Annotated in this window: 454 protein-coding genes, 1 tRNA gene, 17 pseudogenes, 5 riboswitches and 2 other annotated features (2 of these 479 cut by a window edge); of the genes and pseudogenes, 377 read left to right on the plus strand and 95 right to left on the minus strand. The window is 48.2% G+C overall.

Annotated elements, in window-relative coordinates; genetic code table 11:
• Positions 1-186, minus strand: partial view of a hypothetical protein gene (locus tag D5E69_RS08150; protein ID WP_048004407.1) — the 5' portion only. It extends 3 nt beyond the left edge of the window; only the first 186 of its 189 coding nucleotides appear in the window; the start codon lies at positions 184-186; its stop codon lies beyond the left edge, outside the window.
• Between the two features lie 176 nt (positions 187-362).
• Positions 363-782 carry a DUF3267 domain-containing protein gene (locus tag D5E69_RS08155; protein ID WP_231578804.1) on the minus strand — a complete coding sequence of 140 codons (420 nt, stop codon included), beginning with the start codon at positions 780-782 and terminating at the stop codon, positions 363-365.
• Between the two features lie 302 nt (positions 783-1,084).
• Here D5E69_RS08155 and D5E69_RS08160 point away from each other — a divergent pair, with 302 nt between their 5' ends.
• A complete protein-coding gene (locus D5E69_RS08160) occupies positions 1,085-1,453 on the plus strand; it encodes a DUF1878 family protein (RefSeq protein ID WP_231888734.1) in 369 nt (122 codons plus the stop codon).
• Here D5E69_RS08160 and D5E69_RS08165 read toward each other — a convergent pair.
• Positions 1,437-2,030, minus strand: a complete 594-nt coding sequence (locus D5E69_RS08165; RefSeq protein ID WP_048004405.1) for an HTH-type transcriptional regulator Hpr — start codon at positions 2,028-2,030, stop codon at positions 1,437-1,439. The two genes, D5E69_RS08160 and D5E69_RS08165, sit on opposite strands and share 17 nt — an antisense overlap.
• Positions 2,031-2,258: 228 nt before the next feature.
• Complete coding sequence (locus D5E69_RS08170; RefSeq protein WP_048004404.1) at positions 2,259-2,633, minus strand: YtxH domain-containing protein; 375 nt, start codon at positions 2,631-2,633, stop codon at positions 2,259-2,261.
• Between the two features lie 141 nt (positions 2,634-2,774).
• Between D5E69_RS08170 and yhzF the strand changes: the two genes are divergently transcribed.
• On the plus strand, positions 2,775-2,969 hold the full coding sequence (yhzF, locus tag D5E69_RS08175) for a membrane protein YhzF (protein ID WP_048004403.1): 195 nt from the start codon (positions 2,775-2,777) through the stop codon (positions 2,967-2,969).
• Positions 2,970-2,996: 27 nt separating this feature from the next.
• Here the strand turns inward: yhzF and D5E69_RS08180 are convergent, their stop codons facing one another.
• Together D5E69_RS08180 and D5E69_RS08185 are read right to left on the minus strand one after the other, a co-directional pair.
• Positions 2,997-3,533, minus strand: coding sequence for a tryptophan transporter (locus D5E69_RS08180; RefSeq protein ID WP_048004402.1), 537 nt, complete (start codon positions 3,531-3,533; stop codon positions 2,997-2,999).
• Positions 3,534-3,655: 122 nt separating this feature from the next.
• Positions 3,656-4,075 (minus strand): HIT family protein, encoded by a 420-nt coding sequence (locus tag D5E69_RS08185; RefSeq protein WP_048004401.1) that lies wholly within the window; start codon positions 4,073-4,075, stop codon positions 3,656-3,658.
• A 40-nt stretch (positions 4,076-4,115) separates the two neighbouring features.
• Here D5E69_RS08185 and D5E69_RS08190 point away from each other — a divergent pair, with 40 nt between their 5' ends.
• The 6 genes from D5E69_RS08190 (at position 4,116) to D5E69_RS08215 (ending at position 8,401) form a co-directional block, all read left to right on the plus strand.
• Positions 4,116-4,268 carry a hypothetical protein gene (locus tag D5E69_RS08190; RefSeq protein ID WP_156183352.1) on the plus strand — a complete coding sequence of 51 codons (153 nt, stop codon included), beginning with the start codon at positions 4,116-4,118 and terminating at the stop codon, positions 4,266-4,268.
• A gap of 396 nt (positions 4,269-4,664) precedes the next feature.
• Complete coding sequence (locus D5E69_RS08195; protein WP_048004400.1) at positions 4,665-5,408, plus strand: ABC transporter ATP-binding protein; 744 nt, start codon at positions 4,665-4,667, stop codon at positions 5,406-5,408.
• Entirely contained in the window at positions 5,398-6,630 is a 1,233-nt protein-coding gene (locus D5E69_RS08200; RefSeq protein ID WP_249931581.1) for an ABC transporter permease, read from the plus strand. Before D5E69_RS08195 ends, D5E69_RS08200 begins: the two co-directional genes overlap by 11 nt.
• Before the next feature lie 46 nt (positions 6,631-6,676).
• Positions 6,677-7,393, plus strand: coding sequence for an EcsC family protein (locus tag D5E69_RS08205; RefSeq protein ID WP_159129532.1), 717 nt, complete (start codon positions 6,677-6,679; stop codon positions 7,391-7,393).
• 7 nt (positions 7,394-7,400) lie between these two features.
• Positions 7,401-7,916, plus strand: coding sequence for a GNAT family N-acetyltransferase (locus D5E69_RS08210; RefSeq protein ID WP_159129533.1), 516 nt, complete (start codon positions 7,401-7,403; stop codon positions 7,914-7,916).
• 74 nt (positions 7,917-7,990) lie between these two features.
• Positions 7,991-8,401: a DoxX family protein gene (locus D5E69_RS08215; RefSeq protein ID WP_222115050.1), complete on the plus strand. Its 411-nt coding sequence runs from the start codon at positions 7,991-7,993 to the stop codon at positions 8,399-8,401.
• Between the two features lie 57 nt (positions 8,402-8,458).
• On the opposite strand, the gene D5E69_RS08220 is transcribed toward D5E69_RS08215, so the two are convergent.
• Together D5E69_RS08220 and D5E69_RS08225 are read right to left on the minus strand one after the other, a co-directional pair.
• Complete coding sequence (locus D5E69_RS08220; protein ID WP_159129534.1) at positions 8,459-9,847, minus strand: hypothetical protein; 1,389 nt, start codon at positions 9,845-9,847, stop codon at positions 8,459-8,461.
• Between the two features lie 178 nt (positions 9,848-10,025).
• Complete coding sequence (locus D5E69_RS08225; RefSeq protein ID WP_048004396.1) at positions 10,026-10,529, minus strand: antibiotic biosynthesis monooxygenase family protein; 504 nt, start codon at positions 10,527-10,529, stop codon at positions 10,026-10,028.
• A 287-nt stretch (positions 10,530-10,816) separates the two neighbouring features.
• Here D5E69_RS08225 and hemE point away from each other — a divergent pair, with 287 nt between their 5' ends.
• The 6 genes and pseudogenes from hemE (at position 10,817) to D5E69_RS08255 (ending at position 18,432) form a co-directional block, all read left to right on the plus strand.
• Positions 10,817-11,848 carry a uroporphyrinogen decarboxylase gene (hemE, locus tag D5E69_RS08230; protein WP_159129535.1) on the plus strand — a complete coding sequence of 344 codons (1,032 nt, stop codon included), beginning with the start codon at positions 10,817-10,819 and terminating at the stop codon, positions 11,846-11,848.
• An 88-nt stretch (positions 11,849-11,936) separates the two neighbouring features.
• Positions 11,937-12,865 (plus strand): annotated as a pseudogene (hemH, locus tag D5E69_RS08235) (ferrochelatase).
• Positions 12,866-12,959: 94 nt separating this feature from the next.
• Positions 12,960-14,351 carry a protoporphyrinogen oxidase gene (hemY, locus tag D5E69_RS08240; protein ID WP_048004393.1) on the plus strand — a complete coding sequence of 464 codons (1,392 nt, stop codon included), beginning with the start codon at positions 12,960-12,962 and terminating at the stop codon, positions 14,349-14,351.
• A 132-nt stretch (positions 14,352-14,483) separates the two neighbouring features.
• Positions 14,484-15,065: a TetR/AcrR family transcriptional regulator gene (locus D5E69_RS08245; RefSeq protein ID WP_048004392.1), complete on the plus strand. Its 582-nt coding sequence runs from the start codon at positions 14,484-14,486 to the stop codon at positions 15,063-15,065.
• Between the two features lie 110 nt (positions 15,066-15,175).
• Positions 15,176-17,371, plus strand: coding sequence for a YhgE/Pip domain-containing protein (locus D5E69_RS08250; protein ID WP_159129536.1), 2,196 nt, complete (start codon positions 15,176-15,178; stop codon positions 17,369-17,371).
• Between the two features lie 344 nt (positions 17,372-17,715).
• A complete protein-coding gene (locus D5E69_RS08255; protein ID WP_159129537.1) occupies positions 17,716-18,432 on the plus strand; it encodes a FixH family protein in 717 nt (238 codons plus the stop codon).
• Positions 18,433-18,498: 66 nt separating this feature from the next.
• On the opposite strand, the gene yhfH is transcribed toward D5E69_RS08255, so the two are convergent.
• Positions 18,499-18,633, minus strand: coding sequence for a protein YhfH (gene yhfH, locus D5E69_RS08260; RefSeq protein WP_079515781.1), 135 nt, complete (start codon positions 18,631-18,633; stop codon positions 18,499-18,501).
• Positions 18,634-18,818: 185 nt separating this feature from the next.
• Here yhfH and D5E69_RS08265 point away from each other — a divergent pair, with 185 nt between their 5' ends.
• From D5E69_RS08265 to D5E69_RS08280, 4 genes are all read left to right on the plus strand, one after another.
• Positions 18,819-19,550: an MBL fold metallo-hydrolase gene (locus D5E69_RS08265; RefSeq protein WP_159129538.1), complete on the plus strand. Its 732-nt coding sequence runs from the start codon at positions 18,819-18,821 to the stop codon at positions 19,548-19,550.
• A gap of 16 nt (positions 19,551-19,566) precedes the next feature.
• Positions 19,567-20,553: a lipoate--protein ligase gene (gene lplA / locus D5E69_RS08270; protein ID WP_063191407.1), complete on the plus strand. Its 987-nt coding sequence runs from the start codon at positions 19,567-19,569 to the stop codon at positions 20,551-20,553.
• Between the two features lie 191 nt (positions 20,554-20,744).
• Positions 20,745-22,301 (plus strand): fatty acid--CoA ligase family protein, encoded by a 1,557-nt coding sequence (locus tag D5E69_RS08275; RefSeq protein WP_148794801.1) that lies wholly within the window; start codon positions 20,745-20,747, stop codon positions 22,299-22,301.
• Positions 22,302-22,365: 64 nt separating this feature from the next.
• Positions 22,366-23,142 (plus strand): enoyl-CoA hydratase-related protein, encoded by a 777-nt coding sequence (locus tag D5E69_RS08280; protein WP_159129539.1) that lies wholly within the window; start codon positions 22,366-22,368, stop codon positions 23,140-23,142.
• A 44-nt stretch (positions 23,143-23,186) separates the two neighbouring features.
• Here the strand turns inward: D5E69_RS08280 and D5E69_RS08285 are convergent, their stop codons facing one another.
• Complete coding sequence (locus D5E69_RS08285) at positions 23,187-23,375, minus strand: hypothetical protein (protein ID WP_159129540.1); 189 nt, start codon at positions 23,373-23,375, stop codon at positions 23,187-23,189.
• Between the two features lie 140 nt (positions 23,376-23,515).
• On the opposite strand from D5E69_RS08285, the gene D5E69_RS08290 reads away from it, so the two are divergent.
• Together D5E69_RS08290 and D5E69_RS08295 are read left to right on the plus strand one after the other, a co-directional pair.
• Positions 23,516-24,196: a serine/threonine protein kinase gene (locus D5E69_RS08290; RefSeq protein ID WP_159129541.1), complete on the plus strand. Its 681-nt coding sequence runs from the start codon at positions 23,516-23,518 to the stop codon at positions 24,194-24,196.
• A 179-nt stretch (positions 24,197-24,375) separates the two neighbouring features.
• Entirely contained in the window at positions 24,376-25,626 is a 1,251-nt protein-coding gene (locus tag D5E69_RS08295) for a YeeE/YedE family protein (RefSeq protein WP_159129542.1), read from the plus strand.
• A gap of 311 nt (positions 25,627-25,937) precedes the next feature.
• Here the strand turns inward: D5E69_RS08295 and D5E69_RS08300 are convergent, their stop codons facing one another.
• A complete protein-coding gene (locus D5E69_RS08300) occupies positions 25,938-26,498 on the minus strand; it encodes a helix-turn-helix domain-containing protein (RefSeq protein WP_159129543.1) in 561 nt (186 codons plus the stop codon).
• A gap of 102 nt (positions 26,499-26,600) precedes the next feature.
• Here D5E69_RS08300 and D5E69_RS08305 point away from each other — a divergent pair, with 102 nt between their 5' ends.
• The 3 genes from D5E69_RS08305 to D5E69_RS08315 all read left to right on the plus strand — a co-directional run bounded on the left by D5E69_RS08305 (position 26,601) and on the right by D5E69_RS08315 (position 29,096).
• A complete protein-coding gene (locus tag D5E69_RS08305) occupies positions 26,601-27,320 on the plus strand; it encodes an AzlC family ABC transporter permease (protein ID WP_159129544.1) in 720 nt (239 codons plus the stop codon).
• 1 nt (position 27,321) lies between these two features.
• Entirely contained in the window at positions 27,322-27,621 is a 300-nt protein-coding gene (locus tag D5E69_RS08310) for an AzlD domain-containing protein (RefSeq protein WP_048004550.1), read from the plus strand.
• 179 nt (positions 27,622-27,800) lie between these two features.
• A complete protein-coding gene (locus D5E69_RS08315; RefSeq protein ID WP_048004380.1) occupies positions 27,801-29,096 on the plus strand; it encodes a M48 family metallopeptidase in 1,296 nt (431 codons plus the stop codon).
• A 28-nt stretch (positions 29,097-29,124) separates the two neighbouring features.
• On the opposite strand, the gene D5E69_RS08320 is transcribed toward D5E69_RS08315, so the two are convergent.
• Positions 29,125-29,898 carry a DUF421 domain-containing protein gene (locus D5E69_RS08320; RefSeq protein WP_249931582.1) on the minus strand — a complete coding sequence of 258 codons (774 nt, stop codon included), beginning with the start codon at positions 29,896-29,898 and terminating at the stop codon, positions 29,125-29,127.
• The gene (locus D5E69_RS08325; protein ID WP_048004379.1) at positions 29,891-30,127 is read right to left on the minus strand and encodes an IDEAL domain-containing protein; all 237 of its coding nucleotides are present in this window, start codon (positions 30,125-30,127) and stop codon (positions 29,891-29,893) included. The genes D5E69_RS08320 and D5E69_RS08325 overlap by 8 nt, the downstream gene beginning before the upstream one ends.
• Before the next feature lie 198 nt (positions 30,128-30,325).
• Here D5E69_RS08325 and D5E69_RS08330 point away from each other — a divergent pair, with 198 nt between their 5' ends.
• Positions 30,326-30,892: a competence protein ComK gene (locus D5E69_RS08330; RefSeq protein WP_048004378.1), complete on the plus strand. Its 567-nt coding sequence runs from the start codon at positions 30,326-30,328 to the stop codon at positions 30,890-30,892.
• A gap of 3 nt (positions 30,893-30,895) precedes the next feature.
• On the opposite strand, the gene D5E69_RS08335 is transcribed toward D5E69_RS08330, so the two are convergent.
• Positions 30,896-31,285, minus strand: coding sequence for a YhjD family protein (locus D5E69_RS08335; RefSeq protein ID WP_048004377.1), 390 nt, complete (start codon positions 31,283-31,285; stop codon positions 30,896-30,898).
• Positions 31,286-31,541: 256 nt separating this feature from the next.
• On the opposite strand from D5E69_RS08335, the gene D5E69_RS08340 reads away from it, so the two are divergent.
• From D5E69_RS08340 to D5E69_RS23355, 7 genes and pseudogenes are all read left to right on the plus strand, one after another.
• Positions 31,542-33,512 (plus strand): S9 family peptidase, encoded by a 1,971-nt coding sequence (locus tag D5E69_RS08340; protein WP_159129545.1) that lies wholly within the window; start codon positions 31,542-31,544, stop codon positions 33,510-33,512.
• A 225-nt stretch (positions 33,513-33,737) separates the two neighbouring features.
• Entirely contained in the window at positions 33,738-34,379 is a 642-nt protein-coding gene (locus D5E69_RS08345) for a TVP38/TMEM64 family protein (protein WP_048004376.1), read from the plus strand.
• Entirely contained in the window at positions 34,376-34,936 is a 561-nt protein-coding gene (gene lepB, locus D5E69_RS08350) for a signal peptidase I (protein WP_048004375.1), read from the plus strand. The genes D5E69_RS08345 and lepB (D5E69_RS08350) overlap by 4 nt, the downstream gene beginning before the upstream one ends.
• Positions 34,937-35,153: 217 nt before the next feature.
• Entirely contained in the window at positions 35,154-36,323 is a 1,170-nt protein-coding gene (locus tag D5E69_RS08355) for an endonuclease (protein ID WP_430757495.1), read from the plus strand.
• 160 nt (positions 36,324-36,483) lie between these two features.
• Positions 36,484-39,960 (plus strand): helicase-exonuclease AddAB subunit AddB, encoded by a 3,477-nt coding sequence (gene addB / locus D5E69_RS08360; protein ID WP_159129546.1) that lies wholly within the window; start codon positions 36,484-36,486, stop codon positions 39,958-39,960.
• Positions 39,957-43,682 carry a helicase-exonuclease AddAB subunit AddA gene (addA, locus tag D5E69_RS08365; RefSeq protein WP_159129547.1) on the plus strand — a complete coding sequence of 1,242 codons (3,726 nt, stop codon included), beginning with the start codon at positions 39,957-39,959 and terminating at the stop codon, positions 43,680-43,682. Before addB ends, addA begins: the two co-directional genes overlap by 4 nt.
• Positions 43,683-43,715: 33 nt before the next feature.
• Positions 43,716-44,011: pseudogene (locus tag D5E69_RS23355) on the plus strand (HNH endonuclease).
• 40 nt (positions 44,012-44,051) lie between these two features.
• Here the strand turns inward: D5E69_RS23355 and D5E69_RS08370 are convergent.
• The 6 genes from D5E69_RS08370 to D5E69_RS08395 form a co-directional block, all read right to left on the minus strand.
• Complete coding sequence (locus D5E69_RS08370; RefSeq protein ID WP_048004371.1) at positions 44,052-44,270, minus strand: spore germination protein; 219 nt, start codon at positions 44,268-44,270, stop codon at positions 44,052-44,054.
• Between the two features lie 63 nt (positions 44,271-44,333).
• On the minus strand, positions 44,334-44,732 hold the full coding sequence (locus D5E69_RS08375; protein WP_048004370.1) for a spore germination protein GerPE: 399 nt from the start codon (positions 44,730-44,732) through the stop codon (positions 44,334-44,336).
• Positions 44,733-44,734: 2 nt separating this feature from the next.
• The gene (locus D5E69_RS08380) at positions 44,735-44,914 is read right to left on the minus strand and encodes a hypothetical protein (protein WP_048004369.1); all 180 of its coding nucleotides are present in this window, start codon (positions 44,912-44,914) and stop codon (positions 44,735-44,737) included.
• The gene (gene gerPC, locus D5E69_RS08385; protein WP_159129549.1) at positions 44,892-45,518 is read right to left on the minus strand and encodes a spore germination protein GerPC; all 627 of its coding nucleotides are present in this window, start codon (positions 45,516-45,518) and stop codon (positions 44,892-44,894) included. The genes D5E69_RS08380 and gerPC overlap by 23 nt, the downstream gene beginning before the upstream one ends.
• A gap of 32 nt (positions 45,519-45,550) precedes the next feature.
• A complete protein-coding gene (locus tag D5E69_RS08390; protein ID WP_048004367.1) occupies positions 45,551-45,784 on the minus strand; it encodes a spore germination protein GerPB in 234 nt (77 codons plus the stop codon).
• A 12-nt stretch (positions 45,785-45,796) separates the two neighbouring features.
• Positions 45,797-46,018 (minus strand): spore germination protein, encoded by a 222-nt coding sequence (locus D5E69_RS08395; RefSeq protein WP_048004366.1) that lies wholly within the window; start codon positions 46,016-46,018, stop codon positions 45,797-45,799.
• Positions 46,019-46,148: 130 nt separating this feature from the next.
• Here D5E69_RS08395 and D5E69_RS08400 point away from each other — a divergent pair, with 130 nt between their 5' ends.
• The 3 genes from D5E69_RS08400 to D5E69_RS08410 all read left to right on the plus strand — a co-directional run bounded on the left by D5E69_RS08400 (position 46,149) and on the right by D5E69_RS08410 (position 48,695).
• On the plus strand, positions 46,149-47,351 hold the full coding sequence (locus D5E69_RS08400; protein ID WP_048004365.1) for a DUF418 domain-containing protein: 1,203 nt from the start codon (positions 46,149-46,151) through the stop codon (positions 47,349-47,351).
• 3 nt (positions 47,352-47,354) lie between these two features.
• The gene (locus D5E69_RS08405; RefSeq protein WP_148794823.1) at positions 47,355-48,251 is read left to right on the plus strand and encodes a fumarylacetoacetate hydrolase family protein; all 897 of its coding nucleotides are present in this window, start codon (positions 47,355-47,357) and stop codon (positions 48,249-48,251) included.
• Positions 48,252-48,323: 72 nt separating this feature from the next.
• A complete protein-coding gene (locus tag D5E69_RS08410; RefSeq protein ID WP_063191401.1) occupies positions 48,324-48,695 on the plus strand; it encodes a YisL family protein in 372 nt (123 codons plus the stop codon).
• Between the two features lie 94 nt (positions 48,696-48,789).
• Here D5E69_RS08410 and D5E69_RS08415 read toward each other — a convergent pair whose 3' ends face one another.
• Positions 48,790-49,353, minus strand: a complete 564-nt coding sequence (locus tag D5E69_RS08415; protein WP_148794826.1) for a DUF2777 family protein — start codon at positions 49,351-49,353, stop codon at positions 48,790-48,792.
• A gap of 150 nt (positions 49,354-49,503) precedes the next feature.
• Here D5E69_RS08415 and asnB point away from each other — a divergent pair, with 150 nt between their 5' ends.
• The 4 genes from asnB to D5E69_RS08435 all read left to right on the plus strand — a co-directional run bounded on the left by asnB (position 49,504) and on the right by D5E69_RS08435 (position 55,473).
• Positions 49,504-51,351, plus strand: a complete 1,848-nt coding sequence (gene asnB, locus D5E69_RS08420; protein ID WP_148794829.1) for an asparagine synthase (glutamine-hydrolyzing) — start codon at positions 49,504-49,506, stop codon at positions 51,349-51,351.
• A gap of 306 nt (positions 51,352-51,657) precedes the next feature.
• Positions 51,658-53,178 carry a phytoene desaturase family protein gene (locus D5E69_RS08425; RefSeq protein ID WP_159129550.1) on the plus strand — a complete coding sequence of 507 codons (1,521 nt, stop codon included), beginning with the start codon at positions 51,658-51,660 and terminating at the stop codon, positions 53,176-53,178.
• Positions 53,175-54,677: a phytoene desaturase family protein gene (locus D5E69_RS08430; RefSeq protein WP_159129551.1), complete on the plus strand. Its 1,503-nt coding sequence runs from the start codon at positions 53,175-53,177 to the stop codon at positions 54,675-54,677. The genes D5E69_RS08425 and D5E69_RS08430 overlap by 4 nt, the downstream gene beginning before the upstream one ends.
• Positions 54,643-55,473 carry a phytoene/squalene synthase family protein gene (locus D5E69_RS08435; RefSeq protein ID WP_048004358.1) on the plus strand — a complete coding sequence of 277 codons (831 nt, stop codon included), beginning with the start codon at positions 54,643-54,645 and terminating at the stop codon, positions 55,471-55,473. Before D5E69_RS08430 ends, D5E69_RS08435 begins: the two co-directional genes overlap by 35 nt.
• 84 nt (positions 55,474-55,557) lie before the next feature.
• On the opposite strand, the gene D5E69_RS08440 is transcribed toward D5E69_RS08435, so the two are convergent.
• The 4 genes from D5E69_RS08440 to D5E69_RS08455 all read right to left on the minus strand — a co-directional run bounded on the left by D5E69_RS08440 (position 55,558) and on the right by D5E69_RS08455 (position 60,627).
• Complete coding sequence (locus tag D5E69_RS08440; protein ID WP_048012949.1) at positions 55,558-56,943, minus strand: ammonium transporter; 1,386 nt, start codon at positions 56,941-56,943, stop codon at positions 55,558-55,560.
• A 24-nt stretch (positions 56,944-56,967) separates the two neighbouring features.
• Entirely contained in the window at positions 56,968-57,309 is a 342-nt protein-coding gene (locus D5E69_RS08445) for a P-II family nitrogen regulator (RefSeq protein ID WP_048004356.1), read from the minus strand.
• Positions 57,310-57,492: 183 nt separating this feature from the next.
• Positions 57,493-58,842, minus strand: a complete 1,350-nt coding sequence (locus D5E69_RS08450) for an MATE family efflux transporter (protein WP_048004355.1) — start codon at positions 58,840-58,842, stop codon at positions 57,493-57,495.
• A gap of 24 nt (positions 58,843-58,866) precedes the next feature.
• Complete coding sequence (locus D5E69_RS08455; RefSeq protein ID WP_159129552.1) at positions 58,867-60,627, minus strand: alpha-glycosidase; 1,761 nt, start codon at positions 60,625-60,627, stop codon at positions 58,867-58,869.
• 316 nt (positions 60,628-60,943) lie between these two features.
• Here D5E69_RS08455 and D5E69_RS08460 point away from each other — a divergent pair, with 316 nt between their 5' ends.
• The 5 genes from D5E69_RS08460 to D5E69_RS08480 all read left to right on the plus strand — a co-directional run bounded on the left by D5E69_RS08460 (position 60,944) and on the right by D5E69_RS08480 (position 67,073).
• Complete coding sequence (locus D5E69_RS08460) at positions 60,944-62,218, plus strand: extracellular solute-binding protein (protein ID WP_048004353.1); 1,275 nt, start codon at positions 60,944-60,946, stop codon at positions 62,216-62,218.
• Between the two features lie 113 nt (positions 62,219-62,331).
• Complete coding sequence (locus D5E69_RS08465; protein ID WP_048004352.1) at positions 62,332-63,618, plus strand: carbohydrate ABC transporter permease; 1,287 nt, start codon at positions 62,332-62,334, stop codon at positions 63,616-63,618.
• Between the two features lies 1 nt (position 63,619).
• Entirely contained in the window at positions 63,620-64,456 is an 837-nt protein-coding gene (locus D5E69_RS08470) for a sugar ABC transporter permease (RefSeq protein WP_048004351.1), read from the plus strand.
• Between the two features lie 38 nt (positions 64,457-64,494).
• Entirely contained in the window at positions 64,495-66,039 is a 1,545-nt protein-coding gene (locus D5E69_RS08475; protein WP_048004350.1) for an alpha-amylase family glycosyl hydrolase, read from the plus strand.
• Positions 66,040-66,050: 11 nt separating this feature from the next.
• On the plus strand, positions 66,051-67,073 hold the full coding sequence (locus tag D5E69_RS08480) for a LacI family DNA-binding transcriptional regulator (RefSeq protein ID WP_048015466.1): 1,023 nt from the start codon (positions 66,051-66,053) through the stop codon (positions 67,071-67,073).
• Positions 67,074-67,127: 54 nt separating this feature from the next.
• On the opposite strand, the gene D5E69_RS08485 is transcribed toward D5E69_RS08480, so the two are convergent.
• The 6 genes from D5E69_RS08485 to D5E69_RS08510 all read right to left on the minus strand — a co-directional run bounded on the left by D5E69_RS08485 (position 67,128) and on the right by D5E69_RS08510 (position 71,183).
• Positions 67,128-67,991 (minus strand): SDR family oxidoreductase, encoded by an 864-nt coding sequence (locus tag D5E69_RS08485; RefSeq protein WP_048004348.1) that lies wholly within the window; start codon positions 67,989-67,991, stop codon positions 67,128-67,130.
• Positions 67,992-68,076: 85 nt separating this feature from the next.
• Positions 68,077-68,403: an oxidoreductase dimerization domain-containing protein gene (locus D5E69_RS08490; protein WP_249931584.1), complete on the minus strand. Its 327-nt coding sequence runs from the start codon at positions 68,401-68,403 to the stop codon at positions 68,077-68,079.
• Positions 68,404-68,414: 11 nt separating this feature from the next.
• Entirely contained in the window at positions 68,415-69,440 is a 1,026-nt protein-coding gene (locus tag D5E69_RS08495) for an NAD(P)/FAD-dependent oxidoreductase (RefSeq protein WP_159129554.1), read from the minus strand.
• Positions 69,441-69,510: 70 nt separating this feature from the next.
• Entirely contained in the window at positions 69,511-70,002 is a 492-nt protein-coding gene (locus D5E69_RS08500; RefSeq protein ID WP_048004346.1) for a YajQ family cyclic di-GMP-binding protein, read from the minus strand.
• A 148-nt stretch (positions 70,003-70,150) separates the two neighbouring features.
• On the minus strand, positions 70,151-70,282 hold the full coding sequence (locus D5E69_RS08505) for a DUF3941 domain-containing protein (protein WP_148794838.1): 132 nt from the start codon (positions 70,280-70,282) through the stop codon (positions 70,151-70,153).
• A 52-nt stretch (positions 70,283-70,334) separates the two neighbouring features.
• Positions 70,335-71,183 carry a DegV family protein gene (locus tag D5E69_RS08510; protein ID WP_048004345.1) on the minus strand — a complete coding sequence of 283 codons (849 nt, stop codon included), beginning with the start codon at positions 71,181-71,183 and terminating at the stop codon, positions 70,335-70,337.
• Positions 71,184-71,358: 175 nt separating this feature from the next.
• Between D5E69_RS08510 and D5E69_RS08515 the strand changes: the two genes are divergently transcribed.
• The gene (locus D5E69_RS08515) at positions 71,359-72,204 is read left to right on the plus strand and encodes a YitT family protein (protein ID WP_048004546.1); all 846 of its coding nucleotides are present in this window, start codon (positions 71,359-71,361) and stop codon (positions 72,202-72,204) included.
• 39 nt (positions 72,205-72,243) lie between these two features.
• Here D5E69_RS08515 and D5E69_RS08520 read toward each other — a convergent pair whose 3' ends face one another.
• The 3 genes from D5E69_RS08520 to D5E69_RS08525 all read right to left on the minus strand — a co-directional run bounded on the left by D5E69_RS08520 (position 72,244) and on the right by D5E69_RS08525 (position 73,483).
• Positions 72,244-72,423, minus strand: a complete 180-nt coding sequence (locus D5E69_RS08520) for a DUF3813 domain-containing protein (RefSeq protein ID WP_159129555.1) — start codon at positions 72,421-72,423, stop codon at positions 72,244-72,246.
• A gap of 1 nt (position 72,424) precedes the next feature.
• Positions 72,425-72,568 (minus strand): hypothetical protein, encoded by a 144-nt coding sequence (locus D5E69_RS23360; RefSeq protein ID WP_162838955.1) that lies wholly within the window; start codon positions 72,566-72,568, stop codon positions 72,425-72,427.
• Positions 72,569-72,673: 105 nt separating this feature from the next.
• Entirely contained in the window at positions 72,674-73,483 is an 810-nt protein-coding gene (locus D5E69_RS08525; protein WP_048012960.1) for a Cof-type HAD-IIB family hydrolase, read from the minus strand.
• A gap of 150 nt (positions 73,484-73,633) precedes the next feature.
• Here D5E69_RS08525 and D5E69_RS08530 point away from each other — a divergent pair, with 150 nt between their 5' ends.
• Both D5E69_RS08530 and D5E69_RS08535 read left to right on the plus strand, forming a co-directional pair.
• Positions 73,634-74,407, plus strand: a complete 774-nt coding sequence (locus D5E69_RS08530) for an alpha/beta fold hydrolase (protein WP_048012961.1) — start codon at positions 73,634-73,636, stop codon at positions 74,405-74,407.
• A gap of 66 nt (positions 74,408-74,473) precedes the next feature.
• Positions 74,474-74,782, plus strand: coding sequence for a metal-sulfur cluster assembly factor (locus D5E69_RS08535; protein ID WP_048004341.1), 309 nt, complete (start codon positions 74,474-74,476; stop codon positions 74,780-74,782).
• 41 nt (positions 74,783-74,823) lie between these two features.
• Here the strand turns inward: D5E69_RS08535 and D5E69_RS08540 are convergent, their stop codons facing one another.
• Together D5E69_RS08540 and D5E69_RS08545 are read right to left on the minus strand one after the other, a co-directional pair.
• Complete coding sequence (locus tag D5E69_RS08540) at positions 74,824-75,507, minus strand: Crp/Fnr family transcriptional regulator (RefSeq protein ID WP_159129556.1); 684 nt, start codon at positions 75,505-75,507, stop codon at positions 74,824-74,826.
• A gap of 50 nt (positions 75,508-75,557) precedes the next feature.
• A complete protein-coding gene (locus tag D5E69_RS08545) occupies positions 75,558-76,376 on the minus strand; it encodes an undecaprenyl-diphosphate phosphatase (RefSeq protein ID WP_048004340.1) in 819 nt (272 codons plus the stop codon).
• Positions 76,377-76,552: 176 nt separating this feature from the next.
• Between D5E69_RS08545 and D5E69_RS08550 the strand changes: the two genes are divergently transcribed.
• Positions 76,553-76,732 carry a YjzC family protein gene (locus D5E69_RS08550; RefSeq protein ID WP_048004339.1) on the plus strand — a complete coding sequence of 60 codons (180 nt, stop codon included), beginning with the start codon at positions 76,553-76,555 and terminating at the stop codon, positions 76,730-76,732.
• Between the two features lie 122 nt (positions 76,733-76,854).
• Positions 76,855-79,440: an ATP-dependent chaperone ClpB gene (clpB, locus tag D5E69_RS08555; RefSeq protein ID WP_159129557.1), complete on the plus strand. Its 2,586-nt coding sequence runs from the start codon at positions 76,855-76,857 to the stop codon at positions 79,438-79,440.
• A gap of 309 nt (positions 79,441-79,749) precedes the next feature.
• Here the strand turns inward: clpB and D5E69_RS08560 are convergent, their stop codons facing one another.
• On the minus strand, positions 79,750-80,298 hold the full coding sequence (locus tag D5E69_RS08560) for a winged helix-turn-helix domain-containing protein (RefSeq protein WP_148794842.1): 549 nt from the start codon (positions 80,296-80,298) through the stop codon (positions 79,750-79,752).
• A 170-nt stretch (positions 80,299-80,468) separates the two neighbouring features.
• Between D5E69_RS08560 and D5E69_RS08565 the strand changes: the two genes are divergently transcribed.
• The gene (locus D5E69_RS08565; protein ID WP_053072402.1) at positions 80,469-81,737 is read left to right on the plus strand and encodes an MFS transporter; all 1,269 of its coding nucleotides are present in this window, start codon (positions 80,469-80,471) and stop codon (positions 81,735-81,737) included.
• Between the two features lie 59 nt (positions 81,738-81,796).
• Here D5E69_RS08565 and D5E69_RS08570 read toward each other — a convergent pair whose 3' ends face one another.
• On the minus strand, positions 81,797-81,979 hold the full coding sequence (locus tag D5E69_RS08570) for a DUF2929 family protein (RefSeq protein WP_048004335.1): 183 nt from the start codon (positions 81,977-81,979) through the stop codon (positions 81,797-81,799).
• A gap of 225 nt (positions 81,980-82,204) precedes the next feature.
• Between D5E69_RS08570 and D5E69_RS08575 the strand changes: the two genes are divergently transcribed.
• The 8 genes from D5E69_RS08575 to D5E69_RS08610 all read left to right on the plus strand — a co-directional run bounded on the left by D5E69_RS08575 (position 82,205) and on the right by D5E69_RS08610 (position 89,225).
• Positions 82,205-82,945, plus strand: coding sequence for a hypothetical protein (locus D5E69_RS08575; protein WP_048004334.1), 741 nt, complete (start codon positions 82,205-82,207; stop codon positions 82,943-82,945).
• Between the two features lie 18 nt (positions 82,946-82,963).
• The gene (locus D5E69_RS08580) at positions 82,964-83,683 is read left to right on the plus strand and encodes a Rossmann-fold NAD(P)-binding domain-containing protein (protein ID WP_048004333.1); all 720 of its coding nucleotides are present in this window, start codon (positions 82,964-82,966) and stop codon (positions 83,681-83,683) included.
• 63 nt (positions 83,684-83,746) lie between these two features.
• On the plus strand, positions 83,747-84,712 hold the full coding sequence (locus tag D5E69_RS08585; protein ID WP_048004332.1) for a BMP family ABC transporter substrate-binding protein: 966 nt from the start codon (positions 83,747-83,749) through the stop codon (positions 84,710-84,712).
• Positions 84,709-84,891, plus strand: coding sequence for a ComZ family protein (locus tag D5E69_RS08590; RefSeq protein WP_048004331.1), 183 nt, complete (start codon positions 84,709-84,711; stop codon positions 84,889-84,891). Before D5E69_RS08585 ends, D5E69_RS08590 begins: the two co-directional genes overlap by 4 nt.
• A 397-nt stretch (positions 84,892-85,288) precedes the next feature.
• Entirely contained in the window at positions 85,289-86,221 is a 933-nt protein-coding gene (locus tag D5E69_RS08595; protein WP_048004330.1) for a beta-ketoacyl-ACP synthase III, read from the plus strand.
• 49 nt (positions 86,222-86,270) lie between these two features.
• A complete protein-coding gene (gene fabF / locus D5E69_RS08600; protein WP_048004329.1) occupies positions 86,271-87,515 on the plus strand; it encodes a beta-ketoacyl-ACP synthase II in 1,245 nt (414 codons plus the stop codon).
• A 279-nt stretch (positions 87,516-87,794) separates the two neighbouring features.
• Complete coding sequence (locus tag D5E69_RS08605) at positions 87,795-88,370, plus strand: DUF2268 domain-containing putative Zn-dependent protease (protein WP_159129558.1); 576 nt, start codon at positions 87,795-87,797, stop codon at positions 88,368-88,370.
• Between the two features lie 105 nt (positions 88,371-88,475).
• Positions 88,476-89,225, plus strand: a complete 750-nt coding sequence (locus D5E69_RS08610) for a YjbA family protein (RefSeq protein ID WP_048004327.1) — start codon at positions 88,476-88,478, stop codon at positions 89,223-89,225.
• A 39-nt stretch (positions 89,226-89,264) separates the two neighbouring features.
• On the opposite strand, the gene trpS is transcribed toward D5E69_RS08610, so the two are convergent.
• Both trpS and D5E69_RS08620 read right to left on the minus strand, forming a co-directional pair.
• Positions 89,265-90,263, minus strand: a complete 999-nt coding sequence (gene trpS / locus D5E69_RS08615) for a tryptophan--tRNA ligase (RefSeq protein WP_048004326.1) — start codon at positions 90,261-90,263, stop codon at positions 89,265-89,267.
• A gap of 76 nt (positions 90,264-90,339) precedes the next feature.
• Positions 90,340-90,572: a binding site (T-box leader), on the minus strand.
• Between the two features lie 41 nt (positions 90,573-90,613).
• Entirely contained in the window at positions 90,614-91,000 is a 387-nt protein-coding gene (locus D5E69_RS08620) for a DUF3899 domain-containing protein (protein ID WP_048004325.1), read from the minus strand.
• A 454-nt stretch (positions 91,001-91,454) separates the two neighbouring features.
• Here D5E69_RS08620 and D5E69_RS08625 point away from each other — a divergent pair, with 454 nt between their 5' ends.
• The 12 genes from D5E69_RS08625 (at position 91,455) to pepF (ending at position 106,020) form a co-directional block, all read left to right on the plus strand.
• Positions 91,455-93,119 (plus strand): peptide ABC transporter substrate-binding protein, encoded by a 1,665-nt coding sequence (locus D5E69_RS08625; protein ID WP_048004324.1) that lies wholly within the window; start codon positions 91,455-91,457, stop codon positions 93,117-93,119.
• 162 nt (positions 93,120-93,281) lie between these two features.
• Complete coding sequence (gene opp3b, locus D5E69_RS08630) at positions 93,282-94,211, plus strand: oligopeptide ABC transporter permease (protein WP_048004323.1); 930 nt, start codon at positions 93,282-93,284, stop codon at positions 94,209-94,211.
• Positions 94,211-95,236 (plus strand): oligopeptide ABC transporter permease, encoded by a 1,026-nt coding sequence (gene opp3C / locus D5E69_RS08635; RefSeq protein WP_048004322.1) that lies wholly within the window; start codon positions 94,211-94,213, stop codon positions 95,234-95,236. The genes opp3b and opp3C overlap by 1 nt, the downstream gene beginning before the upstream one ends.
• 20 nt (positions 95,237-95,256) lie before the next feature.
• Positions 95,257-96,327, plus strand: coding sequence for an ABC transporter ATP-binding protein (locus D5E69_RS08640; RefSeq protein ID WP_048012973.1), 1,071 nt, complete (start codon positions 95,257-95,259; stop codon positions 96,325-96,327).
• A complete protein-coding gene (locus tag D5E69_RS08645; protein WP_048004320.1) occupies positions 96,327-97,262 on the plus strand; it encodes an ABC transporter ATP-binding protein in 936 nt (311 codons plus the stop codon). The genes D5E69_RS08640 and D5E69_RS08645 overlap by 1 nt, the downstream gene beginning before the upstream one ends.
• A 295-nt stretch (positions 97,263-97,557) precedes the next feature.
• On the plus strand, positions 97,558-98,757 hold the full coding sequence (locus D5E69_RS08650; RefSeq protein ID WP_414811616.1) for a putative glycoside hydrolase: 1,200 nt from the start codon (positions 97,558-97,560) through the stop codon (positions 98,755-98,757).
• Between the two features lie 256 nt (positions 98,758-99,013).
• Positions 99,014-99,586, plus strand: coding sequence for a GNAT family N-acetyltransferase (locus tag D5E69_RS08655; protein ID WP_048004319.1), 573 nt, complete (start codon positions 99,014-99,016; stop codon positions 99,584-99,586).
• 291 nt (positions 99,587-99,877) lie between these two features.
• Positions 99,878-100,273 (plus strand): transcriptional regulator SpxA, encoded by a 396-nt coding sequence (spxA, locus tag D5E69_RS08660; RefSeq protein ID WP_048004318.1) that lies wholly within the window; start codon positions 99,878-99,880, stop codon positions 100,271-100,273.
• A 352-nt stretch (positions 100,274-100,625) separates the two neighbouring features.
• Entirely contained in the window at positions 100,626-101,297 is a 672-nt protein-coding gene (gene mecA / locus D5E69_RS08665) for an adaptor protein MecA (protein ID WP_048004317.1), read from the plus strand.
• Positions 101,298-101,370: 73 nt separating this feature from the next.
• Positions 101,371-102,861, plus strand: a complete 1,491-nt coding sequence (gene cls, locus D5E69_RS08670; RefSeq protein WP_048015482.1) for a cardiolipin synthase — start codon at positions 101,371-101,373, stop codon at positions 102,859-102,861.
• A gap of 87 nt (positions 102,862-102,948) precedes the next feature.
• Positions 102,949-104,103: a competence protein CoiA gene (locus D5E69_RS08675; RefSeq protein ID WP_159129559.1), complete on the plus strand. Its 1,155-nt coding sequence runs from the start codon at positions 102,949-102,951 to the stop codon at positions 104,101-104,103.
• A 93-nt stretch (positions 104,104-104,196) separates the two neighbouring features.
• Positions 104,197-106,020 (plus strand): oligoendopeptidase F, encoded by a 1,824-nt coding sequence (gene pepF, locus D5E69_RS08680; RefSeq protein ID WP_159129560.1) that lies wholly within the window; start codon positions 104,197-104,199, stop codon positions 106,018-106,020.
• Between the two features lie 54 nt (positions 106,021-106,074).
• On the opposite strand, the gene D5E69_RS23365 is transcribed toward pepF, so the two are convergent.
• The 5 genes from D5E69_RS23365 to D5E69_RS08700 form a co-directional block, all read right to left on the minus strand.
• On the minus strand, positions 106,075-106,248 hold the full coding sequence (locus D5E69_RS23365) for a hypothetical protein (protein ID WP_048004313.1): 174 nt from the start codon (positions 106,246-106,248) through the stop codon (positions 106,075-106,077).
• Between the two features lie 283 nt (positions 106,249-106,531).
• Positions 106,532-107,413: a ClpXP adapter SpxH family protein gene (locus D5E69_RS08685; RefSeq protein WP_048004312.1), complete on the minus strand. Its 882-nt coding sequence runs from the start codon at positions 107,411-107,413 to the stop codon at positions 106,532-106,534.
• The gene (locus D5E69_RS08690; RefSeq protein ID WP_048015485.1) at positions 107,385-107,786 is read right to left on the minus strand and encodes a globin domain-containing protein; all 402 of its coding nucleotides are present in this window, start codon (positions 107,784-107,786) and stop codon (positions 107,385-107,387) included. The genes D5E69_RS08685 and D5E69_RS08690 overlap by 29 nt, the downstream gene beginning before the upstream one ends.
• Positions 107,787-107,950: 164 nt before the next feature.
• Positions 107,951-108,565, minus strand: a complete 615-nt coding sequence (locus tag D5E69_RS23815; protein WP_048012978.1) for a lytic transglycosylase domain-containing protein — start codon at positions 108,563-108,565, stop codon at positions 107,951-107,953.
• A 59-nt stretch (positions 108,566-108,624) separates the two neighbouring features.
• Positions 108,625-109,224, minus strand: a complete 600-nt coding sequence (locus tag D5E69_RS08700; protein WP_159129561.1) for a CYTH domain-containing protein — start codon at positions 109,222-109,224, stop codon at positions 108,625-108,627.
• Between the two features lie 131 nt (positions 109,225-109,355).
• Here D5E69_RS08700 and D5E69_RS08705 point away from each other — a divergent pair, with 131 nt between their 5' ends.
• From D5E69_RS08705 to D5E69_RS08720, 4 genes are read left to right on the plus strand one after another with little or no spacing between them, the layout of a single operon-like run.
• On the plus strand, positions 109,356-109,727 hold the full coding sequence (locus D5E69_RS08705) for a UPF0738 family protein (RefSeq protein ID WP_048004308.1): 372 nt from the start codon (positions 109,356-109,358) through the stop codon (positions 109,725-109,727).
• A 57-nt stretch (positions 109,728-109,784) separates the two neighbouring features.
• Entirely contained in the window at positions 109,785-110,432 is a 648-nt protein-coding gene (gene yjbM / locus D5E69_RS08710; RefSeq protein ID WP_048004307.1) for a GTP diphosphokinase, read from the plus strand.
• A gap of 13 nt (positions 110,433-110,445) precedes the next feature.
• On the plus strand, positions 110,446-111,240 hold the full coding sequence (locus D5E69_RS08715; protein ID WP_048004306.1) for an NAD kinase: 795 nt from the start codon (positions 110,446-110,448) through the stop codon (positions 111,238-111,240).
• 12 nt (positions 111,241-111,252) lie between these two features.
• Positions 111,253-112,143, plus strand: coding sequence for an RluA family pseudouridine synthase (locus D5E69_RS08720; protein ID WP_159129562.1), 891 nt, complete (start codon positions 111,253-111,255; stop codon positions 112,141-112,143).
• A 33-nt stretch (positions 112,144-112,176) separates the two neighbouring features.
• On the opposite strand, the gene prpE is transcribed toward D5E69_RS08720, so the two are convergent.
• On the minus strand, positions 112,177-112,908 hold the full coding sequence (gene prpE / locus D5E69_RS08725) for a bis(5'-nucleosyl)-tetraphosphatase PrpE (protein WP_048015491.1): 732 nt from the start codon (positions 112,906-112,908) through the stop codon (positions 112,177-112,179).
• Positions 112,909-113,152: 244 nt separating this feature from the next.
• On the opposite strand from prpE, the gene mgtE reads away from it, so the two are divergent.
• The 5 genes from mgtE to D5E69_RS08750 all read left to right on the plus strand — a co-directional run bounded on the left by mgtE (position 113,153) and on the right by D5E69_RS08750 (position 118,504).
• Positions 113,153-114,496: a magnesium transporter gene (mgtE, locus tag D5E69_RS08730; protein WP_048013149.1), complete on the plus strand. Its 1,344-nt coding sequence runs from the start codon at positions 113,153-113,155 to the stop codon at positions 114,494-114,496.
• A 24-nt stretch (positions 114,497-114,520) separates the two neighbouring features.
• Positions 114,521-116,383: a monovalent cation:proton antiporter family protein gene (locus D5E69_RS08735; RefSeq protein WP_048004303.1), complete on the plus strand. Its 1,863-nt coding sequence runs from the start codon at positions 114,521-114,523 to the stop codon at positions 116,381-116,383.
• Between the two features lie 109 nt (positions 116,384-116,492).
• Positions 116,493-116,978: a DinB family protein gene (locus D5E69_RS08740; protein ID WP_063191141.1), complete on the plus strand. Its 486-nt coding sequence runs from the start codon at positions 116,493-116,495 to the stop codon at positions 116,976-116,978.
• 179 nt (positions 116,979-117,157) lie between these two features.
• Positions 117,158-117,934 carry an enoyl-ACP reductase FabI gene (fabI, locus tag D5E69_RS08745; RefSeq protein WP_048004301.1) on the plus strand — a complete coding sequence of 259 codons (777 nt, stop codon included), beginning with the start codon at positions 117,158-117,160 and terminating at the stop codon, positions 117,932-117,934.
• Positions 117,935-118,069: 135 nt separating this feature from the next.
• Positions 118,070-118,504: a CotO family spore coat protein gene (locus tag D5E69_RS08750; protein WP_063191142.1), complete on the plus strand. Its 435-nt coding sequence runs from the start codon at positions 118,070-118,072 to the stop codon at positions 118,502-118,504.
• A 41-nt stretch (positions 118,505-118,545) separates the two neighbouring features.
• On the opposite strand, the gene D5E69_RS08755 is transcribed toward D5E69_RS08750, so the two are convergent.
• Positions 118,546-119,025, minus strand: a complete 480-nt coding sequence (locus tag D5E69_RS08755; RefSeq protein WP_048004299.1) for a CotY/CotZ family spore coat protein — start codon at positions 119,023-119,025, stop codon at positions 118,546-118,548.
• Between the two features lie 126 nt (positions 119,026-119,151).
• Here D5E69_RS08755 and D5E69_RS08760 point away from each other — a divergent pair, with 126 nt between their 5' ends.
• The 9 genes from D5E69_RS08760 (at position 119,152) to D5E69_RS08800 (ending at position 124,108) form a co-directional block, all read left to right on the plus strand.
• Positions 119,152-119,508: a DUF1360 domain-containing protein gene (locus tag D5E69_RS08760; protein WP_048004298.1), complete on the plus strand. Its 357-nt coding sequence runs from the start codon at positions 119,152-119,154 to the stop codon at positions 119,506-119,508.
• A 267-nt stretch (positions 119,509-119,775) separates the two neighbouring features.
• Positions 119,776-120,240 (plus strand): sporulation protein, encoded by a 465-nt coding sequence (locus D5E69_RS08765; protein ID WP_048004297.1) that lies wholly within the window; start codon positions 119,776-119,778, stop codon positions 120,238-120,240.
• A gap of 12 nt (positions 120,241-120,252) precedes the next feature.
• Positions 120,253-120,723: a stage V sporulation protein AC gene (gene spoVAC, locus D5E69_RS08770; protein WP_048004296.1), complete on the plus strand. Its 471-nt coding sequence runs from the start codon at positions 120,253-120,255 to the stop codon at positions 120,721-120,723.
• Positions 120,723-121,739 carry a stage V sporulation protein AD gene (gene spoVAD, locus D5E69_RS08775; RefSeq protein ID WP_159129563.1) on the plus strand — a complete coding sequence of 339 codons (1,017 nt, stop codon included), beginning with the start codon at positions 120,723-120,725 and terminating at the stop codon, positions 121,737-121,739. Before spoVAC ends, spoVAD begins: the two co-directional genes overlap by 1 nt.
• Before the next feature lie 15 nt (positions 121,740-121,754).
• Positions 121,755-122,111, plus strand: a complete 357-nt coding sequence (gene spoVAE / locus D5E69_RS08780) for a stage V sporulation protein AE (protein ID WP_048012985.1) — start codon at positions 121,755-121,757, stop codon at positions 122,109-122,111.
• 139 nt (positions 122,112-122,250) lie between these two features.
• A complete protein-coding gene (locus tag D5E69_RS08785) occupies positions 122,251-122,379 on the plus strand; it encodes a YjcZ family sporulation protein (RefSeq protein ID WP_079515832.1) in 129 nt (42 codons plus the stop codon).
• 127 nt (positions 122,380-122,506) lie between these two features.
• Positions 122,507-122,770 carry a sporulation-specific transcription regulator SpoVIF gene (gene spoVIF, locus D5E69_RS08790; RefSeq protein WP_048004293.1) on the plus strand — a complete coding sequence of 88 codons (264 nt, stop codon included), beginning with the start codon at positions 122,507-122,509 and terminating at the stop codon, positions 122,768-122,770.
• A 136-nt stretch (positions 122,771-122,906) separates the two neighbouring features.
• Positions 122,907-123,149: a hypothetical protein gene (locus D5E69_RS08795; RefSeq protein ID WP_048004292.1), complete on the plus strand. Its 243-nt coding sequence runs from the start codon at positions 122,907-122,909 to the stop codon at positions 123,147-123,149.
• Between the two features lie 62 nt (positions 123,150-123,211).
• On the plus strand, positions 123,212-124,108 hold the full coding sequence (locus D5E69_RS08800) for an MBL fold metallo-hydrolase (protein ID WP_159129564.1): 897 nt from the start codon (positions 123,212-123,214) through the stop codon (positions 124,106-124,108).
• Here the strand turns inward: D5E69_RS08800 and D5E69_RS08805 are convergent.
• The 4 genes from D5E69_RS08805 to D5E69_RS08820 form a co-directional block, all read right to left on the minus strand.
• Positions 124,099-124,776, minus strand: a complete 678-nt coding sequence (locus tag D5E69_RS08805; RefSeq protein ID WP_231579048.1) for a DUF421 domain-containing protein — start codon at positions 124,774-124,776, stop codon at positions 124,099-124,101. The two genes, D5E69_RS08800 and D5E69_RS08805, sit on opposite strands and share 10 nt — an antisense overlap.
• A 126-nt stretch (positions 124,777-124,902) precedes the next feature.
• Positions 124,903-125,325 carry a GNAT family N-acetyltransferase gene (locus D5E69_RS08810; protein WP_156183357.1) on the minus strand — a complete coding sequence of 141 codons (423 nt, stop codon included), beginning with the start codon at positions 125,323-125,325 and terminating at the stop codon, positions 124,903-124,905.
• Between the two features lies 1 nt (position 125,326).
• Positions 125,327-125,848 carry a YjcG family protein gene (locus D5E69_RS08815; RefSeq protein WP_048004288.1) on the minus strand — a complete coding sequence of 174 codons (522 nt, stop codon included), beginning with the start codon at positions 125,846-125,848 and terminating at the stop codon, positions 125,327-125,329.
• A gap of 93 nt (positions 125,849-125,941) precedes the next feature.
• Complete coding sequence (locus D5E69_RS08820) at positions 125,942-126,670, minus strand: alpha/beta hydrolase (protein ID WP_159129565.1); 729 nt, start codon at positions 126,668-126,670, stop codon at positions 125,942-125,944.
• 140 nt (positions 126,671-126,810) lie between these two features.
• Between D5E69_RS08820 and D5E69_RS08825 the strand changes: the two genes are divergently transcribed.
• The 4 genes and pseudogenes from D5E69_RS08825 (at position 126,811) to D5E69_RS08840 (ending at position 131,218) form a co-directional block, all read left to right on the plus strand.
• Positions 126,811-127,368, plus strand: a complete 558-nt coding sequence (locus tag D5E69_RS08825) for a phosphatidylglycerophosphatase A family protein (protein WP_048004286.1) — start codon at positions 126,811-126,813, stop codon at positions 127,366-127,368.
• Positions 127,369-127,668: 300 nt separating this feature from the next.
• Positions 127,669-128,661, plus strand: coding sequence for a TAXI family TRAP transporter solute-binding subunit (locus D5E69_RS08830; protein ID WP_048004285.1), 993 nt, complete (start codon positions 127,669-127,671; stop codon positions 128,659-128,661).
• 79 nt (positions 128,662-128,740) lie between these two features.
• A complete protein-coding gene (locus tag D5E69_RS08835; protein ID WP_048004284.1) occupies positions 128,741-129,250 on the plus strand; it encodes a DUF1850 domain-containing protein in 510 nt (169 codons plus the stop codon).
• Positions 129,237-131,218: pseudogene (locus D5E69_RS08840) on the plus strand (TRAP transporter permease). The gene D5E69_RS08835 and the pseudogene D5E69_RS08840 overlap by 14 nt, the downstream one beginning before the upstream one ends.
• Positions 131,219-131,259: 41 nt before the next feature.
• Here the strand turns inward: D5E69_RS08840 and D5E69_RS08845 are convergent.
• Positions 131,260-131,478, minus strand: a complete 219-nt coding sequence (locus D5E69_RS08845) for a hypothetical protein (RefSeq protein WP_048004282.1) — start codon at positions 131,476-131,478, stop codon at positions 131,260-131,262.
• A 153-nt stretch (positions 131,479-131,631) separates the two neighbouring features.
• Here D5E69_RS08845 and D5E69_RS08850 point away from each other — a divergent pair.
• From D5E69_RS08850 to D5E69_RS08860, 3 genes are all read left to right on the plus strand, one after another.
• Positions 131,632-131,703 (plus strand) — tRNA-Val (locus D5E69_RS08850).
• Between the two features lie 227 nt (positions 131,704-131,930).
• Positions 131,931-132,131, plus strand: coding sequence for a cold-shock protein CspD (cspD, locus tag D5E69_RS08855; RefSeq protein WP_048004281.1), 201 nt, complete (start codon positions 131,931-131,933; stop codon positions 132,129-132,131).
• 166 nt (positions 132,132-132,297) lie between these two features.
• Complete coding sequence (locus tag D5E69_RS08860; RefSeq protein ID WP_048004542.1) at positions 132,298-133,431, plus strand: thiolase family protein; 1,134 nt, start codon at positions 132,298-132,300, stop codon at positions 133,429-133,431.
• A gap of 33 nt (positions 133,432-133,464) precedes the next feature.
• Here D5E69_RS08860 and D5E69_RS08865 read toward each other — a convergent pair whose 3' ends face one another.
• Together D5E69_RS08865 and D5E69_RS08870 are read right to left on the minus strand one after the other, a co-directional pair.
• Positions 133,465-134,400 carry a nucleoside hydrolase gene (locus D5E69_RS08865; protein ID WP_159129566.1) on the minus strand — a complete coding sequence of 312 codons (936 nt, stop codon included), beginning with the start codon at positions 134,398-134,400 and terminating at the stop codon, positions 133,465-133,467.
• A gap of 57 nt (positions 134,401-134,457) precedes the next feature.
• Positions 134,458-135,318 (minus strand): MurR/RpiR family transcriptional regulator, encoded by an 861-nt coding sequence (locus tag D5E69_RS08870; RefSeq protein WP_048004279.1) that lies wholly within the window; start codon positions 135,316-135,318, stop codon positions 134,458-134,460.
• Between the two features lie 157 nt (positions 135,319-135,475).
• Between D5E69_RS08870 and gndA the strand changes: the two genes are divergently transcribed.
• Entirely contained in the window at positions 135,476-136,888 is a 1,413-nt protein-coding gene (gndA, locus tag D5E69_RS08875; RefSeq protein ID WP_048004278.1) for an NADP-dependent phosphogluconate dehydrogenase, read from the plus strand.
• Between the two features lie 41 nt (positions 136,889-136,929).
• Here the strand turns inward: gndA and D5E69_RS23370 are convergent, their stop codons facing one another.
• Together D5E69_RS23370 and D5E69_RS08880 are read right to left on the minus strand one after the other, a co-directional pair.
• On the minus strand, positions 136,930-137,100 hold the full coding sequence (locus D5E69_RS23370; RefSeq protein ID WP_187427040.1) for a YczO family protein: 171 nt from the start codon (positions 137,098-137,100) through the stop codon (positions 136,930-136,932).
• A 91-nt stretch (positions 137,101-137,191) separates the two neighbouring features.
• Positions 137,192-137,962, minus strand: coding sequence for a SurA N-terminal domain-containing protein (locus D5E69_RS08880; protein ID WP_048004277.1), 771 nt, complete (start codon positions 137,960-137,962; stop codon positions 137,192-137,194).
• A 534-nt stretch (positions 137,963-138,496) separates the two neighbouring features.
• Positions 138,497-138,677, plus strand: a riboswitch (cobalamin riboswitch).
• Positions 138,678-138,822: 145 nt separating this feature from the next.
• On the opposite strand from D5E69_RS08880, the gene D5E69_RS08885 reads away from it, so the two are divergent.
• The 3 genes from D5E69_RS08885 (at position 138,823) to D5E69_RS08895 (ending at position 142,560) form a co-directional block, all read left to right on the plus strand.
• Positions 138,823-141,060 (plus strand): ribonucleoside-diphosphate reductase subunit alpha, encoded by a 2,238-nt coding sequence (locus D5E69_RS08885; protein ID WP_048004276.1) that lies wholly within the window; start codon positions 138,823-138,825, stop codon positions 141,058-141,060.
• A gap of 18 nt (positions 141,061-141,078) precedes the next feature.
• Positions 141,079-142,116 carry a ribonucleotide-diphosphate reductase subunit beta gene (locus D5E69_RS08890; protein WP_048004275.1) on the plus strand — a complete coding sequence of 346 codons (1,038 nt, stop codon included), beginning with the start codon at positions 141,079-141,081 and terminating at the stop codon, positions 142,114-142,116.
• A gap of 117 nt (positions 142,117-142,233) precedes the next feature.
• A complete protein-coding gene (locus D5E69_RS08895; protein WP_048004274.1) occupies positions 142,234-142,560 on the plus strand; it encodes a DUF3243 domain-containing protein in 327 nt (108 codons plus the stop codon).
• Between the two features lie 101 nt (positions 142,561-142,661).
• Here D5E69_RS08895 and D5E69_RS08900 read toward each other — a convergent pair whose 3' ends face one another.
• Entirely contained in the window at positions 142,662-143,105 is a 444-nt protein-coding gene (locus D5E69_RS08900; RefSeq protein ID WP_048004273.1) for an SACOL1771 family peroxiredoxin, read from the minus strand.
• A gap of 150 nt (positions 143,106-143,255) precedes the next feature.
• On the opposite strand from D5E69_RS08900, the gene D5E69_RS08905 reads away from it, so the two are divergent.
• The 3 genes from D5E69_RS08905 (at position 143,256) to D5E69_RS08915 (ending at position 146,802) form a co-directional block, all read left to right on the plus strand.
• Positions 143,256-144,071, plus strand: coding sequence for a YihY/virulence factor BrkB family protein (locus D5E69_RS08905; protein ID WP_048004272.1), 816 nt, complete (start codon positions 143,256-143,258; stop codon positions 144,069-144,071).
• A gap of 102 nt (positions 144,072-144,173) precedes the next feature.
• Positions 144,174-145,199 (plus strand): M42 family metallopeptidase, encoded by a 1,026-nt coding sequence (locus D5E69_RS08910; protein ID WP_048013151.1) that lies wholly within the window; start codon positions 144,174-144,176, stop codon positions 145,197-145,199.
• Between the two features lie 127 nt (positions 145,200-145,326).
• Positions 145,327-146,802: a UDP-N-acetylmuramoyl-L-alanyl-D-glutamate--2,6-diaminopimelate ligase gene (locus D5E69_RS08915; protein WP_048004271.1), complete on the plus strand. Its 1,476-nt coding sequence runs from the start codon at positions 145,327-145,329 to the stop codon at positions 146,800-146,802.
• 89 nt (positions 146,803-146,891) lie between these two features.
• Here the strand turns inward: D5E69_RS08915 and D5E69_RS08920 are convergent, their stop codons facing one another.
• On the minus strand, positions 146,892-148,109 hold the full coding sequence (locus tag D5E69_RS08920) for a NupC/NupG family nucleoside CNT transporter (protein WP_048004270.1): 1,218 nt from the start codon (positions 148,107-148,109) through the stop codon (positions 146,892-146,894).
• Between the two features lie 304 nt (positions 148,110-148,413).
• Between D5E69_RS08920 and D5E69_RS08925 the strand changes: the two genes are divergently transcribed.
• The 3 genes from D5E69_RS08925 (at position 148,414) to nhaC (ending at position 152,911) form a co-directional block, all read left to right on the plus strand.
• Positions 148,414-149,982: a peptide chain release factor 3 gene (locus D5E69_RS08925; RefSeq protein WP_048004269.1), complete on the plus strand. Its 1,569-nt coding sequence runs from the start codon at positions 148,414-148,416 to the stop codon at positions 149,980-149,982.
• Between the two features lie 227 nt (positions 149,983-150,209).
• Positions 150,210-151,157: an EAL domain-containing protein gene (locus D5E69_RS08930; protein ID WP_159129567.1), complete on the plus strand. Its 948-nt coding sequence runs from the start codon at positions 150,210-150,212 to the stop codon at positions 151,155-151,157.
• A 359-nt stretch (positions 151,158-151,516) separates the two neighbouring features.
• A complete protein-coding gene (nhaC, locus tag D5E69_RS08935) occupies positions 151,517-152,911 on the plus strand; it encodes a Na+/H+ antiporter NhaC (protein WP_048004267.1) in 1,395 nt (464 codons plus the stop codon).
• On the opposite strand, the gene D5E69_RS08940 is transcribed toward nhaC, so the two are convergent.
• Positions 152,908-153,768, minus strand: a complete 861-nt coding sequence (locus D5E69_RS08940; protein ID WP_213085584.1) for a hypothetical protein — start codon at positions 153,766-153,768, stop codon at positions 152,908-152,910. The two genes, nhaC and D5E69_RS08940, sit on opposite strands and share 4 nt — an antisense overlap.
• 168 nt (positions 153,769-153,936) lie before the next feature.
• On the opposite strand from D5E69_RS08940, the gene D5E69_RS08945 reads away from it, so the two are divergent.
• From D5E69_RS08945 to D5E69_RS08965, 5 genes are all read left to right on the plus strand, one after another.
• On the plus strand, positions 153,937-157,014 hold the full coding sequence (locus D5E69_RS08945) for an efflux RND transporter permease subunit (protein ID WP_063191150.1): 3,078 nt from the start codon (positions 153,937-153,939) through the stop codon (positions 157,012-157,014).
• A 213-nt stretch (positions 157,015-157,227) separates the two neighbouring features.
• Positions 157,228-157,692 carry a hypothetical protein gene (locus tag D5E69_RS08950; RefSeq protein ID WP_231578815.1) on the plus strand — a complete coding sequence of 155 codons (465 nt, stop codon included), beginning with the start codon at positions 157,228-157,230 and terminating at the stop codon, positions 157,690-157,692.
• A 61-nt stretch (positions 157,693-157,753) separates the two neighbouring features.
• A riboswitch (yybP-ykoY riboswitch) is annotated at positions 157,754-157,850 on the plus strand.
• A gap of 98 nt (positions 157,851-157,948) precedes the next feature.
• Complete coding sequence (locus D5E69_RS08955) at positions 157,949-158,713, plus strand: TerC family protein (RefSeq protein WP_048004265.1); 765 nt, start codon at positions 157,949-157,951, stop codon at positions 158,711-158,713.
• A gap of 475 nt (positions 158,714-159,188) precedes the next feature.
• The gene (gene sigI, locus D5E69_RS08960; protein WP_048004264.1) at positions 159,189-159,935 is read left to right on the plus strand and encodes an RNA polymerase sigma factor SigI; all 747 of its coding nucleotides are present in this window, start codon (positions 159,189-159,191) and stop codon (positions 159,933-159,935) included.
• The gene (locus D5E69_RS08965) at positions 159,932-161,107 is read left to right on the plus strand and encodes an anti-sigma-I factor RsgI family protein (RefSeq protein ID WP_159129569.1); all 1,176 of its coding nucleotides are present in this window, start codon (positions 159,932-159,934) and stop codon (positions 161,105-161,107) included. Before sigI ends, D5E69_RS08965 begins: the two co-directional genes overlap by 4 nt.
• Before the next feature lie 39 nt (positions 161,108-161,146).
• Here the strand turns inward: D5E69_RS08965 and D5E69_RS08970 are convergent, their stop codons facing one another.
• On the minus strand, positions 161,147-161,347 hold the full coding sequence (locus D5E69_RS08970) for an alpha/beta-type small acid-soluble spore protein (protein ID WP_048004262.1): 201 nt from the start codon (positions 161,345-161,347) through the stop codon (positions 161,147-161,149).
• Between the two features lie 229 nt (positions 161,348-161,576).
• Between D5E69_RS08970 and D5E69_RS08975 the strand changes: the two genes are divergently transcribed.
• The 3 genes from D5E69_RS08975 to D5E69_RS08980 all read left to right on the plus strand — a co-directional run bounded on the left by D5E69_RS08975 (position 161,577) and on the right by D5E69_RS08980 (position 163,307).
• Positions 161,577-162,929, plus strand: coding sequence for a TrkH family potassium uptake protein (locus D5E69_RS08975; protein WP_048012997.1), 1,353 nt, complete (start codon positions 161,577-161,579; stop codon positions 162,927-162,929).
• Between the two features lie 82 nt (positions 162,930-163,011).
• Positions 163,012-163,173: a protein YkzP gene (locus tag D5E69_RS23375; protein WP_187427041.1), complete on the plus strand. Its 162-nt coding sequence runs from the start codon at positions 163,012-163,014 to the stop codon at positions 163,171-163,173.
• Positions 163,170-163,307: a hypothetical protein gene (locus D5E69_RS08980; protein ID WP_156183359.1), complete on the plus strand. Its 138-nt coding sequence runs from the start codon at positions 163,170-163,172 to the stop codon at positions 163,305-163,307. Before D5E69_RS23375 ends, D5E69_RS08980 begins: the two co-directional genes overlap by 4 nt.
• 36 nt (positions 163,308-163,343) lie before the next feature.
• On the opposite strand, the gene D5E69_RS08985 is transcribed toward D5E69_RS08980, so the two are convergent.
• Positions 163,344-165,062 carry a B12-binding domain-containing radical SAM protein gene (locus tag D5E69_RS08985; protein ID WP_159129570.1) on the minus strand — a complete coding sequence of 573 codons (1,719 nt, stop codon included), beginning with the start codon at positions 165,060-165,062 and terminating at the stop codon, positions 163,344-163,346.
• Positions 165,063-165,329: 267 nt separating this feature from the next.
• The gene (locus tag D5E69_RS08990) at positions 165,330-166,355 is read right to left on the minus strand and encodes an acyltransferase family protein (RefSeq protein WP_048004259.1); all 1,026 of its coding nucleotides are present in this window, start codon (positions 166,353-166,355) and stop codon (positions 165,330-165,332) included.
• A gap of 107 nt (positions 166,356-166,462) precedes the next feature.
• Between D5E69_RS08990 and D5E69_RS08995 the strand changes: the two genes are divergently transcribed.
• The 3 genes from D5E69_RS08995 (at position 166,463) to D5E69_RS09005 (ending at position 169,968) form a co-directional block, all read left to right on the plus strand.
• Entirely contained in the window at positions 166,463-168,664 is a 2,202-nt protein-coding gene (locus D5E69_RS08995; RefSeq protein ID WP_082824317.1) for a PAS domain-containing sensor histidine kinase, read from the plus strand.
• Between the two features lie 15 nt (positions 168,665-168,679).
• Positions 168,680-169,147, plus strand: a complete 468-nt coding sequence (locus tag D5E69_RS09000) for a methylated-DNA--[protein]-cysteine S-methyltransferase (RefSeq protein WP_048004258.1) — start codon at positions 168,680-168,682, stop codon at positions 169,145-169,147.
• 233 nt (positions 169,148-169,380) lie between these two features.
• Positions 169,381-169,968 (plus strand): DUF2087 domain-containing protein, encoded by a 588-nt coding sequence (locus D5E69_RS09005; protein ID WP_048004257.1) that lies wholly within the window; start codon positions 169,381-169,383, stop codon positions 169,966-169,968.
• A gap of 53 nt (positions 169,969-170,021) precedes the next feature.
• Here D5E69_RS09005 and mtnA read toward each other — a convergent pair whose 3' ends face one another.
• The 3 genes and pseudogenes from mtnA to D5E69_RS09020 all read right to left on the minus strand — a co-directional run bounded on the left by mtnA (position 170,022) and on the right by D5E69_RS09020 (position 173,400).
• Entirely contained in the window at positions 170,022-171,065 is a 1,044-nt protein-coding gene (gene mtnA, locus D5E69_RS09010; protein ID WP_048004256.1) for an S-methyl-5-thioribose-1-phosphate isomerase, read from the minus strand.
• Between the two features lie 18 nt (positions 171,066-171,083).
• Positions 171,084-172,262, minus strand: a complete 1,179-nt coding sequence (gene mtnK / locus D5E69_RS09015) for an S-methyl-5-thioribose kinase (RefSeq protein ID WP_159129571.1) — start codon at positions 172,260-172,262, stop codon at positions 171,084-171,086.
• A 99-nt stretch (positions 172,263-172,361) separates the two neighbouring features.
• A riboswitch (SAM riboswitch) is annotated at positions 172,362-172,508 on the minus strand.
• Positions 172,509-172,618: 110 nt separating this feature from the next.
• Positions 172,619-173,400: pseudogene (locus D5E69_RS09020) on the minus strand (carbon-nitrogen family hydrolase).
• Between the two features lie 120 nt (positions 173,401-173,520).
• Here D5E69_RS09020 and D5E69_RS09025 point away from each other — a divergent pair.
• The 8 genes and pseudogenes from D5E69_RS09025 to D5E69_RS09060 all read left to right on the plus strand — a co-directional run bounded on the left by D5E69_RS09025 (position 173,521) and on the right by D5E69_RS09060 (position 180,805).
• Positions 173,521-174,704, plus strand: a pseudogene (locus tag D5E69_RS09025) (aminotransferase class I/II-fold pyridoxal phosphate-dependent enzyme).
• A gap of 49 nt (positions 174,705-174,753) precedes the next feature.
• A riboswitch (SAM riboswitch) is annotated at positions 174,754-174,855 on the plus strand.
• Between the two features lie 46 nt (positions 174,856-174,901).
• The gene (locus tag D5E69_RS09030; RefSeq protein WP_269430699.1) at positions 174,902-176,128 is read left to right on the plus strand and encodes a 2,3-diketo-5-methylthiopentyl-1-phosphate enolase; all 1,227 of its coding nucleotides are present in this window, start codon (positions 174,902-174,904) and stop codon (positions 176,126-176,128) included.
• Positions 176,128-176,790: a 2-hydroxy-3-keto-5-methylthiopentenyl-1-phosphate phosphatase gene (locus D5E69_RS09035; protein WP_048015503.1), complete on the plus strand. Its 663-nt coding sequence runs from the start codon at positions 176,128-176,130 to the stop codon at positions 176,788-176,790. The genes D5E69_RS09030 and D5E69_RS09035 overlap by 1 nt, the downstream gene beginning before the upstream one ends.
• Positions 176,787-177,416: a methylthioribulose 1-phosphate dehydratase gene (locus tag D5E69_RS09040; RefSeq protein WP_159129572.1), complete on the plus strand. Its 630-nt coding sequence runs from the start codon at positions 176,787-176,789 to the stop codon at positions 177,414-177,416. The genes D5E69_RS09035 and D5E69_RS09040 overlap by 4 nt, the downstream gene beginning before the upstream one ends.
• Positions 177,417-177,430: 14 nt before the next feature.
• A complete protein-coding gene (locus tag D5E69_RS09045; protein ID WP_048004249.1) occupies positions 177,431-177,943 on the plus strand; it encodes a 1,2-dihydroxy-3-keto-5-methylthiopentene dioxygenase in 513 nt (170 codons plus the stop codon).
• A gap of 179 nt (positions 177,944-178,122) precedes the next feature.
• Entirely contained in the window at positions 178,123-178,347 is a 225-nt protein-coding gene (locus tag D5E69_RS09050) for an aspartyl-phosphate phosphatase Spo0E family protein (RefSeq protein WP_048004248.1), read from the plus strand.
• A gap of 205 nt (positions 178,348-178,552) precedes the next feature.
• Positions 178,553-178,993 carry a MarR family winged helix-turn-helix transcriptional regulator gene (locus D5E69_RS09055; RefSeq protein ID WP_048004247.1) on the plus strand — a complete coding sequence of 147 codons (441 nt, stop codon included), beginning with the start codon at positions 178,553-178,555 and terminating at the stop codon, positions 178,991-178,993.
• A 116-nt stretch (positions 178,994-179,109) separates the two neighbouring features.
• Positions 179,110-180,805, plus strand: a pseudogene (locus D5E69_RS09060) (M3 family oligoendopeptidase).
• 45 nt (positions 180,806-180,850) lie between these two features.
• Here the strand turns inward: D5E69_RS09060 and D5E69_RS09065 are convergent.
• Positions 180,851-183,879 (minus strand): annotated as a pseudogene (locus tag D5E69_RS09065) (efflux RND transporter permease subunit).
• Positions 183,880-184,101: 222 nt separating this feature from the next.
• On the opposite strand from D5E69_RS09065, the gene D5E69_RS09070 reads away from it, so the two are divergent.
• On the plus strand, positions 184,102-185,145 hold the full coding sequence (locus D5E69_RS09070) for a YkvI family membrane protein (RefSeq protein WP_148794919.1): 1,044 nt from the start codon (positions 184,102-184,104) through the stop codon (positions 185,143-185,145).
• 52 nt (positions 185,146-185,197) lie between these two features.
• On the opposite strand, the gene D5E69_RS09075 is transcribed toward D5E69_RS09070, so the two are convergent.
• Positions 185,198-185,377: a YkvS family protein gene (locus D5E69_RS09075; RefSeq protein ID WP_048004243.1), complete on the minus strand. Its 180-nt coding sequence runs from the start codon at positions 185,375-185,377 to the stop codon at positions 185,198-185,200.
• Positions 185,378-185,541: 164 nt separating this feature from the next.
• Between D5E69_RS09075 and D5E69_RS09080 the strand changes: the two genes are divergently transcribed.
• The 8 genes from D5E69_RS09080 to ptsP all read left to right on the plus strand — a co-directional run bounded on the left by D5E69_RS09080 (position 185,542) and on the right by ptsP (position 192,632).
• Complete coding sequence (locus D5E69_RS09080) at positions 185,542-185,736, plus strand: protein YkzS (RefSeq protein ID WP_048004242.1); 195 nt, start codon at positions 185,542-185,544, stop codon at positions 185,734-185,736.
• An 86-nt stretch (positions 185,737-185,822) separates the two neighbouring features.
• Positions 185,823-186,554 (plus strand): SDR family NAD(P)-dependent oxidoreductase, encoded by a 732-nt coding sequence (locus D5E69_RS09085; protein ID WP_148794921.1) that lies wholly within the window; start codon positions 185,823-185,825, stop codon positions 186,552-186,554.
• A gap of 154 nt (positions 186,555-186,708) precedes the next feature.
• On the plus strand, positions 186,709-187,641 hold the full coding sequence (locus tag D5E69_RS09090) for an AAA family ATPase (RefSeq protein WP_159129573.1): 933 nt from the start codon (positions 186,709-186,711) through the stop codon (positions 187,639-187,641).
• Between the two features lie 5 nt (positions 187,642-187,646).
• The gene (locus tag D5E69_RS09095; RefSeq protein ID WP_063191162.1) at positions 187,647-188,861 is read left to right on the plus strand and encodes a DUF58 domain-containing protein; all 1,215 of its coding nucleotides are present in this window, start codon (positions 187,647-187,649) and stop codon (positions 188,859-188,861) included.
• The gene (locus tag D5E69_RS09100) at positions 188,813-190,072 is read left to right on the plus strand and encodes a hypothetical protein (RefSeq protein WP_159129574.1); all 1,260 of its coding nucleotides are present in this window, start codon (positions 188,813-188,815) and stop codon (positions 190,070-190,072) included. The genes D5E69_RS09095 and D5E69_RS09100 overlap by 49 nt, the downstream gene beginning before the upstream one ends.
• Before the next feature lie 80 nt (positions 190,073-190,152).
• On the plus strand, positions 190,153-190,413 hold the full coding sequence (locus D5E69_RS09105; RefSeq protein ID WP_063191164.1) for a hypothetical protein: 261 nt from the start codon (positions 190,153-190,155) through the stop codon (positions 190,411-190,413).
• 231 nt (positions 190,414-190,644) lie between these two features.
• Positions 190,645-190,911 (plus strand): phosphocarrier protein HPr, encoded by a 267-nt coding sequence (locus D5E69_RS09110; RefSeq protein WP_048004236.1) that lies wholly within the window; start codon positions 190,645-190,647, stop codon positions 190,909-190,911.
• On the plus strand, positions 190,911-192,632 hold the full coding sequence (ptsP, locus tag D5E69_RS09115) for a phosphoenolpyruvate--protein phosphotransferase (protein ID WP_159129575.1): 1,722 nt from the start codon (positions 190,911-190,913) through the stop codon (positions 192,630-192,632). Before D5E69_RS09110 ends, ptsP begins: the two co-directional genes overlap by 1 nt.
• 106 nt (positions 192,633-192,738) lie before the next feature.
• Here ptsP and D5E69_RS09120 read toward each other — a convergent pair whose 3' ends face one another.
• Positions 192,739-193,416, minus strand: a complete 678-nt coding sequence (locus D5E69_RS09120) for a GNAT family N-acetyltransferase (RefSeq protein WP_048004234.1) — start codon at positions 193,414-193,416, stop codon at positions 192,739-192,741.
• Positions 193,417-193,723: 307 nt separating this feature from the next.
• Positions 193,724-194,875, minus strand: a complete 1,152-nt coding sequence (locus D5E69_RS09125) for an aminotransferase A (protein ID WP_048004233.1) — start codon at positions 194,873-194,875, stop codon at positions 193,724-193,726.
• A 201-nt stretch (positions 194,876-195,076) separates the two neighbouring features.
• On the opposite strand from D5E69_RS09125, the gene corA reads away from it, so the two are divergent.
• From corA to queE, 4 genes are all read left to right on the plus strand, one after another.
• The gene (gene corA, locus D5E69_RS09130) at positions 195,077-196,072 is read left to right on the plus strand and encodes a magnesium/cobalt transporter CorA (RefSeq protein WP_048004232.1); all 996 of its coding nucleotides are present in this window, start codon (positions 195,077-195,079) and stop codon (positions 196,070-196,072) included.
• A gap of 77 nt (positions 196,073-196,149) precedes the next feature.
• Positions 196,150-196,194, plus strand: a riboswitch (PreQ1 riboswitch).
• 124 nt (positions 196,195-196,318) lie between these two features.
• A complete protein-coding gene (gene queC, locus D5E69_RS09135) occupies positions 196,319-197,017 on the plus strand; it encodes a 7-cyano-7-deazaguanine synthase QueC (protein ID WP_159129576.1) in 699 nt (232 codons plus the stop codon).
• The gene (queD, locus tag D5E69_RS09140) at positions 196,977-197,423 is read left to right on the plus strand and encodes a 6-carboxytetrahydropterin synthase QueD (RefSeq protein ID WP_159129577.1); all 447 of its coding nucleotides are present in this window, start codon (positions 196,977-196,979) and stop codon (positions 197,421-197,423) included. The genes queC and queD overlap by 41 nt, the downstream gene beginning before the upstream one ends.
• Entirely contained in the window at positions 197,401-198,123 is a 723-nt protein-coding gene (gene queE / locus D5E69_RS09145; RefSeq protein ID WP_048004229.1) for a 7-carboxy-7-deazaguanine synthase QueE, read from the plus strand. The genes queD and queE overlap by 23 nt, the downstream gene beginning before the upstream one ends.
• Before the next feature lie 37 nt (positions 198,124-198,160).
• Here queE and D5E69_RS09150 read toward each other — a convergent pair whose 3' ends face one another.
• Complete coding sequence (locus tag D5E69_RS09150) at positions 198,161-198,325, minus strand: hypothetical protein (protein WP_156183360.1); 165 nt, start codon at positions 198,323-198,325, stop codon at positions 198,161-198,163.
• Between the two features lie 139 nt (positions 198,326-198,464).
• On the opposite strand from D5E69_RS09150, the gene D5E69_RS09155 reads away from it, so the two are divergent.
• Positions 198,465-199,370 (plus strand): chemotaxis protein, encoded by a 906-nt coding sequence (locus tag D5E69_RS09155; RefSeq protein WP_048004537.1) that lies wholly within the window; start codon positions 198,465-198,467, stop codon positions 199,368-199,370.
• 78 nt (positions 199,371-199,448) lie between these two features.
• Here the strand turns inward: D5E69_RS09155 and D5E69_RS09160 are convergent, their stop codons facing one another.
• Positions 199,449-199,910, minus strand: coding sequence for a YkyB family protein (locus D5E69_RS09160; RefSeq protein ID WP_048004228.1), 462 nt, complete (start codon positions 199,908-199,910; stop codon positions 199,449-199,451).
• 131 nt (positions 199,911-200,041) lie between these two features.
• Complete coding sequence (locus tag D5E69_RS23380) at positions 200,042-200,341, minus strand: hypothetical protein (protein WP_231578816.1); 300 nt, start codon at positions 200,339-200,341, stop codon at positions 200,042-200,044.
• A 177-nt stretch (positions 200,342-200,518) separates the two neighbouring features.
• Here D5E69_RS23380 and D5E69_RS09165 point away from each other — a divergent pair, with 177 nt between their 5' ends.
• From D5E69_RS09165 to D5E69_RS09185, 5 genes are all read left to right on the plus strand, one after another.
• Positions 200,519-200,737, plus strand: coding sequence for a hypothetical protein (locus D5E69_RS09165; RefSeq protein WP_048004227.1), 219 nt, complete (start codon positions 200,519-200,521; stop codon positions 200,735-200,737).
• A 133-nt stretch (positions 200,738-200,870) separates the two neighbouring features.
• Positions 200,871-201,638: a 2,4-dienoyl-CoA reductase gene (fadH, locus tag D5E69_RS09170; RefSeq protein ID WP_159129578.1), complete on the plus strand. Its 768-nt coding sequence runs from the start codon at positions 200,871-200,873 to the stop codon at positions 201,636-201,638.
• Positions 201,639-201,844: 206 nt separating this feature from the next.
• On the plus strand, positions 201,845-203,068 hold the full coding sequence (locus D5E69_RS09175; protein ID WP_159129579.1) for an EAL domain-containing protein: 1,224 nt from the start codon (positions 201,845-201,847) through the stop codon (positions 203,066-203,068).
• A gap of 510 nt (positions 203,069-203,578) precedes the next feature.
• Positions 203,579-203,821 (plus strand): hypothetical protein, encoded by a 243-nt coding sequence (locus D5E69_RS09180; protein WP_053072400.1) that lies wholly within the window; start codon positions 203,579-203,581, stop codon positions 203,819-203,821.
• 333 nt (positions 203,822-204,154) lie between these two features.
• On the plus strand, positions 204,155-204,661 hold the full coding sequence (locus D5E69_RS09185) for a DUF3993 domain-containing protein (protein WP_063191168.1): 507 nt from the start codon (positions 204,155-204,157) through the stop codon (positions 204,659-204,661).
• A gap of 91 nt (positions 204,662-204,752) precedes the next feature.
• Here D5E69_RS09185 and D5E69_RS09190 read toward each other — a convergent pair whose 3' ends face one another.
• Positions 204,753-204,989 (minus strand): glutaredoxin domain-containing protein, encoded by a 237-nt coding sequence (locus tag D5E69_RS09190; protein ID WP_048004223.1) that lies wholly within the window; start codon positions 204,987-204,989, stop codon positions 204,753-204,755.
• A gap of 259 nt (positions 204,990-205,248) precedes the next feature.
• Here D5E69_RS09190 and D5E69_RS09195 point away from each other — a divergent pair, with 259 nt between their 5' ends.
• The 15 genes and pseudogenes from D5E69_RS09195 (at position 205,249) to D5E69_RS09265 (ending at position 221,753) form a co-directional block, all read left to right on the plus strand.
• Positions 205,249-205,494 carry a YkuJ family protein gene (locus D5E69_RS09195; RefSeq protein ID WP_048004222.1) on the plus strand — a complete coding sequence of 82 codons (246 nt, stop codon included), beginning with the start codon at positions 205,249-205,251 and terminating at the stop codon, positions 205,492-205,494.
• A gap of 234 nt (positions 205,495-205,728) precedes the next feature.
• Entirely contained in the window at positions 205,729-206,178 is a 450-nt protein-coding gene (gene cbpB / locus D5E69_RS09200; protein WP_048013018.1) for a cyclic-di-AMP-binding protein CbpB, read from the plus strand.
• 117 nt (positions 206,179-206,295) lie between these two features.
• The gene (gene ccpC / locus D5E69_RS09205; RefSeq protein ID WP_048004220.1) at positions 206,296-207,174 is read left to right on the plus strand and encodes a transcriptional regulator CcpC; all 879 of its coding nucleotides are present in this window, start codon (positions 206,296-206,298) and stop codon (positions 207,172-207,174) included.
• An 80-nt stretch (positions 207,175-207,254) separates the two neighbouring features.
• On the plus strand, positions 207,255-207,965 hold the full coding sequence (dapD, locus tag D5E69_RS09210) for a 2,3,4,5-tetrahydropyridine-2,6-dicarboxylate N-acetyltransferase (RefSeq protein WP_048004219.1): 711 nt from the start codon (positions 207,255-207,257) through the stop codon (positions 207,963-207,965).
• 52 nt (positions 207,966-208,017) lie between these two features.
• Complete coding sequence (locus D5E69_RS09215) at positions 208,018-209,136, plus strand: N-acetyldiaminopimelate deacetylase (RefSeq protein ID WP_159129580.1); 1,119 nt, start codon at positions 208,018-208,020, stop codon at positions 209,134-209,136.
• Between the two features lie 38 nt (positions 209,137-209,174).
• Positions 209,175-209,570: a bleomycin resistance protein gene (locus tag D5E69_RS09220; RefSeq protein ID WP_197082253.1), complete on the plus strand. Its 396-nt coding sequence runs from the start codon at positions 209,175-209,177 to the stop codon at positions 209,568-209,570.
• A 168-nt stretch (positions 209,571-209,738) separates the two neighbouring features.
• A complete protein-coding gene (locus D5E69_RS09225) occupies positions 209,739-212,123 on the plus strand; it encodes a DUF8725 domain-containing protein (protein WP_048004216.1) in 2,385 nt (794 codons plus the stop codon).
• On the plus strand, positions 212,120-213,055 hold the full coding sequence (locus D5E69_RS09230) for an ABC transporter ATP-binding protein (protein WP_159129582.1): 936 nt from the start codon (positions 212,120-212,122) through the stop codon (positions 213,053-213,055). The genes D5E69_RS09225 and D5E69_RS09230 overlap by 4 nt, the downstream gene beginning before the upstream one ends.
• Positions 213,052-213,903, plus strand: coding sequence for an ABC transporter permease (locus D5E69_RS09235; RefSeq protein WP_159129583.1), 852 nt, complete (start codon positions 213,052-213,054; stop codon positions 213,901-213,903). Before D5E69_RS09230 ends, D5E69_RS09235 begins: the two co-directional genes overlap by 4 nt.
• Before the next feature lie 4 nt (positions 213,904-213,907).
• A complete protein-coding gene (locus D5E69_RS09240) occupies positions 213,908-214,267 on the plus strand; it encodes a hypothetical protein (RefSeq protein ID WP_159129584.1) in 360 nt (119 codons plus the stop codon).
• Positions 214,264-215,418 carry a DUF8809 domain-containing protein gene (locus D5E69_RS09245; protein WP_159129585.1) on the plus strand — a complete coding sequence of 385 codons (1,155 nt, stop codon included), beginning with the start codon at positions 214,264-214,266 and terminating at the stop codon, positions 215,416-215,418. Before D5E69_RS09240 ends, D5E69_RS09245 begins: the two co-directional genes overlap by 4 nt.
• A gap of 26 nt (positions 215,419-215,444) precedes the next feature.
• Positions 215,445-216,409 (plus strand): annotated as a pseudogene (locus D5E69_RS09250) (AAA family ATPase).
• Positions 216,410-216,414: 5 nt separating this feature from the next.
• On the plus strand, positions 216,415-217,287 hold the full coding sequence (locus D5E69_RS09255; protein WP_048015608.1) for a DUF58 domain-containing protein: 873 nt from the start codon (positions 216,415-216,417) through the stop codon (positions 217,285-217,287).
• Positions 217,288-217,291: 4 nt separating this feature from the next.
• Positions 217,292-219,031, plus strand: coding sequence for a vWA domain-containing protein (locus tag D5E69_RS09260; protein ID WP_159129586.1), 1,740 nt, complete (start codon positions 217,292-217,294; stop codon positions 219,029-219,031).
• Positions 219,012-221,753: a VWA domain-containing protein gene (locus tag D5E69_RS09265; RefSeq protein WP_159129587.1), complete on the plus strand. Its 2,742-nt coding sequence runs from the start codon at positions 219,012-219,014 to the stop codon at positions 221,751-221,753. The genes D5E69_RS09260 and D5E69_RS09265 overlap by 20 nt, the downstream gene beginning before the upstream one ends.
• Before the next feature lie 40 nt (positions 221,754-221,793).
• Here the strand turns inward: D5E69_RS09265 and D5E69_RS09270 are convergent, their stop codons facing one another.
• A complete protein-coding gene (locus tag D5E69_RS09270) occupies positions 221,794-222,669 on the minus strand; it encodes a mechanosensitive ion channel family protein (protein WP_048013025.1) in 876 nt (291 codons plus the stop codon).
• A 348-nt stretch (positions 222,670-223,017) separates the two neighbouring features.
• Between D5E69_RS09270 and D5E69_RS09275 the strand changes: the two genes are divergently transcribed.
• From D5E69_RS09275 to D5E69_RS09295, 5 genes and pseudogenes are all read left to right on the plus strand, one after another.
• Complete coding sequence (locus D5E69_RS09275) at positions 223,018-224,772, plus strand: ABC transporter ATP-binding protein (RefSeq protein ID WP_048013026.1); 1,755 nt, start codon at positions 223,018-223,020, stop codon at positions 224,770-224,772.
• A gap of 16 nt (positions 224,773-224,788) precedes the next feature.
• The gene (locus tag D5E69_RS09280; protein ID WP_200843186.1) at positions 224,789-226,600 is read left to right on the plus strand and encodes an ABC transporter ATP-binding protein; all 1,812 of its coding nucleotides are present in this window, start codon (positions 224,789-224,791) and stop codon (positions 226,598-226,600) included.
• Positions 226,601-226,790: 190 nt separating this feature from the next.
• Positions 226,791-228,116: a cytochrome ubiquinol oxidase subunit I gene (locus tag D5E69_RS09285; protein WP_249931586.1), complete on the plus strand. Its 1,326-nt coding sequence runs from the start codon at positions 226,791-226,793 to the stop codon at positions 228,114-228,116.
• A 3-nt stretch (positions 228,117-228,119) separates the two neighbouring features.
• On the plus strand, positions 228,120-229,133 hold the full coding sequence (locus D5E69_RS09290) for a cytochrome d ubiquinol oxidase subunit II (RefSeq protein ID WP_048004207.1): 1,014 nt from the start codon (positions 228,120-228,122) through the stop codon (positions 229,131-229,133).
• A 76-nt stretch (positions 229,134-229,209) separates the two neighbouring features.
• Positions 229,210-229,871 (plus strand): annotated as a pseudogene (locus D5E69_RS09295) (potassium channel family protein).
• Between the two features lie 108 nt (positions 229,872-229,979).
• Here D5E69_RS09295 and rnjA read toward each other — a convergent pair.
• Positions 229,980-231,647: a ribonuclease J1 gene (gene rnjA / locus D5E69_RS09300; protein WP_048004205.1), complete on the minus strand. Its 1,668-nt coding sequence runs from the start codon at positions 231,645-231,647 to the stop codon at positions 229,980-229,982.
• A 4-nt stretch (positions 231,648-231,651) separates the two neighbouring features.
• Positions 231,652-231,858, minus strand: a complete 207-nt coding sequence (locus D5E69_RS09305) for a DNA-dependent RNA polymerase subunit epsilon (RefSeq protein ID WP_048004204.1) — start codon at positions 231,856-231,858, stop codon at positions 231,652-231,654.
• 610 nt (positions 231,859-232,468) lie between these two features.
• Here D5E69_RS09305 and D5E69_RS09310 point away from each other — a divergent pair.
• Positions 232,469-233,239 carry a Cof-type HAD-IIB family hydrolase gene (locus tag D5E69_RS09310; RefSeq protein WP_048004203.1) on the plus strand — a complete coding sequence of 257 codons (771 nt, stop codon included), beginning with the start codon at positions 232,469-232,471 and terminating at the stop codon, positions 233,237-233,239.
• A gap of 54 nt (positions 233,240-233,293) precedes the next feature.
• Here the strand turns inward: D5E69_RS09310 and def (D5E69_RS09315) are convergent, their stop codons facing one another.
• Positions 233,294-233,845: a peptide deformylase gene (gene def / locus D5E69_RS09315; protein ID WP_048004202.1), complete on the minus strand. Its 552-nt coding sequence runs from the start codon at positions 233,843-233,845 to the stop codon at positions 233,294-233,296.
• 286 nt (positions 233,846-234,131) lie between these two features.
• Here def (D5E69_RS09315) and D5E69_RS09320 point away from each other — a divergent pair, with 286 nt between their 5' ends.
• The 5 genes from D5E69_RS09320 (at position 234,132) to lpdA (ending at position 240,151) form a co-directional block, all read left to right on the plus strand.
• Positions 234,132-234,788 (plus strand): YkyA family protein, encoded by a 657-nt coding sequence (locus D5E69_RS09320; RefSeq protein WP_053072119.1) that lies wholly within the window; start codon positions 234,132-234,134, stop codon positions 234,786-234,788.
• A 430-nt stretch (positions 234,789-235,218) separates the two neighbouring features.
• On the plus strand, positions 235,219-236,334 hold the full coding sequence (gene pdhA / locus D5E69_RS09325; protein WP_048004200.1) for a pyruvate dehydrogenase (acetyl-transferring) E1 component subunit alpha: 1,116 nt from the start codon (positions 235,219-235,221) through the stop codon (positions 236,332-236,334).
• A 3-nt stretch (positions 236,335-236,337) separates the two neighbouring features.
• A complete protein-coding gene (locus tag D5E69_RS09330) occupies positions 236,338-237,315 on the plus strand; it encodes an alpha-ketoacid dehydrogenase subunit beta (protein WP_048004199.1) in 978 nt (325 codons plus the stop codon).
• A gap of 123 nt (positions 237,316-237,438) precedes the next feature.
• A complete protein-coding gene (locus tag D5E69_RS09335; RefSeq protein ID WP_048004198.1) occupies positions 237,439-238,740 on the plus strand; it encodes a dihydrolipoamide acetyltransferase family protein in 1,302 nt (433 codons plus the stop codon).
• A gap of 4 nt (positions 238,741-238,744) precedes the next feature.
• The gene (lpdA, locus tag D5E69_RS09340) at positions 238,745-240,151 is read left to right on the plus strand and encodes a dihydrolipoyl dehydrogenase (protein WP_048004197.1); all 1,407 of its coding nucleotides are present in this window, start codon (positions 238,745-238,747) and stop codon (positions 240,149-240,151) included.
• Positions 240,152-240,191: 40 nt separating this feature from the next.
• On the opposite strand, the gene D5E69_RS09345 is transcribed toward lpdA, so the two are convergent.
• Entirely contained in the window at positions 240,192-240,581 is a 390-nt protein-coding gene (locus tag D5E69_RS09345; protein ID WP_048004196.1) for a hypothetical protein, read from the minus strand.
• A 209-nt stretch (positions 240,582-240,790) separates the two neighbouring features.
• On the opposite strand from D5E69_RS09345, the gene D5E69_RS09350 reads away from it, so the two are divergent.
• The 3 genes from D5E69_RS09350 to D5E69_RS09360 all read left to right on the plus strand — a co-directional run bounded on the left by D5E69_RS09350 (position 240,791) and on the right by D5E69_RS09360 (position 242,447).
• On the plus strand, positions 240,791-241,039 hold the full coding sequence (locus D5E69_RS09350) for a hypothetical protein (protein WP_048004195.1): 249 nt from the start codon (positions 240,791-240,793) through the stop codon (positions 241,037-241,039).
• 91 nt (positions 241,040-241,130) lie between these two features.
• On the plus strand, positions 241,131-241,958 hold the full coding sequence (locus tag D5E69_RS09355) for a polysaccharide deacetylase family protein (RefSeq protein ID WP_048004194.1): 828 nt from the start codon (positions 241,131-241,133) through the stop codon (positions 241,956-241,958).
• A gap of 369 nt (positions 241,959-242,327) precedes the next feature.
• Positions 242,328-242,447 carry a GapA-binding peptide SR1P gene (locus tag D5E69_RS09360; RefSeq protein WP_082139217.1) on the plus strand — a complete coding sequence of 40 codons (120 nt, stop codon included), beginning with the start codon at positions 242,328-242,330 and terminating at the stop codon, positions 242,445-242,447.
• Between the two features lie 55 nt (positions 242,448-242,502).
• On the opposite strand, the gene D5E69_RS09365 is transcribed toward D5E69_RS09360, so the two are convergent.
• Positions 242,503-243,972, minus strand: coding sequence for an aminotransferase class I/II-fold pyridoxal phosphate-dependent enzyme (locus tag D5E69_RS09365; protein ID WP_159129590.1), 1,470 nt, complete (start codon positions 243,970-243,972; stop codon positions 242,503-242,505).
• Between the two features lie 200 nt (positions 243,973-244,172).
• Here D5E69_RS09365 and D5E69_RS09370 point away from each other — a divergent pair, with 200 nt between their 5' ends.
• Positions 244,173-245,129 (plus strand): NAD(P)H-dependent flavin oxidoreductase, encoded by a 957-nt coding sequence (locus tag D5E69_RS09370; RefSeq protein ID WP_048004192.1) that lies wholly within the window; start codon positions 244,173-244,175, stop codon positions 245,127-245,129.
• A 13-nt stretch (positions 245,130-245,142) separates the two neighbouring features.
• Positions 245,143-245,412 (plus strand): UPF0223 family protein, encoded by a 270-nt coding sequence (locus D5E69_RS09375; protein ID WP_159129591.1) that lies wholly within the window; start codon positions 245,143-245,145, stop codon positions 245,410-245,412.
• A gap of 66 nt (positions 245,413-245,478) precedes the next feature.
• Here D5E69_RS09375 and D5E69_RS09380 read toward each other — a convergent pair whose 3' ends face one another.
• On the minus strand, positions 245,479-246,099 hold the full coding sequence (locus D5E69_RS09380) for a YktB family protein (protein ID WP_148794952.1): 621 nt from the start codon (positions 246,097-246,099) through the stop codon (positions 245,479-245,481).
• Between the two features lie 173 nt (positions 246,100-246,272).
• Between D5E69_RS09380 and D5E69_RS09385 the strand changes: the two genes are divergently transcribed.
• Positions 246,273-246,467, plus strand: a complete 195-nt coding sequence (locus tag D5E69_RS09385) for a YkzI domain-containing protein (RefSeq protein ID WP_048004189.1) — start codon at positions 246,273-246,275, stop codon at positions 246,465-246,467.
• Positions 246,468-246,671: 204 nt separating this feature from the next.
• Positions 246,672-247,463: an inositol monophosphatase family protein gene (locus D5E69_RS09390; RefSeq protein ID WP_048004188.1), complete on the plus strand. Its 792-nt coding sequence runs from the start codon at positions 246,672-246,674 to the stop codon at positions 247,461-247,463.
• 57 nt (positions 247,464-247,520) lie between these two features.
• On the opposite strand, the gene D5E69_RS09395 is transcribed toward D5E69_RS09390, so the two are convergent.
• Positions 247,521-247,706, minus strand: a complete 186-nt coding sequence (locus D5E69_RS09395) for a YlaF family protein (RefSeq protein ID WP_048004187.1) — start codon at positions 247,704-247,706, stop codon at positions 247,521-247,523.
• Positions 247,707-247,909: 203 nt separating this feature from the next.
• Here D5E69_RS09395 and typA point away from each other — a divergent pair, with 203 nt between their 5' ends.
• Complete coding sequence (typA, locus tag D5E69_RS09400; RefSeq protein WP_048004186.1) at positions 247,910-249,754, plus strand: translational GTPase TypA; 1,845 nt, start codon at positions 247,910-247,912, stop codon at positions 249,752-249,754.
• A gap of 23 nt (positions 249,755-249,777) precedes the next feature.
• On the plus strand, positions 249,778-250,086 hold the full coding sequence (locus D5E69_RS09405) for a YlaH-like family protein (protein WP_048004185.1): 309 nt from the start codon (positions 249,778-249,780) through the stop codon (positions 250,084-250,086).
• A gap of 74 nt (positions 250,087-250,160) precedes the next feature.
• Here the strand turns inward: D5E69_RS09405 and D5E69_RS09410 are convergent, their stop codons facing one another.
• Both D5E69_RS09410 and D5E69_RS09415 read right to left on the minus strand, forming a co-directional pair.
• A complete protein-coding gene (locus D5E69_RS09410; RefSeq protein ID WP_159129592.1) occupies positions 250,161-250,604 on the minus strand; it encodes a hypothetical protein in 444 nt (147 codons plus the stop codon).
• Positions 250,604-250,804 carry a YlaI family protein gene (locus D5E69_RS09415; protein ID WP_053427418.1) on the minus strand — a complete coding sequence of 67 codons (201 nt, stop codon included), beginning with the start codon at positions 250,802-250,804 and terminating at the stop codon, positions 250,604-250,606. The genes D5E69_RS09410 and D5E69_RS09415 overlap by 1 nt, the downstream gene beginning before the upstream one ends.
• 172 nt (positions 250,805-250,976) lie before the next feature.
• On the opposite strand from D5E69_RS09415, the gene D5E69_RS09420 reads away from it, so the two are divergent.
• Positions 250,977-251,432: a pyridoxamine 5'-phosphate oxidase family protein gene (locus tag D5E69_RS09420; protein WP_048004183.1), complete on the plus strand. Its 456-nt coding sequence runs from the start codon at positions 250,977-250,979 to the stop codon at positions 251,430-251,432.
• Positions 251,433-251,456: 24 nt separating this feature from the next.
• On the opposite strand, the gene D5E69_RS09425 is transcribed toward D5E69_RS09420, so the two are convergent.
• Positions 251,457-252,053, minus strand: coding sequence for a YhcN/YlaJ family sporulation lipoprotein (locus D5E69_RS09425; RefSeq protein WP_048004182.1), 597 nt, complete (start codon positions 252,051-252,053; stop codon positions 251,457-251,459).
• 174 nt (positions 252,054-252,227) lie between these two features.
• Here D5E69_RS09425 and D5E69_RS09430 point away from each other — a divergent pair, with 174 nt between their 5' ends.
• On the plus strand, positions 252,228-253,556 hold the full coding sequence (locus D5E69_RS09430) for a PhoH family protein (protein WP_048004181.1): 1,329 nt from the start codon (positions 252,228-252,230) through the stop codon (positions 253,554-253,556).
• A 60-nt stretch (positions 253,557-253,616) separates the two neighbouring features.
• On the opposite strand, the gene D5E69_RS09435 is transcribed toward D5E69_RS09430, so the two are convergent.
• Positions 253,617-254,114 carry a hypothetical protein gene (locus D5E69_RS09435; protein ID WP_048004180.1) on the minus strand — a complete coding sequence of 166 codons (498 nt, stop codon included), beginning with the start codon at positions 254,112-254,114 and terminating at the stop codon, positions 253,617-253,619.
• 124 nt (positions 254,115-254,238) lie between these two features.
• Between D5E69_RS09435 and glsA the strand changes: the two genes are divergently transcribed.
• The 4 genes from glsA (at position 254,239) to pyc (ending at position 260,502) form a co-directional block, all read left to right on the plus strand.
• Positions 254,239-255,162 carry a glutaminase A gene (glsA, locus tag D5E69_RS09440; protein ID WP_159129593.1) on the plus strand — a complete coding sequence of 308 codons (924 nt, stop codon included), beginning with the start codon at positions 254,239-254,241 and terminating at the stop codon, positions 255,160-255,162.
• Between the two features lie 152 nt (positions 255,163-255,314).
• Positions 255,315-255,584: an Fpa/YlaN family protein gene (locus D5E69_RS09445; protein ID WP_285806125.1), complete on the plus strand. Its 270-nt coding sequence runs from the start codon at positions 255,315-255,317 to the stop codon at positions 255,582-255,584.
• A 97-nt stretch (positions 255,585-255,681) separates the two neighbouring features.
• Positions 255,682-256,893: a putative lipid II flippase FtsW gene (gene ftsW, locus D5E69_RS09450; RefSeq protein WP_048004177.1), complete on the plus strand. Its 1,212-nt coding sequence runs from the start codon at positions 255,682-255,684 to the stop codon at positions 256,891-256,893.
• 165 nt (positions 256,894-257,058) lie between these two features.
• Positions 257,059-260,502, plus strand: a complete 3,444-nt coding sequence (pyc, locus tag D5E69_RS09455; RefSeq protein ID WP_048004176.1) for a pyruvate carboxylase — start codon at positions 257,059-257,061, stop codon at positions 260,500-260,502.
• Positions 260,503-260,551: 49 nt separating this feature from the next.
• Here pyc and D5E69_RS09460 read toward each other — a convergent pair whose 3' ends face one another.
• Positions 260,552-261,457: a COX15/CtaA family protein gene (locus D5E69_RS09460; RefSeq protein ID WP_048004175.1), complete on the minus strand. Its 906-nt coding sequence runs from the start codon at positions 261,455-261,457 to the stop codon at positions 260,552-260,554.
• A gap of 480 nt (positions 261,458-261,937) precedes the next feature.
• On the opposite strand from D5E69_RS09460, the gene cyoE reads away from it, so the two are divergent.
• The 8 genes and pseudogenes from cyoE (at position 261,938) to D5E69_RS09500 (ending at position 269,732) form a co-directional block, all read left to right on the plus strand.
• Positions 261,938-262,846: a heme o synthase gene (gene cyoE / locus D5E69_RS09465; protein ID WP_048004174.1), complete on the plus strand. Its 909-nt coding sequence runs from the start codon at positions 261,938-261,940 to the stop codon at positions 262,844-262,846.
• Positions 262,847-262,944: 98 nt separating this feature from the next.
• Positions 262,945-264,021 (plus strand): cytochrome c oxidase subunit II, encoded by a 1,077-nt coding sequence (gene coxB / locus D5E69_RS09470; protein WP_048004173.1) that lies wholly within the window; start codon positions 262,945-262,947, stop codon positions 264,019-264,021.
• Positions 264,022-264,050: 29 nt separating this feature from the next.
• Positions 264,051-265,921: pseudogene (gene ctaD, locus D5E69_RS09475) on the plus strand (cytochrome c oxidase subunit I).
• The gene (locus tag D5E69_RS09480) at positions 265,921-266,550 is read left to right on the plus strand and encodes a cytochrome (ubi)quinol oxidase subunit III (RefSeq protein ID WP_048004171.1); all 630 of its coding nucleotides are present in this window, start codon (positions 265,921-265,923) and stop codon (positions 266,548-266,550) included. Before ctaD ends, D5E69_RS09480 begins: the two are co-directional and overlap by 1 nt.
• Positions 266,551-266,554: 4 nt before the next feature.
• Entirely contained in the window at positions 266,555-266,887 is a 333-nt protein-coding gene (ctaF, locus tag D5E69_RS09485; protein WP_048004170.1) for a cytochrome c oxidase subunit IVB, read from the plus strand.
• 162 nt (positions 266,888-267,049) lie between these two features.
• A complete protein-coding gene (gene ctaG / locus D5E69_RS09490; protein WP_048004169.1) occupies positions 267,050-267,958 on the plus strand; it encodes a cytochrome c oxidase assembly factor CtaG in 909 nt (302 codons plus the stop codon).
• A gap of 40 nt (positions 267,959-267,998) precedes the next feature.
• Positions 267,999-268,460 (plus strand): DUF420 domain-containing protein, encoded by a 462-nt coding sequence (locus D5E69_RS09495; protein WP_048004168.1) that lies wholly within the window; start codon positions 267,999-268,001, stop codon positions 268,458-268,460.
• Positions 268,461-268,610: 150 nt separating this feature from the next.
• Complete coding sequence (locus D5E69_RS09500) at positions 268,611-269,732, plus strand: GNAT family N-acetyltransferase (protein ID WP_159129594.1); 1,122 nt, start codon at positions 268,611-268,613, stop codon at positions 269,730-269,732.
• Positions 269,733-269,777: 45 nt separating this feature from the next.
• Here the strand turns inward: D5E69_RS09500 and ytvI are convergent, their stop codons facing one another.
• Together ytvI and D5E69_RS09510 are read right to left on the minus strand one after the other, a co-directional pair.
• Positions 269,778-270,836: a sporulation integral membrane protein YtvI gene (gene ytvI / locus D5E69_RS09505; RefSeq protein WP_048004166.1), complete on the minus strand. Its 1,059-nt coding sequence runs from the start codon at positions 270,834-270,836 to the stop codon at positions 269,778-269,780.
• Between the two features lie 140 nt (positions 270,837-270,976).
• Positions 270,977-271,336: a YugN family protein gene (locus tag D5E69_RS09510; protein ID WP_048004165.1), complete on the minus strand. Its 360-nt coding sequence runs from the start codon at positions 271,334-271,336 to the stop codon at positions 270,977-270,979.
• Between the two features lie 316 nt (positions 271,337-271,652).
• Here D5E69_RS09510 and D5E69_RS09515 point away from each other — a divergent pair, with 316 nt between their 5' ends.
• Complete coding sequence (locus tag D5E69_RS09515) at positions 271,653-272,705, plus strand: CAP domain-containing protein (protein WP_231578818.1); 1,053 nt, start codon at positions 271,653-271,655, stop codon at positions 272,703-272,705.
• A gap of 29 nt (positions 272,706-272,734) precedes the next feature.
• On the opposite strand, the gene D5E69_RS09520 is transcribed toward D5E69_RS09515, so the two are convergent.
• Positions 272,735-273,214, minus strand: coding sequence for a PaaI family thioesterase (locus D5E69_RS09520; RefSeq protein ID WP_048013039.1), 480 nt, complete (start codon positions 273,212-273,214; stop codon positions 272,735-272,737).
• Between the two features lie 135 nt (positions 273,215-273,349).
• On the opposite strand from D5E69_RS09520, the gene D5E69_RS09525 reads away from it, so the two are divergent.
• The 4 genes from D5E69_RS09525 (at position 273,350) to D5E69_RS09540 (ending at position 274,951) form a co-directional block, all read left to right on the plus strand.
• Positions 273,350-273,754, plus strand: a complete 405-nt coding sequence (locus D5E69_RS09525; RefSeq protein WP_231578820.1) for a YlbD family protein — start codon at positions 273,350-273,352, stop codon at positions 273,752-273,754.
• Positions 273,755-273,768: 14 nt separating this feature from the next.
• The gene (locus D5E69_RS09530; protein WP_048004162.1) at positions 273,769-274,005 is read left to right on the plus strand and encodes a YlbE-like family protein; all 237 of its coding nucleotides are present in this window, start codon (positions 273,769-273,771) and stop codon (positions 274,003-274,005) included.
• Positions 274,006-274,068: 63 nt separating this feature from the next.
• Positions 274,069-274,446, plus strand: a complete 378-nt coding sequence (locus tag D5E69_RS09535; protein WP_063191184.1) for a hypothetical protein — start codon at positions 274,069-274,071, stop codon at positions 274,444-274,446.
• A gap of 55 nt (positions 274,447-274,501) precedes the next feature.
• Positions 274,502-274,951: a YlbF/YmcA family competence regulator gene (locus D5E69_RS09540; protein WP_048004160.1), complete on the plus strand. Its 450-nt coding sequence runs from the start codon at positions 274,502-274,504 to the stop codon at positions 274,949-274,951.
• A gap of 38 nt (positions 274,952-274,989) precedes the next feature.
• Here the strand turns inward: D5E69_RS09540 and D5E69_RS09545 are convergent, their stop codons facing one another.
• Positions 274,990-275,340, minus strand: coding sequence for a hypothetical protein (locus D5E69_RS09545; RefSeq protein WP_053072120.1), 351 nt, complete (start codon positions 275,338-275,340; stop codon positions 274,990-274,992).
• 67 nt (positions 275,341-275,407) lie between these two features.
• Between D5E69_RS09545 and D5E69_RS09550 the strand changes: the two genes are divergently transcribed.
• Entirely contained in the window at positions 275,408-275,683 is a 276-nt protein-coding gene (locus D5E69_RS09550; RefSeq protein WP_048004159.1) for a YlbG family protein, read from the plus strand.
• Between the two features lie 27 nt (positions 275,684-275,710).
• Here the strand turns inward: D5E69_RS09550 and D5E69_RS09555 are convergent, their stop codons facing one another.
• On the minus strand, positions 275,711-276,100 hold the full coding sequence (locus tag D5E69_RS09555; protein ID WP_159129595.1) for a DUF7147 family protein: 390 nt from the start codon (positions 276,098-276,100) through the stop codon (positions 275,711-275,713).
• A gap of 339 nt (positions 276,101-276,439) precedes the next feature.
• Between D5E69_RS09555 and rsmD the strand changes: the two genes are divergently transcribed.
• Positions 276,440-276,994, plus strand: coding sequence for a 16S rRNA (guanine(966)-N(2))-methyltransferase RsmD (gene rsmD, locus D5E69_RS09560; RefSeq protein ID WP_048004157.1), 555 nt, complete (start codon positions 276,440-276,442; stop codon positions 276,992-276,994).
• 22 nt (positions 276,995-277,016) lie between these two features.
• A complete protein-coding gene (gene coaD, locus D5E69_RS09565; protein ID WP_048004156.1) occupies positions 277,017-277,505 on the plus strand; it encodes a pantetheine-phosphate adenylyltransferase in 489 nt (162 codons plus the stop codon).
• Between the two features lie 85 nt (positions 277,506-277,590).
• On the opposite strand, the gene ylbJ is transcribed toward coaD, so the two are convergent.
• On the minus strand, positions 277,591-278,799 hold the full coding sequence (gene ylbJ, locus D5E69_RS09570; protein ID WP_048013041.1) for a sporulation integral membrane protein YlbJ: 1,209 nt from the start codon (positions 278,797-278,799) through the stop codon (positions 277,591-277,593).
• 163 nt (positions 278,800-278,962) lie between these two features.
• On the opposite strand from ylbJ, the gene D5E69_RS09575 reads away from it, so the two are divergent.
• Together D5E69_RS09575 and D5E69_RS09580 are read left to right on the plus strand one after the other, a co-directional pair.
• A complete protein-coding gene (locus tag D5E69_RS09575) occupies positions 278,963-279,742 on the plus strand; it encodes a patatin-like phospholipase family protein (RefSeq protein WP_048004154.1) in 780 nt (259 codons plus the stop codon).
• Between the two features lie 5 nt (positions 279,743-279,747).
• Positions 279,748-280,800, plus strand: a complete 1,053-nt coding sequence (locus tag D5E69_RS09580) for a SepM family pheromone-processing serine protease (protein WP_048013042.1) — start codon at positions 279,748-279,750, stop codon at positions 280,798-280,800.
• Between the two features lie 11 nt (positions 280,801-280,811).
• Here D5E69_RS09580 and D5E69_RS09585 read toward each other — a convergent pair whose 3' ends face one another.
• On the minus strand, positions 280,812-282,032 hold the full coding sequence (locus D5E69_RS09585) for a nucleotidyltransferase (protein WP_048015527.1): 1,221 nt from the start codon (positions 282,030-282,032) through the stop codon (positions 280,812-280,814).
• Between the two features lie 240 nt (positions 282,033-282,272).
• Between D5E69_RS09585 and D5E69_RS09590 the strand changes: the two genes are divergently transcribed.
• The 4 genes from D5E69_RS09590 to D5E69_RS09605 all read left to right on the plus strand — a co-directional run bounded on the left by D5E69_RS09590 (position 282,273) and on the right by D5E69_RS09605 (position 284,559).
• Positions 282,273-282,815: a YceD family protein gene (locus D5E69_RS09590; RefSeq protein WP_048004151.1), complete on the plus strand. Its 543-nt coding sequence runs from the start codon at positions 282,273-282,275 to the stop codon at positions 282,813-282,815.
• A 60-nt stretch (positions 282,816-282,875) separates the two neighbouring features.
• On the plus strand, positions 282,876-283,049 hold the full coding sequence (gene rpmF / locus D5E69_RS09595) for a 50S ribosomal protein L32 (protein WP_034755898.1): 174 nt from the start codon (positions 282,876-282,878) through the stop codon (positions 283,047-283,049).
• Positions 283,050-283,133: 84 nt separating this feature from the next.
• Positions 283,134-283,892, plus strand: coding sequence for an enoyl-CoA hydratase/isomerase family protein (locus D5E69_RS09600; protein WP_249931587.1), 759 nt, complete (start codon positions 283,134-283,136; stop codon positions 283,890-283,892).
• A gap of 70 nt (positions 283,893-283,962) precedes the next feature.
• Positions 283,963-284,559, plus strand: coding sequence for an RsfA family transcriptional regulator (locus D5E69_RS09605; protein ID WP_048004150.1), 597 nt, complete (start codon positions 283,963-283,965; stop codon positions 284,557-284,559).
• A gap of 51 nt (positions 284,560-284,610) precedes the next feature.
• On the opposite strand, the gene D5E69_RS09610 is transcribed toward D5E69_RS09605, so the two are convergent.
• On the minus strand, positions 284,611-285,087 hold the full coding sequence (locus D5E69_RS09610) for an N-acetyltransferase (protein ID WP_048004149.1): 477 nt from the start codon (positions 285,085-285,087) through the stop codon (positions 284,611-284,613).
• A 195-nt stretch (positions 285,088-285,282) separates the two neighbouring features.
• Here D5E69_RS09610 and D5E69_RS09615 point away from each other — a divergent pair.
• The 46 genes and pseudogenes from D5E69_RS09615 to pyrE all read left to right on the plus strand — a co-directional run bounded on the left by D5E69_RS09615 (position 285,283) and on the right by pyrE (position 333,618).
• Positions 285,283-286,637, plus strand: a pseudogene (locus D5E69_RS09615) (acetyl-CoA carboxylase biotin carboxylase subunit).
• 15 nt (positions 286,638-286,652) lie between these two features.
• Positions 286,653-286,868, plus strand: a complete 216-nt coding sequence (locus D5E69_RS09620; protein ID WP_048004148.1) for a biotin/lipoyl-containing protein — start codon at positions 286,653-286,655, stop codon at positions 286,866-286,868.
• A gap of 22 nt (positions 286,869-286,890) precedes the next feature.
• Complete coding sequence (locus D5E69_RS09625; RefSeq protein ID WP_048004147.1) at positions 286,891-288,429, plus strand: acyl-CoA carboxylase subunit beta; 1,539 nt, start codon at positions 286,891-286,893, stop codon at positions 288,427-288,429.
• Positions 288,430-288,607: 178 nt separating this feature from the next.
• A complete protein-coding gene (locus D5E69_RS09630) occupies positions 288,608-289,492 on the plus strand; it encodes a ketopantoate reductase family protein (protein ID WP_213085585.1) in 885 nt (294 codons plus the stop codon).
• Position 289,493: 1 nt separating this feature from the next.
• On the plus strand, positions 289,494-289,880 hold the full coding sequence (locus D5E69_RS09635) for a DUF3397 domain-containing protein (protein ID WP_048004145.1): 387 nt from the start codon (positions 289,494-289,496) through the stop codon (positions 289,878-289,880).
• Between the two features lie 103 nt (positions 289,881-289,983).
• Positions 289,984-291,603, plus strand: coding sequence for a bacillithiol biosynthesis cysteine-adding enzyme BshC (gene bshC / locus D5E69_RS09640; RefSeq protein WP_159129597.1), 1,620 nt, complete (start codon positions 289,984-289,986; stop codon positions 291,601-291,603).
• A gap of 209 nt (positions 291,604-291,812) precedes the next feature.
• Complete coding sequence (mraZ, locus tag D5E69_RS09645; protein ID WP_048004143.1) at positions 291,813-292,244, plus strand: division/cell wall cluster transcriptional repressor MraZ; 432 nt, start codon at positions 291,813-291,815, stop codon at positions 292,242-292,244.
• Between the two features lie 40 nt (positions 292,245-292,284).
• A pseudogene (gene rsmH, locus D5E69_RS09650) lies at positions 292,285-293,219 on the plus strand (16S rRNA (cytosine(1402)-N(4))-methyltransferase RsmH).
• Positions 293,220-293,257: 38 nt separating this feature from the next.
• Positions 293,258-293,617, plus strand: coding sequence for a cell division protein FtsL (gene ftsL / locus D5E69_RS09655; RefSeq protein ID WP_048004141.1), 360 nt, complete (start codon positions 293,258-293,260; stop codon positions 293,615-293,617).
• On the plus strand, positions 293,614-295,797 hold the full coding sequence (locus D5E69_RS09660) for a penicillin-binding protein (RefSeq protein WP_048004140.1): 2,184 nt from the start codon (positions 293,614-293,616) through the stop codon (positions 295,795-295,797). The genes ftsL and D5E69_RS09660 overlap by 4 nt, the downstream gene beginning before the upstream one ends.
• Before the next feature lie 132 nt (positions 295,798-295,929).
• Positions 295,930-297,846 (plus strand): stage V sporulation protein D, encoded by a 1,917-nt coding sequence (locus D5E69_RS09665; protein ID WP_231578823.1) that lies wholly within the window; start codon positions 295,930-295,932, stop codon positions 297,844-297,846.
• Between the two features lie 192 nt (positions 297,847-298,038).
• Positions 298,039-299,499, plus strand: coding sequence for a UDP-N-acetylmuramoyl-L-alanyl-D-glutamate--2,6-diaminopimelate ligase (locus D5E69_RS09670; RefSeq protein WP_159129598.1), 1,461 nt, complete (start codon positions 298,039-298,041; stop codon positions 299,497-299,499).
• 2 nt (positions 299,500-299,501) lie between these two features.
• On the plus strand, positions 299,502-299,828 hold the full coding sequence (locus tag D5E69_RS09675; RefSeq protein ID WP_063191190.1) for a hypothetical protein: 327 nt from the start codon (positions 299,502-299,504) through the stop codon (positions 299,826-299,828).
• Between the two features lie 38 nt (positions 299,829-299,866).
• Positions 299,867-300,841, plus strand: coding sequence for a phospho-N-acetylmuramoyl-pentapeptide-transferase (mraY, locus tag D5E69_RS09680; RefSeq protein ID WP_048004137.1), 975 nt, complete (start codon positions 299,867-299,869; stop codon positions 300,839-300,841).
• Positions 300,842-302,191: a UDP-N-acetylmuramoyl-L-alanine--D-glutamate ligase gene (gene murD, locus D5E69_RS09685; protein ID WP_048004136.1), complete on the plus strand. Its 1,350-nt coding sequence runs from the start codon at positions 300,842-300,844 to the stop codon at positions 302,189-302,191.
• Between the two features lie 139 nt (positions 302,192-302,330).
• Positions 302,331-303,391: pseudogene (gene spoVE, locus D5E69_RS09690) on the plus strand (stage V sporulation protein E).
• Between the two features lie 1,009 nt (positions 303,392-304,400).
• Complete coding sequence (locus D5E69_RS09695; RefSeq protein ID WP_048004134.1) at positions 304,401-305,186, plus strand: cell division protein FtsQ/DivIB; 786 nt, start codon at positions 304,401-304,403, stop codon at positions 305,184-305,186.
• Positions 305,161-305,871 carry a DUF881 domain-containing protein gene (locus D5E69_RS09700; RefSeq protein WP_231578825.1) on the plus strand — a complete coding sequence of 237 codons (711 nt, stop codon included), beginning with the start codon at positions 305,161-305,163 and terminating at the stop codon, positions 305,869-305,871. Before D5E69_RS09695 ends, D5E69_RS09700 begins: the two co-directional genes overlap by 26 nt.
• A gap of 44 nt (positions 305,872-305,915) precedes the next feature.
• On the plus strand, positions 305,916-306,644 hold the full coding sequence (locus D5E69_RS09705) for a DUF881 domain-containing protein (protein ID WP_048004132.1): 729 nt from the start codon (positions 305,916-305,918) through the stop codon (positions 306,642-306,644).
• A 2-nt stretch (positions 306,645-306,646) separates the two neighbouring features.
• Complete coding sequence (locus D5E69_RS09710) at positions 306,647-307,009, plus strand: small basic family protein (protein WP_048004131.1); 363 nt, start codon at positions 306,647-306,649, stop codon at positions 307,007-307,009.
• 114 nt (positions 307,010-307,123) lie between these two features.
• The gene (gene ftsA / locus D5E69_RS09715) at positions 307,124-308,422 is read left to right on the plus strand and encodes a cell division protein FtsA (RefSeq protein WP_048004130.1); all 1,299 of its coding nucleotides are present in this window, start codon (positions 307,124-307,126) and stop codon (positions 308,420-308,422) included.
• A gap of 83 nt (positions 308,423-308,505) precedes the next feature.
• On the plus strand, positions 308,506-309,663 hold the full coding sequence (gene ftsZ, locus D5E69_RS09720) for a cell division protein FtsZ (protein ID WP_048004129.1): 1,158 nt from the start codon (positions 308,506-308,508) through the stop codon (positions 309,661-309,663).
• A gap of 210 nt (positions 309,664-309,873) precedes the next feature.
• Complete coding sequence (gene spoIIGA, locus D5E69_RS09725) at positions 309,874-310,797, plus strand: sigma-E processing peptidase SpoIIGA (RefSeq protein WP_063191191.1); 924 nt, start codon at positions 309,874-309,876, stop codon at positions 310,795-310,797.
• Positions 310,798-310,841: 44 nt separating this feature from the next.
• Positions 310,842-311,561, plus strand: a complete 720-nt coding sequence (sigE, locus tag D5E69_RS09730) for an RNA polymerase sporulation sigma factor SigE (RefSeq protein ID WP_048004127.1) — start codon at positions 310,842-310,844, stop codon at positions 311,559-311,561.
• A gap of 224 nt (positions 311,562-311,785) precedes the next feature.
• Complete coding sequence (sigG, locus tag D5E69_RS09735; protein WP_048004126.1) at positions 311,786-312,562, plus strand: RNA polymerase sporulation sigma factor SigG; 777 nt, start codon at positions 311,786-311,788, stop codon at positions 312,560-312,562.
• A gap of 183 nt (positions 312,563-312,745) precedes the next feature.
• A complete protein-coding gene (locus D5E69_RS09740) occupies positions 312,746-313,042 on the plus strand; it encodes a YlmC/YmxH family sporulation protein (RefSeq protein ID WP_048004526.1) in 297 nt (98 codons plus the stop codon).
• A gap of 53 nt (positions 313,043-313,095) precedes the next feature.
• Complete coding sequence (gene pgeF / locus D5E69_RS09745; RefSeq protein ID WP_063191192.1) at positions 313,096-313,911, plus strand: peptidoglycan editing factor PgeF; 816 nt, start codon at positions 313,096-313,098, stop codon at positions 313,909-313,911.
• On the plus strand, positions 313,901-314,575 hold the full coding sequence (locus D5E69_RS09750; RefSeq protein ID WP_063191193.1) for a YggS family pyridoxal phosphate-dependent enzyme: 675 nt from the start codon (positions 313,901-313,903) through the stop codon (positions 314,573-314,575). The genes pgeF and D5E69_RS09750 overlap by 11 nt, the downstream gene beginning before the upstream one ends.
• A 16-nt stretch (positions 314,576-314,591) precedes the next feature.
• The gene (locus D5E69_RS09755) at positions 314,592-315,038 is read left to right on the plus strand and encodes a cell division protein SepF (RefSeq protein WP_048004123.1); all 447 of its coding nucleotides are present in this window, start codon (positions 314,592-314,594) and stop codon (positions 315,036-315,038) included.
• Positions 315,039-315,046: 8 nt separating this feature from the next.
• The gene (locus D5E69_RS09760) at positions 315,047-315,310 is read left to right on the plus strand and encodes a YggT family protein (protein WP_159129599.1); all 264 of its coding nucleotides are present in this window, start codon (positions 315,047-315,049) and stop codon (positions 315,308-315,310) included.
• Positions 315,311-315,373: 63 nt separating this feature from the next.
• Positions 315,374-316,144, plus strand: a complete 771-nt coding sequence (locus tag D5E69_RS09765) for a YlmH family RNA-binding protein (RefSeq protein WP_048015533.1) — start codon at positions 315,374-315,376, stop codon at positions 316,142-316,144.
• Between the two features lie 87 nt (positions 316,145-316,231).
• Entirely contained in the window at positions 316,232-316,747 is a 516-nt protein-coding gene (locus D5E69_RS09770) for a DivIVA domain-containing protein (protein ID WP_048004120.1), read from the plus strand.
• A 52-nt stretch (positions 316,748-316,799) separates the two neighbouring features.
• Positions 316,800-317,020, plus strand: a binding site (T-box leader).
• Between the two features lie 68 nt (positions 317,021-317,088).
• On the plus strand, positions 317,089-319,860 hold the full coding sequence (gene ileS, locus D5E69_RS09775; RefSeq protein WP_159129600.1) for an isoleucine--tRNA ligase: 2,772 nt from the start codon (positions 317,089-317,091) through the stop codon (positions 319,858-319,860).
• Positions 319,861-320,066: 206 nt separating this feature from the next.
• Positions 320,067-320,348 carry a hypothetical protein gene (locus D5E69_RS09780; RefSeq protein ID WP_159129601.1) on the plus strand — a complete coding sequence of 94 codons (282 nt, stop codon included), beginning with the start codon at positions 320,067-320,069 and terminating at the stop codon, positions 320,346-320,348.
• 102 nt (positions 320,349-320,450) lie between these two features.
• Positions 320,451-320,942: a signal peptidase II gene (gene lspA / locus D5E69_RS09785; protein WP_048013160.1), complete on the plus strand. Its 492-nt coding sequence runs from the start codon at positions 320,451-320,453 to the stop codon at positions 320,940-320,942.
• Complete coding sequence (locus tag D5E69_RS09790; protein ID WP_159129602.1) at positions 320,917-321,828, plus strand: RluA family pseudouridine synthase; 912 nt, start codon at positions 320,917-320,919, stop codon at positions 321,826-321,828. The genes lspA and D5E69_RS09790 overlap by 26 nt, the downstream gene beginning before the upstream one ends.
• Before the next feature lie 178 nt (positions 321,829-322,006).
• Entirely contained in the window at positions 322,007-322,552 is a 546-nt protein-coding gene (gene pyrR, locus D5E69_RS09795; RefSeq protein WP_048004116.1) for a bifunctional pyr operon transcriptional regulator/uracil phosphoribosyltransferase PyrR, read from the plus strand.
• Positions 322,553-322,682: 130 nt separating this feature from the next.
• A complete protein-coding gene (locus tag D5E69_RS09800) occupies positions 322,683-324,008 on the plus strand; it encodes a solute carrier family 23 protein (RefSeq protein ID WP_048013052.1) in 1,326 nt (441 codons plus the stop codon).
• A 142-nt stretch (positions 324,009-324,150) separates the two neighbouring features.
• Positions 324,151-325,064 (plus strand): annotated as a pseudogene (locus D5E69_RS09805) (aspartate carbamoyltransferase catalytic subunit).
• Positions 325,039-326,319 carry a dihydroorotase gene (gene pyrC, locus D5E69_RS09810; protein ID WP_159129603.1) on the plus strand — a complete coding sequence of 427 codons (1,281 nt, stop codon included), beginning with the start codon at positions 325,039-325,041 and terminating at the stop codon, positions 326,317-326,319. The pseudogene D5E69_RS09805 and the gene pyrC overlap by 26 nt, the downstream one beginning before the upstream one ends.
• Positions 326,319-327,410, plus strand: a complete 1,092-nt coding sequence (locus tag D5E69_RS09815) for a carbamoyl phosphate synthase small subunit (RefSeq protein ID WP_048004112.1) — start codon at positions 326,319-326,321, stop codon at positions 327,408-327,410. Before pyrC ends, D5E69_RS09815 begins: the two co-directional genes overlap by 1 nt.
• Positions 327,403-330,612, plus strand: a complete 3,210-nt coding sequence (gene carB / locus D5E69_RS09820) for a carbamoyl-phosphate synthase large subunit (protein WP_159129604.1) — start codon at positions 327,403-327,405, stop codon at positions 330,610-330,612. Before D5E69_RS09815 ends, carB begins: the two co-directional genes overlap by 8 nt.
• Entirely contained in the window at positions 330,609-331,382 is a 774-nt protein-coding gene (locus D5E69_RS09825; protein WP_159129605.1) for a dihydroorotate dehydrogenase electron transfer subunit, read from the plus strand. Before carB ends, D5E69_RS09825 begins: the two co-directional genes overlap by 4 nt.
• Positions 331,379-332,317, plus strand: coding sequence for a dihydroorotate dehydrogenase (locus D5E69_RS09830; RefSeq protein ID WP_048004109.1), 939 nt, complete (start codon positions 331,379-331,381; stop codon positions 332,315-332,317). The genes D5E69_RS09825 and D5E69_RS09830 overlap by 4 nt, the downstream gene beginning before the upstream one ends.
• A complete protein-coding gene (gene pyrF, locus D5E69_RS09835) occupies positions 332,292-333,005 on the plus strand; it encodes an orotidine-5'-phosphate decarboxylase (protein WP_063191201.1) in 714 nt (237 codons plus the stop codon). Before D5E69_RS09830 ends, pyrF begins: the two co-directional genes overlap by 26 nt.
• A complete protein-coding gene (gene pyrE / locus D5E69_RS09840) occupies positions 332,986-333,618 on the plus strand; it encodes an orotate phosphoribosyltransferase (protein WP_048004107.1) in 633 nt (210 codons plus the stop codon). Before pyrF ends, pyrE begins: the two co-directional genes overlap by 20 nt.
• Before the next feature lie 60 nt (positions 333,619-333,678).
• Here pyrE and D5E69_RS09845 read toward each other — a convergent pair whose 3' ends face one another.
• Entirely contained in the window at positions 333,679-335,385 is a 1,707-nt protein-coding gene (locus D5E69_RS09845; RefSeq protein WP_159129606.1) for an Rqc2 family fibronectin-binding protein, read from the minus strand.
• 187 nt (positions 335,386-335,572) lie between these two features.
• Between D5E69_RS09845 and D5E69_RS09850 the strand changes: the two genes are divergently transcribed.
• The 126 genes and pseudogenes from D5E69_RS09850 to D5E69_RS10475 all read left to right on the plus strand — a co-directional run.
• Positions 335,573-338,254 (plus strand): cation-translocating P-type ATPase, encoded by a 2,682-nt coding sequence (locus D5E69_RS09850; protein ID WP_048013061.1) that lies wholly within the window; start codon positions 335,573-335,575, stop codon positions 338,252-338,254.
• Positions 338,255-338,384: 130 nt separating this feature from the next.
• Entirely contained in the window at positions 338,385-339,260 is an 876-nt protein-coding gene (locus D5E69_RS09855; RefSeq protein WP_048004104.1) for a YicC/YloC family endoribonuclease, read from the plus strand.
• Between the two features lie 56 nt (positions 339,261-339,316).
• Positions 339,317-339,589 (plus strand): extracellular matrix/biofilm regulator RemA, encoded by a 273-nt coding sequence (gene remA / locus D5E69_RS09860; protein WP_048004103.1) that lies wholly within the window; start codon positions 339,317-339,319, stop codon positions 339,587-339,589.
• Complete coding sequence (gene gmk / locus D5E69_RS09865) at positions 339,590-340,204, plus strand: guanylate kinase (RefSeq protein ID WP_048004102.1); 615 nt, start codon at positions 339,590-339,592, stop codon at positions 340,202-340,204.
• The gene (gene rpoZ / locus D5E69_RS09870; RefSeq protein WP_159129607.1) at positions 340,205-340,426 is read left to right on the plus strand and encodes a DNA-directed RNA polymerase subunit omega; all 222 of its coding nucleotides are present in this window, start codon (positions 340,205-340,207) and stop codon (positions 340,424-340,426) included.
• Between the two features lie 145 nt (positions 340,427-340,571).
• Entirely contained in the window at positions 340,572-341,768 is a 1,197-nt protein-coding gene (coaBC, locus tag D5E69_RS09875) for a bifunctional phosphopantothenoylcysteine decarboxylase/phosphopantothenate--cysteine ligase CoaBC (RefSeq protein ID WP_249931588.1), read from the plus strand.
• On the plus strand, positions 341,765-344,182 hold the full coding sequence (priA, locus tag D5E69_RS09880) for a primosomal protein N' (protein WP_159129609.1): 2,418 nt from the start codon (positions 341,765-341,767) through the stop codon (positions 344,180-344,182). The genes coaBC and priA overlap by 4 nt, the downstream gene beginning before the upstream one ends.
• Positions 344,183-344,220: 38 nt before the next feature.
• Complete coding sequence (gene def / locus D5E69_RS09885; RefSeq protein ID WP_048004098.1) at positions 344,221-344,706, plus strand: peptide deformylase; 486 nt, start codon at positions 344,221-344,223, stop codon at positions 344,704-344,706.
• Positions 344,703-345,656, plus strand: a complete 954-nt coding sequence (fmt, locus tag D5E69_RS09890) for a methionyl-tRNA formyltransferase (RefSeq protein WP_048004097.1) — start codon at positions 344,703-344,705, stop codon at positions 345,654-345,656. The genes def (D5E69_RS09885) and fmt overlap by 4 nt, the downstream gene beginning before the upstream one ends.
• The gene (gene rsmB, locus D5E69_RS09895; protein ID WP_148794994.1) at positions 345,649-346,983 is read left to right on the plus strand and encodes a 16S rRNA (cytosine(967)-C(5))-methyltransferase RsmB; all 1,335 of its coding nucleotides are present in this window, start codon (positions 345,649-345,651) and stop codon (positions 346,981-346,983) included. The genes fmt and rsmB overlap by 8 nt, the downstream gene beginning before the upstream one ends.
• 125 nt (positions 346,984-347,108) lie before the next feature.
• Positions 347,109-347,858, plus strand: coding sequence for a Stp1/IreP family PP2C-type Ser/Thr phosphatase (locus tag D5E69_RS09900; RefSeq protein ID WP_048004095.1), 750 nt, complete (start codon positions 347,109-347,111; stop codon positions 347,856-347,858).
• A gap of 4 nt (positions 347,859-347,862) precedes the next feature.
• The gene (gene pknB, locus D5E69_RS09905) at positions 347,863-349,902 is read left to right on the plus strand and encodes a Stk1 family PASTA domain-containing Ser/Thr kinase (RefSeq protein ID WP_048004094.1); all 2,040 of its coding nucleotides are present in this window, start codon (positions 347,863-347,865) and stop codon (positions 349,900-349,902) included.
• Positions 349,903-349,999: 97 nt separating this feature from the next.
• Entirely contained in the window at positions 350,000-350,881 is an 882-nt protein-coding gene (gene rsgA, locus D5E69_RS09910) for a ribosome small subunit-dependent GTPase A (RefSeq protein WP_048004093.1), read from the plus strand.
• The gene (rpe, locus tag D5E69_RS09915; protein WP_048004524.1) at positions 350,881-351,549 is read left to right on the plus strand and encodes a ribulose-phosphate 3-epimerase; all 669 of its coding nucleotides are present in this window, start codon (positions 350,881-350,883) and stop codon (positions 351,547-351,549) included. Before rsgA ends, rpe begins: the two co-directional genes overlap by 1 nt.
• Before the next feature lie 25 nt (positions 351,550-351,574).
• Positions 351,575-352,222, plus strand: coding sequence for a thiamine diphosphokinase (locus D5E69_RS09920; protein WP_048013064.1), 648 nt, complete (start codon positions 351,575-351,577; stop codon positions 352,220-352,222).
• A gap of 75 nt (positions 352,223-352,297) precedes the next feature.
• Positions 352,298-352,378 (plus strand): stage V sporulation protein SpoVM, encoded by an 81-nt coding sequence (spoVM, locus tag D5E69_RS09925; RefSeq protein WP_032088878.1) that lies wholly within the window; start codon positions 352,298-352,300, stop codon positions 352,376-352,378.
• Positions 352,379-352,917: 539 nt separating this feature from the next.
• On the plus strand, positions 352,918-353,106 hold the full coding sequence (gene rpmB, locus D5E69_RS09930) for a 50S ribosomal protein L28 (RefSeq protein WP_048004091.1): 189 nt from the start codon (positions 352,918-352,920) through the stop codon (positions 353,104-353,106).
• Between the two features lie 184 nt (positions 353,107-353,290).
• Positions 353,291-353,653 carry an Asp23/Gls24 family envelope stress response protein gene (locus tag D5E69_RS09935; RefSeq protein ID WP_048004090.1) on the plus strand — a complete coding sequence of 121 codons (363 nt, stop codon included), beginning with the start codon at positions 353,291-353,293 and terminating at the stop codon, positions 353,651-353,653.
• Between the two features lie 15 nt (positions 353,654-353,668).
• The gene (locus tag D5E69_RS09940) at positions 353,669-355,330 is read left to right on the plus strand and encodes a DAK2 domain-containing protein (protein ID WP_159129610.1); all 1,662 of its coding nucleotides are present in this window, start codon (positions 353,669-353,671) and stop codon (positions 355,328-355,330) included.
• Between the two features lie 71 nt (positions 355,331-355,401).
• A complete protein-coding gene (gene sdaAB / locus D5E69_RS09945; protein WP_048004088.1) occupies positions 355,402-356,064 on the plus strand; it encodes an L-serine ammonia-lyase, iron-sulfur-dependent subunit beta in 663 nt (220 codons plus the stop codon).
• Positions 356,065-356,106: 42 nt separating this feature from the next.
• Positions 356,107-357,002: pseudogene (sdaAA, locus tag D5E69_RS09950) on the plus strand (L-serine ammonia-lyase, iron-sulfur-dependent, subunit alpha).
• Positions 356,986-359,037: an ATP-dependent DNA helicase RecG gene (gene recG, locus D5E69_RS09955; RefSeq protein WP_148794996.1), complete on the plus strand. Its 2,052-nt coding sequence runs from the start codon at positions 356,986-356,988 to the stop codon at positions 359,035-359,037. Before sdaAA ends, recG begins: the two are co-directional and overlap by 17 nt.
• A 93-nt stretch (positions 359,038-359,130) precedes the next feature.
• A complete protein-coding gene (gene fapR, locus D5E69_RS09960; RefSeq protein WP_048004086.1) occupies positions 359,131-359,706 on the plus strand; it encodes a transcription factor FapR in 576 nt (191 codons plus the stop codon).
• Positions 359,707-359,714: 8 nt separating this feature from the next.
• Positions 359,715-360,713, plus strand: coding sequence for a phosphate acyltransferase PlsX (gene plsX, locus D5E69_RS09965; protein WP_048004085.1), 999 nt, complete (start codon positions 359,715-359,717; stop codon positions 360,711-360,713).
• On the plus strand, positions 360,706-361,653 hold the full coding sequence (gene fabD, locus D5E69_RS09970) for an ACP S-malonyltransferase (RefSeq protein WP_063191206.1): 948 nt from the start codon (positions 360,706-360,708) through the stop codon (positions 361,651-361,653). Before plsX ends, fabD begins: the two co-directional genes overlap by 8 nt.
• Positions 361,650-362,393 carry a 3-oxoacyl-[acyl-carrier-protein] reductase gene (gene fabG, locus D5E69_RS09975; RefSeq protein ID WP_048004083.1) on the plus strand — a complete coding sequence of 248 codons (744 nt, stop codon included), beginning with the start codon at positions 361,650-361,652 and terminating at the stop codon, positions 362,391-362,393. Before fabD ends, fabG begins: the two co-directional genes overlap by 4 nt.
• Positions 362,394-362,468: 75 nt before the next feature.
• A complete protein-coding gene (acpP, locus tag D5E69_RS09980; RefSeq protein WP_048004082.1) occupies positions 362,469-362,702 on the plus strand; it encodes an acyl carrier protein in 234 nt (77 codons plus the stop codon).
• A 203-nt stretch (positions 362,703-362,905) separates the two neighbouring features.
• Positions 362,906-363,649, plus strand: coding sequence for a ribonuclease III (gene rnc, locus D5E69_RS09985; protein WP_048004081.1), 744 nt, complete (start codon positions 362,906-362,908; stop codon positions 363,647-363,649).
• 11 nt (positions 363,650-363,660) lie between these two features.
• On the plus strand, positions 363,661-367,227 hold the full coding sequence (gene smc, locus D5E69_RS09990) for a chromosome segregation protein SMC (RefSeq protein ID WP_048004080.1): 3,567 nt from the start codon (positions 363,661-363,663) through the stop codon (positions 367,225-367,227).
• Positions 367,228-367,280: 53 nt separating this feature from the next.
• The gene (gene ftsY / locus D5E69_RS09995; protein WP_048004079.1) at positions 367,281-368,270 is read left to right on the plus strand and encodes a signal recognition particle-docking protein FtsY; all 990 of its coding nucleotides are present in this window, start codon (positions 367,281-367,283) and stop codon (positions 368,268-368,270) included.
• A gap of 139 nt (positions 368,271-368,409) precedes the next feature.
• The gene (locus D5E69_RS10000; protein ID WP_048004078.1) at positions 368,410-368,742 is read left to right on the plus strand and encodes a putative DNA-binding protein; all 333 of its coding nucleotides are present in this window, start codon (positions 368,410-368,412) and stop codon (positions 368,740-368,742) included.
• 12 nt (positions 368,743-368,754) lie between these two features.
• The gene (gene ffh, locus D5E69_RS10005) at positions 368,755-370,098 is read left to right on the plus strand and encodes a signal recognition particle protein (RefSeq protein WP_048004077.1); all 1,344 of its coding nucleotides are present in this window, start codon (positions 368,755-368,757) and stop codon (positions 370,096-370,098) included.
• Positions 370,099-370,216: 118 nt separating this feature from the next.
• The gene (gene rpsP, locus D5E69_RS10010) at positions 370,217-370,489 is read left to right on the plus strand and encodes a 30S ribosomal protein S16 (RefSeq protein ID WP_048004076.1); all 273 of its coding nucleotides are present in this window, start codon (positions 370,217-370,219) and stop codon (positions 370,487-370,489) included.
• Positions 370,490-370,501: 12 nt separating this feature from the next.
• Positions 370,502-370,735: a KH domain-containing protein gene (locus tag D5E69_RS10015; protein ID WP_048004522.1), complete on the plus strand. Its 234-nt coding sequence runs from the start codon at positions 370,502-370,504 to the stop codon at positions 370,733-370,735.
• A gap of 145 nt (positions 370,736-370,880) precedes the next feature.
• Entirely contained in the window at positions 370,881-371,264 is a 384-nt protein-coding gene (locus tag D5E69_RS10020; RefSeq protein ID WP_048004075.1) for a YlqD family protein, read from the plus strand.
• A 19-nt stretch (positions 371,265-371,283) separates the two neighbouring features.
• Positions 371,284-371,799: a ribosome maturation factor RimM gene (rimM, locus tag D5E69_RS10025; RefSeq protein WP_048004074.1), complete on the plus strand. Its 516-nt coding sequence runs from the start codon at positions 371,284-371,286 to the stop codon at positions 371,797-371,799.
• On the plus strand, positions 371,799-372,527 hold the full coding sequence (trmD, locus tag D5E69_RS10030) for a tRNA (guanosine(37)-N1)-methyltransferase TrmD (RefSeq protein ID WP_187427088.1): 729 nt from the start codon (positions 371,799-371,801) through the stop codon (positions 372,525-372,527). Before rimM ends, trmD begins: the two co-directional genes overlap by 1 nt.
• A 131-nt stretch (positions 372,528-372,658) precedes the next feature.
• Entirely contained in the window at positions 372,659-373,003 is a 345-nt protein-coding gene (gene rplS / locus D5E69_RS10035; protein WP_048004072.1) for a 50S ribosomal protein L19, read from the plus strand.
• A 203-nt stretch (positions 373,004-373,206) separates the two neighbouring features.
• Positions 373,207-373,746 carry a signal peptidase I gene (gene lepB, locus D5E69_RS10040; protein WP_048004071.1) on the plus strand — a complete coding sequence of 180 codons (540 nt, stop codon included), beginning with the start codon at positions 373,207-373,209 and terminating at the stop codon, positions 373,744-373,746.
• A 25-nt stretch (positions 373,747-373,771) separates the two neighbouring features.
• Positions 373,772-374,632, plus strand: coding sequence for a ribosome biogenesis GTPase YlqF (gene ylqF, locus D5E69_RS10045; RefSeq protein ID WP_048013069.1), 861 nt, complete (start codon positions 373,772-373,774; stop codon positions 374,630-374,632).
• Between the two features lie 85 nt (positions 374,633-374,717).
• Positions 374,718-375,491, plus strand: a complete 774-nt coding sequence (rnhB, locus tag D5E69_RS10050) for a ribonuclease HII (RefSeq protein ID WP_048004069.1) — start codon at positions 374,718-374,720, stop codon at positions 375,489-375,491.
• A 14-nt stretch (positions 375,492-375,505) separates the two neighbouring features.
• Positions 375,506-377,167: a TP0910 N-terminal domain-containing protein gene (locus D5E69_RS10055; RefSeq protein WP_159129611.1), complete on the plus strand. Its 1,662-nt coding sequence runs from the start codon at positions 375,506-375,508 to the stop codon at positions 377,165-377,167.
• On the plus strand, positions 377,164-377,445 hold the full coding sequence (locus tag D5E69_RS10060; protein WP_048004067.1) for an EscU/YscU/HrcU family type III secretion system export apparatus switch protein: 282 nt from the start codon (positions 377,164-377,166) through the stop codon (positions 377,443-377,445). The genes D5E69_RS10055 and D5E69_RS10060 overlap by 4 nt, the downstream gene beginning before the upstream one ends.
• Positions 377,446-377,628: 183 nt before the next feature.
• Entirely contained in the window at positions 377,629-378,789 is a 1,161-nt protein-coding gene (gene sucC, locus D5E69_RS10065; RefSeq protein ID WP_048004066.1) for an ADP-forming succinate--CoA ligase subunit beta, read from the plus strand.
• 16 nt (positions 378,790-378,805) lie between these two features.
• Positions 378,806-379,708 carry a succinate--CoA ligase subunit alpha gene (sucD, locus tag D5E69_RS10070; RefSeq protein ID WP_048004065.1) on the plus strand — a complete coding sequence of 301 codons (903 nt, stop codon included), beginning with the start codon at positions 378,806-378,808 and terminating at the stop codon, positions 379,706-379,708.
• Positions 379,709-379,996: 288 nt separating this feature from the next.
• Complete coding sequence (gene dprA / locus D5E69_RS10075; RefSeq protein ID WP_262370519.1) at positions 379,997-380,644, plus strand: DNA-processing protein DprA; 648 nt, start codon at positions 379,997-379,999, stop codon at positions 380,642-380,644.
• Between the two features lie 249 nt (positions 380,645-380,893).
• Positions 380,894-382,972 carry a type I DNA topoisomerase gene (gene topA, locus D5E69_RS10080; protein ID WP_048004063.1) on the plus strand — a complete coding sequence of 693 codons (2,079 nt, stop codon included), beginning with the start codon at positions 380,894-380,896 and terminating at the stop codon, positions 382,970-382,972.
• 336 nt (positions 382,973-383,308) lie between these two features.
• Positions 383,309-384,202 (plus strand): tyrosine recombinase XerC, encoded by an 894-nt coding sequence (gene xerC, locus D5E69_RS10085; RefSeq protein WP_048004062.1) that lies wholly within the window; start codon positions 383,309-383,311, stop codon positions 384,200-384,202.
• A 20-nt stretch (positions 384,203-384,222) separates the two neighbouring features.
• Entirely contained in the window at positions 384,223-384,765 is a 543-nt protein-coding gene (gene hslV, locus D5E69_RS10090; protein ID WP_048015611.1) for an ATP-dependent protease subunit HslV, read from the plus strand.
• Between the two features lie 37 nt (positions 384,766-384,802).
• Positions 384,803-386,212 carry an ATP-dependent protease ATPase subunit HslU gene (hslU, locus tag D5E69_RS10095; RefSeq protein WP_048015551.1) on the plus strand — a complete coding sequence of 470 codons (1,410 nt, stop codon included), beginning with the start codon at positions 384,803-384,805 and terminating at the stop codon, positions 386,210-386,212.
• Positions 386,213-386,305: 93 nt separating this feature from the next.
• Complete coding sequence (gene codY / locus D5E69_RS10100; protein WP_048004060.1) at positions 386,306-387,085, plus strand: GTP-sensing pleiotropic transcriptional regulator CodY; 780 nt, start codon at positions 386,306-386,308, stop codon at positions 387,083-387,085.
• Between the two features lie 581 nt (positions 387,086-387,666).
• Positions 387,667-388,056, plus strand: coding sequence for a flagellar basal body rod protein FlgB (gene flgB, locus D5E69_RS10105; protein ID WP_048013074.1), 390 nt, complete (start codon positions 387,667-387,669; stop codon positions 388,054-388,056).
• Between the two features lie 2 nt (positions 388,057-388,058).
• Positions 388,059-388,514 (plus strand): flagellar basal body rod protein FlgC, encoded by a 456-nt coding sequence (flgC, locus tag D5E69_RS10110; RefSeq protein WP_048004058.1) that lies wholly within the window; start codon positions 388,059-388,061, stop codon positions 388,512-388,514.
• 53 nt (positions 388,515-388,567) lie between these two features.
• Positions 388,568-388,828 carry a flagellar hook-basal body complex protein FliE gene (gene fliE / locus D5E69_RS10115; protein ID WP_048004520.1) on the plus strand — a complete coding sequence of 87 codons (261 nt, stop codon included), beginning with the start codon at positions 388,568-388,570 and terminating at the stop codon, positions 388,826-388,828.
• A 30-nt stretch (positions 388,829-388,858) separates the two neighbouring features.
• Positions 388,859-390,454 carry a flagellar basal-body MS-ring/collar protein FliF gene (gene fliF / locus D5E69_RS10120; protein WP_159129612.1) on the plus strand — a complete coding sequence of 532 codons (1,596 nt, stop codon included), beginning with the start codon at positions 388,859-388,861 and terminating at the stop codon, positions 390,452-390,454.
• A 10-nt stretch (positions 390,455-390,464) separates the two neighbouring features.
• Complete coding sequence (fliG, locus tag D5E69_RS10125) at positions 390,465-391,475, plus strand: flagellar motor switch protein FliG (protein ID WP_048004056.1); 1,011 nt, start codon at positions 390,465-390,467, stop codon at positions 391,473-391,475.
• Complete coding sequence (gene fliH, locus D5E69_RS10130) at positions 391,468-392,202, plus strand: flagellar assembly protein FliH (RefSeq protein WP_159129613.1); 735 nt, start codon at positions 391,468-391,470, stop codon at positions 392,200-392,202. The genes fliG and fliH overlap by 8 nt, the downstream gene beginning before the upstream one ends.
• The gene (gene fliI, locus D5E69_RS10135) at positions 392,199-393,518 is read left to right on the plus strand and encodes a flagellar protein export ATPase FliI (RefSeq protein WP_048004054.1); all 1,320 of its coding nucleotides are present in this window, start codon (positions 392,199-392,201) and stop codon (positions 393,516-393,518) included. Before fliH ends, fliI begins: the two co-directional genes overlap by 4 nt.
• 4 nt (positions 393,519-393,522) lie before the next feature.
• The gene (gene fliJ / locus D5E69_RS10140) at positions 393,523-393,969 is read left to right on the plus strand and encodes a flagellar export protein FliJ (RefSeq protein WP_048004053.1); all 447 of its coding nucleotides are present in this window, start codon (positions 393,523-393,525) and stop codon (positions 393,967-393,969) included.
• Positions 393,970-393,976: 7 nt separating this feature from the next.
• Positions 393,977-394,567, plus strand: a complete 591-nt coding sequence (locus tag D5E69_RS10145) for a MotE family protein (RefSeq protein WP_048004052.1) — start codon at positions 393,977-393,979, stop codon at positions 394,565-394,567.
• Positions 394,564-395,730 (plus strand): flagellar hook-length control protein FliK, encoded by a 1,167-nt coding sequence (locus D5E69_RS10150; protein ID WP_159129614.1) that lies wholly within the window; start codon positions 394,564-394,566, stop codon positions 395,728-395,730. The genes D5E69_RS10145 and D5E69_RS10150 overlap by 4 nt, the downstream gene beginning before the upstream one ends.
• Positions 395,727-396,362 (plus strand): flagellar hook assembly protein FlgD, encoded by a 636-nt coding sequence (flgD, locus tag D5E69_RS10155; protein WP_048004050.1) that lies wholly within the window; start codon positions 395,727-395,729, stop codon positions 396,360-396,362. The genes D5E69_RS10150 and flgD overlap by 4 nt, the downstream gene beginning before the upstream one ends.
• A 27-nt stretch (positions 396,363-396,389) precedes the next feature.
• Positions 396,390-397,616: a flagellar hook protein FlgE gene (locus D5E69_RS10160; protein WP_148795017.1), complete on the plus strand. Its 1,227-nt coding sequence runs from the start codon at positions 396,390-396,392 to the stop codon at positions 397,614-397,616.
• Between the two features lie 49 nt (positions 397,617-397,665).
• Positions 397,666-397,887, plus strand: a complete 222-nt coding sequence (locus D5E69_RS10165; RefSeq protein WP_048004048.1) for a flagellar FlbD family protein — start codon at positions 397,666-397,668, stop codon at positions 397,885-397,887.
• Positions 397,874-398,302: a flagellar basal body-associated protein FliL gene (gene fliL / locus D5E69_RS10170; protein ID WP_048004047.1), complete on the plus strand. Its 429-nt coding sequence runs from the start codon at positions 397,874-397,876 to the stop codon at positions 398,300-398,302. The genes D5E69_RS10165 and fliL overlap by 14 nt, the downstream gene beginning before the upstream one ends.
• Positions 398,303-398,338: 36 nt before the next feature.
• Positions 398,339-399,334, plus strand: a complete 996-nt coding sequence (fliM, locus tag D5E69_RS10175; protein ID WP_048004046.1) for a flagellar motor switch protein FliM — start codon at positions 398,339-398,341, stop codon at positions 399,332-399,334.
• A complete protein-coding gene (gene fliY / locus D5E69_RS10180; protein WP_159129615.1) occupies positions 399,327-400,436 on the plus strand; it encodes a flagellar motor switch phosphatase FliY in 1,110 nt (369 codons plus the stop codon). Before fliM ends, fliY begins: the two co-directional genes overlap by 8 nt.
• A 24-nt stretch (positions 400,437-400,460) precedes the next feature.
• Positions 400,461-400,823 carry a response regulator gene (locus D5E69_RS10185; protein ID WP_048004044.1) on the plus strand — a complete coding sequence of 121 codons (363 nt, stop codon included), beginning with the start codon at positions 400,461-400,463 and terminating at the stop codon, positions 400,821-400,823.
• A 24-nt stretch (positions 400,824-400,847) separates the two neighbouring features.
• Positions 400,848-401,447, plus strand: coding sequence for a flagellar biosynthetic protein FliO (locus D5E69_RS10190; protein WP_159129616.1), 600 nt, complete (start codon positions 400,848-400,850; stop codon positions 401,445-401,447).
• Positions 401,440-402,105, plus strand: coding sequence for a flagellar type III secretion system pore protein FliP (gene fliP, locus D5E69_RS10195; protein WP_048013079.1), 666 nt, complete (start codon positions 401,440-401,442; stop codon positions 402,103-402,105). The genes D5E69_RS10190 and fliP overlap by 8 nt, the downstream gene beginning before the upstream one ends.
• A gap of 13 nt (positions 402,106-402,118) precedes the next feature.
• A complete protein-coding gene (gene fliQ / locus D5E69_RS10200; protein WP_048004042.1) occupies positions 402,119-402,388 on the plus strand; it encodes a flagellar biosynthesis protein FliQ in 270 nt (89 codons plus the stop codon).
• A 4-nt stretch (positions 402,389-402,392) separates the two neighbouring features.
• Positions 402,393-403,169 (plus strand): flagellar biosynthetic protein FliR, encoded by a 777-nt coding sequence (gene fliR, locus D5E69_RS10205; RefSeq protein ID WP_048004041.1) that lies wholly within the window; start codon positions 402,393-402,395, stop codon positions 403,167-403,169.
• Between the two features lies 1 nt (position 403,170).
• Positions 403,171-404,268 (plus strand): flagellar biosynthesis protein FlhB, encoded by a 1,098-nt coding sequence (gene flhB, locus D5E69_RS10210; protein ID WP_048004040.1) that lies wholly within the window; start codon positions 403,171-403,173, stop codon positions 404,266-404,268.
• Positions 404,269-404,273: 5 nt separating this feature from the next.
• A complete protein-coding gene (flhA, locus tag D5E69_RS10215; protein WP_159129617.1) occupies positions 404,274-406,310 on the plus strand; it encodes a flagellar biosynthesis protein FlhA in 2,037 nt (678 codons plus the stop codon).
• Positions 406,307-407,377, plus strand: a complete 1,071-nt coding sequence (flhF, locus tag D5E69_RS10220; RefSeq protein ID WP_159129618.1) for a flagellar biosynthesis GTPase FlhF — start codon at positions 406,307-406,309, stop codon at positions 407,375-407,377. Before flhA ends, flhF begins: the two co-directional genes overlap by 4 nt.
• Positions 407,374-408,228, plus strand: coding sequence for a MinD/ParA family protein (locus D5E69_RS10225; RefSeq protein ID WP_048013082.1), 855 nt, complete (start codon positions 407,374-407,376; stop codon positions 408,226-408,228). The genes flhF and D5E69_RS10225 overlap by 4 nt, the downstream gene beginning before the upstream one ends.
• Positions 408,215-409,259 (plus strand): annotated as a pseudogene (locus tag D5E69_RS10230) (protein-glutamate methylesterase/protein-glutamine glutaminase). Before D5E69_RS10225 ends, D5E69_RS10230 begins: the two are co-directional and overlap by 14 nt.
• A gap of 15 nt (positions 409,260-409,274) precedes the next feature.
• Positions 409,275-411,305 carry a chemotaxis protein CheA gene (locus D5E69_RS10235; RefSeq protein WP_159129619.1) on the plus strand — a complete coding sequence of 677 codons (2,031 nt, stop codon included), beginning with the start codon at positions 409,275-409,277 and terminating at the stop codon, positions 411,303-411,305.
• 13 nt (positions 411,306-411,318) lie between these two features.
• The gene (locus D5E69_RS10240; RefSeq protein ID WP_048004034.1) at positions 411,319-411,759 is read left to right on the plus strand and encodes a chemotaxis protein CheW; all 441 of its coding nucleotides are present in this window, start codon (positions 411,319-411,321) and stop codon (positions 411,757-411,759) included.
• A 1-nt stretch (position 411,760) separates the two neighbouring features.
• Positions 411,761-412,384 carry a chemotaxis protein CheC gene (locus tag D5E69_RS10245; RefSeq protein ID WP_048004033.1) on the plus strand — a complete coding sequence of 208 codons (624 nt, stop codon included), beginning with the start codon at positions 411,761-411,763 and terminating at the stop codon, positions 412,382-412,384.
• Positions 412,384-412,878 (plus strand): chemotaxis protein CheD, encoded by a 495-nt coding sequence (locus tag D5E69_RS10250; protein ID WP_048004032.1) that lies wholly within the window; start codon positions 412,384-412,386, stop codon positions 412,876-412,878. The genes D5E69_RS10245 and D5E69_RS10250 overlap by 1 nt, the downstream gene beginning before the upstream one ends.
• A 34-nt stretch (positions 412,879-412,912) precedes the next feature.
• Complete coding sequence (locus D5E69_RS10255; RefSeq protein WP_048004031.1) at positions 412,913-413,683, plus strand: FliA/WhiG family RNA polymerase sigma factor; 771 nt, start codon at positions 412,913-412,915, stop codon at positions 413,681-413,683.
• 4 nt (positions 413,684-413,687) lie between these two features.
• A complete protein-coding gene (locus D5E69_RS10260) occupies positions 413,688-413,957 on the plus strand; it encodes a hypothetical protein (protein ID WP_048004030.1) in 270 nt (89 codons plus the stop codon).
• A gap of 94 nt (positions 413,958-414,051) precedes the next feature.
• Positions 414,052-414,489: a DUF6115 domain-containing protein gene (locus D5E69_RS10265; RefSeq protein ID WP_048013088.1), complete on the plus strand. Its 438-nt coding sequence runs from the start codon at positions 414,052-414,054 to the stop codon at positions 414,487-414,489.
• Between the two features lie 174 nt (positions 414,490-414,663).
• Complete coding sequence (gene rpsB / locus D5E69_RS10270) at positions 414,664-415,371, plus strand: 30S ribosomal protein S2 (RefSeq protein WP_048004028.1); 708 nt, start codon at positions 414,664-414,666, stop codon at positions 415,369-415,371.
• Positions 415,372-415,493: 122 nt separating this feature from the next.
• Positions 415,494-416,375, plus strand: a complete 882-nt coding sequence (gene tsf / locus D5E69_RS10275; RefSeq protein WP_048004027.1) for a translation elongation factor Ts — start codon at positions 415,494-415,496, stop codon at positions 416,373-416,375.
• A gap of 78 nt (positions 416,376-416,453) precedes the next feature.
• Entirely contained in the window at positions 416,454-417,179 is a 726-nt protein-coding gene (pyrH, locus tag D5E69_RS10280) for a UMP kinase (RefSeq protein WP_048004026.1), read from the plus strand.
• Entirely contained in the window at positions 417,179-417,736 is a 558-nt protein-coding gene (gene frr / locus D5E69_RS10285) for a ribosome recycling factor (protein ID WP_048004025.1), read from the plus strand. Before pyrH ends, frr begins: the two co-directional genes overlap by 1 nt.
• 223 nt (positions 417,737-417,959) lie before the next feature.
• Positions 417,960-418,751 (plus strand): undecaprenyl pyrophosphate synthase, encoded by a 792-nt coding sequence (uppS, locus tag D5E69_RS10290; RefSeq protein ID WP_048013089.1) that lies wholly within the window; start codon positions 417,960-417,962, stop codon positions 418,749-418,751.
• Positions 418,751-419,539: a phosphatidate cytidylyltransferase gene (locus D5E69_RS10295; RefSeq protein WP_048004023.1), complete on the plus strand. Its 789-nt coding sequence runs from the start codon at positions 418,751-418,753 to the stop codon at positions 419,537-419,539. Before uppS ends, D5E69_RS10295 begins: the two co-directional genes overlap by 1 nt.
• A 38-nt stretch (positions 419,540-419,577) precedes the next feature.
• Positions 419,578-420,719: pseudogene (dxr, locus tag D5E69_RS10300) on the plus strand (1-deoxy-D-xylulose-5-phosphate reductoisomerase).
• A gap of 101 nt (positions 420,720-420,820) precedes the next feature.
• Complete coding sequence (gene rseP / locus D5E69_RS10305; RefSeq protein WP_048004021.1) at positions 420,821-422,086, plus strand: RIP metalloprotease RseP; 1,266 nt, start codon at positions 420,821-420,823, stop codon at positions 422,084-422,086.
• A 111-nt stretch (positions 422,087-422,197) separates the two neighbouring features.
• On the plus strand, positions 422,198-423,904 hold the full coding sequence (locus tag D5E69_RS10310; protein ID WP_159130341.1) for a proline--tRNA ligase: 1,707 nt from the start codon (positions 422,198-422,200) through the stop codon (positions 423,902-423,904).
• A 93-nt stretch (positions 423,905-423,997) separates the two neighbouring features.
• The gene (locus D5E69_RS10315; protein WP_159129620.1) at positions 423,998-428,317 is read left to right on the plus strand and encodes a PolC-type DNA polymerase III; all 4,320 of its coding nucleotides are present in this window, start codon (positions 423,998-424,000) and stop codon (positions 428,315-428,317) included.
• 185 nt (positions 428,318-428,502) lie between these two features.
• Positions 428,503-428,973: a ribosome maturation factor RimP gene (gene rimP / locus D5E69_RS10320; RefSeq protein WP_048004018.1), complete on the plus strand. Its 471-nt coding sequence runs from the start codon at positions 428,503-428,505 to the stop codon at positions 428,971-428,973.
• Positions 428,974-429,009: 36 nt separating this feature from the next.
• Positions 429,010-430,140, plus strand: a complete 1,131-nt coding sequence (nusA, locus tag D5E69_RS10325) for a transcription termination factor NusA (protein ID WP_048004017.1) — start codon at positions 429,010-429,012, stop codon at positions 430,138-430,140.
• Between the two features lie 11 nt (positions 430,141-430,151).
• A complete protein-coding gene (gene rnpM, locus D5E69_RS10330) occupies positions 430,152-430,421 on the plus strand; it encodes an RNase P modulator RnpM (RefSeq protein ID WP_048004016.1) in 270 nt (89 codons plus the stop codon).
• Positions 430,422-430,431: 10 nt separating this feature from the next.
• Positions 430,432-430,749, plus strand: a complete 318-nt coding sequence (locus D5E69_RS10335; RefSeq protein ID WP_048004015.1) for a YlxQ family RNA-binding protein — start codon at positions 430,432-430,434, stop codon at positions 430,747-430,749.
• 4 nt (positions 430,750-430,753) lie between these two features.
• A complete protein-coding gene (gene infB, locus D5E69_RS10340) occupies positions 430,754-432,901 on the plus strand; it encodes a translation initiation factor IF-2 (RefSeq protein WP_048013093.1) in 2,148 nt (715 codons plus the stop codon).
• Positions 432,898-433,176 carry a DUF503 domain-containing protein gene (locus D5E69_RS10345; RefSeq protein ID WP_048004013.1) on the plus strand — a complete coding sequence of 93 codons (279 nt, stop codon included), beginning with the start codon at positions 432,898-432,900 and terminating at the stop codon, positions 433,174-433,176. Before infB ends, D5E69_RS10345 begins: the two co-directional genes overlap by 4 nt.
• Positions 433,177-433,216: 40 nt before the next feature.
• Entirely contained in the window at positions 433,217-433,585 is a 369-nt protein-coding gene (rbfA, locus tag D5E69_RS10350; protein WP_048004012.1) for a 30S ribosome-binding factor RbfA, read from the plus strand.
• Positions 433,586-433,648: 63 nt separating this feature from the next.
• The gene (gene truB, locus D5E69_RS10355) at positions 433,649-434,557 is read left to right on the plus strand and encodes a tRNA pseudouridine(55) synthase TruB (RefSeq protein WP_048004011.1); all 909 of its coding nucleotides are present in this window, start codon (positions 433,649-433,651) and stop codon (positions 434,555-434,557) included.
• Between the two features lie 18 nt (positions 434,558-434,575).
• The gene (gene ribF, locus D5E69_RS10360) at positions 434,576-435,520 is read left to right on the plus strand and encodes a bifunctional riboflavin kinase/FAD synthetase (protein WP_159129621.1); all 945 of its coding nucleotides are present in this window, start codon (positions 434,576-434,578) and stop codon (positions 435,518-435,520) included.
• A gap of 133 nt (positions 435,521-435,653) precedes the next feature.
• On the plus strand, positions 435,654-435,923 hold the full coding sequence (rpsO, locus tag D5E69_RS10365) for a 30S ribosomal protein S15 (protein ID WP_048004009.1): 270 nt from the start codon (positions 435,654-435,656) through the stop codon (positions 435,921-435,923).
• 242 nt (positions 435,924-436,165) lie between these two features.
• Positions 436,166-438,286, plus strand: a complete 2,121-nt coding sequence (pnp, locus tag D5E69_RS10370; RefSeq protein WP_048013096.1) for a polyribonucleotide nucleotidyltransferase — start codon at positions 436,166-436,168, stop codon at positions 438,284-438,286.
• 108 nt (positions 438,287-438,394) lie between these two features.
• Complete coding sequence (locus D5E69_RS10375; protein ID WP_159130342.1) at positions 438,395-439,363, plus strand: polysaccharide deacetylase family protein; 969 nt, start codon at positions 438,395-438,397, stop codon at positions 439,361-439,363.
• Between the two features lie 47 nt (positions 439,364-439,410).
• Positions 439,411-440,652, plus strand: coding sequence for a M16 family metallopeptidase (locus D5E69_RS10380; RefSeq protein ID WP_048004007.1), 1,242 nt, complete (start codon positions 439,411-439,413; stop codon positions 440,650-440,652).
• An 89-nt stretch (positions 440,653-440,741) separates the two neighbouring features.
• Complete coding sequence (locus D5E69_RS10385) at positions 440,742-440,975, plus strand: YlmC/YmxH family sporulation protein (protein WP_048004006.1); 234 nt, start codon at positions 440,742-440,744, stop codon at positions 440,973-440,975.
• 165 nt (positions 440,976-441,140) lie between these two features.
• The gene (gene dpaA, locus D5E69_RS10390; protein ID WP_048004005.1) at positions 441,141-442,040 is read left to right on the plus strand and encodes a dipicolinic acid synthetase subunit A; all 900 of its coding nucleotides are present in this window, start codon (positions 441,141-441,143) and stop codon (positions 442,038-442,040) included.
• Complete coding sequence (locus D5E69_RS10395) at positions 442,037-442,630, plus strand: dipicolinate synthase subunit B (RefSeq protein WP_048004004.1); 594 nt, start codon at positions 442,037-442,039, stop codon at positions 442,628-442,630. The genes dpaA and D5E69_RS10395 overlap by 4 nt, the downstream gene beginning before the upstream one ends.
• Positions 442,631-442,776: 146 nt before the next feature.
• A complete protein-coding gene (gene asd / locus D5E69_RS10400; RefSeq protein ID WP_370294520.1) occupies positions 442,777-443,823 on the plus strand; it encodes an aspartate-semialdehyde dehydrogenase in 1,047 nt (348 codons plus the stop codon).
• A gap of 86 nt (positions 443,824-443,909) precedes the next feature.
• Positions 443,910-445,166: an aspartate kinase gene (gene dapG / locus D5E69_RS10405; protein ID WP_048004002.1), complete on the plus strand. Its 1,257-nt coding sequence runs from the start codon at positions 443,910-443,912 to the stop codon at positions 445,164-445,166.
• On the plus strand, positions 445,163-446,032 hold the full coding sequence (gene dapA, locus D5E69_RS10410; RefSeq protein WP_262370521.1) for a 4-hydroxy-tetrahydrodipicolinate synthase: 870 nt from the start codon (positions 445,163-445,165) through the stop codon (positions 446,030-446,032). The genes dapG and dapA overlap by 4 nt, the downstream gene beginning before the upstream one ends.
• A gap of 249 nt (positions 446,033-446,281) precedes the next feature.
• Positions 446,282-447,958 carry a ribonuclease J gene (locus D5E69_RS10415; protein WP_048004001.1) on the plus strand — a complete coding sequence of 559 codons (1,677 nt, stop codon included), beginning with the start codon at positions 446,282-446,284 and terminating at the stop codon, positions 447,956-447,958.
• Positions 447,959-448,074: 116 nt separating this feature from the next.
• On the plus strand, positions 448,075-448,815 hold the full coding sequence (locus tag D5E69_RS10420) for a ClpP family protease (protein WP_048004000.1): 741 nt from the start codon (positions 448,075-448,077) through the stop codon (positions 448,813-448,815).
• Positions 448,812-449,018 carry a YlzJ-like family protein gene (locus D5E69_RS10425; RefSeq protein WP_048003999.1) on the plus strand — a complete coding sequence of 69 codons (207 nt, stop codon included), beginning with the start codon at positions 448,812-448,814 and terminating at the stop codon, positions 449,016-449,018. The genes D5E69_RS10420 and D5E69_RS10425 overlap by 4 nt, the downstream gene beginning before the upstream one ends.
• 178 nt (positions 449,019-449,196) lie before the next feature.
• A complete protein-coding gene (locus D5E69_RS10430) occupies positions 449,197-451,542 on the plus strand; it encodes a DNA translocase FtsK (RefSeq protein WP_048003998.1) in 2,346 nt (781 codons plus the stop codon).
• A gap of 394 nt (positions 451,543-451,936) precedes the next feature.
• Complete coding sequence (locus D5E69_RS10435) at positions 451,937-452,662, plus strand: GntR family transcriptional regulator (RefSeq protein WP_048003997.1); 726 nt, start codon at positions 451,937-451,939, stop codon at positions 452,660-452,662.
• Positions 452,663-452,705: 43 nt separating this feature from the next.
• The gene (locus tag D5E69_RS10440; protein ID WP_048003996.1) at positions 452,706-453,797 is read left to right on the plus strand and encodes a BMP family lipoprotein; all 1,092 of its coding nucleotides are present in this window, start codon (positions 452,706-452,708) and stop codon (positions 453,795-453,797) included.
• A 206-nt stretch (positions 453,798-454,003) separates the two neighbouring features.
• The gene (locus D5E69_RS10445) at positions 454,004-455,539 is read left to right on the plus strand and encodes an ABC transporter ATP-binding protein (protein WP_048003995.1); all 1,536 of its coding nucleotides are present in this window, start codon (positions 454,004-454,006) and stop codon (positions 455,537-455,539) included.
• Entirely contained in the window at positions 455,532-456,581 is a 1,050-nt protein-coding gene (locus D5E69_RS10450; RefSeq protein WP_048003994.1) for an ABC transporter permease, read from the plus strand. The genes D5E69_RS10445 and D5E69_RS10450 overlap by 8 nt, the downstream gene beginning before the upstream one ends.
• The gene (locus D5E69_RS10455; RefSeq protein ID WP_048003993.1) at positions 456,582-457,541 is read left to right on the plus strand and encodes an ABC transporter permease; all 960 of its coding nucleotides are present in this window, start codon (positions 456,582-456,584) and stop codon (positions 457,539-457,541) included. It abuts the gene before it with no gap.
• A 186-nt stretch (positions 457,542-457,727) separates the two neighbouring features.
• A complete protein-coding gene (gene yfmF, locus D5E69_RS10460; protein WP_048003992.1) occupies positions 457,728-458,999 on the plus strand; it encodes an EF-P 5-aminopentanol modification-associated protein YfmF in 1,272 nt (423 codons plus the stop codon).
• Positions 459,000-459,003: 4 nt separating this feature from the next.
• Positions 459,004-460,293, plus strand: coding sequence for an EF-P 5-aminopentanol modification-associated protein YfmH (yfmH, locus tag D5E69_RS10465; protein WP_159129622.1), 1,290 nt, complete (start codon positions 459,004-459,006; stop codon positions 460,291-460,293).
• 60 nt (positions 460,294-460,353) lie between these two features.
• Positions 460,354-461,064 carry an elongation factor P 5-aminopentanone reductase gene (gene ymfI / locus D5E69_RS10470; RefSeq protein ID WP_048013099.1) on the plus strand — a complete coding sequence of 237 codons (711 nt, stop codon included), beginning with the start codon at positions 460,354-460,356 and terminating at the stop codon, positions 461,062-461,064.
• A gap of 246 nt (positions 461,065-461,310) precedes the next feature.
• Positions 461,311-461,373, plus strand: partial view of a DUF3243 domain-containing protein gene (locus D5E69_RS10475; protein WP_048003989.1) — the 5' end (the start) only. 195 nt of this gene lie beyond the right edge of the window; only the first 63 of its 258 coding nucleotides appear in the window; it begins with the start codon at positions 461,311-461,313; the stop codon falls past the right edge of the window.

The raw sequence follows: 461,373 nt of genomic DNA on the forward strand, positions 1-461,373 counted from the left end.
TGTAAATAAAATTTCCACATAAGATGAAATCAGCAGTATGGTGATGAGGATGTTGATGGTTCTGTATACTTTCGGCTGACGTTCTTCGGGTATTTCCTTTTGTGCACAGAGTGCGAAGGTCATTCTGTTGATATTGAACAGAATGAACAGTGCGAATACGATAAACATGATAAATACGGTGATCATCCAGGTCCCTCCCCGTTCTCTCCTATATGCTATACAATACCAAATTAATGGGGTGATTGGTAGGGCGAGTATTGACGAAAGGTTGGAAACTAAGCTCTTTTCGTATTCGGGTCATCAAGAGCGATGTCTGGATGTAGAACAGGAATACGAAAACAGCCTAGTGAGGGGTGAGCCCCTCATTGTTCGATCAATATCTCGTACCCATCCTCATTCTCCTCGATCATCGCCTTTCTCGGAGAAAAGAGCAGTGCCCTCACGCAAAGAAAATCGATTAAGCAGATGCCAGTATGGAAGGCAGTCAGCATGATGAAGTAGTGGGAGTAATGAGGAAAGTGAAAACAACCGAACATCAGGCATGAATTGAGTACGAAGAATGGGGCGGTCAATGCCATCCCATATCTCCATTTGGCAATCGGCACATTCAATCTGAGGGTTACGGTCGGTAAGATCACCATCTGTCTTCTCAGTGTGCATGTCATATTCCGTGCATAGTGCAAGACCGGCAGTGCGTGGCAGATCTTATGCAGGGGGTAGATGCTTAGCAACCCTGCAAAAAAGAGCAGGAAATGATGATCATAAAATACACGATGGTTCATTACATTAATCGGCACGTATATAAATGAGAATACCATCATCATCACAATGGATGAAAGTAAAAAGACTCGATGATATCCAAAATGCTTTTCTTTATCAACAGATTTCCAGCAGTGCATAGCATGTATCCTCCAGCAGGCGTTCAATATGGTGAAAAGCGCCTTACATACTTTATTATGATTGGTGCTGAAAATCAATACTTTTTTACAGGAGGACCGGAGCTGTCGTTCCTGAAGATAAGATGGAGTTGTTCAGAAGGGAGTCTAAGGATTATTAAGAGACAGTGTGCGGAATGTTTTGTACAATGGAAAAGAGAAACTATGCATATGGATTGGTGATTGGAATGGATGATCTGTTAAGAAGAGTGGAGAAGCTGGAATACTATCAAAGGCTCATGTTGGAGCTTATGCCGGGGCATACGATTTTATTTTACCGGGAGGTCATGATGGCAGGCCTTGATGAAGGGGATGTGAAGGCATTCTTCCAGTTATGTGAGGGATTGAACAATAAATGTCAAAAACAAAAAGCGGAAGGGTTTGTTTATTTTACTCCGCTTTTTAAAGAATTTGAACGTCGGATCGATCACAGGCTTACGATCGAGAGGGTCATCGAGGGGTGCCTCAACCAAGGAATATATCCTTCACTCATGACCCAGCTCAGGAAATGTCTTTAGAACTTTCTAAGTCATCTTCTTCCTGAAAAAGTTCAGTCAGTTTTCCATTATCATCGGAGAAATCATTTTTGATGTTGTCGAATGACTTCTCGAAGATCTCCATGAAATCATTCCCGTAGATGTTACGCACCACACTCATCATTTCGATCATTTCCGGGAATTTTCCGTATAGCTCCCTCAGTGGGGATACCCCTTGGAAAATCGCGTGATGGTCCGGGTCGTAATTCTTCATGGAATCGAGGAGAATGCGTTCTCCCTTCTCAGTCAGCCGGATATACGTGTTCCGTTTATCGTTTTCCCTTTTTGAAAACTCCAGCAGTTCCCGCTCCTCTAATTTCTTGGAAAAATTAAATGCCGTGGATACATGCATGACACCGAATTTGGCTACATCTGATATGGAAGCACCTTTTAGATGGTAAGCGATCCAGAGAATATGGTGTTCATTGATGTTGAGATCATACGGCTTGATCCATTGCTGCCAGTCCTTTTCGATGGCTTTCCACAGCGCTTTACTGAGCTGTGCCATCCGCTGGCTGAAGAGCATTGCCTCTTTTAATGTGAATTCTCTTTCCTTCATCTCTTTCACCCACTTTACTAAAAAATCTTTTCCCCATTTCTTTATCCTTTGAAGCACCAGGATGTTAAAAAGAAAGCGCTTATATTTTATTATGCCAATAAAGTAATGAATAATAAAGTCTAAATTCACAAAATTTTTAGAAGTACATGCAGGAAATTGAAAAACCCGCATCTCAAACTCCTTCATGTTTTTGGAACATACAAGGTGGATACGGGCTTTCCCTATGGATTACTTCGGTTGGGAGGAACCTGGGAGATCGATGGATTTTTCGAGATCTTCAATCGTTTGCCTCACGGTTTCGATTTCTTTTTGCAGGCGCTCGTTATTTGGAGCGGTCGATATTTGCCACTCTTTAATCGAAGCCTGCAGATCTTTCGAAAGCTGAAGAACGGTTTCCTTGCTTTCCTGAGAAAGCGTTCCGATAGATTCCTTCAGTTCATTTGCGCGCTCTTTTAAGTCTTCCAGTGTCAGCTTCCATTCATTCTGCTTATCTTTCAGTTTCCCCCTCAATTCCTTCCCTGAAGAAGGGGCTGAAAGAAGGGAGCCGGCACCTGCGACGATGCCACCAACGATCAAACCGTACATCAATGATTTCACTTTCATGCTCTTCACCTCTGATTGCTTGGTAGTATTATTATTCTACAAAAGATGTAGATATCCTTTTCCCTATTGTAACAGTTTGAAACGGGATTGTTCATAAGTATTCGAATGGGCGCATACGAATAAGGGAGAGGAGGGGGAAGAATGGACGGGATCATTTTCGGTTTCTTTGCTCTCAGTGTGATTTTGGTGATCAGTATGGTGTACAATATTATGAGTTTTCAAAGACCGGGAATCTATCCCCCTAAGAGTATTTTGAAGAAGAGGGCGGGGATGATGGGAACGGCGGGAGCGGCTTCCTTAGTGATCGGAAGCATCCTTTGGTGGATTGCTTCATAAAAAAAAAGGCCCAAAGGGGGCCTTTTTTTATTGAAGCTGATCTGATGTGACCGCTTCGCTTATGGAAGAACGCTTTAAGATTCCGTTGATGATCGGGTATACGACGAACATTGCACCGGCATTGACGACGGTAGCAGGCAGTACGACTGCTGCGAACAGGGCGATGAATGCTCCAGGAAGTCCGACGATGACTGAAGCTGAACCAAGGAAGATGGCTCCGGAAACGAGTGTTCCGATGGCTGTCAGTACGATTGCTCCCAAAATGGATCGGGAGTACTTTCTTGTAAGCAAGAATAATCCGTAAAAAACAAAAGCAGTCACGGGCTTGTCGATCAGGTTCGGGAGGAATCCTCCAGGGAACTGGGTGGTTAATCCGGAAATGACACCGGTCAACAGTCCCACAAGCAGTACATTCTTCTTGGCAGGGAACAGCATGATCCCTAAAAACATCATCGTAAGCATCATGTCCGGCTTCATCCCGAGGAAGATCCCTGGGATTACGGCATGCAGTGCAGTTCCGATCCCGATCAATAGTGATAGGGATACCAGCGTTTTTGTATTCATTTTCATCTCTCCTCAACTCGTCTATGCTTTCTCTGCTCCTCCTGATGTGCACTATTGCCATCAGCGAAAAGTTAGGACTATTATAACACAACGGGCCCTTATGTCAACGGACCTGTTCCTTCTCAAATATGGCCAGAGATGGATGCGGCGATTTCCTTCAGGTCATGGGAGGTGTAGTCGTCTGTATGGGTCTTCCATACGGCGCCGAATCCGTCGCCTTCACCGTAGCGCGGGATGAGATGCAGGTGGAAATGAAACACGGATTGGCCTGCTGCTTCTCCTGTGTTGCTGAGGAGGTTCAGCCCGATGGGTTGGAACGCTTCCTTGATGGCAGACGCCACTTTCGGAGCCGCCTGGAACACGTGCCCGGCCGCTTCCGGGGAGAGCTCATAGACGTTTTCCATATGTTGCTTCGGGATGATCAGTGTGTGACCTTTCGTCACTTGACTGATATCAAGGAAGGCAAGCACGTTTTCATCTTCATATACTTTTGTGGATGGGATTTCCCCATCGATGATCTTGCAAAAAATACAATCGCTCATTGTATATCCACCCTTCAATATGTAGTAGTTGTATTTTATCATGGGTGCAGATATAAATGAAGAAGAGACGGGAACGAATGTCCCGCCTCTCCACGTAGGGGTTGTGCTTCCTGATGCTTTTCGTAAAGTCGGCGATTCCATTCAGCAGGTGAACGGAACGATCCTATCGCAATTGATTTTTATAAAATCTTGAGCGTCTTGGACAACCACCTCATTTGACGGTTTGCATACATACGAATGACTCGTGCAATGTGACCATCTCCATCTCCTTATATCACGTAAAGCGAATAAGTTTTTGGGTATACGTCAACTTGTTCTTTAACAAACACCTCATTTGTCTGAATGAATGGTGAATGAATGTCATTCACTAAAGAAGAGCATAAATGCTGCAACAATTAGTGAAATTCGGATCCTGGTCTTTAACAACCACCCCGTTTTTCTTATTGCCTTACCCCTACAACTATAGGATGACCCGTTTGAAGGTATTTATTTGTACTAGATAATGGAAAAGTTATTGATCAAACATGCCTTCATAACGGAATTTTGATAAAATGAAGCAAAGACTGTGAAGAGAAAGGACGTTTTAGCCTTGGCATTATTGGAAATCAACCATTTGATTGGTGGATATACACGTAAGCCTGTATTAAAAGATATTTCCTTCTCAATCGGATCCAATGAAATCGTAGGACTGATCGGATTGAACGGGGCAGGGAAAAGTACGACGATCAAGCATATCATCGGACTGATGGAAGCGAAGCAGGGAGAGGTGTCCATCAACGGGAAGACCCTGAAGAAAGATCCCGAGCTGTATCGTAAACAATTTTCCTACATTCCAGAGACACCGATCCTCTATGACGAGCTCACCCTTGAAGAGCATTTAAGGCTGACTGCCATGGCATACGGATTGACCGAAGAGGAGTATTCCGAGCGTCTACCCGGGTTGCTGAGAGCCTACAGGATGGAAAAGAAACTGAAGTGGTTCCCTGCCCATTTCTCCAAGGGGATGAAGCAAAAGGTGATGATCATGTGTGCGTTCCTGATCCAACCGAGTCTGTACATCATTGATGAGCCATTCGTAGGGCTGGACCCGCTCGGCATCCAGTCACTTCTCGATTCCATGGAGGAGATGAAAGCGACAGGAGCCGGCATCCTCATGTCCACTCACATCCTGGCGACGGCAGAACGATATTGTGATTCGTTCGTCATCCTGCACGAAGGGAAGATCCGTGCAAAAGGGACCCTTGAAGATTTACGAAGGGAATTCACGATGCCCGGAGCAACACTTGACGATATTTACATTCAACTGACAAAGGAAGAATCGGATGATGAATAATGTAAATGGGATTTGGAAGCAACGGGTTACGGAATATACCCTTGAGCTTCAAAAATATCTGAAGTACATGTTCAATGATCACCTTTTGTTTGTCTTGATCTTCGCATTCGGCGGTGGGGCCTATACATACAACCAATGGGTCAAGACATTGGATCCGTCATTCCCTGCCCCCATGATTATGGCTGTCTTGTTGGGACTGGTTCTGGCATGGAGCCCGGTATATACCTTCCTGCGCGAAGCAGATGCAGTGTTCCTTCTGCCCCTTGAAAAGAAATTGAAGGGCTACTTCACGAAAAGTCTCTGGGTCAGCTTTGGTTTCCAATCCTATATCCAGCTTCTCGTGCTCGCTGCCATGATGCCCATGTATGTGGCCGTGACGGGAAAGGGATTCGGCACCTTTTTCCCTCTGTTGATCATCGTCCTTGCTGTGAAATGGTGGAACCTCCTCATGAGGTGGCAGATTCTCCGCTTCCAAGAGAGGGGTGTCCATTTCACCGATTCGTTCTTCCGTTTTCTATTGAGTGGCACCATCATGTATCTCATCCTATCTGGGGCTCACCTGTGGGTCATTGCAACGATTGCCGTCATCCAGTTGCTGTATGTGGGGTATTTCATGCAGATTGCCAAAGGCAAAAACCTGAAATGGGATCTGCTGATCACCCTTGAGCAGCAGCGGATGCTTGTGTTCTACCGCATGGCGAATATGTTTACAGATGTCCCGAAATTAAAAGGAAAGGTCCATCGGAGGAAATGGCTCGATGGCCTATTGCCGGACACAATGGACCAGCGGAAGTCATACCGCTATCTGTATATCAGATCGTTGGTCAGGACAAGTGAATATTCTGGCCTTTATATCAGGTTGACCCTCATCGGCGCCATTCTGATCTATAGCAATCCGTCCTTGATCTTCGGACCAATTGCCGGCCTCCTTTTCATGTATTTGACCGGTTTCCAGCTCATCCCTCTGTTCAAGAGATTTGACTATAAGATATGGGTGCTTCTTTATCCGGTACCCCGGGAGCTGAAGGAGTCATCGTTTCAAACCGTCATCACACAGACGCTCTTCATCCAGGCGTTCATCTTCTCTATCCCATTATTGGCAAGGGGGGAATGGATGGGGGGAGTGATCCTGCTCGCTGCGGGATGTGTCTTTTCGCTTCTGTTCAGCCGTCACTATCTGGTGGGAAGGTTGAAAAAAATGCAGGATCCCCTTCACTCGTGAAACCATCTTCATGCCCCGACCGTATAGTTAACCATCATGAGGAGGGATGAACGTGGAAAAAGAACGGGAAGAGCTCGATATGTGGAAACGCCGATTCACCCGTAAATCATCCAGGTTCCAGAGAGTATCAAAGAAGGCTCAGACGAAAATGAATACGTGGATCCCAGAGAAGGCCCATAACCTGATAACCGAAAGCATCAGGCGCATGGTGGAAATCACGCTGAACAACGGAGGCTGGTTGCCGATGAATCCCGTGACTGAAAAAGGGAATCTTCAGGAAAGGGAAGAAAGCATGAAAGCGCGCCTTGAGTTTTACAGGAAGACGGCAACCGTTGAAGGTGCAGGTACCGGTGCAGGCGGGCTCTTCCTGGGCATGGCGGATTTCCCACTGTTACTATCAATAAAGATGAAGTTCCTTACAGAATGCTCCATCATTCATGGCTACGATGCAAAAGCCTATGAAGAGAGAATGTTCCTCCTGTATGTATTCCAACTGGCGTTTTCGAGTGACGAGCATAAGCGGGAGACCTTGAGCGTGATCGAAGGCTGGGATACTGAGAAGGAAAGGGTCAAAGACTTGGACTGGCGTACATTCCAGCAGGAATACAGGGACCACATCGATTTAATCAAAATGCTCCAGCTTGTACCCGGGATCGGTGCATTGGTCGGCGCTTACGCAAATTATCAGCTTCTCGATCAGCTTGGGGAGACGGCGAAATTTGCTTATCGGATCCGTTATTTCAGCGAGCTTGAAAAGGGGTGAGGAACAGATGACAGTCAGTTTGCGCCCTTTTCAGCCTGAAGATGTGTCAATCATCAAGAGACTTGCCGGAGATAAGGTGCTGGCAGATACAATCGGTTTGCCGCATCCATATGAACTATTTCATGCAAAGGAGTGGATCAGCACCCATCTATCCCTGATTGAAGCCGGTAAGGAGTATAACTTTGCAATCGTCTTTCAATCCGAGATCGTTGGTACGATTGTGATCAGACGGAATAATGAGCACAATGCAGGAGAATTGGGGTACTGGGTCGGCAGGGAATTCTGGGGACGGGGCCATGCCACTTCAGCGATGGAGACGATCCTGTCATTCGGTTTCCGTGACCTTGCCCTGAATCGTATGTGGGCGATGGTACGTGACTCCAATAAAGGTTCGAGGAATGTCCTGGAGAAAACGGGATTCGTGGAAGAGGCAAGGCTGCGCCAGGCACGCAGGCGTGGCTCCGATTTCGAAGACTGCCTGCTTTATGCAATCACCAGAAGGGATTACCATTCAATTGAATGAATGGTAATCCCTTCTTTTGTCTTTCGCTGAGCGAAATACATATAGTATGATGGAGGGGAAAGGTGGGGAAACGTGTGTCACGTCGAAAAAAAGTATTGAGATGGTTCGGTCTCGTTCTATTCTCTTTCTTCTTCATTGCAGCGGGAGTATTCCATTTCATAGAGGCCCAAGGCTTTGCGCGGATGATCCCTTCGTTCCTTCCTCTGAAGGAGGAGGCGGTCTACCTGACGGGGATACTCGAGTTCATACTCGCCATCCTCCTTCTCATTCCGAAGACGAGGAGAAAAACCGGTATCGTAACGGCCGTCTATTTGGTCTTGATCTTTCCTGCCAATATCTATGCTGCCGTCAAAGGCATTCCCGCCCCCGGATCGGAAGAAGCAAACGCTCCCCTGCTTTGGGTGAGGCTCCTCTTCCAGCCGCTCTTGATCTGGTGGGTTCTAGCTGTCAGCAAGGTGGAAAAGAATCGCAGCTTTTATTCATAAGAAGATATCAAAAATGCGCCCCGGGAGCACAATCTGCTTTCCGGGGCGCATTTCGTATTACATAAAGAACATGGCTGCAATCGTTGTTACGACTAACCCGATGGTGACCGGGAGAAGGTTGCGACGTGCGAGTTCGAAAGGGTCAACCCCGCAAATCGCCGCTGCAGGAATCAGAGCCCATGGAACAAGTGTCCCGCCACCGACCCAGATGGCTGCAATCTGTCCAAGGGCTGTGAGGGTCGCAATGCCAGATCCAATACTGTCGGCAAATAGGGAGGCAATGGACCCAACGAGGGAAATACCCGAAAACCCCGAACCATCAAGACCGGTTATGGCACCTACAGCTGTCAGTGTAACGGCACCTATTGCTTGAGAAATCGGTACGACAGCTGACAACGCAGCCCCCAAATCATTGACGATACCGTGTGAGGTTTGCGGCAGGTGATTACCGATGATGGCATTAAACCCTGAGTCACCGAGGTAAAAGAACGCTGCGATGGGAATGACGGGACCGAACACTTTGAAACCGAACTGGAATCCGTCAATGAGGAACCCGGTGGTTCTTGACAAACCTTCTCCTTTGAATGCTGCAAGGGAGATGATAAGAACGATGAACATGGCGGTACCGCCAATCAATGCAGTGGCATCTCCTCCTTGAAGATTGAAAACAGACATCGCCACCACATTCAGGATGAAAGCAGCGGGAATCAGGATGGCGATGATCCGTCTCAAGACGGGAGAGAGAGAGGATGACGTGTCCGTTTCGTTAAACAGCAACGGTGAAGTCTCAACCTTCAGTTTTCCCTGTTTCATATCCCTCTTCAGGAAAATGAAGGCCGTCACGGTCGTGACCCCCCCCATGATCATGACCAGAGGGATACTGGCAGAAATGACATCTCCGATGGGGATGCCTGCTGCATCCGAAGTGAGTTTCGGTGCGGCCTGTATGACAAAGTCCCCGGAAAGGGCAATCCCGTGTCCGAAAAGGTTCATGGCCATGGCAATTCCGAGAGCCGGAAGCCCCACCCTGAGGGCGACAGGAACAAGTACGGCTCCGAGTAGGGCGACAGCCGGAGATGGCCAAAAAAACCAGGATATGAACATCATGACGAGACCAATCGTCCAGTAGGCAAGGGTTGGGGTACGGATGAATGAAGCGAATGGTTTGATCATCACGTCATTGATGCCGGTTGAGGTCAAACTTCTGCTCATGGCGACAATGATGGAGATGACCAGTATGGTGGGAAGCAGTTCCGTGATCGCATAGATGAAGCTTGAGAAGATCGAACTGATCGACCCGGTCAATGAGCCGGTGGCGACTGCGGCAATGGTGAAGATCCCAAGGATGCAAATGATGGTTGTGTCCTTCCTGAACACCATGAAGGCAATGATCAATCCAATGAATGATAAATAGATCCAATGCAGGGAGGTCAAATCGATCCCCATTAGGAAAACCCCTTTCCATTCTTTCAGGGCAAAAGCCCTGATTTGTAGTAATAAGATATGAAAGGGTAAACCTGTTCGTGCCAGACGTGGTGTCATTTCCTGGGTAATAGGGAGGGATATCGTCCATGCCTGCGCAAATATAAGGAGCCGCCGAAAATCGGCGGCTCCACTTGCACCATCAGATGGTCGTCACATGATATTTTGTCACATAGGATGAACGCGGGAAGATATCTTTCTTATTGTCGATTCCGGATTCAGTGCCGCGTTTGGCATGAGCCTTTTTATACTGATTGGATTCCTGCCAACCAAGGAAGCTCTTTTCATCCTTCCACTGTGTCATGACCACATATGTATCAGAACTTTGGGGTCTCAACACCCTGATTGAGATAAATCCTTCCACTTCTTCCACAAGACCGGCACGATTGGTGAAGCGGTATTCGAATAGAGGGCGCCCTTCGTCCGTTACAGGTATATTGTTGCAAACCACAAAGCCTTCTTCCGTGAGTTCCCCGGATGAATCGAGGATGTCATAGGTGCGGGGGGAACTGAAGACGCTGTCCCCTTCGCTTTCGTGGATCAAAAGTCCATCTTCTCCCTGCATGAGGACCATCTTCTCCCCTGGATGATCGTCTTTGATCGTCTTAAGGAAATCGTGGGTCCCTGTCGTCATATAAATCTTCATGTCCATCACCTCTAGCGATATAGTTACCTTCTATTATACCCTTCCCTAAAACCGTTTGCATGTAACATGAAGAGGGAAATGTTTTATAAAACGATGGTGTAGGCGTGAAAATCGGCAATTTTATGACAGTTGGCACGTAAATCTATACTTTCAGACTGAAAACGTCTATAGTAGTGAGGTTGAGAACATCTGCACTTATGAAAACTCTTACATAATCGTTGGAATCAAACTTATTTAGGCTACACTATACATAATGGATGTACGAGGAAAGGTGGACGAACAAGGGTATGAAAGCAATGAATGATACGCTGCTGCGTGCAGCAAGGGGAGAAGAAACGGAGCATACTCCGGTATGGTTCATGAGACAGGCTGGACGTTCCCAGCCAGAATACAGGGCAATCAAAGAGAAATATTCTCTGTTTGAGATCACTCATCAGCCTGAACTCTGCGCATATGTGACGAGACTTCCGGTCGAGCAATATGATGTGGATGCGGCCATCCTTTACAAGGATATCATGTCACCACTGCCATCGATCGGGGTGGATGTAGAGATCAAGACGGGAATCGGTCCGGTCATCGACCAACAGATCCGCTCCATGTCGGATGTGGAGAAACTCGGTGAAATCCATCCGGAAGAGGACGTTCCGTACGTTCTTGATACGATCCGACTGCTGACAACCGAGCAGCTGTCGGTTCCCCTGATCGGATTTGCAGGGGCGCCGTTCACCATGGCAAGCTACATGATCGAGGGAGGGCCATCAAAGAATTATAATAAGACGAAGGCCTTCATGTATGAACAGCCTCAAAGCTGGTTCGCCCTCATGGACAAACTGTCTGACATGACGATCACGTATGGGAAATCACAGATCAAGGCAGGAGCATCGGCGTTCCAGATTTTTGATTCCTGGGTCGGTTCACTGAATGTACAGGATTACCGTTATTTCATAAAGCCTTATATGGAGCGCATCTTCAATGAATTGAAAGAATCCGGTGTTCCCCTAATCCTCTTCGGGGTGGGTGCGAGTCATCTGGCAAGGGAATGGCATGACCTGCCGGTGGACGTCGTCGGTCTGGACTGGAGACTATCCATCAAGGAAGCAAGGGGAATGGGGCTTACGAAGACCCTTATGGGTAATCTTGATCCTGCGATCCTCCTTGCACCATGGGAAGTCATCGAAGAGCGTACAAAAGCGATACTGGATCAAGGCATGGAACTGCCTGGCCATATCTTCAACCTGGGGCACGGAGTGTTCCCTCAGGTGAATCCGGACACATTGAAGAGGCTCGCTGCCTTTGTGCACGACTATAGTTCGAGATAACCGATCTGCCAAGCACTATTTTTGGTATTAATGATACAAACATGGCACAATATTCACAGATAAGTTATCAACTAAGAGGTGAAGAAGTATGTCAAAGAAAAAAATGGGTCTCCTCGTCATGGCCTACGGGACCCCATATAAAGAAGAAGATTTAGAACGGTATTACACGCATATCCGTCACGGAAGGACTCCATCAAGTGAACTTCTTGAAGACCTCCGCAGTCGATATGAAGCAATCGGGGAATCTCTCCTTTGGCGAAGATCACCCTGGATCAGGCCAAAAGCCTTGAAGAACATTTGAATGGTATTCAGGACGAGATCGAATTCAAGATGTATCTCGGCTTGAAGCATATCGAACCGTTCGTGGAAGATGCTGTCGAACAGATGCATCAAGATGGAATTGAAGAAGCGGTGTCCATCGTACTTGCCCCTCATTTCTCAACCTTCAGTGTGAAGTCCTATAACGGCCGGGCGAAAGAAGCTGCAGAGAAACTTGGAGGACCGGTCATCACTTCCGTTGAAAGCTGGTATGATGAACCGAAATTCATTCAGTACTGGGTGGACCGCGTGAAGGAGACCTATGCAGGCATGTCACCGGAGGAACGTGAATCGGCCGTGCTGATCGTCTCGGCACACAGCCTTCCCCAGCGCATCCTTCAATCAGGGGATCCGTATCCGCAGCAGCTTGAAGACACGGCACGTATGATTGCAGAAGGTGCCGGAGTGAAGGAGTATGCGGTCGGATGGCAGAGTGAAGGCAACACACCGGATCCTTGGATAGGCCCGGATGTACAGGATCTGACAAGGGATCTTCATAAAGAAAAAGGGTACAAAACCTTTGTCTACACTCCCGTCGGATTTGTGTCCGACCACTTGGAAGTACTATACGATAATGACTATGAATGTAAAGTGGTGACGGAAGAAATCGGTGCTGCTTACTATCGCCCGGAAATGCCGAATAGTAAGCCGGAATTCATCGACGCCCTTGCAGACGTTGTAATGAAGCACATTCAGTAGCTCAGGCAGTTGGACTGAGGCAGAAGGAAACCATTCCCGCAGCCCAGTCCTTCTCTGTGTTTTATGATCTTTGAATAAAAGAAGGCGATGAAGTATGGCAGACAGAACGAATAAGCGGGTCGTCGTGATCGGCGGGGGCATCACCGGATTGGCGGCAACCTTTTATCTTCAAAAAGAAGCACGCGAAAAGGGGCTTCCTTATGATGTAAAACTTGTGGAGTCGACGCACAGGGTCGGCGGCAAGGTGCAGACCGTCAAAAGGGATGGGTATGTGATTGAAAAAGGCCCTGATTCCGTTTTCACGACCAATGACTCGATCCTGAAGCTGGCCGGGGAACTGGGGATCAGCGATACATTAGTGACGAATGAGAAAGGGAAGTCCTTTGTGATTGCCGGGGGCGAATTATACCCGATCCCGGGAGGTTCGATCGTAGGGATCCCTACCCAGATCGCGCCTTTTGTAACCACCAATCTTTTCTCCCTCACCGGTAAGATGAGGGCAGCAGCAGATTTCCTCCTGCCACGGTCTCAAATGACAGAGGATCAATCACTCGGTACTTTTTTCAGGAGGAGAATGGGGGATGAAGTGGTGGATCATCTCATTGAACCCCTTCTGACGGGCATTTTTGCAGGGGATATTGATCAGATGAGCCTGATGTCAACCTTTCCCCAATTCTATGAACTAGAACAAAAACATCGCAGTTTGATAGCAGGAATCAAGAAGAACAGCCAGAAAGAGACGTCAGAAGGCGGATTTCTAACCTTTACCGGCGGACTGCAGTCCATGATCGACGCCCTGGAGGCGAAGATTGAACCTGGGACGGTGTACAAGAGCATGAAGGCGACCCATATCCGGAAAGAAGACAAAGGATATTCCGTCACCTTTGCCAATGGAAGCATCGAGTGCGATGCGATCATACTGGCTGCCCCTCACCATGTGGTCCAAAGACTTCTTCCCCAGGAAGAGTATCTGGAGTTTCTGAAAGAAATGCCTGCCACTTCTGTCGCCACCGTTGCCATGGGCTTCGACAATGATGCGATCAAGCAGAAAAGGGACGGCACTGAGTTCCTTGTGTCTAGAAACAGTGATTTTTCCCTCACGGCAGCCGCATGGACGCATCGAAAGTGGCCGCATACGGCACCGACGGGGAAAGCACTGATCAGGAGCTACTTAGGGAAACCAGGGGATGAAGCGATCGTGGACCTTTCAGATGATCAGATCGAGCAGATAGTCATCGAGGATCTGAACAAAATCGTGGAGTTGAAGGCGAAGCCGGAATTCACCATTGTGTCGAGATATAAACAATCCATGCCTCAATATACGGTCGGACACAGGGACCGCATCAGGGAAATGGCAAGAAAGGCGGAGGAATCCATTCCCGGTATCTTCATCACCGGAAGCTCCTTCGAGGGACTGAGCATACCTGACTGTGTTGTGCAGGGGGAAGCGGCAGTGGAAAAGACCCTGCAATTTCTTCAAGATTGATGCGTTAGCCCGAAAGGCCAAATCATGTCGATTTGGCCTTTTTTCTTTTCCTTCTTGCTAATGGTGGGCGTATATGGTAAGGTAATTAACGGCAAGAAATTGACCAAAAATCAAATTTAGTCATTCAGTCATATGGAGGTGAAAACCATCGACCGTAAAAAACAGATCGTGGATGCAGCTACTAAATCTTTTTCGCTATTCGGGTATAAGGCAACGACCATGGACCAGGTTGCAAAGCTTGCGAATGTAGGGAAAGGGACCATCTATACGTTTTTCAGCAACAAAGAAGAGCTGTTCGATGAAATAGCGTTTTCCCTAATGGATGAAATGAAAGGCAGAGCTGAGAAAGCCATCTCTCCTACCGTCACTTTTTCCGAGAATGTTCATAATGCCCTGTTCTCTATGCTGGAATATCGGAAAGAGCATAAGCTCACCATCAAACTTTATCAGGAAGCAAGGGAAATGGGCACGCCTGCTGTCTCCGATGCCCTGCAGAAGTTGGAACAGATGGTGGTGGAGTTCCTGAGTGAGCGGATATCAAGGGCCATCGAGTCAAAAGCGATCAAACCGTGCAACCCCGAGATGACGGCTTTCGTTATGCTGAAGCTTTATGTGGCTCTTATCTTCGATTGGGAGCGCGAACGGGGAGAACTCGATAAAGATGAAATCGCCAATCTTTTTAAGCTTTATTTGATTGAAGGGTTATCTATTTGATAGTCCCTTTCTTTTGGAGTGGAATGACCAAATGAATAATATGGTCATTTATTTTGCGGCCGATATGACCAAATGAATAAAATAGTCAATATGAATGAGAGGGAAGCTACATGTTTAAATCTGCGGGCTCAGAATTTAAAGCCATTTTCAAAAATAAAAAATTATTGATACCGATCATCGCGGTCCTCCTCATACCGGTCATGTACAGCGGTATGTTCCTATGGGCCTTCTGGGATCCATATGAACAGCTGAGCGATCTGCCGGTTGCCATCGTGAATAACGATGAAGGCGCCGACTTCGAGGGGCAGTCACTTGAAATCGGTTCTGAGCTGGTCAAGAAGCTGAAAGACAGTGATCAGTTCGACTTTCACTTTGTAAATGAGAAGGATGGATACAAAAATCTCGAGAAACAGAAATACTATATGCTGGTGGAGATTCCGAAGGACTTCTCAAAGAACGGGACGACATTGCTTGAGGAGCATCCCACAAAGCTTGCGTTGAAGTATGTACCGAATGAAAGCTTCAACTTTTTGTCCGCCCAGATCGGCGAGACTGCAATGAAAGAAATCAAAGCGAGTCTGTCCAAGTCTGTTTCTGAAACATATGCAGAAACGATGTTCGATAAAATCGGAGAGCTTGGAGACGGGTTCAAAACGGCGAGTGATTCCGCCTCTGACATTAATAAGGGGGCAGGAGATCTGGCAAAAGGGGCAGGAAGCCTCAAGGAAAACCTGACAACCCTTGCTGAAAAAAATGTGGAAATGAATAATGGTGTCGAGAAGACCCGCTCAGGTGCCAAGTCTCTGGCTGACGGTTCAAGCGAGCTGTTGGGAGGCATGGGGCAGCTTTCTGAAAACTACGGAAAACTATATAACGGATCCGAGGATATTCAGGCCGGAATCAACAGCCTGTCCTCCGGTTTGGTCCAGAGCAGTGAGGGATTGACCCAGGTGGACCAAGGCCTTCAATCCGCTATCGACAATACGGGAAAACTCCAAACGGGTGCCCAGGAACTAACAGGTAAAATCGGTGAACTGCAGGAAGGGGCGGGCAAGGTGAATACAGGTGCTGAGCAGGTTAACGCCGGTTCGAAGCAGCTGAAGGAACAGTTGACACCACTCCTTGCCACTCTCCCTGCTGAACAGAGAGCCGCTTTGGAAGGGGCATTGAACCAACTGACCGAGGGTACAGCATCCCTTCAACAAGGAACAGGTGCCCTCCAAGAAGGAGCAGGTGCCCTTAAGACGGGAGCGGGTACGCTTGCTTCAGGACTCGGTGCCTTGAATGAAGGACAAAATTCATTGCTTTCTGGGGTGAATCAGCTTGAAAGTGGATCGGCAGCCCTCCAAGAGGGAGCGGGCAAACTTCAGGCCGGCCAAGGCGAGATCATGAGCAATTTCGCGCTCCTCAACGGAAAGCTGAATGAAGCCAGAGACGGGACTCAGCGTCTTGCTGCAGGTGCCGGAGAGTTAAGTGCCGGTATGGATCAGCTGTATGATGGATCAAGCCAACTGACGGAAGGATCCAGACAGCTCGCAGATGGATCAGCTAAGCTGGCGGATGGATCGACTAAACTTTCTGAAGGAACCGGTGAGTACGATGAAAAACTGAAGGAAGCATCGGAAAAAGCCAACAGCGTCAAACCGAATGAAGAAACCGCCGACATGATGGCGGCTCCAGTCGATGTGAAAAATGAAAAGATCAATCATGTACCGAACTATGGTACAGGGTTTACACCTTATTTCCTTTCACTTGGACTATTCGTCGGTGCATTGCTGATCTCAATCGTCTACCCGTTAAGGGAACCTGCAGGCATTCCTTCCAATGGAGGAAGCTGGTTCTTCGGTAAACTCATGGTCCTTGCAACCGTAGGGATCATCCAATCGATTGTAGCAGTCGCCATTCTCCTTTGGGGACTCGGGCTTGAAGTGGAAAGTGTACCGCTGTTCCTTCTATTCTCAGTGGTGACAAGTTTCACATTCCTTGCTCTTATCCAGATGCTTGTGACGATCCTTGGAGACCCGGGACGCTTCGTTGCCATCGTGATCCTGATTCTTCAATTGACTACGAGTGCAGGAACATTCCCGCTGGAACTGATTCCTACCGCTCTTCAGCCGATCAGTGCACTATTGCCGATGACCTATTCGGTGGCAGGGTTCAAGGCGGTCATCTCAAGCGGGGATATGACGGTCATGTGGAATAATCTCGGCATCCTCTTTGGATATGCAGCAGTATTTGCGGTGATTACGTTGACATTCTTCATTGTGAAGTTCAAGAAACAGGCAGATCAACCCGCAGAAGCATAATAGATAAAGAGTAGGACACATGTGTTCCTGACAAAAAATATCCGGACAATCATTCGCCTTTCTATTGAAATCGAATGAGTTCGGATTTTTTTGTCAATATGTATATGTATCCGATTCAGACTGTTGAATGCCCAAGGCGAACAGAACGACTTTGTCAAACCTATAGGGGAGTATGAAAAATCTCAGATTTTCCTTGATTGAAGCAACAGGGTGCAGGTATGTGAAAGCCTCACTTTCTGACCTTCATAAAATGGACAAATACAGTCCTCCCACTCGGGTGTATACTAATGGAAGGATCGATTAATACTAGAATGGAAACTATGAAGTAAAGGAGCGGATCGACCATGAAAAAAGCATGGATGATTCTGATTGGTGCTGCCATTATGTTGGCCGCATGCGGTCAAGGAAATGACACGTCGTCGGACGGCGGAGAAATGCAAAAGCCGATCGATGCCCAAATCGATATTCCTAAAGAAGCAGATAAAGGGGAGAAGGTGACCCTAGCCGTTACGGTGACCCAAGATGATAAAGCGGTGGATGATGCAGGGGAACTTGAATTTGAAGTATGGCCGAAAGATAAAAAAGAAGATAGTGAAATGGTAGAAGCAAAACATGATAAAGAAGGACTCTATAAAGGGGAAACGACATTCGATCAGGATGGTACATATGTTGTGCAGGCTCATGTGACCGCCCGGGATATGCATACGATGCCAAAGGAAGAAATTACGATCGGCAATGGGGGAGATCATGAGCATCACCATGAAGGAAGCGACACCTCCATCCACTTCATGGCACCGGACGAACTGAAAGCCTCTCAAGATGAAGTCTTTACCGTTCATGTGGAAAATGACAAAAAACCATTGACCGGGGCGGAGGTAAGGCTTGAAATTTCCCAGGAAGGCGTCGAAAAACATGAATGGATCGACGGAACAGAAAAAGGGAATGGAGAATACGAAGTGAAACACACATTCCCTGAAGCGGGGGAATATATGGTGAAGGTCCATGTGACCAAAGGGGACGAGGTCCACGACCACATCATGGAAACCGTAAAAGTCGATTAAGCTATCGAATAGAACAGAAAACATTGAAAGTGGCGCCCATACAGGGACGCCACTTTTTTCTCTATATCAATACTCGTAGTCTGTCGTGCACTTCTCGCAGTATATGCCGTAGCATTCGTGCTGTTCTTCGATTTCATCCCCGCATTGGGCACAAGACTTTGGCGGCAGGTTCCTGAAAAACTCCATAATGTTTTTTACCATGTTCATCATCACCTTCCAGGTTAGTATCCATCCTTATTGTTATATAACTGACGGATCGATTTGTTTTATTGTATTATAACAGTATGAAAAGCGTCAACCATTTATTCAAAAATAGGCTGAAAAAATGAAAAACTAGGCACAATGAAGTATAGTATGAGTAGCGCACAACAGAATGGAGGTACACGATGAAACTTACTGTTATCGGGCATTGGGGAGGTTACCCGAAAGCCGGGGAGGCAAGCTCCGGATACATAGTGGAACATGACGGATTCCGATTACTGATCGACTGTGGCAGTGGGGTGCTCTCAAGGCTTCAGACCCATTTCCCTGTCAGTCAGCTTGATGCCGCCATCCTTTCACACTATCACCCCGATCATGTGGCGGATATCGGTGTTCTTCAGCATGCTCTCCTGATCCAGTCTTTTCTTGGAACGAAGAAAAAACTGCCGGTCTATGGACATCGCGAAGACGAGCAGGGATTCCGCTCGCTTGCATATCGGGATGTGATGGAGGGGATCGAATATAAAGGGGACTCAAGCGTTTCAGTCGGCCCCTTTACCATCACCTTCGTGAAGACGCGTCATCCTGCCCCGTGCTATGCCATGAGGATCGAGGCTGGAGGGAAGGTCCTGTATTATACGGGAGACACATCTTTTACTGAATCCCTTATCCCTCTTGCCCATCAGGCTGATCTACTGCTGTGTGAATGTAATTTCTATGGTGGGATGGATGGTTCGGGAGCCGGTCACATGACGAGCATCGATGCAGGACGACTCGCCCATCATGCCGGTGCTACACGACTTGTCCTGACTCACCTCCCGCATTTCGGAAATCTTCAGCAACTGGTGGATGAAGCAGGAACAGTCTTCAACGGGACCATCGAACTTGCCGCCATGAATAAAGAATGGATCATATAGAGGAGGAATCATCAACATGCAATTCATCGACAATAAAGGCATCACCGATCCGCGGATCAATCTGGCCATAGAGGAATACGCCCTTAAGAATCTTGATATCAATGAGAGCTATCTGTTGTTCTATATCAATGAGCCTTCCATCATCATCGGGAAAAACCAGAATACCATTGAAGAAATCAACACAGACTATGTGGAAAAGCAAGGTCTGCATGTTGTCCGTCGCCTCTCGGGCGGAGGGGCCGTCTATCATGATCTCGGCAATCTGAACTTCAGCTTCATCACAAAGGACGATGGTGACAGCTTCCACAACTTCAAGAAGTTCACCGAACCGGTGATCGAAGCATTGAATAAACTGGGCGTCAAAGCGGAGCTGAGTGGAAGGAATGATATCCTTGCAGAAGGAAGGAAGATTTCCGGAAATGCCCAGTTCTCTACGAGGGGCCGCATGTTCAGCCACGGTACACTGCTGTTCGATTCGGAAATGGAAAACGTTGTATCTGCCCTCCGGGTGAAAAAGGACAAGATAGAATCGAAAGGCATCAAATCAATCCGGAGCCGGGTAGCAAACATTTCCGAGTTCCTGGAAGAAAAAATGACGATCGAAGAATTCAGGTCCACCCTTCTCAAGTACATTTTCAATGACAGCGATGTAGAGGAGTATGTCTTGACCGATGAGGACTGGGATCGCATTCACGCCTTGTCCAAGGAACGCTATCAGAACTGGGATTGGAATTATGGGAAATCTCCTTCGTTCAATCTGCAGCACTCCCATCGCTTCCCTGTCGGTCAGATCGATGTGAGATTGGAAGTGAAGAAGGGCACCATTGAAAACTGCAAGATATACGGGGATTTCTTCGGAGTCGGCAATGTGGATGAAATTGAAGAAAAGCTCACCGGTATCCGCTATGAGCGCAACGAAATTGAACGGGTTCTAGAAGCTGTGGATATCCAGCATTACTTCGGAAAAGTGACGAAAGAGGAATTTATCGATTTAGTGTACTGAGTGTCGCGAGGCAGGCCATTATGGTCTGCCTTTTTCAATGTACATACGTGATGCGCAATGACAAAGGTAGCGGGGGATGGATCGTTTAAATCTTGCAATCTGACTTTTCTTTTAATAGAATATATTTTGAATACTTCAACTAGTTTTATGAATGACCATTCATTCATTTCGAGAAAAGGGGAGGGATAGGAATGAATATTGCTTCACGATTAAAGGAGGTTTCACAGGACAAAGGGGAGAAGATCGCGTATCATTTCCTGGATGCATCGGTCTCATATAGGGAGCTTGATGATTCGGTTTCCCGCTTTGCCGGGGGTCTAGAGAGTCTCGGTTTGGAGAAGGGGGATCACATTGCTCTTATACTGGGAAACTCGCCACATTTCGTCATTGGTCTATACGGCGCTCTTCGCTTAGGATTAAGGGTCATTCCGATCAATCCGATTTATACGCCTGATGAAATCGGGTACATATTGCGTAACGGGGATGTGAAGGCAGTCATCACATTGGATCTCATGGTCCCTCTTATGGGGAAACTCGAGTCACTCCTTCAGACTGTTGATCACGTCATCCTCTGTGAATCAGGGGACGAGAGGGCAAAAGGGGTGGACCTCGAACGGATCGGTTTGTTGAATCCAAAAATGAAATCGTTTACAAGTGTGATCTCCTTGGGAGGAACGAACTTTGAAGGGGTAGAGGCTGAAGAAGATGATACAGCCATCATTCTTTATACATCCGGAACAACGGGAAGGCCGAAAGGAGCCATGCTTACACATAAGAATGTGTATTCAAATGCATGGGATGTCGGAACGTACCTGCAGATGAGTGAAGAAGATCGTGTCATCACGGCCCTTCCCATGTTCCATGTGTTCTGTCTTACAGTGGCACTCAATGCCCCGCTTATGATGGGTGCGACCATCCTCATCGCCCCGAAGTTCAGCCCAAAGGGGATCTTCGGATTATCCAGGCTACATAAACCGACTGTTTTTGCCGGTGTACCGACCATGTATAATTTCCTCTACCAGTACCCTGATGGAGATCCCGATGATCTCAGTTCTCTCAGGCTCTGTATATCCGGGGGAGCTTCCATGCCTGTGGCCCTCTTGAAAAACTTCGAGCAGAAGTTCAACGTCATGATTTCAGAAGGATACGGTTTATCCGAGGCCTCACCGGTGACCTGTTTCAATCCACTTGATCGTCCAAGAAAGCCCGGTTCGATCGGAACATCAATCATGAGCATCAAGAATAAAGTCGTCAATGAACTCGGAGAAGAGGTCTCTCCGGGGCAAGTGGGGGAATTGATTGTAAACGGGCCGAACGTGATGAAGGGTTATTATAACATGGAGGAAGAAACCCAAGCAGCCATCAGGGACGGTTGGCTTTACACCGGTGACCTGGCCCGCATGGATGAAGAGGGGTATTTCTATATCGTGGATCGGAAAAAAGAGCTGATCATCGTCGGTGGATTCAATGTGTATCCAAGGGAAATAGAAGAAGTGCTGTATGATCACCCGGAAATCGTGGAAGCGGCCGTCATCGGGGTCCCGCATCCCGAGAAAGGGGAAGCCGTGAGCTGTTACGTCGTGAGGAAAAATGCGTCTCTGTCGGAAGAAGAGGTGATGGCGTATTGTCGTGAGCGATTGGCAAAATACAAACTGCCTTCCTCCATTGAATTCCTCGAGGAACTGCCAAAGAATACGACCGGCAAAATTCTGAGGAGGGCGTTGAAAGCACAGGTGCTGAATTCCTGATTTAGAGGTTTTTTTTGAAACATGTCGAATATACGTAGAGACATGTGGAAAGGGGGAGTGAAGGATGGAATACATTCTGTTGGAACAAAGGGATCACGTGGCGGTGGTGACGATCAACCGTCCGGATGCCATGAACGCCTTTCATTATGATTCCCTGCATGAATTGCAGCAAATCGTGGAATCTCTCAGGCTGAACCCTGATGTACGAGCGGTGATCTTCACTGGTAGCGGGGAGAAAGCATTCAGTGTAGGGGCCGACCTGAAAGAACGCAAGACCCTTACGGATCAGCAGGTCGTCCGGAACGTATACAAGATCGGAGAAGTATTCAATGAAGTGGCCATGCTGCCGCAGCCGACCATTGCAGCCATGAATGGATATGCATTCGGCGGGGGGATGGAACTTGCACTGGCATGTGATTTCCGCCTTGCGGTGGAGGGCACGTCCATGGGGCTGACCGAAACGAGTCTTGCCATCATACCGGGAGCGGGTGGCACCCAGCGTCTTCCAAGATTGATCGGGGAATCGAAAGCGCTGGAACTGATCCTTACTGCGAAGCGGCTGACTTCCGAGGAAGCGCTTGATGTGGGGTTGGTGAACCGTGTTATCGCTAAAGACCTCTTCATGGAAGAGGTATATGACTTTATTGACCCTATGCTGAATAATGGCCCTATCGCTGTGCAACAGGCAAAATATGCTGTGAAATCCGGTATGAACGTCGACCTTCAGACAGGGCTCCAGATTGAACGAAAGGCTTATGAACGACTGATCCCAACAGAAGATCGTGTGGAAGCACTGTTGGCCTTCAGCCAAAAACGCAAGGCGGAGTTCAAAGGGAAATAATGACGTTGCACATGGAAAAGGACTCGAGGGGACGAGTCCTTTTTTCATGAGGTGGTAAAGAGAGCGCGCAGCCCCTTATAAATAAGGAATAAAGAGGACAACAAGATGGTGATGATACCGATGATGTCTGTCACTGGTGAAATCCCTTCAAGGAACGTTCCGCTAAGCGGGAGCTTCAATAGCGCAAAACCGGCGAGGATGCTGGCGAGCATCAGTGGGATGAATCGATCCATAATAGTACCTCCTTTCGATGATAACACTATATGTAAGCGTTATTATTTTTGGCTGGGTGATAGTACCAGATGCAGATTTATATCAGTTTTCTGACAGTCGTGCTATAGTGTTTGGAACATATCCTGAAAGGGGAATCAGTATGTCTCATGAATGGAAAACGCTCATCGCTTCATTAGAACAGATTACCGTCACCTCGACGGATGACAATGAACCGGTGACCATCCGTGGTAACTATGAAGGGTTCACCTGCGTGGGAATCGGGACGGACGCTGCCGTATTCCGCTCCCCTGATGATCCGGAGGTTGCCTTCAAAGTGTATGCATCCACCAAAGCAGATAAAGCCGAGGCGGAAGCCCGGGTCTATGAAGCGCTTGGAGAGTCATCTTATTTTCCCCGCTGTTATGGGACCTATGGGAATATTCTCGTACTGAGTTTTGAATCGGGCATTACGCTATTCGATTGCGTCCTGCAGGGGATTCATATCCCGAAACATGTAGTCGACGAAGTAGAGGAGGCGAGGGAGTATGTAAGGAGCGTCGGTCTGAACCCGAGGGACATCCACTTGAAGAATATCCTGTTGCAAGACGGCAGGGCAAAGATCGTCGATGTTTCAGAGTACATCCTGGAGGGCAATGATTATCGATGGGAGCATCTTAAGAAGGGATACGACGAATTTTATTCGCTGATCGACGGGAGAGCAATCCCCTTCTGGGTCGTTGAAACGGTCCGCAAGTGGTACCATCAATGGGTGAACAGGCCATCTACCATAGAAGACTTCATGGCCATGCTGTCCAAGTTCATTCCCTTTAATAAGCAATAGTCGGATCTTTCCTTCTGGGAAGGTCTTTTTTTATTGTTTCTATCGCTTCCTTGGGACTCCGACCTGCTGCAGGGGGAATAGTTCGTCTGGAAATGGGTAAAAGGAGAAGGGCGGATTTTTGACAAGTCGCCCAGAATCGATTAAAATCCAACTATTACAATAAGAAAAGGAGGATTAAAATGACGAAAGTTGTTCAACCAGTATCAGAGCAGAAAGGTCCGGTCCAAGAAGGGAAAGAGTTGAATCCGCCTCAAATTCCATTGGTGGTCGCAGGCAGCATCGTATCTGCCATACTGGTCATCTATCTCGCTTTCACCCAAGATGTCAGCCAGGTCGTGCTTCTGATTCTCGGTCTCTTATTAGGATTCACCCTATTTCATGCACGCTTTGGCTTCACATCTGCGTTCCGTCGGGTGATGTCGGTGGGGAACGGTCAGGCACTCAGGGCCCACATGCTCATGCTTGCCATCGCGGTCACACTCTTCGCCCCGATCCTTGCTACCGGGTTCACATTTTTCGGCGGACAGGCGACCGGGTATGTCTCTCCTGTAGGAGTGAGTCTCCTCGTCGGTGCCTTCGTGTTCGGAATCGGGATGCAACTGGGGGGCGGATGTGCTTCCGGAACCCTATATGCCGTAGGGGGAGGCCGTTCCGTTATGTTCATCACGCTTCTATTCTTTATTGTCGGTTCGACCGTGGGGGCTTATCATCTTCCTTTCTGGACAGAAGAGATGCCTTCATTCAAGCCGTTCTCCTTGGCCACCTCTACGGGTCTTGGTTACACAGGTGCCTGGATTGTATCCCTCATCTTCTTTGCCCTGGTGGCATGGGTGACGCTGAGGGTCGAGAAGGTGAAGAATCCTCCCCGCATGGCAGCCTTGCCTACTGCAAAAGGATGGAAACGGGTTGTGCGCGGTTCTTGGCCGCTTATGGCTGCGGCTGTCGTCCTCGCTGTACTCAATGCGCTGACGCTCATGACGCGCGGAACCCCTTGGGGAATTACTTCTGCATTTGCCCTGTGGGGTTCAAAAGCGGCATCATCCATTGGGATCGATGTGGCAAGCTGGGGCTACTGGACGGGTGAGAATGCAAGCGCCCTTCAGGCTTCCATCTTCAGTGATTCCACCACCGTGTTGAACTTCGGTGTGATCCTTGGGGCATTCCTCGCCTCGGCTGCAGGTGGTCTTTTCCGTTTCAATAAGATTACGGGCGGGAACGCCATGGCCTCCGTCATCGGCGGGCTGATGATGGGCTATGGTGCCCGTCTTGCCTTTGGATGCAATATCGGTGCGTATTTCGGCGGGATCGCTTCATTCAGCCTTCACGGGTATGTATGGGGGATTGTAGCCCTTTCCGGAACATTCCTTGCCCTCTATCTGAGGCCGATATTCGGATTGTCCGTACCGAAGCCTAAAGATACCTTCTGCTAAACATGCTAAAAAGAGATTGTGACAAAAGTGTCTTAGTCATAGTAAAACCCGAATTCATCTTCTTAAGATGAATTCGGGTTTTTCATTTGATTCGTGACCATTACGATTTCATTGTTGCCCAGCGGTTGATTGGAGTGCAAGACGAAGACTCCTGGGGGAAGAGTAGCTGATGTGAGACGGCTTGCCGATGAGGCACACGGGCTACCCGCGGAAAGCGAAGTCTTGCACGGAAATCATGAGCGGTATAATGAGCCTACACTGATCGTGTTCGTCATGAAGTGGTACCTATTTGTTTTGTCCCAGTCTCTTTTTCATGAGAGTTCACCATAGTAGATGACCATATGACACTCGGCATCGTCTGAAGAGGGGTTGAGGTATTCATGTGCAACATCAGCTTCAAACCGGATCGATTCTCCTTCAGAGAGGGAGTAGGAGGCATCCCCGATCTTTAAGAAGAATGTACCTTTCAGTACGGTTAAATATTCTTCGACTCCCCGTGGGTGCCCGTCGTTACGGTAATCACAGCCGGGTTTCATCACAATGCGGTAGCTTTCCCATTTTTTAGTTGGATCGAATGGGAAGATCGGTATGACCACATACTTTCCCTCATCTTCGAGAACAGGCTCTACATCTTTGTAATCGATGATGGCAACATCGGTAGCAGGTGCTTCAAGGAGGGAAGAGAATGATACTTTCAGACCGTTCGCGATTTTCCAAAGGGTCGCAACTGTCGGATTGGAATCATCCCTCTCGATCTGACCGATCATGGCTTTGCTCACCCCTGTCCTTTCTGCAACCTGGTCAAGACTGAGTCCTCTTTCTTTTCTGATTTTCCTGATATTGTCTCCGATCTTCATCGGCATCTCATTCATCCACTACACCCCTTGTGCAATATAACGTCTATATGTATACTATAATGAATTATTAGAATATTTTCATTGTACGATAGTTTATATGATAAAGGAAGTGTATGTGTGGAAGCTACCTACTCTGTAAAAAAAACCTCTGATTTTCGTTTGGGACTGCAGGCGGGCTTAAGCATAGCAATCGGTTATATGCCCGTCGCCCTCACGTTCGGGCTCCTGGCAAGGACAACGGGCTTGACGTTTGCAGAGACGGTACTCATGAGCCTCTTTGTCTACGCGGGTGCTGCGCAGTATATTTCACTGAGTCTCATTGCTGTGGGGACCGGCGTCATGGAAATCGTCCTCACCACGCTGATCGTGAATATCCGCCATTTCCTCATGTCCGCTTCACTGACTGAGAGATTGGAAGAACATCAACTTTATAAAAAGCTGATGACGGCCTTCGGTGTGACAGATGAAACGTTTTCTGTCATCTCGACTCAGACAGGGAAGGTCCGGACCGCTTTTGCAGCCGGCGTGATGGTCATCTCGTATGGAAGCTGGGTGGTATTTTCCGGAGTCGGCCATCTCATGGGTGATATCATGCCCGGCTTCCTCCAAGTAAGCATGTCCATTGCCCTTTATGCCATGTTTGTTGGACTTCTCGTTCCATCCATGAAAAAGAGTGTGAAGGTCACGTATCTTGCAGCGGTTGCGGCAGCCGTGAACAGTCTGCTCATCTTTTACACCGATCTGTCTGGAGGCTGGTCCATCGTTGCTTCGACCCTGGTCTCATCCCTAATGGTTGAATGGGTTTGGCATATGAAGAGGAGGAATCCACGTGGATAAAATGATGCTCTTGATGATTGCAGGTATGGCCTTTGTTACCTACGTTCCGAGAATGCTTCCATTTGTGATGTTTTCCGGGAAGGAGCTGCACCCATTTGTGAAGGGGGTACTCAATAATGTTCCTTATGCCGTCTTAGGGGCCCTCATTTTCCCGAGTATCTTCCTGATCAAAGAAGGAGACGTGCTGTTCGGCGTCGTCGGAGCCGTAGCCGCCTTTGCCCTCGCGTTTTGCGGAGCCAATGTCATCATGGTCGTACTTGGTGCCATCGCGATTTTATCAGCCTATACCTTCTTGGTTTGATCATGGAATGGATAAAATGAAAGGAGTGGTTCATAATGAGTGATAGATGCTGCATGGACAGGAGGCAGATCCGGCAGCTTTTACTGGTTTGCGCTGCTCATTGCTCTGTACTTCCGGGTTCTAAATGAGTGGACAGGATATTACATATAGTAGTGAGGGTTGAGAAGGGAGGAAGTTGTTTGGCGAAGAAGTGGGCGTTTCGTGCGATACTTGCTTATGCGCTATTGGGCTTGATTTTATATGCTTATCTATTCTATATTGCCGGTTCTGGTGTACCTGAGAGCTTCAAGGGGAGCAGCGCCGATCCTTCAACGTTTATGAATGCCAAGGAGATTCTCCTCAGTGAGGATTTTTCCAAGATCAAGAATTTGCTTTTCTTTTTATCCACTCCGTATGAATGGCTCCTGTATTTTTTGATCATGATACTGGGCGTTTCCCGTACGTTTGAGAAGTGGGCAAAAGGAACGGTGAAGAATGGATTCCTGCAGACGGCCATTTATCTGTTTTGGTTGTCGATCACGACGTTCATCGCAATCTTTCCGTTCCAGTACATCTCCTATCAAGTATCCAAGGCATACAATATTTCCACTCAGACGTTTTCGATGTGGATGAAGGACGAGACCATCGACTTTTGGGTGAATTACCTGTTGATGCTCATCATCGTTTCGGTTCTTTATGGACTGATGAAAAGGTTCAAACAGCGGTGGTGGCTAGCTGCATGGGCGCTATCGGTTCCATTTACGATATTCATGATGTTCATCCAGCCGGTTCTCATCGATCCGCTTTATAACGAGTTTTACCCGTTAAAGAATAAGGAGCTTGAAGCGAAAATCCTTTCCCTGGCTGATCAGGCGGGGATTCCGGCCAATCACGTATTCGAGGTCGATATGTCAGAAAAGACGAATTCCCTCAATGCTTACGTGACCGGTGTGGGATCCAATTCCCGCATCGTGCTGTGGGATACGACGCTGGAGCAGCTGACCGATGACGAAATCCTATTCGTCATGGCCCATGAAATGGCCCACTATGTGGAGAAGCATATTTATATCGGGATCGGGATCTACCTGCTCTTGTCGTTCTTCGGTCTCTTCCTTGCATCGAAGCTCATGAGGGGGATCGTCGCCAACTACGGGGAGGAAATCAAGGTGGACCGTGTGGCAAGCCTGCGTTCCCTGCCTCTCTTCTTATTGATCACATCGGTGCTGCTGTTCGCCGTAAGCCCGTTCAGCAACTGGATATCCCGTTATCAGGAGACGAGAGCGGATCGATATGCCATTGAACTGACACAGGATAAAGAAGCGGCCATCACATCGTTCCAGAAGCTTTCCAAGGTCGGTTTATCTCAAGTGAATCCACCCCTTCTGGTCAAGATCTTCCGATATGGCCATCCTACCATGCTGGAGCGGCTGAACATGCTCGAGCAGTACAAAACGGATACAAAAGAAAAAGAAGATCCTGCGGAATCTTCTCCATGAGTCGTACAAATAGGACCCGGTGCGGGTCCTATTTGCGTTTATTGATCACCAGGTTTTTTGTCTTTTCCGTCACATAGGCAAATAATACATCTTTGTGATGGAGCTGTTCCCTCCGAAGGCGAGCATTGATCCATTCTGAATCCAACCCGAGGAGGCGGAGGTTATGGTGTTGCAGCCTTCCATCGACGATGACGGAGATGGGGAGGCCTTCGTCATCGATGCGGAGGTCCAGATGTTCAATCGTGACAGGCGTATTTTCCACCTTTGGTATGATGCTCACTTCGCCAATCGGCTCAAGTATGGCGTAATCGACGTCGGAAATCTTCGGGTATCCTTTAGCCCTCAGGATGGACGTAAGCTGGATGATCGAGATTTTCGACTTCTCCAGATTATCTTCGAGGATCGTGCCTTCTTTGATCAGCAGGGTGGGTTCCCCGAGGAAGAAGCGGTTCCCGAACTGACTCAATGTTAGGAACGAGAAAAGGATATGTAAGGAGACGAGGATGATCAGGGCCCAAAGCGTAGGGAAGAACGCTGTTGAAATCAACGGCTCTGAAGCAATGGTACCGACGATGATGATGGCCACCAGGTCATAGGGGGTCATTTGGACAATGGTGGACTTGCCCATGAGCCGCATGGCGGCGATGGTGATGAGATAAAGAATAAGCGTCTTGAAAAGGATGGTCATGGTATCACCCCGGGGCTCTTTTTCCTTAGGATGACCATTGGATGGAAGGAACATGCGGAACGGACATGAAAATGGCCGCCACCCGATGGGGAAGCGGCCAAGCCATTCATCCATAATGGCAGGATAGTGAAGTCAATTCATCCGTCAATTTCATAAAGAGGGTTTCATCTTTGCAATCCAGGGCGGCATCGATGGCTTCCAGTAAGTCGGCTTTTCTTGTCGTAAGGATGCTTTCGTGTATGACCATATCAATATAGATGTCTAAGACGCTCTTTTCAGCATGCTTTTTCCTGGTCATCGCGGAAGCCTTCATCATATCAGTATAGGATTTTTTGTTTTCCATATACGATCACCCCTGAATTCTTTTTCTTAGTATATGGGCAAAGGGGTGAAAATTCAACCTGAAAATTAAATATTCTGATAATATTTAACGCGGAAAACGGTCACTCTTTTCAAATGACTGAATTTTTTAAAAATATTTAGGACAACTTAGTAAAAATGTGATAGTATTATGGGGAAAAATGTAAAAGGAGGCGGAGGAATGAGCACAAAATCCCGAATCATAGAAGAATATGAGGTGAATCCTCATACCATGGTCCTGAAACCGATCGAGTATGGGGCCAAGACGTTCACACAGATCATCGAAGTGAATGATGTTCTGATTTCACCGTTCAAGCCGCTCGAAATTCTGAAGAAAAGCTGTGAGTATTTCGGCTCTTCATACGAAGGACTGAAAGAAGGAACCAAAACATTGACTGGAATCGTCTATAAAGCCCCGATCATTGTGAATCCCCAGATGTCCCTTTTCTTCTTCCCTACAACATCTCCCGCCAAGCATGAATGCACATGGATATCCCATGCCTTTGTAAAGGAGTACGAGCCGCTGGAAGATGGTTCCACGAATGTTTACCTGCAAAACCAGCAAACTTGCATCGTGCCGATTTCGTACAGCTCCTTCAAGAATCAGATGAGGAAGACAGCGGAACTGCGCATTGCCTACTCACAGAGGATTTCAGAGATGGAAACCCGTTATGGGCTCGGTGCACCCGATCCGTCCCAGGTGAAGATGTTCTTTCTGGATCGGGATATTCCGAAACAGGATGCGTGATATTCAAGCTTCCTTCGTCGAATCCTTTCCAGGACTGAGGAAGCGCTGGAATAAGTAGTGGCGCAGGAGTTCTTCCACCCTGTTCCTCAGCCTCGGGTTGAAGTAATTATGGTGTTCTTCATACCCCTTGTATAAAAACATGTACATGGTGAATGCATCATCCGTCTGGATTTTCTCCACCTTCATCTTGTTATTCCTCATATACCTCCTCACACGGGCAAGCTCTGCCTGTATCGTTTTCATCGTTTCCTCGATCAGTTCCAGGTAGGGACGTTTCAGTTTGAACGGGCTGGAGGTCACGACCTGCATATCACGATTCAGGATCGTCAGGACCATGGGCAGGTAAATCGCCAGTTCCAGAATGTTTCGATCGTCTTCAGGGATCCTTGTCATGAGTGATGACTCCTTTGATTCATGCTTTCCAACCGGGGATCCCCGGGGAAGGCATGAGTCTTTTTGATTGGAACGTGTGTTCGTATCTATTGTACGGTGTATGAAGATGCTTTTCAATACTAAGTTAATGTGTTTCTATTATGAAAGTTTTTGCAATGTTTTATCCATGGCCATGCTGGATGGTAGAATGATGAATATCCGTACCTTGGTGACAGGAGGGTACACACCATCACATCAAAGGAGTGATCATACGCTCATGGATCGACAAACCGTTTCCATCAATGATCTATACCATATCAAGGCCATTTCCTCCCCGCGGTTTTCCCCGGACGGAAAGGAGGCCGTTTTTCTTCAGACGGTGATGTGTGAAGAAAAGGATGCCTACTTCACCCGGCTTTTCCATTATGAAGGGGAGGGTGACCGGCTTCGGCAGTGGACGTTTCAGGAAGAAAGGATTTCATCCCCTGCATGGTCGCCGTGTGGCAGGTATATCGCCTTTCTGTCAGATCGCACAGGCGTCACGCAAATCTATAGGATGTCACGCAGCGGGGGAGAGCCTGAAAGGATGACGGATTGCTCGTCATCGGTCAAGCAGTTTCTTTGGTCTCCCTGCTCCACCAAAATCGTGTTCAGCATGAAGCTTGGGGCGGGGGCCGACCCGCAAGGAAAGATGGAAGAAGAGAAGCGTCTCCTGCCTTATGTCACCTCTACGATGAAATATAAAGGCGACGGGGAAGGGCTGCGGGATCACCGCCATTCTCAGCTTGTCATCATGGATCTGGTCACCGGGAAGGCTGAAAGAGTGAGTGATGATCATCATGATTATACTCTCCAGGACTGGTCCCCAGATGGCAAAGAACTTTTGGTGGCAGCCGACCTCAGTGATGATGCGGATTTTTCATTTCAGCATCATTTGTATACTTGGTCCATCGATACGGGCAGCAAGGAGAGGATTACCGGAGGGCGAGGACAGTACGGAGCCGCACGGTGGTCCCCCGATGGACGGCATATCGCATACATAGGGGATGAGAGGGAGTATGTCAACGCCACGCAGCCGAAACTGTGGATCCACAACGTGGAAGCCCGGAATGCATACTGCTTGAGCGAAGGACTCGATCTTCCCATCGGTGACTATATGAACAGTGATGCCGTCCAGGCGGTCCAGGCACCGGGGATCAAATGGTCTACAGATAATGAAAGTGTATATTTCTTGGCATCCGACTCGGGGAATACGGTTTTATACTATGGTCATATCGACGGCGCGATCTTCCCTGCCTATCTGGAAGCGGAACAGCATGTATATGATTTTGACTTCCATCCTCAAGGGCAGCGGATCATCATGGCGATGAGCACTCCTTCCAAACCGGGAGAGCTTTACCTGCTCCATGTTCCGACCGGGGCCATCAGGCAGCTGACTACAAGCAATGAAGAATGGATTGAAAGTCGGTCATTGGCCGAAACTGAATCCTTTTACTTTCAAGGGGCGAAGGGTGAGATGGTCCAAGGATGGCTAATGAAACCTGCAGACACAGGCGGTGAAAGGAAAATTCCCCTTGTGGTGGAAATCCACGGAGGTCCCCACACCATGTATGGGAATACATTCTTCCATGAGCTACAGGTGCTCGCCGGAGACTATGCGGTCTTGTTCATCAATCCAAGGGGGAGTCATGGCTATGGTCAGGCATTTGCCGATGATGTGCGCGGTGACTATGGCAACGGAGATTACGAAGACATCATGAAAGCCGTCGATCACGTGCTGGAACACTTCAGCTTCCTGGACGAGAACCGGTTGGGTGTGACCGGCGGGAGCTACGGTGGATTCATGACGAATTGGATCATCGGTCATACAGATCGTTTCAAAGCTGCCGTCACCCAAAGGTCCATCAGTAATTGGGTCAGCTTTTATGGAGTGAGCGATATCGGCTATTCCTTCACGGAGTGGCAGATCGGTTCAGGTCTGGAGGATATGGAGAAACTTTGGAGGCACTCGCCCCTTGCGTTTGTGAGAGAGATGGCTACCCCCCTTCTCATCATGCATAGTGAAGAAGACCTGAGATGCCCTATCGAACAGGCGGAACAACTGTACATCGCTTTGAAGCGCGAGAAGAAAGAAGCAAAGTTCGTCCGCTTCCCTCAATCAGATCATAACCTGTCCAGGAATGGTACGCCGTCACTCAGGGTTCACAGATTGAAAGAGATGACGCAGTGGTTCAAGGAACATCTGTAAGGGAAAGGACCGCGGAGGGAGAGTGTGATCCCGAAGCGGTTTTTTTCTGGGATCCTGCCCTTTCAGGGGGACGGATTGAAAAGGGGAGGTTTAAAGCGGCCCTTGCGAGGTTAAGGATGTATAATACAAACTGCGATATGGAAAATGAAACATGATATGATATGATGAAGAAAATATCACGAAATGAGTCTTTTTTTCATGGTCGTTTAAGGGGAAACATATACTATGGATATCCAAGCGTTCAAAGATTGGTTCACACTTGAAAACATTATGGACCTCATTCAGCAATACCGGTCATTCGGGCCCGTTCCGGGAATCCTTCTACCAATGCTTGAAGCCTTCCTTCCTTTTTTGCCGCTGTTTGTATTCGTCCTAGCGAATGCGAATGCGTTCGGTTTGTGGTTCGGATTCCTGTTTTCATGGATAGGGGCTTCTGCAGGGGCTTTGTTGGTCTTTATGCTGGTAAGAAGATACGGGGAAGCAAGGTTCTTCCGTTTCTTAAAGAAGAATAAACAGGCATCCCGTCTGACCCATTGGGTGGACAGGCACGGCTTCGGTCCTTTATTCATCCTGCTCTGCTTCCCGTTTACACCCTCGGCCCTCGTAAACGTCGTGGCCGGGCTCTCCCGTATCAGTATCGCTCAATATATGCTGGCCGTCATCACGGGAAAAATGGTGATGATTTTCACCATTAGCTTTATCGGTTATGATATTGTATCATTAGTGAAACAGCCGATCCGTACCGTCATCGTGGGAGCGATCATCTTCCTCCTTTGGTTTGTCGGCAAGCGCATAGAGGCTCATCTCAATAAAAAGCTTGAAATGGACCAGCGAAACGAACGCAAGAAGCAGGAGGAATCACATTGAAAGAACAGATAAAGAAAGAGGGCCTGGAATGGATCAAGGCACTTGCGATCGGATTGATCATCTTCATCGTCATCCGCACGTTCCTCTTTTCGAATTATGTAGTGGACGGCGAATCCATGATGCCCACCCTTCAAGACGGCAATAAGCTCGTCGTGAATAAAATCGGATATCAGATCGGGGATCTTCACCGCTTTGACGTACTCGTATTCCATGCCAATGAAAAAGAAGACTATGTAAAGCGCGTCATCGGGCTGCCGGGCGACACGGTCACCTATAAAAATGATAAACTTTATATAAACGGAAAATATTACGAAGAGCCATATCTGGATACGTATAAAGCAGAAAATTCTGGCGGGAAGCTTACTGGTGATTTCACCCTCGAAGAATTGACAGGGGATAAGAAAGTGCCAAAGGGTAAACTCTTCGTCCTTGGAGACAATCGCCGAGGCAGCGAGGACAGCCGATATTTCGGATTCATCGACCGAGAGCAGGTAGTGGGGAAAGTGAATCTCCGGTACTGGCCATTGAATGAGTGGGACGTCCAATTTAAAAACTGATCCTGAAGGAACTACCCGTACAAAACATTGAAGCACCGAGCAAGGCATCCCTGCCTTGCTTGGTGCTTTTTATCATGTCCCGGGTCGAGGGGCAACACCGGGATGAGCCGAATGGAGCATTTTCCTGGAAATGATCAAAAAATCGATCTCCACGGCCCCGTTATCCTGTACGCTAAAGGTAGACCATACCTGGGAGGGAAGAGTAGTGAAACAATACATGCGGATTACAGTGGTGCTGATCATGGCGGTCCTTTTGACGGCATGTGGGCAAGTGGCAGGCGATCAACCTGCAGGAAAGGAAGATGTTTCTCATCTTCAGATTGCAAAAAGAGACGCTTCCACACCGCTGACAGTAGAGGCTGCCCTTGAGCGCCAAGACGGTTCACTTGCTGAAGTAGCGGGATTTGTCACGGGTCAGCCTGTATCTGATTCGGAAGTGCTGACAGCCGGTTTCACGAATGACTATGCCCTTGCCCTCGCGGATGAACCGGGAGAAGCAGATCCGGAGAAGATGCTGTTTGTCCAGATCCCTTCTTCCAAAAGGCTTGAAGATGGCCTGAAGACGAATCCTGGCATAATCGGTAAGAAACGAGTGATCACCGGGAAACTGACCAGTTACTTCTCCCACCCTGGAATAAAGGGAGTCACCTCCATTTCACCGGGGGAGGAGGACGAGGGGAAAGAGGACGAGCCTTCGACAGATTCCGGAGGCTACTACTCAAGTGCTGAAGGGTTGAGCGGTGAAGCACTGAAATCGGCTCTTCACGACATCATCGATGATCACAGGGAGCTGTCTTATAGCGAGCTATGGGACGCGATGGCCAAAACGGATGAGGACCCCGATCATCCCGGTAATGTCATTCTGCTTTATACGGGGAGATCCCAGGCAAAGGAGTTGCACGGGGGAGATGTGGATGATTGGAACAGGGAGCATGTGTGGGCAAAGTCCCACGGGAATTTCGGAACGGCAAGAGGGCCGGGGACCGATCTACACCACCTGAGACCGGCCGATGTCACGGTCAATTCTTCCAGGGGGAATCTCGATTTCGATAACGGCGGTTCACCGCATGATGAAGCGGATGGGAATTTTTCCGATGAAGACTCATGGGAACCGCGGGACGAGGTGAAAGGCGACGTGGCACGGATGCTCTTCTATATGGCCGTCCGCTATGAAGGGGATGCCGGGGAATTGGATCTTGAACTGAATGACCGCGTGAATAATGGCAAGGCACCGAACCACGGGCGGCTGTCGGTCCTGCTGGACTGGCATGAATCGGATCCCGTCGATGACCGTGAAAGGCGGAGGAACGAAATCATCTATGAGGAGTATCAGGGTAATCGGAACCCCTTTATCGATCATCCAGAATGGGCAGATCAAATATGGTGAAAAGGACAGTCCGGGGCATCTTCCCGGACTGTTTTGCTTTCTGTTGGAAATCAGGCGGATTAGCATATTTTATAGACAATCTATATTATAATGAACCTATCCAAAAAAACATGTTACTTACCGGATAGACTAAGAGGATAACGGGAAAGGAGTGAGGGAGATGACGGTAAGATTCATTCTTGGACGCTCTGGAACAGGGAAGACGCATCGTATATTGCGAGAAATAAAAGAGGAACTGAGGGAACGTCCGCAAGGGACCCCGATCCTTTATATCGTACCCGACCAGATGTCCTTCATATCGGAATACGAGCTTGTGAACACACCGGGGCTGAACGGTATGATCCGTGCACAGGTATTCAGTTTTACGCGTCTTGCGTGGAAGATCCTCCAGGAGACGGGGGGCATGACCCGCTATCATTTATCGGACGTCGGCCTGAATATGATGATCAGGAAAATCATCGAAGAGAATAAAGGAGAATTGAGCATTTTCCGGAAGTCGTCTGAAAAACCCGGTTTCATCGGGCATGTGGAAACGATGCTCACAGAGTTCAAACGCTATTGCATCGAACCGGGCGACCTTGCCGCCTTCAAGGAAAACGGCATGGGGAAAAAGGTGCTCAGGGATAAACTTGCGGATCTTGAGCTGATTTATGAAGAATTTCAGTCTGCCCTGGCAGGGAAATACCTCGATTCGGAAGATTATTTTCAGTTGCTTTCCGATCAGATCCAGCATTCCGATCTCCTGCAGGATGCAGTCATCTACATAGATGGTTTCCATAGTTTCACCCCACAGGAATACAGGATCATCCAGCAGCTCATCCAGCGCACCCGCAAAGTGACCATCGCCCTGACGGCGGATGCCGGGGAAGTGAGACTCCCTGAGAACGAACTCAGCCTCTTCCGGATGACAAGTGAAACATATGGGATCATCCGGGAAGCCTGTATCGAGGCCGCTATACCGGTGGAAGAAGAAGTGATGGAGACGCCGATCCGCTATCAGAGCGGACCCCTCGCCCATCTGGAGCAGCACTATGAGACAAGGCCGGTCATCTCTTCCGAAGCAGAAGGCAATCGGATTGAATTTATGGAAGCATCGAATCGCCGGGCGGAGATAGAGGGGGTTGCACGGAAAATCCGGGAGCTTGCCCGTGGAAGGGATCACCGGTATAAGGATATCGCCGTCCTGGTCAGAAACGGGGCGGACTACAGGGATAAAATCGAAACGATCTTCCAAGACCATGATATCCCGTACTTCCTTGATCAAAAACGGACGATGCTCAATCATCCCCTGATTGAACTGATCCGCTCCACTCTTGAAATCATCTCTTCCAATTGGAGGTATGAACCCGTATTCCGGGCTGTGAAGACCGATTTACTATTCCCCCTTCACGAGGAACCGGGGGAGCTCAGGGAGAAAATGGATCGCCTGGAAAATTACGTCCTTGCCCATGGGGTGAAGGGAGACCGATGGGTGAAGAAGGACCGGTGGAAGTATCGTCGATTCAGGGGGCTTGAACACGTGGATTCTCCCCAGACCGACCAGGAAAAAGAAATTGAGCATGAAATCAACGAGCTTCGACTCTTTATCTCAGCACCAATCATCCGGTTGTCAAAACGGTTGAAAAAGCAGAAGACGGGGCAGGAATACTGCGAAACGCTCTTCGCCTATCTCGAGGAACTTGATATTCCTGCGAAGCTCGAGCGGAAGCGGGTGGAAGCGGAAGAGAACGGGGATCTGGTGGCTGCAAGGGAGCATGACCAGGCATGGGCCGCTGTCATGGACCTCCTCGATCAATACGTGGAGATCCTGGGTGGGGAAAAGACGAGCGTGAAGGCATTCGCCTCAATTCTCGATACGGGCATGGAAGCGATGAAGTTTTCCCTCGTACCGCCTGCCATCGATCAGGTCATCATTGCAGACCTTGAGAAATCAAGGCTCGCCCATATCAAAACTGCGTTCGTCATCGGTGTGAACGAAGGGGTACTCCCTGCCAAAGTGACCGAAGACGGTATCCTGTCGGATGAAGACAGGGAAACCCTGCAAATCGGAGGAGTGAAAGTTGGCCCAAGGAGCAGGACGAAGCTCCTGGATGAAGAGTTTGTAGCCTATAAAGCGTTCACGACACCGGGTGAACGATTGATCATTTCCTATCCGATAGCCGATGAGGAGGGGAAGGCTCTCCTGCCATCCCCCCTCATCAAGAGGCTCAAGGAACTGTTCCCGACAGCAGGACATTCCCTTGTCGTCAATGATCCAGCTGAGCTAGACGAACGTGGTCAGCTTGACTATGTCAGCCATCCCGGGGTTTCCATTGCCCATTTGACGACGCAGCTTCAGCAGAAGAAGCGGGGATACCCGGTCTTTGATTTTTGGTGGAATGTATACGACTACTACGTCACATCCGATCAATGGAAGTGGCATGCCGGCCATGTCCTCTCGAGCTTGTTCCATCGCAATGAATCAGCCGTCTTGACCGATGAGGCGAGCAAGGACCTGTACGGGGAACATATCCTGGCCAGCGTCTCAAGGATGGAAATGTTCCACGGCTGTCCATTCTCCCATTTTGCAAGTCACGGCTTGAAACTGAGGGAGCGGGAGTTATTCAGACTCGAAGCACCAGACATAGGGGAGATGTTCCACTCTGCCCTCAAATGGATTTCGGAAGAAGTGGAGCGTGCCGGCCTGAGCTGGGCATCCCTCTCCAGAAATCAGTGTTTAAGACTGGCCAAGGAGGCAGTGGCGATGCTTGCGCCGAAGCTGCAGCACCAGATTCTCCTCAGTTCCAACCGCTACCACTATATTGCACAGAAGCTTGAACAGATCATCGGGCGGGCGAATTTGATCCTCAGCGAACATGCGAAGGCCAGTGGTTTCGTACCCGTCGGCGTCGAACTTGGCTTTGGGCCGAAAGCGACGCTTCCCCCGTTCCAATTCAAACTGCGCAACGGTACGCAAATGGAGCTTCAGGGAAGGATCGACCGGGTGGACAAAGCAGAGGACCAGAATGGCGTATACCTCCGCATCGTCGATTACAAATCGAGCGCGAGGGACCTGGACATGACCGAGGTGTACTACGGGCTTGCCCTTCAGATGCTCACCTACCTGGATATCGTATTGAGCAATTCCAAGCAATTCGTAGGAAAAGAAGCGAAACCTGCGGGGGTCCTCTATTTCCACGTGCACAATCCCCTGATCAACAGCAAAAAGCTCCTTACCCTTGATCAAATTGAACAGGAGATTTTCAAAAGCTTCAAGATGAAAGGACTGGTGCTGGGGGACAGCGATGTGATCCGCCTGATGGACCAGACGTTGGATACCGGGAATTCAGACATCATTTCCGCGGGGATCAAAAAGGACGGCTCCCTGTCATCGAGATCGAAGGCGGCGTCGGGAGAAGACTTCCAGTACATGCGCCATCATGTAAGGAAAATGTATGAATCATCGGGAAATCGGATCGTCTCAGGTGAAACGGGCATCTCGCCATATAAACTGAAGGACCGGACACCATGTCAGTTCTGTTCCTACAAACCCGTCTGCCAGTTCGATCAGTCCCTTGAGGAAAATGAATACAGGGTACTGCCCGAGGCAAAGCCGGAAGACATCATGGCGAAGATAAGAGAGGAGGCTGATCAATGAGCAGTCATCATATACCTGTAAAACCAGACGAAGCAACGTGGACAGATGATCAGTGGAAGGCCATCTGGGCAAAAGGACAGGATGTCCTTGTGGCGGCCGCGGCCGGATCGGGAAAAACGGCGGTACTCGTGGAGCGTATCATTCAGCGTATCCTATCCGCACAAGACGGATTGGATGTGGATGAACTGCTGGTCGTCACCTTCACGAATGCTTCCGCGGCCGAGATGAGGCACAGGATCGGTCAGGCCCTTGAAAAAGCCATTGACTCTGATCCCCATTCCACCCATTTGAGGAAGCAACTGAGCTTATTGAACAAAGCATCGATTTCCACCCTCCACTCATTCTGCCTCGAAGTGATCCGCAAATATTATTATTTGATCGATATCGATCCCGGCTTCAGGATTGCCGATGCGACCGAGGGAGATCTTATGAGGGATGAAGTGGTGGAAGAGCTATTTGAAGAAGAGTACGGGAAGGAAGGGAATACCCCGTTCTATACACTGGTCGATACGTTTACGAGTGACCGGAGCGATAAAGCCCTGCAGGATATGATCCTCAAGCTTTATGATTTTTCACGTTCCCATCCCGCCCCGTCCCTGTGGCTGAACGGACTTGGTGAAATGTATGGCGTAGAAGGGGTCGGGAGTATCGATGAACTCCCGATTGCCGACCATCTCCACAGGGATATTTCCCTCCAGCTTGAAGGAGCAAAAGATTTATTTCTGCAGGCATTGAACATGAGCCGAATGCCTGGAGGTCCCGCCCCCCGGGCGGAAAATTTCCTCGACGACCTGGGTGTCGTCGAGATGCTTCAGCTCAAGCAGAAGGAGTCATGGGAGGCCCTTTACGACGGGATTCAATCCCTCCATTTCACAAAGCTGAAACCATGCCGGGGAGATGACTTCAATAAAGATCTCGTCGAGCAGGCAAAGGCCCTTCGCGATCAAGGAAAGAAAATGGTGGAAAAGATCCAGGAAGATTTCTTCTCCCGCCGGCCGGATTCGTTTTTGAGAGACATGGGCGAAATGCAGGCCGTCATCGTCACGTTGGCGGAACTCGTCTCTCAATTCGCAGTACGCTTCAAAGCGGCTAAAGAAGAAAAAGGCCTCGTTGATTTTGCCGATCTCGAACATTTCTGCCTTGATATCCTCAGGGAGCCCGGAAGTACGGAATTGATTCCTTCTGCGGCAGCGATGGAGTATAAGGAGAAGTTCAAAGAGGTGCTCATCGATGAGTATCAGGATACCAATATGGTACAGGAGTCCATTTTGAGGCTCATCACCGAAGAGGATGAAGGGAAGGGCAACCGGTTCATGGTAGGGGATGTGAAGCAGTCGATCTACCGTTTCCGTCTGGCTGAGCCGAACCTTTTCCTGGATAAATACAACCGGTTCGGCAGTGGCGGAACAGGCATGAAAATCGACCTTTCCAAAAACTTCAGGAGCCGAAAGGAAGTCCTGGACGGCACCAATTTCCTGTTCAAGCAGATCATGGGCATGAATATCGGGGAAATGGAGTATAACCGCGAAGCAGAACTGGTTCCGGGTGCACCTTATCCGGCGGATCGACCGTATCCCGTGGAGCTTGCACTCATACAACAGGAGGCGGGCGGCGGTGATGATCCCCTTGACGGGGAGGATATCGAAAAGTCCGTGCTGGAAGCGAGATTCATGGCGAAGAAAGTCAAAGAGCTCATCGAAGGCCGGGCGCTCATACATGATGCCAAGAGCGGTACGGATCGTCCGATTGAATACCGGGATATCGTCATTCTTCTCCGTTCGATGCCCTGGGCGCCGGAAATCATGGAAGAATTCAAGCGACACGGGATTCCAATTTACGCCAATCTGTCCACCGGGTATTTCGATGCCGTCGAAGTGGCCATCATGCTATCGCTTCTAAAAGTGATCGATAACCCATATCAGGACATCCCCCTGGCTTCCGTCCTCCGATCACCGGTGGTCGGTCTCGATGAAGAGGGCCTTGCGAGGATCCGGATCCATTCTAAAGCCGGTACGTACTATGAAGCATTGAAATCCTTTGCGAAAAAGAGGCCTCAGGGAGAACGGGATGAACAGGTGTATGAAAAAGTCCGCGTATTCTTGTATCATTTGGAACTATGGCGTACAAAAGCGAGACAGGGGTCAGTAACGGAACTGATCTGGCAGCTCTACAGGGATACGCGATTCTATGATTATGTAGGCGGGATGGCTGGCGGCAAACAGCGCCAGGCGAATCTGCGCGCTTTATATGACCGTGCAAGGCAGTACGAAGAAACATCGTTCCGGGGACTGTTCCGATTCCTTCGATTCATCGATCGCATGAGGGAGAGAGGGGATGATCTCGGGGTCGCCCGGGCATTGAGCGAGCAGGAAGACGTCGTCAGGTTGATGACGATCCATTCCAGTAAAGGCCTTGAATTCCCGGTTGTTTTCGTTGCAGGGACCACGAGGCAATTCAACCTTATGGACCTGAACGCTTCCTACCTCCTTGATAAGGATCTCGGGCTGGCGGTGAAATACACCGATCCGGTAAAGCGGATCAGCTACCCGTCCCTTCCACAGCTTGCCTTTAAACGAAAGAAGAAGCTCGAGGCGATTTCTGAAGAAATGAGGGTCCTGTATGTGGCCCTCACACGGGCAAAGGAGAAGCTGTATCTCGTCGGGACTGTCAAGAACATTGATAAAACCCTGGATAACTGGAAGCGCGGGGGCACGACGGAAGGGTGGCTGCTTTCCGACCATGAACGTTCAAAAGCCCTTTCGTATCTCGACTGGATCGGGCCTGCGGTGCTGCGCCACAGGGACGGAGATCCACTGAGGGAAGAAGTGCTTGCAGGGACGAATGAAATTGCCGATCATCCTTCCTCTTGGAAGATCAGCACATTCCAGGCAGCAGAGCTTATGGAAGAATCAAGTGATGATCAAGGGGAATCACAGGACTGGATGGACACTGTCAAGGCCTCTGAAGAGATGGGGATGGATTCACCTTTCAAAGAGGAAGTGCTCCACCGCCTTTCCTGGGCGTATCCTCATGAGAGGGCAACAAGCCTAAGGTCCAAGCAATCCGTTTCCGAACTTAAGCGGATGGTGGAAATCAAGGATGAAGCGGCAAGCAATGACATCCTGAGAAGACATCAGAAGCCGGTATATGAACGTCCGAAATTCATGCAGTCTAAGGACCTCTCCCCGGCAGAAAAAGGTACTGCCATGCATGCTGTCATGCAGCATCTTCCCCTTGGTGGAGCGGCACCCGGCGAAGCTGAAATACGCAGTCTGCTGGGAGACCTTCTCAAACGGGAGATCATGACGGAAGAACAGATTGCTTCCATCGACACCTCCCGCATCGAACAATTCTTCCACACTCCTGTCGGAAGCCGGTTATTGAAGGCAAATGAAATCCAACGGGAAATTCCGTTCAGCATGAGTGTCCCCCTGAGGGATATCGCCCTCGATGGGGAAGGCGCACCGGAAGAAACGGTCCTTGTACAGGGAGTGATCGACTGTGTGTTCCGGGATGAGGCAGGACTTATCCTTCTTGATTATAAGACGGATGGAATCCACGATCGATACGAGAATGGATTCGAGGAAGCAAGGCCGGTCCTGGAAGAGCGGTACAGGGTCCAAATCGAACTGTATACACGTGCCCTTGAATCCATCTGGAGGGAGCCTGTGAAACAGAAATTCCTCTACTTCTTCGATGGCGGGCATGTCCTCGAAATCTGACGGGCATCCTACGCGTAGGGAGGAGGGATAGCGATGGCCGAGGACCAAACATGCGAACTCTGCGGCAGGCCGGATGTGGAGACGACCACCCATCATCTTACGCCAAAAGAGGTGGGGGGACCTTTCTCCCGACGGCGGAACTTTGCATCCCCTGTCATAAACAAATCCATTCCCTCTATACGAATGAGGAGCTGGGTATCCGTCTGAATTCCATCGAAACCTTGCGACAGGACCCGAAGATATCGGCATTCATCAGATGGATCAGGAAGCAGCCATCTTCCAAACTCGTCAGAACGCGGAAAAGCAGGGAACGGCGGAAAAAAAGATGAACACAAAAAGCCAAAGGCCCGTGAAGGGGCTTTTGGCTTTTTAATTGTTGCCGGCAATGGGCTGGTCGACTACATTGCAGTCAAAAGTCGTTGTGGCACTGAATACATTGTAGGTGAGCTGGAACGGACCGGTATTGAATCCTCCGGAGCCACCATAGGTTTTAGAGGCGTTTTTGGGTGAAATGATCCCCGTGTCTCCGAATTGGACATTCCCCCCGCCGATATTCAGGATCGAGACGGGGCCGACTAATGCTGGCATATCTACCATCTCCTGTCGCTAGTAAGGCTATCATCATTAGCCTATGTGATTGTATGAAAATTGTTAATTGGGCCCTTCGATTTCTTCTGTCTGCCCCGATCCTCCTTGGGTATCTTCCAGCTGCCGAATGTGTTTTACCCTGGCATCCATGGATACAAGGGAAACATTCCCTACATGGACGATGGAGGAGAAAGCCGTTGCTTTTACAAATAAGCGGTTAACCTTGATGGGACACAGGCTCAGCCGTGAGACCTTTACTCTTGGATCAATGGGGGCTTTTTGAATGGGGGACTGGAACACCCGATAATCGTAGCTCCCTTCGCTGGACAGGAAGAATTCCTGCTCGCGCTGGACAGCGTATGCCCACGAGACGGAATCGATGTTCCGTGTATCCCCGAGTTGATAAAAAGAGCTGAATGCCAGGGTGATGCCTTCGAGTTGGTTCACGATGGAATAACGCATGGTTAACCTTTCGGGGTCAGCGGTACAAAAGGTCCGATGATCAGGGATTCGGCAGGAGTGTCAAAGGCTGAGGTGAGCTGGATGATATCAGCGTCGCCGATCAGCACGAGGGAAGAGCTGGCAACCCCTGCAATATCGATGTTTCCAACGGATAATTCCCTATTGATTACCTGGAGGTTCATGTTGATTCATCCCTTCCATATTGTTTGGCATTTGAGACATGAAGGTGTACAGTGCGGTCTGGATATCCTGTTTGATCCGGGATAGCACTTTGGCTTCCCATTCTTCTTTCGTATGGCGGCCCTCCATGTAGGGGATCGTTTCAAGATAGAACTCGATCCTTCCCGGCATTTGATTCAGGAGGTCCTGTTGGATCATCTCATGATACTGGGGGTCCAATGAACGTTGGAATTGCATTTCATTATCCTGTATCAAGACGGGAAGTTCTTCTTTTATATACCTTCCGACTGCTTCAGCAAGCCTTGACTTATAGGGCCCGAGATCCTGCATGGACTTGACGTTGACGTTTTGCTCCACCGCAAGATCCTCGATGGTTTCTTTCAGTGAGTTCGGGTTCAGCCCGATATTCAATGTGCCGTCAAGGGACTCCACCTTGAGCTGATCGAATTTATATTCAATCTTCTCCACGTTGATTGATGGAGAGTCCCTCATGTTCTGGAGTTCAGCGGAGAGATCATTCATCCTTTTTTCTAACGCGGCAATCTTTGAATGGAGATTTTCAATATATTGATAGAGTTGTTGTGGGGTCATATAGTAATTATTCATGGTACCACCTCTTTCAGTGCCGCGTGATTTCCTTACGATTCGCCTGGGGGTTGAAGAGGGACGAAGGGAGGAACGGATTGTGATTGTCCTCCCGTCCCCCCGTTCTTTTGTGCCTGTGGAGCAGGTTCAGTGAATCCGCCTGTATTATAAAGGTAATCGTTTGTGGCGATTTGTCCGCACGTCCCGATCTGAAGCACCGAGGAGTTTGACATTCCGCCGATTTTGATGAATTGGATTTGGATGGACTGCTGCACATAATAATTCATCTCGCCACTTCCTTATACGTTTAGGATAATCCCTTGATCCATCGTGTCGTCATCCACCGTGTACGTCAAGGAGCTTTCGTTATAGACGGATATTCCGCGTCCGGTGATGAAGGATCCAGCTCCTGCAAAGGTCTTGGCCGTTGAAATGGGGCTGATATTGAATACGTCACCTATATGGAAAACACCGCTCGAACCAATGCTGATCACTTGGGCGAAGCCTACGATCGCGGGCATAAAATACTCACACCTTTATTTATCAATAATTAGTACCAATGTATGTGAGAATTTTGCAAAAGTGACAATCGCCTAATCGGCCGTTTCGATGTACACTAGAGTAGAAGAGATTAAGAAAGGGGGACGATTCATGGCCGTATTATCGCCTGTGAGTCAATCGGAAAGAATAATCAGCCTTGATGTGATAAGAGGTTTTTCACTTCTCGGGATCTTGATCATCAACATGATTTCGTTTCATTCGCCATTTCTGTATATGGACCCGTATTCCTGGTGGAAAACGCCTGGTGATACAGCGTTGTATCCCTGGATCGATATCTTTGTCCAAGCCAGTTTTTATCCGCTGTTCGCCATGCTGTTCGGATACGGCCTGGGTATACAAAAGATCCGGGCCGATGTAAAAGGGACATCCTTTTATATGTTCGGGATCCGGAGGCTGTTGATTTTACTAATCATCGGCTGCCTGCACGCCTTTTTCATCTGGTCGGGTGACATCCTCATCAACTATGCGGTATTTGGGCTGATGCTCCTCTTGTTCATGAACTTGCCTGGAAAATGGCTCATGCTGTTGGGAGGCGCCATGCTGCTCCTGCCTCAGGTGTTTTTCAGCTCTTTGCTCGTATTGATGACATTCGTCGATCCTGAAGGCGTAAGCTTTTACTCGGATATTGCATCGCTTCAGAACTCGGTGGCTGCTTATGGAAACGGGTCATTCAGCGACATCATGAGTCAGCGTTTTTCTGACTGGTATGCTGTGAACGGTCCGGGGAATTTTATCTTCCTTGCCCTGTCGATCCTGCCCATGATGTTGCTCGGAGCAGGGGCGAGCAAACTGAGATTATTGGAGAAAGTCGCCATACATAAGAAAGCCTGGCTATGGATCGGGATCTCTACATTGGTGATCGGGACTGCCGTCAAATCACTGCCGTTTCTGATCGAGGCCAACACGGCCTATGGCTATATCCAGGATTTCCTGGGAGGTCCGTTCTTATCAGTATCTTATGCAATAATACTCTCATTATTATTGCAGAACCAAAAAATCTTGAAGTGGAGCAAGCCTATCGCTTCGATGGGGAAGATGTCGATGACCAACTACCTGCTTCAATCGATCATCGGAACCCTTATCTTCTATTCTTATGGACTCGGACTCTACGGGGAAGTCACGCTGACGACAGGGACTCTCCTCGCAATCGGGATCTATATCGTCCAGGTCATCTTCTCAGAGATCTGGCTCACGTATTTCAAGTACGGACCAGTAGAGAAAGTGTGGCGGTCACTGAGCTACGGGAAGCGGAATCTGTCTCCTGACAGGTACCACCAAACCAAGGGGGAGTAAACGATGAAATTAGTCAGTTTTGCGGAAAATGACCGCGTATCGTATGGGATCTGGACTGAAAACGGGGTAGTGGATGTATTCGCTGCCAGCACTGAGCTCGGAGAAGGACATGCGCTGCCGATGGATGTGAGGAGTGGAATCGTGGAAGGGGACGGGTTCCTGGAAAGGATTGAGGAAGCATGGGGTGCCATGGATGAGGAAGCCCGGGAAAGGCACACCTATGGTTCCGATGCCATCCGTCTTCTCCCGCCCCTCACATCACTCGGGAAAAATATCATGTGCGTCGGTAAAAACTACCGTGATCATGCGATCGAGATGGGGTCGGAGGATGCACCTGAAAACATCATGATCTTCACCAAAGCACCAACCACCCTGGCTGCTCCAGGGGAAGAGCTCCCTGTCCATGCTGAGCTTACGGAACAGCTTGATTATGAAGGAGAACTTGCCGTTGTCATCGGACAGGGCGGACGCGGCATTCCTGTGGAAAACGCCATGGACCATGTCTTTGGCTACACGATCCTCAATGACATCACGGCAAGGGACCTGCAGAAAAAGCACGGTCAATTTTTCCTTGGCAAAAGCCTCGATGCTACCTGTCCGATGGGCCCATATCTTGTGACGAAGAATGAAATCGATGACCCTCACGATCTGTCCATCACCACAAAGGTCAATGGGGAAGTCAGACAGTCCTCGAACACGAAGAACATGATGTTCAAGATCAGCGATATCATTTCGATCCTGTCAAAAGGGATGACCCTCGAGCCGGGTGATGTGATTGCGACGGGTACCCCGGCAGGAGTAGGGAAAGGCTTCAACCCTCCTAAATTCCTCAAGGGTGGCGATCTGGTTGAAATTGAAGTGGAATCAGTAGGAAAATTGACAAATCGGTTACAGTCCTAGATAAAATTTTGGAATGGTGGCGGACTATGGTAATATTATGAGCGTAAATATACTCTTTTTAGGAGGGTTCACATGTTTTATAGAACGGATGCTCATATTACTACGTGGGTAGTCGCCATTATCCTGTTCTTTGTCGCACTAGCGTTGCATCGAGCAGGTAATGCCAAAGCGATGAAGATTGTACATATGATCCTGCGATTATTCTACATCCTGATCATCGTGACAGGAGCATTATTATTCTGGAAGAACCAAGGATTCGATCCTGCACTTTATGGAGTTAAAGGGTTGGTCGGTATTTGGGTGATTGCCATGTTCGAAATCATCCTCGTGCGCTTGAATAAAGGGAAGAGTACGAAAGTGGCTGCAATCCTTCTTGTCATCTCTTTATTGGCCGTCCTTTATCTTGGATTCAAGTTGCCACTCGGAATTAACTTCCTGGCATAATACAAAAAAGCCGGTGCACTCGTTTGAGTGCACCGGCTTTTTTATGGTCTTGGATGTGCGATATTTGACGGTCAGAACAAGCCGCAGCCTATCGTTACTTCACAATATTCTCTATTACAATCCTTTTGCCGGTGCTGAGGGTGAATTCGAAGCGGTCGCGCTGCTTTTTGTAGTAAGTGAAGTGGTGTTGAACCGCGCAGATTTCATCCCCGTTGTCGAAGGTTATGAAGTTCACGCCCTGTTTGATTTTCTGGTTTCCGAGGAATACCAGATGGTTGTGACAAAAAATACAGTCATAAATGGAATAGTTCAGATTATTCAAAGTGGTGATGAACTGGTTGAATGCGTCATCGGTTATTTCCTCCATCAGGTTTTCGAGGGAGAATAAGATGCTTTTCTTAATCAAGATCCGGTCCCCGTTCTCGATTCTGATCTTCTCATATGGGGTTGCAAGGATGCCGTCCTCAAGCAGGACCCCCGTGATCCATTCATCATCCCTGTACAGTCTGAGTTCCTGGTGAAGATAAAAATCCAGTTCCGATTCCTCTTCGGCATCTATCTCAAAGAAATACCATATATCATCTTCTAAGAGCACGGTCCCTTCGGAATATGCCCGCTTTTGGGATTTTAAGATGTTTGATCGATAAATATTGCTCAAATGAATATCCCTCCTTAACTACATTACTTATCATTATTATCATATTTCATTCATATAAAATTGATTGAGTCAATTAACCATTTCCCTTTAGAAGCATAAGATAATCTACATGTCGAAGAGCTGTTTTCTACGAAAGTGAGGATGATGACCATGTGCGGGATCACAGGATGGGTACATTTCGAGCGAAATCTGACAGGTGAACGAGGGATTGTAAGGGAGATGGCGGAAACGTTATCAAAGAGAGGACCCGATGAGAATAATTTGTGGGGCGGTGAACATGTCCTGTTCGGTCATAAGAGGCTGATCGTGGTCGATCCGGAAGGCGGACGGCAGCCCATGTCCATCCAGCATGAAGGGAAATCCTATACAATTTGCTACAACGGTGAGCTATATAACACGGAAGATCTCAGGGATGTATTGAGGGGAAAGGGATATACTTTCCGGGGACATTCGGATACAGAAGTCCTCCTCACATCCTATATCGAATGGAAGGAAGAGTGCGTTGATCACTTGAACGGAATCTTTGCCTTTGCCGTCTGGGATGAACAGGAAGGGCGGGTTTTCCTTGCCCGTGACCGACTCGGCGTCAAACCCCTGTTTTATACCGAGAAAGACGGTGGTCTCTTATTTGCTTCGGAAATCAAAGCGTTGCTGGCCCACCCTGATATCGAACCTGAGATCGATCTTCAGGGGTTGAAGGAAGTGTTGGGACTCGGGCCATCGAGGACCCCGGGGCATGGGGTTTTCAGAGGGGTACAGGAACTGCGCCCGGCATTCGCCATGAGCTTCGGTCCTGAAGGTGTGAAGAAGTGGAGATACTGGAATGTGAAAAGTGAGAAGCACACAGATTCCTTCGAAGAGACTGTTGAAAAAGTGAGATTCCTCGTGATGGATGCGATCAAAAGGCAGCTTGTATCGGATGTGCCCCTGTGCACATTTTTATCAGGGGGTCTTGATTCCAGTGCCATCACGGCGGTGGCTGCCAATTGCTACAGGGATGAAGGGAAGGGGCAGCTCCATACGTATTCCATCGATTACGAAGGGAATGAGGAACACTTCAAGGCCAATGATTTCCAGCCCAATGCCGATGCGTACTGGATTGATCAAATGACCCAAGAATTCGGAACGGTTCATCACAGCTGCGTCATCGATCAGGAAAAGCTGAAGGACTATCTCACGCAGGCAGTCCTCGTGAGGGATCTGCCTGGCATGGCCGATGTCGATTCGTCCCTTTTATGGTTCTGTGAGGAAATCAAACAGGACTTCACGGTCGGTTTATCGGGAGAATGCGCGGATGAGATTTTCGGGGGGTACCCATGGTTCCATCGGAGTGATGATTTCAATCGCAGAGGATTCCCGTGGATGCGCTCAACAGAAGAAAGGCAGGGTTTGCTGAAAGAAGAATGGAGAAACAAGCTCAATCTTGAAGAATACGTCCTGGCCAGGTACGAGGATACGGTAGAAGAGACTCCTTTGCTTGAAGGGGAATCGGATGAAGAGGCGAAAAGGAGGCAGATGTTCTATCTGAATCAGCTATGGTTCATGACGACCCTCCTGGACCGGAAGGATCGCATGAGCATGGGGGCTAGCCTCGAGGTCAGGGTGCCTTTTGCCGATCACCGCCTTGTAGAGTATGCGTGGAATATCCCTTGGGAGATGAAACACCACGAAGGAAGGGAAAAAGGTCTTCTTAGAAAAGCACTTGAGGGCATCCTCCCTGATGAGGTACTTTACCGTAAAAAGAGCCCTTACCCGAAAACACATCATCCTAAGTATACAGAACTTGTACGTGAATGGCTCTCAGAGATCCTGGAAGATGAAACGAGTGTCCTTCATACCTTATTCGAAGAAGAAAAGCTGAAGGATATCGTCCAATCCGGCGGTGCTGCATTCCAGACTCCTTGGTACGGTCAGCTCATGACAGGGCCGCAGCTTCTTGCCCACCTGGCACAGATCCATGTCTGGTTCAAAACCTACAATATTAAAATCGTTTCCTGAACCTACCGCACCCCGGACAAATGCCCGGGGTGTTTTTTATGGAGAAACCCTGTTCCAGCAGGTGTGATGGCGCTCAACTGGAGGCTTCGTGATTAAAATGAACTTTTGCTCATACTAATCATTAAATAGCAAAAAAGAGGGTAAACTAAGAGGGATGCTTTATATGACTATTTTTACATATGGCAAAAAAGAAATTTGTTAGTAAAATAGAGTGTTAATCTTTGTGCCCATGAAAGAAGCATTGTATACTTAATTTATAATCAATGTTCAGGTATTGTATAAACTTTGTACAAGGAGGAAGAGAAGATGTCCAAAAATGTGATTGTCATCGGAGCGGGACCTGGAGGTTTGGCTTCTGCCATGCTTCTGGCCAGTAAAGGATATGAAGTCGATGTATACGAAAAGCACTCCTTTGTTGGCGGTCGTAACGGTGCCATCAAACAAGACGGATATACATTTGATATCGGGCCGACGTTCCTAGGCATGCCGGAGATTGCGGAGGAACTTTTTGAAGCGGCAGGGAAAAACCTTCATGATTATGTGGATCTGAAGGAGCTGCCCATGATGTACGAACTGAAATTCAAAGATAAAGATGTGAAAATGTACAGGGACCCAGAACAATTGAAAAAGGAAATCGAGCGACATTTTCCTGGGAACGGAAAAGGGTACGAGCGATTCATGAATGATACACGCAAGAAGATGGACCGCTTGAAACCCATCCTTCAGAGCCCGATGGACCAATACTATCAATATATCAGCTGGAAAGTCTTGCGGGCCCTGCCTCAGCTTTCCCTCGGTAAGTCACTCTACAGTGTGCTGAGTGATTACTTCACCGATCACGAACTGAGACTTTCATTTACCTTTCAGTCCAAATATTTGGGTATGTCACCTTGGGAATGTCCCGGGGCTTTCTCCATCCTTTCTTTCATGGAACACGAGTACGGTGTATTTCATCCCATCGGCGGGGTGAATCAACTTTCAGAAGCGATGGCGAAAGTCGTAAGAGAGAACGGAGGAAAGATCCATCTCTCGACGGGGATCAAAAAGCTTTGGCTTGACGGGAAAAACGTCAAGGGGGTCATCCTGGAAAATGGGGAGAGGGTATCAGCCGATGAAGTGGTCATTAACGGTGACTTCGCCCACGTGATGACGAATTTGGTGGATGACGGTGTGCTGAAGAAGTACAGCAAAGAAAAGCTTTCAAAGAAAAAATATTCCTGCTCCACCTTCATGATCTACCTAGGACTCGATAAAAAATATGACCTGCCTCATCATACGATCCTTTTCGCCGATGATTACAAAAAAAACGTAGAAGAGATCACGAAAACGATGGAGTTGTCAGAAGATCCCTCCATCTATGTTCAGAATGCGTCCGTGACGGATCCCACCCTCGCCCCGGAAGGCCACTCGACGCTTTATGTCCTGGCCCCGGTACCGAATAATATGAGTGAAATCGATTGGGCAGATAACCAGGAAGACTTCAAGGAGCTCGTGATTCGTTCTCTGGAGGAGAGAGCCGGCCTCGAGGATATCCGGAGTCATATCCGGTTCGAGAAGGTGCTGGATCCCCATCAATGGGAGATCGACTTTAACATCTACAAAGGAGCAACCTTCAATCTTGGTCATCAGCTTACCCAAATGATGGCCCTCAGACCTCATAATAAATTCGAGGAGCTTGATCACTGCTGGCTTGTCGGTGGGGGGACCCATCCGGGCAGCGGTCTGCCGACGATACTCGAATCGGCCCGGATCACCACGTCCATCATGATGAAGGAAGACGCATCCAGGACTTCGGCTGCTCACAGGGAAATGGAGGAAGCACTATGAAGGTCGCTGTAGCAGGCTCGGGAATCGGCGGGTTGATTACAGGATTGCTCCTTGCGAAGAATGGTCACACTGTGACGATCTTTGAAAAAGAAAAGGACATTGGAGGCAGACTTGCGTTTGTCACCAAGGGGGACTATAAGATCGATAAAGGCCCGACGATCGTACTGCTGCCCGACATGTTGATGTCCATTCTTGCCGATGCGGGTGTGAATACAGAAGAAATCGAGCTCATACGCTGCGATCCCCTCTATGGAATTCACTTCCCCGACGGGCAGACCTACAGGAAATTTGCGGATCTTGAAACGCAGATGGATGAAATACGTCGGGAGTTCCCCGGGGATGAGGAAGGTTTCAAGAGATTCATGGCTGATATGGATGAACGGTTTGCCATCGGGGAACCACAATTCCTCCAGTCCTCCTTCCTTGGTATAAAAGACTATATGAATCCAAAGACGATCGGCTCCCTCATAAAGCTCAAAGCCTACCGAACAGTCATGTCGAACCTGAGAACATACTTTTCCCATGAGCGGTTACAGATGTCATATGGATTGCAATCCCTCTATATTGGAGGGAACCCTTATTCCACTCCCGCCATCTACAGTCTTGTGTCCTTCAGTGAACATAAGCACGGAATCTACTATATTAAAGGCGGGTATGCGAGTATACTTGAACCGGTCAGAAAGGCATGCGAGAGACTCGGGGTGGAGATCAAAACCTCGTGTCCGGTCGAGAAAATCCTTGTAAAGGATGGCAAGGCGAAGGGGATCCGGTCAGATGAGGGAGACTTTCTGGCCGATGCTGTCGTAGTGAACGGTGATTTTCCCGGTACCCATTCCCTCATGGAACGTCCATCCGATAAAAAATATAAGCCTTCTTCCGGATGCGTCCTGTTTTATATGGGAGTCAAAGGTACCTACCCTGATAAAGATCTTCACCAGTTTTACCTCAATGAACATTTTTCGAAAAATATGAAGGAGATCTTCGAGAAAGGGAAAGTGCCCTCAGAACCCTCATTTTACGTCTTCAATCCATCCATCGTGGACGAATCCCTTGCACCCGAGGGGAACAGTGTCCTCTACGTTCTGGTCCCTGTTCCCGCATCTGAAAAGATTGATTGGGAGGACGCTTCTGGATATCTTTCGTCCTATATTTTAGATACAATGGAAGAGAGCGGATTCGACGATTTGAGGGGGCGGCTGAATTGGATGGAAACAAGGACGCCTGATCAGGCCAGGCAGGAAGGGCTGTATGCAGGAGGAAGTTTTGGCATAGCCCCTGCTCTTGGACAATCCGGTCCTTTCCGTCCACAGGTGCAGCCGTTTCCGGAGAAGAATGTGTTTGCTGTCGGAGCATCAACCCATCCCGGTGGGGGTGTGCCCATTGTCATGCAAGGGGCAAAACTGGTTGAACAGGCCGTACAGAGATATTTTGAAGAGGAATTAGAAAGGAAGGATGTGACCATGGATGAACAGGATTTCGGCAGCATACGATCACTGTGAATCGGTGATCAAACATCATTCAAAAACATTTTTCAGGGCATTTTCCCTCCTGCCGAAGAATCAGCGCAGAGCAGTGTGGGCGGTATACGCTTTTTGCCGTAAAGCGGACGATATCGTGGATGAGGGCAGTCCTCCTGAAGTATTGGATCGATTCGAGAGAGAATTTGAGTCCTTTCTTGAAGGGACTTTTGAAGAGCAACCGATTTGGATTGCCCTCGATGATGTCTTCAAGCGCTTCAATATGGACCGGGAAGCGTTCCGGGATATGATTAAAGGACAGCGCATGGACCTTGCCGGCAGGAGATATATGAAGATGGATGATGTGTTGGATTATTCCTACCATGTAGCGAGCACGGTCGGACTCATGCTCCTTCCGATCCTTGCGCCAGGCAAGGAAAGAGAACTGCGTGAAGACGGGATTTATCTAGGTTATGCCCTGCAACTGACGAATATCTTGAGGGATGTCGGTGAAGATCTGGACAGGGGCAGGCTCTATCTTCCTCAGGATCTGCTGGTAAAGCACGAGTGCTCGGTGGAAGATCTGCGTGAAGGGCGGACTACAGAAGCGTTCCGTCTCGTCTGGGAAGAAATGGCCGGTATGGCGGAACACTATTACAGTCTATCCATGAGGACGATCGGCCTTTATCCGATCTACTCCAGGGCTCCTGTAAAGGGCGCGGCCCTTCTGTATAAGGAAATCCTTAATGAAGTACGTAAGAATGGTTATGATGTCTTCTCAAAAAAGAACTTTGTATCTGGTGATGAAAAGGAAAAAATCATCTCGACGATATCATAAAAAGAGCTTCCTGTCGCATGCTTTCAGACAGGAAGCTCTCTTTTTGGGTTAAAAAAGAACTGCCCCGAAGGACAGTCCATTTCATTATACGCTGCTACGCTGCTTGAGGGAGTCTTCTGCCGATGGAGTGCCGATCGAATTCAACCGCTCGACAAGATCGCTGCCGAATGGGCTTGAAGCGATATCTGGCTCAAGAAATGTATCTTTCAATTCGTATGCGTTAGAACCGTGTTCTGCAAAATCCAAGCCTGAAAGCTCTTCTTCCTGAGACACGCGGATACTTGAAACTCTTGTCACGATAAACAGGAAACCGCCTACGGTGACAGCTGTCCAGGCGATGACGGCAAGTACGCCCAAGGATTGAACCCCTAGGAGGGAAGCGCCACCTCCGTAGAACAATCCGTTTTGAACATCGAATAATCCAACGGCGAGCGTACCCCAGATTCCGCAAATCCCATGGACCGCAATGGCACCGACCGGATCATCAATTTTGAGGAACGAATCCAACAGAGTGACACCTTCAACCAGGATCACTCCGGCAATCAGACCGATGATGATGGCGCCGGTCAGGGAGACATTTGCTGTACCTGCCGTAATGCCGACTAGACCACCGAGTGCACCATTGAGCGTCAGGGAAGGGTCGATCCGATTATAACGGAAAAGTGTGTACAAGGCTGAAGATATGATGGCAGCAGATGCTGAGAACAAGGTCGTGCCGATGACCATGGGTACAAGAGAAGGATCAGCAGCAAGGGTGCTGCCCCCGTTGAATCCGAACCACCCAAACCAAAGGATGAAGACTCCGAGTGCACCAATCGGGATGTTATGTCCTGGAATGACGTTGACCTTTCCGTTCTGATACTTGCCGGTCCTTGCGCCGAGGAATAGGACGGTAATCAGTGCCCCTATTGCTCCAGTCAAATGCACGACAGTGGAACCAGCGAAGTCAACGAATCCCAGTTCAGAAATCCAACCTCCACCCCATACCCAGTGCCCGACTACCGGATAAATCAGGGCGGTCATGGCAACGGTGAGGACCATATAGCTTTTGAGCTTCATGCGTTCTGCTACTGCACCTGAAATGATGGTGGCACAGGTCGCGGCGAAAACGGATTGGAAAACGAAGAATCCGATGTCTTCACGACCTGATAAAAGGAAACCATCACTTCCGAATAATCCACCGATATCTTTTCCGAACATGATCCCAAAGCCCACGAAGAAATAAATCAACGATCCTATGGCGACGGTCAAGACGTTTTTCATAAGAATGTTCAATGTGTTCTTTGCCCGTGTGAACCCGGACTCTACCATTGCGAATCCGGCATGCATGAAGAATACAAGAATCGTTGCGATCATGACCCAGGTTGAATCAAGTGAAGCCTGAACCGACTCGGCTGTAGGAGCTGCAGCGAATGCTTGACTCCCGATAAAGAAGGATAATAGAAGCAGAATAGATATTTTTTTAATCATTGTAACCCCTCCAATAATGTTTTTTTACAGAACAGCTTGCTTTCCTCTTTCTCCAGAGCGGATACGGATGACTTCTTCAACAGGATAAATGAAGATCTTTCCGTCTCCGACTGTGTTGGTGCTGCAGTATTCCACAATGAGATCGACAATATCTTCTACTTGTTCATCATCAACAACCATTTCAACTTTGATCCGGGGGACCAGCTTGATTTCGAATTTGTTGCCCCTGAATATCCCCTGTTTCCCTTTTTGCTTGCCGCAGCCGGCTGCTTCCGATACGGTCAATCCACTGAATCCCCTTGTGCTGAGTGCTTCACGTAAATTGATGAATGCCTCCGCTCGAATGATGGCTTCCACTTTTTTCATTTTTTCGCCTCCTGAGATTTGATGTTAGTTTTTATGACATGAATAAGTTATATGAACTATCATATTCAGAAAATATAAAAAGTTCAAGTGTTAATTTCGTATGTAAGCGGTTAAATGTAAAAAAACTTCACATAAATTTTTCGGCATCAAAAAACCTCCCCTTTTTAAAAGGGAGGTTTTGGGTTAAACGGCCTTTTCATTCCGTACAAATCCTTTGTGAATCCACGTTCTGGCACGCCATCGCCTCAGCATGAGGAGACCCCTGAGCCATTCGTCCGCAATGAAGGAGATCCAGACGCCGACGAGTCCGAGCTCTAATGTGATGCCGAGAACATAAGAGAGGGGTACTCCGACCCCCCACATTGAAGCGATGCCGAGATAGACAGGGTACTTAACATCACCTGCTGCCCTCAATGCATTGATGACCACGAGATTGAAGCTTCTCCCGGGTTCCAATAAGAGGGTGAGATAAATGAGAACTTTCGCCGATGAGATGATCTCCGGATTGGAAGTGAAGATTCCCAATAATGGTTCTGCTGCGATCGAGACAACTCCTGCCATACACAGTGATATGACAATGGCGATCTTGAGACTTTTTAGGCATCGTGCGTAGGCGTTCTCGTATTCCCTGGCACCAATCATATGGCCGATCATGATCTGTGTACCTTGACTGATGGCCACGCTGAAAAGAAAAATGAACATCATCAGGTTCTGTGCGTATACTTTGGTGGTCAATGCATAGGTTCCGATACTCACGATGAAGTAGGTGATCACCATCTGAGAGCCGTTGTATGACAGTTGTTCACCGGCTGATGGAATCCCGATCTTTAGCAGATTCTTCATATGACGGACAGGGATGTGCCCCAGCTTGTTCAACGGCAGGGCTGAAGGGATGCGCTTCTTGATGACAATGATGCTTACGACAAGGCCGATGAAGCGGGAGGCGATGGTGGAGATCGCCACGCCTTCCACTCCAAGGACCGGTAAGCCGAATGGGCCGAATATGAATAGATAATTTCCTGCTACATTCAGGATGTTCATGCCGATGGTGATGTACATAGCGTCTTTTGTATATCCGTAACTCCTTAGGATTGCCCCCGCCGTCATGATGAGGGCCTGGATGAAGATGAATCCTCCGACGATCCTGAGGTATCCGGATGCTTCTTCCATCAGTTCCCGGGGAAGCCCCATGATCTCCAGGATGCCTTTGCCGGTAAACAAAAGGATGGCACTCAAGAGCACTCCGAATGCAAGGTTCGTGACAAGGGAGACGAGGGCGACTTCACCGGATATGGCATGCTCTTTGGCTCCGAGGTGCTGGGCCACCAGGATCGCCGTGCCGGTTGCGATGAAACCGAACATCACGATGATGAGGGAGAGGATCTGATTCGATACCCCGACGGCTGCAACGGAACGATCTGAATATTGACTGAGCATGAGGGTATCGGCATTCCCCATGAGCATATGAAGAAGGATTTCAATGAAGATCGGCCACGTGAGGGCAAACAAGGTCATTCGTTTTTTTGTGTCCATACTGACTCCTTACATAGAGATACCTTAAAACTTGATGATGGCGAAACCGTATGCTTCAAGCGTTAATTCGATGCTTTCCGCTTCTGCGGTGAACTCTTCCCCGGTAAGTATGTTCATGAGGGGGACGCCTTTCAATTCGAATGGAATCGTGAATTCCAAGTCGGTGTCGGAACAATTCAATACCACGAGGATCGTCCTGTCACCGTCCGATTTCGTAAAGGCCACATGGCGGTCCTCTCCGGCAGCCGGAAGGAAGCTGAAAACCCCCTCATTCCTCAGGAGATCGTATTCCTGGCGGAGATAGGTGAGTTTTTGTACATGTCCATGAAGGTCGAGGTCTTGCTGTCCTTCGTCCCATGGGAAGCATTTGCGGCATCCCGGATCCTGTCCGCCCGTAAGTCCGATCTCATCCCCATAATAGATACATGGGGTTCCGGGGGAGGTGAGCATGAAGGTATACAGCAACTTCAGCTTCCTGACATCTTCCCCGCATTCTGTTAAGATCCGCGGGGTGTCATGGCTTCCCACGAGGTTGAAGTTGACCTCGGTCACAGTCTGAGGATACATATTCATGACGGTGGTCATGTTCTCAACGAAGGTTTCAGGAGAAATGGCTTCGTGGGCAAACAGCTTCAGAATGTTTGTGGTGAAGGGATAATTCATCACCGCGTCGAATTGATCGCCCCTCAGCCATGCCATGGAATCATGCCATATTTCTCCGAGGATATATAGGTCAGGCTTGATGGATTTCACGGCATGGCGGAAGTCTCTCCAGAACTGGTGGTCCACTTCGTTGGCAACATCCAGCCGCCAGCCGTCGATATCAAATTCCTCCACCCAGTGACGCCCGACGTTCAATAGATATTCCTTGACATCCGGGTGTTCCGTATTCAGCTTCGGCATCGATGCCTCAAAGGCGAAGGTATCATAATTGGGAGGGTTCGACTCGGGGTTCACCGGGAAATCGTGCAAATGGAACCAATCCTTATAAGGAGATTCTTCACCCTTTTCCAGTACATCTTGAAATGGACCGAAATGATAGCCGCTATGATTGAACACTGCATCGAGCATGACCTTGATACCACGCTTATGACAGGCATCTATGAGTTCCTTCAAGGTCTCTTCCGACCCGAAGTGGGGATCGATCTCCATATAATCGGTTGTATCATATTTGTGGTTAGAAGGCGCTTTGAAGATCGGGGTGAAATAGATGCCGTTGATCCCCAACTCCTTTAAATAGTCTATGTGGTCGATGACGCCCTGAAGGTCGCCTCCGAAAAAATGATCGGGGGCCGGTTCTTCTGCATTCCATTCCAACGTGCCGTCGGGATCGATGGAAGGATCCCCATTGGCGAAGCGCTCGGGGAAGATTTGATACCAAACTGTATCCTTCACCCATTCCGGTGCTCTGAACACATCAATGGCATTAAGGAAAGGGAAGCAGAAATAGTCGCCGATTTCAGAGGAGGGTCCATCGCTGAACCCTTTTTCTCCATAGAAAATGTTTTCCTCGCCGTCCGAAAGGAGAAAACCATATCGAAGCCGTTTGAAGGATGGGGTGACGGTGGCCAGCCAGTAATCAAAGAGTTGATCACTGCCGGCAAGAGTCATGTCACGGTCGGTATATTGCCATTCTCCATCGCTCCAATCGTAGGGGTCACCGTGCAAAAGACGGATGGAGTGGATGTCGCCCCGTTTCGTCCGGATACGGATGTGCAGGTCTGTTTCAGTGCAAGCGTATGCATATTGATCTCTTGGTTGGTGAAAAATGGCTTCAAGGAACATGGCTTTTCCTCCTTTTATGAATTCCACTAAAGAGTATTCCAATTATAGGAGGTTGTCAATTATGTAATGATATAGAAAAGTTTTTAATAAAAAGGTATTGTCAAATGGGCGTTACTTAGTATAATGAAAGTAGATTGTGCAATCGCTTTCACAATAAAAATGTAAACGTTATCTTATATCGGGTGATCGTAAATCATTTATGGAAATCCGATAGGGGAAGCCCGGGGACCATACATAGATTCCAGGGGAATATTCCTGTTTTTGTGCAAGCGGTTGTCCACATTCGGAAATTGACAAACCATTAGGAGGGGTCAGGGTGAAGAAAGTCGTTTCGTTATTCATGGTCTTGATGCTGGTAGCAGGGGTATTGGCTGCATGCGGTCCGAACAGAGAAGAAGGAGCATCCGGAGACGGAGGCAAGAAAGCGGAAGATAAGGATAAGCCTGAAAAACTGGTAATCTGGGAAGATGAGAAGAAATCCGGATGGCTGGATGAAGTTGGTAAGAAGTTCACGGAAGAAACAGGAATCGAGCTTGAGGTAAAGGAAGTCGAAATGGCTTCTAAAATGAAAGAGCAGCTGCGTCTCGATGGACCAGCAGGTACGGGTCCTGATGTCGTGACATTCCCACATGATCAAATCGGGGAACTTGCCCTTGCCGGCCATATTGCGCCACTTGAAGTGTCTGATGACGTCAAGAAGCGTTTCACAGAGTCTTCCATCCTTGCAGAAAGCTATGATGGTAAGCTTTATGGCCTGCCTAAATCGTCTGAAACACCAGTATTCATTTACAACAAAGAGTTGATGAAAGAAGCACCTGCATCAATGGATGATGTGTATTCGTTCGCAAAAGATTTCACGAAAGATGGCAACTATGGATTCCTTGCACTATGGGATAACTTCTACTTTGCCCACGCACCGATGGGTGGATACGGTGGCTATGTGTTCGCTGAAAATGACGGAGCCCTTGATCCGAAAGATCTTGGACTGAATAACGATGGAGCAGTAGAAGGAACGGAATATATTCAGAAATGGTACAAAGAAGGGTTATTCCCTAAAGGCATCATCGGTGAAAACGGTGGATCCGCCATGGACGGATTGTTCAACGAAGGAAAAGTGGCATCTGTCATGAACGGACCATGGTCCTTCCAGGGGTATAAGGATGCGGGGATCGATATCGGTGTAACAGCGATGCCGAAGCTTCCGAACGGTGAGCCGATGAAAACGTTCATGGGTGTTAAAGGATGGCATGTATCCGGCTATTCCAAGAACAAAGAATGGGCACAGAAATTCGTAGAGTTCATCACAGAAGATGAGAATGCAAAATATCGTTTTGAACAAACACAGGAAGTACCGACAAATGAAGGCTTGATCAATGATTCTGCGATTGCTGAAAATGAAGGCGCTAAAGCTGTTGCCGAGCAGTCCAAATACGCTGTACCGATGCCGAATATCCCTGAAATGGGTGAAGTCTGGGATCCGATGGCCAAATCACTGCAAACAGTCGTGACCGGCAAGCAGGAGCCTAAAGCGGCCATGGATGCTGCGGTCAAGCAAATCGAGGATAACATCAAAGCCAACCATTCTAATTAAAGAGAGTGGCGGCACCTGTCTGCAGGTGCCGCCATCCTTTTCAAGAGCTTTCTAAGCAAATAGCCGCCGGTTTAGAAAGCTCTTGAAGCATAAAGATAAAGGGGGAGTTCAGGATGGATCAATCCAATCCTACTACTAAACATAGAAAAACGGCACTGGCCCTATCTCTCATTCCCGGCCTTGGCCAGCTCTACCATCGTCAATTCCTGAAGGGGGTCTTCTTCCTCATCATGACCCTTTCCTTCATCCTGGTGTTCAAGGATCTCATATCCTTAGGGCTCTGGGGCATCACGACCCTGGGCACCGATGTTTCCTACGGAGACCATTCCATCTTCCTCATGGTATATGGCATTTTGGCCATCATCGTCATCTTATTCGGAATCGCATTCTATCTGTATAACCTGAGGGACGCTTATAAGAACGGAGTCAAAAGGGACAATGGAGAGAAGATCGCAACGATCCGCGAACAGTATCGGAACCTTGTGGATAATGGATTTCCGTACCTTATCATGTCACCGGGGTTCCTGCTTCTGATCTTCGTGGTCATTTTCCCGATCATCTTTGTCATCCTGCTGGCATTCACGAACTATGATCTTTATCACTCTCCGCCTGCAAAACTCGTAGATTGGGTGGGTATCCAGAACTTCGTCGATATCTTCAAGATCGATATCTGGCGTGAAACCTTTGTGACGGTCCTTGCGTGGACGCTGGTCTGGACCCTTGGCGCCACGACCCTGCAAGTGGCTCTTGGAATCTTCCTGGCCATCATCGTGAATCAAAAAGATCTGAAAGGGAAAGCCATCATCCGTACGGTTCTCATCCTGCCGTGGGCCATCCCGGCATTCGTCTCCATCCTCGTCTTCGCCGGGATGTTTAACGAATCATTCGGTGCCATCAACCGTGATATCCTCGGCTTCTTCGGGATTGAAGGACTCCCATGGATGACAGAGCCGCTATTCTCACGGATTGCCCTGATCATGATCCAGATGTGGCTTGGTTTCCCGTTCATCTTTGCCATGACGACGGGAGTACTCCAGTCGATCCCGGATGAATTGTATGAAGCTGCGACCGTGGACGGTGCTTCTGCCGTACAGAAGTTCAAGAATATCACACTGCCGCTTGTCCTGTTTGCAACGGCGCCGATCATCATCACGCAGTACACATTCAACTTCAACAATTTCAACGTCATTTATCTGTTCAACGGAGGCGGTCCGGCACTGACAGGGCAAAATGCCGGCGGTACCGACATCCTGATTTCATGGATCTATCGATTGACCATGACATCTGCGCAGTATTCGAAGGCAGCAGCCATCACGCTGCTCCTGTCCATCATCGTCATCACAGTGGCCATCTGGCAGTTCAAGAAGACGAAATCATTCCAGGAAGAGGATATGATGTAAAATGAAAAAACAAAAAATCATCCGGTTGACCCTATCGTACCTTGTCATTGGCATCATGTTCGCGGTGATTCTCTATCCTGTCGCATGGATCATCGGTTCCTCGTTCAATCCCGGGCAGAGCTTGTCCGGTTCGAGCATCATCCCTAAGAATGCGACCCTTGCCCATTATAAAGAGCTTTTCAATCTGGAAGAAAGCAACTATATGCTCTGGTATTGGAATTCCTTGAAGGTGAGTCTCTCGACCATGGCCCTGACCGTGTGCCTTGTGAGTTTGACGGCCTATGCCTTTTCCCGCTACCGCTTCGTCGGACGGAAAAATGGTCTGATGGCTTTCCTCGTCCTGCAGATGATTCCGAACTTTGCAGCCCTGATTGCCATTTTCGTCCTGGCGCTTTTGACAGGACTCCTTGACAGCCATCTCGGACTTATCCTCGTTTACGTTGGAGGACAGATCCCGATGAACACGTGGCTGATGAAAGGGTATCTCGATACCATCCCGAAGGAGCTCGACGAATCGGCAAAGATCGATGGAGCAGGACATCTCAGGATCTTCCTGCAGATCGTCATGCCCCTTGCAAAACCGATCATCGCCGTCGTGGCCCTGTTTTCGTTCATCTCTCCGTTCGCAGACTTTATCATCGCAAGCATCCTGCTTCGTTCAGAGAAGATGTATACGCTTCCTGTGGCACTATATGATATGGTCGCGAAGCAATTCGGGGCGGAATTCACGACCTTTGCAGCAGGCTCCGTACTGATTGCTGTTCCAATTGCCCTACTTTTCCTTTTCTTCCAGAAATACTTCGTTTCAGGATTGACGGCAGGGGGCACGAAAGGATAATCTTATAGGCGTTACTAACATTTGGAGGAGGAGCGGAGATGAAAAGAAGAGTGTTATCTCTCATTTTAGTCCCGTTTCTTCTTTTTTACGCCCATCCGGTAGGTGCAGCTGAAAAAGAAGAGCGAATGTGGCAGGATGAATCGATTTACTTTTTGATGGTGGACCGGTTCAACAATGGGGATTCAAGCAATGACAAAAATGTGGACGCCAATGACCCGCTGAGTTATCAAGGGGGAGATTTCCAGGGGATCATCGATCGCTTGGATTACATTCAGGAGATGGGCTTCACAGCCATCTGGCTCACCCCGATTTTTGAGAATCAGCCTGGGGGTTACCATGGATATTGGACCACCGACTATTATAAGACAGAAGAGCATTTCGGCTCGATCGAGACGTTTAAAAAGCTTGTGGAAGAAGCGCATAAACGCGATATGAAGATCATCCTCGATTTTGTCGTGAACCATGTCGGACCGGAGCATCCGTGGGTAACGGATCCTGCCAAAGCAGACTGGTTCCATGAAAAGCAGACGATGAATTTCGAAGATGAAGAAAGCGTTAAAAATGCATGGTTATATGACCTGCCCGATTTGAATACAGAGAATCAGGAAGTGAAGGAATACCTGATCGATGCCGCTAAATGGTGGATCAAGGAAACCGATATCGATGGGTATCGCCTCGATACCGTAAAGCACGTACCGAAGGATTTTTGGGAGGACTTCACGAAAGAAGTGAAGGCGGAGAAGGATGATTTTTACCTTTTAGGCGAAATTTTTGACACGGATCCTGAAAAGATAGCAGAGTACAATGGCGTGGGGATCGACGGATTCGTCAATGTACCGCAGGCGGAAGAAATGCGGCAGGTATTCAAGAAACCCGATACATCCATGGACCGCCTTTTCAATTTCTGGGGATACAATCAGACCTTTTATGAGAACCCTTACTTGATGGGTACCTTCATTGATAATCACGATATGAAACGGTTCACGCGATTGATGGTGGAAGAGAAGGAGTTCCCGGGGACGAGGTGGAAGCTCGCACTTACCTATATGTATACAACGCCTGGCATCCCGATCCTTTACTATGGTTCTGAAATTGCCGTCGATGGGGGAGAAGATCCTGATAACCGGAGGCTGATGAATTTCCGGGCCGATAAAGAACTCATCGATTACATCACCCGCCTTGGGGAGCTGCGGAAGACCGAACCCGCCCTCACAAGGGGAGAGATTGAAAACGTATACGAAAATGACGGTATGGGGATCTACAAGAGGACCTATAAAGATCAGACCCTGCTGATCGCGATCAATAATACGACGGAAACACAAACGATCGATCTGACGGAAGACCAGTTGGAAGCAGATCAAGAGCTGAAGAGTCTTCTTACAACGGATCTTGTCAGGAGCGATGGTGACGGAACCTATAAAATCGTCCTTGACCGTGAGGAATCGGAAATTTATGAGCTCAAGAGTAAATCCGGGCTCAATATCCCGTTCCTGGTCGCCCTTGGAATCGTTTACGTATTATTCATGGTATTCCTATATGTAGTGAAAAAACGGGGTAAAAAGATAAAGCATCAGAAAGAATAGAGGTGGAATACATGGCGATTACCATAAAGGATGTGGCAAGGCTTGCGGACGTCGCTCCTTCGACGGTTTCCCGCGTCATTGCCAATAATCCAAGAATCAGTGAGAAGACGAAGAAGAAGGTTAGGGAAGCCATGACCGAGCTCGGATATCACCCTAACTTCATCGCCAGAAGCCTCGCCAATCAATCGACACAGGTCCTGGGTCTGGTCATGCCCGGTTCCACGAGCACATTCTCACAAAATCCATTCTTCCCGACCGTATTGAGGGGACTCAGTGAAGGCGCACATAAGGAACAATACGCCCTGCAGATGTCCACGGGTCAGACAGAAGAGGAAATTTACGAAGGTATTGTACAGATGGTCCAGGGAGGAAGGGTGGACGGGATCGTCCTTCTATACTCCCGGGTGGAAGACCGGGTGATGAACTATCTGAGGGAAAGGGATTTTCCTTTTGTGATGATCGGGAAGCCTTACAAATATGCCGAAGAAATCACCCATGTGGACAATGACAATTTCCGGGCGACAAAAGAGGTGACCGAGTATCTGTTGAATCTCGGTCATACGTGCATTGGATTCATCGGTGGAGATCTGAATCTCGTAGTGACGGTCGAGCGTCTATTGGGCTATGAGAAAGCGCTGGGTGAGGTCGGGCTTGAGCTTCATGATGACTACATCATCCATGAGGAATTCCTTCTGGAAGGCGGCCGCGAAGCGATCAATGAGCTGATGCAGCTCGATGAACCACCTACGGCCCTGGTGGTGGCAGACGATCTGATGGCCCTAGGGGTACTCAATACCCTGGATGAGATGGGGATCTCGGTGCCGGATGATATCTCCATCGTCAGCTTCAACAACGTCTTGCTGGCGGAGATGTCCCGTCCACCCCTGACCTCGGTCGATATCAACATCTTCAAGCTTGGGAATGAGGCAGCGAAGAATTTGATTCAGAAGATCAAAGATCCCCTGGAGCCGGTGAAGCGGATCATCGTTCCTCATTGCATAGTCGAAAGGCAATCGTGCGCGCGTAAGAGATGAAGGCGGGCAAGCAAAAAGGCATTCCGATCGGAATGCCTTTTTGCTTTGGTTCTGTCATCCGTTCACGATCATGCCGCCATTGACATGAATCATTTGACCTGAAACGTAGGTGGAGTCAGAGCTGGCGAGGTATACGTAAGCCGGGGCAAGCTCGAATGGTTGTCCCGCTCTTCCCATCGGTGTATTGCCACCGAATTGTGAAACCTTTTCCGAGGTGAAGGTGGAGGGGATCAGCGGCGTCCAGATCGGCCCCGGAGCCACACCATTCACCCTGATACCTTTTGAAGCGATATTGTCGGCAAGGGAACGGGTGAAACTGACAATGGCCCCCTTGGTGGCCGAATAATCGATCAGATCCTTACTGCCTTTATACGCGGTGATGGATGCCGTATTGATGATGGAAGCCCCCTCTTTCAAGTGGGGAAGTGCAGCGCGGGTCACATAGAACATGGAGAAGATATTGGTCCTGAATGTGCGCTCCAGCTGTTCATCATCGATCTCTTCAAGCCCCGCTTGTGGATGCTGTTCAGCAGCATTGTTCACGAGAACGTCCAGTTTGCCGAAGCGGGAGATCGTCTTTTCCACAAGCTCTTTGCAGAAATGGGAATCCCCGATATCACCCGGGATGAGCTCACAGCTGACGCCTTCCGCTTCTACGAGCTCTTTCGTTTTTTGTGCGTCTTCATGTTCATCCAGATACGAAATGACCACATCGGCTCCTTCACGTGCGAAATACCACGCAACTGAACGTCCGATTCCACTGTCTCCTCCAGTGATAAGGGCTACTTCCCCTTCCAGTTTGCCACTGCCTTTGTAGTTTTGATCGGTATGGATCGGCTGTGGGTTCATTTCATCGATTGTACCGGGCTGGTGATCCTGATGCTGAGGGGGGAATTGCTGATTTTTTTGTTGGGACAATGAAAACACTCCTTCTTGATATTTAGTAACATGGAATAGTGTTTACCCAACCTTTGGAAATCATAACGTCTACTGTACAGATTTTTCACTTGCAAGATTCCGGTCGATCCATTTCAGCCTCAGCCTTATAGCCGACCATGTTCAACAGTCCTTTTGGTGAAGAAAATGGTGGGGCGTAGCACGTTTCGATTTCCTGAAGTCCTGTGATGGTGATGCCCCCGTATATGGCGGTAGCGAGGATGTCGATTTGTTTATCGGTTTTTTCTTCGCCGATGACGCTCCCACCGTAGATTTTACCGCTGCCGGGATCAAAGTGGACACGTATGTATAGATCCTTTGCTCCGGGGTAGTAGGCGGCATGGGATTTCCCTTTATGGACAATGGTCTTGAACCGGTAGCCCTTCTTTTTCAATTCCTTTTCCCCTAGACCTGTGGAAGCGACGTGGAGATCAAAAACTTTCGCGATGGCCGTTCCGAGCATCCCGTGGAATGGCACGGAATCCCCTGTGATATGTCTCGCGATGACATAAGCCTGACGATGGGCGGGCCATGCGAGGGGCACCTGCTTAGGGGCGTGATCGATGAAATCGATGGACTCGACGGCGTCCCCGACACAGTAGATGGAAGGGTCGTCGGTTTGCATGAATTCATTCGCCTTGACTCCCCCGATTCACCTAGAGATAGCCCGGCCTGTTCTGCGAGGGAGTTGTTCGGTTTGATCCCGACTGCAAGGAGCAGGCAATCTGCCTGGATGATCTTACCGCTATCGAGTTTAAGCTGATCAGGTCCCGCCACTTCTTGCAGCCCATCGTCAAGAAAAACATCGACTCTGTTTTCCTCGAGGTGCTTCTGGACGATTTCAGCCGCTTCAGGGTCAATGATATGGATGAGCTGGGGAGAGCGCTCCACCACTGCTACGTTCATGCCTAGTCCTGAAAGGTTTTCCGCCATCTCCACCCCGATGTAGCCTCCGCCGATGATGGCGCAGGAAGTCGGCTTTTCTGTGGTAAGGTATTGCTTCATCCGGTCCATGTCCGCTACCGTCCGCAGATGGAAGGCAGGGATCTGCTCTAGGCCCGGAATATCAGGGAGGATGGAGGAGGCACCGGTGGCAAGAACCAGTGCGTCATAGGTCTCTTTATAATCCTCATTGGTGGAATGATTGCGAATATGTAAGGTTTTATGGTCCCGGTCGATCTTCAATGCCTCATGCTTCATCCTGACATCCAGCCCTTTTTTGGTTTGAAGGGATTCAGGAGTGGCGGCGAACAGGCTTTCACGGTCCTTGATCACATCCCCGAGATAATAGGGCATCCCGCAGGCGCCGTAAGAGAGGTGGTCGGTTCTTTCAAGGACGATGATTTCCATTGTTTCATCCAGCTTCCTGAGCTGGGATGCCGTGGTGGCACCGCCTCCGACTGCACCGATGATGATCACTTTTTTCGTCATGTTCTACCTCCTAAAATAAAAAGTCCGATGGGTTTATGATACCCATCGGACAGAGAGAAGAAACGGGGGATCAGCGGAAGTTCACAAACTGGACGTCGATGGAGAGGTCGGCTCCCCTGACGGCTGCCATGATCTTCTGCAGATCATCCTTGCTTTTCCCCGTAACCCGGACCTGGTCATCCTGCACCTGGCTTTTGACCTTCACGCCGGATTGCTTGATCAGCAGATTGATTTTTTTTGCATTTTCCTTATCGATTCCCTGTACCAGCTTGGCACGCTGACGCACGGTACCACCGGAAGCACCTTCAAGCTTGCTGTAGTCGAGATTCTTGACAGGCACATTGCGCTTGATCAGCTTTCCAAGCAGGACATCTTTCAGTTGGTTCATCTTGAACTCATCATCCGAAATCAGGACGAGCTCCTCCCCGTCAAGTGTGATATCGCTTTTGCTCCCTTTGAAATCATAGCGTGTCTTGACTTCCTTCAGTGCAATTTGAATCGCATTGCTTACCTCAGACATATCAACCTGTGAAACGATATCAAATGAATTTTCTTTTGCCATATGTAAATCCCTCCGTATATGCATGATTCTTTTTCTCTTATTAAAATACCACCTGGGCCGGTATAAAGTACAGGATATTCCCCTTATGGGATGGATTTCTTGAATGATCGGCAACAAAAAAGCCGCCTTAGAATAAGGCGGCAGCTGATCAAAGATGATCGGTTTTTTTGGAAAATTGATGTTTACCTGCTTCTCTGTTCTTTTCTTTCAGCTTGTTCTTTTTTTGAAGCAGGGCGTTATTGTCCCTGGCTTTCTTCTCGTTATCTGATGTATGTGACATGATATACCCTCCTTTCCCTTAGTATGGGCAGGGTGGGGAGGAATATGTCTTATCAGTTCAAGAAATAGATGGCGAGGGTTCCGGTGCCTGTATGAGAACCCACGGCACATCCAATAATATTGATGGTAACGTCCTTAGGAGAGAAACGCTCTTCAATCATCGCTTTCATCTCTAGGGCAAGCTCTTCATCATCTCCATGTGAAATGCCGATTGTCTGTTGGGAAAGGTTGTTTCCGCGTTCTTCCATCAGATCGAGGATGCGCTTCAGGAGCTTCTTCTTCCCGCGATGTTTTTCAAGTGGCACGAGTTTACCATCTTCCACATGAAGAAGGGGCTTAATATTCAACAGCCCTCCAAGGAATGCAGAAGCTTTTGATACACGACCGCCCTTGGCGAGATATTCCAAGTCTTCGACGGTGAACAAATGCTCCATATGCTCCACATGGTAGCGTGCCGTTTCCAGGATTTCATCCTTGGTGCCGCCGGCATGGAGTACTTCAGCAGTCTTGATGACCGACAGTCCGTATCCAAGGGATGCGCTCTTGGAATCGATGATGGTCAAATCAAGATCAGGATACTCTTCCTTCACCTGATCCCTGATCATCACCGCTGTCTGATAGGTCCCTGACAGTTGGGAGGAGAAGGCGATGTAGACACCTGCATCGCCGGATTTGGCCAACTCTGTGAACGTCCTCAGGAACATATCGGGTGAAACCTGGGAGGTCTTCGGAACATGACCTTCGCGGATTTTATCAAATACTTCCTTGGGCTGGATCGTGACAAGGTCTTCATAATCATGTCCGTCAATATGTACCTGCAGTGGAAGCAGTTCTATGTTGGGTTGGTCGAAGAAAGTTACCGGCAGGTCGCTGGCACTATCAGCAAAAAGTTTTACGTTCATATCTATCACCTTTTTTCGTTATATAGGTTTAGTCTAGCTATTTTTCAGTAAAAGCACAATCCATAGTTATTCAAATTCCTGTACATAAGGATCATGTGCAAGGGGTTTAGCTATGATAAAGTGTGGAACATAAGGAACAATGACACTTGCCGAAGGAGTTCGATTCATGAAGAAAATGCACGTTACCCTGGAAGCGAAGAAGTTTTTTGTTGTATTGGTAGGGGCAGTCCTCGGGGCTGTCGCCATGAACTTCTTCCTGATTCCTGCTAATGTATATGCAAGTGGATTCACTGGTATGGCTCAATTATTATCCAGCCTCCTGAAGGAATTCACACCGTTTCACCTGTCTACAGGTATTTTATTATTCATACTGAACATACCCGTCACCATCTTGGGATGGATGAAGGTGGGTAGGTCCTTTACGATCTACAGCTTCGTCTCGGTTTTCCTCACTTCATTCTTCCTTGAAGTCATCCCTGTGGTGGAGCTTTCACCCGATATCCTTCTCAATGCCGTATTCGGAGGGGTCATTGCAGCAGTTGGGGTCGGTCTCACCCTGAAATACGGTGCTTCGACCGGAGGGATGGATATCATCGCCATGATCCTTTCCAGGTTGAAGGACAGACCGGTCGGAACCTATTTCTTCATTATGAATTCAATCATCATCGTTTCTGCGGGCTTTTTGTATGGATGGGAAAAATCTCTTTATACGCTGGTGACGCTTTATGTGACGACCAGGGTCATCGACGCCATCCATACGCGGCATGAAAAGCTTACCGCTATGATCATCACGAAAAGGACACAGGAACTGAAGGACGCCATCCATGCGAAGCTTGTGAGGGGGATTACGACGGTACCGGCCAAAGGGGCATTTTCCGGGGAAGATAAAGAAATGCTCATCATCGTCATTTCCAGATATGAGCTGTATGAACTGGAGCATACCATCAAGGAAGTCGATCCCCAGGCTTTTACGAATATCGTCCAGACGACGGGGGTATTCGGTTTTTTCAGGAAAGACTAAACAAAAGGGCAGCCGTTCAACGGCTGCCCTTTGCATTTCTTACGATAAGCGGTTCAACTCATCCTGCATGGAGTGAAGCTGCTTTTTCTCCTCGTTATTCGAGTTTGCAAATGCGGAGGAGAGGGCATTTTTCGCTTTCTGTATCGCCTGTGGATCCGTTTGAGAGCCACAGGCTTCCTCTACTGCGGTCCGGGCCTGTCGGAAAAGTGGATTTGCCATGTTACAGACCTCCGTCGTAAGGAGTATTGGAAAGCTTCCTTGCTTCTGCCTCGGCATAAGTCAAATGGTATGGAATGCGTTCATCATGTTTGGAGACCGCATTTTTTCCTTGCTGTACAAAACGCTTGGATTTGTTCCTTCCCATCCTAACCACCCCTTATCGAAGTTGGAGCACCCTTCGGATGCTCCTGATTAGTATGGCTGAAATCCGGCGAATTACGTGAGCAAGTATTACCCTCCATTGCCAGGATTACAATCCAAGATGCCTTTCGAGGAATCTTCCTATCCCATCGTCTTGATTACTTTCCGTGATATGATTGGCAAGGTCTTTAAGGGGATCAATGGCGTTCCCCATGGCCACACCCGTTCCTGCATATTGGATCATTTCAAGATCATTATCTTCGTCTCCGAAAGCGATGATGCGGTCTTGTGGAATCTGTAGGCTTGAGGCTACCTTTTCGATGCCGACTGCTTTATTCAGGCCGGTTTTGACGATTTCGATGATGTGCCAAGGGGCGGCCCAGCGGCGGTGATCGATCAGTTCCGCATGGACGTCATCAAGGTGGGATCGAATCTCGGGAACATCGTGTTCGTCAGCATGGATCAGCATGGAAGTGGGGTGGTCTTTCAATACCTGACGTATATCACCGGTAGAGATGGATGGATTCCCCATCATGAATACATCGATGATTTTTTCATCATGATAGTGAAGGTACACATCATCCTTCACTTCCGCGACGATATTCTGGAATTTGAAGCCATGACAGGCATCAATGATCTGCTTGGCTGTTTCAAGGTCCATCGGCTCATGATGGACCCCCCAGGAAGGGTCCTCCGGGTGATGGACGAATGCCCCGTTAAAGTTGACAATCGGAGTCGTGAGTCCCATCTGCTTATAGTAAAGCTCACTCGCGCGGAATGGCCTGCCTGTGGCGATCATCACCTCATGCCCATTTTTCCTGGCTTTATTGAGGGTCTCCAACGTGCGTACGGATATTTTCTTTTCATCGGTAAGCAAGGTTCCGTCCAGGTCAAGGACGATAAGATGTTTTTCTTTCATATTCACTAATCCCCCATCTATATGTTCTCTAGTTGTAGTGTACGCATAAGGCAGCATACTTGTCCACTGCACGGAAGGCCAAATAATATACATGCCCCTTCCACTAGGATATCATAGGAAGGAAGCCATACCCGGAAGGAGCGGACGATTGTGATCATCGTAGAGAATAATGCCATTGAAGAAATCCCTTTTCTTCATCTGGTCAAAGAAGAATACCGTAATGAAGCGTTGCCGACATGTTTTTTCGTACATGGATTCACCAGTGCGAAGGAGCATAATCTGCACTATGCATATTATTTAGCCGAGAAAGGGTTCAGAGTGATCCTGCCCGACTGTCTGGAGCACGGGGAGAGGGGGACCGGCAAGACGGAATATGAGCTGGGCAAAAGATTCTGGAACATCGTCATTCACACGATCAGGGAATTGAACACCCTCAAGGAGGCCTTTGCCCGGGATGGGCTCATTGATGGGGAGAGGATCGGTCTTGCCGGAACGAGCATGGGAGGAATCGTGACCCTGGGTGCCTTAACTCAATATGAATGGATCAACAGTGCCGTATCCCTCATGGGAAATCCCTCCTATGTGAAGCTTGCGCAGGCCCAGCTTGGCCAGCTCGAAAAAATGGGTTATGACAATCCTTTCACCGAAAAGCAGGTTGAAGAGATCCTTTCTGAGCTGGCTAGATTCGACCTCAGTCTGCAACCGGAAAAGCTGAACGGCCGTCCACTCATGTTCTGGCACGGGAAAAATGATAAAGTGGTACCGTTCCAACTTACATATGAAGCGTATACGGAACTCCTCCCTTTCTATGAAGGACGAGAGGATCGACTGGTCTTCCTTGAAGATCAGAAGGCCGATCACAAAGTCAGCCGCGACGGTGTCCTGAAGCTCGTGGACTGGTTTGAGGACCACCTGATGGCGTAAGCTTTTGTCATATGGGACAGAATTTGTTAAGATGAGTTAAGAATACGGACAGATAGGAGTGATTGTGTGGATCAAGATCTGAAAGACAATATGATGGGCGCCCTTGAACAAGTGGTGGACCCTGAACTTGGAATAGACATCGTCAATCTCGGATTGGTATATGACGTGGAGCTGGATGAAGAAGGAACGGCCACCGTTACGATGACTCTGACCTCCATGGGATGCCCCCTTGCAGGGACCATCGTGGATCAGGTTAAAACAGCACTGCGTGATATCCCGGAAGTAAAGGATACCGAAGTGAATATCGTATGGAACCCACCTTGGAGCAAAGACAATATGTCACGCTACGCCAAGATTGCATTGGGAATCCGTTAAACGTCCCATAAGAAAAGGGCCTGCACATAGCAGGCCCTTTTCTAGTTGATTTGACAAACGCATTGGGGGCATTGATCGCAATCAATCGTTTCTTTCAGTCGATCCAGTTTATGAATGGTGATGAAGCCTTTGTTCATGGTAATCACACCGTTATCCTTGAGGTCGTGCAGCATCCTGTTCACCACTTCTCTCGAGGCACCGCAGAAATCGGCGAGATCCTGATTGGTGAGGCTGATACCGATGAGGATACCGTCTTCCCGGCGATCTCCGTACGTATTGCTCAAACGGATCAAGGTGGAATAAAGGGCGCCTTTTTTTCCATGAAGAAGGAGATCACGGAATCTTGACTGGTCTTTCCGCTGCTGAAGCTGTGACCACATCATCCATTCCCGGTTCCTCACCCTATCGTCCAAAAGCGCTGCTTCGAAGTCGGTGATGGGGAGTGAGAGGAGGAAACAGCGATCCATCGCCCTGGCGCTGACCGAACAGGAAGAATCCCCGCAGAACAAATCAATTTCTCCTACAACATCCCCTGCTCCAACAATACGAAGGGCCAGTTCACGTCCGCCGGGTGTAGATCTCGTCACCTTGATATGTCCTTCCCTGATGAAGAACAAGTGGCCTGGGGCTTTTCCTTCAAGAAACAGGTAGCTTCCTTTGGATATTTCATATGGAAGGCCTTCCTGTATGAACATCGCTTTGATCGAATCAGGTATATGTTCCACATCCTCACACCATTCCGTTCAGATAGTTACAGGATATTCCTTTTTGTAAATTATAGAAGGGAAAAGAGTGTCACGCCGCCGCCTACAACGAAGCAGTAGATGGCGAACACTTTCAGGTTGCCTCTTGCCATGATGCCCATAAACCATCTTAATGCATAGTAGGAGGCAATGAGTGAGGCCAGGAATGCAACGATATACGGTACGGCCAGCTCCCCTAAGTTAGGGTCGTTGATCAGGTCTTTGATGCCGAGCAGCATGACACCGAACGATACAGGTATGTATAAAAGGAAGGAGAATCGCAGTGCTGTTTCGGGCTTCATGCCCCGTCCCATGGCAGCGACGATGGTGGCACCTGAACGACTGATACCCGGGATCAGTGCGACTGCCTGTGCAAGTCCGACGATGATGGCATCCTTCACATTAAGGTCCCCGTCATTTTTTCTTCCGCGCAGGTTACGGATAAGCCAAAGGGCGATACCCGTAATGATCAGGGTGATTCCCACTGTGATGATCCGATCAGAAACGAGTGCCTCAATATCATCACCGAACAGGACACCGATGACACCAGCAGGGATCGTCCCGACGATTAAATACAGGATGAATTTGAAGTCGCGGGTATTTTCAGGGGACTTCGTCTTGAAGTATCCGAGCCCGTTAGCAATCAGCCTGTAGATATCTTGGCGGTAAATGATGAGCACTGCCAGGAGCGAGGCTGTGTTGACGAGTATTTCAAACGTTAATGAAGTGGTCTTGATATTAAAGAAATGTTGAATAATTTGAAGATGTCCACTGGATGAGATCGGGATCGGTTCAGTCAGCCCTTGAATGAGCCCGAGTACCAGGTACTTCAGTATCAGAATAATATCCATTTACTTTCCTCCAAGCAAAAAAATTCACACTTATTCATTTAACACCATTGGGCAAAAGACTGTAAAGGGAATTTCCAGAATCGAAAAGAGATTGACATATTTCTGACAGGTATGAATGCCCCCTGTATGTTGAAAAATAGAAGCGAAGCACATGCTTCACAAAAGGAGGGGTCATTATGGGACAGCGCAGACACTTCAAAGGTGGAGAAAAAGCACCCAATAATGGGATATACATTGAGATCGGTGAAACCGGTAGTACCGTCAATCACCCGAAGCAGGCTAAACTGAAAGCCGGGGATCGTTTCCCTGAGACGACAAACGACGATCGCCACTGGACGTATGCCAGGAAGCCGTAATGATAGGGGATGGGGCATCTGCTCCATCCTTTTTTGTGCAATCACGGGCTTTTATTTTCCAATAGGGAAGGAACGAGCTATAATAAAGAAAAGGTCAAGAATGGTCAAGGAGGAGTGAGTATATGAATTTTGATCAATTCACCGTTGCGATCCAGGAAGGGCTCGTGGCGGCAGGAGAACTGGCAAAGGAAAAAAAGCATACAGACATCCTGGTGATTCATGTGTGGGATCGTCTGCTGGAAGGCCCGGACAGCTTTTTAGCCTCTCTCTATGCCAGGTTGGACCTCGACAGTTCCGGGCTGAAAGAGTTTATACAGTCCAGGATCGACCAGATCCCCGAAGTGCAGGGAGAGAATATTCCCTATGGACAATACTTTGCAGGTGATATTCGTCGTCTCCTTGATGATGCCAACCATCTAAAGGATAAATGGGGGGATGAATACATATCGACGGAACATCTTGCTGTCGGGATCTACCGACAGCAAGATCATCCCATTACGCGTTTTTTACTTTCAAAAGGAATCGATCAGCAATCGATCCAAGATCAAGTAGAATCAATCAGGGGAGGGGACAAGGTGAAAGATCAACATGCTGAGATGAAATACGAGGCCCTTAAGAAGTATGGCAGGGATCTTGTGGAAGAGGTGCGATCCGGAAAGCTCGATCCCGTTATCGGACGAGATGGTGAAATCCGTCATGTCATCCGGATCCTATCGCGGAAAACCAAGAATAATCCCGTTCTCATCGGGGAGCCCGGTGTCGGGAAGACAGCCATTGTAGAAGGACTTGCTCAGCGGATCGTCCGTAAAGACGTTCCGGAGGGATTGAAGGATAAGACCATCTTTGAACTGGACCTGAGCTCACTCGTAGCAGGGGCGAAGTTCAGGGGAGAATTCGAAGAGCGATTGAAGGCGGTACTGAAAGATGTGAAAAAAAGTGAGGGAAGGATCATCCTCTTCATCGATGAGCTGCATACGATTGTCGGTGCAGGCAAAACCGAAGGCGCAATGGATGCGGGAAATATCCTTAAGCCCATGCTTGCCAGGGGAGAACTTCACTGTATCGGCGCGACGACGCTCAATGAACATCGTACGTATATTGAAAAAGACCCTGCCCTTGAACGACGCTTTCAGCAAGTGCTTGTAGAAGAACCGACCGTGGAAGATACGATTTCGATCCTCCGTGGACTGAAGGATCGCTTTGAAATCCACCATGGTGTCAATATACATGACCGGGCCATCGTAGCGGCTTCGATGCTGTCTGACCGCTACATCACCGATCGTTTCCTTCCGGATAAGGCCATCGATCTTATTGATGAAGCCTGTGCCATGATCCGAACCGAGATCGATTCGATGCCTACAGAGCTCGATGAAGTCACCAGGAAGGTGATGCAACTTGAAATCGAAGAAGCGGCTCTGGTGAAAGAAAAGGATGCGGCTTCCCTGGGAAGGCTTGACTCGATCAGGGGGGACCTTGCCAGCCTGAAGGAAAAGCTGAACGGCATGAAGATGAAGTGGGAGCAGGAGAAAGCAAGTATCGCCATCGTCCAGGAAAAACGTGAGGAGCTTGAAAAACTGCGCCGGTCCCTAGAGGATGCGGAAAATCAATATGATTTGAACAAAGCAGCGGAGCTCAGGCATGGGAAGATCCCTGAAGTTGAAAAAGAGCTTGCCGGTCTCGAGGCAAAAGCGCTGAAGGAAGAAGAGGGACGTTTGCTGAGAGAAGAAGTCACGGAAGAAGAGATTGCAGGCATTGTGGCCAGGTGGACGGGAATCCCCGTAACGAAATTGGTGGAGGGTGAAAGGGAAAAGCTCCTGAAACTCGATAGCATCCTTCATGAGCGGGTCATCGGTCAGGATGAGGCAGTCGGTCTGGTGACAGATGCCGTTATCCGGGCAAGGGCAGGAATCAAGGATCCCAATCGTCCCATCGGATCATTCATCTTCCTCGGTCCTACAGGTGTAGGAAAGACCGAGCTTGCTAAAACCCTTGCCCAGACCCTGTTCGATAGTGAAGATCACATGATCCGCATTGATATGTCAGAGTACATGGAGAAGCACGCAGTCTCAAGGCTGGTCGGGGCTCCTCCCGGGTATGTAGGCTATGAAGAAGGAGGACAGCTAACAGAAGCCATCCGCCGGAAGCCATACTCGGTGGTCCTCCTCGACGAAATCGAAAAAGCGCATCCTGAAGTGTTCAATATCCTCCTTCAGATGCTCGATGATGGAAGGATCACCGATTCTGCCGGAAGAACCGTCGACTGCAAGAACACCGTGATCATCATGACCTCAAATATCGGCTCAACCCACCTGCTTGAACGCAATCACGGGGAAGAAGAGATCAGTGAAGATACGAAGGAGCTTGTCATGGGGCAGCTAAGGGCTTCATTCCGACCGGAATTTCTGAACAGGGTGGATGATATCATCTTATTCAAACCCCTAAGCATCAACAATGTGAAAGGCATCATCGATAAGCTCTTCAAGGAGCTGAAAGAGAGGGTAACAGAACAGGGGCTTTCATTGGAGATCACGGATGATGCCAAGTCCTTCATTGCCGAATCGGCCTATGATCCCGTGTACGGAGCACGCCCATTGAAACGCTTTTTGCAAAAAGAGATTGAAACAAAACTTGCCAGGGCCATCATTGCAGGCGAGGTCACAGGAGAAGTGATGGTTGAGAAAGGGGAGCAGGGTCTGACGATCACGTAAGGATGGTTGAAAAAAGTCCTATTTAATCATGACCAATATCAGTATAAGTTTTTAATACCGCTAATGATTTCCATGCAAGACTTCGCTTTCCGCGGGTAGCCCGTGAGCCTCCTCGGCATGCCTGCGGGGTCTCACATTAGCTACTCTCCCGCAGGAGTCTTCGTCTTGCATTCCAATCAACCGCTGGAAACAATGACATTTGATTTCGTAAAACAAATTAAAAACCCGAACTCCTTTGCCTAGTGGTATGCAAAGGAATTCGGGTTTTACTATGACTAAAACACTTATGTCCCAGCCTCTTTATATTATTCATTCTGAGCGAGCATCATCTTTGTACGTAAGGACAATGAATTTATAGTCCGAACTATTACTTTTGGGAACCTCTTTAGATGATCGTAGATTAATCGTTTTTAATATTTCTTCATTGATATGCTCCCACTCTTCCAAAGTGAGGTTCACGATTTGTTCACTATACTTAGCATTTGAATGGATTGGGGGAGGATCTGAAGATAAATCTTCCTTCAATAAATTGATTCCTTGATTCATATTGAATAATGCTTTTGTTAAAAGTTTTTCATGATATTCCATGGCCACTTCTCCTTCGAATGTCATGGATGCATCACGAAGGTGGCTTGATGTGTAGTACTTCTCAATGATATTACCGACAAGTTTTTCTTTTTCAATCGTCATTAACCCAAGGTTTACTAATTTTTGGATGTGGTAGTATAGCCTCGACTGCTTTTCATTTAATTCTTTGGCGATTTCTTTCACTGTTTTGCTTTTATGTTTGACTGTATCAATGATTGCCTCCAGTTTTGGATCAAACAATGCTTTGGCAACGTCAGGGTTCACCATCATACTTCACCTCCGTCTCATCATACCAAATAAACCGGGGCAGAGGAAAAGTTCCTGCAGTAACGCTAACAAAGACAGAAAAATAATAAGAATAAATGGAAAAAACTGAATTTCTTATTTACAAATATTTTTTATCGTTTAAAATTATTTTAACGAATAAAAAATATTAAAGGGTGATTCAGTTGATATCTTTGTTAAGGAATACGTCCTATCGTCGTTTATGGTTCTCTCAAGTGGTGTCTTTGCTTGGCGATGGGATTACCCGTTTATTGGTCTTGTATCTGGCATCAAAATTGACCTCAAATCCTATGATCTTCAGTTTTATCCTCATTGCCGGTTACTTACCGGGCATGTTGGGGGGAGCCTTCGTCGGTCCGATTGTGGATAGGTATGATAAAAGGATGATTATGGTCTGCTCTGATTTGTACAGACTGGTCATCGTGCTCCTGATGATTACGGCACAGACCTCTTTATCCTGGCTGGTGGTGCTGATTTTTTTGCAAGGGGTAGGGAACCTGTTTTTTGAACCAGCTAAAACGGCCCTTATCCCGAGCTTGATAAAAAAAGAGTCCATACCTGACGCGGTGGCATTTTCACAATCTACATTCATGGTGATGGCAATCATTGCACCTTCCATAGGGGGGATTCTGTTACTGAGCGAGGAATATTCCCTCATATTTCTACTGGATGCAGCTACATTTATGCTTTCGGGGCTCATCCTCTTATTCTTAAAGTCGAGAAGAGGAGAATCGGCAGAGGAAGAAATGGTGACCAAAGACACATACAGGGAGTCTCTGAAGCAAGGGGTAAACATCATCAGAAACAATCCGTTTTTAATCGGACTTCTCTTTTTGATCACCATTGGTATATTTGTAATGGGAGTGATTAATGCAAATATTTATGCCATTACACTAAACATATATAGGTTGAATGAAGTTCAATTCGGGACACTGGAATCACTCGAAGGGATCTTTGGGGTAGCAGGCTCACTTGCAGTCCCTTTCATAATGAAAAAGTGCAGGAACAATACGCTGCTTATGCTTACGTTTGGATTTTTGGGGATTATGGCGCTATTGACGATTCCTGTTTATGAGGCTCATAGGATCCTTCCATTCTTACCGCTGTATATCTGGATGTGTATGACATCATTTTGCAGTCCCTTTCTCAATGTCCCGCTCAATAGCATGCTCATGCAAAGAGTGCCTGATAAGGTATTGGGGAGGATATCAGGAATCATGGGCACAATGATAAATTTCAGTATACTATCCGGACTGCTACTAGGCGGGTGGGCGGCCGCTGCCATTGGTCCGATATGGACGGTTACATTGGCTGGATTCCTACTGCTCGTCATCAGTATTACTTTTCCATTCACGAAATTTTACGGCGAGTTGGTTGCACCGACCGCTCAAGTCGAAAGTACGGAGGGATCGCCAGCACTCTGAAAATAAAAAAAGCCTGTAGGCGGTCGTCTGAAATTCAGACCCGGTCTACAAGCTTTTTTTTAATGATCCTCAACAGGTTCGTTAGGAAGGATCAATGTTACGATATAAGCAAGGATCGTGACGGCGACGGATAAGATCAACCCTTGCATGAAATCGAATTTTCCGCCACTCATGTTTGCTACAACATAAGTCAGCATCTCGGTCAGTGCAAATGCCCAGAAGAACATCCAGAAAAATCTCACGGTTACACCCCGTTTCTATATGATTGGCTGAAGCAGCCTATGTAAACATTCATAATCTCCTCTATACTACCACAGCTTGGGCTTTTAATAAATGGCGAAAATGTGAAATGTAACCCCTGTCATTTTATGCTCTTCATCACGAATTCCCTTAATTATGGGCTAATCCCCTTTCCGATACAGGACCCCGGCATACACTATAGTACCTTGGAAAAAGGAGAATTTCAGATGTATCAACGATTGTTTCAAGTAGAGCAAGAGTGGTGCATGATTCATTATCCCGAACGACCGAACGGTTTTGCAGTGATGATCATTGGTGATTACGGTCAAGATGTAGATGAGAAAAGCAGTTTCTGGTCTCAGCATGAGTTCCGTAAGAAATGGGTCCGCGATATGACGGATAAAGGGTATATCGTTTTTTACAGCAATCTGTACGGAGCCAATTGGGGAAGCAAAAAGGCAGTCCGTCTTGCACATCGCCTCTATCAATATGTGAAAAGGACGGAAATCATCAACCCCCGTATCCATATCCTGATCGAAGGAATGGGCGGGCTAGTCCTGAAAAACCTTTATCCCCTGATGAAGGAGGATGTGAGGAGCATCGTGATGCTGTCGCCATGCATATCCCTGCTGAACCATCTTCAACAGGAGAAGGAGCAGAAGTTCTTCCACAAAAAGCTCATTCGGGAAATCAGACATGCTTTCAATATCACGGAAGATCAGTGGCCGTCATTCCTTGGAAGTTTAGCTGAAGCAGACGTGTTCCAGACAATCCCGATGCCGATCTACATTGTGCAACCTACCAGCCTGAATCGTTATAAAAATCAGGTCACACTCATACTAGATATATATAGGGACCGGTTGGAAAACGGTCTGATGGTCGATTTGTTTTATGTCCTTCCTGAGAAACGGATCTCCCTGGGAAGGAAATTCACATCTTATTTTGCGAAGCACGAAAGCGAACTTTAGCTGATGGGAGTGAAGAAAGTGAATCATGCATATGTGTATCCGGCCCAGGGATTTCTGGGCTTTGAATTATGTACGGCGCTGCTCGAGGAAGGGTGGGAAGTAACAGCACTTGATTCTGGCAGGGAGATGGGTGATCATTGGATGGAAATCGGCCGGAATGCCAATCTCCACTGGACGTCTTATGCTGAATGGGATCGAGTGGTTCCTTCCGGAAGTCATGTGTATCTGCCCTATTATGATCAGGAAGACCTTATAAAGGGAAAAGAAGGCGAGACCTTGATGGGAAAGGCAGCATACACCATCAGGGTTTTCAGCCATTTTCAAGATCCTCCCTCGCAAAATCCAGGCGGTGCCGATATATATATTCCCACCTTGATCGGTCCGCGGCAGCCCGAGTCGTATCTTTTTGCCAGACTACTAAAGGATGTTCATGAAGACGAACCGGTACAAGATGATCCGACCGGCGTGATCTACGTGAAGGATGCCGCCAGGAAGATCGTCTCACTCGCAGGGGGAAAGGGAAAGGCCGTTCTTCATTTGAAGGGGGAAGCGGGGTGGTCGGAGGCCAGGTCCCTCCTGACGGAAGCCGGAATTCCACAAATGGAAGCACCGAAGATCATCAGGGGCAAGGAAGTATCTGTCACGGCTTCTAAAAATCTTGAAGGCATCTTTGATGAGCAATTAAAGGAAGCCGGGATAAAAAAAGGAAAAAATAGCTTCCCTTATTCGGAGCGGTAAAGGTAAAATAAATCCGTTGCACTTATTTTTACGAGTTCCGAAGAATCAAAGGAGTTGCTGTACTTGATCATGAAATTTTTTCACTTGTCGATGATCCTGTTGCTCATCGGGGGCTGCTCTGCCGGTAACCGGTCAGGAGAGATGGATAATGCCGGTCTGCTTGTACCGGAAACGATTGATGACGGCGTTTGGGGAACCAAGGGCTATCAAGGTCTTTTAGGCATCCAGAAAGAGTTCGATGTGAAGGTTTATTATAAAGAAGGCATGAAGAACGATGCATCGGTCCGTCAAGCCATAGATGACTTTGAAAAGGAAGACGTCAATCTTGTTTTCGGACATGGGAGTGAGTATTCTTCCATATTCAATGAGGTGGCATCAGAGCATAAAGACATGCATCTGGTGAGCTTCAACGGGGACGCCACGCAGAAAAATACTACCAGCCTGACTTTCAAAGGCTACGCTATGGGCTTCTTTGGAGGGATGACGGCGGCTTCCCAGACCAAGACGGATCGACTCGGCATCATTGCCGCCTTTTCCTGGCAGCCGGAAGTACAGGGGTTCATTGATGGAGCCAGATACCAAAACAGTGAAGCAGAGGTTCTGGTCGATTATACAGGTCACTGGGATCATGCCGAGGTTGCCCTCGAAAGGCTCGACGGACTCCTCGACCAGGATGTGGACGTTGTATATCCTGCTGGGGACGGGTATAATGTGGCTGTAATTGAAAAGCTCAAGGAATCAGGCCGGTATGCGATCGGGTATGTGAGCGACCAATCAGACCTTGGGGAATCAACGGTGCTGACGAGTACGGTCCAGCATGCCGACAAATTGTATGAATTGATTGCCGGGAAATATACAGCCGGTGAGCTTGAGTCGGGTAATCTTGAATTCGACTTCCAGGACGGGGTCATCTCCATGGGAGAATTCAGCCCTGTAATCCCTGATGGATTCAAGAGCGAAATGAACCAGCATATCAAAGCATATGTCGATACCGGGAAACTACCGAACGGAAAGGAGCCGCCACTATGAACGAAGACAAAACGATGGAATTTTTGCAGATCGCGATGAAGTATCTTCCGGAAGCACAGGAACAGCTCGAAAAATCAGGAATCCAGCTCAGTCCGGATATGATTCAACCGTTCCTGTCCATGTTCACCAACGTCATGAACGAAGCGTATGAACTAGGGAAGCAGGACGCGTCGAAGTAATGTACATAGAACAGGAGGAATGATTCACCCCGCCTGATCAACAAGAAACCCAAGAGACGACATAAAGTCCCTCTTGGGTTTTTTCGGCGTGTGGAGAATGAGGTTCTCCCCGGTGAACCCCGCAAGCTTGATTCGAGGGTTGACGCTTTCTTTGAAGCTCTTCTACTTAGAAGGACCTTACCCATTTAAGTATTGGGTTACGATTCCCCCACTCCGAAGAGAAGGTACCGTGATTAGTAGTACCCGATCATTCATGCACGGTGAAAACCAAATGGAACCCCGGATGATAATCGAAAAGCAAGGCAAAAAGAATTGCAGAAAAGGGAAAAGTCCGTTAAAATTAGTACCAAGTCATAATAATTGATAATAAAGCAAAGATAAACAGGGGGATGCCGATATGAATACTGGAATCATTGGAATAGGGCGCTATCTGCCTGAGAAGATATTGACCAATGCCGATTTGGAAAAAATGGTGGATACATCGGACGAATGGATCCGCACACGAACAGGGATTGAAGAGCGACGTGTGGCAGGGGATGATATCGATACATCGGATATGGCCTATGAAGCTGCGAAAAAAGCCATCGGGGATGCAGGCATCTCACCTGAGGATATCGACCTGATCCTTGTGGCAACCGTCACGCCTGATCAGCCTTTCCCTTCCGTCGGATGCCTCCTCCAGGAGCGACTCGGCGCCAAGAAAGCAGCAGCGATGGATATCAGTGCTGCATGCGCAGGCTTCATGTATGGTATGATTACCGCAAAACAATTCATCGACAATGGAGCCTATAAGCACATCCTTGTTGTCGGCGTGGAGAAGCTGTCGAAAATTACAGATTGGGATGACCGCAATACTGCCGTCCTGTTCGGTGATGGGGCCGGTGCCGCTGTCATGGGTCCTGTACCTGATGGCAAAGGGATCCTCGCTTTCGAGCTGGGTTCTGATGGAACCGGGGCAAAGCACCTCTATCAGGATGAGCACATCATCATGAATGGTCGCGAAGTATTCAAGTTCGCTGTACGGCAGATGGGTGAATCCTCCATCAACGTCATTAATAAAGCCGGGCTTGATAAAGAGAACGTCGATTTCCTCATTCCTCATCAGGCGAATATCCGCATCATGGAAGCTGCAAGACAGCGTTTGGAGCTGCCTGTTGAGAAGATGTCCAAGACCGTGAATAAATATGGAAACACATCTGCCGCATCCATTCCGATTTCACTTATCGAGGATCTTGAAGCCGGAAGGGTGAAAGAAGATGACGTCGTCGTCATGGTGGGCTTCGGTGGGGGCTTGACCTGGGGTGCGATCGTCATGCGCTGGGGAAAATAATCGATAGAGAACTATCTTCTACTACTTATACGATAAAGGAGACCGAACAATGGATATGAAACGTGTTGTAGTAACAGGATTGGGTACCGTCAATCCGTTAGGAAATGATGTAGATACGACGTGGGCGAATGCCCTTGCAGGAAAATCAGGGATCGGACCACTGACAAGGCTGAATGCTGATGAGTATCCTGCCAAGGTGGCGGCCGAACTGAAAGATTTCAATATTGAAGACTTCGGGATCGAAAAGAAGGAAGCACGGAAGATGGACCGTTTCACTCACTACGCCATCGCTGCTTCCCTTATGGCTGTAAAAGACGCCAAACTTGAAATCACCGAGGAAAATGCCAATCGTGTCGGTACATGGATCGGTTCCGGAATCGGTGGGATGGAAACATTTGAAACCCAGTATGAAACCTTCCTGAAGCGCGGATACCGCAGGGTGAGCCCGTTCTTCGTTCCGATGATGATTCCGGATATGGCTGCCGGCCAGGTATCAATCCTCCTAGGAGCAAAAGGATTCAATTCCTGTACCGTAACGGCTTGTGCAACAGGTACAAATTCCATCGGAGATGCATTCAAGGTCATCCAGCGCGGTGACGCGGATGTCATGATCACGGGTGGAGCGGAAGCACCGATCACGAAAATGTCCGTAGCAGGCTTCTGCGCCAACACAGCCCTTTCGACCAATCCGGATCCGCAAACGGCTTCAAGACCATTCGATTCTGAACGTGATGGCTTCGTCATCGGAGAAGGAGCGGGGATCGTCATCCTTGAAGAACTCGAACACGCTTTGAAACGCGGAGCGACAATCTACGCTGAAATCGTCGGCTACGGTTGCACGGGCGATGCCCATCACATCACGGCGCCTGCACCAGGCGGTGAAGGTGGGGCGCGTGCCATGAAGATGGCGCTTGATGATGCCGGTGTGACGCCAGAGCAGATGGATTACATCAACGCCCACGGTACGAGTACCGCCTATAATGACAAGTATGAAACGATGGCCGTCAAGGAAGTATTCGGTGATCATGCCAATCGCCTGGCCATGAGCTCGACGAAATCCATGACCGGTCACCTTCTCGGTGCAGCGGGCGGAGTGGAAGCGATCTTCACGGTTCTAGCCATGAAGGATGGGAAGCTTCCACCGACGATCAATCTTCAAAATCCAGATCCTGACTGCGACCTGGACTATGTAGCCAATGAAGCACGTGAGCAGGAAGTCAATGTTGCCATGAGCAATTCACTGGGCTTCGGTGGTCATAATGCCACGCTCGTGTTCAAAAAATATGTGAAGTAACCAAGTGCCTGCCGATCTTTTCGGCGGGCTTTTTTTCTATCTTTCCTGAAAGTTGCATATATATGAACCAAATCAGCAGGAAAGAGTGATATGAATGTCCGTGGTTCCTACAGATGAATGGCTGCAGAAAAGCTTCGATGATCCTGTCGATATGCTTGGAAGGACGAAACGGGGCAAGGGGGAAGGTGAAGCCTTCTATGCTTATCTCAGGAAGCAAGGCATGTATCGGCCCACCCGGCAAATGAAAGAACGATTTAATGAACTGAAAGATGCGGGATTATGGGGAAGGTATCTTCTTTTGAGAAAAGATATAAAAGAAAGTGGAAGGGACCGGATGTGCCTATCTATCTATTCCCCATTGAGTCAAGGGCTGGACTTTTCAGGTCGTCGACAAAGAAATCCGGGGTATGTTTCCCTGATGAAATCTTTCTTTTCCTCCAAACGCTCGAAAACGAAAAAGAATACGAATCGCTATTTGTGCATGAGTACCATCATTGCACCAGGATGAAAAGGCTTGGTAAAAAAGAAGAAGAGTATACGCTCCTTGATTCCATCATATTTGAAGGCCTTGCAGAGAATGCCGTGAGAGAATATTGCGGCGTTGATTACGTGGCACCTTGGACAAGGAAATACAGTGAAGGGGATTTGTCCGGGTGGTACGCGGAGTGGATCAAACCGAGCTTGGATCTGACAAGGAAGGATGCTCTTCACGATGAACTTCTTCATGGGAAAGGGAAGTACCCTGATCTTCTTGGATATGCCGCAGGCTATCAGATCGTCCGGGCCTTTTTAGAGAAGAATGGGCTGAATAGCGTGAAAGCCATGGGACTCCCATCATCTGCATTCTTGAAGTAGACATTGTATGAAGAGGGATAAATCAGAAGAAATGAAGAATAAATCCATCTCCTATTGACCATACTGATTGACAACCAAACAATGTAGTAAAGCGAGGGGTCAATCATGTTATATCTTCATGATGTATGGGTCAATTGGTTCGAAGGGGAAGAAAACGGATATAATATCTGCCATTTTCACGAATGGAGAAAAGAGGACGTCATCGAGCTGCTGGATCAAGTTCCTCTATTGAAAGTCGGCAAAGAGTTGTATCATTACATCGAGAATGATTTATCAGAATTACCTCGGCAGATGCTGGATGATGTGTATCAAAAAGCGTATCTCAGAAAGAACCATGAACGCATCCAGCAGGATTATTGCTTCGTGGTCACCGATGGCACGGCGATTCTGGCGGTCGATACGATCGGCTATACCGTCCCGATCAGGAAGAGCCGGCTGATTCCCCGTCAGGAACAGTTGGTATATGAAATGGTGGAGAGTCAAGAGGAGCTTCAATATGAGTTCAAACCCGATCAAAAGCGGGAGGAAGCATACCACATCCTTTCCCCGAACCCGTTCATGATGAGCGGGCTGACACGGAAGGAAAGGCAGTTGAAGCAACTTCTTTTCATGGCGCTCGATCAACTTCGCACCTCGGAGAACACTGCTGAAGTGAGATATTGGTATACCGAGTGGGCCCCGGAACAGTACAGGACGATCCAGGAGCTCGATTTCCATGAAGCATGGCAGATGCTTTATGAAGATACAAAATACGGATGGTCCGATAAACATCTTTCACTCTGCGAAAATCTGATCAAAGGGCAACCATTCTTTGAAAAGCTGTGGGAAGTGGAGAATCGTCCGAAAGTAAATTGAACAAAAAGAACCTTGAGCCCATGCTCAAGGTTCTTTTCATTATCGCTTTTTCCGTTCTTTTCTTCCAAGGCCCATGGCCTTTTCCATTTTCTTTAGCATCTTCCCGGCCGTACGATTCGCTTTTTCAGCTCCGCGGTCGAGGATGTCGTCAAGCTCCTCTGAATCAATGAGCTCGTAATAGCGGTCTTGAATCGGCTTGATGGCATCAACGACCACTTTGGCAAGATCGCCCTTGAAATCACCGTAGCCTTTTCCATCATATCGCTCTTCAAGTTCGGCAATCGGCGTGCCTTCAAGAATCGAATAGATGGATAGAAGATTCGAAACCCCGGGTTTTTCCTCCCGGTCGAATCGCACGATCCCATCGGAATCCGTCACAGCGCTCTTGATTTTCTTTTCAATCACCTTTGGATCATCCAGCAGTGTAATGAACGCTTTTTTGTTTTCGTCGGATTTGCTCATTTTCTTCTGTGGATCTTGAAGGGACATCACGCGTGCGCCCACCTTCGGGATGCGCACCTCTGGAACCGTGAAGATATCGTTGTATTTCTTGTTGAAACGCTCCGCAAGGTTCCGGGTAAGCTCAAGATGCTGTTTCTGGTCCTCACCGACAGGGACTAGATCGGTACCATAGAGCAGAATATCAGCCGCCATGAGGGGAGGGTAGGTAAGGAGACCGGCCGATACAGCTTCTTTTCCGTGGGATTTATCCTTGAACTGAGTCATGCGCTCAAGTTCCCCGATATAGGTTACGCACTGCAGGATCCACCCTGCCTGTGCGTGCGCGGGCACCTCCGACTGAATGAACAGCGTGGCTTTCTCGGGATCGATCCCGCAAGCAATGTATAGGGCAGCAAGGCTGCGGATGTTTTTGCGCAGTTCCGCTTTATCCTGTGCAACGGTGATTGCATGCTGGTCCACCACGCAGAAATAGCAATCATACTCTTCCTGAAGCTCCGTGAATTGCTTCATAGCCCCGATATAATTTCCCAGCGTGATCGTTCCGCTCGGCTGAATGCCGCTAAAAATCGTTTTCATCTTCATTCCTCCTATAGTACAGTTCCAGTATCATCATGACCATCCGGCCAAAAAGAAAACCCACCCGTCCAAAAAATATAGGGACGAATGGGTTGTTTCCGCGGTGCCACCCTAAGTTACTCAGGAATTGAGTCAGCTTAGTCCATGCCATGCATGGTCCCCGGTTAACGGAAGGGGTCCGTCCCCGGCTACTGCTTTCACCGGGGAAGCTCGAAAGTCCATTCCCCCGCAAGCGGATGCCTGCTTTCAGCGGACGCAGGCTCTCTGGGAACCGGCAGGCGGGGTACTACTCTTTGTCAAAGCCTGTTTCATATATGCAAAAGCCATTATATGAAAAATAAGAGGCGAAATCAAGTATAGAGAGAGTATGAAAGGATCAGGGAGACGGCAAGGGAGAGGATCCCGATATAAAAAAGGGGTGCCGTCAGACGGAATGGTTCTCTCACTGCATACACCTCGTGTATTTCTTTCCGCTCCTCCATCTCATCGAACTGCGCCACGTATTCATCTTTTTTCGATCTTGACCTGAAACGTCTGAACGCATACAGGATCCCGTTCAAGAATCCGTTCTGAAAAACAAACATCAGGGCAGCAACGGATGCATAAGAAATTCCGACGATGAATAAAGTGTCAATGAGGGAAAGGAGCAGATCCGATCCGTTCATATAGCGGACAAGATAAACCGCTGCGAGGTAGAGCAAGGTGATCAGCGGCAGGACGCGTAAACGTTTCATCATGTTGCACCTTCACTTCCGAAATAGTTTCAAGCCTTCCCTCCGGTAGAAAGGGGAGGCATGCTGTCTTCTTATAGAAGTATACCCGAAGCGTTCAGGGTTTGAAAAGGAAGCAAGAGCACGAATTCACAGTTTTTTATATCTATCCGCCTTCCTAGATAATTATAATGAGGAATGGAGAACGCTTTCTTCCGATAAAGAAGGAAAAACAGGAGGAAAATCGCTGGTTTAATTGGTTGATTGTAACATTTGTAATGGGACAAACAACCCTTATCTTTTGTATAGAACCCTTATATAGCAAGGTTTTAACACCTTATTACCTAGTAAACTGATTATTTAGCAAAAAAACTGTTAAATTCGTATTGCAAAAATATCTCTATCATGTATAATAAGTAACAAATCTTCTGAAAATTAGAAGATAAATAAATATGAGAAGTATGAGGAGGTCAATTTCAAGATGAAGAAAAAGTTTTCTTTATTACTGGTTCTTCTTCTAGCTGTGAGTACTTTCTTGGCTGCCTGTGGCGGAGACAAGAAGACTGACGGCAAAAAAGAAGGGGCAGCTGGGGGATCTGACACGAAAGACGAGCAAGTATTGAATCTTGCCGAAGCTTCCGAAATCCCGTCAATGGATTCAGCTCTTGCAACGGATGCAGTATCATTCAACGTTATGAACCAGGTGTATGAAGGTCTTTACCGCCTTGGTGAAAACGATGAGGCTGAGCTGGGTATCGCTGCTGAAGAGCCTGAAGTAAGTGAAGACGGTAAAAAGTATACATTCAAGCTACGTGATGCAAAATGGTCTAACGGTGACCCTGTCACTGCACAAGACTTCGTATACGGATGGCAACGTGTTCTAAATCCAGACACAGCAGCTGAGTATGCGTACATCATGTCTGATGTTAAAAATGCTTCTAAAGTAAACGAAGGTAAAGCAAAACCTGAAGAGCTTGGAATCAAAGCACTTGATGAAAAAACTCTTGAAATCGAATTGGAAACAGAAGTTCCTTACTTCAAAGCATTGCTTTCTTTCGCAACATTCTACCCGCAAAACCAAAAGTTCATTGAAGAACAAGGCGACAAATATGGTCTAGAAGCTGATACTTCTGTATACAATGGACCTTTCACACTTTCTGAGTGGAAGCATGAGCAAAGCTTCAAACTTTCTAAAAACAAAGATTACTGGGATGCTGACACTGTTAAACTTGACGAAGTTAACTTCAGCATTGTAAAAGATACAACAACTGCAGTTAACCTTTATGAAACAAACAAAATCGACAGGGTTGGCCTAAGCGCTGAGTTTGTTGACAAGTACAAAAATGATGAAAACTTCAAAACACGTGGAGAAGCATCTGTATTCTTCCTTCGTTTGAATCAAGACTCTAAGAACTCTGAGATTCTGAAAAATGAAAATGCACGTAAAGCATTCGACTCAGCATACGACAAGCAAGGTATGGTCGACGTTCTATTGAACAACGGATCTGTACCAGCTTACTACCTCGTTCCTAAAGATTTCGTAACAGGTCCTGATGGAAAAGAATACCGTGAAACTGCCGGAGAAGCATTTGGTGGATTCGACGTTGAAAAAGCAAAAGATTACTGGGCAAAAGCTAAGAAAGAAACTGGCATCGACAATGTTGAGCTTGAGCTACTGAACTATGACAGCGAAAGTTCTGCGAAAATCGGTGAGTACTTCAAAGAGCAACTTGAGTCAAACCTTGACGGATTGACTGTTAAGATCAAAGCTCAACCATTCAAGCAAAAGCTTGATCTAGAATCAAAAGGTGACTATGACTTCTCCTTCGCAGGATGGGGTCCGGATTATCCAGATCCGATGACGTTCCTGGATATGTTCGTAACAGATGGTGCACATAACCAAATGGGTTACTCTAACCCTGAATTTGACAAATTGATCGAGCAAGCTAAGACTGAGCTTTCTTCTGATCCAGAAGCTCGCTGGCAAGCAATGGTTGATGCTGAAAAGATCCTCTTCGATGATCAAGCAATCAGCCCGATCTACCAACGAGGTGTTTCTTACCTTGAGCGTCCATACGTGAAAAACGTATTGGATCACTCTTTCGGAGCTGACTATTCTTACAAGTGGGCTTCTATCGAGAACTAAAACGCTCTAAGTTGAACCTTCTGAAGGAGAGTGTATGCATAGGCATACGCTCTCCTTTTCCAGTGATAAGCGACAATTTTCGCAATTTAAAAAATAAATTGAAAATTTGTCGATTATCGCTATAATGGAGAAGTAGTATAAACATAGAAAAGGGGGCTAAGCATGGTCAAATATACTATCAAGCGTATTGTTTATATGATCATCACTTTGCTTATTATTGCAACCGCCACATTCTTCTTGATGAAGCTCCTTCCAGGAACTCCACTCACAAATCAAGAGAGACTGTCTCCGCAACAACAACAAATCATCCTAGATAAATACGGACTCAATGATCCACTGCCGGTTCAGTATGTCACCTATATGACGAACCTGGTACAAGGGGACTTGGGTTTGTCATTCCAATATGACAATCGTCCGGTTTCTCAAATGATCGCTGACCGTATAGGACCTTCCGCACTACTTGGTTTCCAAGCAATGGTATTAGGTACGATCGTCGGTTTGATTATAGGGATCATTGCGGCTATCAGACAGAACACCTGGGTTGACTATGGCTCTACATTCCTGGCCGTTCTGGGTATTTCAATTCCTTCTTTCGTATTTGCAGCGCTTCTGCAATACTATGTGGGAGTTAAATGGGAACTGCTTCCGGTAGCGTTATGGGGAGAGTATAAAAACACCATCCTTCCGACCCTCGCTTTGACAGTAGGGGTAGTCGCAACGATCGCCCGTTATATGAGAACTGAAATGATCGAAATCCTTAACACAGATTATATTTTGTTGGCTAAAGCAAAAGGGACAACAAACACAAATGTCATCGTGAAACACGGCGTCCGGAATGCCATGATTCCAATCATTACGATCCTTGGGCCGATGACTGTCGGTATCATGACAGGAACAATGGTTATTGAACAGATTTTTGCTGTGCCCGGATTAGGGGAGCAATTCGTCCGTTCAATCAATACAAATGATTATACGGTCATCATGGGTGTAACATTATTCTATAGTGTTCTTCTTGTTGCCGTCATTTTCTTGGTGGATATCCTTTATGGAATTATTGATCCGCGTATTCGTCTAGTTGGAGGGAAGAAATAATGGAACCAAACAAAAAAAATCAAGAGCAGCTATCAAAAGACCTCTTCCAACGACAAAAAGCAACAAGTGCACAAGCTGAAAAAATTGAACGACCAAGTTTGAACTTCTATCAGGATGCATGGATCCGCCTGCGCAAGAGCAAAGGGACCATCATCGGCTTGATCATTACACTTATTATCGTGTTCTTTGCGTTTGTTGGACCTATGATGAATGATCATAAGTTCTCTGATCAGAATATCCGTCATGCCAAACTTCCTCCGAAAATCGAAGCACTGTCTGGAATCAGCTGGCTTCCGTTTGACGGAAAGGACCATGAAGGATTTGATGTCTATGAAGCGCGTCAAGTCAAAGAGAACTATTGGTTCGGAACAGACGATTTGGGCCGTGACCTATGGACGCGTGTGTGGAAAGGGACTCAAGTTTCCCTTTACATCGGGATCCTTGCGGCCGTCATCGACTTCTTGATCGGAATTTCCTACGGTGGAATCTCGGGATACTATGGTGGAAGAGTCGATGATATCATGCAGCGGATCATCGAAGTCCTTGTGGGTATACCAAACTTGATTGTTATTATTCTCTTTATCCTGGTGTTTGAACCGGGGATATTCTCGATCACCATGGCGATGGTACTGACAGGATGGACGAGTATGGCCCGGATTGTCCGTGGACAGATCCTGCAGCTTAAAAACCAGGAATTCGTATTGGCATCCCGTACATTGGGAGCACCGAATAATCGTTTGATTTTCAAACATCTATTACCGAACGTGATGGGGCCGGTAATCATCACCACGATGTTCACGGTTCCAGGTGCCATCTATACCGAAGCGTTCCTGAGCTTTATCGGACTCGGTATAGCACCGCCTAAGGCATCACTCGGATCATTGGTTAATGACGGGTACAGATCCATTCAATCCTACCCGCATATGATGCTGATTCCATCAGCGGTCATCTCATTGATCATCCTGAGCTTCAACCTCATGGCCGATGGGCTAAGGGATGCTCTTGATCCAAAACTGCGTAAGTAAGAAAAAGGGGGATATATAATATGGAAAAAGTGTTGGAAGTCAAAAATCTGCACGTCTCCTTTAATACTCATGCTGGAGAAGTGAAAGCCGTTCGCGGTGTGGATTTACACTTAGATAAAGGTGAAACATTGGCGATCGTTGGGGAATCAGGGTCAGGTAAGTCTGTTACGACGAAAGCCCTGATGCGTCTGATCCCGAACCCGCCTGGATTCATCAAGCACGGAGAAATGATGTTCGAAGGAAAAGACCTTGCTAAAATACCTGAGAAGGAAATGCAAAAGATCCGCGGGAAGGATATTTCGATGATCTTCCAGGATCCAATGACTTCCCTGAATCCGACTATGACAATCGGAAAGCAAATCATGGAGCCGCTATTGAAACACCAGAATATGAGCAAACCGGATGCTAAGAAACGAGCCATCGAACTTCTCAAGCTCGTCGGACTGCCGAGTCCGGACACCCGTTTCAAACAGTATCCCCATCAGTTCTCCGGCGGTCAGCGTCAGCGTGTTGTCATCGCGATTGCCCTTGCTTGTAATCCGAAAATCCTGATTGCCGACGAACCGACGACGGCCCTTGATGTAACGATTCAGGCACAGATCCTTGAACTGATGAAAGATCTGCAAAATAAAATCGATACGTCCATCATCTTCATCACCCATGACCTTGGTGTGGTGGCAAATGTAGCAGATCGCGTAGCCGTTATGTATGGCGGACAAATCGTCGAAACTGGAACCGTAGATGAAATCTTCTACGATCCGCGTCATCCGTATACATGGGGACTGATCAGCTCCATGCCGACGACCGACACAGACGGTGAACAGCACCTCAGTGCGATTCCCGGGACGCCTCCGGATCTGTTGAATCCACCTAAGGGGGATGCATTTGCACTAAGGAGCGATTACGCCATGAAGATCGATTTTGAACAGGAACCACCGTACTATCAGGTTTCTGATACACATTATGTGAAATCATGGTTGTTGCATCCGAATGCTCCGAAAGTTGAGCCTCCAGAGGCAGTGAAAGTAAGGTATCGCAGAATGCCTTCCAACTTTGCAGAGCCTGTACTTGTTGAGGGGGTACGTGTATAATGGCTGAAAAATTATTGGAAATCAAAAACCTGAAACAATATTTCAATCCTGGCAAATCAAATATGGTCAAAGCCGTCGATGATATCAGCTTTGATATTTATAAAGGGGAAACGCTCGGCCTTGTTGGGGAATCAGGCTGCGGGAAATCGACTACCGGACGGACCATCATCCGCCTTTATGATGCAACAGACGGTCAAGTGCTCTTTAACGGTGATGATGTACACGGGAAAAAATCCCGTTCGCAGTTGAAGAACTTCAACCGCAAAATGCAGATGATCTTCCAGGATCCATACGCAAGTTTGAATCCGCGTATGAAAGTCGCGGACATCATTGCAGAAGGAATCGATATCCACGGGCTTGCTTCAAATAAACAAGATCGCATGAAGAGGGTGCATGACCTTCTTGAAACAGTCGGACTTAACAAAGAGCATGCCGGCCGCTATCCTCATGAATTCTCAGGGGGTCAGCGTCAGCGTATCGGGATCGCCCGTGCCTTGGCTGTAGAACCTGATTTCATCATTGCCGATGAGCCGATCTCTGCACTGGATGTATCCATCCAGGCACAGGTCGTGAACCTTATGCAGGAGCTTCAAAAAGAAAAGGGACTTACGTACCTGTTCATCGCCCATGATCTTTCTATGGTTAAATACATCAGTGACAGGATCGGGGTCATGTACTACGGTAAACTCGTAGAATTGGCACCAAGTGATGCCCTTTACAACAACCCGTTGCACCCGTACACTCAGTCACTCCTGTCAGCTATTCCACTACCGGATCCTGATTATGAGCGCAACCGCAGAAGGAAAGAATATAATACAGCTGTCCATAACTATACAGCTGATGACAAACTTGAAATGCGCGAAGTCGCACCGGGACATTTCGTCTACTGTTCCGAAAAAGAATTCGTTCAGTATCAAGCTCAATACAAGCATTAAAAAGAAGACTCCCAGAAATGGGGGTCTTTTTTGCCCGAATGACCATTCTCTCAATGAATTGAATGAGATCTATCATGATTTTTCACTGTCAGCATCATACGGATTTTCATCCTCATGGTTTCTAACCATCCTATGTATATGAAAATCATAGAAACAGAATTCAGGTAGCAATTCCACACCTTTTCGGAAATTTCGACATTATCTGTCCATTTTCCCTTTTCTTTCAAGTTCATTCATTGTTAGAATAGATAGAGGAGATACATATTTTACTAGACGAATAGAGGAGAGATTCGCTTTGAAGTGGAAAAAATGGGCTACCGCTGCAGCAGGGATCGCGGTATTGTGTGCGCTTCCTTTTCAGGTGGCAGATGCAGAAGGAACTGGAAAAGAAGCTGGAACGCATCAAGTAAGGGCGATGGCCATGAAGGAAAAGGATGGGAGCGTGTCTCCCCGCTTTAAGTACGATTCCGGCTTGAACTTTGAATATCCGGATGCCGTCCGCGGTATTTATGTTACGGGGCATTCAGCGGGTGGTTCGAAATTCGGACAGCTGACGAAGCTGATCGAAGAGACAGACCTTAATGCAATGGTCGTGGATATCAAAGATGATAACGGGAATCTGACGTATGTACCGGATAAGCCCTCACCCTATCACGATATTGGCCAACCTTTCATTAAAGACCCCAAACAGGTGTTGAAGACGATGGAAGAGAAGGAGATTTATCCGATCGCAAGGGTAGTGGTCTTCAAGGATACGGTCCTGGCCAACAAAAAACCTGAACTTTCATTCGTAGACGGGAATGATGTATGGAAAAACGGTCGCGGGGAATCATTCGTCAATCCCTTCATGAAGGAAGTATGGGATTACAATGTAGGTATTGCCATCGAAGCGGCGAAGATGGGATTCAAGGAAATCCAGTTTGATTATGTCCGATTCCCTGAAGGATTTGAAAATCGGGACGATGAGTTGAAGTATGACGGCGGTACATACACAAGTGAAGACTCCGATAACGTTCAAAAGCGCGTGCATGCCGTTACGGACTTTGTCGAATACGCCCACAAACAGCTTGAGCCGTATGATGTTGAAGTATCGGTCGATATTTTCGGCTACAGTGCCACATTGCCTGAAGCTCCGGGAATCGGTCAGAATTTCTCCAAGATTTCAGAAAATGTCGATGTGATTTCATCCATGATCTACCCGAGTCACTGGACGTCTTATTTTGGCATCGACAAGCCTGATCTCGAGCCGTACAAACTTGTTGCTGAATATTCCAAGCTTGAAAATAAAAAACTCGGTGAGCTGAAGAATCCCCCTACTTCACGTCCGTGGCTGCAGGACTTTACGGCTTCATGGCTCGGTTCGGGGAATTATAAAGCGTATGGAAAAGCAGAAGTGGAGGCACAGATCAAAGCACTCAATGATAATGGAATCAACGAGTTCCTGCTATGGGATGCAGGCAACTCCTACACACGGGGTGTGGACTACACGCCTTGATCAATGAACGGTGCGGTCTTCCGGTTTAATGGATGGGCCGTACCGTTTTCTTCTATAGAAATGAACGCCGCGATCACCACTTTCCGCGGGAAGGACATTTGACAAAGCCCCACATACTGCTATCATGATAAGTAGAGTGTCTGCGAAATCCCCCTTTTTCACCTTACAGCGTGAAAACCCCTCTCTCAAATCTGACATATATTTTACCATTTAGAGAAATCTAGTACTGCAAAACATTTTCAGAAGGAGTAGGTCCATGCATTGGTATGAGAAGCTAAATCAATATTTTCCTGTAGAAGAAATGAAATCTCGCGAGCATATGGAAACGCTTTTAAAAGAAAGAAGCGATATCTATCACAAAGATGAAGGAGAGTATCATGTCCTTATGTATGCGGAACTCGATGAGTTCATCTTCATCGATTATCTGTTCGTCTCCAAGGATGCCAGGGGTCAAGGTCTTGGCAGCAAACTGCTCGAAAAGCTGAAAGAGAGGAACAAACCGATCCTCTTGGAGGTAGAGCCTGTGGATTATGACGATACCGATACCGAAAAGCGCCTTAAGTTTTATAAACGGGAAGGGTTCAAACATGCCGTGACCATCGGGTATGCAAGAAGGTCCCTCGCAACAAATGAAGTAAATCCCATGGAGATCCTATACTGGGCACCACAGGATGAGCCTGAAGAACTGATTTATGAATCCATGAAAAAAACATACGAACTGATCCATACTTATAAGGATGAAACATTTTACGGTGAATCCTATGAGTCGGTCGACGATGTGCTGACGCTAGATGAGGATCGTGACGGAGATGTATTGAAAAAACTGTGATACCCGGACCTTATTGCGATTCGCAATAAGGTTTTCTAAATGAAAATGAACTCATATGTTTAACAGTGAGTAGAAGGGGTATATCTTCAGTAGATGGATATGATCATACTGTGTTAAACAAATGTATAAGAAAATTGACAAATTGGTTAAAAGTATATTCAACAAAACATTATTCATGTATAATACGTTATAGAGATTGCTTATTTAAACTAATTTTAATTAAACCGTATATGTTTAAATAATACTCTACTTTATCTTTTCAAAAAAATCTTGAGGGAGTGTGAATGATTCGTGGTAACATTATTCACTTCACCTAGTTGTACATCTTGTCGTAAGGCAAAAGCTTGGTTAGAAGAACATGAGATTCCATATACAGAGCGCAACGTTTTCTCTGAACCATTGAGCATCGATGAAATCAAAGAAATCCTTCGCATGACTGAGGATGGTACGGATGAAATCATCTCGACTCGTTCTAAGACATTCCAAAAGCTGAACGTCGACCTGGAGACCCTTCCTCTACAAGAGTTGTTCGAACTGATCCAACAGAATCCGGGTCTCTTGAGACGCCCGATCATCCTGGACGAAAAGCGCCTGCAAGTGGGCTACAATGAAGATGAAATCAGACGTTTTCTTCCTAGGAAAGTTCGTACATTCCAACTCATGGAAGCTCAGCGTATGGTTAACTAACTCATATCCGCCCCGGTCAAATGGCCGGGTACCTTTTCTAAAAAAAGGGGGCCAGCTAACGAAGGTACGTTGCGTATCCTTTTCAGCTGGTCCCCTTTCACATTGGACGAGTTTTATCACTTGAATTTTCTGCAAATATCCGCTAAACTGGCAAAAACACTTGTTAATCAGCAGGATATGTGAAGTAAAATGGGTGCTAAATGTATTCCCATTTCAGTGGAATCAACATAAAATAGAAGTACAAGGTACAAACTAACCTAACTGTTTCTTCTATCTTCACCAGCAATCGAGCTGCAAGGCTCGGAGGGTGCAGTCCCTTCACTAACTTCATGCAAGAAGGGAGAGGTGTCAAATGGAAATCGAACGCATTAACGAAAATACAGTCAAGTTTTATATATCTTATGGGGATATCGAAGATCGCGGTTTTGACAGGGAAGAAATCTGGTATAACCGTGAGAGGAGCGAGGAGCTATTCTGGGAGATGATGGATGAAGTCCATCAGGAAGAAGACTTCGGAATCGAAGGACCTCTCTGGATCCAGGTTCAGGCACTCGATAAAGGCCTTGAAATCCTCGTGACCCGTGCTCAGGTCTCCAAGGATGGTCAACGTTTTGAACTGCCGATCCCTGAAGAAAAGCTGAAGGATCTGCCGGTTGATGAACGGATCGAAGAACTGCTCGATCAGCATTTCCAAATCAAGCAGGATCCCGAAGGAGAAGGGGACGCTTCACTCGACTTCACTCTAACGTTCCGTGATTTCGAAGATGCCATCTCGCTTGCCCACCGGATGAAAGACCAACCGCTGGAGCAAATGGCCACAAAGCTATTGGCTTATGAGAATAAATATTACCTGTACATCAAGTTTTCCGAAGAACATTTTACGGAAGAGGAAATGGAGAATACCCTCAGCATGCTTCTCGAATATGCCGATGAATCACGGATGACGGTCCATCGCCTTGAGGAATATGGCACAGTGGTCATGGCTGAAGATGTATTCGGTACGATACGTACACATTTTGCATAATGCCCAATACCGGTTTCTGATGAAATCGGTATTTCTTTATTTTAAGAATCCATCCTGAAAGGTGTTCACGAGTATGAAAAATACGGTACGTGTACTCTTATTCCTCCTGGTGCTTGTGATCAGTTACCTGCTCTACTTTGATCAGTATTTACACGGTATAGTCAAATATGTCAGCTTGTTGTTCACCTTCTCCGTCATCTTGATCGGATTTTTGATCTTCTTTGAAAACCGTCACCCGACACAGACGTTGACATGGCTTGTGGTCCTTGGCGCATTCCCGTTCCTAGGCTTCATCTTTTATCTGTTGTTCGGCAGGAACTTCCGAAAGGAACGGATGTTCAAGAAAAAATACATATTGGATAAACAAACCTATCTGCGCTACGAACCCGGTCCGTTGGAAATGGATCGAGATCTGTTTCAGGACAAGTATTTTCGTCTTGCCAGGCGAATCGGGAATAGCTCGATCTCTTTTTCTTCCTCGACGAAGGTGCTGACCAATGGTGATGAAACGTTCCGGGAGATTTTGGACTGGCTGAAGACGGCGAAGCATCATATCCATCTTGAATACTATATTGTCCGTCATGATGACATCGGCTCTCAGATCAAGGAGGTCCTCATCCAAAAAGCCAGCGAAGGGGTGAAGATCCGCTTCTTATATGACGCTGTGGGCTCATGGCAGCTATCCAGGAAATATATCACCGAATTGAAGGAAGCGGGAGTCGAGATGGTTCCATTCGGCCCAGTTAAAATACCCATCCTGAACAATAAGTTCAATTTCCGCAATCATCGCAAGATCATTGTCATCGATGGTTCCATCGGCTTTGTCGGCGGGTTGAATATAGGGGATGAGTATCTCGGGAAGAACCCATCCTTTGGATTTTGGAGGGATACCCACCTTATGGTCAAAGGGGATGCCGTCAGGACCTTGCAGCTTATCTTCCTCCAGGACTGGTACTATATGACGAGTGACGATTTCATCACGCCGGGCTATCTGACTCCAGATCCTGGCGAGGGGGATGGAGGCGTGCAGATGATTGCAGGGGGACCTGACAATGAAGTCAGCGTGCTGAAAAACCTGTTTTTCTCTATGATCACATCTGCTCAAAAGAGTGTGTGGGTTGCGTCACCCTATTTCATACCGGATGAAGATATTTTCTCAGCCCTGAAGATTGCCGCCCTCAGTGGAGTGGACGTGAGGCTCCTTGTACCCCATAAGCCTGATAAAAGAATTGTCTTCCATGCTTCCCGTTCCTACTTCCCCGACCTCCTTGAAGCAGGCGTCAGGATCTATGAATATCAAAAGGGTTTCATGCACAGCAAAATCATCATCGTGGATGGAGAGCTTGCATCGATCGGCACGTCCAACATGGACATGAGGAGCTTCCATTTGAATTTTGAGGTCAACGCCTTCCTATACAAAACGGAAAGCACCCTTGATCTTATGACTGAATATGAGCATGATCTGGAGCATGCCGAAGAGCTGTCACTTGATACATTCCAAAAGCGTCACCTCGGCTACCGGTTCCTTGAATCGACATCTCGTCTGCTATCGCCGTTACTATGAACTTTCCCTGAAAATCCGGGGAAGTTTTTTTGTGGGAAGAAAGGAGATCGGAGTGTGTTCGTAGAATGAGTGGGGAGGAGGTGTTCCATGCTGACTGCTCATGTCAACAACCGTTTATTCACCGCGTTCCATCATTCGAGAGAAGAACTCTTGAAGCTTCGTTCATCCGCCCCCGCCATCACTTGTCCCCACTGTTGTAAACCATTGCTCCTCAAGGTCGGGAGCAAGACCATCCCCCATTTTGCCCACCAGATCAAACAGGACTGCCCCGCCACCCAAAAAGGCGAATCCACTCTTCACCACTCCGGAAAGAAAATCCTCTACGATCGGTTCCACAGCCTGTTCAAAGATGTGAAAGTTGAGTACTTTTTAAAGGAAATCAATCAGATTGCCGATGTGTTCATCACTTCGGGGACCGCAAGAATGGCAGTCGAGGTCCAGTGCTCGACCCTCTCTGCAGCAGAACTGAAGAAGCGGACAGAGGGGTACCGGTCTCTCGGCATCCAAGTGATCTGGCTGCTAACGGAAGGAGCCCCCAGACCGAGCGGGGCACTCAGGCTTTCTTCGTTCCAGCAAGCTTTCCTGCGCCATGCAGAACCCCTTGGCTTATTCCTTCTTCTTTTCCTCCCTGATCAACTGGAATTCCATCTCTACCAAAATCTCATCCCCCTTTCTGCGAATACCTTCCATGCTTCCAGGCCTCACAAGATTCCCGTAAGTACATTCACCATACCCATGACCATCGGACAAGCACCTGTAAGGACGTTTCCCTACGGGGTTTGGGACCGCTCAAGGACTAGTTGGATCCAACGCATCCTCAGGTACTCAACCGAGCAAGCTTTTAAGCGGGAAGTATACCAATCAGGGGATATTCTATTGTACCTCCCGCAATGGGTAGGTCTATCCCCTCACCACCGGATCGAAACGCATCCTGTCATCTGGCAGTATTACCTTTGGAGTGATACGTTGAAGAAAGGGGACACAGGACTCGACACGATCATCTCTGCCCTGGCTGTGAGAGTAGAGAGCGGTGACGTGAGGGTCAGGGACCTTCCCCTTGTGGACCAAGATGGCTGTCCTTTAGAGGAAGCCGTCAACTGGTACTTATCCTTACTGGAGAAGCTCGGAATCGTCACAGTGGAAGAAGGAATGTGCAGACTTCTTCAAGAGTGGGAATGCCCGGAGACGTTCGATTTCTATATGCGTCACCGTACGGATTTTTCAGCACGATTAGGCATATAGTATAGTGAGACCGATTAGTTGCAGGAATACGTTTGTTGAGAGAGAATAGTACTATTAAGGAAAAATTGCAAAAAATGAGGATGGAGGATCACTATGTCTAATGAAACAGCTGTAAAACGCCTGCCCAACCGCAGCGAGGTAAAGCAGGAGCTAACATGGAGGCTCGAAGATATCTTCCCGAGTGACGAAGCCTGGGAGAAGGAATACAAAGAGATCCAGGAGCTCTCAAGCAGGGCAGGGGAGTTCAAAGGGACGCTCGGCAACGGAGCAGATGAACTATATGCCGCTTTTGCCTTCCAGGATGAGATCCTTGAGCGGATGGGGAAGGTTTATACATACTCACATATGCGCTATGACCAGGATACCACCAACTCCCATTATCAAGGGATGGACGATCGGGCGAAAAGCCTTTATACAAAACTCGGAAGCGCATTTGCCTATCTGGTTCCGGAGGTTCTTTCTGTCGATGAGGAAAAGATTGCATCGTTCCTTGAAGAAAAACCTGAATTGAAGGTTTATGCCCATGCCCTTGAAGAGATCAACCTTCAACGTCCCCATATTCTGACTGAGAAGGAAGAGTCCCTCCTGGCTCAGGCCTCCGAAGTGTTCAGTTCATCGAGCAACACATTCGGAATGCTGAATAATGCCGATCTTGAGTTCCCCAGTATAAAAGACGAAAACGGGGAAGTGACGGAAATCACTCACGGGCGTTTCATCCGTTTCATGGAGAGCAGCAATCGTTCAGTCAGGAAAGAAGCGTTTGAAAAAGTCTATGAGACGTACGGAAAGTTCCGCAACACATTCGCTTCAACCCTGAGCGGTACCGTGAAGAAAGATAATTTCTCTGCAAAGGTTCGGAACTATGATTCAGCACGTCATGCAGCCCTTTCAAACAACAATATCCCTGAACAGGTGTATGATAACCTGGTCGAGACCGTCAACAATAATCTGCACCTCCTCCAGCGATACGTGAAGCTGCGCAAAAAGGTCCTTGAGCTCGATGAAGTCCATATGTATGACCTGTACACGCCACTGGTGAAGGAAGTCAAAATGGAAGTCGGGTATGATGAAGCCAAAAAGATGATTCTTGATGGACTCAAGCCCCTTGGTGAAGAATATGCAAATGTCCTGAAGGAAGGGTTTGAAAACCGCTGGGTGGATGTTGTGGAGAACAAAGGGAAGAGGAGCGGAGCCTATTCATCGGGTGCATACGGGACGAATCCGTATATCCTCATGAACTGGCAGGATAATGTCAATAATCTATTCACCCTTGCCCATGAGTTCGGGCACAGTGTCCACAGCTATTACACCAGAAGTGCCCAGCCATATACGTATGGAAATTATTCCATCTTCGTGGCTGAGGTGGCATCGACGTGCAATGAAGCACTCCTGAATGACTATTTGTTGAAAACGATCGACGATGAGAAAAAGCGTCTGTATCTCTTGAACCATTATCTTGAAGGATTCAGGGGAACGGTCTTCCGTCAAACCATGTTTGCCGAATTCGAGCATCATATCCATAAAAAAGCCCAGGAAGGCGTTGCTTTGACGTCGGAATACCTGACGAAGGAATATTATGAGCTGAACAAAAAGTATTTCGGAGATGAAATCGTCATCGATGAGGAGATCGGGCTTGAGTGGGCCAGGATTCCTCACTTCTATTACAATTACTACGTTTATCAGTACGCCACAGGCTTCTCGGCTGCTACAGCCCTCAGTCATCAGATCCTCGAAGAAGGCGGGCCGGCTGTCGAACGGTATATCGAGTTCTTGAAAGCAGGAAGTTCCGATTATCCGATCGAAGTGCTCAAAAAGGCAGGAGTCGATATGACGACTTCCTCGCCAGTTGAGGAAGCATGCAAGGTCTTTGAAGAAAAGCTCAATGAAATGGAAACCCTTCTCGAGAAACTCCAATAGGTAAATAAGAAGACGCCCGCTTGGTTAAGCGGGCGTCTTTGAATCCAGGCAGAATCATCGTTGAAAACCTTTGAACCGATGGCGTGTGAAAAGGGAATGGATGAAGATCAGCACGCATACGAACAGGATCGGGGAAGTGACATAAAGCGGGATCAGTTTCATGAGACCGAATAGATTGAGGATGAAGCTGATTCCGATCAGTATGAGGAGGATCAACTGTTTCACCATGAGAGCGTCTCCTTTGGCAGCCGTTTTCTACTATGTATATGTGCCGGTACCGCTTCTCATTCAATGGAATATGACAATATTGTGAAATACCATACAAACTCTTGTCATGCCGAGCCAGCTCATGGTATATTATCAGTGTGAAGTTGATCACAAGCAAACATATACCCCTTTGTTTGACCGTGAAAAATTTCTCCCATCCCCTTTGTTCGTATTTGAAAAGCCGATGTTGGCGACAACATCGGCTTTTCCATTTGTTCAATTATTATTATATCGGGATAATTAACTACCCGATATACCTCCAGAATGTCCCGTGCTTTGCGGGGATTTTCTTCACCTTCTGCTGAAGGGCCCACTTTTTCATTTCTTTCTCCACTTCTTCAACCGATAAATCGTATACAACGGCAATTTCCATCGTCCCGACCAGGCGGTAATGCTTCATGAAAACATCAAGTGAGGGAAGCGTCTGTTTTTCAGGTTTCTCTGCAAGCATTTCTTCAATGATGTGTACGTAAACGTCATACGGATACATACCTGCGATCTTCAAACCTTCGTCTTCGATGTTCTCATTGAAGAATACAAGGGTAGGGATTTCTTCGACTTCCATCTCGGATGTGATCTTAACATCACACTTAAAAGCTTTCGCTGCAGAATCGGAGTGGATATCGTTCATGAATTCATTTAAGTCCAGCTTGGCAGCCTTGGCGCATTCCTTTAATACATCGATAGAGGATACGTCCCTTTTCTCCAGGAATAATCGTTCCTGAAGGCATCGAAGGAAGCGGATGCCCTGATGTTTACCCTGAAGCTCGGCTGCCTTGATGGCAAACGATACGACATAGGGTGAATCAATGGGATTTTCTTTCCATAGGCTCCCGTCGCAAGACATTCCGGACCTGCTGGCCGTCTTATCCCAGTGCTGGGCGAGATCCGCCTGTTTCCTTCTTGTCGCGATATTCAGGGAGGAAAGCTGCCCGCTCAGGATGTAGCGGATGCGGAAGTATTGACCGTATTCGATATGAAGCTTTTTCATGATGGGTTCCAAGGCCCAGCATTCCGGACAGAGAGGGTCGACAAACATATAGATCTCCAGGGGCTTCTTATCGGCGCTGCATCCTTTCAGTGGATGCCAGTTCACGCTAGTCAATGTCACTCTGCTCCCGTTCATCGGTATTCACCATATGGTGGGCGGTGAGCGCAAGGCGATGGAAGAAATCGTCGCGTACAGGACCCTCTAACTGTACGTCGTCCATGGCTTCATGCATGCAGCCGAGCCATGCCTTCGCACGTGACTCGGTAATCGGGAAAGGAAGATGTCTCGCACGGAGCATCGGATGCCCGTGTTCTTCCGTATAGACCGGTGGCCCCCCCAGATATTGTGTCAGGAATTGTTTTTGTTTGCGTGCTGTTTCGGTCAAATCATCCGGGAACAGGTTGGACAGCTCCGGATGTCGGGCTACTCTATGATAAAACGCTTCTACGAGCATGGAGAGTTTCTTTTCGCCGATTAGATTATAGGGCATGTTAGGTTTCTCGACCATAAGAATGACTCCTTTTTTACTAAGTTTGTAAGTTCATTCTAGCAAGCCTGCCGTGTTAGTACAAACAAATCGGCTTGCCCTCCAACCATAGTGTGACCGCAATGGGGGAAACGTATGAAAGGGGGAGCCCATGAAATAAAAAGAAGCCGGCCTTGAGGGCCGGCTCATGCGTAATAAGAATCCATGATCTTTCTCACATAGTTCTGGGTTTCCTGAAATGGGGGAACGCCACTGTACTTATCTACATTACCCGGTCCTGCATTGTAAGCGGCAAGGGCAAGCTTCATATCCCCATCGTATTTCACCAGCATCTGCTTCAGGTACTTCGCGCCGGCAAAGACGTTCTGTTCAGGGTCATAGATGTCAGTGACCCCGAGGCCGCGGGCGGTTCCAGGCATGAGTTGCATCAATCCTGCGGCACCTGCGTGACTGGTGGCTTCAGGGTTGTAACCAGACTCCTGCTTCACGACGGAGTGGACCAACTTAGCTGGTATCCCGTAGCGTTCGGCAGCCCTGCTGATGATGGAGTCGAAGCCTGTCCCAGGTGCTTGGTTTACATCACGTTCCTGTGAATGGGGAAGCGACGGGGAATTTGGCATCTGCGGCATGGCATCGAGGAGGTTCTGTATACTTCCCAATGTGTCGTTGCCGGTTGTCTGAAGTGCCGAGTCTAGTATGGTTTGGAACGAATTCGTGCCTTCACTTGATGATGAGGCGATGGAACCGAGGTTTCCCAGTGCCTGAAGCTCCATCATCGCTTTTACTTGTTGGATGTTCATGTATCGGATCTCCTTGCTCTGATTAGTGTGCGTATATAATTACTATCGGAAAGATTCCTCTACTGTGAAGATTTTTCCTGTTGCTTTTTCTTCAATTCTTCATAAAAGCGCCTGACTTTGTTCTTGGTCGGGCGAACCGGAATCTGGAATGTCTCAAGAAGCTCGAGGAAGGTGGCTTCTCCTTCAATCCTGCCTGCTGCTTCATACTCCAGTTCATAGTCTTCTTTGTCCAGATACTCGCTCTGGTCCAGCACCAGGAGCCCGCCTTTGAAGTGTTGCTCGGAACGCTTTGTATGCAGCGTACCGAAGTGTTGTAGGGCGGCTGGATCGATATTCAGCCCGAGGATGGTATCCCGTACTTCACCCTCAGGGAATCTTCTGTCCTTAAGAAGAGAAGCGGCTTCCTCTTCACTTAGGGGCTGGTTGGTTTCGAGAAGGTCTTCGCCGTGGGGGGTCTTCAGGGTCAGCGTATGATGTCCGGACTTGGACCGGATCCTAAGGGCTGATCGGGTTTCCTTCAGTTTGAAATCTTCGGTATCGAAGTAGTGGTTGGTCTGGAGCAGAAAATCCGCTTCTTTCACATTGAGCGCAGAAGAGAGCTTCGCAAACTCGTCGATTGTTAGGATGTTTTTGAATTCGATTTCGATTTCTTTTGGCATGAGGGTCTTCCTTTCTACTGTCGGTCATTGCTTCATTATCTCATTGACGAATAGGGAACTTCAATGTTTAGATGAATTCATGAAATGTGGTAGAATAATACTGATTGTTTTATGGAAGGAATGAGAGTTGAATGAGGAAAGTAATCCAGTTTCACAAGACAAGCGTTGAAAACGGTGTCCTGATCCTGCACACAGAACAGGACGATCTCCTGTCAGGAATCCAGGCCGCCGGTCAGATCATAGCAGATTCTGATCGATTCGCTTTTGTATACCTCGCAGAAAACGAGGAGGAGTATGTGTATTTGTACCTGGAAGAACCGATGTGGCAGGATCTGAAGAGCGCACTGGAAAAAGGCATGCCGGTCATGGCACGCGGAACGGAACGCACCCTCGAGCTTCATCAGTTCCAGGAAGAACTTCAGTACCTGGTCGAGAATATCCAGGGGAACGGAAACTACGGTGATGAAATGGTCGCAAAGGTGGAAGCGGTATTTTTCCACTGATCAATTGAGCACTGATCAATAAGGCACTAACAGCCGACCTTACCAGGAGGTGATGGAATGAACCATTGGGAACAGTTTTTAGCTCCGTATAAACAGGCGGTTGACGAATTGAAGGTAAAGCTGAAAGGGATGCGGGGAGAGTATGAAAAATACAGCATCCATTCGCCCATTGAGTTTGTCACGGGCAGGGTGAAGCCGATTGCCAGCATCCTGGATAAAGCGAACAAAAAAGGAATCAGGCTCTCTGCGATCCAGCAGGAGATGCAGGATATTGCCGGACTGAGGATGATGTGCCAGTTCGTTGAAGATATCCATGTGGTAGTGGAGAAGCTCCGTGCAAGGAAGGACTTTACCATCATCGAGGAACGTGACTACGTGACCCATAAAAAGCCGAGCGGCTACCGCTCCTATCACATCGTCATCGATTACCCGGTGCAGACCATTCACGGGGAAGTGAATATCCTGGCGGAAATCCAGATCAGGACCCTGTCCATGAACTTCTGGGCAACAATCGAGCACTCATTGAACTATAAGTATAGCGGCCAGATCCCGGAAGAAATCAGACATAGGCTGCAAGGTGCTGCAGAAGCTGCTTTCCGCCTTGATGAAGAGATGAGCCTCATCAGGGAAGAGATACAGGAAGCACAGGTCATTTTTACGAACAAAACGGAAAAGGACCAGCGAGGGAGACCCAGCGGGACTTGAAAGGGGTATGAGTATGAAGTTCGCGATCACGTCAAAAGGTGATTCCAAATCCAATACGTTGATGCATAAAATGAGAACCTATCTTCAAGATTTCAATCTTACATATGATGAAGACCAACCCGACATCGTCATCTCCGTCGGTGGTGACGGCACCCTCCTCTACGCCTTTCACCGCTATCGTTCGAGACTTGATAAGACGGCTTTCGTCGGTGTGCATACCGGACACTTGGGCTTTTACGCCGATTGGGTGCCTGAGGAGATCGAAAAGCTTGTCATCGCCATTGCAAAGACTCCGTATCAAGTGATTGAGTACCCTCTACTCGAGACGATCATCCGCTATCAGCACGGTGGGAAGGAAACGAGGTATCTTGCCCTCAATGAATCCACCGTCAAAAGTGTCGAAGGGACTCTTGTCATGGATGTAGAAATCCGCGGTCAGCACTTTGAACGCTTTCGCGGGGACGGGCTGTGCCTTTCCACGCCTTCCGGAAGTACGGCCTACAACAAAGCCCTTGGCGGCGCCATCATCCATCCGTCAATCCCTGCGATTCAGTTCGCTGAAATGGCGTCCATCAACAATCGCGTCTTCAGGACGATCGGTTCGCCGCTCATCCTCCCGGCCCATCATACATGCATGCTGAAGCCGGTTAACGGACCAGACTTCCTCGTCACGATCGATCACTTATCCCTGCTTCACAAAGATGTGAAGAGCATTCAGTATCGCGTGGCCGATGAGAAGATCCGGTTTGCGCGCTTCAGGCCGTTCCCGTTCTGGAAACGGGTGCATGACTCCTTTGTGTCGGACTGACGGATCAAGATCATGAAACGATATGAAATGAGCTGGGTCATCGGGGAGGAGGACGAGGGGCGGCTCATGAAAGATTTCCTGAAGGATCATGAAATTTCCAAGCGCACCTTGACGGCGGTCAAATTCGAAGGCGGAGAGCTTAGCGTCAATGGAAGGCGGGAGGATGTGCGTTTTCGCTTACACACAGGTGACTGCCTCCGCGTCATCTTCCCGGTTGAAGACAGCTCCATCCTCCCGGAGCCCGTCCCATTGGAAGTCCTGTATGAAGATGATGACGTTCTCGTGGTTCACAAACCTTCGGGAATGAAGACCATCCCTTCGACCGATCAAGCAGGTGGAACATTGGCGAATGCGATCAGGTTCCATTACATGGACACTGGCGTCGCATCCACTGTCCATATCGTCACAAGGCTTGATAAAGATACTTCGGGGATCGTGCTGGTGGCAAAGCACCGACATATTCACCATCTCTTCACGCTGAGTCAGAAGCAGGGGAACGTTAGCAGGGAGTATGAAGCCATTGCTCACGGGGTGTTTACAGATACAGAAGGGGTCATCGAAGCTCCCATCGGAAGGAAAGAGACCAGCATCATCGAACGGATGGTCCGCGAAGACGGCCGCCATGCCAAAACCCGATACCGGGTCGAGAAGCAGTACGGAGCCTATGCCTATTTGAGACTGCAGCTCGAGACCGGGAGGACCCATCAGATCAGGGTGCATCTATCCCATATCGGGCACCCTCTGGAAGGGGACGATCTTTACGGCGGCTCGCTTGATCGTATAAAGAGGCAGGCACTCCATTGCAGCCGCCTTACCTTTTTTCATCCGGTGAAACAACGCGAGCTGACCTTTCACTGTCCGCTGCCTCAAGATATGAGTCGGTTGGTGGATCAAGGTTCATAATAAGAGCGAGAGCCCCGTGGCCCTCGCTCTTTTTTAGTAACATGTGAATTTTGTCGGGATCGATGGCATCGTGGAAGGCACACTGACCGTCTCGAGTTCCGGGTAGCGGAACGCGGTGAGGCGTCCACCAAAGACCGCACCGGTGTCGATATTGACTGTGCGATGGATCATTCTTGGCTCTGGGACGGGTGTATGACCATAAACAATCCAGGCATCACCATGATAGTCCCTGGCCCAGTCCCTCCTGACGGGAGTCCCGTCGGGATTCCGTTCCCCGGTGATGTCTCCGTACAGAACGAAGGTCCTGATTTTTTTATTTTTCCTCCCGATCCATTCCTCCTTCATCCCTGCGTGGGCAAGGATCAGTCTCCCTCCATCTAGTACATCGTAGAGAGGGGCGTCTTCGTACAAGGCCAGGAATTTCTTCTTGATCGCTTCCTGCTTCGAAGGTGAGGAGGATGCCCACTCTGCGACCGTTGTCTCCAGCCCATGCCGTATCTGAACGTCATGACCGAGGAAATAGCGGTACAATTTATCGCAGTGGTTCCCGGGTACATACCTTGCTTTCCCCTGTGAGCAGAGAGCAGCCACAAGGTCGATGGTGTCGAGTGATCGCGGCCCCCTGTCGGTAAGGTCCCCGATGAAGGCGAGCTGTCGTTCCGGATGAACAGGGATTTCGCCTGCCCAAGTGTATCCAAGTTTTTCAATCAGTGTTGTCAATTCCTCATAGCACCCGTGTATATCCCCGATGATATCCAGTTTCATGTCAGTCAGCTCCTTTTTGCTTTTCTTTTTATTGAAATTATGCCATATTAATGGTTCAGTGTTTCACATATACGATCGGACCGCAGGATTTCAAGAAAAAGGATGTCATTTTGAAGGCGACAAGAACTGAAGGATTTGCTAGTATTAATACGATAAAGATACATGTGATAGGAAGAAGGTGTGTTCAATGACTGATACCACACAAGATCAGGAAAGAGACAAAGACAAACAAAATGATAGGGAAATGTTCGATGAAGAACTTCTGATCAGGGCGCTTGAAGAGGAGAATATGGATCTCTTCCGTTCGGAGTTCATTGAACTGCACTCGTATGATCAGGCGACATTCTTTGCACGGGTGGAGGAGGGATTGAGGGCCCGCCTCTATCACTACCTATCCCCTGAGGAAATGGCAGAGCTATTCGAAAGTCTTGATATCGAAGAAGAAGATTATCAGGATATCCTTGCCGAAATGAATCCTTCTTATGCAGCTGAAATGCTCTCCCATATGTATACGGATGATGCGGTCGATGTATTGAACGAGCTGGATAAGGAACAGGTGGTCAGCTATTTGACCATCATGGATGATGAATCGGCGAAAGAAATCAAAGAACTCCTGCACTATGAAGAATACACCGCCGGTAGTATCATGACCACGGAATTCGTAGCCATCAGCAAAAATCAGACGGTGCGGTCAGCCATGTATATCTTGAAGAACGAAGCGCCGAACGCGGAGACCATCTACTATATCTATGTCATTGACGACGATAAAAAGCTCGTAGGGGTCATTTCCCTCCGTGACCTTATCATCAGTCACGATGATGTGATGATCTCAGAGATCATGAGCGAACGTGTCATGTCTGTAGGCGTCAGTGAAGACCAAGAGGCAGTAGCAAGACAAATGAAGGATTACGATTTCCTTGCCCTGCCCGTTGTGGATTTCCAGCAGCATCTCCTCGGGATCATCACCGTCGATGACATCATGGATGTTATGGAAGAAGAGGCATCCGATGACTACTCCAAGCTCGCCGGGATCTCTGATCTGGATTCTATCGACCAGAATCCATTCAGTGCAGCTAAGAAAAGGCTGCCGTGGCTCATTGCCCTTTTGTTCCTCGGAATGTTTACCGCAAGCCTCATCAGCCGGTTCGAGGACACCCTTGCCGTCGTACCGGTCCTTGCCATCTTCATTCCGGTCATTTCAGGCATGTCCGGTAACACGGGCACACAGGCCCTGGCCGTCGCGGTTCGCGGGATTGCAACGGGAGATATTGAAAAAGAAAGCAGATGGTCCCTTATCATGCGTGAAGCAGGGACCGGTCTGATCACGGGTACCACATGCGGTGTCGGTATCAGCATCATCGTGTACGTGTGGAAGGGTGAGTTCTTCCTCGGACTGGTCATCGGGGTATCCCTGCTCATCTCCCTATTCGTAGCGACGCTTGCCGGGATCCTTGTCCCGCTCGTGATGCATAAGCTCAAAGTCGATCCTGCGGTTGCGTCGGGGCCGTTCATCACTACGATTAATGATATCATTTCGATTTTGATTTACTTCGGCCTCGCCACCATCTTCATGAGCTACCTACTATAAATATAGATAAGGGGGAGAATTAGAATGGAACAACATGCATCTGTTACGTCCTTGGTCATCGTGATCCTGGTGGCGTTTTTGACACCCATCCTGCTCCATAAGTTCAAACTCAACTTCATCCCCGTGGTCATCGCAGAGATCATCGTCGGATTGATCATCGGTAAAAGCGGATTTGATATTGTCCATCAGGACATGTGGCTTGAGACGCTTTCGACCTTGGGATTCATTTTCCTTATGTTCCTCAGTGGACTGGAAATTGATTTCACCGCTTTCTCAGGCGGCAAGAAGAAAAAGGCTTTACTGCCGAACGGGAAGGAAGAGCCGAACAGGCTGAGGGTAGCCATGATCATATTCCTGGGTATCTTTGCGGTCTCCCTTGGACTCTCCTATCTCTTCGTTTGGTTCGGTTTGATCAATAATGCGTTCCTCATGACCCTCATCATCTCGACCATCTCTTTGGGAGTGGTGGTACCGACGTTGAAAGAGGCCCATATCATGAAGACCGCAATCGGTCAGATCATCCTCCTGGTAGCGGTCATCGCCGATCTTGTGACGATGATCCTGCTTGCCGTATTCGTCTCCCTATACGGGGACGGCCAGGGAAGCATGTGGCTCCTTCTCATCCTCTTCGGTGTAGGGATCCTGCTGTACTTCCTTGCAAAACGACTTAAAAATAATCCGTTCATCAGGAGTCTATCGACAGGTACCGTCCAAATCGGTACCCGGGCGGTATTCACGCTCATCATCGTCCTGGTGGCCATTTCTGAAACCGTCGGGGCAGAGAATATCCTCGGAGCGTTCCTGGCTGGAGTACTTGTTTCACTCCTAGCACCCAACCAGGAAATGGTCCATAAGCTTGACTCTTTCGGCTACGGGTTCCTCATTCCGATCTTCTTCGTGATGATCGGGGTCGAACTGGACCTCTGGACGCTGCTGAGCGACAAGAAAATGCTCCTGTTGATTCCGCTGCTGTTACTTGCTTTCTTTATCTCGAAAGTGGTGCCGGTGTACTTCCTGAAGTATTGGTATGACACGAAGACGACTCTTGCTTCTGCATTCCTTCTGACCTCGACCCTTTCCCTCGTGATCGCGGCAGCGAAGATTGCGGAGCGAATTGAGATCATCACTCCCCAGATGAGTGGAACATTGATCCTTGTCGCCGTCATTGCCTGCATCATCACGCCGATCTTCTTCAAGAAGCTATTCCCGAAGGAAAATGCCGCAGAGAAGAAGCTGAAGGTTTCATTCCTTGGTGCCAACCAGCTGACGATGCCGGTATCAAGGGAACTCCAATCTTCCCTGTATGAACCGGTCCTTTATCATACTAGGCAGGACAAATCGGAACAGACGATCGCAGACTCGCTGTTCACCATCAATGAAATCGAGAATTATGATTCTTCGACCATTGAAGCGCTGGGGATATTTGAATCGGATATCCTCGTCATCTCCACCGGAGATGAAGCCCTCAATGCCTCATTAGCCGTTGAAGCGAAAGGAAAAGGGGTGGACAGGGTAATCGTCCGGGCCGAGAGTGCAGATCTTCATGAAGATCTGAGGGAAAAGGAAATTGAGGTCTATTCCGTCTTCCTGTCCACGAAGGCACTTCTCCGGGCTCTGATCGAATCACCGTCCGTACTCAATATCCTTACCAATCAGGAAACGTCGCTATACGAAATCCGGATGCTGAATCATCAGTTCGAGGGCATGTCCCTCAGACAGTTCCCGTTCACCGGGGATGTGATTTTTGTCAGGATATTCCGCGGCAAGGATTCCATCGTTCCCCATGGCGATACAGAGCTTCATATGAATGATCGCCTGATCGTCACCGGATCGAAAGAATATGTGGATGAATTGAAAAGAGAATTGGAATTCTGTGAAGACTGCTGAACACATTGGAACTTCCCATGCTATATGCTGGGAAGTTCTTTTTTTATCTCATTAGACAATGGATATCACTATGTTTAGAATGAACGTATAACCAATAGGAGGTGTTCTCATGTGGAGAGAGAATGTGAAGACCATACGAAGTGAATTGATCGACAGCTTTCATGAAGCAGGAGAAGATAAACTGAATGAAAAGCCTGCGAAAGGGGAGTGGAGCATTGCGCAAGTCGTCCTTCATCTGGCCGGGGCGGAAACGCGTTTCATGGAGCTGGCACTGCGCTCCGCCACTGAACACAGGGAGAAGGGAGAAAAGGTCGACCTTACAGTATTCGATGATCCCGCACATAAAATGATTGCTCCCATCGATCCGCCGGACGAGCACAAGACCTTTGACGAACTTCTCTCGGCCCTCCATGCCTCGAGGCAGCTGACGGAACGCCTGGAATTATCCTACACACCAGAAGAGCTTGAGGAGAAAACAATGGACCACCACCGCTTCGGCATCATGCCCATTGAGCAGGTATTCGAACTGCTGGGCAGACACGAGAAACGGCACATCCGTCAGATCCAACGTATCAAGGACTTCACCCGAACCTGAAAGATTCCCGGCTGTCAGTGGGACCGGGGACATGAAGGGTTCCCCCTAGAATAGATGAAGATGCAAAGGCCAGATGGCCCAGCAGATAAACAATCGCGAACAAGGCTTTTCATTTTTAAGAATATCATGTAGAATTAGTATCAGGTACTAATAACATGTATTAAACAGGAGGATATTCAATGACTCTTTCATTAAAGGGAAAAACATACGTCGTCATGGGAGTGGCGAATAAACGCAGCATCGCCTGGGGAATCGCCCGCTCACTTCACCAGTCGGGAGCACGCTTGATCTTTACATACGCCGGTGAACGCTTTGAAAAAGGAGTAAGGGACCTGGCTTCCACACTCGAAGGCGGGGAAGATTCACTGATCCTCCCTTGTGATGTGACAAGTGATGAAGATATCGACAAATGCTTCGCAACCATCAAGGAAGAAGTCGGAGTCATCCATGGCCTCGCTCACTGCATCGCATTCGCGAATAAGGAGGAGCTTGCCGGCGATTATATGAATACGACCCGCGACGGTTTCCTTCTCGCGCACAATATCAGCTCCTACTCATTGACTGCTGTCAGCAAGGCGGCAAAGGGGATCATGACCGAAGGCGGTAGCATCGTGGCCATGACCTACCTTGGAGGAGAAAGGGTCATGCAGAACTACAATGTCATGGGAGTGGCGAAAGCTTCCCTCGAGGCAAGCGTACGCTATCTTGCAAGCGACCTTGGTAAAGATGGAATCCGCGTCAACTCCATTTCTGCCGGTCCGATCCGCACCCTGTCTGCTAAAGGGGTGGGTGACTTCAACAGTATCCTGAGAGAAATTGAAGAGCGTGCACCTTTACGCCGCAACACGACTCAGGAAGAAGTAGGGGATGCGGCTGTATTCCTCTTCAGCGACTACTCAAGAGGAATCACCGGAGAAAATCTCCATGTAGATTCAGGTTATCACGTACTAGGATAATTACAGATATGATAAAAGAACCTTCATCCCGGCGGAATCCGCCCGGATGAAGGTTCTTTCTTTGCATTCTGCCGTGAAGAAACACATGGGAGGGGTGTGCATACATATAAAAGTAGAACACAAGGAGGGATGAGTGTGAGGAAAGAAAAGAAGCCTCTGTTATATATCCAGCAGCCCCGCATGATCGATGTACGCAGCAATATGCAGAATACGTATAAAGGGTCGGCCAAGAGGGCCGAAACCAGGCCGAAACCCGTTGAACAAGTGAAGAAAGAGGAAGTGGAAGTGGAAGCTGTCATAGAGGAACCGACGGTGCTAACGACGGAATCCTATTTCCGGCCGCTGAAGCCATTCAGGGAAATGGACCTTGAAGGGAAAATCAGCTATCTGGAAGCGAGCATCATGGGGAGGGCTCCGTTTCCATGTGCATTTCAGACGGACACTGTTTCCTACAGAGGGGTACTCCGATCATCGGATACCAACACACTGACCATTAAGACCTTCCAAGGGGAAGACGTGGTGTTGGAAAAAAGAACAGTTAAAAACATCCAGATCATCGGATTGAAATAAAAAGAGCCAGGCGGTCACCCGACTGGCTCCTTCCCTGTCAATCAGTCACAAACTCCGTCCACTCTTACATCATCGATGCATTGGATGGCACAGAAGCAATCTAGATCAACTGTAATGCAATCCCCTGTCAGCTCATAGTAATAGTTATTGTGAAGACCCATCATTTCATCTTCGGAATCAACATCTGCTCCGGAAGCATGAACCTTTTTCAATACTTGAAGGGTGGCACAACAGTCGTCGAATACGTTTTTGACACGGAAGTATGGTGTTTTCCAGCAGTGGTGTTTAGGATGCACCTTGAAAAGGTCTCCTTTTTTGTTGTAGAGTTTGAAAACACGCGTGTTTGGTGCATTTCCGACAGGACTGATCAAAGACCCAAGCGGCTCAAGAAAGCAGTCGTTCTTACAATCGAAGCAATCTTGATCAGCTGCATCTTGGATATCTTTAATGGCGCGTACGGCTAGACAAACGCATCCTTTACTGGCACCGTGAATATCATCTTTTCTTTTTCCGCAACCCATAAGAAAATTTCCTCCTTAAATTGTTTTCATTACACTACTAACATATTGACAGAACGGGTTTTGGGTCACGGACAAAAGCCCCTTTTGGGGAAAATAGGCAGAATCGAATGAAGGAGTGGGCGCTTTTTGAAGCTAACTGTTCTGGAATTGATCATCATGGGTCTGGCCGTATTCCGGCTTACCCACCTCATTGTATTTGATAAGATCACCGAATTCATCAGAAGTCCCTTTTTCAACGAGATTACAGAGGCGGATGAAAATGGCTTGGAGGAAGTCTATCTGGTTCCCAAAGAGGGGGGAATCAGAGGGTTTATCGGAGAGTTGTTATCATGCTACTGGTGTACCGGCATATGGATGGCGTTTTTCTGCTACGGGGGATTCATCTTTTATCCTGTCGTATTCCAGCCGTTTCTCGCGATCATGGCGGTGGCGGGGATCGGAGCCATTCTTGAATCAGCCATTCAAAATTGGAAATCACGGTAGGGATTAGGGAAACAGTGGAAACAAGCAATGCATCATGCGCATATAATGGGAGTGGGAATGAACGAAAGGAGGATGGGGAAGTGAAGAAAACCCCTATACAGGTACCGCTCACCACCAATTCCACTCCGAAGAAAAAAGGCTGCGGGTGTGGATCGAAAATCAAGAAGAACTAAGACTGCTCATTTGGGCAGTCTTTTTCTATTCATAAAAAATCGCTTTTCAGCAAAAAATACAGGGTGAGAACGAACCATACGGAGGGCAGTTTATATGACTCGAATGATCATTAGCATCCTTTTCATCCTCCTGCTTACTGGATGCAAGAGCATGGAAGATGGGGAAGACAGTAAGAATGCATTGATGAAGCGCACCGATCTATCTCCGATTGAACTGGTGGATAACCCGGAAACAGACAGCTTCGGCCATGCCATTAAAGAGGAGCTGGCGAAGAAAAAGGAATTGTACGACGTCGCCGTGATTCAGGGGAAAGAAAAGACTCTGGTCGTCTATAAAGTGAAACACCTGCAGCGGTTCCATATGAAGAGGATCGAGCATGACATGGAAGCGTATCTTGAAGACAAGTATCCAGATGAGGATTTCATTCTTTCGAGCGATTATAAAATCTTCCTTGAAACGGTAAGGTTGAAAGAAAGAATAAAGAATAATGACATCGGAAATGAAGAGGCAGAGAAGCACTTCAATGACATCATCACTCTTCAGAAAGAAAAAACGTAGGAGGGGTAGGAAGTGGCTAAAACACCGAAAACGCCTGAGCAAAAGCAGTATGAAGCCATCGAGAAGAAGTATGAAACAAAGCGTCCTTTAATGAAGAACGTGCTGAAAGCATTTTTTGTCGGAGGAATTATTTGTGTCATCGGACAGGCATTCACTTATATGTATATCTATTTTTTTAACTTTACGGAACAGACCGCTGGCAATCCAACCGTCGCCACCATGGTCTTCCTAGCCATGCTGTTGACCGGTTTCGGCCTGTATGATCATCTTGGTCAATTTGCAGGAGCCGGGAGCGCCGTGCCCGTCACCGGATTCGGGAATTCGGTGATTTCCGCCGCGATCGAGCATAAAACCGAGGGGTACGTCCTCGGGGTAGGGGGAAATATGTTCAAGCTTGCCGGCTCGGTCATTGTATTCGGGGTTTTCTCTGCATTCGTCGTGGCACTCATCAAGACAATCCTCATCCAGTTAGGGGTGATCTAATGTTAAAAGGTTCACAGTCATGGGTGTTTCCACTCAAACCGAAAATCCTTTCGACAGGTGTCGTGGGAGGTCCATTTGAAAAGAAAGGCCGGCTCAGCGCCGATTTCGATCGTTTCTATGATGATGTGAGGATGGGGACGGATACGTATGAAAAAGCAAACCGGACTATGATTGAAGATGCTGTATCCATCGCTCTTGAAAAGAAATCCATTACAAAAAATGACGTGCAGTTCTTCCTGACGGGCGATCTCATCAATCAGATCACGCCGTCGAGTTTTGCGGCAAGGACGATCGGACTTCCGTATTTCGGATTATTCGGAGCATGCTCCACTTCCATGGAAGGCCTTGCCCTTTCTGCTCTCATGGTCAATTACCATGGGGCACACCACGTCATCACCGGTGCCTCAAGCCATAATTCAGCGACGGAAAGGCAGTTCAGGTACCCGACAGAATACGGCGGCCAAAAGCCTCCAACGGCCCAATGGACTGTGACGGGAGCAGGGTATGCACTTCTCGGCAATGAAGCCTCCGGAGGAGCACCGGGACCGAGGGTAACATCCGCTACAATCGGTAAGGTCATCGACATGGGTTTATCCGATCCCTTCAACATGGGCGGAGCGATGGCGCCGGCTGCAGTGGATACCATCACGGCGCACTTCAGGGACCTGGAGCGGGATCCATCCTATTACGACCTGATTGTCACCGGAGATTTGGCGAAGATCGGACGGCTTACAGCCCTTGATCTTCTTCAGCGGAAAGGACTCGGGATCCAGGACGATCAGTTCCAGGATTGTGGACTCCTCATCTATGATGAGAATCAACCGGTTCAGGCAGGGGCAAGCGGTCCTGGCTGTTCTGCCACCGTCCTGTACGGCCACCTCCTCAATCAGATGAGACAAGGAACGTATAAAAAGATCCTCGTGATTGCGACGGGCGCTCTTCTTTCTCCGCTCACCTTCCAGCAAGGGGAGACGATCCCCTGCATTGCTCATGCTGTATCGATTGAATATTCATAAGAAAGGGGAGTATTTATGCTAGCCATGTTTTTTTGGGCCTTCGTTGTCGGTGGACTCATATGTGTTGTCGGACAGCTGCTGCTCGATGTGGTAAAATTCCCGCCGGCATATGCCATGAGTTTTCTTGTGGTGGTGGGTTCCGTGCTTTCGGGCTTGGGCCTTTACGAGCCTCTCATTGATTTTGCGGGAGCGGGAGCCACGATCCCTATCATGAGCTTTGGAAATTCCCTGGTGAATGGGGCCATGCAAGAGTCGCAGGAGCATGGGATCATCGGGGTGCTGACAGGGATGTTCGAAGTCACATCCTCCGGTATATCAGCGGCCATTGTATTCGGATTCCTTGGTGCCCTCCTGTTCAATCCTAAAGGCTGAAGATGAAGCGATCAGATGGACACCATCTGATCGCTTCATTTCGTTCTGAGCTTCACCCAATTTCAACTCAGCCCAACCATAGGCCTTGTCCGATACATATGTTAATAAGGATTATAGGGCAAAGTGAGGTGATATTTGCATGTACGGATATGGAGGATACGGATGCGGCTACAATTACGGCTGTGGAACCGGCGGATATGGTTCTACATTTGTATTGATTGTCGTGTTGTTCATTCTTTTGATCATCGTCGGAGCCAGTTTCTGCTAGAAAGGAGTAGAAGGGCAGTATCCTTGAGTGTATAGGGATCCTGTCTTTTTTGTGGTTTCTTTCTGATCCGAGGAACGCTCCTGGGTTTTTTACATATGATGCTTATAGTTAAAGGAGGCGTGAGTTTATGAATAACAATTTTTTTAAGAACCTCGAGAAGAAGACCGGTGTGGATATGAATGAAGTGTTTGAACTGGCAAACTCCCTGCAGAATGCAAATTTCAAGGATGAGGCAACCGTGCGCAGCGTCATTAAAAGGGTTTCTAAAATTGCCAATAAGCCTGTGAACAAAGAAATGGAAGATAAAATTGTCAAATCCATTGTAAATGATGGGAAACAACTTGATTTTGGAACCATCTCCAATATGTTGAACAAAGGAAATAAAAAATAAGCATCCCATGAGGGATACCGATGTCGGTCGGTAACATGCGTTCGGGAGGCTTGTATCACAGCCTCCTATTTTTGTGGAAGGATTACTGATACCCAGTACCGGGTATCATACATAAAAACGAGGGGGGAAGGATCCGATGGGTTATATTGCACCGATTCCACACTTTCAGTATAAGCAATATCAAGAAAGGGAGCTGAATGCCACGGAGAAGCCTTATCACTATACCCCGGTCCACGCCATCACCGCCCTGTCAAGAGGGGCAGGTAGAGAGTCAAGGGAAGTGACGGATCATTATAACGGGAAGGAAAAGAAACAGATTCCTGAAAAGATCATTGCGAGGCTGACAGGAAAAGGGATCAATTTTCACGAATATGTCTAAGTGGCCATAAGTCCCACTAAATACTGGGGCTTGGTCTGACATTATAGTGGGAGCTGAAGACAGTGGAATTCATATCATTGCACAAAAACACTTACTGCTTCACGGGTGCTGTGAATATCGGCTACTCTGTGAAGGCGGGGAAGGGATTGCTGATCGATACCGGTTTGGATGACTCGGCCACTAACAAGGTTCTGCGTATGCTCGACGAAAAAGCCCTTCCCCTCGATTATTGCATCATCACTCATGCCCACACGGATCATTACGGTGGAGCCGATCGGATCAGGGAAAAGAAGGAAGTGACGATTCTCGCGCCCCGTTTGGAAAAAGCCATCATGGAAAATCCTGTTCTTGAGCCCATTTATTTATTTAACGGGGCTTTTCCTCCTGCGTCCCTGCGGAATAAGTTTCTCGAGGCCAAGGCCATCACAGTCGATGAAGAAATCGAGGAGGGCCCCCTGAAGATTGGGCCGTTCGATTTGGAAATCTTGAGTCTACCGGGGCACTCCTATGGGCAGATCGGCGTGATGGTAGAAGAAGTCCTCTTTGCTACCGATGCATACTTTGGCACAGAGGCACTTAAGAAGCATATCGTTCCGTTCATCACAGATGCCGACGCTACCCTGGCTACTCTCCACTACATACTGGAACGATCTTGTCAGGGCGCCATTCCCGGCCACGGGATCTATGAAGAAGATTTCAGGAGGACGGTACAGGAAAACATCGTCCTTCATCATCGGCATATGGAGGCATTGGAAAAACGCATTGAAGGGAAACAGAGGTGCTCCTTCGAAGAAATCGTTAAGGAGTATTTAAACATGGTAGGGGTATCATCACGGCAGCTCGGTCAGTTCCTTTTGTATCGTACAAGCATAACGGCCTATCTGATCTCCCTCGAAAGAAGGGGACGGATCAAGATGACGGTCCACCAGAACGAACTCGTCTTGACCCTTCATTCATAGCCCTGCACCAAAAGGGGTTCATTTTCGGTCCATTCGGCAAAAAGCACGTCCTTTGGTGAGGAGAATCCCTGCCTGCTGATCTCGGTCTGAAGCCACCGGTCATCCTCTCCTACAATCTTCAAGTTATCATAGACGATTTCTCCATCCATGATCAGAGACATGGGCAAGGTTGCTTTCTTCAGCGGAAGGGAAAGGTCCTGACGTTGGACTTGATCGTAGAGAGGCTTCTTGATGACACTAAGGGTGCCATTGGATTCAAGTAGTGCGTATTCGCACTCCTTTACGGAAAAAATATCTTTTGCCCGTAAAAGATGCTGCAGCTGATTCAAATCCAAATGATTCTTCTTCAGTACTGTATAATTGATGATTCCCTTATTGATGACGATAGCGGGTGTCCCTTCCATCAGGTGGCGGAATTTGCGGGACTTCTGGGTAAAGAATTCAGTCACGAAAATCAGGGCACCCCAAATGAGGATGGCAGTCAATACTTGAAACACCGAGATTTTATCATCATAAAGGGAGTTACCGACAAGCTCTCCAAGGATCAGGGCCGAGATGAAATCAAAAGCCGAGATCTGCGTGATCTGGGTTTTACCCAATACTTTGGTGAGGATGAGTAAGGCGAAGTAACCGACAATCAATTCCACGGCGATGGATGTGTACTCCAATGGGATTCCCCCTTTCAACAGGCTACTCCCCATTATGGACGAATGACCTTCAGTCTATACGATTATGCCGTGAAACAAATCAGACACAAAAAAGCGCCGGATTCATGATCCTGCGCTTTTTTGCGTTCATAATGATTTTTCCATCGTACGGTGGGGAATCCCTGCGTCAAGGAATTCTTCTGAAACGATCTCATACCCTAACTTCTCATAAAATGGAATGGCTTGACTCTGTGCGTTGAGCTTCAGGACAGGAAGGGACATCTCCCTGGCATAATCCTCAATGGCCCTCATGATTTCCCGGCCGGCGCCGCGTCCCCTAAGAGAGGAGAGGATGCAGATGCGTTCCGCTTTTCCTTTGCCATCCATCACCCTGAAGCGACCGGCGCCTACAGGGTGATCCTCGTCATAAAGAAGGAAATGGGTGGACTCCTCTTCATATTGGTCGATTTCATCTTCGGCAGGAACATTCTGTTCCTCTACGAAAACGGATTTTCTGATGGAAAATACTTCTTGAAGTTGTTCTTCTGTTGAGACGATTTTAGTGTGCAATTTACTGATTTTCCTTTCCGAGTCGGAATGTTTCATACACGGTCCATGAACCATTCTCCAGCTGATAGAGGAGATGGAACCGGTCGATGGTTTCCTCATGATCGATGCCAAGCATGGATAGGGAGCCATAAATGTCGGAGTGCTCATCGTTACTCAGCTTCTGGGCCACGGTGATATGCGGTACAAAAGAGTACTCCGGCTCATCTCCCATGAATTCCCGGTGGTGCATGGCATCATGAAGTGCCTGGAGTTCAGGGTTCGGATCCACTTTGAAATAGATCACGTTATTAACGGGCTGGAATGAGCTCACTTTATACGCCTTCAGCGTAAAGGGATCATGTTCTTTTGCGATATGGGAAAGCTTACCGGCGATATCCTTGATATGCTCATCATCGGCGCTGAATACATTTTTCAGCGTCAAATGAGGCGGAATCAATGCATAATGAGGGTCATAGCGCTTTCGGTAAGAATTTGCGATATCTTGAAGTTTTTTAGATGGGAAAATGACGATGCCATAATTCATTTTCGTTCAATCCTCCTTAGAAACATATGTGCGTATGAGTAGTATAGCAAATTTTTAAAAAATTTAACATAGGGCGAACGGAGCGACCGCCCATTACTTATGGAACATGAACGTCAAGGCCCTGCGCAGATCGGGCTGCCAGTATTTCCATGTATGATCCCCGTCGAACTCATCGTAGAACGTGGTGTACCCTTTCTGGGAGAATACGTGATTCAATTCACGATTCGGAGTCAGAAAATCCTTGATCTGACCGTCTGTGGTCTTTACTTCGGTTTCGCCCTTGCCGATCACATGGTAAATATCCAGAAGATGAGGGGAAGGGAATGACCCTACGGCTTCAAGAACGGTTTCATTGACAAGCGGTGATTGAAGGATCACTTTACCGAATGTATGCGGGTACTTAAGCGCCGTCATCAATGAAACAGTAGCCCCCAGTGAATCGCCGATGAGCACTCGCCCTTTCCCCATTTGGTAAGTGGGATACATTTCATCGAGCTTGGGGGTCAATTCATGGGCGAGGAATCGGATATAGTCGGCATTCTCTTCTCCGGCAGGATGATACTTGCGGCTCCGATCCTGTACATTCTTATACGGGACGCCCACGATGATCGTGTTCTCGATCTCCCCGTTGCCAACTAGTTCATCGGCCAGCCGTGGGATCCTTCCCAGCTGGAAATAGTCCTTTCCATCCTGGGTGATCAGGATGGAATATTTATATAGGGGAGAGTAAGAAGCCGGAAGATAAACCAGCATCTTGATCTCCTCGTTCAGTGCTTCGCTGTATAGAACCAGTTCTTCCACGGTCCCTCTAGCAGTCGTCATTCTACACACATCCTTTATCTCTGTTAACGGTTACAAGTGGATTGTATCACAAACTGCAGAGAAAAGCTTTTAAGAGAGAGTCCGGTCGATTCTTCTGAAAAATGGTATAATTCAGATAAACAGAAAGGGGAGAATAATAATTGACAAAAGTATCTGTACCATCAAATGAAGTAACAAAAGCAGCCCATAGAAAATTAGAGGAAAGGGGAGTGACGTTGGCGGATATCGCCGATATCGTTTATCAAATGCAATTCCCGTACAACAATTCCCTTACAATGGAAGATTGTCTCGAGAGCGTCAGGAAGGTCCTGTTAAAAAGGGAGATTCAGCACGCCATCCTTGTGGGAGTCGAACTCGATCAGCTTGCGGAGCGGAAGATGCTGTCTGAACCCCTTCAGTCCATCGTTGCCTCCGACGAAGGTCTTTTCGGTGTCGATGAAACGATTGCCCTTGGAGCGGCCCTCGGATATGGAAGTATCGCGGTGACGACTTTCGGCCATTTGGACAAGAATAAGATCGGCATCATTCAGAAGCTGGATACGAAGGAAGGAGGATCCGTGCATACATTCCTCGACGATATCGTGGCAAGCATTGCTGCGAATGCCTCATCCAGGCTTGCCCACCGTTTAAGGGATCTCGAAGAGGGCAGGCCGCTTGAAGAAAGGCTGGAAGTGGAGGGGGAGGAACTGATTGGGTAGCTTTCTGCTATATAACAGAGGGTGAGGGGGAATGAGGAATATATCATGACCAGAGATGGGGTTTTAATCCATTTTCAAGTGAAAAGGAGTTTGTAAACGTTTCTAACAATTATTATACGATTTTTTTCTTGAGAATTATCCGGAAAGTCCTAGATAATGGTAGAAAGTGACTGTTTTGTAACCGTATTTAATAGTCGTAATTTATAGAACATTATCAAAATATAAAATTTTTATCACAATTGTGTTACATTTTGTGTTACAATAATTTCCGTTAATAGAAAATAATTAGGGGGGATTTCCTTGAAAAAACGCAGTTTAATGTTGAGTACTGCTATTCTGCTGCTTGTTTCTCTCGTTCTGGCCGCATGCGGCGGTGGTTCCGGAGATGATTCCAAAGGAGCAGACGGAAAAAAGAAAACGGACTTCATCGGTATCGCAACCGGTGGTACCGGGGGTACATACTATCCTTTAGGTGGAACGTTCGCGAAGATCATCCAGGATGAGACAGGCATCAAGTCTTCTGCTTCAACGTCGGGTGCATCTGCTGAAAACATGGCTTCAATCAAAGATGGCAAAACGGAGATCGCATTCACTCAGACGGACATCGCTTCTTATGCCTCTGAAGGAACACAGATGTTCAAAGACAATAAAGTAGAGAATGCCCGCGGGATTGCAACACTCTATCCTGAAACCATCCAAATCGTCACAACAAAGAAATCCGGAATCAAATCGGTTGAAGATCTTAAAGGGAAGGTCGTATCAGTCGGTGAAGCCGGATCCGGTACACTCCTTAATGCAGAGCAGATCCTTGAGGTTCATGGGATGAAGCTTGATGATCTTGAAGCCCGTAATCTTTCATTCGATGATTCAACAACAGGTATCCAGGATGGCACGATCGACGCCGCCTTCATCACTTCCGGAACACCTACAGGTGCAGTAGAGGGGCTTGCAGCGACTCAGGATATCACCATCGTTCCTGTCTCTACTGATAAAGCAAAAGAATTGATCGAGAAATATCCTTATTATGCAGAGGATAAGATCCCTTCAGGAACATACAGCAAGGTCGATGAAGAAATCCCGACCGTCGCTGTACTTGCCATGCTCGTTACGAGTGCAGATATTCCTGAAGATGTCATCTATGATGTAACGAAGGCGATCTTTGAAAACACGGATGATATCAAACACGCAAAAGGAAAATTGATTTCTGCTGAAAACGGCCTCAAAGGAATGGGGATTGAATTACATCCTGGAGCCAAGAAATATTTTGATGAAAAAGGCATTTCAGAAGAATAAAAGTCTTTTAAAACGTTTGAAAGGGATAGACCTGACTCTCGGGTCTATTCCTTTGTTTTGATGTAAGAGGTGAGAACGAATGAAGAAATTCATCGTGATCGGAGTGCTCCTGTTATTGACAATGGCGATATTTGTGCCGTTTCAGGAAAGGTTGTCGGTGGAATGCCTGTCGAAAGAGGAAAAGACGTTGTTTGTGAAGCTTCCCGAGGACCTGACGTTCTCGATTGAATATACGCATTCGATCCATCTATCCGAGGTACAGGAATTTTACAAGATAAGCGGGAATGAAATCACTCAACACGCCCTGCTTTACGAAGATACGTCAATTGGTATGCCTTCGGATGCAGTGGGGGACGAGGTGTTCAGTCGGACGGAAGACGGTAAGTATCTGATCTCGAATATGGAGCGTTCGTTTCCCTACATCGATCTTCAGATTGGAAGAGTGGTGGCCAATCATCGATTGGAAATAGGGAAGTCTGAGTATGAACTATCAGGATTTTTCGGTAAGGGTGAGTTCGTTCGTTTTCAGTGGAAGAGGGCTTCACTATTTGCACAATGGAAAGGAGTGACTGTTGATGGAAAAAGATGAAAAATTCGAAACGTTGACAGAGGAACAACAGCGGGAGCTGCTTGAAAAATACGATCCCGAATCTTCTACTCGTAAGCTGGAGAGCGGATTCTTCAAATGGGTCATTTTTTACGGATTATTGGCATTTTCATTATTTCAGTTAGTGGCATCGATCTTCCAATTCATTCCACGACAGCTATTATTATCGATCCATCTTGGATTTGCGCTATCATTGGTCTTTTTGCTGTTCCCGGCGAGGAAGAAGAATCTGAAGAAAAAGAAAGTGGCTTGGTATGATGTGATCTTATCGGTCATTTCCATCGGAATCGGCGCGTATTGGCCGCTGATGCAGGATGATATCGTCAGCCGTGTCGGTATGATGACATCCCTTGATTTCTACGTTGGGTTTGCGGCCATGATCCTTGTATTGGAAGCCACAAGGCGTGCTGTCGGTCTTCCTATTACGATCATTGCCACATTGTTCATCCTTTATATGTACTATGGCAGACTCATGCCTGGATTCCTTGCTCACAGGGGATTCGATTGGGATGATATCGTCAAGACGATGTTCTTTACAAGTGAAGGGATTTTGGGAACTCCTTTGTATGTGTCGGCCACGTTCATATTCCTATTCCTGCTATTCGGGCCTTCCTTGTGAAGACGGGGGTCGGGCAATATTTCAACGATCTGGCAGTAGCCATTGCCGGTAAAAGGATCGGTGGACCTGCAAAAGTGGCGATCTTCTCGAGTGCACTGCAGGGAACCATCAGTGGAAGCTCGGTTGCGAATGTCGTCACATCCGGTTCCTTCACGATACCAATGATGAAAAAGCTCGGCTACCGTAAAGAGTTTGCCGGAGGTGTAGAGGCTGCCGCTTCTACTGGAGGGCAGCTCATGCCTCCTGTCATGGGTGCCGCTGCCTTCCTAATGGTAGAGTTTATCGGTGGGATTTCCTACTGGGATATCGCCAAAGCAGCGGCGATCCCGGCAGTCCTGTACTTTACGGGGATTTGGATCATGACCCACTTCGAAGCGAAACGCGTCGGTTTACGGGGATTATCTGATGAAGAAATGCCGGATAAGAAAGAAGTATTCAAACAGATCTACCTCTTGCTACCGATCCTTACGGTCATCATTCTGCTAGTAAGCGGGATGAGCGTCATGAGAGCGGCTCTTTGGTCCATCGTGGCGACAGTCGTGATCAGCGGGATCAGGAAAGCGACGAGGATCGGATTCAGAGATGCCATCGATGCGTTGGTAGATGGGGCAAGGACCGCGCTATCCGTTGCCGTGGCAACCGCATGTGCCGGAATGATTGTCGGGGTGGTCACGAAGACCGGACTCGGGCTGACAATGGCCAACGGTCTGGTTGATCTGGCGGCAGACTTGACCAATACCACTCAAGGGAAATTGATCCTGACGCTTGTCTTTACCATGATTGCTTCCTTGATACTCGGGATGGGCTCACCGACGACAGCGAACTATGTCATCACGTCCACAATCGCTGCCCCGGCCATCATCCTTTTGGGCGCACCTGAATTATCCGCCCATCTCTTTGTTTTCTATTTCGGAATCGTGGCGGATATTACACCTCCTGTTGCACTGGCTGCCTTTGCCGCGGCAGGGGTGTCGGGAGGGGAACCGATCAAAACGGGGGTCAATGCGGCGAAGCTTGCCATAGCCGCCTTCATCATTCCATATATGTTCGTCCTCTCTCCTGAACTCCTGATGATCGATACAACGATCCCTGAATTGCTTTGGGTCGTATTCACGGCCATTACCGGTATGATTGCCATTGGTGCAGGTATCATCGGCTATTGGTTCAGACGTATGTATGCGATTGAACGCCTGTTCGCCGTTGCAGCAGGGCTTATGCTCATTTATCCGGAAGGAATGTCGGATATGATCGGATTGATCACGTTCATCGTCCTCATCGGTCTGCAGTTCTTCGTAAAGCGGGAAGACAAAGTGTTGAAAGCTACAGCTTGATAAAAGAAAGACCGGGTGTCTGCGCCCGGTCTTTTTACCATTTACCCGGATCTTTCTTTTTTGGGAGTGGACTCGAGGGAGACGGCCAGGATGCCGTCTGTCTTGAATGTACGGGGAGCTTTTCTGAGATAACAATACGCTTCAACCGTATGTTCTGTGAAGTGGTGGACGAGGATCTTTCTTTTGGTAAAGCATTCACCGTCGAAATAGATGATATCGATTTTGATTCCTTCATTCAGAGAACGGGCTATCAATTTCATGGCGTGAGACCTCCTTCATCCTAACAGCCTACGCGCAGAATGCGGCTTTTATTCAGGGAGTGGACCTGATAAGTAAGAAGAAAAATTATTTTCGCAAAACATGTTGACTTTTAGCGAAAATCTTATATAATTTAATTTGTACCTTACATAAGCGACCTGTTAGCTCAGTGGGAGAGCACTTCCTTGACAGGGAAGGGGTCGGGGGTTCAAGTCCCTCACAGGTCATCGCCAAGAACGTTTCCCTTCGGAAACGTTCTTTTTATGTTGGAAATAACCAAAAATAAAATAAAGGTCTGACTTCTATCGGATTGGCTTGATTAATGAGCGCATACCTGTTATTCTATAGAAGAATTATTTTTGTTCGGTATGTAAGGGAAGAACAAGATTTGCTTTTCGCCTGATATCGCAAGAATAGTAATAATTTGTGCACAAGCACGTAGGAGGCAACAATTATGGAAAACGGTAAAGTGAAATGGTTCAACGCAGAAAAAGGTTTCGGTTTCATCGAAGTTGAAGGTGGAGACGACGTTTTCGTACACTTCTCAGCGATCCAAGGCGAAGGTTTCAAATCTCTTGACGAAGGTCAAGAAGTATCTTTCGACATCGAGCAAGGTGCTCGCGGACCACAAGCAGCTAACGTTGTAAAACTTTAATTTTACATTCCAGGAACAGGCTCCCTCGGGGCCTGTTCTTTTTTTGTGCCATCTTCATCTCTGCTTCCCTTATAAGTTCAATTGGCAGAATAGTTAAAATCCGATTTCAATTTCTCCTATTTACAGGTAATATGGGGTTATGAACAGGGAGAAAGGATTGATTGCTGTGAGAGAAGTTGTCATTGTCGAAGGAGTACGCACGGCTGTCGGGAAGAAGAATGGAGCCCTTGCCGGAACACGGCCTGATGATCTTGCCGGCTATCTGTTGAGGGGATTAATGGAGAAGTCGGGTGTTTCACCTGGGCTTGTAGAGGATGTGATTATGGGGTGTGTGACCCAGTCAGGAGAGCAGGCAGGGGATATTGCAAGGGTGGCTGCCCTTATAGCCGGTTTTCCCGTTGAAGTGCCCGGGGTCACGATCGATCGGCAGTGCGGTTCGAGCCAGCAGGCGGTCCACTTTGCTTCACAGGCCATCCTTTCAGGCGATATGGATGTCGTCATCGCCGGGGGTGTGGAAAGCATGAGCCGTACACCCATTGGATCGAATTTTGCCGGTGCCGGGCTGAGTGATGAGCTGAAAGAACGACATGAGATGATTCATCAGGGGATATCGGCAGAGCGCATTGCAGAAGTGTATGGCTTATCGCGGAATGAACTCGATCGGTTTGCCTTAGCCAGTCATAAGAAAGCTGTTTTGGCCAGGGAGAGTGGTTACTTCCAGGAGGAGATCCACGCCATAGGGGTAGATGGAGGAGAGTTCCTTGAAGATGAAGGGCCCAGGCCGGATACATCCTTGGAGGCGCTGGGAGGGCTTCGTCCGGTGTTCAGGGAAGGTGGCATCATTACGGCAGGGAATTCGTCGCAAATCAGTGACGGAGCAGCAGCCCTCCTCCTTATGAGCAGGGATAAGGCCGTATCACTCGGATTAAAGCCCAGATTCAAGGTCCATACGAGAGTCGTGGTCGGTTCAGACCCGACGCTCATGCTCACAGGGCCGATCCCTGCTACAAAGAAGGTATTGGAGAAGTCAGGTATCCCACTTTCCGAAATCGACGTATTCGAAGTGAATGAAGCCTTTGCACCCGTAGTGCTGGCGTGGCAGAGGGAGATCGGGGCGGACCCTGCCAAAGTCAATCCGAATGGAGGAGCCATTGCCTTGGGGCATCCCCTTGGGGCAAGCGGGGCCAGAATCATGGTGGGCATGATGCATGAGCTTGAACGTACCGGGGGGCGATACGGCCTCCAGACGATGTGTGAGGGTCACGGAATGGCAAATGCAACAATCATCGAAAGAATATGAAAGAACCCGGTCCTCAAAAAGGGCCGGGTTCTTTCATGCTCGGCTCATGATCTTGATGTAATCATGAATGAATGCTTCATAATCGATGGAGAGATAAATGTTCGGTGAGTGAAGCCCAGGTTTTGAATCCGAGCGGAAATCTGCATTCGATTGCCCCCTGAATGGTCCTGCTGTTTCAACCCCGACGTCCCTTTCAAGAAAGCGGCCGTATGATGGATTCATCATGAGGGAAGCAGCGACGAGATCATGGATCGGTGGGCCGGGCAATCCGGGTATCTTTTCTTTGTAGGCGTGATCATAGAATGTGTGGACGTCTTTAAGAATCGAGGTGAGACCCGTATCCGACCCTTGAGCGGATGTGATCATATCGATATGTGAGGATGTGACGATTGCCCGATTGGTCACGTTGAGGGGGAAGAGGCTGATGCGCGGTACGGTTGAAAGGATGGCATGACTGGCGACTGGATCGCCGTGAAAATTAGCTTCGGCGGTTTCCGTCACATTACCCGGTACAAGAAAAGCGCCACCCATGATATAGAACCCGGATACTTGATCGATGAACCCCTCGTCAAGAATGATGGCAACGGCGAGGGAGGTACTCCTTCCAAGGTCCAGGATGTGCACATTGTCATAGGCACGGGCGATCTTAAAGATCTCGCTGAACTCATGAAAGCTTCCTTTGAATGTGCCCGGAGGAGTGATGGGGCCGAGGCCATCCGGTCCGTGGATCTCAGGATAATAAACAGGTGTTTTCCCCGTACACGAACGGGTGGCACCCATGATGACGGGGATCTCTTTTTGACCTGCAAGGTCAAGGATGTAAGCGATATTATTCGCGGCTTTATCACGTGCTGTATTTCCGTATCCCGATACGATCCCGATCACCTGTATGTCAGGGTGCATCAGGGTATACATGATGGCCAGGGTATCATCGATGCCCGGGTCGGCAAAGATCAATACATTCTTCACACTTCTTCACCTCCTTCCCTCACTATATGAGATAGAAAATGAAGGTTATGCCATTCCTCAGATCTTCTTCACTGAGATGGCGTCCCTCATTTTTTGGAGTGACCTTGAGGACTGATCTTTCCGCTTCATCATAATGGTCACATAAAGGGCGTCTACGATGCTCAGCTGACCGATACGGGAAGCGAGTGCTTCTGATCGGTAATCGGTTTCTTGGGATGATGTGAACAGAGGGACGTCGACACCGAGACTCATAGGGGACTTGGCAAAGTGGGTGATGGCAATCGTCGGGACACCGTTGCCCTTGGCTACCTCCAATACCTCGAGTAGATCCTTATTCGCCCCTGAATGGGAGATGAAAAAGATGAGGTCTTCACTGGTAAGCTGGGATGCTGATATCAGCTGCATGTGGGAGTCATTGTATGCAGTGGTCGTCATGCCTGTACGCAGGAACTTATGATGAGCATCCATCGCAACGAATCCTGATCCTCCGGTTCCATAAAATTCGATCCTGCGTGCTTTCAGCATCATCGCAACCGCCGATGTAAATGATTCCTCATCCATGATGGCGATGGAGTCTTCCAGCGTGCGGATATTGGAGCGGAACACCTTTTGTGCAATGATTTTTTCGCTATCCCCCTCTTCAATTGTCTCATGTATGTCATCAAGAGGGGTCACGATTTCGGCCGCCAGGGAAATCTTCATGGCCTGATAGCCTTTGAAACCGATGCGTTTGCAGAACCTGAAGACGGTGGCATCAGCTACGGACAGATCTTCTGCGAGCTGACTGATCGTAGAATGGATAATTTTTTCCGGGTCAGCAATAATAGTATTGGCGATTTTCTTTTCTTTTTCGCTAAATTGAGAATAGTGGGACCGGATGCGTGGTAAACAATGTTGAGGTGTGTCGGTTTGTCGCAATGTGGGGCCTCCTTGTAAGAGATGGTGGATGAAAATTATTTTAACCTATTGTACAATAGAAAAAAATATTATTTCAAATTTAGTATCGAGAAAATTTATTTCGTATTATACTATGGATGATGAAATGATGTTTATACAATCGAAAGGATGATGAAAGATGGGACAACAACAAATTGGTGTAGTCGGCGTCGGCGTCATGGGGAAAAGCCTTGCGCTGAATTTTGAAAGCCGTGGATATAAGGTTGCAATCTACGATGTATCGGAAGAGAAAGTGGCGGGTGCCCTTCAGGAGCACCAGGACAAAAATCTGACAGGCTTCCACCAGGTGGAAAAATTCATCGACTCCCTTGAAGTGCCAAGGAAGATCATGATGATGGTACCTGCAGGGAAGATCACGGATCTTGCCATTGAATCCATTCTTCCACACCTGGATAAAGGGGATATCCTCATCGACGGAGGAAATACATACTTCGAGGACACGGTGAGGCGCAATAAGGAGCTCGCTGAGCGAGGAATCAACTTCATCGGTGCCGGAGTATCCGGTGGCGAAGAAGGGGCCTTATACGGACCGGCAATCATGCCTAGCGGTCAGAAGGAAGCCTATGATCTCGTTGAACCATTCCTTACGAGCATTGCAGCCAAGGTCAAAGGGGACGCATGCAGCACCTATATCGGTCCTGATGGTTCCGGTCACTATGTGAAGATGGTGCATAACGGAATCGAATACAGCGATATGCAGTTGATCTGTGAAGCCTACTATTTGATGAAGAATGTCCTTGGACTGAGCGCGCAGGAGCTTCATGAAACATTCAAGGAGTGGAATGAAGGTGAACTTGACAGCTACCTCATCGAGATCACAGCCGATATTTTCACAAAGATCGATGAAGAGACGGGAGAACCTCTCGTTGAAAAGATCCTTGATACAGCAGGACAAAAGGGGACCGGTAAATGGACAAGCGTAAGTGCCCTGGATCTCGGCGTACCCCTTTCCATTATCACGGAATCCGTTTTTGCCCGTTTCATCTCGGCCATGAAGGAAGAGCGCGTGAAAGCGAGCAAGATCCTGAAGGGACCTAAAAACCAAACCTTCTCCGGTAACAAGGAGGAATTCATCGAGAGCATCCGTAAAGCTCTATATCTGAGCAAAATCTGCTCTTATGCACAAGGTTTCGCACAGCTTCAAGTTGCTTCTAAGGAATATGACTGGAACCTGAAGCTCGGTGAATTGGCGAAAATCTTCAGGGGTGGATGCATCATACGCGCAGGTTTCCTAGAAGAAATCATGAATGCATATGACCGTGATGGCGAGCTTTCAAATCTTCTCCTGGATGATTACTTCAAGGGAATCGTCGAAGGCTATCAGGAAGATGCCCGTGAAGTCGTGGCGACAGCGATCAAGCTAGGGGTGCCTGTACCTGGACTTGCGAGTGCCCTTGCCTATTACGACAGCTACCGTTCCGAATCGCTCCCTGCAAACCTCCTGCAGGCACAAAGGGACTACTTTGGAGCCCATACGTACCAACGGAAAGACAAAGAAGGTATATTCCATACCGACTGGTTAAGAAAATAATGCACAAAAACAAGCCTGGCATCGATGCCAGGCTTGTTTTATTATTCTTCGCTGGAAGAAGAGTCTTTGCTTTTATGCTTCTTCTTTTCATCCTTAAGGTCTTTGTGTAATTCATCCAAAGGGATGGAGTCGACTGTCTGTTCCTTTTCAGGGTCTGGAATGTCCCGGTCGTCACTCTCTCGTTTAGGCTGAACGTTCTCATCTTTCGACACCGCAGTTCCTCCTTTCTGTTGTAATAGTGAAATACCCTCATATTCCGCTCGGAAACATAAAAAAGGACATCCTGGTGGATGTCCTTTTTTATTAGATTTTTACGTCGACTTTTGCATCTTTCTTCAGATCTTCCACGTGCTTCACAAGCTGTTCTTGTTTCTTTTGCTGCTCAAGCTGTGATTTGATCTGCGGCTCTACATCCTCAAGTTTCGGTGCATCTTTAGAATCCTGGCCGCTTTGGCTAGTGTACTGTTCGTACATTTTTTTCACTTCGTCGTCTGTCACTTTTTCGGTCTTGATTTCTTTATCGACATATTTGGTATACTTGATGTTTTCGGCAATCTGATTTTTCAGTTCATCCATGGTGAATCCGGCATCTTTCATGGCTGCATTGAACTTTTTATCATCTTCATATTGCTTTTTGACTTCTTCGAGCTGCTTGTCCACTTCATCATCTGAAGCTTTATACCCTTTTTTATCGGCTTGTTGAAGTAGAAGTGTCTGACCTACAAGGCTATCGATGGTTTGTTCTTTAATCTGTTTGGCAGCATCCTTGGAGGTTGGGTCCTGACCCATTTGCTGATATTGCATTTGAGAAGAAGAGAGTACGTTGTTGTAGTCTTCCCCTTTGATTTTTTCATCATTTACGATGGCGACGACTTTATCGTTGTCGACTTTCTGCTTGTCCATCTTTTTTTGCATTTCTTTCATTTGTTTTGCTTGTTCTTCCTCGCTTTTTGCCTGTTCGGAGGATTTTTTACTATCATCGGATTTTTTTGCACTATCATCATTAGCTCCGCAAGCTGCGAGCAGCAGTACGGTCATAGCCGCTAAAAGGATCGTGAGTAAACGTTTATTCATAGTGATCTCCTTTCGAAACTGGGTTTCAAGCTTCTAAAGGGCATTTTAAAGGATTCCCGGAGAAAAAGAAAGTATTTGGGAGGATTAATTTCCTTGTAATTCCCTTGAAATAGAAGAGAAGCCATATAAAATGCGGGTTTATCGAAGACAAAACGTGTGACAGCCTGGTGAATGAAACATAACTGTAAGGAATTCGTGGTAAAAAAGGAGCCGCTGTCGATGGGGGTACCATCTCAGCGGCTCAAAATAATAGGGGACCTAAGAATACGGTCAAAACAACCTTCTATTGCATCATAAATGGATAACAGGATTTCCTCAAGGGAAGTCTGGCGCCATCTGGCCCGATATGGAAGGATTACATACTGTCTTGTTCTGCTCTTCTATGGAATTTAACGAAAAAAATAATTGTAGGCATAAATTCATCCTGCTTTCATTCTTTTCATTTGAGCTTCTCTGTTGTAAAATGTAGAAAGTTGGTTTAATATAAAAGACGCAACATATTGTGTTTTTCTTAAATTTCATAACAATATATTGTTTATAACCTATGATTGTGGTGTCGGATATCGACTTAAAAGGGAACCCGGTGAAATTCCGGGACTGTCCCCGCAACTGTAAGTGCAAACGAAAGAAGGAATGCCACTGTCCATCGGACGGGAAGGCCTTCGAGTAGGCAAAAAGCACAAGTCAGGAGACCTGCCAGGATCAGTACGTGTTATCTTCTTCGGGAATTGGGAGGATAGGCGAGGATTACCCTTGGCGTAGTATGCCTTGTGAATCTATCGTTTATGACTGCCCATCCTATGTGAATAGGATGGGCTTTTTTCATCCTCTCCCGACTAATAAAAGGGAGGAATACTAGTATGACATCAACCATTAACGGAACTACGGCATCCCATAGAGCGGAACGTCTATTAAGCGGGCTTCGGGAAAGCCATGAAGCATTGAATTGGGAGGAATACACTCAAAAGGTAGCCCTTTATACGGAAAATCAGCCAGGAGTGGAGGAAAAACAGCTTCTGCAGTTCTTGATCCTGTCTGCTGTTGAGCGTATTTCATCAAATGAACCTGATTGGACGTACGTGGCGGCCTCGCTATATTTGAAGAATCTCTACGCCATCAGTGCAAACGCAAGAGGTATGGAGCCTTACAAAGGCTTATATGAGCTTATCGGGACACTGACCGAGAAGAATCTGTATTCTACGAAATTACTGGATACATACAGCAAAGAGGAGATGGATCATCTCGAAAGTCTCATCCGTCCTGAACGGGATGAATTGTTCACTTACATAGGAATCGTCACCCTGTCAGAGCGTTATCTCACCAAGGATCATTCAGGGGTTTTATTCGAACTGCCGCAAGAGAGATTCATGATCATCGCCATGACGCTCTTGATGAATGAGCCGAAGGAGCACAGGCTTATGCTTGTAGAGGAAGCCTATTGGGCCCTGTCCAACTTGTATATGACTGTGGCAACCCCTACCTTCGCCAATGCCGGCAAGAGCTATGGACAGCTCTCAAGCTGCTTCATCGATACGGTGGAAGACGATTTGCGCAGCATCTACGACAGTAATACGGACGTTTCCACATTGAGCAAGAACGGAGGCGGGCTCGGTATCTATATGGGGAAAGTAAGAAGTCGCGGAAGTGATATCAAAGGATTCAAGGGGGTCAGCTCCGGTGTAATCCCATGGATGAAGCAGCTGAACAATACGGCTGTCTCCGTGGATCAGCTCGGCCAGCGCCAAGGGGCCATCGCCGTCTATCTGGATGTGTGGCACAAAGATATCTTCTCCTTCCTCGATACGCGATTGAACAACGGAGATGAGCGCCTTCGTACCCATGACCTGTTCACGGGCGTCTGTCTCCCTGATCTCTTCATGGAGCAGGTCGAGAATCGCGGGGACTGGTATCTGTTCGATCCTCATGAAGTGAAGACCATCATGGGCTATGCCCTTGAAGACCACTTTGATGAGGAAAAAGGATCCGGTACGTTCCGCGATAAGTACTGGGAATGTGTAAATGAGCCGGCTTTGTCCAAAGAAATCATCCCGGCGATCGATATCTTTAAGCGGATCATGATTTCCCAGCTTGAAACGGGCACGCCTTACATGTTCTATCGCGACAGTGTGAATCGTCAAAATGCAAATAGTCATAAGGGCATGATCTACTGCAGTAACCTTTGCACGGAAATCGCCCAAAACATGAGCCCGACTGTGATGGAAGAAGAAGTGGTCAAGGACGGGAAGATCATCACCTACAAAAATCCGGGAGACTATGTGGTGTGCAATCTTGCGTCCGTTTCCCTTGCAAGGACGGTACGGGATGGTCAGATGGAACGTGTCGTCACGATCGGGGTGCGGCTCCTGGACAATGTCATTGATCTCAATGATATCCCGGTCCTGCAGGCCCAGTTGACGAATGCACGGTACAGGGGTATCGGACTCGGTACATTCGGATGGCATCATCTCCTTGCCCTTGAAGGAATCAAATGGGAGAGCGATGAGGCGGTATCGTACTGTGACCATTTATATGAAGACATCGCCTTTTACACAATCAAGGCGAGTCAGGAATTGGCAGAAGAAAAAGGGGCATACCCTTACTTCCCGGGATCCGCTTGGGAGACTGGCGCCTACTTCACGAATAAGGGGTACGAAGGCGAGAGATGGTTGGAGCTTAAAGAAAAAGTGGAAAGCGCCGGTATCCGCAATGGATACCTGATGGCTGTCGCCCCGAACTCTTCGACATCCATCATTGCCGGATCGACGGCAAGTATCGATCCACTGTTCAGACTCGAATATTCCGAAGAAAAGAAAGACTATAAGATCCCGGTCACGGCACCTGACCTTTCACCGAAAACGACCTGGTACTATAAAACCGCTTATCATGTGGATCAGCATTGGAGCATCCGCCAAAACAAGGCAAGGCAGCATCATATCGATCAGGGGATTTCCTTCAACCTGTATGTGAGGAATGACATCAAGGCGATTGATCTGCTCAATCTCCACATGGACGCATGGAAATCAGATTTGAAAACGACCTATTATGTGCGGTCGACCTCTGTTGCAAACTTCGAAGAGTGCGAGAGTTGCCACAGCTAATAAGAAAGGATGGTAGAAATGGAAGGATTGAAAAAACGGGTGCTCGTTGACGAAACGGCACCGAATAAATCAACGGGGATCGTCAACGGAGAAAGCTCGAACATCCTGAACTGGGATGACGTGCGGTATACGTGGGCGTACCCCAAGTATAAGCGCATGCTCGGGAACTTCTGGACGCCATTCGAGATCAATATGGCAAAAGACATCAAGCAGTTCCCTCAGCTGACAGAAAAAGAACAGGAGACGTTCCTGAAGATCATCGGACTTCTTGCCCTCCTTGACAGTATCCAGACGGACTATGCGGGGAAAGTGGCAGATTACCTGACGGATTCGAGCGTGAATGCTCTCATGATCATCCTTGCCCAGCAGGAAGTGGTGCATAATCATTCCTATAGCTATGTGCTTTCAAGCATTGTACCGAAGAGCGTGCAGGATGAGGTGTTTGATTACTGGAAGAATGAGCCGATCCTGATGAAGCGGAATGAATTCATCACCAATGGATACAAAGAATTCGTCGAGGCCCCGACGGTGGATAAACTGCTCAGGTCCATCATTTACGATGTAATCCTCGAAGGATTGTTCTTTTATTCCGGATTCGCCTTCTTCTATAATCTGGCAAGGAACCAGAAGATGGTTGCGACCAGCACGATGATCAATTACATCAACCGTGACGAACAGCTCCATGTCGGACTGTTTGAGAAGATCTTCAAGGAAGTGCTGGCAGAGAATCCTGAATACGATACGGATGAGCTCAAACGATACGGCACAGAAGCTTTCAAAGAAGCGGCGATCCTTGAGATTGAATGGGGGAAAGAAATCATCGGAACCCATATGGATGGTCTCATGTTCAGTGACCTGGAGGCCTACATTAAGTTCATGGCAAATAAAAGGGCCAAACAGCTCGGGTTTGAAGAGCCATTTGAAGGGTTCAGATCCAACCCACTCAAATGGATCATCGCCTATCAGGAAGTCGATATGGGTAAAACCGATTTCTTTGAGCAAAAATCAAGACAATATACAAAAACATCCGACGCGAATGGGTTCGATGAACTCTGAACGCGAAAAAGGCAGTCCTGTATGGGGCTGCCTTTTTGATGTACTTTCAACGATCTGCACATCTCCATGTTTAGAAAGGGAGTTCAGGGGAAAACACCCAACAAATAGTAAAAGGAGATGATCAAGGTGGCAGAAACGAATGTCGATCAGAAGGTGGAAGACAAACTCAGCAATATGTCCCAGGATAAAAAGGAGGACATCCTTGAAAATTTTGACCATTTCAAACAATACTTAGGCAAGAAGGTATCGCTCGCAGAGAAACTTGGCCTTGGTGAAGAGCAGCAGGCAAAGGCAGCACAAAAGGTAGGGGATTATCTGGCGGCTCATGAAGAACCGAAAAACCGTGAAGAGAAATTACTCTATGAACTCTGGAAAGCAGGGGATGAGAAGGAGCAGCATATGCTATCCCACATGCTCGTGAAACTCGTACATCAAGAAGGCTGAATTAAAATAGGGATGCGGGAGAGGCATCCCCTTTTTCCGTAAAATGTCCCAGAACAAACAAGAAACGCGCGGTGCCTTAGCACCGTGCGTTTCTTGTTTGTTCATCCGTTTTGGATCGTGGGGGATACTTCCACTTCGACATTTCCTTTTAAGGCCCTTGTGATCATACAGGATTGTTCGGCCTTGTACATCAATTTTTCGGCCAGGGCATATTCCTTATCCGTAGGCCGGTCGAGTGTGAGTACAGGACGGTGTAGAATGCGTTTATAGGTGATGACGCCCTTTTCCACTTCCACTTGACCCTCTGAGGTCATCCTCAGGTTCAACTTGTTGATCTTGCTTCGCTCGAGCATGGCGGCCAGGGTGATGATATAGCAGGTTGCCGCGGCACCGAGAAGCATCTCATCTGGATTGGTGCCTGCACCGGGTCCATCCATTTCAGGCGGGATCGAGATGTCGGTGGTCAATGTCTTGCCGGACATCGTACCCACATCGTTCCTGAGGCCGGGCCAGTCAGTATCGATAAAGAATGAATGTATAGCCATGATATCTCTCCGTTCTGATAGTAGTTCCTCTCTATACTATAGGGTGATGGGGTCCTCTTGCAATGAAATGGCTCCTCCACATCCAAAGTGGTACGAATCGAGCGAATTGGGTAAAATACAGTATCAACTCGTATGAGGGGAATGAACATCATGAATGATTATATCAAACAGGTTTTCAGTCGATTTTTTCAGGAGCGCTTTTACGATCAAGCGGCACAGCTTGCCTACTATCTGCTATTGTCTTTATTTCCTTTTTTGCTATTTGTGTTTTCGTTGATCAGCTATCTGCCGATTTCCGAAACGAATGTGCTGTTGCTGATCAAGCCGTTTGCCCCTGAAAATTCCTATGACATCATAGAGAAGAATGTTGAGAGGGTCCTCTACAATCAAAGAGGGGATGTATTATCTCTCTCCCTCATTTTCACTTTCTGGCTTTCCTCCATGGCGGTACAATCCATGGTGAGGTCGATGAATCAGGCCTACGGCATCCAGCGAAAGCAGCCGTTCCTGGTCGCCCTCTTTTATGATTTTCTCTTGACGGTGGGATTCATGGTCCTGATCTCCTTCTCCCTCATCGTTCCGATTGTGGAGGAATTCATCCGCCATACCCGGATCGCAGAGGGACACATCACAGGAGGGTGGGAGCCCCTTTGGGTCATCGGAAAGTGGGGGCTGAGCTCGGTCTTCATGTTCTTTTTATTTCTTTTCCTCTATTATGTCGTGCCGAGTAAAAGGATGCTGCTCCGCTATGTTGTGCCGGGTGCCATTGTCGCTACATTCGGCTGGCAGTGTGTATCCTGGCTGTACGGTTCCTATGTGAAATTGACGGATTACTCCCAATTCTACGGACAGATGGGGAGCGTGATCACCCTGATGGTCTGGTTCTACCTTTCATCGACCATCCTTCTCATCGGTGGCCTGCTGAACGGGACCATCTCCATCAAGCATAATCGTACCTCCGGTTGATTTACGCCGGAGGTTATTTTTTCTGTCGTAAATGGGGAAATCGTTCTATAATGGAATAAAGGAGGGAGTCAGTTGAATACATATCCCAATGCAAAGAATACGATGGAACTGATCAAACAGCTTGTAGAAATCCCCAGTCCTTCAGGGAATACGAGGGAAATCATCCGATTCGTTGAAGAAGAGCTCGGTGGCCTTGGGCTTGAGATGAAGCGGAATCATAAAGGGGCACTCCTCATCACAATCCCGGGAGAGGATCAAAGTCGTCACCGGATGCTGACGGCTCATGTGGATGCCCTTGGTGCCATGGTCAAAGAAGTGAAGGGGAATGGCCGTCTTCGCCTCTCCATGATCGGCGGTTTCAGATGGAACGCCGTTGAAGGGGAGAACTGTAAGATCGAGACTTCCTCCGGTAAAGTATACACGGGGACGATCCTTATGCACCAAACCTCTGTCCATGTTTACAAAGATGCGGGTGAAGCGAAGAGGGATGAAGTGAATATTGAGGTGCGCATCGATGAAAAGGTGCGAAACGAAGAAGAAGTCAAGGGTCTTGGCATTGAAGTTGGGGACTTTGTATCGTTCGATCCACGTGCCGAAATCACCGACAGTGGATTCATCAAGTCAAGGCATCTTGACGATAAGGCGAGTGTGGGCATGCTCATGAAACTGATCCGGCAAATCCAATCTGAGGGGATCACACTACCCTATACGACTCACTTCCTCATCTCGAACAATGAGGAGATCGGATATGGGGGTAATTCGAATATCCCGGCCGAGACGGTTGAATACCTCGCTGTCGACATGGGGGCAATCGGGGACGGGCAATCGACGGATGAATATACGGTTTCCATCTGCGCAAAGGATTCCAGCGGACCCTATCATTACGGATTGAGGAAACATCTGGTAAGACTGGCAGAAGAAAATGGCGTAGACTACAAAGTCGATATCTACCCGTACTATGGATCCGATGCTTCAGCCGCGATCAGGGCAGGTTTCGATATCGTCCACGGACTGATCGGTGCAGGAATCGACTCATCACATGCATATGAACGTACGCATGAATCATCGATCCTCCATACGGAAACCCTGCTTTGGCACTATGTCCGTTCTGTCATGGCCGATGCGTAAAGATCTCCTTCCACTTTATGTGGAAGGTTTTTATATAGGATAGGGGATGCAGGATGTATTTCTCTTATCAAATGAACGATGGTAAGGTAAAATAGAAACAACTTTAAAAGTAAACGAGGTACGAATAATGAATACATACACATTACTTGAAAGCATGAAGTTGAAAACCATATATGGAGAACTGCCGGAAGAAGTGAACGGGATCTTCGTGGACTCCAGGAAAGTGACGGAGGGCAGCGTATTCGTCTGTACGAAAGGATACACAGTCGACGGCCATGATTTTGCCCAAGGGGCAGTCGAGAAAGGTGCGCGCCTCATCATTGCGGAAAAGCGCCTTGATATCGATGAGTCCAAAGCAGCCCTTGTCGTTGTAAAGGATTCCTTCAAGGCATTGGCGCTCCTTTCCAACAAGTACTATGATTATCCATCACAAAAGATGAATATGTTCGGCATTACGGGAACGAACGGCAAAACGACAGTAACGAATCTCATCCATTCGATCCTGAAGCGTGATGGACAGCGTTCTGCGCTGTCCGGTACAATCGGGTTCAATCTGGACGGTGAGCTCTTCCCAAGTGAAAATACGACCTGTGATAACCTGACGAATCAGCAGATGATCCGGGAAGCACTCGATAAGGGAATCGACAACTTCACCCTGGAGGTATCCTCTCATGGACTCACCCTAGGCCGTCTATGGGGAGTGGACTTTGACGTAGTGGCATTCACGAATCTCAGTCACGACCATCTCGATTACCATGGAACGATGGAACACTACGGTTATGCCAAAGGACTTTTATTCTCTCAGCTGGGGCAGTCACTGGATAAGCCTAAATATGTCGTCTTGAATGCAGATGAAGAATGGTACGATCGTTACAGCAATATGACCGCCCATGAAGTCATAAGCTATGGACTTGATGCCCATGCCGACTTCAAGGCAGATAACGTCGAGTACTACAATGATAAGACGACGTTCACCCTCCAATCCCCAGAAGGAGAGTACGAGGTCGAGATGAAGCTTCTCGGCAGGTTCAATGTATATAATGCACTGACGGCCATGGCTTCCCTGTTTGCAAAAGGCATGGAGGTACAACGGATCGTCGAGATCTTCCGTGATCTCCCGCCGGTGGACGGACGTATGCAGAAAGTCGAGATGGAGGCACCTTTATCGGTCTACATCGACTACGCCCATACACCTGATGCGATTGAAAAAGCAATCGAATCGGTCATGCCCTTCAAGGAAAACAAAATCATCTTCCTTGTCGGTACGGGTGGAAACCGCGATAAGTCGAAACGCCCGACGATGGCAGAGAAGGCATCGATTGCAGACTATGTGATCCTGACGACGGATGATCCAAGATATGAGGAATATGACAGCATCCTTAAAGACCTGGAGAAAGGCATGCAGCATGATCAGTATGCATTGATCGGGGATAGAGGCGAAGCCGTCAAGCATGCCATTGAGGTCTCTGAACCAGGGGATATCATCATCTTCGCAGGAAAAGGCCATGAAGATTATCAAATCATTGAAAACACCAAGTACCCACACAGCGATAAACAGATCGCCATTGAGGAAAGCCGTACAAAATACGTGCATCATTCATGATACAAAACCGGCCGGGAATCACTTCCCGGCCGGTTTTTTGCATGGAAAAAGGGTCCCCTACTGGGAACCCTTAAACGATACGAAAGAGATTAGACAAACATTCCGGCGATGGCCGCACTGAGAAGTGACGCAAGTGCACCGGCTAGCACTGCCCGTAACCCCATTTTTGCGATTTCAGGTCGACGGTTCGGTGCGAGATTTCCAAGTCCGCCTAGGAGGATCCCAAGTGAAGAGACGTTGGCGAAACCGCAAAGGGCGAAGGAAATGATCGCAACCGCTTTGTCAGACAGGTCACCGATAACAGGAGCAAAATTGGAATATGCAACGAATTCGTTGATCACGAGCTTTTGCCCGATGAAATTCCCTGCCGTGACCGCTTCGCTCCAAGGGACACCGATCGCCCATGCAAGTGGAGAGAAGACGTAGCCAAGGATCAGTTCAAGGGTAAGGTCAGAATAACCGAATACTCCCCCGATCAAACCAAGTATCCCGTTAATTAGGGCGACGAGTGCAATGAATGCAAGAAGCATGGCCCCGATATTCAAGGCGAGCTGCAACCCGACGCTTGCCCCTTTGGCAGCGGCATCGATGACGTTGGCAGAATCAGAATCAGCTTCCATTTTAAAGCTGTCGGGTTCAGGTGTCTCATCGGTTTCAGGCACGAATAGCTTGGCCATAACGAGTCCAGCGGGAGCAGCCATGAAGCTTGCGGCAAGCAGATACTCGAGAGGCACGCCAAGAAGGGAATAGCCCACGAGGACAGATCCTGCAACGGAAGCCAGTCCACCCGTCATGACGGCGAATAGTTCCGATTTGGTCATGGTAGACAAGTAAGGTCTGATCACGAGCGGCGCTTCCGTTTGCCCTACGAAGATGTTGGCCGCTGCTGAAAGGGATTCAGCTTTTCGGGTACCCAGAAGCTTCGATAGCGCTCCTCCGATGATTTTGATGAAGAATTGCATGATATTCAGGTAGTACAATACCGATATGAGAGCTGAGAAGAAAATAACGACTGGAAGCACATTAAAAGCGAATACATATCCAATCCCGGATTTTTCAGTGAATAATCCACCGAATAAGAAATCAATCCCTTCATTGGAATAGTTGATGATTTCATTAATTCCAAGGGTTAGCCCTTTAAGTGCGCTTTGTCCCCATGATGTTTCCAAAACAAGGAAGGCGAAAATGATCTGTATGATGAGCCCGCCGATCACACTCCGATAGTTGATGCGTTTCTTATCGGATGAGAAAAGAAAGCCGATTCCCAACACAACTAAAATTCCAAAAATCCCCCATAAATACTGCATTCTGTCACCTCTTAGTAGTATGTTTTTCTGGTTGTTCGGTTTTTTATTTTACAGTTCTTTCAGAAGTCTGACAACCACCAATTTTAAAGAAGTACGGACATCTATGCAGTATAGTGTGCACAAATATAGCGTTTTCATGAAAAGGCATACATTTTGTGTGATATAAAAACTTTTTGGCGATATTGGATGAAAAAGGATCTACTATATATCTGGAGAAATGGTACAGAACATCAGAGATTTATTGCAAAGTCAGTATAGAAAGAATATGATGGGAAAGTGAGTACGACAAGAAAGGAAAGAACTAATGAAAATAGACTTTATCGAAGAAGTAAAATCAAGACGTACATTTGCGATCATATCCCATCCGGATGCCGGTAAAACCACTCTGACAGAGCAACTGCTGCTGTTCGGCGGAGCCATCCGCGCAGCCGGGACGGTCAAAGGGAAAAAGACCGGGAAGTATGCCACTTCCGACTGGATGGAAATTGAAAAGCAGCGGGGGATTTCTGTCACAAGTTCCGTGATGGCCTTCGACTATAACGATTTCCGTGTCAATATCCTCGATACCCCTGGTCACCAGGATTTCTCCGAAGATACGTACAGAACCCTCATGGCCGTAGATAGCGCCGTGATGATCATCGACTCTGCTAAAGGGATCGAGGCCCAAACGCTGAAGCTGTTCAAAGTATGCCGCATGAGAGGTATCCCGATCTTCACCTTCATCAATAAACTTGACCGCCAGGGACGAGAACCATTGGAACTCTTGGAAGAGCTCGAAGAAGTACTGGGGATCCAATCATATCCGATGAACTGGCCGATCGGCATGGGGAAAGAATTCCTCGGTATCTATGATCGCTTCCATAATCGCATCGAACAATTCCGAGTGGAAGAGGAGGACCGCTTTATTTCCCTGAACGATGAAGGAGAAATTGCCGGTGACCATCCATTGACTGATAGCGGTTTATACCAGCAGGCCCTTGAAGACATCCTTCTGTTGAATGAAGCAGGGAATGAATTCTCGAAAGACCGCATCGCCTCAGGCGAACTCTCTCCTGTATTTTTCGGCAGTGCCCTGACGAACTTCGGGGTGCAGACCTTCCTTGAGACGTACCTGCAGTTCGCGCCGTCTCCTCAACCGAGAAATTCGGATGCAGGGGAAATCGAGCCGACAGCAGAAGAATTCTCCGGATTCGTATTCAAGATCCAGGCGAATATGAATCCTGCCCACCGTGACAGGATTGCCTTCGTACGGATTTGTTCTGGACAATTCGAGCGTGGAATGACCGTTAATCTCCCGCGCACAGGCAAGCCGATCAAGCTCAGTCAATCGACCCAGTTCCTGGCAGATGATCGAAGCACCGTCAATGAAGCGGTCAGCGGGGACATCATCGGCGTATATGATACCGGGACCTATCAGATTGGTGATACCCTTGTTCAAGGGAAGAAGAACTTCCAGTACGAGAAACTGCCCCAGTTCACTCCTGAATTATTCGTACGGGTGACGGCGAAGAACGTCATGAAGCAGAAACATTTCCAAAAAGGGATCCTCCAGCTTGTCCAAGAAGGAGCCATCCAGTACTACAAAACGCGTACGGAGGATGTCATCCTCGGGGCTGTCGGGCAGCTCCAGTTCGAAGTATTCGAGCACCGCATGAAGAATGAGTACAATGTAGATGTGAAAATGGAATCCGTCGGTTCCAAAATCGCACGCTGGATCGAGAACGAGGAAGATGTCAAGGACACGATGTCCAGCCAGCGAAGCATGTTGGTGAAGGATCGTCATGGACAGATGGTCTTCTTATTTGAAAATGACTTCGCTATGAGATGGTTCCAGGATAAACATCCTGAAATTAAACTGTATAGCCTGCTATAAGGGAAAAGCCGCAGCGTGTTGCTGCGGCTTTTTTGCAAGCTTAAATAAGGCAGGTGAGGGGGAGAAGTTGAAAGAGAGAGGATGAAAAGTGTGGGTGAATAGGCCGATTTTAAGAGTCGGGCCCACAGGTGCACTAAGATTTTTCATCATATAAAGTGAAAATACTGGCTTTATATAGGTAAAAAGATTTAGTATTGAAGGAAAGACATGTGAAATGAGGGAGACATATGAAAACCACGTGCATCCATTGCGGTGTGACCATGCAGTATGAATCCGAGGGTCAATTGACTGTGCCATCGATCGGACAATCGTTTATCTATCGGTCCAGGGAGGAGTTGGAAGGGGCTGCGAAGTCACTTGCTGATCATTCGGCTGAGATTCAAGTTCATTTAAATGGCAAATACCAGATGACCGCCTCTGAACTCCACTATCGTCTCAAATATGAAGAGCTCGTCACATTGATTCAGTCTGAGCGATTCATCAGTCATCTCCAGCCTATAATCAATGTGGCTTCAGGGGAAATATACGGCTATGAATCATTATTGAGGAGTGATTCAAGGGCATTGAATCCGGGGCTTTTATTCAAAGCGGCATCCCTTACAGGATTTCACTCCATGCTTGACCAGAAGGCGAGACGCGCAGCCATTGAGGCGAAGAGCAAATACGTTCCACACGGAGTGAAGAGCTTTATCAATTTCCTTCCATCCACTATTTACAATCCGGAATTTTGTTTGCGTCATACATTCCAGATCGTGGAAGATTACGGAGTCGATCCGAAAGATCTTGTGTTCGAAGTGGTAGAAACCGAGAAAATCGATAACATTGATCATTTGAAAAAGGTATTGAACGTGTATAAAAGGGAAGGGATGAAAGTGGCACTCGATGATGTGGGCTCTGGTTTTGCCAATCCCGAACTTCTTACCCTACTTAAACCCGACTACGTGAAAATCGACCGGTCCTACATCGATCATTGTGATGAGAATCCGGACAACCAGGCCTTTCTGCGTAAAATCATCCATTTGGCGCGAGAACTGGGCATCACCGTGCTCGGCGAAGGGATCGAGAGAAAAGAAGAACTCGATTATTGCCGCAGCATTGGCATCGATCTTGCGCAGGGCTATTTTATTGGAAAGCCGATGGAGCGTCCGTTGATCCCTTCATTAACTTTTGATTGACAAAAACAAAAGCCGTGATAAAATACTCATATATTACTTTAACGCTTAAAAGCGTTTAAGGAAAATAGTGAGAGTAAACGATCCTGAAACAGCACAGTAGGTTGAAGGGAACAGCAATCAGAGATCAGGCGGTTTGGTGAAAGCCTTGAGTTCCTTTTAAGTGAATTACACTGCTTCTGGAGGGAAACCTCTAAAAAGGGATCGGAAAGATAAAGTGGGGATGGCCCCTCAGGCGTTACACGCTGAAGGCCGTTTCAATTAGGGTGGTACCGCGGAGAGCTCTTCGTCCCTATTTCAGGGAAAGGGCTCTTTTTTTCGTCCTTTCCCGCCCACCAGCTTAGATAAGGAAGTGATATACGATGAACAAACATATTTCAAACACACCGAAAGTCTGGGAAGCTGCCTTCATCCTCATCATTGTTCTATCCATGATCGGTACGTTTCTCATCAAACTGGAGACGGTTCCTCATATTCCGATAGCCGTTGCCCTCATCCTTCTAATCGTTTACGGATTGGTCAAGAAGGTCTCCTTTAAGTCAATAGAAGAAGGAATGCTCTCAGGTATTCAGGGAGGGCTTGGTGCCATTCTCCTGTTTGTATTCATCGGGATGCTCGTAGGAAGCTGGCTAACAAGCGGTACGATCCAGACCATCATGTATGGTGGATTTTCATTCCTCACCCCCGCTTATTTTTATGCTATTGCCTTTTTGGTCACCGCCCTTTGTGGAGTGATTGTTGGAAGCTCTTTGACCACAGCAGCAACGATCGGTGTCGCCATCATCGGGATTTCCGAAACCATGGGGTTATCCATGGGAATCACAGCTGGAGCCATTGTGTCAGGAGCGTTTTTCGGGGATAAAATGTCACCATTATCCGATACCACAAATCTTGCATCTTCCGTCGTAAAGGTGGACCTTTTTGAACACATCAGGAATATGGCTTGGACTACGATCCCTGCTTTCATCATTTCGGTGATCCTGTTTGCAGTACTGTCACCGAAAGGGACAAGCGCCGGTCTGGGAGACTTGAATGCCCTTAAGCAGGCATTGGGTGAAACGGGGGTTGTTCATTGGTACAGTCTGATTCCGCTGATCCTCCTTATCGTCATGGTGATGATGAAGGTCCCAGCTTTGCTGACACTCGCCATCAACATTGTCGTTTCCACCGGATTGGCGTTCATTCATGGCATGATAGGCGGAAAAGCAATCTTGAATGCACTGTTCTCGGGATATGTTTCAAAATCCGGAAATGAAGCCCTCGATTCCCTGTTAACCAGGGGAGGAATCGACAGCATGATGTTTACCATCGGCCTTGTCATCCTGTCTCTCAGTCTGGGCGGCCTTTTATTCAAGCTCGGGATCATACCGGTCCTTTTGACAAAAGTCAGCTCCATTCTTCAATCTGCAAGCAGGACAATTTTAACTACTGCCTTGACGGCAATCGGGCTAAACTTTGCCATCGGTGAGCAATACCTTTCCATCCTGTTGACGGGGGAAGCATTCAAGGATCAGTACAAAAAAATCGGGCTTCATCCCAAGAACCTCTCCAGGACGCTTGAAGACGCCGGAACGGTCATCAACGCCCTTGTTCCATGGGGAGTGAGCGGTATCTTTATTGCGGAGGTACTCGGTGTACCGACACTCACCTATCTTCCGTTTGCCTTCTTCTGCCTTTTGTCACCGATCCTGACCATCCTGTTCGGCTTCACGGGGTGGACGATCACGAAACTAGATGGAAAAACCGCTGAGCGCTAATGCTCAGCGGTTTTTTTTAGCGGATGGACATACCAGGCGAAAAGCTTATTGCCCAAGATGAGCATGGTGATATGGAAAAGGGGCAACGTGAAGGCCCCACTGATTCCACGAACATCAAGGAAAGTGAAGTGAATCAGTCCGTAATCAAGGATGATCAGAATCAACACGGTGACCCAGAAAGCCCCTTTACTGTTCGGACGATAAAAGATGTTCACGGTGTAGAGGTAATTGCATACCCACGAATAAATGCTGTTCCCCGTTATCGTATTCCTCATCCCGTCTGAAAAGAGAGGCATGGGGATATTGTAAAGGTCAAGCAATGGAGAAAGAATCCAAGAGATGGAAAGAGTCAGGACGGACAATGAAAAATAGAGCGTGATAAAATGGACTTTTCCCAGCGCCGGTTCTGACATCCGCGTCCACCAGCTCTTTGAAAGGTAAGCCCCGAGAAGGAGGAATATGCTTGTATAGATGCTTTTCCACCAGTAATGTTCGTATATGCCGACTGATACGAACCAACTTTCGACCAGGTAAAAGAAAGCGATGATGAGCAAGATCCATCCCAACTTCAATCGCTTGACGGCGATGACAGTAAGAGACACAGGAACTGAAAACGCCTGGGAGCTGATTGAACCGAGAACACTGTCGTTATAATGATTGGAAAGGATGGCAGGATCGTATTCATAACTTCCACCGAGTATGAAAATAAGGAATTCGAACACATAAGCCAATCCAGAGATGAAAAGCCAGAAGACGACGATCTTGCCGGCTTGATCCCGATTTGTCATCATGAGGAACCCGAGGATCAACAATGAAAGTATCACGAGAATCAAAAACGGGAGGGAATTGGTCATCATTCGCTCTCCTTACGTGTGAGGTTATGATGTATTGTTTGCAGAAAGATAGGAATTATGACGATAGGCGCACAATATGATACTGGGGCATCTTATAGATTGAAGGATTTTCCTTTAGCCTTTATAGTTGATACTATCAACAAGATAATAGAGAAAGGGGAAAGACACCGTTTGAAAATAAGTGATTTTTCCATACGTAGACCGGTATTCACAATCGTCACCATGATCCTGATCCTGATTCTTGGAGGGGTTTCCCTGTCCAGGATCCCCCTGAAGCTGATCCCGGATCTGAATCCACCTGTCGGGGTGGTCGTGACTTCCTATCCAGGAGCAGGGCCGCAAGAAGTGGTGGAAAAAGTAACGAAGCCTCTTGAAGAAAGCCTTTCCACACTTCCGGGATTGAAAAACGTCCAATCGACTGCACAAGAAGGATCGAATTTCATCCTCATGGAATTCTCATGGTCCACATCCATTGAAGAAATCGAGAATGATGTCCTGCAGCGGATCGATCAGGCACCGCTTCCCGACGAAGCGGAAAAACCAAGATTCCTGAAGTTCGACCCTGCACAATTCCCGATCATCCAGTTCTCCCTGAAAGCGGAGGGGGACAATGCTTCCCTTCGGACGTTGGCGGAGCGGATGAAGCTTGAACTCAACCGAGTTGAAGGAGTCGCCAACGTAAATGTTACAGGTTCGTTCGAAGATGAAATCACCGTCAATCTGGACCAGGATGCCCTCGAGAAAAAAGGGCTGAGCCAGAACGATGTCGTAAATACCCTCCGGAGCAACAACATCACATCACCGGGGGATACGATCGATACCGAAGGGAAGACGCTCACGACACGTGTCATGAGCGAGTTGAAGTCGGTGAAGGAAATCGAGGAGCTAACTGTAACCGTCGATCCTAAAACGGGTAAGAAAGTTCCCCTATCCGATGTGGCAGATGTGGAGATGAAGCCGGTGGATGATAATACATACACCCGTGCCGATAAAGAGCCTGCCGTGCTTTTCAGTGTGCTTCAGCAATCGGATGCCAATACCGCTACGGTGTCAAAGGCATTCCAGACCGCATTGGATGACCTCCTTGAACAGGAACAATATAAAGACGTGGATGCGGAAGTACTGTTCGATCAAGGAGATTACATCACTGACGCCATCGGAAGCATCACGAACTCCCTCCTTCTTGGCGGGGTGTTTGCAATGATCGTCCTATTCCTATTCTTGAGGAACGTCAGAAGTCCTTTGATCGTCGGGGTTTCCATTCCGTATTCAGTGGTCGTGACCTTTGTACTGATGTTCTTTGCAGGCTTCAGCCTGAATATTATGACCCTTGGTGCACTCGCACTCGGTATCGGGATGCTGGTCGATAACTCGATTGTCGTCATTGAAAACATCTACAGACATCTTGCCATGGGGAAACCACGTAAACAGGCAGCCAGTGAAGGGGCAAAGGAAGTGGGAGGAGCCATCACTGCTTCCACACTGACAACCGTAGCCGTCTTTCTTCCCGTCGTGTTCATTTCCGGACTCATAGGGGAGATCTTCACTGAATTTGCCCTGACGATATCCTTCAGCCTCTTCGCCTCACTTGTAGTGGCCCTGACCGTTGTGCCGATGATGGCAAGCCGCATGCTCAAGGAGCCGAAAGGGAATCTTGAGGCAAGAAGAAGAAGGTCGAAGTCCCGCAGCAGGTTCAAGCGCTCGGTGGAGTGGGCCTTGTCCCATCGTACCATTGTCCTGCTGGCGACCCTTATCCTGCTCGGTGTGAGCAGTTGGGGAGTCACAAAGGTAGGAACGGAATTCCTGCCGGCAACGGATGAAGGATTCTTCACCATGAGGGTGGAACTTGAAAACGGTTCTTCCGTCAATGAAACGAACGCTGTCGTTAAAGCGATCGAAGGAGAGCTTGAAAACGAAAAGAACGTGCAAACAGCTGTCAGCCTCGTGGGGACTGACCAAGAGCAGTCATTCAGGGGAGGAAAGTCGGGGAATATTGCAGAAATCTATGTGAAGATGAAGCCATTTGATGACCGTGAGCAGTCCATCTTCTCATTTGCCGATGAAGTAAAGCCGAAACTGGAGAAAGCGGCTAAAGAACAAAATGATTCGGCAAACATCGTATTCAATCTCCAATCAACTTCCGGTTCCAGCCCCCAGACCCTCACGTTCAATTTGAGAGATACGAATGAAAAACGTCTGGATGATGGAGTTGAAAAGCTTCAAAAGGAATTAGAAGGGATGGATGACGTAAACGAAGTCACGACGGACCGCATGGAAACGATCAAGGAAGTTCAGATGAAGGTTGATCGCGCGAAGGCGCTCGATCAGGGCCTCGCTCCTTCCCAGATCGGTTCATTGGTTCAGGATGTGACCAGAGGGGTTACGGCTACACAGATCGTCACGGAGGACTCAGAAGTTGTGAGCGTGTTCGTCAAATATGACCGTGACATTACCGAAAATCTGGACTCGTTGAAAAAACTCCTGATTCCCAATGGTCAGGGAGCATTCATCCGGCTGGACTCTGTCGTTGATTTCTCCATAGAAGACGGACCGGTGAGTATCAAACGGATCGATCAACAGTCTGCTGTTCAATTCACGGTGAATTATGCGTCGAGTACGAACCTTGGAACAATTTCCAATAATGTAGAAAAGAAAATAGACAAGCTCGATCTTCCTGATGAAACCCAAGTATCTTTCTCAGGGGAAAAAGAGCTTCTGGACGATTCGATCAATGATATGATCCTTGCACTTGTTCTGGCACTTGTCCTGGTATACATGGTCATGGCTGCCCAGTTCGAATCATTCAAGTATCCATTTGTCATCATGTTCACGGTTCCACTCATGGTCATAGGAGTCGCACTGGCCCTCTTCCTGACCGATACCCCGATCAGCGTCCCGGCCGTGATTGGTGTCATCATACTGGCAGGTATCGTTGTGAACAATGCCATCGTCATCGTAGATTATATCAAGCAGCGTAAGGAAGACGGGATGGGGAGTTTTGAAGCCATTGTCACTTCCTCACAGGACCGGATCCGTCCGATCCTCATGACGGCGCTGACGACGATCCTTGGACTCGTGCCCCTTGCCCTCGGTTTAGGTGAAGGGACGGAAATCAACCAGCCTATGGCCATTGCCGTAATTGGAGGATTACTCACCAGCACGCTGCTGACTGTGTATATCATTCCCGTCATGTACAGCCTTTTTGATAAAGAGACACGAAGAAAAGCAACAAGGAAAAGAATGGATTAAGCCATGGAGCCGGCCCCTCAAGGGGTTCGGCTTTTTTGAATGAGAAAGGAAATTAACGGTCGGATCGGTGATCGTCATGATTAAACAGAATTGAGGTCTCCTGACATATTTAGGGGGAGATTGGTCACAATAGGGGGAGAAGAAGCTAGGAGGAGTCCAGAATGCCATTTTCCACCCATCACCCATTACCAGTGAACGTGAGGCAGATGCCGCGTGAAATCATCCATTACAAAACTTGAAGCCATTCTTTGGAGCATTGCACTGCCTGGCTTTCCTCAGCTTCTAGTCGGATTGTGGTTCAAAGGGGCGCTTCTGGTCCTTTTAGAAATTTTCATCAATGTCATGAGCGACTTCAACCTGGCCATCATGTACAGTTTTTTGGGTGAGACGGAAAAAGCCGCTGGAGTCATCGATTATCAATGGTTGATGTTCTATCCGTGTCTATACATGTTTGCGATGTGGGATGCGTATAAAATCGCTTCAAATCAAAAGGAAAAACTCAGCTATCTTCCGTTTGTTTTTTCGGCTTACTTTGTAACGGTCGGCCTGATGGTCTCCCCGAAAGTCCATCTGTTCGGAGCATTTATCGGACCCATTTTCCTTCCGATGCTGTTCGTCATTCCTGGAGTGGCGGTCGGCCTTTTGGTCAGAGCAATCGTGATCCGCTTCAGCAGATGAATTTATTTCTTTACTTCCTGTGGGAAATAAGGTACGATTTAGGTATAAATTTAATCGTTTTCTACCTGTCAAAGGGGAGTAGCTATAGGTTAACACCTAAACAAAGTCGTCAGTTCATGGGTTATGCCCATCGGCTTTGTTGGCATATCGACTATGCTAAGCAAGACCTTTGCCTTATTTAGGCAAGGGTCTTTTTCTTTTGATAAAATCCTTGCCTAATGGAAAACTAATCTTATCATTGGGAGGGACTAATACTATGGATGCATCAATGTTATTAGAGTATGGATGGGTACTTCTCATCCTCATCGGTCTGGAAGGAATCCTTGCAGCCGATAATGCAGTTGTCATGGCCGTCATGGTCAAACATCTACCTGAAGAGCAGCGGAAGAAAGCGTTGTTCTATGGGCTGATGGGTGCTTTTATCTTCCGTTTCGCCGCCCTTTTCCTCATCTCATTCCTTGTGAATGTATGGCAGGTGCAGGCAATCGGAGCCATTTACCTGTTCTACGTCGCCATCCATCACTTCATCAAGAAGCGTAAGGGTGAAGGGGCAATCGATAACGCCGAGAACAAAGGGTCAGGTTTCTGGATGACTGTCTTGAAAGTCGAGCTTGCGGATATCGCCTTTGCAGTAGACTCCATGTTGGCCGCTGTGGCCTTGGCCGTAACACTTAGACCGACAGGATGGTTTGAAGTAGGGGGAATCGATGGTGGACAGTTCACCATCATGTTCCTAGGCGGTGTCATCGGTCTTGTGATCATGCGATTCGCTGCTACATGGTTCGTCAAGCTTCTGGAAAAATATCCGACACTCGAATCTGCAGCATTCCTCATCGTAGGCTGGGTCGGTGTGAAGCTCGCCGTGTTCACCCTTGCCCACCCGGATGTCGCGATACTGGATCATCATTTCCCTGAGTCCAAAGTGTGGAAACTCATCTTCTGGACCGTCTTGATCATACTATCCATCGGTGGCTATCTCTTGTCAAAGAAAAGGGCAAATGCAGCCCAAACAGGTTCGTAACAACTAAAAGAGGCTGGGACCAAAGTGTCTTAGTCATAGTAAAACCCGAACGATCTTGCCTAAGATTGTTCGGGTTTTTAATTTGTTTCATGAACAGTTTCACTGTTTTAGCGGTTGATTGGAGTGCAAGATGAAGACTCCTGCGTGAATAGTAGCTGATGTGAGACGCCGCTGGCATGGCGAGGAGGCTTACGGGCTACCTGCGAAATGCGAAGTCTTGCACGGATATCATGAGCGGTATAAAGAGCCTATTGCCTTCGTTATTAAATTAAATGGTACTTTTAGGTTTGTCTCAACCTCTTTTATGTGTGAATCTGAATATGACCCCCTCAAAAACACCGGATTGTACGAAAATCCTTTATAGAATCAATCGATTGTTTTCACCAGAGTATGAATGTCAACCCTTTCCTGCGGGTATATCCTTTGAAACTAGGGTGCTTCTTAGTATAATAGGGTGCAGGATGGAGGGGAACCGATGCTCAATCTATTATTACTCTCGTTGGTCAAAAGAAAAACGACCATCGAGGAAAAAGCGGTCCGGATCCAAAAAGGAGAAGAAGAGTTACTTTCAAGTCTGTTGGACGAATATAAGCCTTTCATAAAAAAGACGGTATCCTCCGTCTGCAAACGATATATTACGGAGAGTGATGATGAATTCAGCATCGGATTGATCGCCTTTCATGATGCGATCATCAAATACAACGCTGAAAAGGGATCATCATTCATCAGCTTTGCAGAAGTGATCATCAAGAGGAAAGTCATTGATTATATCCGAAAAAATGGGAAATATCAGGATATAAGTGTGGACATGAACAATACGGACGACGAGGATCTCCCTTCACTCCATATCGAGCAGCTTGCTGCAGTCGATGAGTATCAGAGAGAAGAGGATGCGAGACGCAGGCGGGAAGAAATCATGCAGTTCACCAAACAGCTGGAAGAATACAATCTTACCTTTGAAGATCTGATCGATGCTTCACCAAAACATGAAGATGCACGGGTGAATGCCATCAATATCTCCAGGATCGTCGTGGAAGAAATGGAATTTAAGGACTACCTGCTGGCAAAAAGACGTTTACCAATCAAAAAACTAGAAAAGACGGTAAGTGTGAGCAGGAAGACCATCGAACGGAATCGGAAGTATATCATCGCCATGTGCGTCATTCTCATGGGCGATTATGTATATTTAAGGGATTACTTAAAAGGCAGGTTAGGCCGATGAAAAAAGGGATCATCATGGATATCAAGTCGGATGCCCTCGTAATGATGACCGCTGAAGGGGAGTTCATCAAAGGGAAGAAGCATCCTCATCAGCATTATTCAATCGGAGAAGAGATCCCCTTTTTTCCAGTGACAGGGGAACGTTTCAGTAAAGGGCGACGGACAGGAAGGATACGGTGGAAGGTGCTTCTCGCTTCATGCGCAGTCTTTGCTCTACTGCTAATATTGCTTCCAGGGACACTGACCGAGGACAGGAAAGCATATGCCTACGTGTCCCTCGACATCAATCCGAGTCTCGAATTGACCCTGGATGAGGAGAAAAAGGTGCTTGATATTGTATCGTACAATGAAGAAGGAGACGAAATTCTCTCTTCCCTTCATCAGTGGAGGAACTCAAAAGCAGATGAGGTCACTTCGAAAATCTTTGATTTATGCGAAGAGTTGGGGTACTTCAGTGAAACAGATCACATCTATATGACTTCTTCATTTCCCGATGAAAAAGACGGAAAAGCCAAAGAGAGCTTCATTAAAAGCATTTATACGATGATCGAAGATGAGAATCAATCAAGACCTGTAACCATCACTTATAAAGAAGCCAGCCGGGAAGAACGGAAAGAGGCTCATGAAAAAGGGGTGACGGCAGGTCACTTAATGAAAGAAGAAGAGAAAGAGATAGAAGCAGATCCGGGGAAAGAGGATGAGAAGATGGAGCTGAAGAATGAGGATAAACCATCCGATCAGCCACCGGCCAAAGACGAAACGAAAAAAAAGAACGCAGGCCAAAAAGATACTGTAGATAAAGAAGAGAAACGGGAAGAAAAAGCTACTCCCAGGCCAAAAGCAGATTCTCCAGAAAAGCAAAAGCAAGAAAAAGAACAAAAGCAAAAGGAAGATATCCGGTCGAAAAAAGGTCCACAGCAGCCTGACAAGCCCCAGGAGCCTAAAGAACGGGGAAACGATAGACAAGATAAGACAGGAAGACAAGGGGAATGGACACCTCCAGGCCAGCAGGAAAAAAAGAATGATCAGGGCGGTAAACAGAAGGACATAGAAAAACATGACCGCCGCATGAAGGAAAAGGAGGCTCCACAAGGGGATAAACCCCCAGGCAACAGGGGAGAGGACCGTGGAAGGAAAGAAGGCTGGAATAAGAATCACAAACAGAATGACTGAAGAAAAGCCGGCAGAAACTGCCGGCTTTTGTTATCCATATTATTTAGTTGATTGTCCAGATAAATGTGATTGAGCTTGTTGTACCAGACGCTTGGTGATTTCTCCGCCTACTGATCCGTTTGAACGGGCTACAGTGTCTGATCCGAGGTTTACGCCGAATTCTTGGGCGATTTCATATTTCACTTGATCAAGGTATTGCTCCACACCAGGAACCAATAATTTATTGCTGCTTCTTGCCATGTTTGTCTCCTCCAGTCTGTTTGTACTAGAAACAATATGCTTCTGTACGGATATTATTTGATAATCGGAGGTGTTCATGTGTGGTAAAATTTCGAGGAAGTTGCAGAGTTTGGACAGCGTATCACAGGATCAAGTTTCAGGAACACTAATTTTAAGGTTTTCCTTTCAATCTCTGCAAGAATTCATTAAGATAAGGTAGGAATCACCATACTAGAAAGGAAACGACGCTATGTGGCTCAAACTTAAATTACATATAAGCAAACTAACACCAACGCGTGTGATCGTCACCTACTACCTACTGGCGATCACCCTTTCAACCCTATTACTCAGCCTGCCTGTGGCTCATAAAAGAGGGGCGGATTGGAGTTTCATCGATGCACTGTTCACATCCGTCAGTGCCGTAAGCGTGACGGGGCTGGCCGTTGTCAGTACACCCGATACATTCAATACACTCGGGATTTTCATTCTGATCTTTGTCCTCCAGTTCGGTGGTATTGGAATCATGACCCTCGGGACCTTTTTCTGGCTGCTATTGGGGAAGAGGATCGGACTTAAAGAAAGGCAGCTGATCATGACCGATCAAAATCAGATGAATCTTTCCGGACTGGTCAATTTGCTCAAGCAGATCCTTCTTTTGGTCATCCTTATCGAAATCGTGGGAGCCGTAGTATTGGGAACCTATTTCCTAAGCTATTATCCATCCTGGCAGGAAGCGTATATGCACGGATTATTCGCATCCGTCAGTGCCACCACCAATGCCGGTTTCGACATAACCGGACAATCATTCATACCGTTCAAACATGATTATTTTGTACAGGTGATCACCGTCATCCTGATCACCCTGGGGGCCATCGGCTTCCCTGTGTTGATCGAGGTCAAAAATTTCATCATGAATAAAGAAAAGAAACGTCATCATTTTTCCTTGTTTACCAAGATCACCACTACCACATTCGGGCTTTTGCTCATTGTGGGCACTCTGTTGATCGTAGTAATGGAATTCAATCACTTTTTCCAGGGTATGAGCTGGCATGAAGCGTTCTTCTATGCATTCTTCCAGTCGGCATCGACAAGGAGCGGAGGGCTTGCCACCATGAATCTTGCTGAATTTTCACTTCCGACACTCATGATGCTGAGCGGGATGATGTTCATCGGTGCCTCTCCAAGTTCCGTGGGAGGGGGGATCAGGACAACGACCTTCGCCTTGAACCTTTTATTCCTTTATCATTTTGCTAAAGGGAATCAGACCATCAAGATCTTCCGGAGGGAAATCCATCAGCAGGATGTTCTGAAGTCCCTCGTCGTCACCATGGTGGCAGTGCTGCTATGCTTCACCTCTGTGATCATTTTGACCATCACGGAGGATCATACCCTCATTGAAATCATCTTTGAAGTCTGTTCCGCTTTCGGAACAACGGGATTATCCCTTGGGATCACACCCGATTTAAGCGTCATAGGCAAATGCGTCATCATGATCCTCATGTTCATCGGACGGGTCGGGATCCTTTCTTTCCTGTTTATGATCGGAGGGAAGGAGAAAAAAGCCAATTATCACTATCCGAAGGAGCGTCTGATCATCGGTTGATGAGTATGTCCCTGTTACCAATCGTTTTCAGTATGGGTCCATGCACCTCCGGGGAAGATATCCTTAAAGGAGCTGAATGAACATGAAACGAAAAGCCCAATGGGATGCAGCAGAAAAGAACAACAAAACCCCTATGAAGAATAAGCAGGAAACAGAAGTATCTTCCGAGTTCATGAATGGAGAAGACCCAGGGAAGGCGGGAAACCGCAACTCCAAACACGGCAAACAGGGGAATGGACAATGAAGAAAAATGAGAAGAATCATCAACCGAACGTACGTGAAGAGTTCGGGCTTGAATTCGGGGATATGAATGCAGCTAAATTGATGGAAGCATCCCGTAAGGAACTGAAGAAAAAAGAATCAAATAAAAAATGTTAAGCGATATCGCTTAACATTTTTTATGTTGAAGAAAGATCAGGATACTCCGACAGGGAATAGGGTGGAACGTCCTGTGGAAGGCTCGAAATAAGCGAGAACATATCCGTCCTTCCCGTCGGCCAAGGTAATGTGTTCGAGCATCGTATGCTTATACAGATCTTTCTCCGAGAGGTTCATTTCCGTGAATGCTGCTCCTGCAATTACAGGGGAAGCGAGGATTTCCTGATAGAGCGATGACCGCTGTTCTTTGGTCATCGTGTTGTTCCACCATGGTTTTCTCGGTTTGTATTTTTGGTTTTGGAGATAATCCAGCTTCATAAGGCCTTCGACAACCGGTAGGGATACCCCTTCTTTGGTCGAGAGGAATTCACGAAGCCTCTTGAAAAGGTCTTCAAGCTGGTGACCGATCCGGGACCAGCCCTTGCCTTCCCAGTAGGATCCGAACTCCTGGAAGAAATCGAATGGAGTCTCGAACACGTTTGAGACAAGGTATTCAATGGTCTGATCCATCCGATGGTCATTCCAGTATTTTTCCAATACGTCTTCCACTTGCTTGATGCGTACGATATCGTCGAACGTGAGGACATTGTTCCCGAGAATTTCATACGGTGAGTGGTCCATATAGGTGTATTGATGATCGTTTGCACGTATCCTGAGGCCAGTACCGCGCAGCATCTTGAGGAAGCCCAGCTGAAGCTCTTCCGGCCTTAATTCGAATACGTCATTGAAGGTCTTTTTGAACGAATGGTAATCTTCTTCCGGCAGTCCCGCGATCAGATCCAAGTGCTGGTCGATCTTCCCGCCGTCTTTGACCATGGTGACGGTTCTTGTCAATTTCTCATAGTTCTGTCTTCTCATGACCAGATCATTGGTCTCGTCATTGGTGGACTGCACGCCGATTTCGAAGCGGAACAAGCCGGCAGGGGCGTTCTGATTCAAGAACTCAATCACTTCAGGCCGCATGATGTCCGCTGTGATTTCAAACTGGAAGACGGTACCCGGCAAATGTTCATCAATAAGGAATTGGAACATCTCCATGGCATAGCTTCGACTGATATTGAATGTTCGATCGACAAACTTGATGGTCTTCGCGCCGTTCTGCATCAGGAACCTGATGTCTTCTTTTACTTTCTCCCTGTCAAAGTAGCGTACACCCACTTCAATAGAAGATAAACAGAACTGGCATCTGAACGGGCAGCCTCTGCTCGTTTCAATATAGGTCACCCGTTTCGAAAGCTGTTCGAGGTCTTCTTCGAATCGGAACGGGGATGGAACCTCACGAAGGTCGATTTTATTCGACTGCGGACGGATGACGGGCTTGCCGTCTTTCATATACGCAATCCCTGCGACCTTATCCCAGTCTTCATCTCCATTGGCTTCAGTGAGGAACTGTTTGAAAGATTCTTCCCCTTCCCCCAAAATGATGAAATCTACATCGGTCAGGCGCTCAAGCCAGTAAGGGACGTCATAGGTTACTTCGGGTCCGCCGAGGATGATCTTGACGTCGGGCATGATCTTTCTTAGGATCCCGATGACGTTGATCGTTTCTTCGATGTTCCATATATAACAGCTGAACCCGATGACGTCGGGCTGCTTTGAGAATAAGTCGGTTGCGATATTCAAGACGGGATCTTTAATCGTATACTCGGCAAGTTCAACATCAAAGTCTGGCTCGGCATATGCTTTCAGGCATCGTATCGCCAGGTTCGTATGGATATATTTAGCGTTCAATGTACTTAAAACCACTTTCTTCATACCTGTACTCCTTTATTTCCTCATCAATCGAGGTCACTGCATCACACTGTACCCATTGTAGCGGAGAAGGCGAAAAAGCTCAATCTTTGTCTAAAATCAATTCAAATTTATTGTATTCCAAGGGAGGATTTCAATGAAAGATTTCGAATAGTATTATAAAACCATATGAAATGACATATAGTGGGGAAATGGGAGTTATTTTAGCGTCGTTCCATTCCATCCATCAAAAAGGGACTGACTCAATGAGCCAGCCCTTTCTATTGGGTTTTATCTTGTGTTGATTTCCTTCTTTGAAAATAACTTTTGAAATCGGGAGGTCCTGAACTCGATGAGAGGCTGAGTCAGGCTCGTAAAGAACTTGGTCGAGAACAGCATCGTCAATACAAGGGACACGCCGAGCATGACAAGGATGCTTGTGGTAGGGTTGATTTCATCTTTCAGTGCGCTGACCCTGAATAATCTGACCAGGAACCCATGCAGCAGGTACACATAGAGGGTGTTCTTACCCCATTTTGTGAAAAACTGCTGCTTAGTCGGTACGAAGGAGAAAAAGCTGAAGATCATGATGATATTCAGTGCGTATACAGCAGCGCGTATCCCCATTCCGTACAGATTATTCCAGTCAAAATCACCATAAGGCTTGGATCCGAGGAGCCACTTGTCGGAAAATTCCGGTACGAGGAACATTCCCAGGAAGACCAGAATGAATGTGAGACCGGCTGCCAGACGCATCTGTGACGTCTTGAAGTAATCGAAGTGCTCTTTCTTTAGATAGTAGCCGAGGAGGAACATCGGGAAGAACACGAATGTCCTCGACAGGCTGAGCGTACTCGATATGCTGTCTGCAAACCCGACGATCAGGCCAAGAGAGAAAGCCACTGTCAGTCCTGCTGCGGTACCGAATTTAAACCATTTGATGAACGCATAGAGCATGGCGTTCCAGCAGAAGAGACTGATGAGGAACCAGAGAGACCAGTGCGGCGTCAGTGGATCGACTTCAAGGGTCGAACTGTCATATAGGAAATAATAGTACACGGTATAGATCAGCTGGAACACGATATAAGGCAAAATGAGTTTCTTTGCCAGCTTCTGGATGTACCCTTTCTTATAAAAGCCTTTGGCAAAGAATCCTGCAAGAAGGATGAAAGCCGGCATATGGAAAGTGTAGATCGTTTTATAAAGGGAAAGGATGACCGGATCCTTTTCGATATACGACCTGATGATGTGACCGAATACGACAAGGAAGATCAGGATGAATTTAGCATTATCAAAATATGAATCACGCTGTTTCATAGGCTCACCAACTTTAACGATTTCATTGTTTCATTCATTCTTTCCCTAGGATACTATGGGTAAAACCTTCATTTCATTGTTAATTATCGCCAAGGGGTTGTGAACATATGCAGACTGTATTACTAAAGTCGTCTTTAATGAAGCAGGGGGATGTAGAAATGACTAACGGCAGTAAACTTGATTTGGAAGTATTGAAGGAAGAATGTCATCCGATCGATAAGGAAATCTGCTCAGCATCACCACTTCCCATGCTGGTGATCAATGAGGAGCTGAAGATCAATTATGCGAATCGGCAAGCATGTGCCACCCTCGCATCCACGATGGAAGACCTTATCGGGAAGCTGTTCAGCACGTATTTCTCGTCTGTTCCCGCTCCCATCGTATCTCATTATAAGGAAGTGATGGAGACGGGGAAATCCCTTGAAGATGATACGCTCATGAATACGACGGGTAATAAGATCCTCCATGTGGAGCTGATCCTCAAAAAATCGACCATTTCTCCTAATGCCTACCTTTACTTCAAAGATGTCACGAAGCTGAAGGAAAAGGAACGGAAGGATCATATGAATGTCCATCTGCTGTCGAATATCTTCCAGAATGCTTCAGAAGGGATCGTGCTGTTCGATATCGATGGGAATATCAGCGATGTGAATCAGGCCTTCTGCATCCAGGTGGGCATGGATAAGAACGATATAACAAAACGGAACATCAGCTGGTTTGTTCCTGAAAATGCACATTACAAGATCGATAAGATCAAGGAGCTCATCGTTGAACATAAGAAGGCAAGGGGAGAGATCCCGATCCGCAAATCGCACAGCATCTCCATTGTGGAATTCACCACGAGTCCGTATGTTCATCACAAGCTCCATATGGCGATCCTGAGGGATGTGACAGAAAAGAGGCAAATGGAGATCCAGTTGAAGCGGAATGAGGAGCTTTTCAAAGGGTTGTTCGAAGAGGCGATCGATGCCATCGTCCTGTGGGATCAGGATGGACGGGTACTGAAAGCCAATACATCCGCCCTGAAAATTTTTGAATGCTCCCTGTCGGAACTCCTGTCCAAAAGGATCAAGGATTTCGTCTATCCCCTTGAAGTGCAAAAGTTCGATCTCCTCATGGAGCAACTCACGATTTCAGGTGCTGTAAGGGATGAAGTGTTATTTCTCATGCCCAATAATCAGCTCAAACATCTTGAATTCACATCCAAGCTCCATTCGGTCGACGGGTACAATATGACCATCTTCCGGAATGTGAGTGAACGATATCAGATGGAAAAAGAGCTCCGGGAAAGTGAAGAACGCTTCCGGAAGATTTTTGAGGGGTCACTGGATGGAATGCTACTGACCAACCACAATTATGTTGTCGTTGACTCGAATCCCGAAGTGAGCGAAATTTTGGATGCACCGAAGGAACACCTGATCGGTAAAGATGTACGTGAAATATTAAATATTGACCCCGAGGAAGACAAATATGCAGGATATCTCCGTCAATTGAAGGAAGAAGGACAGGCTACCTACCAGAAGTCCCTGTATCAGAAAGGGAGACTGCAGCATGTAGAACTGTCATCGAAGTACAACCTCCTCTCAAACTTGAATCTGACCATTATCAGGGATATTACCGAACAAGTCGAGATGCAGGAACAGCTGCGGAAAAGTGATACCTTGAGCGTGGTGGGGGAGCTTGCCGCAGGGATCGCCCATGAAATCCGCAACCCGATGACGGCATTGAAAGGGTTCATTCAGCTTCTCGAAAACAGCATCGGTCATGAACATGAAATGTACTTCAACGTGATCACATCGGAATTTCAGCGCATCGAATCCATCATCACCGATTTCCTTGTGCTGGCGAAACCACAGGCCATCCAGTATCAGGAAACAAATCTCATCAAGATCATGAAAGACACGGTGGATCTGCTCAACGCACAGGCGGTGATGCACAATGTACAGTACCGTGAGCAGTATCAGGAGGGACTTCCGTGCATCATTGCCGAACCGAACCAACTGAAGCAGGTGTTCATCAATATCATCAAGAATGCCATTGAGGTCATGACGCAGGGTGGCTTCATCTCGATTGCCATCAATGAAACCGACAGTGACATGATCCATATCGAGATCAAGGATGAAGGAAGCGGGATCTCCAAGGATAAAATCAAAAAGCTAGGTGAACCGTTTTATACGACAAAGGAACGAGGCACTGGACTAGGCCTTATGGTAAGCTTTAATATTATCAAGGAGCACAAAGGGACGGTAGAGGTTGAAAGTCAGGTTGGCAGGGGCACGACCTTCCATATCTATCTCCCGAAAATCTGAGGGAGGGATCGGGCAATGAAACCCATCCATAACACGATCGATTCACCGGTCGGTCCGTTGAAGATCACAGCAGATGATAAATGCCTCATCTCCATTGAATTTACTGAAGGAAAACCAGATGAAGGTTTGCACCACCATATAATAGAGGAAACAAGTTCGCAGCTCTTGGAATACTTCAAAGGGGAGCGAAAATCATTCAATCTCCCCCTGAGGTTGGAAGGGACCCCGTTTCAAAAGGAGGTATGGGCCTCCCTACAGGAAATCCCCTATGGAAAGACCGCTTCTTATCAAGAGGTGGCAGAAAAAATTCAGCGTCCCAAGGCGGTCAGGGCGCTTGGACAGGCAAATAAAGCGAATCGGTTTCCCATTGTCATTCCATGTCACAGAGTCATCGGGAAGAACAAGCAGCTGACAGGTTATGCGGGGAAACAAGTGGATAAAAAATCAGTCCTTTTGGAGTTGGAAAAAGAATTCAGCCATTGAGGGCATCCAAACGCCCCACCCATAAACAGCGCACTGTATTTCACATTGAAATCGTCAGTGCGTTTTTTGGTGCGCATGAATGGAGGAACTAGTGGAGGTTGCCAGTAGGGAATATAACATTTTATTTGACTGGAAAATGGGCAAAAGAATAGATGTAAATCATTGAACATTTAATGTTTTTAGATTATTATCTAAATAGATGGATGTCTAATTAGTGAAGGGAGTGAATCTACTTGCAACTGAATAAGCAGGTCGAGTTTCATAAGACGCTGGGCGATCCCACGAGACTCAAAATCATCTATCTCTTATCAGAGGGGCCGCTTCATGTTGGGGCGGTGGCCGGAAAACTCGGTTTGACGGCGCCGACCATTTCACATCATTTATCACGACTGAAGGATTGTAACCTCGTGTATTCGAGAAGGGAAAAGAATACGGTCTATTACCATCTTAATATCAAGGTCCTGTTGCATCACGGGAAGGTGTTACAGCAGTTTGCAGAGGGAACAAAGGGGGAGGAACGGAATATGGATCAACGGGTAAAGGAGAAACAAAAGGTATTGAACGCCTTCATCGGGAAGGATGGGAAGGTCAGCCAGCTTCCGGCACAGCAAAAGAAACGATTGTATCTTCTGGAGCATTTTGTGGAAGCCCTGGAGGTTGGCAGGAAATACGAAGAAAAGGAAATCAATGAATACATCAAACGTTTCCATGATGACTATGCGACAGTGAGAAGGGAGTTCATCATCCATCAGTTCATGTTCAGGGAAAACAGCATATATGAACGGAACCCAAAGGAAATGTGGGCAAGTGTCAAACAGTAGGAAAACAGCACAAAAGCCAAGAACGTAGGTTCTTGGCTTTTGTCATGCCTTTACTACAGTGTGTCGGCAATGCTCTGTTTGAAGTCGGGATAAAGGATTCCATTTTCGGTGATGATGGCTGAAATCAGTTCATGGGGCGTCACATCGAAAGCAGGATTGAAGACGGGAACGCCTTCAGGAGCGATGACGCTCTCGCCTAATGTAGTCACTTCAATTGATGACCGCTCCTCGATCTCGACGTCATCTCCAGTGTCGATCGTCAGGTCAAACGTCGAAGAAGGGGCCGCAACATAGAAAGGGATCCCAAAATGTTTGCACAGGATGGCTAACGATGAGGTACCGATTTTATTGGCCGTGTCCCCGTTTGCAGCAACGCGGTCTGCTCCGACGATGACCGCTTCGATGCCTTTTGTCTTCATCGTATGGGCAGCCATATTATCCGTAATGAGCGTGACATCGACGCCTGATTGCTGGAGCTCCCACGCCGTGAGCCTGGCTCCTTGGAGGACTGGTCTGGTTTCGCAGGCGAATACCTGGAAATTCCGGTCTTTTTCACGTCCGAGATGGAACGGCGCCAGGGCGGTTCCATATTTGCTTGTAGCAATGGATCCCGCATTGCAGATGGTCATTACTTTCGTGGTGCCCTGAAGGAGTTCAAGTCCATTCTCTCCGATCCTCCGGCACATATCCTCATCCTCCGCGTGAATCTGTATGGCCGTATGAAGAAGGTCGGTCTTGGCTTCATTGACCGTGGCAGCCTGATGCAGTTCCCGTTCGAGGCGCTCGAGAGCCCATGAAAGGTTCACCGCTGTTGGGCGGGAGGAAAGAAGATAGGCCTTATCCTTCCTGAACAATGCCTTGAACTCATCAAGTGAATCCGTTTCATAACCGCCTGCAGCCTGGGCGAGCCCGTATGCCGCCGTGATCCCTATGGCAGGCGCTCCCCTCACTTTCAAGGTAATGATGGCATCGTAGTAATCCTTTATGGTTGAGAGATGGACATACTCCACTGCTCCAGGGAGTTTTTGCTGGTCCAGAATGATCAGGTGGTCTTCATGCCACTCCAATGAAGTAGGTATGGTAAGTTGTGGTGTCATGGCTATCAGAAAGCTCCTTTAAATGAGTTTATCGAGTAGATCCTGTATGGTACGGATGCGTTGGCGCTCCAAAATGCATTCCCTTCCGAGGGCAAGGCATCTCTTTTTATACAAGACCCGTTTTCCTTCGTCCTGGACCGAGTCAAGATCCTCCACGTGAGCGAGGCCGATCGTTCTCCGGATCAGCTCGCAACCGAGGAAACCGATCGCATCTGTAAAGCTTTTTTCAAGCACGTACTCAAGGTATCCGTCAATTTTGGTGTAAGCATCTTCACTTTGATCCCAAAAATGTGAAAAGGTTGATTCGAATACCTTCCAAGTGGTTTCAATATGAAGTAAGATTTCATTCTTCTTCGACGTTTCTTCCCTGACGATCGCCTGGAAGATGAGATTTGCCAGGAACTGTCCGATATCGAAACCGATGGGACCGTAAAAGGCAAATTCCGGGTCGATGACCTTGGTTTCCTGTGCGCTTGCAAAAATACTCCCGGTATGAAGGTCACCGTGGAGAAGGGCTTCCCCTTCGGTCAAAAAGGATCTTTTCAGTTTTGCGACTTCCAGTTTCAGGGCCAGGTCATCCCAAAGATTCCGGACCTCTTCTTCAAGGGCCTCTTCAAATTCGTTCGTTTCACTATTGAAGAACGGATCGGTGAAGACAAGGTCCTCTGTGATCTTGCACAATTCAGGATTTGAGAACTCCTTTACATATCCTTTCTTCTTGAAAGGATGGAGTGCGTAGTCAGATGTGAAGAAAAGCGTCGCTCCTAGAAATTTCCCGATGTCCTTCGAAAGGGCAGGATAGATTTCCCCTTTGTTGAGTCCTTTCCTGGCGATTTCGAGATGGCTCAAGTCTTCCATGACCGTGATCGCAAGCTCTTCATCGGAATGATAGACTTCAGGGACAAGGCGCTCTGCCAGTGAACGCTGGAGTTTCAGTGCCTGGGCTTCGATCCTCGCCCGGTCAAGTGTCAACGGCCAGCTTTCGCCTACGACTTTTGCGTAAGGAAGGGCCTGTTTGATGATGATGCTCTTACCTGTTTCGCTGCTAACGATGCGGAAGACGTAATTGAGATTACCGTCTCCGATCTCTTCACAGGTCAATAGTTCAGATGGGTCAAACAGGGAAAGATCTTTGGCCAGTCCTATAGCCGATTCGATTGTCAGGGAACGATAGTTTTTCAATTGGGTGATTGCCATGGGGGATGTCCTCCTTGAAATGGTTTAACAGGAGGCTTTTCAGGTGGAATGAGAAAAGCCTCTTCCTGTGTGAAAGAGGCTTGAAGAATACTTCGTCGCCTCTTATCTCTCAGAATGGAATCATTCTGTTGGAATTAGCACCGTGCCCTGGTCAGGCGCATCGATCTGCGCCCCGTCTTTCAACGGTATTACGGTCGGTTGCTGGGCTTCATAGGGCCAAATCCCTCAGCCAGCTCTTGATAAGAGTTGCATATTTAATTTGTTCTGAAAATTACCATTTGATTGACATCATACCACCTAGCGTTTTTTAGTGTCAATCCTTTTTTGAAAAGATATCCTGATCGATTTTCGCCTCATCAACGGTAAAAGTCCGGGAGACGGTCGTCGAATATCGGGATTTGCTTCCTTACTTCATCGACCGTATCAAGGTTGACGACGGCTGTCACGAGTTCTTCTTGGAGTGACCCTTCTGCGAGGATTTCCCCCACGGGTCGATGATCAATGAGGATCCCCCGAACGTATTGTCCGGATCAGAGCCTACGCGGTTGCATGCGGCAACATAGCATTGATTCTCAATGGCACGCGCACGGAGGAGGACCTTCCAATGGTCGATCCTCTGTACCGGCCATTCTGCACTCACGAACAAGATCTTTGCCCCTGAGAGAACATGCTTACGCACCCATTCCGGGAAGCGGATATCATAACAGATGAGGCCTGCCATCTGCTCACCGGATAGGGTGAATAGGCCGTTATCTTTTCCCGGCAGGAGGTAGTGATGTTCATCCATCAATTTGAACAGATGGAGCTTTGAATAGCCTTTGATGAAGGTCCCTTCGGAATCGATCACGATCAATCGATTATCGATTCCCGAATCCGTTTTATTTGCAACTGATCCTCCGATTACGTTTATCCGATACTGTTTTGCAAGACGTGAGAGGAAGGCGATCGTCTTCTCACTGTTCTCATCAGCTATTTCCTCTATCCTCTTAAGGTCATAGCCCGTTGTCCAAAGTTCGGGGAAGACAAGGATGTCGCATTGTTCCCTATCTGCTTTCACGAACCATTTCTCTGCTTCTGTGTAGTTGGTTTCAGGGTCTCCATACCGGATGTCCATTTGTGCGAGTCCGATCTTAGTCATATGATCAGCACCTTTCGGAGGTAATTGTAAGATTTTACTTTACATTCGTTATTTTCCGTTATATCATTTGTAGCTAGAATTTGAAAGTGAAGAATATTTGAACATTCAGAAGGTGAAGAGATGAAAACATTCCCATTTGCGGATCGCCTCGATTCGCTCCCAAAGCAATTTTTCGCTGAATTGACCTCCAACGTGCAACGGGTCATGAACGAAGGCCATGATGTCATAAACCTAGGGCAGGGTAACCCTGACAGGCCCACGCCTGAACATATCGTGGAGAGTTTGAAGGCTGCGGCCGAAAACCCATTGAATCATCGCTATTCTCCTTTCAGGGGGATGGCCTCTTTCAAAGAGGCGGTAGCGCTTTTCTATAAAAGGGAATACGGGGTGGAACTGGATCCTGACAAAGAAGTAGCCATTCTCTTCGGGGGAAGGCGGGTCTCGTGGAGATCCCGCAGTGCCTGGTGAATCCGGGTGAATCCGTGCTGGTTCCGGACCCGGGGTATCCTGATTATCTATCCGGGGTGGCACTTGCAGAAGCGGAGATGAAGCTGATGCCGCTGCTTGAGGAAAATGATTTTCTCCCCGATTACAGCCGGTTGAGTGAAGCAGAACTCGACGGATCCAAGCTTATGTTCCTGAATTATCCGAATAACCCCACGGGAGCAGTAGCCACGCCAGCCTTTTTTGAGGAAACGGTAAAATTGGCAAGTAGCCATGATATCTGTGTGGTACACGATTTTGCCTATGGGGCGATCGGCTTTGAAGGCAAGCGTCCCAATAGCTTCCTTGAAACAGATGGAGCTAAGGATGTCGGCATTGAAATCTATACTCTTTCCAAAACGTACAATATGGCGGGATGGCGTGTAGGATTTGCCGTCGGGAACGAGAGTGTGATTGAAGCCATCAATCTCATGCAGGATCATATGTATGTAAGCCTCTTTGGTGCCATTCAGGAAGCAGCGGTGACGGCGCTCCTCGGACCGCAGGAATGCGTCCAGGAGCAGCTTGAAACCTATGAAAGCAGAAGGAATGCCCTCATCGGTGGATTGAGATCCATCGGTTGGGATGTGGATGCACCGGCAGGCTCATTTTTCGCCTGGCTCAAAGTGCCGGCAGGCTTCACGTCGATGGAATTCTCGAACCTACTCCTTGAAAAGGCCCATGTAGCCGTGGCGCCTGGCATCGGCTTCGGGGATCACGGGGAAGGGTATGTCCGGGTAGGTCTCCTTACCAGTGAGGAAAGGCTTCAGGAAGCTGTGAAAAGGATTGAAAATTTACATTTGTTCGACAAAAGGGATTGACAGGAATCCCGATCGATGCAATAATCCTACTGGAAACCAAATGAATAGATTCTTATCAAGAGCAGGCGGAGGGACTGGCCCGATGAAGCCCGGCAACCGACTCATTACGAGCACGGTGCTAATTCTTGCAGCAGAAGCTGGGAGATAAGATAGAGTGATGGAATAAAAGCCTCTTCTTATCAGAAGGGGCTTTTTTTATTGATGAAGGAGGTATGAAGAACATGAGCGAAGTGATTGCAACATATAGATTGCCTGGGCCGAAAGGGTCTTTCGAAAAAAAGGCGGAAGGCATAGCCCTTGGACTGACGGTGGGATCGTGGACCGATCTTCCTCAGCTTGAACAAGAACAGCTTTTGAAATACAAGGGAAGGGTCGTTTCCATCAACGAAGAAGCGGGTGAGGGGCTGGGAGAGATCTCGATAGCCTATCCAGGAAGGAATTATTCCAACGACATCCCTGCGATCTTGACCACGGTCTTCGGGAAACTGTCTCTGGATGGTCAAGTAAAGCTTATAAATCTCGAATTCAGTGACGATCTGAACCGTCACTACCCCGGACCACGGTACGGGATCGATGGGATCAGGGAGCTGACCGGCGTGAAGGATCGCCCGCTTCTCATGAGCATCTTCAAGGGAGTGATCGGGAGGGATCTTGCTTATCTGGAAGATCAGCTTCGTGCCCAAGCACTCGGAGGCGTGGACTTGGTGAAGGATGATGAAATCCTTTTTGATAACCCCCTGACACCGTTTGAAGAGCGTGTGAAAAACGGAAGGCGGATCCTCGATGAGGTACGGGACGAAACAGGTAAACGGACGCTCTATGCGGTAAATCTGACCGGACGGACGTCGGAGCTACGGGATAAGGCAAGAAAAGCACGGGAACTAGGAGCGGATGCCCTGCTATTCAACGTATTTTCCTATTCTCTCGATGTCCTCCAGGAACTCAGGGAAGATGATAACATCGGACTCCCCCTCATGGCACACCCTGCCTTTTCAGGTGCCGTTGCCCAGGCTCCCCATCACGGAGTCGCCTATTCCTTGTGGCTGGGGAAATTTTTGCGGATGACGGGGGCGGATTTTTCTCTGTTTCCTTCACCGTATGGAAGTGTGGCACTGGAGAAAGATCAAGTACTGGCCATCAGTAGAGAGCTTACGGATGAGCCTTCCCCGTTCAAAAAGACATTCCCTGTCCCATCGGCAGGCATCCACCCAGGACTAGTACCACACCTTGTGGAAGATTTTGGTGAAGAGTGTGTGATCAATGCCGGCGGCGGGGTCCACGGACATCCCGGAGGCGCTGAAAGCGGAGGGCTCGCCTTCCGACAGGCAATTGACGCGGTGAAAGCGGGAATTCCCCTTGAAGAAGCCCATGGTGACGAACTGAGAGTCGCTCTAAGCTTGTGGAGCAAGGGAGGGAAGGGCTGATGACGGAGCGGATCATCCTGTGTGATTTTGATGGAACGATCACGAAAACCGATAATATCATCTCCCTCATGAAGCAATTTGCACCTCCGGAATGGGAGGGGCTCAAAGATGCCATACTTGACCGGACGATGTCGATCGAGAGAGGGGTGGGGGAGATGTTCTCCCTCCTGCCTTCCCGACAAAAAGATGAGCTCGTGGACTACCTCTTGCATACGGCAACCATCAGAGAGGGATTCGGGGACTTTGTTCAATTTGCGAAAGAGGAAGGAATCCCCTTATATATCGTGAGTGGAGGGATCGATTTCTTTGTCCGCCCCCTCCTGGACGGATATGGACCGTTTTCAGGAATCTACTGTAACGAAGCGGATTTCAGTGGTCCCTCCATTTCGATCAATTGGCCTTATCCTTGTGATGGGCAATGCGGAAACGGAGGATGTGGATGTTGCAAACCGTCCGTTCTCCGCTCCCTTTCCATACCGGAGGGGGCAGAAGTGATCGCCATAGGGGACTCTGTGACAGACCTTGAAATGGCGAAAGTGGCAGACAAGGTGCTTGCAAGGGACTATCTTGCCGACACGTGCAGTGAATTGGGAATTCCCCATACTCCATTCGACACATTCCATGAGTGCATTAAAGTACTGAAGGAAGGGGTGAAGGCATGAGCTATCAAAGAGAATGGGAAGAGCTGTCTGCTATCAAGGGGGAACTGGGGGAGCGTGACTGGTTCATGGGCACTTCAGGGAACCTGGCCATCAAGGTTGGATCGGTCCTCGGTGCTTTCCTCGTGACCGCCAGCGGAAAAGATAAGAGGAAAAGGACGGCGGAGGATTTCCTTCTCGTTGACCTGGATGGGAATCCACTGGAGGAAACGGTTCTCAAGCCCTCGGCAGAAACCCTCCTCCACACGCATATTTTCAAAAGGTCACATGCAGTCTGTTCCCTTCATGTGCATACCGTAGCCAATAATGTGATCAGTGAGCTCTACGGGGATCAGGGGGAGATCACCTTCATAAATCAGGAATTGATCAAAGCGTTTGGGAAATGGGGGCAAGAGGATGAACTTATCCTTCCTATCATCCCGAATCATGCTGATATTCCAACCCTTGCGAGCGCCTTCTCCCATCATGTGACAGAAGATGCAGGTGCCGTCCTGATCCGGAATCACGGAATCACGGTTTGGGGACGGAGCGGTTTCGAAGCGAAAAAGCTTCTCGAAGCATGTGAGTTCCTATTTCAATATCAGCTGTCTCTCTTATCATTAAAATCCATTGTTCCACTTCAACTATAAAAGGAGGAAAAATCATGACGACGATCAAGGTACAAGGAAGCGGTAAAGTTATCGACAATCAAGAAGAGGTGATTCAGTATCTGAATGACCAGGGTGTCATTTATGAACACTGGGACATCGGGAAACTGAGTGGCGATCTCCAAGAAAAATTCGACCTTTCTGATGAAGAAAAAGATAGGATCCTCACGACGTTCAAGGGTGAAATTGAAGATATTTCAGCCAGACGCGGATATGAAGCGTGGGATATCATTTCCTTATCAGACAGCACCCCGAACCTTGATGAGCTTTTGAAGAATTTCCAACAGGAACATCACCATACCGATGATGAGGTCCGATTCATCGTCAGTGGGCATGGAGTGTTCATCATCCAGGGAAGTGATAGTGATTTCTTTGAAGTCCACCTGAATCCAGGCGATCTGATTTCCGTTCCGGAAAACATCCGCCATTATTTCACACTGGCAGATGACAGGAAGGTAGTGGCCGTGAGAATCTTCGTTACGAAAGAAGGATGGGTTCCGATCTACTGATTGAAACCACCCGAAAAACCTGTTCCCTATCAAAAGGGGAACGGGTTTTTATATGGCAGCCGATGTCGAAATTTCGTCTATAACTGATTGTTTTGTCTTGTTTTGCGGTTCTATTTACTTTTCTAGTAAACCCTGAGATAATGCTCAAATAAAGCAAGCAATCAAAAGGGGTTAGATGGATGAACCAAATGCTGAAACGAAAGTGGTTATTGTTGAAGATCAATCAAAAGCGTTCGGAAATGATCTCTCTTGGAGAAACGCACGGGCTTGGTGCCAAAGAGACCCTGGCCTGCAGTCAGGAACTCGACCGCCTCTTGAACGAGTATGATAAAGCTTCCCTGGACCGAAGCGAGGCCGAAATGGAATATTACAGTAGACATTTGCTCAAAAGACCCGCATCGTAATCGACATCTGAGAAATCCTCTAGAAAAATTACTCCGTGAAATGATGCATCGCATCAACTACTACCTTGAAGGGACGCCCATAAACGGTGCGTCCTTTTTCCGTTGGAATCCTAAGTTTTGGAAAAATCCACGTCAGTTCCTTTGACAAAAACCCCGTACATTTGTATAATAGTTTGAAACCGAGATATTTAAAGGAATGAAAACTATGAGTGAAACCAAGCAATCCCTGAAGCTATTCATCGTTCTATCAAGGGCCTTCAAAGCCATCAATGAGGAAATAAATAAACACATCCAGGAAAATGGACTGAATCCTACGGAATTTGCCGTCCTGGAACTCCTCTATCATAAAGGAGATCAGCCGCTTCAACAAATTGGCGGAAAGATCCTTCTTGCGTCCGGAAGCATCACATATGTTGTGGACAAGCTTGAAAAAAAAGGTCTTCTCAACCGCGTAGCCTGCCCCAATGACCGCAGGGTCACATATGCCCAGATTTCGGAGGATGGCAGGGTGCTGATCGACCGGATCTTCCCTGATCATGAGAACAGGATTCATGAACTGATGTCCACGCTTACTCCCGATGAAAAAGAGGAAGCAATCGGACTCCTCAAGAAATTGGGTCTGTCGATTAAAGATCTTTCCTACTGAAAGCCTGCAAAAGCAGGCTTTTTTGCATGGTAAAAGTCGAGGGAGAGAAGGAAATGGACATTCCTTGGCGAAATACTAGAGAGCCGTGAAAGATTCTATCAAAACTGGAGGTACCAATGAAAAAATTTGAAGAGTATACATACGAAAGACCGGATCTTGATGAAGTAAAGGTACGTTTCCATGATGCCTTGAATCTGCTGAAAAAAGCTGAAGGCATGTCACAGCAGGTCGAAGCTATAGAGAAGATCAATCAGATCCGCATGGAAGTCGATACGATGGAGAATTTAGTGTATATCCGTCATTCCATCGATACGAACGATGATTTTTATAAAGCGGAACAAGACTATATGGATGAACTGTCACCTGAAATACATGGTCTGGTTACGGAGTTTTATCATGTCCTGCTCGAGTCCCCGTATCGCAAAGAATTGGAAAAGAAATGGGGGGGCAGCTGTTTTCACTGGCAGAAAGCGAGATCAGGACGTTCTCACCCGAGATCATCCCACTTCTCCAAAAGGAGAATAAGCTTTCCTCAGAATATACAAAGCTGATGGCTTCGGCCAAGATTCCTTTTGAAGGAGAGGAAAGGACGCTTGCCCAGATGGGGCCATTCAGCCAATCCCCTGACCGGGGGACCAGGAGGCAGGCGGCAACAGCCACTACCACATTCTTTGAAGAAAACACGGATGAACTGGACCGGATCTTTGATGATCTGGTGAAGGTGCGGCATGAAATCGCCGTGACGCTCGGCTTTGATAACTTCGTCGAACTTGGCTATCACCGGATGACAAGGACGGATTATACGCCGGAAATGGTGGAGGTCTTCAGACGTCAGGTAGAAGAATTCATCGTGCCCCTTTGTGTCGAGCTGAAGGATAGGCAGGCTGATCGGATCGGTCTGCAACATCTTACATTTTATGATGAAGGGTTTAAATTCCCGTCCGGTAATGCTGATCCGAAAGGAGATCCCCAGTGGATCATCGAAAACGGGAAACGGATGTATGAGGAACTTTCCCCGGAGACGGCAGAATTCATTTCGTTCATGCTGGAACGAAACCTGATGGACCTTGAAGCGAAGAAGGGAAAAGCAGGAGGGGATACTGCACGTATATCGCGCAATACGAGTCGCCTTTTATTTTCTCCAATTTCAACGGGACGTCTGCTGATATCGATGTTTTGACCCATGAGGCGGGGCATGCTTTCCAGGTCTATAAGAGCAGGGGATACGATATCCCTGAATACCACTGGGCCACCTATGAGGCGAGTGAGATCCACTCCATGAGCATGGAGTTCTTCACATGGCCTTGGATGAAATACTTCTTCAAAGAAGATACAGAAAAATATAAGTTCACCCATTTAAGTGAAGCGTTGATGTTCCTTCCTTATGGAGTGGCCGTGGATGAATTCCAGCATTTCGTCTATGAGAAACCGGATGCTACACCTGATGAACGGAAGCAGATGTGGAGGAGCCTGGAACGGAAGTATCTCCCTCACCGTGATTATGACGGCTTCGGATATCTGGAGGAGGGGGGCTTCTGGCAGAGGCAGTCGCATATTTACAACTCTCCGTTCTACTATATCGATTATACCCTCGCCCAGATCTGTGCCTTCCAATTCTTCAAAAAGATGAATGAAGACCGTGAGAGCGCTTGGGCATCCTATCTGGACCTTTGTAAGCTTGGTGGAAGTAAATCCTTCCTGGAGCTGCTTGAGGCGGTCCATCTGGATTCCCCGTTTGTGGAAGGGACCGTGGAGAAGGTGATCGACCCGATCCGGAAATGGCTTAATGAACTGGATGATCAATCATTATAATGGACAAAAGGAAAAGAGGCAGGCGCATGGGCGCCTGCCTCTTTATCATGCTTGTTTTTTCATTTCTTTCTTTACCGTTTTATAGAAGAAAACTTCGTACAGGACAGGTAGAAGAATGAGCGTCAGTAAAGTCGAAGACGTCAATCCACCTATTACGGTGATAGCAAGCCCTTTGGAGATGAGCGTTCCGGATGATGTTGTGAACGCCAGGGGTAGAAGGGCTGTAATCGTCGCAAACGCCGTCATGAGGATCGGACGCAGCCTCGTTTTGCCCCCTTCGATCAGGGATGCCCTGATGGTCATTCCTTTTTGATCCCTGTTTTGCCCGATACGATCGACGAGGACGATGGCATTGGTCGTCACGATCCCGATCAGCATGAGTAGGCCGATCATGACCGATACGCTGAGTGGTTCATTGGCGACCGACAGTCCGAGGAGGGAGCCGATCGGCACAAAGATCAGTGATGACAGGATGATGAACGGAATCCTTGCTTTCCCGAATGTGATCAGCATGGTGATGTAGACAAGGCCTATGGCGATCAGCATGGCCAGGCCAAGATCTTGGAACGTCTGTACCGTTTCATCACTTCCGCCTCCACCTTCAAATGACACATCATCAGGAAGGTCGAGCTTCTTCACACCGTCCACTGTTTCCTGTGACACGGCACGAATATCATCGCTTGAGATCTGGGCGCTGACACGCGCATAGATCTTCCCTTCTAGCTTCTGGATGGACGTGTAGCCTTCGACTTCATCGATTTTCGCGATATCAGTCAGTGGGACAGGCCCCTTAGCGGTGAATATGGTGATATCTTCAAGTTCTTCTTTGGAGGATGTTTGATCCTCATAGCTCAACTGTACCTTTCGATCCTTTCCATCCAGTGGCAGAGTGCCGACGGATACAGGTTCGGTCTGGTCCGTCACGGTCCCAAGCACCTGGAATCCGGATACCCCTGCTTTCGCGGCCTTCTCAGGATCGATATCGATGATGATCTGCTTTTGTTTTTCAGAGAAGTTATTGTTCACATACTTCAACTGATCTTGATCCTTCATGTACGCTTCTACTTCCTTCGCAGCAGTTTGAAGGGAATCAAGATTATTGGAGAAGAGGTCGATGTCCACGTTGTTGTTGCTTGGCGGACCACCAGTCTGCTGCTCCTGAACGCCGAGTTTTGCGTCGGGTTCATCTTTGTATACAATGTCTTCCATGTTCTTTTGCAAGTCTTCAAGATATGCATTTACATTGGTCTCTTCATCGAGGGTGAGGAAGTAGTTGGCCTGGTTTTTCCGTTTCAACCCAGTTTGGAAATCACGGCTTCCTATACCTGCTGTAACTTCTTTGATTTCTTTCTCCCCGTCGAAGAATTCTTCCAGCTTCATGGACACGTCATTGGTCCGTTCAAGGGACGTGGAAGAAGGGAGCTGTACGCTTGCGACGAGCTGCTTTTGCTCTTCATTGGGAATGAAGGTGAAGCCGAGCCTGCCTGCCAGTGCAAAAGAACCGAGCAGGGTGACCAGGGATAGGGCGATGATGACGATTTTATGGTTAAGCGACCACTCAATCGCCTGTGCATACCATCGCTGAAGTCTTCCTTCCTTCTCCTCCGGCGGGACTTTTTTGAATGAGAACTTGGACAGGATCGGAACGATGGTAATGGCAACGAGCAGGGACGTCAGCAGTGAGAATACGATGGTCAAAGCGAACGGTAGGAAGAATTCTCCCGTCACCCCGCCGACGAATCCGAGTGGAAGGAATACCACTACGGTCGTCAATGTAGAAGACGTGATGGCTTTCAGGATTTCTTTTGTGGAGTCTTCAATGATTTCATCATTGATTTCCCTGCCGGACTTCCGGACACGTCTGAAAATGTTCTCAATGACGACGATACTGTCATCCACAACGCGTCCCACTGCTACAGCCATGCCCCCAGGGTCATGATGTTGAGTGAGATATCGAGCTGTGCCAAGAAAATCGAAGACACGAGCAGCGACAGGGGAATCGAGATGATGGCGATGATCGTCGCTCGGATATTCCGTAAGAACAGAAGAACGGCCAGAGAGGCGAATACAGCTCCCAGAAGGCCTTCTTTCACCAGGGTCTCAACAGATTTTTTGATCCCGTCTGCCGAATCGAATCCGATGGCATAGCTGAAATCATCTTTGTACTCTTTCATCACTTCAAGAACCTGATCTGCTACCTCCACCGTGTTGGCGTCCTGTTTTTTGGTGATGGCCATGGAGAAGGAATCTTCCATATTGTAACGGGTGATTTCAGGACGGTCCGTCACTTCTTCGATTTTGGCAATATCACCCAGGGACGTTGGAGGTGCCTGAGGATTGACCTTCGATGTAAGGACAATCTCTTTTAACTGTTTAATGGTATCGACTTTCTCCTGCAGCCTAACAGGAACCTGGATGTTATCCCCATCGAGATTTCCAGCGGGGAATGAGAGGTCCTTTTCATTAATCTGATCCTTGATATCCGTCAAGCTGAGTCCGTTTTCGGCTGCTTTATCTTTATCGATGGTAATTTGCAGGAGTTCTTCTTTCAGCCCACCGACAGATACGGAATTGATTCCTTCGATTTTCTTCAATTCAGGGATGACGTCATCTTCCAACAGGGACTGTAAATCAGCATTGTCCTTCGCAAACAGGGAGATATTGAAGATCGGAAGTGCTCCGAATGACGTTCTGCTGATATCGGTGGTCACTTCATCCGGAAGGTCGCTGTCAGAGATGAGGGAGTCCACCTTGCTTTCCACTTCGTCCATGTCTGTATTGAAGGGGAACTCCAGGTTGATCACAGAGATTGTTTCGTAGGTGGAGCTTGATACTTGTTTCACTCCTTCAACACCTTTGAATTTCTCCTCGAGATCTGATGTCACTTTATCGTCTAGATCATTGGGGGAAGCCCCCGGGTAAACGATTTCAACTGTAAGCTGAGGAAACTCGATATTCGGGAGCAAATCCAGTTTGAGTTTCTGGAACGAATACAGCCCCCCGAGGATGAGAAGGAATGAAATGATAAAGACCGCTACTGCATTCCTCAGGCTAAAACGGGTAAAAAAGTTCACATGGATTCCTCTTTTCTATTTGTTTTTACTTGTGTTATCCCCTATCTGTTAAGAAGGGATACACGACTTAAGTTCATTATAATGACAAAGGCGTGAAAAAGCCCGTGTGAATATGTTCGTTTTACACTATTTCTAAATAGACATAACAAACAGCTGAAATCCGTACTTCTGATTCGGGGGCCTGTACATACAGTAATAAGAGTAGAAGTACGAGGTGATGGAATGAAACGACTATCGGGCGCTTTTCAAATCGCCGCGGTATACGTGGGGACGGTCATCGGTGCCGGGTTTGCAACGGGAAGGGAAATTGTCGAGTTTTTCACTAGATTCGGGATCTATGGATTAGTGGGTATCGTGGTAAGCGGGTGGCTGTTTATCATGCTTGGAACGAAGATCCTCGTGATCAGCCATGATATCAAAGCGAGATCCTATGAACAGTTCAATGAATATGTTTTCGGCAAGTGGTTTTCCAAAGGGATGAACCTATTGATGATGCTCATGTTGATCGGGGTTTCGGCGGTAATGGTGGCAGGAGCAGGAGCAGTCTTCGAAGAACAACTGGGTCAATCGAGGCAATTTGGGATTGTTCTTACACTTGCTCTCGGATTTTTAACCATGCTTATTGGTACAAGGGGATTATTTGCTGTCAATACCATCGTCGTTCCACTGATGATCTTCTTCAATCTTTATCTGCTCTATGTCTCCTTCACCCACCAGCCCGATCTCAATATGATCCTCTCAAGAGGAGATGATGGTTTAGGATGGAGGACGGTGCTTTCGCCTTTCGCCTATGTGGCTTTCAATCTTGCCATGGCCCAGGCGGTCCTCGTTCCAATCGCCGGTGAAGTAAAGGACAGGAAGATGATCAAATATGGAGGGTACCTTGGAGGTGTCTTACTCACCATCATCCTGATTTCCAGTCATCTGACGCTGAGCCTGATCCCCGATGTCACACAATATGAGATTCCCATGGCGGTCATGATGAAGACGTTTGCTTCCGGTATGTATCTTCTCTATATCATCATTATATACGGAGAAATCTTTACGTCGGTCATCGGTGGGATCTTCGGTCTGGAAAAACAGCTGTCGGGATATCTGTCCATCCCGGTAGTCTACACATTCACTGTGATCATTATCGTGATCTACTGTTTGAGCTTCTTTGAATACAGCCGACTGCTATCTTATCTGTATCCGCTATTCGGTTACATGAGCATCCTGTTCATGCTCCTGGTTGCCTGGAAGAAGGAACACAAGGCAGTACCTTGATCATACGGAAAAAAACAGGCCATCAGTTCACTGACGGCCTGTTTTGTGAGGTTCACGCTTCCACAACGGTATAATTTTTATGGTTCACAACTGTTTTTTCCTCTAACTCAAGATCCCGGTAGTTCTTCATATACGTTAAATCTACGATCACTGAGTTTTCGTTCACCTTCTCGACGACTCCTTTTAACCCATTCCTGAATTCAATGACATTCCCAATCTCCGCTTTTTTCATTAGAGGCATCTCCTTTTTACCAGAAATCTACAAACGATTATTAATATTTTGACGTAAAGTAAGGAAAGAGTAAAGAGTTTTTGGAAAATTTCATCAAGAAAAAATTCTTGAGGTTTTAAAACGACCCGATAAAATAGGAAAGAGAATCAGAAGGAGGGTCTACCATGGATATAAAAGAGATTGAAGGATTAGTGGAAGGGTTACGAACTGGTGAGCTAAATGAAGTGTATGTGAAAAAGGAAGACTTTTTGTCCTTTCGGTCGGTGCTTGTGAAGCAGAACGATTTCAAACATTTCCGCGGCATAGCTGCACAGGGCGGACATACGCTTTATCGCTATCTGGAAACAGCCAGAAGCTAAAGGCGAGCACGAACGGTGGCGACGTTTCTTTCGCAGAATATCGGGTAAGCTTTTAGAGAATGTACTGTCAGAAGGGAGCAAGGGAAATGGAACGAATCATCTGCATCACAGGAGGTACAAACGGGATCGGCCGTGGTCTCGTGAAGGCATTCGCGGAAAAAGGCTGGATCGTGGAATTCATGGATATAGACGAAAGTGGGCTTGGGTTTGCCGAGGAACTTAATGGACAAGGTCATAAGACACGCTTTCATAAAGTCGATGTAGCAGATCACACTGCCGTTGCCGGGGCATTTTCGAAGATCGGTGCCGATCACGGGAGAGTGGACGTCATGATCAATAATGCGGGTGTTTCAAAATTCAAGTCGTTCTGGGAGCTCGAACCGGGTGAGTGGGACCGCATCCTCTCCGTAAACCTTGGAAGTGTCTTCCATTGCAGCAGGGAGGCGGCCAAACTGATGAAGGATGGCGGGGGTAGCATCATCAACCTGTCCTCGACGCGCGCCTTCATGTCCGAACGGGATACCGAAGCCTACTCAGCCACCAAAGGAGGGATTTACAGTCTGTCCCATTCCTTGGCCATCACGCTGAGCGAGTACGGGATCCGCGTCAACTCCATCAGCCCTGGGTGGATCGCGACAGAGGACTATGACTCCCTGAGGGAAATCGATCATGCCCAGCATCCTTCCGGAAGGGTAGGAAAGCCGGAGGATATCGCCAGGGCATGCCTTTTCCTCGCAGACCCTGAAAACGACTTTATAACGGGTGAAAATCTCATCATCGACGGCGGGATGTCGCGAAAGATGATCTATGAGCATTGAACAAGGGGGCCGCTTCCATTGGAGGCGGGCTTTTTTAGTTGACTGCTCGTTGAATTATTTGATTATTGCTAATATTTGTATACTGTTTTACACTTAAGAGGATATCGCCGTTAGGCTAAAGACATTCTCATTATAGAGAAAAGGGGGAAGACGGATGTCTTCATTGCAGGAATTAAAAAAAGAGATGGAAAAGGTTCTGGTCGGGAGGGAAAAGGAAATTGATCTTTTGATGATCGCCCTTTTGCAGGATGGACATGTGCTCTTGGAGAGTGTTCCTGGGACAGGGAAGACCCTCATGGCCAAAACCTTTGCACAATCGATCAGTGGTTCTTTCAAACGGATCCAGTTCACACCGGATGTACTGCCGAGTGATGTGACGGGAATCCAATTTTTCAACCCGAAATCTCAGGAGTTCGAGCTCAGGACAGGGCCGGTGCTGACCAATGTCCTCCTTGCTGATGAGGTGAATCGTGCCACTCCAAGGACACAGGCTAGCCTGCTTGAGGTCATGGAAGAAAAGCAGTTTACCATCGATGGGGAAACCATTGCACTGGAACCTCCGTTCATTGTCATTGCCACCCAAAATCCGATTGAGTCCCAGCAGGGAACATTTCCGCTCCCGGCAGCTCAGCTCGATCGATTTTTACTGAAGATTCCTTTCGGTTATCCGGATTTTGAGGAAGAAAGGAGCATCCTAGGGCGATTCAAGCGTCCACTTGCAAAAGACGCCACCACGGCGGTCCTGGACCTGCCGACGATCCGGCGTTTGTCTGAAGAAGTGAAAGAAACCCATGTGTCTGCTGATATTGAAACCTACATACTCAAAATCACAAGGGCGACCCGTGAGCATGAGTCGATTGAAGTAGGGGCGAGTCCGAGGGCGAGCCTCGCCTTGTTGAAGGCCTCTCAAGGGTATGCTTTCATTAATGGGCGTGATTATGTGACCCCTCATGATGTCGAAGTGGCGGCACCATATGTTCTCGAACACAGGATTTCCCTCACCTTGGAAGCCTCCATGACAAAGACGACCGGGGAAGTGATGCGGCAGGTTCTTGAGCGTGTCATGGTACCGGTAGAAGCGAGGTAGGTGTCATGAAGTGGAAACGGGACATCGGGGAAGATCCGTATTTGAATATGAGTACGATGCTTCTTGTCATCATGCTGGCCGGAAGCTTATTTGTACAATCCTACATCGCTTCCGGGGTGTTACTCTTATGCATCGTCTACGTGCGCGTCCACCGCTGGTTCCTTCTGAAAGCGGGTGAGGGTGTGAAACTTGATTCGACACCTAAAAAGGTGCGGATGCATGAAGGGGAGGAAGCGGAGTGGATGCTCGGCTTCCGTAATGACGGCCTGCCGGTCTGGGGGGCCACATTGAAGCTGAAATTCAAGGACATCGTGGAACCCGCATCCAAGCAGATGCGATTTGACGTAACGTCAGGGGTAGTGGAAGCTTCGGTCCCGTTCTCTGCGGGGAAAGGGGAGCGAGTGGAGATTTCCATCCCCGTAATAGGTAAAAGGCGTGGACTCTGCCGCATCACCTCCATGGAGCTCTACATTCCCCATCTATTCGGGAGCGGGAGGACGGTGCTCCAGCTGATGGATCCGATTCCATCGACCTTGATGGTATTTCCACGTTCGACACCCGTCGTGGTGGAGGAGCATCCTATATCCATGCGTTTTGGAGACGTGTTCACTCCCCATTCCCTATATAGTGACCCTTTTCAAATCGTCGGGACGAGGGGGTATGTGGCAGGGGACAGGTTTCAGGATATTCACTGGAAAGCTTCAGCAAGGACCGGGGATCTGCAGACGAAACAGTTTGCACCGTCCACTCAAAAAGAGTGGCTTATCGCCATCAACTTGTCCGACCGCTATGCAATCACGGGCCGATTGGAATCCATCGTCAGTCAGGCTGCCTACATGATGCAGCTGGCAGTCAAAGGAGATATCCCCTTCTCCATGGTGATCAATACGAGGGGACCTGGTGCCACTCCGTACTTCCACCTGCCATCCGGAGCTGGTAAACCCCATATGCAAAGGGGACTGGAACTGCTGTCAGCCCTGTCAACGGATGACTTTACCATGCCTTTCGAGCTTGTCCTACAGCATATGAGGAGCAGGCAGTGGCTCCCCCCCGTCATCTTTCTTGCAGGAGAGCTGAATCAGGAGATCGAACGCGTACTGACACAAATTGCTTCAGGGGGGACCCAAATCCTCAAACTTACCACATTGAATGAACAGGGGGTGGCGTCGCGGTGGAATATGAAATCCGATCCTCGTCAACCGATTTCCAAAAGCTCCTGACCATGAAGCTTTGCTTCCTTGCGGGAGTGGAATCTCTTTTTGCATTTCTGCTCATGACCTTCCTTGCACCAAGAAATCAGCTGCTCAGTGACTATCTGCCCCTGATCATGCTTTCTTTTCTTGCTCTATCCGTGTGGGCGGTCATCATCGGACGTTCAGGCAAGGTCATCCCGCTGCCCCTATACGGAATGTTTGCACTGATCCTCTTGGTGGGAGTATTCTTTTTTTTAGTCAACCTTGTGTTCTTGGCAGGAGTCTTAGTATACCTTTATTGGAGGATGAATTCTCATCTAGAAGAAATGGAATATAGCATTGAAATCAGCAGCGGTGCATGGGTAATCTTCCTAGCCATTGCCGCAGCGTCAATGATGACGAGTCCCATGAGGGGGATGGAGAACGGTACACCGGTCATTGTCACGATCTTCCTGTACCTTTTGTTGACTGTCAGTGTGACACCCATCCAGCGGATGATGTCCCACGAGTCGGGGAAGGGCCCCTATTATGTGCCCCTGATGCTGATGGGAGCCATTGCAGGGGTGGCAATGGTCCTTGGATTGGTCAGTTTCGTCCTCATGCAAGTGGTATACTGGATACTTTCGAAAATTTTCTGGGTGTTCTCCTTTGCCGTCGATCCCATCTATAATGCGATCGAGCATTTAAGGGATCTGGTAACGTCCCTTTTCAATGAAATGTATGGAGGTGGCGGGGAGGGATCACTCGAGAAAGGGCAGGTAGAGGCTGAAGAACCGCCCCTTCCCCTTTCTCAGGGGATGTCGCTCGATTGGCTGGTGATGGTTCTCAGCATCATCGCCGTCCTTCTCATCATCGTGTACTTCTATGTGAGAAGGAAAGGGTCCGACGCTGCCAAGAGAGAAGGGAAGGGATTTTCAGTTCATGCTTATCCAGACAATCCGGTGGAAGGCACTCAAAGTTCAGATTACGACTACAGTCATGCCGATGATCGGATTCGTGAAGCAGTGACGGAATTTGAGCGCTTTTCCCACTCAAGGAATGCAGGGAGAAACGTCAATGAGGATTTGCGAGCGTGGTTTGTCAGACTTGGGCTGGAAGACGAAGAACGATTCTTCATCATCTATGAACAGGTACGGTACGGCCGGGGCGGAGTATCTCCTGAAGACGGAGATTTCTTTGTCCGCAGAATGGAGGTCCATACATCCGCCATGAGCCCCGTAAGCGAAAAAGAAGCGTAGGAACACGGGATCCCGTATGAAGATGCAGGGTCCCGAATAAGCTGAATCAGGTTCAAAATTCTTAAAAGGGGATGTTGAGCATGAAAAGGGAAGCAGAACTTGCGTTGAGGGTGAAGAGCCTGGTGCTTGAAGGCATGGAAGAGCTTGTGAAGGATAATGGGACTGCAGATGATAAAGAGTGGAAGAAAGTCGCAGAAGTCTATTCAAGATGCATCTGTGACCTGGTGGCTGTCATTGCGGATGAACACAGCGACCCTGAACGGATCTTAAAAGGGACGGTTGCCAAAGCGAAGATTGGATACAATATGATAGGTAGGAAACAAACGGAATACACAAAGTAAAATTATTGAAGTTTCTAACATATTAAGGAACATAATGAGCCTGAATGTAAGAAATACTAAAAAAACAGGATTTTATAATTGTGTATCTCCTCATTGCATGCTATTATTTTTTTTTGAACAGGTTTATAGGAAGAAAGGATTAATGGAGAAAATGCTAACCGTTTTCATCATGATTCCGGTTCTTTTTATAAATCAAACCTAAAACAAGATATGATTAAGGAGTCGATTCACATGGCACAAAAAACATTCACAGTAACAGCTGAGACAGGGATTCACGCTCGCCCGGCAACTCTATTGGTTCAAACGGCAAGCAAATTCGATAGCGATGTACATCTTGAATACAAAGATAAGAAAGTAAACTTGAAATCAATCATGGGTGTTATGTCTCTAGGTGTCGGTAAAGATGCAGAAATCACAATCATCACTGAAGGTAGCGATGAAGCAGAAGCGTTGAACAGCCTTGAAGAAACACTGACTAAAGAAGGTCTTGCTGAGTAATGTCCAGCCTTCTTAACGGAATTGCAGCATCCAACGGGATTGCCATTGCAAAAGCATACCGCCTGGTCGAACCTGATCTCAGCTTCGAAAAGAAAGCGGTTGATAATGTTGAGGCAGAGGTATCCCGTTTTCAGGATGCTATTTCCACATCAAAAACCGAACTAGAAGCTATCCGTGACAAAGCACGGGAAGATCTTGGAGAAGACAAAGCCCAGATCTTTGAAGCGCACCTGCTTGTTCTTAGTGACCCAGAGCTACTGACACCGATTGAAGACAAAGTGAAATCTGAAAATGTAAACGCTGAATTCGCCCTTAAGGAAACAGCGGATATGTTCGTGACCATGTTTGAATCCATGGACAACGAATATATGAAAGAGCGTGCGGCCGATATCCGTGACGTGACGAAACGTGTCCTGTCACATCTCCTTGGCGTACAAATCTCGAACCCTAGCATGGTGACCGAGGAAGTGATCATCATCGCAGAAGACTTGACCCCTTCTGATACTGCTCAGTTGAACCGTCAATACGTCAAAGGGTTCACCACTGATATCGGTGGCCGTACTTCCCACTCGGCGATCATGGCTCGTTCCATGGAAATTCCTGCAGTGGTTGGTACGAAAACGGTTACCTCATCAGTTGAAAACGGTGATCTCATCATCGTGGATGGATTGAATGGAGAAGTACATATCAATCCGACTCCTGAAGTTGTGGCACAGTATAAAGAAGAGCACGCCCGCTATGAAGAGCAAAAAGCCGAATGGGCTAAACTCGTCAATGAACCGACCGTTTCAAAAGACGGGGAACATGTCGAGCTGGCGGCAAATATCGGGACCCCGAATGATCTTGAAGGTGTGAAAAATAACGGTGGTGAAGGTGTGGGTCTATACAGGACCGAATTCCTTTACATGGGCCGCGATGAGCTCCCAACAGAGGAAGAGCAATTCAAAGCTTATAAAGCCGTCCTTGAAGGCATGGATGGGAAACCTGTTGTCGTACGTACATTGGACATCGGCGGAGATAAAGAGCTACCATACTTGAATCTACCTAAGGAAATGAATCCATTCCTTGGCTATCGGGCTATTCGCCTGTGCCTCGATGAACAAGACATCTTCCGTACACAGCTGCGTGCACTGCTTAAAGCAAGCACCTTCGGTAATCTGAAGATCATGTTCCCTATGATTTCAAACCTTGATGAGTTCCGTGCTGCCAAAGCCGTTTTGGAAGAGGAGAAAAAGGCTCTTCTTGAAAACGGAGTAGAAGTATCGGATCATATCGAAGTAGGAATCATGGTCGAAATCCCTTCTACAGCGGTCATGGCTGATGTGTTCGCAAAAGAAGTGGACTTCTTCTCGATCGGAACAAATGATCTGATCCAATACACAATGGCGGCCGACCGCATGAACGAACGCGTTTCCTATCTGTACCAGCCGTATAATCCGGCGATCCTTCGCCTTGTGAAGATGGTCATCGACGCGGCTCATAAAGAAGGGAAATGGGCTGGAATGTGTGGAGAAATGGCTGGAGACGAAATTGCCGTGCCGATCCTTCTAGGACTGGGACTGGATGAGTTCTCCATGAGTGCCTCGTCAATCCTTCGTGCCCGTTCTCAGATCTCGAACCTGAGCAAAGCGGAAATGAAGGAAATGGCTGAACACGTATTGACACTTGATACGAATGATGCTGTTCAAGAAGTCGTTAAAAAAGCAACATCAATGGAATAAAGTTTTAAATCATGAGGAAAGGGTAAAGAGAAGTATCGAACAGGTTCCCCAAGAGCCTTTTCATTCTCATTTCCCCCTTTTAATTGGATTGAAGGACTCGACTCCTTCAATCCTTTTTTATGTTGGTGAATGGATTTTTCCATTCCATCAGAATGCCATAATGGCAGGATTCCTCGTCCTCAAGATAATCTTTGATCACCCTCACAGGCATCCGTCCGCACTGGAGGAGAAAGGTGATGACCGGGTCTTTGTATTCTCCCCTTGTTAGCTTCTCCACATATTCTTCCACCGTGTAACGGTCGCGATATGAATGAAAGGTCGGAATGCGTCCACCACCAAGGAGGCGTTCAAGGCGCAGGTGTACGACGATTTCATAGAGGGCCTCCATCATCCATTTTCCGAGTTTGAAGCCCCTATAGGCAGGATCAATGCACAAATCCACGACGTACAATGTATTCCCATCATCGGAATGATGGGTGATATAGCCTTCATCTGTAATGCCATCCCATGTATGATCCGGATCTTCCGGGGAGTAGGAGGTGATAAAGCTTGTCATGCTGCCAACCACGATGCCATCCATCTCCACACAGATGGCCCCCAAGGGGAAACGGTTAACATGCTGATGAAGTTGATCCTTATTCCACCATAATTCCGGGGGGAATGGAGGAGGAAACGCCCGGTGTTGGATCGAGATCAAAGAGTCAAAGTCTTCTTCCCGGTAGTTTCGGATCGTCACAAGTACCGGGGTGCCGTTGCGGAAGACATATTGCTTCTTTTCATACATCTGACAGTCCACCTCGCTTCGTTATTCATTATAGTATTATACTTTATGAAAGCGCTTTTTCATAGACCTTTTAAACGATTTTCCCTAGGCACCTCTCCAACTTGGAAGAGGACCTGAAAAAAATTATTTTTTTTGAAATGCGGGTTTATACAGATGATATCTGGGTAGAATTAGAGTAAGCATGAAATTGGAGATTAATTTCTCACTAACACCCCCTTTTCCTTTTTTTTGAACCAGTGTAAAACTGGTTCTTTTTTTTTGCATAAAAAAGGCCTCCGCTTCTCATAGCGGGGGCCTTTCCCTTTTGTCAGAAGGATGCAAGAAAGTTTTCCAAACGGTTCAAACCTTCTTCGAGTTCTTCCATTGAGCAGGCATAAGACAGTCTGAAATAGCCTTCTCCCATAACGGAGAATGCCTCTCCGGGCACGACAGCGACTTTTTCCTTTTGAACAAGTTCCAAACAGAATGCAAAGGAATCGCCGTTAAACCTTTCAGGGATCTCCACAAAATAATAGAAAGCTCCGTCAGGCTTGATTACATTCCGGATGCCCATTCCCACGAGGCGCTCAAAGACATATTCACGCCTTTTGCGGTAGGCATCCTTCATCGGGATTGCATCATCTTTCCCTTTGGTCAGGGCGGCGAGGGCCGCTTTCTGGGACACAGAGGTGGCGCAGGAGACGTTATATTGATGCACCTTCAATAGATGCTGACTGATCGCTTTCGGTGCCATGACCATGCCGATCCTCCAGCCTGTCATGCTATGGGACTTCGAGAGACCGTTGATGACAATGGTCTGATCCCGGAGGAATTCGGCAATGGAACGATGGCTGCGATCGAAGGTGAGCTCACTGTAGATCTCATCTGCTACCACGAAAATCCCCCGCCCCAGGACCAATTCGGCAATATCTTGCAGTTCCTCCGCTGTCAGGCTGACACCGGTGGGATTGGAAGGGTACGGGAGGATGATGCATTTCGTTCTTGATGTGATGGCGGTCTTCAAAAGGGAAGCATCCAGCTTGAAGCCATTTGACGTTGTATCGATATGGACCGGTTTGGCCCCTGACAGTTTAATAATGGGCTCATACCCGGGGTAAACGGGCCCAGGCAGGATACATTCATCCCCTTCGACGAGGATCGACCTGAGCGTGACATCGATCCCTTGAGAAGCCCCTGAAGTGATGATGATCTCATCTTCATCGTAGTCCAGATGATACTTTTCTTTCATGAAGTCGGAGGCAGCCTTTCTCAGCTCGAGCATCCCTGCATTATGGGTGTATGAAGTGAAGTTTTCATCGATTGCCCGCTTCCCGGCGTCTTTCACGTGGAGTGGTGTGGGGAAATCGGGCTGCCCGATCGTCAGGGATATCATGCCTTCGGTGCCCGCCACCATGTTGAAGAAACGGCGGATGCCTGATAGTTGCAATTCCAATACTCTAGGATTCATTTTCTCTTCCAAACTGCACACCTGCTTTGTTCATTTTATTTACTAGTGTATCACTAAGGATCCCCCTATTTAAAGATGAGAATGGTTTTGGTACAGTATATCAGTAACGCCCTCAAGTTTCGGATGCACGTTCCGAGGGAAAGATGAATCTATAAAGAAGGCTCAGCATGGTTTCGGTTGACGGCCGATCCTGTGGAGGGTAAGGAGAACGAGATGATTCGAACCAGTGTGATATTGAAAAACGGGGAAATCGTAAAAGATGCTTCCCTGGCCATGATAAAAGATCCGTATGTGAAATGGTATTGGGTGGACTTTTCGGCTCCCACTGAAAAGGAAATCCGTATACTCAAGCTTTATTTCCGATTCCATCCGCTCGCAATCGAAGACTGCCTCGACGATTTCAGTCAGCGGCCGAAGCTGGATTTCTATGAACGGTACATATTCGTATTACTACATACCATCGATCATGAAACCCATGCAGCAAGTGAAGTGAATATGTTTGTCAATTCAAGCTTTATCGTCACATTTCATAAAGGCCGGACAAAAGAACTGGACCGCATCTGGAGCCAGGTGGAGGAAGAAAGGGATGATTGGAGTCCCTTCAAGGTGATGCATGGAATTGCAGACCAGCTTGTGGATGATTATTTTCCGCTTGTCTATGCCATCGAGGATCGCTTGAATATCATTGAAGACAATACCAATCAGGACTCAGACAGCGACCTGATGGACCAGCTGTTTGACATCCGCCATGAGATGTCCAAACTGAGGAGGACGCTTATTCCGATGAGGGACCTTTTATACCGGATCATCAATTCCGGACGGCTGAACGCCCTGAAAGAGGAAAAGCTCTACTTCAATGATGTATATGATCATTTGATGAAGCTCGTGGAAATGCTTGAATCGTACCGTGAATTTTCATCGGATATCCGTGATAATTACCTTTCCATCAATTCCGATAAGATGAATAACATCATGATGACCCTGACCGTGATCACCACGATTTTTATGCCGCTCACGTTCATTGCCGGCTTATATGGGATGAATTTTGTCAATATGCCGGAACTTCAAAGTCCCTACGGATATTTCATCGTCCTCGGTGTGATGGGTATGATCGCTATCATCATGTTCGGTCTGTTCCTTAAAGTGGGATGGCTGCGCTTCTCTTCAAAAAAGCGCAACAGAAAACGGCGGTTTCTCCGATTAAAGTGAAAATCGGGGAAATCACTGGATTTTTTACTCGAAAAGCGTTATATTGTTTTAGGATAAAAGAAGAAAAATTGGGGCGTACCCGAGAGGTTCTAGCACAACCCTCTATAAAAAACTAAGGAAAACGGCATCCTTAGGTGTCGTTGTTTTTTTGTTTAGGCGAAGGAAGCCGGAATTATAGAGCATGAACAGGAATCTTTTTTCTTCTTTTCGGGGCATCTGCCGTTAGAAAAGAGAGGAGAATCTAGTATGAAAAATGATAAAGCAGTCGTCGTGTTCAGCGGCGGTCAAGATAGCACAACCTGCCTGTTCTGGGCGAAAAAGAATTTTAAAGAGGTGGAGGCCGTTACATTCAACTACGGCCAGCGCCATGTGGCTGAACTTGATTGTGCAAGGGAGATTGCGGAGGAGCTTGATATCCCTCACCATGTTCTCGACATGAGCCTCTTGAATCAACTGGCACCGAGTGCCCTGACGCGGGATGAGGACATCGTGCAGAAGGATGGCGAGCTGCCGTCCACATTTGTACCGGGACGTAATCTGATGTTTCTGTCATTTGCAGGGGTCCTTGCCAAGCAAATCGGTGCAAAGCATATCGTGACGGGCGTATGTGAAACAGACTTCAGTGGATACCCGGATTGCCGCGATGTTTTCGTGAAATCCCTTAACGTGACGTTGAACCTGTCCATGGATGACGAATTTGTCATCCACACGCCGCTCATGTGGATCGACAAGGCCGAGACATGGGAGCTTGCAGATCAGCTCGGCGCCTTCGAGTATGTACAAGAGAAGACCTTGACATGCTATAACGGCATCAAGGGGGCAGGCTGCGGGGAGTGCCCGGCTTGCGAACTCCGACAAAGAGGTCTTGATCAATATCTTGAGACAAAAGCCGGGGGTATTCCAAATGATCCAGCAGATTTATCCTGTCCCGAGTCATCCGTATGAATATGAGCTGAACAAAGATATGCACTTTGCTGCCGCTCACTATATTCCCGCCGAGTCGGCAGGAAGCTGCAGTGAAATGCACGGCCACACGTATTTCGCAAATATTACGATTGCCGGTGACGCCCTTGATGAAACAGGTTTCCTTGTCAATTTCCAGCAGATCAAAAAGCTGATCCATAAGCGTTTTGATCACACGGTCATCAACGATGACGAGAAGTTTCAGGGAGATCTGAAATTCCCGACGACAGAAGTGATGGCAAAGGTGATCTACGATATCATCCAGGAGCATCTCGACACGCTCACCCACGCGCCGCGATGCCTTCAGGTATTTCTCCGTGAAACGCCGACGAGCTACTGCATTTATCGGCCAAAGGGGAACGGTCATGAGGAAGATCCCTGTTCTTGAAGTATTCGGCCCAACCATCCAGGGTGAAGGAATGGTGATCGGCCAAAAGACCATGTTCGTCCGAACAGCCGGCTGTGATTACAGCTGTGCATGGTGTGATTCCGCCTTTACATGGGACGGTTCAGCCAAAGATGATATCAGATTGATGACAGCAGATGAAGTGTGGGACAAGCTGAAGGAAATCGGTGGGGACCGCTTCTCCCATGTAACCATTTCCGGGGGGAATCCAGCCCTATTGCCTCAGATCGGTGATCTTCTGGCAATCCTGAAAGCCAATGGGATCGGCTCTGCCCTGGAAACCCAGGGAAGCCGATGGCAGGACTGGTTTTATGATATCGATGATCTGACCATCTCACCAAAACCGCCGAGCTCCACGATGGAAACGGATTATGATCGATTGGATCTCATTGTCTCCCGCTTGGTAGAAAATGGGTCCAACTTCAGCCTGAAGGTCGTAGTATTCGATGAGCTGGACCTTGAGTATGCGAAGGGGATCCATCTAAGGTATAAAGGTGTCCCGTTCTATATCCAGACCGGTAACCCCGATGTGTCGATGGAAGACACCCCAAGACTCGTTTCCAGCCTCCTTCTCGATTACGAAAGATTGATCGATGTAGTTTGTGAGCAAAAGGAATTGAATGATGTACGGGTACTACCCCAACTCCATACGCTTGTATGGGGGAACAAAAGGGGAGTTTAATACGAAAAGGCTGTCTGCTTCAATGCAGACGGCCTTTTTATTTGGTAGCATCTCTGTCTTCTGTTTTTCCGGTTTCAACAAAGGAAAAGTGATCCGGATCATCCACCCCTTCTGCATTCTTCCCTAAGGATACAAGTGGGGCTGGACCCTGGAAAGGCTCGATATGTGCGGTAATGTCACTGTGCTTACCCTCATGATTCATTCGATCACCTCCTTGATACATAGTGTGCGCAGTGTTCTTTAATGTATGAGGCAAGAGATGATACTAAAGTTTTTCGCAAATGGTTCGATATAAGGAAAGAGATTATCTTATTCTGAAACAGATTGGACTGACGAACATGATCAACGATCAACATTCGATTCTTCTCGAAAGCGGGACGAATGAACTTGAAATCATAGAATTCGAACTGGACAAAAGAAAATTCGGTATCAATGTCATCAAGGTGAAGGAGATCATCCTTCCAACGGCCGTCATTCCGGTACCGCATTCCCATCCTCATGTGGAGGGTCTCATCCAGCTAAGGGGAGAGGTCCTTCCCCTTATCAACCTGTCCAGGGTCCTCGGGAAAATCGGAGAGCCACCTCCTGAGGCAAAATACATTGTGGCCGAATTCAATCAGCAGAAAGTGGTCTTCCATGTGCATAACGTGACTCAGATTCACCGGATTTCCTGGAATGATATCGAGAAGCCGACGTCATTGTACCAAGGTGGAGATCAGTCGTCGATCATTGGAGTCATCAAGAGGACGGAGGATATGATCCTTCTCCTCGATTTTGAGAGCATCCTTCTTGAAATCAATCCACAGACGGGAATCAGGGTGGAAGAAGTGAAGAAGCTTGGTCACCGTGAACGCAGCGACAAGCAGATTGTTGCTGCAGAAGATTCTCCGCTATTGAGGAAGCTCCTTCATGACACATTGAGCGAAGGGGGATACGGTCAAGTGGAGTTTTTTGAAAACGGAGCGGATGCCCTTGCCTATCTTGAATCCCTTGCAGACCAGGGCGGGAATGTGACAGAACAGGTTCAATTGGTCATCACGGATATCGAGATGCCTCAGATGGATGGACATCATCTCACGAGGAGGATCAAAAGCGATCAAAGGCTGAAGGGATTGCCGGTAATCATCTTTTCTTCTCTCATCACGAATGACCTTAAACATAAAGGGCATATGGTGGGGGCGGAGGATCAAATCAGCAAGCCTGAGATTTCAGAACTCATCAAAACCATCGACAAACATATTTTATAAAGGAAAATGTAAAGGGGATCAGCAGCTGCTGATCCCCTTTACAAAGTATTTGCGTCAGTGCACTAAAATCTGTAGGGATTAAAAGAAGCTGTCCCCCAGCTTTTTGAATACAGGCTTTTGATAGCAGGTACGCCGATCTCCGCCAGATGACTGATCCGTCATTCCCGTATAGTGTTCCAGGATGCTTTTGGCCTGCTGAAGTCCCATCTTGCATCGCGGGTTCCTGAGCGTGGAATCAAGGGAACCGAGATGCGGGAGTTCCTTGAAGTCTTCCTTCGTAGGCGGGATATGGAAGGTATAGTCCCCGCACGTGACCAGGACATCAGACTGCTGCTGGCTGAAACGTGGATTGTTGGAAAAGTGCAACCCGACTTTTTTGGCTTTGCCTTCTTTAATCATTTTCAGCAGTGCTCGTTTTTTCAGTGAGTAAAGGTACTTTGGGTTGCCGGCTGTCTTCGCATGACGGTTCACGGTAAAGATGGCCTGGGAGAGGGTTAAAGTTGATGTGGGAGAAGGGGCTTGTCTGCTTGATGGGTTCAAATGATGATCTCCTTTCAGAATTGATTTCCCCCCTATTATAGCTTATTTTCCTTAGATTGGAAAGGGGGTAGTGCATATAGCCCGTCCCCTTCTAAAAAGCTCCCCGGGGAATTGACTCCCGGGGATAGGCATCATCGTTGAGGGTAAATATTGATGTTTTCCGTGAAATTATAAGGGGAGGACTGAATATTGTTCCCATAAGGAACGGGACCCTGTGGATAAGGATAAGGTCCGTACCCTGGTCCTGGATACGGAGGGGGATAGCAAGGACCTGGCCCATAACACGGCCGATTGAATAATAACGGACTGATGGCAAGCCCTGCGAGCCCTCCTGCTAAAAATGGAAGTCCGAAAAAAGGAAAGAAGCGCTGATCACCTTGATATTCTCGATAATAAGGATAGCTTCTGTAAGGGGCATAGGTTTGATACATGGGGAAAACCTCCTCTCTACTCCTTTCAGTGTATGTACCCTGTATGCCTTGGGAGCATGTCTGATATAGAATGGGCGCAGATCAATGCGTTTGACAGAAGCCTTCTGATGTCTTATGTTAGTGGAAGGGAACATTCCCCAATCAGATAAAGGCTGTTTGTTGAAAAGGAGAGGGACGATGAAAAAGACAAAAGAAATGGAAGTTCTCTTTCTCCCTACCGAAAAAGGAACGATAAAGCTATACGTATTCGGCTTTAAAGCTCCTCGATCTCTAGGCCGGGTGATTGCAACTTATCATGACATCACGTTCGAAGTGAAGGGTTATAAGAGGAATAAAACCATAATCAAGGCGTTGGCACAGGTCCATGAAGCCATCGTCAATAATCAGGATATATGATCAAGGCTGACGCGTCAGCCTTTTTTATTTTGCCTCATATTGAATGAAAAATCTGAAAGTGAATGCAAAGGAAGATGTCGATATGATACTATTATGAGTGAGTATTCATTCATAAACGGAAGGGGAAATTAAGATGGGGGAAAAACAGGTCGTAATTGTAACGGGTGGATCAAACGGTATGGGGAAATACATGGCGAAAAAGTTTCTTGAAGAGGGGGCTGACGTCCTGATAACGGGGAGAAACAAAGAGCGCCTGGAAGCCGTCCGAGAGGAATTTTCAAATTTGAAGGGAACCGTGGAGATCTTCCAGATGGATGTGAGGGAGGAGGAACATGTCAAAGCTATGCTTGCCCACTGCCTGGATTCTTTCGGTCAGGTGGACGTCTTGATCAACAATGCCGCAGGAAACTTCATATGCCCGGTCGAGAAATTGTCGGCCAATGGCTGGAAGTCGGTGATCGATATCGTCTTGAATGGTACCTTCCTTTGCTCCCATGCCGTCGGGAATTACTGGATAGTGGAAGGGAAAAAAGGGTCCATCATCAATATTGTCGCGACGTACGCATGGGGAGCCGGAGCCGGGGTAGCCCATTCCGCTTCCGCCAAGGCAGGAGTATTGTCATTGACCAGGACGCTGGCCGTCGAGTGGGGACATAAGTATGGCATCAGGACCAACGCCATTGCCCCTGGTCCGATCGAACGAACAGGCGGGGCAGACAAGCTCTGGGAGTCGGAAGAAGCAGCGAAACGGACGCTGAACAGCGTCCCCCTCAAAAGGCTGGGGACACCGGAAGAAATTGCCGGGCTCGCTTATTTCCTTTCTTCGGAGCAGGCAGCCTATATCAATGGAGAATGCGTGACCATGGATGGGGGCCAGTGGCTGAACCCGTTCCCGTTTTAATCAAGGATGATTGAAAAGGCAGTATGCACCCGGGGAGGTAATCCCCGGGATATTTGCGGTTGTGACTGCACTGGAAACGCCCCTGCCTGATGAACCGGTTTAACGAAGGGTGATGTCAAATTTGACGAGGGGAATGAATACAAATCATAATGAATGCTGTGTTATAATTATGCATACATACATTGATTGTTTTGGGGGAGATAGAGATGGACGCAATGGACGTATTATCCAACAAAGAGCAAATCATCCCATATTTTAAGCCGGTTTTCAGCGCTGACGGTCATCGTATCGCCGGTTATGAAGTCTGGGGAAGGTTTGAGGAGGCGGACGGGACTACAGTCGGTCTCACCTCCTTCTTCGAAGACAATGAGATCCCGGATGAATATAAGGTGGAAATCGCTGATCATATCACTTCCTCTGCACTCCAGCGGTTCCTGGAGGAAAAAGAGGAGGGACTCGTTTTTCTTCACCGCGATGCACGCCTCCTGATGCTTGATCACGGCGAATCATTCCTGCAGCTCCTTCAACAATATGAAGAGCGCGGTTTCTCTCTTGACAGGATCGTCCTTGGATTATCCGAGTATGCCTATACGGGTGATTTTGAACAGTTGGTTCATTTGCTCGTCTACTACAAAACCTATGGGATCAAGATCTCCATGAATAATATAGCTGAAAACGGCGGGCAACTGGAAAAACTATCTTTCTTTTCACCGGATATCCTCCGTGTCAACCTCTATCAGTTAAGAAACGATGCAGGCAACAAAGTGTATAAAGATATTTTATACAGCTTATCGGTCCTTGCACGGAAAATTGGGGCATCCCTGTTGTATGAGGGGATCGAGATCAACTATCAGCTGCAATTCGCCTGGCTGAGCGGGGGTCGATTCTATCAAGGGGATTACCTCCATAAGGAGTCCAGCACGTTCCTTGATCAGGACATCCTTAAGTCGAAACTGAAACAAAAGTACGGAGATTTTATCCGATACGAAACGAAACACCTGAATGCAGGGTACGACCTCGCCGATCTTCTACATAAAGAAACGGGCAGTGAACTGCTACGGATAAAGAAAGAGGACGGTGATTTCGACGGGATCCTCCTGGAACTGGCAACCTATTTCTCGGATAAGGCCTTTCGACTTTACATTTGCAATGAAGAAGGATTCCAAGTAAGCAGCAACATCGTGAAGGGACACGGTACGTGGGCTACAGACCCTGCCTATATCGGTAAAAACTGGAGCTGGCGCCCTTACTTTCTCGAGAACATCATCCGGATGAGGATGGACAAAAAAGGACTACTCTCAGATATGTATTCCGATATCGACTCGGGTGAGTCCATCAGGACGTTTTCCTTTCCCCTCGGTAATGAGCTTTATCTATTCATGGACTTATCGTACGAGTTCCTTTTTGAAGAAGACAGTTTGCTTTACTGATGTACAACGTAGGTATAAGTATGAAGCTCCCTGGCATTGGCCGGGAGCTTTTTTGTGTATTGAAGGGGTGAACAACAGGTAAGGGATTAATTCTTTAACCAATAATTTGTCGGGTCAGGAGAGGTGTCTGTGCTCAAGGAGGCATAAAAAAGCGTCTTTCTCATCTCGCCTCATGGCAACCCGCCTGCGCTTTTCTATATGTCCAGCTCAGGCGGGTTGAGGCTCGAGGTCATAAGCCGAGAAACCCCAAAAGGCACAGGACGCCTTTCCGGGTTTCCCGTCTTATGCTTGTCGCCTCAGGGCGACCCGCCTGCGCTTTTCTATATGTCCAGCTCCGGCGGGTTGAGGCTCGAGGTCATAAGTCAGGAAACCCAAAAAGGCACAGGGCGCCTTTCCGGGTTTCCCGTCTTATGCTTGTCGCCTCAGAGCGACCCGCCTGCGCTTTTCTTGGTATACCGGATCTTTTTTCTGGGGAAGTTATGGGAAAGAACGATGAAAGGAGGGTTTTGGGTGAGCGTTTATGTTTGGGTCTTGTCTTTTTTATGTGTGGGGCTGGCTGGTTATGCCCTTTACTATACGTTCAAAGTGACGGGCCAGGCGAAATCCGGTAAGGAGAACGGATTTGATGCCGATGTCCCTGAGTCTGTGAAGGCACATCCATACCTTTTGAACCCGGTTTTTGTGGCGATTGCAGTCGCCACGGTTCTTATCACGGCTTTTATTGTGTACCAGATCATTCTTTTTTACGGTTGAGTATCGTTTTATCGGTGACCGGTGTTGAAACCCATCACGAAGGCACAGGACGCCTTACGGTGGGTTTTTTGCTAATGCAAAATGGGCATAGCCTCAACCCGCCTGCGCTTTTCTATATGTCCAGCTCCGGCGGGTTGAGGCTCGAGGTCATAAGCCGGGAAATCCAAAAAGGCACAGGACGCCTTTCCGGGTTTCCCGTCTTATGCTTGTCGCCTCAGGGCGACCCGCCTCCGCTTTTCTATGTTTGAGGGGTGGGGGGATCGGGAAAAGAAGAAATAAGCAATTGTCAGACAATGGAGTAAAAGTACTGTGATATACAAGGAGGAATGGCAAATGGTGAAAAAATACTGGTTGATCCTGACGCTTGTCCTTGGGTTGAGTTTGACCGTCGGCACTCAGGCGACGGCAATCGGAACGACTGTTGATCAATTAGACGGCAAACAGGCTGTTGCCCTCGTGGAAGATGCGTTTGAGGTTCAACGTTCTTTAAGTGAAAAGCCAAGGGAAAAGGCTGATATAGAAACGATGCTGTCGGAGTACTTCACCGATGAACAGGTGAAGGGATTCATGGAAGAGAATCTGTATAAAGAAGGAAATGGGTATAGTGCATTCGGATCGGATTTTGCTTCCTACTACATTCCGTTTTATGAATTTGATAAAGAAACAAAGGCTGGATTTGCGGATGGGCATTGGTACATATGGGAAGAACGATCAGGCGATGAAGAAGGACCTGTTTCCACGATTAAAGGTGAAGAGGTAGTCGAGCTCACCGTGGAAGACTGGAAGTGGAAGGTCTCCGGCATCTCTTATGAACTTCCTTCAGGACTGAAGGGGAATTAAAGGCAAAGACCCATGATCTCATGGGTCTTTTTCAGTGTTTTATCAAATTGTTGGAGGGGCAAAGGGATGATCATACTGTCGCCGGATCTTGTTAGGAGAGGTCCAGGGCTTGAGCCAATTCTTCCATTTGAAATCCTTTTATCACTTGATCATCCACGGTAACGGTCGGAGTTGAATAGCTCTTCAACACGTTCACCATATAGGACCGGGCGTTTGGCTGCTCTTTGACATTCACCTCTATGTAGGGGATTTCCTGCTCTTTTAGATATCGTTTCACGATTTCGCATGGTGGGCATTCAGGTTGAGTATATAAAGTGACGGTCTTCACTCGAATCATTCTCCTTTTGGATAGTGTGAACCCATTTTACAAGAAGCCCGGTCCTCGTGTAAAATGAGAGGCCTTTCGTGGTGGATAAAATTATTTATTGAATATGCTGCGGATTAGTGGTTAACTTAGAGAGACCTTTTGGACATCCGTGAGAAAAACTGATCGTCGAACAGGGCGTATCATTAGATTTTGCAGGATAGAATCTGTTACAATGCAAAAGCTATGACAAAGAATTAGAACAGGAAAGGAGAGACCTGATATGTCTCAGCTTCTTGGAATTATACAAAGACTAAAGTCTCTGCAAGAACAAGGGGAACAAGGAGAAACACAACAACGATACTTTGAATACAATGGGAAAAAAATCTGTGAGGTACGATACCTTCCAAAGCAGGATACCTTTGAAATCGAAGTAATGAAAGAGAATGGGAGCACATATCCCTTCGATAATATAGACATTACAGCTATCGAGATTTTTGAACTCCTGCAAGAAGCAGTTCAAGACTAAACATGTTGGAAAGGTAACCTGACGGGTTATCTTTTTTCATATCCTCATTCCGCTCTTTCTATTATACAATTAGCCATTCCTCTTTTAACCGATTGCCAATTCATCCTTTTCCCCACCTTCCGTATATATAAGAAAAAATATAATTTAGAAAAGGCTTACACTTGATTCATACATTTTTCTTCCAGTATGTTAAAATGGTAAGGAATGCATTTTTAAAAAATTGAGGGGTTGTACATGATTTCTTTAAGCAGTAAAGAGTTACTTGAGACAAGTATAAAAGAGTACATCATTCCGTCTGAGAAGGTGGCACACGTCCAAGTCGGCAATTCACTTGAGCACGCACTTCTATTGTTGACCAGGAGCGGCTATTCATCCATTCCTGTCCTGGATCCTTCTTTCCGCCTTCATGGCCTCATCAGCTCCAGATTGATTACCGATCATATCCTTGGGTTGGAGCGCTTCGAATTTGAAAAGCTTGAAGAAAGGAAAGTCGAGAATGTCATGTCTACGGATCTTTCCACGATTTCCATCGACTCCACGTTCAAGGAAGCCTTCAATCTGCTGATCGATCAGCCGTTTTTATGTGTCGTTTCCAGTGAAGGGCACTTTGAAGGCATCATGACGCGCCGAGTAGTGCTCAAGGAGCTAAAAAAACATATATATCAAATGATTCATTCAGGATGATGATTCAAAGACCGGGATTCCCCGGTCTTTTCTTTATGTCCAACTTCGTATGTGTATTATGTAAATGAATCAAAAATGCGTTATAATATAAGAAAAACTTATGAATGTGGTGAGAAAATGGCTTTTTCTGAATTTCAGCTGCTCCAGGTTTTAGCCCATGAGATGAATATGAGGAAGGCCGCGGAGAGGTTATTCGTCTCCCAGCCTGCCCTTTCTCAGAGGCTTCAGAATATGGAGAAGGACTGGGGCACCAAGATTTTTCTTCGTTCACAGAAGGGCCTCTCCTTGACACCGGCGGGCGAGTTGATCGTCAAGCTTGCAGAAGATGTACTTCAAAAGGAGGAATCTGTTCGGGAAAAGATTCATGCGCTGGAATCCGAGGTGCATGGTACCCTGAAAATCGCCTGTGCTTCGATTGTGGGGCAGAACTGGCTTCCAAAAGTACTTAAGCGTTTTGTGGAAACGTATCCTCATGCGAAGATCTCACTGATCACAGGCTGGAGCAGTGAGATCCTGAAGGCCATCTATGATAACGAAGTCCATATCGGAATCATCAGGGGTACACCCGATTGGAAAGGGAAAAAGCATCATCTCTTCGAGGATCCTCTATTCCTGGTCGACCGGGAAATCCAGTCCATCGAAGACGTCATGAAGACGGATCGACCTTTCATTCAGTTCAAAAGCGATTCCAATTACTTTCAGGAGATCCAAGAATGGTGGCTGAAGCATTTTCAGACCACGCCGAAACGGACCATCGTCGTCGATCAGATTGAAACATGCAAGCAGATGACACTGAACGGGATCGGCTACGCCATTCTTCCGGCCATCACCTTGACGGGAATGGAGCAGGACATTTTTAAAATCCCTTTGAAGGATGAAATGGGTGGTTTCATTCATCGTGATACGTGGCTCCTCGGTTATGAGTCGGCCTTCCAGCTTCGTCAAGTGGGGGCGTTTCTTGAAGTGGTAGACGATTTTCTCATCGAAAACCGGTAGGTACGGGTTGTGTTACGTTCTTTATCATGATAAAGTAATTCAAGAACTCTGAATTTACTGCTTACAATGGAGGGATTAAGTTGAAAATGATGGATGCCAATGAGATTATTTCGTTCATTCAAAATAGTACCAAGTCCACGCCTGTAAAGGTATATGTGAAAGGGAAACTCGAGGGGATTGACTTCGGGAAATCTTCACAGACCTTCCTTAATGGTGACAGCGGGGTAGTATTCGGCGAATGGAGTGAGCTTGCCGGGGTACTTGAGGAACACAAAGAATACATAGAGGACTACGTGGTGGAAAATGATCGCCGCAATTCTGCAATCCCACTGCTTGATATGAAAGGGATCAAGGCCCGGATTGAACCGGGAGCGTTCATCCGTGATCAAGTCGAGATCGGTGACAATGCGGTCATCATGATGGGAGCCGTGATCAATATCGGATCTGTCATCGGTGAAGGTACGATGATCGACATGAATGTTGTCCTGGGTGGACGTGCAACGGTAGGAAAGAACTGCCATATCGGAGCTGGGGCCGTCCTTGCAGGAGTGATCGAGCCGCCATCCGCGAAGCCTGTTGTCATCGAAGATGATGTCGTGATCGGGGCGAATGCCGTTGTCCTTGAAGGAGTGACGGTAGGAAAAGGCGCTGTTGTCGCTGCAGGTGCCATCGTAGTGAAAGATGTGGAACCTTATACGGTAGTGGCAGGTTCACCAGCGAAGAAGCTGAAAGATATCGATGCCAAAACAAAATCAAAAACAGAAATTAAACAAGAGCTCAGACAGCTCTGATTCAAAAGAACGGACGATTTTCGTCTGTTCTTTCTTGTAAGGAGGGAATAGTATGTCACAAGTGGATTTTAAAATGATCAGACGCGATCTTCATCAGATCCCGGAGCTTGGATTCCAGGAATTCAAAACTCAGAAGTACCTATTGGATTATATTTCATCCCTCCCAGGGGATAGGTATGAAATCAAGCAGTGGAAGACAGGCTTATTTGTCAAGGTCCACGGTACGGAGCCGGCTAGGACGATCGGGTACCGGGCAGATATCGATGGGTTGCCGATCACAGAACAAACGGGTCTTCCCTTCCCGTCCCGTCATGAAGGTCGGATGCACGCATGCGGACATGACTTCCATATGGCCATCGGACTGGGCATCCTTACCCATTTTGTTCATCACCCCATAAAAGACGATCTCCTCTTCATTTTCCAACCTGCAGAAGAAGGTCCGGGGGGAGCGGAACCGATGCTCCGCAGTGCCGAGATGAAAGAGTGGATGCCGGATGTGGTCTTTGCTCTCCATATTGCACCAGAGTATGAGGTGGGGTCCATTGCACTGAAGCCGGGACTTCTATTCGCCAATACGTCCGAGCTATTCCTGACCTTTAATGGCAAGGGAGGGCACGCTGCCTATCCCCATCAAACAAAAGACATGATCGTGGCGGCATCTGCCTTTGTGACGCAGATGCAAGGGATCGTCTCACGGAATGTCGACCCGTTGGACAGCGCCGTCATCACGATCGGTAAGATGGAGGCTGGAACCGTACAGAATATCATCGCGGAAAATGCCCGTCTCGAAGGTACGATCAGGACCCTCTCTGAAGCTTCCATGTTAAAGGTCAAGGAAAAGCTTGAGGCTCTTATCAAAGGGATTGAAACGACATACGATTGTTCCATCGAGGTCGATTACGGGAGCATGTATCATCAGGTGTATAATGACCCCGCGAACACGCAGGCGTTCCTCGACTATATCGACGATAGCGGTAAAACAAATGCCATCATTTGTAGAGAGGCGATGACGGGAGAAGATTTCGGTTATATGCTGAAGGAAATCCCAGGCTTCATGTTCTGGCTTGGTGTTTCATCTCCATATGGTCTTCATCATTCGAAGCTCGATCCTGATGAAAAAGCGATTGATCATGCCATCGACCTCATGACCAGCTATATAGGGCAGCTATGAAATCAGGTCTTATTGGCGAAATCTTCGCATTGAAAAGTGTGGAAGGACCCGCCCTCGTGCCTGAACTTTCTGTTCGGGATGCCTCCTTGTCTACAACTTTTTATACGGAACTGCTCGGCTTTCATATAGTGTATGAACGCCCTGATGAAGGGTTTGTTTACTTGTCGATGGGAAAGGCATCGCTCATGCTTGAGGAAGTGAACGGACATTGGGAGACGGGTGAGTTGATTCCACCGTTCGGAAGGGGGATGAACCTTCAGATCATGGTGGATTCAATCGAGCCGATCCTCAGAAGATTGAACAAGGAGGGAATTGCATTATTCAGGGAACCATTCGTCTCCGACTATCCTGCCGGTTCTGTACGTTTCCGGCAGCGGGAGTTCCTTGTGCAAGATCCCGATGGGTATTTGCTGAGATTTGCACAATCCCTATAATGGAAACACAAAAACCGGACTGGAGAGTCCGGTTTTTGTTTGTGGTCAGATCCTTCATGGCAGGATCGGCGTTATGGGAAATATTTCAGATAATAATAGAAAGAGGAGAAACTTTTTGTGTGCCCTTACGTCTAAACCATATAGAGAGAAAGAGAGGGGGAATGGGTCATGAAGAATGTGACCAAATCGATTGCACTAATTCTATTATGTTTATGTTTGTTCCCGATGTTTGCAAACACGTCATCTGCAGCTGAAGGAATCAAGATCACAGTGGAAGAAGGAATAGACGGAAAGGTCAAGGAAGAGAGGGGATTCCCGATCACCGTGACCGTTCAGAATGGAGCCGAGCACTTTAAGGGAGATATCGTGTTTGATTACGCACAGTCCTTCGAATCAGGCGGGGGCAGGGTGTTGTCCATTGATCTCCCGCCTGGTGAAACACGCACGTTCTCCTTAACCATTCCAGGCTTTGGAGATCCTTTGAGAGGCAACACTTCGAAGGAAACCATCCATTTATTTAAAGGAGACTGGAAATCCGGCAAGGAAGTCAAGTTCACCGGTGATAAGCGCCTGAATCCAAACTTTATTTATATGGACTATGCTTCCATCGGTTTATTGAGTAAAGACGCCGACCGATTGAAATCGCTGAAAGCCAGTCAGGTCTATGGCAACAAAGTGGAGGCACTGAATCTCTCAGAAAAGAATTTCCCGGGTGATGCCACGGGTCTTCAAATGTTCGACTTCATCGTGATTGATGGATTTGATCTATCGTTATTTTCAAAGAAACAACTGGACGCCCTCCATCGTTGGGTGGATAAAGGGGGCACGGTTCTGATCGGAAGTGACGTGAATGTCCAGAAGACCCTTGGTCCTCTGGCTGATATCGCTCCCCTCAAAGTGGATGGTGAACAGACACTTTCCGATTTGTCCTTCCTGGAAACCCAGAAGAATCTCAAGGTGAATGTCAAGACGTTATCCGCCATCGAAGGTGAGTTGACCCCTGAGAGTGAAGCGGTGATCGGTGAGAAAGAAAACCCGATACTTGCAAAAAAGTCCATCGGTCGAGGAGAAGTATGGCAGGCATCTTTCTTACTCAGTGATTCCCAGCTGAACGACTGGGCGGGCTTCACTCCGTGGATCAATGAATTTTATTCAAAAACAAAATACAGCAACAATTCCTATAACATGGGGGGGAGAGCGCAGGGATTCTACTATGAGATGGGTATGGTCAATGAATTGTTCCCTTCTAATCAGTTCAAGGTCAGCACCCTCATCCTCGTAGTCGCCGTCTATCTGATCCTGGTCATCCCGGTCCTCTACTTCCTGCTTCGGAAGTTCGATAAACGGGAGCAGTCGTGGTGGATCATCCCCACGGTCTCTATCCTCCTTTCCATCGGGATCTTCCTGACAGGGGCAAAGGATCGTGTGACAAAGCCGCACATGAATCAGATGAGTATCCTAGAAGCGGACGGAAAAGGTGCCGTTCAAGGAATTTCAGCTTTCACGTTCTTCTCTAATTCAAGCGGTGACTACACCCTCAGCGCAGGGCATGATCTCGAACTGTACGCCAACAACAGCATGAACGCACCTGAATTTGATCAATACAAGTACTCTCTGGATGAAGTGACCAGGAATACGACGGATACGACACTGAGAGATGTAGAGTACTGGTCTACCAGGACGGTTATGGGGGATGCCTACAAAAGTGATGCAGGTTCATTTTCCCCTCAACTATCACTGAAGGATAAGACGCTGACAGGAAGCATCGGCAATGACTTCCCCTATGATTTTGAAGAAGTGTATTTGTGGTCGGGTACACGCACGTACTCCCTTGGAGGCGTGAAAGCGGGTCAGTCGCTCGAGGTGGATAAAAAGGTCTCGGTCGATTATCTCTCAAGTCCGGTCAGCAATAATTCCATTCCACCTTCCTTTACAGGTCAGCAGGGTCTGGACGATCAGAGAAAACAATCCCTTGAACAAGTGTCCTCCTACCTGATGGAAGAAGAAGCGTCAGGCAATCGTCCTGTCATTTTCGGATACACAAAGGATGGGATCGTAGATGTGACCATGAAGGATCGAAAGCCGAAGAAAGATAATCTCTCCCTTGTCTATCAATCCATCCCATCCATGGGAGACTTCAATGGGCCGTTTTCACTGAAGAATGAGCAGCTAGACGTCGAGGTCAAACCGATTGACGGGAAGGTCATCGATAACTACTCAATGAATGGATCCGGGGAAATGGAACTTGAAGACGGTACGTATGAAATGATCCTTAAGCTGCCAGAACAAATGCAGGAATCCGACATTTCCCTGAATTCATTGAGCATCAGGCAGTATCCGGAAACGCCGCTTGAGTTCTCCATGATCGCCCCTTCCGATGGAAAGGAAAAGAAACTTGAAGAACAGTCAAGCAATACGTTCGAAGTCAAAGATCGTTTGACGGATTATCTGAATGAAGATGGGGAGATGGTCATTAAATTTGTGAAATCCACCCAGGGGAACAGCTATACGCAACTTCCGAAAATCGTACTGAAAGGAGAAGCAAAGCAATGATCGAACTTACGAATCTATCAAAATCATACGGCTCCTTTCAAGCGCTGGACGGACTCACCCTGAGTATCGGAAAAGGAACGGTCTTCGGTTTCGTCGGTCAGAACGGAGCCGGGAAATCCACGACATTTTCCATTTTGGCAACCCTCCTTGCACCGACGTCGGGCAGGGCGAAAGTAAATGGATATGATGTATGTGAGGAACCGAAAATGGTCAGGCGCCAAATCGGATATATGCCGGATTTCTTCGGGGTATACGATCAATTAAAAGCAGAGGAATATCTCGACTTTTACGGAGCGAGCTATAAGATTCCGGCTGAAGAGAGGGCTGCCCTCATTCCGCAACTACTGGAATTGGTGAATCTTTCCCATAAGAAGGATTCCTATGTGGATGAATTGTCCCGCGGGATGAAGCAGAGGCTTTGTCTTGCCCGCTGCCTGATCCATGATCCAGAAGTCCTGATCCTGGATGAACCGGCTTCTGGCCTGGACCCGCGGGCAAGGATCGAGATGCGTGAGATCTTAAGAGAATTGAAGAAGATGGGCAAGACCATCCTCATTTCTTCCCATATTCTTCCTGAACTGGCCGAGATGTGTGATGAAATCGGAGTCATCGATAATGGAAAGCTTGTGGCACATGGTTCCGTTGCCGATATCCAGCAGCAGCTGGAGGCAGAAAAGATCATCGAGGTAAAGGTGAGGGGGATGCTCGAGTCGGCTGCCTCTTTCTTCGAAGATGATCCGAATCTGTCAAGTCTTGAAATGAACGAAGAGCTGAAGACAATCAAATTCCTCTACAAAGGATCCGAAGTGCAGCAGGCTGAGCTGCTCCGTTTGGCAATATTGAACGGAATTGCCGTCGTCACCTTCAAGGAGGCGGAAACGGATCTTGAGGATGTCTTCATGGAAATTACGAAGGGGGTGAAGCCATCATGAGACAATTGTTCATAAACCCGATGCTGAATAAGGAGTTCAAGCTTCGGTTCCGTTCATTCAAATCATTCATTGGGATCCTGTGCTACCTCATGGCCATCAGTATTGTCGTGATCGGTTTCATCTACTTCCAGAGCAGGATGTCCATGAATGGGTACTTCCGTCCGAACGAAAGCAGGACGATGTTCATGATCCTATCCTTCCTGCAAATCATCCTGGTTTTATTCATCACCCCTGGTCTTACCGGGGGACTCATATCGGGAGAAAGGGAGAAACAGACACTGAGCATGCTTCTTACGACTGAACAAAGCTCCACAAGCATCATCCTGAGTAAATTGGTGTCATCGGTTTCCTACCTGTTACTGCTCATTCTTTCGAGTCTTCCGATCTACAGTTTTGTGTTCTTATTCGGAGGGGTTGCACCGACGGATGTGCTCATGATTTTCGGCTACAGCCTGTTCCTTGTATTCGTATTCGGATCGATCGGGATCTTTTTCTCCACAATCATCCGGAAAACGATCGTATCCATGGTAACAGCGTACGGAAGCGTCCTGGTCCTTGTAGGAGGATCGCTATTCCTGTTTGCCCTTACCATGGCGCTTTCAGGCGTTTCGAGCAACGGTACGCCGTCGACCAACCCGATCGCTTACTTTATGGCTATGTTCAATCCAGGGATCGTACTGTATGGTCATTTCGAACCGAGGATGATGGAAGAGATCCTTTCCTTGACGGGCATATCATTCCCCTTATGGATTTCGTTTATCATCACGTACAGCATTCTGGCCATCCTGGCATTATTCGGAAGCATTTGGAAATTACGCCCTCGTATGAAAACCCGGGCAAGGGGGTAACACGATGGAAGGAAAAGGTCAATTCCTTCGATACCTGTACCGACTGAGGAAGAAGCTGCGATATGCACAGCTCATCGAACAATTGCAAAGAATCGTATTCGGCTCCGGTATCCTGGCCCTGCTCATGACAGCGGCTGTATGGATTCGGCCGTTCCCCTTCTGGCAGCGTTACCTGGCGGGCATGTGGGTGTTGCTAATCATTGGCATGGCGATTCATCTCTACAGGAAGAGGGCGACAATCGAACAAAGCGTAAGGATCTATGATGAGGCAGCAGGGGAAAACACCATCAGCACGGCAAGGGGGAGCTGGATGGCAGCCATCCGTTGCTCCCGCTTGTCCTCCGGGATGCCCTGCGTGCCATGAACAGACATGAAGAGAGGGTCCACGGTCGCCGATACTGGAGGTTTCATACCCGATTGGCCATTGCTGCCCTTCTTCTCTATGGGGGATCTGCCCTGGTCCTGACTCAGGGACACGCATCCTTTGAAACAGCAGCCGAACTGAAAAAAAAGAGTGAAGTCACGATGGAATCGGATAAGCGTCTTGAAAAGGAAGCTAAAAAGAACTCTGTAAAGAAAAAAGAATTGGCGAAAGAGATCCAGGAGATCAAACAAGAGAAGGATCCGATGGAGCGGCAAAAAGCCATTATGAAAAAAGTAAAAGAAAACAATCTCAAAAAACAAAAAGCAGAGCTTTCTTTGCGTGAGCTCGAACGAATCAAAAAGATCGCCGAACAAATGAAAGCGGACGGAGTAGCGGATGCATTAAAAAAATTCGATCAGAAAGCACTTGAAAAAGAAATGAAAGCGTTGAGTGATGAGCAGCTTGAACGGCTCAAAAAGCAACTCGGAAATGATCCTGAAAAGACTTTGTCAGACGCCTTGAAGGCAGCAGAGGGGGCGGAGAAGGCTTCTCATTCATACGCAAAATGGAATGAGGCTTTATCCAAGGAAGCTGGTGACCTCGCAGCAGCCCTTGAAGCCAAGGACCTTGATAGCATGGAGCTGGCCACTTCAGATGATCCTCCACCACCGACGGATGGCAGCCAACCTGATCCGGGGTCGGAGCAGGAACAAAAAAATCAGCCATCGGGAAGTGGCTCGACAGCTGCCGGTAAGGGCAGTGGAACGGGCAATGGAAACGGTAGCGGTAATGGGGGTGGAGGAGCAAATGGCAGTGGCAAGGGTACCGGCAATGGAAACGGTAGAGGCAGTGGTTCTGGCTCTGGCAGTGGTGCAGGATTCAGTCAGGGATCAAGGGAGCTTCTGACCATACCTGAACGAATGGAAGGCAAGACCAACACAGAGGTCGATTCAGGCAAGCTTAACAAGGGAAGGCAGGGGGAACGGTTCTCTTCTGATGGACCCGTCGAAAGGGGCTCTGTACGGTCTTACGAAGAAGTGTACCAAGACTACTATTCTTCCTACCGAAAAGGTGAAGACCGGCAGACGATCCCTAAAGACTTGGAATCGGTCGTGGAATCTTATTTTAGTGAAATTGATCCGGGAGAGTGAACAGGGTGGACGTAGCAGATAAAGAAATGGCTTACAAACAAGCCATTGCAAAAATTGAACAGGTAAAGGAAGAAATCGGCCGTTATATCGTCGGCCAGAAGGATATTATCGACACGCTTTTATTGACGATCCTGGCAGGGGGCATGCCCTCCTCGAAGGGTTGCCGGGCCTTGGGAAGACCATGCTCGTTCGCTCCTTATCGGACGTCATGGAGCTGAGTTTTTCACGGGTTCAATTCACACCTGATTTGATGCCGACAGACATTACGGGGACCATGGTGATGAGCCATGACAGGGATGAACCATTCACCTTCCATAAAGGTCCGCTCTTTCATCACCTGGTGCTTGCGGATGAAATCAACCGTTCAACACCAAAGACACAGAGTGCCCTTCTTGAAGCCATGGCTGAGCAGACGGTGACGGTAGTAGGAGAGACGATGAAGCTTGAAAAGCCATTTTTCGTTCTCGCCACACAGAATCCCATTGACCTCGAAGGAACCTATCCCCTACCTGAAGCGCAGATGGACCGCTTCATGTGCAAATTACTGGTTCCCCATCCAAAGAAAGAGGAGTTGAAAGAAATCATCCGTCGTACCACGGGAACTGAACAGATCAGTTTGCAACCAATCATGGACCGTGCGGAACTGCTGGGTGTACAAAGGCTTGTGAAAGAAATCATGGTCAGTGATGAAGTATTGGACTTTGCTATTTTCATTGTGGAATCGACACACCCCGACCGTGAGTCTGCATCAGAGCTCGTCAAGCAATATATCGAATATGGAAGCGGCCCGCGGGGGCTTCAAAATCTCATCATGATGGCGAAGGCGCGTGCGTTGGTCAACGGAAGGTATCACGTCTCCATCGGGGATATTAAACAGACGGCCCTCCCGGTTCTCAGACACCGGATTCTATTGAACTTCGAGGCGGAGGCGACGAATGTGAAAGAAGATGAAATCCTCATGGACCTCATCAACAGGGGAACGGGCTCTTGAAGTCAATGTTAAGCCCTCAATTCCTGTCGCAGCTTAAAAGGCATCGATTAAATCCTGACAGAGTTTCCACTGCTCAGCATAAAGGGGCAAGGAAGTCGACACGGCACGGGAGTTCTCTGGAATTCTCGGATTATCAGATGTATGAGCTCGGTGACGATGTGAGGCAGATTGATTGGAACGTCTATGCAAGAACCGAAAAAGTGTATGTGAAGCGGTATCTTGATGAGCGGGAGGTTTCAATCAGCTTATACCTGGATTGTACGAAATCAATGAAAACCGAACCCGTGAAGTGGGAGAAGGCTACGGAACTTGCGGCATCACTTGCTTATATGATCCTGAGCTCCGATGACCGTCTGAGCCTTCATCTGGTGGGGGCTGAGGCAGCCCCAATGAAGAAGAAGGGTATGAGGGATGCAAAGGCGATCCTGCACTCCATGGAAAATGTACAGGACACTTCAGACGATAATGGCAGTCGAACGCCGTTTATGAGCTCCCTGAAAGGGAGACAGCGGTCGAAGAGTTCCGTCACGGTGTTGATCACGGATGCGCTTGAACCGATGAAGGAGATAACCGAAGCATTGAAGTGGCTTTCCTCAAGGAAGGAAAAGGTGTTTTTCATCCAAATCCTCCATGAACACGAGGTTTCCCCACCCTATACGGGTGACTGGAAGCTGAAGGATAGTGAAAAAGGGGAAGAGATCGATGTATCCTTTCAGAATTCGGTTATCGATCGCTATCTCGGATCCCTTCAATTACACAACCAGGCAATCGAACGGGAATGTAAGCGCTATGGATTTACATATAGGACCCTCATATCTTCCCAGCCGGTCAATGAAATGGTGCTGAAGGATCTGAAGATGTCCGGGATGGTGAGGTGAGGGCATGGGCATTCAATATCCATTCTATGCCTTGATGGGGCTGTTTCTGATCGCAGTTGTCCTCATGTACTTCTTCAGGAAGCGCTATGAAACCAAAGTCGTATCATCGAACCTGTTATGGAATCAGGCGATGGACGAGTGGCAATCATCTCCCTGGTTCCATAAACTTCAGCGGAATCTCCTGCTGTTTCTGCAGCTCCTGATCCTTACCTTCCTCATCATCACTCTGATGAACCCTTATCTGTCCGACTATTCAGGGACGACGGGTCATACCGTCATCCTGATGGATACATCCACTTCCATGAAGGCGAAGAAGGGGGATATCACCCATTTCGATCTTGCCAAGAAGGAAGCAGAGGGCGTGATCAAGGGCTCGCGGGGACCGGTGACCATCCTTGCCGTGGGAAAGAACATTACAACAAAGATATCCGAAGATGCAAATAAGCGGACGTCCTTGAAAGCATTGAACGATTTGGAAATGACCAATGACCATGAGGACATGCAGAAGGCCATTCAAATGGCACTTGCCCTTGCAGGAACAGAAGAAATCCATCTGTTCAGTGATTCTGTTACAAAAAGCATGTTCAAAGACCTTCACACGGATGCCACGGTCATGGTTCACACCATGATCGAGAATCCAGGCAACATTAGCATGAAAAGCTTCGGAATTAAAGAGAACGGGAAACAAATGGACGGTGTTGTAACGATTGCAAACCAAGGTGGCGAGGACCGGGAGGGGACACTGATCATCCATGGGGGATCAAAAGTCATCCACGAGGAACCTGTGACCATCCAAAAGGGAGAAGACACCGTCATCCCCCTCTCAGGCCTTCAGGTGGAAGAGTCATATATGGCAGAAATCCGTGTTGATGACGATTTCCAGGAAGATAATGTCATGACGGCATTGAATATGAGTTCTTCTCCTGATGTATATGCGTTGGGAGACATCAATCCGTTTATCATCAAAGGCTTTCAGGCGTTGGGAATGGATGTTAAATCAGTGGAAGAAGCATCCACACTCGACGATAACGGAATATTAATCGCCTCACGGAAGGATGCGGAACGAACAGAATTGCCGGTTTTTATCATCCCTGATGAAAAGGAAGAGGGAAAAAAGATAGGGGGGACGGTCTCTTCAAAGAAGGATCATCCTTTGCTTCGCTATGCCGATGTGGAAAAAATCTTCGTGGATAAAGCAACGGATCACGACATCTCTGGGCTTTCGACCATAGCCGAGCAAGACAAGGTTCCCCTCATGCAAGCGGGGGAGATCGGTGGCAAAAAAATGGTGCTGATGAATTTTCGGCTGAAAGATTCAGATTTTCCTCTATCTCCCGGATTTCCGATCTTCTTATACAATGTCTACCATTACTTGGGGGATAATCAGCAGGTGATCGGCAACTTCCTGCCGGGTGAAAAACGGACCATCCAGACAGATGGCACGTGGGACCTCTACAGTATGAACCAGGATTATATCGGTGAATGGAAAGAGGGTACCACCTTCACTGCACCGACCAAACCGGGAAACTACCAGGCTTTACGTGGTCAAGATGTGAAATATTTTTCCGTCAGCATTGATGAAAGGGAAAAGGTGATTGGAAAAGGGGAATCGTTCATAGTTAAAGGGGAAGGAGTGGAGAAGGGAAGCGTCCCTTCTTCCATCAGTTCCTGGTTCCTGGCTCTGGCCGTACTTTTCTTATTCATAGAGTGGGAGGTGTATAGACGTGGGAATCGCCGTTCATGAACCATTATGGTTAATCCTGGTCCTCCCTGTCATTGCCGTCCTCTTTCTGTTCGTCAAGCAGGGAGTGCTGAGCAAAGAGAAGCGGCTGATCATGATCATCAGGTGCCTGACGTTTCTGCTGTTGATCACTGCCTTGACGGACCCCTATCTGACCCTGCCCCAAAAAGGGAAGAATGTTATATTCCTGGCTGACGGATCTGCATCGATCAGCGACAGCAGGGACGAGATCTTGGGGGACATCGAAGGTCAGGTGAAAAAGAAAAAGGAATCCGATGCCTACGGAATCGTTTCATTCGCCAAAAACGCAGGACTTGAAAAAAGCCTGTCTTCCTCGGGCAGTGAAGTCCCCGAGTTCTCTGGGGAGGTTGGAGAGGACGAAACAAATATCCAGAACGGGATGGAGTACGCCTCGAATCTATTGGGCTCATCAAATGGGGGAAGAATCGTCCTCTACAGCGATGGAATCGAGACCCTTGGAGCAGGTGAGGACATCATTCCCAAGTTGAAGGAAGATGGGATCGAAGTGGATTGGGTAAAGCGTTCTTCCAATGACAAAGAAGACATCGCCGTGACCGCCGTAAACTCCCCTGCCGTCCAATATAAGGGGGAGGAGGCGACTGTGAATGTCACACTCCACAGCACCACAAGGACAACCGTCGACCTGCAGCTTGACCTTAACGGTACTAAAATTGCAAGGAAGCAGGTGAAGGTCCAAGAAGGCAAAAATGAATTCGAGTTCCACCATACTGTCGACCAGACGGGCATGCTCGTCTATGGAGCAGAAATCTATTCAGAGACGGATGCGCGGCCGGAGAACAATCAGCTGAGTTCCATTGCGAGGGCCGAAGGGGATCCCCTTGTCCTCCTCGTTCAAGGTGACGGTAGGAAGAGTAAGTTGAAGGAACAGTTGAAATCTGCAGGATTCAGGGTCGAAGCCCTTCAGTCCTCGCAGCTGCCTGACAAACTGAGCTCTTATCTGGATTATCAAACGATCCTGTTTGATAATGTCGCAGCAACGGATATACCCGAAGAGAAGATGAACCTGATGGAGCAGGCTGTGAAGGAATTCGGCCGGGGATTCATCATGTTTGGAGGGGACAAAAGCTTTGCGCTGGGTGGTTACTTCAAGACACCGATTGAAAAGCTTTTGCCCGTTGACATGGAGGTCAAGGGAAAAAAAGAACTTCCTTCACTGGGACTGGTCCTCGTCATCGACCGCTCAGGAAGCATGGATGGACAGAAGCTCTCCCTTGCGAAGGAAGCTGCCGCAAGGACTGTTTCCCTCTTGAGGGAAAAAGACACGCTGGGTGTCATCGCATTCGATGACAGGCCGTGGGAAATCGTCCCCACCGAACCGATCAAGGACCGGAAAAAAGCAGATGAGAAAATACGGACCATTTCACCGGGTGGGGGGACGAACATCTATCCATCCCTTGAAGAGGCGTATTTGAGTCTGCAAGACAAGCCACTGAAGAGGAAGCATATCATCCTCCTGACAGATGGGCAGTCGGCGGCAGGGGGCGATTATGATTCCCTGATCGAAGACGGGTTATCAAAGGGGGTCACCCTTTCCACTGTGGCCATCGGTTCAGATGCAGACAGGTATCTCTTGGAGGATCTCTCACAGATGGGGAACGGCCGATTCTACGATGTGGTCGATGCATCGGTCATACCAAGCATCCTCACCAGGGAGACGGTGATCACGACTCGGACTTATATTGAGGATCAGCCATTCTTCCCTGCCATCCAATCAACTAAATGGCAAAAGCTGTTCGAGGGTGGTATGCCTCGAATGAATGCCTACATCGCCACCAGTCCTAAAGATTCTGCGCAGGTGGAATTGGCGAGCGACAAGAAAGACCCTATCCTTGCCACGTGGAGGTATGGGCTGGGAAATACCTTTGCTTTCACTTCAGATACGAACGGGCAGTGGGCAGGTGATTTCGCATCATGGAAGGGCTGGCCTGAGTTCATCAATCAATTGGTGACTCGCTCGTTCCCGAGTATCCAATCCAGCCCTTATACAATCGAGGTGGATGGGAGCGGGGAGAAGACGAAGCTGCTCCTCACTTCACCAGACAGCGGGACGATGCCGCTGACCGTGTCTGTGTTGGCTGAAGATGGGAAGCAAATAGAAGCCGCTTCAAGGATCCTTTCACCGGGCGTACATGAAGTGGAGTTCGATGAAAAGCTATCACCTGGGGTTTACAGCATGAGCATCGGGGACCAGGCAGGGGATCAAGCGTATGAAACCGGCTTTGGCGTTCCATATTCAGAGGAATACTCCTATGAGGGGGGATCAGTCAGGACAGTTGAAGCCATCGTGAAGGCTACCGGAGGGAAAACGTACGAATCCGGTGTAGACGCATTCAGGGCATTGAACCATCGACCGCATAATGAGCAATCCATAAAGACGTTCCTCATTCTCATAGCATTTCTGCTATTCTTTACGGAGATCGGGATCAGACGATTCGGTTTGCCTGCTGCCCTCGCCACGTTCGGCGAAAAAATGGGAAGGAAGGTTCCTGAGAATAATGTTCCTGGTACGACGAGAGCAAGGCCTGTAACAGATCTGAATTCCACTTATTCAGAACGGGAGAAACCTGTACCCGCGGCACAAAATGAACCGGAATCTCCGGCCAAATCGAAGAAATCGCAAGCGCATCAGGACCCTGATCGTATGAAACGGCTTCTGGATGCAAAAAATCGCAGGAATAAATGAAGAAAAAAAGCGAAGGGAAACAATCCCTTCGCTTTTTCGCTTACTGTTCTTTTTTCTCGATGAAAACTTGGTGAGGGAATGGGATGTCGATGCCGTGGCGGTCGAAGGCTTCTTTAATGCCTTTGCGTATCTTCCTTTCCACTCCCCATTGCTCCATATTCTTCGTTTTGCAGAGGACCCTGATGACAACATCCGAGTCACCGAGGTTCTGGACTCCGACGACATTCGGACCTTCCACGATATTTTCATCTTCTGCCGCCAGTCTGTCACACACTTCCTGCATGACGACGATTGCTTCGTCGATATTGTCATCGTACGAGATGCCGATGTCTACAAGGGCTCTCATATTTCCTCGGGAGTGATTGCTGACACTTGATATCTCACGGTTTGGCACGTAATGAAGCGTACCATCGAATCCACGGATATGGGTTGTCCTCAGTCCGACTTCTTCCACGATCCCGTCGAAGCCACCCGTGGTGACGTAGTCACCGACATCCACCTGTTTCTCAAGAAGGATGAAAAATCCGGTAACGATGTCGCTTACAAGACCCTGGGCACCGAATCCGACGGCTAAACCGACGATTCCAGCCCCTGCGAGGATTGCGGTCACCTGAATGCCGAAGATCTGAAGGATGGTGACAAAAAAGATAAAAATAAGGACGTATCCGATGATATTCTTCGTCAGCGCTTGTAATGTCTGTGCTCGGCCGGTTGACACATCGTTCCGTTGGCTGTACCGTTCAAATGCGCGGGTGACGATCTTATTGGCGGCGCCTTTGATCACAAGGAACGCAATCCAGATTGCAATGATTTTCAAGGCTCCAATACCGATGTTGATTAAGAGGTTACCCCAATCGAAGGCCAAGAGGTTCTCTACACTGGTTGATGTACCTACTATGTAATTCAAATATAACATCCTTTCTGGTCAAAATGGTGAACTTTTATAGTATACACAATGGTGGACGGGTTATGTCAAAGGTGGATTTGAAAATGGGCACATAGGTGTATTCCCGGTAAAGGAAGTAAGTAAACTTACAAAAGAATATGGGGAAGGGTCATGCACACTCACATATGGATTCCTGCCCGAATGAGGACAGGAATTTCAGTCATTTGGATGAATGATTTCTCTCACGGATGAACTACAATGGAATCAAGATGTAACAATAGTTCAAAAAAACAAAAAAATGTGAAAAAAGGGTAGATAAATATTTCGAAAGTCGATATATTTAGTAATGCACTGTTTTTTACTGAAGGGAGAGAATACATGGATACGTTTAAGAAATTAAAAGATTTTTACTGGCCGTACAAGTCGCAATTCATCATCTCGATGATTTTCCTCATCTTTGTGACGGGTATCACGGTCGTGTACCCGATCATCCTCCAAATCACCATCGATGATGTCATACTGAAAGGCGACTATCAGTGGATCCCTTACCTTGCCTTCGGTTTCATCGGTATCATGGCACTGAAGGGGATCGGCACGTTCATTCAGCAGTACTTCGGAGATCTGTTCGGCATAACATCGGTATACCGCCTTCGCAATGAACTGTATCAAAAGCTGCAGTTCCTTCCATTCAGCTATTATGATAATGCGAAGACCGGGGACCTCATGTCGAGGCTGACTGCCGATGTTGAAGCGTTCAGGTTCTTCCTTTCATTCGGTTTTTCCGAACTCCTCCGTTTTTTCCTGTTGGTGTCCGTCAGTTTTTGTGTGATGTTCTACTATTCTCCCTCTCTGACATTCATCACGTTGGCAACACTCCCATTCCTTGCCGTCTCAGTCTTCAAATTCGATAAGGCCGTCCACCCTGCTTTCAGGGGGATCAGGAAGTCATTTGGGAAATTGAACACAAATGTCCAGGAGAACATCAGCGGTATCAATACGGTAAAATCCCTTTCAAGGGAAGAATTCCAGAACGATAAATTCAATCGTTCCAATGGAGACTATAAAGACAAATATCTCTTCACCTCTGATATCTGGGCCAAATATTTTCCCCTCATGGAGTTTCTGGGAAATGTGAGTGTCATCCTACTCCTAGGATATGGAGGATACCTCGTGATGAACGGGAATCTTGCCCCAGGTGAACTGGTTGCCTTCTACAGCCTGGTCTGGTATATCATCTGGCCAATCATGAACCTTGGCTTCACCATCAATCAGTTCTCTCAATCGAAAGCGTCCGGTGAGCGACTGCTGGAAATCCTTGAAGTCGATGAGAAAATCAAGGATGGTGTGAATGCCGTTGAGGCAACACGCATGAAAGGGGAAGTTAGGTTCGAAGATGTATCCTTCCATTATAATGATCTCGATGAAGATCCCGCTTTGGAGTCGATCACGTTCAACGCACCACCCGGGAGGATCATTGGATTGATCGGCGGCACGGGTTCGGGTAAATCAAGCGTCATTCAGCTTCTGACACGATTTTATGAGCCTCAGGAAGGGCGGATCACCATTGACGGACTGGACATCAGGGACTATTCCATCAAGTCCCTTCGTCAGAACATCGGCGTCGTCCTCCAGGAATCGTTCCTGTTTTCTTCCACCATCAGATCGAATATCGCGTATGGGCGCCCGGAAGCGTCTCAGGAGGACGTAGAGAAGGCTGCGAAACTTGCACAGGCCCATGACTTCATCATGACCCTTCCCGATGGCTATGAGACAAAGCTTGGGGAGAGGGGGCTCGGTCTGTCTGGTGGTCAGAAACAACGGATCGCCATTGCAAGGGCCATCTGCCTCGATCCGTCCATCCTTGTCCTTGACGATGCCACATCGGCGGTGGACATGGAAACGGAATTCCGTATCCAAAAAGCGCTGAAGAACGTCATGTCCGACCGGACGACGTTCATCATAGCCCATAGGATTTCTTCACTGAAGCACGCTGATGAAATCCTGGTTCTTGAAAATGGGAGAGTGGCGGAGCGGGGTAGACATGAGGACCTCCTTGCCAACAACGGTCCTTATCAGCGCATCTATGATATTCAATACAAAGATCAAAAGAAAATCCTGCAGCCCGGGAGGTGATGAGTGTATGACTAAGATGAAAAATGATAAAAAAGTGATGAATCGATTCCACTATTCAACCGACCAAGTGATCGACAAGCCATTCAACTGGGGACAGCTTTCACGGCTCCTGACGTATCTGAAGCCATATTCCAAGAAGCTGTTGCCGCTGTCCATCCTGACGGTCCTGATCACAACGGCCGTCCGATTGATCATTCCGATTCTGATCGGGGTGTATACGCTGGACAAAGCCATCCGCCAGAAGGATGGGAATCTGTTGATGACCCTGATCGGTGTGATCGCCGGACTCTATATACTGAGTTACTGTGCCAACATCCTCAGGATACGGTGGATGAATCAGCTGGGGCAGGGCGTGATCTATGACCTGCGCAGGCATCTGTTCAGTCATGTGCAAAGCCTGTCCCACAGATTCTTCGACCAGCGCTCTGCCGGCTCGATCCTCGTCAGGATCATGAACGACATCAACTCACTTCAAGAATTGTTTACAAACGGGGTCATCAATCTATTGATGGATATCATCCTGCTCGCAGGGATCATCGTTCTCTTGTTCACCCTGAGCCCTGAGCTTACCCTCGCCGTCATGGTCATCCTTCCGATCATGTTCTTCATCTCCACCACGTTGAGGAAGAATATCCGGAAATCATGGCAGCTGGTGCGGCTTAAACAAGCGAAGCTCAACTCCCATCTGAATGAGAGCATCCAAGGGGTCAGGGTGACACAGGCCTTCACCCAGGAACGTGAAAACATGGCGTTCTTCGATGGAATCAATACGGAGAACTTCGAGAGCTGGAGAACGGCCACCAAGAAGAATGCCATCTTCAGACCACTGGTTGAAATGACCAACGCCGTTGGTACGGCCGTTTTGATCTGGTATGGTGCCCATCTGATACAGACCGGTTCTTTGCAGCTGGGAGAATTTGTTTCCTTCGCCTTTTACCTAGGCATGTTCTGGGAGCCGATTTCGCGTCTCGGGCAGGTGTACAATCAGCTTTTGATCGGGATGGCTTCATCCGAGCGGATCTTTGAATTCCTCGATGAAAAGCCGATCGTCCATGAGAAAGAAGAGGCGGTTTCCATAAAAGAAATCGCCGGTCATATCCAGTTCAACGATGTGGAGTTTTCTTATGATGATAAGCGAAAGGCCCTTCAAGGCATCAATCTCGAGATGAAGGCCGGTCAGACCGTAGCCCTTGTGGGACATACGGGATCAGGAAAAACGACCATCGCCAATTTGATCAGTCGTTTCTATGATCCGACGGCAGGAGCGGTCACAATCGATGGGAATGACTTAAGGGATGTATCGGTTGCAAGCCTGCGCAACCAGATTTCCATCGTCCTACAAGATACGTTCATTTTCTCTGGAACGATCATGGATAATATCCGGTTCGGACGTCCCGATGCGACAGATGTAGAAGTTCGACTCGCTGCGGAAGCGATCGGAGCGGACAATTTTATCGGAAAACTGGCAAATGGCTATGAGACCGAAGTAGAAGAACGTGGGAACGTTCTATCTGTAGGGGAAAGGCAGCTTCTTTCTTTCGCGAGGGCCCTGCTTGCCAATCCCCGCATCATCATTTTGGATGAGGCAACGGCGTCCATCGATACGGAAACCGAGGTGAAGATCCAATCGGCCTTGAAAAAATTATTGAAAGGCCGTACAGCCATCATCATCGCCCACAGGCTTTCTACCATCAGGGACTCTGATACTATCTTCGTCCTTGAAAACGGAAGAATAAAGGAAAGTGGGAACCATGATCAGCTGATGGAACAGAGAGGGGATTATTACGACCTCGTAGAATCACAGTTCCGAATGATCGAAGCGATATAAAAGACCCATCCCTGGCCGGTCTGGCAGGGATGTTTTTTTTACACCTGAGAGGGAAATGATACCATAACATCGAATGAGGTTAGTTTGTGAAGTTTGTCACAAAATAGTCATGTTCACTAATTCACATACTCTTGGTTTGTTTTATAATAAGGGTATAACGTACGAGGGGGTATCAGTTTTGGATAGCGTCATGATCAGTAGATTGCTTACATCGAGTACATTGATCTTCCACATCATTTTTGCAACGATCGGGGTAGGGATGCCCATAATGATCGCCATCGCAGAGTTTATAGGCATAAAGAAGAATGATAACCACTATCTCCTTCTGGCCCGAAGATGGGCAAGGGGGTTCACCATCACGGTTGCTGTAGGGGTCGTCACGGGGACGGCCATCGGTCTGCAGCTATCATTGCTATGGCCGTCATTTATGAAAGTAGCGGGGCAGATCATTGCTCTTCCGCTTTTCATGGAAACGTTCGCCTTCTTCTTTGAAGCTATATTTCTTGGTATTTTCCTATATACGTGGGATCGCTTCAAAGGCAAATGGACCCATTGGCTCCTCAACCTGCCCATTATGATCGGTTCCTCGGCTTCGGCCTTATTCATTACGACCGTCAATGCGTTCATGAATACGCCTCAAGGGTTCGAGCTCAAGGACGGCAAAGCAATCGAAATCGACCCGATTGCAGCCATGCTGAATCCTGCCACCCCTACGAAGGTCTTTCATGTGCTTACGACTTCTTATATGACAATGGCCTTCATCCTTGCAGCCATCGCCGCCTATTCCATCCTTCTGAAAAAGGGAGGGGATTATCATAAAAAGGCGCTACGGATGACCATGACAGCCGCGTTGATCTTTTCACTCGGTGCAGCCCTTGCCGGGGATCTTTCAGCTAAATTCCTTGCTGAGCATCAGCCGGAGAAGCTTGCAGCCGGTGAATGGCATTTTGAAACAGAAAAAAACGCAGACCTGATCGTTTTTGGAACAATCGATGAGAACAATGAAATTTCCAATGAGATCCGGCTGCCGGGATTCTTGAGCTTTCTTGCGGGAAGTTCATTCGATACGGAAGTGATCGGGCTGAATGATTTTCCCGAGGATGAACGACCACCCCTTTGGATCCACTACATGTTCGACGGGATGGTATCGATCGGGATGTTCAGCATTTTCATCAGCTTCTTATTCGTGCTCCTGTGGAAATGGAAGAAGGGGAATGAATTCAATAAACCTCTTCTATGGGGAATAGTTGCAAGTGGTCTCCTGGCCATGCTTGCCATTGAATTCGGCTGGATTTACGCAGAAGTCGGAAGACAGCCTTGGATCCTCAGGGGATACATGAAGATTGCCGAGGCAGCCACACGTGCAGACGGAGTCGCTTGGATCTTCGCCATGTTCCTTGCCCTTTACCTGTTGCTCGGCATTTTATGTGTGGTGGTCCTCATCAGGATGTTCAAAAACAAACCTGCAGAAGCGGAACTCGAGAAACGGTTCCCTGCCAACCGGAAGGAGGAATAGGATATGAGTTTGGAAGTGATCGGGATCTCCGTCCTATGGATCTTTTTATACGGGTACCTCATTGTAGCTTCCATTGATTTCGGTGCCGGTTTCTTTGCCTTTTACGCCCGAATGAAAGGGAAGGAACACACAATGAATGCACTCATCAGCAGGTATCTGTCCCCGGTATGGGAGGTGACCAACGTGTTTTTCGTGTTTTTCTTCGTCGGTCTGGTCGGATTCTTTCCGGATACCGCTTATTATTACGGGACGGCCCTCCTCATCCCGGGAAGCGTGGCAATCATCCTGCTGGCGATCCGGGGCAGCTTTTACGCATTCAGTAACTATGGATCGAAGGAAAATATAGGGTACTTGTTCATTTACGGGGCCACAGGGTTGTTGATACCGGCGTCTTTATCGACAGCACTCACCATATCCGAAGGAGGCTTCCTGAAAGAAACCGATGACCGCGTGATCTTCCTCGCCGGGAAACTTTTGACGAGTCCCTACTCATGGAGTGTGGTATTTCTGTCAATCGTTTCAGTCCTGTTCATCTCAGCGGCATTTCTGACCTACTATGCCAACAGGGCAGGGGACAAGGCATCAAGGGAGATATTGAGGAAGTTTTCCCTTTTCTGGAGTCCACCCACGATCATCGCCAGCCTATGGGTGTTCTGGTCCCTTAAACAACACAATGAAGAGCATTTTTTGAATGCGATGGATATTTGGTGGATGTTCGGCTTATCCCTATTATTCTTTGTTCTCGCTACATGGCTCATTTATCGCCGCAAGCAATATGGCCTTGCCTTCATATCGGTCATGCTTCAATTCTTTTTCGCTTTCTTCGGTTACGGTGCGTCCCATTTGCCGTATATCCTGAAGCCTTTCATCACGATCGGTTCAAGTGTAACGAACGAAGTGATGGGGACGGCCCTTATCATCGTATTCATTGCCGGCTTGCTGCTGCTGATTCCATCCCTGTATCTGTTGATGCGCCTGTTTTTATTCGACGCAGATTATGTGAAAGGGAAAAAATAATCCCCTAGCAGCAGACCAATTATACTCACCTGGATTTTATGCTAAAATAAGGATAGCAAAATAGGGGGTATGGGAGATGAAAAAAGAGTTTGTAGTCATCGGTTTGGGTCGTTTCGGGGGAGCATCGTACGCTCCCTCGCCGAGCAGGGCATGGAGGTGATGGCCATCGATATGGATGAGGATAAAGTGAATGAGTTTTCCTCCACCGCTTCCCACGCTGTCGTGGCGGACTCCACTGATGAATCGGTGCTCAAGAGCCTGGGGATCCGCAACTTTGATCACGTGATTGTCGCCATCGGGGATAATATACAGTCAAGCATCCTCACCACTATCATGCTGAAGGAGATCGGCGTGAAGAAAATCACCGTCAAAGCTCAGAATGACTACCATGAAAAGGTCCTGAGGAAGATCGGTGCCAATCAGGTGGTTCATCCTGAAAGGGATATGGGGAGGAGGATCGCCCATAATATTGTTTCGAATAATGTACTCGATTACCTGGAACTGTCGGATGAGCATTCCATCGTTGAGCTTGTTGCCAATGAGAAGCTAAGCGGAAACAGTCTGATCGACCTTGATATCCGGGCAAAATACGGGATCAATATCGTGGCAATCAAAAGGGACCGGGATATCATCGTGTCTCCTCAGGCTGAAGAGGAGATACAGGAAGGGGACATCCTCATCGTGATCGGTGCCGACACTGATATCAATCGCTTCGAGAAGAAAATCCTGTGGACATAAGAATAAAGCAAAAGGATGGCCCCTTCTTACCAGGGCCATCCTTTTTTGATGGGGAACGAAGTGTATAAAAAGGGCAGGTTCATAGCGAACCTGCCCTTTTAAGGTGGATCAGACTTCCATGATGATCGGAAGGATCATAGGACGACGTTTTGTTTTTTCGTATAGGAATGGAGCCAGTGTATCCGTGATTTCATTCTTGATTTCTGACCATTGAGTGGTCCTTCTTTCAAGAACCTTGTTCAGGTGTTTTGAGATCAAGGTCTGTGCTTCATTGATCAGGTCACCGGATTCACGCATATAAACAAATCCGCGTGAAATGAGGTCAGGGCCGGAAGCAATCTTGAAGTCCTTCATATTGATGCTGACCACGACGATGACAAGTCCTTCTTCTGAAAGGATGCGTCGATCACGGAGGACGATGTTTCCGATGTCACCGATTCCGCTGCCGTCGATATAGACATTTCCTGAAGGAATCTTCCCTGCCACTTGAGCAGAATCGCTGCTGAGGGCGAGGACGTCTCCATTATCCATGATGAAACAATTATCTGGATCTACACCGCAGTCGACGCCGAGCTGAGCGTGCATCTTCTGCATGCGGTACTCACCGTGGATCGGCATGAAGAAGGTAGGGTTCATCAGACGGAGCATCAGTTTCATTTCCTGCTGACCACCATGTCCGGACGTATGGATGTTGCTGAGTGGTCCGTGGATCACTTCGGCTCCAGCACGGTACAGGAGGTTGATCGTGCGGTTTACACTGATCGTATTCCCAGGGATCGGCGAAGACGAGAATACAACGGTGTCACCTGGTTGTATCTGGATCTGGCGATGGGTTCCGTTGGCAATACGGGACAGGGCAGCCATCGGTTCCCCTTGGGAACCTGTACACAGGATGGCCACTTCATTCGCAGGCAATCGGTTGATTTGATTATGCTCAATGAAGGTTTCCTTCGGCGCATTGATGTATCCGAGCTCTTGCCCGATGGTGATGGCCGCTTCCATGCTTCGGCCGAATACAGCCACTTTACGGTTATGGTAGACCGCTGCTTCGACAACCTGCTGCAGGCGGTGGATGTTGGATGCGAATGTAGCAAAAATAACGCGGCCGTCCACTTTCCTGAAGATATCGTCGATGCTTTCGCCTACTTTACGTTCGCTCATCGTAAAGTTCGGTACCTCAGCATTTGTACTATCGGAGAGGAGACATAGGACGCCTTCTTTTCCGATTTCTGCCATTTTGGTCAGATTGGCAGGTTCCCCTACTGGAGTGAAGTCGAATTTGAAGTCACCCGTGTGTACGACATTGCCCGGAGGCGTCTTGACCACGATCCCGTAAGAATCGGGGATGCTGTGGGTGGTTCGGAAGAACGTGACGGACGTTTTCCGGAATTTGATCACATCATCTTCTTGGATGATGTTGAGCTTGGCATTGCGGAGAAGGCCATGCTCTTCAAGTTTATTTTTGATCAATCCCATGGCAAGCTTTCCGCTGTAGATCGGAATGTTCAGCTCGCGAAGGAGATACGGAATCCCGCCGATATGGTCTTCGTGACCGTGTGTGATGAAAAGTCCCTTGATTTTATCTACGTTTTTAACGAGATACGTATAGTCAGGGATCACATAGTCGATACCGAGGAGTTCGTCCTCAGGGAATTTAACCCCTGCATCAATCAAGATAATTTCATCCTGGAACTGTACAGCATATGTGTTTTTACCGATTTCACCTAGACCACCGAGGGCAAATACTGCAGTCTGGTCATTCTTGACAAATTTCATCCGATTATTTCTCCAGCTCGAATGATTCTTGGTTTTTCTCGTGTTCTAGAAAAGCGCCCTCGAGCTTTTGCACGAATTCGATGTTGTACGGTTTGTCCTTCAGCTTGAGGCGTACCTCACGCTCTGAATCTGCTTCGATGTAAAGAGAGTCAGTGCATTCGCGAACAGGCACTTCTTCTTTACTCTTTTGATAAAATACTTTGTAAATCATGTGTTTTCTCTCTCCTTATCCGTTTTCAAAACTTTAACTTTCCTCTATGATAAAAAAGTTATCAACATAATGAGTGGGTTGTTACCATACGGTTTACCCATAAATAGATCATTTCATTCCAAGGTCGACAGCCGCCCGGGATCTCTATCATGAATATGTATAGTATGAATTATAAAGGATTCTTCCTATTAAATAAAGTTTTATCAAGATTCCATGCACATAAAGAGCAGGAACGGATCCATTCTTGGAGAAAAAGCTCCCAAAACGGCATCAGTCCCTGCTTATGAAAAGTGACAGTATGACATGCATGTAGATGGACTCCTTCATTTAGGCGATCGTCTTTTTTTTAAGCAATTCTTTCCACTGTTTCATAAGCTTCCTACGCAGCTTTTTGAACATGGATGATCACTCCTTACCTATATTTTACCGAGAAAAAGGCTTGAAGTAAAGATGCCTTACTTCTATTGTACGGAATTTCTTGATTCTCTTACATGGTTAAATATAGTAAATGAAGCGATTACGGCATCCATTGACAATTCCGAAGCGAAAATGTACCTTTATCAACGTCCTATACTTTTGTCATCCCATTATAAGAAAGAGGAGAGTCATAATGTCGAAGATCGTTTTTTTTGATATAGACGGAACATTGCTTGACCACCATAAAAAACTTCCGCCTTCCACAAAACAGGCCATCAGCCGCCTCAAGGATAACGGGACGTTTGTTGCCATCGCCACGGGGCGTGCACCGTTCATGTATGAACCCTTGAGGGAAGAACTCGGCATTGATTCCTATGTGTCCTTCAACGGACAGTATGTTGTATTCGAGAACAACGTCATCTACACGAATCCACTTGATACCGGGCGCCTTGAAGTCCTACTGAAGGACTCGGAAGCCAAAGGGCATCCTGTCGTCCATCTTGACCATGAAACAATGAAGGCCAATCATGAAAATGATGAGTATATCAATAAAAGCATGGCGAGCCTGAAGTTCACCCACCCTGAATTCCAGCCTGAATTCTATAAGGGGAGGGACATTTACCAATCACTTCTATTCTGTGATGAGGAAGAAGAAGGATTTTACCGCGAGAAGTACCCTGAATTCTCCTTTATCAGATGGCACGAACACTCCATGGACATCCTGCCTGACGGTGGATCAAAGGCAGAGGGCATCAAACGGATGATCGACAAGCTCGGATTCCGGATGGAGGATGTATATGCATTCGGAGACGGATTGAACGATATCGAAATGATCAAAGGCGTCGGAACGGGTGTTGCTATGGGGAATGCCGTAGAAGAGCTGAAACGGCATGCTGATTTCGTGACGGCGGATGTGGCAGATGACGGAATCTCTAAAGCACTGAAAAAACTGGGCTTGATTTAACTGATAGAAAAAAAGGACTTCCCGGAACAACGGGAAGTCCTTTTTTCACGATTATCATCGTTCGATGGGGATGGCGTCGGGAATCGGTTCGAACGGGTTCTCATGATCGATATGGTCATAAAACATCACGCCGTTCAGGTGATCGATCTCATGCTGGAATACGATGGCGGCGAGACCTTTCAGGCGGATTTTGATTTCGTTGCCGTCCACGTCCCAGCCCTTTACCGTGATGCGGGCATACCGCGGAACGAATCCCGGCACATTCCGGTCGACAGACAGGCAGCCTTCACCTGACGTCAGAAAGGCTTTTTCGATAGAATGACTGATGATTTTGGGGTTGAAGAGCGCATAGCTGTATAGGCGCTCACCATCTTTTACGTTCACGGCGATCATCCGTTTCAGGACATTGATCTGTGGAGCTGCCAAGCCGATACCCGGCCTTAATCCGTACTGTGCGGAAAGCTCGGGGTCCTGACTGTTTTTAACATACTCTAGAAGGCTTGAGAGGATTTCTTTATCTTCCTCTGAAGGTGGCAGTTTCACTTCCTGTGCAACCGACGTGAGGGAAGGGTGGCCTTCACGGATGATATCTTTCATTGTGATCATAATGGTTTTATTCCTCCTCGAATGCAACGGTCATCATCTGACGATTACCGTTGCTCCATGTAAATCTGATGCGCGGTATGCGTGCAATAGAATTATTTTAACACTTCATACACAAAAAGTTAACGAATCTAGCAGGAGTCAAGAATACCGGAGCCACGGGGGGCATAGTAATAGAGTACAGGGTTTCCTGTGTATAGACATATTCCGACAGGGGGAACTCCCTATTGTCAAAATCTGCAGACATCGATATAGTAGAAGATGGAAAAAACGTTAGGGGGATCTGATCGTGTCGAAATTCCGTTTTGCAATCGTGACAGGTGCTGTCGCACTTTTATTGATGGGGTGTTCAGGGACATCATCACCGGAAGAAAGTCTTCATGATGTCATGGAAGATACCGTTTCCAAGGAAAAGCCGTATGCTGAAGCCCAAAAGCCGCTACAGGAGCTTGAAAAGAAAGAGCAAAACCTGTATGAGACCATCATGGGACTTGGAATGAAGGAAATGGACAAAATCCAGGAGCTTTCAGATGAAGCGCTGGAGAATGTCGATAAGAGGAAAGAGTATATCCAAAAAGAACAAACGTCCATGGACGAAGCAAAAGAGACGTTCGCAGATGCATCCAAATACATAGAGAAACTTGACGACGCAGATCTTAAGAAACAAGCCCAGTCACTGGAGAAAACGATGAAGGCACGCTATGAGCTCCACGGCAAGCTGACGAAATCCTATCTGAGCGTCCTTGACGGGGATAAGGAACTGTATGAAATGCTGAAAAAAGAAGACCTGACGATGGAACAACTCGAAAAGCAGGTCACATCGATCAATAAGGAGTATGAAAAAGTCTCCAAATTGAATGATGAGTACAATGATAAGACGAAAGAATACAATGAAGCAAAAAAAGACTTATACTCCAACGCGGCATTCGAAGAAATAGATGAATGATGGATGGAAGACGGCCACCTTTGCCGTCTTTTTTTATTTGCCCAAAAGTTACTCTATAACAGATCGGTGAAAACGAAACTATTATATATAACAGGTGGTCAGACTTCAGTAATACAGATGGTCCGTGATGTCAATCTGGGAGTAATCTGAATTTATAAGAGAACTTATAAAATATAGCACTTTGTCGTTGACGTACCGAAAATAGGTATTGTAAACTAATAGAGGTGATTTAATATTGTATTAGTCAGCATCCAGTGTTGAGTAGTACAGATCAACCCGATTTTAAAATTGGGTTTTCTTTCTGAGTATTTGTGGAAAACTAGTAACAGTGTGTCCACGGATATGTGGTAAGTCATACTTGATTTGGGTAATCTAAACTTTGTATGTAAAAAACCAAAATAAATGCATGTAGAAAGGATAGGTGACTTCGATGGCTTCTAAATCAAAGAAGGCACAATTCGACGCAGTGAAAACGCTCGAAGAAGTTGAAAGCAAGTTTGAAATGCTCCAAATTTTGAACGAAGAAGGCGAAGTTGTAAACGAAGACGCAATGCCGGAGATCTCCGACGAAGATCTTCAAGAGCTTATGCGCCGCATGGTTTACACTCGTATTCTTGACCAACGTTCCATCTCCTTGAATCGTCAAGGACGCTTAGGGTTCTACGCTCCGACAGCAGGTCAGGAAGCATCACAGATCGCTTCACACTTTGCACTTGAGAAAGAGGACTGGATCCTTCCAGGATACCGTGATGTTCCTCAAATCATCTGGCACGGCCTTCCACTAACGAAAGCGTTCTTGTTCTCTCGCGGACATTTCGTAGGAAACCAGGCGCCAGAAGGTGTGAACGTCCTATCCCCACAAATCATCATCGGTGCTCAATACATCCAAACAGCTGGTGTGGCACTCGGACTTAAAAAACGCGGCAAAAAAGCTGTTGCCATCACATATACAGGTGACGGCGGTTCATCTCAAGGTGACTTCTACGAAGGCATCAACTTTGCCGGTGCTTATGCTGCGCCTGCAATCTTCGTGGTTCAAAACAACCAATTCGCGATCTCAACTCCTCGCGACAAGCAAACAGCTGGTAAAACAATCGCTCAAAAAGCGGTTGCAGCCGGAATCCCTGGTATCCTTGTAGACGGTATGGATCCACTTGCCGTATTTGCAGCAACTGCGGAAGCTCGTAAGCGTGCAGTTGATGGACAAGGACCTTCACTAATCGAGACACTTTGCTACCGTTATGGTCCACATACAATGGCAGGGGACGATCCGACTCGTTACCGTACTTCTGAAATGGATACTGACTGGGAAAAGAAAGATCCATTGGTACGCTTCCGCAAATTCCTAGAAGCAAAAGGACTTTGGAGCGAAGAAAAAGAAAACGAAGTCATCGAATCTGCTAAGGAAGATATCAAGCAGGCAATCAAAGAAGCTGATGGAACTCCTAAACAAAAAGTGACAGATTTCATCAACAACATGTTCGAAGAGCTTCCTTACAACCTTAAAGAGCAATTAGAAATCTACAAAGAGAAGGAGTCGAAGTAAGCCATGGCGCAAATGACAATGATTCAAGCGATCACTGATGCACTGCGCACAGAACTACGCAACAACGAAGACGTACTGGTTTTTGGTGAAGACGTAGGTCTAAACGGTGGTGTATTCCGTGCAACGGAAGGACTTCAAAAAGAATTCGGTGAAGACCGTGTATTCGATACGCCGCTTGCAGAATCAGGTATCGGCGGACTATCAATCGGTCTAGCATTGGAAGGGTTCCGTCCCGTTCCAGAGATCCAATTCTTCGGTTTTGTATACGAAGTAATGGATTCAATTTCCGGCCAAATGGCTCGTATGCGCTATCGTTCAGGTGGAGCTTATTCTTCACCTATCACGATCCGTTCACCATTCGGTGGTGGGGTTCATACTCCTGAGCTTCACGCGGACAGCCTTGAAGGTCTTGTTGCTCAGCAACCTGGTCTTAAAGTGGTTATCCCATCAACTCCATATGAGGCTAAAGGTCTTTTGATCTCAGCGATCCGTGATAACGATCCTGTCATCTTCCTTGAGCACATGAAACTATACCGTTCATTCCGTGAAGAAGTTCCGGAAGAAGAGTATACGATCGAACTTGGTAAAGCCGCTGTGAAACGTGAAGGTACAGACCTTTCCATCATCACTTACGGTGCAATGGTACATGAGTCATTGAAAGCTGCCGATGAACTTGAAAAAGAAGGCTATTCTGTAGAGGTCATCGACCTTCGTACAGTAAGCCCGCTTGACATCGAGACCATCATGGCATCTGTCGAAAAGACAAATCGTGCGATCGTTGTCCAGGAAGCTCAAAAACAAGCAGGTATCGCTGCTAACGTCGTTGCTGAAATCAATGACCGCGCGATCCTTAGCCTTGAGGCGCCAGTACTTCGCGTAGCGGCACCTGATACTGTATTCTCGTTCTCTCAAGCTGAGACAGTTTGGCTTCCGAATTACAAAGATGTAATCGAAACAGCTAAGAAAGTACTTGAATTCTAATCCTATTCGGATAGAAAAAGAAAATAGAAGGGAAGCAACACCCTTCTATTTTCTACTATATAGAGAAAAAAAGATCCATTACATTCATCTATTCAATCATGATAAAACCAGGAGGTAGGATCCATGGCATTTGAATTCAAATTACCTGATATCGGTGAAGGTATCCATGAAGGTGAAATCGTCAAGTGGTTTGTAAAAGCTGGCGATACAGTAGAAGAGGACGACGTACTATGTGAAGTCCAAAATGATAAAGCTGTTGTAGAAATCCCGTCACCAGTTGCTGGTACGGTTGAAGAAGTTCTTGTTGAAGAAGGAACTGTAGCAGTCGTAGGCGATACATTGATCCGTTTCGACGCACCAGGTTACGAAGACCTTCAATTCAAGGGCAGCGACAGCGATAGCGACAAAAAAGAAGAGCCTAAAGCTGATGCAAAAACAGAAGCTCAGGTTCAAGGTACTGCAGAAGAAGGTCAAGAAGTGAGCAAAGAAGAAGTTGACCCTAACAAACGTGTCATCGCAATGCCTTCTGTACGTAAATATGCTCGTGAAAACGGTGTTGAAATCCGTGAAGTATCCGGTTCAGGTAAAAACGGACGCGTACTTAAAGAAGATATCGATGCATTTGCTAATGGAGGATCTGCTCCACAAGCTACTGAAGCTAAATCTGAGGCACCTGCCAAAGAAGAAAAAGCTCCGGCTCCAGTTAAAGCTCCAGAAGGCGAATACCCAGAGACTCGCGAGAAAATGAGCGGTATGCGTAAAGCCATCGCCAAAGCAATGGTGAACTCTAAACACACAGCTCCTCACGTTACACTGATGGATGAGATCGATGTGACAAAACTTTGGGCTCACCGTAAGAAGTTCAAAGAAGTGGCAGCAGAAAAAGGCGTTAAGCTTACATTCTTGCCGTACATCGTAAAAGCATTGACAAGTGCCCTTCGTGAATATCCGGCTCTTAATACATCAATCGATGACGCTACAAGCGAAATCGTTCAAAAACATTACTACAACATCGGAATTGCAGCTGACACAGACAAAGGCCTTCTTGTACCGGTCGTGAAAAATGCAGACCGTAAGTCTATGTTCTCTATTTCAAATGAAATCAATGAACTAGCTGGTAAAGCCCGTGACGGTAAACTTGCCGGTGACGAAATGAAAGGTGCATCATGCACAATCACCAATATCGGTTCTGCAGGCGGACAATGGTTCACTCCGGTTATCAACCACCCAGAGGTTGCCATCCTTGGTGTCGGCCGTATCGCTGAAAAACCTGTAGTGAAAAATGGTGAAATTGTAGCGGCACCTGTGTTAGCATTATCATTGAGCTTTGACCACCGTATGATCGATGGTGCTACTGCTCAACACGCACTAAACCATATCAAACGTTTGTTGAACGATCCAGAACTATTATTAATGGAGGCGTAATTCAATGGTAGTAGGAGATTTCCCAATCGAAACAGATACTATAGTAGTCGGTGCAGGTCCTGGTGGATATGTAGCTGCCATCCGTGCGGCACAGCTTGGCCAAAAAGTAACAATCGTAGAAAAAGAAAATCTTGGTGGGGTTTGCCTGAACGTTGGATGTATCCCTTCTAAAGCCCTTATCACAGCGGGTCACCGCTTCCACAGTGCCCAGCATTCAGATGACATGGGTATCGTTGCTGAAAACGTAAAAGTGAACTTCGATAAAGTTCAAGAGTGGAAAGCCGGCGTCGTGAAAAAGCTTACCGGTGGTGTTGAAGGCCTTCTTAAAGGAAACAAAGCGGATATCGTCCGCGGCGAAGCGTACCTTGTAGATGCCAACACCCTTCGTGTAATGGATGAAAATTCAGCACAGACGTATACGTTCAAAAACTTGATCTTGGCTACTGGATCTCGTCCAATTGAAATCCCTAGCTTCAAGTTCTCTAAACGTGTAATCGATTCTACTGGAGCGCTAGCTCTTAAAGAAGTGCCGGGCAAATTGGTTGTCATCGGTGGAGGTTACATCGGTACGGAACTTGGTACAGCTTATGCCAACCTTGGTTCTGAAGTAACGATCCTTGAAGGCGCTGACGATATCCTCATGGGCTTCGAAAAGCAAATGACAAGCATCGTGAAAAAAGGTCTCAAGAAAAAAGGCGTAGACGTTGTAACTAAAGCTATGGCTAAAGGCGTTGAAGAAAGTGACAACGGCGTAGTCGTGAAATACGAAGTGAAAGGCGAAGAGAAAACAGTTGAAGCGGATTATGTTCTTGTAACTGTTGGACGCCGCCCTAACACGGACGAAATCGGTCTTGAAGAGCTTGGTGTTGAAATGAGCGACCGCGGTGTCATCAAAGTCGACAAACAATGCCGCACAAACATTTCAAATATCTTTGCAATCGGAGACATCGTAGATGGTCCTCCACTTGCTCACAAAGCTTCATATGAAGGTAAAATTGCTGCAGAAGTCATCTCTGGTGAGCCTGCAGAAGTTGATTATCTTGGTATTCCTGCTGTTTGCTTCACAGATCCTGAACTAGCGACTGTAGGTCACTCTGAAGCTTCTGCAAAAGAAGAAGGAATCGAAGTGGTTGCAGCGAAATTCCCATTCGCAGCAAACGGACGTGCCCTTGCTCTTAACGAAACAGAAGGCTTCATGAAGCTGATCACCCGTAAAGAAGACGGACTCATCATCGGTGCTCAAATCGTTGGTGTCGGTGCTTCTGATATGATCGCTGAACTTGGTCTTGCAATCGAATCCGGCATGACAGCAGAAGACGTTGCCATGACGATCCATGCTCACCCGACTCTTGGTGAGATCTCAATGGAAGCTGCTGAAGTAGCGATGGGAAGCCCAATTCACATCATGTAATACAAAAAAAGATGATCCTCATCCGAGGGTCATCTTTTTTTTAATCATACCAATGGGAGATTGCCTGGGCCACGGGCTTGACAATATTGTTCTTGTTCGTGGATCCTTCAATTTCACAAATGACTTCATTGTCTTCTATGACTAATATGGCTGGGGACTCGGGCGTCTTGTCCAGGATGGGCTGATCCTCAGTGGAACGGGTATTGACGACTTTAAGGTGCTTCAAGCTCTCCGGGTGCTTCGATTTGAGTTCCAGGATGGCATCATAATAAGGAATTTCGCTCGTGAGATTTTCATCATCCGTGAAGAACAGAACCTGCTTCCTGATCATTTCATCAGTTGCCTGGGTCACATTCTGCGAAGAAACCCCACTGCAGGAACTTAAGAGGAGAGCTGTCGATGCGATCAATAGGAAACATATGCGCTTCATACATCTTCCTTCTTTCTATGTAGGATGGTATGGAATGTAAAATAATGACTATTAACACTGTCTTATGGACCATTCTATCATACAAAGATCCTCTATGCGGAAAGTCATGGAAATGTTACAGAATTGAAAAGACAATCATACTGATATTTCTTTGGGCAGAATATAGTATAGAGGTAAGCCTTCATTTTCATGGTAAAGGATGTCGTCGGATGAAAATATATATTGCATTCCTCGTTCAGCTGATGTTATGGAGCGTATTTTATATTGCCGAATGGTTCTCGACAAAGGATCATGTAGAATATAAATGGATCATGTTTGCCCTGTTCTTCTATCTATCCTTCCTTGTGGCCGGGAAGATCGTTCAATCCAGAAAACTGACTCTGTTTATTACTTCATCCAGTCTTTGCTGCTTTTTTGCTTTCAAAGTCCTGTTCGAGGGAGTCCTTCAACTGATCTAGCCGATTGTATCCAGGAAGGATTAGAATATTTTCCAGATGTCACAGTTTATGTTAAAATGTTCAAAGTGACGTTGGAAAGGTGTTTGATCATATGAAGAAATTACTGGTATTCGCAGTTTTCCTGTCTTTGTTCCTTGGTGCCTGCTCGAGCGGCGGAACGGCTTCAAGCAGTACAAAGGAAAAGAAGGAAGAACCAAAGAAAGAAGAGGCAGCTACAAAGGAAGCCACGGATGAAGAAAGCAATGAAGAGAAAGTAGAGGAAGAGGTAGCTCCGGCAGTGGCCGAACCTGAATACGTCGTGAATGAGAACACATGGACGATCGACCCCATCAAGGATGCGAACAAGAAAGTCGCCCTCCTCACATTCGATGATTCTCCGGACGAGCATGCCGTAGAGATCGCTGAAGATTTGAAGGAGATGGATGTGAACGCCATCTTTTTTGTAAACGGACATTTCCTTGAATCAAACGAAGGGAAGGAAAAGTTAAAAAAAATCCACGATATGGGATTTGAGATCGGCAACCATACATATCATCACAGTTCACTGAAGGATCTGACACCTGATGAGCAACGGAAGGAAATCGTAGAGCTGAATGATCTCGTCGAATCGATCATCGGTGAACGCCCTGTCTTCTTCCGTGCACCCTTCGGACAGAATACCGATGAGAGCAGGGAAGTGGTCAAGGAAGAGAAGATGACCCTCATGAATTGGACGTACGGGTATGACTGGGAAAAGCAGTACCAGTCAAAGGCCGCCATCTCGGATATCATGGTCAACAGCCCTTATCTCGGGGACGGAGCAAACCTGTTGATGCATGACCGTACATGGACGGCAGAAGCAGTTCCTGATATCGTGAAAGGTCTTCAGGATAAAGGGTTTGAAATCCTCGATCCTGCAAAGATCAAAACAATCGAATAGGCGTGGCAGCGGAAAGTCCGCATCATTCAGACCTGGAATGATGCGGATTTTTTTGATGAAAGAGGCAGCGTGCAGAGGATCTGTGAACTCATGTGGGTAGCGTCAATCACGGGTCGCCCATGCGCCAGGCGGGATGGCCCGACAGGAAGCTGGTATTCGGATATAAGACCATAGTGGAAACAATATTTTCTGAAAAATAAAGAAATCGCACACATCAAAATGTAATCGCATACATACACTTATTAGTATGGAGGAATGATGGGGTTTCAATGAATAAAGTTATACAATTTAAGGTTGATTTTCTAATTGTGTTATAATATTATAGAGTCAGATAAAACGCTTACACTAAAACAGAAGGGAATGAACGTAATGGGAACAATCGTTTGTCAATCTTGTCTGAACACCATTGAGCATTATGAGGATGAAAAGGTTTCTGTTTTATTCTCTAACTGCTGTACATGTGAACATGATGTAGAAATTGATGATTAATCGATGATATAAAGAAAAGGATGAGGGGCCATTCAGGCTCTTCATCCTTTTTCTGTTAGCGGATCGCCCGATGTTCCTTGATGACGCGAAGATGTCGTAGATCATAATCTTCTGGTCCTTGGACGGGCAGTCCGGCTTCAATATTCGTTTTGATGTATTCGATATTTTCCTTTGTGATGATCTCCCCGGGAATGAAGATCGGAATCCCAGGAGGATACACCATGATGAATTCTGCAATCGTTCTTCCCACCGTTTCGTCAATGGGGATGACTTCGGTTTCTGCATAAAAAGCATCTCTTGGCGTGATGGACAACACGGGGATGTCAGGCAGCATGACCGTGATCGGATCGCGGGCTCCGTCCTGTTTCAACTTTTCCGTCAGTTCCTTGAGCGCGCACACCAAAGTGGAAGCATCTTCTTCAGTATCACCCGGAGTGATGATACAAAGGATGTTATATAGGTCGGATAATTCCACCTCGATATTATGGGACTCCCGTAGCCATTTTTCTGCATCGAATCCGCTGATTCCAAGATCTTTGACGGAGATGATCAGTTTGGTCGGGTCATAATCAAATGTTGCTTTCGTTCCGAGAATTTCTTTTCCTACGCAATATAGTCCTTCAATGCCATTGATTTGGTCACGCATGCGTCCGGCAAGCTCGATGGTCCTGGAGATGAGCTCGTGACCTTCAGTGGCAAGACGCTTCCTCGCCACGTCCAATGAAGCAAGAAGCAGGTAGGACGTAGATGTTGTCGTGAGCATGCTGAGAATGGTCTGGACCCGCTTCGGTGAAACAAGCCCGTTCTTCATATTGAGCACAGAGCTCTGCGTCATGGACCCGCCCAGTTTGTGCACGCTGGTGGCCGCGAGATCTGCGCCAGCCTGCATGGCAGAAAGGGGAAGGTCGTCGTGAAAATGGATATGAACGCCGTGTGCTTCATCTACAAGGACAGGTACATCGTATGAGTGGGCAATCTCCACGATTTTCTTGAGATCTGCCGATATTCCGAAATACGTCGGGTTGATGACGAGTACACCTTTCGCATCGGGGTTCTGTTCAAGGGCGCGGGCAACGGCATCCGTTGTGATCCCGTGGGAAATCCCAAGATTCTCGTCAATATCCGGATGGATGAAGACGGGGGTAGCGCCTGAGAATACGATGGCAGACATGACGGATTTATGAACATTACGCGGAACAATGATTTTATCTCCAGGTCCGCATACACTCATCACCATGGTCATGATGGCGCCACTCGTGCCTTGCACAGAGAAAAATGTATGGTCAGCCCCGAAGGCTTCAGCAGCCAGGTCCTGGGCTTCTTTGATCATTCCCTTCGGCTGGTGCAAGTCATCCAGCGGGGCAATGTTGATCAGGTCGATGGAAAGGGCATTTTCGCCGATGAATTCCTTGAATTCAGGATCCATACCTGCCCCCTTCTTATGTCCGGGGATATGGAATTGTACAGGATTTTTTTTACTATGATTCATCAAGCCGGTAAATAACGGCGTATCATGCTGGGACAATGTAGTAAACACCTCTTTAAAGTCTTCTTGAACTTTTCATTATACTAGAAAACAGACTGTTGCACTAACAAACATATGAATTATAGCATTTCAACCATTCTTTGCATAGTGGTGGGTGGCTTCCATTCTAAATGAGCTGGTTCGGAGGAGGAATTTCACCTCCATTGAAGAATAGGAGAATAAGACAGGAGGAATTGATGATGAAATGGAGTACAAGGGTGACGGAAAAATTAGGGATTACATACCCCATCATTCAAGGGGGACTGGCTCATCTTGCATATGCAGAGCTTGCTGCAGCTGTTTCAAATGCGGGGGGACTTGGACAGGTCACGGCTATGTCGATGGAATCCCCTTTGGAGGTCAAGCGTGAAATCCAAAAGATCAAAACCATGACAGAAAAACCGTTCGGTGTGAATTTTGCCATCGGTCAGCATGGCCGTCCATACAGGGAGTACGTGGAGGCAGCTATTGAAGAAGGGGTTCCGGCGATTTCCGTGACCGGCGGAAATCCAGCGCCGATTTTGCAGATGCTTGAAGGAACGGGGATTATAAAATTGGTGCTTGTGGCTTCCAAACGACAAGCCGTCAAGGCAGAGGAGTTAGGCGCCGATATCGTCATGGTGGTGGGACAAGAGGGAGGAGGACATCTCGGCAAGGAAGATGTGGGGACCTTCGTATTGATTCCTCAAGTGGTTGATGCCGTATCGATTCCGGTTGTGGCGAGCGGAGGGGTCGGTGACGGAAGAGGATTGATGGCCGCCCTTTCCTTTGGTGCCGAAGGGATCGAGATGGGAACAAGATTCATTGCGACGAAAGAATGCGTACATGCGTCCGATGCGTATAAAAGCGCCTTGATTGCAGGGGATGAGAATGGTACAGTGGTGATTAAACGAACTCTCGGGGCCCCTGCAAGGGTCATCTCGAATGACTGGACTTCGGCGATACTGGATCGAGAGGCCCGGAATGCCGGATATGAGGGGCTGAAGGATTACATCAGCGGTGAAGCCAACAGGAAATTTGTCCACGACGGTAAAACAACCGAAGGTTTTGCATGGGCAGGTCAGGTGATGGGGATGATCAAGGATATCCCTACCGTGGATGAATTGATGTCGCGCATGATTCTTGAGGGTGAGAGTATCCGAACTAAATGGTCGTAAGGAGTGTCATAGAATGGAATACCAATATCCCTTTGATATTGATTGGACAACGGAAGAGGTCATCGATGTGATCGCCTTCTTTGAATCGATTGAACAAGCATATGAAAAAAGCATCGATCGTGATGAATTGATGAAGAAATACAAACGTTTTAAGGAAATCGTACCAGGTAAAGCAGATGAAAAACGAATCTGCGGCGAGTTCCAGCAATCGAGCGGTTATTCATCCTATTATGTGATCAAAAAGATGAAAGATCAACCGGAAAGCGGAAGGATCTCGATGTAATAAAAGGCGGCCTGCTGAGAAGCAGACCGCCTTTTATTTGAGCCCATCCCCTTGTGCCAGGCAGGTTTAGCTCATTTTATAAAGGGGTAAAAGTGTTTCAAAGGCGACGGTGATCTTGTCCATCAATTCCTCACCGCTCATCTTTGTCACCGTATCCCTATCCAGATGGAGTCCACAAAGCAATTCAGCTTTTTTGACGGATTGTACCCTTTTGGCAAGTGCCAGAAGATCATCCCTGCTCATGGAGTTGTATGGGGTGGCATCAGGCTTCATATGATCTCCGGACCAGACGAATTCACCCGGGATCATCTCTGGGATCTCATCCACACGCTGTTCGATCTGACGGCCGAAGGCAGCTTTGCCTGGTGCTTCATAGATCATGGCGAACCAGACGAACAGATGGGTGCCCCATAAGCCGATTTGGAAGTGAGGGTGCTTTTTATACCCCCTCTTATCGGATGCAAACGCGACCCATGTATCATTCGGCGGATTGACTGAACGTCTGGCATGCTTTGCAACATGGTAGTGGACTTCATCCCCTGTCATGACGGACAGGGAAGGGGCGAAATGTTGTCCCAGGAAGTCCAGTTTCGGACGTATCTTCTCCACGATTGCTTCCATTCTGGCATCTAGGCCCTCGATCGAGAACACATTAAAATCTTCTTCGGTAAATCCATTGAATTTCATCTAAAACCCTCCTTGTACATGGCTATCGTAGCACAAAGGCATGGGAGGGTGTAGCCGGAATGCTTTGCAGATAGGTAATGGCACATTTTAGTTACAAGATGGAGAATTTCTCATAACATGTAGTAAATATTATCAGAACAATCAGATAAAACTTCCGGAAGGGGTGTAGGAAAATGAAACAGGTAATGAATACGTCTAAAAAAAGGGATGTCCAGCAGCAAAGGCTGAATGTGTTGAGGTTGGAAATGGACTATGAACTTGCCGTCCTTTTTGAAGCCATCCAGTTGAATGATGAACAGCTCCAGAGCAATTCGAAACAAAAATTGATGGGCATCCGTGAAGAATTGATGAAACTGAAGGCTTTATAGAATCACTTTCCTAATGAGGTAAATACTAAAAATGATGATGAATTCAACTTGAAAAGACGGGTCCTGAGGGAATTATTCAGGTCCGTATTTTTATGCCTGGATCATTAGTGCCAAGTGCTGCTGCTTGAAAGAGCCTCATTTTTCCATTACACTTATGAGCTAAAGGAAGTCCACGCTCATCCGATACATAGGAGGATTGCTTGCATGACAAACTGGATTGAACTCGACCAAAACGTGAGAAGCTGGATCAAGGAAGCCGGAGAACGCATCCGTACATCCTTTGATTCAGAGTTAAGCATTAAAACGAAGTCTAATCGTAACGATCTTGTGACCGATATGGATGAGGCAACTGAAAAATATTTCACTGAAGCCATCCGCCATACGTACCCCGATCATCAGATCATGGGCGAGGAAGGCTTTGGAGACGACTTACATACACTTGAAGGAGTCACCTGGATCATTGATCCCATCGACGGAACGATGAATTTCGTCCATCAGCAGCGGAACTTTGCCATTTCCATCGGCATCTATGACGGAGCTGTCGGCAAGCTGGGTTATATATATGATGTCGTCCATGATGAACTTTATTACGCCAGCAAGGGCGAGGGGGCATTCATGAATGAGCAAAGGCTACCGGACCTGGAGGAGGTTCCCGTAGAGGATGCCATTGTCGCCCTCAATGCCCTTTGGGTGACGGATAATAAGCGGATCGACCCTTCAGTCCTCGGCCCACTCGTTCAAAAGGCAAGGGGGATCCGATCTTACGGATCTGCGGCCATTGAAATGGCCTACATCGCTGCAGGAAGGCTCGATGCGTATCTGACCATGAGGCTTGCTCCCTGGGATTTTGCTGCCGGTAAGATCCTGATCGAAGAGGTCGGGGGAATGGTGACCGATCTAGAAGGAAATGAACTGGATCCCCTCAAAAAGAGCTCGGTTTTCGTCGGAAAACCAGGGCTGCACCAAACGATCTTGGATACGTATATCAAAAAATAGGTATAACGAAATAGGTGCCGGATGGAGGTTTTCCTCCAATCGGCACCTTTTCTTTGATTATAGTCTTCCTTCTTCCCGGTAGCGCTTCTTCGTTTTGAAGCCGAAGCCCATGACAACCATGAGTGCGGCGAAACTCCCGACCGCGAGTAAGATGCTTTGCAGGCTTATGGATATGGCGATTCCCATGAGGGAGACGGCCGCTAATAGTGAAAACAGGACAAAGATCCACTTAATATTTCCCATCTAGATACCTCCATTGAATGAATATGCTTGCTATACGTATGATTTTACCCCTGTGGGAAAGAATGTGCAATGTCTGTAGCCTGTAATTGTAAGGGTTTACGAGCGAAATATTTATTAGGGGTTTTATAAACGCTGTGCTATAATGGTCTAGTTGAACAGAAATCAAGTCAGGAATGAAATCCAATATATTCAGGAGTGGAAATATGAACTTAAGAAATGATCTTAGAAATATAGCCATTATTGCTCACGTTGACCACGGTAAAACAACATTGGTCGATGAGCTGTTAAAGCAATCCGGTATCTTCCGTGAAAATGAAACCGTATCGGAACGTGCCATGGATTCCAATGACCTCGAACGCGAACGCGGTATCACGATCCTTGCGAAAAATACTGCGATCCAATATAAAGATACGCGCATCAACATCCTGGACACACCTGGACATGCCGATTTCGGTGGGGAAGTGGAACGGATCATGAAGATGGTCGATGGTGTCCTTCTTGTAGTCGATGCTTATGAAGGATGCATGCCTCAAACACGCTTTGTACTGAAAAAAGCACTCGAGCAAAACCTAACGCCAATCGTAGTCGTGAACAAGATCGATAAAGATTCTGCCCGTCCGGAAGAAGTCATCGATGAAGTACTGGAACTGTTCATCGAGCTTGATGCCAATGACGAGCAGCTTGAATTCCCTGTGATCTATGCGTCTGCCATCAGTGGTACTGCAAGCACAGACCCGGATCCGTCCAAACAAGATGAGAACATGCAGTGCTTGTATGAGTCCATCATTGAAAACATTCCTGCACCGGTTGATAATCGTCAAGATCCACTTCAATTCCAAGTGGCCCTTCTTGATTACAATGACTACGTGGGCCGTATCGGGATCGGACGTGTGTTCCGTGGAACGATGAGAGTTGGACAACAGGTTTCATTGATGAAGCTTGATGGATCCATCAAATCGTTCCGTGTCACGAAGATCTTCGGTTTCCTCGGATTGAAACGGGTTGAAATTCAAGAAGCGAATGCAGGAGACCTGATTGCTGTATCAGGTATGGAAGACATCAACGTAGGGGAAACCGTTTGTCCGGTTGAACATCAAGATCCACTACCTGTCCTCCGTATCGACGAGCCTACCCTTCAAATGACGTTCCTTGTGAACAACAGCCCATTTGCAGGTCGTGAAGGTAAATTCGTCACTGCAAGGAAAATTGAAGAGAGACTTCTATCCCAGCTTCAAACCGATGTCAGTCTTCGTGTAGAGCCAACTGATTCACCGGATGCCTGGACAGTATCAGGTCGTGGGGAGCTTCACCTTTCCATCCTGATCGAGAACATGCGCCGTGAAGGGTATGAGCTTCAAGTGTCAAAACCTGAAGTCATTGTACGTGAAGTGGATGGAGTGAAATGTGAGCCGGTTGAACGCGTTCAAATTGATATTCCTGAAGAGTTCATGGGCGGTGTCATCGAATCACTTGGACAGCGTAAAGGTGAAATGCTCGATATGATCAATAACGGAAACGGTCAGGTTCGCCTTGTATTCATGGTTCCTGCGCGTGGATTGATCGGATATTCGACTGAGTTCATGACACTCACAAGAGGGTATGGTATCATTAACCATACATTCGACAGCTATCAACCGCTTCAACAAGGTCGCGTAGGTGGCAGACGCCAAGGTGTCCTTGTGTCGATGGAAACAGGTAAAACCACTCAATACGGCATCATGCAGGTTGAGGACCGCGGTACCATCTTCGTGGAATCGGGTACAGAAATCTATGCAGGTATGGTCGTCGGTGAAAACACCCGTGAAAATGACATCACAGTAAACATCACGAAAATGAAACAAGCGACGAACGTCCGTTCAGCCACTAAAGATCAAACCGTGACAATCAAGAAAGCACGAATCATGACGCTTGAAGAGTCACTTGAATATCTGAATGATGACGAATACTGCGAAGTGACACCTGAATCCATCCGTCTTCGTAAGAAGATCCTTGATAAGAGCGAGCGTGAAAGAGCTGAGAAAAAGAAAAAAACAGCTGAAAATAAGTAATAAGCGTTAAGGGGGAGTAGGGCATGGATGTAACGGAGAGGTTATCCTTTTTTGCATCCCTGTACCGTGTTGATCAGAATGCGGAATTGGGGATGTGGCTATTGTATCTGACCATCATCGGTCTATCCATCCTTGTGTACAAGCTGGGATTCGCCAAGAAACTTCCGATTGCCAAATCGATTGTGATCTATCTTTTCCTTGTGATGGGATGCACGGTCCTGACGTTCCTCGGGATTTTCCTCCCGGTTGCGGAGGGACTGGTCATCGCTGCACTGATTCTCATCATCTATAAGGTGCGCCTGAACAACGAAAAGAGAAAAGGGAATATCTGACGAAACCGTACCCCATCATCTTGAAGCACTCCCGCACCACCGTCAAAGGGGACGGAAAACCAAAAAGGCAGCAGTCATATAATTGACTGCTGCCTTTTTTTTGTAAACATCTCGTAAAGCATAGGCATGGATACACCGAAAGCAAGGTGACCGATCGTCCATAGGGCGATGGCTGCCATGTCGTCCATAGGAGGAACCTCCTTTAGGGCGAGGTAAGACAAGGGAAAATACAGGAAGATCGTCGGTACTGTCAAGATGAAGGAAAACCACCAACGCCAAGTCTTATTAAGGTTCCATCTGTCCAGCACCCAACCGTAGAGCATCCCGATGATGACGGCGATGATGAGGTGAAACAAAAATTCCATCCATTCAGGCCAAAGGATGCTGCCGAAGAAAGGGAGGAAGTCTACATTCAATAACAATGTATAAACCCCTATATCGGTCATGAACTGAAACGCTTTTAATACAAGACCCAAGAATGTTCCTGCCAACAGCCCGATCAAAGCGCCCTTACCCATTAAAAGTCATCATCCACTTTAGGGGAGCGGTACAGCTTAAAGTTACCGGAAGCTGCGCGTTCTTCGGTTCTTTTTTTGATGCGTTCATTGCATTGATTACACATATATGTGTGAATAGGGCGATTCCTCAGTCGTTTTGCTTGTAGCGAATAATCCTCAATGTTATCAATTACATCGCATAATGCGCATTTAACTCTCATATGTGACACCTCGATTCAATTTCTCATTAGTGATAGTATATCATGAGCAGTCCCGGTCGTCTTGCGTCGGTTCATAAAGATGAGGAAAATAAATACATGCAACAGGATGGGAGCTCTGCTATACTGAAAGTGTAAGATTCTGAAGGTACAGTAGAGAGTCTAGGGGGATTGGATGGCAAACCAGGTAGAACATTCGCTTTTTCCCGATTTATATGAGTGTTTTCAGTCAGAAAGATTCGTCACGCTGTCCACGGTTGATTTTGAAACCGGCGGACCGAATGTCAGTGCGATTTCATGGATCTATGCAAAGGATGAAACATCTCTTCTGCTTGCGGTGGACCAAAAATCTCGGATCCTTCAGAACATTGCTCAAAACCCGCTGACAGTAGTCAACGTCATTGCAAACGAGTCGACTTATTCGATTTCAGGGGAATCGGCTGTCCTTATGCCGCGCCTTGAAGGAGTCCCGCTGAAGGTATCGCTCATCAGACTGGCGATCCGGGAAGTGAGGGACGTGATGTTCTATGGCTCCAAAATCTCTGTAGAACCCGTTTATGAAAAAACATATGATAAATCCGCGGCAGAAAGATTGGACCGCCAAGTGTTAGAAGCCATGAAAAAGGCATAGTGCCCCTTCATGGCTTCTTTTTGTTCAATCGATTTTGTCGTAGGATTGCTTTTCTTGTTCCTTCTTCAGCTCCCGATCATTGGACCTGTTCATATCCCCTTTAGGGTTTTCGGGACCATTTTCGGGATCTGTATCCTTGAGGGACTTCGGTACTTCGGGCATCAGTCTCCCCGATATATCGGATAGTTCATTGAAGATCCCTTGAAGTGGCCGTCCGTTTTGTACATCCTTGCTGATTTCTTGCAGTCGGGCATACAGATCGGGGTCGGCCACGATCACAGCCTGTGCTCCGTATGGATCTTCCTGAAGGGCTTCAGCTACGGAGTATTTGATTGTGCCAACCTGAGACCTTTCAACATTGGCACCAACATCGATGCCTACAAAGGCATATTTCCCGATGACGACAGCAGTGGCATCATGGACATTGGGGATCGATGTACTCAGGTTGACCAGGTGTTCGGAAATCTGTTGACCGGACTTTCGTTCCACCCGCTTGGGGATGTTGCTGTCATTTACGGTGATCGGCTGATTGCCGGAACGCTCACCCTGAGCCTCATCTGTATTGCGGGCACAAGCCGTGATGAAGGTGAGGGCCAAAAGGAGCAGGATGAATCTGTTCATATACAAACCTCCCTGATTAGGATCATTCTTTCTCCTTATTGTGTAATGTTCTTCTATCTTTATACGCTCGTACATATATTTGAGAAACGGGCCGTCCTATTAGGTAGCTGGAATGACCGGAAGTCGAGAGGCTACATACAATAGTGTTAAGAATAAGGAGCAGGAGGCATCGATTTGAATAAAATTTATGTACTGGATACCAATGTCTTATTACAAGATCCACAGGCCATCTTTTCCTTCCAGGATAATGAGGTCGTCATCCCAGCCGTTGTACTCGAAGAAGTGGATTCGAAGAAGCGTTATATGGATGAAGTCGGAAGAAACGCAAGACATGTATCGAAACTCATAGATCAACTTCGGCAAGACGGAAAGCTCCATGAAAAAATCCCTCTCTATACAGGCGGCTCAATCAGGATCGAATTGAATCACCGGTCCTTCCAGCAGCTTCAAGATATTTTTGTAGAAAAAACAAATGATAACAGGATCATAGCCGTGGCGAAAAACCTTTCCCTCGAAGAAGAAGCGAAAACCGATGGGAAGACGGTCATACTCGTCAGTAAAGATACCCTGGTCAGGGTGAAAGCCGATGCGATCGGATTGATTGCGGAGGATTTCCTCAGTGACCGGGTGGTGGAAGTGAACGATGTGTACACCGGTTTTGAAGAGGTGTATGTTGACAAAGAGGTGTTGGATCGTTATTACGAGAAGGGGGAGCTTTCACTGACGGATGTCAGTGGCCACAGATTGTATCCCCACGAATTCATCATTTTGAAAGATGCTCTCGGGAGTTCCGCTTCAGCACTCGGAAGGGTGGATCAGCAAGGACAGAAGCTGAGGAAGCTCGTATACGATCAGGAGCATATGTGGGGGATCAAGGCGAGGAATGTGCAGCAGCTTATGGCGACGGAATTGCTCCTGAGGGATGACATTTCCCTGGTTACGATGATCGGGAAGGCCGGTACGGGGAAGACGCTGCTCGCACTTGCTGCCGGATTGCTTCAGACAGAGGACTTCCATAAATTCAATAAGCTCTTAGTGGCACGTCCCATCGTGCCGGTAGGAAAGGACATCGGCTATCTGCCGGGTGAAAAACAGGAGAAGTTGAGGCCGTGGATGCAGCCGATCTTCGACAATCTCGAATACCTGTTCAATGTCAAAAAGCCCGGGGAACTGGATGATATCCTTGCGGGCATGGCATCCATTGAAGTGGAAGCCCTCACCTATATACGCGGCCGGAGCATCCCGGACCAATTCATCATCATTGATGAGGCACAGAATTTGACGAAACATGAAGTCAAAACGATCCTCACAAGGGTGGGGGAGAGGAGCAAGATCGTGTTGATGGGAGATCCCGCTCAGATCGATCATCCATATCTGGATGAATACAATAACGGGCTGACGTATGTGGTGGAGAAGTTCAAGGATCAGCAGATCGCCGGTCATGTCAGGCTGATGAAGGGTGAACGATCGGGTCTTGCCCAGCTTGCGGCAGACCTTCTATAACAGAATTTATACAAAAGACGGCCTCGTGGGGAGTAACCCTCGAGGCCGTCTTTGTATGTTCTATTCGATCCGGAATGCCTTGACCGATGTGATGGGCTCCGTTTGATTGGATCCGTCGCCGTAATAGGCATGGACCGGGCCGTTTTCCTTAAGGGGCTTTCCATTCAACGAAAAGCCGAGGATAAGATCACGGGCTTCTGGTAAGGACAGCGTATGTTCCCCCTCGTCCGTCTCGATGACAACCGTTGCAGCGTCAGCGTGAGGCTCTGCATTTTTCAGGAATGGGGCGAACGGGATGCCGAACGTTCCCGTCAAGACCTTTTCCTTTTCATATTTCTTTTCCGTCTTCAGTGTAGGAGGATAGGTTGCACCTTCCTGGATTTCCCTAGACCAGTGGCGGGATACGGCTTTCGTATATTCTTCAAGTTCATCTATCGCTTCTGTCGTGCGTGAGAAATAGGTCGTCAGATCCACTTTTCGATCGTCGAAGATCCAGACGCCTGCATCTAATGTGATGGGAAACGTAACATTCCCCTTGATTGGTACGATGGTTTCCATGAATGATCTCCCCTTCTGGATGATACCTAAAGTATACAGGTAGAAAACCTATTTGTCACATGGATTGGAAGTGTTTTCAATGCGGGGTTTGGGGAATGATAATGAATACTTAGGAGGAGATACGATGTCTCAGGCACAAAGAATCCTTGAAGAACTCATTCGGAAGGCTGCGCCTTTTACAAAAGAAGGACGGGTCGCCCATTATATTCCTGCATTGAATGAGCAGGATCCGGATGATCTGGCGATTTCCATCCACTTTCTCGACGGAAGGACATGTCATGCAGGATCACATATGAAGAAATTCACCCTGCAAAGTGTATCCAAGGTCATCACACTGGCTTTGGTCTTGATGGACTGCGGGCAGGAAGAGGTGTTTTCCAAGGTGGGGATGGAGCCTACGGGCGACCCGTTCAACTCGATTGCAAAGCTCGAAACAAACAAGCCTTCGAAACCTCTCAACCCGATGATCAATGCCGGTGCACTGGCGGTGACCTCCATGATCAAGGGAGGGACATGCAGTGAAAAGTGGGACCGACTCATTGCCTTCATCAATCATATGACGGGGGATGACGTAACGTATAATCCGGAGGTGGCACAATCAGAGCTCGAGACCGCCGATCTCAACAGGGCCCTCTGTTACTTTATGAAGCAGCACGGGGTGATCGATATCGATGTGGAGGAGCTCCTCGATCTCTATACGAAGCAATGTGCAGTTGAAATGAGCTGCATGGATCTGGCGAGGATCGGGGCAGTCTTTGCCAATGACGGGGTGGAGCCGGGATCGGGCCGGCGCATCATCACGAAGGATACGGCAAGGATCTGCAAGACCTTCATGGTGACGTGCGGAATGTATAATCGCTCCGGGGAATTTGCGATCAAAGTCGGCATACCGGCCAAAAGCGGTGTTTCCGGAGGGATAATGGGATCGGTACCAGGTAAATGCGGGGTCGGTCTCTTCGGTCCGAGTCTTGATGACGTAGGGAACAGCGTTGCGGGTGTGAAAATCCTTGAGATGCTGAGCTCTCAATATTCCTGGAGTATTTTCTGATCCACTGATCTATTCGCTCCATTCATTCATATGATTGTCATAGACTGGCGTCACAATCTCTTATTTCTCTTGCATTTTGCCTTGTTTAACGATAAAATTTTAAGACAGAATGTTATTTGTTCGGAATGGGGTGGACGACTGTGGCGTCAGAAATGACCATCAATCATAGAGAAAAGGCATACGAGCTATTGAAGGCCGATGCAGATAAAATATTGCAACTGATCAAAGTTCAAATGGACAACTTAACGATGCCTCAATGTCCTTTGTACGAAGAAGTATTGGACACGCAGATGTTCGGCCTGTCCCGTGAAATCGAATTCGCGGTCCGTCTGGGACTTGTGGATGATGGTGACGGCAAAGAGTTAATTGATTCTTTGGAAAGGGAACTTTCTGCCCTTCATGAAGCATCGACAAAAAAGTAAAATAGACATGACAACTCAAACAATACCTCATACTGTTGTTTGAGTTTTTTTGTTAAGTGATATACATAAAGATCTGGATGATAAAGGATTGAAAGCTATGTTCAAAAAAATATTGAAATCATATGACTACTCACTGATCGGGGTCTATCTGATGCTGTGCATTTTCGGACTTGTGATGGTGTACAGCTCCAGCATGGTCGTTGCTGTGGAAAAGTTCGGTATGGAAAGTGATTATTTTTATAAGAAGCAGCTGGTGAATCTTGTCATCAGCTTTGTGGCTTTCCTGGTTGCTGCCTGGTTCCCATACAAGGCGTTTAAGATCGGGAAGGTCCTGAAGACCCTCATGCTTCTGGTCATCGCCCTTCTTATATCCGTGCATTTCTTCGGAAGCGTCGTGAATAACGCGAAAAGCTGGATCGACCTCGGGGTCATGAGGATCCAGCCTTCGGAATTCGCAAAGCTTGCGGTCATCATCTATCTCGGATCCGTCTACTCGAAGAAGCAGGCATACATAAACGATCTCAACAGGGGACTGGCACCGCCCCTTGTATTCCTTGGATTCATCTGCTTCATCGTTTTCCTCGAGCCCGACTTCGGTACCGCGGCGATCATCTTCCTCATCGGGCTGATCGTGATACTCTGTTCCGGGATCAACCATAAGACGTTCTTCAAGCTAGCCGGGATGGCAGCTGCGTTGGTAGTGATCGTCTCACCGATCATCTACCTTGCCAGGGGACATATCTTCACAGAGGTGAGGATGAACAGGATCAATGCCTACCTTTCCCCGTTCCAGGATGCACAGGGGATCGGGTACCAGCTCGTTAATTCCTACCTTGCCATCGGTTCGGGAGGGGTCAAAGGACTCGGCCTCGGTCAGAGTGTCCAGAAGCTCGGATACATCCCTGAGCCCCAGACGGATTTCATCATGGCGATCATTGCCGAGGAACTGGGCATCTTTGGAGTGGCATTTGTGATTCTCGGACTTGCCTATCTGGTCCTCAGGGGGATCTATATCGGAGTCAAATGCCAGGATCCTTTTGGCACGATGATTGCCATCGGGATCTCCAGCATGATCGGCATCCAGGCTTTCATCAATCTTGGAGGGGTGTCGGGACTCATTCCGATCACAGGTGTCCCGCTTCCGTTCATCAGCTATGGGGGCTCATCCCTTCTCGTACTGTCCCTTTCACTGGGAGTACTGGTGAACGTCGCGATGTTCAATCGTTATGAAGAAAAATATAAAACAAAGAAGGAAAATGACATTCCTTCGGAGAATATGTCTAATAATCGGAATTTTTATAAGATGTAAATGTAGAAAAATGCGGTTTTTCTCATTGAATGCCAATTCATTCATGCGTTGAACATGATTGCTTTGTCTAGGGTCTGCCCCCTAAGATGCTTCTTTCGGGTCAGCCCTTTTTTCATAGAATGATAGATGAAGACATCAACCATGAAGAGCAAAAGGAGAGATTGTATGAAGAAGATTCAAAAAGTATTAGTAGCCAACCGTGGAGAAATTGCCATCCGGGTCTTTCGTGCATGTACCGAGCTGAATATCCGTACTGTCGCCGTGTACAGTAAAGAAGATTCCGGCTCCTATCATCGCTATAAAGCGGATGAAGCCTATCTTGTGGGGGAAGGGAAGAAGCCGATCGACGCCTATCTTGATATCGAGGATATCATCAGGATCGCCAAGACGGCAGACGTGGATGCCATCCATCCCGGCTACGGGTTCTTATCCGAAAACATACATTTTGCCAGGAGATGCGAGGAAGAAGGCATCATCTTCGTTGGACCGCACACCAAACATCTTGATATGTTCGGAGACAAGGTCAAAGCCCGCCAGCAGGCAGTAGAAGCCAATATCCCCGTCATCCCGGGTACCGACGGACCCGTCCAATCCCTCGAGGAAGTCATCAGCTTCGGGAAGGATAACGGATTCCCGATCATCATCAAAGCTTCCTTGGGCGGTGGCGGACGCGGAATGCGGATCGTACGGAATCTCGAAAGCCTGAAAGAGGCTTACGAGCGTGCTAAATCCGAAGCGAAAGCAGCATTCGGGAACGATGAGATCTATGTTGAGAAGTTCGTTGAAAAGCCGAAGCACATCGAAGTCCAAATCCTAGGGGATGAAGACGGGAACATCGTGCATCTTTATGAACGGGACTGCTCGATTCAAAGAAGGCACCAAAAGGTCGTCGAGGTGGCACCATCGGTTTCCCTTGGAGATGACCTCAGGGAAGAGATCTGTGAGGCAGCGGTAAGATTGATGAAGAACGTCGACTATGTGAATGCAGGGACGGTCGAGTTCCTCGTGGCAGACGGACGTTTTTATTTCATCGAGGTCAATCCACGGGTACAGGTCGAGCATACGATCACCGAAATGGTGACGGGTGTCGATATCGTCCAATCACAGCTCCTCATTGCAGAAGGGCACCCCCTTCATGGAAGCAAACTCGGCATTCCTGAGCAAGAAGATGTGAGGACGAACGGATTTGCGATTCAATCCCGTGTGACGACAGAGGACCCACTGAATCAATTCATGCCCGATACCGGTAAGATCATGGCCTATCGCTCGGGAGGAGGTTTCGGTGTCAGGCTCGATGCAGGGAACGGCTTCCAGGGTGCGGTCATCACGCCGTATTACGATTCGCTCCTTGTAAAGCTGTCAACGTGGGCGCTCACGTTCGAACAGGCTGCAAGCAAGATGGTGAGGAACCTACAGGAATTCAGGATCCGGGGAATTAAGACCAATATTCCGTTCCTTGAGAATGTGGTGAAACACGAAAACTTCGTCACAGGGAAGTATGATACATCATTCATCGATACGACGCCTGAGCTTTTCCTATTCCCGAAACGGAAGGACAGGGGTACGAAGATGCTCACCTACATCGGGAATGTCACGATCAACGGATTCCCCGGCGTAGAGAAGAGGAAAAAACCGGTCTTCACCAAACCGCGCATTCCTTCTTTGCAGAATCCGGTTGCGGAAAAGGCAAGGGGAACGAAGCAGATCCTTGATGAGAAAGGTGCGGAAGGTCTTGTGGAGTGGGTGAAGGAGCAGAAGTCGGTCCTTCTAACCGACACGACCTTCCGTGATGCCCATCAATCGCTTCTCGCGACCCGCGTGAGGACGACGGACCTGAAGGCCATTGCGGAGCCGACGGCAGAATTGCTGCCGGATCTCTTCTCCTATGAAATGTGGGGAGGTGCCACATTTGATGTTGCCTATCGATTCTTGAAGGAAGACCCGTGGGACAGGCTCCTGACCTTGAGGGAGCGGATTCCGAATGTCCTCTTCCAGATGCTTCTGAGAGCATCCAACGCAGTCGGCTACAAAAACTATCCGGATAATGTCATCCGGGAGTTTGTAGAAAAGTCAGCGTATGCAGGTATCGATGTGTTCAGGATCTTTGACAGCCTCAACTGGGTCAAAGGAATGGAAGTCGCCATCGATGCCGTGCGCCAGAGCGGAAAGATCGCAGAAGCTGCCATCTGTTATACAGGTGACATAGAAGACGAAACACGTGCCAAATATAATATCGATTATTACAAAGAGATCGCCAAGGAATTGGAAGCAAGCGGTGCCCATATGCTGGCGATCAAAGATATGGCGGGTCTCCTCAAGCCTCAGTCAGCTTATCGTCTGATCTCAGAGCTTAAGAGCACGGTTGACTTGCCTATCCATCTCCATACACATGACACAAGCGGGAACGGGATCTACACGTATGCAAAAGCCGTTGAAGCTGGAGTGGACATCGTCGATACAGCTCTCAGCACAATGTCGGGCCTGACCTCCCAGCCTAGTGCCAACACGCTCTATTACGCGTTGAAGGGTACGGAGCGGGAGCCACAGGTGGACATCCAATCCCTTGAGACACTCTCTCATTATTGGGAGGATGTGCGTAAATATTACACTGACTTCGAAAGCGGGATGATGTCACCTCATTCGGAAGTCTACAAGCACGAAATGCCGGGCGGGCAATACAGCAATCTGCAGCAGCAGGCGAAGGCTGTCGGGCTCGGCGACCGCTGGGAAGAAGTAAAGGACATGTATGCGAGGGTGAACCAGCTGTTCGGTGATATCGTCAAAGTGACCCCTTCTTCTAAAGTGGTGGGGGATATGGCCCTCTTCATGGTACAGAATGAACTGGACGAGGAGACGGTACTCGAGAGAGGGGAAAAGATCGATTTCCCTGATTCAGTCATCGAACTTTTCGAAGGCTACCTTGGTCAGCCTCACGGGGGCTTCCCGGAGGAACTTCAACGAGTCATCCTCAAAGGCCGTACACCGATCACGGTCCGTCCTGGTGAACTTCTGGATGATGTCGATTTCAACGCTCTTAAAGAAAAGCTGTTTGAAGATCTGAAACGTCCGGTCACAAGCTTTGATGCCCTTGGATATGCCCTTTATCCGAAAGTCTTTATGGAATACGCGGGTATGGTGGATCAATTCGGCGATATTTCCGTCCTTGATACGCCGACCTTCCTGTTCGGCATGAGGCTCGGAGAGGAAATAGAAGTTGAGATCGAAACAGGGAAGACGCTGATCGTCAAGTTGGTCTCAATCGGTCAGGCTCAGGCAGATGGTACCAGGGTCGTTTACTTCGAACTCAACGGCCAGCCGCGTGAAGTGGTGATCAGGGATGAAAGCATTAAATCCACCGTTGCCGTCAAAATGAAGGCCGATCCCAAGAAGGAATCGCATCTCGGTGCATCTATGCCGGGAACCGTCATCAAAGTTATTTCTGAAAAAGGGGAGAAGGTCCAAAAAGGCGATCACCTCATGATTACAGAAGCAATGAAGATGGAAACAACGGTTCAAGCACCATTCGCTGGAACGGTGAAAGAAATCTACGTTTCTAACGGAGATGCCATTTCTCCTGGTGATCTATTGATTGAAGTAGAAAAATCCTGATAGCAAAAAAAGATTCCGGTCCATGGAGGACCGGAATCTTTTTCTGTTTTTACTGACGTTTCTTGCTTCTCGATCCAAGCATGATCAAATAGCAGAGAAGTCCGAACAAGCAGGAGATGATAAGGGCGTGCAGGAGAGCAACTGCCAGGTTCAATCTGGTCAACACGACCAAAGCGCCAGTCGTTGCCTGCAGGGTCACGAGGATCAATGCGATGATCCAGCCCCAATACACTACTTTTTGCTGTTTGTATTTTTTTACGGCCAGGATCGTGACGTATGCAATCCAGACAAAAACGAGGGCGGCAGCTGTACGATGCCCCATTTGAATCCACTCGTACATATTGGTCGGCAGCCCGATGCTTGAATTCACGCAGAATGGCCAATCCTTACATACGAGGCTCGATTCGGTGTGGCGGACGAGGGCCCCGGTGTAGACGACCAGATACGTATAGATTGTTACCCCGATTGTGTGCCGCCTCATCCGCTTATCGATGATTACCTTGTCCGCTTCGAACTTTTGATCCACTTCAAAAATCAGCAGGGTCAAGAGCAATACGGAAGCGAATGAAATGAGCGATATGCCGAAGTGGATGGCGAGGACGAAATCCGACTGTCCCCATTTAACCGCCGCAGCGCCGATCAATCCTTGAAGGACAAGGAAGAAGAAGGATAGGACAGCCAAAAACTTTGTTTCACGCTTATGTCCGATCGCCTTCCATGACCAGATGGACAGGGCAAGGAGCAGGAGTCCGACTCCACCGGAAACGACCCTATGCGCAAGCTCGATGACGAGCTCGATGGTGATATTATCAGGAATCAATTGTCCATGGCAAAGCGGCCATGAACGACCGCAGCCCATTCCAGAGCCGGTTTTCGTCACGAGTGCACCGCCCAGTAGGACAAATAACATACCGAGACTTGTAAGAACAGCAAGCCATTTTAAACCTTTATGCAAGTTCTTCACCTTCTTAACTGATAGAATGCACATATGATCAGTATTGTAGTAAAATATATGCCTCTTCGATGATACCGGACCAGGCGTGAAAACTCAATAAATAAGATGTTACAGAATTTCGAGCAATTATCGACATTTTTCCAACGAAAGCTCAATTGGTCTTTACATGCAGAAAGAGAAGGGAACCGGTAGTAGTTTTATCCTAATTGCTAGAATATTAAAATCTGTAAGCGCTTATCATATATTTATGGTATGATTGTCAAAGACCCGTCCTAACTTATTTTCTTCACAATTTCTTCACATTATTGGATAAATTTCTTCCAAAAACGGAAATATATATGGTTTAATATTATATTGATAGCGTCTTTCCGGTTAGACGAGTCGTTTTTTGTAAACGATTTAATTGTAGGAATATGTCAAACATATCCTTTGTTATGGCGGTCGGGATCCGGCCCTCATGCGTTGGGGAGGAGGAAGTAAATGAGCAACAGTCGAACGATGACGGATGCCATGGGGGAGACTGCGTCCTCTGTATGGAAGGATTTCCTTTCGTTGATTAAAATTGGGATCGTCAATTCCAATCTGATAACCACCTTTACCGGTATGTGGCTCGCCTTTTACTTTTCAGGTGCCCATTTTCTTCAATCCTTGGATATCATTTTCCTCACCCTTGCAGGGTCCTCTTTCATCATTGCCGGTTCATGTGCGGTGAATAATGTATACGACCGGGATATCGATCACGTGATGGACCGTACAAAGGGGAGGCCGACTGTAACCGGGAAGATCAATGCCGGTAAGGCGCTTTCCATAGGCCTGTTCATGATCTTACTCGGGACCATCATGTTATTCATGACGACCATCACGGCCGGCGTCATCGGACTTGTAGGAGTGATCAGCTATGTTCTCCTCTATACGATGTGGTCGAAACGGAGATACGTCAGCAACACCATTGTGGGAAGCATCTCCGGAGCCGTCCCTCCGTTAATCGGATGGGCAGCAGTGGACGGTGGCTTGAGCACCACAGCTTGGGTGCTTTTCCTCCTCGTGTTCATCTGGCAGCCCCCACATTTTTATGCGCTCGCCATGAAACGGGTTGAAGAATACCGTGCCGCCAACATTCCGATGCTTCCTGTCGTCAAGGGCTTCAACGTCACAAAGCATCATATCGTCTGGTGGGTGGCGGCACTTCTTCCGCTTCCATTCTTCCTGATCGATCTGGGACTTCCGTTCTTCATCCTTGCGACGGCATTCAATATCGGATGGCTGGCTCTCGGACTTGCGGGATATAAGATGAAGGATGAAATCAAATGGTCGCGCCTCATGTTTGTTTATTCACTGAACTACCTGACCATCTTGTTTGTAGCGATGGTGATTGTCACCGTCGTTTAGCATAGGAATTCTTTCTTAAAAGAAATCCAAATAGATCTTTTTTTAAGTCCTTGTTTTACTCAAGAGTCTATTTTACGAAAGAGGGGTTTGATTAAGCTATGAAAGCAAGGCTATCCAAGTGGCGTCTATTCACGATCCTCGCGATGGTGGCGCTCGTCCTTTCAGGTTGCGGGGAACCGTTCCTATCCACTTTACAGCCTGCGGGTGAAGTAGCGCAGGACCAATATGATCTCATGATCTTGTCGACATTGATCATGGTTCTTGTCATCATCGTAGTCGTTATTGTCTACATGATTGCCATTATCCGTTTCCGCAGGAAAAAAGGCGACAAAACGATTCCAAAGCAGGTCGAGGGGAGCCACACACTCGAGATCATCTGGACGGTCATTCCGATCATCCTGCTGTTGATCCTGGCTGTACCGACCGTCACATCAACGTTTAAACTTGCCGATACGAAGGCAATGGACAAGAAGGATGCAGATGGTAAACGGGAAGCACTCGTGATCAACGTCCGTGCCAATCTGTACTGGTGGGAATTCGAATATCCGGATGAGAAGATCATCACATCACAGGATCTCGTTGTACCGACCGACCAAAGGGTTTACTTCAATGTTACAGCTTCTGACGTGAAGCATTCGTTCTGGATTCCGGCAGCAGGCGGAAAGATCGATACGAACGTGGATAACGTCAATAAGTTCTTCCTTGAATTCGATGGGGAAAAAGCGAAGGAAGCAGAGGGGCTCTTCTACGGGAAATGTGCAGAGCTTTGTGGACCTTCCCATGCGTTGATGGACTTCAAGGTTAAAGCGCTTCCGCAGGAGGAATACACTGCCTGGGTTGACGATATGAAAAATGCAGGAGAACCGGAGCCTTCCTCGGACCTTGCAAAAGAAGGACAGGAGATCTTCAATAACAAATGTCTTGCCTGTCACGCTGTTTCACCGCAGGACGGTCGACCGGAGCAGGCTCGGACAGCACCGAACCTTGCCACATTCGGTGAGCGTAACAGGATCGCCGGTGTCCTGGATCACAATGAAGAAGAGCTGAAAAACTGGCTCAGCGATCCGGACCAATACAAGCCTGGTAATAAGATGACAGGTACATACGGCAAATTGACCGATGATGAGATGGATGCACTGGCAGAATATCTCATGGGTCTGAAGGTACAAGATTAAAGGGGAAAGAGTAAAAGGGAGGTTTAATCGTGAGTAGCTACGCACAGAAAAAAGGCTTCGGCGCGACTCTTTGGGATTACCTGACAACAGTGGATCACAAAAAGATCGCCATCCTTTACCTCGCGGCAGGGGGATTCTTCTTCCTCGTCGGTGGTTTGGAAGCCCTTATCATACGTATACAGCTGGCGGTACCGAATAATGATTTCGTAAGCGCCGGTTTGTACAACGAAGTATTGACCATGCACGGTACGACCATGATTTTCCTGGCAGCCATGCCACTGATTTTTGCATTCATGAATGCAGTCGTCCCGCTCCAGATCGGCGCGCGTGATGTAGCATTCCCATTCCTGAACTCATTGGGCTTCTGGCTGTTCTTTGCCGGAGGGGTGTTCCTGAACCTGTCATGGTTCCTGGGCGGTGCTCCCGATGCAGGATGGACGTCTTATGCGTCCTTATCACTGAACTCACCCGGACACGGGATCGATTTCTATGTCCTCGGACTTCAAATATCCGGGGCAGGTACGCTGATCGGGGGATCAACTTCCTCGTCACCATAATCAATATGAGGGCTCCTGGAATGACCTATATGCGTATGCCATTGTTCACATGGACCGTATTCGTCACATCCGCTCTCATCTTGTTCGCTTTCCCGGCTTTGACCGTGGGATTATTCCTGATGTTATTCGACCGCATGTTCGGTTCTAATTTCTTCGTTGTCGCCAATGGCGGTAACACGATCATCTGGGAGCATTTCTTCTGGATCTTCGGACATCCTGAAGTATATATCCTCGTGCTACCGGCATTCGGAATATTCTCAGAAATCATTCCTCATTTCTCGAGGAAGCGTCTGTTTGGATACTCTTCCATGGTATTTGCCACAGTATTGATCGGATTCCTCGGCTTCATGGTGTGGGCTCACCACATGTTCACAGTCGGACTCGGCCCGATCGCCAATGCGATCTTCGCGGTAGCTACCATGGCCATTGCAGTACCAACGGGGATCAAGATCTTCAACTGGCTCCTCACGATGTGGGGCGGCAGTCTCAGCTTTACGACACCGATGCTTTATGCGGTCGCCTTCATACCGACCTTCGTAGCGGGTGGGGTAACCGGCATCATGAATGCATCTGCGACTGCAGATTATCAGTTCCATGATACGTATTTCGTCGTTGCCCATTTCCACTATGTCATCGTAGGGGGAGTCGTATTCGCACTTCTAGCCGGTACACATTATTACTGGCCGAAAATCTTTGGGACCATGCTGAATGACTTCTTAGGAAAGATTACGTTCTGGTTGTTCTTCATCGGCTTCCACCTCACGTTCTTCATCCAGCATTTCCTCGGATTGATGGGAATGCCGCGTCGTATTTGGAAGTTCCTTCCTGGTCAAGGTCTTGACAATGGAAACCTGGTATCTTCCATCGGAGCAGGATTCATGGGCGTAGCTGTCATCTTCCTGTTGATCAATATCATCTCTACACAGGTGAAAGGTGTCCGGGTCGGCAATGATCCATGGGGCGACGGACGTACCATCGAATGGGCCATTCCGTCACCGCCGCCATTCTACAACTTTAAACAGACGCCGCTTATTCGCGGATTGGACGCGTACTGGCTGGAGAAGATGGAAGGGAAGGACGGGTTGACGCCTGCGGAACCAATCGGTGATATCCATATGCCGAATAATTCCATCATCCCGCTCATCGTTTCGCTCGGTCTATTCATCGCCGCTTTCGGTGCTATGTATCATGTGGATGACAAAGCATGGGCACTTCCTGTCCTGATCATCGGCATGCTGATCACACTCGGAGCGATGTTCTTCCGTTCGGTCCTTGATGATCACGGATACCATGTCCATAAGGAAGATCTGCTTGATGACGACGACAAAGGGGGTAAGGCATAATGCACGCAGATGAAAAATTCACGCCTAAGACCTGGCCGGCCTCCCCTGAGAAGGCCACCCTTGAAGGAAAGAATAAATTTATGGGCTTCTGGTTTTTCCTTGGTGGAGAAACCGTCCTGTTCGGATCTCTTTTTGCCACCTATCTGGCACTGAAGGATAAAGTACCAAGTGACAGCCATGCCCTTGCAAAGGATATATTTGATCTGCCGCTGGCATTCCTTGCCACGATGCTCCTTTTGGTCAGCTCACTGACAAGCGTTTATGCCATGTACCATATGAAGAACTACAATGTGAAAAGGATGCAGGCCTGGTTATTGATCACGGTTCTGCTCGGTGCAGCATTCCTTGCACTGGAGATCTATGAGTTCAATCACTATGTACATGAATATGGTCACACTTTCACTAGTTCTGCTTTCGGATCTGCTTTCTATACCCTTGTAGGCTTCCACGGGGCTCACGTGGCTTTCGGACTTCTTTGGATCGTGACACTCATGCTGAGGAATGCCAAAAGGGGATTGAACCTTTACAACGCGCCGAAATTCTATCTTGCTTCACTCTATTGGCATTTTATCGACGTTGTTTGGGTATTTATCTTTACAGTAGTATATCTAATGGGAATGGTGGGATAAACTGATGGCGAATCAACAATCAAATTCAGGTAACCCAAGCGTGGATTACGAGTACAGACGCAGGAAGAACAAAGAAGACATGCGGATGCAGCTCACAGCATTCATGCTCATGATCTTCTTGACATTGATTGCATTCATTGCTGTGGCAGGGGATTTCGATAAATATTTCGTCCTTCCCTTCATCCTGCTTCTTGCCGTGGTCCAGCTTGTATTCCAATTGTATTATTTCATGCATATGAGCCATAAAGGACATGAAGCTCCGGCGCTTTTCCTGTATTCAGGTGCGTTGGTGGCATTCATCACGATTTTGGCTTTCCTAACCATCGTTTGGATCTAAAAGAGGGAATGACCGGCCACGGAGTTTGTGGCCGGTCATTTTTCTTCATGTTTGAAACGCACTGCCTCAATGTTCATGACTTTGTCAACTGGTCACATTGAAGTGCCTGAGGGGAGTCAGTATAATGAAGGTAAGTGCTATAAGTGAAATGGGGTGTGGAAAATGCCTTTGGGTATTTTTGGATTTATGGCGTTGTGGAGTCCTTTTTTCATTGTGGCTCTTGTATTTTTAACGGCGGTCTATTTTCTGCTGACCGTCAAATGGAGAAGAAGCTTTCCGGATAGCGAACCGCTGACGAAGAAGCAGGCGATCTACTTTATGTTGGGAATGCTACTCCTCTATGTAGTCAAGGGTTCACCCGTCGAGGTGTTGAGTTCCATCCTGTTTTCAGCCCATATGACCCAGATGGCCCTTCTGTATCTGGTCGTCACCCCGCTTCTCATCTTGGGAATCCCTACGTGGGTGTGGAAGGCGGTCATCAAACTTCCGGTCATCAAAAGTGTGTTCGGGTTCATGACGAAACCCTTGATATCCCTGTTGTCATTCAATGTGATTTTCTCGATTTACCATATTCCGATCGTATTCGATCATGTCAGGACGGATCCGACTTCGCATGGCCTCGCCATGACGATCCTCTTCATCCTTTCGTTGTTCATGTGGTGGCCGCTTCTGAATCCGGGGGATGAGGATATTGATCTCAGCGGACTGAAAAGGATCGGATATATCCTTGGGAGCGCTGTCCTATTGACACCTGCCTGCGGATTGATTATATTTGCTGAGAATCCTTTGTATGCACCGTACTATGACCCCCAGGAATTCATGAAAGCCCTGGCTCTATGTGTTCCTGCGAATACCCTTGATGGCCTCAGCATCAGCGGCCCTGAATTATTTACGAATATGTCCATTGAGAACGATCAGCAGCTCGGCGGTGTCATCATGAAGATCATCCAGGAGATTGTGTTCGGTGTCATGCTGTTCAATCTTTTCTTCCAATGGTACCGGAGTGATCAAGAAAAGCAGGAGAAGCTATCATATGACCCTGTCATTGATCCATCTTCCACGGAATCGTAAAAAGCACTATTTATACTAGAAAAAGCGAGGATATGAGATTATGTCGTTACCAGTCTTACCTACGATCAGCACGAGCTTTATCGTCCTTAGTGCGATCACCGTTGCCATCGGTTGGTGGCAAATAAAGAAAAGGGAATTCGAAAAACATCAGAAGACCATGACGTTGGCAGGCATCTTTGCCCTCATTTTCTTCATCATCTATGCCAGTCGTACGATATTCATTGGGAACACTTCATTCGGAGGTCCCGATGATCTGAAGATCTACTACACGATCTTCCTCGTTTTCCATATCACATTGGCCACAATCGGTGCGGTTTTCGGGCTGATGAGCTTATGGACAGGCTATCAAGATCGTCTGAAAAGACACAGGAAACTTGGTCCCATCACGAGCATCATTTGGTTCTTTACCGCTATCACCGGTGTAGCAGTATATTTGCTTCTGTACGTTTTTTACCACGGAGGGGAGACGACTTCCGTCATCAAAGCCATTCTTGGAAATTGATCAAACAGCCGCCAGCTTTTTGGCGGTTTTTTTTGTTTTCACGCATTGCAGAACGTGAGTGATTCCTGAACCTGTGGTGGGAGGGGTTGATCAATTAGAGGATATCATAGGTTCTTTACCGAATAGTTTAAGGTGGGAGGAGGATATACGATGATACGAACACTTGAAGATCGAGACTATAGCCAGTCCCTGCAGCTATCAGAATACGCGTTTCAATATAAGCTGTCTGAAGAGGAGCGGGAACAAAGACGTGAACAGATGAGGGATCAGAAGATCTATGGGATCTTCCACGACGATCACCTGGCGGCCAAGCTTCACCTCATGCCTTTTCAAACCTGGTTTGGAGAACGGATGATCTCCATGGGAGGTGTAGCGGGAGTCGCCACCTATCCGGAATATAGAAGGAACGGCTATGTACGGGAATTGCTACTCCACACCCTTGAAGAAATGAAGGGGTCCGGGCAGATCATATCCATGCTCCACCCATTTTATATCGATTTTTACCGGAAATTCGGCTGGGAGCTGTTTGCATCCTATCGTCAGATGACAGTGGGGCAGAAGGATTTAAGTCCTATACCACCCACAATGGGTACCATTCGGCGTGGACGGGTCACCAAAGAATTGAAGGAAATCTATGACCGTTACGCACAGAAACATAATGGGATGCTTGTCCGTACGGATGCATGGTGGAAGAAGAAAGAGGAACGATGGTCCATCGCGACCTATCATGCCAGTGAAATGGAAGGATACATACTATATACGATCTCCGAAGGCACGATGACCGTCGATGAATTCCTCCCTCTGACATCCGGGGCACGGAGGGGGCTGTGGAATTTTATTTGCCAGCATGATTCCATGGTTGAAACGGTTAAGGTGAAACTGGCAGAAGGGGAGGTTTTACCTCTTATGCTGAAAAATCCACGCATCAAGGTGGAGGAATATCCTTATTTCATGGCGAGGGTCGTGGATGTGGAGCCGTTTCTCGCAACGTATCTGCTGGATGCAGGACGCTTCGAAGCCTTTACATTGAAAGTGGTGGATCAATATGCTCCTTGGAATTCGACTACCTATCATCTATCGGTGAATGGGGTGGAACGACGTAAGGGCGACCAAGCAGACGTCGAATTGGACATAAGGGAATTTACAGCTTTCGCCTTCGGCTTTTTGAGTGCCGTGGATTTAGCAGCCATGGGCCATATCGGCGCGGGCGAGGTGACCATGCTTGAATCGATCAGTACGGCAAGGCCGACCTGCTTCCAGGATTTTTTCTGATTCAACGACAAAAGGAGCTCCAGACGGGGCTCCTTTTGTACGGTGTTACAATTTGAAATTGAGCTTGATGATCCCCGCTTCCTTAGCGGAGTTGAACAGGATCAGCAAAAAAGGACCAATGACGAATCCCATGACTCCGAAGAGCTTGAGGCCGAGATACATGGCGATAAGTGTTGCCAGGGGAGAGAGTCCGATATGCGTACCCATGACTTTTGGTTCGACCGTCCTTCTGATGATCAGGAGGATGGCAGCGAGCACTGAAAGCTGCGTCCCAAGACTGATGTCTCCCGTGATGAAGTGGTAAAGAGCCCACGGTCCAAGTATGGCAATGGAACCAACGAGGGGCAGGAAATCAATGAACCAGATGATGACCGACATGATGATGGCCACTTCAGGGGCGATGATGAGCAATCCGATCAACGTCACGATGAAGATGAGGATGCTGACCAGGAACTGAGCCTTGAAGAATCCGAAGAATACCCCTGTCATCCTCGAGATCATAAAGTTTACCTTTTCAGCCGTCGCATCTGTCAAATGACTGTAGATCATATGTTTGATGCGGGGGAGATCAAGCATGAACAGGAACAGTGCAATGAGAAAGACGAGAAGGCTGACCAGGAAGTTGGGTATGTATGTTAGATACGCACTTATCTTTTCTAAATTGAAGGACTGCAGGATCTTGGATTTTGACCGGTCCAGGAAGTGCTGCACATCATTAGAGAATTCCTTTACGATTGTATCGGGGAGGTCTTTGGATAAGTCGAGGAGTCGATCCTCATATTCTTCCCATATGTCTCCTACCTTTGAAATATAGTGAGGGGTGTTTTCAACGAGTTTGACCCCTTCTCCAACGACTTTGGTTGTCACAAAATAACTGGTGACGCCCAAAAGGAGCAAAAAGAGTATAAAGATGCTCATGACCGCCACTTTCCGTTTCCAATCGAAACGCCCTTGAAGCATTCTGACTGATGGTTCCAGAATCAAGGCCGTCATGAATGCCAAGATCAGTGGCAATGAAATGGGCAGTATGAAAAGACAGAGCAGGATGAACACGATGAACAGCCCGAGATAAAGCAAGAACTTTTTGTTTTTAAGTCTAGCCAATGGAGTACTCCTTCCTACGTCACGCTATATCTATATTATATGTGACGGCTAAAAGATTGAACAGTTATTTTGAATGGCGGAAAAGAAATTTCAAAGCAGGCCTGGACATAATAAAAGACTGCCCGGGGCAGTCTTATGTATTACCAAGCAAATTCGGCTGCTTCTTTCTTAACATCGTTCAAGAGTTTCTCACAGGAGGTGATCAGATGCTTCGGGAAGGTCTCGCCTTCTCCATATTCCACCCCATGAGGATAGTAGTGCTTGCCGAGCAGCGGTGTCAAGAGCTGGATGATGGCATCGTGCTTGCCTATGTCCCCTTCAACGGCATGGCCCTGCAGCCGCAGATAAAACGTGCCTTCGCGAATTTCGAATTTACGGTCATAGGTCACACGTTCATAATCCCATTGACCTGCACGGACGAGTCCGTGGGACTCCATGATGTCATCCAGTCGATTCAAGTCGACTTTAATCTCTTCAAAGCCAGTTTCAGTGAAATGCATTGTATTCCCTCCTAGATGGTCAAGCGATAGCCTTTCCCTTACGAAAAGGTGCCTTATCTTCTCCTATTAATAATAGTGGAAAAAACGTTTTCATGCAATGTCTTCCAGTAGAAGAAGATGACGATTTGCGCAATGTTTTCCTCATTTTCTGAATATAATCCTCATCGACTTCTTGAATCCGAGAATCCCTAGTGTTGAGAGAGTGAAAAATATGCTATCCTTTAATGTAGGCAGATTGAACAAAAGGATACTACCTCTACCACCTGAAACATATAATGATAGTAAATAGAGAAGGGAGGGGGAAGATCTGAAGACCTTGCTTAGGATCGGCATTATTCTGATCATTTTCACCGTGTTCGGAATCTATCAGGATCAGAAACAGGAAAATGAACCGCTAAAGGGTCCTGACGTCCAGACGCTGGAGGACAAAGATGATCAACTGGATCAGTCGACAGAGACCCCGCCTGGAGAAAGACCGAAATCCGGATTATCCGTGTATATCGGTAAGGACGTCAGCGAAATCAAAAAAGAATTCGGAGAACCGGACCGCATTGATGACAGTGCGTTTAACTATGATTGGTGGGTCTACAATGTGCCGGATACTGAGTATATACAATTCGGGGTCAAGGACAAGAAAGTGGTCACTCTTTATGCCATCGGGAACGGCCTTGATGTTGCCCCGTATAAATTAGGACAGAAGCTTGAGGACATTTATCGATTCACCATCGTCGACTCTGAAATCGTCGTCAAGTCTGATTCCGGATCCTATCAATTTGAATTGAATGAAGAGGATCTCAATACAAGACTCCTGGTCCCCCTCGGCGATCTGTATGCCCAATTGTATCTGGACAAGTTCACCGGTGAACTATCGAGTATCCGATTCATGGACAGTGACACCCTTGTTGCGACGCATCCTTATGAAATGATGTATAGAGGGGAACTGGCAGAAGAGGAGCCGCCTTCCGAAAAAGAATGGGAGGAAGTAAACGAAGCGAACGAAAAGCAGATATACGCCATCACGAATATCATGAGGAAGCAATATGGTGAATCGACACTCCAATGGGATGAAACCACGGCGAACGCGGCAAGGGGACACAGCCGGGAAATGCATGACAAAAACTACTTTTCCCATGAATCAGATGCCATGGGCTCCCTGACGGACAGGCTGGATAAACGGGGTGTTTCCTATCAAACGGCAGGTGAGAATATCGCGTCTCAGTACCTTGATGGTCCGGAAGCCGTGCATGGATGGCTGAATTCAGATGGGCACAGGAAAATCCTGTTGGACAAGGCATTCACCCATATCGGTGTCGGGGTGTATAAAGGGTACTATACCCAGAATTTCATCAAACAGCCTGAACTTCCTTAAAGAGATCCCGGACTTCCCGGGATCTTTCTTCATTTCTTAAAGATGAAAAAGGAGCCAGTCGAGTGGGCGATGACCTTGCCATCTGACCGGAGCACTTTTCCCTCAACGACCATCGTCTTCGTCCCGTGATGGATGATCTGTCCTTTTGCAGTCAATTCACCCCCGGTGCCCGGTGCAAGATAATGGACATTCAAGTTGGTTGTCACGGCTCCGTATCCGGAAGGGAGTGCCCGATTAGCCAGTGTCCCCATGATTGTATCCACCATCGTGGCTGTAATGCCGCCATGTACGATCCCGAGAGAATTATGGGTAAGGGGAGTGATCGGGATGGAGAGCGTGAGTGTGTCCTCCTCGTTTTCCCATTCCATTGCGAAAACACCGCCAAGGAGCGGTCCCCCATCCTCCTGTTTTTTCCTCATGCCGGTCAGCAGCTGACGAAGGGAATGAAGATCTTCCTCTGTTGCGTGTTCCATGCACTCATTCAAAAGCCTCGATAAATCTTCTTTCATCGTATTCCATCCTTCTTTCCTTATGATGACTCATTTTACGTCCCGTCCATCGTACTATATCCATGATCGTTTCACCAATCTTTTTCTCCTTTCATACACTGTACTAGGTAAATGTCTGAATGGGAGGTGTGGGGAGTGGGGAAGTTACATCCGAAAGTAAATGAATTCAAGGAATTTGTGAAGAAACACCCTAAGATCATCAAGGACGTGAGGAGCGGTCAGGCAAGCTGGCAGGAGTTGTTTGAGGACTGGTATCTTCTCGGGGAAGATGATACGCGATGGAACAGCTACAGAGCAACCTCCGAGCAAAAGGAAGAGAAAAAAGCAGAGGAATCGAAAAATGGCTGGATGGACCAAGTCGGGGAAATCGTCAAGAAAATGGACGCCAATCAGCTGCAGAAGCATATCACCAACCTAAGTGAAGCGCTGGGGACTGTCCAGGGTGTCATCAGTCAGTTCCAATCCGGTAAGGGAGATACAGCGCCAAGGGAAGAAAAACCCAAACGGCCTTCTCACCCGTTTTCATTCAGACAGGATTAAGGAGGGGACCAGAGTTGAGAAGTGATATTATCGAATACATCCATGCAAGCGATGACTTGAAGCGATATCTCCGGGATGCACCCCAGTGGTATCGCACGCTTTCCAGGAATCCAGATCAACTGGAAAAGTTTGAGATCGCTTCGATTCATCATTTCGAAAAAACAATCCCCCATCGGGTGCAGAAGTTTTCAAACGGCGTGCAGATGGCCTCGATGATGATTTCCATGTTTCAGGCCATGAACAGTGAATGATGAAAAGAGCTCCGGATAATAATTGAAAGGATGGGGATGGCTAATAGCAAGGAGTGATGGAAGATGAAAAGAAGAACCCTTCTTGCTATTGGGCTTGTTACCGTATTATCGGGGTGCAGGGATACCCCACCGGAGCCAAAAAGCGTAGCGGCTTCTGCACACGTGCAAAACAGCTTATCAGTGAAACATCTCACCCGGGGCAACGAGGTGCTAGTAGAGTGCATCGCTACGGGTGTGACGTTTACAGATAAACAAAAGGGTGCCACGGCTGGAAAGATCGTGATCAGATCCGCCACAGCAAACGTGTATGAAGAGCATCGCACGGCTGCTTTTATCATCAAAGGCATGCCCAAGGGAACCCATTTGATCGAACTTGATGTCGTAGGGATGGATAATAAGTCACTCGGCATGAAGAAAAAATTCTATGTGACCATCTCATAGCATATTCGCTTCCGGCCTCTATTTCTGTTAGAATACGGATATGGAGGTGGGCATGATGCTTGCTACTATTGAAAGGATGGAAATCCTGGACACTGCAGATGAACTATCTCAGATGATTTTGCAGTCAGAGGTGGTCGAGTACTATCGCAAGTGTTTATATAAAATGCAAAACAACGAAGAAACGCAGCGCAAGGTAAGGCGTTTCACCAAAATGAAGGACCTGTATGAAGAGGTTCAGCGTTTTGGCCGCTATCATCCCGATTATAAAACGGTGATGAAAGAAATCCGTGAGGTCAAGCGGGAAATGGACCTCGATGATCACGTAGCGGAGTTCCGAAGGGCTGAAAATGAACTTCAGGACCTGCTCGATGAAGTCAGCCTTTTGATCGGGCATTCGGTTTCGACCAATGTCAAGGTTCCTTCTGGTAACCCCTTCTTTTCTTCCGGAGGAGGTTCCTGCGGGGGAGGCTGCGGATCCGGAGGCAGCTGCAGCTGTTCTGCATAAAAGAAATCAGGCGGATCCCATTCCGCCTGATTTCTTTTTTATTTGAAACGGACACAATCAGGACAGAGGTTCCCACAACAGAACATTTTCTCCTGCGGCACATAGAAACGGTGCCGATACACAGAGAGGTCTCCTGCTGCCCTGAAAAAAATCGTTTCCGAGTGGAGCCTTTTCCCCCGCATGGCCCGGGCAGACCATTTCCGGATGCTGTATTCCAGTTCTTCCCGACCAAGTTCCGACTCCACATACAAAAAAGGGATCCCGGCTCGCTTTTGAACCCTGGCGTTCAAGATCTGCTCTTCTGCCTGAAGATGACTGAGGAATAGTTGCCAAATGGTTTCAAGGTCCATCGATTTCACTCCGTTCGCATTGGGTTCACGTGTCATCATGCGCTTGATTGTTTCCTTCGGTTTATGCTAGACTTGAAAAAAAGTGATTCCTAAAAGGGGAAGCAATATGTTGACGGAGAGACAAGGTTTAGTTGTTTATTTACATAGTCTGAAGCATGCGAAGTCCCTTCGTCGCTTCGGAAATGTGCATTACGTATCAAGGAAGATGAAATATGTGGTCCTTTACTGCAACCAGGAAGATCTCCAGAGCATCATGGATAAAATCTCGGGATATTCCTATGTGAAGCGGGTAGACCCATCCCACAAGCCGTTTATTAAGTCCGTGTTCGAGAACTCACGGCCTGATAAGGCGAAAGAGTACGATTATAAGATGGGCTTTTAAGAGATGCCGGGTGACGGCATCTCTTTTCTATTGCAACGGAGGGATGTAGTGATTCAATCTGAGTATGGCAATCAGATGCTGGTAATAGAGCGCCTTTTCAGGATAGAGGGTCGACGGCTTTACATCCATCTCGATGACGGTCTTTCCGAGACCCCTGGCCGTCTCTTCAAACAGGCTGTAGCGCTTGTTCTGAAGCGCGTGTGGATTCGGCACGCCTTCCCTGCAAATGTAGATCGCTTGGAATCCGCCTTCTGTGGTGGGCTCCATCATGACGGCAAGTGACGTGACGGCGCGGTCTTTCACTTCCGTATGAAAGGCCATCATATGCTTGAGCCGGTCTTGGTTGTGTTCAGCAAGCGCCATCAACTCATAAATATCAGAAAATCCTTCTCCGAGCTCGATAAAACGTTGAATCATGGTATTCCCCTTTTCCTTTATGTATTGACATCCATTATTTCAAAATTGGCCATAATAGTAAAGGAGCGCCAAACATAAAAAGCCCTGCAGTCATACTGCAGGGTCCTTCCATATCCATTACTGGATTGAAGGCAAAGGGAGAGGAGAAACCGGAGGAAGAACTTATGGGGAATCGTAAGTCTTCTCCGCGGTTGGCAACAACATCAGTAGAGATGCTGTTACCTACATTATCACCAAAGACCCATGAAATATACCTACAATCTGAAAAAATCGGGCTGTGGCGATTCTTGTTGAAATATGATAGGATAATGAAGAAAAATACATATATGGTGGATGATTATGAGAGTAATTTCAGGAAGTTTCAAAGGTAGACAGCTGAAGGCCGTACCTGGAAGCGGGACAAGGCCGACAACGGATAAAGTGAAAGAATCCCTTTTTAATATGATCGGGCCTTATTTCGAGGGAGGAACAGCCCTGGATCTCTTTGCGGGAAGCGGTGGCCTCGGGATCGAGGGCTTGAGCAGGGGGCTTGATGCGGTCGTATTCGTGGACCGGGATCATCAGGCAATCAAGACAATCAAAATGAATCTTGCCGAATTGGGGCTTGGAGATCATAGTGAAGTGTATCGCAATGACGCAGTCAGGGCAGTGAAGGCGCTCATCAAAAGGGAAATGACGTTTGATTATATTTTTCTTGATCCACCCTATAAACAGCAGAAGCTCCATGATCTGCTCACGTCCATAAATGAGCATGCACTTCTGAATGAAAACGGTTCCATTGTGTGTGAGCATAGTTCTGATATCCGTTTGGCCGATCAGGTGGGGAGCTTGCATAAGATAAGGGAAGAAACATACGGGATCATTCGAATTGCCATCTTTAAACAGGAAGATTAAACGAAATCTGGAGGATAGAACTATGACCAACATTGCAGTTTGTCCGGGTAGTTTCGACCCCATTACATACGGACATTTGGATATCATCACGCGCGGGGCGAAGGTGTTCGATAAAGTTCACGTCGTGGTGTTGAGCAACTCATCTAAGCAGCCTTTATTCAGCGTTGAAGAACGAATGGAGCTGATCCGTCAATCAACGGCTCATTTACCCAATGTGGAAGTGGCTTCCTTCCAGGGACTCCTGGTGGATTACGCCAAGAAGGTCCATGCGAGTGCCATCATCAGGGGACTGAGGGCCGTTTCCGACTTCGAGTATGAAATGCAGATCACTTCCATGAACCGCGTCCTTGAAGATGAAATCGAAACCTTTTTCATCATGACCAACAACCAATACTCGTTCTTGAGCTCGAGCATCGTCAAGGAGGTTTCGAAGTACGGCGCAGATATTTCGGAGCTTGTCCCGAAGCCGGTTGAAGAAGCTCTGAAACTGAAACACAAGCAGGCACTTTGATGCTTCTCACAACAAAATCCGAACGGAACCGATATTCAATGAATGCCGGTGGCCGTTCGGATTTTGTTTGTTTCAACCAGGATCTTCAAGGGGACCCCAGCCTTTTTGCGCATAGCAGGCAGTAGAGAAGCAGGCAGACGATCGTGAACAGGGGGCCTGCCTTCGACAGGATATCAACCGCATCGATCCAAAAGGAACTAGTCTGCTGAGAAATGACAGGAACTGCCCCTGTCGCTTCTCCATCTGCCACCCGGCCGAAAAGGGGTTTGAACAAGAAGATCGTGATGATGGCAGCAGCGACACCATGGAGGATCCGGGCAAAGAAAAACGGTTTAAACCGGATATCGGTCTCTGCCAATATGCTCGCCACCTGCGCCTGGATGCTGAATCCGCTGAAACCTAATAGAAAGCTGACCAGCACGGCCTGTTGAAACAAGCTCACCTCTCTCAATTCGCTCGTCATCTGTGAACCGAGGGTGATTTCGAATAGGCCCGGAATGACGGGGATGCTCAGGTTAGGCGGCAGCTGGAAGAATGAGAGCAGGGATGAGATGCCTGATGATAGTACTGTCGTGATATGCAAATGGTAGAGAACCTGGTTCAGTACAGAGAAAAGGATAATGAATCCTCCGATCATGAGCAGTGATTGGATCGAAGAAGATACGGCATCGCCAAGCAGCTTACCGAGGGGACGATGATCAGCCATCCGGCTCTCGTGAAGTCCTGCAAAGGCTTCTTTGACAGAGAATTTCCTTCGCGCCGACCGCACCGAGGCTTCTTGATCATTCCTCCCATAGAATCGCATCGTCAGCCCCACAACAACATTCCCTAGATAGTGGGAGAGGGCGAGGATGATGCCAAGGGAGGCATTCTGGAAGAACCCGGCCGATACTGCGCCAAAGATGAAGAGTGGATTGGACGAATTGGTGAAGGAAACGAGACGCTCCGCTTCAATCCTGGATAGCTGTTGTTCCTGACGGAGCCTCGCCGTGAGCCTTGCTCCTGCCGGAAATCCCGAAGCCATTCCCATCGACCAGGCGAACCCGCCGACGCCAGGCACTTTGAAGAGCGGTCTCATCAACGGTTCGAGGAGTATCCCGATCAACCTGACCACACCAAAGCCGATCAGCAGTTCCGATACGATAAAAAACGGCAATAAGGATGGAAAGACGATTTTCCACCAGATATCCAGCCCCCGGGTGGATGCTTCAAGCGATTCCCCCGGCATGGAAATCAGTGCGGCTGCCATCATGAGAGCCCCGCCTGATAATAATACGGTTTTCCATTTAGTCATAGTCAAACAATACCCTCCTAGAGCGTGCTGCCCTGTCTATGGATTTCCTTATAATGTGAAAGTTTGATAAAATAAAGGTAACTTGTCCTCTTATTACCCAATATACTCATAGCGCTTCGAAATAGACCATATGATGAACAAACAGCATGCGGAGGGGATCGCCATGAACAGACCGAAAGTTGGATTGGCCCTTGGCTCAGGAGGGGCAAGGGGGTTTGCCCACCTTGGTGTCCTGAAGGCTTTCGTAGACGAAGGGGTCCCGGTGGATATGATTGCAGGGAGCAGTATGGGTGCTCTGGTAGGCTGTTTTTATGGAGTCGGCCATCAAATGGAAGACCTTTACAAGCTGTCCACCACATTCAGGAGAAAATACTTTTTGGATTTTACCGTACCGAAGATGGGGTTCATCTCAGGAAAGAAAATCAAGGATTTCATCCGCTTATTCACCCATCAAAAAAATATCGAAGATCTCAACCTCCCCGTCCGTGTCGTCGCCACGGATATTACGAACGGAGAAAAGGTCGTCTTTTCGTCCGGTCCCATCGCGGAAGCGGTCCGTGCGAGCATCTCGATTCCGGGTGTGTTCGTACCTGAAAGAATCAATGGGAGGATTCTCGTGGACGGAGGGGTGATCGACCGGGTACCCGTATCCGTCGTGAAAGAAATGGGGGCGGATATTGTCATCGGAGTGGATGTATCCCACGTGAAGCGAAACGCCGACATCACGACTGTGTACGATGTGATCATGCAGAGCATCGATATCCTTCAGCTCGAGATTGTCGCGCACCGGGAGATCTCATCCGACTTCATGATCCGTCCCCATGTGGAAATGTACAGTACCAGGGCTTTCAAGAATATAGAGGAAATCATCGATATTGGGGAAGATGAAGCAAGGAAAATCATCCCCTCCATCAAAAAAGCACTGGATGATTGGAAGGAGTAGCAACAATGAAAATGAAGACGCTGATCAGGACGCTGATCATCATGACGGTCCTTATGGTAGCCGCATCATTCTATTATCTGCCATACTATGTGACAAAGCCGGGCGATGCCCATGAACTCAGTCCGATCGTAAAAGTCGAAGAAGGATATGATAGTAAGGGCGAGCTCATGCTTACAACCGTCAGGATGGGGAAGGCAAACATTTTTGCCTATATTGTGGCGAGCCTGAGCAAGTATGAGCATATCTATCCGGTGGATGAGATCAGGAGCCCCCACGAGACGGATGAAGAATACAATATCAGACAGCTGCAGCTCATGGCAGATTCACAGAACAATGCCATTGAAGTGGCATACAAAAAGGCAGGAAAACCATATGAATTCCATTATAAAGGGATCTATGTCCTCGGCATCTATCCTTCCATGCCGGCAGAAGACGTATTGAAAGCAGGAGATCGGATCACGAAGATCGATGATCAAGCCTTCCAATCCTCCAAAGAATTCATCTCGTATGTCGAAGGAAAAAAATCAGGAGATCAAGTCGCCATCACCTTTAAGCGGAACGGGAAGACAGAAACGGCTGAAGTCCCCCTGCAGGAGTTTCCTGATATGAAAGATAAAGTCGGTCTTGGGATCACCCTTACAGACGATAAGGAAATCATCACCAATCCGAAAGTGAAGCTGAAGACCGAGGATATCGGCGGTCCCTCTGCAGGCTTGATGTTCAGCCTGGAGATCTTTGATCAGCTGACGAAAGGTGACTTGACCAAGGGGCATGACATTGCCGGAACAGGGACCATTTCAGAGGACGGCACCGTCGGAAGGATCGGCGGGATCGAGCAGAAGGTTGTAGCAGCGGACAAAGCAGGGGCAGAATATTTCTTGGCTCCGGACGAAACCATCACAAAAGAAATGAAAAAGGAATACCCCGATTTGGAATCGAATTATAAGGGGGCCGTCAGAACGGCGAAGGATATCGATACCAACATGAAAATCATACCCGTCAAATCGTTCGATGAGGCTATCGATTTCCTTCAAACGTTAAAAGCAAAAAAAAGCTGATCCCTTTGGGGTCAGCTTTTTTGCAGTTGAAGGGGAGGGGTAGACCACTCCCTTTTCATGGCGACCATTCTGGCATCCATGTCTTTCAGGCCCATGGGGTAAATGCTCGAAGCCCTGATATCAAGGGCTGCCTCGACAGGGTCGGCACTTGATAGTTTGCTGATGAGTGGAAGGGAAATCTCTTTCTTGTGCTGCCGTAGATACTCACGGCCAGAGGCACTCATGGCAAGCAGTCTGATGTATGCCGGACGATCGCTACGGGCTCTCATTTCTTCTTTGCTGACGTTCATCAGGATATGAAGGAGCATCCTCTGTAATCTTGTCCATGTATACCGCTTCGTTTTCAACCTGTTCATACACTCGGAGAAGCTCGAAGATTGCCTGGCACATTCCACGATCCGGTTTTCAATCCCTTCTTCGATTTCATATATACTCCGTAGCTGTTCAATGGGAGTGGAGAGGATTTTATATTGAAGCAGCGGCCAATAGTCTTCCCATTGATGAAGAGAGCCATATGTATCTTCATACGCTTTAAGGGCCTGCATGCTTTCGGGTGGCATCAACGATCGGATCTTCTCCCGGTCCCCATCTCCGAAAAGGGCTTTCCTGATACTCGTTGCGCTTGCAATCGTAGGCGAAGCAAAATGCTCATCATGATAATCAGCTGACTTCCTCGTAACGGTATGAGCCTTCATCCCGCTATCGATCTCATTCCTTGCCTGGATATAGTGGAAGCCGAGGATATTATTCGGTTTGCTCAAATCAATGAAGGACTCCGACAAACCGAGTGACAGGAAGGCCCTTGAGAGGGCGGCAGGATAGCTCAACCCTTCCTTTGAATACATCTTGATGGCCGCATTGTAGTCTGCCTGCCTTGTTTGCAGTGCGTTCGCCGTTGCTTCGAACGTATCAATATCTCCATCTTCACTTCCGAAACAGAAGCTGGAGCATCCCAGAGAATCAAGCAGGGATATTGCTCCTTTAGCGAATACGGAAGAATGCTGGGTCGCAAAGCTGTATGGAAGCTCGATTACAAGGTCCACTCCAGCGTGCAGCGCCATGCCGGCCCTCTCCCATTTACCGAGAAGTGCAGGCTCCCCACGCTGAAGAAAATAACCGCTCATCACCGCCACGGTGACATCGGCACGCGTCAATTCTTTGGTCATTTCGAGATGATGCAAATGGCCGTTATGAAATGGATTGTACTCGACTATGATCCCAGTTGCATTCAATGTATCATCATCCTTTCCGTTTCGTAATGGATATCGGTGGTGCTTTCCTCTCCATTATACCCGAAGATCGCTCATCATCTTTAAAATGTGCCATAAAGGAATATGAGAAAATATTTGAAACCTGTCCGATATAAACGTTATAATAGCAACACTGACGTTGAAAAGCGTGTAAAGAAAAAATATTGACAAACGGTATTATGAAAGCTATAATTACCTTTGTTGCCTTGAGGTGATGACAAATTGAAATGGTCAATCATTCAATTACAAAAGTACAGAGATAAAGGAATGGCGATTGATGAAACGGTAGATCTCAACGATATTAAAGAGATTGATCCGCAAGTCATCGAAGTTTCACCGATCCATGTGACAGGCAGGGCCGACATCGCGTCAAATCGTGTCACCTTCCACCTGCATATCGAAGGGAAACTGGTCCTTCCGTGCTCAAGAACCCTTGTCGAAGTGGATGTGCCCGTCGACCTCCATACGATTGAAACGTATCTTCTCGATGAACGGGAGTACGACATGTATGAAGAAGAGGAAGTGCATCGCATCGAAGGGGACGTAATTGATTTAAAACCGGCTATAAGAGAATTGCTGATACTTGAGATTCCCATGCAGGTACTCAGTGATGAAGCGAGGGAACAGGATGAAATGCCTTCCGGTAAGGACTGGGAAGTAATGACGGAAGAACAGGCTCATTCTGTCGATAAAGAGGAAGAGAAGAAAGTAGATCCTCGTCTCGCTGACTTGGCAAAACTTCTTGATCAAAACAAGAAATCTTAAAAGCGAAGTACCAGTTCGTTCTGGCTTCATAGACGACTATCTTTTAAGGAGGTGGGAAGAATGGCAGTACCTTTTAGAAGAACATCTAAAACAGCAAAAAGACAACGTCGTACACACTTCAAACTCAGTGTACCAGGTATGGTAGCATGCCCAAACTGTGGTGAAATGAAACTTGCACACCGTGTTTGCAAAGAGTGCGGAACGTATAAAGGTAAAGAAGTAGTAAGCAAATAATTGCCGACTGCTGCAAAAGCGTGAAGAGACCATGGCTCTTCACGCTTTTTTGCATAGATAAAGGTTAATAAGGAGAGAACAGGATTGGAATCATTTAAGATACATACGAATGAAAGCGGAATCATGAAGTTCGTTCTGAATCGCCCGGAAAAGAGAAATGCCATCAATTTCGACTTGATCGAGGCGTTTTCCCAATGCCTGGATGAATGTGAAAAAGGGGGCGTGAAGTTGCTTCTGATAACAGGTGCTGGGAGGGATTCCTTTTGTTCAGGGGGCGACCTGTCTGCATTTAAAGGGCTAAAAACAGAGAAAGAGAGCTACGGCATGTTGAGGAAGATGGGGGATGTACTGATCCGTCTGGCTTTTCTGCCCGTTCCTACCTTGGCTTTGATCAATGGTACTGCGGTAGGTGGGGGCTGTGAAATCGCAGCGGCATGTGACCTGCGGATAGCGGCGGAAGATGTGAAAATGGGATTCGTCCAGGGAAGACTGGGTATTTCAACAGGATGGGGCGGTGGCACCCTGCTGCATGAGAGGATCTCTTCTCCCCGTGCCATGGAGCTGTTGATGACCGGTAATCTAAGGAGTGCAGAATCCTTGTATGACTTGGGATTCATCAATGCTCTCGTGAGTAACGGACATAGATTGGAAGACCACCCGATCGTAACAAGCATGGAAGAAAAGAGTATGGGGACCTTGAAAGCATATAAACAGCAGCTGCTCGACCGCTGGGACAGGGCTGCACTGACGGAGAATGTAGACAGGGAGATCCGGCGTTGTTCCGAGCTTTGGGCAACAGATGAGCATCATCAAGCGGTGGAAAGATTCTTGAACAAAAAGTAGGGGGACCGATTCTATCTACTCTAGTAAGGGCATAAGTATGGATATATGGATTTTACAGGAGGAGATGGAGATGTCTTCGAATAGACAGGATGCTTGGAACCAGGATGAGGATGTGTTGTTGGCAGAAGTGGTTTTAAGGTATATCAGGGAGGGGGGCACACAGCTCCAGGCTTTTGAAGAGGTGGGGAAGAAACTTTCGAGGACTTCGGCAGCCTGCGGATTCCGGTGGAACTCGTTCGTACGCAAGCAATATAAATCAGGAATCGAGCTTGCGAAGAATCAGCGGAAACAAACCAAAAGGGGTGCACCTCCAGCTAAAAAAGAAGCTTCTCCTGAAGTGGAACAGATCAAGGAAGCGACTGACCTGTCGGTTGAGAGCATCATTCACTATTTGCAACGAGCGGAGGAGTCTGTGCGTCATGAAGAAGAGATCCGGAGCGAGAATCAAAAACTCCTTCATCAAATCGACCAGCTTCAGGAGAAAATGAAAGAAATCGAAACGCAGCTCTATAATTATGAGTCAAAATATTCCCTGCTTGAAGAGGATCACAAATCCCTTCTGGCTATATTCGAAAAAGCAAGGAAGATGGCCCTTCTGCAGGGAAATGAAGATAAGGTCAAATTCCAGATGGATAAAAACGGGAACCTTCAGCGACTGAATAAGTAGAAAAAAATCCGAACCACCGGAATGCCGGGAAGGTTCGGATTTTTCGTTCGGTCAGCCGTGCTTTTGTTCTGATACTCCTTCAGGAAACCATACCATGGGATTCTCGCTCAGATCACGTTCCACATCGTATGTTACCTGATGAAAGTCCATCCTTTCCCAGAACCCCTGGGACTTTATGCGGGAATTCGTCTTGATCGGAAGACCGAAGCTTTTGGCAAATTCCACAAGGATGCTGCCGTATCCTTTGTTCTGATACTTAGGAAGGACTTCAAGCTTCCACAACTCAAGGTAATTTTGAGCTGGATCGAAGTACTGATCGAACCTTGCATCACGCTGGTAAAGACTCATGCGGGCAACCAGTGTGTCGCCGAAATAGATTCCATAAAACGGAGATTCACTATCGTTTTCAATGATATTTTCCTGAAGGTCGTCGAGCATGGATAGCTCTTGTACACCGTATTCTTTAAACTTCTTAAACTCTTCAAGAGTTTTGTAATTGACTTTCAGCTTCTCTACTTTATTTGCCATTTGAAATCCCTCCTGAAACATTTGAATGATTGCGGATGATCCGCTTTCAATGTATTTACCCTTAATTGCCCGATACATTATTATTATATAACAAATAAACAAAAAATTCTGCACTCAAATGAGAAAACGTTTACATTTTAGAGAGGAATTCCACGATTTTTGTAGAATTCCTACTAGGAAGGAGGGGGAGAGATGATACAGAAAATACTCATCGCCAATAGAGGGGAGATCGCTTCACGGATCATTTCCACCTGCAAACAGTTATCGATCGAAACCGTAGCAGTCTATTCAGATGCAGATGCAGAGATGCCGTTCGTCAAAGAGGCGGACCATTCATTCAGGATCGGAGAGTCTCAAGTGAACCGTTCATATCTGATGATGGATACGATCGTGGAAGTGGCAAAACGTGAAGGGGTGGATGCCATCCATCCTGGTTATGGTCTGTTATCTGAAAATGCTTCATTTGCCAAGCTGGTAGAAGAAGAGGGGCTCATCTTCATCGGTCCTCATTGGAAAACCATCGAGGTCATGGGCGATAAAGTGAAGGCCAGGAAGATCATGAAGGATGCAGGCGTACCTGTCGTACCCGGAAGTGAATCAGGTTGTGCATCGATTGAATCAGCAAAGCTCCTTGCCGCTGAGATCGGTTACCCGGTCATGCTGAAGGCGAGCGGCGGGGGCGGGGGCATCGGGATGATCCGGTGTGCCGATGAGCAAGCGCTCGTTCAACATTTTGATTCGACCCGGAATCGTGCAAAAGCGTATTTTGGGAACGACGAAGTATTTCTTGAAAAATGTATAGATGAAAGCCGGCATATCGAGGTGCAGATCTTCGGGGATCAACGGGGGAATCTTGTTCATCTGTTCGAAAGGAACTGCTCCGTCCAACGGAGGAATCAGAAGGTGATTGAAGAATCTCCTTCACCAGCGCTTTCGGAAAAGACCAAGGAGTTGATGCTTTCCGCGGCAGTGAAGGCAGGGAAAGCCGTCGGTTACACCAATGCCGGAACCGTGGAATTCATCGTGGACCATGATGAACAGTTCTACTTCCTTGAAATGAATACACGTCTTCAGGTGGAACATCCGGTGACCGAAGCCGTGACGGAACTTGATCTTGTCAAATGGCAGCTGAAGGTCGCTCAAGGGGAAGAACTGCCCATCTCAGCTCAGGAGGGGATATTCTCAAGGGGCATGCCATCGAGTTCAGGATCTATGCCGAAGATCCGAAAACGTTCTTCCCGTCCCCGGGTCTCCTTGCCACACTCGAGTGGGGAGAAAAGCAGGACGGTGTGCGAATCGATGCGGGTTATGCACAAGGGAACAAGGTGACACCGTTTTATGACCCTATGATCGCCAAGTGCATCGTAAGTGGGCAGGACCGCAAGGATTGCATTGAGAAAGCTAGGAGACTTTTCGGCGGGGTGGAGATCCAGGGGGTCAAAACCAATCTTCCCCTCATCCGGGAGGTATTATCGGCCGATGAGTTCGTCGGTGGGGGTTACTCCACCAAATGGCTCCAGGATTACCTGTCTGCACAACAACAATCATAACGAGGAGGAACTTATATGAAAGAAATCAAAGCCACCATGGCAGGCACTGTATTGAATGTATTGACGGAAACCGGTAAAAGCGTTTCAGCGGGAGAAATGGTACTCATGCTTGAATCCATGAAAATGGAAATACCTGTCGAAGCGGAAGCTGGCGGAACGGTTGCCGAGGTGAAAGTGAATATCGGTGATTTTGTGAATGAAGATGATGTGCTGATTCTGCTGGAAGACTGATATTCATATTCGAGGAGGTGTAATGATGACATCAAAAACGACCGAGAAGCTTAAGGAATCAAGGGAAAAGATCCGTGCCGGGGGAGAAGAGAAGTATCATCAAAAGCTGAAGGATCAAAACAAGCTGTTCGTCCGTGATCGCCTGCAGCAGCTCTTCGATCAGGGGGCCTATCAGGAGGACGGAATGTTTGCAAATTCAGCCGCCGATGGTCTTCCGGCTGATGGAGTGGTGACGGCCATCGGTAAAGTGGGCGGACAGACCGTCTGCGTCATGGCCAATGATTCTACCATCAAAGCCGGTTCATGGGGAGCAAGGACCGTTGAAAAGATTATCCGTATCCAGGAAACGGCCATGAATCTGAAAGTCCCGATTCTCTATCTGGTGGATTCTGCCGGGGCAAGGATCACCGATCAGCTCGACATGTTCCCGAACAGGCGTGGGGCTGGACGGATTTTTCATAATCAGGTGAAAATGTCCGGCATGGTGCCTCAGGTGTGCCTCCTTTTTGGACCTTCCGCAGCCGGGGGAGCATATATCCCCGCCTTCTGTGATCTGGTCATCATGGTGGAAGGGAATGCGTCCATGTATCTCGGGTCTCCGAGGATGGCTGAAAAAGTCATTGGGGAAAAGGTGACCCTTGAAGAAATGGGCGGTGCGAGGATGCACTGTTCCGTAAGCGGATGTGGTGATGTGCTCGCTTCATCTGAAGAAGAAGCCATCAGGGAAGCGCGCCGCTATCTTGGGTATTTCCCCGCAAATTATCAGCAAAGGCCTGCTCTGATCGATGGAGGAGCGCCAGATGCGTCCAAGACCCTGGAAGAGTTGATCCCTCAGCATCAAAATGCCCCGTTTGATATGTACGACGGGATTCATGCCCTGATCGACGAAGGAACGTTCTTTGAGGTCAAGAAATTATTCGCTCCCGAACTCATTACTGGGTTTGCCCGCTTTGATGGCAGGGTCGTAGGGATCATTGCCAATCAGCCGAAGGTGAAGGGAGGGGTCCTTTTCCACGATTCCGCGGATAAGGGGGCAAAATTCATCCAGCTCTGTGACGCCTTTCATATTCCGTTGTTATTCCTGGCCGATGTACCAGGCTTCATGATCGGTACGAAAGTGGAGCGGGCAGGAATCATCCGCCACGGTGCAAAGCTTATAGCGGCTATGAGTTCAGCCACGGTTCCGAAAATTTCTGTCATCGTACGTAAAGCCTATGGAGCCGGCCTTTATGCCATGGCAGGTCCTGCATTTGAGCCTGATGTGTGCATCGCTCTTCCGACGGCCCAAATAGCCGTAATGGGACCGGAAGCTGCAGTCAATGCGGTCTATTCTAACAAAATTCAGGCGATTGAAGATCCTAAAGAGCGTATGGCCTATGTCCATCAGAAGCAGAAAGAGTATCAGGAGCATATCGATATTTATAAGCTTGCCTCCGAAATGATCGTTGATGAAATCGTAGCTGCAAATGAACTGCGATCCGTCCTCATCCAGCGATTCGAGATGTACCAAACAAAGGACGTCGAGTTCAGCCATAGGAAGCATCCGGTTTATCCTGTTTGATGGAACGGTGCGTCATGCCCGGAAAGAGTCCCTATTCTTCTCAGGAAGAGTAATGTCTCTTCCGGGTTTTTTATCGTATATGCGTGGAGGACTTTCAGTCGTTCGGCAACATGAAACTTTTGTATGAAGAATGAGAAATATTTGGTAAAATGAGTGTACATTGAAAGGCGGGGATCGGATGGATATCGGGATCATAGGGGCAGGGGCAGTCGGGCTTTTGTTCGCCGGCTATCTTGGTAAACGGCATAACGTGACAGTCTATGCAAGGAGAAAAGAACAAAGGGAACAGTTGGAGGCCTATGGTGTCACAGTGTGGCGCGAGGGGAGAAGAGGGCAGACCGATGTGCAGGCAAAGTCTCTCAGCGCGCTTGACAGCTGTCACGATCTTGTCATCCTTGCCGTAAAGGGGTATGACCTCGATGAGTCACTGTTCATCACCGTCCCTACAGAGACCCCCCTCCTGTTCCTCCAAAACGGAATCGGTCATATGGATCTCCTGAAGACGCTTCCTTACGACACCGTGATGGCGGCATCGGTCGAACATGGTGCACTGAAGGAGAATGAACATACCGTCTTACATAAAGGAGTGGGCGCTACGAACATCGCCTTGGTACGGGGGGCATCCGGTCCGCTGCAGCGTCTGCTAGAAGAGAAGGATGCTGCTTTTCCTTTTGTAAAAGAGGATGATTATGAAGCGATGCTTCTCAGGAAGCTGTTCATCAATGCCATCATCAATCCACTGACGGCCATTGCAGGCTGTGTGAATGGAGAAGTGGCATCGAATCCATATTACAGCGCACTTATCGAACAGGCCTATGGAGAACTTCTTCATCTTCACCCCCACATGGAAGAAATGATTTCCCTCGAAGACATTAAGAGAGTATGCATGAATACCGCGCAAAACCGGTCGTCCATGCTAAAGGATGTAGAAAACGGAAGGATGACCGAGATCGAATCCATCCTTGGGGAACTAGTCCGTAAGACTTCGCCACGGGATATACCGGTCATGAATACGCTCTATCTCCTCGTGAAGGGGAAAGAATCAGCAGGGAGGATGACATAAGATGGCTTCTGCATTTTCTATTATCATGGCGCTCATCGTCCTTATTCCGTTCGCGGGCTATTTCATCAGCTTCATCTTGGCCAAGGAGCTGACGGGAAGTCATCGGAAAGCCGTCCACATCTCCGTCGATATCACCACGATCCTCCTGATGATCTCCGTCCACTTCATCATCATAGCCATTTGGGGTCAATCGTATTTCTGGCTGATACTGTTGACCGTACTTTGTTCGGCATTATTCTTCACCATTCTGTACTGGAGGTTGAAAGGGGAGGTCGATTACCGGGGAGTGATCAGGGGGACGTGGAGACTGAATTTCCTCTTGTTTTCCATGGCCTATCTCGCCCTGATGGTGACGGGCCTCGCTCTTCGGGTCATGGAATCCACCTGATCCGCATCTTTTTTACATGTCTTAGGCAAGTTTTTTCCTTTTCCTTTTGTGGAATGATATACTCATCGTTAGGAAATTATGAGCTAGAAAAGGAGTCATTCATATGGAATTGGAAAGCTTGGATATTCCAGCAATCAATCAGTTTGCTTCAAAGTATATGAAACAGGAAGAACCGGTCACTTCTTTCTTTCATTATAATATCAATGAACAGGACGTCTTCAGCCGTCGCCTTGAAGACCTGGGGGAGAGGGAATTCCCACGGGAAGGACTCGCAACATGCATCTCCTCCTATATGGAATCGCTTCCGTCGTCTTCAGCCGTGGAAGAATCCCTGCAGAAATTAAAGAACGATGCCGTCGCCGTCGTTGCAGGACAGCAGGCAGGCCTGCTTACCGGTCCCCTATATACCATACATAAAATCGTATCCGTCATCAGACTTGCCCGGGAGCAGGAACAGGAATTGAACCATCCTGTCGTACCGGTATTCTGGATAGCGGGAGAAGACCATGATTATCAGGAAGTGAACCACATCTTCCTCGAGCAGGACGGGAAAGTGAAAAAGACTGGCTATCCGGAACAGGTCGTGGATAAACGCATGACTTCCGATGTCGAATACGATCCCGCCGTGATGAAAAATTGGATCCATGACATCCTTAAAATGCTGGGAGAGACCGAGTTCACGGCAGGACTCACTGCCACGATGGACGGTCTCATCCGTGAAGGGGAAGATATCGTCACGTTTTTTGCCCGCTTCATCATGACCCTTTTCAAGGACTATGGGCTCCTTGTGATCGACTCTTCGTTTGAACCGTTGAGGAAGCTGGAAGCTCCTTACTTCCGGCACCTAATCGAGAACAGCCGGGAAATCACGGACAGAGTGCTTATGCAACAAAAGAACATTAAGGCAGATGGTTTCAACACGCAGCTTGAGATCTCCGGTGATGCAGCCAACCTGTTCTTGAATATGCAAAACGAGCGTGCCCTACTCGTGAGGGACGGCTCGGGTTTCAAAGATAAGAACAGCGACTCCTACTTCACGAAGGAAGAACTGCTGGCAATATTACATGATCAACCCGGTAGACTGAGTAATAATGTCGTCACGCGACCGCTCATGCAGGAGTGGCTATTCCCCACTTTGAGCTTTATTGGAGGGCCGGGGGAAATCGCTTATTGGGGTGAACTGAAAAAGGCATTTGAATTCATGGGGATGAATATGCCCCCTGTCATGCCGAGGCTGAACATCACCATCCTTGAGCGTACGGTCGCCAAAAGGATCGAAGAACTCTCCCTTTCCTTGCAGGAAGTGGTAAGGAACGGAGTTGGCCATGTGCGGGATGAATTCCTTGAGACCCTGAAGCCGAATGAACTCGAAGGAGAGCTACAGGAAATCGAAAGGTATCTTATCGCGAAGTATGAAGGGATCAAAAAGGAAGCGGTCGCTGTGGACAACAACCTTGATCCGATCGTGGATAAGAACCTTGAATTCCATCTCAAGCAATTCGAATTCTTGCGAAAACGCACGGAAAAATCAATCAGGAGCAAGAATGAACGGCAGCTTTCCCGGTTCGATCTCATCGAGAACAGCATCAGGCCGAACGGCGGTCCCCAGGAACGGACACTGAATGTCCTCTATTATATGAACAGGTTTGGTCCGGATTTCATTACCCGGCTCACCGATCTTCCTTTCACGTTCGACGGGACGCATAAAGTCGTACACCTGTAACGTATTTAGCGACACGTACCACCATAAAAGGATCGATTTCGCTTGAAACAGCGATTTCGATCCTTTTTTTATGGTGTCTCTTGTCATGAAAACAGGGAAAAAAGAGACAGGTTGAGAGAGGAAATAATATGCAAGAAAAGAATATAGAAAAGAGTGGAGAAAAGTGGGGGGATGTGGTACATTTGTGATAGAAAGTGGGGGCAGTGCATATGTTCATGGGCGAATATCAACATAACATTGATACAAAAGGCCGTTTAATCGTACCTGCCAAGTTCAGGGAGCACCTTGGTGATGCGTTCGTCATCACACGCGGTCTCGATGAATGCCTATTTGGTTATCCCATGGATGAATGGCGCGCACTAGAAGAAAAGCTCAAAGCCCTGCCGCTCACAAAAAAAGACGCCCGTGCCTTCACCCGTTTCTTCTTTTCAGGAGCAACGGAAAGCGAACTGGACAAAACGGGGCGCGTGAACATTCCCACCACGCTTGTGAATTATGCAAAACTTGATAAAGAATGCGTTATATTAGGTGTTTCCAATCGAATCGAGATTTGGAGCAAAGCTATATGGGAAGACTATTTCACACAGTCTGAAGATTCCTTTGCAGAACTTGCAGAGAATATGATCGGATTCGATATCTGATCCCCCACCACTAACAGTCGATTGGAAAGGTGAAACCAACATGTTTAAACACACGACCGTATTATTAGAAGAAACTGTAGATGGATTGAATATCCGGCCTGACGGCATCTATGTCGATTGCACCCTCGGGGAGCGGGACACAGCGAATATCTGGCAGGACAACTCTCCAGTCAAGGACACCTGTACTGCTTCGACCAGGATGAAACAGCCATCGCACATGCCAAAGAAAAATTAGAAGCGTTTTCGGATCGCGTCACATTCGTTCAATCCAACTTCAGGAACCTGAAAGCGGAACTTGCGGATCTGGGTGTACATACTGTAGACGGGGTGCTATATGATCTCGGTGTGTCTTCCCCGCAGCTGGACACACCTGAACGGGGATTCAGCTACCACCATGATGCGCCGCTCGATATGAGAATGGACCTTCAAGGGGAATTGAGTGCCTTTGATGTAGTGAATCACTGGTCCTTTGAGGATCTTGTACGCATTTTCTACCGGTACGGAGAAGAGAAATTCTCCAAACAGATCGCCCGAAAAATTGAGGCGGCCAGAGAGAAGAAGGCGATTGAAACCACAGGGGAATTGGTCGAACTGATCAAAGAAGGGATTCCCGCACCGGCAAGGCGCAAGGGCGGTCACCCTGCCAAGCGTGTCTTCCAAGCAATCAGGATAGCCGTGAATGATGAGCTCGGTGCATTCGAAGATTCCCTCGAACAGGCCATCGACATCCTTTCTCCCGGAGGAAGGGTCAGCGTCATCACCTTCCATTCACTTGAAGATCGCATGTGTAAAACGATGTTCAAGGAAAAGGCTGCAGGACCCCAGCTTCCCCCAGGTCTACCCGTCATTCCAGAAGGGTACGAGCCAGAGTTGAAGCTGATCACACGAAAGCCGATCCTTCCTAGTGAAGACGAACTCGAAATGAATAACAGGGCACGCTCTGCTAAGCTCCGTATAGCAGAAAAAAATAAATAAAAATAGATAAAAAAGATTGAATAATGGGAGGGATCACCTTGAGTAACTTAGCTAGAAATTATCAAACACAACCGATCGAGACCAGTGCACAACCAAAACCGAAACGACTGCGTGAGGGAAGGACATCCGTCATCACTCCCGGAGAAAAAATCCTTCTTGCAGCGTTCGCCATCATGTTCTGTTTCTTCGCCGTGAAGATCGTATCGAATGAAGCGTCCATCTATCAGGTGAATCGGGAACTTCAAGTCGCTGAGGGCGTCATCGATAAGCAGGAAAAAGCGAACACGGATCTCAAGATCCAAGTAAGTGAACTGAGTGCATACGACCGTATCCTTGATAAAGCAAAAGAGTTGGGTCTCAACCTGAAAGATAAAAATGTCAAGGTAGTGGAAGAATGATGAAAAAAAGATCCAGCATGAACATCGGAGCAGCCATCCTATTCGGGATATTCGGACTGCTCTTTTTTATCATTATGGTCCGATTCGTCACGATTCAGGTCACGGGTGAAGTCGACGGGAAGGCCCTGACGGCAGAGGCTGCAAAGAAATACATAAAGGGTCACATCCTCGAGGCCAAGAGGGGCTCGATTTACGACAATAATGGGGACGTGATCGCAGAAGACACTTCCGCCTATACGCTTGTGGCCATATTAAGCCCGAAAGTCACAACAGACCCGAAGAAACCAAAGCACGTCACGGATCCTGATAAGACGGCAGAAGCACTGGCGAAGTATATTGACATGGATAAGAGTGAAATCTATAAAAAACTCGATCAAAAGGGTGAAAAAGCCCCTTATCAGGTCGAGTTTGGTTCTGCGGGAAGAGACATCTCCCATCAGCAGATGCTAGAAATCAAAGAGGAAGATCTACCGGGCATCACCTTCCGGAAAGAATCAAAACGATTTTATCCGAATGGAACGTTTTCGTCCCATCTGATCGGATTCGCACAAAAGAAAGATGAAGAAAGTTCTGAAACCACGGGAATGATGGGAGTGGAGAAGAGCTTCAATGATATCCTCAGCGGAAAAAACGGATCGGTGCAATATAAGAGCGATGTCTGGGGATACCTCCTTCCGAATTCAGAAGAGCATGTCACTCCTCCGAAAGACGGGGACGACATCTACCTGACCCTGGATAAAAAGGTGCAGACGTTCCTCGAGGAAGCCATGAGTCAAGTCGAGAAAGAATACAAGCCTAAAAAGATGTTTGCCATCGTTTCTGATCCTAAAACAGGCAAAATCCTGGCCATGACACAGCGGCCCACCTTCCATCCTGATGATAGGGAGGGCTTGTTGAATAACTGGACCAATACGATCGTGGAAGAAACGTTCGAACCTGGATCCACGTTTAAGTCATACTCCCTGGCGGCAGCGGTCAATGAAGGAAAATTCAATCCCAATGAACTCTATGAATCTGGTAAGTACTATGTGGACAAAGTTCCTCAGCCGATCAAAGACTATAACTACGGGAACGGATGGGGGACCATCACCTATCTAGAGGGAGTCCAGCACTCTTCCAATGTGGCGTTTGCGAACCTCCTTGATAAGCTGGGATTCGAAACATTCGGAAACTATCTGAATGATTTCGGCTTTGGAAAACCTACCGGGGTGGGGCTGCCGAATGAGGCAGAAGGATCGATTCTCTATCATTATCCCATCGAGAAGTATACGACCATCTTCGGACAGGGGACAACCGTCACACCCCTCCAAATGATTCAGGCGGAGTCTGCCATCGCCAATGACGGGAAGATGATGAAACCGTATGTCATCTCCAAAGTGGTGGACCCGAATACGAATAAAGTGGTCAAAGAAACGAAACCGGAAGTTGCGGGTAACCCGATCACAAAGGAATCTGCCCAGAAAACGAGGGAGTACCTGGAAACGACCGTTACATCTCCTGAAGGAACCGGAGCCAGATTCGCCCTGGATGATTACCGGGTATCGGGGAAATCAGGGACTGCACAGATCCCGGATCCGGCGACGGGAAGATACAAATCCGGTGCAACGAATAACTATCTTTTCTCCTTCATGGGCATGGCACCGGCAGATGATCCGGAGCTGATCGTCTATGTGGGTATCCAGGAACCCCAGCTGAAGGAAGGGGAAATCGGTTCCGATCCAGTGGCGGCAGTCTTCAAACCGGTCATGCAGAACAGTTTGAAGTACTTGAATATCAAGCCTCAGGAGAAGGTGACGCTGAAGAAATCATCGCTGCCGGATGTAAAGGACCTGTCAGTGAAAGAAGCAAAGGCCGAGCTTGAAAAAGCAGGTGTCGAACCGATCATTCTTGGAAAAGGAAGCACGGTGACGAAACAGTCGCCGCCTTCTGGTGACAAGATCCTTGAAGGGGAGCGGGTCATCATCAGGACCGACGGAGAAACGACCCTTCCAGACATGACGGGTTGGTCCATCCGGGACGTATTCAAAGTCGCCGGCCTGACCGACCTGAAGCTGAAGGTTGAAGGAAATGGCTATGTGGTCAAACAAAGCATCAAAGCCGGGACAAAGGTAAAAGAAGGCCAAGCCCTGGAAGTAACATTCAAGACCCCTCAGGAACAGATGAAAAAGAAAAAAGAATAGGGATGGAACAGAGGGATCTGCCGAGGCCGGCAGGTCCCTCTTTCATTTAAGGCGCGTTCGGGAAATTCCGGAACATACGGCCGGTGGTCCAAGCATATAATGGAACGAGCCATAGAAGGGGAGGTTCCATTAGTGAAGAGAGTATCGAATGTAACAGTAAGGAAACGTCTGGCCATCGCACTTATTGCAGGGATCCTGATCTTCTCCATCATTGATGTGAGACTCGGGTACGTCCAGTTTTTCAAAGGGGACTGGCTCACGGGCCTTGCAAAGGATTCATGGAGCAGGAATATTCCATTCCAGCCTGAGCGTGGTAAGATCCTTGATCGAAACGGCGTGGAGTTGGCGGCCAATCAAAGCGCCCCCACCATTTTTGTCGTGCCAAGACAAATCACCGAACCGAAAGAAACAGCTGAGAAGCTTGCGTCCACCCTTAATATTTCCGTTGAGGCCGCATATAAATATGTAACACAGAAGGCAAATATGGTCTTGATCAAAGAAGCAAGGAAACTATCCTATGATAAAGCGAAGGAAGTACGCGATATGAACTTGAAAGGGGTTTACCTCGGGGAGGATTCAAAAAGATATTACCCGTATGGAAGCTACCTTTCGCATGTATTGGGGTTTGCAGGCATCGATAATCAGGGCCTGATGGGGCTTGAATTATCCTATGACGAGGAGCTCAGCGGGGAAAAGGGGTACGTGAAGTTCTTCTCTGATGCCAAGGGGAAACGGATGCCGGATATGGCGGATGACTTCGAAAAGCCTGATAACGGCCTGGATCTGAAGCTCACCATTGACACCAAAGTACAGACCATCGTTGAGAGGGAGCTGGATATCGCTCAGGAAACGTATAATCCGGATGGGATCATTGCCATTGCCATGAACCCTAAAAGCGGTGAAATCCTCGCCATGTCAAGCCGTCCCACTTTCGATCCATCCAACTTCAAAAACGTGCCCCAGGAAGTCTATAACCGGAACCTGCCGATCTGGAGTACGTATGAGCCCGGTTCAACATTTAAAATCATCACCCTTGCTGCTGCTTTGGAGGAGAAAAAGGTCGATCTTCATAAAGATACGTTCCATGATCCGGGCCATGTGGAGGTAGCCGGGTCGACCCTTCACTGCTGGAAGAGGGGTGGGCATGGGACCCAGACATTCCTGGAAGTAGTCCAGAACTCGTGTAACCCCGGCTTTGTTGAACTTGGAGAGCGGTTGGGGAAAGAGAAGTTGTTTGAGTACATCGACGACTTCGGGTTTGGACAGAAGACAGGAATCGACCTTCAGGGAGAAGGAAAAGGGTTGCTCTTCAATCTGGATCGCGTAGGTCCTGTGGAGCAGGCGACAACGGCTTTCGGTCAGGGTGTTGCCGTAACGCCAATCCAGCAGGTGGCCGCTGTAGCTGCTGCAGTGAATGGCGGGACCCTCTATCAACCTTTCATTGCTAAAGAACTCGTCGACCCTAAGACGGGTGAGGTGGTGATGAGGAAGACCCCTGAGGCGAAGAGGAAAGTCATATCGGAAGATACATCGAAACAGATAAGGGAAGCACTTGAAAGTGTCGTTGCCCTCGGTACTGGCGGGAAGGCATTCGTAGAAGGATATCGTGTCGGTGGCAAGACGGGGACTGCACAGAAAGCCAAAGACGGAAAGTATCTGGAAAATAATCATATCGTCTCATTCATGGGCGTTGCACCAATGGATGATCCGGAAATCGTCGTGTATGTGGCAGTCGACAATCCGAAAGGCACCGTTCAATTCGGTGGTGTCGTGGCTGCTCCGATTGCAGGAAGCATCATCGGCGACAGCCTGGAGGCGATGGGCGTGCCGAAGAGGAAGGATCAGATCGAGAAAAAGATGACATGGCTGGATGTCCCGCTCATCAAGACGCCGGAGCTCGTCGGTTTATCGAAAAGCGAACTGCAGGAGCAGCTCGTGAATTTGAAGCTCGAAGTCAGCGGTGAGGGTGACCATGTCGTGAGTCAGTCGCCGGACCCTGGTGTCAAGATCAAAGAGGGATCGACGGTAAGGGTTCAGATGTCTGAATAGGGAGCGGCCGGACTTTTTGTGGGATTCCTGTGAAAAGTCCGGCGTTTTCGCGTCAAGTCGCCGCAGTTGGATAAATTGAAATCGTTAGAAATCGAGATGAATCACGAACTAAGTGAAAAGGTTGATAGCTTTCAGTCGTTTTTTTTTGTAAAATATATAAAGGTTGCTTTCTGCCTGTTAGGAGTTGAAAAGATGAGATTGCACACAATGCTTGAAGTACTACCATTTTTCACAGTACAGGGTGAAGGGGATCCACCTATTTCGAATATTGTGAACCACCATAAGGATGTAAGGAAAGGCGATTTATTCATCTGTATCAATGGCCTTGAAGTCGACAGCCACTCTCTCGTCAGGGAAGCGGAGCGGAACGGGGCGGCCGCGGTGCTGGCGGAGAAAGAAGTGAAGACAGGATTACCGGTCGTGATTGTTCCAGACACAAGGAAAGCCATGGCCATCCTCTCAGATTATTTCTTCAAACAACCTTCCCATCGTTTATTACTTGTCGGGGTAACGGGAACAAACGGCAAAACGACCACCACCCATCTGATCGAACAAATCTATGCGGGTTCCGGTCTTACCACTGGCTTAATCGGCACACTGCATATAAAAGTGGGGGATGTCCTTCAAAAAAGCCGGAATACGACACCGGATAGCCTTACGTTGCAAAGGACCTTCAAGGAGTTCGTCGACAAAGGCGTTCAATCAGCCATCATGGAGGTTTCCTCCCATGCATTGGATCAGGGAAGGGTGCACGGCTGTGACTTTGACATCGCGGTCTTCACCAATCTCACTCAGGATCATTTGGACTATCACCGATCCATGGATGAGTATCGGAACGCAAAGGGCCTGCTTTTTTCCCAGTTGGGAAATACGTATTTTAAAAAATCACCGAAGTATGCGATTATTAACATGGACGACGAAGCGGCGGATTACTATATTAAATCCACCGCGGCCCACGTTTTCACCTATGGATTGACAGAAAAAGCTGATTTTTATGCGAAAGACATCTCCTTGACGGCATCGGCCACAACGTTCACCATGGTGACGCCTTTCGGGACGGAGAAGCTCTCCATCGGTCTCCCGGGGCTATTCAATGTCTACAATGCACTCGCAGCGGTGGCCTCCTCTTCTGCTGCCGGAATCCCGGTGGCAGAAAGTGCAAGGGTCCTGAGGGCAGCGACGGGTGTGAGGGGGAGATTCGAAACGATTTCTGCCGGACAGGAATTCAGTGTGATCGTGGATTATGCCCATACCCCAGATGGATTGAAAAATGTCCTCGAGACGATCCGTTCCATCACAAAAGGGAAAATCATCGTGATTGTCGGATGCGGTGGGGACCGGGATAGGATCAAAAGGCCGATCATGGCCGAAATCGCGTGTGAATACGGGGATTTAGCCATATTTACGTCTGATAACCCCCGCGGAGAAGACCCCATGCAGATCTTGAAGGACATGGAAGCCGGGGTGTTCGGTAAAGGATATGTCTTGATCGAAGATCGCAAGGAAGCCATCCGCCATGGCATTACCATGGCTTCGGGCGATGATGTGGTATTGATCGCCGGAAAGGGCCACGAAACCTATCAGATCATCGGGTCCCAGGTGTATGAATTCGATGACCGCGAAGTCGCGAAGCTCATCATCAAGGGGGAATAGGCATGCTTTCTTATGAAAATGTCCTGCTTCTCTTCCCGGAGTCAAGGGGGATCCGCTTCCCCGGCCTGACCTTCGGGATGATTGCGACTGATCCAGAGAAGAAGATGAGCAAGGGGCTGTATGTGCCACTTCATGGAGGCGAAGACCTCCTCGGGCCCATCGAATCGGGCGCCATTGCATCCTTGTGGCTGAAGGATCAGGTCATTCCTGCCCATGTTCCCAATCATTTCCCTTTATTCATTGTAGAGGATATGAAGCAAGCCTATGAGAGACTGATCGCCTGTTGGGAGGGCAGATCAGACACACAGATTAAACCGCCCCGGGACTAACACCCCGAGGGGCAAGAGAGAAAGGACGAACAATCAGAATGACGGAACAAGTAATCTTATATACTATCATCGCAGCATTTATCATAACAGCCGTGCTTGCGCCGATTTTCATCCCCTTCCTTAGAAGGCTAAAATTCGGTCAGAGCATCCGTGACGAAGGTCCCCAGTCCCATCAGAAAAAGACCGGGACACCGACTATGGGTGGGATCGTCTTTTTGCTTTCCATCGTCGCCACTACCTTCCTCATGACAGGCAGGTTTTCCGATATCGGACCAGAAACCTATCTGATGATCCTTGTCACAGTAGGATTCGGTCTGCTTGGATTCCTGGATGATTTCATCAAGGTGGTCATGAAACGGAACCTCGGCCTGACGTCGAAACAGAAACTGGCAGGTCAGATTGTCATCTCCATCATCTTTTATCTGATCTTCAAGCAGAATGATTTCTCCACAGCCGTATCAATCCCGATGACGGACATTTCCATCGAACTTGGTTGGTTCTACTGCCTGTTCATCATCTTCTGGCTTGTCGGATTCTCCAATGCAGTCAACCTGACAGACGGTCTTGATGGCCTTGTTTCAGGAACATCCGCTATTGCGTTCGGAGCCATGGCTGTCCTTGCATGGAATCAATCACAATTCGATGTCGCCATTTTCAGCGTCGCGGTTGTAGGAGCGGTACTTGGATTCCTCGTATTCAACGCCCATCCCGCAAAAGTGTTCATGGGGGATACGGGATCGCTTGCGCTCGGAGGAGCGATTGCAACAGTCGCAATCCTGACGAAGACGGAAATCATCCTGATTTTGATCGGGGGAGTATTTGTCATCGAGACCCTTTCTGTCATCCTTCAGGTTGCTTCCTTCAAGACAACGGGTAAGAGAATCTTTAAAATGAGTCCGCTCCATCATCACTATGAACTATCAGGGTGGTCCGAGTGGCGTGTTGTAGTGACCTTCTGGACAGTGGGCCTATTGTTTGCCGTCCTGGGAATTTATATCGAGGTGTGGTTATAAGTGAAATCAACAGTCAAATTCAAACATAAAAAAGTACTAGTGCTGGGTCTTGCCAAGAGCGGTGTGACGGCAGCATCCCTCCTACATAAGCTGGATGCCTTTGTCACGGTGAATGACCAAAAGCCCCTGTCTGAAAACCCTGCCGCCCAGGGTCTCCTCCAGGAGGGGATAAAGGTGATCACAGGCAGCCACCCCATCGAACTCATGGATGAGGGCTTCCAATATGTGATTAAAAATCCGGGGATCCCTTATACCAATCCCCTGATTCAAAAAGCAATTGAAAAAGGCATCCCGGTGTTGACGGAGGTGGAACTTGCTTACCTGATCTCGGAAGCCGAAATGATCGGGATCACGGGTACGAATGGAAAGACCACGACTACGACCCTCCTGTTCGAAATGCTGGCGGACGGCGATCAAAACCCGCTGATTGCAGGAAACATCGGGACTGTTGCCTCTGAAGTGGCGCAGGAAGCGGGGCCCCATAACAAAATGGTGGTAGAGCTTTCATCGTTCCAATTGATGGGCATCGAGGAGTTCAAACCGCATATCGCCATTATCACGAATCTTTATGAAGCCCACTTGGACTACCATGGCAGTCTTCACGACTATTGGCAGGCAAAAGTGAACATCACGAAGAATCAAACGGAGGATGACTTCCTCATCATCAATGATGATCAAACCCATCTGATCGCTGCCGTTGCCCATACAAAAGCACAGGTGGTGCCTTTCTCCACTACGAAAGAAGTCCTTGATGGAGCCTATATCAAGGAAGACGCGATTTATTTCCGAGATGAGTTCATCGTCAGCCTGGACGATATCGTCCTGCCGGGAGCACATAACCTGGAAAACATCCTGAGCGCAGTGGCCGCGTGCAAACTGTATGATGTGCCGAATGAAAGCATCAGGAAGGTCCTTTCCACTTTCGCAGGGGTCAAGCACCGTACGCAATTCGTGAAGGAAGTGGAAGGGCGGAAATTCTATAACGACTCGAAGGCGACGAACAGCCTTGCAACGAAAAGTGCACTGAACGCCTTCGCTGGTCCCACGATCCTCCTCGCCGGTGGATTGGACCGCGGAAATGATTTTGACGACCTTATTCCGTATCTGAAGAATGTATCAACCCTCATCGTGTTCGGTGAAACGGCCCAAAAGCTCGCAGAAACAGGAAGAAAGGCAGGGATAGAATCCATCATCACTGTCGATAATGTTGAAAAAGCTGTTCCTGTGGCATATGAACATTCGCAGCCAGGGGATGTGATCCTCCTGTCGCCTGCATGCGCGAGCTGGGATCAGTATCGCACTTTTGAGGAACGAGGAGACATGTTTATCCAGGCTGTGCATATGCTTTAATAAGAGCTTGTCTTATAGAGCAACCGCACACTAGCACGGAAGGCAGAATCCTTAAAGGGTGCTCGAACGGCTCAAATAAGTCAATTCGAGGTGCATAACTTTGCCTTTAAAAAAATCGACACCCGATTTTATACTGATCATGGTCACCATGACCCTGCTCGCCATCGGTCTGATCATGGTTTACAGTGCAAGTGCTGTCTGGGCGGACTACAAGTTCGATGATACCTTTTTCTTTGCCAAACGGCAGCTGCTATTCGCCGGGGTGGGACTGCTGGTCATGTTCTTCATCATGAATGTGGAGTACTGGACGTGGAAGAGCTGGTCAAAAGTGATGATCATCGTCTGTTTCATCCTCCTGGTATTGGTTCTGATCCCCGGCATAGGGGTGTTGAGGAATGGATCCAGGAGCTGGATCGGTGTCGGAGCCTTTTCGGTACAGCCTTCAGAATTCATGAAAATTGCCATGATCGCCTTTTTATCGAAATACTTAAGTGAGAACCAAAAATACATCACTTCTTTCAGGAAGGGCGTATTGCCGGCTCTCCTCATGGTCTTCACGGCATTCGGCATGATCATGCTGCAGCCGGATCTTGGCACCGGGACCGTCATGGTGGGCACATCTGTCGTGATGATTTTCATCTCGGGTGCACGGATCAAGCACTTCATGTTTCTCGGACTTATCGGCCTGCTCGGTTTTGTCGGTCTGGTGATTTCCGCCCCTTACCGGATCAAACGGATCACATCCTTCCTAGACCCGTGGCAGGATCCGCTCAACTCGGGGTTTCAGATCATCCAGTCCTTGTATGCCATCGGGCCCGGCGGATTATTCGGTCTCGGACTGGGTCAGAGCAGGCAGAAGTTCTTTTATCTCCCTGAACCTCAAAATGATTTCATTTTCGCCATTTTGGCCGAGGAACTCGGATTTATTGGGGAACGCTCGTGCTTTTGCTCTTTTCCCTGATCCTTTGGCGGGGGATCCGCATCGCACTCGGTGCACCGGACCTGTTCGGCAGCTTCCTTGCCCTTGGGATCGTATCGATGATTGCCATTCAGGTGATGATCAATGTGGGGGTTGTGACGGGTCTGATGCCCGTGACGGGGATCACCCTGCCGTTTTTGAGCTATGGAGGGTCTTCTCTGACGCTCATGCTGATGGCGGTCGGTGTGCTTTTGAATATCAGCCGGTACGCTAAAACGTAGATGTTTGAGCCGTCTCTCTTAGGAGGGGCGGTTTTTTCGTTTGGGCAGATTGGAGAGAGAGGAGGGATATGCGGATTTTTGATACTTTGACTAGGGGAAGAGTATATCTGATAGAGGTATGTATTCATATTTGGGCCGTTCCGTTCCGCTGCGGTCGACCGCTTTCCTGCGGGGTGGACGGTGAGCCGCTTCAGCTGCGCTTGCAGGGTCTCACCTGTCCACCATTCCCGTGTGAGTCGGCCGCCGTCCGCTGCACTGCACTGTCGGATTCGGGATAGGAGAGTGCCATAGGGAATAGAATCAAGAATCATCCATAGCTTCTTGGGCTATCCCTATTCCGTTCCAATGGGTCGGGGGAGTACGAAATTCCGATATTAGGTAATAATACCTACGTCATTCTGTGATGACAGTTGGTCACTCTTTGCTTTGAGGATGAAGGGAGGAAGACCTTTTCCTCTTTGCAGGGGTGGATGAATGGTTGGTCATTTCATTTTGAATGGCACGGAATACGGATGGATTCCCCAAATATCTTCCACGTCTATCCATAAACCGGAAGCAGGAAGGAGTAAATAGACAAAAAAGAGCGAAAAGCCCTATGAAAACGGTGTTTTCAGTAAAAAAACCATAGGCTAAATCCTTAGATGGTGTTACAATAAATTACATATGAATAGTGGATGTCACTCCTTTTCTTTACTGGAACTAGGAGGATTTATTACTATTGCAGACCAAATCTTTTACAATTCAATGACAGGCATTCATAAAGGAATATTTCTCGTTTAGAATGGATGAAAAGAGTGTATATATAGGGATGGACGTTTTTGCTGGCAGACCCGTGTTCATTATAACGGTACACTATGTTCCCGGCATCTTTCTCTTACATAGAAAACAATGGTTCCATCCTACATACCTCTTTCTCCATTCTCCTACATGAATGCCGGCGTAATGGTCAGATCATTCATGGGGATTGAACCCATGACAGAAACTAGTGATGCTTAGGAGATCGTTTGACATGAAAAAAGAAAACGTTGTTTCGATTGAAGACAGGATCCCTAAACTGAAACAGCATCGGAAAAAGAAAGCGAACCGGCGTCTTTTCTTCCTTTTAACTTTGTTCCTGATCTTGATTTTGTCTGTGGTCTATTTCCAATCACCCCTCAGTCATGTCAAAAAGGTCGAGGTGACCGGGAATGAACTCATTCCGGATGAAAAGGTGCTTGCAGCAGGTGGGATCTCAACAGGTACAAGCGTATGGGGAGTGAATAAGAATTCCGTCTCAGACAAGCTGAAGAAACTGCCTGAAGTAAAGAAGGCCGAAGTCAGCCTGACGTTTCCCAATACGTACGTGATTTCCATCAAGGAACACGATAAGAAAGCGTATCTTTCCCGTGATTCACGCTACTATGTGATCCTGGAAAACGGGAGGATCCTTGATAAAGGGACCGATGCCATGCCCGTCGATGCGCCTCTCCTTCGGGGATTCAAGGAAGATAAAGTTCTTGAGAAGATGATGAAGGAGCTGGGTAAACTCCCTCCTGAGGTTCAACAGATGATCTCAGAGATCAATCTGACCCCGAAGGAAACGGATCAGTATCATGTCACCCTCTATATGAATGACGGCTTTGAAGTAAGTGCGACCATACGCACCTTCTCTGAGAAGATGATTCATTATCCGTCCATCGCGAGTCAGCTTGACCCATCGAAGAAGGGGGTCATCGATCTGGAGGTCGGATCGTTTTTCAAAGCTTATGAAACGGAGGATGAAGGCACTGATGAAGAGGGTCAAAATCAAGAGTAAGCAAGTGATCCTGTCCCTTGTCTGCCTGGTCCTCGGTTTCATACTCGCCTTTTCCTACAGTCTAGCCAGTTCAAAGCAGGATGAGCGCTCGAATCGAACCGATGGACAGTTGAAGCAGGAAGAAGCTCTTAGGGATCAAATTCTTGATTATCAGCAAAAAAATAATGAGCTGCAGGAAAATCTTTATGAGAAACAGGAAAAAGTTGTAACCATGGAAAAATCCTTTTCAAAGGAAAAGCAGATCTATTTTAATCTCGCCGAAGACGCAGAACGTTACAGGATGTACCTAGGTAAAACCAAAGTCAAGGGTCCGGGTCTCAAGGTCACCCTGTCGGATGCGGATTATAACCCCGAAGAGGAGAATATCAACAATTATATCGTTCACGAACACCATGTCTTCAAAGTGATCAATGAATTATATATAGCCGGGGCCTCTGCGGTGGCCATCAACGGACAGCGTCTGAAGCATAACTCTTACGTGCTTTGCAACGGGCCGGTGATACAGGTGGACGGGGTGGACTACCCCGCACCGTTTGAAATTACGGCGATCGGGGACGCTGACGTTCTGAATTCCGCCTTGAATATCAATGGTGGAGTGAAGGATCAACTGCTCAATGAGAATATCGTCGTCTCCATGGAAAAAGAGAAGGAGATCACATTAGGACCGTTGCTCGGGGATTCATGAACCGAGCGGCGTTCGACCAGGTATTGAAGGAAAGGTGACAAGCAATGGGCGGTAGATTAAAGGTTAGCTTCACCGTCGTCACGGTAATCATCGGCTTTATGCTGGCCATTCAATTCCAGACGGTCCAGGAACCCGTCATAAGGGATACGCGGGACGTATGGGAGCTGAGAGAGGCCCTGTTGAAAGAAAAAGAGCTCAATTCAAATCTGAATACAGAGATGCGCTCGGTGGAAGGGAAGCTTGAACAATACAAGGCACAACAAGAATCCAGCCCCGAAGAAGCGTTGAAGCAGACCCTCGAGGAGCTCAAGGCCGAAGCGGGGCTGACCGAAAAAAAAGGACCGGGGCTCACTCTCACGATTGAACCTGTGGAGGAGGAACTCCTTCTTGGTGAGCCGGTTAAGAATGTATCACCTCAGCTTCTCGAGAGGCTAATCAACGAACTAAGCAAATATGATGCAACAGATATTTCCATAGATGGACATCGACTTGTCAACACATCCGTCATCCGTGACATCAATGGAGAGACCAAGGTCGACGGCTACTCGATCCGTTCCCTGCCCTTTGAGGTGAAGGTGCTGACAGCTGACTATGCAACGGCCGAAAAGCTGTATAACCGGATGCAGGTTTCACAGTCGCTGGAAGATTTCTTCATCGATAATCTCAGGGTCAATATCTCGAAGCCGCTGGAAGATCAGAAGATACCGGCTTACGAAGATACGATCAGGGTCCGCCTCATGGAACCAGTCAAAGAAACAGGAGGGAACGGTTAACAATGTGGCTACCCCTATTAGGGTTGCTGGTGGGAGTCTTTTTGGGCCTCGCCACGGACATCCGCATACCGGATGAGTATTCAAACTATCTTTCCATAGCCGTCCTGGCTGCCCTGGATACATTATTCGGAGGAATACGTGCGCACCTGCAAAATATCTATGACGATAAAGTCTTTGTTTCTGGCTTCTTTTTCAATATCCTCCTAGCGGCAAGTTTAGCTTTTCTGGGGGTACATCTTGGTGTAGACTTGTACTTGGCGGCGGTCTTTGCCTTTGGAGTAAGGTTGTTCCAGAACATTGCCGTCATTCGACGACTACTGATCAGCAATTGGACAAATAAACGAGAAAAAAGAGAAAAAAATTAGAATATTAAAAGGGAATCGTTTTTATTACAGCGAATATCATAATAAGATATACTTAGAATCACCTATTCTAAGCTTGTTGTTCGAAACAAACATTCTTTAAGGAGGTGCCACAGAGTGAACAGCAATGAAATTTACGTTAGCCTAGACATCGGTACATCCACAGTGAAAGTGATCATCGGTGAAATGACAAATGATTCTCTGAACATTATCGGTGTAGGGAATGTGAACTCAGAAGGAATCCGTAAAGGTTCCATCGTAGATATAGACGAAACTGTTCATACAATCAAAAAGGCGGTTGAGCAAGCAGAAAGGATGGTCGGTCTTTCCATAAGCCAGGTCATCGTCGGGATCACGGGTAATCACGTATCCCTTCAGTCCTGCCATGGTGTCGTGGCCGTCTCCAGCGATAACAGGGAGATCGGGGACGAAGACGTGCTTCGGGTCATGGATGCGGCACAGGTCGTATCGATCCCGCCTGAAAGGGAGATCATCAACGTCATCCCGAGACAGTTCATCGTGGACGGACTGGATGAGATAACAGATCCGAGGGGGATGATCGGTGTCCGGCTTGAAATGGAAGGGACCATCATCACCGGGTCAAAGACCATCTTACATAATACGCTCCGATGTGTTGAAAAAGCAGGATTGGAAATAGTGGATATCGTCCTACAGCCGTTGGCTGCAGGCTCGGTTGCACTATCCAAGGATGAGAAGAACCTTGGTGCGGCATTGATCGACATCGGTGGGGGTTCAACCACCATCGCCGTATTCGAACAAGGTCACTTGAAAGCCACTACGGTTCTCCCGGTAGGCGGGGAACATATCACCAAAGATCTATCCATCGGCCTTAGAACGTCGACGGAAGATGCGGAGAAGATCAAAGTGAAGTATGGTCATGCCTACTACGACCATGCATCTGAGGACGAAGTCTTCTCGGTGCCGATCATCGGCAGCGACCAACATCAGCAGTTCAATCAGTTGGAAATTTCTGATATCATAGAGGCAAGGCTTGAAGAGGTTCTCGATCTGATCAGCCATGAAATGCGTCGCATGGGCATCAGGGACCTTCCAGGAGGATATGTTCTGACTGGAGGTGTATCTAATCTCCCTGGTGTGTTAGAATTAGCACAAATCGTTTTCCAAAATCGTGTGCGCGTAGCGATTCCCGATTATATCGGGGTAAGGGAGCCGCAGTATACTACTGCAGTGGGATTGATCAAATACGCTCAAAAGAATGCTAGATTGCAAGGAAGAGTCGTAAGCGCAGAACCGGTGGCAGTAGAAGCCGGTGAAAAAAGACAGCAAAAGCCCAGCCCTAAAAAGCCCAAGCCTGCAAAGGTAAGGGAAGAAGTGAACGAAGAAGATAAGCCGATGTCTAAGATGAAAAAATTCTTCGGATATTTCTTTGAATAACAGTCTTAAAAAACCTGAAAACAATCAAGATAGCCTGGAACTAAATAGGAATCCATGGATTCGATGAGTTAGGAGGATTTGTCATGTTGGAGTTTGATACAAATTTAGATTCATTAGCGACAATTAAAGTAATCGGTGTCGGTGGCGGAGGTAACAATGCCGTCAACCGCATGATCGAACATGGTGTACAAGGTGTGGAATTCATCGCCGTCAATACGGATGCCCAGGCTCTGAACCTATCAAAAGCAGAAATCAAAATGCAGATCGGTGGAAAATTGACAAGGGGTCTCGGTGCAGGTGCCAATCCTGAAGTCGGTAAAAAAGCAGCCGAAGAAAGCAAGGAACAAATCGAAGAAGCGCTCCGCGGAGCCGACATGGTCTTTGTTACCGCCGGGATGGGTGGAGGAACAGGCACAGGGGCAGCTCCTGTCATCGCCCAGATTGCTCGTGAGATCGGTGCCTTGACGGTAGGTGTCGTCACCCGCCCGTTCACCTTCGAAGGAAGGAAGCGTTCCAACCAGGCAAGCGGTGGAATCGCTGCGATGAAAGAAGGGGTCGATACCCTGATCGTCATCCCGAATGACCGCCTGCTGGAAATCGTCGATAAGAGCACGCCGATGCTAGAAGCCTTCCGTGAAGCAGATAACGTATTGCGTCAAGGTGTACAAGGTATCTCGGATCTGATCGCAACACCAGGGCTTATCAACCTTGACTTTGCCGATGTGAAGACCATCATGTCCAACAAGGGTTCAGCCCTTATGGGGATCGGTGCCGCATCAGGTGAAAATCGCGCAACGGAAGCAGCCAAAAAGGCTGTATCGAGCCCGCTGCTGGAAACGTCCATCGATGGTGCCCAAGGGGTCCTGATGAACATCACAGGTGGTACTTCCTTGAGCCTATACGAGGTGCAGGAAGCTGCCGACATCGTGGCATCAGCATCCGATCAGGAGGTCAATATGATCTTCGGTTCCGTCATCAATGAAGAATTGAAAGATGACATCATTGTGACCGTCATCGCGACCGGGTTCAATGAAGAGGTAATCCAGCCGAAGCAGACACGCCCTACGTTTGGAGGCGTGAAGCCGAATGCGAATCAGGCTCCTAAGCGTGAGCAACAGCCGAAACGCGAGGAACCACAGCAGCAAGAGCCTGTTCGATCGAATACGAACCATAATAATCAGGCTGCAGAAGAGACGTTGGATATCCCTACGTTCCTTCGCAACCGCAACCGTCGCCGCTAAACGGCTAAGAAACCTGACAGGATGTCCTGTCAGGTTTTTTTATTTTTCCCCGTATCGTACCTCTTATTACGCCTCCATTTATACTGACAAGATTCGAACTAATCCCTGAAAAGTTTTCCGTTTCCTGGTACAAAAAGTGACAACCTTCCGGATGGGATGTACGATATACTTCTCGTAAGTCGTAGGAACCGTCGATGAGGAGGGCAGAGATTGACCTTATACCTTGATGTCATATGGTTATTGAATTTGCTGGTGGATTGTGCGCTGCTGTGGTTGACCGGAATCATCCTGAAGAGGAGATATGCTCTTTGGAGGATCGGTTCAGGAGGGCTCATCGGTTCGATTATCATTCTTATGGCTTTCACCCCGCTCAGTCACCTGTCGGGAAGTCCGTTGGTGAAACTATCATTCTCCGTTGTGATGGTATGGGTTGCCTTCGGGTTCAAACGGATGAAATTCTTCCTAGCTAACCTGCTCATGTTCTACTTCGTGACATTTTTAACAGGAGGCATCCTCATCGGGGTACACTATTTTATCTCATTCGACCCGGGTGCCGAAGCTTCTACTCTCATTGCATCTGTACGGGGGTTCGGTGATCCGATCAGCTGGGTATTCGTTATGCTTGTATTACCCCTTGCCTGGTATTTTTCCAAGAGCAGGGTGGATCATCTGGAGTATGCCAAGATTCAGTATGATCAACTGGTAGACGTTTCAATCCAATTCGGGGAATATAACATCAGGATCAAGGGGCTGATCGATAGTGGAAACGGGCTGCAGGATCCGATCGGGAAGAAACCGGTCATGATCCTCTCCCTTTCCCGTCTCAAGGATGAAGTCCCGGACGAATTTATTAGAATGGCCGGTGACGTGAACGAATTGTTGAGTGAAGATTCAATCGATTCTGTCTGGTCCGACAGAATGAGATTGATACCGGCTCAGTCCATCGGAAAGACCGGACAGCTTTTAGCTGCACTGAAACCGGACCGCATCATGCTGAAAGATTCCGGAGCAGAATGGGAAGTGTCGAATGGTCTCATCGCCTTCCGGGAAGAACCATTGTCTCCCGACCATCAATTTGAAGCGATCATCCATCCGCAAATGGCAGCAAGAAAGCCCGTCGATCATGCCTCATAAAAACCGGCTTTCCATTATTACAGCATTTATAAGGGGGACCCATTGTGATGAAACTCAAACTGAAACTACAGTATTATTGGTACAAACTCTTATTGAAACTGGGACTCAAGACGGATGAAATCCACTACATAGGTGGAAGTGAAGCCCTCCCTCCACCCCTTTCGAAAGACGAAGAGGAAGTGCTCCTTCAAAAACTGCCCAGCGGGGATAAAGCGGCAAGATCCCTCCTTATAGAGAGGAATCTTCGCCTTGTTGTGTATATCGCGCGGAAGTTCGAAAATACAGGAATCAATATAGAAGATCTGATCAGCATCGGAACCATCGGTTTGATCAAAGCCGTCAATACGTTCAATCCCGAGAAGAAAATCAAGCTGGCGACCTATGCATCCCGCTGCATTGAAAATGAAATCCTGATGTATCTTCGAAGAAACAATAAAATCCGCTCCGAGGTTTCATTCGACGAGCCCCTCAACATTGATTGGGATGGGAACGAACTGCTTCTTTCCGACGTGTTAGGCACCGAAGAGGACATCATTACAAAAGACCTCGAAGCGACAGTGGACAAAAAGCTTCTTTTCAGCGCACTTCATCAGCTCAATGACCGGGAGAAACAGATCATGGAACTCCGGTTCGGTTTGATGGGGGAGGAAGAGAAAACGCAAAAAGACGTCGCGGATATGCTCGGCATCTCTCAATCCTATATCTCAAGGCTTGAAAAGCGGATTATCAAACGATTAAAAAAAGAATTCAATAAAATGGTGTGACCGTTAAAACGATTCCTTTCTCACAGAAAGGAGTCGTTCTTTTTTATGTCCTCATTGATGGCATGGTCGGAAAATACAGCTCCCAAATTTTTTTCAGCTGTCGAAGCCATGCGTGGCAACCATTTGGGAAGATCCCTCCTTGATTGCTGTTCCCAACATGCATATTTTTCCTGCCCGGGGAGATACTGAACTTTGTACAACAGCTCCTACAAGGAGGGGAAAGAATGACACGTAATAAAGTCGAAATTTGTGGTGTGGATACTTCCAAATTACCCGTGCTGAAGAACGATGAAATGAGAGTGCTTTTCAAGCAAATGCAATCAGGCGATATTTCTGCAAGGGAAAAACTCGTCAATGGGAATTTACGCCTCGTCTTAAGTGTAATTCAACGATTCAACAATCGTGGGGAGTTTGTTGACGATCTTTTCCAGGTCGGCTGCATTGGTCTCATGAAGTCAATCGATAACTTCGATCTTGGACAGAATGTACGTTTTTCCACTTACGCCGTCCCCATGATCATCGGGGAGATCCGCCGGTATCTCCGAGATAACAATCCGATCAGGGTCTCCCGATCCCTAAGAGATATTGCCTATAAGGCACTGCAGGTAAGGGAGAGGTTGATGGGGGAAACATCAAAGGAACCGACAGCAGAAGAAATTGCCAAGGTGCTTGATGTTCCCCACGAAGAAATCGTGTTTGCCCTCGATGCCATACAGGACCCGGTTTCATTATTCGAGCCCATCTATAATGATGGCGGGGACCCGATTTTTGTGATGGATCAGTTGAGCGACGAAAAGAACAGGGATTACCATTGGGTGGAGGAAATCGCTCTTCAAGAGGGGATGAAACGCCTGAATGATCGTGAGAAGTTGATCATCAGTAAACGCTTCTTTCAGGGAAAGACGCAGATGGAAGTGGCAGATGAGATCGGGATTTCGCAGGCTCAGGTCTCCCGTCTTGAGAAGGCAGCCATCAAACAGATGAACAAAAATATCCAATAAGTGTCCGTTAGAGAGTGGAAGAAATGGGGATATTCCCACCTTTCCGCATGCATACATACGCTTCCGTTCCTTACGAGAAGAGGGGGAGCGTCAAGAAAGACAGACCGGATCCGGTCTGTCTTTCTTTTTTTTGCATATAGTTAGAAGAGACAATGTGTGCTTTCTGAAAGGGGGAAGGAACAGGTGGTACGGATCTCGGAATTTCAAGTGAAGGATGTCGTCAGTGTTTCAGATGGGAGGAAACTCGGGAATATCACCGATATCGAAATCAATCTCGACAGCGGGAGGATCGAGGCGATCGTCATTGGCGGAGGTGGGAAGCTGCTTGGGTTCTTCGGAAAGGACGAAGAAGTCGTCGTTCCATGGAACAATATCGTCAAAATCGGGGAAGACGTCATCCTTGTACGATATAAGGAGCAGCAGGATCACTATTACAAACAGGCTCAGCTCGAGGGGCCGGAATCTTCTATTGATAAATGACTCACTGACGGGCATATGATACACTAAAGAAAAGAAAAAAGGAGATTCATTCTGTGGAACCTTTCAAAAAGCAACATGAATCCTATTATACGATCCCCGGGTGGAGCGGCGTCACCGCCGGCATCACGACGAAGCACGGGGGAGTAAGCAGCGGTCCCCATCACTCCTTCAACATGGGTCTGCATGTAGGGGATGACCGCGATTCCGTCGTGGAGAACCGCCAACGGCTCTCTGAGCTGATCGGTTTCCCCCTCGAACGCTGGGTTGCGGCCGAGCAGACACATGGTGATCGCATCGAGCTCATTGATGGTTCGAAAGCAGGAAGAGGATCAAAGAGCTATGATGATGCGGTGCCCGATACCGATGGATTTCTTGCCTCATCCGATGGTCTGCTCCTGACGATGTGCTACGCGGACTGTGTGCCCTTGTATTTTTACGACAAGGTAAAGGAGATGATCGGCATTGCCCATGCAGGCTGGAAGGGGACCGTTGCCAAGATCGGTCCATCCATGATCGATCGCATGGTCGCAGCCGGCTCCTCGAAGGGGGATATCGACGTCGTGATCGGTCCTTCGATCTGCGGAGACTGCTATGTGGTAGATGATTTTGTCATTGGGAAAATTGAAAAAGTACTAGAAGATGGACCCCACATCCCCTATAATCTAAAGGAAGAGGGTCAATATCATCTGGATCTGAAACAGTTGAACCGGCTCTTAATGATCCAAAGCGGTGTGTCCGCGGAACAGATCAAGACTTCCGGTCATTGTTCCTCCTGTCATGAAGACTTCTATTCTTACCGGCAAGACGGCGGGAAGACAGGCAGGATGATGAGTTTCATAGGCTGGAAGGAGACTGAACATGAACGTTGAACAACGACTTCAAAGAATAGACAGCAGCATAGAGCAGGCGTGTGGAAATGCCGGCAGGTCCCCTGGGGACGTGAAGGTCGTGGCTGTGACGAAATATGTGACGATCGAACGGGCGCAGGAAGCAGTCACTGCAGGGATCACACATCTCGGGGAAAACAGGGACACCGGTCTCACCGAAAAATATGAGGCCATCGGAAACCGTGTCGATTGGCATTTCATCGGCTCGCTCCAGACCAGGAAAGTCAAACAGATCATCGATAAGGTTTCATACATACATTCACTGGATCGTCATTCCTTGGCCGTTGAAATCGATAAACGGGCGGACAAGCCTGTAAACTGCTTCGTACAGGTCAATGTGTCCGGTGAAGAATCGAAACACGGCATATCCCCGGAAGAAGTACGCGATTTCATCATATCATTGCAAGAACTCGAGAATATCAACGTCGTCGGCCTGATGACGATGGCACCCCATACGCAGGATGAAGCATTCCTCCGCAGCTGTTTCCGAAATCTCAGAATGCTGCAGCAAGAGATCAAGGCCCTTGGTCTGCCCCATGCCCCCTGTACGGAACTGTCCATGGGAATGAGTAATGATTTTCAGATCGCCATCGAAGAAGGAGCCACATTTGTCCGTATTGGAACGGCATTAGTTGGAAATGACTGAGAGGAGATGAATAAAAATGGGTATCAAATCAAAATTTAAAACGTTTTTCCTGCTTGATGAAGATGAGTACGAATACGATGAGGAAGAGAAATACGAAGAACATGAGGAGAAGAAGCCCATGAAATCCCAGTCACCGGCACAGACGAAACAAAACGTTGTCAGCCTGCAGAGCGTCCAGAAGTCATCCAAGGTGATCCTCGTCGAGCCGCGCGTGTACGCGGAGGCCCAGGAAATCGCCGATCATCTCAAAAATCGCCGCTCTGTCCTGGTGAACCTGCAGCGCATCCAGCATGACCAGGCAAAACGGATCGTCGATTTCCTGAGCGGAACCGTGTATGCCATCGGAGGCGATATCCAGCGGGTGGGGAATGATATCTTCCTGTGCACCCCTGATAACGTCGAAGTGAGCGGGAACATTTCTGAATTCCTCAGTGAAGAAGACTTTACAGAATCGAGGTGGTAAGCTGAATCATGAACCTCCTATATCAAGTGTTAAACTCCCTATTAACTTTATATATGTGGGCGCTCATCATCTATATCCTGATGTCGTGGTTCCCGAATGCCCGGGAAACGTCCATCGGTCAGATGCTCGCGCGGATCTGTGAGCCTTATCTGGAACAGTTCCGGAAGTTCATCCCTCCTCTTGGGATGATCGATATTTCACCAATCGTTGCCTTTATCGTACTGCGACTGGCAGGCAATGGTCTGGAGCAACTTTTCTTATGGATCAGATAGTAAGCTCAAAAGGACTGATACCCTTCCCGGTTCAGTCCTTTTGCATGGAAGGAGGGAAATCCCGTGTCGACACTTTATCAGCACTTCAGACCGGAAGAACGGGGCTTCATCGACCAGGTGGTTGAATGGAAGGAGCAGGTGGAGATCCAGTATGCCCAGAAACGGACCGATTTTCTCGATCCCCGAGAGCAGCATATCCTCCTCAGCATCATCGGCACCGAGGGGAGCGTCAGGGTCGCATTTTTCCCTGAGAAAGGGGAGCGCAAGCGTGCGCTGATCTACCCTGACTATTATGAGCCTTCAGAAGAAGATTATGGTATATGCCTGTATGAGATTCATTACCCTACGAAGTTTGTTACAATAGAGCATAGGCAGATCCTCGGTACGCTCATGTCCCTAGGCCTTAAAAGGGAGAAATTCGGGGATATCCTGACTGAAGGGGAGCGCTATCAGCTCGTGGCGGCCGACGAAATTTCAGGGTATCTTGAAATGGAGCTGCAGCAGATCGGGAAAGCGAAGGTCTCACTTGAAAAGCGTCAGGCGGCAGACCTGTTCACCTCGGATGAGAAATGGAGTGAAAATACCGCGACGGTAAGCTCCCTGAGACTCGATGTGATCCTATCCGCCATTCAAGGGGTTTCCCGGCAAAAGGCACAGTCCCTCATCAAAGCGTCCCTTGTGAAGGTGAATTGGAAGGCCACCGAGAGCACGTCCTTCGAAGTGGAAGAGGGGGATGTCATCTCGACGCGGGGGTACGGCAGGAGCAAACTGTTGACCATCGATGGCAAGACGAAGCGTGATAAATGGCGGATCACGTTCGGTGTTTTGAAATAATTTTGCGAAATTAAAGGAAATTCGGTACAAGCTGTCGAAAATTTAGTTATAATGATAGTAATCAACCAAGTTTTGGAGGTGGCGCCCATGCCTTTGACGCCGTTAGATATACATAATAAAGAATTCAGCCGTGGTTTCCGCGGATATGACGAAGACGAAGTGAATGAATTCCTCGACCAGATCATCAAGGATTATGAGATCCTGATCCGCGAGAAGAAGGAAACAGAAGAACGCCTTGATTCCCTGAACGAGCGCCTTGGCCATTTCACGACGATTGAAGAAACATTGAATAAGTCCATCGTCGTCGCCCAGGAAGCGGGTGAAGAAGTGAAGCGCAATGCGATGAAGGAGTCGAAGCTCATCATCAAGGAAGCTGAGAAGAACGCCGACCGCATCGTCAATGAAGCACTATCGAAAGCCCGCCGGATCGCCATTGAAATCGAAGAACTCAAAAAGCAGTCCAAGGTATTCCGCACGCGCTTCAAAATGCTCATCGAAGCACAGTTGGATCTCCTCGATACAAACGATTGGGATCAGCTCATGGAATTCGATGTGGATGCAACAGATTTGAAGACACTGAAAGAAGAAGAGACACTGACTTGACGGATGGGCAGGTCTTTTCATATAATTGAAAAACCAGAAGAATACCTGTCATCAAAAGGCTGTGACAGGGAGAGTACGTTTCAGCAATATCCTTAATCAGCGAACCGGGGGCGGTGCAAGCCCGGTAGGGAAATGAAGCGGAAGATCACCCTTGAGCCCTGTCTGTGAACGAATGCTAGCGGACAGCGACTGATCCATGTTACGGATTTTCGAGTGAGGGCGACCATGCCCTTATGAGGGTGGTACCGCGGGAAAAGCTTTCTCGTCCCTTTCCAGGGATGAGGAAGCTTTTTTTTCATGGTTTGGATGACAGGTTCAATTGAAGAAGGAGGACCATTGAATTGGAATACAAAGAGACGTTATTAATGCCAAAAACAGAATTCCCCATGAGGGGGAACCTGCCTAATCGCGAGCCGAAGATGCAGGAACAGTGGAACGATATGTCGATCTATGAAAAAGTACAAGAAAGGACAAAAGGCCGGCCGCTGTTCATCCTTCATGATGGACCTCCATATGCAAATGGGAATATCCATATGGGCCATGCCCTGAATAAGATCCTGAAGGACTTCATCGTCCGCTATAAATCCATGAGCGGGTTCCATGCACCATATGTGCCGGGTTGGGATACTCACGGACTGCCGATCGAGCAGGCCTTGACCAACAAAGGAGTCAAGCGCAAGGAAATGACCGTAGCGGAATTCAGGAAGCTTTGTGAGGAATATGCGTATGAGCAGGTGGACAATCAGCGCGCACAGTTCAAGCAGCTCGGCGTTCGCGGTGACTGGGAGAATCCATATATCACATTGAAACCGGAATACGAAGCCCAGCAGATCAAGGTCTTCGGTGATATGGCGAAGAAAGGGTATATCTATAAAGGGAAAAAACCTGTGTATTGGTCACCTTCGAGTGAGTCTGCCCTTGCAGAAGCCGAGATTGAATATCAGGATAAAAAGTCACCATCGATTTATGTGGCATTCCCTGTAGCAGACGGGAAAGATGTCCTTGCAACTGGTGATAAGTTCATCATTTGGACGACGACTCCTTGGACGATCCCTGCAAATCTAGCCATCGCGGTGAACGGGAAACTGAATTACTCGGTCGTAAGCGTGGGAAGCGAGCGCTTCGTCGTGGCGGAGGATCTCCTTGAGGAGGTCGCATCTGTCCTTGAGTGGGAAAATCACTCCGTCGAGAAGACGGTCAAGGGATCAGAGCTTGAGTACATTGTTGCCAAGCACCCGATCTATGATCGTGATTCTCTTGTCATCCTCGGTGACCATGTGACGACAGACTCCGGTACAGGCTGTGTCCATACAGCTCCGGGTCATGGTGAAGATGACTTCATCATCGGGAAAAAATACAACCTTGATGTTCTTTGTCCCGTAGACGACAAGGGCGTACTGACAGATGAGGCACCAGGATTTGAAGGTCTCTTCTATGATAAAGCGAATAAACCGATCACTGAAAAATTGGAAGAGGTAGGGGCACTCCTGAAGATTTCGTTCTTTACGCACTCCTACCCACACGACTGGCGTACAAAAAAACCGGTCATCTTCCGTGCAACGGCCCAGTGGTTTGCTTCCATTGATAAGTTCCGTGACGAACTGCTTCAGTCCGTCAACGAGACGGAGTGGATCCCTGCGTGGGGAGAGACGCGCCTTTACAACATGGTCCGTGATCGCGGCGACTGGTGTATTTCCCGTCAGCGTGCATGGGGAGTACCGATTCCCGTCTTCTATGCTGAGAATGGACAGGAAATCATCACCGATGAAACAATCGGACATGTATCAAACCTATTCCGTGAGCATGGATCCAACATCTGGTTCGAGCGCGAAGCAAAAGACCTCCTTCCGGAAGGATTCACCCATGAAGGAAGCCCGAACGGCCACTTCACGAAAGAAACGGACATCATGGATGTTTGGTTCGATTCAGGATCTTCACACCAGGCAGTCCTTGAAGAGCGTGATGGCCTTCAGCGACCGGCGGACCTCTATCTCGAAGGATCCGATCAATACCGTGGCTGGTTCAACTCTTCATTGACAACCGGCGTAGCCGTCACAGGAAAAGCGCCTTATAAAGGCGTTTTAAGCCACGGGTTCGCCCTTGATGGCAATGGACGTAAAATGAGTAAATCCCTCGGCAATGTCGTGGTACCTGAAAAAGTCATGAAGCAGCTCGGTGCAGATATCCTTCGCCTTTGGGTTGCATCCGTCGACTATCAGGCGGATGTGCGGGTTTCCGATCCGATCCTGAAGCAAGTGGCTGAAGTGTACCGGAAGATCCGCAACACCTTCCGCTTCCTTCTAGGCAACCTGTCGGACTTCGATCCGGGTGTCCATGCCGTTTCTTACAGCGATCTCCGGGAAGTCGACCGTTTCATGCTCGTGAAGCTGAATGACCTTGTGAAAAACGTTAAAAATTCTTACGATAAGTACGAGTTTGCCGGCATTTATCATGCGGTGAATAATTTCTGTACGCTCGACTTGAGTTCTTTCTATCTCGATTTTGCCAAAGATATTCTCTACATCGAATCTGCAGATCAACATGATCGAAGAGCCATTCAAACCGTCCTGTACGAGTGCCTCGTATCGTTGACAAAGCTCATGTCACCGATCCTTGCTCACACGGCTGACGAAGTATGGGTTCACATCCCGGGTGTCGATGGGGAGAGCGTACAACTGACTGATATGCCGGAAGTGCAATCATTCGACGGTGCGGAAGAGCTGAAGCAGAAATGGAATGCATTTCTTGACGTCCGCGATGATGTCCTTAAAGCGTTGGAAGAAGCAAGGAATGAAAAAGTGATCGGGAAGTCCCTCACCGCTAAAGTCACGCTCTATGTGGATGAAAAGACGGAAGCCCTCCTTTCAAGCATCAAGGAGGACCTGAAGCAGCTGTTCATCGTTTCTGCTTTTGAAATCGGCGGACGCGCGTCAGAAGCCCCTGCAGAAGCCCTATCACTCGGTGCGAATAGCATCGTGGTAGAAAAAGCAGAAGGCGAAACATGCGAGCGCTGCTGGACTGTGTCACCTCGCGTCGGGGAAGACCAGGACCATCCGACCCTCTGCCCGCGCTGTGCAGCCGTGGTCAAAGAAAACTATTCACACTTAGCATGATTGAAATGGACCGCCTCATAAAGAGGCGGTCTTCTTTGTTATTCCGGTTCTTGTTGGATGGATCTATAAGATATTTCCTGATTAGTCATAAGGCGTCAGCGGTTCCTTGATGCGTAGGCGGATGTTCAGTTGACATTCCATAATTGCTAGATCTTGCAAGATGGCAACAGCATGTTTTCCTCCATACTATGAATGGAGGGATGAAGATGACAGATGACCGATACCCGGCAATCATTGAAGAACTGGAATCATCATTGAAGGAATTGGAGTCGGCTGTAACGAGCCATCCGATTGTAAGGAAAATGATTGAAGAAGAGATCAGGGATGTACGGTATGCACTTGGCCGGGCCGACATGAATTCATTTGCGACATGTGAAATGAGCGGAGAATTGATCCCATTCGAACTGATGAAAATGAGTCCGACATCATCAACACTTCAAGAAATGAACGATTGGCGGAAATACGGGAAAGTGCATCTTTATTTATAAGATCCCTTGTTTTTCAAAAAACAAGGGATTAAGTGTCTTTATCACCGGGTTTATGCTAAAATTCAAAGGTAATCATCTCTAATGGATACGGAGGTTGCCTTTGTGTATTATTATCTTCTCGCTTTAGTGGTCATCGGGATCGATCAGTTTACCAAATGGCTGGTTGTACGAAATATGACGCAAGGTGAAAGCATCACGGTCATCCCTGATGTATTTTATATCACTTCGCACAGAAATCCGGGCGCGGCGTGGGGGATCCTGCCAGGTCAGATGTGGTTCTTCTACGTCATCACCATTGCCGTGATCGTCGGGATCGTGTATTACATGCAAAAGCATGCGAAAGGCCATTCACTCTTCAGCACAAGTCTTGCATTCATGCTCGGCGGCGCCATCGGGAACTTCATCGACCGGGTGACGAGGCAGGAAGTGGTGGATTTCCTTAATACATATATTTTCACTTACGATTTCCCGATATTCAATATTGCCGATGCATCGCTCACGATAGGTGTAATTTTATTGCTCCTGCATATGTTCATGGATGAAAGAAAAGCAAAGAAGGAGAACAAACATGGAAGTCATTCAACACAGCATTGATCAAAATAACCAAGGAGAGCGTATCGACAAGGTTGTCAGCTCCCTGAATAAAGACTGGTCCCGGTCCCTTGTGCAATTATGGATCAAGGAAGGGCATGTGAAGGTGAACGGGGAAGTGGTGAAAGCCAACTTCAAATGCCCTCTCGATGCTTCGATCGAAATCGCGATCCCTGACCCAGAAGAGCTGGATGTCGAGGCAGAGGATCTCAATCTCGATATCGCATACGAAGATCAGGATGTCATCGTCGTCAACAAACCGAAAGGCATGGTCGTCCATCCGGCACCCGGACATTCTTCAGGGACCATGGTGAACGGTCTGATGCACCACTGCAAAGATCTTTCCGGCATCAACGGTGTCATGCGCCCCGGTATTGTACACCGGATTGACAAAGATACGTCCGGTTTATTGATGGTTGCAAAAAACGACAAGGCCCACGAGCATCTTGTCAATCAGCTTGTGGAGAAGACCGTCACACGTAAATATACCGCCATCGTTCATGGGAACATCCCACATGAGTACGGTACGATCGATGCGCCGATCGGAAGGGATCCTAAAGATCGTCAAAGCATGACCGTCGTGGACAATGGCAAAAATGCCGTCACGCATTTCAGGGTGCTCGATCGGTACGAAGATTTCACCCTCGTGGAATGTGAACTTGAGACTGGCCGGACCCATCAAATCCGTGTTCATATGAAATACATCGGATATCCTCTTGCTGGAGACCCGAAATACGGTCCGAGGAAGACGCTGCCACTCAACGGACAGGCCCTTCATGCTGGAACACTTGGATTCGTGCATCCGCGTACAGGCGAATACATGGAATTCCACGCAGATCTTCCGGAAGAATTCACCAAGCTCATTGCACGCCTTGAAAATAGTCATTGACAAATGGGCAGGGAACCTGTAAGATGAATGTAATTGAATACGACCTTTAATACAGTCCCGTGAGACTGAGAAGGAGTTTGTATACCAATTTAGGTGTGCAAAGATTTATATACGATAAGTGTATCCTCTCATCCATGGGTGAGGGGATTTTTTTATGGCAATGAAGGAGGTACCACCTATGACAAAAAAAGCAACGGTTCTCGACCAGCCTGCCATCCGCAGGGCCCTGACGAGGATCGCTCATGAGATCATCGAGCGCAATAAAGGGATCGAAGAGATCGTCCTTGTCGGCATCAAGACAAGGGGCATCCATATCGCCCGCAGGCTCGCTGAACGGATCCATGATATCGAAGGACAGAAGGTTCCTGTCGGAGAGATTGATATAACACTTTACCGCGACGATCTGTCTGTTAAGACAACCGACCATGAACCTGAGGTGAAGGGTTCGGATCTTCCGGTGGATATCGCCAATAAAAAAGTCATCCTGATCGATGATGTCCTGTTTACCGGAAGAACGGTCAGAGCGGGTCTCGACGCCCTCATGGATGTCGGAAGACCGGGTCAGATCCAGCTGGCCGTTCTCGTTGACCGAGGTCACCGGGAGCTTCCGATCCGTGCCGACTATGTCGGGAAGAATATCCCGACTTCAAGCTCTGAGAAAATCATGGTTGCTCTCTCCGAGGTCGATGACCGGGATGAAGTATCCATCTACGAAAACGAATAAGTATCCTTTTAAGAGTGGTCCAGTGAGGCTGACAAAGGATGGTGGGGAAGGCGTAAGGCCGTCTCCTGCCCTCTTTGTGCCCTCTTGGATAAGAGGGCTTTTTTAATAGGTGAAACAAGGAGGAAATACTATGACCAACAAACAAGATATCGTACTTGATGTACATGAAGTCCCACCAGCAAGAAAATGGCTCACCCTGAGCCTTCAGCATCTGTTCGCCATGTTCGGCGCCACGGTCCTCGTACCGTTTCTCGTCGATCTGAGCCCGGGGGTTGCCCTCGTGTCGAGCGGCCTTGGGACGCTTGCATACATCATCATCACGAGGGGTCAGATCCCGGCCTACCTTGGATCATCCTTTGCATTTATCGCCCCGATCATTGCCGCCAAGCAATTCGGAGGCCCCGGTGCAGCCATGATGGGGAGCTTCATGGCCGGAATCGTGTACGGCCTTGTCGCCCTCCTGATCTCGAAGCTCGGAGTGAAATGGCTGTCCACGATCCTTCCGCCGGTTGTGGTTGGACCGGTGATCATGGTCATCGGACTGGGTCTTGCAGGAACGGCCGTCAACATGGCCATGTATGCCGATCCTTATGCAGATACCCTCGTCTATAGCAGCAAGCATATCCTTGTGGCGCTCGCCACCTTGCTCATCACGATCATCTGCTCGGTCTACTTCAAGGGCTTCCTCGGGATGGTCCCGATCCTTGCTGGTATAACAGGCGGCTATATCATTGCCATATTCGCCGGGCTCGTCGATTTTCAACCGGTTCTTGACGCGCCACTATTCAAAATGCCCGACTTCTTCATTCCATTCGTCGACTACACACCTTCCTTCTCCTGGTCCATCATGTCGATCATGGTACCTGTCGCCGTCGTGACGATGGCAGAGCACACCGGTCACCAGATGGTCCTAAGCAAAGTTGTCGGAAGGAACTTCATCGAAAAACCGGGCTTGCATAAATCCATCCTCGGCGACGGGGCGGCGACAGTCATCGCTTCCATCATCGGAGGTCCGCCAGTTACCACATACGGTGAAAACATCGGTGTCCTCGCCATCACGAAGGTATACAGCGTCTATGTAATCGGAGGGACAGCCGTACTGGCAGTCGTGTTCGGATTCATCGGGAAAATCACGGCCCTCATCAGTTCGATCCCGACGGCAGTCATGGGAGGGGTATCCATCCTTCTCTTCGGAATCATCGCATCGAGCGGTCTCAGGATGCTCATTGACTACAAGGTGGACCTTGGGAAGAACCGCAACCTTATCATCTCATCTGTCATCCTTGTCATCGGTGTCGGAGGCGCCTATGTGGAACTGGGAGAAAACGTGTCACTGTCTGGCATGGCCCTCGCAGCGATCATCGGTGTCGTACTGAATCTTGTCCTTCCGGGACGGGAAGAAACATCAGGAAATCTATTCGAAGAACAAAAACAAGCAAATGACGAAGTAGCATAGAACACCTTTTAACAATGGTCCAGAGAGTCCATAAGGGTGATGCTGTAAAGGGACGAGTCTGTTCTTTACGGCTGAAAAACACCCTGAGCATAAGGCACAGGGTGTTTTTTTATACAAATAAGACAGAAGGGCGGCGTGTACGATGGGGCATTTATTAACCATGAAGGATTTATCAGAAGGAGAGATCCTCTCAGTCCTGGATCAGGCAGAACGCTTCAAAGCAGGAGAGCGGTGGGAAGATGGATCGGACCATTTCGTGGCCAACCTATTCTTCGAAGCCAGTACACGGACGAAATGCAGTTTTGAAATGGCGGAAAGGCGGCTCGGTCTGGAAGTGATTCCGTTTGAGTCCCACGCCTCAAGCATCCAAAAGGGGGAAACCCTCTACGATACAGTGAAAACAATGGAATCGATCGGTGTGGGGGCCGTCGTCATCCGGCACAGCAGGGACCGGTACTTCGATGAGCTCAAGGACCTCGACGTCAGGATCATCAATGGGGGGACGGTTGCGGAAATCATCCCACTCAATGCCTCCTCGACCTGATGACGATCCGTCAGGAATTCGGGGGATTCCGCGGTCTCCGGGTCGCCATCATCGGCGATATCGCCCACAGCCGTGTGGCAAGATCCAATGCACAAGCCCTCACCGCACTCGGGGCTGAGGTCAGGTTCTCCGGTCCTGAGGAATGGTTCCCTGAGCGCTACGGTGACCGATATGTAGGGATCGACGAAGCGATGAGATCCTCCGACGTCGTGATGCTCCTTCGCATCCAGCATGAAAGGCATCATGGAACGCCGATTGCGTCCAAGGCGGATTATCATCAGGCGTACGGCCTTACCCTGGAAAGGGAGAAAAAGATGGCTCCCGGAAGCATCATCATGCACCCGGCACCGGTCAACCGCGGGGTCGAGATCGCAGATTCCCTTGTGGAATGCGGGCGGTCCAGGATCTTCAAACAAATGGAAAATGGTGTATTCGTCAGAATGGCGGTACTAAAAAGAGCATTCCAATTACAAGGAGGACGTCAACATGAACTGGTTGATCAAACATGCTAACATTCTGAATGCAAAAGGGGAACTGGAACCGGTAGAGGTAAAGACAAACGGAAACAAGATTGCAGAAATAGGAACGGGACTCTCCAACACGGGTGAGATGGAATATGATGCACGGGGCATGTTATTGTCACCAGGTTTCGTCGACCTCCACGTTCATCTCCGCGAGCCTGGAGGAGAACATAAAGAAACCATTGAAACCGGAACGAAAGCCGCTGCAAAAGGAGGTTATACGACGATCGCGGCGATGCCGAACACACGTCCAGTACCGGATGATATCGAAACACTTGATTGGTTACATAATCGAATACATGAAATGGCCTCGGTCAGGGTCCTGCCTTACGGAGCCATTACAGAGAGACAGGCTGGGAAGGAATTGAATGACCTAGAGGCAATGAAGCAACATGGGGCTTTCGCTTTTACTGATGACGGTGTCGGAGTACAGTCCGCCGCCATGATGCTCGAAGCCATGAAAAAGGCGGCAGCTATCGGCGCTTCCATCGTGGCCCATTGCGAAGAGAACACCTTGATCAATAAAGGGTCCGTCCATGAAGGGCGATTTTCAGCCTCGAACGGACTGAATGGGATCCCGTCTGTATGTGAAGCCGTTCATATCGCACGGGATGTGCTCCTGGCGGAAGCAGCGGGTGCCCATTACCATGTCTGCCACATCTCAACAAAAGAATCAGTCAGGGTGGTGAGGGATGCAAAGCGGGCGGGCATCAAGGTGACTGCAGAAGTGACCCCCCATCATCTCCTGCTATGTGAAGACGACATCCCCGGACTGGATCCAAACTTTAAGATGAATCCACCTCTCCGCGGGAAAGAGGACAGGGACGCCCTCATCGAAGGGCTTCTGGATGGCACCATCGACTTTATCGCCACCGATCACGCACCGCATACAAAAGAAGAAAAGGGAGAGGGCATGGAATTGTCGCCATTCGGGATTGTCGGTCTTGAAACGGCCTTTCCTTTACTCCATACGCATTTTGTCCAAAAAGGGATCATCACGCTGAAGCAGCTCATCGATTGGATGACAGTCAAACCTTCAGAAGCGTTCAATCTACCGTTTGGCACCCTCAACGCTGGAAGCGATGCGGACTTCACGCTGATCGATCTGGAAAAGAAGGAAACCATTCAACCTGAATCCTTCCTGTCTAAAGGCAAAAATACACCATTCTCAGGGTGGGAATGCACAGGATATCCGCAAGCGACATTTTATCAAGGTCAACAAGTTTGGAATGGAGGAGAAGCATAATGAATAGACAGCTCATTCTGGAAGACGGAACGATTTTTATCGGTGAAGGATTCGGTGCAGACAGCGAGGTCATAGGGGAAGTCGTATTCAACACAAGCATGACAGGGTACCAGGAAATCTTGTCCGATCCCTCTTACTGCGGCCAGTTCGTCACCATGACCTATCCACTGATCGGAAACTACGGGGTGAATCGTGACGATTTCGAATCGATCTCTCCTGCAGTCAAGGCATTCATTGTACGGGAATCGGCAGACTTTGCCTCCAACTGGCGCAATGAGTCCACACTTGATGAGCTGCTCAGGGTCAAGGGGATCCCTGGTATCGCCGGTGTCGATACAAGAAAGCTGACCCGTCTCATAAGGAAATCAGGATCGATGAAAGGCATCCTCTGCAGTGCGGAAGAAGATCCGGCCCTAATGATTGACAGGTTGAACGCATCCGCCCTTAGGACCGATCAAGTTGCGCAGGTTTCCACGAAGACCGCGTATGCCAGTCCTGGTAGGGGATTCAGGGTCGTCTTGATGGACTTTGGAATGAAGCACGGAATCCTTCGGGAGCTTAACAAACGGAATTGCGATGTCATCGTCGTCCCTCATGATACCTCTTCAGAAGAGATCCGGAGACTCCAGCCCGATGGCATCATGCTGTCGAATGGACCGGGAGACCCGAAGGACGTACCGGAAGCCATCCAGACGATCAAAGACCTCCTCGGTGAGATCCCACTGTTCGGGATCTGCCTCGGTCACCAGCTATTCGCCCTCGCCTGTGGGGCCGATTCATTCAAGATGAAGTTCGGACACAGGGGCGGAAATCATCCTGTTCAGGATGTGTTGACGAAGAAGGTGGCCCTGACTTCCCAGAACCACGGGTATGCGGTGGATGAAGCTTCCCTTGACGATACCGATCTCGAGGTTACCCATATCGCCATCAATGACGGGACGATCGAAGGGTTGAAGCATAAGGAATATCCTGCCTTCACGGTTCAATACCACCCTGAGGCATCTCCGGGACCTGAAGATTCCAATTACTTGTTCGATGATTTCTTGACACTCATGAATGAAGAGAAAAGGAAGGAGATTCAACATGCCTAAACGTACAGACATTAAAAGCATCCTTGTAATCGGGAGTGGCCCGATCATCATCGGCCAGGCAGCAGAATTCGACTATGCGGGGACACAGGCCTGCATCGCCCTGAAAGAGGAAGGATACAGGGTCATCCTGGTGAACTCGAATCCAGCCACCATCATGACCGATGCCGAAATGGCCGATAAGGTATACATCGAACCCCTGACCCTTGAATTCGTATCCCGCATCATCCGTAAAGAGCGGCCGGATGCCCTCCTTCCGACCCTCGGAGGGCAAACGGGTCTCAATCTTGCCGTCGAACTCCATCAATCAGGCGTACTGGAAGAGTGCGGAGTGGAGATTCTCGGTACGAAGCTTTCGGCCATCGAACAGGCAGAAGATCGTGATCTGTTCCGTAAACTGATGAATGAGCTTTCGGAACCGGTACCTCAAAGCGAAATCATCCATACGGTGTCAGAGGCATACACATTCGTCGAGGAGGTAGGCTTCCCGGTCATCGTACGCCCTGCATACACCCTTGGTGGAACAGGAGGCGGGATCTGCCACAACGAAGAAGAACTGAATGAAATCGTCAGCTCCGGGTTGAAATACAGCCCCGTCACCCAGTGCCTTCTGGAAAAAAGCATCGCCGGCTTCAAGGAGGTCGAATATGAAGTGATGCGGGATGCGTCAGACAATGCCATCGTGGTTTGTAATATGGAAAACATCGATCCGGTTGGGATCCATACAGGGGATTCCATCGTCGTGGCCCCGAGCCAGACGCTTAGCGACAGGGAATATCAGATGCTCAGGAATACCAGCCTGAAGATCATCCGTGCCCTGGGGATCGAAGGGGGCTGCAATGTGCAGCTGGCGCTCGATCCGGACAGCTTCCAGTATTACATCATCGAGGTCAACCCGCGTGTAAGCAGGTCCTCGGCTCTTGCTTCGAAGGCGACGGGCTATCCGATCGCGAAGCTTGCCGCGAAGATCGCTGTGGGCTTGACCCTGGATGAAATGATGAATCCCGTGACAGGGAAGACCTACGCGGCATTCGAACCGGCCCTTGATTATGTGGTCACGAAGATCCCGAGATGGCCTTTCGATAAGTTCGAATCGGCCAAACGGAATCTGGGCACCCAGATGAAGGCTACGGGGGAAGTGATGGCCATCGGAAGGACCTTGGAGGAGTCGCTGCTGAAAGCGATCAGGTCCCTTGAGAGCAATACGTACCATCTCGGATTGGATGAATTGAACGCCAAGGAACCGGAATGGATCGAGAAACGGATCCGCAAAGCAGGGGATGAGAGACTGTTCTTCATCGGTGAAGCGCTCCGACGAGGCATCACGATCGAGACGATTCATGACTGGAGCAAGATCGACCTATTCTTCCTGAATAAAATGGACCGGATCATCCGCTTCGAAGAACAACTGCGAAACCACCCATTCGATCACGCGATTGCGTACAAAGCAAAACGCATGGGCTTCTCGGATATCGCCATTGCCTCCCTCTGGTCTGTGAAGGAGAGGGAAGTGTATGAGTGGAGGAAGCAGGAGGAACTGACACCGGTTTACAAAATGGTGGATACCTGTGCTGCGGAATTTGAATCTGAAACGCCTTACTTCTACGGAACATATGAGGATGAAAATGAATCGGAAGTAACAGAGCGCGAGAGCATCATCGTCCTTGGTTCCGGACCGATTCGGATCGGTCAGGGGGTCGAATTCGACTATGCCACCGTCCACTCCGTCTGGGCCATCAAGGAAGCGGGTTACGAAGCGATCATCGTCAATAACAATCCCGAAACGGTTTCCACTGACTTCTCCATTTCGGATAAATTATACTTCGAACCGTTGACGGTGGAAGATGTGATGCACATCATCGACCATGAAAAGCCGAAAGGGGTCGTCGTACAGTTCGGGGGCCAAACCGCCATCAATCTGGCAGATGAACTTGTGAATCGCGGTGTGCGCATCCTCGGCACGTCACTGGAAGACCTGGATCGGGCGGAAAACAGGGATAAGTTCGAGCACACCCTGCAGGAACTCGGTATTCCACAGCCTGAGGGCAAGACAGCCGTATCGGTGGAAGGGGCTATCGCCATTGCCGAATCGATCGGTTATCCCGTGCTCGTCAGACCATCGTATGTTCTTGGCGGAAGAGCCATGGAAATCGTGTATCGAGAAGAGGAGCTCCTCCACTACATGGAAAATGCCGTGAAAGTGAACCCGCAGCATCCCGTCCTTATCGACCGCTACTTGATCGGAAAGGAAATCGAAGTGGATGCCGTCTGTGACGGGGAAGATGTAATCATCCCTGGGATCATGGAGCATATCGAGCGGGCAGGGGTCCACTCCGGGGATTCCATCGCCGTCTACCCGCCACAGCAGCTGACTGAAGAGCAAAAAAGCACGATTGTAGATTATACAACAAGGCTCGCCAAAGGATTGAATATCGTCGGCCTTTTGAACATCCAATATGTCATTTCAAAAGGCGAAGTCTACGTACTGGAAGTGAATCCACGCTCAAGCCGGACGGTTCCGTTCATTTCAAAGATCACCAACGTGCCGATGGCGAACGTTGCCACCAAGGCGATCCTCGGCATCTCCCTGCGTGAACTGGGATATGAGCCGGGGCTCGTGGAAGAAGCGGAAGGCGTGTATGTCAAAGTGCCGGTATTCTCTTTCGCCAAATTGAGAAGGGTGGACATCACGCTTGGACCTGAAATGAAATCCACCGGTGAAGTCATGGGGAAAGATCAGACCCTGGAGAAAGCACTGTACAAAGGCATGGTGGCAGCCGGCATGCAGATGAAAGACCACGGTTCGGTTCTCATGACAGTAGCAGACAAGGACAAGGAAGAAGCGGCAAGCCTTGCAAGAAGGTTCGTAAGCATCGGGTACCAGATCCTTGCCACGAAAGGAACGGCATCGTACCTTGCCTCTCAAGGCATCCAGGTCCGTGAAGTGGATAAGATCGGTTCCACCGGACCGACTCTTCTCGACATCATCCAAAGCGGGGAAACGCAGCTCGTCATCAATACGCTGACCAAAGGAAAGCAGCCGGCACGTGACGGCTTCCGGATCCGAAGGGAGTCGGTGGAGAACGGCATCCCGTGCCTGACCTCCCTGGATACAGCCCAAGCTATACTGAGAGTCTACGAATCTATGACATTCTCTGCGGAGGCGATAGCTGCGAAACCATCAAGAAAGGCGGTCCATTCATGATCGTCAATGAATCGATGAAGGTGGTGAGTCACCGCCTCCTTGCCAGGAACATCTATGAGCTTGTCCTTGAAGGTGAATTAGTAAAGGAGATTACGGCACCGGGTCAATTTGTCCATGTCAAGGTAGGTGCCGGCATTGATCCCCTTCTAAGAAGACCGATTTCGATTGCTGAACATGATCGGAATGAAAAGAAGATGAGCCTGATCTACCGCGCCGAAGGCAAAGGGACCAAGCAATTGGCCCTTGTCGGGGCGGGAGGAAGGGTCGATGTCCTCGGTCCCCTTGGGAACGGATTCGACGTTCAACAGGGTGAGGGCAGGACGGCCCTGCTTATCGGAGGCGGAATCGGCGTCCCGCCATTATATGGACTATCAAAAGCCCTTCGCAACAACGGGTGGAAGGTGACGCATGTGCTTGGTTTTCAGGAAGAAGCCGTCAGTTATTATGAAGACAAGTTCATGGAACTAGGACCGACGCATATCGCCACCGTGGATGGTTCCCTAGGAAGAAAAGGGTTTGTAACAGATGTGATTGAAGAAGAATCAATTCCGTATGATCAATTTTTTTCCTGCGGACCGAATCCGATGCTGAAGGCACTGCAGAGCAGGCTTTCAGGAAGTGGATTCCTGTCACTGGAAGAACGCATGGGGTGCGGGATCGGCGCTTGCTTCGCGTGTGTGTGTCATCTGGCAGATGATCCTGAAGGGACGGATTATGTGAAAGTATGCAGCGACGGTCCTGTATTTCCTGTAGGGGTGGTGGCGTTATGAAACAATTACAGATTGAGTTGCCCGGCTTGAGTTTGAAGAATCCGATCATGCCGGCGTCGGGATGTTTTGGATTCGGCAGGGAATACAGCCAATTCTACGACCTGAGCGAACTGGGGGCCATCATGATCAAAGCGACGACGGAAGAGCCCCGTTTCGGCAATCCCACGCCGCGTGTCGCAGAAACCAATGCCGGGATGCTGAATGCCATCGGTCTCCAGAATCCCGGTTTGGATGCGGTCATGCAAAAGGAGCTGCCGTGGCTTTCCAGGTTCGACGTGCCCATCATCGCCAATGTGGCGGGTTCGCAGATGGAAGACTATGTTCATGTGGCCCGTGAAATCTCCAAAGCATCAAATGTACATGCCCTTGAACTCAACATCTCCTGTCCGAATGTGAAAACCGGCGGAATCGCCTTCGGGACAATCCCCGAGGTTGCCATGGAGTTGACAAGAAAGGTTAAAGCCGTGTCAGAGGTTCCCCTATACGTCAAACTTTCACCGAATGTCTCCAATATCGTGGAGATGGCCAAAGCCGTTGAACGGGGTGGTGCCGACGGATTGACGATGATCAATACCCTACTCGGCATGAGGCTTGATCTCAAGACGGGGAGACCGATCCTTGCCAATAAGACGGGGGGGCTTTCGGGTCCGGCCATCAAACCGGTTGCCATCCGGATGATCCATGAGGTGAGTCAGGCAGTGGACCTGCCGATCATCGGGATGGGGGGAGTGGAGTCTGCAGAAGATGTGATTGAATATTTCTACGCCGGTGCCAGTGCTGTTGCAGTAGGCACAGCCAATTTCGTAGATCCTTTCATCTGTAAGAAAATCATTCACGAACTGCCAGCACTGCTTGCCGAAATGAACGTGGACCATATTTCTCAATTGACCGGAAGGAGCTGGGGGAAACATGAACAAGCCGTTTATCGCCCTTGATTTCCCAACATGGGAAGTGACAGAAGCATTTTTATCGCAATTCGACGAGAGACTGAACGTCAAAGTGGGAATGGAGCTCTACCTTCAAAATGGGCCTCGCATTATTGAGTCCCTCTTGAAAAAGGATCACAGGATCTTCCTCGACCTGAAGCTACATGATATTCCGAATACGGTATTCGGTGCCATGAAAGGCCTTGGACAGTGGGATCTAGAATTCATCAACGTCCATGCTGCCGGGGGCAAGGAGATGATGGAGAGGGCGATGGAGGCCATCCAATCTCAGGGCGGCAAGACGAAGCTCATCGCTGTCACCCAGCTCACCTCGACATCTGAACACCAGATGCAGTCCGAACAGCTCATCCCGAATCCACTGACGGAATCCGTCATCCACTATGCCCGCCTGGCTCAAGGCGCCGGACTTCAAGGGGTGGTATGTTCCCCTCATGAGGCAGGTCTGATCAGGGAGTATTGTGGAGAAGAATTCCTTCGCGTCACACCGGGCATCAGGATGAAATCGGATGGCGCGGATGATCAACAGCGCATTACGTCCCCTGGAAATGCAAGGGAGTTGGGGTCAACACATATTGTCGTGGGCAGAAGCATCACGAAGGCAGCCGATCCTGTTGCCGCATACCGAATGATTTGTCAAGATTGGGAGGGAAGCATCTATGAAAAAACAAATTGCTAAGGAACTTTTGAACATCAAGGCGGTATTCTTGAACCCTGGTGAGCCCTTCACATGGTCTTCCGGGATCAAATCACCAATCTATTGCGATAACCGATTGACTTTATCCTATCCTGCCGTGAGAAAGCAGATTGCAGATGGGCTTGTCTCCATGATCCGCGAACATTTCCCAGAAGTCGATGTCATCGCAGGAACGGCAACCGCGGGGATCCCTCATGCGGCGTGGGTATCAGAGCGCATGGATCTCCCTATGTGCTATGTCAGGTCCAAGGCAAAGGGACACGGAAAAGGGAACCAGATCGAAGGAAAGATCCTTCCCGGGCAAAAAGTGGTAGTCATAGAAGATCTCATCTCAACAGGTGGCAGCTGCATCACGGCGGTCGAGGCCCTGAGAGAGTCGGAGTGTGAAGTTTTGGGGGTTGCCGCCATCTTTACATACGAGCTTCAAAAAGGGGCGGATGCCCTCCGTGAACACGGGATCGAGGCCTTTTCCCTCTCCAACTATTCAAGTCTTCTGGAAGCAGCTGAGGAAGAGGGACTCATCTCGGGTGCTGATCTCGTTGAATTGAAAGAATGGAGCCGGGATCCCGAGGGTTGGAAGAAGCAGGTGAATTGATATAAACACATGAAAAAACGCCGAAATCAAAATGATTTCGGCGTTTTTTAGGTGTGTGATTCAACGATCTTTCATGGCCCTGACCTGGTCAAGATCAGGTGTGACATAGACGGTCTGCTGATTTTCATAGATAACGAATCCCGGTTTGGCGCCGCGGGGTTTCTTAACCTGTCGTACTTCCGTGTAATCGACTGGGACCGATCCCGACTCCCTTGCTTTGCTGAAGTAAGCAGCAAGATTGGCTGCCTCAAGGATGGTTTCATCTGAAGGGGAAGCACCCCGGATGACGACATGAGAACCAGGTATATCCTTCGTATGGAGCCAGATATCACTCTTCGCCGCCACTTTATTGGTCAGATAATCATTCTGTTTATTATTCTTCCCGACGAGGATTTTCGTACCGTCGGTCGCTGTATAGGATTCGAGCACCAGCTTTTCATTTGCCTTTTTCTTTTTCTGGTTCTTCCGGACGCGCAGGTATCCCTCTTCCTCCAGCTCTTCCCGGATTCCTTCAATGTCCTTTGTGGAGGCGGATTCGAGCTGCTGAAGGAGCTGCTCGAAGTAAGCGAGCTCATCGGTTGCTTTTTCGATCTGTTCCTGTACCACCTGAACAGCGTGCTTCGCTTTTTGATAGCGGGAGAAATAGCCCTGGGCATTTTCAGAGGGTGATTTTTGAGGATTCAGAGGGATCGTCACCGATCCGCCTTCTTCGTCGTAATAGTTCACCACGGATACTTCTTCCATCCCTCTCTGTACCGCGTAGAGATTGGAGGTGAGCAGTTCTCCGAGGAGCTGGTAACGATCGGCATCCTTCGCCTCTTGAAGGGTACGCTCGAGCTTGACGATCTTATTCTCGTTTTTATCGCGCTCGTTCCGGATGAAACGCTCAAGGTCATTGCCCTGTTGCTTCACCCGGTCCCTTGATGCTTTTTGATAGAAGAAGCGATCGAGAAGTCCACTAAGGGTGGTGAAGGAATGACGCTCTCCTTCGACGTGGTCCAGCGGGCACCAGTAGAATGTTTCCTTGTCTCCCGAAATCAGGGTAGGGGACGTCCGGTGTTCCCGAAGGTCCGCCATGAAGTGCAGGAATGAATCGGCAATGGCAGCCTGTGTCCCCAGGCCGGCGCGGTGGACGATTTCCTTGGCGGCGAGTGGTGATACACCTGAGAAGGATCCCACGATCTGCTTGTCCAATTTACCGGAATTGAAATCGAGGGACCGCAGGACATCTTCCCCTGCAGCATCCAGGGGGTTTAGCTTATCCTGGCTTGGTGGGAAGATGTATTCATTCCCGGGGAGCACGGTCCTGTGGGAATTCATGCTCGGTGACAAGTGCTTGATGCTGTCAAGGATCATATTGCGCCCCTTGTCGACCAGGATGATGTTACTGTGCCTTCCCATCACTTCGATGATCAGTTGTTTGTAGGAGACATCCCCGATGTCATTCCGTCCCTTTACCTCCAGGATGATCATCCGATCGAGGCCGATCTGGTGGATGTCTTCGATCATATAGCCTTCAAGATGCTTCCGGAGGAGCATGCAGAACATCGGTGGTACGGGGGGATTTTCGTATTCCTCTCCTGTCAGCTGTACCCTGGCATAGCTTGGGTGGGCGGATAGGAGAAGTTTATGATTCTTCCCGTTGGCCCGGATGACCATGATGATTTCATTTTTATAAGGCTGATGTATTTTATTGATTCTGCCGTGAAGGAGGGCTTCTTTCAGCTCTTCAGTCATGGCTTTTGTAAATAGTCCATCGAATGACATGCAAAACATCCTCTTCTTTTTTACTCATTCATTTGATTGTAGCGCGTCCTGCCTCCATTTACAAAACAAAGGAACGGACGACGAATTAAACCTCCTTAAATCATATCATTTTTCAGGACGAGTCTGAATAAGAATGCTAAGAGAAGGACAACTTTTCGTATTTGTAGGAGGAGAGTGAGATGGGTGCATGAAATTTCATGAGATGAGACAGGAGGATATAGAGAAGGCCATCAATACGGATTATCAACACGGCCTTTCGTCTGCTGACGCCGAAAACCGGATGAAGCAGTATGGATATAATCAGCTGGAGGAAGCCGAAAAACAATCGGCCCTATTGGTATTTTTTAGCCAGTTCAAGGATTTCATGGTCCTGGTCCTGCTGGCCGCCACACTCATATCCGGACTTTTGGGTGAGTACATTGATGCCATCGCCATCATCGCCATCGTCGTGGTCAACAGCTTCCTAGGATTCTTCCAGGAGAGGAAAGCAGAGAAATCATTGCAGGCGCTGAAGGAGTTATCTGCACCCCAGGTTTCTGTCCTCCGGGATGGCTCATGGGTGAAGGTGCACTCCAAAGAAGTGACGATCGGAGATATCATCCGGTTCACTAGCGGTGACCGGATCGGGGCCGACATCCGTTTGATCGAAACGAATAACCTTGAGATCGAGGAATCTGCCCTGACGGGGGAGTCGCTTCCCGTCCTGAAAACAACCAAGCCCCTGCACGGCAAGGGGTTGAGCCTTGGGGACATGGAAAACATGGCGTTCATGGGGACGCTCGTCACCAGGGGCAACGGTCTGGGTGTCGTCACATCCATCGGAATGAATACAGCCATGGGGCAGATCGCCGATATGATCCAAAAAGCAGAAACGATGACTACGCCTCTTCAGCGTAGGCTCGAGGAACTCGGCAAGATCCTGATTACCGTGGCCCTCATCCTGACGGCCCTTGTCGTTGGAATCGGTGTGCTCCAAGGACATGACATCTATTCCATGTTCCTTGCAGGGGTATCTCTGGCCGTCGCCGCCATACCTGAAGGGCTTCCGGCGATCGTGACCGTTGCCCTGTCACTAGGCGTCCAGAGGATGATCAAGCAGAAAGCGATCGTCCGGAAGCTTCCTGCCGTGGAGACGCTGGGCTGTGCATCGGTGATTTGTTCCGATAAGACAGGGACCCTCACCCAGAATAAAATGACCGTTACCAAGCTTTGGAGCGCAGGTAGGCTATGGGATGTGTCCGGTACCGGATATGTTCCTCAAGGGGAATTCTTCAACGGTGAAGCAAGGGTTTCGCCATCCTCTGATCAATCCCTGAAGCAGCTTCTTACGTTCGGCATGCTCTGCAACCATGCAGAACTCGTGGAAAGGGACGGCGAGCTCATACTTGACGGTGACCCGACGGAAGGTGCCCTTCTCGTAGCGGGGATGAAGGCGGGATTGACACGGGACGCCTTGTCGACCTCTTTCAAGATCGTGAAGGAATTCCCGTTTGACTCCACAAGGAAAATGATGACAGTCGTGGCAGAGGATGCTGCCGGAAAGCTTTTTGCAGTCACCAAGGGGGCTCCGGATGTCCTTGTAGGAAAAAGCGCGTCCATCATTTGGGACGGCAAGGTTCAAAAGGCGAATGAATCCGCTTTTCAAGCAGTGGAAGAGGCGATTTCCGGGATGTCATCGAATGCCCTCAGGACCATCGCCATCGCCTATAAGCCACTAAGCGGACAATCATTGGATTTATTGACAGAGACCATGGTTGAAAAGGAAGTGACGTTCATAGGGCTTCAAGGAATGATCGATCCTCCTCGTCCCGAAGTGAAACAGGCGGTGAGGGAATGCCGTGATGCGGGAATCAAAACCGTGATGATCACCGGCGATCATGTATTGACGGCCAAAGCCATTGCCAAACAGCTCGGTATCCTGAAGTCGAACGACAGGGTGATGGACGGTAAGGCGCTGAATGAGATGGAAGTGGAAGAGCTTGAGGAAATCGTTGAAGATGTCTCGGTATTCGCCAGGGTATCACCCGAGCATAAATTGAAAATCGTGAAAGCCCTGCAAAACCGTGGACACATCGTAGCGATGACAGGAGACGGGGTCAACGATGCCCCGGCCATTAAGACATCAGATATCGGGATTGCCATGGGGATCACCGGTACAGATGTGGCGAAAGAATCATCATCCCTCGTCCTCCTTGATGACAACTTTGCTACAATCAAATCGGCCATCAAAGAGGGGCGGAACATTTACGAAAACATCCGTAAATTCATCCGCTATCTCCTCGCCTCGAACGTGGGGGAGATCCTGGTCATGTTGTTTGCCATGCTTTTGGCCCTTCCACTGCCGTTGGTGCCGATCCAGATCCTTTGGGTCAATTTAGTGACGGATGGACTGCCTGCCATGGCCCTTGGCCTTGATAAGCCCGAAGGAGATGTGATGAAGCGGAAACCGCGTCATCCGAAAGAAGGCGTCTTTGCAAGGGGGCTCGGTTGGAAGGTCGTTTCGAGGGGGTTCTTAATTGGTGGTGTCACCCTGCTTGCGTTCATCATCGCTTATCATCAGCACCCGGATCAGCTCGAGTACGCACAGACGATCGCGTTTGCGACCCTGGTCCTCGCACAGCTCATCCACGTATTCGATTGCCGCAGTGAAGTATCGGTGTTCTCGAGGAACCCATTCGGCAATATGTACCTGGTCTGGGCCGTCCTTTCGTCCCTGTTGTTGATGCTGGTCGTCATCTATCTGCCGGGTCTTCAGCCGATTTTCCACACCGTGTCCATCGAGCCGAGGGACTGGCTGCTGATCGTCGGCTTAAGCTCCATCCCGACGTTTTTACTGGCAGGTTCATTTTTTGCAAGAAAAAAACAATAGAATATGATATAATCCATAAGGTAATAGAGTTTGTTCTCTATTACCTTTTTTATAAGCTGGAGCGGGCTGCCATCAGGTGACCCCGTATAGAAAATCGACAGGCACGTCGCATAGATTGGGTGTGATTGGAATGGTCATCAGCATGACAGGCTTTGGACGGAGCCGGATTGAATCGGAGAGAAATACCGTCATTGTTGAAATGAAAACCGTGAACCATCGATTCAGCGAGTTCAATATCCGTATGCCGCGCCAACTCATGAAGCTTGAAGATAAGATCAAGAAGGAGCTCTCCACCTTTATTAGCAGGGGGAAAATCGATCTGTTCATCGATATTTCCGGCGGAGGTCTCATACATAAGAATTTACATATTGACTGGGGACTCATTGAGGATTATCATCAGTTAGTAAATAAAGTGAGGGAAACATACGCCCTCAAGGGTGATATCGCCCTGTCGGACCTTCTCGGCAGAGGAGAATTCGTTACGGTCGAAGAGACGGAAGAGGAGAATGCCGAGCTTGACGATCTGGTCATGGAGGCAGTCCGGAAGGCTTCCGTTGAATTAAGGAAGATGAGGGTGGAGGAAGGCAAGGCGCTTCATGCCGATTTCCTTGCCCATCTTGGACAGATCCGGACCTGCCTTGGCGAACTTACTGCCCACGCACCCGCTGTCACCCTGCAATACAGGGAACGGCTCAAGAAACGAATACGGGAATGGAGCGAGGGAGATCCCGACGAGGCAAGGCTCCTGTCCGAAGTGGCCATATTTGCAGATAAATCAGACATAACCGAAGAGTTGACGCGTCTCGGGAGTCATCTTCAGTACTTTCATGCCACCTTGGATGAGGACGGTGTGATGGGACGAAAACTGGATTTCATCATTCAGGAGATGAACCGTGAAGTGAACACGATCGGCTCCAAAGCAAATGACTCCAGCATTTCCGCACTGGTGGTCGAGTTGAAATCGGCACTTGAGAAAGTGCGGGAGCAGGTCCAAAATGTTGAATAAGAAGTTTAGTTTCCCCAAGAACGGGCGAGACTAAACTATTGATTAGGAGGAGCGTCATGTCAATCAAGCTCATCAATATAGGCTTTGGGAATATTGTATCAGCAAATCGAATCATATCGATCGTCGGACCTGAATCAGCGCCCATCAAGCGTCTGATGCAGGATGCGAGGGATCGGGGAACATTAGTTGACGCTACATACGGAAGAAGGACGAGGGCCGTCATCATCACAGACAGCGATCATGTCATCCTGTCGGCCGTCCAACCCGAGACCGTTGCCCATCGAGTGACTGATAAAGAGGATTTAATAGAAGAAGGGCAGGGTAAATAAATGAAAGAAAAAGGATTGCTGATCGTGCTATCCGGACCTTCCGGAGTAGGGAAAGGGACAGTTCGAAAGGCGATTTTTTCCCAGGAAGATACGAAATTTGAATATTCCATTTCCATGACAACACGCCATCCGCGTGAGGGGGAAGTGGACGGCGTGGACTATTTCTTCAAGACAAGGGAAGAATTCGAAGCGCTGATCGAGCAAGGCAAGCTTTTGGAGTACGCCGAGTTTGTCGGGAATTACTACGGCACGCCCGTTGACTATGTCCGGCAGACACTTGACGAAGGAAATGATGTATTCCTTGAGATCGAGGTCCAGGGTGCCCAGCAGGTCAGGGACAAATTTCCTGAAGGGCTGTTCATCTTCCTTGCACCGCCAAGCCTGTCGGAACTTCAGAACCGGTTGGTCACACGGGGGACGGAGACGGATGATCTCATCCAGGGCAGGATGAATACCGCCCGCAAGGAGATCGAAATGATGAATCTCTATGATTATATCGTCGAGAATGATCAAATCGAACATGCCGTCGGCAAGATCAAGTCCATCGTGCAGGCCGAGCACTGCAAGCGGGAACGTGTACAACAACGCTATCTAAATATGCTGGAGGTTGAGTGAATGTTATATCCATCTATTGATTCACTAATGAAAAAGATCGATTCGAAATACTCGTTGGTCAGCGTGGCTGCCAAAAGAGCACGGGATCTACAGGATAAAAAGGACTTCCGCATGGAAGAATATGTGTCGGAAAAGTACGTAGGTAAGGCCCTTGAAGAAATCCACTCCGGCCACTTGTCCATGAAAGAAAGAGACGAAAAAGCCATCTATGAAGATGAATAAATCTCATCCGTACGGCGAATAGGAAATGAAAAGGGTTGCACCGGGAAGTGATGAACTTTTCCGGTACAGCCCTATTTTCTTTTTGCGGCAATATCCTTCATAATAGAGGCTATGAATAGATTAGATAATGGAGGCAATGAACGATATGGGGAAAAATATACTATTATGCGTGACCGGTGGGATCGCCGTATATAAAGCAGCAGCCCTTACGAGTAAGCTTGTACAGGCGGGCTTCGAAGTGAAGGTGATGATGACGGAATCCGCGAGGGAGTTCGTTTCGCCCCTCACGTTCCAGGCGTTATCTCGTCAGGATGTCTACTGGGATACGTTCGATGAGAAGATTCCATCGAAGATTGCCCATATCGACCTGGCCGATTGGGCAGACCTTGTCCTCGTGGCACCTGCTACGGCTAATATGATCGGGAAACTCGCAGGCGGTATCGGAGATGATATGATCTCTACCACGTTGCTTGCGACAGAGGCCGACATTTGGATCGCTCCTGCCATGAACGTCCATATGTATGATCATCCTGCAGTCAAAAGGAATATTGCCACCCTGCATGAGGACGGCTGCCGATTCGTTGAACCGAGTGAAGGGTACCTGGCTTGCGGATACGTCGGTAAAGGCCGCCTGGAAGAACCTGAAAAGATCGTGGAGTTGATCACCCGTCATTTTCATGCTCCGACAGAACAGCCACTTAAAGGGAAGAACGTCCTTATTTCTGCCGGTCCGACTAGAGAAATCATTGATCCTGTCCGGTACTTCTCGAACCGCTCTACAGGAAAGATGGGATTTGCCATGGCTGAAATGGCCGTGAACATGGGTGCCGATGTCACCTTGGTATCAGGCCCGGTCAATCTGTCTTCGCCGCGTGGGGTGCGTCTCATCGAGGTAACGACGGCAGAGGACATGTATGATGCCGTACTTGCGCATTTCGAGGATGCAGATATCGTGGTGAAGAGCGCGGCGGTCTCCGATTATCGTCCAGTGGAAGTCTATGCTGAAAAAATGAAAAAACAAGATGGTAATCTGGTTATCGAGTTCGAACGGACAAAGGATATCCTTATGGAGCTCGGAAAAAGGAAGGACGGCCAATATCTTATCGGGTTTGCTGCCGAAACGTCCAATATTGGTGAATACGCCAAAGGGAAGCTCGAGAGAAAAAGAGCTGATATGATCGTGGCCAACAATGTGAGCGAAGAAGGATCAGGTTTCGGGACAGATACGAATAAAGTAACCATTGTCACGGAAGACGGCATTCGCGAATTGCCGATGCTCTCAAAGTCCAAAGTGGCGGAAGAAATACTCCTTGAAGCACTGCGACGGATGGATTCCGAATGAAAAATGTAGCAAGTGTCATCGTGGATGTTGCTGCCATGCAGACAGACCGCTGCTTTGACTACCTCATACCCGGGGAATGGACCGGGAGCATCCTGCCCGGTATGCGGGTCGTCGTTCCATTCGGCCCCAGGAAAGTTCAGGGATTTGTCATGGAACTGAAAGAAAAGAGTGAAGTGGCGAAACTCAAGCCGATCAGCGAACCGATGGATTTGAAACCGGTACTCAACAAGGAGCTTCTAACCATGGCGGATTGGCTGACGGAGAACACGCTGTGCTTCAAAATCTCCGCCCTCCAGGCCATGCTGCCGGCCGCCATGAAAGCGAAATACGAGAAACAACTCGTAGTGGAAAACGGTCTTCAGGTTGAAAACCTGCCCGAACCACTCAGACCCCATTTCCCTAAAGGGACCGCCCAATGGAAATCCATTGAGGCCGCTGGTTTACTCCCACTGGCTCAACAGGGGGTCAAAAATGGCATCTTGGAAGTCGTGTACAAGGTGAAAGGGAAAACGAATAAAAAGATGATCAGAAAGATCTACCTAGGCATCTCCCCTGAAACTGTCGAAACAGAAGCCTCCGCCCTCCCGCCACAGGCGAAGAAGCAAAAGGATGTCCTCATGTTCTGGAAGGATCACGCTGATCAGGGCTTCACGATCAAAGAGCTTTCTGAGCGGGCAGGTACGACGGCATCCACCATCCAATCCATGGTGAAAAAGGGACTCCTCTTGCAACGGGATGAAGAGACTTACCGGGATCCATACGAAGATCGGACGTTCAAACAAACCTCTCCGCTTCCGTTGACGGATCAACAAGGGAAGGCAATCACCCCCATCCTTGATAGAATTGAATCCGGCATTCAGGAAACCTTCCTTCTTTTCGGGGTGACAGGGAGCGGGAAGACAGAGATCTACCTGCAATCGATCCAGCGGGTACTTGAACGGGGTAAGGAAGCGATCGTGCTTGTTCCTGAAATCGCCCTTACTCCCCAAATGGTGAATCGTTTCAAAGGGAGATTCGGCGATGAAGTTGCCGTACTTCACAGCGGGCTATCGTCAGGAGAGAAGTATGACGAGTGGAGGAAGATCGAGCGGAAGGAAGTCCGTGTGGTGGTGGGAGCAAGGTCTGCTGTATTCGCACCGTTTGAGAACCTTGGGATCATCATCATCGATGAAGAGCATGAGACCAGCTATAAACAAGAGGAAAACCCCCGCTATCATGCACGTGATGTCGCCATTTGGCGAAGTGAGTACCACGGGTGCCCCGTGGTTCTTGGAAGTGCGACGCCGTCATTGGAATCATTCGCCAGGGCATCAAAAGGAGTGTATACCCGTTTGAACCTCAGCAAAAGGATGAATGAAGGCCCCTTGCCATCAGTCGACATTGTCGACATGAGGGAAGAACTCCGTGAAGGGAACCGCTCGATGTTTTCGAGGACTCTGTTTGAAAAACTGGAGGACCGACTCTCAAAAGGAGAGCAGACGGTGCTGTTCCTCAACAGGAGGGGCCACTCATCCTTCATCATGTGCAGGGACTGCGGATATGTCGTCCAGTGCCCCAACTGTGATATATCGCTGACGTACCACCGCTTCTCCAACGGAATGAAATGCCACTATTGCGGCTATGAAGAGCGTGTACCGGAGACCTGTCCGGAGTGTACCAGCGAACATATCAGGTATTTCGGGACGGGAACGCAGAAGGTGGAGGAGGAGCTCACTAAGCTGCTCCCTCAAGCACGGATCATCCGGATGGATGTGGATACCACCACGAGGAAAGGTTCCCACGAAAGGCTGCTGACTTCCTTTGGGGAAGGGAAGGCCGATATCCTCCTTGGAACCCAGATGATTGCGAAAGGATTGGATTTTCCCAACATCACCCTTGTCGGTGTCCTCAGTGCAGACACGATGCTCCATATACCCGATTTCCGTTCTGCGGAGAAGACGTTCCAGCTTCTGACACAGGTGAGCGGCAGGGCGGGGCGGCACTCCCTCCCCGGTGAAGTCGTTATCCAGACATACACACCGGAGCATTATTCGGTTGAACTCGCTTCAAACCATGACTATGAGCGTTTTTATGATCAGGAGATGGTGATGAGGAAAATGGGGTCCTACCCTCCTTTTTATTATATTTCCCTTGTCACGATCAGCCACGAAGACCTTATGAAGGTAGTGGATGTATCCGAGAAAATGACGGGGTTCATCAGGAGCAGATTATCCGGTACGACGAAGATTCTCGGCCCTGTTGCCTCTCCAATCCCCAGAATCAAAAATAGATATCGATACCAATGTTTGATAAAATACAAGCGGGAACCGCGACTGGCGGAAACGCTCAAGACGCTGCTGGAACAATTTCATCAGCAATATGCCTCACAAGGCCTCACAATCAGCATCGACGTGAATCCATACGTCATGATGTGACCTTACCGGCGAAACAAATATAGAAAGTTGGAATTTGAATGGCTGTATTACCGATCGTCATGCATCCCGATCCGATCCTCGTAAAGCGATGTGAGCCGGTGAAGGAGTTTGATAAAAAATTGAAGAAGCTTCTTGATAATATGTATGAAACGATGATCGAAGCAGATGGTGTCGGACTTGCCGCACCTCAAGTGGGAGTGGATCTCCAAGTGGCCGTAGTTGATATTGGGGATGAGTCAGGCACGATCGAACTCATCAACCCAGAAATCTTCGAGCATTCTGGCGAGCAGACCGATCTTGAAGGGTGCCTGAGTTTCCCGGGTCTTTTCGGGGAAGTGAGCCGTCCATACAGCATCTCCTTCAGGACCCAGGACCGGAAGGGAAGATGGCTTGAAGGCAGGGCTGAAGGCTTCCTTGCCCGTGCGATCCAGCACGAAATCGATCATTTGCATGGTGTCCTTTTCAATACAAAGACCGAAAAGCTCCTGACGGAAGATGAATTAGAAAGGTTTGAAGAAGAATGACCAAAGTGATTTTTATGGGGACCCCGGATTTTTCCGTCCCCGTCCTGAAAGCGTTGATCGAGAACGATTATGAAGTGGTCGCCGTTGTAACCCAGCCTGACCGGCCAGTGGGCAGAAAACGCATCCTCACGCCTCCGCCCGTCAAGGTAGAGGCTGAAAAACACGGTATCCCCATCTATCAGCCCGAAAAGATCAAGAATTCCGATGAACTGGAAGAGGTTCTCGCGCTGGAACCTGATTTGATCGTAACCGCAGCATTCGGCCAGATTCTTCCGAAGCGTCTGCTCGATGCACCCAAGCATGGTTGTATCAATGTCCACGCATCACTGCTTCCTGAACTAAGGGGAGGGGCTCCGATCCACTACTCCATCCTTCAGGGGAAATCATCGACTGGCATCACCATCATGTATATGGTGGAAAAACTGGATGCAGGTGATATCATCAGTCAGGTCGAAGTCGGGATTGAAGAAACGGATCACGTGGGGACCCTCCATGATAAGTTGAGCGAAGCGGGCTCAGCACTTCTGATCGAGACGCTCCCGAAGCTACTGGACGGCTCCGTGACACCTGTTAAACAAGAAGAAGAACAGGCTACGTTTGCGTGGAACATCAAGCGTGAGCAGGAAAAGATCGATTGGTCAAAACCTGGCAGTGAAGTATACAACCATATCCGCGGTCTGCACCCATGGCCCGTGGCGTATACGACCCTTGCTGGAGCCGTTATGAAAATCTGGTGGGGTGAAAAGGTGAGGGGGCATGGTGCGTCGGAACCCGGTGAGGTCCTCGCCATCGAAGAGGATGGATTCATCGTTTCAACAGGTGATGATACATCCATCAAAGTGACCGACCTTCAACCTTCGGGCAAAAAGCGGATGAGTGCGAAGGATTATCTCAGGGGCGCGGGTTCTCACCTCGCAGTCGGGAACAGGCTCGGTGAAGTCCATGAGTAAGAAGACCGTCCGGGAAGCCGCCCTGGAAGTAATTGAAGCCGTTGAAAAAAATCAATCATACAGCAATCTGCTGCTCAACCATGTAATCGAGAAGAACGATATCCCATCAAGGGACGTCGGTCTCCTCACCGAGCTTACATATGGAACGATCCAGCGGAAGATGACGCTGGACTATTATTTGAAGCCGTTCTTGAGAGGGAAGGTCGAAAGCTGGGTAAGGCAGCTCCTGCGCATGTCTCTTTATCAGCTGGTGTATCTGGATCGTATCCCAGATCGCGCCGTGTTCTATGAAGCAGTAGAAATTGCTAAAAAACGAGGACACAAAGGAATCTCCGGGATGGTGAACGGTGTGCTCCGTTCGGTCCAGCGGAAGGGGCTCCCGTCCCTTGAAGACATCCAGGATCCCATTGAGAGAGTATCCGTTGAAACAAGTCACCCACTATGGCTTGTGAAAAGATGGAGCGATCAATTCGGTCTCGAGAAAACGAAGGCCATGTGTGAAACGAATCTCCTCGCACCGAATCAGACGGCAAGGGTCAATCCGCTGAAAGGGACAAGGGAAGAACTTTTGGAAAGCCTCACCGAAAATGGGCACTCCGCTCAAGAAAGTCCCATCGTTCCTGAAGCGATTCAGTCCCTCAGGGGAAACCTGGCGAAAACGGATGAATACCGGAATGGAAGGTTGACGGTTCAGGATGAAAGTTCCATGCTCGTGGCTCATGCCCTTAAATTAGAAGAAGGCATGAGGGTACTCGATGCTTGTGCGGCACCAGGTGGGAAAACGACCCATATCGCCGAGGTGTTGAAGAATACAGGTGAGGTGCATGCCCTTGACCTTCATGCCCATAAGGTGAAGCTCATCGCTGAAAATGCCGGTAGACTCGGTCTTGCCAATGTGCATGCACGCACCCTTGACAGCAGGAAAGCCGGAGAAGTATTTGAAGAAGAGAGCTTTGAGCGTGTCTTGGTGGATGCTCCATGTTCAGGACTTGGCGTTCTCAGAAGGAAGCCCGATATCAAGTATGCGAAGAAGGAACAGGATTTGAACTCCCTGCAGAAGATCCAGCTTGATATTCTTGATGCTGCATCCAGACTGCTGAAAAAGGACGGGATCCTTGTATATAGTACGTGTACGGTGGACCAAAATGAAAATGAGGGGACCGTGAAGGAATTCCTGAGTCAACACCCTGAATTTGAACCCCATCCCCTTGATGGGATGCCGGAAGCGGTAGAACCATTCGTACAGGGTCATCTGCTGCAGGTATTCCCGCAGGATTTCGGAGGGGATGGATTCTTCATCTCATGCTTCAGGAAGAAAAATGGATAAGCGTCTTGTAAAGCAGGAAAATTCGCCATCGGAGTCGTAAGAGTAGTAAAGCCTTCTTTGACGGAGGAAAGAGGGGAAGCCCCTTTCCTTCACGGGGAAGTGCCAGTAGAGACGAGGTGACCTATGTGAAAACGGTATATTATTCGGATAAAGGGAAAGTGAGACAGCTTAACGAAGACAGTGCAGGTGTATTTGTCAATGGACATGGAGACTACCTGGCAGTGGTAGCGGACGGGATGGGCGGCCATCGTGCAGGTGACGTTGCCAGTCAGCTGACCATATCATTCCTCGATGAGCGTTGGGGGCAGACGGAAAAGTTCCATACGGCAGATGAAGCAGAAAATTGGTTAAGGGCGACCATTGCAGACGTCAATCGGGAAGTTTTCACGTATGCTCAATCCCATTCCGATTGTGAAGGAATGGGGACGACACTTGTCGGAGCCATCTGCACATCCCTCTTCGCCACTGTGGTGAATGTCGGAGACAGCAGGGGCTATATCCTCAACGAAAACGGCTTCCATCAGCTGACAGAGGATCACACCCTTGTCAACGAGCTTGTAAGGAGCGGAGAGATCACGAAGGAAGATGCGGAGCATCATCCAAGGAAGAATGTCATCCTGAGGGCGATCGGCACAGAAGCGACCATCAGCATGGATATCAAGACGATCATGTTTGAAGAAGAAGATGTGCTGCTATTATGCTCCGATGGACTATCCAATAAAGTATCGGAAAGAGAGATGCAGCGGATTTTGGTTGAAGATCATCCACTCTCGGATAAAGGGGAAGCTCTGGTACATCGCGCCAATGAATACGGCGGAGAAGATAATATTACTGTAGTGATCGTTGAGTATGCCGCTGTAACGGAAAGCGGGTGATCGTATGATGAATGGAAAGCGCATCAGTGGCCGCTACAAAATTATCAAACTGATCGGCGGGGGCGGCATGGCCAATGTTTATCTTGCCCATGATATGATCCTTGACCGTGAAGTCGCCATCAAGACGCTGCGGCTGGATTTCGCCAATGAAGAGGAGTTCATCAAGCGCTTCCAGCGGGAAGCCCAATCCGCCACAAGCCTGACCCATCCGAATATCGTCAGCATTTATGACGTTGGTGAAGAGGACGACTTGTCCTATATCGTGATGGAGTACGTGCATGGCATGACCTTGAAGCAGTACATACAGCAACATTCTCCCGTGGATGTGGAAAAAGCGATCGATATCATGAAGCAGTTGACCATGGCAATCGCACACGCCCACCAGAATCATATCATCCATAGGGATATCAAGCCCCATAATATCCTTCTCGACGAAGAAGGCAATGTCAAAATCACCGATTTCGGAATCGCCATGGCATTGAGTGCCACTTCCATCACCCAGACAAACTCTGTTCTCGGGTCCGTTCACTATTTGTCCCCTGAGCAGGCAAGGGGAGGGATGGCGACAAAGAAATCGGATATCTATTCCCTCGGGATCGTCATGTTCGAGCTGTTGACCGGCCGCCTGCCGTTTTCAGGTGAATCGGCGGTATCCATCGCCTTGAAGCATCTGCAATCCGAGACGCCTTCCATGAAACGATGGGCACCGCATATCCCTCAAAGCGTCGAGAATATCGTCCTGAAGGCTACGGCAAAAGATCCATTCAGAAGATATGAAAACCTCGATGAGCTACAGGAAGAGCTTAAGACATGCCTTGACCCCGGTCGTCTGGACGAACCGAGATTCAGCGTACCCCTGGATGATGAGGCAACGAAGGCCATCCCGGTCATAACCGACCAGAATGCCCACTCCAATCTTGACGATACCATCGTCCATCATCAATCAACACCTGAAGAGATGGAAACGAAGCCCTCAGCACCAGTGGTGGAAGCGAAGAAAGGCAAGAAAGATAAGAAGAAAAAGAAAAAACCGAAAGACAAGAATAAGAAGAAGTGGCCGATTCTGATCGTTTCCCTCTTTTTCCTCTTGGTTCTTCTCGGTGCAGCAGCCGTCTACTTCGTTCCGGGTCTCCTCGGACCGAAGGAAATCGAGGTTCCGGATGTATCCGGCAAGGAATCAGCTGAAGCGGCATCCCTCATCGTGTCTCAAGGGTTTGTGGTAGGCAAGACAGAAAAACAGCCGAGCGAGACCGTTCCTGAAGGTGAAGTGATCAAAACCAATCCGAAGGGCGGAAGGACGGCTAAAGAAGGCTCGACCATCGATCTCTTTGTCAGCTCGGGAAAAGAAAAAATCGAGATGAAGGATTATACAGACGCCATGTATGATGAAGCAAAAAAGGATCTCGAGGAGCTTGGGTTTGAGGTCGAGAAGGAAGAAGTGAATGATCAGGCGGAGGAAGGGACCATCCTTCGACAGGATCCATCGGAAGGTGAGGAGGTCATCCCCGATGAAACCACGGTCACACTAACCGTAAGCTTGGGCCCTGTGTCATTCGACCTCAGGGACTTGACCGGTTTCGACAGCAAGCTTCTTGAAGAGTACGAGGATTTAAGAGGCATCTCGATTGAGAAGAGCGCAGAGGCTTATTCGGATAATATCCCGGAAGGCAGCGTCGTCTCCCAGGAAACGAAAGCCGGCACGCCGATCTTTGAAGGTGACGTCATTTACGTGACGATTTCAAAAGGCCCGGACCCGGCTCAACAGAAGGAAGAGGAAGAGGCTGCTGCGTCAAAAACGACGAAAGAAGTGCCTCTTGAGCTTTCGATCCCCTATGAAAAAGAAGACGGGACCCCTCAATCCGTCGATATTTATATAGAGGATGCCAACAAGAAGTTGGATGACAGCGACCAGCTTCTGGCCATCACGGAAGAAACCTCTGTTACATTGACCTTCACCCTTGAAGAGGGGCAAGAAGGTAAGTATAAAATCCTTCTCGATGGCGAGGAGTATAAAGAAGGTACAGTGGAATATCCTAATGATTGATAAGAAATAGTCCTCGTTGGGACTGTCTCCGTCTTAGACGGGACAGTCCCATTATTTTCGATTATAATGAGGGTATAAACCAGAACGGAGGTAGCGAATGGCTGAAGGGAAAATTGTGAAAGCGCTCAGCGGTTTCTATTATGTACTTTCTGAAGGGACTGTCACTCAATGCAGGGGCAGGGGGAACTTCAGGAAAAATAAAATCACCCCCCTTGTTGGGGATCACGTTGAATTTCAGGCGGAAAATGAGACCGACGGATACATATTGAAGGTTTTTGAACGGAAGAATGAGCTCGTCCGGCCTCCGATTGCCAATGTGGATCAAGCAATCCTCGTCTTTTCGGCAAGTGAGCCGGATTTCAGCACGACACTCCTGGATCGATTCCTCGTACTGATCGAGAGTAAGGAGATCGACCCGCTCATCTGTATCACCAAAATGGACCTTCTTTCAGAAGGGGAGACGGACAAGATTCTCCAGTACGCAGACGACTATCGCAGGATGGGGTATGAAGTGCTGACGACTTCCTCGAAAACGGAACAGGGCGTAAAAGAACTCGCCCCGTATCTCAGGGATAAGATTTCGGTGTTTGCGGGCCAATCCGGCGTCGGGAAATCCTCTCTGCTCAACGCGCTTGATCCCGAACTCGATCTGAAGACCGCCATGATTTCAAGCCATCTTGGAAGGGGAAAGCATACGACGCGACATGTGGAGCTCATCCACGTAGACGGAGGGCTCGTGGCGGATACCCCCGGTTTCAGTTCCCTGGACTTCACGGAGCTTGATGAATCCGATTTGCCGCTATGTTTCCCCGAAATGGCAGCTGCCTCTGAGGCATGCAAGTTCAGGGGGTGCCTGCACGTGAATGAACCAAAGTGTGCAGTGAAAGAAAAAGTGGAGGCGGGGACGATCCCTGCCTACCGATACGACCACTATTTATCGTTTCATCAGGAAATCAAAGAAAGAAAGCCGAGGTATTAATCATGAAGATTGCACCATCGATTCTATCAGCAGATTTTTCTAAGTTAGGGGAGGACATCCGCGAGGTTGAAGCGGGTGGAGCGGATTACATCCATGTGGATGTGATGGATGGTCATTTTGTACCGAATATCACGCTGGGACCACCGATCGTCAAAGCCATCCGTCCGATTACAGGACTTCCCCTCGATGTCCATCTGATGATTTCGGAACCGGCCAAGTATGTGGACGCGTTTGTCGACGCAGGGGCAGATTATATCACCGTGCACGTTGAAGCGGATCCCCATATACACAGGACCATCCAAATGATCAAAAATCGGGGAGTGAAAGCAGGCGTCGTCCTGAATCCAGGCACACCGGCAGAGCTGATCAAGCCGGTCCTTGCCGATCTTGATATGGTACTCCTCATGACGGTCAATCCAGGGTTCGGCGGTCAGGCGTTCATTCCATCCGTTGTCACTAAGATCAAAGAGATCAGGGAGTTGGCCGATGAACTGAATCCATCCCTTGAAATCGAAGTAGACGGTGGAATCAATCCCGAGACCATCGCGGTTTGTGCCGAAGCCGGAGCAGATGTATTCGTGGCAGGATCAGCCATTTATAATCAAAGCGATCGAAAAAAAGCAATTGAAGACCTTAAAGCAGCGGCTTCTGCAGGGAAAGCAGAGTAGCCTCCCTACTGGAAAGGGGGACCCTATGAAAATCTCAATCTTGGCAGGAGGACCGACTCAGTACCTTCCGCCCCTTAACACGGACCCTGCAGATGGCCACAAATGGGTCGGGGTGGACAGGGGGGTGTTCACCCTCCTGGAAAAGGGGATCGAGCCTCACGTGGCCTTTGGTGACTTTGATTCAGTCAGCCCCGTGGAATGGGATGCGATTTCTTCCCGCGTCGAAGAAGTGAATCGCTTTCGCCCGGAGAAGGACGAAACCGACCTCGAACTCGCTTTGAACTGGGCAGCTGAGCAGGGACCCGAGGAAATCACCATTTACGGAGCAACCGGCGGCCGGCTGGATCATTTCATGGGAAATGTGCAGCTTCTTCTTAAAGATGAGATTCAGGGAATCACAGTGCGCCTGGTTGATTCCCTGAATGAAATGTTCATAATAAGGCCGGGGGAGCATGTGGTGGAAGCTAGTCCCCGCTACACCTATATTTCATTCATACCGATCAGCCCCGCTGTGAAGGGACTGACCCTGTCCGGCTTCAAATATCCCCTCACCAACCGGAATATTTTCTGGGGATCCACACTATGTATTAGTAATGAACTTATACAATCGCATGGTACTTTTTCTTTTTCCGACGGCATAATAATGGTGATAAGAAGCAGGGATGCTTCTTGACCCAAAAGTGTAGATCGGCTTGTATAAGCGATTTGTAACGAGTATGTTCTATAGATTGTGGGGAGGGACTTGAAAATGCGTTTCTATACAATCAAATTACCGAAATTTCTTGGAGGCCTTGTCAGGGCCATGCTGGGGACGTTCAAGAAAGAATAGCGTATGGAGGCGGGAAACCGTCTCTTTTTTTATTCTGTCTTCTGTAGAAATGGGGAGTCAAAGGCAGTTGTTTAACTGCAGTTGTCGTCTGTTCAGCATGGGATGGAAGAGAGAGTTATGCATTGCCGCAGGGCAGCTTAATACCCGGTCTTGTGCTTGGAGTCCAGGTGACATAGATCGGAGCTCAAAAAGGCCAGGAACGCCTTTTCGGATGGATCGCCTTATGCTTGTCGGGTCAGACCAACCCGCCTCCGCTTTTCGTGATGTCTAGCTCCGGGGGCTTGAGGCTCGAGGTCATAAGTCAAAGATCTCAAAAAGGCACAGAACGCCTTTCCGAGATCTTCGCCTTATGCTTGTCGCCTCAGGGCAAGCCCCCTCCGCTTTTCTGTGTGTAAAGTATTTTTTCTTGAAAGGTTTTGATTGTGGTATTGCATTGTCGTTTGTTGTGTGATAAATTATTAAGGTATCTTTATGAAAAAAAAGCGAAATGTGAATCTGAAATTTACTTCAGCTTCTTGTTAGTGAGGAGGGAATATATTATGGCGAAACAATGCGTAATTACTGGCCGTAAAGCTAGCTCAGGTAACGCTCGCTCTCACGCGATGAATGCGAATAAGCGTACGTGGGGTGCTAACCTGCAAAAAGTTCGTATTCTTGTAGACGGTAAACCTAAAAAGGTTTGGGTTTCTGCAAGAGCGTTGAAATCAGGTAAAGTTGAACGCGTTTAATAATCAAGTTGAAAAGACGTCTAGCAGCTAGACGTCTTTTTTTCATGTTTGGCGCCTGATGATGCTTGGAGATAATGAGATAAGGGTGTCGCGGACGACGCCATGACAGTTTAGCTTTTAAAATAGGGTATTATATAGTAAAATGTTTGTAGCCAAGCATGTAAACGAAGGGGGATCACATTCCATGTCCATCGAAATGAGAACGCAGTACGGACAAATTGATATTACAAATGATGTCATTGCAATGATTGCTGGAGGTGCAGCGGTGGATTGCTACGGAATTGTTGGGATGGCTTCAAAAAACCAGATCAAGGACGGTTTCACCGATATTCTGCGCAAGGAGAACTTCACTCGCGGAGTGATCGTTCGACAGGAAGCAGAGGAAGTACATATTGATATGTATATTATTGTGAGTTATGGTACGAAGATTTCCGAGATTGCTCACAACGTACAATCCAAGGTTAAATATACCCTTGATAAAACCGTCGGCTTGGCGGTCGATTCAGTAAATATTTTTGTACAAGGGGTTCGCGTAACGAACCCGTAGTGAGGAGGAAGATTCGTGTCGATTACATCTTTGGAAGGAAAACGTTTTGCAGAAATGGTGCTTCAGGGGGCAAGTCTTTTGTCTGCGAATGCACAACTTGTTGATGCACTGAATGTTTTTCCTGTTCCTGATGGAGATACCGGAACAAATATGAATTTATCCATGACTTCCGGTGCGAAGGAAGTTCAAAAAAACATACAATCCCATATCGGAAATGTCTCCACCTCCCTTTCTAAGGGACTGCTGATGGGGGCGCGCGGTAACTCTGGCGTCATCCTTTCCCAGTTGTTCAGGGGATTCGGCAAGGCGATTGAAAGCAAATCCAGCCTTACGACAGAAGAGTTCACCCAAGCCCTCCAAGCAGGAGTGGATACAGCCTACAAAGCTGTCATGAAACCTGTAGAAGGAACGATCTTGACAGTGGCGAAAGATGCGGCGAAAAAGGGTGTTTCCGTTGCGAAAAACGAGAGCGATTTCATTAAGGTGATGCAGGCGATTGTCGAGGAAGGGCAGGCGTCATTGGACCGGACCCCGGATCTCCTTCCTGTCCTGAAGGAAGTCGGAGTTGTGGACAGTGGCGGTCAAGGACTGCTGTTCGTCTATGAAGGCTTTCTTGCAGAGCTGAAGGGGGAGAAGGTTTCTGAACGTGTGAACCTTCCATCCATGAACGATCTTGTGAGCGCTGAACATCACAAATCTGCCCAGGACTTCATGAGCACGGAAGATATCGAATTCGGGTATTGTACCGAATTCATGGTGCGCTTTGAAGAAGGAAAGAAATCGTTCGATGAGGAAGCGTTCCGTCAGGACCTCAGCGGGTACGGGGATTCCCTTCTTGTCATCAGCGATGAGGAATTGGCGAAAGTCCACATCCACTCGGAGGAACCGGGGAATGTCCTCAGCTATGGTCATCAATACGGAAGCCTCATCAAGATCAAGATTGAAAACATGAGGGAGCAGCACAGCTCCATCGTCGGTGAATCACGGCCCGCTGCAAAGGCCGATACCCCTAAAAAGGAAGTCGACTTTGCCATCGTGACCGTCGCCATGGGTGAAGGTGTGGCTGAACTATTCAGGAGCATCGGTGCCACTGTGGTGATCGAAGGCGGACAGACGATGAATCCAAGTACGGAAGATATCGTCAAGGCAGTGGAAGAAGTCAATGCCAAAAAAGTCATCATCATGCCGAATAACAAGAACATCATCATGGCAGCGGAGCAAGCGGCTGAAGTCCTTTCTCAGGAAGTTGCGGTCGTTCCGACCAAGACCGTCCCTCAAGGAATGTCTGCTCTCCTTGCATTCAATCCGGGTGCATCCGTTTCGGAAAACCAGGCAGGGATGTCTGAAGCAGCCAAACAGGTGAAAAGCGGTCAGGTGACATTTGCTGTCAGGGACACAAGCATCGACGGCATTACGATTTCCAAAGATGATTTCATGGGGATCGATGAAGGAAAGATTGTGATTGCAGAGAAAGACCTCAAGAAGGCGGCAACCGGTCTGCTTGAGCAAATGCTTGATGAAGATTCTGAGATTTTGACTATCATCTATGGAGAAGACGTTTCTGAAGAAGACGTCGAGGCACTTCAAGAGGATATCGAACAAAAATATGGGGAAGTGGAAGTGGAAGTTCATAACGGGAAGCAGCCACTTTACTCCTATATCTTCTCGGTCGAATAGGATGAAAGGAAGGGGACAGTCCGATTGGGCTCGTCCCCTTCAATTATCTCAAAATGAAGGGATAGAGGACGATGAAGTATAAAAGCGTATTTGATATCATCGGGCCGGTCATGATCGGGCCATCAAGTTCTCATACTGCGGGAGCCGCACGCATCGGGAGACTTGCCAGGGAGCTGTTCCGTCGCGAACCGAAATGGGTCAATGTTTCATTTTACGGTTCATTTGCAAAAACCTATAAAGGACACGGTACCGACGTGGCCATCATCGGCGGGGTCCTGGATTATGATACATTCGATGAAAGGATCATCAATTCAATCGAGACTGCCAGAACAAAAGGAATCAAGATCAGATTCAGGGAAGAAGAGGCCATAACGGATCACCCCAATACAGCCAGGATCCACATGGGGGATGAAGAAGGGGAAATTGAGCTCGTCGGAATATCCATCGGCGGCGGGAAAGTCGAGATCATTGAATTGAACGGGTTCGAACTGAAGCTCTCAGGACATCATCCGGCCATTCTCGTTGTCCATGATGATCGTTTCGGTGCGATTGCCGCTGTTTCTAATATCATTGCCAAGCATGAATTGAACATCGGGCACATGGATGTATCTAGGAAGGAAAAAGGTAAGATGGCATTGATGACGATCGAAGTGGATCAGCCAATTGATGAGGCTGTGCTCAAAGAACTGTCGTCTCTTTCCCATATTACCCAGGTGACCAAAATCACCGATTGAAGAATTGAAATATGATAGCGTTTACATTATGGAGGTAGACTTATGTTTCGAAATGTCGCAGAGTTGATTGAACTCGCAGAGAGCCAAAATAAAAAGATTTCAGATATCATGATCGAACAGGAGATCGAATTCACTGGTAAAACCTACGAAGAAGTCTATCAGCAGATGGAAACCAATCTGGAAGTAATGGAAAAAGCCGTTGCCCGGGGCTGGAAGGCGTCAAATCCCACTCAGGACTTACCGGAGGGGACGCTGTCCTTCTTCAAAAGTATATAGAATCGGGCAAGTCGTTGACCGGTGAAACGATCCTTGATGCCGTGAGTAAGGCTGTCGCCACCAATGAAGTGAATGCAGCCATGGGCACGATCTGTGCCACGCCGACTGCGGGTTCAGCCGGTGTCGTCCCCGGCACATTGTTTGCCGTCAAAAACAAACTGAATCCTACGAAGGAAGAAATGATCCGCTTCTTATTCACGTCCGGAGCATTTGGTTTTGTCGTGGCAAACAACGCCTCGATATCCGGTGCAGCAGGAGGTTGTCAGGCGGAGGTCGGTTCTGCGAGCGGTATGGCAGCGGCCGCCATCGTCGAAATGGCAGGAGGGACCCCGAGCCAGTCTGCCGAAGCCATGGCGATTACATTGAAAAACATGTTGGGGCTTGTATGCGATCCGGTAGCGGGGCTCGTTGAGGTTCCGTGCGTGAAGCGGAATGCAATGGGAGCGGCCAATGCAATGGTGGCTGCGGATATGGCCCTTGCAGGCATCACGAGCAGGATCCCGTGTGATGAAGTCATCGATGCCATGTATAAGATCGGTCAGACCATGCCGGTCGCTCTCCGTGAAACGGCACTGGGAGGCTTGGCTGCAACACCGACCGGGCGGGAACTTGAGGCGAAAATCTTTGGCGTGGCACTGAATAAACGTGACGATACGCAGTGAAGTGCCAACGGTTGAATCCCTCAAAGGGATAGGGTCAGAGACGGCGGTTCAATTACATGCAATGGGCATCCGGACCGTGGTCGATCTGATGGAGTATCTTCCGTACCGCTATGATGATTTCAGATTGAGGGATCTCGAAGAGGTCGCTCATGACGAGCGCGTCACCGTGGAAGGGAAAGTGCACTCGGAACCCGCCCTGATGTTTTACGGCAGGAAAAAATCCCGCCTTACTTTGAGGATCCTGGTAGGAAGGGTCCTCGTTCAGGCCGTATTCTTCAACCAGCCTTATTTGAAAAAGAAAATCAACCTTCATGATACCGTGACGGTCACAGGGAAATGGGATAAGAATCGTCAAATCATCACGGTCCAAAGCCATCAGCTAGGACCGCATAACAAGCAGGGAGACTTCGAACCGGTCTATGCATTGAAGGGTACGATCAAAGGGAATGCCCTGACCAAGTATATCAGGGCTGCGTTCCATGAATACGGTGAACTGATTGAAGAGATCCTCCCAATCTATTATCTTGAAAAATATAAGCTTTCAGGACGCCTTGATGCCCTTTATCAGATGCACTTTCCGGACTCTCCGCAAGCCATGAAACAGGCGAGGAGAAGGTTCGTGTTCGAAGAATTTTTGTTATTCCAGCTCAAGATGCAGGCACTGCGTAAATTCGAACGGGAACATTCGAACGGGATCAGCCAGCAGTATGATATCGAAAAGATCCAATCCTTCACGGATACCCTGCCGTTCCCGCTGACGAATGCTCAGAAGCGGGTGGTCAATGAGATTTCAGCGGATATGAAAAGCCCTTACCGCATGAATCGGCTCCTTCAGGGGGACGTGGGCTCCGGTAAGACCGTCGTATCTGCCATCGCCCTATATTCCTCGGTTACAGCAGGATACCAGGGTGCCCTGATGGTTCCGACTGAGATCCTTGCAGAGCAGCATGCTGACTCCCTCAGTGCGCTCCTTGAACCGACCGGGACCTCCGTCGCCCTGTTGACAAGTTCGGTGAAGGGCAAACGGAGGGCGCTACTCCTTGAAAAATTGAAGGAAGGGGAGATCGATATCCTGATCGGCACCCACGCCCTCATCCAGGGAGATGTGGAATTCGAGAACCTGGGTCTTGTCGTCACCGATGAACAGCATCGTTTCGGCGTCAATCAGCGGCGCGTGCTCAGGGAAAAAGGCGGGAGTCCTGATGTGCTGTTCATGACGGCTACGCCGATTCCGAGGACGCTTGCCATTACAGTTTTCGGTGAGATGGATGTGAGTATCATCGATGAAATGCCTGCAGGGAGGAAAGCCATCGAAACCTATTGGGCAAAGGAAGATATGCTCACAAGGGTCCTTGCCTTCATGGAAAAGGAACTGAAAGCCGGCAGGCAGGCGTACGTCATCTGTCCCCTTATTGAGGAATCGGACAAACTGGACGTACAGAACTCCATCGATGTTTACAATCAGCTCAGTCAGCATTTCCAGGGGCGGTTCTCCGTCGGCCTCATGCACGGGAGACTCCACCCTGATGAAAAAGAAGAAGTCATGAGGAGCTTCAGTCGAAATGAAGTACAAGTCCTCGTCTCCACGACGGTGGTGGAAGTCGGGGTGAATGTTCCGAATGCCACATTCATGCTTATTTATGACGCAGAGCGCTTCGGTCTCTCGACTCTTCATCAGCTGCGGGGACGGGTAGGGCGCGGGGATGATCAATCCTACTGCATTCTCCTGGCAGACCCTAAGACCGAAGTCGGCAAGGAACGGATGAAAATCATGACCGAGACGAATGATGGATTCGTCCTTAGTGAAAAGGACCTCGAACTGCGCGGACCGGGCGACTTCTTCGGCCGGAAACAAAGCGGCATGCCTGAATTCAAGGTAGCTGATATGATCCATGACTATAGAGCACTGGAGGTCGCAAGGGACGATGCGGCAACGCTCGCAAATTCAGACGCTTTTTGGAAAGACGACGAATATGCACCTCTCAGAAGGTACCTGGAAGATTCGGGGATCCTTGAAGGAGAGAAGCTTGATTAGACAGGGCAGATTGCAAGATTATCTCTTGCAATCTGCTTTTTTTGTCTATATACTACTATTAGTACCTAGTACTAATACTGGACGGTGTATATAATGAGACTTTCTAAGAAAGAGCGGCAGAATGCACTTGTGAATACAATCAAGGAAAATCCGTTCATCACCGATGAAGAATCGGCCGAGCGGTTTGGGGTCAGCGTACAGACGATCCGCCTTGATCGAATGGAATTATCCATCCCTGAACTCAGGGAACGAATTAAACATGTAGCTGAGAAGTCTTTTGAAGATGAAGTAAAGGCACTTCCGATCGAAGAAATCATCGGGGAAATCATCGATATCGATCTGGGGGACAGTGCCATCTCCATATTTGACGTAAAACCCGAACACGTTTTTGTAAGGAACGGAATTGCCAGGGGACATCATTTGTTTGCCCAGGCGAATTCATTGGCTGTTGCCGTGATCAATGATGACTTGGCGCTGACGGCCAAGTCATCGATCCGGTTCACACGTTCCGTCAAACAGGGGGACCGCGTGGTAGCGAAAGCGAAAGTGGTACATGCCCATGATCAAAAAGACCGCACAATGGTGGAAGTGAATAGCTTCGTTGGCGGAGAATTGGTGTTCACGGGTGAATTTGATATGTATCACTCCACCAAACCGGAGAAGGAGTGAATGAAAGAATGAAACTGGCCGTTGATGCGATGGGTGGAGATCATGCACCTAAAGAAATCGTACTGGGTGTGAAACGTGCACTGGAAGAATTCGATGATATCGAAGTCTTATTATATGGGAATGAATCACAAATCAAAGAATGGATCACACCAGGCGACCGCTTGACGATCATACATACAGATGAAGTGATCGAGGGAACGGATGAACCGGTCCGTGCCGTTAAAAGGAAAAAGAATGCCTCCATGGTCCTGATGGCCCAAGCCGTCAAGGATGGAGATGCCGATGCATGTATCTCAGCAGGTAATACGGGAGCGTTGATGACAGCAGGGCTCTTTATCGTCGGAAGGATCGAAGGCATAGAAAGACCGGCGCTGGCACCGACACTCCCGACTCTTGACGGGAAAGGATTCCTTATGTTGGACCTTGGGGCGAATGTTGATGCAAAACCTGAACATCTCGTTCAATATGCCATCATGGGGAGCATCTATGCAGAGAAGGTCAGGGGGATCGACAGTCCGAGGGTAGGTCTCCTGAATATCGGCACCGAAGATAAAAAAGGGAATGAACTCACGAAGAAAACCTTCCAGCTCATCAAGGAGGCACCGGTGAATTTCGTCGGGAATATTGAATCCCGCGACCTTTTGAACGGGCCCGCCGATGTGGTCGTGACAGACGGATTCACAGGGAATATGGTCCTTAAGACCATTGAAGGAACAGCACTGTCGGTCTTCTCCCTCCTTAAAGAGACACTGACATCATCGATGAAGAACAAGATTGCAGCAGGTATGATCAAAAACGATCTTAGAGGCCTGAAAAATATGCTGGATTACTCAGAGTACGGTGGAGCCGGACTCTTCGGTCTGAAAGCCCCTGTCATCAAAGCACATGGTTCCTCGAATGAGACCGCATTCTATAACGCCATGAGACAGGCGAGGGAAATGGTGCGCCATCAGGTAGCACAAACGATAAAAGAAGCTGTAATAGGGAGTGAAGAAAATCATGGGTAAAATCGCCTTCGTTTTTCCAGGGCAAGGATCACAAACAGTAGGGATGGGGCAGCAATTAGCCGATGCCCATCCTGAATCAAAGGAGTATTTCACTAAGGCTGACGAAGCTCTCGGCATCGATCTGTCTTCTGTCATCTTCGATGGACCTCAGGATACATTGACTGCCACATTCAACGCCCAGCCGGCCCTCCTCACAACGAGCATGGCCATCTTGGAGCGCCTGACATCTGCAGGCATCCGCCCTGATTTCACCGCTGGACACAGCCTTGGTGAATATTCAGCCCTCGTGGCTGCAGGTGCGATTTCATTCGAGGATGCCGTGGTGACCGTCAGGAAACGCGGTGAACTCATGGAGGAAGCCGTACCGAGCGGTGAGGGCACGATGGCCGCAGTACTCGGCATGGACCGCGCTGCCCTTCAAGAGGTAACAGAAGAGGTGTCGGCTGAAGGACATGCCGTGGATCTCGCCAATATGAACTGTCCGGGACAGATCGTGATTTCCGGTACGGTCAAAGGAGTGGAACTCGCTTCGGAAAAAGCCAAGCAAGCAGGGGCGAAACGGGTGATCCCGCTTCAAGTAAGCGGTCCTTTCCATTCCCGCCTGATGAAACCCGCTGCAGAAGATTACAAAGGTGTGCTGGACAGTAAAACATTCAATGAAGCGGTCGTTCCGGTCATTGCCAATGTGACCGCTGAACCGGTGACAAACGGTGAAGAAATCAAAGGCCTTCTTGTTCAGCAATTATACTCTCCTGTCCTTTGGGAAGATACAGTCGAGAAGCTTCTGGACCTCGGCGTTGACACCTTCATCGAAGTCGGCCCAGGTAAAGTTTTGTCCGGGCTTATCAAGAAAGTAAATAGAAGAGTGAAGACATATGCCGTTCAGGATGAGGAAACGTGCATCCAGACGATTGAAGCATTGAAGGAGGAAGCACAATGAACTTAGAAGGTAAAGTGGCACTGGTTACCGGGGCTTCCCGGGGAATCGGCAGGGAAATCGCCATGGAGCTTGCGCGTGAAGGCTGTAACGTTGTCGTGAACTATGCCGGAAGCGAAGCAAAGGCCCATGCTGTTGTAGATGAGATCAAAGCCCTTGGCAGGGATGCTGTAGCCTATCAATGCAACGTGTCGGACAGTGATGCGGTACAGGCGATGGTAAAGGAGACGGTTGGACGCTTCGGGCGCATTGATATCCTTGTGAATAACGCAGGGGTAACACGTGACAACCTGCTTATGCGCATGAAGGAACAGGAATGGGACGATGTCATCAACATCAACCTGAAAGGCGTGTTCCTCTGCACGAAGGCAGTCACCCGTCAAATGATGAAGCAGCGCAGCGGTCGGATCATCAACATTTCATCCATCGTGGGCGTAAGCGGCAATGCCGGACAGGCAAACTACGTGGCAGCGAAGTCCGGTGTGATCGGCCTTACGAAAACGTCTGCCCGTGAACTTGCCCCGCGCGGCATTACGGTAAATGCCATCGCTCCAGGCTTTATCTCTACGGATATGACAGACGAACTGCCAGAAGACATCCGTGAAGGAATGCTTTCCCAAATTCCTTTGAGCAGATTCGGCGAACCGAAGGACATTGCCAAGACCGTCTCCTTTGTCGCATCCGATGCTGCTGCCTATATGACGGGTCAAACCCTTCATATTGACGGTGGAATGGTGATGTAATTGCGGAAAAATTGATATTCTCCTTTTCAATCGGGGAGGTTATGCACTATAATACCTTGAGGGGAGGTGACAATAATGGCAGAAGTACTAGATCGCGTAACAAAGATCATCGTTGATCGTCTTGGTGTAGACGAATCACAAGTGAACCTTGAAGCTTCTTTCAAAGAAGATCTTGGAGCTGACTCCCTTGACGTAGTTGAGCTTGTTATGGAGCTTGAGGATGAGTTTGACATGGAAATCTCTGACGATGATGCTGAAAAAATCGGCACAGTCGGTGATGCTGTGAACTACATAAAAGCAAACACATAATTTTGGGGTCGACCAAGATGGTTTGCTTTCATGTGAACTTCATAAATCTTTGGTACAAGACACAATGACTTGGTAGAAGCTACTTTCTACCAAGTTTCTTTATGTCCGGCAACCCCGTGAAATTAACTTTTGCGAAAATGTTTTTTTTAGCATAAACTTGATTAGTATATAGTGAGAACATTTATAGCAAGGTGGAGTGCCTCATGCGCAAACAAAGCAGAAATAAAGGATTAGCAAACAAATATGATGGAAAGTTCAAAGCCTTTCAGGATGAACTCCAAATCCATTTCTCAGATGAAAAATTATTAAAGCAAGCGTTCACTCATTCATCTTATGTGAATGAGCATCGCCGGAAGCCTTATGAAGACAACGAACGCCTCGAGTTCCTTGGGGATGCGGTACTGGAATTGACCGTATCACAATTCCTTTTCAAAAAGTATCCCATGATGAGTGAAGGGGAACTGACTAAGCTCAGGGCAGCGATCGTATGCGAACCGTCCCTAGTGAAGTTCTCCAGGGAAATGAACTTTGGGGAATTGATCCTCCTTGGTAAAGGGGAAGAAATGACCGGGGGAAGGGAACGTCCCGCCCTCCTGGCAGATGTATTCGAAGCCTTCATCGGGGCACTTTACCTCGATCAGGGGCTCGACACGGTTGTCTCGATTCTTGAAAAGGTGGTTTATCCGAAGATCAATGCCGGTGCTTTTTCTCATGTGATGGATTACAAAAGTCAACTGCAGGAGCTCGTACAGAGGGGGAGTGCGGGTACGATCATGTACAGCATCCTTGATGAGAGCGGTCCTGCCCATAACCGTGAGTTCATTTCACGGGTATGCTTGAACGGCGAGGAGCTCGGGGTCGGCAAAGGCCGGTCTAAGAAAGAAGCAGAACAGAAGGCCGCCCAGAAAGCGCTCGAAAAGTTAAAACAAAAGCTTGATGTGAAATAGGGGGAAAGAAGATGTTCCTCAAACAACTAGAAGTGATGGGGTTTAAATCATTCGCAGAAAAGATTTCTGTGGAATTCGTGCCAGGGGTGACGGCGGTAGTCGGACCCAACGGAAGCGGTAAAAGCAATATCATCGATGCAGTCAGATGGGTTCTCGGGGAGCAGTCGGCCAAGAGCCTGAGGGGCTCGAAAATGGAAGATGTCATCTTCGGAGGCAGTGACTCCAGGAAGTCTCTCAATATAGCAGAAGTCACCCTGGTACTTGACAATGAAGATGGGACCCTTCCGATCGATTACAGTGAAGTGAGTGTCACAAGGCGCGTATACCGGTCGGGGGACAGTGAATACCTGCTGAACAGGCAGCCATGCAGACTGAAGGATATCATTGAACTATTCATGGATTCCGGACTCGGGAAGGAAGCGTTCTCCATCATCAGCCAGGGGAAGGTCGAGGAAATCCTGAACAGTAAGCCTGAAGAGCGCCGGACGATCTTTGAGGAAGCGGCCGGGGTCCTGAAGTATAAAACCCGGAAGAAAAAAGCCGAGAATAAACTGTTTGAAACACAGGAAAACCTAAATCGTGTCAACGATATCCTCCATGAACTCGAAGGGCAGGTAGAACCCCTTAAGATCCAGGCCTCCATGGCGAAGGACTTTTTGGAGAAAAAGGAAGAGCTCGAAACATTCGAAGTGTCCTTAACGGTCTATGACATTGAAGATCTACATAAGCAGTGGGAATCCCTGAGTGAAGAATTCGAGAGGCATGGAAGTGAAGAAGGCGACCTGTCGGCTGTCATCCAAGGGAAGGAAGCGGAACTGTCTGAGACAAGGGATAAAATCTCTGCTCTGGATGAATCGATCACCGGACTTCAGGAGGTGCTTCTGTCCACAAGCGAGGAACTTGAAAAGCTGGAAGGCAGGAAGCAGGTCCTCGTAGAGCGGAAAAAGAACTCTTCCACGAACGAAACACAGCTCAAACAGTCCATCGTGGAGCTTGAAGATCAAATCCGTGAAATGAAACAGGAGAAAGAGCGTCTCGAAACAGAACGGACCGGGCTTCAGGTGGAAGTCGACGAATCAAGGTCGGCACTAAAGGAGAAGCAGAATCAGCTCTCCCTTTTCAGTGAAAATATTGAAGACGTGATCGAATCCCACAAAAGTGACTACATTGAAAAATTGAATCAACAGGCATCCGCCAAAAACGAGATCCAGTACATCGAGCAGCAGCTCACGCAACAATCGGGACGAAGCGGGAGACTCGAAGCGGAAAACGAAAAATACATCACCCAGCGTGAAGAGCTTTATCGCGATCATGAAAAGCTGAAAGCAGAACTTGAGAGCCGTCAAATCGATATGGATCAGCATATCCAGTCGTACCGGGACGAGAAGCGGAATCTTGAATCAGCCCAAGCGAAATATGAGAAACAGGAAAAAACGCTCTATCAAGCCTATCAGTACCTTCAACAGGCCAAATCCCGAAAGGAAATGCTCGAGGAAATGGAAGATGACTACAGTGGTTTCTTCCAAGGAGTCAAAGAAGTCTTGAAGGCAAGAGACGGGGTTCTGGCCGGAATCGAAGGAGCCGTTGCAGAGCTCATTTCCGTGCCGAAGAAATATGAGGCAGCCATGGAAACGGCCCTCAGTGCATCCATGCAGCATATCGTCGTCGGAACCGAGCAGGACGGGCGCAAAGCCATCGCCTATCTCAAGCAGAACCAGTACGGCAGGGCCACCTTCCTTCCCATGAATATCATCAAGGGGAAATCCCTGCAGGCGGCACAGCTCTCCATGCTGAAAGGCCACCCTTCGTTTGTGGGCATCGGGAGTGATCTCGTCCAGTATGATGCGCGCTTCGAAAGGATCGTCTCCAATCTCCTCGGGCATGTCATCATCACCGAGGACCTCAAGGGTGCCAATGAAATAGCAAAGCTCATCCAGTATCGCTACCGGCTGGTGACCCTTGAAGGAGATGTTGTCAATCCTGGGGGATCCATGACGGGCGGAATGGTCAAGCAAAAGAAAAACTCGCTTCTATCACGGAAAACCGAGCTGGAAGAAATGAAGGTGAAGCTCGAGAGTATGGAAGAGCAGACCCGTACACTTCAGCAGTCCGTCAAGGATCTGAAGGAAGAGACAGCATACAGGTCGAAAAAGCTTGAAGAACTCCGTGTCAAGGGAGAAAAACTGCGACTGCAGGAACAGGATCTTCAATCCAGGCTCCGCGAGAACGAACTGAGCACGAAAAATCTCGATGAGAGATTGTCACTCTACGATATGGAAAAGCGTGATTTCAGTTCCATGGAAGAGCGCCATCACGCACGGAGAGAAGAACTAGAATCACTCCTGGTCAAAATCGGAGAGGACATTACGGCGCTTGATGGGAAAATTGAAGAATTGACGCGTCAAAAAAACAGTGACCGGTCATCCAAGGATGTTCTTACAAATGCCATAAGCGATCTGAAAGCCCATCTCGCGGGCAAGAATCAGCAGCTTCTAAGCGTTGTGGACCGTCTGGAACGGGTGGATTCAGCCGTTGTGGAGTCTGAGAAACGACTGTCAGCCCTCCTGGATGATCTCGAATGGCTTCAGCATCAAATGAAGGACAACTTCTCGGGTGAAGAGGATTTGACCGTGAAGGCGAAAGAATGCGCCGCTCAAAAACGGGAAACGTCTGAGCTCATCACGTCACGAAGGGATGAGCGATCGCGTCTTCAGCAACAGGCAGAAGAGGAAGATGTGAAATTGTCAGAGCTGAAGCGCAGGCACAAAGGCCTCTTGAATGCCCTGAAGGATGAGGAAGTCAAGATCAACCGTCTCGATGTAGAGCTTGAGAATCGTTTGGAGCACCTGCGTACAGAGTATATGCTGTCATTCGAGGCAGCCAAGGAGCATTACCCACTGACCGTCGACATCGATGAAGCGAGGAAAAAAGTGAAGCTGATCAAGCTTGCCCTGGAAGAACTGGGAACCGTCAATCTCGGGGCCATCGATGAGTATGACAGGGTGAAGGAAAGGTATGAATTCCTCCTGGATCAGAAAAATGATCTCACCGAGGCAAAGGATACCCTCTATCAGGTGATCCATGAAATGGATGAAGAGATGGTGAAACGCTTCGGAGAAACGTTTGCGTCGATCCAGTCCCAATTCGGCGAAGTATTCAGGGAGTTGTTCGGCGGAGGCCGTGCAGAGCTGAAACTGACCGACCCGAAAGATCTTCTTCGGACCGGGGTGGATATCGTGGCCCAACCGCCGGGCAAAAAACTTCAGAACCTCGGACTGATGTCGGGTGGTGAACGGGCGCTTACGGCCATCGCCCTGCTGTTCTCCATCCTGAAGGTAAGACCGGTGCCATTCTGCATCCTGGATGAAGTGGAGGCAGCCCTCGATGAAGCAAATGTGCAGCGTTTCAGCCAGTACCTGCGCAAGTTCAGTGATGATACACAGTTCATCGTCATCACCCACCGCAAAGGGACAATGGAGGAAGCCCATGTATTGTATGGCGTGACCATGCAGGAGTCCGGGGTTTCAAAACTTGTCTCCGTGAGGCTCCAGGAAACCCAGGAGCTATTGGAGGCGTAAAGGCCGCGCCAAGCAGGCCGAAATGAATATCTAAAGAATGGGGTAGATGGAACGTGAGTTTCTTTAAAAAGCTGAAAGACAAATTCACACAATCAAGCGACAGTGTGACGGGAAAGTTTAAAGACGGGCTGAGCAAAACCCGCAGTAACTTCACTTCGAAGGTGAATGACCTGGTCGCGAGATACCGTAAGATCGATGAGGAGTTCTTTGAAGAACTGGAAGAGATCCTCATCGGCGCGGACGTCGGGTTTGATACGGTCATGGAGCTCATCGATGAACTGAAGCTGGAGGTCAAAAGAAGGAATATTTCTGATCCCGTAGAAGTCCAATCCGTCATTTCTGAAAAATTGGTTGATATCTATCAGGGTGATGCAGAGGTATCAAGTGATCTGAGTATCCAGGAAGGCGAACTGACTGTTCTCTTGTTCGTCGGAGTAAACGGTGTAGGGAAAACGACGACGATCGGCAAGATGGCCCATATGCTCAAGAGCGAAGGGAAGAATGTCATCCTTGCAGCAGGGGATACCTTCAGGGCCGGGGCTATCGAGCAGCTTGAAGTGTGGGGTGAGCGTGTCGGTGTACCTGTCATCAAACAGGGGGCGGGAAGTGACCCTGCAGCTGTCATGTATGACGCTGTGCAATCGGCTAAGGCAAGGAAGGCCGACATCCTCATCTGCGATACAGCGGGACGGCTTCAGAATAAGGTCAACCTGATGAAGGAACTAGAGAAGGTCAAACGCGTCATCGAACGTGAAGTTCCGGGAGCCCCGCATGAGGTCCTGCTCGTATTGGATGCGACGACGGGTCAGAATGCCATGGTACAGGCCAAAACGTTCAAAGAAGCCACTGATGTGTCGGGGATCGTCCTCACGAAGCTCGACGGGACAGCCAAGGGCGGGATTGTCCTTGCGATCCGGAACGAACTTGATATTCCGGTGAAATTTGTCGGCCTCGGTGAACAGATGGACGATCTGCAGCCGTTCGATGCCGAAAAATATGTATATGGCCTGTTTTCAAATGAAGTGGACAACAATGAAGAATAAAGGAAAGTCCGGTTGATGTTTCGACCGGACTTTTTTATCCGTAAAAGCGAAAGTTTTTCATGGGGCAACCTTGACAAAGTCGCTTGAAATCTGTATTCTTCATATGTAAAGGTTTTTCACTTAACAAGGAGGGATGAACATGCTGGAGAAAACGACCAGGATGAACTATCTCTACGATTTCTACCAGTCACTACTGACTCCCAAGCAACGGAGTTATATGTCCCTTTACTATCTCGATGATTTCTCCCTCGGAGAGATTGCCGAGGAGTACAGCGTAAGCCGTCAGGCGGTCTATGATAATATCAAGCGGACTGAGGCCATGCTGGAAGAGTATGAAGAGAAACTTTTATTATTCAACAAGTTCCAAGAGCGGAATCTCATCCTGAATCGGTTGAGAAAAAGCCTTGAAGAGTCGGATATCGACTCTGCGGACTGTTTAAAACTGATTGACGACCTTGAAATTTTGGATTAGGAGGCGGCATGAATGGCATTTGAAGGATTAGCCGACCGACTGCAAGGCACAATACAGAAAATCCGCGGTAAGGGGAAGATCTCCGAAGCGGATGTTAAAGAAATGATGCGTGAGGTCCGTCTCGCCCTTTTGGAAGCAGACGTTAACTTTAAAGTGGTCAAGCAATTTGTCAAAAAAGTAAGCGAACGAGCCGTCGGGCAGGAAGTCATGAAGAGTCTGACACCGGGCCAGCAGGTCATCAAGGTGGTCAAGGAAGAACTGACCGAACTGATGGGCGGCGAGCAGAGTCAGATTGCTGTCTCCAAACGCCCTCCGACCGTCATCATGATGGTGGGACTACAGGGTGCCGGTAAGACGACGACCACCGGGAAGCTTGCGAACCTGCTTCGTAAGAAACACAATCGAAAACCTCTTCTTGTCGCGGCTGATATTTACCGTCCGGCTGCCATCAAGCAGCTCGAAACCGTCGGTAAACAGCTTGATCTGCCGGTATTCTCACTGGGAGATCAGGTCAGCCCCGTCGAAATTGCCAGACAGGCAATCGAAAAGGCGAAAGAAGAACACCATGATTATGTGCTGATCGATACGGCCGGCCGTCTTCACATCGATGAAAACCTCATGGGGGAGCTCAAGGATATCAAAGAGCTGTCAAACCCGGATGAAATCTTCCTCGTTGTCGATGCCATGACCGGTCAGGATGCCGTCAACGTAGCCGAAAGCTTCAATGAAGCCCTTGGCATCAGCGGGGTCGTCCTGACGAAGCTGGATGGGGATACCCGTGGTGGAGCGGCCCTTTCCATTCGTTCCGTCACAGAAAAGCCGATTAAATTCGTCGGTATGGGTGAGAAGATGGATGCCCTCGAGGCGTTCCATCCTGAGCGAATGGCATCAAGGATCCTCGGAATGGGTGACGTCCTCTCCCTGATCGAGAAGGCACAGGCCAACGTCGATGAAGAGAAGGCGAAGGAACTGGAGCAAAAGATGCGCACCATGTCCTTTACGTTCGATGATTTCCTCGAACAGCTCGGACAGGTGAAGCAGATGGGGCCGTTGGATGAACTCCTGAAGATGATGCCCGGCGCCAACAAGATGAAGGGGCTCGATAAGCTTCAGGTGGATGACAAACAGATCGTCCATGTGGAAGCAATCATCCAGTCCATGAGCAAGAAAGAAAAAACCAATCCTGAAATTATCAATGCGAGCAGGCGCAAACGGATTGCGAAAGGAAGCGGGACATCCATCCAGGAGGTCAATCGTTTGCTGAAGCAATTTGAAGATATGAAAAAAATGATGAAACAAATGAGCGGTATGCAGGGGAAAGGCAAGAAAAAGGGAATGAAATTCCCGTTCATGTAACCGATCTTAGCACTTTTTTTGAAGAAAAAAAGAACTGTTAAGAAAAAACCCTTTACAAACAAATTAGGTTTTTGATATCATACTATCTTGTGTGAAACTATTCGGAGGTGCTTTAATAATGGCAGTTAAAATCAGATTAAAACGTATGGGAGCAAAAAAATCTCCTTTCTATCGTATCGTAGTTGCAGATTCACGTTCACCACGTGATGGTCGTCAAATCGAAACAGTTGGAACATACAACCCGGTTGTTCAACCAGCTGAAGTGAAAATCGACGAAGAATTGGCTCTTAAATGGCTTTCAAATGGTGCGAAACCATCTGATACAGTTCGTAACCTATTCTCAAAACAAGGCATCATGGAGAAATTCCACAATGCCAAAAACAGCAAGTAATCGACTGATTTGATGAAAGATCTTATTCTGACGATTGTGAAACCCCTGGTCGACCATCCTGACGCTGTCTCGATCGAGATGGAGGAAGGACCCAATGGAATGACATACAAGCTTTCGGTGCATCCGGAAGATATGGGTAAAGTCATCGGCAAGCAAGGGCGCGTAGCAAAATCGATTCGAACTGTGGTATACGCTGCAGCAGGATCTTCACAACAGAAGAAAATCTTCCTGGAGATTGTGGAATGACCCGGTGATGACCGGGTCCCGCTTCCGGGGAACAAAGGACTGACCAGCCAAGGAGTGAAAGCTTGCCCCTACTTTGTCAGTCCTTTTTTTATCATTCGCCGGTGTTCTTGGTGATGCGGCGGAATCAAGGAGGAGGAGTGGCCGATTGGATATCATACATAAGGTGACGGTTAAACAAATCCTGACTGAAACAAGCAAGGGGCGTCTCGTGACGCGCTATCAAGAACAGGCAGCGCAACTAGCGAAGGAATGCGATCAGCTGAGGTTCGAGATGAAGAAGATCGAACGGGCCAAGAAATATCCGTCGGAAAAGCTCAGACAGCATTTCGATAAAGAACTGGATGAGCGTGCCGAGAAGATCAAGCTGCTGGATTTCCAGCTTGATCAGCTGGACCTTCTGCCCCTCGGAAGTGAACTGAAAGAGAAGGAAGTTCAGGGTATATCGAGGGTGCAGGTGGGTGACAATTGGAATGACGAAATCTCAAGGACGATCATCATCGAAGATGGGATTATTAAAGAAATACGCTAAATGCAAGAGGTGAATGGATATGGAAAAATGGTTCAATGTCGGCAAGATTGTAAATACTCACGGGATAAAAGGGGAACTGAAAGTCCTCTCCATGACCGATTTTCCTGAAGAGCGGTACCAAAAAGGAAATGTGCTGACCCTTTTCATCGAAGGAAGAGAGCCGAAGCCACTGACGATCGCTTCTTACCGCAGGCACAAAAATTTCGATTTGTTGATGTTTGAAGGCTATAGTGACATCAATGAGGTGGAGGGATTCAAGCAGGGGATCCTGAAAGTCGATGAAAGTCAGCTCCAAGACCTCGATGAAGGAGAGTTCTATTTTCATGAAATCATCGGATGCGTGGTCAGGACCACGTCAGGAGATGAGCTCGGTGTCGTGAAGGAGATCCTCAGCCCCGGAGCAAATGATGTCTGGGTGGTCAAAGCTCCCCGTGGTAAAGAGCATCTCATCCCTTATATCGAGGACATTGTGAAAAAAGTCGATATTTCTCAAAAGGAAATCATCATTGAACCGATGGAAGGGCTTCTGTCATGATGAAAATCGATGTGCTGTCCCTATTCCCTTCCATGTTTGAAGGGGTATTCGGTGAATCAATCCTGAAGAAAGCCGCTGAAAAGGAAGCCGTGAACTATCAGGTCGTCAATTTCCGCGAATTCTCGGACAACAAGCATAAGCAGGTGGATGATTATCCATACGGTGGTGGAGCAGGAATGGTCCTCAAGCCACAGCCTGTATTCGATGCCGTCGATTCCCTGAAGGGGGATTCGAAGCCGCGTGTGATCCTCATGTGTCCTCAGGGTGAGCGATATACCCAGGCAAAGGCCGAGGAGCTTGCGCAGGAAGAGCATCTCATCTTTATCTGTGGTCACTATGAAGGGTATGATGAGCGCATCAGGGAGCATGTCGTGACGGATGAAATTTCCATCGGCGATTATGTACTGACCGGTGGAGAGCTGGGGGCCATGGTGGTGATCGATTCGGTAGTGAGGCTGATCCCGGGAGTACTCGGGAATGAAGATTCACCTGTGCTCGATTCCTTCTCGTCAGGTCTCCTTGAGCACCCCCATTATACGAGGCCTTCTGACTTCAGGGGAATGGTAGTCCCGCAGCCGCTGTTATCCGGTAATCATAAGCTGATTGAAGAATGGAGGGAGAAGGAGAGCTTCCGAAGGACCCTTGAGAGGCGTCCGGATCTTCTTGAAGACTACCCTCTCACCGAAAAGCAGGCAGCCATGGTGGAAGAGCTGAAAAAGTCGAAGTGACCTATTGCAACGCCCAATGGTTTATGCTATTATATTCTTTGTGGCTTGAGCGAAAGCTTGACCACTGATCCCGATGTTCCGCTGCAATACATCGCTTTTGTAAGAGCATCTGTTGGAAGGAGTTGAATAAGATGCACAAATTAATCGAAGATATTACGAAAGAACAACTTCGCTCTGATCTACCATCTTTCCGCCCTGGTGATACAGTACGCGTACACGTTAACATCGTGGAGGGTACTCGTGAACGTGTCCAGGTTTATGAAGGTGTCGTAATCAAACGCCGCGGTGGCGGTATCAGCGAAACATTCACAGTTCGTAAAATTTCTTACGGTGTAGGTGTTGAACGTACATTCCCTGTACACACACCAAAAATCGCTAAACTAGAAGTCATTCGTCGCGGTAAAGTCCGTCGTGCGAAACTTTACTACTTGCGTAACCTACGTGGTAAAAAGGCTCGGATTAAAGAAATTCGATAATGAACGAAGAAGAAGGAGCTTGGAGACAAGCTCCTTTTCTTTAGGGTTTTTTTGGTCTTACTGGCGTTGGATGGACCGTTGAGCCCGTTCCTGAGGCCGGCTTTCTGTGTATTTGGAACTAAACCTCTCTTTTTTAATGAGAACGGGGTGGTTTTCTAGTAGAATAAACAAAAGATGGTATCCATACATAAGGCGGTGGGAATGTGGAAAAGGAGAATAGTGAGTGGCGGGAATGGGCGAAAGCCTTGGGCATTGCGTTGATACTGGTAGTGGTAATCAGGTATTTCCTGTTCGCGCCCATCGTAGTGGACGGCCTTTCGATGACTCCGACACTCCATAATGGAGATCGCATGATCGTCAGCAAGTTCGGCACCCCTGATCGGTTTGACATCGTGGTCTTCCATGCACCAGAGCGCAAAGACTATATCAAGCGCGTGATCGGTCTGCCTGGAGATAAAATCGAATACAAAGATGATACCCTGTATATTAACGGGAAAGCATATGAAGAACCGTATTTGGAAGATAGCAGGGCCCGTCTCGAAGAAGGTCTCTTGACGGATGATTTCACGTTGGACGAGATCATCGATCAAGAGACGGTTCCCGACGGAGAAATTTTCGTAATGGGCGATAACCGCAGATACAGCAAAGACAGCCGTCATATCGGCACAGTGCCCCTTGAAGAGGTGGTAGGCATTACAAGCGTAGTGGTATGGCCCATCAAAGACATGGGCATGGTGAAATAAGCAAAGAACATTTGGAGGTGGTCATATGACCATTCAATGGTTTCCAGGCCATATGGCAAAAGCAAGAAGACAGGTAACGGAAAAGCTGAAACTCGTAGACATCGTCATTGAACTCGTGGACGCACGCATCCCCCTGTCATCCCGAAATCCGATGATAGAGGAAATCATCGGTGAAAAGCCGAGACTAGTCCTTTTGAATAAAGCCGACATGGCGGATCCGGGTAAAACGAAGCAGTGGATTCACTATTTTGAAGAACAAGGAATCATGGCTTTAGCAGTCAATGCCCAGGCAGGAAAAGGGCTACAAGCGATCGTGAGTGGTGCGAAAGAGATCCTGAAGGCAAAATTCGACCGCATGAAGTCGAGAGGCATGCGCCCGAGGGCCATCAGGGCGATGATCGTCGGCATCCCCAATGTAGGGAAGTCGACCCTCATCAACCGTCTCGTGAAAAAGAATATAGCCAAAACCGGGAACACACCGGGAGTAACCAAAGCCCAACAATGGATCAAAGTCGGCAAGGAATTGGAGCTCCTGGATACGCCGGGGATTCTGTGGCCGAAGTTCGAAGATCAGGAAGTAGGCTACAAGCTGGCCCTCACAGGAGCCATCAAAGATACCATCCTCAATCTGCAGGATATAGCGGTCTATGCCCTAAGGTTCCTGGAAGAAACCTATCCCGACCGTTTGGAGTCGCGATATGGGATCAAGGAGATCCCTGAAGATGTGGTGGAAAGCTTCAATCATATCGGTGCCAAAAGGGGTTGTCTCATGGCCGGAGGAGAAATCAACTATGATAAGACGGCCGAAGTGATCGTCAGGGATATACGGAACGTTCAACTCGGTCCCATTACGTTCGACCGTGTGGAAGTCAAGGTCGAAGATTGATAAAAAGGCTGCAAAAGGGATGACCCTGCTGCAGTCTCTTTAATTTGCTGAAGATCCAACCGATATAGAGAAGAGAGGTACAACGATGGAACGAATTGATATGACAGTGTCCGAGATAAAAGAAACACTTAAACAACTGGCAGAAGATGATCCCCTCTGGGACCAACTGAAGCTCGACCCGCGCAAGGGTGTCCGTCAGTTGGTCAAAAGTGCGGAAGCCTCCCGTGAGAAAAAGGCGAAGGAGATTGCCGAGTTTACGCGCATGTCCATCCATGAAAACGAATTATGGAACGCCGGGTATGATCATATTGCCGGAATCGACGAAGTCGGAAGGGGACCACTTGCTGGGCCCGTAGTGGCCGCTGCTGTCATCCTTCCTCACGATTTCCACCTCCCGGGACTCACAGACAGCAAAAAAGTGCCGGAGCGGAAACGCGAAGCATTTTACACGACGATCATGGAGCAGTCAAAAGCGGTCGGCATCAGTATCATCGGCCCGGAAGTAATCGATGAAATCAACATTTATGAAGCAACGAAAAAAGCAATGAGTGCGGCAATAGAGGACCTTTCGGTAAAGCCTGATCACTTATTGATCGATGCCATGCCGCTTACGACACCATACCCGAGCAGATCCATCATCAAGGGAGATGCGACCAGCATCTCGATTGCGGCTGCTTCCATCATCGCGAAGGTGACAAGAGACCGTCTGATGAAGGAGTATGCCGTCACCTATCCCGGATACGGCTTTGAAAAGAACGCGGGGTACGGTACGGCGGATCACCTGAAAGGGTTGGACCAGTACGGCGTGACACCCATACATAGAGCCAGTTTCGCACCGGTTAAAGAGAAATTGATCTAAAGGGAGTTGATGCTATGGAGCGGATACTGGGAAGGACAGAACAGATACAGGGAAATGAACCCAAACCCCTGACCTTTTCTCCAGGGAGGGTCCTGCTCATCCGCGTAAACCGCATGCTCGGAGACGGGACAGCTGAAGTGTCTGCCGGGGGGCATCGTTTCATTGCCGGCGTCCAGACCGGGTTAAAAGCCGGTGAAAGCTATTGGGTAGAGACCAAGCAGAATGGAGACGGGATCGGTCTCTCTGTTCTTACGGGACGACCCCAACGAGATGGTGGTCAAATCCTGGATGCCCTCCTCTCTCATTATGCACTGAATCGAGAGGGGCCGGTAAGAGAGCTGATTGGAGAGGCCCTGCGTCTGAATGTTCCGATCACAAAGACCATGATCGACTTTGCAAAAGCGATGGGGAACCGTCTGAACCCCGAGATACTCCTAAGGATGGAGAGGCAGCATCTCCCATTTACAGACCGGATATACAGATCCCTTGAAGCAGGAGGGAAGCAGGGTTCCTTATTGACCGGCATTGAGGGGTTGAAAAATGAACTGATGGCAGCAGGCTCGACTTCAGAAGCTGAGAAGCTCATGAAGAACGTTCAGGCACCCCTTGAAACGCTGGCAGGAGGGAAGGTGGCAGACCGTGCCCTGTGGATACTGGCGGACGATGCCAAGCCTTTCCCCCTCCGGCTGGCAGCACTCGATCTTTTAAAGGAGCTGGGTGTCCTGCCTGATAACAGCAGGATGGGTCAATGGAAGGAAGAACTGGTGAAAACGATGCTGAAATCTTTTCCGGACGCAGCAGCTGCTGAAGAAGGGTTAACCAAGCTTGGAGCCGGAATGAAGGAAGATGGTGCAGCATCCATGAGACGCCTTTCTGCCCCTCCTTCTTCTGAGGAGCTTACCTCCTTTGCCCGTCGGGTAATCGATGCCATCATTACGGCAAAGAAAGATCTCATCTCATCTGTACATTCACCCATAGAGGTTAGAACCGCTGCAGGACAACTTGAAGGGCGTGATGGGACAAACAAGGACTCGCTCCATTCACAGCTCCGCTCCATCGTGCTTGAGGAACTGAGGGAAGTCATTCACGGAAGGGACATCTCCCAGCTGTTAAAGAAGGCAGTCTCATCCCTAGGGCTGAATTATGAATCCGATCCCCTCGTGGATTCAGCCAAACGGCAGCTGATCCAGCTCAGCCAGAGTCACCCATCGGCTGCCATCAGGGAAAGGGCCGACGAAATCGTCCTGAAAATGAACCATCCTTCCCTTGTGTCACAAGATCAATCCGGCTTTCTCACCATCGTCCATCAGATCCCCCTCTATCACACAGCAGGTCAGACGGACATGACCATCCAGTGGAGCGGGAAGAAAACCGATGATGGCCAGATCGACAGCAGCCACTGCAGAGTGATGTTCTACCTTCATCTCGGGAATCTGGACGAGACCATCGTCGACCTGCAGATTCAGCAGAGGGTCCTGCAGATCGTCGTCTGGAATGAGCACCCGGGGTTAAAGGATCTTGCCCTCGAATTCCTGCCGGCCCTCAAAAAGGGAGTGGAAGAAAACGGATATACATTTTCCTCCATACTCTTTAAAATCCCGGAATCACGTCCCGGACCCGGGACCGTGACCGATCAACACCCGGCTGGGCACAAAGGAGTGGATATCCGCATATGAGCAGGGAACAAAAGCGCAAAGCGGCAGTAGCGCTTGGGTATGACCGTACTCAGGACGGCTCTCCCCGTGTCATCGCCAAGGGGAAGGGGCTGATTGCCGAAGAGATTCTCAAAAGGGCTGAAGAGCATGACATCCCTGTCCAGGAGGATGAAACCCTCGTGGATCTCCTGGGGCAGCTTGACGTCAAGGAGTCGATCCCCGAAGAACTATACGGGGCGGTTGCCGAAGTGTTCGCTTTCATTTATCGCGTGGATAAATCATTCAGCGGAGGCAAGTAATTGGTTTTCAAGTATAATATATTCTTAAAGCGCCTTTCCTCGGCAGGCGCATCCGCCTCGCTTGAAATGTTGGAATTTTTAAATTAATATAATATTTTTAGTATAATGGTAGACATCTAATCTATCATTTTATACAATGAAAGCGCAGTCTATTTTTTGAAGAGTTCGATAGGAGGATGGAAAATGAATATCCATGAATATCAAGGTAAAGAAATCCTCAGAAATAACGGGGTATCCGTACCAAACGGTAAAGTGGCCTTCACTGCCGATGAAGCGGTTGAAGCTGCAAAGACACTCGAATCAAGTGTGTATGTAGTAAAAGCTCAGATCCATGCGGGCGGCCGCGGAAAAGCGGGCGGAGTCAAAATCGCGAAAAGCTTGGATGATGTTCGTACATATGCCGATGAACTTCTAGGAAAAACATTGGTGACACACCAAACGGGTCCTGAAGGGAAGGAAGTAAAGCGCTTACTTATCGAAGAAGGCTGCGACATCAAAAAAGAATATTATGTCGGTCTTGTTCTTGATCGTGCAACTTCACAAGTGGTGCTCATGGCATCTGAAGAAGGCGGTACTGAGATCGAAGAAGTAGCGGAACAAACACCTGAAAAAATCTTCAAAGAGTATATCGATCCTGTAGTGGGTCTTACTGGATTCCAGGCAAGACGCATTGCATTCAACATCAACATCCCGAAGGAATTGGTCGGTAAAGCAGCCAAGTTCATGCTCGGGCTTTATCAGGTATACCTGCAAAAAGACGCTTCCATTGTGGAGATCAACCCTTTAGTTGTCACGGGTGACGGCAATGTCATGGCGCTTGATGCAAAATTCAACTTTGATTCCAATGCTCTTTATCGTCAAAAAGACGTCCTTGCCCTGCGTGACCTGGAAGAGGAAGATGCAAAAGAAATCGAAGCATCAAAATATGATCTAAGCTATATCTCCCTTGACGGAAATATCGGCTGCATGGTCAATGGAGCTGGCCTTGCCATGGCCACGATGGATATCGTGAAGCACTATGGTGGAGATCCCGCCAACTTCCTTGATGTTGGGGGCGGCGCAACGGCTGAGAAAGTAACGGAAGCCTTCAAAATCATCCTTTCCGATGAAAACGTAAAAGGGATCTTCGTCAATATCTTCGGTGGAATCATGAAGTGTGACGTCATCGCAACGGGTGTCGTGGAAGCGGCGAAACAGATCGGCCTGGACGTTCCTCTTGTCGTGCGTCTTGAAGGTACGAACGTAGACCTGGGTAAAGAAATCCTGAATCAATCAGGCTTGAATATCATTGCAGCCGAATCAATGGCTGACGGCGCACAAAAAATCGTTGAGCAAGTAGGCTGAGAAAGGCGGGAGAAAAATGAGCGTATTTATTAATAAAGATACAAAAGTCATCGTACAGGGAATCACCGGTTCAACAGCGCTTTTCCACACGAAGCAAATGCTTGAGTACGGTACTCAGATCGTAGCTGGTGTGACTCCTGGTAAAGGCGGAACAGAAGTCGAAGGCGTACCTGTATTCAATACAGTCGAAGAAGCGAAAAAGGCAACCAATGCCAATGCTTCTGTCATTTATGTGCCTGCTCCGTTCGCGGCAGATGCGATCCTCGAAGCGGTTGATGCTGAACTGGATCTTGCCATCTGTATCACAGAGCATATCCCGGTACTGGATATGGTGAAGGTGAAACGCTATATGGAAGGCAAGAAGACCCGCCTGGTCGGTCCTAACTGTCCTGGTGTCATCACACCGGATGAATGTAAGATCGGGATCATGCCTGGTTATATCCATACAAAAGGTCACGTGGGCGTGGTTTCCCGCTCCGGTACATTGACGTATGAGGCGGTTCATCAGCTTTCACAAGCCGGCATCGGTCAAACGACGGCAGTCGGAATCGGCGGAGACCCGGTCAATGGAACGGACTTCATCGATGTGTTGAAAGCCTTCAACGAAGATGAAGAAACGTATGCTGTCATCATGATCGGTGAAATTGGTGGAACAGCAGAAGAAGAAGCGGCTGAGTGGGTCAAAGCGAATATGACCAAACCGGTTGTCGGATTCATCGGTGGACGCACTGCGCCTCCAGGAAAGCGTATGGGACATGCAGGGGCAATCATTTCAGGTGGGAAAGGGACGGCAGACGAAAAGATCCGCGTCATGAATGAGTGCGGAATCGAAGTGGCGCCGACTCCATCCGACATGGGAGAAACCCTCATATCCGTCCTGAAGGACAAAGGCATTTACGATAAATGTAAAACTCATTAATCAAGAGGGAAGGGCTGATGGACTCAGCCCTTTTTCCCTTACCCATAAAAGGAGGTCCTTTCACTGAAAAGACGTGAAGCGTTATTCCGCCTGTCCCACTGCCGAGAGATCGGCATTACCCGAAAATTAAAGCTGCTTTCCTCCCTTCAACACCCTTCACCCGCCCTACCCTCCATCGCTCAACTACAACATCTGCTTTCCATCCCTTTTGACAAAGCAACAAAACTCCATAAAGAATTCCATTCCATCCCCTATGCCAGACTCAAACTGCTTTATGCCGATAAAGGGATTGAATGGTTGACCATCCATGATGAAGAATACCCTGACCTGCTAAAGGAAGTCTATGATCCACCCCTGCTCCTGTTCTGCAAGGGGAGGACCGAACTGCTACACACCCCTATGAAACTAGCTATCATCGGGGCAAGAAAGTGCACCCCCTACACTGGAAAGGTCCTCACCCGGCTCATCCCATCCCTCTCCCAACACTGCGTAACGGTCATATCGGGGCTTGCCCGGGGTGCTGATACGATTGCCCATGAAACCACTATCCGCAGCGGTGGAAAAACCATCGGTGTCATTGCAGGGGGCTTCGACCATATTTATCCGAAGGAAAACGCGGCCCTTGCCAGCCACATGATGGACCACCATCTTATGATCAGTGAATATCCTCCCGATACAAGACCGGAAAAGTGGCAGTTCCCACTGCGGAACCGGATCATCAGCGGCTTGAGTCATGCCGTACTGGTGACGGAGGCACAGCGGAAAAGCGGTACGTATAGTACGGCAGATTATGCACTGAACGAGGGGAGAGATGTGTTCTGCATCCCTGGTCCGCTATTCGCACCCATGTCCGAAGGGACGAACAGCCTCATTCAGGAGGGGGCCAGAATGGTGATTTCAGCAGAGGATATCCTTCAGGAATTATCGCAGTCCTAGTGGTCACCGGTCCGTATGGCGTGATGATTTAACAGGTTTTTGTACAAAATGGTTGCATTTATGATGAAACTGTTATACATTTTGCATCAGGTATCAAAAACAATAGAAGAGAGACATAATGAAGAAATCGGATCCCCGTTTCAGCTCTGCAACGATTGCTGAAAACGTTTCCCTTACCTGTCTGGTGGAGGGAGATTTAGGGAATTAAGATTGAAAAAGGATCATTTTCCTCTTTAAGGAGGCCCATGAATGGCAGATTATCTGGTAATCGTAGAATCGCCAGCAAAGGCAAAAACAATCGAGCGTTACTTAGGAAAAAAATATAAAGTGCGTGCATCCATGGGGCATATCAGGGATTTACCGAAGTCCCAGATGGGTGTCGACGTTGAACACGAATTCGAACCGAAATATATCACCATCCGCGGGAAAGGCCCCGTCTTGAAAGAATTGAAAACCGCTGCGAAAAAAGTGAAGAAAATCTATCTCGCAGCTGACCCCGATAGGGAAGGGGAAGCCATAGCATGGCACCTCGCCCATAGTCTGGACATTGATGTCGCATCGGATTGCCGTGTTGTATTCAATGAAATCACGAAGGATGCCATCAAGGAGTCATTCAAGCACCCGAGGGCCATCAATATGGATCTTGTCGATGCACAGCAGGCAAGAAGGATCCTCGACCGCCTAGTCGGTTACAATATCAGCCCGCTTTTATGGAAAAAAGTGAAGAAGGGGCTGAGCGCTGGACGGGTCCAGTCGGTTGCAGTCCGATTGATCATCGACAGGGAAAATGAAATCAAAGAGTTCACACCTGAAGAATATTGGTCCATCGATGCTCAGTTCAAAAAAGGGAAAGACAGCTTTTCGGCAGCATTCTACGGGATCGATGGCAAAAAAGTGGAACTGAAGAATGAAGATGAAGTGAAAGAAGTCCTTTCACAGATGAAAGGAAAGTCATTCTCTGTTGACAAGGTAACCAAAAAGGAACGGAAGCGCAATCCAGCACCTCCATTCACCACTTCCTCCCTTCAGCAGGAAGCGGCCCGTAAGCTCAACTTCAGGGCGAAAAAGACCATGATGCTCGCCCAGCAGCTCTATGAAGGAATCGAGATGGGCGGCAAGGAAGGGACCGTCGGTTTCATCACCTATATGAGAACCGATTCGACCAGGATTTCCGAAGTCGCTCAAAAAGAAGCCGGTGAGTACATCGTCGGAAAATACGGGGAGGAGTTCCTCAAAACCAGTCCCCGTAAGGAAAAGAAACAACAGAAAGCCCAAGACGCCCATGAAGCCATCCGGCCTACCAGCACCCTGAGGGATCCGTCTTCGGTGAAGGAATTCCTGTCACGGGATCAGCACCGGCTCTATAAGCTGATCTGGGAACGGTTCGTATCTAGTGAAATGGCACCAGCCGTCATGGATACGATGAGTGTGGACCTGGTCAATGGAGGAGTATTCTTCCGGGCGACGGGCTCAAAAGTGAAATTCCCTGGATTCATGAAGGTCTACGTAGAAGGATCGGATGACCAGAAGGAAGAGAAGGACAATATCCTTCCCGCCCTCAAAGAAGGGGATAAAGTCACCTCCGAAGCCATCGACCCGAATCAGCATTTCACCCAGCCGCCTCCAAGATACACCGAGGCCAGACTCGTCAAGACCCTTGAAGAGTTGGGGATCGGTCGTCCGTCCACATATGCACCGACATTGGATACCATCCAGAGAAGGGGATATGTATCCCTTGATAACAAGCGGTTTATCCCTACCGAACTCGGGGAGATCGTCCTCGAGCTTGTACGGGAATTCTTCCCCGATATCATCGACGTGGAATTTACCGCCAATATGGAAAAAAGCCTGGATGATATCGAAGAGGGCAATGAAAAATGGGAAAAAATCATCGAGCATTTCTATAAAGATTTCGAGAAGCATCTGGAAATCGCCGAGAATGAAATGGAAAAAGTCGAGATCCGGGATGAGCCGGCCGGTGAAGACTGTGAAGAATGCGGCCATCCGATGGTATTCAAAATGGGACGCTACGGAAAATTCATGGCGTGCAGCAACTTCCCTGACTGTCGCAACACGAAGCCGATCGTCAAGGAAATCGGCGTGAAATGTCCGAAGTGCGAAAAAGGGAATATCATTGAGAGGAAGAGCAAGAAGAAGCGAATCTTCTACGGATGTGATCAATATCCGGAATGCGACTTCCTTTCCTGGGATAAGCCGATTGAACGGAAATGTCCGAAATGTTCCGAAATGCTCGTGGAGAAGAAGCTCAAAAAAGGAAATCAGATCCAATGTGTCAACTGCGATTATAAGGAAGAAGAACAAAAGTAATCGGAGGGTCATTCTTCCTATTGAAGAATGGATTCCAAAAGCATAGAATAAACAAGGGACTGTCCTGAAAGCTCAATGCCATTCAGGTCAGTTCTTTTGTTGTTTCCACCTTATACATAAATTTACAAAATACTTAAAACTTTTTTATTTTACGCAATTGGTGTACAATTCTTCATGGTGGATGACCAGCCCGTTGGCCCCGTTTTAAGGGGTTGAATGTAAAAAGGTCCCCCAATGGGATAAACAATTCAGAACTTTGTGAAAAAAGGGTGAAATGAATTGCAAGCCCCAGGGGGTTGTGTTACTATTTAGTAGCCCTTGTGAGGTGTTTAACGAATGAATGAAGAACGTTCACTACAATCCTTTATCGATTATCTGAAAATAGAGAAGCATTATTCTTCTTATACATTTGAACATTATCGTCATGATATTGAAGAGTTTTACGTATTTATGAAAGAACAGGGTTTAGGTTCTTTGAAAGATGTCGAGTATTCTGATGCAAGGCTGTTTTTGACCAAACTCCATGATCAAGGTTTGAAAAGAGCTTCTGTCGCGAGGAAAGTATCGAGCATAAGAAGCTTTTATCGTTTCCTGAACAGGGAAGCCCGTGTCCTTGAGAACCCTTTTTCTTATGTGAATCTTCCGAAGCGGGAGCAGAGGCTGCCGAAGTTTTTTTATGAAGAAGAAATACAAGCACTCCTTGATGCCTGTGGGGATTCCACTCCCCTCGAGATCAGGAACAGGGCACTATTCGAGCTGCTGTACGCAACCGGCATGAGGGTAAGTGAATGCTCGGGTCTTACGTTGGATGATCTGGATTTCTCCCTATCGATCCTGCTGGTCCGGGGAAAAGGTGGCAAGGAGAGGTACGTACCGTTCGGGAGTTTTGCCCATGATGCACTGGAGGAATACATAAACCGATCGAGGACGTCTTTGGCCAATCATGCGTCAGAGAAACACCTCTTCCTGAATCATCGGGGAGGTCCGTTGACGCAAAGGGGGATCAGGCTGATCCTGACCAAGCTGATCGACAAAGCCTCCCTGACCAGAAAGATTCACCCTCATATGCTCAGGCACACATTCGCCACGCATCTATTGAATAACGGGGCGGACCTGAGGGCCGTGCAGGATCTCCTTGGGCACGCCTCTCTTTCTTCCACCCAGGTGTATACGCATGTATCGAAAGACCAATTGAGGAAGTCATACCTCGCGCATCATCCACGTGCATAATGGAGAAGGGAATGAGTAGGATGGAACAATTTCATGCAACAACGATATTCGCCGTTCAACATAACGGTCAGTGTGCCATGAGCGGTGACGGTCAGGTGACATTCGGTAATTCGGTCGTCATGAAACATACGGCCAGGAAAGTAAGGAAGCTTTTCAATGGCAAGGTTCTTGCAGGATTCGCCGGATCGGTTGCCGATGCCTTCACACTTTCCGAAATGTTTGAAGGGAAGCTCCAGGAATTCAACGGGAATCTACCGAGGGCTGCCGTCGAGCTTGCGAAGCAATGGAGAAGCGACAAAATCCTGAGAAAGCTTGAAGCCATGCTTATCGTGATGGACCAGGACCACCTTTTGTTGATTTCGGGTACCGGGGAAGTCATCGAACCGGATGACGGAATCCTTGCTATCGGCTCAGGGGGCAATTATGCCCTTTCTGCGGGACGCGCATTGAAGCAATATGCCGGTGAGCACCTGACGGCAAAGGAAATTGCCCGGTCATCCCTGAATATTGCAGCTGAAATTTGCGTTTATACGAATAGTCAAATCATTGTTGAAGAGCTTTGATATAGATTCCCGTATGGGGCAAAGGAGTGTGTAGAGAATGAAGAATTCGGAACATTTAACGCCGAGGCAGATCGTTGAGCGTCTCGATCAATTCATCATCGGTCAAAAGGATGCCAAGAGGGCTGTAGCAGTCGCTCTTCGCAACAGATACCGGAGAAGTCTTCTCTCAGATGAGTTGCGGGACGAAGTGATCCCGAAGAATATCCTGATGATGGGTCCTACGGGAGTCGGGAAAACCGAGATAGCCAGAAGGATCGCGAAGCTGGTGCGTGCACCGTTTGTTAAGGTGGAAGCAACGAAATTCACTGAAGTTGGTTATGTAGGACGAGATGTCGAATCGATGGTCAGGGACCTGGTGGAAACATCGGTGCGTCTTGTGAAGGAAGAGAAGATGGCGGGTGTGCAAGAGGCCGCTAGAAAAAATGCCGATCAGCGTCTCGTCGAACTGGTCGTTCCTTCAAAGAAAAAGTCCTCATCCTATAAAAACCCTTTCGAAATGATCTTCGGAGGGAATCAAACCCAATCTTCTGATGATGATCAGGATAAGCAGGAAGAAATGTCCCTCCAGGAAAAAAGGAAGGTCATTGAGGAAAAGCTTCGCAACGGTGAACTGGAAGAAGAGTTCGTTACCATCGAGGTGGAAGAGCAGCAGGCATCGATGTTCGATATGCTGCAAGGGTCCGGAATGGAACAGATGGGGATGAATATGCAGGATGCCTTGAGCAATCTTGTACCTAAAAAGAAAAAGAAGAGGAAGCTCAAGGTGAAGGAAGCCCGTGCCGTCCTGACGAGTGAAGAGGCCCAAAAGCTGATCGACATGGATGAAGTGACGCAGGATGCCGTCCTCAGGGCAGAGCAGTCCGGGATCATTTTCATCGATGAGATCGACAAGATCGCGAGCAAGAGTTCCGGTCAGTCGTCAGCCGATGTGTCGAGGGAGGGTGTACAGCGTGATATCCTGCCGATCGTCGAGGGTTCCACAATCGTAACCAAGTATGGTTCCGTGAAAACGGATCACGTCCTGTTCATCGCAGCCGGTGCTTTCCATATGAGCAAACCGTCTGACCTCATTCCGGAACTTCAGGGGCGTTTCCCGATCAGAGTCGAGCTTCAGAAGCTGTCCACGGATGACTTCGTGAAGATTCTGGTTGAACCTGATAATGCGATCATCAAGCAATATATTGCGTTACTGGAAACAGAAGGTATACAAATCGAATTTTCTGACGATGCTATTCGTAGACTCGCCGAAATCGCCTATGACGTGAACCAGGAAACAGATAACATCGGTGCAAGAAGGCTCCATACCATCATGGAGAAACTACTTGAAGATCTATCGTTCGAAGCGCCAGATATATCGATGGGAACCGTTTCAATCACTCCGGGCTATGTCGACGAAAAACTGAAGGCCATCGCAAAAGATAAGGATCTTAGCCAATTTATTCTATAAGTTTTTTTTAGATTGAATATGGGTAAAGAACCATGAATTCATCCCAATATATATTGAAGAAGAAACACTTTAGCCGTAGTAGGAGGAAATCGTATGAATTTACTAGCGAAAACAAGAACCATTAATGCCATGCTGCAAAATGCAGCAGGTAAACCAGTTAACTTCAAGGAAATGTCCGAAACATTGAGCCAGGTCATCGAAGCGAATGTCTTCGTTGTAAGCAGAAGAGGGAAGCTTCTAGGCTATGCAATCAATCAACAGATTGAAAATGAGCGTATGAAACAGATGCTCGCAGATCGACAATTCCCTGAAGAGTACACGCAAAATCTTTTCAATGTACAGGAAACATCTCCAAACCTTGATGTGAATAGTGAGTACACTGCGTTCCCTGTAGAGAACAAAGAACTATTCAACAGCGGCTTGACCACAATCGTTCCGATTATCGGTGGTGGAGAGCGACTGGGAACCCTTATCCTTGCCCGCCTCGAAGCTTCATTCGAAGATGATGACCTCATCCTCGGTGAATATGGTGCAACGGTCGTTGGAATGGAGATCCTTCGTGAAAAAGCGGATGAGATCGAAGTCGAAGCACGTAGTAAAGCGGTTGTTCAAATGGCAATCAGCTCCCTATCGTACAGTGAGCTTGAAGCAATTGAACATATCTTCGAAGAACTTGACGGAAACGAAGGATTGCTCGTGGCATCCAAGATTGCTGACCGTGTAGGGATCACCCGTTCAGTGATTGTCAACGCTCTGCGTAAGCTTGAAAGTGCCGGCGTTATTGAGTCACGCTCCCTAGGTATGAAAGGGACGTACATTAAAGTGCTAAACAATAAATTCCTTGTTGAATTGGATAAGCTCCGCACCAACTAATAGTGGAACCCCTTCATCGTTATCCGGTGATGGGGTTTTTTTGCGTTGTGAAAATCACTATATATGCTTAGAAAACTTTTTCGGGAATTTGTCAGGAATATGACCATTATGACAGCCTTCATTCAGCTTCCACCCCGTAAATCCCTTCAGAGAACGATAAACAAATATCCAAAAATAAAACAAAAGTACTATGTGAGGTGAATCTTAAGCCCTTGTTAAACATTTGTTGAATAGTACAATTAAATTAATTCCAAGAACGACGGCATTCGACGGAAATAGGCGATGATTTACAATTATTACAATAAGTAAATGGGCATTCAATGTCACAAAACCGGATGAAATAAGGGGTGAGGGATCTTTTATATTCTTTTAGCCCAGATTCGCTTGTTCAGCAGGTTGGCAACAAAAGGTTTTTGTATAGTCTATAAGTCATATTTTTTTCAATTATCGACAAAGTTCTATCATTTTTACGGAAATTTCATAGACACTACCTGTACGAAACATTACAATAAATACTGTTGCATGATAAATATGTCAAACTAAGTAGTAATTTGTAAAATAACTAGTTAGAGGTGGATATAGTGAACATTTTTTCCAATACATTTTCAGTTCTTGAACGAGGTCTTGACTATGCTTCGCTGAATCAACGGACCATATCACAAAATATAGCCAACGTGGATACCCCGAATTATAAAGCGAAAAAAGCAGAGTTCAGTCAGGTGCTTCAGGATTCCATGAATGCGCTGGAAGCAACCAGGACGGACTCAAGGCACTTCGCCTTTCACTCACAGCCCTCTAGCAGTCGAATTTCAATCAAACAACCCAATGAATACAATCATAACGGGAATGGGGTCGACTTGGATCAGGAAATGTCAGACCTTGCTTCCAATCAAATCTATTATAATGCCGTAACAGATAGACTGAGCGGTAAATTCAACAGCCTCCAGTCAGTCATTAAAGGAGGGAAATAAGTATGACCATCTTTGCAGGAATGAATACCACGGCGTCGGCCCTTACCGCACAGCGGCTTAGGATGGACACGATCTCGTCCAATATGGCCAATGTGGATACAACGAGGGGGAGGCTGGTTGACGGCGTGTGGCAACCCTATACGCGCAAGAGCGTCGTGATGGAAAGTAAAGGCGGAGGGTTCACTTCATTCTTGAACCAGGCAATGGGCAAAACTGATTCCCCTGGGAGCGGTGTTCAGGTCTCTAGGATAGAAGAAGATACCCAAACGCCCTATAAGATGCAGTATGACCCGGAAAATCCGGATGCCGATGCTGAAGGATACGTAAGGCTGCCGAATGTAGATCCTTTGCGTGAAATGGTCGATCTCATTTCGGCTACTCGTTCCTATGAGGCGAATGTGACGGTGTTCAATGCCAATAAATCCATGCTGTCAAAAGCACTTGAAATAGGCAAATAAGGGAGGGGAAGCACTTGGCGATCTCAGGAGTCAATTCTGTACAAGGCGGTATGATGATACCGTCAGTCAAGATAAATGAAACGAAAACCGGAGAAGCGGGGTTTGGCAAGTTACTGAAGGATACGATCGATGAAGTAAACAAGAGCCAGCTTCAATCCGATGAAATGACAAAAAAACTGGTGATGGGGGAAAATGTGGATCTGCATTCCGTCATGATTGCATCCCAAAAAGCAAGCATCACCATGCAGACTACCATGGAAGTGAGAAACAAAGTGATTGAAGCCTATCAGGAAATCATGAGAATGCCAATGTAAGTCGTTTGGCACTAGTACCGGAGGATTGTAATGAATGAATCGCTTACGAAATATAAAGATCAGATAAAAACGTTTTGGGTCAGTCGTTCCCGAAAACAAAAAGCCGGAATGGGGATCGGTTTACTGCTCATCCTCATCTTGATTGCCATCATCAGTTTCTTTGCAACCAGAACAGATCTTGTGCCTTTATACAGTAATCTTTCCGTATCGGAAACAGGGACGATCAAGGAAAACCTCGATGGACGGGGGATCACTTCGGAAATTTCCGACGGTGGAACGACGATCATGGTCCCGAAGGAACAGGTGGATACATTGAAGGTGGAGCTTGCCGCGGAAGGCATCCCGAATTCAGGAAGCATCGATTATTCCTTCTTTAGTCAAAACGCCGGATTCGGTATGACGGATAATGAATTCAATGTATTGAAGCTGGATGCCATGCAGACCGAACTGGCAGATCTTATGAAGAGCATCGACGGCGTGAAAGATGCAAAGGTCATGATCAACATGCCGGCCGAGCAGGTATTCGTGAGCGATGAGAATCAGCAGGGCTCTGCGTCCATCGTATTGAATACCAATCCGGGATTCACAATGGACCAGAGACAGATCAAATCCCTTTATCACCTGGTTTCCAAAAGTGTACCTAAGCTTCCTACGGATAATATCGTGATCATGAATCAAAATTTCGAGTACTTCGATCTTGATTCACAAAATGCAGGAAGCAGCGCAGTGGCTGGGCAAATGGAGATCAAAAAGGAAGTGGAGCGTGATCTTCAGCGACAGGTCCAAAATATGCTTGGAACGATGATCGGCTTCAATAAGGTCGTCGTGTCCGTTACAACTGATATTGACTTTACCCAGGAAAATAGGGAGGAAAACCTCGTAACTCCTGTAGATGAGGAAAATATGGAAGGAATTGCAGTCAGTGCACAGCGGATCAATGAAACATACTCCGGTGAAGGTGCGGCCGACGGGGGTACACCTGGTGCAGGTGACGGCAATGAACCGACAAACAGCGGTATCACATATGGATCAGGCAGTGCGTCAAATGGTGACTACGAAAAAATGGAAGAAACCATTAATAACGAAGTGAACAGAATCAAGAAAGAAATCACAGAGAGTCCATATAAGGTAAGGGATATCGGAATACAGGTCATGGTCGAACCACCAGAGCCAGACAACTTGAATTCACTTCCGCAATCAAGGGTTGACGATATTCAGCAGGTTCTGTCAACGATCATCCGTACGTCCATCGACAAAGATGAAGTTCCCGATCTGACCGATCAGGAACTGAGTGATAAGGTCGTCGTGTCTGTACAGCCTTTCAACGGCAAGGTGGAGTTGAACGACGAGAAAACCACCGGCCTGCCTTGGTGGATCTATGCAGTCGGAGGGGTGCTGCTACTTGTGATCATCCTCCTCGTCATCATGATCGTTCGCTCAAGGAAAAAAGAAGAAGAAGTGGAAGAGCTTTTCGTGGAAGAGAAATTGGAACAGGCTCCCATCCCGGATATTGAACCGAAACAGGAAACAGAGGCCACCATCAGGAGGAAGCAGCTTGAAAAGATGGCCAAAGACAAACCTGAAGAATTTGCAAAATTACTGCGCACGTGGTTAGCGGAAGAATAGGGGGATCGGAATGAGAAGAGAAAAAGGACTAACAGGTAAGCAAAAGGCAGCGATTCTCCTGATCTCCCTTGGGCCGGATGTATCGGCATCGGTGTACAAGCATCTTTCAGAAGAAGAAATTGAAAAGCTCACCCTTGAGATCTCCGGTGTGAAAAAGGTGGAGACGGAGGCGAAGGAAGGGATTTTGGAAGAGTTTCATCACATTGCCATGGCCCAGGATTATATTTCACAGGGCGGTATAGGTTATGCGAAGACCGTTTTAGAAAAGGCATTGGGAGCCGATCAAGCAACAGCCATCATAAATCGTTTAACGTCTTCCCTTCAGGTTCGACCATTCGATTTTGCCCGCAAAGCCGATGCAGCCCAAATCCTGAATTTTATTCAGAATGAGCATCCTCAAACGATTGCGCTCATACTTTCCTATCTTGATCCGCAACAGGCAGGACAAATCCTTTCTGAACTTCCTCAAGAGGTCCAAGCGGATATTGCGCGCAGGATCGCCTTGATGGATGGCACCTCTCCTGAAGTGATCAGTGAAGTCGAAGCCATCCTTGAGAAGAAGCTGTCAGCCACCGTCACACAGGATTATACGCAGACAGGCGGAGTAGAGGCGGTAGTTGAAGTGCTGAACGGGGTAGATCGTTCCACGGAAAAAACGATTCTCGACTCGCTGGAAATACAAGATCCCGAGTTGGCTGAAGAAATCAAGAAGCGGATGTTCGTCTTTGAGGATATCGTGACCCTTGACAGCCGCTCCATCCAACGCGTCATACGGGATTGTGAGAATGAAGACCTGCTCCTTGCCCTTAAAGTCTCGGCTGATGACGTCAAGAATGTCGTATTCAAGAATATGTCGAGCCGCATGGTCGAAACGATCAAAGAAGAGATGGAATTCATGGGGCCGGTCCGCTTGAAAGACGTAGAAGAAGCCCAATCAAGGATCGTGTCCATTATCAGACGACTCGAAGACTCGGGAGAAATCATCATCGCCAGAGGCGGGGGAGACGATATCATTGTCTAAGATCATCAAAAATGCCGCCGAGCACGGCAGCAAGATCATCGAACCCAGAAAGATCCTCTCGCGCGTGGGTGATACACCAGACCACGGCGCAGATACTGATGCCCTTCTGGAGAATGCAAGAATGGAAGCGGATCTTCTCCTTGACGATGCACGGCGTGAACACCAACGGATCCAGGGATCGATTCAAACGGCCAGGAGAGAGTGGGAAAAGGAAAGGGAACGCCTCATGGAAGAAGCTTACAATGAAGGCTATTTGCTGGGGGAACAGGAAGGAAAACAAGCTGGTTACAATGCTTATACCGGAATCATCGACGAAGCGAACCGGATTGTCGAGCACAACCGAGAAAACTATTACTCTTACATTGAGCGTGCAGAGAAGGTCATCCTGTCCCTTGGTGTCAAGTGTGCTGGGACAATCATCCATCAGGAACTCGAAGATGAAGAGCGTTTCATCCCCTTCCTTCAGAGAGGACTCAAGGAAGTCAGGGATCTGCCGGAAGTGCGGATCCATATCCACCCATCCAGGCACCCCCTTCTTATGGAGCATAAAAGTGAACTGGAAGCGATGTTCCCCGCAGAAGTGCAATTATTCGTCTATGCGAACGATGATCTCGATCCTATGGAGTGTTACATGGAAACAAAGCAGGGTAGAATCGTCCTTTCCGTCGATTCCCAGCTTGAGGAATTGAAAAGGAAGCTTCTTGAGCGGATGGAGGAGGAAGGATGAAAGCGAGTGAACTTCTGGATTTCATCCCCAAGACCCCCACATTCAAAAAATACGGAAAAGTCCATCGCGTAGTAGGCCTGATGATTGAATCCCAAGGACCTGAGAGCTCTGTGGGTGAAGTGTGCCATATCCATATGAAAAGCAGGGGGAAAGAGAAAATCATTCCTGCAGAAGTGGTCGGATTCAATGGGGACCTGGTCATTTTGATGCCGTATACGAGTATGCAGGACATCGCTCCGGGCAGCCTGGTGGAAGCCACGGAAAAACCGCTTGAGATCAAAGTCGGACCGTCATTGATCGGGAAGGTCATCGACTCCCTTGGAAATCCCCTTGACGGCAGTTCCCTTCCATATGGACTTAGTTCTGTCCACACGGAAAAAGAATCCCCAAATCCACTGTCACGTCCTCCGATTGATGAAGTCATGGAGGTCGGTGTGAAGGCGATCGACAGTATGCTCACAGTTGGCAAGGGGCAGAGAATCGGTATATTTGCAGGGAGCGGGGTCGGAAAAAGTACCCTGCTCGGAATGATTGCCAGGAATACGAAAGCCGACCTGAACGTCATCGCCCTTGTGGGGGAACGTGGCAGAGAGGTGAGGGAATTCATTGAGAGAGACCTTGGCGAGGAAGGACTGAAGCGGACGATCGTGGTTGCCGCAACGTCAGATCAGCCAGCTCTTAAAAGGATCAAAGGAGCTTTTACCGCCACGGCCATCGCTGAATACTTCCGTGACAAGGGAATGAATGTGATGCTGATGATGGACTCTGCTACAAGGGTGGCGATGGCACAGCGTGAAATCGGTCTTGCTGTAGGCGAGCCACCCACCACGAAAGGGTATACTCCGTCCGTATTCGCCATCCTTCCAAAACTTTTGGAACGGACCGGAACCAATACAAATGGAAGCATCACAGCTTTTTACACCGTGCTGGTGGATGGGGATGATCTCAACGAACCGATTTCCGACACGGTGCGTGGAATTTTGGACGGCCATATCGTCCTGGATCGGGATATTGCCAATAGAGGGCAGTACCCGGCTATCAATCTTCTGAAAAGTGTCAGCCGATTGATGAATCATCTTGCGGATCCTGAGCACAAACAAGCTGCAACCCGGATCCGCGAACTTCTCAGTACGTATTTGAAATCGGAAGACCTGATTCAGATCGGAGCATACAAAAAGGGTTCTTCTCGGGAAGTGGATGAAGCCATCGACTATTATCCGGCCATCATTTCTTATTTGAAACAGGATGTCATGGAAAAGCGCTCTTTCAAGGAAAGTGTAGAAGAGCTAATACAGCTGGCGGAAACGGGTGAATGAAAGCATGAACTATGAATATCGATTCGAGCGGATCCTTACCTTAAAGGAGCAGGAAAAAGAAGAGATGCAAGAACAGTACAAATCCAGTGTGTCAAAATTCCAAGAAGCTGCGGAACAATTATATGAGGCGCTGAAGAAGAAAGAGACCCTGGAGGCCATGCAGGTTGAGAAGCTTTCTACCGGGTTATCGATCCTCGATATCAGGCATCATCAGCAGTTCATCACGAATCTCGAGAAGACCATTTCTTACTTTCAGAACCTTGTGGTACAGGCAAGAAACAGGATGAACTGGTTTGAAGAGAAAATGATCGAGATGAATATCGAAGTAAAGAAGTATGAAAGGTTGAAAGAAAAGGATTTTAAAGCCTTTCTTGGAAACCTTCAGGCGGAAGAAAACAAGCAGTTGGATGAAGTTTCCGTAACCCAGTACATGAAGCAGGAAGTCAGGTGACGAAAAAATGGCTAAATCAAACGAAATCGACGGCCCTCAGCCTCACGGGCGATTCCAAAAATTCGTATTCATCGTCCTGATCCCGATCCTGTTCATCATTGTCGTCACGCTGGTGGTTTTGACGGCAACAGGAACAAACGTATTCGAAAAAGCACAATCCCTCGGAATCAGCATCCCGTTTACCGACGATAAGGAACCGGCGTCCGCTGATACCGAGAAAGAAAACACGGATGCCCTCAAGGCGGTCATAGAAGATCAAAAAGCCGAAATTGCTCAGCTGAGCTCTTCTCTTGAGCAAAAAACAAAAGAAGTGGACGGGTTGAATGCATCCATGGAGCAACAGTCTTCCGAAATGGAGGAACTCCGTCAAACCGGCGACGAAAGTAAGCGTTCCTTCAAAGAGATCATCTCGACCTATGAAGCGATGTCGGCAAAGAATGCAGCCCCTGTCATCCTGAATATGAAAGATGACGATGCCGTCAAGATTCTGTCGAGCATCAAGCCGGCGACATTGGCGTCCATCCTTGAAAAAATGCCCCCGGCTGATGCAGCCAAGTACACGGGCATGATCACGGCGGAAGAAGGAGGAGACCGATGATGCAGATCAATCCACTGATGAACCAGCTGGGTGCCCTGTCCTCGTCCTCCCAAGCGCAAGGAGAGACGGCAGCAGGAGAAGGGGCAATCTTCACTTCTCAGCTTCTGGGCTTTCTCGGACAAATACAGGAGGGCGGAATGATGCCCGATGCAGCAGAGAAGCCTTCGCTCCTGAAGAGTCTTCAACTGCTTCTTCAGACAGACAGCCTGTCAAGTCTCGCAATCTCCGAAGAAGAGGTAGAGGCACAGTCAGGGCATGAAGAGATCACCATGGAGGACATGGCAGAGATTCTTGGAATCGATGTGGAGACTCTCCAGGCCTATCATGCTGATCTGTTGAAAGAGATGCATGTCATGCCTGGAAAGATTGAACCCCCTGATGATCTTCGAGAGCTCGTTGCCGGGATCCTTCAGCTTTCAAAGGAGCTGCCGACAGAAATGAAGTCGCAGCCGCTTGAGCAGGCGGTCAAGCTGATCAGGGCAATGGAACTTTTAAGTGCCGCGGGCAAATCCGAGTGGAACAGCACTTATGAGTCGATCCAGATTAAAGAGGCCCTTAAAGAACTTCTGGTCAGGATGGAAGGGTCCGGGCAAGGGACAAGTCGGAAAGAATCCGAATTGAAGGCCGGGAATCAGGTGGAAAAGATGGTACGTGAGGTTCCATCTGGTGTGAATGCATTCCAACCATCCACTTCTGTCCAAGGCACAGCCACAATGAAAGCAAGTCTTTTCCTGAAACCTGAACAGCCTGAAAGCTTTGTCCAGCAGTTTCAGAACCTTTTGGGCAAGTCCCAGTTTTCATCGATGGGTTCGATGAGCAAATTGTTCATCAAGCTTTATCCTGAACATCTGGGTTCCGTGAGGATCGAGCTCCTTCAGCAAAACGGTGTGATGACCGCAAAGATCATGGCATCATCTGCATCGGCCAAGGAGATGCTCGATTCCCATCTGCAGGGATTGAAGCAGGCTTTTCACTCTCAGAATATCCAGGTGGATAAAATCGAACTGTCACAGAGTCTGAGCGATCCTGAAAGAGCCTTCAGGGGACAATCACAACAGCAGTCCAAAGAACACGGACAGAAACAGGACGGACAGGAGAGGGAACCAGATTCAGATACGGATTTCAAAGAGTTACTCATAAAGAATGAACAGGTGATAACATGACGAAAATCGATCCCGGTTTACTTTACTCGAATCTTCAACCGGAGAAGCGTTCAGGCGCAAATGATATTCTCGGCAAGGATGACTTTCTTAAAATCCTGATGACCCAGCTTCAGAATCAGGATCCCATGAACCCTATGCAGGACAAAGATTTTATCGCACAGATGGCTACATTCTCGTCCTTGGAGCAGATGACCAATCTGAATAAGACGATGGAAGGTTTTGTTGAAGCGGAAGCACAGAGCCGTTTGATTTCATACAATTCATTCGTCGGGAAGCAGGTCACCTGGCACAAGCTGTCTGGTGAAGGAGAGGATGCTGCCATCGAGCAGGGGGAAGGGATCATCAAGGGAGTGCGTTTCAAGAACCAATCGGTTGAATTCATCATGGAAGACGATAGTATCCTGACGCCGGCCAATATCTCACAGGTGAACCAGACTGCACCCGGTGATACCACTCTCGTAAATGCCACGATGCTGATCGGTAAATTGGTATCCTGGCAAGAAGGGGAAGAGGTCAAGCAAGGAGTGGTCCAGTCCGTTTCCAAGAAGGATTCGGCCATTTGGATCCATTTGGCCTCTGGAGAAAAGATCAAGTCAGGCGATTTGACGGCAATCGAGACGCCTAAAGCCTAAAAGAGAATAAGAGAGGGGAAATAAAACATGTTACGTTCTATGTACTCAGGTATCAGTGGAATGAAAAATTTCCAGACGAAACTGGATGTAATCGGTAATAACATCGCCAATGTCAATACGTTCGGGTTCAAAAAAGGCAGGGTCACCTTCCAGGATCTCATGAGCCAGACCGTTTCCGGTGCCAGCCGTGCCACAATTGACCGCGGGGGTCAGAATGCGAAGCAGGTTGGTCTTGGGAGTTCACTTGCAACCATTGACTCGATCCAGACCCAAGGAAGCCTTCAAACGACGGCAAGGGACCTCGATGTGGCTGTATCCGGTGACGGATTCTTCGTAGTCAAGACAGGGAACAACACCATGTATACCCGTTCCGGGAATTTCTATCTTGATTCCAACGGTAGCCTGGTCACGGCTCAGGGTAACCTCGTACAAGGGTATCCCGTCAATGCTCAGGGTGTCGTAAACCGCAGCGCAGCAACTGATATCAAGGTGGATACCAATGCAACGATGGCTCCTCAAGCATCCTCACTTGCCACGTATAACGGTAATTTAAAAGCAAGTGCCGCACAAGGAACCGAAGTCGAAGTGGAAACCAAGGTAAAGGATTCACTTGGAAAAGACGTATCTTTGAATATCAAAATGACGAAGACAGGGACGAATAATCAATGGGATGTGGTCATTTCTAGCACTACACCGGGTGTGACCGTGGCAACGGGTACTACAAGGACTTTCACATTCGATAACCAGGGAAAGCTGACGAATCCGACATCTTCCAACATCTCCCTCACCAATACGACCGGAGCGAATCCAACCCAGGCTATCGAGCTCGACTTCTCCAAAATCACCCAGTTCGATAGCTCTTCGTCTGCCAACACCGACACGGTGGATGGAAATGCAGAAGGGTACCTGGAAAGCTTCAATATCGGGTCATCGGGAGAAGTGAACGGCGTATTCTCGAACGGGGAAGTAAGGGTTCTGAGTCAGCTCGCGGTTGCGACATTCTCGAATCCGGGAGGACTGATGAAAGCAGGGGGCAATCTATTCCAGGCTTCGAATAACTCCGGGCTTCCGAATACAGGGGTACCCGGGGATGGTCGCGGGTTGCTTCAGGCAGGTTCATTGGAAATGTCCAATGTAGACCTTTCTGAAGAATTCACCGAAATGATCACGGCACAGCGTGGATTCCAGGCAAATACAAGAATCATCACCACTTCGGATGAAATCCTTCAGGAACTCGTGAACCTGAAACGATAATCATCTGACAGAAGGAGGGAAGGGCTGAGGTTTCCCTTGGCCCGATAACATGATTACGTTAACTAGGTTGAACGGCAAAGCGCTCACAATCAATGCATTATACATTGAAACCATCGAATCTTTTCCGGATACAGCCATCCTTCTCACCAATGGAAGAAGGTATGTGGTCAAAGAGTCGGTGATGGAGGTGCAAGCCCTCTCAACAGAATTTTATCGACGTGTCCAGCTCCTCGGGAGTGGGCTCAAGGGAGGGATGAATGATGAAGAATAAAGCCGTCGCCATCACCATGATCATGGTCGTCACTTTCGTCCTTTTAGGGGCGGTAGGCTGGGTGGTCGTAAAACAGATGTCACCGAAAGCGGAAGCCAAAGAGCCGAGCATCGAAGAGGTGCTCTCTTATTCGGTGGATGTACCGGAGATGACGACCAATCTGTCGAGCAATGATTTCATTCGCATCTCGTTCAAGATCCAGACGGATGGAAAGAAAGCAAAAGAGGAATTACAGCAGCGGGACTTCATGGTGAACAATATCATCATCGAGGAGCTTTCTGAGCTGAATGCAACCGATTTGAAAGGCAAGAAAGGCAAAGAACTGATCGAAACAACCATTCGTAAAAGAGTCGACTCCCTTATGCAGGAAGGATCCGTCGAAAAAGTCTATATCACATCGATGATGATCCAATAGGGACACCTGTTTTGATTGGTAGGGAGGTGAATGAATTTGGCCAATGAAATCTTATCACAAAGTGAAATCGATGCCCTCCTCTCCGCGATCAATACCGGGGAAATGAGTGCAGATGATTTTAAAAAGGAAGAAGAAGAGCGGAAAGTAAAGGTCTACGATTTCAAACGGGCTCTCCGGTTTTCGAAGGACCAGATCAGAAGCTTAACAAGGATCCACGAAAACTTCGCCCGCATCCTGACCACTTACTTCTCAGCTCAGCTAAGGACCTACGTCCACATCAATGTCGCATCGGCCGATCAGATTCCTTATGAGGAGTTCATTCGATCCGTACCTAAAATGACGATATTGAATGTGTATGAACTGCCTCCACTCGATGGCCGTATCTTGATCGAAATCAATCCCAATATCGCCTACTCCATGATGGACCGCGTCATGGGCGGTAAAGGAGTCTCGATCAACAAGGTGGAAAATCTCACGGAAATCGAAACGACTATCATGAGTCAGCTCTTCGAAAAAGCATTCGAAAGTTTGAGGGAAGCCTGGAGTACCGTCGTGGATGTTGATCCGGTTTTCGATGAGTTCGAAGTGAATCCTCAGTTCCTCCAGATGGTCTCTCCGAATGAAACCGTGGTGGTCATTTCGTTGAACACGACGATTGCAGAAACGAGCGGGATGATCAATATCTGCATCCCCCATGTCGTCCTCGAGCCGATCCTGCCGAAGCTGTCAGGAAGCTACTGGATGGAGAGCAAGCGGAAGGAGAGCAGTTCGACAGAAGTGACCCATCTACGCGAGGGCGTCAAGAAAGCGAAGGTACCGGTTGTCGCCCAGCTTGGGAAAACAGAGGTCACCATAGAGGACTTCCTAACCATGGGGGTCGGGGATGTCATCGATCTAGGAACCGGTATAGGAGATCCCTTGACCGTCTGCGTCGGGAATGTGCCGAAATTCATTGCACAACCTGGCCGGTCCAAGAAGAAACTGGCTGTACAAATTTTGGAAACAGTGAAAGGGGGAGACGGTGATGAGTGACATGCTATCACAGGACGAAATTGATGCGTTGCTAAGGGGCTCTGCCGAATCCGATGAAACGAATGAAAAACCTGAGATCCGGACGGATGATCACATCTCTTCAGTAGAAGTCGATGCATTGGGGGAAATCGGGAACATATCCTTTGGAAGTTCAGCTACGGCATTATCCACTCTGTTGAATCAAAAAGTGGAAATCACAACCCCGCAGGTATCGATCGTTGACCGTAACCTGCTTGAGGAAGAATTCCCGCATCCATATGTTGCGATTCAAGTACAGTACACGGAAGGATTCTCTGGCGCCAATCTTCTCGTCATCAGACAGTCCGATGCATCCATCATCGCGGATCTGATGCTTGGCGGTGATGGCATTTCCCCGTCACAGGACCTTGGAGAGATCCAACTGAGTGCGGTGCAGGAGGCGATGAACCAGATGATGGGTTCTGCTGCCACGTCCATGTCGACGGTGTTTCGGAAAAAGGTGGATATTTCACCACCTTCCATCAATCTCATGTTTATCCCTAAAGGGGAAGGAAAAGAAAATCTTCCTGAGGAAGACCTGCTGGTCAAGGTATCGTTTGCCCTGAAGATCGGGGAACTGATCGATTCGAGCATCATGCAGCTCCTGCCATTGAAATTCGCCAAAAGTCTGGTGGATGAGCTTATGGCTCCCGAAGAAGTGGACATACATATTCCCCCTGTACAAATGGAGGAACCGTATCAGGCCGAAAGAGAAGTGGCGGCATCCCATACAGTGGAAGCGCCGAGGGTGGAGGAACCGAGTGTGAACGTGCAGCCTGCAGCATTTGCAGACTTCGAGTCACCGCAGCTCGGAGCCCATGAGGCCAAGAATCTGAATATGCTCTTGGATATTCCGCTGCAGGTGACGGTCGAGCTCGGAAGGACGAACCGGTCCGTCAAGGAAATCCTTGAGCTGTCCTCAGGTTCCATCATCGAGCTGGATAAGCTCGCAGGGGAACCGGTTGATATCCTCGTCAATAGCCAGCTTATGGCAAAGGGCGAGGTCGTAGTCATCGATGAGAACTTCGGCGTGAGGATCACCGATATCGTCAGTCAAAGCGATCGTCTAAAACGATTAAAGTAAATAGAATGATGGAGGTAGACCAGAATGGCTAATAAAATACTGATTGTAGATGATGCAGCATTCATGCGAATGATGATCAAGGATATTTTAACGAAAAATGGTTTTGATGTAGTAGGGGAAGCGGCAGACGGATCCCAGGCAGTGGATAAGTATAAAGAATTGAAGCCTGATTTGGTGACGATGGATATCACCATGCCTGAAAAAGATGGCATCGCAGCGTTGAAAGAAATCAAGGCAAGCGATCCAGGGGCGAAAATCATCATGTGTTCAGCCATGGGACAACAGGCAATGGTCATCGACGCCATCCAGGCGGGAGCAAAGGACTTCATCGTGAAACCATTCCAGGCAGACCGCGTAATCGAAGCCATTCAAAAAGCATTAAGCTAAAGGATTTAAGAAGGTGTGCATGCAGTGAGAAAACTAATACTAACCCTTTGCATCATGATGGCCCTGGTGGCCATCTGGGGGCAAACGGCCTATGCGGTGGAGGACAGCACGAAATTTTGCATCGAGAATCCGGATAAATGCAATCAATCCGATGAAACACCCGTCAATTTGGCAGGCGATACGTCTGTTACATTTATGGACTATGTAAAAATGGTCGGTGCCTTGCTGTTTGTCATCGCTTTGATATATGGCCTTTTGAAGTTCATCAATCAAAAGGGCAGATCGTATCAGCAATCAAAATTGATCCATAACCTCGGGGGTACCACCCTGGGAGGAAATCGTTCCGTACAGCTCATAAAAGTGGGGGATGAGATCCTCGTGGTCGGGGTCGGTGAAAATATCCAGTTGTTGAAAGAGGTAGAGGATCCCTCTCAAAAGGAGAAAATCCTCTCTTTTTATGAAGATAAACCGGTCTCTCCCGTCAATTGGGTGTCAAAATTCACGAACCAGAAAGGGACAGGATCGTTTCAATCCCATCTGAAAGAGCAGCTGGAAGAAATGAAGCGGGGACGCAAGACGACGCTTGGGGAATGGAAGAAGAAGAGGGATCAGTCAGATGAATGAATTCATGGAGTTCTTCAATACCAGTTCAGCAGATAATGTCTCCACAAGCGTCAAACTTCTCTTATTGTTTACGGTGCTGTCCCTTGCACCGAGCATTCTGATCCTCATGACGTGTTTCACCAGGATCATTATTGTTCTTTCCTTTGTCAGGACGTCGCTTGCGACCCAGCAGATGCCTCCGAATCAGGTATTGATCGGTCTTTCGCTTTTCTTGACGTTCTTCATCATGGCCCCGACGTTCCAGCAGGTGAATGAAGATGCCTTGACGCCATTATTTAATGAAGAGATCAACTTGGAGCAGGCATATGACCGGGCCTCGGTGCCGTTCAAGGAATTCATGAGCAGTCACACACGGCAAAAGGATTTGGAGTTGTTCTTGAATTACTCAGGTGCTGAACAACCTGAGTCGATTGAAGACATTCCTCTTACATCCTTGGTACCGGCTTTCGCCCTGAGTGAAATCAAGACCGCCTTCCAGATCGGGTTCATGATCTTCATACCATTTCTGGTGATCGATATGGTGGTAGCGAGCATCCTTATGTCCATGGGTATGATGATGCTTCCACCGGTGATGATCTCCCTTCCGTTCAAGATCCTCCTGTTCGTACTTGTTGACGGGTGGTATCTGGTAGTGAAATCGCTCCTACAAAGTTTTTAAGAAGGTGAAGTAATTGAGTGTAGAATCCGTAATTTCCTTGGCAGAAAGAGGGATTTATACGACTTTGATCGTCTCTGGACCACTGCTGTTATTGGCACTGGTCGTGGGGCTGATCGTGAGTATTTTCCAAGCAACGACACAGATCCAGGAGCAGACACTTGCCTTCATCCCGAAGATTGTGGCCGTGCTCATCGGGATCATCTTTTTCGGCCCTTGGATGCTGACGAAGATGTTGACCTACACATCTCAGATATTTTCAGATTTAACCAGGTTCGTAGGCTAAGGGCATGGAGCAGCTTGTCCCGTTATTATCGGTTTATTTATTGATATTTGTCAGGGTTTCGTCCTTTTTCATCACCATGCCCCTGTTTTCCTACAGAACCATCCCGGCTCAGCATCGACTCGCATTTTCTGCCGTCATTTCGTGGGTGATGTATTATTCCGTGGAAGCCACGGCGTTTGACATCAACGGTCAGTACATTTTGTTGATCATGAAGGAAGCGCTTGTCGGCCTTCTGATCGGGTTTATCGCCTACATGATCTTATCCGCCGTGCAGATTGCCGGGGGATTGATTGATTTTCAGATGGGCTTTGCCATAGCGAATGTAATTGACCCTCAAACGGGTGCTCAAAGCCCCCTCATGGGGCAGTATCTTTATACATTCGCCCTGTTATTGTTGTTGACGTTGAACGGTCATCATCTTTTGTTGGATGGGATCTTCTACAGCTACAGGCTCATCCCCATCGATCAGGCGTGGATCCCGTTCGGGAACGAGGATATGGTGGATTACGTCTTGAAGGCGTTCAATTCCATGTTCATCGTGGCCTTCCAAATGTCGATACCTGTCGTTGCGACACTTTTTCTTGTCGATGTGGCACTGGGGATCGTAGCGCGTACCGTTCCGCAGCTCAATATCTTTGTTGTCGGATTCCCCATCAAGATTGCGGTATCGTTCATCATTCTCTTCATTGTCATGGGCGTCATGTTTGCGGTGATGCAGAAGTTGTTCGGGATGATGCTCGTTACCATGAGGGACTTAATGAACATCATTGGAGGCACTTAAATTGAAGCAATTGAAACTGGACCTGCAGTTTTTCAGTGGGGAGAAGACCGAAAAGGCAACGCCTAAGAAACGGGACGATGCCCGCAAGAAAGGTCAGACCGCCAAGAGTCAGGATGTGAATACGGCGATCATTCTCCTGTCGGTATTCATGTTCATGCTCTTTGGCGCCTCATTTCTAGGGGATGTGGTGTTTGATCTTTTCCATCAGACGTTTCAGGAGTATATGCTCATGGACCTTACCGAGAAGAGCATCCGTGTAATCACCCTCGATATAATGAAAGAACTCGCCTTGCTTCTCGGACCCATCATGCTCGTCGCGTTGATTGCCGGACTGGTGGCCAACTATATCCAGGTGGGGGTGATGTTCACGGTAGAGCCGATCCAGCCAAAATTGGAAAAGATCGATCCGATCAAAGGATTTAAACGGATCTTTTCCCTGAGGGCGATTGTTGAGCTCGTGAAATCCATCCTTAAGATCGGATTCGTTGGAACCATCACATTCGTGGTCCTTTGGATCAATATTGATAAGGTATTGAGCCTCTCCTTTAAATCAGTGGGTGATTCCTTGCTGACCATGGGGAAGCTTACCGTCCAGATGGGCATCGCAGCCTCGATTGCACTTCTGTTCCTCTCCCTCTTTGATTTCCTCTATCAGAGATATGACTTTGAGAAGAATATTAGGATGTCGAAGCAGGATCTGAAGGATGAACATAAAAACATTGAAGGCGATCCGCTGATCAAATCGAAGATCAAACAAAGACAGCGGGAGATGGCCATGAGGAGGATGATGCAGGAGGTTCCCCAGGCGGACGTCATCATCACGAATCCAACGCATTTTGCCATCGCCCTTAAATATGATGAAAAGAAGATGGATGCGCCGTACGTTGTGGCAAAGGGTGTCGACTTCCTTGCACAAAAAATCAAATTCATCGCAAGTGAGCATGGTGTTGTCACCATTGAAAACCGACCGCTGGCAAGAGCCCTCTATGATGCAGCAGATATAGGGGATGCCGTCCCGGAAGAATTTTTCAAAGCTGTGGCAGAAATCCTTGCCTACGTATACAGAACCAAAAAATCACATGCCATACATAGGGAGTGAGTAATATGCCAGCAAGAGATCTATCCGTTTTAGCGAGTGTCATCTTGATCGTCGCCATGCTGATCATCCCGTTTCCGGGGTGGCTGCTGAGTGTGTTGATCATCATTAATATATCACTTGCCCTCCTTGTGCTCCTTATCTCCATGAATATGAATGAACCATTGCAATTCTCGATATTTCCGTCGCTCCTGTTGCTGCTGACGCTATTCAGACTTGGTCTAAATGTTTCCACAACGAGGTCGATCCTTAGTAAAGGGGAAGCAGGGGGCGTTGTGGAAACATTTGGAACATTCGTAGTCGGAGGAAACGTCCTCGTCGGGCTCGTAGTATTCGTCATCTTGATCGTGATCCAATTCATCGTCATCACGAAGGGGTCAGAGCGTGTATCAGAAGTGGCCGCCCGGTTTACCCTTGATGCGATGCCCGGGAAACAGATGAGCATCGATGCCGACCTGAATGCTGGGATGATCTCGGAACAGGATGCCCGCACACGCCGTGAAAAAGTCGGAAGAGAAGCCGACTTCTACGGTGCGATGGACGGGGCATCGAAGTTCGTTAAAGGGGATGCCATCGCCGGGATCGTCATCGTCATGATCAATCTGATCATGGGGATCATCATCGGGATGACCCAGATGGGCCTTCCCATCGCAGAGGCTGCTACAAAATTTTCACTTTTGACCGTCGGTGATGGGATCGTAAGTCAGATCCCGGCCCTATTGATTTCAACGGCAACAGGGATCGTCGTCACCCGTGCTGCCTCTGAAGGGAACCTAGGGCAGGATATCATGAATCAGCTCCTCGCTTATCCCGTCATGCTCTATGTGGCGGCATCGACGATCTTTTTACTTGGTGTGTTCACACCGATTTCATTCCTCGTTACCGTGCCGATCGCAGCTGCCCTTGCCCTTGGCGGCTACATGGTATCCAGGACGCCGAAGCAGGATGAAGCAGATGTGATGGAGATGGAAGAAGAATTGGAACATGAGGAAATGAAAAGTCCTGAAAGTGTCGTGAACCTGTTGAATGTAGATCCAATCGAATTCGAATTCGGGTACGGGCTCATTCCCCTTGCAGATTCCAATCAGGGAGGGGACCTTCTTGACCGGATCGTCATGATCAGAAGGCAGCTTGCCATCGAAATGGGTCTCGTGATTCCGGTTGTGAGGATCAGGGATAATATTCAACTGCAGCCGAATGAGTACCGTCTGAAAATCAAAGGCAACGAAATGGCGAAGGGTGAGCTGCTCCTTGATCACTATCTCGCCATGAGTCCGGGGATCGACGATGGATCGGTGGAAGGAATCGATACGATCGAACCATCATTCGGACTCCCGGCAAAATGGATCTCAGAAGAAATGAAGGAACAGGCCGAAATCTTCGGTTATACAGTGGTCGACCCGCCTTCTGTCGTATCCACTCATTTGACGGAAATCATTAAAACCCACGCGCATGACCTACTTGGAAGGCAGGAAACGAAGCAGTTGATCGATCATCTGAAGGAATCGTATCCGATCCTGGTGGAGGAAGTGACGCCGAATCCACTTTCCATAGGTGAAATACAAAAAGTACTGGCGAAATTATTGAAAGAGCATGTTTCAATCAGGAATCTTCCGGTGATTTTCGAAACCCTCGCCGACTATGGAAAAATGAGCTCCGATACCGACCTGTTGGCAGAGTACGTAAGACAAGCCCTAGCAAGACAGATCACCAGCCAGTACGCAGGAGATGAAGCCATGCTTAAGGTTGTGACCGTATCAGGCAAGGTGGAGAAGAAAATTGCCGATAGTATACAACAGACAGAGCATGGAAACTTCCTGTCCCTTGATCCCGGTGACTCACAGGAGATTCTTGAAAGCGTGGCGTCACAGGTCGAACAGGTTTCCCTCATGGAAGAATCACCGGTCATCCTCTGCTCTCCTGCTGTCCGCATGTACGTCAGGCAGATGACCGAGCGCTACTTCCCGCAGGTTCCGATCCTTTCTTATAATGAGCTCGAAGCAAACGTTGAAGTACAAAGTCTAGGGGTGGTGAATATTTCATGATGGTCAAAAAATACAGAGCCGACTCAATGAACGACGCCATGGCGAAGGTTCGGAAGGATCTTGGTTCAGATGCAGTGATTCTCCATTCGAAACAGATCCAAACGGGAGGCATACTCGGCTTCTTCAAAAAAAGGGGCGTGGAGGTCATCGCTGCTCTCGATCCGGATCACTCGGAGGAGGAGGCTCCCGTGAAAGTGGAAAGGGTCCAAGATCCCGCCCCCCAGCCTGCAATCAATCAGCAGCTCGGTGAACTGAAAGGCATGATCGCCGCATTATCTACGTCGATGACGGATCATTTCCCTTCTCCCGTATCGGATATCCTGGATTCTTTTAAAAAACAGGGGGTGAAGGAAGAATACCTGTTGGAACTTGGAAACCGGCTTCAGCGGCTTCCGGAAGAAACCTACATCGAAAGCACAGTAGCCTACCTTACCGAGCGCTTGGAGAGTGTTGCTATGGGTGGGATGACCTTTTCTCATAAGTATATCAATCTCATGGGACCGACCGGGGTAGGAAAGACCACGACCCTTGCGAAACTGGCGGCTGAAGCCGTGATCGAGAAAAGAAAAAAAGTGGCCTTCCTGACGACGGATACATACCGGATCGCTGCGATCGAACAGTTAAAAACCTATGCATCCCTTCTGAACGTACCGGTTGAAGTAATCTATAAGGCGGAAGATTACAGGGCGGCAATGGAGAAATTTAGGGACTGCGATCATATTTTTATCGACACGGCGGGCCGTAACTACCGGGAAGAACATTACGTGACGGAACTCAATAACCTGATTGACTTCAGTACCGATATGGAGTCCTACCTCGTTCTCTCCCTTACCAGTAAGGAAGAAGATATGAAAGAGATCGCTACTGCGTTCTCGTCTATGAAGATCGACCGCTTCATATTCACCAAACTTGATGAAACTTCAAGCATGGGATCGATTTTCAACCTCATCCTTGAGACGGGAATCGGTGCCGCGTACGTGACAACAGGTCAGGATGTGCCGGAAGACATCGAACCACTCGGGGCCGGGGACATTGCCCGGCTGATGATGAAAGGGATCCGACCATGAATGATCAGGCACATAAACTCAGACAAAGGATGAATGAAAGTGCAAGGACGTATGCTGTCGTGAGCGGTAAAGGTGGAGTCGGGAAGTCGAATATCACGACGAACCTGGCCATCCTTCTGGGGAAAAGGGGGAAACGGGTCCTGCTGTTCGATATGGATATCGGAATGGGGAATGTGCATCTTCTCCTGGGAAGCCACAGGAAATACTCCGTGATGGATTATATCGAGGATGGGAATAAGACGATTCACGACGTGGTATGCAAAGACGTGCACGGTATCTCCTATATATCCGGGGGCAACGGATTGAAGGACTTGGTGGAATGGCACGGCGAACGGATGGACCGCTTTTTTGAAGGGCTCAAAGAGCTCATGAGGCACTATGATTATATTTTATTCGATATGGGCGCCGGGGCTACGAGTGCGTCCATCGAGTTCCTGCTGTCAGTCGATGAGATCATTGCCGTGACCACACCTGAACCCACGGCCATGACCGACGTATATTCCATGATGAAGTATATTTTCCTGAGAGACCGCTCAAGGGAGATTTCGATATTATGCAATCGGGCTTCGACGAAACGAGAGGGAAGGGAAACGCTCATCAGGCTTAAACACACGGTAGGAAAATTCCTTTTAAAAGAGGTAACGGACCTCGGCTTCCTCCCTGAAGATCCGACTGTGCGAAAAGCTGTGGTGAATCAGGTGCCCCTGGTCATCGGATATCCTGCTTCAGCAGTATCAAGAAGTCTCAAGGACGTGCTGGATGTCCTGATTCCGACGGGGGTAAAGGTGAAGAAATCATCCTTTATAGAAGGCTTCCGAACGTTTTTCAAAGGGGTTGATGCAGTTGATTAAGGTGCTGGTGGTGGATGATTCTGCGTTCATGAGGAAGCTGATCAGCGACTACCTCAGGTCCGAGGCTTTGATTGAAGTCATCGGTACCGCGCGCAACGGGGAGGATGCCGTCAAGAAAATCAAACGGCTGAGACCGGATGTCGTGACATTGGATATCGAAATGCCCGTCATGAACGGTCTTGAAGCACTCAAGGTCATCATGGATGAGCACCCTGTCCCCGTCGTGATGCTCTCCTCGACAACCAAAGAAGGCGCTGATGAAACGGTGAAAGCCATGAGCATCGGAGCTGTCGACTTCCTTGCCAAGCCTTCAGGGACGATTTCCCTTGATTTGTACAAAGTCCAATCCGATATAGTTAGAAAGGTCATTGAAGCGAGCAAGGTGAACATGGGGAAAATGGTTTTCGATCAGAAGCGTTTCATGCCGGTTGAAGTGCCGAAGATGAATGGGCTGGCTGATGGGGACGCCCTGATTGCCATCGGAACCTCGACGGGGGGCCGCGGGCTCTCCAAAAGGTGCTCGCGGAACTCCCGCGTTCCATCCCCGCTCCCATCGTCATTGTGCAGCATATGCCCCCGGGTTTACGAAATCTCTTGCTGCAAGGCTCGATGGCCTGAGTGACATTACCATTAAGGAAGCGGAGCAAGGAGAGAAGTTGCAGAAGGGGACGGCGTATATCGCACCGGGCGGTGAACATTTGAAAATCGTGTCGAAAGGGGACGGTCTATTCGCCCAGCTTGATAGGGGAGAGCCCGTAAATGGGCACCGCCCTTCCGTTGATGTATTATTTGCATCCATCGCCGACCTTGGCCATCAGAACACCATCGCGGTCATTATGACGGGCATGGGCTCTGATGGAACGAAGGGACTTGCCTCCTTGAAAGGAAAGGGCAGGGTGAGGGTCATCGCCGAAGCGGAAGAAACCTGCATCGTGTATGGAATGCCTAAGGCCGCCGTGGCCGGAGGATATGTGGATCGATCGGTGGAACTGGGAGAGATTTCTCAGTCCATCCTGAATTATTTGAGGTAAGGGAGTGTAAAGCTGATGGAGATGAGTCAATACCTGGAAATATTTATAGAAGAAAGCAAAGAAAACCTTCAGGCGTGCAATGAACAGCTGCTGGCACTGGAGAAGCATCCGAATGATCTTTCGATTGTCAATGAGATCTTCCGCGCAGCTCATACACTTAAGGGAATGGCTGCAACGATGGGGTACGACGATCTAGCGAATCTCACTCATAAGATGGAAAACGTCCTGGACGGAATCAGGAACGGTGTGCTGGCCGTGACACCCGGGATTTTGGATGTCGTGTTTCAGGCCGTGGACGATCTGGAAGCAATGGTATTCTCCATTGCCGATGGCGGCGACGGCAAGCGGGATGTGTCAGATGTAGTCCGTTTATTGCAACAGATCGAGAGTGGAGATGCCCCAGGGACAGCAGCGGAACAGGAAGTGGCTGCAACGGCAACGGCCCTTCCCTCACGACTTACATATGAAGCGTACGAACAGACCGTGATCGAGGAAGCGATCGAACAAGGCTTCAAATGCTTTGAAATCTCGGTTTCCCTTAGGGAAGACTGCCTCCTGAAGGCCGCGCGTGTATATATGGTATTCGAACTCCTTGAGAAAGACGGGGAAGTAATCAAGTCGGATCCTCCAGTAGATCAGCTGGAAGAAGAACGGTTTGATCGGGATTTCACGGTTTCGATCCTTACAATGGAATCGGCTGAAAGCATGGCCGGTAAAGTAGAGAGCGTTTCCGAGATTGACCGGGTGAGCATTTCTCCTATTGAGACGGGAACCTTCCGCAGTTCAGAAGACACCTTCACGGAGCCTTCTCCTGAGAAAATTCAGCACGAGATTGTGGAGGAGTCAACTCCCCGGTTGAAGGAAGAGAATGCAGAAAACGTGAAGAAGGCTGCCCCTTCCTCAAAGACCATCAGGGTCAACATCGACAGGCTCGATATTCTGATGAATCTATTCGAGGAACTGGTCATCGACCGGGGAAGACTTGAGGAGATTTCCAAACAATTCGATAATCCGGAACTGAATGAAACGGTTGAACGGATGACCAGGATCTCAGGCGACTTGCAATCCATCATCCTGAACATGAGGATGGTACCGGTGGAGACGGTATTCAACCGATTCCCCCGTATGGTACGTCAGCTCGCCAAGGATCTAGACAAGCAGATCGAACTGAAAATCGAAGGGGCTGAGACGGAGCTGGACCGCACCGTCATCGATGAAATCGGTGACCCGCTCGTCCACTTGATCCGGAATGCCATTGATCACGGCATCGAGACCCCGGAAGTCAGAACGAAGCACGGAAAAGAGCCTTTTGGAACAGTCAAACTGAAAGCCTATCATAGCGGCAACCATGTGTTCATCGAACTGGAAGACGACGGGGCAGGAATCAATAAAGAAAAAGTCCTTCAAAAAGCCATTGATAAAGGCATTGTCTCCTCGGATCAGGCTCTGACGCTTTCTGACCGACAAATCTATGAGCTGATCCTTTCGTCAGGATTCTCAACAGCGGAAAAGCTATCGGATATTTCCGGGCGTGGAGTAGGATTGGATGTTGTGAGATCTACGATCGAATCGCTTGGAGGTTCCATCACGATTGATTCGACTGTCGGAGAGGGATCAAGATTTTCGATCCAGTTGCCCCTTACACTGTCCATCATCGCCGTCATGCTCGTCGATGTGAAGTCCGAAAAATATGCCATTCCTCTGTCGTCCATAATCGAAACGGCCATCATCAAAAAGGAAGATGTCCTCCACGCGCACAATCAAAAGGTGATCGATTTCAGGGGCAAGGTCGTTCCGCTACTTTTCCTGGAAGAAGTATTCGAAGTCCCTTCTGAAGGGGATGAAGCCGATCAATATTCGATCGTACTCGTGCGAAAAGGCGAGAAGACGGCGGCACTGGTCGTCGATTCATTCATCGGGCAGCAGGAGGTCGTCCTGAAATCCCTTGGACATTATCTCAACGATATCTTCGCGATTTCCGGTGCCACCATTCTCGGAGATGGGCAAGTGGCTTTGATCATCGATTGCAACGCATTAATCCATTAAGGAGGTCTGCTCTATGACCGAGGTCATGACAGAACAAACCAAACTGATCGTGTTTCAGCTTCATGATAAGGAATATGCTTTGGAAGTGGAAAATGTCCGCTCCATTGAAAAGTTGGAGCACATCACCCGGGTACCGAAAACACCGGAATATGTAAAGGGCGTCATCAATCTCAGGGGTGTAGTGACACCCATCGTCGACCTACGGGTGCGCTTCGGCCTTTCATCCGTTCAGGACACGGAACATACACGCGTCATCATGGTCATTCTCGAGGACAAGGAAGTGGGGCTCATCGTCGATGCTGCAAACGACGTCCTCGATGTCCGCACAGAAGATATCGAAGACTCACCTGACGTGGCCGGTGTTCAGGAAGCGGATTATGTGGCGGGGGTTGTCAAATTGGATAAGAGGCTCTTGATCCTCCTTCACCTGGATAAGGTCCTACAGGCACTTTGACGTGGAATACAACAACATTACAACAGGGCATCTGGACGTACTGAAGGAGATAGGGAATATCGGGGCGGGCCATGCAGCAACCTCCCTATCTTCCCTGCTTGATAAGAAGATCGATATGAAGGTTCCTGCAGTCGACATGGTGTCTTTTGATGAAATGACGGAGCTTGCGGGCGGGGCTGAAACGATTGTTGTCGGAATCTTTTTAAGGATCCAGGGAGAGGTAACGGGCAATATGTTCTTCCTTCTTCCTCTTGAACAGGCCACCCGCTATGTTCAAATCATGTTGAAGGACCCCTCCTATACATTCCAGAAACCGCCTTATGAAGATATCGCCCTTTCTGCCATCCAGGAGCTCGGCAACATTGTAGCGGGCGCATATCTGTCTTCCCTATCCGACTTCACGGGATTATCGATCCATCCTTCTGTGCCGGCCGTTTCGGTCGACATGGCAGGTGCCATGGTCGGGTACGGTCTTCTCGAGATATCGAGGGTCGGTGATCATGCCCTCGTCATCGATACAGCCCTTAATGAAGAAGGGACAAAGGGCATCAAAGGGAACTTCTACCTTATTCTTGATCCTGAATCCTTCTCCATCGTTTTCAACTCGTTGGGAGTCGACGCGTGATGGGGACGGATTCGGTCGTCAAAGTAGGGATTGCCGAAATGAAACTCGTCAGGGGGACAGGTTCGATCCGAACGACCGGGCTCGGGTCCTGTGTCGGTCTTGTCCTTTATGATGGACGGATCCATTTGGCGGGTATGGCCCACGTCATGCTTCCGGACTCATCCTTCACAAAAGAAACGACAGTCAATCCCGGCAAATATGCAGATCTGGCCATACCGGGTCTCGTAGACCTCATGAATCGACATGGTGCGGATCCTTCAAGACTCGTCTGCAAAATGGCAGGCGGAGCTCAGATGTTCCAGGCGGCATCTGGGAGCGATATCATGCGAATCGGCCCGAGGAACGTGGAAGCAGTCAAAGAACAGCTGGACAGACTGAATATCAGAATCATCGCTGAAGACCTCGGGGGCAATAAAGGAAGAACCATTGAATTTTTCCCTGAAACCGGAATGTTGCAAGTGAGGACGGTGTATGAAGGAACAAAGGAAATGTGAGGACCAGGACGGGTCCTTGGAAAGGAGGGGTAATATGTCCCGACAACCGGATCGGAACGAAGAACAACCATACTGGGATAGATGGATCCACAACCGAGATACAGAGGCAGGGGATATGCTCGTCAAGAAATATATGCCCCTTGTTTCATATCATGTTCAACGAATTTCAGTCGGCCTCCCGAAAAACGTTTCAAGAGAAGATATCAAAAGCCTTGGTCTTATGGGGCTATTGGATGCACTGCAAAAATTCGATCCCACGAGAGATCTCAAGTTCGATACATATGCCTCTTTCAGGGTCAGGGGAGCCATCCTCGATGGCCTCAGGAAAGAAGACTGGCTCCCTCGGTCCACAAGGGATAAGGCCAAGAAGATCGAAGCCAGGACAGTGGAACTCGAGCAATCCCTTTTACGCCATGTGACACCGGAAGAAGTCGCCGCGTCCCTTGAAATGACGACAGATGAAGTCTATCAGGCAGCCAATGAGCATTTCTTTGCAAATGTCCTATCCATGGATGAACAGCTCTCGGCGGATGAAAGTGAATCTTCCTCCTTCTCTCTTAAGGATGAACGGGTCTTTTCACCGGAGGAAGCGACCGTCAAACAAGAAAACATGGAAGAGCTTGAAAAAATGATTCTAAAACTATCAGAGAAAGAGCAGCTCGTGCTAAGCTTGTTTTACAAGGAAGAATTGACCTTGACGGAAATCGGTCATGTTATGAATTTATCCACATCGAGAATCTCGCAGATCCATTCAAAGGCCATTTTCAAGTTGAGGAATTTCCTGAAACCTGAAGCAGGGGGATGATAGGATGACTCTCAAGGCGATCGAACTTCAGGTGGCGCTCCCGAGGACATTCGAAGCAGGGAAAGTGACGGAACAAGCGCAGCAGCTCGGTCAGTCAATCAATCATGGCGCATCCCTCGGGATGCAAAAGGAGACATATAAGCACCGCCATACGGTCAATCGTACGAAAGGAAAGGCTATCTTGGCACGCAGCGGGAAAGATCCCCTTTCGGATGATGGGAAACGGGAAGGGCATCATCCGTTCAAAGGAAAAGCGATCGATTACAGTGGATGATGGAAAGACTGTTCCGGAGGAGACCGGGGCAGTTTTTCCTTGTAGTGCCATTATGGAAGTGGAAAATGAAGAATGATAACAGGGAGATCCATTTATGATGTTTTTAATTGTACTATCAATCTTATTGAATCTCGTGGCCCTCTTTGCCATCATCCTCCTATATGTCAGGCAGAACCGCCTCCTCGCCCTCGACAGCCAGCAAAAGAGAAGGGTGACAGAAATGGAGGAACTCATGTCTGCCTATATGGCGGAATTGAAGGAGGAGAATGATACCTTTCTGCGTTCCTTGGCAAATGATGTGCCGGCTGATGTGGAGAGTGTGACAGAGCCCCCATCCATGGTTCGAAAAAAGGCAATGGACGCTTATCAGTCGGCCCCGTCAATTGACCCGACGGATCAATCCGATGCAGCGGAACCCGATATAGTGAGGATGTACCGCGCGGGTGTTTCAATAGATGAAATCGCACGGGCCTCTGGCGTAGGAAAGACGGAAGTGGAGCTTTTCCTGAAGTTCAACAGGGATACCGAATAATTTTCTCCTAAAATCGCATCAAGCCCTTGATTGGATAAAAGAGGTATGCTATAGTATTCATGGTGTGATTACACACGTTTCCTGATTGAGGCAGATGGTGCTATTTTTAATAGTTTCTGCTCCAAGATGATGGAGACGGAGGATAAAAACAAAAACCATTAGGAGGAACCACACATGTCAGTCATTTCAATGAAACAATTGCTTGAAGCTGGTGTACACTTCGGACACCAAACTCGCCGTTGGAACCCTAAGATGAAGAGATACATCTTCACAGAGCGTAACGGCATCTACATCATCGACCTTCAAAAAACCGTTAAAAAGGTTGAAGAAGCGTACAACTTCGTGAAAGAACTAGCTGGTAACGGCGGTAAAGTTCTTTTCGTAGGAACAAAAAAACAAGCGCAAGAATCTGTTAAAGATGAAGCAGAGCGCGCTGGTATGTACTACATCAACCAACGTTGGTTGGGTGGAACACTTACTAACTTCGAAACAATCCAAAAACGTATTTCACGTCTTAAGCAAATCGAAAAGATGGAAGAAGACGGTACGTTCGAAGTACTACCTAAGAAAGAAGTAGTACAACTGAAAAAAGAACACGAACGTCTTGTGAAATTCCTAGGCGGAATCAAAGATATGAACACGCTGCCTGATGCACTATTCATCATCGATCCTCGTAAAGAGCGTATCGCTGTTGCGGAAGCACGCAAGCTTAACATCCCTATCGTAGGTATCGTTGATACAAACTGTGATCCGGATGAAATCGATGTTGTCATCCCTGCGAATGATGACGCGATCCGTGCGGTTAAGCTTCTTACAGGAAAAATGGCAGATGCCATCCTTGAAGCGAAACAAGGTGAAGAAGCAGCTGTAGCAGCTGAGTAATGATGAAAAGGTGATAAGAGGGCTTACCCTTATCACCTTTTTTTAAAGAGGAATCAGACTATCTTTTATGGTAGTTCACTGCAGGGAAACCTGCGATAGATAATTTAAGGAGGAAACCCACTATGGCAATTACTGCACAAATGGTTAAAGAACTTCGTGAAAAAACCGGCGCTGGAATGATGGACTGTAAAAAAGCGCTAACAGAAACTGGCGGAGATATGGAAAAAGCAATCGACTTCCTACGTGAAAAAGGAATCGCGAAAGCAGCTAAAAAAGCTGACCGTATCGCAGCTGAAGGTACAACGTTCATCGCAAGCGAAGGAAACACGGCAATCATCCTCGAAGTGAATGCTGAAACAGATTTCGTTGCGAAAAACGAAAACTTCCAAAACCTTGTTAAAGAACTGTCTGCTCACCTATTGGCTACCAAGCCTGCTTCCGTTGAAGAAGCAATGGATCAAAAAATGGAAAACGGTTCAGTTGTTAGTGAGTTCATCAATGCGGCAATCGCGAAAATCGGAGAGAAAATCACTCTTCGTCGCTTCGAAATCCGCACCAAAGATGACAATGCAGCGTTCGGTGAGTACCTCCACATGGGTGGACGCATCGCTGTTCTTGCTGTAGTGGAAGGTACGACTGATGCTGCTGTAGCAAAAGACGTTGCTATGCATGCTGCGGCTCTTAACCCTAAATACGTTTCACGTGATCAAGTGTCTGCTGAAGAAGTGGCGCATGAGCGTGAAGTTCTTAAACAACAAGCACTTAACGAAGGCAAACCTGAAAACATCGTTGAAAAAATGGTGGAAGGTCGCCTAAGCAAGTACTTCGAAGATATCTGTATCCTTGACCAGCCTTTCGTTAAGAATCCAGATCAAAAAGTACGTCAATTCCTTGAATCTCACAAAGCGACCCTTACAGACTTCATCCGCTATGAAGTAGGGGAAGGCCTTGAGAAACGTCAAGAAAACTTCGCTGAAGAAGTTATGAGCCAAGTGAAGAAATAATTAACCGATTCGCTGTAGGGAACACATCGTGTGTTCCCTATTTTTCAAGAAAAATCTTATTTACATACGGAGGTTCCCATGAGCGTTCCAAAATATAAACGTGTCGTGCTTAAATTAAGTGGAGAAGCCCTAGCCGGTGAAGACGGCTTCGGCATCAACCCGTCCGTGATCAAAAACGTGGCGGAAGATGTAAAGGAAATTGCCGAACTCGGTGTGGAAGTCGCAGTCGTCGTTGGCGGCGGAAACATCTGGAGAGGCAAAATCGGCAGTGAGATGGGTATGGACCGGGCATCTGCCGACTATATGGGGATGCTCGCAACGGTTATGAACTCATTGGCCCTTCAGGACAGCCTGGAGCAGGTCGGTGTCGAAACGAGGGTTCAGACTTCCATCGATATGCGTCAAGTAGCCGAACCATACATCAGAAGAAGGGCGATCCGCCACCTGGAGAAGAAGAGGGTAGTCATCTTTGCAGCCGGTACCGGTAACCCTTACTTCTCAACAGATACTACAGCGGCTCTACGTGCTGCAGAAATCGAAGCAGAAGTCATCCTGATGGCGAAGAACAATGTGGACGGCGTCTATTCCGCCGATCCGATGAAGGATGCCAATGCCGTGAAATATGACAAGCTTTCATATCTTGATGTGTTGAAGGAAGGTTTGGCAGTCATGGATTCAACTGCTTCATCCCTATGTATGGACAATGATATACCGCTTATTGTATTCTCTATTATGGAAGATGGAAACATCAAAAAAGCCGTAACAGGCGAAAATATCGGTACAATCGTAAGGGGGAAAGAATAATGGCAGAAGCAATCATTTCAAACGCAAAAGAAAGAATGACTAAAGCAATCCAAACGTATTCACGTGAACTGGCGACAATCCGGGCGGGACGCGCGAACGCATCCCTTCTTGATAAGATCACCGTTGATTATTATGGTGCGCCTACACCGGTGAACCAACTGGCAGGTATCTCGATTCCTGAGGCCCGTATGCTTGTCATCCAACCTTATGATAAAACAGCATTGGGCGATATCGAGAAAGCGATCCTCAAATCCGATCTCGGCATCACCCCGAATAGCGACGGGAATATCCTCCGCATCATCATTCCAGCTTTGACCGAAGAACGTCGTAAAGAACTGGTCAAACGCGTGAAAAAAGAAGCGGAAGATGCGAAAGTGGCCATCCGTAACATTCGCCGTGATGCAAACGAAGAACTGAAGAAACAGGAAAAAGCGGGCGAGATCACGGAAGATGATCTTCGCAGCTACTCTGAAGATGTACAGAAGGCAACGGATGAGAGCATTGTGAAGATTGATGGAATTGCAAAAGATAAAGAGCAGGAAATGCTAGAAGTATAATGCAAGAGTACCGCCGACCTCAAAGCGAAACCCGCTTGGTCGGCTTTTTTTACACTACATAATGATCGATCACCCACCGGCTTCCCTTGGATCTTTTCCCTTGAAAAATATCTGAACAGGATTGGCAGGGAATGGTATAATCGAATTTCATGGAGATATCTTTTGTGATTTTTGTTATGATAGTAGAGGTAAATATTTTTAGGATTGTTGGTGGAGGATTTTTATGCTAAACAAGCTTAAGCAATGGAAGCGGCAGCAAGGTTCAGAAGACTATGATGAACGGTATAGGGAGTTGAAGAATCACCCGATCCCGGAACATATCGCCATCATCATGGATGGTAACGGGAGATGGGCCAAGAAACGGGCCATGCCCAGAGTTGCCGGCCATCATGAAGGAATGAAATGTGTAAGGAGGGTGACCAGGCTGGCGAATGAGCTCGGCGTGGGCACTTTGACTTTATATGCTTTCTCGACAGAAAACTGGAAGCGTCCGAAAATGGAAGTGGAATTCCTGATGAAACTTCCCGAAGAATTTCTTGGAACATTCCTTCCGGAGTTAATCGAGGAAAATGTACAGGTGAAGATGATGGGTGCGACTGACGCAATCCCTGAACACACGAAGCGGGCTGTACAGAAAGCAATTGAAGAGACTAAAGAGAATGACGGCCTTATCTTGAACTTCGCTTTGAATTATGGAAGCAGATCTGAAATCCTCGATGGGGTGAAGCATGTCTTAAATGATGTAAGAAGTGGAATACTGGATGAAGAACAACTGACAGAAGAGGTGTTTTCCACTTATTTAATGACAAAGAACCTCAAGGATCCCGATCTGCTCATACGGACAAGCGGAGAAATACGTTTGAGTAATTTTATGCTTTGGCAGCTCGCTTATACTGAATTCTGGTTCACGGATGTATTGTGGCCAGACTTCGGCAAGGAAGAGCTTGTGGAAGCCATTGAGGCCTATCAGGGCCGCTCAAGGAGATTCGGCGGGTTACAAAGCGAGGAGTCCTAATGAAACAGCGAATTATTACAGCGGTCGTCGCAGCGGCGATCTTCTTGCCGATCATCTTGGTTGGTAAGATACCATTCATCATCCTGATGTATGCCATTGCATCCATCAGTCTCTATGAAGCACTTAAAATGAGGGGCCACGGGATCATGACGATACCAGGTTTATTATCCCTTGCCCTCCTATGGATCTTTTTGATCCCGAATGAAACCATCGATGTCATTGCGGACTTCGGATACTCCAAAATGGAGTTTGCGTTCATTGCCGTATTATTACTGCTTGTCTATACGGTGATCACGAAGAATCGCTTCACCTATGACGACGTCGGTTTTCACTTATTAAGTCTATTATATGTAGGAATTGGATATTTCTATTTCATCGAGATCCGCATGCTGTCAAATGGCGCTCAGCTTATCTTCTATGCCCTGTTCATCATCTGGGCTACGGATTCCGGAGCCTACTTTATCGGAAGGGCCATGGGGAAGAAAAAGCTATGGCCGCATATTTCTCCGAATAAAACGGTGGAAGGATTCATCGGCGGGATCGTGTCGGCTGTCATCGTCGGGGTCATCATCACATTTTTCACCGACCTTGGCATCTCGATGCCGAAGCTGATCATCAGCACGGCGATACTCTCCATATTCGGTCAAATGGGAGATCTGGTGGAATCTGCCCTTAAAAGGCATTACGGCGTCAAGGATTCCGGTAATCTCCTTCCGGGACACGGGGGCATGCTCGATCGTTTCGACAGCCTGTTATTCGTCCTCCCACTGCTGCATTTTCTATTATAAAGATAAAGAGAGCAACATATCTGTAAGGAGTGGAGTCATTGAAGAGTATTAGTTTAATGGGGGCCACCGGTTCCATCGGGATCCAGACACTCGATGTCATCCGGCAGCACCCTGAAGAGTTCCGTCTTTCGGCCGTATCAGCTGGCCGGAACATGGACAAGACAAGGGACATCATCCGTGAGTTCAAACCGTCGCTTGTCTCTGTCCAACTGAAAGAGGATGCAGAGAAACTCCGTGCAGAATACGGCGATATCACCATCCTCCATGGAGAAGATGGGCTGATCGAGACGGCGTGCTTCCAGGATGCTGATGTCCTGGTCAATGCGGTACTCGGTAGCGTAGGCCTACATCCGACTTTGAAGGCCATTGAAGCCGGTAAGACGATTGCCATCGCCAATAAGGAAACCCTCGTAACAGCAGGGCACCTGGTCATGGAAGCGGCTGTGAAGAAGGGCGTACATCTTCTTCCTGTCGACAGCGAACACTCTGCGATCTTTCAGGCGCTTCAAGGGGAACATACAAAAAATATCGAAAAACTGATCATTACCGCTTCCGGAGGGAGCTTCCGTGATAAATCAAGGGATGAGCTTGTCGGCGTGACGGTAGACGATGCGCTGAATCATCCGAACTGGTCTATGGGGCGAAGATCACCATTGATTCGGCAACCATGATGAACAAAGGTCTTGAAGTCATCGAAGCCCACTGGTTGTTTGATTTGCCGTATGATCAGATCGACGTCGTGCTGCACCGTGAAAGCATCATTCATTCCATGGTTCAGTTCCACGATTCATCGGTCATGGCCCAACTGGGCACACCGGATATGAGGGTACCGATCCAATATGCCCTCACGTATCCAGACAGGATGCCTCACCCAAATGGGAAGAGATTGAACCTTGTGGAAATCGGGAAGCTTCACTTCGAAGAGATGGATACGGATCGGTTCAAATGCCTTGGATTTGCCTATGCAGCCGGCAGAGAAGGAGGCAGCATGCCGACTGTGCTGAATGCAGCAAACGAAGCAGCGGTCGCGCTCTTCCTAAAAGGGGCGATTTCATTCCTGCAAATCGATGACTTCGTCGAGCGGGCATTGAATGGCCACGTCACGATCCAAAGGCCGGACCTCGGAACGATCCATGAGATCGACCGGAACACGAGGAAGCTGGTCGATTCCTGGGTGTAAAGGGTATGTTTTCCCGCGATGATACGTATGATGATAATGTACAACCCTTCATTTACATTTAAATCTGTGTAGTTTAACAGGTTGCAAAGGTGGTTATTTACATGCAAACAGTCATAGCCTTTATCGTGATCTTCGGGGCATTGGTTTTTTTCCATGAGTTGGGGCATCTGATTTTTGCCAAGCGTGCAGGGATTCTTTGCCGGGAGTTTGCCATCGGGTTTGGTCCAAAGGTGTTCTCATTCAAAAAAAATGAAACCGTCTATACGATCCGCCTGCTTCCATTGGGGGGATTCGTCCGAATGGCTGGAGAAGATCCAGAAATGGTCGAACTGAAGGCAGGACACCGGATCGGTCTTCTGTTTGATCAGGATGAAAAAGCTTCCAAGATCGTATTGAACAATAAGGACCGCTATCCGAACATCCGCGTCATTGAAGTGGAAACGGCGGATCTTGAAAGAGAGCTGATCATCAAGGGGTATGAAGATGATGAAGAAGAATTAAGGACATTCCCGATTGCACGGAACGCTGTCATCGTCGAAGACGGTACAGAGTCACTGATAGCACCATGGGATCGTCAATTCGGGTCGAAATCACTGCCGAAGAGGGCTATGGCCATCTTCGCAGGTCCACTGTTCAACTTCATTCTGGCTTTCTTCATTTTCATTCTGGTGGGGTTCCTGCAAGGGGTACCGACCAATGATCCCGTGCTTGGTGATCTGACGGATGATGGTGCAGCGAAAGGATCTGGCCTTCAAAAAGGCGATGTGGTCCTGAGCATCGACGACAGTGAAATCTCCACGTGGGAAGATATTGTCGGTGTGATCCAGAAGCACCCCGGCGATGAACTCGTCTTCACCGTCGAAAGAGGAGGGGCGACACAGGATATCTCTGTTACGCCTGAGCCTCAAAAGGTAGAAGGGGAAGAAGAAATCGGTAAGATCGGCGTGCACAACCCGATGGAAAAATCACCGTTGAAGGTCGTTTCTTCCAGTGCGGAGCAAACCTATGAAATGGGCAAGCTCATCTTCGTTCTCTTAGGCAAACTCGTGACGGGTGAATTCTCCATCGATGCCCTCAGCGGACCGGTCGGGATCTATCAATCCACCGATGTCGTCGCACAGTCAGGTATCTATGACCTGATGAGATGGGCAGCCATACTCAGCATCAACCTTGGAATCATGAACCTCCTGCCGATTCCAGCCCTGGACGGAGGAAGACTCCTGTTCTTCGCAGTTGAAGCCCTGAGGGGGAAACCGGTGGACCGCAAGATGGAAGGAATGGTCCATTTTGTAGGGTTCGCGCTCCTCATGGTCCTGATGCTCGTCGTCACATGGAATGATATACAACGATTCTTTATACAGAATTAGTATGATTGGCAGTTTCATCCAATTGGGTGATGCTGCCTCTTGCATTGCTCGGAGAAAATCGAGTACATATGAATGAACAATAAAAATATTATGGTAACTGAGGTGCTCAGAATGAAACAATCACAAACATTGATCCCGACCTTGAGGGAAGTTCCGGCCGATGCAGAAGTCAAAAGTCATCAGCTTCTCCTGCGAGCGGGATATATGAGGCAAAATGCGAGCGGAATCTATAGCTACCTGCCACTCGGAACGAAAGTACTGAAGAAGGTAGAAGCCATCATCCGCGAGGAGCTTGAAGCAGCGGGTGCAGCAGAATTACTGATGCCGGCCTTGCAGCCTTCTGAACTTTGGAAGGAATCTGGACGCTGGGGGACATATGGGCCTGAACTGATGAGGATGAATGACCGGCATGACCGCGAGTTCGCACTGGGAGCAACCCATGAAGAAATGATCACGAGCCTGATCAGGGATGAAATAAAATCGTATAAACGATTGCCTTTGACACTCTACCAGATCCAAACGAAATACCGTGATGAGAAGCGTCCACGATTCGGCCTTCTGCGCGGAAGGGAATTCATCATGAAAGATGCCTACTCCTTCCACTCTTCACAGGAGAGTCTCGATGAAACCTATGACCGACTCTACCAGGCCTATTCGAATATCTTCACACGTTGTGGATTGGACTTCAGGGCCGTTATCGCAGATTCAGGGGCCATGGGTGGGAAGGATACCCATGAATTCATGGTCCTTTCAGAAATCGGGGAAGACACGATCGCTTATTCCGATACATCCGATTTCGCTGCCAATATTGAAATGGCGGAAGTCGCTGATACGTATGAGCTTTCACATGAAGACATGCTGGATCTTGAAAAGGTTTCAACGCCTGATACGAAGACCATCGAAGATGTTTGCACGGTGTTTGATAAGCAACCGAAAGAGTGCATCAAAAGCCTTCTGTTCAAGGCGGATGAAGAGTATGTGCTCGTCCTTGTGCGCGGTGACCATGAAATAAACGACATCAAACTGAAGAACCTTCTCGGTGCTGATCAAGTCGAGCTTGCCACCGCTGAAGAAACGGTGAGCGTACTCGGTAGCGAAGTAGGTTCCGTCGGTCCTTTCTCCATCCCTGCTGAAGTGAAAATCATGGCCGATCAGGCTGTTAAATACGTTCGCAATGGTGCAGCGGGTGCCAATGAAACAGGATTCCATTTCATCAATGTGAATGTGGAAAGAGATGTGGAGGCCATCACCTTCGCAGACCTGCGCTTCATTCAAGAAGGAGACCCGTCACCAGACGGCAAGGGAACGATCCAATTCGCAAGGGGGATCGAAGTCGGGCATGTCTTCAAGCTTGGAACCAAGTATTCTGACAGCATGGGCAGCACCTATCTCGATGAAAACGGCCGTTCACAGTCCATTATCATGGGTTGCTATGGCATCGGGGTTTCAAGGACGGTTGCAGCGGTTGCTGAACAGTTCAATGATGACAGAGGCCTAGTATGGCCAACGAATCTCGCGCCGTATGACGCCCATGTGATTCCGGTCAATATGAAAGATGATGCCCAGAGACAGCTGGCTGAAGAATTATACGGTGCGCTTAAGCAAGCAAGATTTGATGTCCTCATGGATGACCGAGCAGAGCGCCCAGGCGTGAAATTCGCCGATTCTGATCTGATCGGCCTTCCGTACCGCATCACGGTCGGCAAGAAGGCTGCTGAAGGAATCATTGAATTGAAAGTCAGGAAAACAGGTGATATGCTTGAAGTTCATAAAGATGAATTAGTGAAAACACTTCAAGAACTTTCTGAAACGAATTAAAGGGATGAAGGGCTTGACTCCAGTGGTTGTACCTCTGCCGTCGGCCCTTTTCCTCTGAGGATATAGAAACGCATTAAAGGGGGAGTGAGAGAAATGGAAGAGAGATCCCTGAGCAAAAAAGAACGATTTCAAGTGCTACTATCCCAGCTTGGGATGACAGGTGATGATGTGGTTCAGTACTTCAACAATGCTGAAATTGAAAAATTGTCCGTTTATAGAAAAGAGAAAAAATGGCATTTTCATTTCGCGATGGATCAGATCATCCCATGCAAGGTGATGAACCAATTTTCAAATGCTCTGAGGTCTTCGTTCAAGCATATCGCCCAGGTGGGATTTTCGGTAAAGGTCCTCAACACGGAAGCGACCGAACAGCACATCCTGGATTATTGGACAGAATGCATCAAAGAAGTACAGGGCATATCACCGCCTCTGCTGAAGATCCTCAATACGCAGAAGCCGAAGATACAGGGCAATAAAATCGTCGTGCAGGCTTCCAATGATACAGAGGCGACACAGCTGAAGAAAAAATATAGCGACATCATCTGTTCTGCATTCGAACAGTTCGGATTTCCCCGCCTCATGCTGGATGCCGAGGTAGGACAGGCTGAGGCTCAAAATAGTGATTACGAGAAATTCCTTGAAGAAAAGCTCAAGGAAGACCAAGAACGGGCCAAACAGGCACTCATCGAAATGGAGAAGGCTGAGAAAGAAGAGGCCGCAGGGATTCCAAGCGGACCCTTCATGCTCGGGTTGTCGATCAAGGACGACGCAGAGTTCAGGAAAATCGAAGACATCCTCGATGAGGAGAGGCGCATTGCCGTCGAAGGCTATGTATTCGACTGTGAAACGCGTGAGCTGAGAAGTGGCCGTACGCTCCTCACATTCAAGGTGACGGATTACTCTAGCTCGATCCTCGTGAAGATGTTCTCCCGTGACAAAGATGATGCAGCCATCATGAATACGATGAAGAAGGGGATGTGGGTCCGCTGCAGGGGAAGCATCCAAAATGATACATTCGTCCGCGACCTCGTCATGATCGCCAATGATGTAAATGAAATCAAGCCGGTACTGAGACTCGATACGGCACCTGAAGACAAGAAGAGGGTGGAGCTCCACATGCATACCCCGATGAGTCAGATGGATGCTGTATCATCCGTCAGTTCCCTTGTGTCACAAGCAAAGAAATGGGGGCATAAAGCGGTTGCCATCACCGATCATGCCGTAGCACAATCTTTCCCGGAAGCGTTCAGTGCGAGCAAGAAGAATGATATCAAGGTCCTGTATGGCATCGAAGCGAATCTAGTCGATGACGGGGTGCCCATCGCCTATAATGACAGGGACCGTATGCTGGAAGACAGCACCTATATTGTATTCGATGTGGAAACCACGGGTCTTTCCGCCGTATACGATACCATTATCGAACTCGCAGCCGTAAAGATCAGAGACGGGGAAGTGATTGATAAGTTTGAGCGCTTTGCAAATCCCCATCACCCCCTTTCCACAACAACGATCGACCTGACGGGTATCACCGACGATATGGTGAGGGATGCACCTGAGATCAATGATGTGCTGAAGGAATTCCATACCTGGGTGGAGGATGATATCCTTGTTGCCCATAATGCATCATTCGATATGGGGTTCTTGAATGCAGGATACAAGAAAGCGGGTCTTCCCAAAGCGGCCAATCCAGTGATCGATACGCTGGAGCTTGCACGGCTTCTTTACCCTCAATTCAAAAATCACCGCTTGAATACCCTTGCGAAGAAGTTCGATGTCGAACTCACCCAGCATCACAGGGCGATCTATGATGCGGAAGCCACTGGGTACCTCCTTCTCAAAATGCTGAAGGATGCATCTGAGAAGGGAATCATGAATCACAACCAATTCAATGATTACATGGGGAAAGGGGACGCCTATAAACGTTCAAGGCCATACCACTGTACCCTGATTGCCCAAACGGAAGAAGGGCTTAAGAACCTGTTCAAGCTTGTATCGATCTCCCATATGCATTATTTCTTCCGGGTACCGCGCATCCCGCGGTCACAGCTCCAGAAACACCGTGCCGGCATCCTGGTCGGATCGGGCTGCGATAAAGGGGAAGTGTTCGAAGGAATGATGCAAAAAGGAATCGAAGAAGTGCTTGAAACAGCTGAATTCTACGATTACCTCGAGGTTCACCCGAAAGAAGTCTATCAGCACCTGATCGAACTGGATCTCGTGCAGAGCACGAAAAACCTGGAGGATATCATCAAGAATATCGTCGATCTCGGAGAACGGATCAATAAGCCCGTTGTGGCGACAGGTAACGTGCATTATCTGAATGAAACCGACAAGATTTATCGAAAAATCCTTGTGAGCTCCCAAGGAGGGGCGAATCCCCTCAATCGCCATGAGCTCCCCGATGTGCATTTCCGCACCACGAATGAAATGCTGGATGCCTTCTCCTTCCTAGGAAAAGAGAAGGCCGAGGAGATCGTGGTCGAGAACTCCAACAAGATCGCCGACATGATCGACTCGATCAAACCGATCAAAGATGACCTTTTCACCCCTAAGATCGAAGGGGCAGATGAGGAGATGCGTCGCATGAGCTATGAGATGGCCAAGAGCATTTATGGGGAAGACCTTCCTGAAATCGTCGAAGCTCGCCTTGAAAAAGAGTTGAAAAGCATCATCGGCCATGGGTTCGCCGTCATCTATCTCATTTCTGCCAAACTCGTTAAGAAGTCACTGGAGGATGGATATCTTGTTGGATCCCGTGGATCCGTCGGCTCATCATTCGTCGCCACGATGACAGAGATCACAGAAGTGAATCCACTGCCGCCGCATTATGTGTGTCCGTCCTGCAAAAAATCGGAGTTCTTCGATGACGGGTCCGTTGGTTCGGGCTTCGATCTGCCGAATAAGGATTGTTCGGATTGTGCGATGCCATTCAAAAAAGATGGCCACGATATCCCATTCGAGACATTCCTCGGATTCAAGGGGGACAAGGTTCCCGATATCGATTTGAACTTCTCGGGAGAATACCAGCCTAAAGCCCATGATTACACGAAGGTGCTTTTCGGAGAAGACAACGTATATCGTGCGGGGACGATTGGTACAGTAGCCGAGAAAACAGCCTATGGATATGTCAAAGGGTATGCCGGTGACAACAATCTGCAGATCCGCGGGGCAGAGGTCGATCGCCTCGTCAGCGGGTGTACAGGCGTGAAGCGGACTACCGGGCAGCATCCTGGGGGGATCATCGTTGTCCCGGATTATATGGACATCTATGATTTCTCGCCGATTCAGTTCCCGGCGGATGCGAGTGATTCGGAGTGGCGTACCACTCACTTCGATTTCCATTCCATCCATGATAATCTCCTTAAGCTCGATATCCTAGGGCACGATGATCCAACGGTGATCAGGATGCTTCAGGACCTATCGGGCATTGATCCCAAGACGATCCCGACGGATGATCCTGAAGTAATGAAGATATTCAGCGGCACGGAGTCCCTCGGGGTGACCGAGGAGCAGATCATGTGTAAAACGGGTACTTTGGGGATTCCCGAGTTCGGTACAAGATTTGTCCGGCAGATGCTTGAAGATACGAAGCCGACAACATTCTCTGAACTTGTCCAGATCTCCGGTCTTTCCCACGGGACCGATGTATGGCTGGGGAATGCACAGGAATTGATCCATAATAAAATATGCAATCTGAGTGAGGTTATCGGTTGCCGGGATGATATCATGGTCTACCTCATCTATCAGGGTCTCGATCCTTCATTGGCATTCAAGATCATGGAGTTCGTCCGTAAAGGAAAAGGGCTCCAGGATGAATGGGTGGATGAAATGAAGAATAACGGTGTCCCTGACTGGTATATCGACTCCTGCCTGAAGATCAAGTACATGTTCCCGAAAGCCCATGCTGCCGCATACGTTCTGATGGCAGTAAGGATTGCGTACTTCAAAGTCCACCATGCCCTTCTGTACTATGCCGCCTACTTCACCGTTCGTGCAGAGGACTTCGACATCGAAGCCATGGTGAGGGGCTCGCAGGCAGTACGGGCTAAGATCGAAGAGATCAATGCCAAAGGACTGGATGCCTCACCGAAAGAGAAGAACACCCTCACCGTCCTTGAACTCGCCCTTGAGATGTGTGAAAGGGGCTACCAATTCCAGAAGGTGGATCTATACCGCTCGGAGGCAGCCGAATTCGTCATCGACGGCGACACCCTCATCCCGCCATTCAATGCGATACCGGGGCTGGGGACAAATGCCGCCCTCAATATCGTGAAGGCGAGGGAAAATGGAGAATTCCTCTCCAAAGAGGATCTGCAGCAAAGGGGCCGGGTATCCAAGACCATCATCGAATATCTGGATAATCACGGATGCCTGGAGTCCTTGCCTGAGAAAAACCAGCTGTCCTTGTTCTGACCAGGATGAAACGGAATTTTATTTGCATAAAAATATCGGTTATGGTATATTTTTATTGGAAATACTAAGGATAGCTCTAACGTCGAAGAGTGGGGTCGCACCCCACTCTTTCGTTATTACTTGGAGATTTTTTCTATCTTTTATAGTCTTGGTGCAAGATTTTTCATATAGACCAGGAGGTAAGTATGAGTAAAATTACAACACTTGTAGAAGAACTTGTCACACCCATATTGGATGATCTTTCTCTGGAACTGATCGATATGGAATACGTGAAAGAGGGATCAAACTGGTTCCTCCGCATTTTTATCGATAAGGACAGCGGTGTTGATATCGAGGAATGCGGAATCGTCAGCGAACGCCTCAGCGAGAAGCTGGATGAGCTCGATCCGATCCAGCACAATTATTTCCTGGAGGTCTCCTCACCGGGAGCAGAGCGCCCTCTCAAAAAAGAGAAGGACTTTGAAAAGTCCATCGGAAAGAATGTATACGTGAAACTATATGAACCGATGGATGGAGAAAAAGCATTCGAAGGTTTGCTGTTATCATATACGCCCGAGAAGCTAGAACTTGAACTGACGATCAAAACGCGTAAGAAGAAGGTTGAAATACCGATGGATAAAGTGGCGGCTGCAAGGCTTGCCGTAACCTTTTCCTAACTGAACAACCGCAAAATAAAGGGGGATAAAACCGTCATGAGCACGCAGCTATTAGATGCTCTAACTGTATTAGAGAAAGAAAAAGGCATTGCGAGAGATGTGATCATCGAAGCGATCGAAGCCGCTCTTGTATCGGCCTACAAACGGAACTTCAATCAGGCACAGAACGTAAGGGTGGACTTGAACCTGGACACAGGTACCATGAGGGTCTTCGCCCGCAAGGAAGTTGTGGATGAAGTATTCGATTCCCGTCTTGAGATCTCCGTGCCGGATGCAACAGACATCAATCCAAGCTATGAAGTAGGGGATGTGGTGGAGCTTGAGGTCACTCCGAAGGATTTCGGACGGATCGCAGCCCAGACGGCCAAACAGGTTGTCACACAGCGCGTACGCGAGGCAGAGCGCGGCATCATTTACTCTGAGTTCGTAGATCGTGAAGAAGATATCATGACAGGCATCGTCCAGCGTCAGGATAACCGCTTCATCTATGTGGCTCTTGGTAAAATCGAAGCGTTGCTTCCAGTAAGCGAACAGATGCCGAATGAGACTTACAAGCCTCATGACCGCATCAAAGTCTTTATCACCAAGGTCGAGAAGACGACAAAGGGTCCACAGATCTTTGTTTCCCGCACTCACCCTGGTCTCTTGAAACGCCTCTTCGAAATCGAAGTTCCTGAAATCTTCGACGGTACGGTCGAAATCAAATCCGTTGCACGCGAAGCCGGTGATCGTTCCAAGATCTCCGTTCACGCCGAAAATGGGGAAATCGATCCGGTCGGTGCCTGTGTCGGAACAAAGGGTGCAAGGGTTCAGGCCATCGTCAACGAACTCAAAGGGGAGAAGATCGATATCGTGCAATGGTCCGAAGATCCTGTCACGTTCGTTGCGAACGCATTGAGTCCTTCCAAGGTACTTGATGTACAGGTGAATGAGGAAGAGAAGTCCACACGCGTCATCGTGCCGGATTATCAGCTTTCCCTCGCCATCGGGAAGCGCGGTCAAAATGCACGTCTTGCCGCCAAGCTCACAAACTGGAAAATCGATATCAAAAGTGAAACAGATGCCAGGGAACTTGGTCTCTATCCCCGCGAGGAGTCCTTCCTCCCAGAGGAAGAAGAGTACGACGCGGATGAGCCTTTGAATATTGATTTTAACGATCAAGATTAAGAGGTGGACACATGAGTACCAATAAGAAGATCCCGCTCCGCAAATGCGTAGCGACCGGTGAAATGAAACCGAAGAAGGACATGATCCGTATCGTCCGATCCAAAGAGGGGGAGGTATCCGTCGACCCGACTGGTAAGAAGTCCGGGCGCGGCGCCTATCTTTCAAAAGATCGGGAGATCATTTTGCAAGCGAAGAAGAAGAATACTTTAGCCAATCAACTTCAAGCGAAGATAGATGATTCATTGTATGATGAATTAATACGTCTTGTAGAAAAGGAGTAACATTTAGCGTATGGAACAGAATCGTTGGATGTCCCTTTTAGGATTGGCCAATCGGGCACGTAAGACCGTATCCGGTGAAGAACTGGTGATCAGGGAAGTCCGCAGTGGGCGGACGAAGCTTGTGATCCTGGCCCGGGATGCTTCCGAGAACACCCGAAAGAAAGTGACGGATAAATGTACCTACTATAAGGTCCCGGTCCGGTTCGCCCCGGATCGATCCCTTCTTGGCCAGGCCATAGGGAAGGATCAGCGGGTGGTCGTCGCCGTCATGGAAGCGGGGTTTGCCGGCAAGCTTTCCGAAATGCTCGATGAATCTCAGTGGGGGTGAACATATGAGCAAGATCCGTGTATATGAATATGCGAAAAAACATAATGTTTCAAGTAAAAACGTGATCGACAAATTAAAGGAATTGAATATTGAGGTATCAAATCATATGGCAACTTTAGAAGACGGTACAATCAAAAAACTAGATAAAACGTACGAAGGCAAGAAGCCTGCAGCAGGCAGCAAAGATCAGAAACCTGCAGCCCAGTCTGGCCAAGGCGACAGCAAAAAGCCTGCTCCGGCTCAGAAAAACAACAAAGGACCACAGAACCGCGGCAACAACAATAATAAAAAAGGTCCGAACAATTTCAACCGCAATAACAAGAATAATAACAACCGAAATAAACAGAATCGCAACACGAAGCCTGCTCCACAGCAACAGCCTGTGAAGAAAAAAGAGCTTCCTGCCAAAATTACCTTCACGGATTCCCTGACGGTAGCAGAGCTTGCGAAAAAGCTTTATAAAGAGCCTTCCGAAATCATCAAAAAACTCTTCATGCTCGGAGTCATGGCTACGATCAACCAGGAGCTTGACAAAGATTCCATCGAATTGATCGCCGGTGAGTACGGAGTGGAAGTCGAAGAGGAAATCAGGATCGATGCAACGGATCTTGAAGTCTACTTCACAGAGGATGATGCAGAGCAGGTTCAGGAACGTCCTTCGGTCGTGACCATCATGGGACACGTTGACCACGGGAAAACGACGCTCCTTGACTCCATCCGTAATACGAAGGTGACGGCAGGAGAAGCTGGTGGGATCACCCAGCATATCGGTGCTTATCAAGTGGAAGTGGAAGGCAAGAAAATCACATTCCTGGATACCCCTGGACACGCAGCCTTTACAACGATGCGTGCACGTGGTGCCAAAGTGACCGATATCGCCATCATCGTAGTAGCTGCCGACGATGGCGTCATGCCACAGACGGTCGAAGCGATCAACCATGCGAAAGCCGCTGAAGTTCCGATTATCATTGCCGTGAACAAAATGGATAAGGAAGCAGCTAATCCTGACCGCGTCATGCAGGAACTTACAGAGTATGAACTGGTTCCGGAAGCGTGGGGTGGGGATACGATCTTCGTTCCGCTATCCGCACTGTCTGGAGAAGGGATCGACAACCTTCTTGAAATGATCATCCTTGTGACCGAGGTGGAGGAGCTTAAAGCAAATCCTAAACGCCTTGCCCTTGGTACGGTCATCGAAGCCCAGTTGGATAAAGGACGCGGCTCCGTCGCGACACTTCTCGTACAGAATGGAACGCTTAAAGTCGGGGACCCTATCGTAGTAGGGAACACGTATGGCCGCGTTCGTGCCATGGTCAACGATCTCGGACGCCGTGTGAAGGATGCAGGCCCATCTGCGCCTGTCGAAATCACCGGTCTGAACGATGTACCTCAAGCAGGGGACCGCTTCGTCGTATTCGAAGACGAGAAGACGGCCCGTTCAGTTGGTGAGGCGCGTGCAACACAGGCCCTTCAGGCACAGCGCGGCGAAAAATCCAAAGTCAGCCTGGAAACCCTGTTTGAACAAATGAAACAAGGGGAAATGAAAGATTTGAACCTTGTTCTTAAAGCAGATGTTCAAGGATCTGTTGAAGCCCTTGCAGCATCCCTCCTTAAAATCGAGGTGGAAGGTGTCAATATCCGCATCATCCATACCGGTGTTGGAGCCATCAATGAGTCTGATATCACACTTGCTTCAGCTTCCAATGCCATCGTCATCGGGTTCAACGTCCGTCCGGATGTGAATGCTAAACGTACGGCCGAAGCAGAGGGTGTTGAAATTCGTCTTCACCGTATCATCTACAAAGTGATGGAAGAAATCGAAGCAGCCATGAAAGGGATGCTCGATCCTGAATTTGAAGAGAAAATCATCGGTCAGGCAGAAGTGCGTCAAACCTTCAAAGTATCCAAAGTGGGTACAATTGCAGGAAGCTATGTAACAGAAGGGAAGATTTCCCGTGACAGCGGCGTGCGTCTGATCCGTGATGGAATTGTCATCTTCGAAGGGGAGCTTGATGCACTCAAGCGTTTCAAAGATGATGCGAAGGAAGTAGCTCGTGGATATGAGTGTGGGATTACCATCAAAAACTTCAATGATGTAAAAGAAGGCGACGTCATCGAAGCCTTCGTCATGGAGGAAATCTCCCGTTCATGATCACCTGCGCCGAATTCGAATGCATGATCCATGGAGCAGGGTCGCTCAAGGAAAAGCGAGCGGTCCTGCAGAGGATCATGACCAGGCTCAAGCAAAAGTATAATGTCTCCGTTGCTGAAGTGGGGCATCAGGATGCGTGGCAGAGGACGTCCCTTGCCATCGTCTCTGTGGCTTCCACGAAAGCAGCCAGTCAAAAGGAAGTGGACAGGGCCCTTGCCTTTGTCGATTCCTTCCCTGAGTGGGAGAGACTGCATACAACAATCGAATCATTGTAGCACCAGTGATTCATCATAATCCGTTTTTTGAGGTGATAGTATGAGCCATCGTGCTAATCGAGTTGGCGAACAAATGAAAAAAGAGCTGGGTGATATCATCGGGCGTAAGATCAAAGATCCGCGCATCGGGTTTGTGACGGTCACGGATGTTCAAGTAACCGGGGACCTTCAGCAGGCCAAAGTGTATATTACCGTCCTTGGTGGTGAAGCTCAAAGGGAAGATACCTTGAAAGGTCTTGCCAAAGCAAAAGGCTTCATCCGTTCCGAAGTGGGACAAAGGATCCGGCTCCGGAAGACGCCAGAGATCATTTTTGAGTTCGACGAATCGATCGACTACGGCAATCATATCGAATCCCTGTTGAAAAGCGTTCAAGACGAACCAGGAGATTCAACGAATACCGATAAGTAATGCATGGGGCTGATCCAAATCGGATCAGCCCTTTCATTTTCCCTATGAAGGAGTTGAAGGAACATGAATGGCATCTTGCCTTTATGGAAGGAACGAGGGATGACGTCGCATGATTGTGTGTTCAAGCTAAGGAAGCTGCTGCGTACCAAAAAGGTGGGGCATACGGGGACGCTTGATCCCGAAGTCGATGGTGTCCTCCCCATCTGTATCGGAAGGGCGACCAAGGTTGCAGAATACATCACGGATTCAGGTAAGGAATATGTGGGAGAAGTGACGCTTGGCTTCTCTACGACAACGGAGGATGCGACCGGTGAAAAGGTGGAAGAAATCCCGGTGGACAGGAGCATCAGCCGCAGGGAAGTAGAAGGGGTCCTCAGCGCCATGACGGGGGTCATCCGCCAGACGCCACCCATGTTCTCGGCGATCAAGGTGAACGGTAAGCGTCTCTACGAATACGCCAGGCAGGGGATTGAAGTGGAAAGACCATCGCGTGAAGTGACGATCCACCATTTCGAGATCATCGGCGAATGGGATACCCTCGAGGGTGAGCATCCATCATTCACGTTCAAGGTAGGGTGTTCAAAAGGGACCTATGTACGGACGCTTGCCGTCGAAATCGGGCAGCGGCTGGGCTACCCATCGCATATGTCATCCCTTACCCGTACAAGATCGGCATCCTTTGTCAAAGAGGACTGCATGAGTCTTGCCCAGGTAGAAGAAGCCCTGCGAACAAGCACACCGGAAGAGCTGTTAATCCCTCTTGAACACGGGCTTTCTCATTTGCCGAAATGGGTGATAAATGATACATTAGCATTGAAAGTAAAGAACGGGGCACGCTTGGAAGAACCGGCTGAATGGCCGCAAGAGGAACAGGTGATGATGGTGCATGAAGGAAAAGCGATCGCCATCTATCAGCGTCATCCGTCCAAGGATGGAATCATCAAGCCTGTCAAAGTCCTGTTCAATGACTAATGAAAAAGGTGAACTGCTGTGAAAGTGATAACACTACATCATCCCCCAACGTTCGATGAGCTGAACCTTCCGCCGCTCGTGGTGGCTCTCGGTTATTTCGATGGGGTTCACCGGGGGCATCGACAGGTCATCACGACGGCCGTCGAAAAGGCAGGGGAGCTAGGGGCTTCTAGTGCAGTCATGACGTTCGATCCCCACCCCTCCGTCGTCCTTGGCCATAAACGGAAGCACATTAAATACATTACTCCCATGGAAGACAAGATTGAGCAGATCGAAGGATTGGGCGTGGACTATCTGTTTGTCGTCCGGTTCACCTCCGAGTTCGCCGATCTCACCCCGCAGGAATTCGTGGACCTGTATCTGATCGGGATGAATGCCATCCACGTAGTGGCCGGCTTCGATTATTCCTACGGCCGCCTCGGCAAAGGATCGATGGACAGCCTTCCATTCCATTCCCGGGATCAATTCGGCTCTACGGTAGTGAATAAGCTGAGTGAATCCGATACGAAGGTAAGCTCGACCCTGATCCGTCATTCACTCGATGAAGGAGCCATCGGTGAAGTGAATAAACTTCTCGGAAGGCCCTACACGATGAGGGGGATGGTCGTCCACGGGGAAAAGCGCGGAAGGAAGATCGGGTTCCCCACGGCGAATATCGACCTGGCCGATGACTATCTCACACCTAAGGTGGGCGTATACGCCGTCAAGATGAAGATCAAAGGCCGGTGGTATGACGGAGTGTGCAACATCGGGTACAAACCTACGTTCAAAAATCCCGATGAATACAGTCTTTCGATTGAAACCCACGTGTTCGATTTCGACTCTTCCATTTACGGGGAAGAAATCTATCTTCAGTGGCATAAGTGGATCAGGGATGAGAAGAAGTTCAATGGAATTGAGGAATTGATCGCCCAGATCCAGAAAGATAAGGAATCAGCCATTGCTTATTTTAAGGGAATTTAAGATTGCCCTTGATTTTTGACTGGAATAGTAGTATTCTTAAAAGCGTATGAAATGAACCTTTGCTTGGCACATCGATTCACCAACGACTGCTGGGTAACAGGGGATTTGAAAGAAATGAATGGAGGTGAAAAGGATGGCTATCACTAAAGAGCGTAAAAACGAACTAATCAGTGAGTACAAAACACATGAGAACGATACTGGATCTCCAGAAGTTCAAATTGCTGTCCTAACAGAAGAAATCAACAACCTGAACGAGCACTTGCGCGTTCACAAGAAGGACCACCACTCTCGTCGCGGTCTTCTTAAAATGGTAGGTCACCGTCGTAATCTTCTATCTTACCTACGTAAGAAAGATGTACAACGCTACCGTGAGTTAATCACAAAACTTGGTTTACGTCGATAATCAGACAAAAGGAAGCGGGAATTTTTCCCGCTTTTTCTTTAGTTTTCATAATCCTATCCATTCATCATGAAAGAAAGCAAACGGTTTTGTCTACAATACATAATAGGATGAACGAGGTAAGCCTTCCGCCTGAACCGTACCTGAGGTGACGAGGCTCCTTTTTATAAAAAATGTACGTAACAATCATACAGGCATGCGTCATTGATGCCTTTAAGTGATATATAAAGAGAGGGGTACAAAAGATGGAACAGACTAAACAAACATTTTCCATTGATTGGGCCGGACGTGAATTGACCGTCGAAGTCGGCCAGCTTGCCAAGCAAGCCAATGGTGCTGCACTGATAAGATATGGAGATACCGCTGTACTGAGCAGTGCAACAGCTTCAAAGGAACCGAAACCGTTAGATTTCTTCCCTTTGACAGTCAACTACGAAGAAAGACTTTATGCCGTAGGTAAGATCCCTGGAGGTTTCATCAAACGTGAAGGACGTCCGAGTGAGCGGGCAATCCTTGCCAGCCGACTGATCGACAGACCGATCCGTCCACTATTTGCCGACGGTTTCCGTAATGAAGTGCAAGTCATTTCCATGGTCATGAGTGTCGATCAAGACTGCTCATCCGAAATGGCTGCTATGTTCGGATCTTCCCTGGCGCTATCTGTGTCGGATATCCCATTCGAAGGACCGATCGCAGGAGTTGTCGTCGGGCTGATCGAAGGAGAGTTCATTATCAATCCAACTGTGGAGCAGCTTGAGAAGAGTGAAATCCACCTTTCTGTAGCTGGTACGAAGGATGCCATCAACATGGTTGAGGCAGGGGCAGACGAAGTTCCTGAAGAGACGATGCTTGAAGCGATCATGTTCGGACATGAAGAGATCAAAAAGCTGATTGCCTTCCAGGAAGAAATCATCGCAAAAGTGGGTAAAGAGAAACTTGAAATCAAACTGTTCGAACTGGATGAAGTCATCGAAACGGAAGTGCGCTCCCTATGTGAGAGCGAATTGATCCCGGCCATCCAGGTCCAAGAAAAACATGCACGCGAAGAAGCGATCAAAGAAGTGAAAAATAAAGTCATCTCTGTTTATGAAGAAAAAGAAGCAGATGACGATACGCTCAAGCAGGTCAAAAAGGTGCTGGACAAGCTTGTGAAAAATGAAGTCCGCCGTTTGATCACGGAAGATAAAGTCCGTCCTGATGGGCGTGGAGTGGATGAAATCCGTCCCCTTTCCTCTGAAGTGGGTCTCCTTCCGAGAACGCATGGTTCCGGCTTGTTCACACGTGGACAAACCCAGGCCCTCAGCATCTGTACACTGGGTGCCCTTGGTGACGTCCAGGTCCTTGATGGACTGGGCATCGAAGAATCCAAGCGATTCATGCACCACTATAACTTCCCTCAATTCAGCGTGGGAGAAACCGGACCGATCCGTGGCCCTGGCCGTCGTGAAATCGGGCACGGAGCCCTTGGTGAAAGAGCCCTTGATCCGATCATCCCGGATGAATCCGACTTCCCATACACGATCCGACTTGTATCCGAAGTTCTTGAGTCCAACGGATCTACATCCCAGGCGAGTATCTGTGCAAGCACCCTGGCGATGATGGATGCAGGTGTTCCAATCAAGGCACCGGTTGCAGGTATTGCGATGGGTCTGATCAAATCGGGCGATCATTATTCCATCCTGACCGATATCCAAGGCATGGAAGATCATCTTGGAGACATGGACTTCAAGGTGGCGGGTACATCCAAAGGGGTAACGGCCCTGCAGATGGACATCAAGATCGATGGCCTTTCAAGGGAAATTCTTGAAGAAGCACTCCAACAGGCGAAAAAAGGGCGCATGCAGATTCTGGACAGCATGCTTGCGACGATTTCAGAATCAAGGACGTCCCTTTCCGCTTATGCTCCCAAGATCCTTACGATGCACATCAATCCGGATAAAATCCGCGACGTCATCGGACCAAGCGGTAAACAGATCAATAAGATCATTGATGAAACCGGCGTGAAGATCGACATCGAGCAGGATGGGACCATCTTCATCTCGTCTACCGATGAAGAGAGCAACAAAAAAGCGAAAAAGACCATCGAAGATATTGTCAGGGAAGTAGAGCCTGGCCAAATGTATCTTGGAAAAGTCAAGCGCGTAGAGAAGTTCGGTGCATTCGTCGAAATCTTTGCAGGAAAAGATGGGCTTGTCCACATTTCCGAGCTTGCTGAAGAGCGCGTCCGTAAAACCGAAGACGTTGTCGCTGTCGGTGATCAGCTCCTTGTGAAGGTGTTGGATATTGATAATCAAGGTCGTGTCAACCTATCAAGGAAGGCCGTCCTCAAGGAACAGCGTGAAAAAGAAGAGCAAAACCAGGCATAATGTTGTCAATCAAGCCGTCTTGTTGGGATCACATCCCGCAAGGCGGCTTTTTGCGCGTTCTACCTTGTCCCATCCTTTCATACTATAAAGGGAGGACGGTGAATGCAAATGGGGAGAAAATACTTGATAGCACTACCTGTAATTGCTATTCTGACTTTAGCGGCTGTACAAAACCCTTTGACCAATCAATATGTTGCGCATCTTAAAGGCCAGTCGGTGACGGCAACTTCCAATAAGAGCGACCTTATGCAGCAAATCGAGCAAAAGGCATCCAAGGAGATCAAGCCACAAGACGCCGTGATTGATCCGGTGTGGAAGGCGACACCCGGCTATAATGGTCTCGATTTGGATATAGAGGCTTCCTATAAGCAAATGAAGAAGACAGGAACCTTTGATGATGATAAACTTGTGTGGAAGCAGTTGGAGCCTTCGAAGCATTTGGAAGACCTCCCGCCTTCTCCTGTGTATAGAGGGAATCCAGAGAAACCGATGGCTGCATTCATCATCAATGTTGCCTGGGGTAATGAGTATATCCCTGATATTCTGGAGACCCTCAAGAAGCACCAGGTGTATGCCACCTTCTTTCTTGAGGGGCGCTGGGTGAAGAATAATCCAAAGCTTGCCAAGATGATTGTCGAAGCGGGACATGAAGTAGGAAACCACTCCTATTCCCATCCCGATATGAAATCCCTGCAAACCTCAAAGGTGAGGGATGAACTGAAGCGCACGAATGATATCATCGAGGTTACCACTGGGGAAAAGGTCAAATGGTTTGCCCCTCCGAGTGGAAGCTACCGGGACGAAGTGGTGGAAATCGCCGATGAGATGGATATGAGGACCATCATGTGGAGTGTGGATACGATCGATTGGCAAAAGCCGAGTCCGGATGTCTTGATCGACCGCGTGATGGGGAAAATGCATAAAGGGGCCATAGTGCTCATGCATCCCACTGCGTCTACCGCAAACGCCCTGAACGCCCTCATCGTCCAGGTCAAAGAAAAGGAATTAAGGCTCGGGACGGTCTCGAGTTTAGTGAAAGAAGAAAGAATCCTTGAGGGGGGAGATAATTCTCCTTGAGAGAGGATATAGTAAGGATAGGTACATCAAGACTAGGAGGAACTTTTTTGATTAAGAAATATACTTGCCAAAATGGACTGCGAATTGTGCTCGAACAAATCCCGACGGTCCGATCAGTCGCCATCGGGGTTTGGATCGGTGCAGGTTCACGCAACGAAACAAAAGAAAACAACGGGATTTCACATTTTCTTGAACATATGTTTTTCAAGGGGACGAAAACGAAGTCGGCCAGGGAAATCGCCGAATCATTCGACAGTATTGGCGGCCAGGTAAATGCCTTCACATCAAAGGAATACACATGCTATTATGCGAAGGTGCTCGATAACCATGCCGGCTATGCTTTACATACGCTAGCGGATATGTTCTTCCATTCCACTTATGTGGAAGAGGAATTGAAAAAGGAAAAGAATGTGGTGTACGAAGAGATCAAAATGTACGAAGATACGCCTGATGACATCGTTCATGATCTACTGAGTAAAGCGGTTTATGAAGATCATCCACTGGGTTATCCGATCCTTGGAACGGAAGAGACACTTGATACGTTCAATCAGGCAAAGCTGAAACAGTATATGCATGACATGTATACCCCTGACCAGGTAGTGGTCTCCATTGCAGGAAATGTAGACGAGTCCTTCATCAAAGAGGTGGAGAAGCTTTTCGGTTCCTATGAAGGGGGAAAGGGCCGCGATGAGCGTGAACAACCTCAATTCTACTATAATAAACTTGCCCGTAAGAAGGATACGGAGCAGGCCCATTTATGCCTTGGGTATAACGGCCTTCAAATCGGTCATCCCGATATCTATAACCTCATCATTCTGAACAATGTACTCGGAGGCAGCATGTCATCGCGCCTGTTCCAGGAGGTAAGGGAGCAACGTGGGCTGGCTTACTCTGTATTCTCCTATCATTCCTCCCATGAAGATAGTGGGATGGTCACCATCTATGGAGGGACAGGGGCGAACCAGCTTGATGAGCTGTTCGATACGATCGATTCCACACTGAAAGGACTCAAGGCAGAGGGCATCACGGAAAAAGAACTCCTCAACAGCAAGGAACAGTTGAAGGGGAATCTGATGCTGAGTCTTGAAAGCACCAACAGCCGGATGAGCCGTAACGGCAAAAATGAACTGTTGTTGAAACAGCACCGGACGCTGGATGAGATTGTCGATGAAATCGATGGCGTCACCATCGATAAGGTGAATCAATTGACTCATGAGATTTTTACGGACGACTATGCAGCGGCATTGATCAGTCCTGATGGGACTCTGCCGTCCAATATGAGAACATGATGAATGCAGGTCAGCAAAAGCTGGCCTGTTTTTTTGATTCTGATTTAGGAGGGGGTTGTATACATTAATAATACAGGGAGGGGAAGCCAGTGAGACTGAGTGAATTGAGCGGAAAGGAAATCGTGGATTACGGCAGGGCCGAAAGATTGGGGGTCCTGGGACATACAGACCTGGAATTCGATCATCGATCGGGTCAGATCGATGCCTTGATCATTCCCATGGGCAAGTGGATGCGCAAGCAGAGCGGTGAAATCCGCGTCCCTTGGCATATGATCAGGACCATCGGAACGGATATGATCATCCTGGAAGTGGCCAGGGAATGAAAAAACGGGGAAACCCGTTTTTTTGTTTTCATAGGACGGGATCATAAGGGTGAAAGAAAGGAAGGCACAAGGCATCTGCTCACCCTGTACGTGCTCTATACATAGACTGAAGAAGTGAGAGGCATAAAGAAGATGCGATTATGGTAAAAGTAGGTGAAAGCACTGATGTTGACCGGAATGCACATCGCAGTTCTGGGTGGAGATGCTCGCCAATTGGAGATCATCCGTAAACTTACTGAGTTGGATGCAAAGATATCCCTTGTCGGTTTCGAACAATTGGATCATGCATTCACCGGGGCTACGAAAGAGAAAATGAGTGAAATTGATTTTTCCATGATGGACGCCATCATTTTACCGGTTCCGGGAACGAATCTTCAAGGGGAGATCGAAACCATCTTTTCGAATGAAAAAGTCGTGTTGACAGAAGAAATCCTAAGCAGGACCCCTGACCATTGCACGATCTACTCCGGGATCACCAACGATTATTTAAATGGGATCGTAGATGCATCAAAACGCGATCTCATTCAGCTGTTCGAAAGGGATGACGTCGCCATCTATAATTCCATCCCGACAGTAGAAGGCACGATCATGATGGCCATTCAACATACGGATTTCACCATCCACGGTTCGAACATCGTCATCCTCGGGCTTGGACGGGTGGGGATGAGTGTGGCAAGGACCTTCCATCATCTTGGAGGAAGGGTGAAGGTGGGAGCAAGGAAAACCGAGCACTTGGCAAGGGCATCAGAGATGGGATTGGATTCCTTCCAATTGAATCAGTTGGATAAGCACATCGGACAATGCGATATCTGCATCAATACCATTCCGGCTCCCATCATCACACCCGGGGTCATTGCAAAGATGCCCTCTCATATCCTCGTTATCGACCTTGCTTCAAAACCGGGAGGGACCGATTTCAGATTTGCCGAGAAGCGTGGCATCAAGGCGCTCCTTGCCCCGGGTCTCCCCGGAATCGTGGCACCGAAGACGGCAGGTCAGATCCTGGCCAATGTTCTCTGCAAGCTGATGGATGATCGAAATAAAGGAAAGGGGAGTTCTACGTGAGCATTAAAGGAAAAAGAATCGGATTTGGTCTGACTGGTTCGCACTGTACGTATGATGAAGTATTTCCTCAAATCGAGAAGCTGGTCAACGGCGGTGCGGATGTCTTGCCTGTCGTCTCGTCGACCATGATGAACACGAATACAAGGTTTGGAAAAGGGGAGGACTGGGTCAAGAGAATCGAAGACGTAACAGGCCATAAAGTCATAGATTCCATCGTGAAGGCAGAGCCACTGGGTCCAAAGATTCCCCTGGACTGCATGGTGATTTCTCCCCTTACAGGCAATACCATGAGTAAATTTGCCAACGCCATGACCGACTCCCCGGTCCTGATGGCGGCAAAGGCGACATTGAGGAACCATCGTCCCGTTGTACTTGGCATCTCGACGAATGATGCCTTGGGGCTTAACGGTATCAATCTGATGAGGCTGATTTCCACAAAGGATATCTATTTCATCCCATTCGGCCAGGATGCTCCGGAGCAAAAGCCGAAATCCATGGTGGCACGGATGAGCCTGACCCAGGAGACGATTGAAGCCGCGATGGAAGGAAGGCAGCTTCAACCTGTCGTAATCGAACGATATCTGGATTGATAGCAAGGGAAGGCTTCCGGTTGGGTAGCCTTCTTTTCCTTGTACGAAAAAGAGTCTATTGAAAGAAGATTCTTTATGTTAGAATATACTTTATTATAGTAAATGGCTAAATTGCTATTATGAATGCTTTGGAAGGAGAGAGGATTTTGAAAACAACGGAATTAAACGTGGCAGTCGTCGGTGCAACCGGGGCAGTCGGGCAGCAAATGCTGGAAACATTAGAGAAAAGGGATTTTCCGATAAAAAATCTGATCTTACTATCTTCTGCCCGTTCGGCAGGTTCAACAGTCTCCTTTAAAGGAAAAGAATATACGGTGGCTGAAGCAAAGCCCGAGAGCTTTGAAGGGGTGGATATTGCCCTGTTCAGTGCAGGAGGAAGTGTATCCAAGCTTCTTGCCCCCGAGGCAGTGAAGAGGGGTGCGATCGTAGTCGACAATACAAGTGCCTACCGCATGGACCCCGAAGTTCCGCTGGTTGTACCTGAAGTGAATGAAGAGGATCTGAAACGTCATAAAGGCATCATCGCCAATCCGAACTGTTCAACAATCCAGATGGTTGCCGCACTCGAGCCACTGCGTAAAGCCTATGGGCTGAAGAAGGTGATCGTGTCCACGTATCAAGCTGTATCCGGTGCCGGTGCAGTCGCCATAGATGAATTAAATGATCAGGCACAGGCCATCCTGTCGGGAGAATCCTTCGAACCGAGCGTCCTGCCGGTCAAAGGGGATAAAAAACATTATCAGATTGCGTATAATGTGATTCCTCAGATTGATCTGTTCCAGGAGAACGGTTTTACATTTGAAGAAATGAAGATGATCAATGAAACGAAAAAGATCATGCATCAACCTGATTTGAAGGTGTCAGCCACATGTGTCAGACTTCCAGTAGTAACAGGTCACTCTGAAAGTGTATATATTGAGATTGAAAAGGACTCCATTTCGGTGGGGGATATTCATGCGCAACTCACGGAAGCTCCGGGGGTCACCCTTCAGGATGTTCCTGAGGAACAAATATATCCGATGCCTGCCGATGCAGTAGGGAAGCCGGATGTTTTTGTCGGACGCGTGAGAAAAGACCTTGATGAGGACAACGGATTCCATATGTGGATCGTATCCGATAACCTTCTGAAAGGCGCTGCCTGGAATTCAGTGCAGATTGCTGAAAGCCTATTGAAATTGGGTCTGGTAAAATAAGCAGAAGAGGAACGAAGCAACAGACGACGACTAACTCAAGCAATCATCCCCATCTACCTCTTGACCATTGATGAAGAGGTGTAGACATGAAAGTGATCGTCCAGAAATTCGGGGGTACTTCCGTAAGGGATGAATCAACAAGGCTCAAAGCCATCGCCCATACAAAGGAAGCTATCAGTGAAGGGTATAAGGTGGTCGTGGTCGTCTCCGCCATGGGCAGAAAAGGGGAGCCGTATGCAACAGACTCCCTCCTCGGACTCATAGGGGGAGGAGGCACAAGGATCAGCAAAAGGGAACAGGACTTATTATTATCATGCGGTGAAATCATTTCAAGTCTCGTCTTTTCCAATATGCTCCTGGAGAATGGGGTGTGTTCCACCGCCCTGACCGGAGCCCAGGCAGGATTTCGAACCAATGATGACTTCGGTAACGCCAGGATCATGGAGATGGATTGCGAAAGGATCAAAAAAGAGCTTGATCTTCATGACGCCGTAGTGGTAGCCGGGTTTCAAGGTGCGACCTCCGGTGGGGATATAACGACGATCGGCAGGGGCGGGAGCGATACATCCGCCTCAGCCCTCGGTGTCGCCCTGAAGGCCGAGTATATCGATATCTTCACCGATGTGGAGGGGATCATGACGGCGGACCCGCGCATTTCATCCAGGGCGCGGCCCATCAAGGTCGTTTCCTATAATGAAGTATGCAATATGGCGTACCAGGGGGCAAAGGTCATTCATCCGCGAGCGGTTGAAATCGCCATGAACTCGAATGTGCCCATCAGGATCCGGTCCACCTACTCTAAAGACCCGGGTACCCTCGTCACCACGCCTGGTTCCATGAAGGACCATGAACATTTCAGGAGTCACCCCGTCACTGGCATCGCCCATGTACAGTCCCTAACGCAGATCAAGGTATTCGCCCGCAAGGATCAATATGATCTGCAGGCGGAAGTGTTCAAGGCGATGGCGAGGGAAGGGATCTCCGTGGATTTTATCAACATCTCCCCCCGTGGAGTCGTTTATACGGTATCTTCGACTTTGAGCGACCGTGCCATAGCCGTCTTGAAAGGGCTCGGTCATTTTCCCCATGTAGAACGGGAATGTGCGAAGGTATCAGTGGTTGGAGCGGGGATGACAGGTGTGCCGGGAATTACATCCGTCATCGTGTCCGCTCTATCTGATTTAGGTATCAGGATCCTGCAGTCTGCAGACAGCCATACAACCATCTGGGTACTCGTTAAAGAACATGATCTTGTGAATGCCATCAATGCCCTTCATGATGCCTTTCAACTGCAAGAGAGGGATGCTGCCTGGTTAGCGCATCAATTTGAGGAGAGTGAATAGTTGTGAATTTTGGCCGTGTATCAACAGCGATGGTCACACCGTTTGATCGCAAAGGAAATATCGATTTCTATAAAACAACTCAGTTGATCAACTATCTGATCGAACATGGGACTGATTCCCTCGTGGTTGCCGGGACAACAGGGGAATCCCCGACGCTTACAAAGGAAGAAAAGCTGGCATTATTCCGCCATGCAGTCAAAATCACAGATGGCAGAATCCCTGTCATCGCGGGTACCGGAAGCAATAATACAAAAGAATCCATCGATCTATCCAAAAAAGCGGAAGCAATCGGTGTCGACGCCATCATGCTTGTCGCACCGTATTATAGTAAACCAAGCCAGGAAGGCATGTTCCGTCATTTTAAAGAAGTCGCAGACGCCGTCGCATTGCCTGTCATGCTTTATAATGTTCCTGGCAGGTCCGCTGTCACCATTTCACCGGATACCATCATCCGATTATCGGAAGTGCCGAATATCATGTCGGTGAAAGAAGCAAGCGGCGATCTGGGTGCCATGACGAAGATCATCGCGTCTACTGCTGACGACTTTCTCGTGTATTGTGGGGATGATGGTCTGACCTTGCCTGCGCTGTCAATCGGTGCCGATGGGATCGTCTCCGTTGCTTCCCATATCATCGGGAAAGAAATGCAGCAGATGACGGAGGCCCATTTCTCCGGAGATACGGGTCGGGCAGCGAAACTTCATCAAGAGTTGCTGCCTTTGATGGAAGGGCTATTTGCCACCCCGAGCCCTGGACCTGTCAAGACCGCCCTGCAGCTTAAGGGTCTTGATGTCGGTTCCGTCCGTCTTCCGTTGATTCCACTGACGGAAGATGAAAGGAAGAGCCTCAGCAAACTTTTATCATGAATAAACAATGGTCCCGGCATGTTTGCCGGGGCCATTCGTCATATAAGGGTGTTCTCTGAGAGAAATTTCAAGGGCAAAGGAGGATTCCTACCGGCCATTCACGAAATAGTACATATTCGAACGTGCACTTTTCTACATAGACGTCAGCCAGAAGGTAGAGGATAATTTTGGTTGTATTATGAAAAGGGTTTCCTTTATAATGATCCTAACTGATATAAGATCGGGGAAAGCACAACATAGGAGGACATAATGGTGAGTAATAGCAGAGTGAAACACGAGGAAATCAAAATCATCCCCTTGGGCGGAGTAGGGGAAATCGGTAAGAATATGTATATTGTAGAAGTCGATGAAGATATTTTCGTCATCGATGCGGGGCTGATGTTCCCTGAAAATGAAATGCTCGGGATCGATATCGTGATACCGGATATCCAATACCTTGAACAAAACCGGGGAAGAGTAAAAGGGATCTTCCTGACCCATGGTCATGAAGATAGCATCGGGGCCATTTCTTACCTACTGGATAAGGTACGGGCACCGGTTTACGGGACTAGATTGACCAATGCCCTCGTGAAGGCAAGGCTGAAAGATGAGCAGGTGCGCACAGACGTAAAGTTCTACACCATTCATTCGGACAGCAGGCTTCAGTTCAACGGTGTGGATGTGACATTCTTCAAGACGACTCACAGCATACCGGACTCAGTCGGTGTTTGCATCCATACGTCCCAAGGGGCCATCGTGCATACAGGCGAATTCAAGTTCGATCAGTCCGCCAAGCACTTCTATCGCCCGGACCTCGGAAAGATGGCGCAGATTGGGGAGGAGGGTGTCCTCTGTCTTCTGTCGGATAGCACTGAAGCAGAGAGACCTGGTTTCACCACTTCGGAATCCGTCATTGAAACGCATCTGAACAGTGCGTTCAGAAAAGCAAGGGGCCGGGTGATCGTAGCATGCTTCGCTTCGAATCTCATCAGGCTGCAGCAGGTATTTGATGCAGCTGAACAGAACAAGAGGAAAGTCGTGGTCGTCGGTAAAAGCCTGAAGCGAGTGTACGATGTCGCCCTGAAGCTTGGGTATCTCCATGTACGGGAAGACTTGATCATAGGGATCGACCAGATTGGCGACTATTCAAGTGATGAAGTGGTCATCCTTGCCACCGGCTCACACGGAGAACCATTCGAGGCCCTTCAGCGTATGGCCAAGCGTTCCCACAGGCATGTGAACATCGAGAAGGGAGATACCGTTTTGATCACGGCGACACCTTCACCGGGCATGGAAGTGATAGCCGGAAGAACGATCGACATGGTGTACAGAGCGGGAGCGGAAGTATTGACCGCTGATAAGAAGGTGCATGTTTCCGGCCATGGCTCACAGGAAGACCTGAAACTTATGCTCAATATCATGAAACCGAAATACTTCGTCCCGATTCAAGGGGAATATAAAATGCTTATTGCCCATAGTAAGATCGCACATGATATCGGTCTTCCTTTCAAGCAGATCTTCATCCTCGACAAGGGAGATATCCTCCAGTATAAAGACGGGAAGATGAGGATGGGTGGCAGGGTCCAGGCCGGTAATGTCCTGATCGATGGGATAGGAGTGGGGGATGTCGGCAATATCGTCCTCAGGGACAGAAGACTCCTCTCTGAAGATGGTGTATTCACTGTCGTCGTCACAATCAACCGGAAATCAAAGAGCATTGTTGCAGGACCGGAAATCATCTCCAGAGGATTTGTTTATGTGAGGGAATCAGAAGCCCTCATTGAAAAAGCGTCAGAGATCGTCGAGAGTGTGGTTCATAATTATCTCCAGAAAGGGTCATTCGAATGGACGACCATCAAGCAGGATGTAAGGGACCAGCTCAACTACTTCTTATACAATAAAACGAGAAGAAGACCGATGATTCTCCCGATCATCATGGAAGTTTAATCCGAAGAGGCTATCTGTTGACCATGCAGATAGCCTTTCCGTTTTACGCACGGGTATAAATCCTCTCCTTTATTAAATAATAATGGTAAGCACTGAGCGAAAAGGAGTTGGACTGAATGGATACAAGAATGGAACAGGAAGATCAGCCGGGCAAGGATGATAAAGATAAACCGTCAGGCTTGATGGAGAAGATCCAGCAGCTTGGGCAAACGAATGTGCCCCAGCTTTCACAGGATTCAAATATTCACTGTCTGACGATTGTGGGACAGATCGAGGGTCATATGCAGCTCCCCCCACAAAATAAAACAACGAAATATGAGCATATCCTTCCTCAGCTCGTAGCAATTGAACAGAATCCTAAAATTGAAGGGCTCGTCGTCATACTTAACACCGTAGGCGGAGATGTGGAAGCAGGTCTTGCCATATCAGAGATGATCGCTTCTCTGTCGAAACCGACAGTATCCCTCGTTCTCGGAGGAGGGCACAGCATAGGAGTCCCAATTGCTGTTTCATGTGATTATTCATACATCGCAAGCACTGCCACCATGACGATCCATCCCGTACGATTGACTGGTCTCGTGATCGGGGTGCCGCAGACCTTCGAGTATCTCGATAAGATGCAGGATCGTGTCGTGAGCTTTGTAACCAAGCACAGCAACATTTCCGAATCGGATTTCAAGGACCTCATGTTTGCAAAGGGGAATCTGACCCGTGATATCGGAACGAACGTCGTCGGTGATGATGCGGTCAAATACGGACTCATCAATGGAATCGGAGGGATCGGTCAGGCAATCAAAAAAATCAATGAGCTGATCGAACTGAACCGAACAGATGAAGAAGAGGGATTGATCCAATGATCCTCTACACCATCATCCCCCAGGAAGCCGTATTCGCGACAGATCCGGAAGTCTATGCCTCCCAGATGATGATCGACTATGAAGGAGTGCCGCTGATGGTCCAGAAGGAAGAGGAGAACTACCGTGTGTTAAGAGTGATGAGCAGTGATCCTTCCCATTTCCTCGATAGCCGATTCTCTCCCGGAATGATCCTTGGTAATTAAGGCATAAAGAGGATTCTTTCACCATGAAGGGTATGGTATACTAAAGAAGAGACATAAGATGAACTTGACGGATGGGGACTGACACCTGTGGCGACGAAGGATGCCGATAAGGGTCAGCCCTTTCTTCATCTTCACGTACATAATCCGAAAGACTTCTTAAGAATTTAGGTGAATTCAATTGGCGAAAAAAAAGAAAAGGAAAAAAAAGGGATCGAACACCAACGCACTGAAGCAGACCATAAAATACGAAATTACCGGCTTGATGCTGTTGACGCTCAGTTTGATCTCCGTCATCAAGTTGGGGGCGGTGGGAAGAGCCGTCGTCCATTTCTTCAGGTTCTTCATGGGAGAATGGTATATGGCAGCCTTGCTTCTCATGATCTACATCGCGGGATACCTGATGGTGAAACGGGAAGTACCGCTTCTCTTCAGCAGGAGATTGGTAGGGATATATATCATCGTCGCGAGTTTCCTTCTCCTCAGCCACGTGAAGCTTTTCGATCTGCTGAGCAATGATGGGGCCTTTGAGCATCCGAGTGTCATCATGAACACATGGGATCTCTATTGGATGGATATCAGGGGAGAATCCAGCACCTCCGACATCGGAGGCGGGATGATCGGCAGCGTCCTGTTCGCCGTGTCCTATTTCCTCTTTGATTCACAGGGGGCACGGATCATGAGTGCGACCTTCATCATCATCGGGATCATCCTGGTGACCGGTCGATCCCTTGGGGATGTACTCGGTCGGATCGGAAAAAGATTCGGGGCATTCATCACCTCCCAGTGGGAAGCATTCAAGGTGGATATGGCAGAATGGAAAGAAGAAAAAGCGAAAAAGAAGCTGGAAAAGCCAGCTGTTGAAAAGAAAATGCAGGAGAAGGAAACGAAGGTGCCTTCCGTCGATCCGATACCAGATGTTGAGCCTCAGGTCGATACCCTTGAACCGATCATATCGAATTTTGCCGAGAAGGCCTATGCCCATGAACGCTCCGATAAAGAAGAGCCGGTAGCAGGGGAGCCGAAAGATGATTCAACTGATAAGGGCGTTCAAGATGATGCTCCTCCGATCACCTTCACCGAAGTTGAAAATAAAGATTATAAGCTTCCGTCGATTTCTCTGTTGAAAAGTCCGAAAAAGACAGATCAGAGCAACGAATACCAGCTGATCCACGCGAATGCCGCAAAGCTCGAACGCACCTTCCAAAGCTTTGGTGTCAAAGCGAAGGTGACTCAAGTCCATCTTGGGCCTGCCGTAACCAAATATGAAGTGCACCCGGATGTCGGGGTGAAGGTGAGCCGCATCGTCAATCTCAGCGATGATCTCGCATTGGCGCTCGCTGCAAAAGACATCAGGATCGAAGCACCGATACCGGGGAAATCGGCCATAGGAATCGAAGTGCCGAATTCGGAAGTGGCCATGGTATCCCTCAGGGAAGTGCTCGAATCAAAGGAAAAAAACAAACCTGATTCAAAACTCCAGATCGGATTGGGCAGGGATATTACAGGGGAAGCCGTACTTGCCGAACTGAATAAGATGCCCCATCTCCTTGTAGCGGGAGCCACGGGTAGCGGGAAGAGTGTGTGCATCAACGGCATCATCACGAGTATTCTCATGAGGGCCAAGCCCCATGAGGTGAAACTCATGATGATCGATCCCAAAATGGTGGAGCTCAATGTGTATAACGGAGTTCCCCACTTGCTGGCGCCCGTCGTGACGGAGCCAAAGCGTGCCTCTCAGGCATTGAAAAAAGTCGTGAATGAAATGGAGCGCAGATATGAGCTCTTCTCCCATACAGGGACGCGGAATATTGAAGGGTACAATGACTATGTCAAAAGACAAAACCTTGAGAACGAAGATAAACAGCCGCTTCTTCCTTATATCGTGGTCATCGTCGACGAGCTTGCCGACTTGATGATGGTTGCATCGAACGATGTAGAGGATGCCATTACCCGTCTTGCGCAGATGGCCCGTGCTGCAGGGATCCATTTGATCATTGCCACACAACGACCGTCGGTGGATGTCATCACAGGTGTCATCAAGGCGAATATCCCTTCAAGGATTGCCTTTGCTGTATCCTCCATGACAGATTCAAGAACCATCCTCGATTCTGGCGGAGCAGAAAAACTCCTTGGGCGGGGAGATATGCTCTTTATGCCTGTCGGGGCTTCCAAACCAACCAGGGTACAGGGAGCCTTCTTATCCGATGAAGAGGTCGAAGAAGTCGTGGACTTCGTTATATCCCAACAAAAAGCACAGTATCAGGAAGAAATGATCCCGGATGAAGTCCAGGAAGAATCCGGCAGTGGGGAAGCGGAAGATGAGCTGTATGATGATGCAGTCCAATTGATTGCTGAAATGCAGACTGCTTCTGTATCCATGCTGCAGCGACGTTTCAGGATCGGCTATACGAGAGCCGCCAGGATCATTGATGAAATGGAGGTGCGGGGAGTCGTCGGGCCATATGAAGGAAGCAAGCCCCGAAGCGTACTCGTGGGTAAACCATCTGAAGAACAATCCTCCTAATAGCCCATACCTTTTGAAACATGAGCTGAAAGACCCCGCTTGAGCACCTGCTCAAGCGGTTTTTTTGTCCGATCAAAAAAGTTATCCACCAATGGGTTATACTATTGGTATCGCTTTCTTTAAGAACGTATTATTTCACTAATATGAAGATTGCTACATATCAGGGTCCTAAACGTAAAAAACAAAGGATTAAATGATAAAAACATGAAAAAATCAAGCGTTTTTTCCATAATACAGGACAGTCGGAAGATAAATTTTTTAATAAATCATTTTTTTCGACAAAATCACACAATGCTATTTATTTATGTTTTGAAAAGTGTTATAGTATTTTCGATTAGTAGGAAAGATATACATCAGAGGTCTGATGACTTGAGAAAATTTGGTGGTGGTTCCGTTGACAATTAAGACAGACAATCGGCATTTGTATTTGCAGGTCATTGATCGCTTGAAGAAAGACATCGAAGCGGGGATGTACAGAGAGAAAGAAAAACTTCCTTCCGAATTCGACCTTTCCAAACAGCTCGGCGTTAGCCGCGCTACGCTGAGGGAGGCACTCAGGATCCTTGAGGAAGAGAGTGTCATCGTCAGGCGGCATGGAGTCGGTACATTTGTCAATGCCAAACCCCTTTTCACTTCGGGTATCGAACAGCTCAGCAGCGTGACCAATATGATCAGGCAGGCTGGGATGGATCCGGGGACTATTTTTTTGAGCTCGACGACCCAGGAAGCAACCGAGGAAGATATGAAACGCTTCTCATTGGAAGAACCAGAGGATGTCATCCTCATCGAGAGGGTGCGTACGGCGAATGGGGAACCTGTCGTCTACTGCATGGATAAGATCCCGGCGAGAATCATGCCTCGGAATTTCACCCATGAAGACAATTCCATCTTCTCTGTTCTGGAGAAAAGGGAGAATAAGAGAATCACATATGCGGGCGCACATATCGAGCCTCTCGGATATCATGATAAAATCTCCCCGATCTTGAACTGCGAGCCTGAAACGGCACTCCTTGTGCTGAAACAGATGCACTTCAGTGAGAATGATGAACCGATCCTCTACTCGGTGAACTACTTCCGCTCGGATAAGTTCAGCTTTCACGTGCTTAGGAAGCGTGTATGATCCGCCTTTCTACTAATTTATAACAATACTAGGGGGTACTCAGGTGAAAAAGCGTAAATTTGGTTTGGCGATGTCATTCGTGTTGGCTGCAGGAACAATTCTCGGTGCGTGTGGGACAAGCGATGACAAAGATAATGCAAGTGACGGTAAAGGCAAGGATGATAACTTCACAGTGGCAATGGTAACAGATGTCGGCGGTGTTGATGATAAATCATTCAACCAATCAGCTTGGGAAGGCCTTCAAGCTTATGGGAAAGAAAACGGTTTGGAAAAAGGGAAAAAAGGATTCGATTACCTTCAATCCCAATCCGATGCTGATTATGCTACCAACCTGAACAACTTGGCTCGCCAAGACTTTGACTTGATATATGGAATTGGATTCATGATGAAAGGTGCGATCGAAGATATCGCCAGCCAACAGAAGGATGCTCACTTCGCCCTTGTGGATGAAGTTGTAGAACAACCGAATGTTGCCAGCATCATGTTCAAAGAGCAAGAAGCTTCTTTCCTTGCAGGAGTAGCGGCTGGTCTTGCTACCAAAACCAATAAAATCGGATTCATCGGCGGAGTGGAGAGCCCGGTTATCGAGCGTTTCCATTCAGGATTCATCGCCGGTGTCAAAGCAAGCAACCCTGATGCAGAAATCGTTGCAGACTATGCTGGTGCTTTCGATAAAGCAGAGCTTGGACAGACGATTGCTTCAAAAATGTACTCTTCTAAAGTAGATGTCATCTTCCACGCAGCTGGTGGAACAGGTAATGGATTATTCAAAGAAGCACGTGATCTGAAAGCAAAAGATCCTTCCCGTGAGCTTTGGGCGATCGGTGTCGATTCTGACCAGGTAGACGAAGGAAAAGTGGGCGACCACAATATCGTCCTGACTTCTGCCCTTAAACGAGTGGACAATGCAGTGAAAGATGTAGCGACTCAAGCGAAGGACGGAGATTTCCCTGGTGGGAAAGAAATCCTGTTCGGCCTTAAAGAAGACGGTGTAGGTCTTGCGGAAGTGAACGAAGAACTTTCCAACAAAGACGAAGTCGTGAAAGCCGTTGATGAGTGGAAAGAAAAAATCAAGAGCGGTGACGTGGAAGTACCTTCTTCCATCAAAGACGCTGAAAGCTTCAAAGCCAACTGATTGTAGTTCATTGGGGATAAGCGGGCCAAGGATAGCCGGTCTCTTATCCCTTTTTTGCAGCAAAATATAAGAAAATTAAAAATCTAATTGAAGGGTAGAAACCGATTCTATCTTTCACTTAGTTTTTTACAAGGGAAATCAATCTTAAGGTCTGACCTCTAACTACTAGATAAATTGTCCCTAGCCTATCGCAAGGAGTGAATAAAATGGATTATGTAATCGAGATGCTGAATATCCGAAAGGAGTTCCCTGGCATCGTAGCTAACGACAATATTACTCTCCAGCTCAAACAAGGTGAAATTCATGCGCTTCTTGGTGAAAATGGAGCCGGTAAGTCCACGTTGATGAACGTGTTGTTCGGCCTCTATCAACCTGAACAGGGTGAGATCCGCGTACGGGGGAAAAAAGTGGACATCACGAATCCCAACATTGCCAATGATCTCGGGATCGGAATGGTCCACCAGCATTTCATGCTCGTTGATACGTTCACTGTAACGGAGAATATTATCCTTGGCCGGGAACCAAAATCCGGTGCCACGGTGGATATCAAAAAAGCAGAAAAAGAGATATCGGACATTTCAGAGAAGTATGGCCTGAGGGTCGATCCTTCTGCGAAGATATCGGATATTTCAGTCGGGATGCAGCAGAGGGTGGAGATTCTCAAAACGCTCTACCGCGGTGCTGAAATCCTCATCTTTGATGAACCGACCGCCGTCCTGACGCCGCAGGAGATCAAAGAGCTGATCCAGATCATGAAGACGTTGATCAAAGAAGGAAAATCCATCATCCTTATCACTCACAAACTAAAGGAAATCATGGAAGTGTGCGATAATGTAACCGTTATCAGAAAAGGGAAAGGGATCGGGACTGTCAGTGTGTCAGACACGAATCCGAACCATCTGGCGAGCCTGATGGTAGGAAGGGAAGTCACGTTCAAAACGGAAAAGATTCCTGCGTCCCCTAAGGATGTGGTTCTCGAAGTTCGCGACCTTCAAGTGAAGGACTCCCGGAATGTACCGGTCGTCAAAGGATTGAATCTCGACCTGAAAGCAGGGGAAATCCTCGGCATTGCAGGAGTTGACGGAAACGGTCAAAGTGAACTGATCGAGGCCATCACCGGGCTCATGAAAGCAGACAGCGGTTCGATCAAACTGAATGGCAAAGAGATATTGAATATGAAACCGAGGAAAATCTATGAAGCGGGTGTCGGACATATCCCGCAGGATCGCCATAAGCACGGGCTGGTACTGGACTTCCCGATCGGTGAAAATATCGTTCTTCAAAACTACTATAAAAAGCCGTATTCAAATAAAGGGATTCTCAGCTATAAGAATATTTACAATCATGCAAGAAAGATCATCGCAGAGTTTGATGTTCGTACGCCGTCGGAATACACACTGGCAAGATCATTGTCCGGGGGGAACCAACAAAAGGCGATCATCGGAAGGGAAGTCGATAAAGATCCGGATCTTCTCATCGCAGCCCAGCCTACCCGTGGCCTCGATGTTGGGGCAATCGAATTCATTCATAGGCGTCTCATTGAACAGCGGGACAATGGAAAAGCCGTATTGCTGCTTTCGTTCGAACTCGATGAAATCCTGAATGTAAGCGACAGGATTGCTGTGATCTATGAAGGGCAGATTGTCGCAATCGTCGATCCGAAAGAAACGACGGAACAGGAGCTCGGTCTCCTGATGGCTGGTTCGAAAGGGAAAGGAACGGGGGAAACATCACATGTCTAATCGTCTAACTAATATATTGATCCCTATCATTTCGGTAGTACTTGGCATTCTTGCAGGAACCATCATCATGCTCGTCAGCGGATATAACCCGATTGAAGGGTATTCCGCACTGTGGGATGGGATCTTCGGGGAAGTCTACTTCGTCGGGGAAACCCTCCGTCAAATGACGCCTCTGATCCTGGCGGGTCTAGCCGTTGCATTTGCATTCAGGACAGGCTTGTTCAATATCGGGGTCGAAGGCCAGCTCATCGTAGGATGGCTCGCCGCCGTATGGGTGGGAACATCCTTTGGCGATCTGCCGAAGTTCATCCATCTGCCTCTCGCTGTCATCGCAGCGGCATTGGCCGGAGCCCTCTGGGGATTCGTGCCAGGACTTTTGAAAGCCAGATTCAGGGTGCACGAAGTCATCGTAACCATCATGATGAACTATATTGCCCTGCAGGCATCGAATGCCATCGTGCGTGATGTATTGACAGACAGGAAGGAACGGACCGATTATGTAGCGGAATCAGCTTCCCTCAAGTCGCCATTCCTCGAATCCATCACGGACTTCTCACGGCTCCACTGGGGGATCATCATTGCCCTCGCGTGTGCATTCATCATGTGGTTCCTTCTTGAGAAGACGTCTCGCGGATATGAACTGCGTGCGGTCGGATTCAACCAGAATGCGTCTCAATATGCTGGAATGAACGTAAATGGGAATATCATCCTCTCCATGGTCATCTCAGGAGCGTTTGCGGGACTCGCCGGATCCATGGAAGCACTCGGGACATTCGGGTACGCTTCCATCAAGGGAGGATTCACAGGGGTCGGATTTGATGGGATTGCAGTCGCGCTTCTGGGCGGAAATGCAGCAATCGGGGTTATCTTCGCGGCACTCCTGTTCGGTGGCTTGAAAGTAGGAGCCTTGAATATGCCGCTTGATGCAGGAATTCCGAATGAGCTTGTCGATATCATTATCGCCCTCATCATCTTCTTTGTGGCATCAGGTTACATCATTCGTTATATGATTCAACGATTCAGAAAAAAGGGGGTGAAATAAGTGGGGTTCATTGATATCTTAACCATACTTATTCCATCAACATTGTTATGGGCAGCACCACTTATTTTCACTTCACTGGGTGGAGCATTTTCAGAGCGGTCTGGGGTCGTCAATATCGGCCTCGAAGGATTGATGGTCATCGGAGCCTTCTCTTCCATCGTCTTTAACCTTGCGTTTGCCGATACGTTCGGTGCCGCCACCCCATGGGTATCCCTTATTGTGGGTATGCTTGCCGGGGCATTGATTTCCATCCTGCATGCGGTCGCTTCGATCAGCTTCAGGGCAGACCAGACCGTTTCCGGTGTGGCGATCAACCTCCTTGCCGTTGGACTGACACTTTTCCTTGTAAAGCGCATTTATGGAAAAGGGCAAACAGACATCATTTCAGAAGGTTTCTCGAAGATTGATGTGCCAGTGCTCCATAAGATCCCGGTGATCGGCGACATTTTCTTCAGCAACACGTACTGGCCGCCTTTTGTGGCGATCATCGCTGCATTCCTCGTCTGGTTCATCATGTTTAAGACGCCATTCGGTTTGCGCCTGCGATCCGTTGGTGAACACCCGATGGCAGCCGACACGATGGGTATCAATGTGACGCGCATGAGGTATATCGGCGTCATCCTCTCCGGAGCCTTCGCTGGTATCGGGGGAGGGGTATACGCACAGTCCATTTCGTCCGATTTCAGTCATGCTACGATCAGTGGACAAGGCTTCATGGCCCTGGCTGCCCTGATCTTCGGGAAGTGGCATCCGCTAGGCGCCATGGGTGCAGCGATCTTCTTCGGATTCGCCCAAAGCCTCAGCATCATCGGAAGCAGCCTGCCGCTATTCGAGAATATACCGAGCGTCTATCTCTTGATTGCGCCTTACGTCCTCACGATCCTGGCGCTTACAGGGTTCATCGGACGTGCAGATGCACCGAAAGCCCTTGGAACACCGTATATCAAAGGAAGTCGTTAATGAAAAGGAGCCCTTCAACAAGGGCTCCTTTTGCATGTTTACAGCGATAAACACATATAATAGTCCATTAAGGTTTTACCAACGGAGGAAGATGCTTGTAAACGCGTGTGGCAAACATGTATAGTTAGACGTAAATACCCGCAAAATAAAGGTGTTTATGCAAGATATGAAGGAGGCTTGAGCCGAATGTCTGATATTAATGAAGTAATCAAGAAGAAAAACGGATATACGCTACATATCGTCAAAACTGAAAAATTCAAAACGAACAGCATCGTCTTTAAAATGAAGGCGCCGTTGGATCAAGATACGGTGACATTGAGAGGACTGCTTCCGCATGTTATGCAAAGCAGTACAAAATCCTTCCCTTCCACGACGAAACTGCGCTCCCACCTCGATGAACTCTATGGGGCAAACTTTTTTGTCGACCTTGGAAAGAAGGGGGAATACCACATCGTCAGCATGTCTGTCGAGATTGCCAATGAAAAATTCCTTGCTGATTCCGAGCCTCTTCTGCAAAAGGGGATCGAATTCTTGACTGAGGTCCTTTTCCATCCCCATGCCACTGATGAATTTGACCATGCAACGGTCGAGAAAGAAAAGCGCAATCAAAAGATCAGAATTCAATCGGTCTACGATGATAAAATGAGGTATGCGAACTCCCGTCTGGTGGAGGAGATGTGCAAAGGCGAGCGATTCGCCCTTCACGTAAACGGGGAGAAGGAAGAGGTCGATGCCATTACCCCGAAGGCGCTTTATGACTACTATGAGCGCGTGATGAGGGAAGATCAGTTCGATCTTTATGTGATCGGCGACGTCGATGCGGATGAAGTAGAAAAGCTGTGCGATGGTCTCATGGATCTTACCGACCGGGATCCTGAGCGCGTTGACCAGGGGATTCAAAAGGAAATCAAGAAAGAAAATGTCATCAAGGAACAGCAGGATGTCAAACAGGGGAAACTGAATATCGGTTACCGCACCCACACTCAATATGGGGATGAGGACTATTTTGCCCTTCAGGTGTTCAACGGGATATTCGGAGGGTTCTCCCACTCCAAACTGTTCATCAATGTACGTGAAAAAGCAAGTCTTGCCTACTATGCAGCAAGCCGCCTTGAAAGTCATAAAGGGCTTCTCATGGTGATGAGTGGAATCGAGTCGAAGAATTATGATCAAGCGGTGGGAATCATCGATGAACAGCTTCAGGCCATGAAGTCAGGGGATTTCACCAGTGACGAACTGGAACAGACCAAGGCAGTCATGCGCAATCAGATGCTTGAAACCATCGATACCCCGCGTGGTCTTGTGGAAGTCCTTTACCAAAATGCCTTCGCCGGAATCGATATCGGCTTGAATGACTGGCTCTCAAAAATCGACGCGGCCACAAAGGATGAAGTGGTGAAGGCTGCCCAAAAAGTCCAACTGGATACGATTTACTTTTTAACAGGAACGGAGGGGTAATGATATGAAGAAGATTACCTTCGATCAGCTGCAGGAAAACCTTTATTATGAGAAGATGGCAAACGGGTTGGATGTGTACATCCTTCCAAAGGAAGGATTCAATAAGACCTATGCGACCTTCACGACGAAATACGGAAGCATCGATAACCACTTCGCCCCTCTTGGAGAAGAAGAATTGGTCAAGGTCCCAGACGGCATCGCGCATTTCCTCGAGCATAAGCTCTTTGAAAAAGAAGACGGAGATGTGTTCCAGCAGTTCAGTAAGCAAGGCGCTTCTGCCAATGCCTTCACTTCTTTCACACGCACAGCCTATCTTTTCTCCAGTACGACCAACGTGGAGGGTAACCTGGAAACATTGATCGACTTTGTCCAGGATCCATATTTCACGGAAAAAACGGTTGAAAAAGAAAAGGGGATCATCGGACAGGAAATCACGATGTATGATGATAACCCGGATTGGCGCCTGTATTTCGGCGTCATTGAAAACATGTACAAAAATCATCCTGTAAAAATCGATATTGCAGGAACGATCGAGTCCATCACCCCGATCACGAAAGACATGCTCTATCAGTGCTACGGCACGTTCTATCATCCGAGTAACATGCTGCTATTCGTCGTCGGTTCTGTCGATCCTGAAGCCATTATGAATCAAGTCAGGGATAATCAGGGCAAAAAGGATTATGAAAAGATGCCTGAGATCAAAAGGGAATTCGAGCAGGAACCGGATGAAGTGGCAGAAAAGAAAAAAGTCTTGAAAATGAACGTTCAAAGTCCCAAATGCCTGGTTGGCCTGAAGGCATCCAACCCGCATCAGCAAGGGAAAGAAATGCTGAAGCAGGAACTGTCCATAAATGTTTTCCTCGACATACTGTTCGGGAAGAGCTCGAGTCATTACTCGGATCTTTATAATGACGGGCTGATCGATGAGACGTTCAGCTACGATTATACCCAGGAAAATGGTTTTGGTTTCCTTACTGCCGGTGGGGATACGGAAAAGCCGGATGAGTTATCCGAGCGCATCCAGGGGCTCCTTCTGAAGGCTGTGAACGAGCCGATCGTAACCGAAGAAAACCTGGCGAGGACGAAAAAGAAGAAAATCGGAGCCTTCCTCCGCGCCATCAATTCGCCGGAATTCATCGCCAATCAGTTCACCCGATATGCATTCAATGAAATGGATCTTTTCGATGTCGTACCGACACTTGAAAGTCTGACAGTGGACGACATCACCAATGCAGCGGCAGGTCTGATCGATGAAAAAAGGATGACGGTGTGCCAGGTGGTACCAAATTCATGATGATTGAGGGGAACTGTCCATCACCGGCAGTTCCCCTTCTTACGTAAAGGAGGAATGACCATGAAATACGCTCTCATTACCGGAGCTTCAGGAGGCATCGGTAAAAGCACGGCAAAGAAACTTGCCAGTGAAGGATGGAGTCTCTATCTCCATTATCATCGGAATGAAGAAGCCATCACTACCCTGATGGAGGAGATTAAAGGAGTGGACGTGATCCCCGTCAAGGCGGATCTTACTTCTTCCGCAGGAGTGCGGACATTAACCGAACAGATCTTTGATCTGGATGCCATTGTGTACTGTAGCGGAACGTCTCACTGGGGGATGTTCCAGGATCAGCCGGAAGAAAGCATGGACGAGATGATCAGCCTTCATGTGAAGAGTCCGATGCTTCTGGTACAAGCACTGTTGCCGAAGCTGTTCCGGAAAAAGGGATCCATTGTCCTCATGAGCTCCATCTGGGGCCAGACGGGTGCCTCTTGCGAAGTCGTGTACTCAGCCGTGAAAGGAGCCCAGCTTTCATTCGTAAAGGCCCTGAGCAAAGAAGTCGCCCTGAGCGGCGTCCGGGTCAATGCCGTGGCCCCCGGTGCTGTGAGCACCAATATGCTTTCGGATTTTTCAGAAGAGGACATACAGGAAATCAAAGACGACATTCCCATGGGGAAACTCGCTCATCCCGACCAAATTGCAGACGCCGTCGAATTCCTCCTTTCACCGAAATCAGCCTACATAACCGGCCAAACACTGTCCGTCAACGGAGGCTGGTATACCTAGAAAAGCGGATCCGGGGAGGTCTGACCCGACAAGCATAAGGTTCCCGGCCCGGAAAGGCGTCCTTTGCCTTCGTGGACTGAGGACCTTATGACCTCGAGGGTCACCCCGGAGTAGCTGGACAAAAAGAAAAGCGGATCGGGGGGAGAACCGACCCGTAAGTTGCCCAATGGAATTTGAGACCGTACGCATAATTCCTTTGAAAAGATGCAAACTAAGCTTGTATCTCAATAAAGGAGGTCATATGACATGTCAGTTTTAGAAAACTGGTCTGATTGGAAAAACTTCTTGGGTGATCGCTTACACCAGGCT

The sequence above is a fragment of the Rossellomorea marisflavi genome (assembly GCF_009806575.1).
GTDB classification, from domain to species: domain Bacteria; phylum Bacillota; class Bacilli; order Bacillales; family Bacillaceae_B; genus Rossellomorea; species Rossellomorea marisflavi_A.

Bases quoted from the DNA above. Each gene is read 5' to 3' on its own strand.
- D5E69_RS08155 (WP_231578804.1), bottom strand. From the start codon at position 782: ATGAACCATCGTGTATTTTATGATCATCATTTCCTGCTCTTTTTTGCA.
- D5E69_RS08160 (WP_231888734.1), top strand. From the start codon at position 1,085: ATGGAAAAGAGAAACTATGCATATGGATTGGTGATTGGAATGGATGAT.
- D5E69_RS08165 (WP_048004405.1), bottom strand. From the start codon at position 2,030: ATGAAGGAAAGAGAATTCACATTAAAAGAGGCAATGCTCTTCAGCCAG.
- D5E69_RS08170 (WP_048004404.1), bottom strand. From the start codon at position 2,633: ATGAAAGTGAAATCATTGATGTACGGTTTGATCGTTGGTGGCATCGTC.
- yhzF (WP_048004403.1), top strand. From the start codon at position 2,775: ATGGACGGGATCATTTTCGGTTTCTTTGCTCTCAGTGTGATTTTGGTG.
- D5E69_RS08180 (WP_048004402.1), bottom strand. From the start codon at position 3,533: ATGAATACAAAAACGCTGGTATCCCTATCACTATTGATCGGGATCGGA.
- D5E69_RS08185 (WP_048004401.1), bottom strand. From the start codon at position 4,075: ATGAGCGATTGTATTTTTTGCAAGATCATCGATGGGGAAATCCCATCC.
- D5E69_RS08190 (WP_156183352.1), top strand. From the start codon at position 4,116: ATGGGTGCAGATATAAATGAAGAAGAGACGGGAACGAATGTCCCGCCT.
- D5E69_RS08200 (WP_249931581.1), top strand. From the start codon at position 5,398: ATGATGAATAATGTAAATGGGATTTGGAAGCAACGGGTTACGGAATAT.
- D5E69_RS08205 (WP_159129532.1), top strand. From the start codon at position 6,677: ATGAACGTGGAAAAAGAACGGGAAGAGCTCGATATGTGGAAACGCCGA.
- D5E69_RS08210 (WP_159129533.1), top strand. From the start codon at position 7,401: ATGACAGTCAGTTTGCGCCCTTTTCAGCCTGAAGATGTGTCAATCATC.
- D5E69_RS08220 (WP_159129534.1), bottom strand. From the start codon at position 9,847: ATGGGGATCGATTTGACCTCCCTGCATTGGATCTATTTATCATTCATT.
- D5E69_RS08225 (WP_048004396.1), bottom strand. From the start codon at position 10,529: ATGAAGATTTATATGACGACAGGGACCCACGATTTCCTTAAGACGATC.
- hemE (WP_159129535.1), top strand. From the start codon at position 10,817: ATGAAAGCAATGAATGATACGCTGCTGCGTGCAGCAAGGGGAGAAGAA.
- hemY (WP_048004393.1), top strand. From the start codon at position 12,960: ATGGCAGACAGAACGAATAAGCGGGTCGTCGTGATCGGCGGGGGCATC.
- D5E69_RS08245 (WP_048004392.1), top strand. From the start codon at position 14,484: ATGGAGGTGAAAACCATCGACCGTAAAAAACAGATCGTGGATGCAGCT.
- D5E69_RS08250 (WP_159129536.1), top strand. From the start codon at position 15,176: ATGTTTAAATCTGCGGGCTCAGAATTTAAAGCCATTTTCAAAAATAAA.
- D5E69_RS08255 (WP_159129537.1), top strand. From the start codon at position 17,716: ATGAAAAAAGCATGGATGATTCTGATTGGTGCTGCCATTATGTTGGCC.
- yhfH (WP_079515781.1), bottom strand. From the start codon at position 18,633: ATGGTAAAAAACATTATGGAGTTTTTCAGGAACCTGCCGCCAAAGTCT.
- D5E69_RS08265 (WP_159129538.1), top strand. From the start codon at position 18,819: ATGAAACTTACTGTTATCGGGCATTGGGGAGGTTACCCGAAAGCCGGG.
- lplA (WP_063191407.1), top strand. From the start codon at position 19,567: ATGCAATTCATCGACAATAAAGGCATCACCGATCCGCGGATCAATCTG.
- D5E69_RS08275 (WP_148794801.1), top strand. From the start codon at position 20,745: ATGAATATTGCTTCACGATTAAAGGAGGTTTCACAGGACAAAGGGGAG.
- D5E69_RS08280 (WP_159129539.1), top strand. From the start codon at position 22,366: ATGGAATACATTCTGTTGGAACAAAGGGATCACGTGGCGGTGGTGACG.
- D5E69_RS08285 (WP_159129540.1), bottom strand. From the start codon at position 23,375: ATGGATCGATTCATCCCACTGATGCTCGCCAGCATCCTCGCCGGTTTT.
- D5E69_RS08290 (WP_159129541.1), top strand. From the start codon at position 23,516: ATGTCTCATGAATGGAAAACGCTCATCGCTTCATTAGAACAGATTACC.
- D5E69_RS08295 (WP_159129542.1), top strand. From the start codon at position 24,376: ATGACGAAAGTTGTTCAACCAGTATCAGAGCAGAAAGGTCCGGTCCAA.
- D5E69_RS08300 (WP_159129543.1), bottom strand. From the start codon at position 26,498: ATGAATGAGATGCCGATGAAGATCGGAGACAATATCAGGAAAATCAGA.
- D5E69_RS08310 (WP_048004550.1), top strand. From the start codon at position 27,322: ATGATGCTCTTGATGATTGCAGGTATGGCCTTTGTTACCTACGTTCCG.
- D5E69_RS08320 (WP_249931582.1), bottom strand. From the start codon at position 29,898: ATGGATGAATGGCTTGGCCGCTTCCCCATCGGGTGGCGGCCATTTTCA.
- D5E69_RS08325 (WP_048004379.1), bottom strand. From the start codon at position 30,127: ATGGAAAACAAAAAATCCTATACTGATATGATGAAGGCTTCCGCGATG.
- D5E69_RS08330 (WP_048004378.1), top strand. From the start codon at position 30,326: ATGAGCACAAAATCCCGAATCATAGAAGAATATGAGGTGAATCCTCAT.
- D5E69_RS08335 (WP_048004377.1), bottom strand. From the start codon at position 31,285: ATGACAAGGATCCCTGAAGACGATCGAAACATTCTGGAACTGGCGATT.
- D5E69_RS08340 (WP_159129545.1), top strand. From the start codon at position 31,542: ATGGATCGACAAACCGTTTCCATCAATGATCTATACCATATCAAGGCC.
- D5E69_RS08345 (WP_048004376.1), top strand. From the start codon at position 33,738: ATGGATATCCAAGCGTTCAAAGATTGGTTCACACTTGAAAACATTATG.
- D5E69_RS08355 (WP_430757495.1), top strand. From the start codon at position 35,154: ATGCGGATTACAGTGGTGCTGATCATGGCGGTCCTTTTGACGGCATGT.
- addB (WP_159129546.1), top strand. From the start codon at position 36,484: ATGACGGTAAGATTCATTCTTGGACGCTCTGGAACAGGGAAGACGCAT.
- addA (WP_159129547.1), top strand. From the start codon at position 39,957: ATGAGCAGTCATCATATACCTGTAAAACCAGACGAAGCAACGTGGACA.
- D5E69_RS08370 (WP_048004371.1), bottom strand. From the start codon at position 44,270: ATGCCAGCATTAGTCGGCCCCGTCTCGATCCTGAATATCGGCGGGGGG.
- D5E69_RS08375 (WP_048004370.1), bottom strand. From the start codon at position 44,732: ATGCGTTATTCCATCGTGAACCAACTCGAAGGCATCACCCTGGCATTC.
- D5E69_RS08380 (WP_048004369.1), bottom strand. From the start codon at position 44,914: ATGAACCTCCAGGTAATCAATAGGGAATTATCCGTTGGAAACATCGAT.
- gerPC (WP_159129549.1), bottom strand. From the start codon at position 45,518: ATGAATAATTACTATATGACCCCACAACAACTCTATCAATATATTGAA.
- D5E69_RS08390 (WP_048004367.1), bottom strand. From the start codon at position 45,784: ATGAATTATTATGTGCAGCAGTCCATCCAAATCCAATTCATCAAAATC.
- D5E69_RS08395 (WP_048004366.1), bottom strand. From the start codon at position 46,018: ATGCCCGCGATCGTAGGCTTCGCCCAAGTGATCAGCATTGGTTCGAGC.
- D5E69_RS08400 (WP_048004365.1), top strand. From the start codon at position 46,149: ATGGCCGTATTATCGCCTGTGAGTCAATCGGAAAGAATAATCAGCCTT.
- D5E69_RS08405 (WP_148794823.1), top strand. From the start codon at position 47,355: ATGAAATTAGTCAGTTTTGCGGAAAATGACCGCGTATCGTATGGGATC.
- D5E69_RS08410 (WP_063191401.1), top strand. From the start codon at position 48,324: ATGTTTTATAGAACGGATGCTCATATTACTACGTGGGTAGTCGCCATT.
- asnB (WP_148794829.1), top strand. From the start codon at position 49,504: ATGTGCGGGATCACAGGATGGGTACATTTCGAGCGAAATCTGACAGGT.
- D5E69_RS08425 (WP_159129550.1), top strand. From the start codon at position 51,658: ATGTCCAAAAATGTGATTGTCATCGGAGCGGGACCTGGAGGTTTGGCT.
- D5E69_RS08430 (WP_159129551.1), top strand. From the start codon at position 53,175: ATGAAGGTCGCTGTAGCAGGCTCGGGAATCGGCGGGTTGATTACAGGA.
- D5E69_RS08435 (WP_048004358.1), top strand. From the start codon at position 54,643: ATGAACAGGATTTCGGCAGCATACGATCACTGTGAATCGGTGATCAAA.
- D5E69_RS08440 (WP_048012949.1), bottom strand. From the start codon at position 56,943: ATGATTAAAAAAATATCTATTCTGCTTCTATTATCCTTCTTTATCGGG.
- D5E69_RS08445 (WP_048004356.1), bottom strand. From the start codon at position 57,309: ATGAAAAAAGTGGAAGCCATCATTCGAGCGGAGGCATTCATCAATTTA.
- D5E69_RS08450 (WP_048004355.1), bottom strand. From the start codon at position 58,842: ATGGACACAAAAAAACGAATGACCTTGTTTGCCCTCACGTGGCCGATC.
- D5E69_RS08455 (WP_159129552.1), bottom strand. From the start codon at position 60,627: ATGTTCCTTGAAGCCATTTTTCACCAACCAAGAGATCAATATGCATAC.
- D5E69_RS08465 (WP_048004352.1), top strand. From the start codon at position 62,332: ATGGATCAATCCAATCCTACTACTAAACATAGAAAAACGGCACTGGCC.
- D5E69_RS08470 (WP_048004351.1), top strand. From the start codon at position 63,620: ATGAAAAAACAAAAAATCATCCGGTTGACCCTATCGTACCTTGTCATT.
- D5E69_RS08475 (WP_048004350.1), top strand. From the start codon at position 64,495: ATGAAAAGAAGAGTGTTATCTCTCATTTTAGTCCCGTTTCTTCTTTTT.
- D5E69_RS08480 (WP_048015466.1), top strand. From the start codon at position 66,051: ATGGCGATTACCATAAAGGATGTGGCAAGGCTTGCGGACGTCGCTCCT.
- D5E69_RS08495 (WP_159129554.1), bottom strand. From the start codon at position 69,440: ATGACGAAAAAAGTGATCATCATCGGTGCAGTCGGAGGCGGTGCCACC.
- D5E69_RS08500 (WP_048004346.1), bottom strand. From the start codon at position 70,002: ATGGCAAAAGAAAATTCATTTGATATCGTTTCACAGGTTGATATGTCT.
- D5E69_RS08505 (WP_148794838.1), bottom strand. From the start codon at position 70,282: ATGTCACATACATCAGATAACGAGAAGAAAGCCAGGGACAATAACGCC.
- D5E69_RS08510 (WP_048004345.1), bottom strand. From the start codon at position 71,183: ATGAACGTAAAACTTTTTGCTGATAGTGCCAGCGACCTGCCGGTAACT.
- D5E69_RS08515 (WP_048004546.1), top strand. From the start codon at position 71,359: ATGCACGTTACCCTGGAAGCGAAGAAGTTTTTTGTTGTATTGGTAGGG.
- D5E69_RS08520 (WP_159129555.1), bottom strand. From the start codon at position 72,423: ATGGCAAATCCACTTTTCCGACAGGCCCGGACCGCAGTAGAGGAAGCC.
- D5E69_RS23360 (WP_162838955.1), bottom strand. From the start codon at position 72,568: ATGGGAAGGAACAAATCCAAGCGTTTTGTACAGCAAGGAAAAAATGCG.
- D5E69_RS08525 (WP_048012960.1), bottom strand. From the start codon at position 73,483: ATGAAAGAAAAACATCTTATCGTCCTTGACCTGGACGGAACCTTGCTT.
- D5E69_RS08545 (WP_048004340.1), bottom strand. From the start codon at position 76,376: ATGGATATTATTCTGATACTGAAGTACCTGGTACTCGGGCTCATTCAA.
- D5E69_RS08550 (WP_048004339.1), top strand. From the start codon at position 76,553: ATGGGACAGCGCAGACACTTCAAAGGTGGAGAAAAAGCACCCAATAAT.
- clpB (WP_159129557.1), top strand. From the start codon at position 76,855: ATGAATTTTGATCAATTCACCGTTGCGATCCAGGAAGGGCTCGTGGCG.
- D5E69_RS08560 (WP_148794842.1), bottom strand. From the start codon at position 80,298: ATGATGGTGAACCCTGACGTTGCCAAAGCATTGTTTGATCCAAAACTG.
- D5E69_RS08575 (WP_048004334.1), top strand. From the start codon at position 82,205: ATGTATCAACGATTGTTTCAAGTAGAGCAAGAGTGGTGCATGATTCAT.
- D5E69_RS08590 (WP_048004331.1), top strand. From the start codon at position 84,709: ATGAACGAAGACAAAACGATGGAATTTTTGCAGATCGCGATGAAGTAT.
- D5E69_RS08595 (WP_048004330.1), top strand. From the start codon at position 85,289: ATGAATACTGGAATCATTGGAATAGGGCGCTATCTGCCTGAGAAGATA.
- fabF (WP_048004329.1), top strand. From the start codon at position 86,271: ATGGATATGAAACGTGTTGTAGTAACAGGATTGGGTACCGTCAATCCG.
- D5E69_RS08605 (WP_159129558.1), top strand. From the start codon at position 87,795: ATGGGGAAGGTATCTTCTTTTGAGAAAAGATATAAAAGAAAGTGGAAG.
- D5E69_RS08610 (WP_048004327.1), top strand. From the start codon at position 88,476: ATGTTATATCTTCATGATGTATGGGTCAATTGGTTCGAAGGGGAAGAA.
- trpS (WP_048004326.1), bottom strand. From the start codon at position 90,263: ATGAAAACGATTTTTAGCGGCATTCAGCCGAGCGGAACGATCACGCTG.
- D5E69_RS08620 (WP_048004325.1), bottom strand. From the start codon at position 91,000: ATGATGAAACGTTTACGCGTCCTGCCGCTGATCACCTTGCTCTACCTC.
- D5E69_RS08625 (WP_048004324.1), top strand. From the start codon at position 91,455: ATGAAGAAAAAGTTTTCTTTATTACTGGTTCTTCTTCTAGCTGTGAGT.
- opp3b (WP_048004323.1), top strand. From the start codon at position 93,282: ATGGTCAAATATACTATCAAGCGTATTGTTTATATGATCATCACTTTG.
- opp3C (WP_048004322.1), top strand. From the start codon at position 94,211: ATGGAACCAAACAAAAAAAATCAAGAGCAGCTATCAAAAGACCTCTTC.
- D5E69_RS08640 (WP_048012973.1), top strand. From the start codon at position 95,257: ATGGAAAAAGTGTTGGAAGTCAAAAATCTGCACGTCTCCTTTAATACT.
- D5E69_RS08645 (WP_048004320.1), top strand. From the start codon at position 96,327: ATGGCTGAAAAATTATTGGAAATCAAAAACCTGAAACAATATTTCAAT.
- D5E69_RS08655 (WP_048004319.1), top strand. From the start codon at position 99,014: ATGCATTGGTATGAGAAGCTAAATCAATATTTTCCTGTAGAAGAAATG.
- mecA (WP_048004317.1), top strand. From the start codon at position 100,626: ATGGAAATCGAACGCATTAACGAAAATACAGTCAAGTTTTATATATCT.
- cls (WP_048015482.1), top strand. From the start codon at position 101,371: ATGAAAAATACGGTACGTGTACTCTTATTCCTCCTGGTGCTTGTGATC.
- D5E69_RS08675 (WP_159129559.1), top strand. From the start codon at position 102,949: ATGCTGACTGCTCATGTCAACAACCGTTTATTCACCGCGTTCCATCAT.
- pepF (WP_159129560.1), top strand. From the start codon at position 104,197: ATGTCTAATGAAACAGCTGTAAAACGCCTGCCCAACCGCAGCGAGGTA.
- D5E69_RS23365 (WP_048004313.1), bottom strand. From the start codon at position 106,248: ATGGTGAAACAGTTGATCCTCCTCATACTGATCGGAATCAGCTTCATC.
- D5E69_RS08685 (WP_048004312.1), bottom strand. From the start codon at position 107,413: ATGAACGGGAGCAGAGTGACATTGACTAGCGTGAACTGGCATCCACTG.
- D5E69_RS08690 (WP_048015485.1), bottom strand. From the start codon at position 107,786: ATGGTCGAGAAACCTAACATGCCCTATAATCTAATCGGCGAAAAGAAA.
- D5E69_RS23815 (WP_048012978.1), bottom strand. From the start codon at position 108,565: ATGAACATCCAACAAGTAAAAGCGATGATGGAGCTTCAGGCACTGGGA.
- D5E69_RS08700 (WP_159129561.1), bottom strand. From the start codon at position 109,224: ATGCCAAAAGAAATCGAAATCGAATTCAAAAACATCCTAACAATCGAC.
- D5E69_RS08705 (WP_048004308.1), top strand. From the start codon at position 109,356: ATGAGGAAAGTAATCCAGTTTCACAAGACAAGCGTTGAAAACGGTGTC.
- yjbM (WP_048004307.1), top strand. From the start codon at position 109,785: ATGAACCATTGGGAACAGTTTTTAGCTCCGTATAAACAGGCGGTTGAC.
- D5E69_RS08715 (WP_048004306.1), top strand. From the start codon at position 110,446: ATGAAGTTCGCGATCACGTCAAAAGGTGATTCCAAATCCAATACGTTG.
- D5E69_RS08720 (WP_159129562.1), top strand. From the start codon at position 111,253: ATGAAACGATATGAAATGAGCTGGGTCATCGGGGAGGAGGACGAGGGG.
- prpE (WP_048015491.1), bottom strand. From the start codon at position 112,908: ATGAAACTGGATATCATCGGGGATATACACGGGTGCTATGAGGAATTG.
- mgtE (WP_048013149.1), top strand. From the start codon at position 113,153: ATGTTCGATGAAGAACTTCTGATCAGGGCGCTTGAAGAGGAGAATATG.
- D5E69_RS08735 (WP_048004303.1), top strand. From the start codon at position 114,521: ATGGAACAACATGCATCTGTTACGTCCTTGGTCATCGTGATCCTGGTG.
- D5E69_RS08740 (WP_063191141.1), top strand. From the start codon at position 116,493: ATGTGGAGAGAGAATGTGAAGACCATACGAAGTGAATTGATCGACAGC.
- fabI (WP_048004301.1), top strand. From the start codon at position 117,158: ATGACTCTTTCATTAAAGGGAAAAACATACGTCGTCATGGGAGTGGCG.
- D5E69_RS08755 (WP_048004299.1), bottom strand. From the start codon at position 119,025: ATGGGTTGCGGAAAAAGAAAAGATGATATTCACGGTGCCAGTAAAGGA.
- D5E69_RS08765 (WP_048004297.1), top strand. From the start codon at position 119,776: ATGACTCGAATGATCATTAGCATCCTTTTCATCCTCCTGCTTACTGGA.
- spoVAD (WP_159129563.1), top strand. From the start codon at position 120,723: ATGTTAAAAGGTTCACAGTCATGGGTGTTTCCACTCAAACCGAAAATC.
- spoVAE (WP_048012985.1), top strand. From the start codon at position 121,755: ATGCTAGCCATGTTTTTTTGGGCCTTCGTTGTCGGTGGACTCATATGT.
- D5E69_RS08785 (WP_079515832.1), top strand. From the start codon at position 122,251: ATGTACGGATATGGAGGATACGGATGCGGCTACAATTACGGCTGTGGA.
- spoVIF (WP_048004293.1), top strand. From the start codon at position 122,507: ATGAATAACAATTTTTTTAAGAACCTCGAGAAGAAGACCGGTGTGGAT.
- D5E69_RS08795 (WP_048004292.1), top strand. From the start codon at position 122,907: ATGGGTTATATTGCACCGATTCCACACTTTCAGTATAAGCAATATCAA.
- D5E69_RS08815 (WP_048004288.1), bottom strand. From the start codon at position 125,848: ATGAATTATGGCATCGTCATTTTCCCATCTAAAAAACTTCAAGATATC.
- D5E69_RS08820 (WP_159129565.1), bottom strand. From the start codon at position 126,670: ATGACGACTGCTAGAGGGACCGTGGAAGAACTGGTTCTATACAGCGAA.
- D5E69_RS08835 (WP_048004284.1), top strand. From the start codon at position 128,741: ATGAAGAAATTCATCGTGATCGGAGTGCTCCTGTTATTGACAATGGCG.
- D5E69_RS08845 (WP_048004282.1), bottom strand. From the start codon at position 131,478: ATGAAATTGATAGCCCGTTCTCTGAATGAAGGAATCAAAATCGATATC.
- cspD (WP_048004281.1), top strand. From the start codon at position 131,931: ATGGAAAACGGTAAAGTGAAATGGTTCAACGCAGAAAAAGGTTTCGGT.
- gndA (WP_048004278.1), top strand. From the start codon at position 135,476: ATGGGACAACAACAAATTGGTGTAGTCGGCGTCGGCGTCATGGGGAAA.
- D5E69_RS08880 (WP_048004277.1), bottom strand. From the start codon at position 137,962: ATGAATAAACGTTTACTCACGATCCTTTTAGCGGCTATGACCGTACTG.
- D5E69_RS08885 (WP_048004276.1), top strand. From the start codon at position 138,823: ATGACATCAACCATTAACGGAACTACGGCATCCCATAGAGCGGAACGT.
- D5E69_RS08890 (WP_048004275.1), top strand. From the start codon at position 141,079: ATGGAAGGATTGAAAAAACGGGTGCTCGTTGACGAAACGGCACCGAAT.
- D5E69_RS08895 (WP_048004274.1), top strand. From the start codon at position 142,234: ATGATCAAGGTGGCAGAAACGAATGTCGATCAGAAGGTGGAAGACAAA.
- D5E69_RS08900 (WP_048004273.1), bottom strand. From the start codon at position 143,105: ATGGCTATACATTCATTCTTTATCGATACTGACTGGCCCGGCCTCAGG.
- D5E69_RS08905 (WP_048004272.1), top strand. From the start codon at position 143,256: ATGAATGATTATATCAAACAGGTTTTCAGTCGATTTTTTCAGGAGCGC.
- D5E69_RS08910 (WP_048013151.1), top strand. From the start codon at position 144,174: ATGGAACTGATCAAACAGCTTGTAGAAATCCCCAGTCCTTCAGGGAAT.
- D5E69_RS08915 (WP_048004271.1), top strand. From the start codon at position 145,327: ATGAATACATACACATTACTTGAAAGCATGAAGTTGAAAACCATATAT.
- D5E69_RS08920 (WP_048004270.1), bottom strand. From the start codon at position 148,109: ATGCAGTATTTATGGGGGATTTTTGGAATTTTAGTTGTGTTGGGAATC.
- D5E69_RS08925 (WP_048004269.1), top strand. From the start codon at position 148,414: ATGAAAATAGACTTTATCGAAGAAGTAAAATCAAGACGTACATTTGCG.
- D5E69_RS08930 (WP_159129567.1), top strand. From the start codon at position 150,210: ATGAAAACCACGTGCATCCATTGCGGTGTGACCATGCAGTATGAATCC.
- nhaC (WP_048004267.1), top strand. From the start codon at position 151,517: ATGAACAAACATATTTCAAACACACCGAAAGTCTGGGAAGCTGCCTTC.
- D5E69_RS08940 (WP_213085584.1), bottom strand. From the start codon at position 153,768: ATGATGACCAATTCCCTCCCGTTTTTGATTCTCGTGATACTTTCATTG.
- D5E69_RS08955 (WP_048004265.1), top strand. From the start codon at position 157,949: ATGGATGCATCAATGTTATTAGAGTATGGATGGGTACTTCTCATCCTC.
- sigI (WP_048004264.1), top strand. From the start codon at position 159,189: ATGCTCAATCTATTATTACTCTCGTTGGTCAAAAGAAAAACGACCATC.
- D5E69_RS08965 (WP_159129569.1), top strand. From the start codon at position 159,932: ATGAAAAAAGGGATCATCATGGATATCAAGTCGGATGCCCTCGTAATG.
- D5E69_RS08970 (WP_048004262.1), bottom strand. From the start codon at position 161,347: ATGGCAAGAAGCAGCAATAAATTATTGGTTCCTGGTGTGGAGCAATAC.
- D5E69_RS08975 (WP_048012997.1), top strand. From the start codon at position 161,577: ATGTGGCTCAAACTTAAATTACATATAAGCAAACTAACACCAACGCGT.
- D5E69_RS23375 (WP_187427041.1), top strand. From the start codon at position 163,012: ATGAAACGAAAAGCCCAATGGGATGCAGCAGAAAAGAACAACAAAACC.
- D5E69_RS08980 (WP_156183359.1), top strand. From the start codon at position 163,170: ATGAAGAAAAATGAGAAGAATCATCAACCGAACGTACGTGAAGAGTTC.
- D5E69_RS08985 (WP_159129570.1), bottom strand. From the start codon at position 165,062: ATGAAGAAAGTGGTTTTAAGTACATTGAACGCTAAATATATCCATACG.
- D5E69_RS08990 (WP_048004259.1), bottom strand. From the start codon at position 166,355: ATGAAACAGCGTGATTCATATTTTGATAATGCTAAATTCATCCTGATC.
- D5E69_RS08995 (WP_082824317.1), top strand. From the start codon at position 166,463: ATGCAGACTGTATTACTAAAGTCGTCTTTAATGAAGCAGGGGGATGTA.
- D5E69_RS09000 (WP_048004258.1), top strand. From the start codon at position 168,680: ATGAAACCCATCCATAACACGATCGATTCACCGGTCGGTCCGTTGAAG.
- mtnA (WP_048004256.1), bottom strand. From the start codon at position 171,065: ATGACACCACAACTTACCATACCTACTTCATTGGAGTGGCATGAAGAC.
- mtnK (WP_159129571.1), bottom strand. From the start codon at position 172,262: ATGGCAATCACCCAATTGAAAAACTATCGTTCCCTGACAATCGAATCG.
- D5E69_RS09035 (WP_048015503.1), top strand. From the start codon at position 176,128: ATGACGGAGCGGATCATCCTGTGTGATTTTGATGGAACGATCACGAAA.
- D5E69_RS09040 (WP_159129572.1), top strand. From the start codon at position 176,787: ATGAGCTATCAAAGAGAATGGGAAGAGCTGTCTGCTATCAAGGGGGAA.
- D5E69_RS09045 (WP_048004249.1), top strand. From the start codon at position 177,431: ATGACGACGATCAAGGTACAAGGAAGCGGTAAAGTTATCGACAATCAA.
- D5E69_RS09050 (WP_048004248.1), top strand. From the start codon at position 178,123: ATGAACCAAATGCTGAAACGAAAGTGGTTATTGTTGAAGATCAATCAA.
- D5E69_RS09055 (WP_048004247.1), top strand. From the start codon at position 178,553: ATGAGTGAAACCAAGCAATCCCTGAAGCTATTCATCGTTCTATCAAGG.
- D5E69_RS09070 (WP_148794919.1), top strand. From the start codon at position 184,102: ATGAAACGACTATCGGGCGCTTTTCAAATCGCCGCGGTATACGTGGGG.
- D5E69_RS09075 (WP_048004243.1), bottom strand. From the start codon at position 185,377: ATGAAAAAAGCGGAGATTGGGAATGTCATTGAATTCAGGAATGGGTTA.
- D5E69_RS09080 (WP_048004242.1), top strand. From the start codon at position 185,542: ATGGATATAAAAGAGATTGAAGGATTAGTGGAAGGGTTACGAACTGGT.
- D5E69_RS09085 (WP_148794921.1), top strand. From the start codon at position 185,823: ATGGAACGAATCATCTGCATCACAGGAGGTACAAACGGGATCGGCCGT.
- D5E69_RS09090 (WP_159129573.1), top strand. From the start codon at position 186,709: ATGTCTTCATTGCAGGAATTAAAAAAAGAGATGGAAAAGGTTCTGGTC.
- D5E69_RS09095 (WP_063191162.1), top strand. From the start codon at position 187,647: ATGAAGTGGAAACGGGACATCGGGGAAGATCCGTATTTGAATATGAGT.
- D5E69_RS09105 (WP_063191164.1), top strand. From the start codon at position 190,153: ATGAAAAGGGAAGCAGAACTTGCGTTGAGGGTGAAGAGCCTGGTGCTT.
- D5E69_RS09110 (WP_048004236.1), top strand. From the start codon at position 190,645: ATGGCACAAAAAACATTCACAGTAACAGCTGAGACAGGGATTCACGCT.
- ptsP (WP_159129575.1), top strand. From the start codon at position 190,911: ATGTCCAGCCTTCTTAACGGAATTGCAGCATCCAACGGGATTGCCATT.
- D5E69_RS09120 (WP_048004234.1), bottom strand. From the start codon at position 193,416: ATGTATGAAAAGAAGCAATATGTCTTCCGCAACGGCACCCCGGTACTT.
- corA (WP_048004232.1), top strand. From the start codon at position 195,077: ATGATTCGAACCAGTGTGATATTGAAAAACGGGGAAATCGTAAAAGAT.
- queC (WP_159129576.1), top strand. From the start codon at position 196,319: ATGAAAAATGATAAAGCAGTCGTCGTGTTCAGCGGCGGTCAAGATAGC.
- queD (WP_159129577.1), top strand. From the start codon at position 196,977: ATGATCCAGCAGATTTATCCTGTCCCGAGTCATCCGTATGAATATGAG.
- queE (WP_048004229.1), top strand. From the start codon at position 197,401: ATGAGGAAGATCCCTGTTCTTGAAGTATTCGGCCCAACCATCCAGGGT.
- D5E69_RS09150 (WP_156183360.1), bottom strand. From the start codon at position 198,325: ATGAATCATGAGGGTAAGCACAGTGACATTACCGCACATATCGAGCCT.
- D5E69_RS23380 (WP_231578816.1), bottom strand. From the start codon at position 200,341: ATGTATCAAACCTATGCCCCTTACAGAAGCTATCCTTATTATCGAGAA.
- D5E69_RS09165 (WP_048004227.1), top strand. From the start codon at position 200,519: ATGAAAAAGACAAAAGAAATGGAAGTTCTCTTTCTCCCTACCGAAAAA.
- fadH (WP_159129578.1), top strand. From the start codon at position 200,871: ATGGGGGAAAAACAGGTCGTAATTGTAACGGGTGGATCAAACGGTATG.
- D5E69_RS09175 (WP_159129579.1), top strand. From the start codon at position 201,845: ATGGACGCAATGGACGTATTATCCAACAAAGAGCAAATCATCCCATAT.
- D5E69_RS09185 (WP_063191168.1), top strand. From the start codon at position 204,155: ATGGTGAAAAAATACTGGTTGATCCTGACGCTTGTCCTTGGGTTGAGT.
- D5E69_RS09195 (WP_048004222.1), top strand. From the start codon at position 205,249: ATGTCTCAGCTTCTTGGAATTATACAAAGACTAAAGTCTCTGCAAGAA.
- cbpB (WP_048013018.1), top strand. From the start codon at position 205,729: ATGATTTCTTTAAGCAGTAAAGAGTTACTTGAGACAAGTATAAAAGAG.
- ccpC (WP_048004220.1), top strand. From the start codon at position 206,296: ATGGCTTTTTCTGAATTTCAGCTGCTCCAGGTTTTAGCCCATGAGATG.
- D5E69_RS09215 (WP_159129580.1), top strand. From the start codon at position 208,018: ATGTCACAAGTGGATTTTAAAATGATCAGACGCGATCTTCATCAGATC.
- D5E69_RS09225 (WP_048004216.1), top strand. From the start codon at position 209,739: ATGAAGAATGTGACCAAATCGATTGCACTAATTCTATTATGTTTATGT.
- D5E69_RS09230 (WP_159129582.1), top strand. From the start codon at position 212,120: ATGATCGAACTTACGAATCTATCAAAATCATACGGCTCCTTTCAAGCG.
- D5E69_RS09235 (WP_159129583.1), top strand. From the start codon at position 213,052: ATGAGACAATTGTTCATAAACCCGATGCTGAATAAGGAGTTCAAGCTT.
- D5E69_RS09240 (WP_159129584.1), top strand. From the start codon at position 213,908: ATGGAAGGAAAAGGTCAATTCCTTCGATACCTGTACCGACTGAGGAAG.
- D5E69_RS09245 (WP_159129585.1), top strand. From the start codon at position 214,264: ATGAACAGACATGAAGAGAGGGTCCACGGTCGCCGATACTGGAGGTTT.
- D5E69_RS09255 (WP_048015608.1), top strand. From the start codon at position 216,415: ATGTTAAGCCCTCAATTCCTGTCGCAGCTTAAAAGGCATCGATTAAAT.
- D5E69_RS09260 (WP_159129586.1), top strand. From the start codon at position 217,292: ATGGGCATTCAATATCCATTCTATGCCTTGATGGGGCTGTTTCTGATC.
- D5E69_RS09270 (WP_048013025.1), bottom strand. From the start codon at position 222,669: ATGTTATATTTGAATTACATAGTAGGTACATCAACCAGTGTAGAGAAC.
- D5E69_RS09275 (WP_048013026.1), top strand. From the start codon at position 223,018: ATGGATACGTTTAAGAAATTAAAAGATTTTTACTGGCCGTACAAGTCG.
- D5E69_RS09280 (WP_200843186.1), top strand. From the start codon at position 224,789: ATGAAAAATGATAAAAAAGTGATGAATCGATTCCACTATTCAACCGAC.
- D5E69_RS09285 (WP_249931586.1), top strand. From the start codon at position 226,791: ATGATCAGTAGATTGCTTACATCGAGTACATTGATCTTCCACATCATT.
- D5E69_RS09290 (WP_048004207.1), top strand. From the start codon at position 228,120: ATGAGTTTGGAAGTGATCGGGATCTCCGTCCTATGGATCTTTTTATAC.
- rnjA (WP_048004205.1), bottom strand. From the start codon at position 231,647: ATGAAATTTGTCAAGAATGACCAGACTGCAGTATTTGCCCTCGGTGGT.
- D5E69_RS09305 (WP_048004204.1), bottom strand. From the start codon at position 231,858: ATGATTTACAAAGTATTTTATCAAAAGAGTAAAGAAGAAGTGCCTGTT.
- D5E69_RS09310 (WP_048004203.1), top strand. From the start codon at position 232,469: ATGTCGAAGATCGTTTTTTTTGATATAGACGGAACATTGCTTGACCAC.
- def (WP_048004202.1), bottom strand. From the start codon at position 233,845: ATGATCACAATGAAAGATATCATCCGTGAAGGCCACCCTTCCCTCACG.
- pdhA (WP_048004200.1), top strand. From the start codon at position 235,219: ATGGCTTCTAAATCAAAGAAGGCACAATTCGACGCAGTGAAAACGCTC.
- D5E69_RS09330 (WP_048004199.1), top strand. From the start codon at position 236,338: ATGGCGCAAATGACAATGATTCAAGCGATCACTGATGCACTGCGCACA.
- D5E69_RS09335 (WP_048004198.1), top strand. From the start codon at position 237,439: ATGGCATTTGAATTCAAATTACCTGATATCGGTGAAGGTATCCATGAA.
- lpdA (WP_048004197.1), top strand. From the start codon at position 238,745: ATGGTAGTAGGAGATTTCCCAATCGAAACAGATACTATAGTAGTCGGT.
- D5E69_RS09345 (WP_048004196.1), bottom strand. From the start codon at position 240,581: ATGAAGCGCATATGTTTCCTATTGATCGCATCGACAGCTCTCCTCTTA.
- D5E69_RS09350 (WP_048004195.1), top strand. From the start codon at position 240,791: ATGAAAATATATATTGCATTCCTCGTTCAGCTGATGTTATGGAGCGTA.
- D5E69_RS09355 (WP_048004194.1), top strand. From the start codon at position 241,131: ATGAAGAAATTACTGGTATTCGCAGTTTTCCTGTCTTTGTTCCTTGGT.
- D5E69_RS09360 (WP_082139217.1), top strand. From the start codon at position 242,328: ATGGGAACAATCGTTTGTCAATCTTGTCTGAACACCATTGAGCATTAT.
- D5E69_RS09370 (WP_048004192.1), top strand. From the start codon at position 244,173: ATGAAATGGAGTACAAGGGTGACGGAAAAATTAGGGATTACATACCCC.
- D5E69_RS09375 (WP_159129591.1), top strand. From the start codon at position 245,143: ATGGAATACCAATATCCCTTTGATATTGATTGGACAACGGAAGAGGTC.
- D5E69_RS09380 (WP_148794952.1), bottom strand. From the start codon at position 246,099: ATGAAATTCAATGGATTTACCGAAGAAGATTTTAATGTGTTCTCGATC.
- D5E69_RS09385 (WP_048004189.1), top strand. From the start codon at position 246,273: ATGAAACAGGTAATGAATACGTCTAAAAAAAGGGATGTCCAGCAGCAA.
- D5E69_RS09390 (WP_048004188.1), top strand. From the start codon at position 246,672: ATGACAAACTGGATTGAACTCGACCAAAACGTGAGAAGCTGGATCAAG.
- D5E69_RS09395 (WP_048004187.1), bottom strand. From the start codon at position 247,706: ATGGGAAATATTAAGTGGATCTTTGTCCTGTTTTCACTATTAGCGGCC.
- typA (WP_048004186.1), top strand. From the start codon at position 247,910: ATGAACTTAAGAAATGATCTTAGAAATATAGCCATTATTGCTCACGTT.
- D5E69_RS09405 (WP_048004185.1), top strand. From the start codon at position 249,778: ATGGATGTAACGGAGAGGTTATCCTTTTTTGCATCCCTGTACCGTGTT.
- D5E69_RS09410 (WP_159129592.1), bottom strand. From the start codon at position 250,604: ATGGGTAAGGGCGCTTTGATCGGGCTGTTGGCAGGAACATTCTTGGGT.
- D5E69_RS09415 (WP_053427418.1), bottom strand. From the start codon at position 250,804: ATGAGAGTTAAATGCGCATTATGCGATGTAATTGATAACATTGAGGAT.
- D5E69_RS09420 (WP_048004183.1), top strand. From the start codon at position 250,977: ATGGCAAACCAGGTAGAACATTCGCTTTTTCCCGATTTATATGAGTGT.
- D5E69_RS09425 (WP_048004182.1), bottom strand. From the start codon at position 252,053: ATGAACAGATTCATCCTGCTCCTTTTGGCCCTCACCTTCATCACGGCT.
- D5E69_RS09435 (WP_048004180.1), bottom strand. From the start codon at position 254,114: ATGGAAACCATCGTACCAATCAAGGGGAATGTTACGTTTCCCATCACA.
- glsA (WP_159129593.1), top strand. From the start codon at position 254,239: ATGTCTCAGGCACAAAGAATCCTTGAAGAACTCATTCGGAAGGCTGCG.
- D5E69_RS09445 (WP_285806125.1), top strand. From the start codon at position 255,315: ATGACCATCAATCATAGAGAAAAGGCATACGAGCTATTGAAGGCCGAT.
- ftsW (WP_048004177.1), top strand. From the start codon at position 255,682: ATGTTCAAAAAAATATTGAAATCATATGACTACTCACTGATCGGGGTC.
- pyc (WP_048004176.1), top strand. From the start codon at position 257,059: ATGAAGAAGATTCAAAAAGTATTAGTAGCCAACCGTGGAGAAATTGCC.
- cyoE (WP_048004174.1), top strand. From the start codon at position 261,938: ATGAGCAACAGTCGAACGATGACGGATGCCATGGGGGAGACTGCGTCC.
- coxB (WP_048004173.1), top strand. From the start codon at position 262,945: ATGAAAGCAAGGCTATCCAAGTGGCGTCTATTCACGATCCTCGCGATG.
- D5E69_RS09480 (WP_048004171.1), top strand. From the start codon at position 265,921: ATGCACGCAGATGAAAAATTCACGCCTAAGACCTGGCCGGCCTCCCCT.
- ctaF (WP_048004170.1), top strand. From the start codon at position 266,555: ATGGCGAATCAACAATCAAATTCAGGTAACCCAAGCGTGGATTACGAG.
- ctaG (WP_048004169.1), top strand. From the start codon at position 267,050: ATGCCTTTGGGTATTTTTGGATTTATGGCGTTGTGGAGTCCTTTTTTC.
- D5E69_RS09495 (WP_048004168.1), top strand. From the start codon at position 267,999: ATGTCGTTACCAGTCTTACCTACGATCAGCACGAGCTTTATCGTCCTT.
- D5E69_RS09500 (WP_159129594.1), top strand. From the start codon at position 268,611: ATGATACGAACACTTGAAGATCGAGACTATAGCCAGTCCCTGCAGCTA.
- D5E69_RS09510 (WP_048004165.1), bottom strand. From the start codon at position 271,336: ATGCATTTCACTGAAACTGGCTTTGAAGAGATTAAAGTCGACTTGAAT.
- D5E69_RS09520 (WP_048013039.1), bottom strand. From the start codon at position 273,214: ATGAAAGAAGATTTATCGAGGCTTTTGAATGAGTGCATGGAACACGCA.
- D5E69_RS09535 (WP_063191184.1), top strand. From the start codon at position 274,069: ATGAAAAGAAGAACCCTTCTTGCTATTGGGCTTGTTACCGTATTATCG.
- D5E69_RS09540 (WP_048004160.1), top strand. From the start codon at position 274,502: ATGCTTGCTACTATTGAAAGGATGGAAATCCTGGACACTGCAGATGAA.
- D5E69_RS09545 (WP_053072120.1), bottom strand. From the start codon at position 275,340: ATGATGACACGTGAACCCAATGCGAACGGAGTGAAATCGATGGACCTT.
- D5E69_RS09550 (WP_048004159.1), top strand. From the start codon at position 275,408: ATGTTGACGGAGAGACAAGGTTTAGTTGTTTATTTACATAGTCTGAAG.
- D5E69_RS09555 (WP_159129595.1), bottom strand. From the start codon at position 276,100: ATGATTCAACGTTTTATCGAGCTCGGAGAAGGATTTTCTGATATTTAT.
- rsmD (WP_048004157.1), top strand. From the start codon at position 276,440: ATGAGAGTAATTTCAGGAAGTTTCAAAGGTAGACAGCTGAAGGCCGTA.
- coaD (WP_048004156.1), top strand. From the start codon at position 277,017: ATGACCAACATTGCAGTTTGTCCGGGTAGTTTCGACCCCATTACATAC.
- ylbJ (WP_048013041.1), bottom strand. From the start codon at position 278,799: ATGACTAAATGGAAAACCGTATTATTATCAGGCGGGGCTCTCATGATG.
- D5E69_RS09575 (WP_048004154.1), top strand. From the start codon at position 278,963: ATGAACAGACCGAAAGTTGGATTGGCCCTTGGCTCAGGAGGGGCAAGG.
- D5E69_RS09580 (WP_048013042.1), top strand. From the start codon at position 279,748: ATGAAAATGAAGACGCTGATCAGGACGCTGATCATCATGACGGTCCTT.
- rpmF (WP_034755898.1), top strand. From the start codon at position 282,876: ATGGCAGTACCTTTTAGAAGAACATCTAAAACAGCAAAAAGACAACGT.
- D5E69_RS09605 (WP_048004150.1), top strand. From the start codon at position 283,963: ATGTCTTCGAATAGACAGGATGCTTGGAACCAGGATGAGGATGTGTTG.
- D5E69_RS09610 (WP_048004149.1), bottom strand. From the start codon at position 285,087: ATGGCAAATAAAGTAGAGAAGCTGAAAGTCAATTACAAAACTCTTGAA.
- D5E69_RS09620 (WP_048004148.1), top strand. From the start codon at position 286,653: ATGAAAGAAATCAAAGCCACCATGGCAGGCACTGTATTGAATGTATTG.
- D5E69_RS09625 (WP_048004147.1), top strand. From the start codon at position 286,891: ATGATGACATCAAAAACGACCGAGAAGCTTAAGGAATCAAGGGAAAAG.
- D5E69_RS09630 (WP_213085585.1), top strand. From the start codon at position 288,608: ATGGATATCGGGATCATAGGGGCAGGGGCAGTCGGGCTTTTGTTCGCC.
- D5E69_RS09635 (WP_048004145.1), top strand. From the start codon at position 289,494: ATGGCTTCTGCATTTTCTATTATCATGGCGCTCATCGTCCTTATTCCG.
- bshC (WP_159129597.1), top strand. From the start codon at position 289,984: ATGGAATTGGAAAGCTTGGATATTCCAGCAATCAATCAGTTTGCTTCA.
- mraZ (WP_048004143.1), top strand. From the start codon at position 291,813: ATGTTCATGGGCGAATATCAACATAACATTGATACAAAAGGCCGTTTA.
- D5E69_RS09660 (WP_048004140.1), top strand. From the start codon at position 293,614: ATGATGAAAAAAAGATCCAGCATGAACATCGGAGCAGCCATCCTATTC.
- D5E69_RS09670 (WP_159129598.1), top strand. From the start codon at position 298,039: ATGAGATTGCACACAATGCTTGAAGTACTACCATTTTTCACAGTACAG.
- D5E69_RS09675 (WP_063191190.1), top strand. From the start codon at position 299,502: ATGCTTTCTTATGAAAATGTCCTGCTTCTCTTCCCGGAGTCAAGGGGG.
- mraY (WP_048004137.1), top strand. From the start codon at position 299,867: ATGACGGAACAAGTAATCTTATATACTATCATCGCAGCATTTATCATA.
- D5E69_RS09695 (WP_048004134.1), top strand. From the start codon at position 304,401: ATGAAAAAAGAAAACGTTGTTTCGATTGAAGACAGGATCCCTAAACTG.
- D5E69_RS09700 (WP_231578825.1), top strand. From the start codon at position 305,161: ATGAAGAGGGTCAAAATCAAGAGTAAGCAAGTGATCCTGTCCCTTGTC.
- D5E69_RS09705 (WP_048004132.1), top strand. From the start codon at position 305,916: ATGGGCGGTAGATTAAAGGTTAGCTTCACCGTCGTCACGGTAATCATC.
- D5E69_RS09710 (WP_048004131.1), top strand. From the start codon at position 306,647: ATGTGGCTACCCCTATTAGGGTTGCTGGTGGGAGTCTTTTTGGGCCTC.
- ftsZ (WP_048004129.1), top strand. From the start codon at position 308,506: ATGTTGGAGTTTGATACAAATTTAGATTCATTAGCGACAATTAAAGTA.
- sigG (WP_048004126.1), top strand. From the start codon at position 311,786: ATGACACGTAATAAAGTCGAAATTTGTGGTGTGGATACTTCCAAATTA.
- D5E69_RS09750 (WP_063191193.1), top strand. From the start codon at position 313,901: ATGAACGTTGAACAACGACTTCAAAGAATAGACAGCAGCATAGAGCAG.
- D5E69_RS09755 (WP_048004123.1), top strand. From the start codon at position 314,592: ATGGGTATCAAATCAAAATTTAAAACGTTTTTCCTGCTTGATGAAGAT.
- D5E69_RS09760 (WP_159129599.1), top strand. From the start codon at position 315,047: ATGAACCTCCTATATCAAGTGTTAAACTCCCTATTAACTTTATATATG.
- D5E69_RS09770 (WP_048004120.1), top strand. From the start codon at position 316,232: ATGCCTTTGACGCCGTTAGATATACATAATAAAGAATTCAGCCGTGGT.
- D5E69_RS09780 (WP_159129601.1), top strand. From the start codon at position 320,067: ATGACAGATGACCGATACCCGGCAATCATTGAAGAACTGGAATCATCA.
- D5E69_RS09790 (WP_159129602.1), top strand. From the start codon at position 320,917: ATGGAAGTCATTCAACACAGCATTGATCAAAATAACCAAGGAGAGCGT.
- pyrR (WP_048004116.1), top strand. From the start codon at position 322,007: ATGACAAAAAAAGCAACGGTTCTCGACCAGCCTGCCATCCGCAGGGCC.
- D5E69_RS09800 (WP_048013052.1), top strand. From the start codon at position 322,683: ATGACCAACAAACAAGATATCGTACTTGATGTACATGAAGTCCCACCA.
- pyrC (WP_159129603.1), top strand. From the start codon at position 325,039: ATGAACTGGTTGATCAAACATGCTAACATTCTGAATGCAAAAGGGGAA.
- D5E69_RS09815 (WP_048004112.1), top strand. From the start codon at position 326,319: ATGAATAGACAGCTCATTCTGGAAGACGGAACGATTTTTATCGGTGAA.
- carB (WP_159129604.1), top strand. From the start codon at position 327,403: ATGCCTAAACGTACAGACATTAAAAGCATCCTTGTAATCGGGAGTGGC.
- D5E69_RS09825 (WP_159129605.1), top strand. From the start codon at position 330,609: ATGATCGTCAATGAATCGATGAAGGTGGTGAGTCACCGCCTCCTTGCC.
- D5E69_RS09830 (WP_048004109.1), top strand. From the start codon at position 331,379: ATGAAACAATTACAGATTGAGTTGCCCGGCTTGAGTTTGAAGAATCCG.
- pyrF (WP_063191201.1), top strand. From the start codon at position 332,292: ATGAACAAGCCGTTTATCGCCCTTGATTTCCCAACATGGGAAGTGACA.
- pyrE (WP_048004107.1), top strand. From the start codon at position 332,986: ATGAAAAAACAAATTGCTAAGGAACTTTTGAACATCAAGGCGGTATTC.
- D5E69_RS09845 (WP_159129606.1), bottom strand. From the start codon at position 335,385: ATGTCATTCGATGGACTATTTACAAAAGCCATGACTGAAGAGCTGAAA.
- D5E69_RS09850 (WP_048013061.1), top strand. From the start codon at position 335,573: ATGAAATTTCATGAGATGAGACAGGAGGATATAGAGAAGGCCATCAAT.
- D5E69_RS09855 (WP_048004104.1), top strand. From the start codon at position 338,385: ATGGTCATCAGCATGACAGGCTTTGGACGGAGCCGGATTGAATCGGAG.
- remA (WP_048004103.1), top strand. From the start codon at position 339,317: ATGTCAATCAAGCTCATCAATATAGGCTTTGGGAATATTGTATCAGCA.
- gmk (WP_048004102.1), top strand. From the start codon at position 339,590: ATGAAAGAAAAAGGATTGCTGATCGTGCTATCCGGACCTTCCGGAGTA.
- rpoZ (WP_159129607.1), top strand. From the start codon at position 340,205: ATGTTATATCCATCTATTGATTCACTAATGAAAAAGATCGATTCGAAA.
- coaBC (WP_249931588.1), top strand. From the start codon at position 340,572: ATGGGGAAAAATATACTATTATGCGTGACCGGTGGGATCGCCGTATAT.
- priA (WP_159129609.1), top strand. From the start codon at position 341,765: ATGAAAAATGTAGCAAGTGTCATCGTGGATGTTGCTGCCATGCAGACA.
- def (WP_048004098.1), top strand. From the start codon at position 344,221: ATGGCTGTATTACCGATCGTCATGCATCCCGATCCGATCCTCGTAAAG.
- fmt (WP_048004097.1), top strand. From the start codon at position 344,703: ATGACCAAAGTGATTTTTATGGGGACCCCGGATTTTTCCGTCCCCGTC.
- rsmB (WP_148794994.1), top strand. From the start codon at position 345,649: ATGAGTAAGAAGACCGTCCGGGAAGCCGCCCTGGAAGTAATTGAAGCC.
- pknB (WP_048004094.1), top strand. From the start codon at position 347,863: ATGATGAATGGAAAGCGCATCAGTGGCCGCTACAAAATTATCAAACTG.
- rsgA (WP_048004093.1), top strand. From the start codon at position 350,000: ATGGCTGAAGGGAAAATTGTGAAAGCGCTCAGCGGTTTCTATTATGTA.
- D5E69_RS09920 (WP_048013064.1), top strand. From the start codon at position 351,575: ATGAAAATCTCAATCTTGGCAGGAGGACCGACTCAGTACCTTCCGCCC.
- spoVM (WP_032088878.1), top strand. From the start codon at position 352,298: ATGCGTTTCTATACAATCAAATTACCGAAATTTCTTGGAGGCCTTGTC.
- rpmB (WP_048004091.1), top strand. From the start codon at position 352,918: ATGGCGAAACAATGCGTAATTACTGGCCGTAAAGCTAGCTCAGGTAAC.
- D5E69_RS09935 (WP_048004090.1), top strand. From the start codon at position 353,291: ATGTCCATCGAAATGAGAACGCAGTACGGACAAATTGATATTACAAAT.
- sdaAB (WP_048004088.1), top strand. From the start codon at position 355,402: ATGAAGTATAAAAGCGTATTTGATATCATCGGGCCGGTCATGATCGGG.
- fapR (WP_048004086.1), top strand. From the start codon at position 359,131: ATGAGACTTTCTAAGAAAGAGCGGCAGAATGCACTTGTGAATACAATC.
- plsX (WP_048004085.1), top strand. From the start codon at position 359,715: ATGAAACTGGCCGTTGATGCGATGGGTGGAGATCATGCACCTAAAGAA.
- fabD (WP_063191206.1), top strand. From the start codon at position 360,706: ATGGGTAAAATCGCCTTCGTTTTTCCAGGGCAAGGATCACAAACAGTA.
- fabG (WP_048004083.1), top strand. From the start codon at position 361,650: ATGAACTTAGAAGGTAAAGTGGCACTGGTTACCGGGGCTTCCCGGGGA.
- acpP (WP_048004082.1), top strand. From the start codon at position 362,469: ATGGCAGAAGTACTAGATCGCGTAACAAAGATCATCGTTGATCGTCTT.
- rnc (WP_048004081.1), top strand. From the start codon at position 362,906: ATGCGCAAACAAAGCAGAAATAAAGGATTAGCAAACAAATATGATGGA.
- smc (WP_048004080.1), top strand. From the start codon at position 363,661: ATGTTCCTCAAACAACTAGAAGTGATGGGGTTTAAATCATTCGCAGAA.
- D5E69_RS10000 (WP_048004078.1), top strand. From the start codon at position 368,410: ATGCTGGAGAAAACGACCAGGATGAACTATCTCTACGATTTCTACCAG.
- ffh (WP_048004077.1), top strand. From the start codon at position 368,755: ATGGCATTTGAAGGATTAGCCGACCGACTGCAAGGCACAATACAGAAA.
- rpsP (WP_048004076.1), top strand. From the start codon at position 370,217: ATGGCAGTTAAAATCAGATTAAAACGTATGGGAGCAAAAAAATCTCCT.
- D5E69_RS10015 (WP_048004522.1), top strand. From the start codon at position 370,502: ATGAAAGATCTTATTCTGACGATTGTGAAACCCCTGGTCGACCATCCT.
- rimM (WP_048004074.1), top strand. From the start codon at position 371,284: ATGGAAAAATGGTTCAATGTCGGCAAGATTGTAAATACTCACGGGATA.
- trmD (WP_187427088.1), top strand. From the start codon at position 371,799: ATGAAAATCGATGTGCTGTCCCTATTCCCTTCCATGTTTGAAGGGGTA.
- rplS (WP_048004072.1), top strand. From the start codon at position 372,659: ATGCACAAATTAATCGAAGATATTACGAAAGAACAACTTCGCTCTGAT.
- ylqF (WP_048013069.1), top strand. From the start codon at position 373,772: ATGACCATTCAATGGTTTCCAGGCCATATGGCAAAAGCAAGAAGACAG.
- rnhB (WP_048004069.1), top strand. From the start codon at position 374,718: ATGGAACGAATTGATATGACAGTGTCCGAGATAAAAGAAACACTTAAA.
- D5E69_RS10055 (WP_159129611.1), top strand. From the start codon at position 375,506: ATGGAGCGGATACTGGGAAGGACAGAACAGATACAGGGAAATGAACCC.
- D5E69_RS10060 (WP_048004067.1), top strand. From the start codon at position 377,164: ATGAGCAGGGAACAAAAGCGCAAAGCGGCAGTAGCGCTTGGGTATGAC.
- sucC (WP_048004066.1), top strand. From the start codon at position 377,629: ATGAATATCCATGAATATCAAGGTAAAGAAATCCTCAGAAATAACGGG.
- sucD (WP_048004065.1), top strand. From the start codon at position 378,806: ATGAGCGTATTTATTAATAAAGATACAAAAGTCATCGTACAGGGAATC.
- topA (WP_048004063.1), top strand. From the start codon at position 380,894: ATGGCAGATTATCTGGTAATCGTAGAATCGCCAGCAAAGGCAAAAACA.
- xerC (WP_048004062.1), top strand. From the start codon at position 383,309: ATGAATGAAGAACGTTCACTACAATCCTTTATCGATTATCTGAAAATA.
- hslV (WP_048015611.1), top strand. From the start codon at position 384,223: ATGGAACAATTTCATGCAACAACGATATTCGCCGTTCAACATAACGGT.
- hslU (WP_048015551.1), top strand. From the start codon at position 384,803: ATGAAGAATTCGGAACATTTAACGCCGAGGCAGATCGTTGAGCGTCTC.
- codY (WP_048004060.1), top strand. From the start codon at position 386,306: ATGAATTTACTAGCGAAAACAAGAACCATTAATGCCATGCTGCAAAAT.
- flgC (WP_048004058.1), top strand. From the start codon at position 388,059: ATGACCATCTTTGCAGGAATGAATACCACGGCGTCGGCCCTTACCGCA.
- fliE (WP_048004520.1), top strand. From the start codon at position 388,568: ATGATACCGTCAGTCAAGATAAATGAAACGAAAACCGGAGAAGCGGGG.
- fliF (WP_159129612.1), top strand. From the start codon at position 388,859: ATGAATGAATCGCTTACGAAATATAAAGATCAGATAAAAACGTTTTGG.
- fliG (WP_048004056.1), top strand. From the start codon at position 390,465: ATGAGAAGAGAAAAAGGACTAACAGGTAAGCAAAAGGCAGCGATTCTC.
- fliI (WP_048004054.1), top strand. From the start codon at position 392,199: ATGAAAGCGAGTGAACTTCTGGATTTCATCCCCAAGACCCCCACATTC.
- fliJ (WP_048004053.1), top strand. From the start codon at position 393,523: ATGAACTATGAATATCGATTCGAGCGGATCCTTACCTTAAAGGAGCAG.
- D5E69_RS10145 (WP_048004052.1), top strand. From the start codon at position 393,977: ATGGCTAAATCAAACGAAATCGACGGCCCTCAGCCTCACGGGCGATTC.
- D5E69_RS10150 (WP_159129614.1), top strand. From the start codon at position 394,564: ATGATGCAGATCAATCCACTGATGAACCAGCTGGGTGCCCTGTCCTCG.
- flgD (WP_048004050.1), top strand. From the start codon at position 395,727: ATGACGAAAATCGATCCCGGTTTACTTTACTCGAATCTTCAACCGGAG.
- D5E69_RS10160 (WP_148795017.1), top strand. From the start codon at position 396,390: ATGTTACGTTCTATGTACTCAGGTATCAGTGGAATGAAAAATTTCCAG.
- D5E69_RS10165 (WP_048004048.1), top strand. From the start codon at position 397,666: ATGATTACGTTAACTAGGTTGAACGGCAAAGCGCTCACAATCAATGCA.
- fliL (WP_048004047.1), top strand. From the start codon at position 397,874: ATGATGAAGAATAAAGCCGTCGCCATCACCATGATCATGGTCGTCACT.
- fliY (WP_159129615.1), top strand. From the start codon at position 399,327: ATGAGTGACATGCTATCACAGGACGAAATTGATGCGTTGCTAAGGGGC.
- D5E69_RS10185 (WP_048004044.1), top strand. From the start codon at position 400,461: ATGGCTAATAAAATACTGATTGTAGATGATGCAGCATTCATGCGAATG.
- fliP (WP_048013079.1), top strand. From the start codon at position 401,440: ATGAATGAATTCATGGAGTTCTTCAATACCAGTTCAGCAGATAATGTC.
- fliR (WP_048004041.1), top strand. From the start codon at position 402,393: ATGGAGCAGCTTGTCCCGTTATTATCGGTTTATTTATTGATATTTGTC.
- flhA (WP_159129617.1), top strand. From the start codon at position 404,274: ATGCCAGCAAGAGATCTATCCGTTTTAGCGAGTGTCATCTTGATCGTC.
- flhF (WP_159129618.1), top strand. From the start codon at position 406,307: ATGATGGTCAAAAAATACAGAGCCGACTCAATGAACGACGCCATGGCG.
- D5E69_RS10225 (WP_048013082.1), top strand. From the start codon at position 407,374: ATGAATGATCAGGCACATAAACTCAGACAAAGGATGAATGAAAGTGCA.
- D5E69_RS10235 (WP_159129619.1), top strand. From the start codon at position 409,275: ATGGAGATGAGTCAATACCTGGAAATATTTATAGAAGAAAGCAAAGAA.
- D5E69_RS10240 (WP_048004034.1), top strand. From the start codon at position 411,319: ATGACCGAGGTCATGACAGAACAAACCAAACTGATCGTGTTTCAGCTT.
- D5E69_RS10250 (WP_048004032.1), top strand. From the start codon at position 412,384: ATGGGGACGGATTCGGTCGTCAAAGTAGGGATTGCCGAAATGAAACTC.
- D5E69_RS10255 (WP_048004031.1), top strand. From the start codon at position 412,913: ATGTCCCGACAACCGGATCGGAACGAAGAACAACCATACTGGGATAGA.
- D5E69_RS10260 (WP_048004030.1), top strand. From the start codon at position 413,688: ATGACTCTCAAGGCGATCGAACTTCAGGTGGCGCTCCCGAGGACATTC.
- D5E69_RS10265 (WP_048013088.1), top strand. From the start codon at position 414,052: ATGATGTTTTTAATTGTACTATCAATCTTATTGAATCTCGTGGCCCTC.
- rpsB (WP_048004028.1), top strand. From the start codon at position 414,664: ATGTCAGTCATTTCAATGAAACAATTGCTTGAAGCTGGTGTACACTTC.
- tsf (WP_048004027.1), top strand. From the start codon at position 415,494: ATGGCAATTACTGCACAAATGGTTAAAGAACTTCGTGAAAAAACCGGC.
- pyrH (WP_048004026.1), top strand. From the start codon at position 416,454: ATGAGCGTTCCAAAATATAAACGTGTCGTGCTTAAATTAAGTGGAGAA.
- frr (WP_048004025.1), top strand. From the start codon at position 417,179: ATGGCAGAAGCAATCATTTCAAACGCAAAAGAAAGAATGACTAAAGCA.
- uppS (WP_048013089.1), top strand. From the start codon at position 417,960: ATGCTAAACAAGCTTAAGCAATGGAAGCGGCAGCAAGGTTCAGAAGAC.
- D5E69_RS10295 (WP_048004023.1), top strand. From the start codon at position 418,751: ATGAAACAGCGAATTATTACAGCGGTCGTCGCAGCGGCGATCTTCTTG.
- rseP (WP_048004021.1), top strand. From the start codon at position 420,821: ATGCAAACAGTCATAGCCTTTATCGTGATCTTCGGGGCATTGGTTTTT.
- D5E69_RS10310 (WP_159130341.1), top strand. From the start codon at position 422,198: ATGAAACAATCACAAACATTGATCCCGACCTTGAGGGAAGTTCCGGCC.
- D5E69_RS10315 (WP_159129620.1), top strand. From the start codon at position 423,998: ATGGAAGAGAGATCCCTGAGCAAAAAAGAACGATTTCAAGTGCTACTA.
- rimP (WP_048004018.1), top strand. From the start codon at position 428,503: ATGAGTAAAATTACAACACTTGTAGAAGAACTTGTCACACCCATATTG.
- nusA (WP_048004017.1), top strand. From the start codon at position 429,010: ATGAGCACGCAGCTATTAGATGCTCTAACTGTATTAGAGAAAGAAAAA.
- rnpM (WP_048004016.1), top strand. From the start codon at position 430,152: ATGAGTACCAATAAGAAGATCCCGCTCCGCAAATGCGTAGCGACCGGT.
- D5E69_RS10335 (WP_048004015.1), top strand. From the start codon at position 430,432: ATGGAACAGAATCGTTGGATGTCCCTTTTAGGATTGGCCAATCGGGCA.
- infB (WP_048013093.1), top strand. From the start codon at position 430,754: ATGAGCAAGATCCGTGTATATGAATATGCGAAAAAACATAATGTTTCA.
- D5E69_RS10345 (WP_048004013.1), top strand. From the start codon at position 432,898: ATGATCACCTGCGCCGAATTCGAATGCATGATCCATGGAGCAGGGTCG.
- rbfA (WP_048004012.1), top strand. From the start codon at position 433,217: ATGAGCCATCGTGCTAATCGAGTTGGCGAACAAATGAAAAAAGAGCTG.
- truB (WP_048004011.1), top strand. From the start codon at position 433,649: ATGAATGGCATCTTGCCTTTATGGAAGGAACGAGGGATGACGTCGCAT.
- rpsO (WP_048004009.1), top strand. From the start codon at position 435,654: ATGGCTATCACTAAAGAGCGTAAAAACGAACTAATCAGTGAGTACAAA.
- pnp (WP_048013096.1), top strand. From the start codon at position 436,166: ATGGAACAGACTAAACAAACATTTTCCATTGATTGGGCCGGACGTGAA.
- D5E69_RS10375 (WP_159130342.1), top strand. From the start codon at position 438,395: ATGGGGAGAAAATACTTGATAGCACTACCTGTAATTGCTATTCTGACT.
- dpaA (WP_048004005.1), top strand. From the start codon at position 441,141: ATGTTGACCGGAATGCACATCGCAGTTCTGGGTGGAGATGCTCGCCAA.
- dapG (WP_048004002.1), top strand. From the start codon at position 443,910: ATGAAAGTGATCGTCCAGAAATTCGGGGGTACTTCCGTAAGGGATGAA.
- D5E69_RS10415 (WP_048004001.1), top strand. From the start codon at position 446,282: ATGGTGAGTAATAGCAGAGTGAAACACGAGGAAATCAAAATCATCCCC.
- D5E69_RS10420 (WP_048004000.1), top strand. From the start codon at position 448,075: ATGGATACAAGAATGGAACAGGAAGATCAGCCGGGCAAGGATGATAAA.
- D5E69_RS10425 (WP_048003999.1), top strand. From the start codon at position 448,812: ATGATCCTCTACACCATCATCCCCCAGGAAGCCGTATTCGCGACAGAT.
- D5E69_RS10445 (WP_048003995.1), top strand. From the start codon at position 454,004: ATGGATTATGTAATCGAGATGCTGAATATCCGAAAGGAGTTCCCTGGC.
- D5E69_RS10450 (WP_048003994.1), top strand. From the start codon at position 455,532: ATGTCTAATCGTCTAACTAATATATTGATCCCTATCATTTCGGTAGTA.
- yfmF (WP_048003992.1), top strand. From the start codon at position 457,728: ATGTCTGATATTAATGAAGTAATCAAGAAGAAAAACGGATATACGCTA.
- yfmH (WP_159129622.1), top strand. From the start codon at position 459,004: ATGAAGAAGATTACCTTCGATCAGCTGCAGGAAAACCTTTATTATGAG.
- ymfI (WP_048013099.1), top strand. From the start codon at position 460,354: ATGAAATACGCTCTCATTACCGGAGCTTCAGGAGGCATCGGTAAAAGC.